The sequence below is a fragment of the Serratia sp. DFXYC6 genome (genome assembly GCF_057196085.1).
In genome coordinates, this window is record NZ_JBXUNV010000002.1 from 114,226 (window position 1) to 567,803 (window position 453,578).

General features: G+C 59.7%; 438 protein-coding genes, 3 tRNA genes, 2 other RNA genes and 1 riboswitch (2 of these 444 only partly in view). Of the genes, 204 read left to right on the forward strand and 239 right to left on the reverse strand.

What is annotated here, in order from left to right; all coding sequences use genetic code 11:
• The 3 genes in view from ubiH to AC2CGQ_RS13930 are tightly spaced (at most 55 nt apart) and all read right to left on the reverse strand, a layout consistent with a single transcriptional unit that may run on beyond the window.
• On the reverse strand, positions 1-616 hold the 5' portion of the coding sequence (gene ubiH, locus AC2CGQ_RS13920; protein WP_242141794.1) for a 2-octaprenyl-6-methoxyphenyl hydroxylase. It extends 563 nt beyond the left edge of the window; only the first 616 of its 1,179 coding nucleotides appear in the window; its start codon is at positions 614-616; the stop codon falls past the left edge of the window.
• A gap of 1 nt (position 617) precedes the next feature.
• Positions 618-1,934, reverse strand: a complete 1,317-nt coding sequence (gene pepP, locus AC2CGQ_RS13925; RefSeq protein ID WP_004931624.1) for a Xaa-Pro aminopeptidase — start codon at positions 1,932-1,934, stop codon at positions 618-620.
• A gap of 55 nt (positions 1,935-1,989) precedes the next feature.
• A complete protein-coding gene (locus AC2CGQ_RS13930; RefSeq protein ID WP_004931622.1) occupies positions 1,990-2,568 on the reverse strand; it encodes a YecA/YgfB family protein in 579 nt (192 codons plus the stop codon).
• Between the two features lie 319 nt (positions 2,569-2,887).
• Here AC2CGQ_RS13930 and zapA point away from each other — a divergent pair, with 319 nt between their 5' ends.
• The 3 genes from zapA (at position 2,888) to AC2CGQ_RS13945 (ending at position 4,101) form a co-directional block, all read left to right on the forward strand.
• On the forward strand, positions 2,888-3,217 hold the full coding sequence (gene zapA / locus AC2CGQ_RS13935; RefSeq protein WP_004931621.1) for a cell division protein ZapA: 330 nt from the start codon (positions 2,888-2,890) through the stop codon (positions 3,215-3,217).
• Between the two features lie 40 nt (positions 3,218-3,257).
• Positions 3,258-3,440: non-coding RNA, 6S RNA (ssrS, locus tag AC2CGQ_RS13940), on the forward strand.
• A 52-nt stretch (positions 3,441-3,492) separates the two neighbouring features.
• A complete protein-coding gene (locus tag AC2CGQ_RS13945) occupies positions 3,493-4,101 on the forward strand; it encodes a 5-formyltetrahydrofolate cyclo-ligase (RefSeq protein WP_015378987.1) in 609 nt (202 codons plus the stop codon).
• A gap of 48 nt (positions 4,102-4,149) precedes the next feature.
• Here AC2CGQ_RS13945 and serA read toward each other — a convergent pair whose 3' ends face one another.
• Together serA and rpiA are read right to left on the reverse strand one after the other, a co-directional pair.
• Complete coding sequence (gene serA / locus AC2CGQ_RS13950; protein WP_004931617.1) at positions 4,150-5,388, reverse strand: phosphoglycerate dehydrogenase; 1,239 nt, start codon at positions 5,386-5,388, stop codon at positions 4,150-4,152.
• Positions 5,389-5,680: 292 nt separating this feature from the next.
• The gene (gene rpiA / locus AC2CGQ_RS13955) at positions 5,681-6,337 is read right to left on the reverse strand and encodes a ribose-5-phosphate isomerase RpiA (RefSeq protein ID WP_004931614.1); all 657 of its coding nucleotides are present in this window, start codon (positions 6,335-6,337) and stop codon (positions 5,681-5,683) included.
• Positions 6,338-6,541: 204 nt separating this feature from the next.
• Here rpiA and AC2CGQ_RS13960 point away from each other — a divergent pair, with 204 nt between their 5' ends.
• A complete protein-coding gene (locus AC2CGQ_RS13960; RefSeq protein ID WP_004931613.1) occupies positions 6,542-7,435 on the forward strand; it encodes a LysR family transcriptional regulator ArgP in 894 nt (297 codons plus the stop codon).
• Between the two features lie 48 nt (positions 7,436-7,483).
• On the opposite strand, the gene AC2CGQ_RS13965 is transcribed toward AC2CGQ_RS13960, so the two are convergent.
• The 3 genes from AC2CGQ_RS13965 to AC2CGQ_RS13975 form a co-directional block, all read right to left on the reverse strand.
• Entirely contained in the window at positions 7,484-8,215 is a 732-nt protein-coding gene (locus tag AC2CGQ_RS13965) for an oxidative stress defense protein (protein ID WP_031300626.1), read from the reverse strand.
• Positions 8,216-8,336: 121 nt separating this feature from the next.
• Positions 8,337-8,954 (reverse strand): arginine exporter ArgO, encoded by a 618-nt coding sequence (gene argO, locus AC2CGQ_RS13970; RefSeq protein ID WP_004931603.1) that lies wholly within the window; start codon positions 8,952-8,954, stop codon positions 8,337-8,339.
• A 125-nt stretch (positions 8,955-9,079) separates the two neighbouring features.
• Positions 9,080-9,898, reverse strand: coding sequence for an IclR family transcriptional regulator (locus AC2CGQ_RS13975; RefSeq protein WP_033632146.1), 819 nt, complete (start codon positions 9,896-9,898; stop codon positions 9,080-9,082).
• Between the two features lie 374 nt (positions 9,899-10,272).
• Between AC2CGQ_RS13975 and AC2CGQ_RS13980 the strand changes: the two genes are divergently transcribed.
• From AC2CGQ_RS13980 to AC2CGQ_RS14035, 12 genes are all read left to right on the forward strand, one after another.
• Entirely contained in the window at positions 10,273-11,826 is a 1,554-nt protein-coding gene (locus tag AC2CGQ_RS13980) for a sugar ABC transporter ATP-binding protein (protein WP_166445388.1), read from the forward strand.
• Entirely contained in the window at positions 11,819-12,904 is a 1,086-nt protein-coding gene (locus tag AC2CGQ_RS13985; RefSeq protein WP_103086245.1) for an ABC transporter permease, read from the forward strand. Before AC2CGQ_RS13980 ends, AC2CGQ_RS13985 begins: the two co-directional genes overlap by 8 nt.
• 14 nt (positions 12,905-12,918) lie before the next feature.
• Complete coding sequence (locus AC2CGQ_RS13990) at positions 12,919-14,019, forward strand: ABC transporter substrate-binding protein (RefSeq protein ID WP_033632144.1); 1,101 nt, start codon at positions 12,919-12,921, stop codon at positions 14,017-14,019.
• Entirely contained in the window at positions 14,016-14,891 is an 876-nt protein-coding gene (locus AC2CGQ_RS13995) for an SMP-30/gluconolactonase/LRE family protein (protein ID WP_414946560.1), read from the forward strand. The genes AC2CGQ_RS13990 and AC2CGQ_RS13995 overlap by 4 nt, the downstream gene beginning before the upstream one ends.
• 256 nt (positions 14,892-15,147) lie before the next feature.
• Positions 15,148-16,146, forward strand: coding sequence for a 3-dehydro-L-gulonate 2-dehydrogenase (gene yiaK / locus AC2CGQ_RS14000; RefSeq protein WP_085337109.1), 999 nt, complete (start codon positions 15,148-15,150; stop codon positions 16,144-16,146).
• A 13-nt stretch (positions 16,147-16,159) separates the two neighbouring features.
• Positions 16,160-16,630, forward strand: coding sequence for a NanQ anomerase/TabA/YiaL family protein (locus tag AC2CGQ_RS14005; RefSeq protein WP_099982737.1), 471 nt, complete (start codon positions 16,160-16,162; stop codon positions 16,628-16,630).
• A gap of 124 nt (positions 16,631-16,754) precedes the next feature.
• The gene (locus tag AC2CGQ_RS14010) at positions 16,755-18,050 is read left to right on the forward strand and encodes an MFS transporter (RefSeq protein ID WP_099982738.1); all 1,296 of its coding nucleotides are present in this window, start codon (positions 16,755-16,757) and stop codon (positions 18,048-18,050) included.
• Positions 18,050-19,540 carry an FGGY-family carbohydrate kinase gene (locus tag AC2CGQ_RS14015; protein WP_099982739.1) on the forward strand — a complete coding sequence of 497 codons (1,491 nt, stop codon included), beginning with the start codon at positions 18,050-18,052 and terminating at the stop codon, positions 19,538-19,540. The genes AC2CGQ_RS14010 and AC2CGQ_RS14015 overlap by 1 nt, the downstream gene beginning before the upstream one ends.
• On the forward strand, positions 19,537-20,193 hold the full coding sequence (gene ulaD / locus AC2CGQ_RS14020) for a 3-keto-L-gulonate-6-phosphate decarboxylase UlaD (RefSeq protein ID WP_099982740.1): 657 nt from the start codon (positions 19,537-19,539) through the stop codon (positions 20,191-20,193). Before AC2CGQ_RS14015 ends, ulaD begins: the two co-directional genes overlap by 4 nt.
• A gap of 1 nt (position 20,194) precedes the next feature.
• A complete protein-coding gene (locus tag AC2CGQ_RS14025) occupies positions 20,195-21,055 on the forward strand; it encodes an L-ribulose-5-phosphate 3-epimerase (protein WP_082997448.1) in 861 nt (286 codons plus the stop codon).
• Positions 21,049-21,744 carry an L-ribulose-5-phosphate 4-epimerase gene (gene araD / locus AC2CGQ_RS14030; RefSeq protein ID WP_079452420.1) on the forward strand — a complete coding sequence of 232 codons (696 nt, stop codon included), beginning with the start codon at positions 21,049-21,051 and terminating at the stop codon, positions 21,742-21,744. Before AC2CGQ_RS14025 ends, araD begins: the two co-directional genes overlap by 7 nt.
• A 142-nt stretch (positions 21,745-21,886) precedes the next feature.
• Positions 21,887-22,585, forward strand: coding sequence for an RluA family pseudouridine synthase (locus AC2CGQ_RS14035; protein ID WP_049186812.1), 699 nt, complete (start codon positions 21,887-21,889; stop codon positions 22,583-22,585).
• Positions 22,586-22,592: 7 nt separating this feature from the next.
• On the opposite strand, the gene AC2CGQ_RS14040 is transcribed toward AC2CGQ_RS14035, so the two are convergent.
• Positions 22,593-23,132, reverse strand: coding sequence for a DUF2058 domain-containing protein (locus AC2CGQ_RS14040; RefSeq protein WP_004931599.1), 540 nt, complete (start codon positions 23,130-23,132; stop codon positions 22,593-22,595).
• A 304-nt stretch (positions 23,133-23,436) separates the two neighbouring features.
• On the opposite strand from AC2CGQ_RS14040, the gene AC2CGQ_RS14045 reads away from it, so the two are divergent.
• From AC2CGQ_RS14045 to AC2CGQ_RS14060, 4 genes are all read left to right on the forward strand, one after another.
• Positions 23,437-24,414 (forward strand): DUF1852 domain-containing protein, encoded by a 978-nt coding sequence (locus tag AC2CGQ_RS14045; RefSeq protein WP_033632135.1) that lies wholly within the window; start codon positions 23,437-23,439, stop codon positions 24,412-24,414.
• Between the two features lie 25 nt (positions 24,415-24,439).
• The gene (locus AC2CGQ_RS14050) at positions 24,440-25,471 is read left to right on the forward strand and encodes a methionine synthase (RefSeq protein ID WP_015378990.1); all 1,032 of its coding nucleotides are present in this window, start codon (positions 24,440-24,442) and stop codon (positions 25,469-25,471) included.
• A gap of 172 nt (positions 25,472-25,643) precedes the next feature.
• Positions 25,644-25,799, forward strand: coding sequence for a hypothetical protein (locus AC2CGQ_RS14055; RefSeq protein WP_484593725.1), 156 nt, complete (start codon positions 25,644-25,646; stop codon positions 25,797-25,799).
• 6 nt (positions 25,800-25,805) lie between these two features.
• Positions 25,806-26,993, forward strand: a complete 1,188-nt coding sequence (locus tag AC2CGQ_RS14060; RefSeq protein WP_484593755.1) for an MFS transporter — start codon at positions 25,806-25,808, stop codon at positions 26,991-26,993.
• 82 nt (positions 26,994-27,075) lie between these two features.
• Here the strand turns inward: AC2CGQ_RS14060 and mscS are convergent, their stop codons facing one another.
• The gene (mscS, locus tag AC2CGQ_RS14065) at positions 27,076-27,942 is read right to left on the reverse strand and encodes a small-conductance mechanosensitive channel MscS (protein WP_015378992.1); all 867 of its coding nucleotides are present in this window, start codon (positions 27,940-27,942) and stop codon (positions 27,076-27,078) included.
• 205 nt (positions 27,943-28,147) lie between these two features.
• On the opposite strand from mscS, the gene AC2CGQ_RS14070 reads away from it, so the two are divergent.
• Positions 28,148-28,816 (forward strand): DUF1345 domain-containing protein, encoded by a 669-nt coding sequence (locus AC2CGQ_RS14070; RefSeq protein WP_164095824.1) that lies wholly within the window; start codon positions 28,148-28,150, stop codon positions 28,814-28,816.
• 56 nt (positions 28,817-28,872) lie between these two features.
• On the opposite strand, the gene fbaA is transcribed toward AC2CGQ_RS14070, so the two are convergent.
• The 4 genes from fbaA to AC2CGQ_RS14090 all read right to left on the reverse strand — a co-directional run bounded on the left by fbaA (position 28,873) and on the right by AC2CGQ_RS14090 (position 33,590).
• Positions 28,873-29,952, reverse strand: coding sequence for a class II fructose-bisphosphate aldolase (gene fbaA / locus AC2CGQ_RS14075; RefSeq protein ID WP_004931586.1), 1,080 nt, complete (start codon positions 29,950-29,952; stop codon positions 28,873-28,875).
• Positions 29,953-30,068: 116 nt separating this feature from the next.
• Positions 30,069-31,232 (reverse strand): phosphoglycerate kinase, encoded by a 1,164-nt coding sequence (pgk, locus tag AC2CGQ_RS14080; protein ID WP_015378994.1) that lies wholly within the window; start codon positions 31,230-31,232, stop codon positions 30,069-30,071.
• A 70-nt stretch (positions 31,233-31,302) separates the two neighbouring features.
• Positions 31,303-32,319: an erythrose-4-phosphate dehydrogenase gene (gene epd, locus AC2CGQ_RS14085; RefSeq protein ID WP_004931582.1), complete on the reverse strand. Its 1,017-nt coding sequence runs from the start codon at positions 32,317-32,319 to the stop codon at positions 31,303-31,305.
• Between the two features lie 311 nt (positions 32,320-32,630).
• Positions 32,631-33,590 (reverse strand): LysR family transcriptional regulator, encoded by a 960-nt coding sequence (locus tag AC2CGQ_RS14090; RefSeq protein WP_274517900.1) that lies wholly within the window; start codon positions 33,588-33,590, stop codon positions 32,631-32,633.
• Between the two features lie 82 nt (positions 33,591-33,672).
• Between AC2CGQ_RS14090 and AC2CGQ_RS14095 the strand changes: the two genes are divergently transcribed.
• From AC2CGQ_RS14095 to AC2CGQ_RS14115, 5 genes are all read left to right on the forward strand, one after another.
• Complete coding sequence (locus AC2CGQ_RS14095; protein ID WP_015378996.1) at positions 33,673-34,758, forward strand: tartrate dehydrogenase; 1,086 nt, start codon at positions 33,673-33,675, stop codon at positions 34,756-34,758.
• A 364-nt stretch (positions 34,759-35,122) separates the two neighbouring features.
• A complete protein-coding gene (locus tag AC2CGQ_RS14100) occupies positions 35,123-36,733 on the forward strand; it encodes a BCCT family transporter (RefSeq protein WP_021505733.1) in 1,611 nt (536 codons plus the stop codon).
• 26 nt (positions 36,734-36,759) lie between these two features.
• Positions 36,760-37,884 (forward strand): aromatic ring-hydroxylating oxygenase subunit alpha, encoded by a 1,125-nt coding sequence (locus tag AC2CGQ_RS14105; RefSeq protein ID WP_015378998.1) that lies wholly within the window; start codon positions 36,760-36,762, stop codon positions 37,882-37,884.
• 45 nt (positions 37,885-37,929) lie between these two features.
• The gene (locus AC2CGQ_RS14110) at positions 37,930-39,378 is read left to right on the forward strand and encodes an NAD-dependent succinate-semialdehyde dehydrogenase (RefSeq protein ID WP_015378999.1); all 1,449 of its coding nucleotides are present in this window, start codon (positions 37,930-37,932) and stop codon (positions 39,376-39,378) included.
• 41 nt (positions 39,379-39,419) lie between these two features.
• The gene (locus AC2CGQ_RS14115) at positions 39,420-40,385 is read left to right on the forward strand and encodes a PDR/VanB family oxidoreductase (RefSeq protein ID WP_076741296.1); all 966 of its coding nucleotides are present in this window, start codon (positions 39,420-39,422) and stop codon (positions 40,383-40,385) included.
• A gap of 30 nt (positions 40,386-40,415) precedes the next feature.
• Here AC2CGQ_RS14115 and AC2CGQ_RS14120 read toward each other — a convergent pair whose 3' ends face one another.
• The 4 genes from AC2CGQ_RS14120 to AC2CGQ_RS14135 all read right to left on the reverse strand — a co-directional run bounded on the left by AC2CGQ_RS14120 (position 40,416) and on the right by AC2CGQ_RS14135 (position 45,501).
• Positions 40,416-41,486, reverse strand: a complete 1,071-nt coding sequence (locus AC2CGQ_RS14120; protein WP_015379001.1) for an ABC transporter ATP-binding protein — start codon at positions 41,484-41,486, stop codon at positions 40,416-40,418.
• Positions 41,479-43,248, reverse strand: a complete 1,770-nt coding sequence (locus tag AC2CGQ_RS14125) for an ABC transporter permease (RefSeq protein WP_004931567.1) — start codon at positions 43,246-43,248, stop codon at positions 41,479-41,481. Before AC2CGQ_RS14125 ends, AC2CGQ_RS14120 begins: the two co-directional genes overlap by 8 nt.
• 78 nt (positions 43,249-43,326) lie before the next feature.
• Positions 43,327-44,415, reverse strand: coding sequence for an ABC transporter substrate-binding protein (locus AC2CGQ_RS14130; RefSeq protein WP_041922370.1), 1,089 nt, complete (start codon positions 44,413-44,415; stop codon positions 43,327-43,329).
• Positions 44,416-44,583: 168 nt separating this feature from the next.
• Entirely contained in the window at positions 44,584-45,501 is a 918-nt protein-coding gene (locus tag AC2CGQ_RS14135; protein WP_004931563.1) for a DMT family transporter, read from the reverse strand.
• Between the two features lie 287 nt (positions 45,502-45,788).
• Between AC2CGQ_RS14135 and AC2CGQ_RS14140 the strand changes: the two genes are divergently transcribed.
• From AC2CGQ_RS14140 to brnQ, 3 genes are all read left to right on the forward strand, one after another.
• Positions 45,789-46,121, forward strand: coding sequence for a tRNA-binding protein (locus AC2CGQ_RS14140; RefSeq protein ID WP_004931561.1), 333 nt, complete (start codon positions 45,789-45,791; stop codon positions 46,119-46,121).
• A 30-nt stretch (positions 46,122-46,151) separates the two neighbouring features.
• Positions 46,152-47,033, forward strand: coding sequence for a 2OG-Fe dioxygenase family protein (locus AC2CGQ_RS14145; protein WP_015379003.1), 882 nt, complete (start codon positions 46,152-46,154; stop codon positions 47,031-47,033).
• A 199-nt stretch (positions 47,034-47,232) separates the two neighbouring features.
• Positions 47,233-48,555: a branched-chain amino acid transport system II carrier protein gene (gene brnQ, locus AC2CGQ_RS14150; protein WP_164095826.1), complete on the forward strand. Its 1,323-nt coding sequence runs from the start codon at positions 47,233-47,235 to the stop codon at positions 48,553-48,555.
• A gap of 69 nt (positions 48,556-48,624) precedes the next feature.
• Here brnQ and tkt read toward each other — a convergent pair whose 3' ends face one another.
• On the reverse strand, positions 48,625-50,619 hold the full coding sequence (tkt, locus tag AC2CGQ_RS14155) for a transketolase (protein WP_015379005.1): 1,995 nt from the start codon (positions 50,617-50,619) through the stop codon (positions 48,625-48,627).
• Between the two features lie 238 nt (positions 50,620-50,857).
• Between tkt and loiP the strand changes: the two genes are divergently transcribed.
• Positions 50,858-51,610 (forward strand): metalloprotease LoiP, encoded by a 753-nt coding sequence (gene loiP / locus AC2CGQ_RS14160; RefSeq protein ID WP_004937650.1) that lies wholly within the window; start codon positions 50,858-50,860, stop codon positions 51,608-51,610.
• 42 nt (positions 51,611-51,652) lie between these two features.
• Here the strand turns inward: loiP and AC2CGQ_RS14165 are convergent, their stop codons facing one another.
• The 14 genes from AC2CGQ_RS14165 to AC2CGQ_RS14230 all read right to left on the reverse strand — a co-directional run bounded on the left by AC2CGQ_RS14165 (position 51,653) and on the right by AC2CGQ_RS14230 (position 64,623).
• Entirely contained in the window at positions 51,653-53,293 is a 1,641-nt protein-coding gene (locus AC2CGQ_RS14165) for a thiamine pyrophosphate-binding protein (protein WP_075686189.1), read from the reverse strand.
• Between the two features lie 52 nt (positions 53,294-53,345).
• Entirely contained in the window at positions 53,346-54,815 is a 1,470-nt protein-coding gene (locus AC2CGQ_RS14170; protein WP_015379007.1) for an aldehyde dehydrogenase, read from the reverse strand.
• A 16-nt stretch (positions 54,816-54,831) separates the two neighbouring features.
• Positions 54,832-55,626, reverse strand: coding sequence for an aspartate dehydrogenase (locus tag AC2CGQ_RS14175; RefSeq protein ID WP_118891712.1), 795 nt, complete (start codon positions 55,624-55,626; stop codon positions 54,832-54,834).
• 15 nt (positions 55,627-55,641) lie between these two features.
• Entirely contained in the window at positions 55,642-56,436 is a 795-nt protein-coding gene (locus AC2CGQ_RS14180) for an SDR family oxidoreductase (RefSeq protein ID WP_118891711.1), read from the reverse strand.
• On the reverse strand, positions 56,433-57,251 hold the full coding sequence (locus tag AC2CGQ_RS14185) for an alpha/beta fold hydrolase (protein WP_118891710.1): 819 nt from the start codon (positions 57,249-57,251) through the stop codon (positions 56,433-56,435). The genes AC2CGQ_RS14180 and AC2CGQ_RS14185 overlap by 4 nt, the downstream gene beginning before the upstream one ends.
• A complete protein-coding gene (locus tag AC2CGQ_RS14190; RefSeq protein ID WP_004937634.1) occupies positions 57,251-57,775 on the reverse strand; it encodes a cupin domain-containing protein in 525 nt (174 codons plus the stop codon). Before AC2CGQ_RS14190 ends, AC2CGQ_RS14185 begins: the two co-directional genes overlap by 1 nt.
• 32 nt (positions 57,776-57,807) lie before the next feature.
• Positions 57,808-59,064, reverse strand: coding sequence for an MFS transporter (locus tag AC2CGQ_RS14195; RefSeq protein ID WP_484593726.1), 1,257 nt, complete (start codon positions 59,062-59,064; stop codon positions 57,808-57,810).
• Positions 59,065-59,087: 23 nt separating this feature from the next.
• The gene (locus AC2CGQ_RS14200; protein WP_484593727.1) at positions 59,088-60,299 is read right to left on the reverse strand and encodes an NAD(P)/FAD-dependent oxidoreductase; all 1,212 of its coding nucleotides are present in this window, start codon (positions 60,297-60,299) and stop codon (positions 59,088-59,090) included.
• Positions 60,296-61,237, reverse strand: a complete 942-nt coding sequence (locus AC2CGQ_RS14205) for a VOC family protein (protein ID WP_021504736.1) — start codon at positions 61,235-61,237, stop codon at positions 60,296-60,298. Before AC2CGQ_RS14205 ends, AC2CGQ_RS14200 begins: the two co-directional genes overlap by 4 nt.
• Positions 61,238-61,346: 109 nt before the next feature.
• On the reverse strand, positions 61,347-62,141 hold the full coding sequence (locus AC2CGQ_RS14210; protein ID WP_004937625.1) for an IclR family transcriptional regulator: 795 nt from the start codon (positions 62,139-62,141) through the stop codon (positions 61,347-61,349).
• A 37-nt stretch (positions 62,142-62,178) separates the two neighbouring features.
• Positions 62,179-62,934, reverse strand: coding sequence for an SDR family oxidoreductase (locus AC2CGQ_RS14215; RefSeq protein ID WP_076740966.1), 756 nt, complete (start codon positions 62,932-62,934; stop codon positions 62,179-62,181).
• Positions 62,931-63,974: a Rieske 2Fe-2S domain-containing protein gene (locus AC2CGQ_RS14220; protein ID WP_484593728.1), complete on the reverse strand. Its 1,044-nt coding sequence runs from the start codon at positions 63,972-63,974 to the stop codon at positions 62,931-62,933. Before AC2CGQ_RS14220 ends, AC2CGQ_RS14215 begins: the two co-directional genes overlap by 4 nt.
• 20 nt (positions 63,975-63,994) lie before the next feature.
• Entirely contained in the window at positions 63,995-64,303 is a 309-nt protein-coding gene (locus AC2CGQ_RS14225; protein WP_484593729.1) for a recombinase-like helix-turn-helix domain-containing protein, read from the reverse strand.
• 2 nt (positions 64,304-64,305) lie between these two features.
• Positions 64,306-64,623 carry a non-heme iron oxygenase ferredoxin subunit gene (locus AC2CGQ_RS14230; protein WP_033632120.1) on the reverse strand — a complete coding sequence of 106 codons (318 nt, stop codon included), beginning with the start codon at positions 64,621-64,623 and terminating at the stop codon, positions 64,306-64,308.
• A 397-nt stretch (positions 64,624-65,020) separates the two neighbouring features.
• Between AC2CGQ_RS14230 and AC2CGQ_RS14235 the strand changes: the two genes are divergently transcribed.
• Entirely contained in the window at positions 65,021-66,262 is a 1,242-nt protein-coding gene (locus AC2CGQ_RS14235) for an MFS transporter (protein WP_484593730.1), read from the forward strand.
• A 109-nt stretch (positions 66,263-66,371) separates the two neighbouring features.
• Here AC2CGQ_RS14235 and AC2CGQ_RS14240 read toward each other — a convergent pair whose 3' ends face one another.
• The 13 genes from AC2CGQ_RS14240 to AC2CGQ_RS14300 all read right to left on the reverse strand — a co-directional run bounded on the left by AC2CGQ_RS14240 (position 66,372) and on the right by AC2CGQ_RS14300 (position 79,167).
• Positions 66,372-66,524, reverse strand: coding sequence for a Hok/Gef family protein (locus AC2CGQ_RS14240; protein WP_031300045.1), 153 nt, complete (start codon positions 66,522-66,524; stop codon positions 66,372-66,374).
• A gap of 336 nt (positions 66,525-66,860) precedes the next feature.
• Positions 66,861-67,781 (reverse strand): agmatinase, encoded by a 921-nt coding sequence (gene speB, locus AC2CGQ_RS14245; protein WP_004937606.1) that lies wholly within the window; start codon positions 67,779-67,781, stop codon positions 66,861-66,863.
• 433 nt (positions 67,782-68,214) lie between these two features.
• Complete coding sequence (locus tag AC2CGQ_RS14250) at positions 68,215-68,778, reverse strand: fimbrial protein (protein ID WP_198636803.1); 564 nt, start codon at positions 68,776-68,778, stop codon at positions 68,215-68,217.
• Between the two features lie 41 nt (positions 68,779-68,819).
• Complete coding sequence (locus tag AC2CGQ_RS14255) at positions 68,820-69,371, reverse strand: fimbrial protein (RefSeq protein ID WP_198636804.1); 552 nt, start codon at positions 69,369-69,371, stop codon at positions 68,820-68,822.
• Positions 69,372-69,430: 59 nt separating this feature from the next.
• Positions 69,431-69,964, reverse strand: a complete 534-nt coding sequence (locus tag AC2CGQ_RS14260; protein WP_484593731.1) for a fimbrial protein — start codon at positions 69,962-69,964, stop codon at positions 69,431-69,433.
• A gap of 81 nt (positions 69,965-70,045) precedes the next feature.
• On the reverse strand, positions 70,046-70,570 hold the full coding sequence (locus AC2CGQ_RS14265) for a fimbrial protein (RefSeq protein WP_484593732.1): 525 nt from the start codon (positions 70,568-70,570) through the stop codon (positions 70,046-70,048).
• Between the two features lie 42 nt (positions 70,571-70,612).
• Positions 70,613-71,164 carry a fimbrial protein gene (locus AC2CGQ_RS14270; protein ID WP_484593733.1) on the reverse strand — a complete coding sequence of 184 codons (552 nt, stop codon included), beginning with the start codon at positions 71,162-71,164 and terminating at the stop codon, positions 70,613-70,615.
• Between the two features lie 11 nt (positions 71,165-71,175).
• The gene (locus AC2CGQ_RS14275) at positions 71,176-72,096 is read right to left on the reverse strand and encodes a fimbrial protein (RefSeq protein ID WP_080497845.1); all 921 of its coding nucleotides are present in this window, start codon (positions 72,094-72,096) and stop codon (positions 71,176-71,178) included.
• Between the two features lie 10 nt (positions 72,097-72,106).
• Entirely contained in the window at positions 72,107-74,635 is a 2,529-nt protein-coding gene (locus AC2CGQ_RS14280; RefSeq protein ID WP_484593734.1) for a fimbria/pilus outer membrane usher protein, read from the reverse strand.
• Positions 74,636-74,682: 47 nt separating this feature from the next.
• Entirely contained in the window at positions 74,683-75,357 is a 675-nt protein-coding gene (locus AC2CGQ_RS14285; RefSeq protein ID WP_099982592.1) for a fimbrial biogenesis chaperone, read from the reverse strand.
• Between the two features lie 125 nt (positions 75,358-75,482).
• Complete coding sequence (locus AC2CGQ_RS14290) at positions 75,483-75,980, reverse strand: fimbrial protein (RefSeq protein ID WP_099982580.1); 498 nt, start codon at positions 75,978-75,980, stop codon at positions 75,483-75,485.
• Between the two features lie 832 nt (positions 75,981-76,812).
• Complete coding sequence (speA, locus tag AC2CGQ_RS14295) at positions 76,813-78,789, reverse strand: biosynthetic arginine decarboxylase (RefSeq protein WP_004937600.1); 1,977 nt, start codon at positions 78,787-78,789, stop codon at positions 76,813-76,815.
• A 234-nt stretch (positions 78,790-79,023) separates the two neighbouring features.
• The gene (locus AC2CGQ_RS14300; RefSeq protein ID WP_464017219.1) at positions 79,024-79,167 is read right to left on the reverse strand and encodes a hypothetical protein; all 144 of its coding nucleotides are present in this window, start codon (positions 79,165-79,167) and stop codon (positions 79,024-79,026) included.
• Between the two features lie 530 nt (positions 79,168-79,697).
• Between AC2CGQ_RS14300 and metK the strand changes: the two genes are divergently transcribed.
• Positions 79,698-80,852, forward strand: a complete 1,155-nt coding sequence (gene metK / locus AC2CGQ_RS14305) for a methionine adenosyltransferase (protein WP_004937596.1) — start codon at positions 79,698-79,700, stop codon at positions 80,850-80,852.
• Positions 80,853-80,976: 124 nt separating this feature from the next.
• Here the strand turns inward: metK and AC2CGQ_RS14310 are convergent, their stop codons facing one another.
• From AC2CGQ_RS14310 to hrpB, 7 genes are all read right to left on the reverse strand, one after another.
• Positions 80,977-81,129: a Hok/Gef family protein gene (locus AC2CGQ_RS14310; protein WP_004937610.1), complete on the reverse strand. Its 153-nt coding sequence runs from the start codon at positions 81,127-81,129 to the stop codon at positions 80,977-80,979.
• Positions 81,130-81,441: 312 nt separating this feature from the next.
• Positions 81,442-83,430, reverse strand: a complete 1,989-nt coding sequence (fhuB, locus tag AC2CGQ_RS14315) for a Fe(3+)-hydroxamate ABC transporter permease FhuB (RefSeq protein ID WP_088381913.1) — start codon at positions 83,428-83,430, stop codon at positions 81,442-81,444.
• Entirely contained in the window at positions 83,427-84,335 is a 909-nt protein-coding gene (gene fhuD / locus AC2CGQ_RS14320; RefSeq protein ID WP_088381914.1) for a Fe(3+)-hydroxamate ABC transporter substrate-binding protein FhuD, read from the reverse strand. The genes fhuB and fhuD overlap by 4 nt, the downstream gene beginning before the upstream one ends.
• A complete protein-coding gene (gene fhuC / locus AC2CGQ_RS14325) occupies positions 84,335-85,132 on the reverse strand; it encodes a Fe3+-hydroxamate ABC transporter ATP-binding protein FhuC (RefSeq protein ID WP_015379019.1) in 798 nt (265 codons plus the stop codon). Before fhuC ends, fhuD begins: the two co-directional genes overlap by 1 nt.
• A gap of 47 nt (positions 85,133-85,179) precedes the next feature.
• On the reverse strand, positions 85,180-87,372 hold the full coding sequence (gene fhuA, locus AC2CGQ_RS14330) for a ferrichrome porin FhuA (RefSeq protein WP_015379020.1): 2,193 nt from the start codon (positions 87,370-87,372) through the stop codon (positions 85,180-85,182).
• A 251-nt stretch (positions 87,373-87,623) separates the two neighbouring features.
• Positions 87,624-90,116, reverse strand: a complete 2,493-nt coding sequence (gene mrcB / locus AC2CGQ_RS14335) for a bifunctional glycosyl transferase/transpeptidase (protein ID WP_015379021.1) — start codon at positions 90,114-90,116, stop codon at positions 87,624-87,626.
• Positions 90,117-90,234: 118 nt separating this feature from the next.
• Positions 90,235-92,673 (reverse strand): ATP-dependent helicase HrpB, encoded by a 2,439-nt coding sequence (hrpB, locus tag AC2CGQ_RS14340; RefSeq protein ID WP_198386556.1) that lies wholly within the window; start codon positions 92,671-92,673, stop codon positions 90,235-90,237.
• A gap of 190 nt (positions 92,674-92,863) precedes the next feature.
• Here hrpB and thpR point away from each other — a divergent pair, with 190 nt between their 5' ends.
• The 6 genes from thpR to folK all read left to right on the forward strand — a co-directional run bounded on the left by thpR (position 92,864) and on the right by folK (position 97,965).
• Positions 92,864-93,406 (forward strand): RNA 2',3'-cyclic phosphodiesterase, encoded by a 543-nt coding sequence (gene thpR / locus AC2CGQ_RS14345; protein WP_015379023.1) that lies wholly within the window; start codon positions 92,864-92,866, stop codon positions 93,404-93,406.
• The gene (sfsA, locus tag AC2CGQ_RS14350) at positions 93,403-94,110 is read left to right on the forward strand and encodes a DNA/RNA nuclease SfsA (protein ID WP_004937572.1); all 708 of its coding nucleotides are present in this window, start codon (positions 93,403-93,405) and stop codon (positions 94,108-94,110) included. Before thpR ends, sfsA begins: the two co-directional genes overlap by 4 nt.
• A 183-nt stretch (positions 94,111-94,293) precedes the next feature.
• Entirely contained in the window at positions 94,294-94,749 is a 456-nt protein-coding gene (gene dksA, locus AC2CGQ_RS14355; protein ID WP_004937569.1) for an RNA polymerase-binding protein DksA, read from the forward strand.
• A gap of 195 nt (positions 94,750-94,944) precedes the next feature.
• The gene (gluQRS, locus tag AC2CGQ_RS14360) at positions 94,945-95,856 is read left to right on the forward strand and encodes a tRNA glutamyl-Q(34) synthetase GluQRS (protein ID WP_015379024.1); all 912 of its coding nucleotides are present in this window, start codon (positions 94,945-94,947) and stop codon (positions 95,854-95,856) included.
• Positions 95,857-95,917: 61 nt separating this feature from the next.
• A complete protein-coding gene (gene pcnB / locus AC2CGQ_RS14365) occupies positions 95,918-97,465 on the forward strand; it encodes a polynucleotide adenylyltransferase PcnB (protein WP_075201870.1) in 1,548 nt (515 codons plus the stop codon).
• Positions 97,465-97,965 (forward strand): 2-amino-4-hydroxy-6-hydroxymethyldihydropteridine diphosphokinase, encoded by a 501-nt coding sequence (folK, locus tag AC2CGQ_RS14370; RefSeq protein WP_004937558.1) that lies wholly within the window; start codon positions 97,465-97,467, stop codon positions 97,963-97,965. Before pcnB ends, folK begins: the two co-directional genes overlap by 1 nt.
• Before the next feature lie 5 nt (positions 97,966-97,970).
• On the opposite strand, the gene qseC is transcribed toward folK, so the two are convergent.
• Entirely contained in the window at positions 97,971-99,329 is a 1,359-nt protein-coding gene (gene qseC, locus AC2CGQ_RS14375) for a quorum sensing histidine kinase QseC (RefSeq protein ID WP_484593735.1), read from the reverse strand.
• Positions 99,326-99,988, reverse strand: coding sequence for a quorum sensing response regulator transcription factor QseB (gene qseB / locus AC2CGQ_RS14380; RefSeq protein WP_004937550.1), 663 nt, complete (start codon positions 99,986-99,988; stop codon positions 99,326-99,328). The genes qseC and qseB overlap by 4 nt, the downstream gene beginning before the upstream one ends.
• Positions 99,989-100,154: 166 nt before the next feature.
• Here qseB and panB point away from each other — a divergent pair, with 166 nt between their 5' ends.
• The 3 genes from panB (at position 100,155) to panD (ending at position 102,353) form a co-directional block, all read left to right on the forward strand.
• Complete coding sequence (panB, locus tag AC2CGQ_RS14385) at positions 100,155-100,949, forward strand: 3-methyl-2-oxobutanoate hydroxymethyltransferase (RefSeq protein ID WP_004937548.1); 795 nt, start codon at positions 100,155-100,157, stop codon at positions 100,947-100,949.
• Positions 100,950-100,972: 23 nt separating this feature from the next.
• Complete coding sequence (gene panC / locus AC2CGQ_RS14390) at positions 100,973-101,827, forward strand: pantoate--beta-alanine ligase (protein WP_015379028.1); 855 nt, start codon at positions 100,973-100,975, stop codon at positions 101,825-101,827.
• 145 nt (positions 101,828-101,972) lie between these two features.
• Complete coding sequence (panD, locus tag AC2CGQ_RS14395; RefSeq protein ID WP_004937544.1) at positions 101,973-102,353, forward strand: aspartate 1-decarboxylase; 381 nt, start codon at positions 101,973-101,975, stop codon at positions 102,351-102,353.
• A gap of 34 nt (positions 102,354-102,387) precedes the next feature.
• Here the strand turns inward: panD and AC2CGQ_RS14400 are convergent, their stop codons facing one another.
• From AC2CGQ_RS14400 to AC2CGQ_RS14410, 3 genes are all read right to left on the reverse strand, one after another.
• A complete protein-coding gene (locus AC2CGQ_RS14400; protein WP_015379029.1) occupies positions 102,388-103,668 on the reverse strand; it encodes a polysaccharide deacetylase family protein in 1,281 nt (426 codons plus the stop codon).
• Between the two features lie 177 nt (positions 103,669-103,845).
• The gene (locus AC2CGQ_RS14405; RefSeq protein ID WP_004937535.1) at positions 103,846-104,616 is read right to left on the reverse strand and encodes an ABC transporter permease; all 771 of its coding nucleotides are present in this window, start codon (positions 104,614-104,616) and stop codon (positions 103,846-103,848) included.
• Positions 104,613-105,536 carry an ABC transporter ATP-binding protein gene (locus tag AC2CGQ_RS14410; RefSeq protein WP_015379030.1) on the reverse strand — a complete coding sequence of 308 codons (924 nt, stop codon included), beginning with the start codon at positions 105,534-105,536 and terminating at the stop codon, positions 104,613-104,615. The genes AC2CGQ_RS14405 and AC2CGQ_RS14410 overlap by 4 nt, the downstream gene beginning before the upstream one ends.
• A 210-nt stretch (positions 105,537-105,746) precedes the next feature.
• Here AC2CGQ_RS14410 and can point away from each other — a divergent pair, with 210 nt between their 5' ends.
• Positions 105,747-106,403, forward strand: coding sequence for a carbonate dehydratase (gene can / locus AC2CGQ_RS14415; protein WP_016930066.1), 657 nt, complete (start codon positions 105,747-105,749; stop codon positions 106,401-106,403).
• A gap of 38 nt (positions 106,404-106,441) precedes the next feature.
• On the opposite strand, the gene hpt is transcribed toward can, so the two are convergent.
• Entirely contained in the window at positions 106,442-106,978 is a 537-nt protein-coding gene (gene hpt, locus AC2CGQ_RS14420; RefSeq protein ID WP_048234659.1) for a hypoxanthine phosphoribosyltransferase, read from the reverse strand.
• Positions 106,979-107,076: 98 nt separating this feature from the next.
• Positions 107,077-108,744 carry a multicopper oxidase CueO gene (cueO, locus tag AC2CGQ_RS14425; RefSeq protein WP_484593736.1) on the reverse strand — a complete coding sequence of 556 codons (1,668 nt, stop codon included), beginning with the start codon at positions 108,742-108,744 and terminating at the stop codon, positions 107,077-107,079.
• Between the two features lie 217 nt (positions 108,745-108,961).
• Here cueO and AC2CGQ_RS14430 point away from each other — a divergent pair, with 217 nt between their 5' ends.
• From AC2CGQ_RS14430 to speD, 3 genes are all read left to right on the forward strand, one after another.
• The gene (locus AC2CGQ_RS14430) at positions 108,962-109,309 is read left to right on the forward strand and encodes a YacC family pilotin-like protein (RefSeq protein ID WP_004937515.1); all 348 of its coding nucleotides are present in this window, start codon (positions 108,962-108,964) and stop codon (positions 109,307-109,309) included.
• A 125-nt stretch (positions 109,310-109,434) separates the two neighbouring features.
• Positions 109,435-110,298 carry a polyamine aminopropyltransferase gene (speE, locus tag AC2CGQ_RS14435; protein ID WP_415422312.1) on the forward strand — a complete coding sequence of 288 codons (864 nt, stop codon included), beginning with the start codon at positions 109,435-109,437 and terminating at the stop codon, positions 110,296-110,298.
• 27 nt (positions 110,299-110,325) lie between these two features.
• Positions 110,326-111,120: an adenosylmethionine decarboxylase gene (gene speD / locus AC2CGQ_RS14440; protein WP_033632106.1), complete on the forward strand. Its 795-nt coding sequence runs from the start codon at positions 110,326-110,328 to the stop codon at positions 111,118-111,120.
• 32 nt (positions 111,121-111,152) lie between these two features.
• Here the strand turns inward: speD and yacL are convergent, their stop codons facing one another.
• From yacL to pdhR, 6 genes are all read right to left on the reverse strand, one after another.
• On the reverse strand, positions 111,153-111,515 hold the full coding sequence (yacL, locus tag AC2CGQ_RS14445) for a protein YacL (RefSeq protein ID WP_048325353.1): 363 nt from the start codon (positions 111,513-111,515) through the stop codon (positions 111,153-111,155).
• A 139-nt stretch (positions 111,516-111,654) separates the two neighbouring features.
• On the reverse strand, positions 111,655-114,252 hold the full coding sequence (gene acnB / locus AC2CGQ_RS14450) for a bifunctional aconitate hydratase 2/2-methylisocitrate dehydratase (RefSeq protein ID WP_004937504.1): 2,598 nt from the start codon (positions 114,250-114,252) through the stop codon (positions 111,655-111,657).
• A gap of 513 nt (positions 114,253-114,765) precedes the next feature.
• On the reverse strand, positions 114,766-116,190 hold the full coding sequence (gene lpdA, locus AC2CGQ_RS14455) for a dihydrolipoyl dehydrogenase (RefSeq protein ID WP_004937500.1): 1,425 nt from the start codon (positions 116,188-116,190) through the stop codon (positions 114,766-114,768).
• Positions 116,191-116,423: 233 nt separating this feature from the next.
• Positions 116,424-118,307 (reverse strand): pyruvate dehydrogenase complex dihydrolipoyllysine-residue acetyltransferase, encoded by a 1,884-nt coding sequence (aceF, locus tag AC2CGQ_RS14460; RefSeq protein WP_075684628.1) that lies wholly within the window; start codon positions 118,305-118,307, stop codon positions 116,424-116,426.
• Between the two features lie 13 nt (positions 118,308-118,320).
• Positions 118,321-120,984, reverse strand: coding sequence for a pyruvate dehydrogenase (acetyl-transferring), homodimeric type (gene aceE / locus AC2CGQ_RS14465; RefSeq protein WP_004937495.1), 2,664 nt, complete (start codon positions 120,982-120,984; stop codon positions 118,321-118,323).
• Positions 120,985-121,149: 165 nt separating this feature from the next.
• Positions 121,150-121,914: a pyruvate dehydrogenase complex transcriptional repressor PdhR gene (gene pdhR, locus AC2CGQ_RS14470; protein WP_004937490.1), complete on the reverse strand. Its 765-nt coding sequence runs from the start codon at positions 121,912-121,914 to the stop codon at positions 121,150-121,152.
• Between the two features lie 631 nt (positions 121,915-122,545).
• Here pdhR and AC2CGQ_RS14475 point away from each other — a divergent pair.
• Positions 122,546-123,922: an amino acid permease gene (locus AC2CGQ_RS14475; RefSeq protein WP_004937488.1), complete on the forward strand. Its 1,377-nt coding sequence runs from the start codon at positions 122,546-122,548 to the stop codon at positions 123,920-123,922.
• Positions 123,923-123,988: 66 nt separating this feature from the next.
• Here the strand turns inward: AC2CGQ_RS14475 and AC2CGQ_RS14480 are convergent, their stop codons facing one another.
• The 3 genes from AC2CGQ_RS14480 to AC2CGQ_RS14490 are packed head-to-tail and all read right to left on the reverse strand — an operon-like array spanning position 123,989 to position 128,561.
• Positions 123,989-125,224 (reverse strand): c-type cytochrome, encoded by a 1,236-nt coding sequence (locus tag AC2CGQ_RS14480; RefSeq protein ID WP_484593737.1) that lies wholly within the window; start codon positions 125,222-125,224, stop codon positions 123,989-123,991.
• Positions 125,221-125,775 (reverse strand): (2Fe-2S)-binding protein, encoded by a 555-nt coding sequence (locus AC2CGQ_RS14485; RefSeq protein WP_015379038.1) that lies wholly within the window; start codon positions 125,773-125,775, stop codon positions 125,221-125,223. Before AC2CGQ_RS14485 ends, AC2CGQ_RS14480 begins: the two co-directional genes overlap by 4 nt.
• Positions 125,772-128,561, reverse strand: coding sequence for a xanthine dehydrogenase family protein molybdopterin-binding subunit (locus tag AC2CGQ_RS14490; protein WP_015379039.1), 2,790 nt, complete (start codon positions 128,559-128,561; stop codon positions 125,772-125,774). Before AC2CGQ_RS14490 ends, AC2CGQ_RS14485 begins: the two co-directional genes overlap by 4 nt.
• 208 nt (positions 128,562-128,769) lie before the next feature.
• On the opposite strand from AC2CGQ_RS14490, the gene AC2CGQ_RS14495 reads away from it, so the two are divergent.
• A complete protein-coding gene (locus tag AC2CGQ_RS14495) occupies positions 128,770-129,354 on the forward strand; it encodes a nucleotidyltransferase family protein (RefSeq protein WP_004937476.1) in 585 nt (194 codons plus the stop codon).
• Between the two features lie 8 nt (positions 129,355-129,362).
• A complete protein-coding gene (locus AC2CGQ_RS14500) occupies positions 129,363-130,415 on the forward strand; it encodes an XdhC family protein (RefSeq protein WP_484593738.1) in 1,053 nt (350 codons plus the stop codon).
• Here the strand turns inward: AC2CGQ_RS14500 and AC2CGQ_RS14505 are convergent.
• Both AC2CGQ_RS14505 and fumA read right to left on the reverse strand, forming a co-directional pair.
• Entirely contained in the window at positions 130,339-131,205 is an 867-nt protein-coding gene (locus AC2CGQ_RS14505) for a helix-turn-helix domain-containing protein (RefSeq protein ID WP_004937469.1), read from the reverse strand. The two genes, AC2CGQ_RS14500 and AC2CGQ_RS14505, sit on opposite strands and share 77 nt — an antisense overlap.
• Before the next feature lie 153 nt (positions 131,206-131,358).
• Positions 131,359-133,005 (reverse strand): class I fumarate hydratase FumA, encoded by a 1,647-nt coding sequence (gene fumA, locus AC2CGQ_RS14510; protein WP_004937467.1) that lies wholly within the window; start codon positions 133,003-133,005, stop codon positions 131,359-131,361.
• A gap of 349 nt (positions 133,006-133,354) precedes the next feature.
• On the opposite strand from fumA, the gene AC2CGQ_RS14515 reads away from it, so the two are divergent.
• The 6 genes from AC2CGQ_RS14515 to ruvX all read left to right on the forward strand — a co-directional run bounded on the left by AC2CGQ_RS14515 (position 133,355) and on the right by ruvX (position 137,557).
• Positions 133,355-133,867, forward strand: coding sequence for a SprT family zinc-dependent metalloprotease (locus AC2CGQ_RS14515; protein ID WP_004937462.1), 513 nt, complete (start codon positions 133,355-133,357; stop codon positions 133,865-133,867).
• Positions 133,868-133,968: 101 nt separating this feature from the next.
• The gene (gene endA, locus AC2CGQ_RS14520) at positions 133,969-134,664 is read left to right on the forward strand and encodes a deoxyribonuclease I (protein ID WP_160125768.1); all 696 of its coding nucleotides are present in this window, start codon (positions 133,969-133,971) and stop codon (positions 134,662-134,664) included.
• A 69-nt stretch (positions 134,665-134,733) separates the two neighbouring features.
• A complete protein-coding gene (gene rsmE / locus AC2CGQ_RS14525) occupies positions 134,734-135,465 on the forward strand; it encodes a 16S rRNA (uracil(1498)-N(3))-methyltransferase (RefSeq protein ID WP_015379044.1) in 732 nt (243 codons plus the stop codon).
• Positions 135,466-135,475: 10 nt separating this feature from the next.
• A complete protein-coding gene (gshB, locus tag AC2CGQ_RS14530; RefSeq protein ID WP_021504752.1) occupies positions 135,476-136,426 on the forward strand; it encodes a glutathione synthase in 951 nt (316 codons plus the stop codon).
• Positions 136,427-136,571: 145 nt separating this feature from the next.
• Entirely contained in the window at positions 136,572-137,135 is a 564-nt protein-coding gene (locus tag AC2CGQ_RS14535; RefSeq protein WP_004937452.1) for a YqgE/AlgH family protein, read from the forward strand.
• Positions 137,135-137,557 carry a Holliday junction resolvase RuvX gene (ruvX, locus tag AC2CGQ_RS14540; protein ID WP_015379046.1) on the forward strand — a complete coding sequence of 141 codons (423 nt, stop codon included), beginning with the start codon at positions 137,135-137,137 and terminating at the stop codon, positions 137,555-137,557. Before AC2CGQ_RS14535 ends, ruvX begins: the two co-directional genes overlap by 1 nt.
• Here the strand turns inward: ruvX and AC2CGQ_RS14545 are convergent.
• Complete coding sequence (locus tag AC2CGQ_RS14545) at positions 137,554-138,576, reverse strand: type IV pilus twitching motility protein PilT (RefSeq protein ID WP_172574947.1); 1,023 nt, start codon at positions 138,574-138,576, stop codon at positions 137,554-137,556. The two genes, ruvX and AC2CGQ_RS14545, sit on opposite strands and share 4 nt — an antisense overlap.
• A gap of 20 nt (positions 138,577-138,596) precedes the next feature.
• On the opposite strand from AC2CGQ_RS14545, the gene AC2CGQ_RS14550 reads away from it, so the two are divergent.
• Genes AC2CGQ_RS14550 through hemW form a run of 6 tightly spaced genes read left to right on the forward strand, consistent with a single transcriptional unit; the run spans position 138,597 to position 142,764 of the window.
• Complete coding sequence (locus AC2CGQ_RS14550; protein WP_004937443.1) at positions 138,597-139,304, forward strand: YggS family pyridoxal phosphate-dependent enzyme; 708 nt, start codon at positions 138,597-138,599, stop codon at positions 139,302-139,304.
• A 19-nt stretch (positions 139,305-139,323) separates the two neighbouring features.
• Positions 139,324-140,145 carry a pyrroline-5-carboxylate reductase gene (gene proC, locus AC2CGQ_RS14555; RefSeq protein WP_033632092.1) on the forward strand — a complete coding sequence of 274 codons (822 nt, stop codon included), beginning with the start codon at positions 139,324-139,326 and terminating at the stop codon, positions 140,143-140,145.
• A 31-nt stretch (positions 140,146-140,176) separates the two neighbouring features.
• Complete coding sequence (locus tag AC2CGQ_RS14560; protein WP_033632091.1) at positions 140,177-140,731, forward strand: YggT family protein; 555 nt, start codon at positions 140,177-140,179, stop codon at positions 140,729-140,731.
• On the forward strand, positions 140,728-141,018 hold the full coding sequence (yggU, locus tag AC2CGQ_RS14565; protein WP_004948014.1) for a DUF167 family protein YggU: 291 nt from the start codon (positions 140,728-140,730) through the stop codon (positions 141,016-141,018). Before AC2CGQ_RS14560 ends, yggU begins: the two co-directional genes overlap by 4 nt.
• A gap of 17 nt (positions 141,019-141,035) precedes the next feature.
• The gene (locus tag AC2CGQ_RS14570) at positions 141,036-141,629 is read left to right on the forward strand and encodes an XTP/dITP diphosphatase (RefSeq protein ID WP_085337151.1); all 594 of its coding nucleotides are present in this window, start codon (positions 141,036-141,038) and stop codon (positions 141,627-141,629) included.
• Positions 141,622-142,764, forward strand: a complete 1,143-nt coding sequence (gene hemW / locus AC2CGQ_RS14575) for a radical SAM family heme chaperone HemW (protein ID WP_484593739.1) — start codon at positions 141,622-141,624, stop codon at positions 142,762-142,764. The genes AC2CGQ_RS14570 and hemW overlap by 8 nt, the downstream gene beginning before the upstream one ends.
• Positions 142,765-142,800: 36 nt before the next feature.
• Here hemW and AC2CGQ_RS14580 read toward each other — a convergent pair whose 3' ends face one another.
• The 6 genes from AC2CGQ_RS14580 to trmB all read right to left on the reverse strand — a co-directional run bounded on the left by AC2CGQ_RS14580 (position 142,801) and on the right by trmB (position 146,187).
• The gene (locus AC2CGQ_RS14580; RefSeq protein ID WP_484593740.1) at positions 142,801-143,049 is read right to left on the reverse strand and encodes a DUF2442 domain-containing protein; all 249 of its coding nucleotides are present in this window, start codon (positions 143,047-143,049) and stop codon (positions 142,801-142,803) included.
• Positions 143,033-143,275: a DUF4160 domain-containing protein gene (locus AC2CGQ_RS14585; protein WP_004937418.1), complete on the reverse strand. Its 243-nt coding sequence runs from the start codon at positions 143,273-143,275 to the stop codon at positions 143,033-143,035. Before AC2CGQ_RS14585 ends, AC2CGQ_RS14580 begins: the two co-directional genes overlap by 17 nt.
• Before the next feature lie 94 nt (positions 143,276-143,369).
• On the reverse strand, positions 143,370-144,092 hold the full coding sequence (locus AC2CGQ_RS14590) for a YggN family protein (RefSeq protein ID WP_015379052.1): 723 nt from the start codon (positions 144,090-144,092) through the stop codon (positions 143,370-143,372).
• A 30-nt stretch (positions 144,093-144,122) separates the two neighbouring features.
• Complete coding sequence (gene glsB / locus AC2CGQ_RS14595; RefSeq protein WP_004937414.1) at positions 144,123-145,046, reverse strand: glutaminase B; 924 nt, start codon at positions 145,044-145,046, stop codon at positions 144,123-144,125.
• A 95-nt stretch (positions 145,047-145,141) separates the two neighbouring features.
• The gene (locus tag AC2CGQ_RS14600) at positions 145,142-145,468 is read right to left on the reverse strand and encodes a YggL family protein (protein ID WP_004937412.1); all 327 of its coding nucleotides are present in this window, start codon (positions 145,466-145,468) and stop codon (positions 145,142-145,144) included.
• Positions 145,468-146,187, reverse strand: a complete 720-nt coding sequence (gene trmB, locus AC2CGQ_RS14605; RefSeq protein ID WP_004937410.1) for a tRNA (guanosine(46)-N7)-methyltransferase TrmB — start codon at positions 146,185-146,187, stop codon at positions 145,468-145,470. The genes AC2CGQ_RS14600 and trmB overlap by 1 nt, the downstream gene beginning before the upstream one ends.
• A 177-nt stretch (positions 146,188-146,364) precedes the next feature.
• Between trmB and mutY the strand changes: the two genes are divergently transcribed.
• The 3 genes from mutY to mltC all read left to right on the forward strand — a co-directional run bounded on the left by mutY (position 146,365) and on the right by mltC (position 148,874).
• Positions 146,365-147,465, forward strand: coding sequence for an A/G-specific adenine glycosylase (mutY, locus tag AC2CGQ_RS14610; protein ID WP_004937408.1), 1,101 nt, complete (start codon positions 146,365-146,367; stop codon positions 147,463-147,465).
• A complete protein-coding gene (locus AC2CGQ_RS14615) occupies positions 147,462-147,734 on the forward strand; it encodes an oxidative damage protection protein (protein ID WP_004937404.1) in 273 nt (90 codons plus the stop codon). The genes mutY and AC2CGQ_RS14615 overlap by 4 nt, the downstream gene beginning before the upstream one ends.
• Positions 147,735-147,797: 63 nt before the next feature.
• The gene (gene mltC / locus AC2CGQ_RS14620; RefSeq protein ID WP_004937402.1) at positions 147,798-148,874 is read left to right on the forward strand and encodes a membrane-bound lytic murein transglycosylase MltC; all 1,077 of its coding nucleotides are present in this window, start codon (positions 147,798-147,800) and stop codon (positions 148,872-148,874) included.
• A gap of 48 nt (positions 148,875-148,922) precedes the next feature.
• Here mltC and speF read toward each other — a convergent pair whose 3' ends face one another.
• Entirely contained in the window at positions 148,923-151,088 is a 2,166-nt protein-coding gene (speF, locus tag AC2CGQ_RS14625; RefSeq protein WP_076741031.1) for an ornithine decarboxylase SpeF, read from the reverse strand.
• A 705-nt stretch (positions 151,089-151,793) separates the two neighbouring features.
• Here speF and AC2CGQ_RS14630 point away from each other — a divergent pair.
• The 16 genes from AC2CGQ_RS14630 (at position 151,794) to AC2CGQ_RS14705 (ending at position 170,606) form a co-directional block, all read left to right on the forward strand.
• Positions 151,794-151,869 (forward strand) — tRNA-Phe (locus tag AC2CGQ_RS14630).
• Positions 151,870-152,477: 608 nt separating this feature from the next.
• Positions 152,478-152,960 (forward strand): Hcp family type VI secretion system effector, encoded by a 483-nt coding sequence (locus AC2CGQ_RS14635; protein ID WP_004937362.1) that lies wholly within the window; start codon positions 152,478-152,480, stop codon positions 152,958-152,960.
• Positions 152,961-153,007: 47 nt separating this feature from the next.
• The gene (locus tag AC2CGQ_RS14640; RefSeq protein ID WP_076740988.1) at positions 153,008-153,490 is read left to right on the forward strand and encodes an Hcp family type VI secretion system effector; all 483 of its coding nucleotides are present in this window, start codon (positions 153,008-153,010) and stop codon (positions 153,488-153,490) included.
• 36 nt (positions 153,491-153,526) lie between these two features.
• Positions 153,527-154,387, forward strand: coding sequence for a hypothetical protein (locus AC2CGQ_RS14645; protein WP_226883070.1), 861 nt, complete (start codon positions 153,527-153,529; stop codon positions 154,385-154,387).
• 923 nt (positions 154,388-155,310) lie between these two features.
• Complete coding sequence (locus tag AC2CGQ_RS14650; protein ID WP_015379054.1) at positions 155,311-156,606, forward strand: lysine N(6)-hydroxylase/L-ornithine N(5)-oxygenase family protein; 1,296 nt, start codon at positions 155,311-155,313, stop codon at positions 156,604-156,606.
• 50 nt (positions 156,607-156,656) lie between these two features.
• Positions 156,657-157,541: an ATP-grasp fold amidoligase family protein gene (locus AC2CGQ_RS14655; RefSeq protein WP_015379055.1), complete on the forward strand. Its 885-nt coding sequence runs from the start codon at positions 156,657-156,659 to the stop codon at positions 157,539-157,541.
• Positions 157,542-158,179: 638 nt separating this feature from the next.
• Positions 158,180-159,094, forward strand: a complete 915-nt coding sequence (locus AC2CGQ_RS14660; protein ID WP_049189060.1) for an alpha/beta hydrolase — start codon at positions 158,180-158,182, stop codon at positions 159,092-159,094.
• A 427-nt stretch (positions 159,095-159,521) separates the two neighbouring features.
• The gene (locus AC2CGQ_RS14665) at positions 159,522-159,932 is read left to right on the forward strand and encodes a GNAT family N-acetyltransferase (RefSeq protein ID WP_004937348.1); all 411 of its coding nucleotides are present in this window, start codon (positions 159,522-159,524) and stop codon (positions 159,930-159,932) included.
• Between the two features lie 27 nt (positions 159,933-159,959).
• A complete protein-coding gene (locus tag AC2CGQ_RS14670; RefSeq protein ID WP_004937346.1) occupies positions 159,960-160,649 on the forward strand; it encodes a helix-turn-helix transcriptional regulator in 690 nt (229 codons plus the stop codon).
• A gap of 20 nt (positions 160,650-160,669) precedes the next feature.
• Positions 160,670-161,971 (forward strand): cytosine permease, encoded by a 1,302-nt coding sequence (locus AC2CGQ_RS14675; protein WP_004937343.1) that lies wholly within the window; start codon positions 160,670-160,672, stop codon positions 161,969-161,971.
• Between the two features lie 529 nt (positions 161,972-162,500).
• Positions 162,501-163,115: a helix-turn-helix domain-containing protein gene (locus AC2CGQ_RS14680; protein ID WP_004937341.1), complete on the forward strand. Its 615-nt coding sequence runs from the start codon at positions 162,501-162,503 to the stop codon at positions 163,113-163,115.
• Positions 163,116-164,012, forward strand: a complete 897-nt coding sequence (locus AC2CGQ_RS14685) for a queuosine precursor transporter (RefSeq protein WP_004937338.1) — start codon at positions 163,116-163,118, stop codon at positions 164,010-164,012.
• Positions 163,990-164,829, forward strand: a complete 840-nt coding sequence (gene queF, locus AC2CGQ_RS14690; protein ID WP_484593756.1) for an NADPH-dependent 7-cyano-7-deazaguanine reductase QueF — start codon at positions 163,990-163,992, stop codon at positions 164,827-164,829. Before AC2CGQ_RS14685 ends, queF begins: the two co-directional genes overlap by 23 nt.
• A gap of 123 nt (positions 164,830-164,952) precedes the next feature.
• Positions 164,953-167,100: a phosphocholine-specific phospholipase C gene (locus tag AC2CGQ_RS14695; RefSeq protein WP_088381925.1), complete on the forward strand. Its 2,148-nt coding sequence runs from the start codon at positions 164,953-164,955 to the stop codon at positions 167,098-167,100.
• An 85-nt stretch (positions 167,101-167,185) separates the two neighbouring features.
• Entirely contained in the window at positions 167,186-168,322 is a 1,137-nt protein-coding gene (locus AC2CGQ_RS14700; RefSeq protein ID WP_021505050.1) for an ABC transporter substrate-binding protein, read from the forward strand.
• A gap of 160 nt (positions 168,323-168,482) precedes the next feature.
• Complete coding sequence (locus tag AC2CGQ_RS14705) at positions 168,483-170,606, forward strand: TonB-dependent receptor family protein (protein ID WP_015379060.1); 2,124 nt, start codon at positions 168,483-168,485, stop codon at positions 170,604-170,606.
• A gap of 26 nt (positions 170,607-170,632) precedes the next feature.
• Here AC2CGQ_RS14705 and AC2CGQ_RS14710 read toward each other — a convergent pair whose 3' ends face one another.
• Positions 170,633-171,529, reverse strand: a complete 897-nt coding sequence (locus tag AC2CGQ_RS14710) for a LysR family transcriptional regulator (protein WP_015379061.1) — start codon at positions 171,527-171,529, stop codon at positions 170,633-170,635.
• A gap of 272 nt (positions 171,530-171,801) precedes the next feature.
• Here AC2CGQ_RS14710 and AC2CGQ_RS14715 point away from each other — a divergent pair, with 272 nt between their 5' ends.
• From AC2CGQ_RS14715 to AC2CGQ_RS14750, 8 genes are all read left to right on the forward strand, one after another.
• Entirely contained in the window at positions 171,802-173,118 is a 1,317-nt protein-coding gene (locus AC2CGQ_RS14715; protein WP_261438343.1) for a M20 family metallo-hydrolase, read from the forward strand.
• Positions 173,115-174,566 (forward strand): M20 family metallopeptidase, encoded by a 1,452-nt coding sequence (locus tag AC2CGQ_RS14720; protein ID WP_406888218.1) that lies wholly within the window; start codon positions 173,115-173,117, stop codon positions 174,564-174,566. The genes AC2CGQ_RS14715 and AC2CGQ_RS14720 overlap by 4 nt, the downstream gene beginning before the upstream one ends.
• A gap of 100 nt (positions 174,567-174,666) precedes the next feature.
• Complete coding sequence (abgT, locus tag AC2CGQ_RS14725) at positions 174,667-176,193, forward strand: p-aminobenzoyl-glutamate transporter (protein ID WP_004937321.1); 1,527 nt, start codon at positions 174,667-174,669, stop codon at positions 176,191-176,193.
• Between the two features lie 178 nt (positions 176,194-176,371).
• On the forward strand, positions 176,372-177,298 hold the full coding sequence (locus AC2CGQ_RS14730; protein WP_015379064.1) for an aminoimidazole riboside kinase: 927 nt from the start codon (positions 176,372-176,374) through the stop codon (positions 177,296-177,298).
• Positions 177,299-177,492: 194 nt separating this feature from the next.
• Positions 177,493-178,902 carry a carbohydrate porin gene (locus AC2CGQ_RS14735; protein ID WP_031300222.1) on the forward strand — a complete coding sequence of 470 codons (1,410 nt, stop codon included), beginning with the start codon at positions 177,493-177,495 and terminating at the stop codon, positions 178,900-178,902.
• 63 nt (positions 178,903-178,965) lie between these two features.
• Entirely contained in the window at positions 178,966-180,336 is a 1,371-nt protein-coding gene (locus AC2CGQ_RS14740; protein ID WP_015379066.1) for a sucrose-specific PTS transporter subunit IIBC, read from the forward strand.
• Positions 180,336-181,745 (forward strand): sucrose-6-phosphate hydrolase, encoded by a 1,410-nt coding sequence (locus AC2CGQ_RS14745; RefSeq protein ID WP_041922372.1) that lies wholly within the window; start codon positions 180,336-180,338, stop codon positions 181,743-181,745. The genes AC2CGQ_RS14740 and AC2CGQ_RS14745 overlap by 1 nt, the downstream gene beginning before the upstream one ends.
• Before the next feature lie 21 nt (positions 181,746-181,766).
• The gene (locus AC2CGQ_RS14750; RefSeq protein WP_015379068.1) at positions 181,767-182,810 is read left to right on the forward strand and encodes a LacI family DNA-binding transcriptional regulator; all 1,044 of its coding nucleotides are present in this window, start codon (positions 181,767-181,769) and stop codon (positions 182,808-182,810) included.
• 56 nt (positions 182,811-182,866) lie between these two features.
• On the opposite strand, the gene exbD is transcribed toward AC2CGQ_RS14750, so the two are convergent.
• Both exbD and exbB read right to left on the reverse strand, forming a co-directional pair.
• Positions 182,867-183,289 (reverse strand): TonB system transport protein ExbD, encoded by a 423-nt coding sequence (gene exbD / locus AC2CGQ_RS14755; RefSeq protein WP_004937307.1) that lies wholly within the window; start codon positions 183,287-183,289, stop codon positions 182,867-182,869.
• Positions 183,290-183,292: 3 nt separating this feature from the next.
• On the reverse strand, positions 183,293-184,273 hold the full coding sequence (exbB, locus tag AC2CGQ_RS14760) for a tol-pal system-associated acyl-CoA thioesterase (protein ID WP_004937304.1): 981 nt from the start codon (positions 184,271-184,273) through the stop codon (positions 183,293-183,295).
• 431 nt (positions 184,274-184,704) lie between these two features.
• On the opposite strand from exbB, the gene metC reads away from it, so the two are divergent.
• Together metC and AC2CGQ_RS14770 are read left to right on the forward strand one after the other, a co-directional pair.
• Positions 184,705-185,901 (forward strand): cystathionine beta-lyase, encoded by a 1,197-nt coding sequence (metC, locus tag AC2CGQ_RS14765; protein ID WP_004937302.1) that lies wholly within the window; start codon positions 184,705-184,707, stop codon positions 185,899-185,901.
• Positions 185,902-186,046: 145 nt separating this feature from the next.
• Positions 186,047-186,709: a DedA family protein gene (locus AC2CGQ_RS14770; protein ID WP_004937300.1), complete on the forward strand. Its 663-nt coding sequence runs from the start codon at positions 186,047-186,049 to the stop codon at positions 186,707-186,709.
• A gap of 10 nt (positions 186,710-186,719) precedes the next feature.
• Here the strand turns inward: AC2CGQ_RS14770 and AC2CGQ_RS14775 are convergent, their stop codons facing one another.
• Positions 186,720-187,640, reverse strand: a complete 921-nt coding sequence (locus tag AC2CGQ_RS14775) for a LysR family transcriptional regulator (RefSeq protein ID WP_015379070.1) — start codon at positions 187,638-187,640, stop codon at positions 186,720-186,722.
• Between the two features lie 108 nt (positions 187,641-187,748).
• On the opposite strand from AC2CGQ_RS14775, the gene AC2CGQ_RS14780 reads away from it, so the two are divergent.
• Entirely contained in the window at positions 187,749-188,777 is a 1,029-nt protein-coding gene (locus tag AC2CGQ_RS14780) for a zinc-dependent alcohol dehydrogenase family protein (RefSeq protein WP_015379071.1), read from the forward strand.
• A gap of 7 nt (positions 188,778-188,784) precedes the next feature.
• Here AC2CGQ_RS14780 and AC2CGQ_RS14785 read toward each other — a convergent pair whose 3' ends face one another.
• Positions 188,785-189,672 (reverse strand): AraC family transcriptional regulator, encoded by an 888-nt coding sequence (locus AC2CGQ_RS14785; protein WP_156866316.1) that lies wholly within the window; start codon positions 189,670-189,672, stop codon positions 188,785-188,787.
• A gap of 226 nt (positions 189,673-189,898) precedes the next feature.
• Between AC2CGQ_RS14785 and yqhD the strand changes: the two genes are divergently transcribed.
• From yqhD to AC2CGQ_RS14800, 3 genes are all read left to right on the forward strand, one after another.
• Positions 189,899-191,062 carry an alcohol dehydrogenase gene (gene yqhD, locus AC2CGQ_RS14790; protein WP_015379073.1) on the forward strand — a complete coding sequence of 388 codons (1,164 nt, stop codon included), beginning with the start codon at positions 189,899-189,901 and terminating at the stop codon, positions 191,060-191,062.
• A 284-nt stretch (positions 191,063-191,346) separates the two neighbouring features.
• Positions 191,347-192,171: a 2,5-didehydrogluconate reductase DkgA gene (gene dkgA / locus AC2CGQ_RS14795; protein WP_004937289.1), complete on the forward strand. Its 825-nt coding sequence runs from the start codon at positions 191,347-191,349 to the stop codon at positions 192,169-192,171.
• Between the two features lie 141 nt (positions 192,172-192,312).
• On the forward strand, positions 192,313-192,918 hold the full coding sequence (locus AC2CGQ_RS14800; RefSeq protein WP_004937286.1) for a transglycosylase SLT domain-containing protein: 606 nt from the start codon (positions 192,313-192,315) through the stop codon (positions 192,916-192,918).
• Between the two features lie 63 nt (positions 192,919-192,981).
• Here the strand turns inward: AC2CGQ_RS14800 and AC2CGQ_RS14805 are convergent, their stop codons facing one another.
• Together AC2CGQ_RS14805 and AC2CGQ_RS14810 are read right to left on the reverse strand one after the other, a co-directional pair.
• Positions 192,982-195,150: a YgiQ family radical SAM protein gene (locus tag AC2CGQ_RS14805; protein ID WP_004937285.1), complete on the reverse strand. Its 2,169-nt coding sequence runs from the start codon at positions 195,148-195,150 to the stop codon at positions 192,982-192,984.
• 80 nt (positions 195,151-195,230) lie between these two features.
• Entirely contained in the window at positions 195,231-195,965 is a 735-nt protein-coding gene (locus tag AC2CGQ_RS14810; RefSeq protein WP_015379075.1) for a GntR family transcriptional regulator, read from the reverse strand.
• A 657-nt stretch (positions 195,966-196,622) separates the two neighbouring features.
• Between AC2CGQ_RS14810 and AC2CGQ_RS14815 the strand changes: the two genes are divergently transcribed.
• Together AC2CGQ_RS14815 and AC2CGQ_RS14820 are read left to right on the forward strand one after the other, a co-directional pair.
• Positions 196,623-198,020, forward strand: a complete 1,398-nt coding sequence (locus tag AC2CGQ_RS14815) for a purine-cytosine permease family protein (RefSeq protein WP_085337162.1) — start codon at positions 196,623-196,625, stop codon at positions 198,018-198,020.
• Entirely contained in the window at positions 198,017-198,949 is a 933-nt protein-coding gene (locus AC2CGQ_RS14820; protein ID WP_033632069.1) for a PfkB family carbohydrate kinase, read from the forward strand. Before AC2CGQ_RS14815 ends, AC2CGQ_RS14820 begins: the two co-directional genes overlap by 4 nt.
• Before the next feature lie 34 nt (positions 198,950-198,983).
• Here the strand turns inward: AC2CGQ_RS14820 and AC2CGQ_RS14825 are convergent, their stop codons facing one another.
• Both AC2CGQ_RS14825 and xapA read right to left on the reverse strand, forming a co-directional pair.
• Positions 198,984-200,234 carry a nucleoside permease gene (locus AC2CGQ_RS14825; RefSeq protein WP_015379077.1) on the reverse strand — a complete coding sequence of 417 codons (1,251 nt, stop codon included), beginning with the start codon at positions 200,232-200,234 and terminating at the stop codon, positions 198,984-198,986.
• 81 nt (positions 200,235-200,315) lie between these two features.
• Positions 200,316-201,137, reverse strand: coding sequence for a xanthosine phosphorylase (xapA, locus tag AC2CGQ_RS14830; RefSeq protein ID WP_197763837.1), 822 nt, complete (start codon positions 201,135-201,137; stop codon positions 200,316-200,318).
• A gap of 137 nt (positions 201,138-201,274) precedes the next feature.
• Between xapA and AC2CGQ_RS14835 the strand changes: the two genes are divergently transcribed.
• On the forward strand, positions 201,275-202,186 hold the full coding sequence (locus AC2CGQ_RS14835; protein ID WP_060560325.1) for a LysR family transcriptional regulator: 912 nt from the start codon (positions 201,275-201,277) through the stop codon (positions 202,184-202,186).
• 17 nt (positions 202,187-202,203) lie between these two features.
• On the opposite strand, the gene ftsP is transcribed toward AC2CGQ_RS14835, so the two are convergent.
• The 3 genes from ftsP to parC form a co-directional block, all read right to left on the reverse strand.
• Positions 202,204-203,619, reverse strand: a complete 1,416-nt coding sequence (ftsP, locus tag AC2CGQ_RS14840) for a cell division protein FtsP (protein WP_004937270.1) — start codon at positions 203,617-203,619, stop codon at positions 202,204-202,206.
• A 132-nt stretch (positions 203,620-203,751) separates the two neighbouring features.
• Positions 203,752-204,486 carry a 1-acylglycerol-3-phosphate O-acyltransferase gene (locus AC2CGQ_RS14845; protein ID WP_004937266.1) on the reverse strand — a complete coding sequence of 245 codons (735 nt, stop codon included), beginning with the start codon at positions 204,484-204,486 and terminating at the stop codon, positions 203,752-203,754.
• 246 nt (positions 204,487-204,732) lie between these two features.
• The gene (gene parC, locus AC2CGQ_RS14850) at positions 204,733-207,006 is read right to left on the reverse strand and encodes a DNA topoisomerase IV subunit A (RefSeq protein WP_015379079.1); all 2,274 of its coding nucleotides are present in this window, start codon (positions 207,004-207,006) and stop codon (positions 204,733-204,735) included.
• A 325-nt stretch (positions 207,007-207,331) separates the two neighbouring features.
• Here parC and AC2CGQ_RS14855 point away from each other — a divergent pair, with 325 nt between their 5' ends.
• Positions 207,332-207,913, forward strand: a complete 582-nt coding sequence (locus AC2CGQ_RS14855) for an NAD(P)H-dependent oxidoreductase (protein ID WP_004937260.1) — start codon at positions 207,332-207,334, stop codon at positions 207,911-207,913.
• A 33-nt stretch (positions 207,914-207,946) separates the two neighbouring features.
• Positions 207,947-208,255: a putative quinol monooxygenase gene (locus tag AC2CGQ_RS14860; RefSeq protein WP_004937258.1), complete on the forward strand. Its 309-nt coding sequence runs from the start codon at positions 207,947-207,949 to the stop codon at positions 208,253-208,255.
• A gap of 8 nt (positions 208,256-208,263) precedes the next feature.
• Here the strand turns inward: AC2CGQ_RS14860 and AC2CGQ_RS14865 are convergent, their stop codons facing one another.
• From AC2CGQ_RS14865 to nudF, 6 genes are all read right to left on the reverse strand, one after another.
• Positions 208,264-209,160, reverse strand: coding sequence for a LysR substrate-binding domain-containing protein (locus tag AC2CGQ_RS14865; protein ID WP_015379080.1), 897 nt, complete (start codon positions 209,158-209,160; stop codon positions 208,264-208,266).
• Positions 209,161-209,242: 82 nt separating this feature from the next.
• Positions 209,243-211,138, reverse strand: a complete 1,896-nt coding sequence (gene parE, locus AC2CGQ_RS14870) for a DNA topoisomerase IV subunit B (RefSeq protein WP_004937254.1) — start codon at positions 211,136-211,138, stop codon at positions 209,243-209,245.
• A gap of 46 nt (positions 211,139-211,184) precedes the next feature.
• Positions 211,185-211,769: an esterase YqiA gene (gene yqiA / locus AC2CGQ_RS14875; protein WP_015379081.1), complete on the reverse strand. Its 585-nt coding sequence runs from the start codon at positions 211,767-211,769 to the stop codon at positions 211,185-211,187.
• A complete protein-coding gene (gene cpdA / locus AC2CGQ_RS14880; protein WP_004937250.1) occupies positions 211,769-212,596 on the reverse strand; it encodes a 3',5'-cyclic-AMP phosphodiesterase in 828 nt (275 codons plus the stop codon). Before cpdA ends, yqiA begins: the two co-directional genes overlap by 1 nt.
• 27 nt (positions 212,597-212,623) lie before the next feature.
• Positions 212,624-213,049: a DUF1249 family protein gene (locus AC2CGQ_RS14885; protein ID WP_004937244.1), complete on the reverse strand. Its 426-nt coding sequence runs from the start codon at positions 213,047-213,049 to the stop codon at positions 212,624-212,626.
• The gene (nudF, locus tag AC2CGQ_RS14890) at positions 213,049-213,681 is read right to left on the reverse strand and encodes an ADP-ribose diphosphatase (protein WP_004937242.1); all 633 of its coding nucleotides are present in this window, start codon (positions 213,679-213,681) and stop codon (positions 213,049-213,051) included. Before nudF ends, AC2CGQ_RS14885 begins: the two co-directional genes overlap by 1 nt.
• A gap of 347 nt (positions 213,682-214,028) precedes the next feature.
• On the opposite strand from nudF, the gene hasF reads away from it, so the two are divergent.
• Both hasF and dhaR read left to right on the forward strand, forming a co-directional pair.
• Positions 214,029-215,546, forward strand: coding sequence for a multidrug efflux transporter outer membrane subunit HasF (gene hasF / locus AC2CGQ_RS14895; RefSeq protein WP_075685410.1), 1,518 nt, complete (start codon positions 214,029-214,031; stop codon positions 215,544-215,546).
• A 149-nt stretch (positions 215,547-215,695) separates the two neighbouring features.
• Positions 215,696-217,645 carry a dihydroxyacetone kinase operon transcriptional regulator DhaR gene (gene dhaR / locus AC2CGQ_RS14900; RefSeq protein WP_411749040.1) on the forward strand — a complete coding sequence of 650 codons (1,950 nt, stop codon included), beginning with the start codon at positions 215,696-215,698 and terminating at the stop codon, positions 217,643-217,645.
• On the opposite strand, the gene dhaM is transcribed toward dhaR, so the two are convergent.
• From dhaM to AC2CGQ_RS14920, 4 genes are read right to left on the reverse strand one after another with little or no spacing between them, the layout of a single operon-like run.
• Complete coding sequence (dhaM, locus tag AC2CGQ_RS14905; RefSeq protein ID WP_015379084.1) at positions 217,642-219,072, reverse strand: dihydroxyacetone kinase phosphoryl donor subunit DhaM; 1,431 nt, start codon at positions 219,070-219,072, stop codon at positions 217,642-217,644. The genes dhaR and dhaM overlap by 4 nt on opposite strands.
• Positions 219,073-219,083: 11 nt before the next feature.
• On the reverse strand, positions 219,084-219,716 hold the full coding sequence (gene dhaL / locus AC2CGQ_RS14910; protein ID WP_015379085.1) for a dihydroxyacetone kinase subunit DhaL: 633 nt from the start codon (positions 219,714-219,716) through the stop codon (positions 219,084-219,086).
• A gap of 9 nt (positions 219,717-219,725) precedes the next feature.
• Complete coding sequence (gene dhaK, locus AC2CGQ_RS14915) at positions 219,726-220,796, reverse strand: dihydroxyacetone kinase subunit DhaK (RefSeq protein WP_015379086.1); 1,071 nt, start codon at positions 220,794-220,796, stop codon at positions 219,726-219,728.
• A 50-nt stretch (positions 220,797-220,846) separates the two neighbouring features.
• Positions 220,847-221,947, reverse strand: a complete 1,101-nt coding sequence (locus AC2CGQ_RS14920; protein WP_075685414.1) for a glycerol dehydrogenase — start codon at positions 221,945-221,947, stop codon at positions 220,847-220,849.
• A 353-nt stretch (positions 221,948-222,300) separates the two neighbouring features.
• On the opposite strand from AC2CGQ_RS14920, the gene AC2CGQ_RS14925 reads away from it, so the two are divergent.
• Both AC2CGQ_RS14925 and AC2CGQ_RS14930 read left to right on the forward strand, forming a co-directional pair.
• Positions 222,301-222,963: a DUF1190 family protein gene (locus AC2CGQ_RS14925; RefSeq protein WP_015379087.1), complete on the forward strand. Its 663-nt coding sequence runs from the start codon at positions 222,301-222,303 to the stop codon at positions 222,961-222,963.
• 3 nt (positions 222,964-222,966) lie between these two features.
• On the forward strand, positions 222,967-224,127 hold the full coding sequence (locus AC2CGQ_RS14930; protein ID WP_021505070.1) for a glutathionylspermidine synthase family protein: 1,161 nt from the start codon (positions 222,967-222,969) through the stop codon (positions 224,125-224,127).
• A 48-nt stretch (positions 224,128-224,175) separates the two neighbouring features.
• Here AC2CGQ_RS14930 and ygiD read toward each other — a convergent pair whose 3' ends face one another.
• Complete coding sequence (gene ygiD / locus AC2CGQ_RS14935; protein WP_015379089.1) at positions 224,176-224,958, reverse strand: 4,5-DOPA-extradiol-dioxygenase; 783 nt, start codon at positions 224,956-224,958, stop codon at positions 224,176-224,178.
• Positions 224,959-225,283: 325 nt separating this feature from the next.
• On the opposite strand from ygiD, the gene AC2CGQ_RS14940 reads away from it, so the two are divergent.
• Positions 225,284-226,816: an alkaline phosphatase gene (locus AC2CGQ_RS14940; RefSeq protein ID WP_484593741.1), complete on the forward strand. Its 1,533-nt coding sequence runs from the start codon at positions 225,284-225,286 to the stop codon at positions 226,814-226,816.
• Between the two features lie 53 nt (positions 226,817-226,869).
• Here AC2CGQ_RS14940 and ribB read toward each other — a convergent pair whose 3' ends face one another.
• Positions 226,870-227,523, reverse strand: coding sequence for a 3,4-dihydroxy-2-butanone-4-phosphate synthase (gene ribB, locus AC2CGQ_RS14945; RefSeq protein WP_004937218.1), 654 nt, complete (start codon positions 227,521-227,523; stop codon positions 226,870-226,872).
• A 109-nt stretch (positions 227,524-227,632) separates the two neighbouring features.
• Positions 227,633-227,793: riboswitch (FMN riboswitch) on the reverse strand.
• A 145-nt stretch (positions 227,794-227,938) separates the two neighbouring features.
• On the opposite strand from ribB, the gene ubiK reads away from it, so the two are divergent.
• A complete protein-coding gene (gene ubiK, locus AC2CGQ_RS14950; protein WP_004937216.1) occupies positions 227,939-228,214 on the forward strand; it encodes a ubiquinone biosynthesis accessory factor UbiK in 276 nt (91 codons plus the stop codon).
• A gap of 51 nt (positions 228,215-228,265) precedes the next feature.
• Here ubiK and hldE read toward each other — a convergent pair whose 3' ends face one another.
• The 3 genes from hldE to AC2CGQ_RS14965 form a co-directional block, all read right to left on the reverse strand.
• Positions 228,266-229,696 carry a bifunctional D-glycero-beta-D-manno-heptose-7-phosphate kinase/D-glycero-beta-D-manno-heptose 1-phosphate adenylyltransferase HldE gene (gene hldE / locus AC2CGQ_RS14955; RefSeq protein WP_085337168.1) on the reverse strand — a complete coding sequence of 477 codons (1,431 nt, stop codon included), beginning with the start codon at positions 229,694-229,696 and terminating at the stop codon, positions 228,266-228,268.
• 77 nt (positions 229,697-229,773) lie between these two features.
• The gene (gene glnE / locus AC2CGQ_RS14960) at positions 229,774-232,611 is read right to left on the reverse strand and encodes a bifunctional [glutamate--ammonia ligase]-adenylyl-L-tyrosine phosphorylase/[glutamate--ammonia-ligase] adenylyltransferase (RefSeq protein WP_076741002.1); all 2,838 of its coding nucleotides are present in this window, start codon (positions 232,609-232,611) and stop codon (positions 229,774-229,776) included.
• 45 nt (positions 232,612-232,656) lie between these two features.
• Positions 232,657-233,964 (reverse strand): CYTH domain-containing protein, encoded by a 1,308-nt coding sequence (locus AC2CGQ_RS14965; protein WP_021505075.1) that lies wholly within the window; start codon positions 233,962-233,964, stop codon positions 232,657-232,659.
• Between the two features lie 278 nt (positions 233,965-234,242).
• Between AC2CGQ_RS14965 and AC2CGQ_RS14970 the strand changes: the two genes are divergently transcribed.
• On the forward strand, positions 234,243-234,863 hold the full coding sequence (locus tag AC2CGQ_RS14970) for a TIGR04211 family SH3 domain-containing protein (RefSeq protein WP_004937209.1): 621 nt from the start codon (positions 234,243-234,245) through the stop codon (positions 234,861-234,863).
• 122 nt (positions 234,864-234,985) lie between these two features.
• A complete protein-coding gene (locus tag AC2CGQ_RS14975; protein WP_004937206.1) occupies positions 234,986-236,230 on the forward strand; it encodes a multifunctional CCA addition/repair protein in 1,245 nt (414 codons plus the stop codon).
• Between the two features lie 39 nt (positions 236,231-236,269).
• Here AC2CGQ_RS14975 and bacA read toward each other — a convergent pair whose 3' ends face one another.
• Together bacA and folB are read right to left on the reverse strand one after the other, a co-directional pair.
• Positions 236,270-237,094, reverse strand: a complete 825-nt coding sequence (gene bacA, locus AC2CGQ_RS14980; RefSeq protein WP_015379094.1) for an undecaprenyl-diphosphate phosphatase — start codon at positions 237,092-237,094, stop codon at positions 236,270-236,272.
• Between the two features lie 133 nt (positions 237,095-237,227).
• Positions 237,228-237,587 (reverse strand): bifunctional dihydroneopterin aldolase/7,8-dihydroneopterin epimerase, encoded by a 360-nt coding sequence (folB, locus tag AC2CGQ_RS14985; RefSeq protein ID WP_015379095.1) that lies wholly within the window; start codon positions 237,585-237,587, stop codon positions 237,228-237,230.
• Positions 237,588-237,694: 107 nt separating this feature from the next.
• On the opposite strand from folB, the gene plsY reads away from it, so the two are divergent.
• Positions 237,695-238,333 (forward strand): glycerol-3-phosphate 1-O-acyltransferase PlsY, encoded by a 639-nt coding sequence (gene plsY / locus AC2CGQ_RS14990; protein ID WP_004937201.1) that lies wholly within the window; start codon positions 237,695-237,697, stop codon positions 238,331-238,333.
• 30 nt (positions 238,334-238,363) lie between these two features.
• Here plsY and tsaD read toward each other — a convergent pair whose 3' ends face one another.
• Entirely contained in the window at positions 238,364-239,377 is a 1,014-nt protein-coding gene (tsaD, locus tag AC2CGQ_RS14995) for a tRNA (adenosine(37)-N6)-threonylcarbamoyltransferase complex transferase subunit TsaD (protein ID WP_015379097.1), read from the reverse strand.
• A 325-nt stretch (positions 239,378-239,702) separates the two neighbouring features.
• Here tsaD and rpsU point away from each other — a divergent pair, with 325 nt between their 5' ends.
• The 3 genes from rpsU to rpoD all read left to right on the forward strand — a co-directional run bounded on the left by rpsU (position 239,703) and on the right by rpoD (position 243,802).
• Positions 239,703-239,918 carry a 30S ribosomal protein S21 gene (rpsU, locus tag AC2CGQ_RS15000; protein ID WP_001144069.1) on the forward strand — a complete coding sequence of 72 codons (216 nt, stop codon included), beginning with the start codon at positions 239,703-239,705 and terminating at the stop codon, positions 239,916-239,918.
• Between the two features lie 136 nt (positions 239,919-240,054).
• The gene (dnaG, locus tag AC2CGQ_RS15005; protein WP_015379098.1) at positions 240,055-241,803 is read left to right on the forward strand and encodes a DNA primase; all 1,749 of its coding nucleotides are present in this window, start codon (positions 240,055-240,057) and stop codon (positions 241,801-241,803) included.
• 157 nt (positions 241,804-241,960) lie between these two features.
• Positions 241,961-243,802 (forward strand): RNA polymerase sigma factor RpoD, encoded by a 1,842-nt coding sequence (rpoD, locus tag AC2CGQ_RS15010; protein ID WP_004937194.1) that lies wholly within the window; start codon positions 241,961-241,963, stop codon positions 243,800-243,802.
• Between the two features lie 55 nt (positions 243,803-243,857).
• Here the strand turns inward: rpoD and AC2CGQ_RS15015 are convergent, their stop codons facing one another.
• Positions 243,858-244,310 carry a nuclear transport factor 2 family protein gene (locus AC2CGQ_RS15015; protein WP_118891681.1) on the reverse strand — a complete coding sequence of 151 codons (453 nt, stop codon included), beginning with the start codon at positions 244,308-244,310 and terminating at the stop codon, positions 243,858-243,860.
• A gap of 15 nt (positions 244,311-244,325) precedes the next feature.
• Entirely contained in the window at positions 244,326-244,814 is a 489-nt protein-coding gene (gene mug, locus AC2CGQ_RS15020; protein WP_118891680.1) for a G/U mismatch-specific DNA glycosylase, read from the reverse strand.
• A 146-nt stretch (positions 244,815-244,960) separates the two neighbouring features.
• Between mug and AC2CGQ_RS15025 the strand changes: the two genes are divergently transcribed.
• Positions 244,961-245,036, forward strand: a tRNA-Ile gene (locus AC2CGQ_RS15025).
• Between the two features lie 200 nt (positions 245,037-245,236).
• Here the strand turns inward: AC2CGQ_RS15025 and AC2CGQ_RS15030 are convergent.
• The 8 genes from AC2CGQ_RS15030 to AC2CGQ_RS15065 all read right to left on the reverse strand — a co-directional run bounded on the left by AC2CGQ_RS15030 (position 245,237) and on the right by AC2CGQ_RS15065 (position 252,219).
• Entirely contained in the window at positions 245,237-245,467 is a 231-nt protein-coding gene (locus tag AC2CGQ_RS15030) for a DNA-binding transcriptional regulator (RefSeq protein ID WP_075205132.1), read from the reverse strand.
• Between the two features lie 83 nt (positions 245,468-245,550).
• Entirely contained in the window at positions 245,551-246,711 is a 1,161-nt protein-coding gene (locus AC2CGQ_RS15035) for a phage late control D family protein (protein ID WP_049278489.1), read from the reverse strand.
• A complete protein-coding gene (locus AC2CGQ_RS15040) occupies positions 246,708-247,193 on the reverse strand; it encodes a phage tail protein (RefSeq protein ID WP_049278488.1) in 486 nt (161 codons plus the stop codon). The genes AC2CGQ_RS15035 and AC2CGQ_RS15040 overlap by 4 nt, the downstream gene beginning before the upstream one ends.
• Complete coding sequence (locus AC2CGQ_RS15045) at positions 247,193-250,042, reverse strand: phage tail tape measure protein (RefSeq protein ID WP_049278487.1); 2,850 nt, start codon at positions 250,040-250,042, stop codon at positions 247,193-247,195. The genes AC2CGQ_RS15040 and AC2CGQ_RS15045 overlap by 1 nt, the downstream gene beginning before the upstream one ends.
• Positions 250,035-250,157, reverse strand: a complete 123-nt coding sequence (locus tag AC2CGQ_RS15050; RefSeq protein WP_026142543.1) for a GpE family phage tail protein — start codon at positions 250,155-250,157, stop codon at positions 250,035-250,037. Before AC2CGQ_RS15050 ends, AC2CGQ_RS15045 begins: the two co-directional genes overlap by 8 nt.
• Before the next feature lie 32 nt (positions 250,158-250,189).
• Positions 250,190-250,471, reverse strand: coding sequence for a phage tail assembly protein (locus AC2CGQ_RS15055; RefSeq protein ID WP_049278486.1), 282 nt, complete (start codon positions 250,469-250,471; stop codon positions 250,190-250,192).
• A gap of 53 nt (positions 250,472-250,524) precedes the next feature.
• A complete protein-coding gene (locus tag AC2CGQ_RS15060; protein ID WP_023447563.1) occupies positions 250,525-251,034 on the reverse strand; it encodes a phage major tail tube protein in 510 nt (169 codons plus the stop codon).
• A 15-nt stretch (positions 251,035-251,049) separates the two neighbouring features.
• Entirely contained in the window at positions 251,050-252,219 is a 1,170-nt protein-coding gene (locus AC2CGQ_RS15065) for a phage tail sheath protein (protein WP_049278485.1), read from the reverse strand.
• A 660-nt stretch (positions 252,220-252,879) separates the two neighbouring features.
• On the opposite strand from AC2CGQ_RS15065, the gene AC2CGQ_RS15070 reads away from it, so the two are divergent.
• Positions 252,880-253,164 carry a biofilm development regulator YmgB/AriR family protein gene (locus tag AC2CGQ_RS15070; protein WP_049278484.1) on the forward strand — a complete coding sequence of 95 codons (285 nt, stop codon included), beginning with the start codon at positions 252,880-252,882 and terminating at the stop codon, positions 253,162-253,164.
• A 168-nt stretch (positions 253,165-253,332) separates the two neighbouring features.
• Here the strand turns inward: AC2CGQ_RS15070 and AC2CGQ_RS15075 are convergent, their stop codons facing one another.
• From AC2CGQ_RS15075 to AC2CGQ_RS15100, 6 genes are read right to left on the reverse strand one after another with little or no spacing between them, the layout of a single operon-like run.
• Complete coding sequence (locus AC2CGQ_RS15075; protein ID WP_049278483.1) at positions 253,333-253,857, reverse strand: tail fiber assembly protein; 525 nt, start codon at positions 253,855-253,857, stop codon at positions 253,333-253,335.
• A gap of 1 nt (position 253,858) precedes the next feature.
• On the reverse strand, positions 253,859-256,393 hold the full coding sequence (locus tag AC2CGQ_RS15080; protein WP_053089876.1) for a phage tail protein: 2,535 nt from the start codon (positions 256,391-256,393) through the stop codon (positions 253,859-253,861).
• A 9-nt stretch (positions 256,394-256,402) separates the two neighbouring features.
• On the reverse strand, positions 256,403-256,936 hold the full coding sequence (locus tag AC2CGQ_RS15085) for a phage tail protein I (protein ID WP_015379109.1): 534 nt from the start codon (positions 256,934-256,936) through the stop codon (positions 256,403-256,405).
• Positions 256,929-257,837 carry a baseplate assembly protein gene (locus tag AC2CGQ_RS15090; protein ID WP_049278482.1) on the reverse strand — a complete coding sequence of 303 codons (909 nt, stop codon included), beginning with the start codon at positions 257,835-257,837 and terminating at the stop codon, positions 256,929-256,931. Before AC2CGQ_RS15090 ends, AC2CGQ_RS15085 begins: the two co-directional genes overlap by 8 nt.
• A gap of 4 nt (positions 257,838-257,841) precedes the next feature.
• Entirely contained in the window at positions 257,842-258,192 is a 351-nt protein-coding gene (locus AC2CGQ_RS15095) for a GPW/gp25 family protein (RefSeq protein ID WP_049278481.1), read from the reverse strand.
• Positions 258,189-258,818: a phage baseplate assembly protein V gene (locus AC2CGQ_RS15100; RefSeq protein ID WP_049278480.1), complete on the reverse strand. Its 630-nt coding sequence runs from the start codon at positions 258,816-258,818 to the stop codon at positions 258,189-258,191. Before AC2CGQ_RS15100 ends, AC2CGQ_RS15095 begins: the two co-directional genes overlap by 4 nt.
• A gap of 305 nt (positions 258,819-259,123) precedes the next feature.
• Here AC2CGQ_RS15100 and AC2CGQ_RS15105 point away from each other — a divergent pair, with 305 nt between their 5' ends.
• A complete protein-coding gene (locus AC2CGQ_RS15105; RefSeq protein ID WP_049278479.1) occupies positions 259,124-260,326 on the forward strand; it encodes a Shedu immune nuclease family protein in 1,203 nt (400 codons plus the stop codon).
• Between the two features lie 55 nt (positions 260,327-260,381).
• Here AC2CGQ_RS15105 and AC2CGQ_RS15110 read toward each other — a convergent pair whose 3' ends face one another.
• The 11 genes from AC2CGQ_RS15110 to AC2CGQ_RS15160 all read right to left on the reverse strand — a co-directional run bounded on the left by AC2CGQ_RS15110 (position 260,382) and on the right by AC2CGQ_RS15160 (position 266,006).
• The gene (locus AC2CGQ_RS15110; RefSeq protein ID WP_049278478.1) at positions 260,382-260,831 is read right to left on the reverse strand and encodes a phage virion morphogenesis protein; all 450 of its coding nucleotides are present in this window, start codon (positions 260,829-260,831) and stop codon (positions 260,382-260,384) included.
• Positions 260,818-261,294, reverse strand: coding sequence for a phage tail protein (locus tag AC2CGQ_RS15115; protein ID WP_049278477.1), 477 nt, complete (start codon positions 261,292-261,294; stop codon positions 260,818-260,820). The genes AC2CGQ_RS15110 and AC2CGQ_RS15115 overlap by 14 nt, the downstream gene beginning before the upstream one ends.
• The gene (lysC, locus tag AC2CGQ_RS15120; RefSeq protein ID WP_230201375.1) at positions 261,266-261,496 is read right to left on the reverse strand and encodes an Rz1-like lysis system protein LysC; all 231 of its coding nucleotides are present in this window, start codon (positions 261,494-261,496) and stop codon (positions 261,266-261,268) included. The genes AC2CGQ_RS15115 and lysC overlap by 29 nt, the downstream gene beginning before the upstream one ends.
• Complete coding sequence (lysB, locus tag AC2CGQ_RS15125) at positions 261,390-261,818, reverse strand: Rz-like lysis system protein LysB (protein WP_049278476.1); 429 nt, start codon at positions 261,816-261,818, stop codon at positions 261,390-261,392. Before lysB ends, lysC begins: the two co-directional genes overlap by 107 nt.
• Entirely contained in the window at positions 261,815-262,327 is a 513-nt protein-coding gene (locus tag AC2CGQ_RS15130; RefSeq protein WP_049278475.1) for a lysozyme, read from the reverse strand. Before AC2CGQ_RS15130 ends, lysB begins: the two co-directional genes overlap by 4 nt.
• Positions 262,311-262,520, reverse strand: coding sequence for an HP1 family phage holin (locus AC2CGQ_RS15135; RefSeq protein WP_049278474.1), 210 nt, complete (start codon positions 262,518-262,520; stop codon positions 262,311-262,313). The genes AC2CGQ_RS15130 and AC2CGQ_RS15135 overlap by 17 nt, the downstream gene beginning before the upstream one ends.
• A gap of 2 nt (positions 262,521-262,522) precedes the next feature.
• Complete coding sequence (locus AC2CGQ_RS15140) at positions 262,523-262,726, reverse strand: tail protein X (RefSeq protein WP_015379118.1); 204 nt, start codon at positions 262,724-262,726, stop codon at positions 262,523-262,525.
• Positions 262,726-263,214, reverse strand: a complete 489-nt coding sequence (locus AC2CGQ_RS15145; RefSeq protein ID WP_033639340.1) for a head completion/stabilization protein — start codon at positions 263,212-263,214, stop codon at positions 262,726-262,728. The genes AC2CGQ_RS15140 and AC2CGQ_RS15145 overlap by 1 nt, the downstream gene beginning before the upstream one ends.
• A gap of 93 nt (positions 263,215-263,307) precedes the next feature.
• The gene (locus tag AC2CGQ_RS15150) at positions 263,308-263,967 is read right to left on the reverse strand and encodes a phage terminase small subunit (protein WP_033649039.1); all 660 of its coding nucleotides are present in this window, start codon (positions 263,965-263,967) and stop codon (positions 263,308-263,310) included.
• Between the two features lie 2 nt (positions 263,968-263,969).
• A complete protein-coding gene (locus tag AC2CGQ_RS15155; protein ID WP_049278473.1) occupies positions 263,970-265,148 on the reverse strand; it encodes a phage major capsid protein, P2 family in 1,179 nt (392 codons plus the stop codon).
• 42 nt (positions 265,149-265,190) lie between these two features.
• Entirely contained in the window at positions 265,191-266,006 is an 816-nt protein-coding gene (locus AC2CGQ_RS15160) for a GPO family capsid scaffolding protein (RefSeq protein ID WP_049278472.1), read from the reverse strand.
• 142 nt (positions 266,007-266,148) lie between these two features.
• On the opposite strand from AC2CGQ_RS15160, the gene AC2CGQ_RS15165 reads away from it, so the two are divergent.
• Together AC2CGQ_RS15165 and AC2CGQ_RS15170 are read left to right on the forward strand one after the other, a co-directional pair.
• Entirely contained in the window at positions 266,149-267,921 is a 1,773-nt protein-coding gene (locus tag AC2CGQ_RS15165) for a terminase ATPase subunit family protein (protein ID WP_049278471.1), read from the forward strand.
• Positions 267,921-268,955: a phage portal protein gene (locus AC2CGQ_RS15170; RefSeq protein WP_049278470.1), complete on the forward strand. Its 1,035-nt coding sequence runs from the start codon at positions 267,921-267,923 to the stop codon at positions 268,953-268,955. The genes AC2CGQ_RS15165 and AC2CGQ_RS15170 overlap by 1 nt, the downstream gene beginning before the upstream one ends.
• Before the next feature lie 31 nt (positions 268,956-268,986).
• Here the strand turns inward: AC2CGQ_RS15170 and AC2CGQ_RS15175 are convergent, their stop codons facing one another.
• The 16 genes from AC2CGQ_RS15175 to AC2CGQ_RS15250 all read right to left on the reverse strand — a co-directional run bounded on the left by AC2CGQ_RS15175 (position 268,987) and on the right by AC2CGQ_RS15250 (position 278,218).
• Complete coding sequence (locus AC2CGQ_RS15175) at positions 268,987-269,676, reverse strand: DUF4145 domain-containing protein (RefSeq protein ID WP_075205131.1); 690 nt, start codon at positions 269,674-269,676, stop codon at positions 268,987-268,989.
• A 58-nt stretch (positions 269,677-269,734) separates the two neighbouring features.
• On the reverse strand, positions 269,735-270,079 hold the full coding sequence (locus AC2CGQ_RS15180; protein ID WP_232093716.1) for a type II toxin-antitoxin system HicB family antitoxin: 345 nt from the start codon (positions 270,077-270,079) through the stop codon (positions 269,735-269,737).
• A complete protein-coding gene (locus tag AC2CGQ_RS15185) occupies positions 270,076-270,339 on the reverse strand; it encodes a type II toxin-antitoxin system HicA family toxin (protein ID WP_341466156.1) in 264 nt (87 codons plus the stop codon). The genes AC2CGQ_RS15180 and AC2CGQ_RS15185 overlap by 4 nt, the downstream gene beginning before the upstream one ends.
• 379 nt (positions 270,340-270,718) lie before the next feature.
• A complete protein-coding gene (locus AC2CGQ_RS15190) occupies positions 270,719-271,291 on the reverse strand; it encodes a hypothetical protein (protein WP_239662928.1) in 573 nt (190 codons plus the stop codon).
• 44 nt (positions 271,292-271,335) lie between these two features.
• Positions 271,336-271,800: a Panacea domain-containing protein gene (locus AC2CGQ_RS15195; RefSeq protein WP_065424648.1), complete on the reverse strand. Its 465-nt coding sequence runs from the start codon at positions 271,798-271,800 to the stop codon at positions 271,336-271,338.
• 434 nt (positions 271,801-272,234) lie between these two features.
• Entirely contained in the window at positions 272,235-272,417 is a 183-nt protein-coding gene (locus tag AC2CGQ_RS15200; RefSeq protein WP_239662929.1) for a hypothetical protein, read from the reverse strand.
• Positions 272,418-272,497: 80 nt separating this feature from the next.
• Positions 272,498-274,714: a replication endonuclease gene (locus tag AC2CGQ_RS15205; protein WP_484593742.1), complete on the reverse strand. Its 2,217-nt coding sequence runs from the start codon at positions 274,712-274,714 to the stop codon at positions 272,498-272,500.
• On the reverse strand, positions 274,711-275,718 hold the full coding sequence (locus AC2CGQ_RS15210; RefSeq protein ID WP_143778478.1) for a phosphoadenosine phosphosulfate reductase domain-containing protein: 1,008 nt from the start codon (positions 275,716-275,718) through the stop codon (positions 274,711-274,713). Before AC2CGQ_RS15210 ends, AC2CGQ_RS15205 begins: the two co-directional genes overlap by 4 nt.
• A complete protein-coding gene (locus AC2CGQ_RS15215) occupies positions 275,708-275,989 on the reverse strand; it encodes a DUF5405 family protein (RefSeq protein WP_277317854.1) in 282 nt (93 codons plus the stop codon). Before AC2CGQ_RS15215 ends, AC2CGQ_RS15210 begins: the two co-directional genes overlap by 11 nt.
• 122 nt (positions 275,990-276,111) lie before the next feature.
• Entirely contained in the window at positions 276,112-276,336 is a 225-nt protein-coding gene (locus AC2CGQ_RS15220) for a TraR/DksA C4-type zinc finger protein (RefSeq protein ID WP_033639330.1), read from the reverse strand.
• On the reverse strand, positions 276,336-276,647 hold the full coding sequence (locus AC2CGQ_RS15225; RefSeq protein ID WP_484593743.1) for a DUF5405 family protein: 312 nt from the start codon (positions 276,645-276,647) through the stop codon (positions 276,336-276,338). The genes AC2CGQ_RS15220 and AC2CGQ_RS15225 overlap by 1 nt, the downstream gene beginning before the upstream one ends.
• Entirely contained in the window at positions 276,647-276,889 is a 243-nt protein-coding gene (locus AC2CGQ_RS15230) for a DUF2732 family protein (protein WP_122078013.1), read from the reverse strand. The genes AC2CGQ_RS15225 and AC2CGQ_RS15230 overlap by 1 nt, the downstream gene beginning before the upstream one ends.
• Before the next feature lie 63 nt (positions 276,890-276,952).
• The gene (locus tag AC2CGQ_RS15235) at positions 276,953-277,255 is read right to left on the reverse strand and encodes a hypothetical protein (RefSeq protein ID WP_043148063.1); all 303 of its coding nucleotides are present in this window, start codon (positions 277,253-277,255) and stop codon (positions 276,953-276,955) included.
• Between the two features lie 11 nt (positions 277,256-277,266).
• Positions 277,267-277,446: a phage filamentation protein Fil family protein gene (locus tag AC2CGQ_RS15240; RefSeq protein WP_049279101.1), complete on the reverse strand. Its 180-nt coding sequence runs from the start codon at positions 277,444-277,446 to the stop codon at positions 277,267-277,269.
• A 10-nt stretch (positions 277,447-277,456) separates the two neighbouring features.
• Positions 277,457-277,966 carry a phage regulatory CII family protein gene (locus tag AC2CGQ_RS15245; protein ID WP_049279096.1) on the reverse strand — a complete coding sequence of 170 codons (510 nt, stop codon included), beginning with the start codon at positions 277,964-277,966 and terminating at the stop codon, positions 277,457-277,459.
• Between the two features lie 30 nt (positions 277,967-277,996).
• Entirely contained in the window at positions 277,997-278,218 is a 222-nt protein-coding gene (locus AC2CGQ_RS15250; RefSeq protein WP_048321972.1) for a hypothetical protein, read from the reverse strand.
• 109 nt (positions 278,219-278,327) lie between these two features.
• On the opposite strand from AC2CGQ_RS15250, the gene AC2CGQ_RS15255 reads away from it, so the two are divergent.
• Together AC2CGQ_RS15255 and AC2CGQ_RS15260 are read left to right on the forward strand one after the other, a co-directional pair.
• Positions 278,328-278,912 (forward strand): phage repressor protein CI, encoded by a 585-nt coding sequence (locus tag AC2CGQ_RS15255; protein WP_048321973.1) that lies wholly within the window; start codon positions 278,328-278,330, stop codon positions 278,910-278,912.
• Positions 278,913-278,915: 3 nt separating this feature from the next.
• Positions 278,916-279,950, forward strand: a complete 1,035-nt coding sequence (locus tag AC2CGQ_RS15260) for a phage integrase (RefSeq protein WP_049279097.1) — start codon at positions 278,916-278,918, stop codon at positions 279,948-279,950.
• A gap of 244 nt (positions 279,951-280,194) precedes the next feature.
• Here the strand turns inward: AC2CGQ_RS15260 and AC2CGQ_RS15265 are convergent, their stop codons facing one another.
• Together AC2CGQ_RS15265 and AC2CGQ_RS15270 are read right to left on the reverse strand one after the other, a co-directional pair.
• A complete protein-coding gene (locus AC2CGQ_RS15265; protein ID WP_033651283.1) occupies positions 280,195-280,416 on the reverse strand; it encodes a hypothetical protein in 222 nt (73 codons plus the stop codon).
• Between the two features lie 265 nt (positions 280,417-280,681).
• Positions 280,682-281,317 carry a hypothetical protein gene (locus AC2CGQ_RS15270; protein ID WP_049278768.1) on the reverse strand — a complete coding sequence of 212 codons (636 nt, stop codon included), beginning with the start codon at positions 281,315-281,317 and terminating at the stop codon, positions 280,682-280,684.
• Between the two features lie 175 nt (positions 281,318-281,492).
• On the opposite strand from AC2CGQ_RS15270, the gene aac(6') reads away from it, so the two are divergent.
• The 3 genes from aac(6') to AC2CGQ_RS15285 all read left to right on the forward strand — a co-directional run bounded on the left by aac(6') (position 281,493) and on the right by AC2CGQ_RS15285 (position 283,780).
• Entirely contained in the window at positions 281,493-281,933 is a 441-nt protein-coding gene (gene aac(6'), locus AC2CGQ_RS15275) for an aminoglycoside 6'-N-acetyltransferase (protein WP_166445418.1), read from the forward strand.
• Between the two features lie 307 nt (positions 281,934-282,240).
• Entirely contained in the window at positions 282,241-282,882 is a 642-nt protein-coding gene (locus AC2CGQ_RS15280) for a YbhB/YbcL family Raf kinase inhibitor-like protein (RefSeq protein WP_033632033.1), read from the forward strand.
• 148 nt (positions 282,883-283,030) lie between these two features.
• Positions 283,031-283,780 (forward strand): AraC family transcriptional regulator, encoded by a 750-nt coding sequence (locus AC2CGQ_RS15285; protein ID WP_202963931.1) that lies wholly within the window; start codon positions 283,031-283,033, stop codon positions 283,778-283,780.
• Between the two features lie 13 nt (positions 283,781-283,793).
• Here the strand turns inward: AC2CGQ_RS15285 and AC2CGQ_RS15290 are convergent, their stop codons facing one another.
• Positions 283,794-284,510: an HPP family protein gene (locus AC2CGQ_RS15290; protein ID WP_049270431.1), complete on the reverse strand. Its 717-nt coding sequence runs from the start codon at positions 284,508-284,510 to the stop codon at positions 283,794-283,796.
• A gap of 171 nt (positions 284,511-284,681) precedes the next feature.
• On the opposite strand from AC2CGQ_RS15290, the gene yfcF reads away from it, so the two are divergent.
• Complete coding sequence (yfcF, locus tag AC2CGQ_RS15295) at positions 284,682-285,317, forward strand: glutathione transferase (protein ID WP_004937171.1); 636 nt, start codon at positions 284,682-284,684, stop codon at positions 285,315-285,317.
• A gap of 74 nt (positions 285,318-285,391) precedes the next feature.
• Here the strand turns inward: yfcF and AC2CGQ_RS15300 are convergent, their stop codons facing one another.
• Genes AC2CGQ_RS15300 through AC2CGQ_RS15310 form a run of 3 tightly spaced genes read right to left on the reverse strand, consistent with a single transcriptional unit; the run spans position 285,392 to position 289,424 of the window.
• Positions 285,392-286,633: an aromatic amino acid transport family protein gene (locus tag AC2CGQ_RS15300; protein WP_004937169.1), complete on the reverse strand. Its 1,242-nt coding sequence runs from the start codon at positions 286,631-286,633 to the stop codon at positions 285,392-285,394.
• A 58-nt stretch (positions 286,634-286,691) separates the two neighbouring features.
• Positions 286,692-288,146: an NAD-dependent succinate-semialdehyde dehydrogenase gene (locus tag AC2CGQ_RS15305; RefSeq protein ID WP_021505087.1), complete on the reverse strand. Its 1,455-nt coding sequence runs from the start codon at positions 288,144-288,146 to the stop codon at positions 286,692-286,694.
• Between the two features lie 12 nt (positions 288,147-288,158).
• Positions 288,159-289,424, reverse strand: a complete 1,266-nt coding sequence (locus AC2CGQ_RS15310) for a 4-aminobutyrate--2-oxoglutarate transaminase (protein WP_004937164.1) — start codon at positions 289,422-289,424, stop codon at positions 288,159-288,161.
• 121 nt (positions 289,425-289,545) lie between these two features.
• Between AC2CGQ_RS15310 and pdxR the strand changes: the two genes are divergently transcribed.
• Entirely contained in the window at positions 289,546-291,018 is a 1,473-nt protein-coding gene (gene pdxR / locus AC2CGQ_RS15315; RefSeq protein WP_484593744.1) for a MocR-like pyridoxine biosynthesis transcription factor PdxR, read from the forward strand.
• 22 nt (positions 291,019-291,040) lie between these two features.
• Here the strand turns inward: pdxR and AC2CGQ_RS15320 are convergent, their stop codons facing one another.
• Positions 291,041-292,660 carry an ABC-F family ATP-binding cassette domain-containing protein gene (locus tag AC2CGQ_RS15320; RefSeq protein ID WP_484593745.1) on the reverse strand — a complete coding sequence of 540 codons (1,620 nt, stop codon included), beginning with the start codon at positions 292,658-292,660 and terminating at the stop codon, positions 291,041-291,043.
• A gap of 307 nt (positions 292,661-292,967) precedes the next feature.
• Here AC2CGQ_RS15320 and AC2CGQ_RS15325 point away from each other — a divergent pair, with 307 nt between their 5' ends.
• On the forward strand, positions 292,968-294,989 hold the full coding sequence (locus AC2CGQ_RS15325) for an oxidoreductase (RefSeq protein ID WP_484593746.1): 2,022 nt from the start codon (positions 292,968-292,970) through the stop codon (positions 294,987-294,989).
• 194 nt (positions 294,990-295,183) lie between these two features.
• Here the strand turns inward: AC2CGQ_RS15325 and rlmG are convergent, their stop codons facing one another.
• Entirely contained in the window at positions 295,184-296,323 is a 1,140-nt protein-coding gene (gene rlmG, locus AC2CGQ_RS15330; RefSeq protein WP_015379148.1) for a 23S rRNA (guanine(1835)-N(2))-methyltransferase RlmG, read from the reverse strand.
• 230 nt (positions 296,324-296,553) lie between these two features.
• On the opposite strand from rlmG, the gene AC2CGQ_RS15335 reads away from it, so the two are divergent.
• The 7 genes from AC2CGQ_RS15335 (at position 296,554) to sstT (ending at position 302,170) form a co-directional block, all read left to right on the forward strand.
• Positions 296,554-296,844, forward strand: a complete 291-nt coding sequence (locus AC2CGQ_RS15335) for a type II toxin-antitoxin system RelE/ParE family toxin (RefSeq protein ID WP_048325546.1) — start codon at positions 296,554-296,556, stop codon at positions 296,842-296,844.
• A gap of 14 nt (positions 296,845-296,858) precedes the next feature.
• A complete protein-coding gene (locus tag AC2CGQ_RS15340; RefSeq protein ID WP_015379150.1) occupies positions 296,859-297,182 on the forward strand; it encodes a HigA family addiction module antitoxin in 324 nt (107 codons plus the stop codon).
• Entirely contained in the window at positions 297,175-297,687 is a 513-nt protein-coding gene (locus AC2CGQ_RS15345) for a M48 metallopeptidase family protein (RefSeq protein WP_015379151.1), read from the forward strand. Before AC2CGQ_RS15340 ends, AC2CGQ_RS15345 begins: the two co-directional genes overlap by 8 nt.
• 50 nt (positions 297,688-297,737) lie before the next feature.
• Complete coding sequence (locus AC2CGQ_RS15350; RefSeq protein WP_004937152.1) at positions 297,738-298,718, forward strand: Gfo/Idh/MocA family protein; 981 nt, start codon at positions 297,738-297,740, stop codon at positions 298,716-298,718.
• Between the two features lies 1 nt (position 298,719).
• Positions 298,720-299,451, forward strand: coding sequence for a glutamine amidotransferase (locus AC2CGQ_RS15355; protein ID WP_015379152.1), 732 nt, complete (start codon positions 298,720-298,722; stop codon positions 299,449-299,451).
• 252 nt (positions 299,452-299,703) lie between these two features.
• Positions 299,704-300,672, forward strand: coding sequence for a TerC family protein (locus AC2CGQ_RS15360; RefSeq protein ID WP_021505093.1), 969 nt, complete (start codon positions 299,704-299,706; stop codon positions 300,670-300,672).
• A gap of 262 nt (positions 300,673-300,934) precedes the next feature.
• Positions 300,935-302,170, forward strand: coding sequence for a serine/threonine transporter SstT (gene sstT, locus AC2CGQ_RS15365; RefSeq protein ID WP_099982535.1), 1,236 nt, complete (start codon positions 300,935-300,937; stop codon positions 302,168-302,170).
• Between the two features lie 53 nt (positions 302,171-302,223).
• Here the strand turns inward: sstT and AC2CGQ_RS15370 are convergent, their stop codons facing one another.
• Entirely contained in the window at positions 302,224-303,711 is a 1,488-nt protein-coding gene (locus tag AC2CGQ_RS15370; RefSeq protein ID WP_099982536.1) for a UxaA family hydrolase, read from the reverse strand.
• 20 nt (positions 303,712-303,731) lie between these two features.
• On the reverse strand, positions 303,732-305,144 hold the full coding sequence (gene uxaC / locus AC2CGQ_RS15375) for a glucuronate isomerase (protein ID WP_484593747.1): 1,413 nt from the start codon (positions 305,142-305,144) through the stop codon (positions 303,732-303,734).
• Between the two features lie 295 nt (positions 305,145-305,439).
• Here uxaC and AC2CGQ_RS15380 point away from each other — a divergent pair, with 295 nt between their 5' ends.
• The 11 genes from AC2CGQ_RS15380 to AC2CGQ_RS15430 all read left to right on the forward strand — a co-directional run bounded on the left by AC2CGQ_RS15380 (position 305,440) and on the right by AC2CGQ_RS15430 (position 312,975).
• Entirely contained in the window at positions 305,440-306,738 is a 1,299-nt protein-coding gene (locus AC2CGQ_RS15380; RefSeq protein ID WP_015379157.1) for an MFS transporter, read from the forward strand.
• Positions 306,739-306,857: 119 nt separating this feature from the next.
• Entirely contained in the window at positions 306,858-307,634 is a 777-nt protein-coding gene (gene exuR, locus AC2CGQ_RS15385; RefSeq protein WP_004937137.1) for a transcriptional regulator ExuR, read from the forward strand.
• A 186-nt stretch (positions 307,635-307,820) separates the two neighbouring features.
• Positions 307,821-308,267 (forward strand): hypothetical protein, encoded by a 447-nt coding sequence (locus tag AC2CGQ_RS15390; RefSeq protein WP_033632023.1) that lies wholly within the window; start codon positions 307,821-307,823, stop codon positions 308,265-308,267.
• Between the two features lie 136 nt (positions 308,268-308,403).
• Positions 308,404-309,084: a DedA family protein gene (locus AC2CGQ_RS15395; RefSeq protein WP_004937132.1), complete on the forward strand. Its 681-nt coding sequence runs from the start codon at positions 308,404-308,406 to the stop codon at positions 309,082-309,084.
• Positions 309,081-309,455, forward strand: coding sequence for an EnvZ/OmpR regulon moderator MzrA (gene mzrA / locus AC2CGQ_RS15400; RefSeq protein WP_004937130.1), 375 nt, complete (start codon positions 309,081-309,083; stop codon positions 309,453-309,455). Before AC2CGQ_RS15395 ends, mzrA begins: the two co-directional genes overlap by 4 nt.
• Positions 309,456-309,698: 243 nt before the next feature.
• Positions 309,699-310,070, forward strand: a complete 372-nt coding sequence (locus AC2CGQ_RS15405; protein WP_004937128.1) for a DUF1090 domain-containing protein — start codon at positions 309,699-309,701, stop codon at positions 310,068-310,070.
• Positions 310,071-310,234: 164 nt separating this feature from the next.
• Positions 310,235-310,540 (forward strand): ElaB/YgaM/YqjD family protein, encoded by a 306-nt coding sequence (locus AC2CGQ_RS15410; protein WP_004937125.1) that lies wholly within the window; start codon positions 310,235-310,237, stop codon positions 310,538-310,540.
• 2 nt (positions 310,541-310,542) lie between these two features.
• Positions 310,543-310,944 carry a phage holin family protein gene (locus AC2CGQ_RS15415; RefSeq protein ID WP_015379160.1) on the forward strand — a complete coding sequence of 134 codons (402 nt, stop codon included), beginning with the start codon at positions 310,543-310,545 and terminating at the stop codon, positions 310,942-310,944.
• Complete coding sequence (locus tag AC2CGQ_RS15420; protein ID WP_004937121.1) at positions 310,941-311,228, forward strand: YqjK-like family protein; 288 nt, start codon at positions 310,941-310,943, stop codon at positions 311,226-311,228. Before AC2CGQ_RS15415 ends, AC2CGQ_RS15420 begins: the two co-directional genes overlap by 4 nt.
• Positions 311,229-311,522: 294 nt before the next feature.
• Positions 311,523-311,918 carry a DoxX family protein gene (locus tag AC2CGQ_RS15425; RefSeq protein ID WP_031300242.1) on the forward strand — a complete coding sequence of 132 codons (396 nt, stop codon included), beginning with the start codon at positions 311,523-311,525 and terminating at the stop codon, positions 311,916-311,918.
• Between the two features lie 70 nt (positions 311,919-311,988).
• Entirely contained in the window at positions 311,989-312,975 is a 987-nt protein-coding gene (locus tag AC2CGQ_RS15430) for a glutathione S-transferase family protein (RefSeq protein WP_004937116.1), read from the forward strand.
• Between the two features lie 51 nt (positions 312,976-313,026).
• Here AC2CGQ_RS15430 and AC2CGQ_RS15435 read toward each other — a convergent pair whose 3' ends face one another.
• Positions 313,027-313,923: a LysR family transcriptional regulator gene (locus AC2CGQ_RS15435; RefSeq protein ID WP_004937113.1), complete on the reverse strand. Its 897-nt coding sequence runs from the start codon at positions 313,921-313,923 to the stop codon at positions 313,027-313,029.
• 107 nt (positions 313,924-314,030) lie between these two features.
• On the opposite strand from AC2CGQ_RS15435, the gene AC2CGQ_RS15440 reads away from it, so the two are divergent.
• Positions 314,031-314,732: a pirin family protein gene (locus tag AC2CGQ_RS15440; RefSeq protein WP_099982538.1), complete on the forward strand. Its 702-nt coding sequence runs from the start codon at positions 314,031-314,033 to the stop codon at positions 314,730-314,732.
• A gap of 57 nt (positions 314,733-314,789) precedes the next feature.
• On the opposite strand, the gene rnpB is transcribed toward AC2CGQ_RS15440, so the two are convergent.
• Both rnpB and rsmI read right to left on the reverse strand, forming a co-directional pair.
• An RNA gene (rnpB, locus tag AC2CGQ_RS15445) (RNase P RNA component class A) lies at positions 314,790-315,167 on the reverse strand.
• A gap of 41 nt (positions 315,168-315,208) precedes the next feature.
• Positions 315,209-316,072 carry a 16S rRNA (cytidine(1402)-2'-O)-methyltransferase gene (gene rsmI, locus AC2CGQ_RS15450; RefSeq protein ID WP_015379162.1) on the reverse strand — a complete coding sequence of 288 codons (864 nt, stop codon included), beginning with the start codon at positions 316,070-316,072 and terminating at the stop codon, positions 315,209-315,211.
• Positions 316,073-316,134: 62 nt separating this feature from the next.
• Between rsmI and AC2CGQ_RS15455 the strand changes: the two genes are divergently transcribed.
• From AC2CGQ_RS15455 to dolP, 4 genes are read left to right on the forward strand one after another with little or no spacing between them, the layout of a single operon-like run.
• Positions 316,135-318,174, forward strand: a complete 2,040-nt coding sequence (locus tag AC2CGQ_RS15455; protein WP_085337180.1) for a penicillin-binding protein activator — start codon at positions 316,135-316,137, stop codon at positions 318,172-318,174.
• Positions 318,171-318,524: a YraN family protein gene (locus AC2CGQ_RS15460; protein WP_015379164.1), complete on the forward strand. Its 354-nt coding sequence runs from the start codon at positions 318,171-318,173 to the stop codon at positions 318,522-318,524. The genes AC2CGQ_RS15455 and AC2CGQ_RS15460 overlap by 4 nt, the downstream gene beginning before the upstream one ends.
• A gap of 51 nt (positions 318,525-318,575) precedes the next feature.
• A complete protein-coding gene (gene diaA, locus AC2CGQ_RS15465; protein ID WP_004937103.1) occupies positions 318,576-319,166 on the forward strand; it encodes a DnaA initiator-associating protein DiaA in 591 nt (196 codons plus the stop codon).
• A 9-nt stretch (positions 319,167-319,175) separates the two neighbouring features.
• Positions 319,176-319,751, forward strand: a complete 576-nt coding sequence (gene dolP / locus AC2CGQ_RS15470) for a division/outer membrane stress-associated lipid-binding lipoprotein (RefSeq protein WP_021505102.1) — start codon at positions 319,176-319,178, stop codon at positions 319,749-319,751.
• 39 nt (positions 319,752-319,790) lie between these two features.
• On the opposite strand, the gene mtgA is transcribed toward dolP, so the two are convergent.
• From mtgA to mnmL, 4 genes are all read right to left on the reverse strand, one after another.
• Positions 319,791-320,522 (reverse strand): monofunctional biosynthetic peptidoglycan transglycosylase, encoded by a 732-nt coding sequence (mtgA, locus tag AC2CGQ_RS15475; RefSeq protein ID WP_015379165.1) that lies wholly within the window; start codon positions 320,520-320,522, stop codon positions 319,791-319,793.
• Positions 320,519-321,172 (reverse strand): isoprenoid biosynthesis glyoxalase ElbB, encoded by a 654-nt coding sequence (elbB, locus tag AC2CGQ_RS15480; RefSeq protein WP_015379166.1) that lies wholly within the window; start codon positions 321,170-321,172, stop codon positions 320,519-320,521. The genes mtgA and elbB overlap by 4 nt, the downstream gene beginning before the upstream one ends.
• Positions 321,173-321,409: 237 nt before the next feature.
• Positions 321,410-323,749, reverse strand: a complete 2,340-nt coding sequence (arcB, locus tag AC2CGQ_RS15485) for an aerobic respiration two-component sensor histidine kinase ArcB (RefSeq protein WP_015379167.1) — start codon at positions 323,747-323,749, stop codon at positions 321,410-321,412.
• Positions 323,750-323,841: 92 nt separating this feature from the next.
• Positions 323,842-324,780 carry a tRNA modification radical SAM protein MnmL/YtqA gene (mnmL, locus tag AC2CGQ_RS15490; RefSeq protein WP_075684998.1) on the reverse strand — a complete coding sequence of 313 codons (939 nt, stop codon included), beginning with the start codon at positions 324,778-324,780 and terminating at the stop codon, positions 323,842-323,844.
• A gap of 691 nt (positions 324,781-325,471) precedes the next feature.
• Here mnmL and gltB point away from each other — a divergent pair.
• From gltB to AC2CGQ_RS15505, 3 genes are all read left to right on the forward strand, one after another.
• On the forward strand, positions 325,472-329,932 hold the full coding sequence (gltB, locus tag AC2CGQ_RS15495) for a glutamate synthase large subunit (RefSeq protein WP_015379169.1): 4,461 nt from the start codon (positions 325,472-325,474) through the stop codon (positions 329,930-329,932).
• A gap of 14 nt (positions 329,933-329,946) precedes the next feature.
• Positions 329,947-331,365 carry a glutamate synthase small subunit gene (locus tag AC2CGQ_RS15500; RefSeq protein ID WP_015379170.1) on the forward strand — a complete coding sequence of 473 codons (1,419 nt, stop codon included), beginning with the start codon at positions 329,947-329,949 and terminating at the stop codon, positions 331,363-331,365.
• Positions 331,366-331,529: 164 nt separating this feature from the next.
• Positions 331,530-332,009 carry a hypothetical protein gene (locus tag AC2CGQ_RS15505; RefSeq protein WP_060560354.1) on the forward strand — a complete coding sequence of 160 codons (480 nt, stop codon included), beginning with the start codon at positions 331,530-331,532 and terminating at the stop codon, positions 332,007-332,009.
• 63 nt (positions 332,010-332,072) lie between these two features.
• Here AC2CGQ_RS15505 and sspB read toward each other — a convergent pair whose 3' ends face one another.
• The 5 genes from sspB to zapE form a co-directional block, all read right to left on the reverse strand.
• On the reverse strand, positions 332,073-332,573 hold the full coding sequence (gene sspB, locus AC2CGQ_RS15510; RefSeq protein WP_004937084.1) for a ClpXP protease specificity-enhancing factor: 501 nt from the start codon (positions 332,571-332,573) through the stop codon (positions 332,073-332,075).
• Positions 332,574-332,578: 5 nt separating this feature from the next.
• Positions 332,579-333,220, reverse strand: coding sequence for a stringent starvation protein SspA (sspA, locus tag AC2CGQ_RS15515; RefSeq protein WP_004937082.1), 642 nt, complete (start codon positions 333,218-333,220; stop codon positions 332,579-332,581).
• A gap of 325 nt (positions 333,221-333,545) precedes the next feature.
• Positions 333,546-333,938, reverse strand: a complete 393-nt coding sequence (gene rpsI / locus AC2CGQ_RS15520; protein ID WP_004937080.1) for a 30S ribosomal protein S9 — start codon at positions 333,936-333,938, stop codon at positions 333,546-333,548.
• Positions 333,939-333,953: 15 nt separating this feature from the next.
• The gene (gene rplM / locus AC2CGQ_RS15525) at positions 333,954-334,382 is read right to left on the reverse strand and encodes a 50S ribosomal protein L13 (protein WP_004937079.1); all 429 of its coding nucleotides are present in this window, start codon (positions 334,380-334,382) and stop codon (positions 333,954-333,956) included.
• A gap of 264 nt (positions 334,383-334,646) precedes the next feature.
• The gene (gene zapE, locus AC2CGQ_RS15530) at positions 334,647-335,774 is read right to left on the reverse strand and encodes a cell division protein ZapE (RefSeq protein ID WP_166445423.1); all 1,128 of its coding nucleotides are present in this window, start codon (positions 335,772-335,774) and stop codon (positions 334,647-334,649) included.
• 231 nt (positions 335,775-336,005) lie between these two features.
• Between zapE and zapG the strand changes: the two genes are divergently transcribed.
• From zapG to degS, 3 genes are all read left to right on the forward strand, one after another.
• On the forward strand, positions 336,006-336,407 hold the full coding sequence (gene zapG, locus AC2CGQ_RS15535; RefSeq protein WP_004937074.1) for a Z-ring associated protein ZapG: 402 nt from the start codon (positions 336,006-336,008) through the stop codon (positions 336,405-336,407).
• Between the two features lie 180 nt (positions 336,408-336,587).
• A complete protein-coding gene (gene degQ / locus AC2CGQ_RS15540; protein WP_004937072.1) occupies positions 336,588-337,958 on the forward strand; it encodes a serine endoprotease DegQ in 1,371 nt (456 codons plus the stop codon).
• 88 nt (positions 337,959-338,046) lie between these two features.
• Entirely contained in the window at positions 338,047-339,105 is a 1,059-nt protein-coding gene (gene degS / locus AC2CGQ_RS15545; protein ID WP_004937070.1) for an outer membrane-stress sensor serine endopeptidase DegS, read from the forward strand.
• Between the two features lie 71 nt (positions 339,106-339,176).
• Here the strand turns inward: degS and murA are convergent, their stop codons facing one another.
• From murA to mlaF, 7 genes are all read right to left on the reverse strand, one after another.
• On the reverse strand, positions 339,177-340,436 hold the full coding sequence (murA, locus tag AC2CGQ_RS15550) for a UDP-N-acetylglucosamine 1-carboxyvinyltransferase (protein ID WP_004937068.1): 1,260 nt from the start codon (positions 340,434-340,436) through the stop codon (positions 339,177-339,179).
• A gap of 55 nt (positions 340,437-340,491) precedes the next feature.
• Positions 340,492-340,746, reverse strand: a complete 255-nt coding sequence (gene ibaG / locus AC2CGQ_RS15555; protein ID WP_004937066.1) for a BolA family iron metabolism protein IbaG — start codon at positions 340,744-340,746, stop codon at positions 340,492-340,494.
• A gap of 140 nt (positions 340,747-340,886) precedes the next feature.
• Complete coding sequence (gene mlaB / locus AC2CGQ_RS15560; protein WP_004937064.1) at positions 340,887-341,189, reverse strand: lipid asymmetry maintenance protein MlaB; 303 nt, start codon at positions 341,187-341,189, stop codon at positions 340,887-340,889.
• Complete coding sequence (gene mlaC, locus AC2CGQ_RS15565; RefSeq protein WP_004937063.1) at positions 341,189-341,818, reverse strand: phospholipid-binding protein MlaC; 630 nt, start codon at positions 341,816-341,818, stop codon at positions 341,189-341,191. Before mlaC ends, mlaB begins: the two co-directional genes overlap by 1 nt.
• 14 nt (positions 341,819-341,832) lie before the next feature.
• On the reverse strand, positions 341,833-342,381 hold the full coding sequence (gene mlaD, locus AC2CGQ_RS15570) for an outer membrane lipid asymmetry maintenance protein MlaD (RefSeq protein ID WP_004937061.1): 549 nt from the start codon (positions 342,379-342,381) through the stop codon (positions 341,833-341,835).
• A gap of 4 nt (positions 342,382-342,385) precedes the next feature.
• Entirely contained in the window at positions 342,386-343,168 is a 783-nt protein-coding gene (mlaE, locus tag AC2CGQ_RS15575; RefSeq protein WP_004937059.1) for a lipid asymmetry maintenance ABC transporter permease subunit MlaE, read from the reverse strand.
• 4 nt (positions 343,169-343,172) lie between these two features.
• A complete protein-coding gene (gene mlaF, locus AC2CGQ_RS15580; protein WP_015379174.1) occupies positions 343,173-343,988 on the reverse strand; it encodes a phospholipid ABC transporter ATP-binding protein MlaF in 816 nt (271 codons plus the stop codon).
• 303 nt (positions 343,989-344,291) lie between these two features.
• Here mlaF and AC2CGQ_RS15585 point away from each other — a divergent pair, with 303 nt between their 5' ends.
• From AC2CGQ_RS15585 to AC2CGQ_RS15645, 13 genes are all read left to right on the forward strand, one after another.
• Positions 344,292-345,269 (forward strand): calcium/sodium antiporter, encoded by a 978-nt coding sequence (locus AC2CGQ_RS15585; protein ID WP_015379175.1) that lies wholly within the window; start codon positions 344,292-344,294, stop codon positions 345,267-345,269.
• Positions 345,270-345,285: 16 nt separating this feature from the next.
• Positions 345,286-346,272 carry an arabinose-5-phosphate isomerase KdsD gene (kdsD, locus tag AC2CGQ_RS15590; protein ID WP_033632015.1) on the forward strand — a complete coding sequence of 329 codons (987 nt, stop codon included), beginning with the start codon at positions 345,286-345,288 and terminating at the stop codon, positions 346,270-346,272.
• A gap of 17 nt (positions 346,273-346,289) precedes the next feature.
• Positions 346,290-346,844 carry a 3-deoxy-manno-octulosonate-8-phosphatase KdsC gene (gene kdsC / locus AC2CGQ_RS15595; RefSeq protein ID WP_015379176.1) on the forward strand — a complete coding sequence of 185 codons (555 nt, stop codon included), beginning with the start codon at positions 346,290-346,292 and terminating at the stop codon, positions 346,842-346,844.
• Positions 346,841-347,419 (forward strand): LPS export ABC transporter periplasmic protein LptC, encoded by a 579-nt coding sequence (gene lptC, locus AC2CGQ_RS15600; protein WP_004937047.1) that lies wholly within the window; start codon positions 346,841-346,843, stop codon positions 347,417-347,419. Before kdsC ends, lptC begins: the two co-directional genes overlap by 4 nt.
• Positions 347,388-347,927 (forward strand): lipopolysaccharide ABC transporter substrate-binding protein LptA, encoded by a 540-nt coding sequence (lptA, locus tag AC2CGQ_RS15605; protein WP_004937045.1) that lies wholly within the window; start codon positions 347,388-347,390, stop codon positions 347,925-347,927. The genes lptC and lptA overlap by 32 nt, the downstream gene beginning before the upstream one ends.
• A 6-nt stretch (positions 347,928-347,933) precedes the next feature.
• The gene (lptB, locus tag AC2CGQ_RS15610; protein WP_004937040.1) at positions 347,934-348,659 is read left to right on the forward strand and encodes an LPS export ABC transporter ATP-binding protein; all 726 of its coding nucleotides are present in this window, start codon (positions 347,934-347,936) and stop codon (positions 348,657-348,659) included.
• Positions 348,660-348,711: 52 nt separating this feature from the next.
• Positions 348,712-350,145, forward strand: a complete 1,434-nt coding sequence (gene rpoN / locus AC2CGQ_RS15615) for an RNA polymerase factor sigma-54 (RefSeq protein ID WP_484593748.1) — start codon at positions 348,712-348,714, stop codon at positions 350,143-350,145.
• A gap of 23 nt (positions 350,146-350,168) precedes the next feature.
• A complete protein-coding gene (gene hpf, locus AC2CGQ_RS15620) occupies positions 350,169-350,456 on the forward strand; it encodes a ribosome hibernation promoting factor (RefSeq protein WP_004937038.1) in 288 nt (95 codons plus the stop codon).
• 155 nt (positions 350,457-350,611) lie between these two features.
• A complete protein-coding gene (gene ptsN / locus AC2CGQ_RS15625; RefSeq protein ID WP_016930212.1) occupies positions 350,612-351,073 on the forward strand; it encodes a PTS IIA-like nitrogen regulatory protein PtsN in 462 nt (153 codons plus the stop codon).
• A 127-nt stretch (positions 351,074-351,200) separates the two neighbouring features.
• Complete coding sequence (rapZ, locus tag AC2CGQ_RS15630) at positions 351,201-352,055, forward strand: RNase adapter RapZ (RefSeq protein ID WP_015379177.1); 855 nt, start codon at positions 351,201-351,203, stop codon at positions 352,053-352,055.
• Complete coding sequence (gene npr, locus AC2CGQ_RS15635) at positions 352,052-352,324, forward strand: PTS phosphocarrier protein NPr (RefSeq protein ID WP_004937034.1); 273 nt, start codon at positions 352,052-352,054, stop codon at positions 352,322-352,324. Before rapZ ends, npr begins: the two co-directional genes overlap by 4 nt.
• A 294-nt stretch (positions 352,325-352,618) precedes the next feature.
• Positions 352,619-352,930, forward strand: a complete 312-nt coding sequence (locus tag AC2CGQ_RS15640; protein WP_004937033.1) for a type II toxin-antitoxin system HigB family toxin — start codon at positions 352,619-352,621, stop codon at positions 352,928-352,930.
• On the forward strand, positions 352,927-353,349 hold the full coding sequence (locus AC2CGQ_RS15645; RefSeq protein WP_015379178.1) for a helix-turn-helix domain-containing protein: 423 nt from the start codon (positions 352,927-352,929) through the stop codon (positions 353,347-353,349). The genes AC2CGQ_RS15640 and AC2CGQ_RS15645 overlap by 4 nt, the downstream gene beginning before the upstream one ends.
• Before the next feature lie 3 nt (positions 353,350-353,352).
• Here the strand turns inward: AC2CGQ_RS15645 and AC2CGQ_RS15650 are convergent, their stop codons facing one another.
• The 10 genes from AC2CGQ_RS15650 to AC2CGQ_RS15695 all read right to left on the reverse strand — a co-directional run bounded on the left by AC2CGQ_RS15650 (position 353,353) and on the right by AC2CGQ_RS15695 (position 362,148).
• Positions 353,353-355,269, reverse strand: coding sequence for a BglG family transcription antiterminator (locus AC2CGQ_RS15650; protein ID WP_015379179.1), 1,917 nt, complete (start codon positions 355,267-355,269; stop codon positions 353,353-353,355).
• Between the two features lie 51 nt (positions 355,270-355,320).
• A complete protein-coding gene (locus tag AC2CGQ_RS15655; RefSeq protein ID WP_156866269.1) occupies positions 355,321-356,535 on the reverse strand; it encodes a lactonase family protein in 1,215 nt (404 codons plus the stop codon).
• An 86-nt stretch (positions 356,536-356,621) separates the two neighbouring features.
• Positions 356,622-357,362: a 2-dehydro-3-deoxy-phosphogluconate aldolase gene (dagF, locus tag AC2CGQ_RS15660; RefSeq protein ID WP_004937022.1), complete on the reverse strand. Its 741-nt coding sequence runs from the start codon at positions 357,360-357,362 to the stop codon at positions 356,622-356,624.
• Positions 357,359-358,477: a DgaE family pyridoxal phosphate-dependent ammonia lyase gene (locus AC2CGQ_RS15665; RefSeq protein WP_004937017.1), complete on the reverse strand. Its 1,119-nt coding sequence runs from the start codon at positions 358,475-358,477 to the stop codon at positions 357,359-357,361. Before AC2CGQ_RS15665 ends, dagF begins: the two co-directional genes overlap by 4 nt.
• Complete coding sequence (locus AC2CGQ_RS15670) at positions 358,461-359,600, reverse strand: amidohydrolase/deacetylase family metallohydrolase (RefSeq protein ID WP_015379181.1); 1,140 nt, start codon at positions 359,598-359,600, stop codon at positions 358,461-358,463. The genes AC2CGQ_RS15665 and AC2CGQ_RS15670 overlap by 17 nt, the downstream gene beginning before the upstream one ends.
• A gap of 63 nt (positions 359,601-359,663) precedes the next feature.
• Positions 359,664-360,314, reverse strand: coding sequence for a DUF4310 family protein (locus AC2CGQ_RS15675; RefSeq protein ID WP_004937013.1), 651 nt, complete (start codon positions 360,312-360,314; stop codon positions 359,664-359,666).
• Positions 360,315-360,325: 11 nt separating this feature from the next.
• Positions 360,326-361,102 carry a DUF4311 domain-containing protein gene (locus tag AC2CGQ_RS15680; protein ID WP_004937006.1) on the reverse strand — a complete coding sequence of 259 codons (777 nt, stop codon included), beginning with the start codon at positions 361,100-361,102 and terminating at the stop codon, positions 360,326-360,328.
• Positions 361,103-361,132: 30 nt separating this feature from the next.
• Complete coding sequence (locus tag AC2CGQ_RS15685) at positions 361,133-361,429, reverse strand: DUF4312 family protein (RefSeq protein WP_004937003.1); 297 nt, start codon at positions 361,427-361,429, stop codon at positions 361,133-361,135.
• Positions 361,429-361,794 (reverse strand): glycine-rich SFCGS family protein, encoded by a 366-nt coding sequence (locus AC2CGQ_RS15690; RefSeq protein ID WP_004937000.1) that lies wholly within the window; start codon positions 361,792-361,794, stop codon positions 361,429-361,431. Before AC2CGQ_RS15690 ends, AC2CGQ_RS15685 begins: the two co-directional genes overlap by 1 nt.
• A 36-nt stretch (positions 361,795-361,830) precedes the next feature.
• Complete coding sequence (locus AC2CGQ_RS15695; protein ID WP_086016691.1) at positions 361,831-362,148, reverse strand: glycine dehydrogenase; 318 nt, start codon at positions 362,146-362,148, stop codon at positions 361,831-361,833.
• A gap of 452 nt (positions 362,149-362,600) precedes the next feature.
• Between AC2CGQ_RS15695 and rnk the strand changes: the two genes are divergently transcribed.
• The gene (gene rnk / locus AC2CGQ_RS15700) at positions 362,601-363,011 is read left to right on the forward strand and encodes a nucleoside diphosphate kinase regulator (RefSeq protein ID WP_004936993.1); all 411 of its coding nucleotides are present in this window, start codon (positions 362,601-362,603) and stop codon (positions 363,009-363,011) included.
• A gap of 37 nt (positions 363,012-363,048) precedes the next feature.
• On the opposite strand, the gene AC2CGQ_RS15705 is transcribed toward rnk, so the two are convergent.
• Genes AC2CGQ_RS15705 through AC2CGQ_RS15715 form a run of 3 tightly spaced genes read right to left on the reverse strand, consistent with a single transcriptional unit; the run spans position 363,049 to position 366,162 of the window.
• Positions 363,049-363,837, reverse strand: a complete 789-nt coding sequence (locus AC2CGQ_RS15705) for a sulfite exporter TauE/SafE family protein (protein ID WP_015379182.1) — start codon at positions 363,835-363,837, stop codon at positions 363,049-363,051.
• Entirely contained in the window at positions 363,830-364,711 is an 882-nt protein-coding gene (locus AC2CGQ_RS15710) for a formyltransferase family protein (RefSeq protein WP_015379183.1), read from the reverse strand. Before AC2CGQ_RS15710 ends, AC2CGQ_RS15705 begins: the two co-directional genes overlap by 8 nt.
• Positions 364,708-366,162, reverse strand: coding sequence for an FAD/NAD(P)-binding protein (locus AC2CGQ_RS15715; protein ID WP_021505114.1), 1,455 nt, complete (start codon positions 366,160-366,162; stop codon positions 364,708-364,710). Before AC2CGQ_RS15715 ends, AC2CGQ_RS15710 begins: the two co-directional genes overlap by 4 nt.
• Positions 366,163-366,445: 283 nt before the next feature.
• Here AC2CGQ_RS15715 and AC2CGQ_RS15720 point away from each other — a divergent pair, with 283 nt between their 5' ends.
• A complete protein-coding gene (locus AC2CGQ_RS15720) occupies positions 366,446-367,228 on the forward strand; it encodes an AraC family transcriptional regulator (RefSeq protein WP_380692236.1) in 783 nt (260 codons plus the stop codon).
• A 4-nt stretch (positions 367,229-367,232) separates the two neighbouring features.
• Here the strand turns inward: AC2CGQ_RS15720 and cybC are convergent, their stop codons facing one another.
• Together cybC and pmbA are read right to left on the reverse strand one after the other, a co-directional pair.
• Positions 367,233-367,619 (reverse strand): cytochrome b562, encoded by a 387-nt coding sequence (cybC, locus tag AC2CGQ_RS15725; protein ID WP_015379185.1) that lies wholly within the window; start codon positions 367,617-367,619, stop codon positions 367,233-367,235.
• Positions 367,620-367,757: 138 nt separating this feature from the next.
• A complete protein-coding gene (gene pmbA, locus AC2CGQ_RS15730) occupies positions 367,758-369,098 on the reverse strand; it encodes a metalloprotease PmbA (protein WP_004936970.1) in 1,341 nt (446 codons plus the stop codon).
• A gap of 179 nt (positions 369,099-369,277) precedes the next feature.
• Between pmbA and yjgA the strand changes: the two genes are divergently transcribed.
• Positions 369,278-369,826, forward strand: coding sequence for a ribosome biogenesis factor YjgA (gene yjgA, locus AC2CGQ_RS15735; protein WP_004936968.1), 549 nt, complete (start codon positions 369,278-369,280; stop codon positions 369,824-369,826).
• 30 nt (positions 369,827-369,856) lie between these two features.
• Here yjgA and AC2CGQ_RS15740 read toward each other — a convergent pair whose 3' ends face one another.
• The 5 genes from AC2CGQ_RS15740 to aaeX all read right to left on the reverse strand — a co-directional run bounded on the left by AC2CGQ_RS15740 (position 369,857) and on the right by aaeX (position 374,023).
• A complete protein-coding gene (locus AC2CGQ_RS15740) occupies positions 369,857-370,156 on the reverse strand; it encodes a barstar family protein (protein WP_004936963.1) in 300 nt (99 codons plus the stop codon).
• 5 nt (positions 370,157-370,161) lie between these two features.
• Positions 370,162-370,629 (reverse strand): ribonuclease, encoded by a 468-nt coding sequence (locus AC2CGQ_RS15745; RefSeq protein ID WP_160125787.1) that lies wholly within the window; start codon positions 370,627-370,629, stop codon positions 370,162-370,164.
• Between the two features lie 280 nt (positions 370,630-370,909).
• Positions 370,910-372,877, reverse strand: a complete 1,968-nt coding sequence (gene aaeB, locus AC2CGQ_RS15750) for a p-hydroxybenzoic acid efflux pump subunit AaeB (RefSeq protein WP_015379187.1) — start codon at positions 372,875-372,877, stop codon at positions 370,910-370,912.
• Complete coding sequence (aaeA, locus tag AC2CGQ_RS15755) at positions 372,877-373,812, reverse strand: p-hydroxybenzoic acid efflux pump subunit AaeA (protein ID WP_004936954.1); 936 nt, start codon at positions 373,810-373,812, stop codon at positions 372,877-372,879. The genes aaeB and aaeA overlap by 1 nt, the downstream gene beginning before the upstream one ends.
• A 7-nt stretch (positions 373,813-373,819) precedes the next feature.
• Positions 373,820-374,023 (reverse strand): p-hydroxybenzoic acid efflux pump operon protein AaeX, encoded by a 204-nt coding sequence (gene aaeX / locus AC2CGQ_RS15760; protein WP_004936952.1) that lies wholly within the window; start codon positions 374,021-374,023, stop codon positions 373,820-373,822.
• Positions 374,024-374,337: 314 nt separating this feature from the next.
• Between aaeX and aaeR the strand changes: the two genes are divergently transcribed.
• The gene (aaeR, locus tag AC2CGQ_RS15765; RefSeq protein WP_015379188.1) at positions 374,338-375,249 is read left to right on the forward strand and encodes an HTH-type transcriptional activator AaeR; all 912 of its coding nucleotides are present in this window, start codon (positions 374,338-374,340) and stop codon (positions 375,247-375,249) included.
• Here the strand turns inward: aaeR and AC2CGQ_RS15770 are convergent.
• Together AC2CGQ_RS15770 and AC2CGQ_RS15775 are read right to left on the reverse strand one after the other, a co-directional pair.
• The gene (locus AC2CGQ_RS15770; protein ID WP_484593749.1) at positions 375,240-375,584 is read right to left on the reverse strand and encodes a hypothetical protein; all 345 of its coding nucleotides are present in this window, start codon (positions 375,582-375,584) and stop codon (positions 375,240-375,242) included. The two genes, aaeR and AC2CGQ_RS15770, sit on opposite strands and share 10 nt — an antisense overlap.
• A complete protein-coding gene (locus tag AC2CGQ_RS15775) occupies positions 375,581-375,856 on the reverse strand; it encodes a double zinc ribbon domain-containing protein (RefSeq protein WP_004936944.1) in 276 nt (91 codons plus the stop codon). Before AC2CGQ_RS15775 ends, AC2CGQ_RS15770 begins: the two co-directional genes overlap by 4 nt.
• Before the next feature lie 207 nt (positions 375,857-376,063).
• On the opposite strand from AC2CGQ_RS15775, the gene uriH reads away from it, so the two are divergent.
• Positions 376,064-377,005 (forward strand): uridine-preferring nucleoside hydrolase UriH, encoded by a 942-nt coding sequence (gene uriH, locus AC2CGQ_RS15780; RefSeq protein WP_021505119.1) that lies wholly within the window; start codon positions 376,064-376,066, stop codon positions 377,003-377,005.
• A gap of 692 nt (positions 377,006-377,697) precedes the next feature.
• Positions 377,698-379,380, forward strand: coding sequence for a PglL family O-oligosaccharyltransferase (locus tag AC2CGQ_RS15785; protein WP_075684894.1), 1,683 nt, complete (start codon positions 377,698-377,700; stop codon positions 379,378-379,380).
• A gap of 59 nt (positions 379,381-379,439) precedes the next feature.
• Here the strand turns inward: AC2CGQ_RS15785 and AC2CGQ_RS15790 are convergent, their stop codons facing one another.
• From AC2CGQ_RS15790 to csrD, 10 genes are all read right to left on the reverse strand, one after another.
• Entirely contained in the window at positions 379,440-380,204 is a 765-nt protein-coding gene (locus tag AC2CGQ_RS15790; protein WP_021505121.1) for a CDP-diacylglycerol diphosphatase, read from the reverse strand.
• A 151-nt stretch (positions 380,205-380,355) separates the two neighbouring features.
• Positions 380,356-381,801 (reverse strand): metalloprotease TldD, encoded by a 1,446-nt coding sequence (gene tldD, locus AC2CGQ_RS15795; RefSeq protein WP_021505122.1) that lies wholly within the window; start codon positions 381,799-381,801, stop codon positions 380,356-380,358.
• A gap of 7 nt (positions 381,802-381,808) precedes the next feature.
• Positions 381,809-382,669 (reverse strand): deaminated glutathione amidase, encoded by an 861-nt coding sequence (gene nit1, locus AC2CGQ_RS15800; RefSeq protein ID WP_004936930.1) that lies wholly within the window; start codon positions 382,667-382,669, stop codon positions 381,809-381,811.
• On the reverse strand, positions 382,666-386,469 hold the full coding sequence (yhdP, locus tag AC2CGQ_RS15805) for an AsmA2 domain-containing protein YhdP (protein ID WP_118891647.1): 3,804 nt from the start codon (positions 386,467-386,469) through the stop codon (positions 382,666-382,668). The genes nit1 and yhdP overlap by 4 nt, the downstream gene beginning before the upstream one ends.
• Before the next feature lie 88 nt (positions 386,470-386,557).
• On the reverse strand, positions 386,558-388,027 hold the full coding sequence (gene rng, locus AC2CGQ_RS15810) for a ribonuclease G (RefSeq protein ID WP_004936922.1): 1,470 nt from the start codon (positions 388,025-388,027) through the stop codon (positions 386,558-386,560).
• A gap of 38 nt (positions 388,028-388,065) precedes the next feature.
• Positions 388,066-388,650, reverse strand: coding sequence for a Maf family protein (locus AC2CGQ_RS15815; RefSeq protein WP_004936921.1), 585 nt, complete (start codon positions 388,648-388,650; stop codon positions 388,066-388,068).
• A gap of 10 nt (positions 388,651-388,660) precedes the next feature.
• Positions 388,661-389,149: a rod shape-determining protein MreD gene (gene mreD / locus AC2CGQ_RS15820; RefSeq protein ID WP_004936918.1), complete on the reverse strand. Its 489-nt coding sequence runs from the start codon at positions 389,147-389,149 to the stop codon at positions 388,661-388,663.
• Positions 389,146-390,171, reverse strand: coding sequence for a rod shape-determining protein MreC (mreC, locus tag AC2CGQ_RS15825; RefSeq protein WP_028127540.1), 1,026 nt, complete (start codon positions 390,169-390,171; stop codon positions 389,146-389,148). Before mreC ends, mreD begins: the two co-directional genes overlap by 4 nt.
• A 94-nt stretch (positions 390,172-390,265) precedes the next feature.
• Positions 390,266-391,309 carry a rod shape-determining protein MreB gene (mreB, locus tag AC2CGQ_RS15830; protein ID WP_003855260.1) on the reverse strand — a complete coding sequence of 348 codons (1,044 nt, stop codon included), beginning with the start codon at positions 391,307-391,309 and terminating at the stop codon, positions 390,266-390,268.
• A 413-nt stretch (positions 391,310-391,722) separates the two neighbouring features.
• Positions 391,723-393,657 carry an RNase E specificity factor CsrD gene (gene csrD, locus AC2CGQ_RS15835; protein ID WP_015379197.1) on the reverse strand — a complete coding sequence of 645 codons (1,935 nt, stop codon included), beginning with the start codon at positions 393,655-393,657 and terminating at the stop codon, positions 391,723-391,725.
• A gap of 203 nt (positions 393,658-393,860) precedes the next feature.
• Here csrD and acuI point away from each other — a divergent pair, with 203 nt between their 5' ends.
• The 16 genes from acuI to fis all read left to right on the forward strand — a co-directional run bounded on the left by acuI (position 393,861) and on the right by fis (position 409,888).
• On the forward strand, positions 393,861-394,838 hold the full coding sequence (gene acuI / locus AC2CGQ_RS15840; protein WP_021505125.1) for an acrylyl-CoA reductase (NADPH): 978 nt from the start codon (positions 393,861-393,863) through the stop codon (positions 394,836-394,838).
• Between the two features lie 156 nt (positions 394,839-394,994).
• Positions 394,995-395,996: a protein-methionine-sulfoxide reductase catalytic subunit MsrP gene (gene msrP, locus AC2CGQ_RS15845; RefSeq protein WP_015379199.1), complete on the forward strand. Its 1,002-nt coding sequence runs from the start codon at positions 394,995-394,997 to the stop codon at positions 395,994-395,996.
• The gene (gene msrQ / locus AC2CGQ_RS15850) at positions 395,997-396,596 is read left to right on the forward strand and encodes a protein-methionine-sulfoxide reductase heme-binding subunit MsrQ (RefSeq protein ID WP_004936895.1); all 600 of its coding nucleotides are present in this window, start codon (positions 395,997-395,999) and stop codon (positions 396,594-396,596) included. It begins immediately after the preceding gene.
• Positions 396,597-396,883: 287 nt separating this feature from the next.
• Positions 396,884-397,336, forward strand: a complete 453-nt coding sequence (aroQ, locus tag AC2CGQ_RS15855) for a type II 3-dehydroquinate dehydratase (protein WP_004936891.1) — start codon at positions 396,884-396,886, stop codon at positions 397,334-397,336.
• 32 nt (positions 397,337-397,368) lie between these two features.
• Positions 397,369-397,836: an acetyl-CoA carboxylase biotin carboxyl carrier protein gene (gene accB / locus AC2CGQ_RS15860; RefSeq protein WP_004936889.1), complete on the forward strand. Its 468-nt coding sequence runs from the start codon at positions 397,369-397,371 to the stop codon at positions 397,834-397,836.
• Between the two features lie 12 nt (positions 397,837-397,848).
• A complete protein-coding gene (accC, locus tag AC2CGQ_RS15865; RefSeq protein ID WP_004936886.1) occupies positions 397,849-399,198 on the forward strand; it encodes an acetyl-CoA carboxylase biotin carboxylase subunit in 1,350 nt (449 codons plus the stop codon).
• A 419-nt stretch (positions 399,199-399,617) separates the two neighbouring features.
• Positions 399,618-400,685, forward strand: a complete 1,068-nt coding sequence (locus AC2CGQ_RS15870) for a cupin domain-containing protein (RefSeq protein ID WP_004936880.1) — start codon at positions 399,618-399,620, stop codon at positions 400,683-400,685.
• A gap of 25 nt (positions 400,686-400,710) precedes the next feature.
• Positions 400,711-401,664, forward strand: a complete 954-nt coding sequence (locus AC2CGQ_RS15875) for a lactate/malate family dehydrogenase (RefSeq protein WP_015379200.1) — start codon at positions 400,711-400,713, stop codon at positions 401,662-401,664.
• Entirely contained in the window at positions 401,664-403,895 is a 2,232-nt protein-coding gene (locus tag AC2CGQ_RS15880) for a hypothetical protein (protein WP_015379201.1), read from the forward strand. Before AC2CGQ_RS15875 ends, AC2CGQ_RS15880 begins: the two co-directional genes overlap by 1 nt.
• Before the next feature lie 47 nt (positions 403,896-403,942).
• Positions 403,943-405,148, forward strand: a complete 1,206-nt coding sequence (locus tag AC2CGQ_RS15885) for an MDR family MFS transporter (protein ID WP_004936868.1) — start codon at positions 403,943-403,945, stop codon at positions 405,146-405,148.
• Positions 405,149-405,344: 196 nt separating this feature from the next.
• Positions 405,345-405,421, forward strand: a tRNA-OTHER gene (locus tag AC2CGQ_RS15890).
• A gap of 220 nt (positions 405,422-405,641) precedes the next feature.
• Entirely contained in the window at positions 405,642-405,884 is a 243-nt protein-coding gene (locus AC2CGQ_RS15895) for a YhdT family protein (protein ID WP_004936865.1), read from the forward strand.
• A complete protein-coding gene (gene panF / locus AC2CGQ_RS15900; protein ID WP_004936863.1) occupies positions 405,874-407,319 on the forward strand; it encodes a sodium/pantothenate symporter in 1,446 nt (481 codons plus the stop codon). Before AC2CGQ_RS15895 ends, panF begins: the two co-directional genes overlap by 11 nt.
• Before the next feature lie 11 nt (positions 407,320-407,330).
• Entirely contained in the window at positions 407,331-408,212 is an 882-nt protein-coding gene (gene prmA / locus AC2CGQ_RS15905; RefSeq protein ID WP_015379202.1) for a 50S ribosomal protein L11 methyltransferase, read from the forward strand.
• 393 nt (positions 408,213-408,605) lie between these two features.
• Positions 408,606-409,610, forward strand: coding sequence for a tRNA dihydrouridine synthase DusB (gene dusB / locus AC2CGQ_RS15910; RefSeq protein ID WP_085337224.1), 1,005 nt, complete (start codon positions 408,606-408,608; stop codon positions 409,608-409,610).
• Complete coding sequence (fis, locus tag AC2CGQ_RS15915) at positions 409,592-409,888, forward strand: DNA-binding transcriptional regulator Fis (protein WP_000462905.1); 297 nt, start codon at positions 409,592-409,594, stop codon at positions 409,886-409,888. The genes dusB and fis overlap by 19 nt, the downstream gene beginning before the upstream one ends.
• 74 nt (positions 409,889-409,962) lie before the next feature.
• Here the strand turns inward: fis and AC2CGQ_RS15920 are convergent, their stop codons facing one another.
• Entirely contained in the window at positions 409,963-410,193 is a 231-nt protein-coding gene (locus AC2CGQ_RS15920) for a hypothetical protein (protein WP_126180945.1), read from the reverse strand.
• Between the two features lie 145 nt (positions 410,194-410,338).
• Entirely contained in the window at positions 410,339-410,680 is a 342-nt protein-coding gene (locus AC2CGQ_RS15925; protein WP_004936850.1) for a hypothetical protein, read from the reverse strand.
• 248 nt (positions 410,681-410,928) lie between these two features.
• Here AC2CGQ_RS15925 and lpxO point away from each other — a divergent pair, with 248 nt between their 5' ends.
• From lpxO to AC2CGQ_RS15945, 4 genes are all read left to right on the forward strand, one after another.
• Positions 410,929-411,834: a lipid A hydroxylase LpxO gene (lpxO, locus tag AC2CGQ_RS15930; RefSeq protein WP_004936848.1), complete on the forward strand. Its 906-nt coding sequence runs from the start codon at positions 410,929-410,931 to the stop codon at positions 411,832-411,834.
• 299 nt (positions 411,835-412,133) lie between these two features.
• Positions 412,134-413,054: a kdo(2)-lipid IV(A) palmitoleoyltransferase gene (lpxP, locus tag AC2CGQ_RS15935; RefSeq protein WP_004936843.1), complete on the forward strand. Its 921-nt coding sequence runs from the start codon at positions 412,134-412,136 to the stop codon at positions 413,052-413,054.
• Between the two features lie 115 nt (positions 413,055-413,169).
• The gene (locus AC2CGQ_RS15940) at positions 413,170-413,865 is read left to right on the forward strand and encodes a CTP synthase C-terminal region-related (seleno)protein (RefSeq protein WP_171404461.1); all 696 of its coding nucleotides are present in this window, start codon (positions 413,170-413,172) and stop codon (positions 413,863-413,865) included.
• A 702-nt stretch (positions 413,866-414,567) separates the two neighbouring features.
• Positions 414,568-418,506 (forward strand): non-ribosomal peptide synthetase, encoded by a 3,939-nt coding sequence (locus AC2CGQ_RS15945; RefSeq protein ID WP_076741021.1) that lies wholly within the window; start codon positions 414,568-414,570, stop codon positions 418,504-418,506.
• A 41-nt stretch (positions 418,507-418,547) separates the two neighbouring features.
• Here AC2CGQ_RS15945 and AC2CGQ_RS15950 read toward each other — a convergent pair whose 3' ends face one another.
• Positions 418,548-419,237, reverse strand: coding sequence for an LrgB family protein (locus AC2CGQ_RS15950; protein WP_004936833.1), 690 nt, complete (start codon positions 419,235-419,237; stop codon positions 418,548-418,550).
• The gene (locus tag AC2CGQ_RS15955; RefSeq protein ID WP_004936830.1) at positions 419,230-419,652 is read right to left on the reverse strand and encodes a CidA/LrgA family protein; all 423 of its coding nucleotides are present in this window, start codon (positions 419,650-419,652) and stop codon (positions 419,230-419,232) included. The genes AC2CGQ_RS15950 and AC2CGQ_RS15955 overlap by 8 nt, the downstream gene beginning before the upstream one ends.
• A gap of 139 nt (positions 419,653-419,791) precedes the next feature.
• Here AC2CGQ_RS15955 and AC2CGQ_RS15960 point away from each other — a divergent pair, with 139 nt between their 5' ends.
• The gene (locus AC2CGQ_RS15960) at positions 419,792-420,679 is read left to right on the forward strand and encodes a LysR family transcriptional regulator (RefSeq protein WP_004936826.1); all 888 of its coding nucleotides are present in this window, start codon (positions 419,792-419,794) and stop codon (positions 420,677-420,679) included.
• A gap of 73 nt (positions 420,680-420,752) precedes the next feature.
• On the opposite strand, the gene AC2CGQ_RS15965 is transcribed toward AC2CGQ_RS15960, so the two are convergent.
• The 5 genes from AC2CGQ_RS15965 to AC2CGQ_RS15985 all read right to left on the reverse strand — a co-directional run bounded on the left by AC2CGQ_RS15965 (position 420,753) and on the right by AC2CGQ_RS15985 (position 425,858).
• On the reverse strand, positions 420,753-422,402 hold the full coding sequence (locus tag AC2CGQ_RS15965; RefSeq protein WP_004936822.1) for a Na+/H+ antiporter: 1,650 nt from the start codon (positions 422,400-422,402) through the stop codon (positions 420,753-420,755).
• A 197-nt stretch (positions 422,403-422,599) separates the two neighbouring features.
• Positions 422,600-423,961, reverse strand: a complete 1,362-nt coding sequence (locus AC2CGQ_RS15970; RefSeq protein ID WP_004936819.1) for an NCS2 family permease — start codon at positions 423,959-423,961, stop codon at positions 422,600-422,602.
• A 333-nt stretch (positions 423,962-424,294) separates the two neighbouring features.
• On the reverse strand, positions 424,295-424,702 hold the full coding sequence (locus AC2CGQ_RS15975; RefSeq protein ID WP_015379207.1) for a VOC family protein: 408 nt from the start codon (positions 424,700-424,702) through the stop codon (positions 424,295-424,297).
• A gap of 47 nt (positions 424,703-424,749) precedes the next feature.
• Positions 424,750-425,418 carry a glutathione S-transferase family protein gene (locus AC2CGQ_RS15980; RefSeq protein WP_004936814.1) on the reverse strand — a complete coding sequence of 223 codons (669 nt, stop codon included), beginning with the start codon at positions 425,416-425,418 and terminating at the stop codon, positions 424,750-424,752.
• Complete coding sequence (locus tag AC2CGQ_RS15985) at positions 425,415-425,858, reverse strand: lipocalin-like domain-containing protein (RefSeq protein WP_004936812.1); 444 nt, start codon at positions 425,856-425,858, stop codon at positions 425,415-425,417. The genes AC2CGQ_RS15980 and AC2CGQ_RS15985 overlap by 4 nt, the downstream gene beginning before the upstream one ends.
• Positions 425,859-426,053: 195 nt before the next feature.
• On the opposite strand from AC2CGQ_RS15985, the gene bhsA reads away from it, so the two are divergent.
• The gene (gene bhsA / locus AC2CGQ_RS15990) at positions 426,054-426,314 is read left to right on the forward strand and encodes a multiple stress resistance protein BhsA (RefSeq protein ID WP_015379209.1); all 261 of its coding nucleotides are present in this window, start codon (positions 426,054-426,056) and stop codon (positions 426,312-426,314) included.
• Positions 426,315-426,369: 55 nt separating this feature from the next.
• Here bhsA and AC2CGQ_RS15995 read toward each other — a convergent pair whose 3' ends face one another.
• Positions 426,370-427,287: a LysR family transcriptional regulator gene (locus AC2CGQ_RS15995; RefSeq protein WP_075684486.1), complete on the reverse strand. Its 918-nt coding sequence runs from the start codon at positions 427,285-427,287 to the stop codon at positions 426,370-426,372.
• Positions 427,288-427,414: 127 nt separating this feature from the next.
• Between AC2CGQ_RS15995 and AC2CGQ_RS16000 the strand changes: the two genes are divergently transcribed.
• The 3 genes from AC2CGQ_RS16000 (at position 427,415) to AC2CGQ_RS16010 (ending at position 429,785) form a co-directional block, all read left to right on the forward strand.
• The gene (locus AC2CGQ_RS16000) at positions 427,415-428,164 is read left to right on the forward strand and encodes a 3-oxoacyl-ACP reductase family protein (protein WP_088381956.1); all 750 of its coding nucleotides are present in this window, start codon (positions 427,415-427,417) and stop codon (positions 428,162-428,164) included.
• 232 nt (positions 428,165-428,396) lie between these two features.
• Entirely contained in the window at positions 428,397-428,609 is a 213-nt protein-coding gene (locus tag AC2CGQ_RS16005; RefSeq protein WP_004936800.1) for a YdgH/BhsA/McbA family protein, read from the forward strand.
• Positions 428,610-428,828: 219 nt separating this feature from the next.
• Positions 428,829-429,785 (forward strand): cyclase family protein, encoded by a 957-nt coding sequence (locus tag AC2CGQ_RS16010; protein WP_015379212.1) that lies wholly within the window; start codon positions 428,829-428,831, stop codon positions 429,783-429,785.
• Positions 429,786-429,870: 85 nt separating this feature from the next.
• On the opposite strand, the gene ssb1 is transcribed toward AC2CGQ_RS16010, so the two are convergent.
• A complete protein-coding gene (gene ssb1, locus AC2CGQ_RS16015) occupies positions 429,871-430,401 on the reverse strand; it encodes a single-stranded DNA-binding protein SSB1 (protein ID WP_004936793.1) in 531 nt (176 codons plus the stop codon).
• A gap of 277 nt (positions 430,402-430,678) precedes the next feature.
• Between ssb1 and uvrA the strand changes: the two genes are divergently transcribed.
• Entirely contained in the window at positions 430,679-433,507 is a 2,829-nt protein-coding gene (gene uvrA, locus AC2CGQ_RS16020; protein ID WP_015379213.1) for an excinuclease ABC subunit UvrA, read from the forward strand.
• 229 nt (positions 433,508-433,736) lie between these two features.
• Positions 433,737-434,789 carry an NAD(P)-dependent alcohol dehydrogenase gene (locus tag AC2CGQ_RS16025; RefSeq protein ID WP_004936787.1) on the forward strand — a complete coding sequence of 351 codons (1,053 nt, stop codon included), beginning with the start codon at positions 433,737-433,739 and terminating at the stop codon, positions 434,787-434,789.
• A 31-nt stretch (positions 434,790-434,820) separates the two neighbouring features.
• On the opposite strand, the gene maa is transcribed toward AC2CGQ_RS16025, so the two are convergent.
• The 5 genes from maa to AC2CGQ_RS16050 all read right to left on the reverse strand — a co-directional run bounded on the left by maa (position 434,821) and on the right by AC2CGQ_RS16050 (position 438,171).
• Positions 434,821-435,378 carry a maltose O-acetyltransferase gene (gene maa, locus AC2CGQ_RS16030; RefSeq protein ID WP_021505134.1) on the reverse strand — a complete coding sequence of 186 codons (558 nt, stop codon included), beginning with the start codon at positions 435,376-435,378 and terminating at the stop codon, positions 434,821-434,823.
• 148 nt (positions 435,379-435,526) lie between these two features.
• Entirely contained in the window at positions 435,527-435,880 is a 354-nt protein-coding gene (locus AC2CGQ_RS16035) for an MmcQ/YjbR family DNA-binding protein (RefSeq protein ID WP_004936783.1), read from the reverse strand.
• Between the two features lie 4 nt (positions 435,881-435,884).
• Positions 435,885-436,301, reverse strand: coding sequence for a secondary thiamine-phosphate synthase enzyme YjbQ (locus tag AC2CGQ_RS16040; RefSeq protein WP_484593750.1), 417 nt, complete (start codon positions 436,299-436,301; stop codon positions 435,885-435,887).
• A 125-nt stretch (positions 436,302-436,426) separates the two neighbouring features.
• On the reverse strand, positions 436,427-437,620 hold the full coding sequence (locus AC2CGQ_RS16045) for an amino acid aminotransferase (protein ID WP_041922290.1): 1,194 nt from the start codon (positions 437,618-437,620) through the stop codon (positions 436,427-436,429).
• Positions 437,621-437,703: 83 nt separating this feature from the next.
• A complete protein-coding gene (locus AC2CGQ_RS16050) occupies positions 437,704-438,171 on the reverse strand; it encodes an Lrp/AsnC family transcriptional regulator (protein ID WP_004936775.1) in 468 nt (155 codons plus the stop codon).
• 215 nt (positions 438,172-438,386) lie between these two features.
• On the opposite strand from AC2CGQ_RS16050, the gene AC2CGQ_RS16055 reads away from it, so the two are divergent.
• Positions 438,387-439,154 carry a transporter substrate-binding domain-containing protein gene (locus AC2CGQ_RS16055; RefSeq protein ID WP_021505137.1) on the forward strand — a complete coding sequence of 256 codons (768 nt, stop codon included), beginning with the start codon at positions 438,387-438,389 and terminating at the stop codon, positions 439,152-439,154.
• A gap of 44 nt (positions 439,155-439,198) precedes the next feature.
• Here AC2CGQ_RS16055 and alr read toward each other — a convergent pair whose 3' ends face one another.
• Positions 439,199-440,278 carry an alanine racemase gene (gene alr / locus AC2CGQ_RS16060; RefSeq protein ID WP_021505138.1) on the reverse strand — a complete coding sequence of 360 codons (1,080 nt, stop codon included), beginning with the start codon at positions 440,276-440,278 and terminating at the stop codon, positions 439,199-439,201.
• A 17-nt stretch (positions 440,279-440,295) separates the two neighbouring features.
• Positions 440,296-441,720 carry a replicative DNA helicase gene (dnaB, locus tag AC2CGQ_RS16065; RefSeq protein ID WP_025160134.1) on the reverse strand — a complete coding sequence of 475 codons (1,425 nt, stop codon included), beginning with the start codon at positions 441,718-441,720 and terminating at the stop codon, positions 440,296-440,298.
• A 167-nt stretch (positions 441,721-441,887) separates the two neighbouring features.
• Here dnaB and AC2CGQ_RS16070 point away from each other — a divergent pair, with 167 nt between their 5' ends.
• Complete coding sequence (locus tag AC2CGQ_RS16070) at positions 441,888-442,871, forward strand: quinone oxidoreductase (RefSeq protein WP_015379219.1); 984 nt, start codon at positions 441,888-441,890, stop codon at positions 442,869-442,871.
• Positions 442,872-443,171: 300 nt separating this feature from the next.
• Here the strand turns inward: AC2CGQ_RS16070 and pspG are convergent, their stop codons facing one another.
• Positions 443,172-443,390, reverse strand: a complete 219-nt coding sequence (pspG, locus tag AC2CGQ_RS16075; RefSeq protein ID WP_004936761.1) for an envelope stress response protein PspG — start codon at positions 443,388-443,390, stop codon at positions 443,172-443,174.
• 155 nt (positions 443,391-443,545) lie between these two features.
• A complete protein-coding gene (gene dusA / locus AC2CGQ_RS16080; protein ID WP_019453217.1) occupies positions 443,546-444,556 on the reverse strand; it encodes a tRNA dihydrouridine(20/20a) synthase DusA in 1,011 nt (336 codons plus the stop codon).
• Between the two features lie 202 nt (positions 444,557-444,758).
• On the opposite strand from dusA, the gene AC2CGQ_RS16085 reads away from it, so the two are divergent.
• Positions 444,759-445,292 carry a tetratricopeptide repeat protein gene (locus AC2CGQ_RS16085; protein WP_021505139.1) on the forward strand — a complete coding sequence of 178 codons (534 nt, stop codon included), beginning with the start codon at positions 444,759-444,761 and terminating at the stop codon, positions 445,290-445,292.
• Positions 445,293-445,310: 18 nt separating this feature from the next.
• The gene (locus AC2CGQ_RS16090; RefSeq protein ID WP_004936752.1) at positions 445,311-445,856 is read left to right on the forward strand and encodes an RNA polymerase sigma factor; all 546 of its coding nucleotides are present in this window, start codon (positions 445,311-445,313) and stop codon (positions 445,854-445,856) included.
• Positions 445,857-445,886: 30 nt separating this feature from the next.
• Here the strand turns inward: AC2CGQ_RS16090 and AC2CGQ_RS16095 are convergent, their stop codons facing one another.
• Positions 445,887-446,459, reverse strand: a complete 573-nt coding sequence (locus AC2CGQ_RS16095) for a sugar O-acetyltransferase (RefSeq protein WP_004936750.1) — start codon at positions 446,457-446,459, stop codon at positions 445,887-445,889.
• Positions 446,460-446,704: 245 nt separating this feature from the next.
• On the opposite strand from AC2CGQ_RS16095, the gene zur reads away from it, so the two are divergent.
• Positions 446,705-447,217 carry a zinc uptake transcriptional repressor Zur gene (zur, locus tag AC2CGQ_RS16100; protein ID WP_060457361.1) on the forward strand — a complete coding sequence of 171 codons (513 nt, stop codon included), beginning with the start codon at positions 446,705-446,707 and terminating at the stop codon, positions 447,215-447,217.
• A 102-nt stretch (positions 447,218-447,319) separates the two neighbouring features.
• On the opposite strand, the gene AC2CGQ_RS16105 is transcribed toward zur, so the two are convergent.
• The 4 genes from AC2CGQ_RS16105 to AC2CGQ_RS16120 form a co-directional block, all read right to left on the reverse strand.
• The gene (locus tag AC2CGQ_RS16105; protein ID WP_004936743.1) at positions 447,320-447,529 is read right to left on the reverse strand and encodes a CsbD family protein; all 210 of its coding nucleotides are present in this window, start codon (positions 447,527-447,529) and stop codon (positions 447,320-447,322) included.
• A gap of 315 nt (positions 447,530-447,844) precedes the next feature.
• Positions 447,845-449,182 carry an MATE family efflux transporter DinF gene (dinF, locus tag AC2CGQ_RS16110; protein ID WP_015379224.1) on the reverse strand — a complete coding sequence of 446 codons (1,338 nt, stop codon included), beginning with the start codon at positions 449,180-449,182 and terminating at the stop codon, positions 447,845-447,847.
• A 103-nt stretch (positions 449,183-449,285) separates the two neighbouring features.
• Entirely contained in the window at positions 449,286-449,894 is a 609-nt protein-coding gene (lexA, locus tag AC2CGQ_RS16115; RefSeq protein ID WP_004936736.1) for a transcriptional repressor LexA, read from the reverse strand.
• Positions 449,895-449,996: 102 nt separating this feature from the next.
• Complete coding sequence (locus AC2CGQ_RS16120; protein WP_484593751.1) at positions 449,997-450,365, reverse strand: diacylglycerol kinase; 369 nt, start codon at positions 450,363-450,365, stop codon at positions 449,997-449,999.
• Between the two features lie 148 nt (positions 450,366-450,513).
• On the opposite strand from AC2CGQ_RS16120, the gene plsB reads away from it, so the two are divergent.
• Positions 450,514-452,979: a glycerol-3-phosphate 1-O-acyltransferase PlsB gene (plsB, locus tag AC2CGQ_RS16125; RefSeq protein WP_031300261.1), complete on the forward strand. Its 2,466-nt coding sequence runs from the start codon at positions 450,514-450,516 to the stop codon at positions 452,977-452,979.
• A gap of 66 nt (positions 452,980-453,045) precedes the next feature.
• Here the strand turns inward: plsB and ubiA are convergent, their stop codons facing one another.
• Positions 453,046-453,578 carry the 3' portion of a 4-hydroxybenzoate octaprenyltransferase gene (gene ubiA, locus AC2CGQ_RS16130; protein WP_004936728.1) on the reverse strand. It continues 340 nt past the right edge of the window, so only the last 533 of its 873 coding nucleotides appear in the window; its start codon lies beyond the right edge, outside the window; its stop codon occupies positions 453,046-453,048.

Consider the following 453,578-nt stretch of genomic DNA (forward strand, 5'->3'; position numbering starts at 1 on the left):
GGGTAAAGCGCTCGAAAGCTCGCCCCTGCGGATCTTCCGCCGTGGTGACGTTGGCGATGGTGGCGAACTGCGGATAGTCCTCCTGCCGCCACTGCACGTTGCAGGCCTGCGCCAGCGCCGAACGCGAGCCGTCGGCCGCCACCAGCAGCTGCCCGCGCAGACGCTGGCCGTTGTCCAGCAGCACTTCCGCCCGCTCCGCGGTGCGAATCACGTCCACCACCCGCGCGGGGCAGTGCAGCGTGACGCCCGGCGCCTTCGCCAGCAGCGCGAACAGCCGCTGCCCGGCGTCGTGCAGTTCGATCACCTGGCCGAGCGCATCGACCTGATAATCCTGCGCCTGCAGATTAACGAAACCGGCGTGACCGCGATCGCTGACGTGCACCTGAGTGATCGGCGTGGCGCAGTCGCGCAGCGCCGGCCAAACGCCGATGCGCGCCAGCTGTTGGCAGGTGCCCTGCGCCAAAGCGATGGCGCGGGCGTCAAAGCCAGGATGGCTGCGGTCGTCCGGCCGGGTCGCCTCGACCAAATCCACCGCCATTTTTCCCTGAGTAAGCGACGAAATGGCCAGCGCCAACGTCGCGCCCGCCATCCCGCCGCCAACGATAATAACGCTCATGCTACGACCTTGCCGCCGCCATCAAGGCCTCGATGGCATCGGCGTCTTTCACCACGGTGGCGGTCAGGTTTTCATTGCCGTCGGCGGTGATCACGATGTCGTCCTCGATGCGGATGCCGATGCCGCGGTATTCCTCCGGCACGTCCGCATCCGGCGCGATATACAGCCCCGGCTCCACGGTCAGCACCATGCCCGGCTCCAGCAGCCGATCGCGGCTCGGCGTGCCGTAGTGGCCAACGTCGTGCACGTCGAGACCCAACCAGTGGCTCAACCCGTGCATAAAGAACTGACGGTGAGCCTGCTCGGCGATCAATTGATCGACTTCACCTTTCAATACGCCCAGCTCCACCAGCCCGACCACCATGATGCGCACCACTTCGTCGTTGACTTCGCGGATGCTGGTGCCGGGCTTAAACAGCTCCAGCGCACGCTGCAGCGACGCCAGCACGATATCGTACACCGCGCGCTGCGGCCGGCTGAACTTGCCGTTGACCGGGAAGGTGCGGGTGATGTCGCCGGCATACCCCTGGAACTCGCAGCCCGCGTCGATCAGCACCAGATCGCCGTCGCGCATCTGGCTCTCGTTCTCGGTGTAGTGCAGGATGCAGCCGTTTTCGCCGCTGCCGACAATGGTGTTGTAAGACGGGTAGCGAGCGCCGAGGCGGGTGAACTCATGATGAATTTCCGCTTCCAGCTGATATTCGAACATGCCCGGGCGGCATTTTTCCATCGCGCGGGTATGCGCCAACGCGCTGATCTCACCGGCGCGGCGCATCACCGCCAGCTCTTCCGGCGATTTGAACAGGCGCATGTCGTGCAGCCACGGCCGCCAGTCGGTCACGGTGGCAGGCGCCTGCAGATTCTGGCGGAACCCCTTGCGCAGCTTGTCCAACGCGCCGAACAGGATCTGATCGGCATAGGCGTATTCGCCCTGCGCGTGGTAGACCGCATCCAGGCCGTTGAGCAGCAGGTGCAGTTGGTCATTGATTTCATCGAACGGCAGCGCGCGATCCACGCCCAGCTTTGCCGGTGCGGCGTCTTGCCCCAGGCGGCGGCCAAACCAGATTTCCGCCGTCAAATCGCGCACCCGGTTGAACAACACGCTGTGGTTGTGCGTTTCATCGCTTTTAATCAGCACCAGCACCGCTTCCGGCTCATTGAAGCCGGTCAGGTACCAAAAATCGCTGTTCTGCCGGTAGGGATAGTCTGAATCTGCACTGCGCGTCGTTTCCGGCGCAGAGAAAATAACCGCCGCGCTGGCCGGCGCCATTTTCGCCAACAGCGCCTGGCGGCGGTTGTTGAATTCCTGCTGAGTCATTACCTTCTCCTGAAATCATGCCATCCGCACCGCCGGCGGAGGGGCGATAGAACGTTTAGTGCAGCGTCGGTTTGATATTTTCCGGCGCCGTCGGTTTGTGACGGGTGAATTCGCCGTGGCACATGATGGCGGCGACCCGCACATACTCCGCCACTTCTTCCAACGACTGTTCCAATTCTTCCTGATCTTCGTCTTCGTCGTAGCCCAGTTGCGCGATGTTGCGCAGATCGTCGATCGCTTCACCGACTTCGTCTTTCACCTGAGCCAGCTTCGGCTGCATCATGCCCAGACCGAGCAGGAAGTGGTTGACCCAACCGGCCAGCGCGTCGGCGCGATCGAACACGCTGACGATCTCCCCTTCAGGCAGCATCAGTTGGAACAGGAATTCGTCATCTTCCAGCGTGTCACGCGTCGCTTCATACAGCTGCTGCAACGGTTGGCTGAGCGCCTGTGGGAAGGCGACGCCTTCGTTGGTCAGATCGTGCACCAGCGCCTGCCAGCCGGCGTCACGGCTGCCGCCACACAGCAGGCCGCTGATCAGGCCGTGCATTTCTGCCGCGGTCAACGCCACCGACTGCTGGTTGAGGGCCACGGTTAAAGATTGGTAACTTGGAAATGTATTCTGTATAGACATGCGCATTCGTCATCGTTGGCAGGATAAGTTCGTGTTATGCTACCACCAAGGTCCGTCGCTATACCAGATAAGCGCGACACCTCAGTGGCTAGTTATAATCGCGATGTGGCAGGTTTCACACTGCGCCGGCGGGTGACGAAAGTGCGGTAAATACGCATTTTGAAACCCTTTTTTGACTGGCAATGTGCGCCACAGTAGATTACAACCAGGTACTGAAAAAGGGGTTGTATCTTGGTACCGAGGTATATATAGTGGCGCCCGCTTTGACGGCCCGGCCAGGGCGGACAAGGCTGGCGCGAAATTTAGGCAGGAAGGTGGCATGTCTGCACAACCGGTAGATATTCAAATTTTTGGCCGCTCGTTAAGAGTCAATTGCCCGCCAGAACAACAAGATGCGTTGAATATGGCGGCGGACGATCTTAACCAACGGTTGCAAGATCTTAAAGTTCGCACTAGAGTCTCCAATACTGAGCAACTGGTTTTCATCGCGGCATTGAACGTCTGTCACGAACTTGCTCAAGAACGGTTGAAAACCCGTGACTACGCGTCCAATATGGAACAACGCATACGGATGCTGCAGCAGACCATTGAACAAGCGCTGCTTGAACAAGGTCGCATCTCTGAACGTCAGGATGCACAATTCGAATAACTTAAGTTGTTGAAATTAAAGTTTCGGCAACGAGTACAAAATTTCTCTGAGATGTTCGCCAGCGGGCCAGTCCCCTGAGCCGATATTTAGTACAAACAGAATGTGTTGCTCCGCGATCGGTGAGCACGCTCGGTGCGCCGAGAAGCCTTAAGATTGCGACGGCACGTTCACCTTGAACCATGGGTTCAAGGGTTACAGCCTGCGACGGCATCTCGGAGATTCCCCTTCTCAGCGGTTTATGTGTGCTGAACACCACACAGAGCAAGCCTGATACGATGCCTTTTCAACCCCAATTCGCGCAGCAGCGCCAAACCATTCGTCAACACATTCGCCAACGTCGGCGCGAGCTTACGCCGGGCCAGCAACGCTTTGCCGCAGAAAAGATAGCCGAACGCCTCGTCACGCATGAACGCATTCAGACGGCGCACAGCATCGCGGTGTTTTTGTCGTTTGACGGCGAACTCGATACCGGGCCGCTTATCGAACGGCTGTGGACGCTCGGCAAACGGGTTTACCTGCCGGTGCTGCATCCGTTCAGCCCGGGCCACCTGCTGTTCCTGCGCTATGCGCCGGAAACGCCGCTGGTGCGCAATCGCTTCAATATTCTCGAACCGCGCCTCGATGTGCGCAAGGTGTTGCCGCTGGGTGAACTGGAGGTGGTGCTGACACCGCTGGTGGCGTTCGATCATACCGGGCAGCGTCTGGGCATGGGCGGCGGCTTTTACGATCGCACCCTGCAAAACTGGCGCAGCGGCGGCCCCTATCCCATCGGCCTGGCCCATGATTGCCAGCAAGTGGAGCATCTGCCGACCGAACACTGGGATATCCCGCTGCCGGAAATCCTCACCCCGCTCTGCAGCTGGGCGTGGCACGAGCCAAAATAGCAAAAGGCCGGATCGCTCCGGCCTTTTTCGTTGCGGCATGCCGCCGAATCAGAACAGCAGGCGGGCGCGGATGGTGCCGTCGATGGCCTTCATGCGCTGCAGCGCGGCGTCGGCGCGCGCGGTTTCCGCTTCGATGTCGATCACCACATAGCCGATTTCCGGCCCGGTTTGCAGATACTGTGCGGCGATGTTAACCCCCTCTTCGGCAAAGATCTGGTTAATCTGCGTCAGCACGCCCGGACGGTTTTCGTGGATGTGCAGCAGGCGGCTGGCGTTCGGGCCATGCGCCGGCAGCGACACTTCCGGGAAGTTGACGGCGGACAGAGTCGATCCGTTGTCGGAGTATTTCGCCAGCTTGCCGGCCACTTCGTCGCCGATGTTCTCCTGCGCTTCCTGAGTGGAACCGCCGATGTGCGGCGTCAGCAGCACGTTGTCGAACTCACACAGCGGCGAGTTGAACGGATCGCTGTTGGTCGCCGGCTCTTCCGGGAAGACGTCGATCGCCGCGCCCGCCAGGTGATTGCTGGCCAGCGCGTCGCACAGCGCGGGAATATCCACCACGGTGCCGCGCGAGGCGTTGATCAGAATGGCGCCCGGTTTCATCAGCGCCAGTTCTTCCGCCCCCATCATATTTTTGGTCGATGGCGTTTCCGGCACGTGCAGCGTCACCACGTCGCTCATATTGAGCAGATCGGACAGATGGCGCACCTGCTGCGCATTGCCCAGCGGCAGCTTGTTCTCGATGTCGTAGAAGAACACCTTCATGCCCAGCCCTTCGGCCAGAATGCCCAGTTGGGTGCCGATATGGCCGTAGCCGATGATGCCCAGCTTTTTGCCGCGCGCCTCATAGGAGCCCACGGCCAGTTTGTGCCACACGCCGCGGTGCGCCTTGGCGTTGGCGGCCGGAATGCCGCGCAGCATCAACAGCAGCTCGCCCAGCACCATTTCGGCCACGGATCGGGTATTGGAGAAGGGGGCGTTGAAGACCGGAATACCGCGTTTGGTCGCCGCTTTCAGATCAACCTGGTTGGTGCCGATGCAGAAGCAGCCCACCGCCACCAGTTTTTCTGCGGCGGCGAACACCTCTTCAGTCAGATGCGTACGCGATCGGATGCCGACGAAGTGTGCATCGCGGATGGATGCCTTCAAAGATTCGGTGTCTAACGCACCCTTGTGGTATTCGATGTTGGTATAACCGGCGGCACGCAAATTATCGACCGTGCTCTGATGAACCCCTTCCACCAACAGGAATTTAATCCTGTCTTTCTCCAATGATACTTTTGCCATTTACCCGACCCTATGTTCAGACTTCAGAAGCGGCTGTGACGACACAGCTCCCATCCAACATAACAAAAATAACGCGGGCGGCAATACAAACGATTGCCTGCCCGGCAGGACAAGGCGCAGCGTTGATGGCGGTTTACGGCAGAAAATGCCATAGGGAAAGTTTTCGGCAGAAGCTTTGGGGAGTCAGTTTTCACAATGTGACATAAGTCACCAAATTTGCCGTTTTTCAGAAAAGATATTTTAACCGAAGAATTATGCGGCCCGGCACCGCCGGGCCACAGACGGCAGAAGCTTATTTGACCACTTTCACGCCTTCCGGGGTGCCGACCAGCGCCACGTCCGCGCCACGGTTGGCGAACAGCCCCACGGTCACCACGCCGGCGATGCCGTTGATCTTGTTCTCCAGCGCCACGGCGTCGGTAATGCTCAGGTTATGCACATCGAGGATCACGTTGCCGTTGTCGGTCACCACGTTCTGGCGATACTCCGGCAGGCCGCCGAGTTTCACCAGCTCACGCGCCACGTAAGAGCGAGCCATCGGGATCACTTCCACCGGCAGCGGGAACTTGCCCAGCACGTCCACCTGCTTGCTGGCGTCGACAATGCAGATAAACTTCTTGGCAATGGCGGCAATGATCTTCTCGCGCGTCAGCGCCGCGCCGCCGCCCTTGATCATCTGCATATGGCCGTTGATTTCGTCCGCGCCGTCCACGTAAATATCGAGCGAGTCCACTTCGTTGCTGTCGAACACGTGGATGCCGAGGCTTTTCAGCTTGGCGGTGGAGGCATCGGAGCTGGACACCGCGCCTTCGATCTGGTGCTTGATGGAACCCAGCGCGTCAATAAAGTGGGCGGCGGTAGAGCCGGTGCCGACCCCGACGATGGTGCCCGGCGTCACGTATTCCAGCGCCGCCCAGCCCACCGCTTTTTTCAGTTCATCCTGCGTCATAATATGTCCCTTGCCTCTGTACGAAAACGTGTGCGTATTATAGGGTAAAACGCTGTTTTTCACGCCGGCAGGATCACACTTATTTACCGCAGCCCGCATTTTTACCCGCCTGGCGGCGAGCTGGGAGCGTAATTTTTCCACCTGCGCCATGCGTAAAATGTGGCATAGTGCCGGTATCATTCTAATTTAAGGGATATCTTTCCGATGAAACGCCCAGACTATCGTACGCTGCAAGCGCTGGACGCGGTGATCCGTGAGCGCGGCTTCGAGCGCGCCGCGCAAAAACTCTGTATCACGCAATCGGCGGTATCCCAACGCATCAAACAGCTGGAAAACCTGTTCGGCCAACCGCTGCTGGTTCGTACCGTGCCGCCGCGCCCGACCGAACAGGGGCAAAAGCTGCTGGCGCTGCTGCATCAGGTGGAGCTGCTGGAAGAAGAGTGGCTGGGCAACGACACCGGCGTCGATACGCCGCTGCTGCTGTCGTTGGCGGTCAACGCCGACAGTCTGGCGACCTGGCTGCTGCCGGCGCTGAAGCCGGTGCTGGCGGACTCCCCGATTCGCCTGAATCTGCAGGTGGAAGATGAAACCCGCACCCAGGAGCGGCTGCGCCGCGGTGAAGTGGTGGGCGCGGTGAGTATTCAGCCGCAGCCGCTGCCGAGCTGCCTGGTGGATCGGCTGGGGGCGCTGGACTACCTGTTTGTGGCCTCCAGCGGCTTCGCCGAGCGCTATTTCCCGAACGGCGTCACCCGTTCCGCACTGCTGAAAGCGCCGGCGGTGGCCTTCGACCATCTCGACGACATGCACCAGGCATTCCTGCAGCAGAACTTCGATCTGTCGCCGGGCAGCGTGCCCTGCCACATCGTGAACTCATCGGAAGCCTTCGTGCAGCTGGCGCGTCAGGGCACCACCTGCTGTATGATCCCGCATCTGCAGATCGAAAAGGAGCTGGCATCCGGTGAACTGATCGATCTGACGCCGGGGCTGTACCAGCGCCGCATGCTGTACTGGCACCGCTTCGCGCCGGAGAGCCGCATGATGCGTAAAGTGACCGACGCGTTGCTGGAGCACGGGCATCAGGTATTGCGCCAGGATTAAAACGAAAAAAGGTTCGCCGCGGCGAACCTTTTCTTCAATACCACACCCTTACTGCGCGGCGTTACGCTGCAGCTCAAACACCACATCCACCTGATCGTCGAAGTGAATGCTTTGCTGTTCATAGGTTTGCGCCGCGTCGTTTTCCGCCGCCGCGCCGGCCGCCTTATACATCCGCGCCACCGGCATCGGCTGGTAGTTGGCGACCCGGTAGCGAATGCTGTACACCGGCCCCAGCTTGGCGTGGAAGCCTTTGGCCAGGGATTCGGCCTGCTGAGTCGCGTTCTCGATCGCTTTTTGCCGCGCCTGCTCGCGATACACGTCCGGCTTGGCGACGCCCAACTCCACCGCGCGGATCTCGTTCAGGCCGGATTTCAGCGCGCCGTCCAGCAGCTCGTTCAGTTTGTCCAACTGGCGCAGGGTGACCTGCACCTGGCGCACCGCCCGGTAGCCCTTCAGCACCGACTCGCCGGTTTTCAGGTAGTCGTATTCCGGCTGGGTGCGCAGGTTGGCGGCGCTGATGTCTTTCTTCTCGATGTTGTTTTTCTGCAGGAAATCAAAGTACTGCGCCACGCGCTCGTCTACCTGCTTCTTCGCCTGGGCGGCGTCTTTGGAGGAAACGCTTACCTCGATCGCCAGGGTGGCGATATCCGGCGTGGCGTCCACGCTGGCGGTGCCGGAGGTGACGACGTGCGGCCCTTCAGGCAATTCAGCCGCCTGCAGCGCCATCGGTAACGTCCCTAATCCGACCATTGCGGCCATAGCCAATGCTTTTAGCTTCACAGTGTCTCCTTAATGACAGGCTGTCTCTGATCGCCGGCTTTTCCCTGCGAGAACCGCCGGATTCCTGGCATCAAACGTAGCATATCGCACGGCGTTTTGAATTCGGATTAGTGACAAATTCTTATAAATTTGCCCCCTGCCAGGCCAGCTGCAGCGCGATGCCCCACATCACCAACCCGACCAGCGCATTGATGATGCGCTGCGCCCGCTGCGTATTCAGCCACGGCGCCAGCCAGGAGGCCAGCAGCGCCAGGCCGAAGAACCACACCGCCGACGCGCTGACCGCGCCAAGCGCGAACCAGGAACGCACGTCCGCCGTCAGCTGTCCGCCCAGGCTGCCGAGCACCACGAAAGTGTCCAGATAGACGTGCGGATTCAGCCAGGTGACCGCCAGCATGGTGACCACGATGCGCCAGCGGCTCTGCGCCAGCTCCTGCGCCGCGGCCTGCGCCGGTTGCGGGCTGAAGGCGGAACGGAACGCGCCCCAGCCGTACCAAAGCAGAAACGCCACACCGCCCCAGGTGACTAGCGCCAACAGCAGCGGCGAGCGGGTCAGCAACGCGCTGCCGCCGAAAATACCGGCGCAGATCAGCACGATATCGCTCAGTGCGCACAATGAGGCGATCATCAAATGGTACTGACGGCGTATGCCCTGATTCATCACGAATACGTTCTGCGGGCCCAGCGGCAGGATCATGGCGGCGCTCAGGGCAAAACCCTGCAGGAAGACGGCTAACATGGGAAATTCCTCGAATGATAAAAGGCGCCGGACGTGGGCGCGTATCGGTTAACACGCGCATCATACGAGGAAGCGATCATTAGGTGAAATTGATGTTTCTAATCCAGTATCAGAAGCACTAATACTCAAATCGGCGTGACGAACCCCAGCTCCTGCGAGATGCGTTGCGCGGTGGCCAGCACCGGTTTGATCAGGCTTTTGACGCCGATCTGCTGCAGCTTGGCGGTCGGCAGAGAAACTGACACCGCATAAGGCACGCGCTGTTGAATATCGAACACCGGTGCCGCCACGCAGGAGACCCCCAGCTCGTTTTCCTCGCGATCCATCGCCAAGCCGCGCTGGCGAATATCGGCCAGTTCCTCATACATCTTCGGCAGCTCGGTAATGGTATTGCGCGTCAGCGTCTGAATCTCCTGCTGGTGAGTCTGCCAGTAGTGAGCCGGATAATCGTCGTTGCCGTAGGCCATGAAGATTTTACCCATCGCCGAACAGTACAGCGGCATATGCTGGCCGATATAGGCGCGAGTGCGCATCATGCCGGTGGTCGGCTCCAGCTTGTAGATCAGGATGACGTGGTCGTCTTCGCGGCTGGAGAAGTTGACCGTCTCCCCCACTTCCAGGTTCAGCTGCTCCAAATGCGGCGCAGCCACGTGGATGATGTTGAGTGACGACAGCGCCTTCTGGCCGATGGAAATGAACTTGGTGGTCAGGCGGTAACTGCCCGGCGACGGCGCCTGGGTCACATAGCCGCTGGTGTGCAACCCCTGCAGCAGACGATGCACCGTGCTCTTGTTCATGCCGGCCAGCTCAGACAGATGCGCCAGTGGGCACCCGTTGGGAAAATTGCTCAGGATCTCAATCAACTGCAAACCGCGGAACAGGCTTTGGCTGCCCAGCGGTTTGTCTTTCTTGTCATCTTTCTCGTCGACGGCTTTCAGGCTCATAGCGAAAATCTCTCCAGTGTCGAACCGCCAACCGGCGCTGCGGCGAAGTCAGCAGGCTCTTTGCCGGGCATGTTACCCCAAGGCCCGCATCAGGTGAAGACGGAACGCCGTTTCATTGTCCGCAGCGGGCCAAAAATCCGCAATATTTCCCCCGCATTGAAGTGAGCCATCGGTCACACTTCCGCAAAGTAAAAAATAACCCATTGTTTAATAACAGTAATTAAAACCTCATCGCCTTTGATTTAGCGCAACGAACGTCATATTATTTTTGAAATTGAATTTCGCATGTTGAAATTTAAAGGCCAGATAACCACCAGCGGTTTAGCTGATTTGCCCGGCATCTTCGCACGGGCGCAACACCAGGGGCGCATCACATGACTATCGATAATGCGGCACAACCCATCCTTACCCTCAGCCACATCGTCAAACGATTTGGCGGCAACGTGGCGGTCAACGACGTCAGCCTGCAGGTGATGCCGGGCGAGGTTCTGGCGCTGCTGGGCGAAAACGGCGCCGGCAAATCGACTCTGATCAAAGTGCTGGCGGGCGTCTACCCGCGTGACGGCGGCGATATTCGCTTTCAGGGCGCAAGCATCGCCTCCGCCGCCGCGATAAAAAGCGCCAGCCGCCAGCCGATCGCCTTTATTCATCAGGATCTCGGCCTGATCGAATGGATGACGGTGGCGGAAAACATGGCGCTGGTGATGGGGTTTCCCCGCCGCTTTGGGTTGATCGACTGGCGCGCCATTCGCCGCCGGGCGGCGCAGGCGCTGCAAGACGTCGGCATCGCGCTCGATCCCGATGCGCGCGTCTTCGAACTGTCTCGCACCGAAAAATCGCTGCTGGCGATCGCCCGCGCGGTGGCGGTCAACGCCGAGCTGCTGGTGCTGGATGAACCGACCGCCTCCCTGCCCGCCAACGACGTGCGTCATCTGTTCGCCGTGATCAACCGGCTGCGCGCCAAAAAGGTCGGCATGATTTATGTCACCCACCGTCTGGACGAAGTGATCGAAATCGCCGATCAGGTCTGCGTGATGCGCGACGGGCGCTATGTCGCCGGCGGCCGCACCGCCGACTACTCGCTGCGCGATCTGGTGCAAACCATCGTCGGCGAAGCGATGGCGGACGATCAGCGCGAACCGCTGCCGGAGCATCGTCCGCCGGTGCTGCAGCTCGATAGCGTCACGGTGGGCGACATCGGCCCGGTGAGCTTCGAGTTGCAGCCGGGCGAGATGCTGGCGTTGGCCGGCCTGCGCGGGGCCGGGCAAGAAGAGATTGGCCGGCTGCTGTTCGGGTTGCGTCAGGCCGACGGCGGCGCGATTCAGTTTCGCGATCGGCCCTATCTGGCGAGCTCCCCGCAGCAGGCGATGGCCTGCGGCGTTTCACTGGTGGCGGGCGATCGCACCGGTGAAAGCCTGGTGATGTCGATGAGCGTGCGTGAAAACCTGTTTATCAACCCCTGCGCCAGCGGCCACCGGCTGCTCTCCCGCTACGGGCGGCGAGCGGAGATCGGCGCCAGTTGGTGGAAGGTGCAGCTGTTCGACGTACGCCCCAAGGACGTCAATATCGATATCAGCGCGCTGTCCGGCGGCAACCAGCAAAAGGTGGTGATGGCGCGCTGGATGCACCTGGGGGCGCCGCTGCTGATCCTGGAAGATCCCACCGCCGGCGTGGACGTCGGCGCACGAGCGGAAATCTACCACCTGTTGAATAAATCCCTGGCGGAAGGCGTGGCGGTGCTGGTGATCTCCAACGATTTCGAGGAGATCGCCCATATTTGCAACCGCGCGCTGGTATTCAACCGCGGGAAAGTGGTCGGCGAATTGAAAAATCAACAGGTGTCATTCGCCAATTTATTGGAGCTGGCCTCCGCCAGCACCGGGGAAAGCGTCGCAATCACGTCAGAATCCGAGGTAGGCCATGTCTAAAACATCCGTTAAATCAACCGCGCTGGAGCAGCGCGTCAGCCTGGCGCAGGACGGCGCCGGCCCGTGGCTGATGCAGGTTCTCACCCGCTATGGCCTGCTGCTGCTGTGCATCGCGCTGGTCGTGCTGTTCTCACTGCTCACCCCCTCCTTCGCATCGATGCTGACGCTGCAGGCGATCCTGTCGAGCAAGGCCAAAATCGCCCTGTTGGCGCTGGCGGCGACCATCCCGATGATCGTGGGCAAGATCGATCTTAACGTCGGCTTCGGCATTGTGCTGTGGCACATCCTGGCGATCACGCTGCAGGTGGAATACGGCTTCTCCTGGCAGATGGCGGTGCTGACGGTGCTGGCGATTTCGGCGCTGTACGGGTTGCTGAACGGCATTCTGGTGGCGCTGGCCGATATCGACAGCTTCGTCGCCACCCTCGGCTCCGGCACCGTACTGTACGCCATTGCCCTGTGGCACTCCGGCGGGCGGCAGATCGTCGGCGACTTGCCGGATGCCTTTATCGCGCTGCACCACACCGAGATCGCCGGCATTCCGATCGTGGCGTTTTACGTGCTGATCGTCGCGGTGGTGCTCTGGCTCATCACCGAACATACCCCGCTCGGCCGCTGCATGTATGCGGTGGGCGGCAACCCGGCGGCGGCGCGTCTGAACGGCATCTCGGTCAATCGCTTTACCATCGGCGCCTTCATCGCCTCCAGCGTGCTCACCGGTTTCAGCGGCGTATTGATCGCCGCCGAACAGGGCGTCGGCCAGGCCAGCGTCGGCATGGACTATCTGCTGCCGGCGCTGGTCGGCGCCTTCCTCGGCAGCACCACCATTCGCCCAGGGCGCGTCAACGTCTGGGGCACCGTGGTCGGCATCGCCATTCTGGCAATCGGCATCGCCGGCATTCAGCAGTTCGGCGGCGAATTCTGGGTCGAGCCGCTGTTCAACGGCGCGACGCTGTTGCTGTCGATCACCCTGGCCGGCTATGCCCAACGCCGTCGGCTGCTCAATCAGAAAGCGGTACAACGCAGCCAGGCGACGCCGGCTGACAACAACAACAATCAGACAGCGACCCACCCTTAAACCAGGAGCACACCATGAAACGCATTTGGCTGTTACCGGGGTTCACGACCTTGCTGCTCGCCGCATCGCCGGCCTGGGCCGACGCCTATCTCGATCAGGCCACCGCCGCCGTCGCGAAGGCCACCGCCAGCGCCACCCAGTGGGACGGCCCCACCAGCGGCCCGCAGCTGCAGGCCAACAAGAAGATCATTTTTATCGCCTCCGACATGAAGAACGGCGGCGTGCAAGGGGTGCAACAGGGGTTGAGCGAAGCGGCGAAAGCCGCCGGCTGGAGGCTGGAAACGCTCGACGGCGGCGGCTCGGTGAAAGATCAGCTGGCATCGCTCAATCAGGCCATCGCCCAGAAACCGGACGGCATTGTGATCGGCGGCTGGAACCCTAACGTCGCCAAGATCCCGCTGAAAAAGGCCGTACAGCAGGGCATCGTGCTGACCGCCTGGCACGCGGTGCCGGAACCGGGCCCCATCGCCAAATACAACGTGTTCTATAACGTCACGTCGGATTCCAACGAAGTGGCGCGCATCGCCGCGCAATACGCGGTGGTGCAGTCCGGCGGCAAGGCGAGCGTCTTGATCTTCACCGACTCGCTGTACCAAATCGCGTTGGACAAGGCCAACGTCATGAAAGAAGAGATCGCCAAATGCAGCGGCTGCACGCTGCTGGAATTCATCGACACGCCGCTGGCCGATACCGCCAACCGCATGCCGGCGATGACCTTCAGCCTGCTGCAGAAGTACGGCGACAAATTCCAATATGCGCTGGCGATCAACGATCTGTACTTCGACTTTATGGCCCCGGCGCTGAAGACCGCCGGCAAAGGCGGCAAGAACGCGCCTTACAACGTGTCGGCCGGCGACGGTTCGATCTCCGCTTACCAACGTATCCGGTCAGGCGACAGCCAGTCGGCGACGGTGCCGGAGCCCTTGAAGCTGCACGGTTGGCAACTGCTGGACGAATTCAACCGCGCCTTCGCCAAGCAGCCGCCTTCCGGCTACGTTACGCCGGCGCACCTGGTGACACGCGACAATATCGCCGCCGACGGCGGCGCCAATAACCTGTATGACCCGCAAAATGATTATCAGGGCCATTACAAAGCGATCTGGGGCGTGAAGTGAACGGCGGCATTCGGCATTCATTGCGCACGCACGCTCAGCTCGAGCGCTTGTGCTCACCGGCGATTTGGGCCGAAGGGCCGGTCTGGCTGCCGCAGGAGGATGCGGTGGTGTTCAGCGACGTGAAAGGCAATCGCATGTTCCGCTGGTCGCGCCGGGGTGAGCTGAGCCTATACCGCTCGCCGTCGCACTACGCCAACGGCAATGCGCGCGACGGCGAGGGGCGCGTGGTCAGCTGCGAACACGGGCGGCGCGGCATCAGCCGCACCGAAAGCGATGGCGAAGTGCGCCTGTTGATCGACCGCGTCGACGGTAAGCGCTTTAACTCGCCGAACGACGTGGCGGTGCGTTCCGACGGCACCCTGTGGTTCACCGATCCGCCCTACGGCATCATCGGCGACGAGGAGGGTTACAAATCGGAAAGCCAGGTGATCGGCTGTTACCTCTACAGCTTCGATCCGCGCGACGGTTCGCTAACTATTGCCGCCTGCGACCTGCAGCGCCCGAACGGCCTGGCGTTTTCACCGGATGAAAAGTGGCTGTATGTGGCGGACATGTCGATCGTGGATTTCCCGACGCTGGGCCGCCGCGAGCTGCGCGTCTATGCGGTCAACGGCCGCGAGCTGGAAGCCGGCCGCCATTTCGCGACGGTGGAGCCCGGTTTCCCGGACGGGTTCTGCGTCGATCGGGCCGGCAATCTGTTTTGTAGCTGCGCCGACGGCGTGCTGGTCTTTGATCCAGAGGGGCGACAGATCGACAAAATCAGCGTGCCGGAACGCGTCTCCAATTGTACCTTCGGCGGCCCGAACGGTGATGAGCTCTATATCACCGCCACCACCTCGCTCTACCGCATGGTGCTGAACACCCGCGGTTAGCCGGGGTCTTGCAAGACGCAGGGTGGGTTTCGATCCGCCCTGCTTTGCCACGTCTGAAGCACGCCATCTCCACCAAAATGTGGCGGCGATCACAAAATCACCACTCAATTTTAACGTCATGTTTTTCATGAATAATTTTACTCCCCCTTGCTTTGACTTCCCTGAACCGCCGGGATAGCATTTATTTGAAATGCAATTTCGCATATTGAAATTTGGCGAACCAAAAACAGACGATTCGCACAGGCGGAGAACCGGCATGAGAGTGAGTTACAGCGAGTTAAAACAGCAATTCAAACGCGTGCTGCTGGCGCGCGGCGTGGCGGAACATCTCGCCGACGACTGCGCCGGCATGTTCGCCGACACCACCGCCAGCGGCGTTTACTCCCACGGCGTTAACCGCTTTCCGCGCTTTATTCAGCAGTTGGACGCCGGCGATATCGTGCCGGACGCCGAACCCAGCAAACTGTTGTCTCTGGGGGCGATCGAGCAATGGGATGCGCACCAGGGCATCGGCAACCTTACCGCCCGCCGCATGATGGATCGCGCCATGCAGTTGGCCGACGATCATGGCATCGGCCTGGTGGCGCTGCGCAACGCCAACCACTGGATGCGCGGCGGCGGTTACGGCTGGCAGGCGGCGGAGAAAGGCTATATCGGCATTTGCTGGACCAACTCGATCGCCGTGATGCCGCCGTGGGGCGCCAAAACGTGCCGTATCGGCACCAACCCTTTGATCGTCGCCGTGCCCGGCAACCCGATCACCATGGTGGACATGTCGATGTCGATGTTTTCCTACGGCGCGCTGGAGCTGAACCGGCTGGCGGGCAAAACCCTGCCGGTGGACGGCGGCTTCGACAACGACGGCCGCCTGACCCGCGATCCGGCCATCATCGAAGAGAATCGGCGCATTCTGCCGATGGGGTATTGGAAGGGATCGGCGCTGTCGATCGTGCTGGACATGATCGCCACCCTGCTGTCCGGCGGCGCCTCGGTGGCGGAAGTGACGGAGGATCACCGCGACGAGTACGGCGTCTCGCAGGTGTTCATCGCGATTGAGATCGACCGGTTGATCGACGGCGACAGCCGCGATCAAAAACTGCAGCGCATCATGGATTACGTCACCAGCGCCGAACGGGACAACCCCGACGTCGCCATTCGCCTGCCGGGCCACAAGTTCCCGCGCATTCTGGCAGAAAACCTGCGCGACGGCATTCCGGTCGACGAACGAGTCTGGGCGCGCATTCAGGCGCTGTAACGGGAGGAGCATCATGATATTCGGCCACATCGCCAACACCGCGCCCGAGCAGTACCCGACGCCGGTCGCCAACGCCGTCGCCTATTTGCAGCGCACCGATTTCAGCGTCTTGCCCGCAGGGCGCTATGAAGATCCCGCCACCGGCTACGTGGTGCAAGTGCTGGATCTGCATACCCAACCACCGGATGCGCTGCGCCCGGAAGTCCACCGGCAAAACGTCGACGTGCAGTTTCTGGTCAGCGGCACCGAACTTATCGGCGTAGCGGCGGACAATGGCGACAACATCGTTCATCAGGAGCTGCTGGCGCAGCGCGACATCCTGTTTTATCAGGACGTGGCCGACGAATCCTGGCTCACGATGCGGCCCGGCAACTTCGCGGTATTTTTCCCACAGGACGTGCATCGCCCGGCCTGCATTAACCAACGCCCCAGCGCGATACGCAAGGTGGTGGTGAAAATACCGCTGGCGTCGTTTAGCGCCTGATAGCCGCCACACCCGTAACGATAACAACACCGGTCCATGGGCCTGTGCGGGCGCCCCTGCGCCCAAATCAAGCAAAACAATAACGCCCGACCCTACAAAAAAGCGAACATCGAAAGAGGTCCTTATGAATACAGCCTCCGTTTCCATCAGCCAAAGCCAGGCGATCCCCAAGCTCCGCTGGCTGAGGATCGTGCCGCCGATCCTCATCACCTGCATCATTTCTTACATGGACCGAGTCAACATCGCCTTCGCCATGCCCGGCGGCATGGATGACGAACTCGGCATCACCGCCTCGATGGCCGGGCTGGCCGGCGGCATCTTCTTCATCGGTTACCTGTTTCTGCAGGTGCCCGGCGGCAAGCTGGCGGTATACGGCAACGGCAAGAAATTCATCGGCTGGTCACTGTTGGCCTGGGCGGTGATATCGGTGCTGACCGGGCTGGTCACCAACCAGTACCAGCTGCTGTTCCTGCGCTTCGCCCTCGGCGTTTCCGAAGGCGGCATGCTGCCGGTGGTGCTGACCATGATCAGCAACTGGTTCCCGGATAAGGAGCGTGGCCGCGCCAACGCCATCGTCATCATGTTCGTGCCGATCGCCGGCATTCTCACCGCCCCGCTGTCGGGTTGGATCATCACCGCCTGGGACTGGCGCATGCTGTTTCTGGTGGAGGGCGCTCTGTCGCTGGTCGTCATGGCGCTGTGGTACTTCACCATCAGCAACCGGCCCCAGGAGGCCAAATGGATCTCGCAGGCGGAAAAAGAGTATCTGGTAAAAACCCTGCACGACGAACAGCTGCTGATCAAAGGAAAAACGGTGCGCAACGCCTCGCTGCGCCGGGTGCTGGGCGACCGGATCATGTGGCAGCTGATCCTGGTGAATTTTTTCTACCAGACCGGTATCTACGGCTACACCCTGTGGCTGCCGACCATTTTGAAAGGGCTGACCCACGGCGATATGGAACAAGTGGGCCTGCTGGCTATCTTGCCCTATATCGGCGCCATCTTCGGCATGCTGATCATCTCCACCCTCTCCGATCGCACCGGTAAGCGCAAAGTCTTCGTCGCCCTGCCGCTGGCCTGCTTTGCCGCCTGCATGGCGCTGTCGGTGCTGCTGAAGGATCACGTCTGGTGGTCTTACGCTGCGCTGGTCGGCTGCGGCGTATTTATTCAGGCGGCGGCCGGGGTGTTCTGGACCATCCCGCCCAAATTGTTCAACGCCGAAGTGGCCGGCGGCGCGCGCGGCGTGATCAATGCGCTGGGCAACCTCGGCGGCTTTTGCGGCCCGTATATGGTCGGCGTCCTGATCAGCCTGTTCAACAAGGATGTCGGTGTCTACAGCCTGGCTGCCTCGTTGGCGATCGCCTCCGTGCTGGCGTTGATGCTGCCCAATAAATGCGACCACAGTACGAGGAGCGAATGATGGAATATTGGCTGGGGCTCGACTGCGGCGGCACCTTCATCAAGGCGGGTTTATACGACCGCAGGGGCCATGAACACGGCGTTGCGCGGCGTAATCTGGCGATCGTCGCGCCACAGCCTGGCTGGGCCGAGCGCGATATGGCATCGCTGTGGCACACCGCCGCCGAGGTGATCCGTGAAGTGCTGTCCGCCAGCGGCGTCGTCGCCGGCGCCATCCAGGCCATCGGCATCTCGGCGCAGGGCAAGGGCGCGTTTCTGCTGGATAAACAGGGGCAGCCGCTGGGCAACGCCATGCTTTCTTCCGATCAGCGCGCGCTGGCGCTGGTGCAGGAATGGCAACGGCAGGGCGTGCCGCAAGCGCTGTATCCGCAAACGCGCCAAACGCTGTGGACTGGGCACCCGGTCTCGCTGCTGCGCTGGCTGAAGCGGCATCAGCCGGAACGTTACGCCCGCATCGGCAGCGTGCTGATGGCGCACGACTACCTGCGCTATTGCCTGACCGGCGAGCTGGCCTGCGAAGAAACCAATATCTCCGAATCCAACCTGTATCAGATGCGCAGCGGACGCTATGACCCGGCGCTGGCGCAGCTGCTGGGCATCGGCGACATCATGCCCGCCCTTCCGACGATTGTCGGTTCGGCCGATATCGCCGGGCGCGTCGCGGCAAACGCCGCGGCCATTACCGGCCTGCAAATCGGCACCCCGGTAGTCGGCGGGTTGTTCGACGTGGTGTCCACCGCGTTGTGCGCCGGCCTGCAGGACGAAACCCGGCTCAACGCGGTGATGGGGACCTGGTCGGTCACCAGCGGCATCACCGACGCCATCGTCGAGGGTTTCGATCATCCCTTTGTCTATGGCCGCCACGCCGAAAACGGCCAATACATCGTACACGAAGCCAGCCCCACTTCCGCCGCCAACCTGGAATGGTTCTGTCACCAATGGGGACTGCAGGACTACGACCAGCTTAACCGCTGGGTCGCCGCCCTGCCGAAAGCCGCCGGCGATCTGCTGTTCGCCCCTTTCCTGTATGGCTCCAACGCCGGCCTGGGGCTGAGCGCCAGCTTCTACGGCCTGCAGGCCTTCCACCAACGCGAGCACCTGGTGCAGGCGATCTACGAAGGCGTGGTGTTCTGCCACATGACGCACCTTAACCGCATGCGCCGGCGTTTCCCTGAGGCGCAGGCGCTGCGCGTGACCGGCGGCCCCGCCAAATCCCTCCCCTGGATGCAAATGTTCGCCGACGTCAGCGGCCTGCCGGTTGAGCTGCCGCAGGTGGAAGAAACCGGCTGTCTGGGCGCGGCGATGGCGGCCATGGTCGGCAGCGGCGTCTTCAGTGATTTCACCGCCGCCCAGCGCCGGCTGGCGCCGCGTATCGAGCGGCTGCTGCCAGATGCGGCCGCCGCCGAAGCTTACAACCACAAATACCAACGTTATCAGGCGCTGATTGCTGCATTGCAACATCTGCAGCCCGCCAACAAGGAGGCTCCATGAGCACGAAACCGCGCCTGCAGCTGGCGCTCGATCAAACCCGTTTGGATACGGCGCTGCGCACCGCCGAGACCCTCAGCCCCCATGTGGACATCATCGAGGCCGGTACCATTTTGTGCATCAGCGCCGGCATTCAGGCGGTTAGCGCGCTGCGCGAGCGCTGTCCGCAGCACACGCTGGTGGCCGATCTCAAGGTGGCCGACGCCGGTGCGACGCTGGCCGAGCAGGCCTTCGGCCAGGGCGCGGACTGGATGACCGTGATCTGCGCCGCGCCGTTGGCCACCATGGCCAGCGCGCGGGAGGTCGCCGAGCGTCACGGCGGCGAAATCCAGATCGAACTGTTCGGCCGCTGGACATTGGAGGATGCGCGGCAATGGCACGGCCTTGGCATTCGCCAGGCGATCTATCACCGCGGCCGCGACGCGCAGGCCAGCGGGCAAACCTGGGGCCGACAGGATCTGGATCGGATGAAGGCGCTGTCCGATCTGGGCATCGAGCTGTCGGTGACCGGCGGCATCACGCCCGCCGACCTGCCGCTGTTTAAAGAGATCGCCGTCACCGCCTTTATCGCCGGCCGCGCGCTGGCCGAGGCCGGCGATCCGCCGGCGGCCGCCAGGCAGTTCCGCGCCGCCATCGATGACATCTGGAGATCATGATATGCGTCAGCACCCGTTGGGAATCTACGAGAAAGCACTGCCGAAACACCTGAGCTGGCCCGAGCGCCTGGCGCTGGCCAAGGCCTGCGGCTTCGACTTCGTCGAAATGTCGGTGGACGAAAGCGATGAACGCCTGGCGCGCCTGAGCTGGAGCAAGGCGCAGCGCTTGGCGCTGGTGGAAGCCGTGCTGGAAACCGGCATCCGCATCCCGTCGATGTGCCTCTCCGGCCACCGGCGCTTTCCGTTTGGCAGCCACGATCCGGCGCTGCGCCAGCGCGCCTTCGACGTGATGGAACAGGCCATTCAGCTGGCCAAAGACGTTGGTATCCGCACCATCCAGCTGGCCGGCTACGACGTGTATTACGAAGAGCAGGACGAGGGGACGCTGGCGCGCTTTAGCGAAGGCATGCAGTGGGCGGTAGAGCGTGCCGCCGCCGCCCAGGTGATGCTGGCGGTGGAAATCATGGATACCGCCTTTATGAACTCGATCGGTAAATGGAAAGCCTGGGACGCCCTGCTGGCCTCGCCGTGGTTCACGGTGTATCCGGACGTCGGCAACCTCAGCGCCTGGGGCAATGACGTGCCGCGCGAGCTGGAGCTGGGCATCGATCGCATCGCCGCCATTCACCTGAAAGACACCTACCCGGTCACCGCCGTTTCGCCGGGACAATTCCGCGACGTGCCGTTTGGCGAAGGCTGCGTCGACTTCGTCGAGGTGTTTCGCACGCTGCAGCGCCTCAATTACCGCGGCGCATTCCTGATTGAGATGTGGACCGAAAAAGCCGAGGAGCCGGTGGCCGAGATCGTTCAGGCCCGCCGCTGGATCGAACAGAAAATGCAACAAGGGGGCATGACATGCTGACTCAGTTAAAACAACAGGTGCTGGAGGCCAATCTCGATCTGCCGCGCCATAAGCTGGTGACCTTTACCTGGGGCAACGTCAGCGCGGTGGATCGCGAACGCGGCCTGGTGGTGATCAAGCCTTCCGGCGTTGAATACGAGCATATGACGGCGGAGGATATGGTGGTGGTCGATCTGGCCAGCGGCCGCACCGTCGAGGGGGTAAAAAAACCGTCGTCGGACACCGCCACCCATCTGGCGCTGTACCGCGAATTCGCCGATATCGGCGGCATCGTGCACACCCATTCGCGCCACGCCACCATCTGGGCGCAGGCCGGGCTGGACATCCCCGCCTGGGGAACCACCCACGCCGACTACTTTTATGGCGCGATCCCCTGCACTCGCCTGATGACCCAGGATGAAATTGAGCACGATTACGAACTGGAAACCGGTAACGTGATTATCGAAACCTTCCGCCGGCGCGATATTAATCCCAACGCGATCCCGGCGGTACTGGTCAACGCCCACGGCCCCTTCGCCTGGGGCAAAGACGCCCACAATGCGGTGCATAATGCGGTGGTGCTGGAAGAAATTGCCTACATGGGCATTTTCTCGCGCCAGCTGACGCCGGGCATTCACAGCATGCAGCGCGAACTGTTGGACAAACACTACCTGCGCAAACACGGCCAACACGCCTACTACGGGCAGTAGCGCGCCGGGGCTTTAACCGTGGCACCCGATGCTTTGCCGCATCGGGTGCCAACGGGCATGAGGCGCAGTGTAGCGAAAACCGCATTCGCTCATCGACGCGAAATTCGCTATCATCCGCACCCACCCTCCAGCCGGCCGCCCGATGTCTACGATCACCGATACCTTTATCGCCCCGCCATGCCATGACCAGATAGAGATCCTCTATCAGGACGATCATCTGGCGCTGATCAATAAGCCGGCCGGGCTGCTCAGCCTCTCGGGCAAAAACCCGCAGAATCTCGATTCGGTACACCACCGGCTGGTACAGCTGTTCCCCGGCTGCGCCCTGGCGCACCGCCTGGATTTCGGCACGTCCGGTTTGATGGTGGTGGCCCGCAACAAGGCCGTCAACGCCGCGCTCTGCCGGCAGTTCAGCGAACGCACCATCGGCAAAGTGTACAGCGCGCTGCTCTGCGGCCATCTGGCGGATAACGAAGGGGTCATAGACGCAGCGATCGCCAAAGATCCGGCGTTGTTCCCGCTGATGTCGATTTGCGCCCTCCACGGCAAGCCCGCCCGCTCCCGCTATCGGGTCGTCGAGCGTTTTTATCGTGAAACGGAAGGCGGGATCTCGCTGCCGCTGACGCGGGTGCAGCTCACCCCGGAGACCGGACGCACCCACCAGCTACGTATTCACAGCCGGCAATTGGGCCATCCTATTTTAGGTTGCGATCTGTATGGCGGGCGCCTGCTGCCGGGTACCGAACAGACGCCGCGGCTGATGCTGCACGCCAGCGAGCTGGACTTTGTGCACCCCATCAGCGGAGAGCGGATAGCCGCTCGTCACGCCGCGCCGTTCTGAACGCGGCTTACCACATCAAATCGTCGGGCACTTTAAAGTCGGCGTACGGATCGTCTTCATCCTGCTCTTCCTGACTCAGCGCACTGTGCAGCACTATGCTGGCCGCATCGCGCTGCGCGATTTTATCGGCGACGCTCGCGGGGATAATCGCGTATTCACACTCTTCGCGGCTCTCGACAACCAAGCGGGCAATGGCGAGGCGGCCATTGATCAGCTGCGTCTGGGTCGCTTTATCCACCAGAATTTTCTTGATCAGGTTACCGTCGGTGAAGTTGAAACCGATATCGCCTTTCGCCAGGACGATGCGGTTCATCTCGATCAGTTGCTTCACCTGCGCCTTGTATTCTTTGGACAGCGCGGCCTGCTTTTGCTGCTCGCTCAATTGCTTATCGCGCTCAAGCTGCGCCTTTTTATTCTCTTCCACCGCCTCTCTGGCCTCGCGCGCCTGAACGCGTGATTTTTTAGCCGTTCTCTGGACTTTGGCCATTTTCTTGCTGGTTACCAAGCCCGCTTTGAGCATCTGCTCTTGTAAGGTGAGTTTTGTCATGTTCGTGTCTGAAGCAGTGGGGTCATGGGGGGATTATACCCGTAATTTTTCAGGCTGCACCAGCTTGCCGGGCGGCTTGCAACGCAGGGCAACGGCGGCAACCCCACCTGAACCCCAGATCATGAATGTGGCTCATGTGGTAATGAAATTAAGTCTCTTTCACTCCCACCGGGACTCTGGCAAAAATAGACCTCATTAACGACAGACAATATGAAATCGGCTGAATGAAAAAATAGAAAAACAAGCCATTGAAATAAATGGATAAACCCAGCCCTCATATCATATAACAGGATGCTATAAGACGATGAATAGAGACTTTACCTTTACGATTAAGAGCAGTTCTTTCGATGAAGATTATAACCCTTCTGAAAATACGCGTATCACCACCAACTTCGCCAATTTGGCCAGAGGAGAAAACCGCCGGGAGAACCTGCGCAACACGCTGGTGATGATTAACAACCGCTTCAATTCGTTGGCGCATTGGGATAACCCCAAGGCCGATCGCTATGCGGTCGAGCTTGAAATCATTTCGGTTGAGATGCGCATTGAAGATCACAGCGCCAGCTTCCCGGTGATAGAAATCCTGAAAACCAACATCCTTGATAAAAAAACGCAAACGCGTATCGAGGGCATCGTCGGGAACAATTTCTCCTCTTACGTGCGCGATTACGACTTTAGCGTCTTGCTGCCGGCGCACAATAAAAACACGGCGGAATTTACCATTCCGGATGATTTCGGCGATTTGCATGGCAATATCTTTAAGCACTTCGTCAATTCAAACGAATACCATGAGAATTTCAGCAAACCGCCGGTGATCTGCCTCAGCGTGTCCAGCAAAGACACCTATCATCGGACGGGCAATCAACACCCGGTCTTGGGCGACGAGTATCGGCAAGACGGCGCTTCGCTGACCGACCGGTATTTTAAAAAAATGGGCCTGCAGGTGCGCTATTTCATGCCGAAAAATAGCGTCGCCCCCCTGGCGTTTTATTTCCCCGGGGATTTGCTGAGCGATTACACCGATCTGGAGCTGATTGGCACCATCAGCACGATGGAGACCTTCCAAAAAATCTATCGGCCTGAAATTTACAATGCCAACTCGGCGGCGGGGCAATGCTATCAGCCAAGCCTGAATAACCAGGATCATTCATTAACCAAGATTGTTTACGATCGCGAAGAGCGTAGCCAGTTGGCGATTGAGCAGGGGAAATTTACGGAAGAGCAATTTATCAAACCCTACAAGCCTATTCTTGAGCAATGGTCTGCCCACTACGCGCTTTGATTCACTTAAATACAGGTCACCTATCATGAAAATATTGCTCCCCACATCGACCGCCGGCAGCTTACCCAAACCGGTCTGGCTGGCTCAACCGGAAACCCTGTGGTCGCCCTGGAAATTGCAAAATGAAGAATTAATCGAAGGCAAGCAAGACGCCCTGCGTTTATCGCTGGCAGAGCAACAACAGGCCGGCATCGATATCGTCAGCGATGGCGAGCAAACCCGTCAGCACTTCGTCACGACGTTTATCGAACACCTCAGCGGCGTCGATTTCGAGAAACGCGAAGTGGTTAAAATCCGCAATCGCTACGAGGCGAGCGTGCCAACCGTGGTGGGGGCGGTCTCGCGTCAAAAGCCCGTTTTCGTTGAAGACGCCAAATTTTTACGCCAGCTGACCCAGCAGCCGATTAAATGGGCCCTGCCGGGGCCGATGACCATGATCGACACGCTCTATGACAACCACTATAAAAGCCGCGAGAAATTGGCCTGGGAGTTCGCCAAGATCCTCAATCAGGAAGCCAAAGAGCTTGAAGCCGCCGGCGTCGACATTATTCAGTTTGATGAGCCCGCATTTAACGTGTTCTTTGACGAGGTGAATGACTGGGGCATCGCCGCCCTGGAAAGAGCCGTTGAAGGGCTTAAGTGTGAAACGGCCGTACATATCTGCTATGGATACGGCATTAAGGCCAATACCGACTGGAAAAAGACGCTGGGCTCTGAGTGGCGGCAATATGAAGAGGCGTTTCCCAAGCTGCAAACGTCGACTATCGATATTATCTCGTTGGAGTGCCATAACTCGCACGTGCCGATGGATCTGCTTGAACTGATCCGCGGTAAGAAAGTGATGGTCGGCGCCATTGACGTGGCGAATCATGCCGTTGAGACGCCGGAAGAAGTGGCCGACACGCTGCGTAAGGCGCTGCAGTTTGTCGATGCCGACAAGCTCTATCCGTCGACCAACTGCGGCATGGCTCCTCTGCCCCGTCAGGTCGCCCGCGGCAAGCTGAATGCGTTAAGCGCAGGCGCCGAGATCGTGCGCCGAGAGCTGTTGGCCAAATAACCGCGCCAGCGCCCGCCGCAGTAGCCTCCTGCGGCGGGCGATTATCAATCGACTCCTTCTCCCCGCAACGCCCCCGCGCTGGTGTATACTCGGATTTCTACGCGATGCCAGCCACAGCGGCCTGAACGGCCCCTCAGCCAGCCCACACCAGCTTAATAACAGTGGAACCCTCATGAGCCCAGATACCGCTCGCATCAGCGAAATCATCGATCGCGCCAGGATCTCACCCTACCAAATCCTGATCCTGACCTTATGTTTCCTCATCGCCCTGCTGGACGGCTTCGATACCGCCATCATCGGCTATATCGCCCCGGCGCTGCGCGAATAGTGGGGCCTGCAGCCAGCGCAGCTCTCCCCCGCCTTCGGTGCGGGATTGTTCGGTCTGCTGATCGGCAGCCTGCTGTTCGGGCCGATCGCCGACGCTATCGGCCGCAAGCGCGTGCTGCTCGTCGCGGTGCTGGTGTTTGGCGGCTGCACCCTGGCTTCAGCCTATGCGCATTCGATCGAATCCCTGACCTGGTTGCGCTTTATCACCGGCATTGGCCTCGGGGGCGCGATACCGACCTGCATCACCCTCAGCTCTGAGTACTCACCGGCGCGCCGGCGCATGCTGCTGGTCACCCTCAGCTGGAGCGGCTTTACCGCCGGGCTGGCCCTGGGCGGCCTGCTGGCCGGGCAGATCATCCCGGCGTTCGGCTGGCGCGGCCTGCTGCTGGTCGGCGGCATTGCACCGTTGGCGCTGCTGCCGCTGTTGGCCTGGCAGATGCCCGAGTCGGTGCGCTTTATGGCCGCCAGCGCCAAACATGCCGATCGGCTGCGCCGGGTGGTCGAGCGTATCACCGGCCAGCGTTGGACGGGGGGACCCATTGTCGATGACGAGCGCCCGGCGCAGGCCAGGTCGCCGATCTCGCACCTGTTTATCGAAGGGCGCGCCGTGCGCACCCTGCTGCTGTGGGCGGCATTCTTCTGTTCGCTGTTCGTGTTCTACCTGCTCACCAGTTGGCTGCCGACGATCCTCAAAGACGCCGGTTTCGATATCGCCCACGCCTCGCGCATCGGCGCGATGGTGCCGCTCGGCGGCACCCTGGGCGCCATCCTGATGGCGCTGCTGATGGATCGGGTCGGGCCCTATCGCGTGCTGGCCTTCTCCTACCTGGGCGCCGCGCTGGTGATCGGCGCTACCGGTTACCTGATGGGCGACGCATACACGCTGGCCGCCGTCGTGTTCCTGATAGGCTTCGGCGTGGCCGGCGCGCAAAACGGCCTGAATCTGGTTTCCGCCACCCTTTACCCGACCGCAGCCCGCGTGACCGGCGTCAGCTGGGCCATGGCCAATGGCCGCTTCGGCTCGATCGTCGGCTCGATGCTCGGTGCCTGGATGATGACCGCCGCCGGTTCGCCGGAAGTGTTCTTCCTCTGGCTGGCGCTGCCGGCGCTGCTGGGCGCAGCCGCCATCTTCCTGCTTTATCGCCTCAGCCTGCGCCGCCGCGCGCCGCTCACCGAACCGGCGGCCGGCATCTGAACTCGCGGAAAATAAAAGGCCGAGACGCCATCAGTGACGTCTCGGCCTGCAATAAAAAAGGGGGCCAAGGCCCCCCTCTCTGTTATTCCGCCTTGGCGGAAGCGTCTTCGGTGCGATACAGGTGCACGTCCATCTGCGGGAACGGAATGCCGATGTTGTGGGCATCCAGCGCGCGCTTGAAGTTTTCCATCAGATCGAAGTACACGTTCCAGTATTCCGCGTTGGTGGTCCAGGAACGGGTCACGAAGTTCAGAGAGGACGGCGCCATCTCGTTCAGACGCACGGTCACGCCTTTAGCGTGCATGATGCGCTTGTCGGCGGCGATCACGTCGCCCAACACCTTCTTCACCACATCGATATCGGCGTTGTAGGCCACGCCTACCACGATGTCCACGCGGCGGTTCGGTTCGCGGGAGTAGTTGATGATGTTGCCGGCGATGATTTTACCGTTCGGCACCACGATGGTTTTGTTGTCTGCGGTACGCAGGGTGGTGGAGAAAATCTGCACCTGATCGACGGTACCGGCCACGCCGCCCAGATCGACATACTCACCCACGCGCAGCGGGCGGAAGATCACCAGCAGCACGCCGGCGGCGAAGTTGGACAGCGAGCCTTGCAGCGCCAGGCCGACGGCCAAACCGGCGGCACCCAGCACGGCGATCACCGAGGTGGTCTGCACGCCGACGCGCCCCAGCACCGCGATGAAGGTGAACGCCAGCACGCCGTAACGTACGATCGCCGACAGGAAGTCCGCCACCGTGGCGTCGATGCCGCGCAGCTTCATTACGCGGTTCAGCGCATTGCCGACCACGCGGGCCACGATCGAACCGATGATCAGGATAACGATGGCGGCGACGATATTCACCGCATACTGGATCAACAGATCCTGGTTCTTCACCAACCAGTCGCCGGCACCGTTGATGCCGTCTACTACATTCAAATCTTTCATTCGTGTCGTCCTAACTCAGTCCCTAACGGGAGAAACTCGCAAAAATACACTGGCTTCGGCAGCCAGTAGGAAACCACCGCCTAAGGGTAACCAACATTAAAGGCTCATGCCAACCGTCAGCGTTAAAAATAGCCGAAACCGCCCGCCGCTTCTTCTATGCTGAAAACAGCGCGTTGGCCATTTCACGATAAGAGATCCGTTCTTCATGCACATTCGCTCTTCGCTTAAACACTATTGGCAAGTGCGGCCCAGGCTGCTGTTTTCCGTCGGCGCCGGGCTGTTGTGCTTCCTGCTGCTGCCCGCACAGCTCTCGTTGTTGCAGCGTTTGATGATCGGCTGGAATACGCTGGCCTGGCTCTATCTGCTGTTTCTCTGGCGGCTGATGTTGGTCAGCACGCCGCAGCACATTCGCCAGATCGCCCGGCGGCAGGACGAAAGCGCCAGCACGGTGTTGGCGCTGGTCAGTTTCGGTTGTCTGGTGAGCATTCTGGCGATCCTGTTCGAATTGAGCAGCGCCAAACAGGCCAGCGACTCGCTGAAAACCCTGCATCTGGCACTAACCGGCGGAACGCTGGCGGTTTCCTGGCTGCTGCTGCCGACCGCCTTCACCATGCACTATGCTCATCAGTTTTATCGCCAGGGCGCACAGCAGGATCCTTTGCCGCTGCTGTTCCCCGGCAACCTCACCGAGCCGACCTATCTGGACTTCGCCTACTTCTCCTTCACTATCGCGGTCGCGTCGCAGACCGCCGATGTGGCGGTCGGCGCCGCGGAGGTGCGTAAAATCGCGCTCGTGCAGTCGGTTATTTCGTTCGTGTTCAACATGCTGATCCTGGGCCTGTCGATCAACGTCGGTGCCGGCCTGCTGGGCTGAAAACGAAAAAGGCTCCCCGCAGGGAGCCTTTTGCATCGTGCAAAAGCTGGCGAAGATTACAGAACGTCTACCGCGTTCAGATCTTTGAAGGCCTGCTCCAGACGCGTCACCATACTGGTCTGCGCTGCGCGCAGCCAGACGCGTGGATCGTAGTATTTCTTGTTCGGCTGATCGGCGCCTTTCGGGTTGCCCAGCTGGCCCTGCAGGTAAGCTTCGTTCGCTTTGTAGTACTGCAGGATGCCGTCCCAGGTCGCCCATTGGGTGTCGGTGTCGATGTTCATCTTGATCACGCCGTAGCTGACGGACTCTTTGATTTCCGCATCGCTGGAACCGGAACCGCCGTGGAACACGAAGTTCAGGCTGTTATGCGGCAGGTTGAATTTCTCGGAAACGTATTTCTGAGAATCGCGCAGGATGGTCGGAGTCAGCTTAACGTTACCTGGCTTGTACACGCCGTGCACGTTACCGAACGAGGCTGCGATGGTGAAGCGCGGGCTGATGGCGTTCAGTTTTTCGTACGCGTAAGCCACGTCTTCCGGCTGGGTGTACAGCGCGGAAGCGTCCATATGGCTGTTGTCCACGCCATCTTCTTCACCGCCGGTGCAGCCCAGTTCGATTTCCAGCGTCATGCCGATTTTGGCCATGCGCTTCAGGTAGGCGCTGCAGATCTCGATGTTTTCTTCCAGAGATTCTTCAGACAGATCGATCATGTGGGAAGAGAACAGCGGTTTGCCGGTAGCGGCGAAGTGCTTCTCGCCGGCGTCCAGCAGGCCGTCCAGCCATGGCAGCAGTTTCTTCGCGCAGTGGTCGGTGTGCAGGATCACCGGCACGCCGTAGTGTTCGGCCATCTGGTGAACGTGGTGTGCGCCGGAGATAGCGCCCAGAATCGCTGCGCCCTGAGGCACATCGGTCTTCACGCCTTTGCCGGCGATAAACGCTGCGCCGCCGTTGGAGAACTGAACGATGACCGGCGCGCGCACTTTAGCCGCGGCTTCCAGCACTGCGTTGATGGAGTCGGTACCCACGCAGTTTACCGCTGGCAGCGCAAAGTTGTTCTCTTTAGCAACTGCGAAGACTTTCTGAACGTCATCACCCGTGATGACACCCGGTTTTACGAAATCAAAAATTTTAGACATGTTACTTTGTCCTGTTTCGTCGGCCGTAGATGGATGTAAATCGATGTTTTCACGCCGCGCAGCGTTAGCCGCGCGGTATAAAACAAACGGGCGGCTTTCGCCTCCCGTTGTCTGAATTACTGCTTAGCGCGCTCTTCCAGCATCACGACTGCAGGCAGCGGTTTCCCTTCAACGAATTCCAGGAATGCGCCACCGCCGGTGGAGATGTAGGAAATTTTGTCAGCGATACCGAACAGATCGATGGCTGCCAGAGTGTCGCCGCCGCCAGCGATAGAGAAAGCGTCGCTATCGGCGATCGCGCGGGCGACAATTTCGGTGCCCTTACGGAAGTTAGGGAACTCGAATACGCCAACCGGGCCATTCCACAGAATGGTCTTGGCGTTCTTCAGGATAACGGCCAGACGCTCGGCAGAGACGTCGCCCATATCCAGAATTTGCTCGTTGTCCTGGATCTCGCTCGCCGGCTTCACGGTCGCGGTTGCGGTTTCGGAGAACTCGGTCGCTACGCGCACATCGGTCGGCACCGGAATGTCGCAGGTTTCCAGCAGTTTCTGCGCGTTCGGGATCAGGTCAGGTTCGTACAGGGACTGGCCCACGTTGTTGCCCTGCGCCGCCACGAAGGTGTTGGCGATGCCGCCGCCGACGATCAGCTGATCGGCGATTTTGGACAGAGAATCCAGCACGGTCAGTTTGGTGGAGACTTTAGAACCGCCCACGATGGCGACCATCGGACGGGCCGGGTTGCCCAGCGCTTTGCCCAGCGCTTCCAGTTCGGCGGACAGCAGCGGGCCGGCACAGGCGACAGGCGCGAACTTGCCCACGCCGTGGGTGGAAGCCTGCGCGCGGTGCGCGGTGCCGAATGCGTCCATCACGTACACGTCGCACAGCGCCGCGTATTTCTTGGACAGGGTTTCGTCGTCTTTCTTCTCGCCCTTATTGAAGCGGACGTTTTCCAGCACCACCAGTTCGCCTTCGGCGACGTCGACGCCATCCAGATAATCCTTCGCCAGACGCACTGGGGATTTCAGATGGTCTTTCAGGTAGTTGACCACAGGCAGCAGGGAGAATTCTTCGTTGTACTCGCCTTCGGTAGGACGACCCAGGTGGGAGGTTACCATCACGCGGGCGCCTTGCTTCAGCGCAGCTTCGATAGTCGGCAGGGAAGCGCGGATACGCGCGTCGGAAGTCACTTTACCGTCTTTTACCGGCACGTTCAGATCGGAGCGGATCAGTACGCGTTTACCCGCCAGATCCAGATCGGTCATCTTAATTACAGACATGGTGAACCCTCTTTATTGAATCTCTATAAAATTGCCTGAGCAGCGCGCCAATCACGCCGGCGCCGCCGTACTAGAAACCGCTGGCAGCCATTGCCCGTGTTGTATCCAACATCCGATTGGCAAAGCCCCATTCATTGTCGCACCAGACCAAGGTCTTTATCAGGTGCTGCCCGCTGACCCGGGTCTGCGTACCGTCGACGATAGCGCTGTGCGGGTCATGGTTAAAATCGATCGAGACCAATGGTAATTCCGTGTAGTCAACTATACCACGAAATGATTCCCGTGCGGCCTTTTGCAACAGCTGGTTGACCTCCGCCACCTTCACCGCGGCGCTCACGCTGACGCTCAGATCGATAGCCGTCACGTTGATGGTCGGCACGCGCACCGAGATAGCCTCGAAGCGGTCGCAAAACTGCGGGAAGATGCGGGTGATGCCCGCGGCCAGCTTGGTATCGACCGGAATGATCGACTGGCTCGCCGCGCGGGTGCGCCGCAAATCCGCGTGATACGCGTCGATCACCGGCTGATCGTTCATCGCCGAGTGAATGGTGGTCACGGTGCCGGATTCGATGCTGTAGGCGTCGTCCAGCAGCTTGATCACCGGAATAATGCAGTTGGTGGTGCACGAGGCGTTGGACACGATGCGATGTTCCGCCAGCAGCGTCTGATGGTTGACGCCGAACACGATGGTGGCGTCCAGATCGTTGCCGCCCGGGTGGGCGAACAGCACTTTCTTCGCCCCCGCCGCCAGATGGGCTTCGCCATCCGCCCGGCTGCCGTACACGCCGCTGCAGTCCAGCACCACGTCGACGCCCAGCTCGCCCCAGGGCAACTGCTCCACCGCCGGCTGGTGCAACAGGCGAATCGCGTCGTCTCCGACGCTCAGCGTGTCGCACTCCTGCCGCACATCCCAGGCGAAGCGGCCGTGGCTGGAATCGTACTTCAGCAGATGGGCCATGCCTTCGGCGTTCGCCAGCTCGTTGATCGCCACCACGGAGATTTCCGCCCGTCGTCCCGATTCGTACAGTGCGCGCAATACGCTGCGGCCGATGCGGCCAAAGCCGTTTATCGCTATGCGGATGGTCATGCTGCTCCTGAAAAAGGGCCGTCCACGCCGGGTGACTCACCGGCGCCGCCCGGCGCTGACTGGTTGTCTCACTAACCCGCATAGAGTAGTGGATCGTACCGCCCGCTGTGAATCGCCGAGTTTGCATTATTCCCGCGCTTCAGCGGTTTTTCACCGCCGTCACATCGGCATTTCTGTTGAAGAGTGCTTCAACTGAAACGCTTCAGCTGAGCATAAACCAAAGTTTTGGCAAAAGGAACAGGTGCAACAGTTCCTCAGGTAACGGAGGGGAGTTTTACGAGCATAAGATGATCTGGCGCACATTTTTGGCCTCAAGACCGCGACGGATTTTCGCTCGCCGGCCCCGTTTCGCCGTAGTGCTCACGAAAATAGTCGCGCAAAAATTCGACCGTCACCCGCACTTTCGCCGACGTTGCCAGCCGGGAAACGTATACCGCCCAGATATTGGCCGGCTGATAATACTCCGGCAGGATGTGCACCAGCCTGCCGCTGTCGATGTTCTCTTTCACGTCCCAGGCGGAACGCAGCGCGACGCCCTGCCCGTCCAGGCACCACTGGTGCACGATTTCGCCGTGGTTCGACGCCAGCGCCCCCGTCACCTTCACCGTCTCTTCGCCGCCCGGCCCCTGCAGCCGCCACAGCCCGAACGGGTGATCGCGTTCCTTGATCACCAGACAGGAACGGCCCGCCAGCTCAGCCGGATTTTTCGGCACGCCGTGGCGCTGCAGGTACGCCGGCGAAGCGCACAGGATGCGCTGATTGTCCGCCAGCTTGCGCGCAATCAAATTGGGGGCGATATCGTCGCCGATGCGGATATCCAGATCGAATCCTTCGCTGACCAGATCCACCAGCCGATCGGACACGTCGAGCCGCAGTTCCAGCTGCGGGTACTGCCGCGCCAGCGCCGACAGCGCCGGCGCCACGAAACGCCGGCCGAAGCCGAAGCTGCTGACCACGCGCAGCATGCCCTGCGGCGCCTGGCGCACCTCGGACAGTTCGTCCATCATCTGATCGACATCGTTGAGAATGCGCTGCGCCCATTCGTAGATGCGTTCGCCGTCTTCGGTGATCGCCACCCGCCGCGTGGTGCGGTGCAGCAACGACACGTCCAGCGCCTTCTCCAACAGCGCAATACGCTTGCTGATAAAGGCAGGCGAAACACCCAGCTCTTCGGCGGCGGCGGCGAACCCGGCGCGACGCGCCACCAGCACGAACACCCGCAGGTCACTCAGGATCGGCATATTGTTCATGATTCGTGTTTTATGTTTCACCGTTTTCGCGATTGATTAACAGTTAGTCAATTATAGGATAAGAGTGTTGTCAATCTCCCCTACCTACAAATGAGACCTCTGTATGAGCAAAACTTACAAGATTGCCGCTATCCCCGGGGACGGTATCGGACGGGAAGTGTTGCCGGAAGGCATACGGGTATTGCAGGCGGCGGCGGCGCGCTGGGATCTGTCGTTGGAATTCGACACCTTCGAGTGGGCCAGCTGCGACTACTACCAGCACCACGGCCAGATGATGCCGGACGATTGGTTTGAGCAGCTCAAGGGCTTCGACGCCATCTATTTCGGCGCCGTCGGCTGGCCGGACACGGTGCCCGACCACATTTCGCTGTGGGGTTCACTGCTTAAATTTCGCCGCGACTTCGAGCAATACGTCAACCTGCGCCCGGTGCGACTGTTTCCCGGCGTGCCCTGCCCGCTGGCGAACAAGCAGCCGGGAGACATCGATTTCTACGTGGTGCGCGAAAATACCGAAGGGGAATACTCCTCGCTCGGCGGACGGATGTTCGAAGGCACCGAACGCGAGATGGTGATCCAGGAATCGGTGTTCACCCGTCAGGGCGTGGACCGCATCCTCAAGTACGCCTTTGAGCTGGCGCAGCAGCGCTCGCGCAAGCGTCTGACCGCCGCCACCAAGTCCAACGGCATGGCCATCAGCATGCCGTACTGGGATGAGCGCGTGGCGGAGATGGCGCGCCAATACCCTGATATCGCCTGGGATAAACAGCACATCGATATTCTGTGCGCGCGCTTCGTGCTGAACCCCGAACGCTTCGACGTGGTGGTGGCTTCCAACCTGTTCGGCGATATCCTGTCGGATCTCGGCCCGGCCTGTACCGGCACCATCGGCATCGCGCCGTCGGCCAACCTGAACCCGGAACGCAACTTCCCGTCGCTGTTCGAGCCGGTACACGGCTCGGCGCCGGACATTTTCGGCAAAAACATCGCCAACCCGATCGCCATGATCTGGAGCGGCGCGATGATGCTGGACTTCCTCGGCGACGGCGATGCCCGCTACCGCCAGGCGCACGACGGCATCCTGCAGGCGATTGAGCGCATTATCGCCGACGGGCCGCGCACGCCGGACATGCGCGGCGACGCCTCCACCCAGCAAGTCGGCCAGGCGATCGCCGCCCTGCTGCAACGCTGAACGCCGCAGATTTTCCCGCGCAGGGCGCCCTTCCGCGCCCTGCTTTGCCACGTCCGTTTTTCCGCATCGATCGCTGCCGCAAATCCGTTGAAAACCACCGCAGAAGGCACGCCAATACCCCGGTCAAGATCACAACAAATTGTTTACATACTGTGTTTTATCCTTTTACAGATGCCCTAATTGTGGCCCTCCTGTAATTTGTGCACACTCAAAAATGTTAATGAAGAGTAAATATTCCCGGCAGCGTTCAGCCGGGGCGTTTGCTCCTCGTGGTGTAACAAAACAAAGGGTTCAAACCAATAAGGCCCGGGCGCCCCCTACGCTTTGCGCACCGGCCCACCACCGATAACAGGAGTTCACTCCCATGCAGAGCACCCCTAAAAAGGATGTCACGCTCATCGCCATCAGCCTGTGCAGTATTGCGCTGATCGCCCTTTGCCTGATGCTCTTTCCGGCTCAATCCGCGCTTATCGCCAACACCATTTTCAACGGCGTCACCCGGCTGTTCGGTTCAACCATTCAAATCCTGGTGCTGATCGCCCTGCTGGTGGTGCTGTATCTGGCGTTGAGCAAATACGGCAACATCCGCCTCGGCGAAGGCAAACCGCAATACTCCACGCTGGCCTGGCTGTTCATGTTCATCTGCGCCGGCCTGGGCTCGTCCACCCTGTACTGGGGGGTGATGGAATGGGCGTATTATTACCAGACGCCGGGGCTGAACATCGCGCCGCGCACCCCAAAGGCGCTGGAATACAGCATCAGCTACTCCTTCTTCCACTGGGGCCTGAGCGCCTGGGCGACCTACGCCCTCGCCTCGCTGATCATGGCCTACCACTTCCACGTGCGTAAGAACAAAGGGCTCAGCCTGTCGGGGATCATTGCCGCCATCACCGGCGTGCGTGCCAACGGCCCGATCGGGCGGATGGTGGATCTGATTTTCCTGGTCGCCACCGTCGGCGCCCTCACCATTTCGCTGGTGCTGACCGCCTCCACCTTTACCCGCGGGCTGACGGCGTTGACCGGCATCCCGGATAACTTCACGGTACAGGCGACGGTGATCCTGCTGGCGGCAGTGATCTTCTGTCTCAGCTCTTACATCGGCATCGACGGCGGCATGCAGCGCCTGAGCAAAATGGTCGGCTGGGGCGCCTTCGCCTTCGCCGGGCTGGTGCTGCTGGTCGGCCCCACCGAGTTCACCATCAACAACACCATCAACGCCATCGGCCTGACGGCGCAAAACTTCCTGCAGATGAGCCTGTTCACCGATCCGATGGGCGACGGCAGCTTCAGCCGCAGCTGGACGGTGTTCTACTGGCTGTGGTGGATCTCCTATACCCCGGGCGTGGCGATGTTCGTCACCCGCGTCTCGCGCGGCCGCAAGATTAAAGAAGTGATCTGGGCGCTGCTGCTCGGCAGCACCCTCGGCTGCTGGTTCTTCTTCGGTTCGCTGGAAAGCTACGCCATGCACCAGTTCATCAGCGGGCAGCTCAACGTGCCGGAGATCCTCAGCACCCAGGGCGGCGAAACCGCCGTGCAGATGCTGCTGACAGCGCTGCCGCTCGGCAAGCTGTTCCTGGCCGCCTATCTGTTCATCATGATCATTTTCCTGGCCTCGCACATGGACGCCGTGGCCTACACCATGGCCGCCACCAGCACCCGCAACCTGCAGGAGGGGCAAGATCCCAGCCCGATGCTGCGCCTGTTCTGGTGCGTAGTGATCACCCTGATCCCGCTGTCGATCCTGTTTACCGGCGCCTCGCTGGACACCATGAAAACCACGGTGATCCTGACCGCGCTGCCGTTCCTGCTGGTGCTGCTGGTGAAAACCTACGGCTTTGCCCGCTGGCTGAAACAGGACTACGCGGCCATCCCGGCGCACCTGATCGAAAGCAGCCCACCGGCGCTGCCAGACGCGCCGCCGGCCGCCGAACTCTCCGCTCCATCGTCGTATCAACCGCGCCCTATGGCGAAATGACAATAAGAAAAGAGGAAGGTTAACTTATGAGCACTCTGATCCCTGAATTTACCTTACCGAAAGATTTCTGCGCCGACGCCCGCGAGGCTTACACCATTCCGGCCCGGTTCTATACCCACCAGGCAGCGTTCGAGCACGAGAAAGAGCAGGTGTTCGCCACCAGTTGGATCTGCGTGGCGCACCGCAGCGAGCTCGCCCAACCGAACGACTACATCACCCGCGAGATCATCGGTGAAAACATTCTGGTGGTGCGCGGCCGCGACAAAGTACTGCGCGCCTTTTACAACGTCTGCCCGCACCGCGGCCACCAGCTGCTGGCGGGCGACGGCCGGGCGAAAAACGTCATCACCTGCCCTTATCACGCCTGGGCGTTCAAGCTGGACGGCGAACTGGCGCACGCGCGCAACTGCGAAAACGTGCAGAACTTCGATAAGGAAAACTCGCATCTGGTGCCGGTGCGGGTCGAAGAGTACGCCGGGTTTATTTACGTCAATCTGGACTCGCAGGCCGGCACGGTGGAAGACCAGCTGCCGGGCCTCGGCGCCAAAGTGCGCGAGGCCTGCCCGCAGGTCGACGATCTCAAGCTGGCGGCGCGCTTCGTCACCCGCACCCCGGCCAACTGGAAGAACATCGTCGACAACTACCTCGAGTGCTACCACTGCGGCCCGGCGCACCCCGGCTTCGCCGACTCGGTGCAGGTCGACCGCTACTGGCACACCCTGCACGGCAACTGGACGCTGCAGTTCGGCTACGCCCGCCCTTCCGAGCAGTCGTTCAAGTTTGAAGAGGGTAAAGAAGCCAGCTTCCACGGCATCTGGCTGTGGCCGTGCACCATGTTCAACATGCCGCCGCTGGAAGGCATGATGACGGTGATCTATGAGTTCCCGGTTGATGCGGAAACCACCCTGCAGCACTACGACATTTACTTCACCAACGCCGATTTGAGCGACGAACAGCTCAAACTGATCGACTGGTACCGCGACGTGTTCCGCCCGGAAGATTTGCGGCTGGTGGAGAGCGTGCAAAAAGGCCTCAAATCGCGCGGCTATCGCGGGCAGGGGCGCATCATGGCCGACGGCGCTGGCAGCGGCGTCAGCGAGCACGGCATCGCCCACTTCCACAACCTGCTGGCGCAGGTTTATCAACCCTGATGCGACGGGGCCCAAGGGCCCCTTCCCCTGACTTGTGAGGTTCTCGTGAATATTTCCGATCGGGCGCTATTCCGCCAACAGGCCTACATCAACGGCCAATGGCGCGACGCCGACAACCAGGAAACCCTGCCGGTGAGCGATCCCGCCACCGGCCAACTCATCGGCAGCGTGCCCAACATGGCGACGGCCGAAACCCAATCGGCGATCGACGCCGCCCAGCAGGCGCTGGAAGGCTGGCGCGCGCTGCCGGCGCAACAGCGCGCGCAGCTGCTGCGCCGCTGGTTCGAACTGATGCTGGAACACCAGCAGGATCTGGCCAGCCTGATGACGCTGGAGCAAGGCAAACCGCTGGCGGAATCGCTGGGCGAAATCCGCTACGCCGCCTCCTTTATCGAATGGTTCGCCGAACAGGCCAAGCGCACCAATGGCGACATCATTCCTTCGCCGAGCAGCGATAAACGCCTGATGGTGCTGAAGCAGGGCATCGGCGTGTGCGCGGCGATCACGCCCTGGAACTTCCCGGCGGCGATGATCACCCGCAAGGCCGCACCGGCCCTGGCGGCCGGCTGTACGCTGGTGGTCAAACCCGCCAACGAAACCCCTTATTCGGCGCTGGCGATGGCCGAGTTGGCCGAGCGCGCCGGCATTCCCGCCGGGGTGTTCAACGTAGTGACCGGCAACTCGCAGGCGATCGGCGCCGAGCTGACCCGCCACCCGCAGGTGCGCAAACTCAGCTTTACCGGCTCCACGCCGGTGGGCAGGCTGCTGATGCGCCAGAGCTCGGACACCATCAAGAAGGTGTCGCTGGAACTGGGCGGCAACGCGCCGTTCATCGTGTTTGACGATGCAGACATCGATGCCGCGGTGGAAGGCGCGCTGATCGCCAAATACCGCAACGCCGGGCAGACCTGCGTGTGCGTCAACCGGTTCTACATACAGCGCGGCGTTTACGCCCAGTTCGCCGAAAAATTTGTCGCCCGGGTAGCGGCGCTGCAGGTCGGCAACGGTTTCGAACCGGGCGTGCAAATAGGCCCGCTGATCAACCGCAAGGCGCGCGACAAGGTGCTGGAGCTACTCGATGATGCGCTGAGCAAAGGCGCCCAGGTGCTGACCGGCGCTACGCCGCACACGCTGGGCGGCAACTTCTTCACCCCGACGGTGCTGGGCGACGTACAGCCCGGCTCGCTGCTGCTGGAAGAAGAGATCTTCGGCCCGGTCGCGCCGCTGGTGATATTCGATGACGAAGCCGAGGCGATCCGCCAGGCCAACGACACCATCTACGGATTGGCCGCCTACTTCTACACCCGCGATGCGGCGCGCATCTGGCGCGTTTCGGAGCGGCTGGAGTACGGCATGGTCGGCATCAATACCGGGCTTATCTCCAACGAGGTGGCGCCGTTCGGCGGAGTGAAACAGTCAGGCCTGGGGCGTGAAGGCTCCGAATACGGCATCGAAGACTATCTGGAGCTCAAATACCTGTGCCAGGCGGTATAACTTTTTTATGCGCGGGGACGCCCGCGCTTTGGAGCCAATGAATGACCAGCTATCAGATGCTTGATGTTCGCGTCGTCGACATCGAAACCGTCACCGCACAGGTCAAGCGCTTTACCCTGGCGGATCCGCAAGGCCGGCCACTGCCCGCCTTCAGCGGCGGCAGCCACATCATCGTGCAAATGCAGGACGGCGAGCAGCGCTACAGCAACGCCTATTCGCTGCTCAGTTCACCGTTCGAGCTCGACCGTTACCAGATCGCCGTGCGCCGTGAGTCCCCTTCCAAAGGCGGTTCCGACTTCATGCACGATCGGCTGGCGATCGGTGATACGCTGACCATCAGCACCCCGAATAACCTGTTCGCGCTGGCGCCGGAAGCGCAACATCACGTGCTGATCGCCGGCGGCATCGGCATCACGCCGTTTATGGCCCATCTGCATGAGCTGCAACGCAGCGGCCAACGCTACCATCTGCACTACTGCTTCCACAGTGAAGAGCACAACGCCTTCCAGCAGCAGCTGATGCAAGCGCCGTTCGCAGACAACGTCAGTTGCCATGTCTCCAGCCTTGGCGGCCGGTTGGATCTGGCGCGCACGCTGGCCGACGTGGAACCCGGCGCCCATATCTACGTCTGCGGCCCGGCGGCGCTGAACGAAGCGGTCTACCGGATCGCCGCCGAACGGGGTATCGATGCCGCGCGTTTACACAGCGAAGCCTTTGCCGCCGAAGACACGGCGGGCGGCGCCTTTACGCTGGTGCTGGCTCGATCGGGTATTGAACTTGAAGTGGCGGAAGACATGACCATCCTGCAGGCGCTGGAAAACAGCAAGGCAGCCAGGGTCGAGTGCCTGTGCCGCGAAGGCATTTGCGGCACCTGCGAAACCCGCATCGTCGAGGGGGAAGCCGACCACCGCGATCAGTATCTCAGCGACGAAGAACGCGCGGCGCAGCAAACCCTGTTGATTTGCTGCTCGCGCGCCAAAGGCAGCCGGCTGGTGCTGGATTTGTAAAAGGAGCGCCCGCATCGGCGGGCGTCCTGGTTAGGCTTTCGGGAATATCCACAGATGCTCGGCCGGCAGGGAGAGCCGGCACAGCGCCCGATCGCGCGCCTCATGCCCATAGGCGCGCACCACGAAGTCTTCGGCCACGGTGCGGAACAGGTATTCCCAGCGATCGCCAAGATACATGCTGGTCAACAACGGCAGCTCAAGCTGGTTGCCCTGCGGATCTTCGCCCAACTGCACGCGCTCCACGCGGATCACCGCCGTGCCCTCCTGCCCGACCTGCACGCCTGCGCCCGCTTTGCCCCACAGAGCCCAATCCTTGCCTTCGATGCGCGCCCGGTCGCCTTCCAGCGCCACGATCTTGCCCGGCAAGCGGTTGTTGCTGCCCATGAACTCGGCGGTGAACAGCGTGGTGGGCGAGCCGTACATCTCCTGCGGCGTGCCCTGCTGTTCGATTTTGCCGTTATTGAGCAGCAGGATGCGATCGGAAATGGCCATCGCCTCGTTCTGATCGTGGGTCACCATCAGCGCCGACAGACCGAGCTTGATGATCAGCTCGCGCAGGAATACCCGCGCCTCTTCGCGCAGCTTGGCGTCGAGATTGGACAGCGGCTCATCCAGCAGGATCACCGGCGGGTTGTAGACCAGCGCACGCCCGATCGCCACGCGCTGCTGCTGGCCGCCGGAAAGCTGGTGCGGGTGCCGCTTGGCCAGATGCCCCAACCCGAGCTGATCCAGTACCGCCTGCACCCGCTGGGCGATTTCCGCCGAGCCGGTCTTACGCAGCTTCAGCGGGTAAGCGACGTTCTCAAACACTGTTTTATGCGGCCACAGGGCATAGGACTGAAACACCAGCCCCAGGTTGCGCTCTTCGGCGGGAATTTCGCTGCGCGCGCTGCCGTTGTACACCGCGCTGTTGCCGATGACGATCCGCCCCTGGCTCGGTTTCTCCAGCCCGGCCACCGCCCGCAGCAGCGTGGTTTTGCCACTGCCCGACGGGCCCAGCAGCGAGACCACTTCGCCCCGTTTCAGATCCATCGACACCCCTTTCAGCACCGGGTTGTCGCCATAGGTCAAATGCAGATTCTCTACCGAAAGTTCAATCATGTAATTTCACTCCAAAGCGCAAGGCGATCCCCAGCCCCAGCACCACCAGCAGAATATTGATGAACGACAGCGCGGCGACGATATCGATAGCGCCCGCGGCCCACAGAGAAACCAGCATCGAGCCGATGGTTTCCGTGCCCGGAGACAGCAGATACACCCCGGTGGAATATTCGCGTTCAAAAATCAGGAACATCAGCAGCCAGGAGCCGATCAGGCCATAGCGCGACAGCGGAATGGTGACGTGGCGGGTGATCTGGCCGCGGCTGGCGCCGGCGCTGCGCGCCGCCTCTTCCAGCTCCGGCCCCACCTGCAGCAACGTGGAAGAGATCAGCCGCAGGCCGTAGGCCATCCACACCACGGTGTAGGCCAGCCAGACGCTGAAGATGGTGCTGCGCAGCGAACGCAGCCAGACAATCCAGTTAGCACGCAGCCACTCGGCCATCGGCAACGCCGACAGCCAGCCTTCCTTGAGCGATTTGTCCAGCCACATCGGCAGGAACAGGAACACCCACAGGAATGCCAGACCGGCCAGCAGCCCTGGCACCGCGCGCGGCACCAGCACGCTGTAGTCGAGGAAGCGCGTGGCGCCATCCGGCTTGCGGTGCATCGCGATGCCGATAAACAGGTAGCACGCCACCGCCAGCGCCCCGCCGATCACCCCGATCGCCATCGAGTTGACGATGGCGCGCAGCAGGTTGGGCTGCGCCCAGATGGTGCGAAAGGTGTTGATCGACAGTTCGTCCCAGACAGACACGCCCACGCCCCAGTTGGAGATAAAGGCGCGCAGCACCACGCCGATCAGCGGCACGCCGATGGTCACGGTCAGCCAGAACACCACCACCGCGCCGGCCACCCAGCGCCATTTACCCAGCGGCAGCGCGCGGGCCTGCGAGGCTTTGCCCTTGACGGTGACAAAGCGGTTGGCGGTGCGCATCAGCCGGCGCTGCAGCATCACCAACGGAATAGTGATGCAAATCAGCACCACCGCCACCGCCGCCATCAGATGGTAAGACGGCGTGCCCAGCTTGTTGGTCAACTGGTACAGGTAGGTCGCCAGCACCAGGTTGCCTTCCGGATCGCCCAGCACCAGCATCAGGCCGAACACTTCCAGCCCGAGGAAGAACAGCAGCACCCCGGCGTACAAGATAGACGGCCGCACCATCGGCAGACTGACGGCGGTCATCACCTGCAGCGGCGTGGCGCCGGCGGTGCGCGCCGCTTCTTCAACGTCGGAGCCCACGCTGCGCAGCGCCGAGGAGATGTACAGATACGCGTGGGGCACGTGCGTCAATCCGGCTATCACCACGATGCTGGCCATTGAGTAGATGTTCCACGGCACGAAGCCCAGCAGCGCCTCCGCCCACAGCGAGAAGAAGCCTACCGGCCCCGCCGCCACCACGTAACCGAAACCCAGCACCATCGGCGACACGAAGATCGGCACCAGAATCAGCGGTTCGATGATTCGCCGCCCCGGCAGATCGGTGCGCACCATCAGGAAGGCCAAAATACCGCCGAGCGGGATGGCGATAATCACCAGGCCGAATGCCAGAATAAAACCGCTTTTCAGCGCCTTGTAGAAATCCGGGTCGGTAAAGATGAACTCGAAGGCCTCAAGGCTGAAGACCTTGGAAGGAGAGAAAAACGGTGCCGAGAGGAAGCTTTGAATGATGATAAACGACAGGGGGACATAGATAACCAGCGCGGTTATCAACACCACCAGGCCGCGCGGCAGGCTCTGCCACTTTCTGCGCCATGCTTGCATAAATGCTCCCTATGGTTGTAAACGACGACCAAAGGGCGCGCGCCCGTGCGACAGGCGCGCGTCCGAATGCAGTCCCTGTTATTTCGCCGCGGCGGCGCGCCATTGTTTGATGTAGTCGAGACGCTTGGCCGGCTGCAGATATTCCAGCAGGCTGTCATCGACCGGGATCGGCTTGAGCGCGTTACCCAACAGCTTGGTCATGCCATCGATGTCGTTCTTGCCTTCGATGTCGTTGCGGATCGAGGGGATGTCCGCCTGATTGGCGAGAATATTTTGCCCTTTCTCCGACAGCACGTAGTCGAACCACAGCTTGGCGGCGTTAGGGTTGCCGGCCTCTTTGCTGATGAAGCTCACGCGCGACAGCACCAGGGTGTAGTCTTTCGGATAGACGATGCCGAGCGACGGGTCGCTCTTGGCGCGAGCCTCGGCGTACGAACCGAGGATATTGAAGCCGATCAGGTTTTCACCGGAGGAAACGCGTTCCATCATGGTGCCGGTGGAGGATTGCACCGCCAACCCGCCCTTGGCCACATCGGCCAGCGTTTTGAAGTAGTTAGGATCGGCCTTGAAGTCCTGCACCGACAGCATGAAGCCGACGCCGGATTTTTCGATGTCGTAGGTGGTGACTTTCTTCTTGAATTTGTCCGTCTGGCCGGCGATAAGCTTGGCCAGCGCCGCATGCGAATCCGGCACATCGCCTTGCGGGATCAGGCGTTTGTTATAGATAAACACCACCGGCTCGTAGGTGGTGCCATACACCTTCTCTTGCCATACCGCCCATTTCGGCAGCTGAGCCTGCTCGGGGGAGGCATATTCCTGCGCGTAATCGCCCGCCAGTTTCAAAATGGTGTCCATCGACGAGCTCCACACCACGTCGCCGCTGGTGCCGCCGGCCGCCTGCTCGCTGATAAAGCGGTTATACAGTTCGGTGCTGTTCATGTCGTTGTATTCGACCTTGATGCCCGGATACAACGCCTCAAACCCCTGGATCAACGGCGCCGCCGCCTTGGTGTCGGTGGTCGAGTAAATCACCACCTTGCCTTCTTTCTTCGCGCCGTCGACCAGTTTCTGATAGTCGGCGGGGTAGCCCGCCGGGAAGGCCGCATAGGCGGAAACGGAGCCCAGCAAGGTGATTGCCGCTACGGTCGCGCTGATTTTTTTCATCATCATCATCCATCCCCTGATCACATTTAATAAACCAAAAATTAACATATAGTTAATAACTGTGACGAGGCAACGGCGTTGCTTTGTTATCTTTCGGTTTTGTGAGGTTGGACGTTTTTCAGCCAATAAAAAGCCCGGCAGCGCGGGCTTTACGGCGCTTCCAGTCGCAAACTATTCGGCCAGGCGAGAACGCCGCAGCAGGCGAATTCGCTGTACGATGGCGACCCCCAGCAGGGTCAGGGCAAACCCCGCCAACTGCACCAGCGACAGCGCCTCGCCAAACAGCGCATAAGCCTGCAGCGCTGCCGCCGGCGGCACCAGCAGCATCAGCGCGGTAATGCGAGTCAAATCGCCGTGGCGCACCATCCAGATGAACAGCGCGGTGCCGCCCAGCGACAACACGCCGGCCGACCACAGCAGCGAGAACCACAGCGTCGGCGAATTGTCCCAGGCGCCGGAGCCCATCACGGCCGCCAACGCGCCGGTCACGATCGCCGCGCCGAGGTGCTGAATGGCGCCCGCCGCCCGCAGATCGGCCGCCGCCAGCGAAGACTTCTGCACCATGATGCCGATCGTCAGCGCGACGATGCTGCCAAACCCCATCAGGATCGGCAACAGCGCCATATTGCCGACATCAATGCCGGTCAGCCGGGGAGAAAGCACCAGCGCAACGCCGATAAAGCCGATCGCCAGCCCGGCCCAGGAGCGCAACCCTATCGATTTGCGCAGCACCAACGCGAAAATCAGCGCGGTGAACAGCGGCTGCAAGCCGCCGATCAGCGACATCACCCCGGCCGCCAGGCCGTTCGCTACCGCCCACCAGCTTGCAGCGAGATAAACGCCATTCATCAACATGCCGGTCAGCAGGTGCATCACGAACTGCCGCCCCTTGGGCCAGGCGCAATGCAATGCCAGCAAAGCGAATACCGCGGCGGCGATCAAAAAGCGAAAGGTCAGGAAAAGGTTGGGATCGGCATGATCCGCCACCGCCCGCGCGGCAATAAAACCCGTCGACCAAATTAATATCAGGAAAAACGGCGCGATAAATGCCTTTCGCCGATCGCGTTTTTCACGCGGGGTTATTTCCATATCACTACCTGAAAGAATGCGGTTGATGAATGAAGGCATACTAACCAATTTAACACGGGCTTAACAGTGCCGAGCGGACGCCCAAGTTCAGATGGTGCACATAATTACCGGTGAATAATGAAGTTTCAATTTCATATAATTCATCAAGCTTATAATTAATTACGCTACGTTACGACAATGTAAATTAATTGCTACATCGGGTATAAATATTCCCCTCTTGGCGACATTGTCGGGATAATTCCCCTTTGCTAGCCTTTCTGAAGCCATTTAATTAACGGGACTGACTCATGGCCGAAATCACTGATTTTATGAAACTGGATATGCGTATTGGCGAAATTATTTCCGTGGAATATAACGACAAGGCGTTAAAACCCGCCTATAAGCTGCGCATTGATTTCGGCGAGGAAATTGGCATTAAAAACAGCTCGGCACAATTATGCGAAAACTATCAGGAAGATGACCTGCTTGGCAGAAAAGTCATCTCCGTCGTTAATTTCCCCGCCAGGCGGGTTGCCGGATTTAAATCCGAAGTGCTGGTTCTTGCCGCGGTCACCAGGGATCAAGGCACCGTCTTGCTGAAACCCGATTTCGACGTGGAGATCGGCAGCAAGATTTTATAACCGCCCCATCATTCGTGAGGCCACCGAGAAATGCGACAGTTATCTCTGCTTGATGAAGTTAAGAAGGCATACCAGGAACACCGTTCAGCCTTTATCCCCGGCGCTACCATGCAGGCAATCCTGCTGGCGCTGGGCGCGCGGCCGGAAGATTTCGCCAGGCTGCAGCAGGTCAGCGCCAATCTGGCGGATGATCCCACGCTGCCTTTCCGCAAGTCCAGAAACGGCCGCTTCTGTTTCGACTTCGATCGCGCCCGGATTGAGCGGCTGGAGTTCCAGCCTTTCGTGCTCTCGGTCGAGGAAGACTTCATCCGCTACGATTCAGGAAAGGTGCGCCATTTCCGCGGCATCAACGACGATCTGCAGTTGAATACGGCCTTTCAGGCGCTGATGAAATTCAAAGCCTACGTGATCGATGGCGTGGGCGTGACGCCGCGCCCCCGGCTTAATCAGAAGATCAACAAGTTCGTCTGCACCGTATTCAACCTGCGCACCGTCACCACGCCGCAGATGCTGGGCGAACCGGCGCTGGAAGGTGTGCACAGCGACGGCGTCGACCACACCATGACAACCTTCCTCGGCTGCGACAACATGACCGACGACAGCGCCAAGACCTTTATTCACGATATGCGCGAAACCAGCGGGATCAAATTCGATCGGGCCCGTCCGGAATGGATTTTGGGCGAAATACAGCATCGGCATTTCCTCGACACCCTGCTGATTGTCGACCACGAGCGCAAACACAGCCTCTCTCCGGTAAAAGCGCAGGATAAACGTAAGGATTCAACCCGCGATATGCTGATCTTTTTCACCCGCAAACCGGTCGAAGACGGCCACGTCTCTTTCGCGTACGACTCTTTTAAACCGCATATCGAAATCCCGCTGTCGATAGACATGGTGGCGCGTGCGAGCTAACGCGCTGCCGGGCCGGCCGCCATGATCCCTCTGTGCGGCCGGTTCACGCCAGGATAAACAGCGCTGGATTAATCAGGTTTTTGTCGCCGAATTATTATATCCTGCCGGACGAAAATTTTTGCGGGCGCTCGCTGCCCCACGCGCCAGCCCTCTGCAGGCGGGCCGTTTATTTCATGAATACAGGCAGTGCCATACCGTTATGACCAAGAGTTTATCCCCGAAAGACATTATCGCCCTGGGCTTTATGACCTTTGCCCTGTTTGTCGGCGCCGGCAACATCATTTTCCCGCCGCTGGTGGGGCTGCAGTCCGGCGAACATCTGTGGCCGGCCGCCCTCGGGTTTATGGTGACCGCCGTCGCCCTGCCGGTGATCGCCGTGATCGCGTTGGCGCGCGTCGGCGGCAGCATCAGCCTGCTTACCGGCCCCATCGGCCGCACCGCCGGCCTGCTGCTGGCGACCGTCTGCTATCTGGCGCTCGGCCCGCTGTTCGCCACGCCGCGAACCGCCAATGTCTCTTTCGCCCTCGGCATTGCGCCTTTCACCGGCGACGGCGCCCTGCCGCAGTTCATCTACAGCCTGCTGTTCTTTACCCTGGCGATGCTCGTGTCGCTGTATCCCGGCCGCTTGCTCGATAACGTCGGCCATATTCTGGCGCCGCTGAAAATTCTGGCGCTGGCCGCGCTCGGCATCGCCGCCCTGATCTGGCCCGCAGGCGCGCCGCTCTCCGCCGTCGGCAGCTATCAGGCCGCGGCGTTTTCCACCGGCTTCGTGCAGGGTTATCAAACCATGGACACGCTGTCGGCGCTGATGTTCGGTTCGATTATCGTTACCGCCGCCCGCTCGCGCGGCGTCAGCGACAGCGGGTTGCTGCTGCGTTATACGCTGTGGGCCAGCCTGATCGCCGGCGTCGGCCTGACGCTGGTCTATATCTGCATGTTCAAACTCGGCGCCGGCAGCGGCAGCCTGATCGAGAATGGCGCTCAGGATGGCGCGGCAATCCTGCACGCCTATGTACAGCACACCTTCGGCGATCTGGGCAGCGTCTTTATGGCGGTGCTGATGTTCATCGCCTGCCTGGTAACGGCGGTTGGCATGACCTGCGCCTGCGCGGACTTTTTCTCACGCTACCTGCCGCTCTCTTATCGCGCGCTGGTGGTCATCCTCGCCCTCTTCGCCATGCTGGTTTCCAACATGGGGCTGGCCAATCTGATCCGCGTCTCACTGCCGGTGCTGACGGCGATCTACCCGCCCTGCATCGCGCTGGTGTTGCTCAGCTTCAGCCAGAACCGCTGGCGCAGCGCCAGGCGCGTCTTCGCGCCGGTGATCGCCACCAGCCTGGTGTTCGGCCTAGCCGATGGCCTGAAGGCTTCAAGCTTCAGCGGCCTGCTGCCCGCCTGGTTCGATAAGCTGCCGCTGGCCGAGCAGGGTCTGGTCTGGCTGCAGCCTACGCTGTTGGTGCTGTTGCTGGCGGCGGCTTACGACCGGTTGCGCAGCGCCGAAAGCGTCAAGGCCGCGTCGTAATCGCGATTTCCGCCCATAAAAAAAGCCGGTCATGATGACCGGCTTTTTTATCGGCTTGCGCCCGGCGGCTTACTTCAGCAGCGCCTGCGCCTTCGCCACCACGTTGTCCACGGTGAAGCCGAACTCGGCGAACAGCTGCTCCGCCGGCGCCGACTCACCGAAGGTGGTCATGCCCACGATGGCGCCGTTCAGCCCCACGTACTTGTACCAGTAGTCCGCGATACCCGCTTCCACCGCCACGCGCGCCGTTACCGCCGCCGGCAGCACCGACTCGCGGTACGCCGCATCCTGCTTGTCGAACGCGTCGGTCGACGGCATCGACACCACGCGCACCTTGCGGCCCGCCGCGGTCAGTTTGTCCGCCGCCTCCACCGTGATGCCCACTTCGGAGCCGGTGGCGATCAGGATGACGTCCGGCGTACCCGCGCAGTCTTTCAGCACGTAGCCGCCGCGGTACACGTTCGCCAACTGCTCTGCGGTGCGCGGCTGCTGGGTCAGGTTCTGGCGCGAGAACACCAGGGTGGTCGGGCCGTCGTTGCGCTCGATGCCGTACTGCCACGCCACCGCCGATTCCACCTGGTCGCACGGGCGCCAGGTGCTCATGTTCGGGGTCACGCGCAGGCTCGCCAGCTGCTCCACCGGCTGGTGGGTCGGGCCGTCTTCGCCCAGACCGATGGAGTCGTGGGTGTAGACGAACACGTTGCGCAGCTTCATCAGCGCCGCCATGCGCACCGCGTTGCGGGCGTATTCCACGAACATCAGGAAGGTCGCCGAGTACGGCAGGAAACCGCCGTGCAGCGCGATGCCGTTGGTGATGGCGGTCATGCCGAACTCGCGCACGCCGTAATGAATGTAGTTGCCCGCCGGGTCAACGTTCAGCGCTTTCGAGCCGGACCACATGGTCAGGTTGCTCGGCGCCAGGTCGGCGGAGCCGCCCAGGAACTCCGGCAGCACCTTGCCGAACGCTTCCAGCGCGTTCTGCGACGCCTTGCGGCTGGCGATGTTGGCCGGGTTGGCCTGCAGTTTTTCCACGAACGCCTTGGCGTCGGCTTTCCAGTCCGCCGGCAGCTCGCCGTTCATGCGGCGCTTGAACTCGGCGGCCAGTTCCGGGAAGGCCCGGGCGTAGGCGGCGAACTTGTCGTTCCAGGCCGCTTCTTTGGCCTGACCGGCTTCTTTGGCGTCCCACTGGGCGTAGATGTCCTGCGGGATTTCAAAGGCGGCGTATTTCCAGCCCAGCGCTTCGCGGGTGGCGGCCACTTCGGCGGCGCCCAGCGCGGCGCCGTGCACGTCATGGGTGCCGGCCTTGTTCGGCGAACCGAAGCCGATAACGGTCTTGCACATCAGCAGCGACGGCTTGTCGGTCACCTGGCGGGCTTCTTCAATCGCGGCCTTGATGGCGTCCGGGTTGTGGCCGTCGACGTTGCGCACCACGTGCCAGCCGTAGGCTTCGAAGCGCAGGGCGGTGTCGTCGGTGAACCAGCCGTCAACGTGGCCGTCGATGGAGATGCCGTTGTCATCGTAGAAGGCGGTCAGCTTGCCGAGCTTGAGGGTGCCGGCCAGAGAGCAGACTTCGTGCGAGATGCCTTCCATCATGCAGCCGTCGCCCATGAAGGCGTAGGTGTGGTGGTCGACAATGTCATGGCCAGGGCGGTTGAACTGCGCCGCCAGGGTGCGTTCGGCGATGGCGAAGCCGACGGCGTTGGCGATGCCCTGGCCTAGCGGGCCGGTGGTGGTTTCAACGCCCGGAGTGTAGCCGTACTCCGGGTGGCCCGGGGTTTTGGAATGCAGCTGACGGAAGTTTTCCAGCTCGCGCATCGGCAGGTCGTAGCCGGTGAGGTGCAGGAGGCTGTAAATCAACATGGAGCCGTGGCCGTTGGAGAGCACGAAACGGTCGCGGTCAGCCCAGTGCGGGTTAGTCGGGTTGTGGTTGAGGTAGTCACGCCACAGGACTTCGGCGATGTCCGCCATGCCCATAGGGGCCCCCGGGTGGCCGGAATTTGCTTTTTGTACGGCGTCCATGCTGAGTGCGCGGATGGCGTTGGCAAGCTCTTTACGAGAGGACATGTTTTACTCCAGGTCGGATAAAAAAAGCAGTCAAGTTCCCTATTTTCTCAGACTCCACATCACAACGGCAATCCCTAATGCCAAATGAGAGCGAGTTCACCACTTATTAGCACGATTGGACGCTTTTTCGGAATAACACTATTCTCGCTCCGGCTGGCGTACACTAGGCTCTTGCGACACGATTTCCTCCAGGCAAAATGACTCTTTTACCTTGTTACCTTCACAGGAAGATGGCGTTATGAAAATTCGTACCTCTTTGATTGCGTTGGGCATTGCCACCCTGGCAACCGGCTGTCAAAACCTGAATACCGAAACCCTGATGCAGTCCGGCGCGCAGGCGTTCCAGGCGGCGACCCTGAGCAACAACGACGTTAAGGCCCTGAGTGATAAATCCTGCGCCGAGATGGACAGCAAGGCACAAATCGCGCCGGCCGACAGCACCTATGCCAAGCGCCTCAACAAAATCGCTGCGGCACTGGGCGACAACATCAACGGCACCCCGGCCAACTACAAGGTCTACGTGACCAAAGACGTCAACGCCTGGGCGATGGCCAACGGCTGCATTCGCGTCTACAGCGGCCTGATGGACATCATGAACGACAACGAAGTGGAAGGCGTGCTGGGCCACGAAATGGGCCACGTGGCGCTGGGCCACACCCGTAAAGCGATGCAGGTGGCTTACGGCACCGTGGCGCTGCGCACCGCGGCGTCCTCCGCCGGCGGCGTCATCGGCTCGCTGTCGCAGTCGCAGCTGGCGGATATCGGCGAGAAGCTGGTCAGCGCCCAGTTCTCGCAGAAGCAGGAAAGCGAAGCGGATGATTACTCGTTCGATCTGCTGAAAAAACGCGGTATCGATCCGAACGGCCTGGCCACCAGCTTCGAAAAACTGGCCCAAATGGAAGCCGGTCGTCAGAGCAGCATGTTCGACGATCACCCGTCTTCCCAAGCGCGCGCACAGCACATTCGCGATCGCATCGCGGCAGAGAAATAACCACGAGAACGCCCGGCAATCGCCGGGCGTTTTTTTATCGTCTCAATACAGCGTTTTCTGCGGCGGCCCGGCGAAGGTCAGCGGCCCGACCTGCTTCATGTCCACCTCGACCACCGACGGCCCCGGGTAATTGATCGCCTCGGCCAGCACGCCGTTGAACTGCGACGCCGCGTCCACCTTCCAGGCTTTCAACCCCATCGCTTCGGCGATCTGGGTAAAGGCCGGCGTATGCAGCTCGTTGTAATACTGGCGCCCGGCGAAATACTTGTCCTGAATGCCACGCATTACGCCATAACCGCCATCGTTCATGATCAGCAGAGTGATGTTCACCTGTTCCTGCGCCATGGTCGCCAGTTCCCCCAGGCCCAGCGCCAAACCGCCATCGCCCACCAGCCCCACCACCTTGCGCTGCGGGTTGGCAATCGCGGTGCCAATCGCCATCGGCAGCCCCATGCCGATAGCGCCGGCCAGCGAGTGAATGTTGCACAGCGGCGAGATCGCGCGGAACAAACGGCTGCCCCAGACGCTGCCGGAAACGGTGATATCGCGCACCAGCAATCCGTCCTGCGGCAGTGCGGCGTCGATGGCGTCATTGAGTTTGGCGTATTCACCGGACTGCTGGCGCAGCGCGCTCTCCGCCTGCTGCACCGCCCCCGCGATTTCGGCATCCCACTCGGCGTTGACCTTTTCGCCGGGGGCCAACCGCGCCGCCAGCGCCGCCAGCAGCGCCGCGCAGTCGCCGTTGATCTGCTCATCGGCCAGGTAGTTGCGGTTGGCCGCCGCCGGATCGATGTCAATCTGCACCAGCGGGCGCGGCAGCGGCAGCGTCCAGGTACGGGTTTCATTACTGCGCAGGCGCGAACCGGCCACCAGCGTCAGATCGCACTGCGTCAGGATCGCCTCGATGCTCGGTGAGTTATGGAACGCCCGCAGGCTGCGCGGATGGCTGTCCGGCAGAATGCCGCGCCCGTGGGTGCTGGAGATCACCGCCACGCCGGCGTCCGCCAGCTTGCGCACCGCGTCGCCGCAGGCCAAGGCGCCGCCGCCCAACCACAGCAGCGGACGCTTGGCCTGTTTCAGCCGCTGATGCAGCCGTTCCACCGCCGCATCGTCCGCCTTCGGCAGCGGCGCCGGCGCCAACGGTTCGGCCAGCACAGAGCGGGACACCAGGCTGCTTTGAATATCGATCGGGATCTCGACCGCCACCGGGCCGCAGGGCACGGTTTGCGCGTCCAGGATCGCTCGCTGGATCACCGCCACCGCCTGCTCCGGCGAATTGACACGGTAAGCGCGCTTGGAGCAGGCGCGCAGGAAGCCGAGCTGATCGCGGGTTTCATGAATAAAACCGGCGTCGGCGTCCAGATAGGCTTTTTCCACCTGGCCGGTGATATGCAACAGCGGCGTGTTGGCGTTGAGCGCCTCAATCATCGCCCCCACCGCGTTGCCTGCGCCGGCGCCGGTGCTGGTCAACGCCACGCCCAGGCCGGAGAAGCGCCCGTGCGCGTCGGCCATGGTGACCGCCCCCGCTTCGCCGCGCGCCGGCACGAAGCGAATTTTATCGCGCTGCCCCACCGCATCGGCGATCGGCAGATTATGAATCGAAATGATGCCGTACATCGCCGACACCGCGTACTGTTCCAGAGTCCGGGCTATCGCCTCGCCAACCGTGATTTTATCGCTCATCATCTGCCTTCTTAGGGTAATCGTTATTAGGGTTATGCGTAGAGGTGTCGGCCTAGTCGCTCCAGCGGTTCACCTGATGGCTCAGCGCCAGATACACGCTTTTCTGCTGCATGTAGGCCTTGATGCCGTTCAGGCCCTTTTCGCGGCCCAACCCGCTCTCCTTGAAACCGCCGAACGGCGTGGAAATCGAGAACGTTTTGTAGGTATTGACCCAGACGGTGCCGGTTTCCAGCCGCTCCGCCAGCGCCATCGTGCGAGGGAAGTCGCGGCTCCAGATGCCGGCCGCCAGGCCATACACCGAGTCGTTGGCCTGTTCGATCAGCTGTTGCTCGTCGTCGAACGGCAGCGCCACCAGCACCGGGCCGAAGATCTCTTCCTGGCAAACGCGGGCGTCGTTGTTCAAGCCTTCAATAATGGTCGGCAGGTAATAGCTGCCGCTCGCCAGTTGCGGATCGGCCGGCGCTTCGCCGCCGATGACCACCCGGCCGCCCTCCTGCCGCGCCAGCGCCACGTAGTCCGCCACGCTTTGCCGATGTTTGGCGCTGATCAGCGGGCCAAGATGCACGCCCGGCACCAGCGGGTTGCCGATACGCAGCCCCGCCGTCAGTTCGGTCAAGCGCGCCAGCAGCGGCTGATACAGCGAACGGTGTACGAACAGGCGCGAGCCGGCGATGCACGCCTGGCCGGCGGAGCTGAAAATGCCGTAGCAGATGCCGCGCGCCGCCTGTTCCAGATCGGCGTCCTCCAGCACGATGGTCGGCGATTTGCCCCCCAGCTCCAGCGAGGTGGGGATCAGCTTATCGGCGGCGATATGCGCCAAATGGCGCCCGGTGCTGGTCCCGCCGGTAAAGGAAATCTTCTTCACCAGCGGATGGCGCGCCAACGCCTCGCCGATCACCGAACCTTTGCCCGGCAACACGCTGAGCAGCCCGGCCGGCAGTCCCGCCTGTTCGAACAGCTCGGCCAGCTTCAGCGCCATCAGCGGCGTGGCTTCGGCCGGTTTGAGCACCACCGCGTTGCCCGCCGCCAGCGCCGGCGCCACCTTCTGCATTTCGCTGGCGATCGGTGAGTTCCACGGCGTAATGGCGGCGATCACTCCCATCGGTTGATACTGGCTGAGGGTCATCACCTCGGCGCTGCGCGGGGTCGGCAGCTCGCCTTCCAACACCTCGCAGGCGGCGGCGAAATAGCGCGCGGTCGCCGCCGCGCTGGCCACCAGGCCGCGGGTTTCCGCCAGCGGTTTGCCGTTGTCGCGAGTCTGTAGCTCGGCCAGCTGTTCCTGCTGCGCCAGGATCAGGTTGCTGACGCGGTAGAGAATCGAGGCGCGTTGGTGCGGCACCAGTCCGCGCCACTCGGGCGCGCGCCAGGCGCGTTCCGCCGCTTCCACCGCCTCGTTCACGTCCTCGACGTTAGCGGCGCGCAGCCGCGCGTTGACGCTGCCATCGGCCGGGAATACCGAAGCCATCTCTTCGCCACGCCCTTCACGCCAGCGCCCGGCGACAAAAATATTCAATCGTTCCATGCTCCGCTCCTGCCGTTCAGGCAATAAAACCGCCGTCCACCAGACGGCGGCAGGCTTGTACCGCGCTCAGCGCCGCCAGGGTTGATGTTTTGGGATTGCTCGCCAGCGGGTTACCGCTCAGCTCAATGTGAAACTCGCCAAAGTCGCCGCACACCTGCAGGCGATGGGTATTGCGCCGGGTGGCGGGATCGACCTGCAGGCGCACCCGGGTGGCGTCCATCCCCAGACCGTTGAGCGCAATAGTGGCCGCCACGTTGGCATTGGCCGGGAACAAACGCGCCGCTTCGCGCGCCGAGCCTTCAAAAAATACCTGCGCCTCGCGCACCGCATCGAGGTCGATCAGTTGCTCCGCCGGGCTGCCGCGCCAGCTGGCCGGGCTCTTGCTGGCCTGATAGGTCACGCTCTCCAACCCGCCTTCACGCGCCGACGCCAGCCCGTCCATCCCCGCCACCGCGCCGGACAGCACGATCAGTTGCCCGTGATGGCTGCGGCAAACCTGCTGCAGCCGCTGTTGCAATGCGGCGTCCGCCAGCGCGCCGGTCGAGATCACCGCCAGCGGCCAACCGCGCTGCAGCACCGCCTCGCCAAACTCCGCCACCGCCTGCTGGCTGGCGCACTCCAGCACCAGATCCGGCCGCTGCGAACACTGCTCGGGATGGGTCAGCGCCTGCACCCGCCCGCCAAAGGCCTCGGCGATCGCCGCATGATGAGCTGCGCGCGCCAGGATCCAGCCGACCTTCACGCCTTCCGGCAAACGGGCGATCACTTCCTTCGCCATCGCACCGTAGCCAATCATCATGATCTTCTTCATCTTTTTCGGCCCCTGCTACACATGGCGGTTAAAGCCGCCGGAAACGTCCAGCGCCGCGCCGGTGGTAAAGGAAGCCAGCGGCGAAGCGAGGAACAGCAGCGCCTGCGCCGGCTCCTGTGGTTTGCCGAGGCGCTTCATCGGGATGCCGCGCCGTTCGGCGATCGCCGCCGTCCACTGCTCCCAGCTTTGATCTTTATCGCTGCGCTCTTCGAAACGGCGGCGCCATTGGCCCGACTCCACCATCCCCAACAGGATCGAGTTAACGCGAATGCCTTTGTCCACCAGCTCTTTCGACAGCGTCAGCGTCATGTTGAGCAGCGCGGCACGCGCCGCCGAGGTGGCGATCATGTGTTCTTCCGGCTGCAGCGCCAGCAGCGAGTTCACGCAAGTGATCGACGCGATCGCCGAACGCTCCAGCGCCGGTAAAAACGCCTGCACCGGGTTAATCACGCCGAACAGCTTCAGCTCGGCTTCATGCAGCCAGGCTTCGCGCGGCGTCTGGTCAAAATGCGCGACGAAGCCCTGGCCGGCGTTGTTGATCAGCAGATCCACGCCGCCGAAATGCGCCGTCACCTGGGCGGCGAACTGCGCCACCTGCTGCGCGTCCAACACGTCACAGCGCAGCGCCAGGATCTCCGCCTGCGGGAAGTCCGCGCGCAGGCTGGCCTCCGCGCCGGCCAGTTTGTCCGGATCGCGGCCGCAGAACGCCACTTTCGCCCCTTCGGCCAGCAGCAGCTTCAGGGTTTCGAAACCGATGCCCGACGAGCCGCCGGTCACCACCGCCACCCGATCCTCAAGCTGAAAATTCATCGTTGGATTGCTCCCGTAAAGTCCCGCAGATAGCGGTTGAAACACGCCGGCGCATCGAGGTAGCTGGCATGACCGGCGGCGGCGATCAGACGCAGCGCCGCGTCCTGTTCACCCGCCAGCTCGGCCGCCTTCTCCGGTGGCGTAATGCGATCCTGTTCGCCGCACCACACCTCCAGCGGGCCGCGATAGCGCGCCAGATAGCGGCCGATATCATCGTTGGCCAGCATCCAGGCGGCACTCAGAAAACCGTCGGGATCGAGCTGCTGCATGCCGTTGCGCACCCAGGCGATATCCTGCGGATCCGCCCCTTCACGCAGCAAGGCCGCCGCCCGCTGCTCGCCGTAGCCCACCGGCCCCAACGTCTCTATCATCTGCTGGCGCTGGCCGTACACCTGCCGACGCTTTTCCTCCGGCGCCGTGGCATAGCCCTGCGCCGGATCCGCCAACACCAGCCCGCACAGCCCATCCGGATAGCCGGCGGCATAGGCGCTGCCGATCAGCGCCCCCAGCGAATGGCCGACGATCAGCGGCTGCACCAGCTGCAGCTCATCAATCAGCGCCGCCAACGCCACCGCATAACCGGCGGCATCGGCCTGCGGATCCGCCAACGGCAGGCTGCCGCCGTAGCCCGGCGCGTCCCATGCCAACAGACGGTGACCGTCCGTCAGGCCGTTATCGTTGAACTGCTTGATCCACGAGGCGGATCCGGAGCTGATGCCATGCAGCAACACCACCGGCCGCCCCTGCCCGGCCTCGCGCCAGCTCAGGGTGTACGCCCCGCAGCGCGCCCGTTGGCGTTGCGCCAGGCCGTTCATCAGTTGCGCTTCACTTTGGACAGCGGGTGATCCGCCGGATAGGTCGGAATCTCCGGCTTGGCGGTGCCGAGCATCACGCACATCAGCGCCTCTTCCTCGCCGTGGTTGAACAGGCCGCGATACACCCCCGCCGGCACCGAGATCAGATCGCGCTCTTTCAGCCTGGTTTCGTAATACTCTTCGCCATCCTGAATCATCAGCGTGATGCTGCCTTTCAGCATGAAGAACACTTCTTCCACGTCATCATGCAGGTGCAGCGGGCCCTCGCACTTCGAAGGCAGCACCATGGTGGAGAAGGTGAAGTTGCCTGCCGGAATGGTGTTGGCATCGCTGGCCACGCCGGTGGCGCCGGTGCCGATGTAGCGCATCTGCGCGCGGCGGTATTTCGGGTCGAAGTCGGCCTGGAATTTCAGCGCGTTCCAGTCATATTTGCGGCCCTCGAAACGGGCGATGCGCGACTCCACCCAGTTTTCCATCGACAGATCCTGCGGCTTGACGCCGGCTTTGTTCTCAACCTGAGACATGTTGTCACTCCTCTGTTGAATCGATTGATTAATCAGTACTTTCTCAGCAACGGCAGCAGAATGAGGCAGCCGACGAAAGCCATCACCACCAGGAACAGCAGGCCGTTATCCATATTGCCGGTGGCGGCGATCAGCGCCCCCATCAGCACCGGCGCCAGCGCACCGGCAAAATTGCCCAATCCGTTGAAAATGCCGCCGGCGGTGGCGCTCACCTTGCTGCTGGTGGCCTTCGCCAACAGCGCGAAAATATTCGGCGCGCCGGCGCCCCACATAAAGGTGCTGAAGGCCATGGCGGCGATCACGCTGTAGGTGCCCTGCAGGTGCAACACCACCGCCAGACCGAGGCCGGCGCCGCACAGCGACAGGAAGCAGGCCAGCGCGCGGCGATCCAGCTTGTCCGACAGCCAGGCGCCCAGCACTTCGCCGAGCAGCATGGCGATGAACGGCAGCGAAGAGAGGTAACCGGCATGTTCCAGATGAATGCCTTTGCCCTTGATCAGATAGCTCGGCAGCCAGCCGTTCATGCCCCACAGGTAGGTCAGGAAGGCGATGTTGAACAGGCAAATCATCCAGAAATGCGGGCTGCGCAGCAGCTCGCGGCGGTGCTGTCTGCGTTCGGACACCGCCGGTTTGGCCGCCGCCGCCGGACGCGCGACGTTCAGGTGGCGCATGCCGAACAGCACCAGCAACATCACCGGCAGCGTCAGAAACGCCATAAAGAAGAAGGTGGCCTGCCAGTCGAAGGTATTGAGGATGTACAGGGTGACCGGGAAGCCGAGCGCGGCACCCAGCGGCGTGCCGAGCAACCACAGCATGGTGGCGCGCGCCTGCAGCTGCGGCGGGAAAGCCTGACGAATAATGGCGTAGGCCATCGGCAGCAGCGGCCCTTCGGCGATGCCGAGCAGAATGCGCAGCGTCATCATGGCGTGATAGGAACGCACCAGCCCCATCAACACCATCAGCACGCCCCACACCACCATCATGCCAATCAATACCTTGACCGGATTAAGCCGATCGCCGATGCCGCTGAGCAGCATGGAGGAAATGCCGTAGGAGAACAGAAACGCGCTCATCAGCAAGCCCAGCCGCGCCGGGTCAAAACCGATGCCCAACGCCTGCTGAAACTCGGCGTCGGAAAACAGCGCCGCGATGCTGATCTTGTCGAAAAACGCCAGCAGCACGCAGGCAAACAGCGCGATCGGCACCGACCAGCGCACCCGCTGCTGCGGATTTTCGGCAACGGTTTCCCCCGCCCGTCCAGCGCGGGCGTCAATGTCTTGCGTAGTCATAAAACGCTCCCGAGGTTCGGGCGTTATTTCAACGCCATCAAAGAAAACTCCGCATCCGCCAGTTGCTGCGGATCCAGCACCCGGCCACTCGCCAACCAACGCTTGCCGAGCTTGATGGTGCGCGCGTCGTTGAACGCCACCATCTGCACCAGCTGCCGATCGGCGTTCAGCGTGAAGAACACCTGCGACTGCGGCGTGCGGCGCACCACATGGTGCACGCCGCCGCTCGGCACGCCGAGGATCTGGATATTGACGTCGTATTGATCCGACCACAGCCAGGCCACGTCGTCATACGGAGCGGCGAAGGCGTCGAGCATCGCGCAGGCGGTGCTGATGGCCTGATTTTGCGCGTAGGCCCAGGACTGCAGGCACAGACCAAGCGTCGGGTGGCGCGCCACATCGCCGGCGGCGAAGATCGCCGGATGGCTGGTGCGCCCCTGGCCGTCGACCACGATGCCGAACTCGATCGCCAGCCCGGCGCTGCGCGCCAGTTCGAGATTCAGCTCGACGCCGATCCCCACCACTACCAGATCGAAGGCTTGCGGATCGCTGACTTCGCTGCCGATCCAGGCGGCGCCGTCGCGATCTTCCAGCGAGATCTCGCCGCAGCCGCACAGCACCGTGACGCCCTGCCGGCGATGCAGTTCGAGCAACGCCTGTGAGACATCGGCGCCGACGCTGCGCATGCACAGCGCAGGCTGGCGTTCAAACACCGTCACCTCGGCGCCGAGACGCCGCGCGGAAGCGGCGATCTCCAGCCCGATCCAACCGCCGCCGACGATAGCCAGGCGACGGCAGCCCTGCAGCCCCTGCCGCAACCGGGCCGCATCGTCCCAGGAACGCAGCGTCATCACGCGCGGGTGCTGCGCCCAGGCAGCGCTCGGCAAACGCGGCCGCCCGCCGGTGGCGATCAGCAACTGCTCGAACTGCAGCCGCTGCCCGTCGCTGAGCGTAACGATTTGCTGTTCAGCGTCGATGGACTCGGCGCGCAGCGGGCGGCGCCAGTCGATATTCAGCTCCGCCACCGTCTGTTCGCTGAACAGCCGGCTGAGGGGCGCCGCGGCATCCAGCAGCGCCGCTTTCGACAGCGGCGGCCGCTCGTAAAAATCGTAGGGTTCGTCGCTGACAACCGTCAGCCGGCCGCTGTAACCCCGGTCGCGCAGCGTCTTGGCCGCCCAACCGCCGGCCTGGCCGCCGCCGACGATGACGATGCCCGCCTGCTCCGGCCGGTTCATAACGCCTCCGCCTTTTTATGCTGGCGGCGCGTGTCGTGATCGATGCCGCCCTCTACTGCCCATTCGGTGAAGGAGACCAGCGAATGTTCCAGCTCGCGCGGCTGCCAGTTTTCCGTCAGATAATCGTCGTTGGTGTAGTACTCGAACGCGCCGCCGGTCGGGCTGTTGACGTACCAGAAATAGGCCGAGGAGATCGGGTGACGGCCGGGGCCGATAAAGGTGCTCCACTGCTCTTTGTTCATGGCAATGCCGCCGCCGATCACTTCGTGGATATCGCGCACGGTGAACGCCACGTGGTTCAGGCCGCGTGGGCGGTTCGGCAGCTTCAGCAGGAACAGGTTATGGTGGCCGCCGCGCGCCTGGGTGCGCAGGAAGACGGCGCGATCGATATAGCGATCGGAAACCTGGAAATCCAACAGCTCGCGGTAGAAACGCTCGGTCGCCGCCAGATCTTCAACGAAGAACACCACGTGGCCAATGTTGATCGGCTGCGCCTGCGAATAGACCGGGCTGGGTTGATCGATGCGGCGCACGTCGCCCCATTGGTTGATCGGCGTGACCGGCACCTCGACCGCCTGCTGGCGGCTGACGACGAAGCGCAGCGTCATGCCGTTGGGATCGAGGCACTCCAGCTCTTCTCCCACCTGGCGGAAGCCGGGCATCAGCGCCAAACGCGGCTGCAGGCGCGCCAGATCGGCGGGCGAGGCCACGCCCCAGGTCATGCGGCGCAGGGTGGAACCGCCTTCAAACGCCGCAGGCAGCGCCGCGCTTTGCAGCGGATGCAGGACAACCCGCGCCCCGCTCAGGGTAGTGAATTCGCGCTGCGCTTCGCCCCAATGTTGCGTGGCGGGCTGCAGGCCGAAGTCTTGCATGAATTTTTCGCAGGTTGGCAGATCTTCGACGCCAAATTCCAGTTTTTCGATTCCGATTACGCTCATTGTTCAGCCTCACGTTCTCGCTGCATACGGTTTTCAGGCATGAGTGAACCCCGGCCCCTGTTTGCTACGGGCCTTGTCCCTGCCTGAGTAAAAGAGTCGGTCCTGTCGGTTAGCCGACGTTGGCCTGCGGCGGCGCGCCGAGGAAGCCGGAAATTTTCTCCGCCGCGTCGCGCACTTCCATGCGCAGCCGCTCGCGATCCGCTTTCGGGATCTCATCGGACGGCACCATGATGCTGACCACCGCCTCGACCCGCTGCTCGCGGTTGAAGATCGGGTAGACGATCGAGGAGATGCCGTGGCGGAAGAACGATTCGCCGATCACATAGCCGCGCGCCTTGTCTTGCTGCACCATCTGCCACAGCGTTTCGCGATCCGCCGGGGTGCCCGGCGCATTGCCCGGCAGCTGCGCGTCTGGATACAGTTGTTCGAACTCGCTGCGAGTCGCGCTGGTCAACAACATGCGGCCGAGCGAGGTTTGGTGCACCGGCAAGCGGGTGCCGACGCTGACCTGATTGATCTGCGAACCGGCGGCGCTGACGCGGGCGATATAGATCACGTCACGCCCGTCGCGGATCGCCAGATGGCTGCTGCACTGGCTGCGATCGCGCAACTGCTCGATCACCGGCTGGCCGGCCTGCGCCACGTCCAGCGACGCGATATATTCGAAGCCGAGACGCAGCACCTTGATGCCGAGCGCAAAGGTGTTGGTGCGCGGATTGCGCTCCAGAAAGCCCAGGTGTTCGAGCGTCTGCACCACGCGATAAGCGGTGGCCTTCGGCATATCGACCAGGCGATGCAACTCGGCGAAGGTCATCTCCTTATGCTGCTCGCCAAACGCCAGCAGCAACTGCAACCCGCGATCCAGCCCCGGGATCAGATATTTACATGCTTGCTCGTCCGCCATCTCTCGCTCCTGCGCTGTGCGCCTGCCCTGCGGGCCGTCAGTTGAATACGAAGCCGCCGTTGACCGGCAGCAGTTGACCGGTGACGAAATCCGCCAGCGGCGACAGCAGATAAAGCACCGTACCGTTCACATCGTCCGGGTGCTGCGCCCCGGCCAACGCGCGCCCCTGCTCGTACAGCTGGTGGCGCTCGGCGGGGACATACTCGGTAGCTTCCACCCGCGTCAGGCCCGGCGCGATGGCGTTGACGCAGATCCCCTGCGGGCCCAGCTCACGCGCCATCGATCGGGTCATCGCGATCAGCGCGCCTTTGCTGGCAACATAGGCCATCAGGCGCGGCGCGCCCCACAGCGCGGTGTCCGACGCCACGTTGACGATCTTGGCGTGCGGGTTGCGCGCCAGCAGCGGCACCGCCGCCTGGCTCACCAGCCAGGTGCCGCGCACGTTGACCTGCATCACCCGATCCCACAGTTCGATATCGTATTCCATCATGGTTTTACCGCCGACGCCGGTCGCCAGCGCCGCGTTGTTCACCAGGCCGTCGATCCCGCCGCCGGCGGCGATCTTCTCGAACGCCGAACGGATCGAATCCGGTGACGCCAGATCGATGGTTTGCGTTTCCACCTGAGCACCCTGCTCGCGCAGCGCGGCACCGCTCGCCACCAGCTCATCCGCCAAAATGTCGCACATCACCACCTGCGCGCCGGCAGCGGCGATGGCGGCGGCGAAGCTGTAGCCCAGGCCGCGCGCCGCGCCGGTGACCACGATGCGTTTACCGTTCAGCAGGCCGTTCACTGCGCCGCCTCCCGCTCGCGCAGCGTCGCCAGCTGTTTTTGCGCCTCTTTCTGCATCAGGCGGCGCAGGCGAGAAAGACCGACGTCGTGCTGGTACAGATATTCGCGGCCGCGGGCGTTAGGCGCCATGTTCTCAAGCACGATGCGATCCTGCTCGAGCACGTCCCAATGCAACGATTCCAGACGATTGCGGTACATGAAGCGCCACATGTCGCGCTGCCAGTCCTTGACCTTACGAATGCGCCAGAAGAATACCCGGCAGTGATCCTTGTCCTCCGGCACCACCATGCCGATGATCCAGAAGTGACCGCCCGGCCCGAAGCGCTTCTTGTACGGGATCGACAGGCGCATCCAATACGCGCCGCTGTTGCCGAATTCCACCCAGTCGAAGTTGACGCCGATCTGGCCGTTTTTCTTGAAGATGAAGCCGCTGTCGGTCGGCTCCAGCGCCATGTCCGCCTTGCGATCCCCTTCCGCCATCGAGTGTGAAGAGGAGTGCAGGTAGGTGCCGTGCATCGGATCCATCACGTTTTCCAGGGCGTACTGGTAGTTGCAGTTCCAGCTGGCGGTGCACAGAAAATGACTGTACGACGCTTTGTCCGCCAGCTCTTGCGGGAAAGTCAGCTCCGCCGGCGTTTCATCCGCCGTCACGCCGAAATAGAGGAACACCGCGCCATAGGCTTCTTTGGCCGGGTAAGATCGCAGGCATTTTTGCCCCACCAGCGGGCAGCGATCCACCGCCGGCACGTCTTTCACCGTCCCGTCGCCGCCGACTTCCACCCCGTGATACCAACAGGCGATGCGATCGCCGAGGTTCCACCCCATGGAAAGCCGCGCGCCACGGTGCGGGCAGCGGTCTTCCAGCGCGTGGATCTGGCCTTCAGCGTCGCGCCACACCACGATTTGCTGCTCCAGGCGGGTGATACCGACCGGGTTGTTGCCCACTTCCCAGCTGGCCAGCACCGGATACCACATGCCGCGCAGCCCCTGGTCAAGATAGTCCTGCAAGCTCTGTTCGGAGGATGTTGTGTTTGCTGTCATTGTCTTCTCCCGGGTGTCGCTCAGAAACCGTTAACGTGAAGGAATTCGCGGAACGTCGCCTCATTCCACGGCTGGCCGCTGCGATCGAACAGACGACGCTGATTCAACGCGCTGACGATCTGCTCCAGCTCTTCCGCCCCCTGATCGAAGATCGTTTCCAGCGCCGCCACCAGGGCAGTTTCGAAGCCGTCCGGCACCCGGGCGCGGTTTTGCCAGATGACATTGCGGAACTGGCCCGGCTGATGGATTTGACCGTTGCCGCCTTCGCGGGTCGGCGTCACCTGTTGGGTGTCCGGCAGCCAGGGATTGAAATCGGTGATGTGCTGCATGATTACTCCTCCGCGATAAAGGTGATCTGGATTTGGTTGTCGACCACCCGGGTGGGATAGGTTTGCAGATCGCGGCCGCCCGGCTCGCGCAGGCACTGGCCGGTACGCACGTCAAACAGCGCTTCGTGCAGCGGGCACTCAACCTTGCCGTCGTCTACAAACCCCTGGCTGAGCAAGGCATAAGCATGCGGGCAGACGTCTTCCAGCGCGTAGTAGTTACCGTCGAGCAGGTACACCCCGATCTCCTTTCCTTCCACATTGCCGGAGAAAGGAAAATCTTCTTTCACCTGAGACACTTCGCACACATTCTTCCAGCTCATTGCTTTTATCCTCTATCTGATTGTTTCATATATGAAACTCAGTTTCTTATTTAATACAGCCACTATAAGTCTGGCGAAACTTTCGTCAAGCGAGCGGAACGGCAAATGTTAATGAAAGGTTGTTTAAAAATGACAAATGCGGGAAAGATCACGAAATCATGCACCGATATGAAAAACCTATGTCAGTTGTGCGCTCCCTCGCTAATTTATGGCAAAAAATGCGTTGATCCCGGCGGCGCATTGCGCGTAAAAGTGTTTTTTCGCTGTCTTTTACACCCTATTTGATAACAATAAATTTACATCAATCAGCCCCATCCCCGCGTTTGCGCCAAATGGCATCCCCGGGTGAGTTTACTGCTGCCTGAATTCGTCAACCGCTCGCACTGAGGAACGCGCCGTGCAACAACGTCAACGCTGGTTTGGGGTGATCGCCCTGCTGTTTCTGATCGTTATCGCCTATGCGGATCGAGTTAATATCGCCGTGATGTTGGTCAATCCCGACTTCCTGCAACACTTTCAACTCGGCGGTGACCGCGCTCACCAGGGCACGCTGATGACAGTGTTTTTACTCGGTTACGGCCTCTCCGCCATGTTGCTCACGCCGTTTCTGGAAACGCTGATGGGTTACCGCCGCGCGCTGACGCTGAGTGTGGTGCTGTGGGCGCTGCTCACCGCCGCCTCGCCGCTGGCGGGATCGCTGCTGTTGCTGTGCGTGGTGCGCGCGCTGCTTGGCGTCAGCGAAGGGCCGCTGTTCTCGCTGAAAACCATGTACATCAGCGATCATTTCGCCGCCGACGAGCGCGGCAAGCCCAACGCGGTCAGCGCGCTGGGCGTCTCGTTGGGGCTGGTGATCGGCTTTCCGCTGGTGAGTTTTCTGATGGCGCACTTCGGCTGGGCGATGTCGTTTCACCTGCTGGCGCTGCTCAACCTGCTGTTGGGCCTGATGCTGGTGCGGCTGTTCGTTCATCCGCTCGCCTTATCTTCATCTTCACGCCCCGCCGATCCGCTACCGGTGCTAAGCCGCGTCTGGCACACCTTTGCGCTGGCCTGGCGCACGCCGATGCTCGGCTGGATCCTGCTGATCGAGATCGCCACGCTCAGTTACCTGTGGGGCTCCAGCGCCTGGCTGCCGGCTTACCTGACCGATGAAAAGGGGTTCTCCATCAAGCAAATGGGCTGGATGGCCGCGCTGCCTTTCATCGTCAGCATCGCCTCCAAATACCTCGGCGGCGCGTTGCTCGATCGCATCCGTCCTTATCAGGCGCCGCTGATCTTCGTCTTTGGCGGCGCGGCGACCGCACTGTGCATCTATGGCGTAATGAACAGCCATCAGCTTGGCTGGATCGCCTTCTTCCTGCTGTCGGCCAATGCCTGTTGGGGCGCGCAGGGCGCGGCGATCCCCACGCTGCTGCAGCATTATGCGCGGCCGGAGGCGGTCGGCAGCGCCTATGGGCTGATTAACGGCATCGGTAATCTATTCTCGGCGTTCGTGCCGATGGCGATGGGCATGGTGATGGCCAGCCAGGGCAAGGTGTCCTCGGGCTTTGCGGTGCTGATTGCCTCACAGCTGCTGACGCTGCTGGCGGGCGGGGCGCTGTTTAGCCGTATGTTGCTGGCGCGGCAGGTGAAGCGGGCATAACCCCGTTCCCCTCTCCTCCGTAGCGGAAAACCGAATGCTTTAAGTGGGTGCTCAGGGATCTGGACGCCAACAACCAGCAGACGGGGGCATCCCCCGTCGCCGGGTTGCCTTACCGTTCGGATTCGTAAGCCAAAATGGCCGCAACCTCCGTTGTGCCCGATCGGATACGCAGCTCGCACAGCGTGCTACGCGTTATCCATGCCAGTGATATTACCGTGACACAAATAACCACCAATTTTAACAGGCTCCGTTTATTCGGCATCATGCCTTCTTCTCCTTGCCTCGCGGCGGGTAAGAGGCTAACTTAACGTTGCTGGCGTTAGAGTAGGCCTCGGGTTGATGAATATCGACTCGGGGCTTTTCTCTTTGTACCTTTCACGCAGGCTCCAGATACAAAGATCCAGAGCACCCGCGCGCAGTATATTCATCCTCTCCGTTGTCGCGGTTCCTTTTTACTGGCTCAGTTTCATTTCTGCGCAGGCTTGCGCAAAGGCGTTGCAACAGACTGAAAATCGCCGCGCGGATGGCGACAAACGAAATAAAAAAAAGCGGCCCCAATTCGATGGGAGCCGCTTTTTCAGCGAGGCGTGGCCTGGCGTCAGGCGTGTTTCTTGGCCGCCTGCAGGTACAGCATCTCCAGACCCAACGTCGCCGCAGCCAGCGCAGTGATCTCGGACTGGTCATAAGCCGGCGCCACTTCCACTACGTCCATGCCGACGATGTTCAGCGACTGCATGCCGCGCACCAGTTTCAGCGCGCGATCGGAGGTCAGCCCGCCGATCACCGGCGTGCCGGTGCCCGGTGCGAACGCCGGATCCAGACAGTCGATGTCGAAGGTCAGGTATACCGGCATATCGCCGACGATGCCTTTGATCTGCGTCAGCAGGTCGTCCACGCTGCGATCGTTCACCTGCGCGGCGTCCAGTACGGTAAAGCCGTTGTCATGATCGAACTCGGTGCGAATGCCGATCTGCACCGAGTGATGCGGATCGATCAGGCCTTCGTTCGGCGCATGATAGAACATGGTGCCGTGGTCGAACTTGCTGCCGTTGGCGTAGGTATCGGTATGGGCATCGAAGTGCACCAGCGCCAGCTTGCCGAAATGCTTGGCGTGCGCGCGCAGCAGCGGCAGAGTGACGAAGTGGTCGCCGCCGAACGAGAGCATGCGCTTACCGGCCTTCAGCAGTTTCTCCGCGTGCGCCTGCAGCTTGTCGCTCATGTCCTGCGCATCGCCGAAGTTGAACACGATGTCGCCGCAGTCAACCACATTCAGGCGATCGCGCAGATCGAAGCTCCACGGCCAACGATTGCCTTCCCAGGCCAGGTTGGTGGACACCTGACGGATGGCCGCCGGGCCATGACGGCCGCCGGCGCGGCCGGAGGTCGCCATGTCAAACGGAATGCCGGTGATGACCCACTCTGCATCGCTGTCGTAAGGCATGAAGTTCAGCGGAAAGCGCAGGAAACCAAAGGCGTTGGACACTAATGAATTATCGGACTGATGGCCTAAGGTGCTCATAGTAAACCCTCGTAGTTCAACAAGTTGCCGGGCGCAGACGCCGGGCCGTTACAAAAAAAAATCCCTCCCGCGTCGTTAGCCCGACGAGAAAGGGATTTATTCGATGTGTGTTTCGGTGCTACCGATACGGCAGATTATGGCTGCATTTTGTTCGTGCTTCAAGGGGGTATGATGCGCGCAGGTTGCGCGGCCATATCAATCATATTTTCCCCGGCTGATGAGGAAAATGGTGCCCTGACTCTACCCATAAATTAAGGCGAATAAGCATCATTCACCTGAAGAAGTCAGAAATAAGCTCGTGGGAACTCGCTCCGTTGCCGCCGCGCTGCGGCGCTGCGGCGCTGCGGCGCTGCGGCGCGAATTATTTTGGGTAGTTTTACTTTGCTATCAATAGCATCAGCCCGACAGTTTTTACGCCATCGGGCCGGGTAATTCAATAGTAATACAAGTCAACTTGGGTCGTCAGGTTGGCCGTACCGGGTGTCACTTTATCGCTCAGAGCAACATATCGTGCATATAACCAGAACTCCACTTCTGGCTTTTCTTTTGAATAATCACTAAACGATAAAATACCATTTGGCGAAATATAAGAAGGCTCCCCATTAACATGGGTTCCCTGATTTATCCCGACAGCCACTCCTGTCGCTGTAGAACTTTCATCCAGGGCAAAAAGCTGCCAATCTTCTGGCGGTGCGGTACCAGCTAAACGCAATGAAACATTTACTCTAACCAAATCTTCATCAATTATTTTTGAACAATCTGTCGCCTTTATTTTAAATGCCACAGGAGAACTGGCATCTCCTTTTTTTAACAGTTGACTACGGTTAATATTCCCCAAAGGTACAATCATATTTTTGCTATCCGCACTCAGATCACAAGTGAACTGAATAAATTTCGCTTTAGTTCTAATCGCACCATCCGTCGCCTGTGCAGAAAACACGCCCCCGCCTAGACAGAACAATACCCCTTGAAGTGCTCTTTTGATTTTTCTATTCATTAAACATTCCTTAATCTTTATATAAGCACGCTATTATCGGTTCAATTATACAGAATGGAAAATTGTATATTCCCGGTAGCCTGCCCCAAGGCAATAGGCTTATCCATATCAACTTTAACCACCTCTATTATAAACATAATATCATTTTTGCTACCGGCGCCGGTCATCAAATTATAAGGTTTGGTATCACCATTAACTTTAACAGAGTCCCAAGACTCTCTTTCTATAACCCGAAAACCCACATTACTGACTGAGCCAGCATCGGGGGCAAAAATGTAATCCTTCCCGAAAAAACCTTCTTCACTAATGGCAGTACCTTCAAATCTAACTTTCACCTGATTAGCCCCTGATGGACAATCCAAAAGTGTTATCGGTTTAAATAACCCAAGACCTAGAAACTGTGAGTTCTGCTGGCCTGCAAGCTCACCAAAATCCACTACCATATTCTTAGACTCGGCGGCCACCAAACAGGCGTTCTCCACCACCCGGCCGGTCACGTTAATATTGCCGTCCGCTGCGTGGAGCGGTGGCGCCAGCATTGCCGCACTGAATAAGGCCAGCAGAGGCACTTTTTTTACTGTTGCTATCATCATTAATCTCCTTATATTTCTGATAATGCCAAACAATCATCGTGCTGAAATCGGCCCGTTTATTATGGATAAACCAGACTAATCTGCGTGGTCAGGTTGGCGCTGCCGGGGGTGACCTTTTGTTCAGAGACAACATAGGAAGCCGCCCCGCTGATTTTCAGCGAGCCGTCTGGTTCGGGGTAATAGGTATATCCCAGACCGCCGGGCACCACCTGGAGATGAGCGCCGTAATCCCCCAGAATTCTGACCGCGATACCGCCGGCAAGCGAATCTTTATCCAGGGCGAAAAGGCCGGGGTTTTCTCCTGCAGCAGCACCGTCAAATTTTAACGCCACACCGCGATCTTTAGGGCAACCGGTGGCATAGAGAGTAAAAGGTGTCGGATCGCTACTCATTCCCGGCCGTTCAAAATATTGGCGCGGTATCGTGCCCATCAATACGGACAGCGCCTGGCTTTCAACCGCCAGATTACACCCCTGCTCGATGATGCGGCCAGTGACGTTAATATTGCCATCCGCTGCGTATAACGGTGGGGATAACATTGCTGCGCTGAATAATGCCAGCAACGGCATCGTTTTTTTTACTTTTGCTATCATCGTTAATTTCCTTATTCCTGGATAAAGCCTATTGATTCTGATGATATAAAAACCCGACTCAGGGGTGTCGGGTGGAATGGTTTAGTTATAGACCAGATTGAGTTGGGTGGTGACGTTTGCCGTGCCGGGGGTTACTTTATCAGCTAAAGCAATATATCTTGCCTGAAATGGCTTAGAGAAAGTTCCATCCTTCCCTGGGGTTTTTCCATATCCACTAGTAGAATTAGGAGTTTTGACATACTCATCTGAATAGCTAATATCGGCCAGCTGTATCCCAACCCCCTCGGCAACAGAGCCACTGTCTAATGCAAAGGCTTTACTATTTTGGCCGGCAGCAACGCCATCAAAACGGAACCATACGGTCAAGTTTGGTACACAGTCGGTTGCTTCAACGGTAAAATCAATCGGCTTGCTGGTCGCACCGGTTGATGCCAGCTCGGTACGGGAAATATTCCCCAGCGCTACCTGCATATTTTTGCTGCCTGCGGTTAAATTGCAGGTGCCATGAGCAAGCGTTACTTCGATATCCACGCTGCCATCTGCAGCATAAGCGTTAAACGCCAATCCACTACCGGCCAGCAGCAGCCCCTTGATGATATTTTTCATTAGCTTTTCCTTATCTCAATAAAAACGAAATTCAATAATCCATCAAGGATAAATCAGGCTAAACTGCACGCGAGCACGAGCAACCCCTGCGGTTGGATTTTGCCAATCGGTGGTGTATCCGGTCCAGAAGGTAAGATTATTCGGTTCTCCTTTCTTTAATGCGATTGCAGGACTGAACTCATTCACCCCCAGTAAGTTTTGAAATGCACCGCTCCCAGCTTGAGGACCATTATCAATTAGAAAGCCCACATTCTTCGCTGCATCAGGCTGAGCACCATTATCAGTAGCAAAAACTTTCCCTGAATAATTTTGGGTATTTGCTAACGTCCCTTCAAATCTGACGCGCACCTGGCTAATGCTGTCTGGACAATCCGCCAAATTCACATGAATGGAACTAGCGCCCCCTATGATTGTATATGGTCTAGCTTCCTTTGTTCCCCAGTTAACCGTCTGGCTTTTAGAACTGGCATCCAGCACACAGCTGCTTTCGGTTACTCTGCCAGTCACATTAATATTCCCATCCGCCGCCTGCAGCGGCGGCGCCAACACGGCGGCGCCGAGCAGCGTCAGGGGCAGTGCTATTTTTCTCATCATTATCTTCGTCCTTATTGATAGGTGAGGCTAAAGGTTGCTACCGCGTTGGCCTCGCCGGCGGCGATCTGCGGTTGCGTTTGGTAATAACGGGCGCTGAACGGGTAGCTGCGCAGACCCTGTAAGGCCGTTTCCAGCGGCAGCCGTTCGCCCAGCGTCAGCGGCACGCCGCGGTAGAGCAACTGCACCCCGACGCCGCGCGCGCTGGCCTGCGCATCGGGGTTAACCAGCGCCAACACGCCGGGCAGGTCATCCTCTGCAGCGATGCCATCGAACTGAATATTGACCCGGGCGCCGGCATCGCAGGCCAGATCCAGCAAGAACGGCTGTTCGCCGCGCGTGCTGCCCACGCCGCGAAAATCGCTGCGCGCCACCTCGCCCAACGCCACCGTGCGGTGGCGGCCGCCCTGCAGCTCACAGGCCAGCCGGGTGATGGCAACCGGCTTTTGCAAGGCGATATCCAGCACCGGCTGGCCGTTGAGCGTGCGGCGGGCCAGGGTTTCCGTCGCCAACACGCCGGAGGCCAGCGGCCCGGTCACCACCAGCCGCAGGCTGATTTGCCGTTTTCCGGCGGCAAGGGCGCCGCTCGCCGGCCAACCCTCGCTGAAGGCGGCGTCGGTATCCAGCGCATAACCCAGCCCGCTGATCGTGGTGCCGTAGACCGCGCTGTTGCCGCTTTTCAACCCGCTATCGCTGCCCAACAGGTTGAGACGTGCGTCTTCCGCTCCCGCACAGGGCGCCAGCGACGCGGCTTGCTGCACCTGGCGCGTGCCCTGCCACACCACGCTGCCGACCGGCAGATCGCGTTGCAACGTCTGCGCCGGAATGTCGAACAGCAGCCGTTCCGGGTTGCCGGCCGGCGGACATTCCGCTCCCCAGGCGCCGCCCGCCGCCCACAGCCCGCACAGGCCGAGCATCCATACTCCCGCTTTCATCCTTTGCTCCTTAACGACACTCTGCCGCTATCTCTGGGATCTCCGGGCCGGCCGTTTCCGGCAGGCTGTAGACGACCTGGCATTGCTGGTCCGGTTGTTTGCCCCACTGCACGTGCAGCATGCCGTTGGCCGGCATGCCGGCCAGGAACAGCTGCCCGCCGTCGCCGACAATGCTGCCGTCACCGCCTGCGCCCGTCAGCCTGGCAATCGCACCGAACGGCACCGGCCGGCCATCGGCGCGCGTCAGCGTCATCATCATCCGTGCGCCTACCTTGGTTTGATAATCCGCCAGCACCACCGCGCCACGGGTTGGGATCACCGTCTGGCTGGTCAGCCCCAGCTCCACGTTGTCCGCCAGGGTGGTCGGATCCAGCGCGATCGCATTCTGGCGATAGGCAGAGAGATAAGGCACCACCGCATAGCCGCGGCTATCGGTTTTCACCCCCACCTGATTCACCACGCTGACCCCGCCGGCACCCGGCGCGCGCACCAGCGCCACCGTATCGTTAAGCGGTTGCGACAGCGTCACCCCGCCGGCATGCAGCAACACCCCGCCCTGAATGTCGTAATTCAGCCGCTGGCGCTGCCCATCGTGGCTCAGCCCGGCGCCAAGCAACGCCTTGCTGCCGCGATAGCCCAGCGCCAGATTGCCGTTCTCGCCCTCCCCTTGATTGCCATAGCCGCCGGTCAGCCCCCAGTTCAGGTTATCGCCTTCCAGTGCAGTGCCGTTCAGCCCCAGCGTCTGCAACGTTTTGCCGTTGTTGCTATTGCTGATGCCGTAACCGGCCCAGGTGTTGTGTGCCCACAGGTTCAGTGGAATGCTGACATTCAGCGCCACGACGCGATCGGTCTGAGCCTGGTAACTCTGGTTCTGGCTGTAGTTAAGGCCATAACTCACTCCTTTGATGCTGCCGTTGTAGCCCAGGCTGACGGACTGGCGTTTGCCTTGTTCTCCCCAGCGCCGATCTTCCGCCAGGCTCAGGAACAGCGAGCCTGGCAGCGGCCCCAACCCCTGCTGCAGCGACAGTTCTTTACGGCTGCGGGTAGCGCTGTTGCCTGTGCGTTCGCGGGGTTGCATCGCCTGTTGCAACGTGGTGTAGCCCTCACTGGCATGGCGATAACCGGCCATGCTCAGCTGGGTGCCGGTGAGCGGGAAGCTTTTTTCATAGCGCAGACGCCACATTTTGCCCTGCCGATCGTCCCTCTGAACGGCCTCTTCCGGTCGCCGGGCCCAGCTTTGCGTCATATCCAGCGACAACGCGCCGGCGCGGCCCAGGTTTTGCCCCACGCCCAGCGCCAGCGAACGGTAACGATTGGCCCATTGGCCACCGCCATACAGCGTGGCGCCGAGCGGCAAGCCGTAGATCAGCGTGCCCTGCATAAACTTCTCGTCATCGGCGCTCGCGTCCTGCGCACGGTATTGCCCGGCGGCCAGGCCGTAGCTGAGCCGCCCTTCGCGCTGCAGCACCGGCAGCGAAGCAAACGGCACCAGCAGGCGCTGTTCCGTACCGTCGCTTTCTTTGATGATGACATCCAGATCGCCGCTGCCGGAAACCGCATACAGGTCGCTGATTTCAAAGGCGCCTGGCGGCACATAGCGCTGATCGACCACCACGCCGTTTTGGCGAATGATCACCTCCGCGTTGCTTTTGGCGATGCCGCGCACCACCGGCGAGTAGCCGCGCAGGCTGTCCGGGTACATCTCCTCCACCGAGACCAGCTGTACGCCGCGCAGCGGCAGCGAATCGAAGATATCGCCCGGCGTGGTGGCATCGCCCAGCGTCAACAGCCCGTTCAGCGGGGTGATGTCTCGCTGTACATAGCTGTTCAACGTGCGCCAGTGCGCCTCTCCCTGGCCGTTCCGGTTCCACACGCCGTCATGCCGCAACCGCCAGGCGCCCCAGTTAGCGCCATTGCGCAGATTGACGAAATAGCTGCTTTCATTGCCGCCCCCATGCCGGCTGCGATCGTGCGCCCCACGCAGGGTATAGTTGCTCAGCAACGCCGGAATGCCGCTGTCCCACTGCTCTGGCGGCACATAGCCGCGCGCCTGGCGTTTTAACGCCGCCTGCGGGATGCTCAGCTTCAACTGCTGTTGCTCGAACAGCAGTTCCGTTCTGGCGCCGGGAATGGCCTGCGGCAGATTGATGCATGCCTCGGAGGGCTGCAGCGCGGGAAAGGCGGCCAGATCCACGCCAAAGCCCTTCAGGTCCTCCCATTTCAGGCAAGGAGCCAGACGCTCTTTGCCCTGCTCATCCGGCTGCAGAGAAAAGGCCAGCGTACGGGTATCCAGCCGCTGCTCGTTGAGGAACAGATCAACGCGATACTCTCCCGGCGGCTGCTTATCCTCATCAGAGAACAACGCCAGATCCACTTCAGTTTGCGGCGTATTGCCTATCTGCAATAAAGCAGAGCTAAAACGGTATTCCGCCTGCGCCACGCCGCTGTACATCAGCAGGCCGGCAAGTTGCCAGGCCAACGGCGTCAGCCGATATTCGCCGCGCCGCCCAGATTGGCGACGCGCTGTTTTGCTGTTCATGTTCCACATCCCTGTTCACACCGCCCCCCTGGTTATCAACCGCGCCATCACAACGCTTGTTGGTGCTGCGCACTCAGGCCGCCGTAGTCGTTGATCACCTGCCAGCTCACCTGTTTGCCGGTGGCTGAAGGCGGCAGGGTATAGGCCAGCGTGGCGAACGGCGCCACCATCTGTGGTTCCTTGATTTTTTCACCGGCGACCGAGACCGTGGAGAAACTCAGGTAGTAGGGGGAATCATTGGTCGCTTTCAGCGTATTGCCGCTGCGCTCCCAGCGTACTTTGCTCGCCGCTTCTTCCGGTGAGCCGGCCAGCGACGCCGGGCGATAGAACAGTTTGATGCGGGTGCGCACCGCGATTTGCAGATGGTTGCCCTTGCCTTCCGCCTCCGGCGGCACGGTCTTGACGCTGAACCAGAATACCGACTCGCGATCTTCCGGCAGCGCCTGAGCGGTTTTCACCACCCGCAGCGTATTCTCTTTGCCGCCATTCAAACGAAACAGCGGCGGCGTGACCAGGAATGGTGCCTTGACGTTGCCTTCCAGATCGGCGTTGACCCACGATTGCACCAGATAAGGAATATCGTCCGGATTTTTCACCGTGATGGTCGCTTCTTTCTTGCCGCCGGGGTACACCAGCCGGGTGCCGCCGATCACCACACCGGCAGCGGCCTGAAAACTGTTGATTAACAGTGCGGCACAAAGTGCCAAATAGACGGCCTTCATTTTATCCATTCCCTTGATGTTATTTTTTTAATCAGCGCTGAGGAATAACGATTCCGCCTAGCGCAAACATGTAAAATTACCGGCGAAAGCGTATTTCGCCGGTAGATTAACGCCCGGATAGAAAATTAGTTATACGAAACGCTGAATTGGATAGTGGCGTTGGCATCACCGGCGGTGACTTTATCTGTCGAACGATAAGCCACAGTGAACGGCAGCAAGTTATCACCTTCACTCAAGGCGATCTCCGCCGAGGCCGCGCCGGGGAGCAAGTGCTCGTTATCAGGCCCGTTAATACGCAGCGCCAAGCCTGCCGCACCGCCATCGTCTAATTTGAACAGCTTAGCGTCTTTATCATCCACTGCGCCATCCAGAGTCACTTTAGCCGCTTTCAGATTGGCCGGGCAGTCTTTCAGCTGCAAAGTAAATTCCTTATAATCAGACTCATCTCCTACGTTTTTAAACTTAGCCGCCGCCACATCGCCCATCTGTACATTCAGCGTCGGGTTAACCACACAGGCGTTATCGACAATCTTACCGGTGAAGTTAATCACACCATCAGCGGCAAATGCCGAGGAAGAGATCGCCGCACAGGCCAGTGCAGACGCTACCAGATATTTTTTCATATAATTCCCTTATATTATTTAAACTACTAAGTTATATGTCGATATACATCCATTGACCGTGGCATGAACACCACGCTTACTACGCGTCGCTATTACCGATACCAATATATGGTGCATATGCACGAAAAATACGGGCACCATGCATTGCATCGGCTTTATAAAACCTAAGGAAGGTCATTAGTAATCAGAAACCCACCAAGGATAATAAGTCATTTAAAAACATTAATTCAACCACAAAGATAAATGGAACAAAAAAACAGAACCATAATTCATAATTAATGGGTTTATTTTTTAAAAAATCAGAACCATGCCCTATCCACAGGAATATAAAATATACAAATAAAACATAATATCTTATAAAACAAAGAGATTACCCACCACACTCATAAAGACAAAACCATATAGATACTTGATTAAAAATTCAAACCCATCAAGAAAAAGAGGTAAAATGAAAGAGAAACTGATCAATTATCGCATTTATAATGAACAAAAATAACTAATACTGGTTATGTTTTATAATTGAAAGATCTAACTAGTGAATGAGAAGGTTAATTTCAGAGACTTCTTGTATTTAGTAGATGGATTTATAATATAGGATGCATTCAATAAAGAAGATGAAAGAAAACATACTTTTCGTAACGTGTTGAACTCACCACTGCAGAGTTGGACGTTGCATCAGGGCGGCAAAAGCCCGGTAATGTTAAGTACGCCCTGCGCCGCCGTTCGAACGGCAGCATGGCTGCCTGCAACCTGTACGCCATCGAAAACTTAGTCGTGCGACAGAAAAGAAAAGGCCGGGCGTCCTTAAGCCGCCCGGCCTTCCTTCACTTCATTACTCGTCTTCCAGATACGTGTAACCGTACAGGCCGGCTTCAAACTCTTCCAGGAACTGCGCCTGCAGCTCGCTGTCCAGATCGGTTTCTTTGACCTGATCGCGGAATTTGGACAGCAGCGCGCTCGGATCGAGCTGCACGTACTCCAGCATGTCCGCCACGGTGTCGCCCTCGTCGGACAATTCGGTCTCGACGCTGCCGTCCGGGAACACGTACACGTCAACCGAGGCGGTGTCGCCGAACAGGTTGTGCATGTTGCCGAGGATCTCCTGATACGCACCGACCATGAAGAAGCCCAGCGCCGGCGGGTTCTCCGGATCGTACGGCGGCATCGGCATGGTGGTCGCCACGCCGTCGCCGTCGACGTAATGGTCGATGGTGCCGTCGGAATCGCAGGTGATGTCGAGCAGCACCGCACGGCCTTCCGGCGGCTTATCCAGCCCTTCCAGCGGCAGCACCGGGAACAGTTGATCGATACCCCAGGCATCCGGCATCGACTGGAACAGCGAGAAGTTGACGTAGAACTTGTCCGCCATGCGCTCTTGCAATTCGTCGATGATCGGGCGGTGCGCGCGGTTGCTCGGATCGAGCTGCTGCTGGATCTTGTTGCAGATGTTCAGATACAGCTGCTCGGCCCAGGCGCGCTTGGTCAGGTCCAGCATGCCGTGCGCATATTGGGTATGCACATCGTGCAGATCCATCTGGCTGTCGTGCAGCCATTCACGCAGCGAGCGGCGGTTCTCCGGCTCGTTCATTTCCAGCCAGGTTTCCCACATGCTTTCCAGCGCGCGCGGCGCGTCGGCTTCCGGCGGCTGCGGTTCGCTGAATTCGTTGCGCTCTACGCCGATCACATTGGAGACCAGCACCGTGTGGTGCGCGGTCACGGCGCGGCCGGACTCGGTGATCACCGTCGGGTGCGGCAGGCCGTGTTCGTTACAGGCGTCGCCGATGCCCCAAATCACGTTGTTGGCGTATTCGTTCAGGCCGTAGTTGACCGAGCAATCGGACTGCGAGCGGGTGCCTTCGTAGTCGACGCCCAAACCGCCGCCCACGTCGAAGCACTGAATGTTGACGCCCAGCTTGTGCAGCTCAACGTAGAAGCGCGCCGATTCGCGCACGCCGGTGGCGATATCGCGAATGTTGGCCAGCTGCGAGCCCAGGTGGAAATGCAGCAACTGCAGGCTGTCGAGACGGCCCGCTTCGCGCAGGGTCTCCACCAGCTTCAGCACCTGCACCGCCGCCAGACCGAATTTGGACTTTTCGCCGCCGCTCGACTGCCATTTGCCGGAGCCTTGCGACGCCAGACGCGCACGCACGCCCAGGCGCGGTATGACGTTCAAGCGTTCGGCTTCTTCCAGCACCAGGTTGATCTCGGACATCTTTTCGATCACCAGGTACACCTTGTGCCCCAGTTTTTCCCCGATCAGCGCCAGGCGAATGTATTCACGATCTTTATAACCGTTACAGACGATCACCGAGCGGGTCATGCCGGCATGCGCCAGCACCGCCATCAGCTCGGCCTTGGAGCCGGCTTCCAGCCCCAGCGGCTCGCCGGAATTCACCAGCGATTCAATCACGCGGCGATGTTGGTTCACCTTGATCGGATACACCAGGAAATAGCCGCCCTGGTAACCGAAGGACTCGCGCGCGCGTTTGAACGCGGCGTTGATCGAACGCAGGCGATGCTGAAGGATCTGCGGGAAGCAGAACAGCGCCGGCAGACGTTGGCCGTCTTGCTGGCGTGTTTTCACCAGTTCTGCCAGATCGACGCGCGCCTGCGGGACATCCGGATCCGGGCACACGCTGATATGGCCCAGCTCGTTGACGTCATAGTAATTGTTGCCCCAGTAGGCGACGTTATAAGTACGCAGCATCTTGCTGGCATTACGATCATTCATGGCAACCTCCTGCATGGAGCGCAAAGATAAAGACTCGCCCGCAACCGGCGGACGGTGAATCAACAGATCATCAGACATGGTTCGCCTCACATTCCGTACTGACGAAACCGCCAGCCACTATCGCAGCTACAACCCGCGAGAACAACCCAACAAGCCGCGCCGGCGGCAGCGAAGAGAACTGCCGTTCGCGGTCAGCGATCGGTTTATCACTCATATAATTGTAAGACACCCTGTTCAAACCTCGTGAATCGGGCCAAGAAACATCCCACAGGAAGGCTGCAGGCTACCCTTGTTCAGTTCTTCAGACGACCGTTAGCCGGCCCGAGAATCCTGAGTAGCGGCCAAGTGTTTATCGCACCTGGTAAGTGACAGAGAGACAAGACGGGAAATAGCAGAAGAATGTGCGCCAGAACGGCACTGCTGTTGGGAACCAACAACCGGTAGACAACGGATCATTAATCCAACCACCTCCACGCGCGCCGTTCGGAGTGAACGACCCAGCCTCTAAAATAGTGTAAGAACGTGACCGTTCGATGAAGCGGCGGCGCCACGGCGAACGCCCGCGACGGATAATAGCGCAATGCCGGCGAATGCAAAGCGGAAGTTTATCGTACCTTCCCCCACGCCAGACCGCCGTACTGTGCAGCAAATGAACCGCGCGCGCAGTTTATACCGGTAAGCAGGTGAAAAAGCAAAATGAAAATTCGCCGAAAACTGTTTCAAGCGATGAAAATGGCGCCAACCCGTTTGCGCAAAAGAGCGAAAGCGCAAAAAATTACTGGCAATCTGGCTAAACCCTGACCTAAAATAGACGTCCAGATGTTAATCCATCTATACTGGTTAACTGATAAACTGCTTAACGGCTTTGCCTGAGGGGCGTTGCAGGATGCATCTCGCGCCATCAGCGGAAGACCCTTCGCTTCGATGCCGGATCTCCAGCGCTGTGCAGTAATTTCTAACCCGTCTTATGCAAGGTAAAGAACACAATGGCTAAACACCTCTTCACGTCCGAATCCGTCTCCGAAGGACATCCAGATAAAATCGCCGACCAGATCTCCGATGCCGTCCTCGACGCCATCCTGGAACAAGATCCGAAGGCGCGCGTCGCCTGCGAAACCTACGTGAAAACCGGCATGGTCCTGGTCGGCGGTGAAATCACCACCAGCGCCTGGGTCGATATCGAAGAGATCACCCGCAAGACCGTGCGCGAGATCGGCTACGTTCATTCGGACATGGGCTTTGACGCCAACTCCTGCGCAGTATTGAGCGCTATCGGCAAGCAATCCCCGGATATCAATCAGGGCGTTGACCGTACCGATCCTCTCGAGCAGGGCGCCGGCGATCAGGGCTTGATGTTTGGCTACGCCACCAACGAAACCGACGTGCTGATGCCGGCTCCGGTGACCTACGCACACCGTCTGGTGCAGCGCCAGTCCGAAGTGCGTAAAAACGGCACCCTGCCGTGGCTGCGCCCGGACGCGAAGAGCCAGGTGACCTTCCAATACGACGACGGCAAAATCGTCGGCATCGACGCCGTCGTTCTGTCCACCCAGCATTCCGAAGACATCGCGCTGAAAGATCTGCAAGAAGCGGTGATGGAAGAGATCATCAAGCCGGTACTGCCGGCGGAATGGCTGACGGCGGGCACCAAATACCACATCAACCCGACCGGCCGTTTCGTTATCGGCGGCCCGATGGGCGACTGCGGCCTGACCGGACGTAAAATCATCGTCGACACCTACGGCGGCATGGCTCGCCACGGCGGCGGCGCCTTCTCCGGTAAGGATCCGTCCAAGGTTGACCGTTCCGCGGCTTACGCGGCGCGCTACGTGGCGAAAAACATCGTCGCCGCCGGCCTGGCCGATCGCTGCGAGATCCAGGTGTCTTACGCTATCGGCGTAGCGGAACCGACTTCCATCATGGTGGAAACCTTCGGTACCGAGAAAGTGCCAACCGAACAGCTGACGCTGCTGGTGCGCGAATTCTTCGATCTGCGCCCATACGGCCTGATCCAGATGATGGATCTGCTGCAGCCGATCTACCGCGAAACCGCCGCCTACGGCCACTTCGGCCGCGAGCACTTCCCGTGGGAAGCGACCGACAAAGCTGAGCTGCTGCGCGATGCCGCCGGCCTGAAATAAGCCCCGACATCAACATGAAAAACGGCGAGCCAAGGCTCGCCGTTTTTTTTGAGCGGATGGGTGCTCCCGGATCAACGCATCGACTGCCAGCAAGCGGAGGCACCGCCCCCGCCGCCGGGTTGCCTTACCGTTCGGATTCGTAAGCCAAAATGGCCGCAACCTCCGTAGTGCCCGATCGGATCCGCAGCTCACACAGCGTGCTGCGGGTTATCCATGCCAGTGATATTACTGTGGCACAAATAACCACCAATTTTAACAGGCTCCGTTTGTTCGGCATCATGCCTTCTTCTCCTTGCCTCGCGGCGGGTAAGAGGCTAACTTAACGTTGTGATGCGTTAGAGTAGGCCTCGGGTTGATGAATATCGACTCGGGGCTTTTCTCTTTGTATCTTTCGCTCGGGCTCCAGAGACAAAGATCCAGAGCACCCGCCCGCAGTATATTCATCTCACCACCACGCCTCGTGTTCCTTTTCGCACCCAATATCATTTTTGCGCGACCGCTCGCAGCGCCTTACAACACCATGAAAAATAAAAAAAGGCTCAGCGACGCTGAGCCTTTGATGGCAGAAAAAGCACGGCCGAGATGCCGATTACGACGTCTGCTTACGCAACAGATAAACGAAGTACGGCGCGCCGATAAAGGTCGCCAGTAACCCGGCGGGGATCTGATACGGGAACAGCAGCATCCGCCCGCACCAGTCGGCAAACACCATCAGCAAGCCACCCAACAGCGCGGCGATCACCATCTGCGGCAGCGCGCGGCGGAAGCCCAGCATGCGCGCCATATGCGGCGCCATCAGCCCGACAAAGCTCAGCGGCCCCACGGTCAGGGTCGCCATGGCGGTCAGCGTAGCGGCCAGCAACAGGATGGTCAATCGCGCAGGTGTCAAGGCGATCCCCACCGAACGAGCGGTAGCGCCGCCAAGCGGCAGGATGGTCAGCCAACGGCGGCACAGCGGCGCCAATACCATCAGGCAGGCGGCCACCAGCGCGGTGCGCAGCGCCTGCGCCGGCTCCACCGAATAGGTCGAGCCAGAGAGCCAGGTCAGCAAGCCCCCCATACGCGGATCGCCGCTGGCCAACAGCAGGAAGATGACGGTGGTAAAGGCGGTGCTGAGCGCGATACCGGCGAGCAGCATGCGTTCCGTCGAGAAACCGCCGCGGCCTGCGGCGATCATGATGATCAGCAGCGTAACGGCCGCCCCCAGACTGCCGGCGGGCAGCAGCCAAACGAAGGCGTCGCCCGGCACCATAAACAACATCATCACGGCGCCAAAAGCGGCGCCGGAACTGATGCCCAACACTTCCGGGCTGGCCATCGGGTTGCCGGTCAGTTTCTGAATCAGCGTGCCGGCGACCGCCAGCATCATGCCCGCGGCCAACGCCGACAGCACCCGCGGCCAGCGCCACGGCAGCAGGGAGTCCAGTTCTGCCCCCAGGCTCCAGTGCCAGCCGCCGGCATTTTTACCCAGCATCAGCGCCAGCGTCAGGCCGATCAGCAATACGAGGCCACCCAGCAGGATCCAGCCGGGCAGATTCCCGCGCTCGGCAGGCACCTTATCGCCCAGGTTCATCGGCGGCGGCGTGGCGGCGCTGCGCAAACGCGGCAACAGCCACAGCAGCAGCGGCGCGCCGAACAGCGCGGTGGCCGCACCGGTCGGGATCTCGCGCCACACCTGCGTCACCCCGAGCATCACCTGATCGGTCAGCCACAGCAACAGCGCCCCCAGCAACGGCGCCAGCATCATGCGGTGCGCCAGACGGCGCGCGCCCAGCATCTTCGCCATCAGCGGCGCAAACAGGCCGATAAAGCCGATAACGCCCACGGCGCTCACCAACATGGCGCTGAAGATGATGGCCAGCCCCAGGGCGCAGAAGCGCGCCATCGACAGCCCCAACCCCAGGTTGCGCGCCACGCCGTCGTCCAGCCCCAGCAGCGTCAGCGGGCGCAGCAATAGCGCCGCCAGCGCACCGGCCACCAGCAAACGCGGCAGGATAAACTGCACCGTGCTCCAATCCTGTTGGTTCAGCGCGCCGGTGCCCCACAGGAACATGCCCTGCAGTTGATCGTAATGAAACAGCGCCAGCAGGCTGTTGACCGCGCCGCAGTAAAGTCCCAGCACCAGCCCGGCCAGAATCAGCGTCACCGGCGACATCCGCTTGCCCCAGGCGACGCCGAACACCAGCCCGCCCACCACAATCGCCCCCACCATAGCGGCCAACTGGCGGGTGAACTCGCCCCCCGGCAGCACCCACAGCGTGGCGATGGTCAGGCCGAGCTGCGCGCCGGCGGCCACGCCGAGCGTCGACGGTTCCGCCAACGGATTGCGCAACACCTGCTGGAACAGCACGCCGACCAACCCCAGACCGGCGCCGGCCAACAGTGACACCGTCAACCGCGGCAGCAGGCTGTAATGGAACAGCATTTGCCGCACGTCGTCGATGTCCGGCGCGCTGAGCGCCCGCACCCATTGCGCCGGCGGCAGCTGCTGCACCAGGTTATATATCGTTAAACCGCCTGCCGCCGCCAGCAACAGCAGGATCAGCGTCAGCGGCAATTTCCGGATGCCCGCATTCATGACGCACTCTCCTGAGCCTGCGCCAACAGGCGGCAAAACCGCATCGTCGACAGCGTGGCGCCATAGAACCACACCGCCGGCACCTGCCGCAGCTGGTTTTGCCGCACGAAGGGCAACGACTGCCACAGCGGCGTCGCGCTGACCTTGTCCATCATCGCCTGATTGCCGTGATCGAGATAAATGACCCGGGCGTTACGCACCGTGGCCAATCGTTCAATCCCCACCACCGCCGTGCCCCAAAAGTCGGTTGGCTCCTGCCAGGCATTGCGGATGCCCAGTTGGTCCATTGCTTCCTGGAACAGGCTTTTCTGGCCGATGATCAGCGCATGGCGGGTGTCGATCAGGGAAAACAACAGCAGCGGTTGCCGGGTGTAGCTTTGCAGGCGCTGACGCGCATCCTGCATAAAGCTGTCGAACTGCGCCAGGTGGTTTACCGCCCGGCTTTCTATGCTCAACCGCTGGCCCAGCGCCAGCAGCGACTGGCGAGCGACGGTTAGCGGTTTGCCGCTGCCGTCGTTGAAGCCGAAGCTCATGGTTGGCGCGATGGGTTGGATTTTGCGCGGCGTCGGGCCATAGCCTTGCGACAGCAACACCAGCGAAGGCTGCAGTTGCTGCAGCAGTTCGAGGTTCGGTTCGGTGCGCTGGCCGACGTCGACCACCGTCGCCGGCAGCTTTGGCTCCGCCACCCACAGGTTATAGTTATGGACATCGGCCACCGCCAGCGGCGTCACGCCCAATGCCAACAGCAGCTCGATCGGCAACCATTCCAGCGCCGCAACGCGCGCGATATCCGGCGGCGCATCCGCCGCTCGGCCGGGCAACGAACCCAACAGCGGCGACAGCGCCAGCGCCATCAACAAACGGCGGCGCAGCGGATCGTGAGAAGAAGTGAATGTAGAGGACATCAGTAGACAAAACTCACCGGCGCGCCGCCGCTCGGATGCGGCAACGTGCCCATAGGAATACCGTAAATTTGCTCCAGCACCGGCCCCTGCATCAGCTCCAGCGGGCCGCCCTGGGCGATCATTTCACCGCCGCGCAGCGCCACCAAATGGTCGCAGTAGCGCGCCGCCATGTTGATGTCGTGCAGTACGGCGATCACCGTAAGATCGCGTTCGCGGCTCAAGCGCTGGATCAGCGCCAGCACCTCGACCTGGTGCGCGATATCCAGCGCCGAGGTCGGTTCGTCGAGCAGCAGGCAGCGGCTGTCCTGCGCCACCATCATCGCCAGCCAGGCGCGTTGGCGCTCGCCGCCGGACAGGCTGTCCACCAGCCGGTTGGCGAACGGCTTCAAGCCCACCAGCGCGATGGCCTCTTCCACCTGTTGACGATCGTTGGCGCCAAAACGCCCCAGCGCGCCATGCCACGGATAGCGGCCGACGGCCACCAGCTCGCGCACCGTCATGCCTTCCGCCGCCGGCAACTGCTGCGGCAGGTAGGCCACCTGGCGGGCGAAGGATTTGCTGTCCCACTGCGCCAACGGCTGCTGATTGAGCAAGACCTGGCCGCCGCTGGGCGCATGGTGCCGCCCGAGCAGTTTCAACAGGGTGGATTTACCGGAACCGTTATGGCCGATCAGGCCGCAGACTTTGCCCTGGGGAAAACTGAGCGACAGCGGTTGCAGCAGCACCCGGCCGGGGACGGCGAAACTGGCGTTATCCAGCGCGAAGGTCGCGCCGGGATTAAGAAGTTTGTCCTGCATAGATCCTGCTTTGTCCGGGGCGACGCGGTGCCGCCCCGGCTATCCGGTTAGAAACGGAAGGTTGCGGTGGCGACCACCTGGCGTTCTGCGCCCCAGTAGCAGGCGTAGTCGCGGTAGCAGCTCGACACGTAGGTCTTGTCGAACAGGTTGTTGATGTTGACGCCCACGGACGAACCCGGCAGGCCAAAGCGCGCCAGATCGTATTTAATGGTCGCGTCCACCAGCGTGTAGTCCGGCACTTTGAAGGTGGAGTTATCGCTGTTGAAGCTCGAGCTGGAGCCGACGTAACGCACGCCGGAACCCAGCGTCAGACCGCTCACCGCCGTTTCGTGGAAGGTATAATCCGCCCACAGCGACGCCATATGTTTCGGCACCTCGACGGTCGGTTTGCCCTGATAGGTATTGTCCTTGGTGTACTTCGCATCGGTATAGGTATAGGAGGCGATCAGGTTGACGTTGGCATTCAACGCCGCCTTGGCTTCCAGCTCCACGCCGCGCGAACGGATCTCGCCGCTCTGCACGCTGAACTGCGCGTTATCCGGATCCGGCGTCAGGTTGTTGTTCTTGGTCAGTTGGTACAGCGCGCCGGTCAGCACGATTGGGCGATCCTTCGGCACGTATTTCACACCGGCTTCATACTGCTTGCCGATCGAGGGCTTAAAGGTCTGGCCGTTGATTGACGTATCGAGGGTCGGTTCAAACGACTCGCTGTAGCTGAAATACGGTGTCACGCCGTTGTCGAACAGGTAATTCAATCCGCCGCGCCAGGTAAACTGCCCATCGGAGCGTTCGTTGGTGTACCCGAGAACGCGGTTATTGGCCGACGTTTTCGCCCAGTCATAGCGCCCGCCCAGCGTCAACAGCCACTGGTTCCACTCCCCTTGCTCCTGCACATACAGGCCGGTTTGCTCCTGACGGTTCAAATACTTGTATGGGAAGTTGATATTGACCACATCATTGCCATACTGCGGCTGGGTCATGCTCAGGCCGTCTGCGGAACCATAGTCGGAATTGATATCGTTGCGCATACGCGAATAATCTACGCCAAACAACAGCGTATGGTCGATATCGCCGGTTTTCACCTTCGCCTGCGCCTGAGTATCAACCGCAAAATTGTTCAGGTGCTCTTTCGACTGAACATAAGCGCGATTGATCGTCGTCGGTGATGACAAGCCAAATCCGTAGATGCTCTTCATATCGGTGTCCACCTGCATATAACGCAGGTTCTGGCGCACCGCCCAGGTATCGTTGAAGGCGTGTTCGAAACTGTACCCAATCATCCGCTGCTTGCGCGCCATATAGTTGCTGGCTTCGCCTTCGTTGAAATCGGTCGGCAGTTTGCTGCCGTCCGGCAACGGGATCAGCGTGCCCTGCTTCGGCAGCCAGCCGTAATAACCGGTATAGGGATCGTTTTGAATGTTGGCCAGCAGCGTGAAGTTGGTTTTGTCATCCGGGCGCCAGCTAAAGGACGGCGCGATCGCATAGCGCTTCTCTTTGCTCATGTTTTGCTGCGTATCGCTGTCTTTCGCCAGGCCGGTCAGGCGATAGGAATAGATGCCCTGATCGTCCAGCGCGTCGCTGAAATCGAAACCGGTCTGGAACAGGTTGTCGCTGCCCATCTTGAACTGGATTTCGCGCAGCGGCTCGGTGGTTGGCCGCTTGCTGACCATCGAGACCAAACCGCCCGGGTTGCTTTTGCCGTACAGCACCGAGACCGGGCCGCGCAGCAGTTCGGCGCGTTCGAGGAAATAAGGATCGATGGACGCTTCGCTGTAGTTGTCGCCCAGCAACCGCAGGCCATCCAGATACTGGGTGGTGTTGGTGGCCGGGAAGCCGCGGATTGCCACCGCGTCATAGGTCGTGGAGCTGCCACGGCTGGCGAATACGCCCGGCGCATAGGCCAGTGCGCCCTTCACCGTATCCGGCTGGCGCATATCCATCTCTTCACGCGTTACCACGGAAACGGACTGCGGGTTCTTCTCGATCGGCGTATCGGTTTTGGTGCCGGTGGCGCTGCGCTTGGCGACATAGGTGCCGACCGGCCCCCAGGCGCTTTCCTGCTGGGCGGTGTTGCTACCGCCCACAACGGTAATCGTGTCTTCCTTGGCGGCCGGCTTGGCGTCGGCGGAAAAAGCCGGCATCGCCAGCGTGCCCAACGCCGCAGCGACGGTGATCGCTAACGCGTTGACGGGGAGACGGCCCTGCTTGGCCGCGGATGATGAAAGACGCTTGGTCAGCATGATTTATTTCTCTGATGAATTATTAAATGACGAATGTAAACGATAATAATTATTATAAGCGTCGCATTTTATGCAGAAGCCAAATTAAACTGCAAGCCGAATTCATAGGGCAAATAGGTTAAGGATTAGGCGCTTAGCCTTGCAGTTAACAGGGAAATAAAACGAGCGGAAAAATAAAAAAGCCCGCAACCAAGGTTACGGGCTTAATAACAAAGAAAAAACTTTCACCGGGGCCGACGCCCCGGTAGCGATTACTGGCCGAACATATCCTTGATCCAGCCGGCGACGCCATCGCCATCTTTTTGCTCACCCGCCGCCGGTTGTTGCTGTTGCTGCACCGCCGCCTGGCTGGCCTGGCACAATCCCTGCGGATTGTCGGTCCAGACCGGGATGGTGCGCCAACTGCCGCCGCCGCAGATAAAGTTGCCGGCGGAGTCGATGCTCATCTGGTTAATGCCTTCCGGCGGCTGCAGCATCAGCGGCAGCGGCGTCTGGTTTTCCAGATAGCGGCGATACAGGGTCAACGCGCCGTTGGCGCCGGTCAGCTTGGCCGGGCCGTTGTTATCGCGCCCGACCCAGGCGATCGCCACTTCCTTGCCGTCGATGCCGGCGAACCAGCTGTCGCGTAGATCGTTAGTGGTACCGGTTTTCGCCGCCAGGTTGTAGTTCGGGAACTTCACCGACAGCGAGCGGGAAGTCCCGCGCGCCACGCCCTGCTGCATCGCGTACAGCGTCAGGTAAGCGGCCTGCGCCGGCACCATGCGCTCCGCCTGCGGGAAGCTCTGGTACAGCACCGTGCCGTCTTCGGCGATCACCGAACGCACCGCCGACAGCGGCGCACGGTTACCGCCGCTGGCGATGGTCTGGTACTCCTGCGCCACTTCCATCGGCGTCAGGCCGATCGCCCCCAGCAGCATCGAAGGCACCGGGTTGATCTCCGCTTTCGGGATGCCCAGGCGTTGCAGCGTGGCGCTGATCTGATCCAGCCCGACCGACAGGCCGAGGTTCACCGTCGGCACGTTCAGCGAGTTGGCCAACGCATCCACCAGCATCACCTGACCGCGGAATTTGCGATCATAGTTGTTCGGCTGCCAGACGGCGCCGTTCGGCTGTTTCAGCGACAGCGGCGCATCCGCCAGCCAGGTGTTGAGGCGGTATTTATCCGGTTCGGACAGCGCGGTCAGATACGTCGGCGGCTTGGCCAACGAGCCGACCAGACGGCGCGCCTGCATGGCGCGGTTGAAACCGGCGAACTGCGGGTTGGCGCCGCCGACCATGGCGCGCACTTCACCGCTGAAGCGATCGACAATCACCATCGCCGCTTCCAGATCCTGCAGGTGACGCGCGGCGCGCAGCGCCGGGATGCCGTCTTCGACCGCTTTTTCCGCCGCGTCTTGCGACACCGGATCCAGCGTGGTGAAGATCTTCACGCCGGACAGGTCATTGACCTTATCACCCAGCCTGGTTTGCAGTTCCTGACGCACCATCTGCATAAACGCCGGCTGTGGCGTAATGACGCCGCCTTTCGGCTGTACGCCCAGCGGACGCGCGCTCAGCATGTCATACAGCTCGCCGTCGATCACACCCTGGTTCTGCAGCAGTTTGAGCACCAGGTTGCGGCGTTCCAGCGCCAGTTTCGGGTTACGCCACGGGTTGTACAGCGACGCGCCCTTGACCATGCCGACCAGCAGCGCCTGCTGATCGAGGCTCAGCTCGTCCACCGGGCGGCCAAAGTAATACAGGCTGGCCAGCGGGAAGCCGCGGATCTGGTCGCTGCCGCTCTGGCCGAGATACACCTCGTTCAGATACAGCTCCAGAATGCGATCCTTGCTGTAACGGTAATCGACCAACAGCGCCATATAGGCTTCGTTGGCCTTACGCCACAGCGAACGTTCGTTGGTCAGGAACAGGTTCTTCACCAGCTGCTGCGTCAGGGTACTGCCGCCCTGCACCGCGCGGCCGGCGGTCAGGTTGGCCAGCACCGCGCGGCCGATGGAGTACGGGCTGATGCCGTCATGCTCATAGAAGTGGCGGTCTTCCGTGGCGATCAGCGTATCCACCAACAGATCCGGGAAACCGGAGCGCGGCACGAACAGGCGCTGTTCACCGTTCGGCGACTGCAGCATGGTGATAAGACGCGGATCGAGGCGGAAGAAGCCGAAGCTGCGGCCGCTGTCCAGGTTTTCGATCTTCGCCAGGCGGTTGTTCTGGAAATCGAGGCGGGCGCGGATCTGCCCTTCTTTACCATCCGGGAAGTCGAACGGGCGGCGCAGCATCTCGATGCTGTTGGCCTGTACGGTAAACTCGCCCGGACGCGTCATGCGGCTGACCTGACGGTACTGCATGCCTTCCAGCAGGTTGACCATCTCCTTCTTGCTGTACGGCATGCCCGGTTCCAGGTTGACCATGCGGCCGTACACCGCCGCCGGCAATTGCCAGACTTTGCCGTCGATGCGGCTGCGGATCTGGGAATCCAAATAGACGCCGTAGATCGCCAACAGGACGGCGAGCACCAGGATCAGTTTGATAATCAGGCCGAGCCAGCGGCGTTTTTTACGCGGCGGAGTCGCTTTTACCTTACGCGGCATGCGTTCCTCCTCCTCTTCATACTCATCATCGTCATACTCGTCTTCTTCGTAATCGTCATAATCGTCGTCTCGGCGACGGCGCGGCGGCTTGCGCGACGCGGTGCTTTTTGGTTGTTTTCCTTTGCGCCCGATGGGCTCGCGGTCATCCCCAGCCATGGCTGTTGTTCTCCGAGCTTGCCGACACTGCCGGCCATGATTAGTCGCTTAATCTGTGCCGACGCCGCAGCGCTGACCAGAAGAAACATCTGAATTCCAAACCTTGAATGATCGCGACCTACTGATATTTCTTCGTTCGGCGCGTCGGTACCGCCGTGGCCGGATCGTCCGGCCACACGTGTTTCGGGTAGCGGCCCTTCATCTCTTTTTGCACCTCGCGGTAGGCGCCTTGCCAGAAGGCCGCCAGATCGCCGGTGATTTGCAACGGCCGGTGCGCCGGTGAGAGTAACTCAAGCACCACCGGGATGCGACCCTCCGCCAACATCGGGCTGCGCTGCTCGCCGAACATCTCCTGCAAACGCACCGCCAGCGCCGGCGGTTTGCCGGCCTCATAACGGATCGGCAGGCGGCTGCCGGTCGGCACAGTGTAATGAGTGGGTAGCGCATTATCCAGCCGCTGCTTTTGCTGCCAGTCCAGCAGGCGGGACAACGCCTCGGCGAGGTTGACCTGCTTCAAGCCGCGCAGATCGCGCACGCCGTTCAGCGACGGCAGCAGCCACTGATCCAGCGCCGCCAGCAGCGGCTCTTCATCCATCGCCGGCCACTCCGCCTCCGGCAGCCAGGCTTGCGCGCACTGCAGGCGCACCCGCAATTGTTCGGCTGCGCCCTCCCAGTTGAGCACCGCCAGCCCCTGCGCGCGCACCCAATCGAGCAGCGCCTGCTGCAGCTCTTCGTCCGCCGGTTTGGCCAGCGGCTGAGCGCGCAGCGTCAGACGGCCGATCTGCTGGCGCTTCCAGGCGCGCAGCGTGCCCTTCTCTTCATCCCATTCCACCGCCGTGCGCTGCATGACCATCGCCGGCAGCTGCGCCGCCAGCGCTTCGATGTCCACCGGCAACGCCAACAGGATTCGCGCATCGGGGCTGTTGTGGCCCTGCAACAGGCTGGGGACGATCAGCCAGGGCGCGCGCGACAGCGCCTCATCCTGGTTCATCGCCGCCCCCATGCCGTTAGCCAGCAAGTAGCGGCCGTCCTGACCGCGACGCTGGGCGATGCGATCGGTAAATGCCAGCGCCAACAGGTGCGGTGCCAACTCGACGTCGACTTGCCCCGCACGTTGCGGCAGGCGTTTGGCCAACTGCGCGGCGCGCTGCCGCCAGTTCGCTTGCGGGCGGCTCAGCCAATAACCGATATCCATCTGCCCGCCGCGCGGCGGTTCTTCCAGCAACGCCGCCAACAACGCCGCCGTCGCCAGGCCGTCGGCGCTCAGCGTCGCGCCGGCGACCAGCATCGCCGCCAGCCGCGGCTCGCATCCCAACGCGGCCATCTGGCGCCCCGGTGCGGTGAGTTTGTCGCCGTCATCCGTAGCCCCCAACCGGCGCAACAACGCCCTGGCCGCCGCCAATGCCGCCGCCGGAGGCGCATCAAGCCAGGTCAGCTGCGCCGGATCGTAGCAACCCCACTGCAACAGTTCGAGCCAGAAGCCGGTGAGATCGCTCTGTAAAATATCCGGTTCGGCATGTTCCGCCGCGCGTTCCGCCTGTTCTTTGGCGAACAGATGCCAGCAAAGGCCCTGCTCCAGGCGCCCGGCGCGCCCGGCGCGCTGCACCATCGAGGCCTGACTGATGCGCTGCGTCGCCAGCCGTGTCAAACCGTTGCGCACGTCGTAACGCGCCACGCGCTCCAGGCCGCTGTCCACCACCAGCCGAATGCCCTCGATCGTCAGGCTGGTTTCGGCGATGTTGGTCGCCAGCACCACCTTGCGGCGGCCAGGCGCCGCCGGCTGAATCGCTTTTTGCTGTTGCGCCAGAGGCAAGGCACCATACAGCGGGCAAAGATCGGTATCGCTCGCCACCTCGCCGGTCAATCGCTCCAGCACCCGATTGATCTCCGCCACGCCCGGCAGGAACAGCAGCAAAGATCCCGGCTGTTCGGCCAGCAACCGCTTCACCGCCGCCGCTACGCCGTCCTCCAGCCGCTGATGGCTGGCCAACGGCTGATACAGGCGTTCAACCGGGAAACTGCGCCCCTCAGACACCACTACCGGCGCTTCCGGCAGCAACTGCGACAGGCGAGCGTTATCCAAGGTGGCCGACATGATCAGCAGTTTCAGATCGTCGCGCAGCCCTTGCTGCACGTCGAGCAGCAACGCCAGCGCCAAATCGGCCTGCAGGCTGCGTTCATGGAACTCATCGAGGATCACCAACGACACGCCCTGCAGCTCGGCATCCTGCTGCAGCATGCGGGTGAGAATGCCTTCCGTCACCACTTCCAGTCGGGTTTGCGGCCCGCTTTTGCTTTCGGCGCGCATGCGGTAGCCCACGGTCTGACCAGGCTCCTCCCCCAGTTGCTGCGCCAGGCGATAGGCGACGTTTTTCGCCGCCAGCCGCCGCGGCTCCAACATGATAATGCGCCCCGGCAACCCGGCCTTAGCCAGGATCTGCAGCGGCAACCAGGTGGATTTACCGGCGCCGGTCGGGGCGTGCAACAGCACCTGCGGGGCAGACTGCAGCGCAGCCAGCAACTCATCGAGCACCGCGCTGACGGGCAATGAAGACACTGAATTCTCCGTAGTGGTTAGCGTTAAACGGCGTACAGTGTAGCATTAGCTTTGTCCCCGTAACCTTTCAAACTGCGGCGTCGTTAGCTATAGTACGGAGCTCATTCGTGCGCCGCGCCGCTCGCGGGGCCGCTGCCAGTAACGTTTACCGCTGTTCCCGACCGTTTTGTCATGCATTTGCCGAGTCCTTATGTCCAATTCGCGCCGCCTGTTTTTCGCCCTGTCCTTGCCTGACGCCCTGCAACAGCAGGTGATCCGCTGGCGCGCCGAGGCGTTTGCGCCGGGGGCCGGCCGGCCGGTGGCGGCGGCCAATTTGCACCTGACGCTGGCGTTTCTCGGCGAGGTCAGCGCGCAGAAAGAACTGGCGCTGCGCAAACTGGCCGGCCGCATCGTGCAACCCGGCTTCAGCATGCGGCTCGACGATCTCGGCCATTGGCCGCGCCCCGGCGTGGTCTGGCTCGGCACCCGCCGCGCGCCGCGCGGGCTGCTGCAGCTGGCCGAGCTGCTGCGTTCGCAGGCCGCCCGCAACGGCTGCCATCAAAGCGCGCTGCCGTTCCATCCGCACATCACGCTGCTGCGCGCCGCCACTCAGCCGGTGGCGCTCCCGCCGGCGACGCCGGGCTGGGCGTTCAGCGCCGACGCCTTTTCCTTATATGAGTCGGTGTTCGAAAACGGCCGCACCCGCTATCAACACCTCGAACAGTGGCCGCTGGCCAAACAGGCATCCGCATGATTTTCTCTCCACCGCTGCGTTCCGCTACGCTGATCAAACGTTACAAACGCTTTCTGGCGGACGTGATCACCCCGGAAGGGGAAACCTTTACGCTGCACTGCGCCAATACCGGCGCCATGACCGGCTGCGCCACGCCCGGCGATACCGTTTGGTACTCCACCTCGGACAATCCCAAGCGCAAATACGCCCACAGTTGGGAGTTGACCCATACCCAACAAGGGCACTGGATCTGCGTCAATACCCTGCGCGCCAACGCGCTGGTGCGCGAGGCGATTGAACATAATTTAATCAATGAATTATCCGGTTACAGTAAAATCAGCGGCGAGGTGAAATACGGCGGTGAAAACAGCCGTATCGATTTGTTATTACAGGCAGAAAATCGGGTTAACTGCTATATTGAAGTTAAGTCAGTCACATTACTGCAACAACAACGTGGTTACTTTCCTGATGCGGTAACGCTCAGAGGGCAAAAGCACCTGCGTGAGTTGCTCAGCGTGGTTGAAAGCGGGCAACGGGCGGTGTTGTTCTTTGCCGTGTTACACAGCGGTATTGAGCAGGTCGCACCGGCACATCATATAGATGAGCGCTATGCGGCGCTGTTGGCACAGGTCCGGCAGTTGGGAGTGGAAGTGGTTTGCTACGGGGCAAAGTTATCACCTGACGGTATTTATCTCTGCGATAAGCTGCCGTTTTTTATCGATTAGCGCAGTCGGGTCCCTATAAATAGACAACCGGCCAGCACGATCGCCAAATACGCCCTCCTTCACACGATTGTCAAGCGGGCGACAGGAATAATTGCCAACCTACCTTCCTTCTGTTATTTATAGCGGCCTGTTTTTCCCCCGCATTGGGGATTCGATAGTGCGTGTGTATGTAGGAGAAGCAACATGCAAGAAGGGCAAAACCGTAAAACCTCGTCCTTGAGCATTCTCGCCATCGCTGGGGTGGAGCCGTACCAAGAGAAGCCGGGCGAAGAGTACATGAACGACGCCCAGTTGTCGCATTTCAAGCGCATTCTTGAAGCGTGGCGCAACCAGCTCAGGGACGAAGTGGACCGTACTGTATCGCATATGCAAGAAGAGGCAGCCAACTTCCCTGATCCGGCCGACCGTGCCACTCAGGAAGAAGAGTTCAGCCTTGAACTGCGTAACCGTGACCGTGAACGCAAACTGATCAAAAAGATCGAGAAAACGCTGAAGAAAGTGGAAGACGATGATTTCGGCTACTGCGAATCTTGTGGCGTGGAGATCGGTATTCGTCGCCTCGAAGCGCGTCCGACCGCCGATCTGTGCATCGACTGCAAGACGCTGGCTGAGATCCGCGAAAAGCAGATGGCCGGCTAATACCGCTACTCTACATGATTGGAGCTGCATCAAGGCGGCAAGAATGCGCATCCCGATGAGCTTACTCAAGTAAGTGATTCGGGTAAGCAGGCGCAGCTAACACAGATGCAGTTTCAAGCATAACGAGTATGTTATCGCTGCGGCGTGCGCACCCGCGTGCGCCGCACAGAGAAAAGGGAACCTCTCCCCTCTGATATGCAAGAAAGTCATTATGTGGGGCGCTTTGCCCCATCGCCTTCCGGGGATCTGCATTTCGGTTCGCTGATTGCCGCTCTGGGAAGCTACCTTCAGGCTCGCGCCCAACGCGGGCAGTGGCTGGTTCGCATCGAAGATATCGACCCGCCGCGCGAAGTCCCCGGCGCCGCCGCTCGCATCCTGTCCGCGCTGGAACATTATGGTCTCCACTGGGACGGCCAGGTCATCTATCAATCCCAACGTCACGACGCCTATCGTGCCGCGCTGGATCTGTTGCAGCGCCAGGGGCTCAGCTATTACTGCACCTGCACCCGCAGCCGCATCCAGCACATCGGCGGATTGTACGACGGCCACTGCCGCGATTTGCAGCTCGGCCCGCAGGGTGCCGCTATCCGCTTGCGTCAGACCGCCCCCGTTTACCGGTTCAACGATCTCCTGCAGGGAGAATTGCACGCCGATCCGGCGCTGGCGGGGGAAGACTTTATCATTCGCCGCCGCGATGGGCTGTTCGCCTACAACCTGGCGGTGGTGATCGACGACCATTTTCAGGGCGTGACCGAGATTGTCCGCGGCGCCGATCTGATCGAACCGACGGTGCGCCAAATTGCCCTCTACCGCCAGCTGCAGGCGCCGGTGCCCGCCTATGTGCATCTGCCGCTGGCTCTGGGCGCCAACGGCATCAAGCTGTCGAAGCAAAATCATGCGCCGGCGTTGCCCGCCGGCGATCCGCGCCCGGTGCTGATCGCCGCGCTGAAATTTCTGCGCCAACCGCTGCCGGAAAGCTGGCAAGATCTTGACCTGCCATTATTATTGAGCTGGGCGATCGAACACTGGCGGTTGGAAAACGTGCCGCGTCAGGAGGCTATCCCTCTGGATGAAAACACGCCGGCATTCTCAAAGGAGCCATGGTGAGCTATGATTAGCCGCTATTTTTTGTTAGCTCCATTTTTATCAGTCACTATCGAGGTGTACCATTTTTACCCGAGTAGCCAACTTCTGTCGTAAGGTACTGACCCGCGATGACAAGCTGCCCCGCGACGACGCGGCGGCCGGCGATAAAAACGTAGTCCGCGAAGAGCGTGCCGCGGCGCCAAGCCGTCCTGCGCCGCAGCCGCGCGCCGCCGATAACGGCAGCAACGCCCCTGCCCGCCGCTCAACGCCGCGCAAGCGTCCGCCTTTTCCTATCGCCGAGAGCAACGACTCGATGACCGTGATCCCGCGCGAACAGCACGCGATCTCCCGTAAAGACATCAGCGAGAATGCGCTGAAAGTGCTTTATCGCCTGAACAAGTCCGGCTACGAGGCTTATCTGGTCGGCGGCGGGGTGCGCGATCTGTTGCTCGGCAAAAAGCCGAAAGACTTCGACATCACCACCAACGCCACGCCGGAGCAAGTGCGCAAGCTGTTCCGCAACTGCCGCCTGGTCGGCCGCCGTTTCCGCCTGGCGCACGTGATGTTCGGGCCGGAGATCATCGAAGTGGCCACCTTCCGCGGTCACCACGAACAGAATCAGGAATCCGACAAGAATTCCTCCCAGCAGGCGCAAAACGGCATGCTGCTGCGCGACAATATCTTCGGTTCGATCGAGGAAGACGCCCAGCGCCGTGATTTCACCATCAACAGCCTGTACTACGGCGTGGCGGATTTCACCCTGCGCGATTACGTCGGCGGCCTGAACGATCTGAAGCAAGGCGTGATCCGCCTGATCGGCGATCCGGAAACCCGCTACCGCGAAGATCCGGTGCGTATGCTGCGCGCGGTGCGCTTCGCCGCCAAGCTGGACATGCGCATCAGCGAAGAGACCGCCGAGCCGATCCCGCGTCTGGCTTCGCTGCTGCATGAGATCCCACCGGCGCGCCTGTTCGAAGAATCCCTCAAGCTGCTGCAGGCGGGTTACGGTTTCCAGACCTACCTGAAGCTGTGCGAATACCAGCTGTTCCAACCGCTGTTCCCGCTGATCGCCCGTAACTTCACGCCGAACCACGATACGCCGATGGAGCGCATTCTGGTGCAGGTGCTGAAGAACACCGATCACCGTCTGCAGAACGACATGCGCGTCAACCCGGCGTTCCTGTTCGCCGCCATGCTGTGGTACCCGCTGCTGGAGCATGCGCAGAAGCTGGCGCAGGAAAGCGGCCTGGCCTACTACGACGCCTTCGCGCTGGCGATGAACGACGTGCTCGACGAGCAGTGCCGCTCGCTGGCCATCCCGAAACGCATCACCACGCTGGTGCGCGATATCTGGCAGCTGCAGCTGCGCCTGTCCCGCCGCCAGGGCAAACGCGCGCACAAACTGATGGAGCATCCGAAATTCCGCGCCGCCTATGATTTGCTGGCGCTGCGTGCGGAAGTGGAAGACAATCAGGAAATGTTGCGTCTGGCCGAGTGGTGGGGCGAGTTCCAGGACGCCACGCCGGCGCGGCAGAAAGCCATGCTGAGCACCCTGGGTGACGATCCGGCGCCGCGCCGCGCGCGCCAACGCCGCCCTCGCCGCCGGGCACCGCGTAAAGAAGGGGCATAATGATCCGCGTTTATATCGCGCTGGGCAGCAACCTGGCGCAGCCGCTGCAACAGGTTAACGCCGCGCTGGAGGCGCTGGAGCATCTCCCGCGCACCCGGCTGGTCACCTGTTCTTCGTTTTACCGCACCAAGCCGCTGGGGCCGCAAAACCAGCCGGACTTTCTCAATGCGGTGGTGGCGCTGGATACCCTGTTGCCGCCCGAACAGCTGCTCGACCATACCCAGGCGATAGAACGCAATCAGGGGCGCGTGCGCAAGGATGAACGCTGGGGGCCGCGCACGCTCGATCTGGACATCATGCTGTACGGCGACAAGGTGATCCATACCGATCGCCTGACGGTGCCGCATTACGGCCTGAAAGAGCGCGAATTCATGCTCTACCCGCTGGCGGAAATCGCCCCCGATCTGATTTTCCCCGATGGCGAACCGCTCGCCAGCTGCCTCAAGCGCGTGCCGGAAAACGGCATGGCGCTGTGGCACTCGCCAAAACCGAAATCCTGACCCGCCTACAGCGCCAACCGCGCGACAAATCCCCCCGCCGGGCGATTGGCGAAACTGATCTGTAAACCATGCAAGCCGGCAATACGCTGTACGATCGAGAGCCCCAGCCCGCTGCCGGTCTGTTCCTGCCCCGGCGGGCGATAGAAGCGCTCTCCGAGCCGCGCCAGATGCTCCGTGGTGACACCCGGACCGTCGTCCTCCACCGTCAGCGAACGTTCGCTCAACGTCACGGTGACGACGCCGCCCTGCGGGGTATAGCGCACCGCGTTGTCCAGCAGATTGCGCAACAGCAGCGACAGCAGCAAGGTTTCTCCCTGACGCGGCGGCGGCGTTCCCTGCTGTTCATAGCGTAGCGTCACGCCCGCCGCATGCGCCTGCCGGTCCTGTTCCGCTAGGGTCATCGTCACCAGATTGTTCCAGTCGATCGGCGCCAGTTCGGCCAGATCCGACAGCGAATCCAGCCGCGACAGCGTGAGCAGCTGATCCACCAGCCGGGTGGCGCGATCGATGCCGACCGTCAGATTGTCCAGCGCATGCTCGCGCATCGGCGCATCGTCCCCCGCCAACTGCACCACTTCGGTCTGCACCCGCAATGCCGCCAGCGGGCTGCGCAATTCGTGCGCGGCATCGGAGGTGAAACGCCGCTCCCGCACCAGTAAAGCGTTGATGCGGGCGAACAGCGCGTTGAGCGCATCCACCAGTGGGCGCACCTCGGTCGGCACCTGGCGCGCGTCCAACGGCGTCGCATCATCGGGCGCGCGCCGGCGCAAACCGGCCGCCACCGCGCGCAGCGGCCGCAGCTCGCGCCCGACCATCAGCGCGATCAGCAGCATCAGCACCGGCAGCGTCGCCAGCCAGGGCACCAGTTGGCCGGTCACCATGCCCAGCGCCATATCGCGCCGGTAGTCCCACTCCTGGCCGACCACGATGCGGTAGCGCCCGTCCGGGCTGGTCAACCATACCAGGCGCCAACTGTCGTCATCGCCTTTGCGTTCGCCGTCGGTAAAACCTTCACGCTCCCCGTCAAACAGGAAGTCGGCACCGTTCTCGCCGTCGTTGAGCAGCATCTTGCCCTGGCGATCGAAGATGGCGAACGCCAGCGCGTCGTCGTCCTGTTCGCCGCGCTTGCCGTGATGCACCAGCTTCTTGGTTTTCGGCAGGCTGCGCGCGCTTTCATCGGCCAACAGATCGCCGAGGTTGGCGGTCGCCAGCCGTTTGGCGAACAGCATCTGCTGGGTGTCGAACACTTCGTTGATGGTGTTGCGCGACATCACCCAGGCCACCACGCTGGCGGTGCACCAGGTCAGCAGCGCCAGCAGGCTGAAGATCAGGATCAGACGCAGCCGCAGGCTGAGACGCTTCACGGCGCATCCCCCAGCGTGTAACCCACGCCGTGGATGGTACGGATGAAGCCGTTGCCCAGCTTGCGCCGCAGGTGGTGAATATGCACCTCCACCGCGTTACTGCTCACCTCGTCGTCCCAGTTGTACAGTTTCTCCTGAATCAACGGCCGCGCCAGCACCCGCCCTTTGTTGTGCAAAAACAGCTCCAGCACCGCCAATTCGCGCGGCGTCAGCGTCACCGGTTCGCCGTTGCAGCTCACGCTGCGGGTGGCGCTGTCGAACACCACGTTGCCGTGCGTCAGCTGCGGCATCAGTTGGCCGTGGCGACGGCGGATCAGCGCCTGCAGGCGCGCCGCCACTTCGGCCAGCGCGAACGGCTTGCACAGATAATCGTCGGCGCCGCTTTGCAGCCCGCTGACCCGCTGCTCCAGCGCATCGCGGGCGGTGAGGATCAATACCGGCACGTCCTGCCCGGCCTGGCGCCACTGGCGCAGCAGATCCAGGCCGTCGAGGCCCGGCAGGCTGAGATCGAGGATCACCGCGTCGTACGGCGCGCTGTCCAGCGCATTTTTGCCGACGGCGCCGTCGGTGAACCAGTCCAGATTGAAGCCGAGTTTGGTCAGCCCGGCCTTGATGCCGTCCCCGATCAGTTTGTCATCTTCGATCAACAGAATTCGCATGAGTATCCCTTTTGAGTCTTGGCGCCATTGCACCACAAGGTTCTTAAGAACCGCTTAAGCATGGCGATCCGCGCTACCCACCCCGATCGGGTTACAGTAGAATGACTGCACTTTTTTGCAGCCTGGGCCTGCGTACGCCGCACGGCCCGTTTCAGGAGACGTTGTGATGAAACCCACCACCGTGACCCACTTGCGCCAGTGGAAACAGGAGCAACGCAAGTTTGCTACCCTTACCGCCTACGATGCCAGCTTTGCCAAACTGTTTGAAGAGCAAGGCATCAAAGTCCTGTTGGTGGGCGATTCGCTGGGCATGACGCTGCAGGGCCACGACTCCACGCTGCCGGTCACCGTCGCCGACGTGGCCTATCACACGCGCGCCGTGCGCCGCGGCGCGCCGGCCTGTCTGCTGCTGGCCGATCTGCCGTTCATGAGTTACGCCACCCCCGAACAAACCTTCGCCAACGCCGCCGAGCTGATGCGCGCCGGCGCCAACATGGTGAAACTGGAAGGCGGCAGCTGGTTGTGCGACACGGTGAAAATGCTCGCCGAGCGCGCGGTGCCGGTATGCGGCCACCTGGGCCTGACGCCGCAGTCGGTCAACGTGTTCGGCGGCTATAAGGTACAAGGGCGCGACGAACTGGCCGCCAAACAGCTGTTGCAGGACGCGCAGAATCTGGAGCTGGCCGGCATTCAGCTGCTGGTGCTGGAGTGCGTGCCGACCGAGTTGGCGCGCCAGATCACCGAAGCGCTGTCCATTCCGGTCATCGGCATCGGCGCCGGCAACGGCACCGACGGCCAGATCCTGGTGATGCACGACGCCTTCGGCATCACCGGCGGCCACACGCCGAAGTTCGCCAAGAACTTCCTGGCGCAGAGCGGCGATATCCGCACGGCGGTGCAGCACTACATTCAGGAAGTGGAGCAAGGCCTCTACCCGGCGGCTGAACACTCTTTTAACTAAGCGATGGTTCCAGGAGTCACCCAATGATTATTATCGAAACCCTGCCGATGCTGCGTCAGCAGATCCGCCGCTGGCGCCAGGAAGGCAAACGCATCGCGCTGGTGCCGACCATGGGCAACCTGCACGACGGCCACATGACGCTGGTCGATGAAGCGCGCGCCCGCGCCGACGTGGTGGTGGTGAGCATCTTCGTTAACCCGATGCAGTTCGATCGCCCGGACGATCTGGCGCGCTACCCGCGCACGCTGCAGGAAGACAGCGAAAAGCTGACCCGCCGCGGCGTCGATCTGGTGTTCGCGCCGGCCCCGGCCGCGGTTTATCCGCAGGGCCTGGAGCAGCAGACCTACGTCGACGTGCCGGGCATCTCCACCATCCTGGAAGGCGCCAGCCGGCCGGGCCACTTCCGCGGCGTTTCCACCATCGTCAGCAAGCTGTTCAACCTGGTGCAGCCTGATTTGGCCTGTTTCGGCGAGAAGGATTACCAACAGCTGGCGTTGATCCGCAAAATGGTGGCGGACATGGGTTACGACATCGATATCGTCGGCGTGCCGACCGTGCGCGCCAAAGACGGCCTGGCCCTCAGCTCGCGCAACGGCTACCTGACCGCCGAAGAGCGCAAGGTAGCGCCGCAGCTGAGCAAGATCATGAACGCGCTGGCGCAACAGCTGGCCAATGGCGAGCGCCAGATCGAAGCGCTGCTGGAGCAGACCGCCGAGCAGCTGCGCGCCGCCGGCTTTACGCCGGATGAGCTGTTTATTCGCGACGCCGACAGCCTGCAGCCGCTGACGGTGGACAGCCAGCGAGCGGTGGTGCTGATGGCAGCCTGGCTGGGCAAGGCGCGTCTTATCGACAACCAGCAGGTCGACCTGACGCTGTAAGCCGTTTTTTATACTGTCGTCACCCTACCGCCCTGACCATAGGTAGACAATGGCGGGGCAATCGGTGACGATAGAGATTGCAGGGATGCAGGAGAGATGTTCAACCCCAGCGCCTGTGAAGGCCGATATTCAGTTAGGTAAAGCTATGATACGTACTATGCTGCAAGGCAAGCTGCATCGCGTCAAAGTCACTCAGGCTGACTTGCACTATGAAGGCTCCTGCGCCATCGACCAGGATTTCCTGGAGGCCGCCGGCATTCTGGAATATGAAGCGATCGATATTTACAACGTGGATAACGGCCAGCGCTTCTCCACCTACGCCATCGCCGCCGAGCGCGGTTCGCGCATCATTTCGGTCAACGGCGCCGCCGCGCGCTGCGCCTGCGTAGGCGACAAACTGATCATCTGCTCCTATGTGCAAATGACCGACGCCGACGCCCGCCAACACCACCCGAAAGTCGCCTATTTTGAAGGTGACAACAACCTGCAGCGCAAGGCGAAAGCCGTGCCGGTTCAGGTCGCCTGACAATAAAACGGGCGCCTTGCGCGCCCGTTCTTCCTTATTGCACCACCACCGTGCCCGGCTTGTTGGCTATCCGATCCGCCATGGTCTGGATCGAGTCGGTGCGCAGAATATACAGCCGTTTTAGCGTATAGGGGTTATCCCCCGGCTTTACCTTGCCCTGCACCGTGGTCACCGCCAGATGGAAACCGGCGTCCTGCGCCGCCTGAATCGCCCGTTGGTTATAGCCGCCGAACGGGTAAGACAGATACAGCACGTGCGGATTGAACTGCGACAGCGCGCGGCGTGAGCGCTCAAAATCAAACTCGATATTGTGCAGCGAACGGCTCAGCAAAATCGGCTGGCGATTACCGTCGGTGCGGTGCAGGAAATGGGTATGCGACTGCACGTCGAACACGTCCTGAATCTGCTTGAGCTCCGAGACGCTCATAAACTGCAGCGAGTCCGGGTTCCATTTCTGCGGATGGCGTTTGATGCGCGAAGAGATAATGAACGCCGTGGCGCGGAAACCGTAATCCTTCAATACCGGGTAAGCGTAGCGATACACCGATTTCAGCCCGTCGTCGAAGGTCAGCACGACCGCCTTGCCCGGCAGGTTGATCTGATTTTTCAGGTAGGCTTCCAGCTGGTACAGCGAAATGGTGTCGTAGCCCGCCTGCTTCAGGTAGGTCATCTGGTTGCTGAACGCCACGTCTGAAGTGGTGGTCGAGGTGTGGCGGAAGCGTTTGTTCTCTTCGTTTTTCAGCAGGTGGTGGTAAGTCAGCACCGGTATGCCGTTATCGATCTCGCAGTCCAACTCATTAATGAACCCCAGCCGCTCGCCGATGTTGACTTCGTACCAGGTGTTGTTCAGGCGATCCTTCAGCTTGCCGATGATCGGATAGCGCAGGTTGCCTTCCAGCGTGCCCAATACCTCGCTGTCCTTGTCCGCTGCGGTGTATACGTCGATCGTTTTTTGCGTGATCAGATTCTGGTTGGTCAGCGGTTTGTTCAGCTCGCCCAGATCGTCTTGCACCTTGCGCGACTTCTTCAATTCACGCACGTCGTCTTTATCGATAAAGCCGGTACCGTGCCCGAATTTGAATTCGTAGTATTCCGCATCCGCCGGGAAGACTTGGAGCAGTTGCCCGCGCTTCACTTCCCCTACCGGGATCACATGCTCGCCCACCAACGCATAGACTTCGCTATCGCGCTGCGCTTCCATGTATTCAGATTTAACCGCGCTGTCTTCCGACAGCAGACTAGCCAGGCTCACAGGGGAAACCAACGACATCAGAATGCCGAGCAACCCAGCCGTTAACGTGTATTGAGACCGCATGATGATGTTCTGCTTACGAGTGCGTAATGACAAAAGTGGAGGAAATGTGGAGCGCCAGCATAGCACGATTTGAACAACGGGGAACTAGCGGTTATTTGAGCAATTCTATTGATTTACGCGCCGCCTGCGCCAAATCAAGAAAAACGCCCCCGCCGGGAAAGCGAGGGCGCGATACGATCAGCTGCGCAGGCCGCGGCCACGCTCGATCAGGTACCAGGACAGCAGGTAAAACACCGCGATAAACGCCACCAACACCGCCATGGTGAACGCCAGCGGCACGTCGTTGATGCCGAGGAAACCGTAGCGGAAGCCGCTGATCATATAAACGATGGGGTTCAGCTTGGACACCGCCTGCCAGAATGGTGGCAGCAGCGACAGCGAGTAGAACACCCCGCCCAGGTAAGTCAGCGGCGTCAGCACGAAGGTCGGGATCAGGCTGATGTCGTCGAAAGTGGTGGCGAACACCGCATTGATCAGCCCCGCCAGCGAGAACAGGATCGCCGTCAGCAGCAGCGTCAGCGCAATCACCCACCAGGCGTGCACCTGCAGCGGCACGAAGAACAGTGAGATGATGGTCACCAGTACGCCGACGCAGATGCCGCGCGCCACGCCGCCGCCGACATAGCCGGCGATCACCACGTGGGTCGGCACCGGCGCCACCAGCAGTTCCTCAATGTTGCGCTGAAACTTGGCGCTGAAGAACGACGAGGCGACGTTGGCATAGGAGTTGGTGATCACCGCCATCATGATAAGGCCGGGCACGATGAACTGCATGTAGCTGAAGCCGTGCATATCGCCAATGCGCGAGCCGATCAGGTTACCGAAGATGATGAAGTACAGCGTCATGGTGATCACCGGCGGCACCAGGGTCTGGATCCAGATGCGCGCGAACCGGTTTACCTCTTTGGCCCAGATGCTCTGTAAGGCCACCCAATACAAACGCGTCATGCTTTCTCTCCATTGCCGTTAACCAGGGTGACAAACAGCTCTTCCAGGCGGTTCGCCTTATTGCGCATGCTCAGCACCTGCACGCCCTGCGCGCTCAGCTGGGCGAACAGGCCGTTCAGCCCCTGCTCGCGCATCACCTCCACTTCCAGCGTCGAGGTATCCGTCAGGCGGCTGTGGTAACCGTCCAGCTTCGGCAGCGGGCTCTTCGCCGCCAGATCGAGGATGAAGGTTTCCGACTTCAGCTTGGCCAGTAGCCCCTTCATCGAGGTGTTTTCCACCAGTTCCCCGTTCTGGATGATGCCGATGTTGCGGCACAGCATTTCCGCCTCTTCCAGATAGTGGGTGGTGAGGATAATGGTGGTGCCCTGGGCGTTCAGCTCTTTCAGGAAGCCCCACATCGAGCGACGCAGCTCAATATCCACCCCGGCGGTCGGCTCATCGAGGATCAGCAGCTTCGGCTGATGCATCAGCGCGCGGGCGATCATCAGGCGGCGCTTCATGCCGCCGGACAGCATGCGGGCGCGCTCGTTGCGCTTGCCCCACAGATCCAGCTGATTGAGGTATTTTTCGGCGCGCGCCATCGCTTCACGCCGCGTGACGCCGTAGTAACCCGCCTGATTCACCACGATCTGCAACACGGTCTCAAACGGATTGAAGTTGAACTCCTGCGGCACCAGGCCGAGCTGGCGCTTGGCGTTGACGATGTCTTTATCGATGTCGTAACCGAACACCCGCACGCTGCCGGCGGTTTTGTTCACCAGCGAGCTGATGATGCCGATGGTGGTGGACTTTCCGGCGCCGTTTGGCCCCAGCAGGGCATAAAAGTCCCCCGCTTCGACGCTCAGGTCGATGCCGCGCAGCGCCTTGACGCCACCGGCGTAAGTCTTGGTCAGCTGCGCTAATTCCAGTGCATAATTCATATGTAAAATAGTACCTTATAACGATGAGTATGCCGCCGCGCCCCTGTTTGCGAGGCTTGAAACACTAACAATAATCCTAGCATCGACGGCGTTTTCACTGCGTCGAATCCGTGCGCTAAATGAGGCTGCACCACTGTTCCGATTTCCAAATTGTGACGCTTACCCTATATTACCCCAACGCAATCTGTCCGTTACGGGTCAATCACCTTCATGAAAGAAATCGAAGAGCTTATCGCCAACAACCAGGCCTGGTCGGCCAATATCAGTCAGGAAGACCCGGAATTTTTTGAACGTTTAGCCCAGGCGCAAAAGCCCCGCTTCTTATGGATTGGTTGCTCTGACAGCCGCGTTCCCGCAGAACGCCTGACCGGCCTCGAGCCGGGTGAACTGTTCGTCCATCGCAACGTGGCGAACCTCGTTATCCACACCGATCTTAACTGCCTGTCGGTGGTGCAGTATGCGGTAGATGTGCTGGAAGTCGAACACATCATCATCTGCGGCCACCTGGGCTGCGGCGGCGTGCAGGCGGCGGTGGAAAACCCGGAGCTGGGTTTGATCGACAACTGGCTGCTGCACATTCGCGATCTGTGGTACAAGCACAGCTCGCTGCTGGGCGAGCTGCCGCCGGAACAGCGTTTCGACATGCTGTGCGAGATCAACGTCATTGAACAGGTGTACAACCTGGGCCACTCCACCATCATGCAATCGGCCTGGAAGCGCGGCCAGAAGGTGATGATCCACGGTTGGGTGTACGGCATTCAGGACGGCCGCCTGCGCGATATGGAAGTGCTGGCGACCAGCCGCGAGAGCCTGGAGATGGGCTACCGCAAAGCGATAGCCAAACTGAAGCAGGATAAAGGCGTATAACCCCGCCGCGGGCGCGGCTTGCCGCGCCCCACATCCAATTACTCGTCCAGCAGCACCACTTTGCCGACGTACGGCAGGTGACGGTAGCGCTGGGCGTAGTCGATGCCATACCCCACCACGAACTCATCCGGGATCGAGAAGCCGACGTATTCGACCGGCACCTGCACTTCACGGCGCTCAGGCTTGTCCAGCAAGGTGCAAATCGCCAGCGACTTCGGCCCACGCAGCGCCAAAATCTCGCGCACTTTGTTCAGCGTGTTGCCAGAATCGATGATGTCTTCCACGATCAGCACGTCTTTGCCGCGAATGTCTTCGTCCAGATCCTTGAGGATCTTCACGTCGCGAGTGGTGGACATGCCGCTGCCGTAGCTGGAAGCCGTCATGAAGTCGACTTCGTGCGGCACGTCAATCGCGCGGCACAGATCGGCCATGAACATGAAGGAGCCGCGCAGCAGCCCGACCAGCACCATGTCACTGCCGCTGTCGCGGTAATGTTCGGTGATCTGGCGGCCAAGTTCGGCGATACGGGTCTTAACTTCCTGCTCGGAAATCATTACGTCTACAGTGTGTTTCATAGTATTCAGGTCAGTTGCCGGAAGAAAGGTGCGGAGTTTAGCATAGCCTTTCGCCGGTGGCGACGCGAGCGCGCCGCCACATGAGCGCCGGGCCGCGATCATTCGTCGACGGTAAAGCCCATCATCATGCCGGTATCTTCGTGTTCCAACAGGTGGCAGTGGGCCATATACGCATGTTCGCTGCTTGCCGGATGATCGAAGCGCACCAGCACTTCGCTGCGCCACCCTTCGACGCGCACCGTGTCCTTCCAGCCGCTGCGATGCGCCGCCGGCGGTTTGCCGTTTTCCGACAAGATACGGAACTGGGTGCCGTGAATGTGGAACGGGTGCAACATCATGTCGCCCTCGCCGGAAATGGTCCATTTCTCATACTGGCCCCGTTTGGCGGCGAACATCGGCTTGGTCATGTCGAAGGCCTTGCCGTTGATCATGTTGCCGTGGCTGAAGTCGAACGGTTTGGCTTTGCCCTGCGCGCCGCCGTGATCCATCCCGGCCATCTTGCCATGATCCATGCCTTTCATGTTGCCGTGATCCATGCCCTGCATGCCGCCCTTTTCCATGCCTTTCATGTTACCGTGGTCCATGCCTTTCATGTCGCCACCGCCCATCGCGCCATGATTCATGCTCATGCCGGCCATCGCCTGGTGGCCATAACGATCCATCAGCGCCTGCATGCCGAGCATATCCAGCTGCGGATCCATCATCAGCTGCAGCCAACGCTCCTGGATGCCGGCGGTGGCAGGCAATGTCGGCAGCTTCACCAGGCTATCCGGCATGGCTTTAATGCCCTGCGCCAGCGAGGGCTGAATGCGCAGCACCGGCAGCAGTTGATCGAACGGCGCCAGCGTCATGCCCATCTGTTTCACCGGCAACGTCACGATATCGAATGCTTTCCCGTCGGAGGCATCGACCAGCACTTCAAAACGCTCGCCCATCAGCATCGGCAGCTCGGTCAGCTTCACCGGCTCCGCCAGGAAACCGCCGTCGCTGGCGATGACGTACAGCGGACGGTTGTCACTGGCCGCCAGATTCAGCGAGCGGGCGTTACAACCGTTGAGGAAACGCAGACGCAGCCAGCCGCGCGGCGCCAGATGTTGAGGATACTGCGCGCCGTTGGTGAACATGCGATCGCCAAACCAGCCCACCGCCGCGCTCATCACGTCCAGGCGGTATTCGATCTGCGCGTCTTTGCCCAGCCGCTTATCCTGCAGGATCACCGGAATATCATCCTGCCCCCAGGTTTTCGGCAGCGGCAGTTTGGCGCTTTCGTCGTCTTCCAGCAGCACCAGCCCCGCCAGCCCCATCATCACCTGGCTGCCGGTTTTACCGTGTGTATGCGGGTGGAACCAGCAGGTGGCCGCCGGTTGATCAACGGTGAAATTCACCGTGCGCGTCGCGCCGGGATGGATCAGCGCCTGCGGGCCGCCATCGACGTCGCCGGGAATTTCCAGGCCGTGCCAGTGGACGGTACTGGCCTCCGCCAGGCGGTTTTTGATATCGACCGTCACCGGTTGGCCACGCTGCAGCTTCACCGCCGGCCCGAGCAGCGCGCCGTTGAATCCCCAGGTTTTGGTCGCGGCGCCGGGCAACCAGCGGGTTTCCCCCGCCTGCAGCGCCAGCGCAATCTTTCCCTGCGCGTCCGGCATCAACAGCGGCGGTACCGGCAGGGCCGGCCTATCGGCCGCCCAGGCGGCTCGGCTCCATAACGGCAATGCGCTCGCCGCGCCCAGCGCGGCGGTTAATTTAATAAAATCACGGCGTAACATCGCTGACTCCCTTTTCTCAGTGACATAACTCAATGCCGCCAGCCTAAACCTTCCCCCTGGCGGAAGGTCAAGCCTTTCCTGGCGGTATTTTAAGCTATGCCTCACAATCAAGAGAGTGTGACTGGCAAGCGCGACGCCGGCCCGCCGGCAATAAAATTTGGTGCCTTTACAGACAAGTGTGGTAACGTCAGCAGACGACAAACAGGCCTATTTCATGATGAAAAAAACAACGTTATCGATGCTGTTGCTGGCGATGCTGGGCTTCTCCAACGCCAGTCTGGCGCTGAATGAATCCGAGGCGGAAGATCTGGCCGATCTTACGGCGGTATTTATTTATTTGAAAAATGATTGCGGCTACAACGATTTGCCAAACGCGCAAATCAAACGCGCCATTGTCTATTTCGCGCAACAAAACCGCTGGGATTTGAGCAACTACAACAGTTTCAATATGAAGGCGCTGGGCGAAGACAGCTATCGCGATCTCAGCGGCATCGCCATTCCAACGCCCAAGAAGTGCAAATCGCTGGCGCGTGACTCGTTGAGCCTGCTGGCCTACGCCAATTAATTCTTTCCCCTTCTCCCATCCGCTTAACGCTCTCTCTGTCTGAAATTCAACCGTGCATCGCCAGGCAGAGTTAGCTATGATGTTGCGCCGATTTTTCATGGCTGTTATTACGGAGTTTCCCGCACATGACCCAGAAAGAAATTTGGTACGAAACGCTGCATACGGGCTTCGGCCAGTACTTCTCGGTAGAGAAGGTGCTGTACCGCGAGAAGACCGATCATCAGGATCTGGTGATCTTCGAGAACCCGGAGCTGGGGCGCGTGATGGCGCTCGACGGCGTGGTGCAAACCACCGAGCGTGACGAGTTCATCTATCACGAAATGCTGACCCACGTGCCGTTGCTGGCGCACGGACGGGCGAAGAAAGTGCTGATTATCGGCGGCGGCGACGGCGGTATGCTGCGTGAAGTCAGCCGGCACCCTGGCGTGGAGCAGATCACCATGGTCGAGATCGACGCCGGCGTCGTCGAGTTCTGCCGCCAGTACCTGCCCAACCACAGCGCCGGAGCCTATGACGATCCGCGCTTCAAGCTGGTGATCGACGACGGCGTCAACTTCGTGAATCAAACCGACGAAACGTTCGATGTGATCATCTCCGACTGCACCGATCCGATCGGCCCCGGCGAAAGCCTGTTCACCTCGGCGTTTTATGAAGGCTGCGCCCGCTGCCTGAATGAGGGCGGCATTTTCGTCGCGCAGAACGGCGTCTGTTTCCTGCAGCAGGACGAGGCGGTCAACAGCCACGCCAAACTGAGCCGCTACTTTACCGACGTCAGCTTCTATCAGGCGGCGATCCCGACCTATTACGGCGGCATCATGACCTTCGCCTGGGCGAGCCAGAACCCGGCGCTGCGCCAGCGCGATCTGCCTGCCCTGCAACAGCGCTTTAACCAAAGCGGCCTACACTGCCGTTATTACAACCCGGCAATTCACGTCGGCAGCTTTGCCCTGCCGCAATATTTGCTCAATGCCCTGAACGTAACACGTTAAGCGAGAAGATAAAGGAGGTGGCCCAAATTGCATAAGCTAAAACTGCACGGCTTCAACAACCTGACCAAGAGCCTGAGTTTTTGTATTTACGATATTTGTTACGCCAAAACCGCGGACGATCGCGATGGCTATATCGCCTACATAGACGAACAATATAACGCCAACCGGTTAACCGAGATCCTGAGCGAAACCTGCTCGATCATCGGCGCCAATATTCTGAACATCGCGCGTCAGGACTACGAGCCGCAGGGCGCCAGCGTCACCATCCTGGTCAGCGAAGAGCCGATCGATCCGAAAGACGTCGATACGTCGGAACACCCCGGTCCGCTGCCGAATACGGTCGTCGCGCACCTGGACAAAAGCCATATCTGCGTGCACACCTACCCGGAAAGCCATCCGGAAGGCGGGCTGTGCACCTTCCGCGCCGATATCGAGGTTTCGACCTGCGGCGTCATTTCGCCCCTCAAGGCGCTGAACTATTTAATTCACCAGCTGGAATCCGACATCGTCACCATGGACTATCGCGTGCGTGGTTTTACCCGCGACGTGAACGGCGTGAAACATTACATCGATCATGAGATCAATTCGATCCAGAACTTTATGTCGGAAGACATCAAGGCGCTGTACCACATGATGGACGTGAACGTTTACCAGGAAAATATCTTCCATACCAAGATGTTGCTGAAGGATTTCGATCTGAAGCACTACCTGTTTAACGCGCAACCGGAGGCGTTGAGCGCCGCCGAGCGCAAGCAGATCACCGATCTGTTATGGAAAGAGATGCAGGAAATCTATTACGGCCGCAATATTCCGCATCTGTGATGGAAAGGGCGCGGCACGCCGCGCCCTGATGCTTAGTACTTCAGCATGAAAGAACGATAGGCTTTCAACACCCGCAGGAAGTCCTCAACGCCGCAGAATGAGAGGCTTTCTTCGTCGTAATAGTTCATCCCCTCTTCCATTTCATCGCCCTCGAACTCCAGCTGATTGGCGCGGATCATCACTTCTTCACCATCCATCAGCAGCGTATATTCATGGCCTTCCAGCTGCCATTGACGCTCGCTGCCTTTGACCTCGGCCGCGCCGGCTTCAATGCGGTCGAGCAGGTTGAAATCGCCTTTGACTTCTTCGTTGATCCAGTGGCCAATCGCCTCATGCCCCATCGAAAATCTGACGAGCACCTGACCGGTGACGTCACGCAGAAATTCGTAATCCATAGCATGCCCTCCTGAGCCCTTTTTCTTAGTGTAAACATAAATGGCTGACTAACTCAGTGAGCGCTCGCAAAGTTGGCAACTGAGCAAAATAAAACGGGAGGCCAAAGCCTCCCGTTAAACAGTTGCGCAATATAGCGGCTTACACGGCGGTTTGGAAGATCACGCCGTCGGCTTTTTCGGTGTACTGCCCTAGCTGGTCAAAGTTCAGGTAGCGGTAGGTATCCGCCGCCGTCTTGTCGACCTGCGCCATATAGGTCTGGTACTCGTCCGGCGTCGGCAGGCGGCCCAGCAGGGACGCTACCGCGGCCAGTTCAGCAGACGCCAGATAGACGTTAGCGCCGGTGCCCAGACGGTTCGGGAAGTTACGGGTCGAGGTGGAAACCACCGTCGCGCCGTCCGCCACGCGCGCCTGGTTGCCCATGCACAGCGAGCAGCCCGGGATCTCGATACGCGCGCCGCTCTTGCCGAAGACGCTGTAGTAGCCTTCTTCGGTCAGCTGAGCCGCATCCATCTTGGTTGGCGGCGCCACCCACAGACGGGTCGGCAACTGGCCCTTGTGCTGATCCAGCAGCTTGCCGGCCGCGCGGAAGTGGCCGATGTTGGTCATGCAAGAGCCGATGAACACTTCATCGATCTTGCTGTTGGCCACGTCGGACAGCAGGCGCGCGTCGTCAGGATCGTTCGGCGCGCACAGGATCGGCTCTTTGATCTCGTTCAGATCGATGTCGATCACCGCTGCGTATTCCGCATCCGCATCGCCTTCCAGCAGTTGCGGATCCGCCAGCCATTTTTCCATGCCCTGAATACGGCGCTCCAGCGTACGGCGATCGCCGTAGCCTTCGGAAATCATCCACTTCAGCAGCACGATGTTGGAGTTCAGGTACTCTTCGATCGGCGCCTTGTCCAGCTTGATGGTACAACCGGCGGCGGAACGTTCGGCGGACGCATCGGTCAGCTCAAACGCCTGCTCGACCTTCAGATCCGGCAGGCCTTCGATCTCCAGAATGCGGCCGGAGAAGATGTTTTTCTTGCCCTTCTTCTCGACGGTCAGCAGACCTTGCTGGATCGCGTAGTAAGGGATGGCGTGCACCAAATCGCGCAGGGTGATGCCCGGCTGCATTTTGCCTTTGAAGCGCACCAGCACCGACTCAGGCATATCCAGCGGCATCACGCCGGTCGCGGCGGCAAACGCCACCAGGCCGGAACCGGCCGGGAAGGAGATGCCGATCGGGAAGCGGGTGTGGGAATCGCCGCCGGTGCCGACGGTGTCAGGCAGCAGCATGCGGTTCAGCCAGGAGTGGATCACGCCGTCGCCCGGGCGCAGCGAGACGCCGCCGCGGTTCATGATGAAATCAGGCAGCGTGTGGTGCGTGGTCACGTCGACCGGTTTCGGGTACGCAGCGGTGTGGCAGAACGACTGCATGACCAGATCGGCGGAGAAGCCGAGGCAGGCCAGGTCTTTCAGCTCATCGCGGGTCATCGGGCCGGTGGTGTCCTGAGAGCCGACGGAGGTCATCTTCGGTTCGCAGTATTCGCCAGGGCGAATGCCGGCGACGCCGCAGGCGCGGCCGACCATTTTCTGCGCCAGCGAGAAGCCTTTGCTGCTGGCGGCAACCGGTTTGGCGATGCGGAACACGTCGCTGTGCGGCAGGCCCAGCGCTTCGCGCGCCTTGGTGGTCAGGCCGCGGCCGATGATCAGCGGGATACGGCCGCCGGCGCGCACTTCATCCAGCAGCACGTCGGTTTTCAGCTCGAAGTTGGCGATCAGCGCGCCGGTCTCGTGGTTGCGCACTTCACCTTTGTACGGGTAAACGTCGATCACGTCGCCCATGTTCAGCTCGGACACGTCCACTTCGATCGGCAAGGCGCCGGCATCTTCCATGGTGTTGAAGAAGATAGGCGCAATCTTGCCGCCCAGCACCACGCCGCCGCCGCGCTTGTTCGGCACGTGCGGGATGTCGTCGCCCATGAACCACAGCACCGAGTTGGTGGCGGATTTACGGGAGGAACCGGTGCCGACCACGTCGCCGACGTAGGCCAGCGGGAAGCCTTTCTTGTTCAGCAGCTCGATCTGTTTGATCGGGCCGACGCTGCCAGGCTGATCCGGCACGATGCCTTCACGTTCGTTTTTCAGCATCGCCAGCGCGTGCAGCGGGATGTCCGGGCGCGACCAGGCGTCCGGCGCCGGAGACAGGTCGTCGGTGTTGGTTTCGCCGGTGACTTTGAACACGGTGACGGTGATCTTTTCCGCCAGCTCCGGGCGCGACAGGTACCATTCGGCGTCGGCCCAGGACTGCATGATCTGTTTGGCGTGCGGGTTACCGGCCTTGGCCTTCTCTTCCACGTCGTAGAAGTTGTCGAACATCAGCAGCGTGTGGGACAGCGCTTTGGCGGCGATCGGCGCCAGCTTCTCGTTGTCCAGCGCTTCGATCAGCGGATGAATGTTATAGCCGCCCTGCATGGTGCCTAACAGTTCAATCGCTTTCTCGGGGGTAACCAGGGGGGATGTCGCTTCACCTTTGGCGATGGCCGCCAGGAAACCTGCTTTGACGTAGGCGGCTTCGTCGACGCCCGGTGGAACACGGTTAATCAGCAGGTCTAACAGGAATTCTTCTTCGCCTTTTGGCGGATTCTTCAGTAGTTCGACCAGCGCGGCCATTTGGGTGGCGTCTAGCGGCTTAGGGGCGATGCCCTCAGCAGCACGCTCGGCTACGTGCTTACGGTATTCTTCTAGCACGACGTTCTCCTCGCTCTCATTGTCATTTATTGTGCCTGGCGTATATGCAAACCGGGTTTATACCCTTTGGGTTTCACTCTGTGGCTAGGCGATCGGCCCGTAAAGGCCCCGAAACGGTGATTGGGGCAAACAAGCGCGGTCAAACAGCGTTACAGCATGAAAGACTGATGGGTAGAGCGCACGGCGATATTGATGCCATCTATCCTGACGGGGCACTGCTGTCGATGTCCTGGACTGTAAGGTACAGTGCCCGGTTCCGCTCAGCCAGCATATCAGGATTTGAAACGGTTGTTAATTCGTTCACATAAAAGCAACATTAAATCTTTGCTGAATCGTTGAGCGCAGCGTAATCGGCTGCCGGACTAGCAGGACATTATATCCATATAATTAGAGTGGACATAAGCATAAGGATCGGAATTTGGCGCAGCGGCCACAAAAAACCGCGTTCTGCATCTGAGCAAAAAAAACGGCCCCTTTTCAGGAGCCGCTTGATGACCGGTCAAACCAGCAGAATTACTTCTTCTTGGCTTTCGGGTTAGGCAGATCGGTGATGCTGCCTTCGTAGATTTCCGCCGCCAGGCCCACGGATTCGTGCAGGGTCGGGTGAGCGTGGATGGTCAGCGCGATGTCTTCCGCGTCGCAGCCCATCTCGATAGCCAGACCGATTTCACCCAGCAGCTCGCCGCCGTTGGTGCCGACAATCGCGCCACCGATGATGCGGTGAGTTTCTTTGTCGAAGATCAGTTTGGTCATGCCGTCTGCACAATCGGAAGCGATCGCACGGCCGGAAGCCGCCCACGGGAAGGTGGAGGTTTCGTAGCTGATGCCTTTCTCTTTCGCTTCTTTCTCGGTCAGACCCACCCACGCCACTTCCGGCTCGGTGTAAGCGATGGATGGGATCACTTTCGGGTCGAAGTAGTGCTTCATGCCGGCGATAACTTCTGCGGCGACGTGGCCTTCGTGCACGCCTTTGTGCGCCAGCATCGGCTGACCGACGATGTCGCCGATGGCGAAGATGTGCGGCACGTTGGTGCGCAGCTGTTTGTCGACGTTGATGAAGCCACGCTCGTCAACTTCAACACCGGCTTTGCCGGCGTCCAGCAGTTTGCCGTTCGGCACGCGGCCGATCGCCACCAGCACCGCGTCGTAACGCTGTGGTTCTGCCGGCGCTTTTTTACCTTCCATCGTGACGTAGATGCCGTCTTCTTTGGCTTCTACCGCGGTCACTTTGGTTTCCAGCATCAGGTTGAACTGCTTGCTGATACGTTTGGTGAAGACTTTCACCACGTCTTTATCTGCCGCCGGGATAACCTGATCGAACATTTCAACGACGTCGATCTGTGAACCCAGCGCATGGTATACGGTGCCCATTTCCAGGCCGATGATGCCGCCGCCCATAACCAGCAGACGCTCTGGGACGGTTTTCAGTTCCAGCGCATCGGTAGAATCCCACACGCGTGGATCTTCATGAGGAATGAATGGCAGTTGGATCGGACGAGAACCTGCGGCGATGATGGCGTTGTCGAAGTTGATGGTGGTTGGGCCGTTTTCGCCTTCCACAACCAGGGTGTTAGCGCCGGTGAACTTGCCCAGGCCGTTGACCACTTTCACTTTACGGCCTTTGGCCATGCCAGCCAGACCGCCGGTCAGCTGAGTGATGACTTTTTCTTTCCAGACGCGCACTTTGTCGATGTCGGTTTTCGGCTCGCCGAAAACGATGCCGTGTTCGGCCAGCGCTTTGGCTTCTTCGATCACTTTGGCAACGTGCAGCAGTGCTTTGGAAGGGATACATCCCACGTTCAGGCAAACCCCGCCCAGAGTGGAATAACGTTCAACCAGAACGGTTTCAAGACCTAAGTCAGCGCAACGAAAGGCTGCAGAGTAACCTGCCGGGCCCGCCCCAAGTACCACGACCTGAGTTTTAATTTCAGTACTCATCATGACCTCTTAATTGATTGTCCGGCGGGTCAGACGTCATTTTTATTGCTAATCGATCTCATAACGCCCTTCATCCACCGGGACGCTTACACCGCGAGCAGTTTACAGAATTGTTAATAATCTGCAAAGCGTGTTCGAGTGACCCGTGTCTCAACAATTTTGTCGAGTTATGCAAAATCCGACAAAACTGCTACAGAATCGTCAGGGGCGCAGCATGCTGCGCCCCTTTTGCATTACATCACCAGACGGCGAATGTCGGACAACATGTTGTTGATGATGGTGATGAAGCGCGCACCATCGGCACCGTCGATAACGCGGTGGTCGAAGGACAGCGACATCGGCATCATCAGGCGCGGCATGAACTCTTTACCGTTCCAGACCGGCTCCATCGCAGACTTGGAGACGCCCAGGATAGCCACTTCCGGCGCATTGACGATCGGCGCGAAGTGAGTCGTCCCGATACCGCCCAGGCTGGAGATGGTGAAGCAGCCGCCCTGCATCTCGCCCGCGGTCAGCTTGCCGTCGCGCGCTTTCTTGGAGATGGTCATCAGCTCGCGAGACAGCTCGGTGATGCTCTTCTTGTTCACGTCCTTGAACACCGGAACCACCAGGCCGTTCGGGGTATCTACCGCCACGCCGATGTTGATGTATTTCTTCAGCGTCAGCTTCTGGCCATCTTCGGACAGCGAGCTGTTGAAGCGCGGCATCTGCTCCAGAGCGGCAGCAACGGCTTTCATGATGAACACGACAGGCGTGAACTTCACGTCCAGCTTGCGCTTGGCCGCTTCTTCGTTCTGCTGCTTGCGGAACGCTTCCAGATCGGTGATATCAGTTTTGTCGAAGTGAGTCACGTGCGGGATCATCACCCAGTTGCGGCTCAGGTTCGCGCCAGAGATCTTCTGGATGCGGCCCATTTCGACTTCTTCGATCTCGCCGAACTTGCTGAAGTCCACTTTCGGCCATGGCAGCATGCCCGGCAGACCGCCGCCGGCAGCAGCCGGAGCCGCTTCAGCGCGTTTCACCGCGTCTTTCACGTAAGCCTGAACGTCTTCGCGCAGGATGCGGCCTTTACGACCGGTACCTTTCACTTTCGCCAGGTTAACGCCGAATTCACGCGCCAGACGACGAATGACCGGGGTCGCGTGCACGTAGGCCGCGTTCTCGGCGAACTCGCCTTTGTCTTCAGCTTTCGCAGCCGGAGCGGCGGCTTTAGCGGCGGCCGGCGCCGGCGCAGCGTCCGCTTTAGCGGCTGGCGCGGCGGCAGCGGCAGGCGCAGCGCCTTCCACTTCGAACACCATGATCAGGGAGCCGGTTTTCACTTTGTCGCCGGTCGCGATCTTGATCTCTTTCACGGTGCCCGCGAACGGCGCTGGCACTTCCATGGAGGCCTTGTCGCCTTCCACGGTGATCAGAGACTGCTCGGCGGCAACCTTGTCGCCTACCTTGACCATCACTTCGGTCACTTCGACTTCGTCACCGCCGATGTCCGGCACGGCGACGTCTTTGGCCGCAGAGGCCGCAGGCGCTGCAGCGGCAGCCGGTGCTTCAGCCGCAGCCGGAGCAGCAGCGGAAGCGGCGCCGGCCACTTCGAACACCATGATCAGGGAACCGGTTTTCACTTTGTCGCCGGTCGCGATCTTGATCTCTTTCACGGTACCCGCGAACGGCGCAGGGACTTCCATGGAAGCCTTGTCGCCTTCCACAGTGATCAGGGACTGCTCGGCTTCCACCTTGTCGCCCACTTTCACCAGGATCTCGGTCACTTCGACTTCGTCGGCGCCGATGTCAGGCACGGCAACGTCTTTGGCAGCAGAGGCAGCCGGAGCAGCTGCTGCCGCCGCCGGTTTTTCTTCCGCTTTCGCCGCCGGAGCAGCTTCCGCTGCGCCTGCCGCTTCGAAGATCATGATCAGTTTGCCGGTTTCAGTTTTATCGCCGACCGCCACTTTGATCTCTTTCACCACGCCCGCCTGCGGGGAGGGCACTTCCATGGAAGCCTTGTCGCCTTCCACGGTGATCAGCGATTGTTCCGCTTCAACTTTATCGCCGACCTTCACCAGAATCTCGGTGATTTCGACTTCATCTGCACCGATGTCCGGTACGTTGATTTCGATAGACATTATTCAGTACCTCTTAGGCCAGACGCGGGTTAACTTTTTCCGGGTTGATGTCGAATTTCTTGATTGCGTCAGCAACCACAGAAGCTTCGATCTCACCGCGTTTAGCCAGTTCACCCAGAGCAGCAACCACCACGTAGGACGCATCGACTTCAAAGTGGTGACGCAGGTTTTCGCGGCTGTCCGAACGACCGAAGCCGTCGGTGCCCAGTACGCGATAATCGCTGGCCGGCACATAAGTACGAACCTGTTCGGCGAACAGTTTCATGTAGTCGGTAGAGGCTACCGCCGGCGCGTCGCTCATCACCTGAGCGATGTAAGGCACGCGTGGCGTTTCGGTTGGGTGCAGCATGTTCCAGCGCTCGCAATCCTGGCCGTCGCGCGCCAGTTCGGTGAACGAGGTCACGCTGTAGGTGTCGGAACCCACGCCGTAGTCCTTCGCCAGGATTTGCGCAGCTTCGCGCACGTGGCGCAGGATGGCGCCGGAGCCCAGCAGCTGCACCTTGCCTTTGCTGCCTTCCAGCGTTTCCAGCTTGTAGATACCCTTGCGGATACCTTCTTCCGCACCCTGCGGCATCGCAGGCATGTGGTAGTTTTCGTTCAGCGTGGTCAGGTAGTAGTACACGTTTTCCGGGTTGTCGCCATACATGCGCACCAGACCGTCGTGCATGATCACCGCCACTTCGTACGCGTAAGCCGGATCGTAAGAGATGCAGTTAGGGATGGTCAGAGACTGAATGTGGCTGTGGCCATCTTCGTGCTGCAGACCTTCGCCGTTCAGGGTAGTACGGCCCGAGGTCCCGCCGATCAGGAAGCCGCGCGCCTGTTGGTCGCCCGCTGCCCAGCACAGGTCGCCGATACGTTGGAAACCGAACATCGAGTAGTAGATGTAGAACGGAATCATCGGCAGATCGTTGGTGCTGTAGGAGGTCGCTGCGGCCAGCCAGGAAGAGGCTGCGCCCAGTTCGTTGATGCCTTCCTGCAGGATTTGGCCTTTCTCGTCTTCTTTGTAGTAAGCAACCTGCTCACGGTCCTGCGGGGTGTACTGCTGGCCGTTCGGGCTGTAGATACCGATCTGACGGAACAGACCTTCCATACCGAAGGTACGCGCTTCGTCGGCGATGATTGGCACCAGGCGATCTTTGATCGACTTGTTCTTCAGCATCACGTTCAGGGCACGCACGAAGGCGATAGTGGTGGAGATCTCTTTGTTCTGCTCTTCCAGCAGCGAGCTGAAATCTTCCAGCGCCGGCATTTCCAGCTTCTGGGTGAACTCCGGCAGACGCGTCGGCACGTAGCCTTTCAGCGCCTGGCGACGTTCGTGCAGGTATTTGTACTCTTCGGAATCTTTCTCGAAGGTGATGTACGGCAGTTTTTCGATGTCAGCATCGGCAACCGGCACGTTGAAACGATCGCGGAAGTGGTGAACCCCTTCCATGTTCATTTTCTTCACCTGGTGAGCGATGTTTTTACCTTCCGCGGTTTCACCCATGCCGTAACCTTTGATGGTGTGGGCCAGGATAACGGTCGGTTTGCCTTTGGTGTCCTGCGCTTTTTTCAGTGCAGCGAAGATTTTCTTCGGATCGTGACCACCACGGTTCAGCGCCCAGATTTCGTCGTCGGTCATGTCTTTGACCAGCGCCGCGGTTTCCGGGTAACGGCCGAAGAAGTGCTCGCGCACGTAAGCGCCGTCTTTGGATTTGAAGGTCTGGTAGTCGCCGTCCAGGGTCTCGTTCATCAGCTGAACCAGTTTACCGCTGGTGTCTTTGCGCAGCAGCTCGTCCCAACGGCCGCCCCAGATCACTTTCAGCACCTGCCAGCCTGCGCCGGAGAAGATGCCTTCCAGTTCGTTGATGATCTTGCCGTTACCGGTGACCGGGCCGTCCAGGCGCTGCAGGTTGCAGTTGATGACGAACACCAGGTTGTCCAGCTTCTCGCGGGTGGCGATGGTGATGGCGCCTTTGGATTCCGGCTCATCCATCTCGCCGTCGCCCAGGAAGGCGTAAACGGTCTGCTCAGAGGTGTCTTTCAGGCCGCGGTGTTCCAGGTATTTCAGGAACTTCGCCTGATAGATGGCGCTGATTGGGCCCAGGCCCATGGATACGGTCGGGAACTGCCAGAATTCCGGCATCAGCTTAGGATGCGGGTAAGAGGACAGGCCGTTGCCGTGCACTTCCTGACGGAAGTTGTTCATCTGTTCTTCGGTCAGGCGGCCTTCAAGGAAGGCGCGCGCGTAAACGCCCGGAGAGATGTGGCCCTGGAAGTAGACCAGGTCGCCGCCGTCTTTCTCGTTGCGTGCGCGGAAGAAGTGGTTAAAGCAGACTTCATAGAAGGTCGCGGAAGACTGGAAGGAAGCCATGTGGCCGCCCAGCTCCAGGTCTTTCTTGGATGCGCGCAGAACGGTCATGATCGCGTTCCAACGGATCGCAGAGCGAATGCGGCGTTCCAGATCCAGGTTGCCTGGGTAAGCCGGTTCGTCTTCTACCGCGATGGTGTTGACGTAGTTGTGCGCTGCAGCACCGGCCGCAACGTTAACGCCGCCTTTGCGGGCTTCTCCCAATACCTGATCAATCAGAAACTGAGCTCGCTCAACACCCTCTTCACGGATGACCGATTCGATCGCCTGCAGCCAGTCGCGGGTTTCGATCGGATCCACGTCATTGTTTAAACGTTCTGACATGGTGGTATTCCTTATCTGTCTAATGGTTTGTTTGGAGCCTGTCTTCCTGTGTTCTGTGCCAAAACACACGAAGACAGGCCCATCAGTTTAGTTGCCGCTTAAGTACTTAACTAAGTACCTCGAACTTAACCCCCGCAGGCTGGTGTACCCTGAAGAGGACAGCTCTTAATCCTTGCGTTGCTGGAGACGCCGCAGCGATCTCTCGCGCCGAGTATGCTCCCGGCTGAGATCCAGCAAGATTTCCTCGATAAACGCCAAGTGGCGATGCGAGGCTTCACGGGCCTTTTCCGGCTCGCGTGCCACAATCGCCTCAAAAATTCCGGCGCGGTGGCTGCTCACTTTTGCCAACATCTCACGGCGCGAGTAGAGCAATTCAAAGTTCTGACGCACGTTCTGTTCCAGCATCGGCCCCATGCAGCGTAGCAGGTGAAGTAACACAACGTTGTGAGCGGCTTCGGTCACGGCGATTTGATACTGCATGACCGCATCGGCTTCGGCGTCGAGATCGCCGCTGTCTTGAGCCTGTTGAATCACGATGTGGCAGTCGCGGATGCGCGCCAGATCTTCATCGGTGCCGCGCAGCGCCGCGTAATAGGCGGCAATGCCTTCCAGCGCGTGACGGGTTTCCAGCAGATCGAACTGTGATTCGGGATGGTCGGCCAGCAGCTCGGCCAGCGGATCGCTGAAGCTCTGCCACAGATTAGTTTGCACGAAGGTGCCGCCGCCCTGACGGCGCAGGAGCAGCCCTTTCGCTTCAAGGCGCTGAATGGCCTCTCTCAGAGAAGGACGGGAGACATCAAATTGTTTCGCCAACTCGCGCTCCGGAGGCAGTTTTTCGCCTGGGCGCAGTGTCCCCTCGAGGATCAGGTATTCGAGCTGTTGCTCGATAACATCTGACAACTTGGGTTGGCGGATTTTGCTGTAGGCCATGAGTGAATTCTTCTCTGCGAATGGCGCGGAGTCAATTGGTAATACCAATTTCAAAAACGTGACGGTAAAGTAACAAAGTATTCACCTCCTGTCCATACGGGCCTTGATCGAAATCAGGTTACCCGCACATTTTAACACCCCGCTGAAAACCCCGCTGCAAACCGGTAACGCCGTGATGGTATTACCATTTACGCGGCGGGTTGGGGATTTAACTTTTACCAAACCTTACGCAAGGCAGAGTGCAAACTTTTTGCCCGAGTTTTATTGCATGGTTATTACGCTTTAATGAATGGCTATTTGGCGAGCAGCGCAACGGCGGTTCGTTCATTATTTGAACGCAGCCCACCGTTCAGATCTACGTTATTTTTGCGCATTATGTGATTTGTTGCTTATTTCATGCACTGAATCCCCCCTGCCGTCACACAACCCGCATTTTGTTTCCTAAACTGCTGCAATCTTAATCACTCACACGACAAAGCAGGTGCAAACCGACGCGCATAACATTATTCTCTGCCAAACGGTAGCGGCGCCGTGGAATTAATAGCTATAACGCCGTAAATAAAACAAAACACACATCGTAACCACTGCTTTACAGGCAGGTGGGCATTCACAACGACAGAGGGTTAGATTGATGGATGGTCAACAGCATGGTGACCAGCTGAAGCGCGGCCTGAAAAACCGCCATATTCAGCTCATCGCCTTAGGTGGCGCAATCGGCACCGGGTTATTTCTCGGTATCGCTCAAACAATAAAAATGGCCGGCCCGTCAGTGCTTCTCGGCTACGCCATCGGCGGCTTCATCGCGTTTCTGATCATGCGCCAGCTGGGGGAAATGGTGGTGGAAGAGCCGGTCGCCGGCTCCTTCAGCCACTTCGCCTACAAATACTGGGGCAACTTCGCCGGCTTCGCCTCCGGCTGGAACTACTGGGTGCTGTATGTCCTGGTGGCGATGGCGGAGCTGACCGCAGTCGGCATCTACGTGCAGTACTGGTGGCCGGAGATCCCCACCTGGGTTTCCGCCGCGGTGTTCTTCCTGGCGATCAACGCCATCAACCTGGCCAACGTCAAAGTTTACGGCGAGATGGAGTTCTGGTTCGCCATCATCAAAGTGGTGGCGATTATCGGCATGATCGTGTTCGGCGCCTACCTGCTGTTCAGCGGCATGGGCGGCCCGGAAGCCACCGTCACCAACCTGTGGGCGCAGGGCGGGTTCTTCCCGAACGGCGTCATGGGCCTGGTGATGGCGATGGCGGTGATCATGTTCTCCTTCGGCGGCCTCGAGCTGGTCGGCATCACCGCCGCCGAAGCCGACAACCCGCAAAAAAGCATTCCGAAAGCCACCAATCAGGTGATCTACCGCATCCTGATCTTCTATATCGGTTCACTGGCCATTCTGCTGTCGCTATACCCGTGGGGCAAAGTGGTCGAAGGCGGCAGCCCGTTCGTGCTGATCTTCCACGCGCTGAACAGCAACCTGGTAGCGACCGTGCTGAACATCGTGGTGCTCACCGCCGCGCTGTCGGTCTACAACAGCTGCGTCTACTGCAACAGCCGCATGCTGTACGGCCTGGCGCAGCAGGGCAACGGCCCGAAAAGCCTGCTGAAGGTCGATGGCCGCGGCGTGCCGGTGGTGGCCATCGGCATTTCCGCCCTCGCCACCGCGCTGTGCGTGCTGATTAACTACCTGATCCCGGGCCGCGCCTTCGAACTGCTGATGGCGCTGGTGGTGTCGGCGCTGGTGATCAACTGGGCGATGATCAGCCTGGCGCACCTGAAATTCCGCGCCGCCAAAAACCGCGAAGGCGTAGTGCCGAAGTTCAAAGCGTTCTGGTACCCGTTCAGCAACTACCTGTGCCTGTTGTTCATGGCCGGCATCCTGGTGATCATGTACCTGACGCCGGGCATTCAAATCTCGGTGCTGCTGATCCCGGTATGGGTGGCGATCCTGGCCGTCGGTTACGCCATCAAACAGCGCAGCCAGCGCGTCGACGGCGTCACCAGCCGTTGAATCCCGTGACCGCGCAGTAAACAAAACGGCCCGCAGATGCGGGCCATTTTTTTGCCTGAACGCCGCTTACTTGCGCAGCGCTTTCACCTGCTCGGCGGTGATGTCCGCCGGCAAACCGCCCCAGGTCACCCGCAGGTAATTTACCAGTTCCGCCACGTCGGCATCGCTCAAACGCTCGCCGAAGCCCGGCATGCTCTGCATGCTTTCACCGTTCGGGAACTGCTGGGCCGGCAGGCCGTCCAGCACCGACACGATCAGGTTCTTGCCGTCCGCCTGGCGCAGCGTGGCGTTATCGCGCATCGCCGGCGCGACGTGCGGTTTGCCCTCGCCTTCGCGCGCGTGGCAGCCGGCGCACTGATCCAGATAGGCCATGCGCCCAGCATCGCTGCCCTGCCCCATTTTCACCGGCACAGCCGCCGGCGGCTGCTCGCCCATCAGATACAGCGCCAGCGCTTGATGATCTTCCGGCGTCAAATGACGGGTGCTGAGATCCACCACCATATGCATCTCACTGAAGGCCGAACCCTGCGGCGCAAGGCCGGTGCCGAGGAAGCGGCTGACGTCCTGCGGCGTCCAGCCGCGCTGCGCCAGACCGTGCGGCGTAATGTCCGGCGCCATGAAGCGGCCGAGATCGCCGCCCTGCATCGGCTTGCCGAGATCCATCTGCCCCAGCGCGCCGCGCGGCGTGTGACATTCGCCACAGTGGCCCAGCACATCGGCCAGATAGCGGCCGCGCTGCCATTGCGGCGAGCTGCCCTGCGAGCTGGCCGGCAGCGGATCCTGGCTGCGGAACAGCAGGTTCCAGCCGATCAGCGCCATGCGCTGGTTGAACGGGAACGGCATCTCGTTAGCCGGAATGGCCACATCCACCGCCGGGCGCGTCATCAGGTAAGCGTAGATGTCGTCGGCGTCCTGACGCGATATGCCCTTATACGAGGTGTAAGGCATCGCCGGGTACAGGTGCCGCCCGCCCGGCGCCACTCCCTGCGTCAGCGCCAGGAAGAAGTCGTCCTTGCTCCAGCGCCCGATGCCGTGGTCGGCCGACGGCGTCAGGTTGCTGCCGTAAATCGTGCCGAACGGCGTTTCCAACGGATAGCCGCCGGCCAACGGCGCCCCGCCGCTGGCGGTATGGCAGGCGGCACAGTCGGCGGCCTGCGCCAGATAGCGGCCGCGGGCGATCTGTTCGGCGCCGGCGGTCACCTGCTGCACCGGGCCGTCGTAACGGCGGTTTTCCCGCCACCACAGCAGCGCGATCACCACGATCGCCACCAGCACAATCAACACTGCGAGACGTTTTTTCATTGCGCCGTCTCCTTCAGCAGGCCCGGCGTTTTCAGCACCACGTCGCGCACCGCTTCGTAATAGCGCACGTAGCCGGTGCAGCGGCAGATGTGGCTGTCCAGCGCCTGCTCGATGGCGTTCTCCAGCTGATCGCGGGCGATCGGCTCACGCTTGAGCTTTTCCACGAAAATGGTGGCGGCGTTGACGAAGCCCGGCGTGCAGTAGCCGCACTGGAAGCTGTAGTGCTCCAGAAACGCCTGCTGGATCGGCGACAGCTCAACCACCTCCCCCTGTTCGTCCACCCTGGCGTGGCCTTCGACGGTGCGCACTTTCTTGCCGTTGAAGAAATGCGCGCCGGTGATGCAGGTGCGCACCTCTTCGCTGGTGCCGCTCGGGTGATCGACAATCGCCACGCAGGCATGGCAAATGCCCTGCCCGCAGCCGAGGCGCGAACCGGTCAAATCGAGATACTCGTGCAGGAAATCGATCATCATCAAGCCTTCCGGCACCTCGATCGGGCCGTACTGTTTCTCGTTGATGGTCAGGGAAATCGGCTGGGTTTTAATGCTCATTGTAATACCTCACGAATATTTTCTGCACGAACGGGCAAATCACGGAAACGGTGGCCGGTGGCGTCGGCAATGGCGTTGACCAGTGCGGCCACGATCGGGATCATCACCACTTCCGCCATGCCTTTCGGCGGATCGGTTTCCGACAGCGCCGGCAGGATGTCGCCGCTCTGTTTCCACACCGCCACGTCGCTGGCGCGCGGCAGGTGGTAACGGTTGAAGTTCCAGGTACCGTTGCCCGGGCCGTCTTCGTACAGCGGTAAATATTCGTGCAGCGCATGGCCGATGCCCATCGCCAGCCCGCCCTGCAGCTGGCCGGAAACCAGTTCCGGCACGATCAGGTTGCCGCACTCCATGATCGAGTGGTGATTCAGCAACTCCACCTGGCCGGTGGCGATATCCACCGCCACTTCCGCCAGCGTGCCGACGGCGCTGTAGTAGGTCACTGCCGCATTGTTGCGCTGGGTCGGCGGGTAGTAGACCTGCCCGCGCGCCAGCGGCTTGAATTCACCGTTGGCATTGCGCAGCGCCATGCCGTCGATCGGCAGGCGCTCGCTTTTGCCGTTCAACGTGAAATCGGCCTCCGCCCACTGCCAGCGGTTGAAGACGTGCACCGCCGCGCCGGTGACGCCGCCCATCTGATAAGCCGTCTTGGCCAGCAGCTCGAGGCTCAGCACCGACATGCCCGCCGCCGTCAGGCCGCCTTCGACCCAACGCGCATCTTCGCGCCGCACCACCAGCGGCGCCGCCTGGCCGCCGCCGATGCCGGCCTGCCACAGCGCCATCGCCGCCGGCCACAGGCCGTGATCGAAGATCAGGCGCGCCGCTTCGCGGGTACTGTGCGAGAAGTAATAGGCCGAGTTGCTGGCGCTCGACGGCGAACAGTAGCTCGGCGTCCAGTTGGGGTTGGTTTGCAGCTTATCCTGCTCTTCCTGCGACATCAGGTAAGGATCGCCGCTGGTGACCATCGGCAATACCGACCAGTCGGTGACCGAGAAGTGGGCTTCGTCGGCCGGTTTGCCCAGCCACTGCGCGCACAATACCGACTGCGAGGTCGACATGCCGGTGCCCATCTCCGCGCCGCTGTGATGCAGCGTGATGCGGCCGTCTTCGCTCAGCTCCACCCGGGCGAACGAGGTTTCCGCCCCGGTGCCGAAATCTTTCTGCACGCAGCCGAAGCCGACGCCATAGCGCTTGCCGGGATGGCGGCTCTCAAACTCGGCCTTGCGTTCGGCGCGCTTGAGCCACATCTCGTGCTTCGCCGCCTTCTCCAGCACTTCATCAGCGCGGATCGCACCGGCCGGGATCGCCCCCTGGGTGTTTTTCATGCCGGATTTCAGCACGTTGCGCAGGCGAAACTCGATCGGGTCGATCTTCAGCTCGGCGGCCAGCTCATCCACCATCATCTCGGTGGCGGCCATGCTCTGTAGCGTGCCGTAACCGCGCGCCGAGCCGGCATCGATGGCGCGTGAGGCCAGCCCGACCGACGACAGATCGCTTTTCGGGAAGTAGTAAATCGACTGGGCGGCGGTCGCGCCGACCATCACCACCGAAGGGGTAAAGTTGCTGCGGCCGCCGCCGTCCGCGGTCATGTCACCGAGGAACGACTGCATGACGCCGGTTTGCTTATTCACCGCGATGCGGTAGTTCATGTCGAACGCATGGCGCTTCAGCGCCGTCTGGAACTGCTCGAAGCGGTCATTGGCCAGGCGCACCGGGTGGCCGTCGCCGTACATCGCCGCCACCGCGCCGTAATACGGGAAGTTGTAGTGGTCTTTCGAGCCGTAACCCACGGTGTAGCACGGGTGCAGGATCAGCTGTTTCACCGGCGGATTGCGCTTGGCCAGCATGCGCGGCATCTCGTCGGCCACTTCCTGCGGCGACTGAGTCGGCACCACCAGATGCAGGGTTTGCGTCTGCGCGTCAAACCAGCCATTGGCGTTGTCCGGCTCCAGCGCCGAGGTGTCGATCGACTGCGTGGTATAGCGGCGCGACATTACCAGCCAGTCGGCCGGCGGATTCGCCAACTCGTCGGCGATCAGGCCCGCATAGCGCATGCCTTCCTGATCCAGCTTGCCGCCCTCGCGCCCTTCCGGCCACACCGGCAGATGTTTTTTCATCGATACCGGGAAGATCGGCGTATCCTTCAGGCTGGAGAAGCGATCGTCGTCGAACGGCTGTTCTCCCCCCACCCGCACGTAACGGAAACTGCCCCAGGGATCGCGCTCCAGCGGGCCGGTGACCGCGCCGTATTTGATGGTTTCCTCACGGAATTTCAGCTTGTCCTTGGCGAAGCGGAAACGGGCGAAGTCGTGATAGATCAGGATCGCCACTGCCTGGCCGAGATAGGCAGGGGTTTTGCCGTTCGGCAGCAGCATGTCGTCACCGTAGAACGCCGGAAAGGCCAGGCCATCGCGCGCCAGATCTTCCGCCGTCACCAGGCGATCGGGCTGCAGATCGTCCCCCAGCAGCGACAGATCGACCCCCTCGAACAGCCGGTCGGCTTTGGTCACGCGCAGAATGAAGGCGTGCGCCTGTTTCTGCGGCCAGTGCGGCATGTCCACCGCGCGGATATCGCGTGCGAACACCTTCTGCCCCATGACCTTGGCGCGGCCGTCGATACGGAAACGCACGCGCTTGGCCTGCGGATCCCAGTTGGGTGACTGGAGGATTTTTTGCTCGAACAGCGCGGCGTAGGCGCGGCTGTACAGGGGAGCGAGGTACACGGAGACCCCCGCAATCACGGCGCTTTTGATGAAGCGGCGCCGTGACGGGTTGAAATTGCTCATAAATAAGTCCTTCACGTCTTTCTTGTAATTGGTTTTTGTGCGCGGTGTTGTTGCGCAAACGCTGACGACCTTGCCGTAGACGTCATAAGCATATGCTTATAACTAAAATTATGTGATGATTAACAGGCTGTTTTCAACAAAAAAACATTTACAAAACACAGGTAGTTTGTAGGCTAATAAATAATTTGCGCAAACGCGGACTTCAACCATGACCACGGGCATTGTCATTACCGCCGCCGGACGCGGAGAGCGCTTTATTCAGGCCGGCGGCCAGGGCAACAAATTGAACGCCGGGTTTGCCGATGCGGCGGGCGAGCGGCGTTCGCTGTTCGAGCACACCCTATGCCAGGCGCTGGCCTCCGGCCTGCCGGTACAGGTGGTGACCCGGCCGGATAATCTGCCGGTACTGGCAGCCTGCGCCGCCAACCAGGTGCCGGTCACCCTGCTCGCCAGCGCGGGCCTCGGCGACTCGATCGCCGCAGGCGTTGCGGCCACGCCGCACTGGCAAGGCTGGCTGATCCACCTGGCCGATATGCCATTCGTCGGCGCCGACGTTTTCCGACAGGTGGCGGATGCCTTACGGCAGCACCCGATCGTGCGCCCCTGTTATGCGCAACAGCCCGGTCACCCGGTCGGCTTTTCCGCCCGATTGCGCAAACCACTTTGCCAACTGCGCGGCGATAATGGCGCGCGTGAACTGCTGCAAGGCGCGGCAGTCCACCTGCTGCCGCTTGAGCACCCCGGCGTCGTGCGAGATATTGATCTTCCATCGCAACTCCCGGCCAGCGAGTAAATTCACCTATGCAACATCTTGATGTCACCGTGGTCAGCCAGGCGATAAGCTGGCTGCAACAACAGCCGGTTTGGTTATGCACCGTGCTCAGCACCTATGGCTCTTCGCCGCGCTCGCCGGGCGCGTTGATGGCGGCGACCCGCGACGGCCGCTACAGCGGCTCATTGTCGGGCGGATGCGTGGAGGAGGACTTTCTGCGGCGCGTGGCCGCCGGGGAGTATCAGGCGGCCAGCCAGGTGATTCGTTACGGCGAAGGCGGCATGACGCCCAATGTAGCGCTGCCGTGCGGCGGCGTGCTGGACGTGCTGATCGAGTATCTGCCGGCGGGAGAAGCCAGCGTCGCTTACCTGCAGCGCATCGCCGGCGCGCTGGAAGGGCATCACGCGTTGCTCAAACGCCTGACGCTGCCCAACGCCTGCCACAGCCTTGAGCAGAGCCACTTCATCAGCGCCACTCAGGTCGAACGCCGGCTCGAGCAGATCACCCTGCACATCGCGGCCGCGCCGCGCCTGCTGATCGCCGGGCTGTCCAGCGTGGCGCTGTACTGCGCCGATTTCGCCGTGGCGCTGGGGTTTGAGGTGCTGGTGTGCGAGAACCGCCCGGAGGCGCTGGACAACTTCGCCGCCGAGCTGAAGCCCGGCGTGACGCTGCTGCGCCAGTTTCCGGCCAAGTTCATCGAAGAGGGGGGCTGCCACGCCAATACCGCCGTCGTGGCGCTGACCCACGATCCGCGTATGGACGATCTGACGCTGATGGAAGCGATCCACACCCCGGCGTTTTATATCGGCGCCATGGGCTCGCTCAGAAACAGCGCGCGCCGGCGCCAGCGGTTGCAGCAGATTGCCGAATTCACGCCGCAGGAGTTGGAACGCATTCATGCGCCGATCGGCCTGCCGCTCGGCAGCAAAACCCCGGCGGAAATCGCCCTGGCGGTGATGGCGGCGATCGTGCAGCAAAAAAACCGGCTGCCGGCCGCCGACGGGATCAGTGCAGCGGCACCACCGGCACCAGATGCTGCAGCTCCAGGTGCAACTCCTCTTTCCCGCTCAGCGAATAGCTGAACACCGTCATGTCCGGCCCGTCGCCGCGGGCCAGCCCCATTTCGGGCAGCACCTGCGTGTAGATTTGAATGATGTGATCATTGAGCGCCACCGGCTTGCCGGAATAGCGAAAACGGCAAAACTCGCCGTGGATCTCCGGCAGCGGCTCCAGCGCCACGCCCTCACGCAGCGGATAGTCCGCCGTCACGCCCAGGGTATAGTCGACCCTGACCCGCTCGCCGTCCGGCACCAGTTGGGTAAACGAATAGGTCTGCGCCGGACGCTCGCCCAACAAGGTGTAGAACTGCGCCCGCAGCGCGCTGCGCTGCGGCAGATGCGACTTATCCAACTTTTCGATATCCAGGTGATAAGCGTACTGTTTGCCGTGAAAGGCGTATTGCCCTCTGGCGATGCTGACGCGTTCGACCTGAATATCGCCGGGCTGGCTGGCCGCCAGCGAACGCACCAGATTGCTGAAGTCCTGTTTGCGGGCATGACGATACACGCTGGGCGATTCGGCGAAATGTTTCTTGAAACAGCGCGAGAACGTCTGCTGGTTATCGAATTGATATTCGACCGAAATATCGAGGATGCTCTTCTGCGTGAAACGCAAGGCGAAGGCGGCGATGTAGAGGCGGCGAGCGCGAATGTAGGAAGCTAACGATAATCCGGTCTGCTTCTTGAACATGCGCTGCAGGTACCATTTCGTATAGCCTGACTTGGCGGAAACGATATCCAACGACAGCGGATTGGTCAGGTTATCTTCAATCCAGACCAGCAGTTCCCTGATATGATTTTCCTGCGTTCCCATGTGCTTGCTGAAACCTTCTGTTGCCGATATTCCATTAGTCGAATTTTAGTGCTATCCACGTAGGGTATACAGGTTAAAACTCGGCGTCCAGCAAGCTACAGGACTTTACACAATCCCCTCCACCGCCCGCGGGCGGTGGAGGGGGAGCAGCGATTATTTCAGGCAGCTGGAGCACTGACCGGCCTGGATCTTCTGGAAGAAGTCATTGCCTTTGTCATCCACCAGGATAAACGCCGGGAAATCTTCCACTTCGATTTTCCAGATCGCTTCCATGCCCAGCTCAGGGTACTCCACGCACTCCAGGCTCTTGATGCTCTGCTGCGCCAGCACCGCCGCCGGGCCGCCGATGCTGCCGAGGTAGAAGCCGCCGTGCTTGTGGCAGGCATCCGTCACCTGCTGGCTGCGGTTGCCTTTCGCCAGCATGATCATGCTGCCGCCGTGGGATTGCAGCAGGTCGACGTAGGAATCCATACGCCCGGCGGTGGTTGGCCCCAAGGAACCGGACGCATAGCCTTCCGGCGTTTTAGCCGGGCCGGCGTAGTAGATCGGGTGGTCCTTGACGTACTGCGGCAGGCCTTCACCGCGATCCAGACGCTCTTTCAGCTTGGCGTGCGCGATATCGCGGCCGACGATGATGGTGCCGCTCAGCGACAGGCGGGTGGAAACCGGGTACTGCGACAGCTGTTTGAGGATCTCGGCCATCGGGCGGTTGAGATCGACCTTGATCGCCTCGCCCTCCCCGGCCTGGCGCAGCTCCTGAGGAATGAATTTACCCGGATTGTGCTCCAGTTTTTCCAGCCAGATGCCGTCGCGGTTGATCTTGCCTTTGATGTTGCGATCCGCCGAGCAGGAGACGCCCATGCCAACCGGGCAGGAGGCGCCGTGGCGCGGCAGGCGCACGACGCGGATATCATGTGCGAAGTATTTGCCGCCGAACTGTGCGCCCAGCCCCAGGTTTTGCGCTTCTTGCAGCAGTTCCGCTTCGAGTTCCAGATCGCGGAACGCCTGGCCATGCTCGTTGCCTTCCGTCGGCAGGCCATCGTAATACTTGGTCGAGGCCAGTTTGACGGTTTTCAGCGTCGCTTCCGCCGAGGTGCCGCCGATGACGAACGCCACGTGGTACGGCGGGCAAGCCGCGGTGCCCAACGTACGCATCTTGTCGACCAGGTAGTTTTTCAGTTTGCCCGGCGACAGCAGCGCCTTGGTTTCCTGATACAGATAGGTTTTGTTGGCGGAACCGCCGCCCTTGGCGATGCACAGGAACTTGTACTCTTCGCCGTCCACGCTGTAGAGATCGATCTGCGCCGGCAGGTTGCTGCCGGTATTGACCTCTTTGTACATATCCAGCGCGGCGTTCTGCGAATAGCGCAGGTTCTCTTCGATGTAGGTGTTATAAACCCCGCGCGACAGCGCCTCTTCATCGCCGCCGCCGGTCCAGACGCGCTGGCCCTTTTTGCCGACGATGATCGCCGTGCCGGTGTCCTGGCAGGTCGGTAAAATACCCTTGGCGGCGATTTCTGAGTTACGCAGAAATTGCAGCGCAACGTACTTGTCGTTTTCGCTGGCGTCCGGATCTTTGAGGATATCGGCCACCTGCTGTTGGTGCGCCGGGCGCAGCATGAACGAGGCGTCGTGGAACGCATGCTGGGCAAGCAGGGTTAACGCTTCAGGGGCAACTTTCAGAATTTCCTGGCCTTCAAATTCGCTCACGGAAACATGGTCGCGGCTCAGCAGGTAATATTCGGTATCGTCTTTCTTCAGCGGGAACGGATCTTGATAGTGGAACGGTTTATTCGACATTGATCTCTCACTTGCAACATCAGCTGCGTTAAATTCACACTTGCGGCGCGCGACACGGCGCCTTGTCAAAAAACTGCCTCCACCTTACGTATTTTTAATCAGTCAGTTATTGCGCCAAATCGCAAAATAACCGCTCTTTGCGTAAGGAATTACCACAGGCGGCGTTTCAACCTTGCTCGGTGAGAACTGCGGGTACAGGCTCATCATGCACGCTTTATTATCCCGCAGTTAACACATTGATTACAATCCATCGGCAGCGATCGTCTTATCAATGTGGTGAAAAAGCGCCGGATGCGATTTGCGCCGGGGCATATTGTCAGCCGCCGCGCCATTGCTTAAGCTAGCCGCAATGAACAAACCGAGAATCCCCATCGCGCTGCAACAAGCGGTGATGCGCTGCCTGCGAGAAAAGCTGCAGTTGGCCCGCCAGCATTTTGCCGTCGAATTCCCCGAACCCAGCATCGTCTATCAGCAACGCGGCACCAGCGCGGGCACCGCCTGGCTGCAAAGCTGGGAAATCCGTCTGAACCCGGTGCTGCTGCTGGAAAACCAACAGCCGTTTATCGATGAAGTGGTGCCGCACGAACTGGCGCACCTGCTGGTGTTTCGCCAATTCGGCCGGGTAGCGCCGCACGGCCGCGAATGGCGCTGGATGATGGAAAGCGTGCTGCTGACGCCCGCCAGCCGCACTCATCGTTTCGAAACCGCCTCGGTGCAAAGCAAAACCTTCCCCTACCGCTGCGGCTGCGGGCAGCACCAGCTCACCATTCGCCGCCATAACCGCGTGCTGCGCGGCGAAAGCGAATACCGCTGCCGCCGGTGCGGCGAAAAACTGAAATTTCTTGCTAGCGAGAACCTTTAGTTAAACGATTTATACGTTAAAACAAGTAAATATCGCCATTTGCCACTGCCGACAAGTTCCGTTACCCTGCCTGCTTTTCCAATTTTGAGCTGTTTTGGAATATGCTTCGCAGAATTTTGTTTATGGCGGTTTTCGCCGCAGGCGCCGCACAGGCGCACGGCATCAATAACTTCTCTCAGGCCAAGACGGCGGCGGCCAAGATTAACCAGGATGCGCCGGGCAGCTTTTACTGCGGCTGCCGCATCGACTGGCAAGGCAAGAAGGGCATTCCCGATCTCGCCGGCTGCGGCTATCAGGTGCGTAAAAACGCCCAACGCGCGCAGCGCATCGAGTGGGAACACGTGGTGCCGGCCTGGCAGTTCGGCCACCAGCTGCAGTGCTGGCAAGACGGCGGGCGCAAAAACTGCAACAAGGACGCCACCTATCGCCAGATAGAAACCGATCTGCACAACCTGCAGCCGGCGATCGGCGAAGTGAACGGCGACCGCAACAACTTCATGTACAGCCAATGGAACGGCGGCGCAGGCCAGTACGGGCAATGCCCAATGAAGGTGGACTTCAAGAATAAACAGGCGGAGCCGCCCGCCCGCGCCCGCGGCGCCATTGCCCGCACCTACTTCTACATGCGCGATCGCTACCAGCTGCGGCTGTCACGCCAGCAAACCCAGCTGTTCGAGGTGTGGAACCGGCAATATCCGGTGAGCCAATGGGAATGTCAGCGCGAAGCACGTATCGCCAAGGTGCAGGGCAACCACAACCCCTATATTCAACAGGCTTGTCAGCAGCGGAAAAGCTAACCTACTATAGCCTTTATCTTTCATGGCGCCGCCAACCTGCGGCGCCGTTTCGTCAGGATCAGACTACCCATGCGCATACCCCGCATTTACCATCCGCAGCCGTTGACCGACCGGGCGGAGATCGCCCTCAGCGAGGACGCCGCCAACCACGTCGGGCGCGTGCTGCGCATGAGCGCCGGCCAGGCGCTGCAGTTGTTCGATGGCAGCAACCAGGTGTTCGACGCCGAAATAATCCGGGTGGACAAAAAGAGCGTGCTGGTGCGCCTTGGCGACGGCCGCGTGGATGACATCGAATCGCCGCTCAACCTGCATCTGGGCCAGGTGATCTCGCGCGGCGAGAAGATGGAGTTCACCATCCAGAAATCCATCGAGCTGGGCGTCAACGTCATCACCCCGCTGTTTTCCGAGCGCTGCGGCGTGAAGTTGGACGGCGAGCGTCTGGCGAAGAAAATCCAGCAATGGCAAAAGATCGCCATCGCCGCCTGCGAACAGTGCGGCCGCAACCGCATTCCCGAAATCCGCGAGGCGATGTCGCTGGAGGCCTGGTGCGCCGAGCAGGACGGCAGCCTGAAACTCAACCTGCACCCGCGCGCCAGCCACAGCATCAACACGCTGCCGCAGCCGGTGGATCGCGTTCGCCTGCTGATAGGCCCGGAAGGCGGTTTGTCCGCCGACGAAATCGCCATGACCACCGACCACGGATTTACTGATATTCTGCTGGGACCACGCGTTCTGCGTACCGAAACCACAGCGCTCACCGCCATTACCGCTCTGCAGGTTCGCTTCGGCGACCTGGGTTAAAGGAGAAAAGATGATTAAGCTCGGCATCGTGATGGACCCTATCGATTCCATCAACATCAAGAAAGACACCAGCTTCGCCATGCTGCTCGAAGCGCAGCGCCGCGGTTACGAATTGCACTACATGGAGATGAACGATCTCTATCTGCATGCCGGTGACGGGCGCGCACACACCCGCCTGCTGAGCGTGAAGGAAGACAAGGAGAGCTGGTTCAGCTTCGGCGCCGAGCAGGATCTGGCGCTGCACGAGCTGGACGTGATCCTGATGCGCAAAGATCCGCCGTTCGATACCGAATACATCTACGCGACCTACATTCTGGAACGCGCCGAAGTTAAAGGCACGCTGGTGGTCAACAAGCCGCAAAGCCTGCGCGACTGCAACGAGAAGCTGTTCACCGCCTGGTTCCCGGAGCTGACGCCGGATACGCTGGTCAGCCGCAGCGCCGCGCACATCCGCAAATTCCACCAGCAGCACGGCGACATCATCCTGAAGCCGCTGGACGGTATGGGCGGCGCGTCGATCTTCCGCGTGAAGCAGGACGATCCTAACCTGTCGGTGATCATCGAAACCCTGACCGAACACGGCAGCCGTTTCTGCATGGCGCAGAACTTCCTGCCGGCGATCAAGGACGGCGACAAGCGCATCCTGGTGGTGGACGGCGAGCCGGTGCCTTACTGCCTGGCGCGCATTCCTGCGCAGGGCGAGACCCGCGGCAACCTGGCGGCCGGCGGCCGCGGCGAAGCGCGCCCGCTGAGCGAGAGCGACTGGAAAATCGCCCGCACCGTCGCCCCGACGCTGAAAGAGAAAGGGCTGATCTTCGTCGGCCTGGACGTGATCGGCGATCGCCTGACTGAAATCAACGTCACCAGCCCGACCTGCGCGCGCGAGATCGAGGCGGCATTCCCGATTTCGATTACCGGCATGCTGATGGACGCGATTGAAAAGCGCCTGGCGGCGAAGTAATGCGCAATGCGGGCGGCATGCCGCCCGCTGTTCTGCATGGCGCCCGCCAAAGCGCGCCTTTGCGCGCGGCTTGAAAGGCGGCGGGTATAGCCGCATACTGGCGGCTGTTTATTTTCTCACCCATTGATTACCTTATACTAACGCCATGAATTTACAGCACCATTTTCTGATCGCCATGCCAACGCTGCAGGATCCTCGCTTCAAGCGCTCGGTGATTTACATTTGCGAGCACAATGAAGAAGGCGCCATGGGTTTGGTGATCAATAAACCGGTGGAGCAGTTCACGGTAGCCACGGTGCTGAGCAAGCTGAAGATCATGCCGCCTGCGCGCGATCCGGCCATCAGCCTGGACAAGCCGGTGTTCGCCGGCGGCCCCCTGGCGGACGATCGCGGGTTTATCCTGCATACGCCGCGCCACGGCTTCGGCGCCAGCATTCAAATTTCGCCCAACACCATGATCACCACCTCGAAAGACGTGCTGGAAACGCTCGGCACGCCGGAGCAACCGGACGACGTGCTGGTGGCGCTGGGCTATGCGGGTTGGGAAAAGGGCCAGCTGGAGCAGGAAGTATTGGAAAACGCCTGGCTGACCATCGAAGCCAACACCGACATTTTGTTCCGCACGCCGATCGCCAGCCGCTGGCGCGAGGCGGGGAACCTTCTGGGTATCGACATTCGCAGCATCGCCAACCACGCAGGACACGCCTGATGAGTAACCGCACCATTATCGCCTTCGACTTCGGCACCAAAAGCATCGGCGCGGCCGTCGGCCAGGAGTTGACCGGCAGCGCCCGAGCCCTGCCGGCTTTCAAAGCGCAGGACGGTTCGCCGGACTGGCTGAAAATCGAAAAACTGCTGAAGGAGTGGCAGCCGGATTTGGTGGTGGTCGGCCTGCCGCTGAACATGGACGGCACCGAACAGCCCGTTACCGCCCAGGCGCGCAAGTTCGCCAACCGCCTGCACGGCCGCTTCGGCATCCAGATCGATCTGCATGACGAGCGCCTGAGCACCGTAGAGGCGCGCGCCAACCTGTTCGATCGCGGCGGCTTCCGCGCCCTTGATAAAGGCAGCGTGGACTCCGCCTCCGCGGTGGTGATCCTCGAAAGCTGGTTCGAACGGCAGCTGGGCTAACCCCTCGTTCCCTCCCCCGCGCACTCCCCCAACACGCCGGCGTCGATCCGCTGCTGCAAACCTTGCTCAAAGGTTTGCATGCCCGACTGTGCGCCGGTTTGCAACACGCTCGCCAACTGATGGGTTTTCCCTTCGCGGATCAGGTTGCTGACCGCCGCCGTCGCCGTCAGCACTTCAAAGATCGCCACGCGTCCGCCGCCAGGGCGCCTCATCAGCTTTTGCGCGATCACCGCTTGCAGGCTGCCCGCCAGCTGGGCGCGCACATAGGGTTTTTCTTCCGCCGGAAACACGTCCACCAGCCGTTCCACCGCCTGCGGCGCGCTGCGGGTGTGCAGCGTCGTCAGCACCAGGTGGCCGGTCTCCGCCGCAGTGAGCGCCAGCCGGATGGTGGCGGTATCGCGCAGCTCGCCCAGCAGGATCACATCCGGATCTTCGCGCAGCGCGGCGCGCAACGCCGCATCGAAGCTGTGGCTGTCGCGGCCGATCTCCCGCTGCTGGATCAGCGATCGCCGGCTGCGGTGCAGGAATTCGATCGGATCCTCCAGCGTCAAAACGTGCCGCGACTGGTGCCGGTTGATCTCGTCGATCATCGCCGCCAGCGTGGTGGACTTGCCGCTGCCGGTGGCGCCGGTGACCAGGATCAATCCGTCGGCGCGCCGCAGCAGCGCCGGGACGATGGCCGGCGCCGCCAGCGCGGCAAGCGAAGGCGACTGCCCGGCGATACGCCGCAACGCGAGAGAAATTCCCGCGCTTTGCTGAAAAACGTTGGCCCGCAGCCGCTCCCCGCTCGGCCTGTGCAGCGCCAGATCGACCTGCCCCAGCCGCCGCAGGCTCTCGCGCTGCTGCGCATTCAGCAATCCGTCGCAGAGGGCCTGCGCGCCTTGCGCCGTCAGCGTTGGCGCCGCCGCCAGCGACTGCAGTTCACCGTCGATGCGCAACATCGGCGGATGACCGGCACAAAGGTGCAGATCGGAAGCATTATGCTTTACACTAAGGGCCACGAATTCATCGATATCCATATCACTCTCCCGGGTCAATAATGAGCACTATCCAACAGAACCTGCAGGATGTCAGAAACCGCATCGCGGCCGCCGCGCAAAACTGCGCGCGGGCGCCAGAAGAAGTTGCCCTGCTTGCCGTCAGCAAAACCAAACCTGTGGCGGCGATCGAAGAAGCCATCGCCGCCGGCCAGCGCGCCTTCGGCGAGAACTACGTGCAGGAAGGGGTAGACAAGATCCGGCATTTCGCCGAGTCGCCGCAAAGCGGCGAGTTGGTGTGGCACTTTATAGGCCCGCTGCAATCCAATAAGAGTCGGCTGGTGGCGGAACACTTCGCCTGGTGCCATACCGTGGATCGGCTGCGCATCGCCCAACGCTTGAGCGATCAGCGCCCGGCCGACATGCCGCCGCTCAACGTGCTGATTCAAATCAACATCAGCGACGAGCAAAGCAAATCCGGCATTGCGTTGGCCGAACTGCCGGCGTTGGCCGAAGCGATCGCCGCGCTGCCGAACCTGACGCTGCGCGGCCTGATGGCTATTCCGGCGCCGGAAGCGGATTATCAGCGGCAGCTGGCGGTATTCAGCCGGATGAACGACGCATTTCTCGCCCTGCGTCAGCGTTATCCGCAGGCCGATACGCTGTCGATGGGCATGACGGACGATATGGCGGCGGCGATCGCTGCCGGCAGCACCCTGGTGCGCATCGGCACCGCAATTTTTGGCGCCCGCGACTACTCGCAGGCCTGACACACAGACGAGGGATTTGATGCAACATCGCAAGATTACCTTTATCGGCGCCGGCAACATGGCGCGTGCAATCATCGCTGGCCTGGTGGCGGGCGGCTATCCAGCCAAATCCATCAGCGTCTGCGCCCCTTCGCCGAAAAACCGTGATGCGCTGGCTGCAGACTACGGCATCGTCAGCAGCGGCGACAACGTCGCCTGCGCGCGTGAAGCCGAGGTGGTGGTGCTGGCGGTCAAACCGCAGATGATGGCCGACGTGTGTCAGCCGCTGCGCGAACAGGTCGATTTCAGCGGCAAGCTGGTGCTGTCGATCGCCGCCGGCATTCAGGTCAGCCGTTTCTATCAGCTGCTCGGCGACCAACTGGACATCGTGCGCATCATGCCCAACACTCCGTCGCTGGTCGGCAAGGGCATGAGCGGGCTGTACGCACCGGCGCAGGTCAGCCAGCGGGATCGCGATTACACCGGCGATTTAATGGCGTCGGTCGGTAAAGTTTGCTGGGTCGATGACGAAAATGGCATTAACGGCGTGATCGCCGCCGCGGGCAGCGCCCCGGCCTATTTCTTCCTGTTTATGGAAGCGATGCAAAAAGAGGCCGAGCGCATGGGCTTCGACAGCCAGACCGCGCGCGATCTGGTGCAGCAGGCCGCTTCCGGCGCCGCCGCGCTGGTTGAAGCCAACCCGGATACGCCGCTGGGCACGCTGCGCGAGCAGGTGACCTCCAAAGGCGGCACCACCGCCGAAGCGCTGCGGGTGTTCAACGAACGCCAACTGCCGGAAACCGTGGGGCAAGCGATGCAGGCCGCCGTTTCCCGCGCCCAAGAGATGGAAAAATTATTTTAAATAACCGCGAGTTAAGGAGAAGGACCACTTCATGCTAACGCTGACTTTCCTGGTCAAGACCGTTATTGATCTGTACGTGATGGTGCTGTTGCTGCGCATTTGGATGCAGTGGGCGCGCACCGATTTTTACAACCCGTTCTCACAGTTTGTGGTGAAGATCACCCAGCCGGTGGTCGGCCCACTGCGCCGCATCATTCCGTCACTGGGGCCCATCGACAGCGCTTCGCTGCTGCTGGCGTTCCTGCTGATGACCATCAAGTACCCGCTGCTGCTGCTGATTCAGGGCGGCGCGATGTCGCTCAGCCCGTATAACCTGCTGTTCGGCCTGATCTCGCTGGTGAAGTCCGCCGGCTACCTGATCTTCTGGGTGATGATCATTCGTGCGCTGATGAGCTGGATAAGCCAGGGCCGCAGCCCGATCGACTACGTGATGTACCAACTGACCGAACCCTTGATGGCGCCGATCCGTCGCATCATCCCGGCGATGGGCGGCATCGACTTTTCCGCCATGGTGGTGATCCTGATCCTCTATTTGATCAACTACCTGGGCATGGATGTGTTCGGTGAGATCTGGTTCCTGCTGTGAGTGCAGTCACTCCGGTGCTGGACGGGCTGGCGATCAGGCTATATATTCAGCCGAAAGCCAGCCGCGACCAAATTATCGGCTTGCATGGCGACGAACTGAAAGTCGCCATCACCGCCCCGCCGGTCGACGGCCAAGCCAACGCCCATTTGATCAAGTTTATCGCCAAGCAGTTCAAAGTGGCGAAAAGCAACGTCACCATCGAGAAAGGCGAACTGGGGCGGCATAAACAGTTACGCATCGTGAATCCGCAACAGATCCCCGCCGTGGTCGCGGCGCTCATCGAATAATTTTCAAGGTAGTCATTATGCAAAAAGTCGTTCTTGCCACCGGTAACCCGGGCAAAGTGCGCGAACTCGCCGACCTGTTGGCCGATTTCGGCCTGGACGTGGTCGCGCAAACCGATCTGGGCGTGGAGTCCGCCGAAGAGACCGGCCTGACGTTTATCGAAAACGCCATTCTGAAAGCGCGCCATGCGGCACAGGTCACCGGCCTGCCGGCGATCGCCGACGACTCCGGCCTGGCGGTAGATGCGCTGGGCGGCGCGCCGGGCATCTACTCCGCGCGCTACGCCGGTGAAGATGCCGACGATCGGCAGAACCTCGACAAGCTGCTGGCGGCGATGAAAGACGTAGCGCCGGGCCAGCGCGGCGCGCAATTCCATTGCGTGCTGGTCTATCTGCGCCATGCGGCAGACCCGACGCCGCTGGTGTTCCACGGCAGTTGGGCCGGCGAAATCACCGAGCAGGCCGCCGGTGAAGGCGGCTTCGGTTACGATCCTGTCTTCTACGTGCCAGAGCTGGGCCGCACCGCCGCCGAGCTGAGCCGCGACGAGAAGCGGGCGATTTCGCACCGCGGCAAGGCGCTGAAGCTGATGTTGGAAGCCATGCGCAATGCTTAAGCTGCCCCCGCTGAGTCTCTACATCCATATCCCGTGGTGCGTGCAGAAATGCCCGTACTGCGACTTCAACTCCCATGCCCTGAAGGGTGACGTGCCGCATCAGGAGTATGTCGATCATCTATTAGCGGATCTGGATGCCGATCTGCCGCTGGCCGGCGGCCGGGAAATCAGCACTATCTTTATCGGCGGCGGCACCCCCAGCCTGCTGAGCGCCGAGGCGATGCAAGCCTTGCTGGACGGCGTGCGGGCGCGCATTCGCGTCGCCGACGACGCCGAAATCACCATGGAAGCCAATCCCGGCACCGTGGAGGCCGATCGCTTCAGCGGCTACCAGCGCGCCGGCGTCAACCGCATCTCCATCGGGGTGCAAAGCTTCAGCGCCGAGAAGCTGAACCGTCTGGGGCGCATCCACGGCCCGGAAGAAGCCAAACGCGCGGCGACGCTGGCGACCGATCTTGGCCTGCGCAGCTTCAACCTCGATCTGATGCACGGCCTGCCGGATCAGTCGCTGGAAGAGGCGCTGGACGATCTGCGCCAGGCTATCGCCCTCAATCCGCCGCATCTGTCGTGGTATCAGCTGACCATCGAACCGAACACCCTGTTCAGCTCACGCCCGCCGGTTTTGCCGGACGACGACGCGCTGTGGGACATCTTCGAACGCGGCCACCAGTTGCTGAGCGCCGCCGGATACCAGCAGTATGAAACCTCGGCCTACGCCAAATCAGGCTACCAATGCCAGCACAACCTCAACTACTGGCGCTTTGGCGACTATCTGGGGATCGGCTGCGGCGCGCACGGCAAGGTGACCTTCAGCGACGGGCGTATCCTGCGCACCGCCAAGACCAAGCACCCGCGCGGCTTTATGCGCGGCGACTACATGGACAAGCAGCATGAGGTGGCGGCGGCGGATCGGCCGTTCGAGTTCTTCATGAACCGCTTCCGCTTGCTGGAAGCCGCGCCGCGCGCCGACTTCGTCAACTACACCGGGCTGGCGGAAAGCGTCATTCGCCCGCAGTTGGACGAGGCGCTGGCCAAAGGCTATCTGGAAGAAACCGCGGTGCACTGGCAGATCACCGAGAAGGGCAAACTGTTCCTCAACTCGCTGCTGGAACTGTTCCTGGCGGACGACGAGTAAAAAAAAGCGCTGAATAATCAGCGCTTTTTTTCATGTTCAGGCGACATTATGAGGGCGATGCGTCACGTCGCCACGCCCCTTCAGCAATCCCTCAACGGAAACATCCTCGTCCAACGCATCCCAATGGATGCCGCGAGCGCTGAGTTCATACTCTGCCCGCTGTTCTTGCGTCGCATTCAACAAACGCGGAAACCAGGCCAGTGGCACGCCAATAATTCGGGCGTCGCTCAGTTCGACCCACATCGTCGCATCGTCAAAGCTGACGCGTTTAGCCGAAATACTCATGCCAAGCCTCCAAAAACAATGCCTGATAGGTATCAACCAGACCCGCCAGCTCTTTTAGCGTTCTGGCGTTAAAGCCGTCATTACGCGCCAACTGCACGCCAGGAACCAACCAGAATTTCGCTTCAGCCTCAGCGTCTCTGATATGAACATGCGGCGGCTCAAGCGGGTCACCCTCGTTGGAATAAAAAAAGAACCTGTAGCCTTTATAACGGAATATCACTGGCATCAATGCAAAATCCTTTTGCCGATTGATTATAGTTTAGCCAGTTTGTCAGATAGCCGTCGTGAGGTCAAAAACGCACGGCGGCTACGCCTATCCGTTACTTCAACGCCTTCAGCAGATCCTTGCGCTGGGTTTCCAGTGCGGTGACGCGGTTGCACACATCATGGCCGAAGTTCTGGAAGTCCTGCTCCTGATTGTTCCATTCGTTCTGGATCGCCTTCTGCAAGCCGCCCAGGTTGCCCATGATCGCCTGCAGCGGGTTACCGCCGCTGTTGGCGGCCTGTTTGACGCCCATTTCGTTCAGGCTGTCCTGCAGCACGCCGCCCATGCTCTGCTGCACGATGTTGCGGCCGTCCTGTTCCACCTGGTCGATCGCCTTGTGGTGGAAGGTCAGGCCGTCGCTGCGGTGCTCGATGATGCGGTTCATCTGCTGTTTCAGCTGGCCATTCAGGGTGGTCAGCCGGTTGCGCACGTTGCTGTTGCTGCCCAGCTCTTTGACGATCACTTTATCCAGCGCTGCGCGGGCTTTCTCCAGGTGTTTCTGCGCGCCGTCGTCGATCCACGGCAGTTGCTTGCGCAGCGCGCTCTGGTAACTGAAGGCTTTCTGCCGCTGGCTGTCGTTCAGGCTCAGCGCCTGGCCGTTGCGGATCACGTCGCCATCCGGCGAGATTTGCAGGTCGCCGCTGGCGCCTTTCACCTGCACGCTCTGCGGGCTGATGATCACATCGTCCTGGGGTTTAACGCTGCATTGGTACTCGGCGTGGGCCTGCGCGGCAGTCGCCGCCAGCAGCAGTAAGGCTAACCCGGTTTTCTTCAACATAGCTTCTCCTGACTCCCATCCAGACTGGGATTAAAAAATCGAACGACCGATACGTTGAGACAACAGTTCCAGCGCCGCAGTTCCCGCCAGCGAGTTGCCGGAAGCATCCAGCTCCGGCGACCAGACGACGATCGACAGCTCGTCCGGCACGATGGCCACGATGCCGCCGCCCACGCCGGACTTGCCCGGCATTCCCACCCGATAGGCGAATTCGCCGGCGCCGTCGTACATGCCGCTGGTCATCATCAGGGCGTTGATCTGCCGGGCCTGCAGCGGGCTAATCACCGCCTCGCCGCTGAGATCGCGGCCGTGATTGGCCAGATAGACGAAGCTGCGCGCCAGCTCCACGCAGCTCATGCGCAGCGCGCAGTAGTGGAAATAGGTTTGCAGCACGGTGATCACGTCGTTCTCGAAGTTGCCAAACGACTTCATCAGATAGGCGATGGCCGCATTGCGATCGGAGTGTTCGAATTCGGAACGCGCCACCCGCAGGTCATAGGCCAGATCGTCTTCGCCGGCCAGCTGACGCACCACCTCCAGCATGCGCTGTTTGGGGGCGCTGAGCCGGGTTTGCAGCATGTCGCACACCACCAGCGCGCCGGGGTTGATAAACGGATTGCGCGGTTTGCCCTGCTCCATCTCCAGCTGCAGCAGCGAATTGAACGGCAGGCCGGAAGGCTCTTTGCCGACGCGCCGCCAGATCTCAGGCTCCTGATAGCGCGTCAGCGCCAGCGTCAGGCTCAGCACTTTGGAGATCGACTGGATGGAGAAGCGCTCCGCGGCGTCGCCGGCCTGGAACAGTTCGCCGTCCACCGTGCACACGGCGATCGCCAACCGGTCGGCGGGCACTTCCGCCAACGCCGGGATGTAGTCGGCCACTTTCCCCTGGCCAATCAGCGGGCGCACCTGTTGCAGGATCTCCTCCAGCAACGCGTTATCCAATGTTGTTACCACCTCGGTCACACTCCGGGCAAAACAAAGGCGCCGTTAAGGCACCTTAGATCAATAAAACGGCGCGGCGCGAAGCCGCGCTCATCGGGCAAGCGCGATCAATCCCACCAGATATCGAACAGATCGCTGACCTTAACGTCGGTCAGTTTGCGCGCTTCCAGCCAGTTTTTCACCAGTTCGCGATGCTCGTCGGTGCAGTGGCCGATCTTCTGCAGGCAGATCAGACCTTCCCACTGCAGGTAGCCGCTGCCGTCAAACGCCAGGCCGTTCGGCTCGATCACTTCATCGATGAAGGTATCCAGCGTGCTGTCGATGTCTTCCACCGACGTGCCTTCGGCAAAACGCCAGGCTACGGAGAAACCCAGCTCCTGAAATTCTTCAATGTGCAACTTTTTACGTAAACGACGACTGCGGTTCTTAGCCATTATTCTTTCCTCTCAAACATCAAGTCCCAAACGCCATGTCCCAGGCGCTGGCCGCGTAATTCAAATTTCGTCAGCGGGCGCGAATCCGGACGCGGCACGTAATCATTATCGCTGGAAAGATTACGGTAGCCTGCGACCCCGTTCATAACCTCTAACATATGTTCCGCATAAGGTTGCCAATCGGTAGCCATGTGGAAGACCCCGCCGGTCTTCAGCTTGCGCAGCACCAGTTCGACAAACGGCGTTTGCACGATGCGGCGCTTGTTGTGGCGCGCCTTGTGCCACGGATCAGGGAAGAACAGCTGCACCATGTCCAGCGAGCCGTCCGGGATCATGTTTTCCAGCACTTCAACCGCATCGTGGCACATCACGCGCAGGTTGCTCAGCTTCGCCTCGTGGGCGTCGGCCAGGCAGGCGCCCACGCCCGGCGAGTGCACTTCGATCCCTAAAAAGTTCTGCTGCGGATTGTTGCCCGCCATGGTCACCAGCGAGGCGCCCATGCCAAAACCGATCTCCAGCACCGTCGGCGCTTCGCGGCCGAACAGCGCGGCGAGATCGACAGCGTCAGCCTGATACTCCACGCCCATCACCGGCCAATAGTTCTCCAGCGCGTGCTGCTGGCCTTTGGTCAGCCGCCCCTGGCGGCGGACAAAACTGCGGATACGGCGCATCGCGCGGCCGTTCTCATCAAATTCCGGGGAGATGACGTCATTAATCATAGTGCTTTCTGTCTGTTTGGCTGCCAATTAGGGAAACGCGCATTATGCAAAGATACATTGGTTTAGCAAGTGTTCATCTTCTGTACCCACCGTGCGGCGTCGGAAAGTTCCGGTTTACAGCATCATGACTCTATGCTGCAATCTCGCTTCATTTTCTGCCGGATAACGACGCTGCTCATGATGCAAGCACAACAATTCGCACAGGTGGTGCTTGACTGGTACCAGCGCTACGGTCGCAAGACCCTGCCGTGGCAGCTGGAGAAAACCGCCTATCAAGTATGGCTCTCCGAGGTGATGTTGCAACAGACTCAGGTTGCCACCGTCATTCCTTATTTTCAGCGCTTTATGGCCCGTTTTCCCAACGTGCGCGCGCTGGCGGAGGCTCCGCTGGACGAAGTGCTGCATCTGTGGACCGGCCTCGGTTATTACGCCCGCGCCCGCAACCTGCACAAGGCGGCGCAGACCATTGTCGCACAGCACGGCGGCGAGTTCCCGACAACCTTCGCAGAAATCGCCGATTTACCGGGCGTCGGCCGCTCCACCGCCGGCGCGGTGCTGTCGTTGGCGCTGGGCCAACACTATCCGATCCTCGACGGTAACGTGAAGCGCGTGCTGGCTCGCTGCTACGCGGTGGAAGGCTGGCCGGGCAAGAAAGAAGTCGAAAACCGGCTGTGGAAAATCAGCGAAGAGGTCACCCCGGCGCAGGGCGTCGGCCAGTTCAACCAGGCGATGATGGATCTGGGCGCCATGGTCTGCACTCGTTCCAAGCCCAAGTGTGAACTCTGCCCGCTCAACGTCGGCTGCCTGTCTTATGCCAATCACAGCTGGGCCAACTACCCCGGCAAGAAACCCAAACAGACCCTGCCGGAAAAAACCGCCTACTTCTTATTGCTGCAGCACGGCGACCGCGTGTGGCTGGAGCAGCGCCCGGCGGTGGGCCTGTGGGGCGGCCTGTTCTGCTTCCCACAGTTCAGCGCGCGCGTGGATTTGGAACTCTGGCTGCAGCAGCGCGGTCTGAAAGGCAAGCGCCTGGAACAGCTGACCGCGTTTCGCCACACGTTCAGCCATTTCCATCTCGATATCGTGCCGATGTGGCTGTCGCTCGACGCGGCGGGCAGTGGCATGGATGAGGGCGCGGGTCTCTGGTATAACTTAGCGCAGCCGCCGTCGGTCGGGCTGGCAGCGCCGGTGGATCGCCTGTTGCAACAGCTGGCGAAGCAGCCCCCGATCCAACAAAACTTATATGGCGATAGCGCCATCGACGAGGAATTAGCATGAGCCGCACCATTTTTTGTACTTTCCTGCAGCGCGACGCCGAGGGCCAGGACTTCCAGCTTTATCCCGGCGACGTCGGCAAGCGCATCTACAACGAGATCTCCAAGGAAGCCTGGGGCGAGTGGATGAAGAAGCAGACCATGCTGATCAACGAGAAGAAGCTGAACATGATGAACGTGGATGATCGCAAACTGCTGGAAGAGGAAATGATCAAGTTCCTGTTCGAAGGGCACGACGTGCACATCGAAGGCTATACGCCGCCGAGCGAATAACGCTGTTGGGGCCAGGCGCTGGCCCGCTTCAATCCTCTTATACTTCTTCCAAACGGCTTTAAGATGAAGAAAATTTTAGCTTTGCTCGTAATAGCGCCTTTGCTGATCTCCTGTTCCGGCAAAAAAAGTGAAGAAATCAACGAAGCCTGGATCAAAGACACCAACGGCTTCGACATTCTGATGGGGCAATTCGCTCACAACATCGAGAACATCTGGGGTCTGAACGAAGTTCTGATCGCCGGGCCGAAAGACTACGTCAAATATACCGACCAATACCAAACCCGCAGCCACATCAACTTCGACACCGGTGCCATCACCATCGAAACCATCGCCACCACCGATCCGGCCGCGCACCTGCGCCAGGCGATCATCAGCACGCTGCTGATGGGTGACGATCCGGGTTCCATCGATCTCTATTCCGACGCCAACGATATCCAGATCAGCAAAGAGCCGTTCCTGTACGGCCAGGTGCTGGATAACAAAGGCGCGCCGATCCGCTGGGAATGGCGCGCGGCGCACTTCGCCGATTACCTGCTGCAGACCAAGCTGCAAAAACGCACCTCCGGCCTGCACGTCATCTACTCGGTCACCATCCAACTGGTGCCAAACCACCTGGACAAACGTGCGCATAAATATCTGCCGATGGTGCGCAAGGCGTCGGAAAAATACGGCGTAGACGAGTCGCTGATCCTGGCAATCATGCAGACCGAATCGAGCTTCAACCCCTATGCGGTGAGCGGTTCGGACGCGCTGGGCCTGATGCAGGTGGTGCAGCACACCGCCGGTAAGGATGTGTTCCAGATGCGCGGCAAATGGGGCACCCCGAGCCGCAGCTACCTGTTCGATCCGGAGAACAACATCGACACCGGCACCGCCTACCTGGCGATCCTGCAGAACAACTACCTGGGCGGCATTCAGAACCCGACCTCGCGCCGCTATGCGGTGATCACCGCCTACAACGGCGGCGCCGGCAGCGTGCTGCGGGTGTTCTCCAGCGACAGGACGCGCGCGGTGGGCATCATCAACGGCATGCAGCCGGGCGACGTGTACCAAACGCTGACCACCAAACACCCGGCCGCCGAGTCGCGCCGCTATCTGGTGAAAGTGAATACCGCACAGAAGAGCTACCGCAGAAAGTAGCGCTTCCCGCGTGGAAATGAGAAGGGCCGGTGCGAACCGGCCCTTTTTTTACTGCTTGATCATATAGCCAAAGATGCGCTTCCAGCCGTGATCTTTTTTCTCGATGTAGACCCCCTGCAGCTCCGGCGAGAAGCCCGGCAGGCGGTTGATACCCTCCTCCAGCGCCAGGAAGTAGCGCTGCACCGCGCCGCCCCACACTTCGCCCGGCACCACGCACAGCACGCCCGGCGGATACGGCAGGGCCCCTTCCGCCGCGATGCGCCCTTCCGCCTGGCCGATCGGCACCAGCTCGACGTTGTCGCGGATAAACTCCACGTTGGCGTCCTGCGGGTTCATCACCACCGGCGGGAAATGATCCTGACGGAACATCTCCTTTTGCAGCTGCTTAACGTCAAAGCTGACGTACAGATCGTGCATCTCCTGACACAGCCGGCGAATGCTGTAGCCGCGGTAACGCTGCTCGTTCTTGCGGTACACCGTCGGCAGCACCACGCTCAGCGGCGCATCCTCTTCGACATAGCGTTCGAACTGCGCCAGCATCTCCACCAGTTGTTCCATCTTGGCCGGGTTCTCCGCCGGGGTCAGCAGGAACAGGATCGAGTTGAGATCGCACTTCTCCGGCACGATGCCGTTCTCGCGCAGGAAGTTGGCCAGAATGGTGGCCGGCACGCCGAACTCGGTGTATTGGCCGGTCGCGGCGTCAATACCCGGCGTAGTCAGCAGCAGCTTGCACGGATCGACCAAATACTGATCCTGGGCATAGCCTTCAAAGCCGTGCCACGTTTCCCCCGGCACAAAGGTGAAGAAACGCGCGTCGTTGGCGATCAGATCGGTATCGTGATCCTGCCAATCTTTGCCCGCCACCTGCTGCGGAATAAACGGTTTCAGTTGGGAACAGCGCTTGAGCAGCTGTTTGCGCGTCTCGATGCCCAGCTTGACGCAGTCCATCCACATGCGGCGCCCGGCGGGGCCGGCGTGCATCTTGGCGTTGACGTCCAGCGCGGCGAACAGCGGATAGAACGGACTGGTCGACGCATGCAGCATAAACGCGTTGTTCAGGTGCTTGTGGTTGCAGTGGCGCTTTTGCCCTTTGATATGGTCGTCTTTCTTATGGATCTGCGAGGTCTGCGAGAACCCCGCCTGCTGTTTATGCACCGACTGAGTGACGAAGATGCCCGGATCGTGCTCGTCCAGCTCCAGCAGCAGCGGCGAGCACTCTTTCAGCATCGGAATAAAGCCTTCGTAACCCACCCAGGCGGAGTCGAACAGAATGTAATCGCACAGGTGGCCGATGGTGTCGATCACCTGGCGAGCGTTGTAAATCGTGCCGTCGTAAGTGCCGAGCTGAATGATCGCCAGCCGGAACGGCCGCGCCGCCGCGGCTTTCTCCGGCGCCACCTCGCGGATCTGCTCACGCAGATAGCGTTCGTCGAAGCAGTGCGCATCGATGCCGCCGATAAAGCCGAACGGGTTGCGGGCGGTTTCCAGATAGATCGGCGTGGCGCCGGCCTGGATCAGCGCCCCATGGTGGTTGGATTTGTGGTTGTTGCGATCGAACAGCACCAGATCGCCGCGGGTCAGCAGCGCGTTGGTCACCACCTTGTTGGCCGCCGAGGTGCCGTTGAGCACGAAGTAGGTTTTATCGGCGTTGAACACCCGCGCCGCGTGCTTTTGCGCATCCTTGGCCGAGCCTTCGTGGATCAGCAAATCGCCCAGCTTGACGTCGGCGTTGCACATGTCGGAACGGAACAGGGTTTCACCGTAGAAATCGAAAAACTGCCGGCCGGCCGGGTGCTTGCGGAAGAACTCGCCGCCCTGATGGCCTGGGCAGGCGAAGGTCGAATTCTCCATCTCGACGTAGGTCTTCAGCGTTTTGAAGAACGGCGGCAGCAGCGCCTGCTCGTAGGCGTCGGCGGCGGCCTCCAGTTGCGCCATGTAGAACGGCTTGCTGGCGCCGGCCAGCAGCGCAAAAACCCCACTGACAAACGGCAGATAGTCCGGCGAGAGATGCTCGTCCCCTTCCACCGCCACGAAGGTCGGAATGTCGAACCCCGTCGCCTGCAAGCGCGCCAGAATGCCGGCGTTCACGTCGGCGACCGACACCACCGCCGCCGCCACGTCAGTGTAGTCCGTCTGCTCTACGCGCACGATCTGGCGCAGCGTCTCAATGGTGGCGACCAGGCTGGCGCTGGTCGCGATTTTCAATTCTTTCATCATGCTGACTCTCAAACGGTGAAGGATGAGGGTGTGCCACCGGCACGGTAATGAGATAACGCGGTTATCCCGGTAAAAGCGATACCCGGGCACGGCAGCATAAGCGGCGTGCGTGACCGGCTCATGATCGGGGATCATCAGGCGGCTATCGGGGGAACTGGTCTTGGCAGCGTCCGACAGGCATCAGTAAAATCAGGGCCGCAGCGCTGGCTTTACGCATGCCTAACAGCGAGCGTCAGGCGGCCTTACCGCATGGCCGGCAGGCGTATTCGGGCGGATGACGTGCGGAGGAAACAACGGCGGAACGGTGGCGGCGTCAGATGTCTGGTGCGCAGCAGCGCTTGAGCAACAAAACCAGTCATGCCAATAACCCTCTGGCTTATAAGAAGCGGAAACACCGTCAGGGAACGGAGAGTGCTAAAATTTGCGCAATGATTGCATGATTCGTTGCAGGGTTCAAGCGAGAATCGCCTTGATTGAACGTCCATTGATTAAAGCATAATTCATTGTTATTTAATTGAAAAACCAAAAATCGCGCGTTTTAAGATGGTATAAATACACGTTTTATATGCATATTTATTGAATGCGGATATCCCCCCGTCCCCCGCCCCTCCGGGCTTGCTGCCTGAAAATAGAGCAACCGATCGGCTTTGTGACAGAAAGCGATTGACGCCATCCGGCCAATACGGTTTAATGCGCCCCGTTGCCCGGATAGCTCAGTCGGTAGAGCAGGGGATTGAAAATCCCCGTGTCCTTGGTTCGATTCCGAGTCCGGGCACCATATTTAGAGAACCCAGCCTATGGCTGGGTTTTTGCTTTTCAGAGACAGGACTCTCCATCGAACTGCGTTCGATTATTCGGCCAGAGGCCTCACCCTGCGGGCCAGCGCTGAATCGCTGTTCAACACGGCGCCAGCGCCGGTTGTCCGAGTCCGGGCACCCTATTCAGAAGAACCCGCCTATGGCGGGTTTTTCGCTTTCTGGGATACGGACTCTCCATCGAACTGCGTTCGATTATTCGATCTTACGGCCTCACCCTGCGGGCCAGCGCTGAAGCGCCACCGCATCATCCGATGGATGTGCAATTTCGCATTACAGGTGCACTTTCTCAAAAGGCCCCCCCCAATCCTCCAGGCGTCAAACGAGCGCACTCATATTCTCCGTTTATCGAGTGTTTTTTATTGTCATTCGGTGATGGAATATAGCCACGAACCTCTAACGGTATCACTTTGTTAAATAAAAACATATTGGATTAAAACTAGGAACATTCCGAATAAAAACGACATTGCTGTTAATTCATTCATATAAGGCTATGCTGAGTTTTACCTATTGATAAGACATTTTTAACCTATTCCGCTGCCAACGCGAAATAATGGAGGATCCGGCGACAATGGCAATTGATATGTATATGAAAGTTGAAGGAATGACGGGCGAGTCCCAAGACAGCAATCATAAAGGATGGACCGACGTACTTTCGTTTAACTGGGGCGCTTCACAGCCAGGAAATATGGCTGTCGGCGGTGGGGGCGGTTCCGGGAAAGTGAATTATCAAGACCTCCGTATTCAAGCGCTTATCGACAAATCTACACCCGCCATTCTTAAATATTGTTCCAGTGGAAAACATGTCGCGAAAATCGAGCTTTCCGTATGCAAAGCGGGCGGCAACCAGGTGGAATATTCCAAAATCGTTCTCGAAGACGTGCTGGTGACGCAAACCGATTTTAATGGTGTCGGTCAAAATGATGCGATCCTGGTTGATTACGCCTTCCAGGCGTCAAAAGTCACCATGAGTTACTGGGAACAAGGCAGCAGCGGCACTAAAGGCGCGGAAAGCAAATCTGGTTGGGATATCAAGCAGAATAAAGAGAGCTAAGTGCATTCTGGCACCTAACAATACGTTAATGATCGGGTGATAAAATCATGGCAATGGATATGTTTTTAAAAGTTGAAGGCATTAATGGCGAATCGAAAAATGCGAATCACAAGCAATGGATCGATGTCTTTTCCTTTAACTGGGGCGCGCGGCAGCCTGGCAATATGGCCGTTGGCAGCGGCGGCGGTACGGGTAAAGTGAATTTTCGCGATCTGACCGTACAGGCTCTGATAGATAAAGCGACACCTGCCTTATTGAAATACTGTTCGGCCGGTAAACACCTCGCCAAGGTGCAGTTGTCGCTTTGCAAAGCCGGTGGGCAGGAAGTGGAATATACCCGCATTACTCTGGAAGATGTATTAGTGACTCATACCGACTTCATCGGTGTCGAGCACGGTTCCACGCTAGGCATTGAATACTCTTTTCAGGCCGGTAAAGTATCGATGGAATACTGGGAGCAAGCGAAGCAAGGCAATAAAGGAGCTTCGGTGCAGATGGGCTGGGACATTAAGCAAAATAAAGAAAGCTAATCACATTACGGTGCATATCGTAATGGCGGGGGGATTATGGCATTTCCTAAGTCACATGAAATTTTAGCTCTGACATCGCAACACGAATCGAATAATCGGGTGTCAGCCAACTTTTTGACCCGTGAGATTTTGAATGAGGCGCTGATCCTCGTCAGGTCTCTGTCACCAGAAGAAGTCTTTCGATTAACAAAAACGGAGACCGGCCAGATCGCGTTTACGCTGGGTGAACTCAAAGATGAAAACAACCGCCGATTGACAGCCAATAATATTGAGTCAGGACAACGACCAGGTGGAAGAATTAATCACCTGGATAACCGCATTAATGTCTCTTTTCCCGGAACCTCATGGCAAATGGGAGCGCGTGTTCAGCATTTTGAGAATATCGCGTCGAGTACCGTCGGCGGAGCCGGTCTGGTTTTGATCGCGGGATTATGGACGGGGGCCGGCTCTGGCGTTGGCAGCATTTTAGGCAGAAATGCCGCCCAGCTCGCGGTAGTGACTGGCACGTATTTGGGTAAACGCTTCGTGACCAATAAAACCATGGTCGTGAATCAGATGGCGGCGCATATCAAAAACCTTGCCGATATGTTTAACTCCACCCACAACGCCTTTAATGATTTCAAGTTCGAAAGCGCAGCCAAGCGCGCACAATACAGTCCCGATCCTCAGGCAGAGCACCCTATTACTTTTGAACAGAAAGTCACGGATAACAATGCAGTTCCTGCTAATCATACCGATGCCATTCAGGCTATCGTGCGCCGTTTTGTGACGGGAACTTACCAACGTGTAGATATCGTCGGCCAGGGCGATATGTTTATAAAAGTCTTTTTCAGCGATGGGGAACTGGACATTTCGCAAGCCCAGTATGACTACCTCAGCAATTTGAAGCTCCCGTGATTGATCAACCTGGCAGGTCTTCGCGGTTCTGGCGCAACGGTTGTCATTCTGTCCAGGGTGAAAAAATGCCCCGAACTGACGAAAAGATTTTTATTGTCGGTAAGAATGGTCAATGACGATGACAAGGCAGACTGCCGGATCGGACGCGATCGTTGCGCCAGCGTGGCCAGGTTTTTCATACTCGGCTCGAGCAAGCGCCCTCTCCGGGCAGTCTTTGTCCGGCATTAATTAAACGAACCCTCCCCCCGGTAGTTAACGCGAACCCTCCGCGTCCATAGGGTGCAACTCGGGGTAAAATATTGCCGTTCGGGGGGCAACAAGAGGAGATAAAGGTACAGAAGTGTGCGTATCACCTTAGTGGAAAAGTGTGATACCCTGCCGCAAAAACAAAATAAAGCATTGAATTAAATGATAAAAATTAACTTACAACGCACGGATTTCATAATTTCACTTCCGATTTCATCTTTGCAAAAAGCATCCTGCCTCTAATATCACGTTATTTCACCTTCCCCGCGCCTATTTTAAGGCTATTCTAAGCAACGAATACACCGAGCCCGGCGTGCAATGGCATATACATCAGAAAAGCAGATAAGAACTCATACGGTGGGCATCCTCCCTGGTGGCCGTTTTCATGGCTTGATGAATCAGGGGGACATCGGAATTTTACTTAGGAATATTCATTAAATACACGCGCAAACCTTCATAGGGATTTTCATGGAAAGAAATACGCCCGTAGCCTTTGCCTGATGCGCTACCTAATGCTAAACGGGCATTTAAAATTGCGGTATTTTTGGCTCGTACACCTTTTAATTACATTTAATTCGTGAAGCTTACTTATAAGAAAAAGGCAGCCTGGTTGCTATAAGCCACCCTATCTGCAGCCGTATTTCTGGGTATTATTCTCATTATACTGGAGCTTATTAATGAATCAGCGTTTGGATATCATCGGTATTGGCCTTGGCCCGTCGAATCTTAGCCTGGCAGCCTTAGGAAGTGAAATAGAGGGATTTACGGGACAGTTCCTTGAGCGCAAACCTCATTTCTCCTGGCACCCAGGGATGATCCTGGCGGATTGCAGCATGCAGACCAACTTTTTAAAAGATTTAGTGAGCGCGGTTGCCCCAACCAATCGCTACAGCTTTCTCAACTATCTGGTAAAAAACAGAAAATTTTATCGTTTCCTGACGACGGAGCAGCGCACCGCATCGCGCGAAGAGTTCGCCGATTACCTCACCTGGGCCGCCGCCGGGATGGGATCATTGGCATTCAATCAAGACGTTCAGCGGGTCGAATTTGACGATCGGCAGCGCCAGTTCGTGGTGACCACCTCGAACAAGGTCTTCCACGCCAAACACGTCAGCATTGGCATAGGCAAGAAAATAAAGTTGCCGGATTGCGTGACGACGCAAAGCGACCGCTGTTTCCATGCCAGCGAAATGATGCTGCGCAACCCCGATCTGACCGGCAAACGCGTGGCGATCGTCGGCGGCGGCCAGAGCGGCGCAGATCTGTTCCTGAATATTTTTAAAGGGGAATGGGGGCAGCCGGCGCAGCTCGACTGGATATCGCGCCGCAATAACTACAATGCGCTCGATGAGGCTGCTTTTGCCAACGAATACTTCACGCCCGATTACGTCGAGAGCTTTTACTCACTGGACAGCGCGGCCAAGCGGCATATGCTGGCCGAACAGAAGATGACCTCAGATGGCATCACCAGTGAGTCGCTGCTGGCGATTTATCGCGCCATGTACCACCGCTTCGACGTCCTGCGCGAGAAATTATGGGTGCGCCTGCTGCCCAGCCGTTCGCTGACGGCCGTGAAACACACGCTGGATAACGCCTACCAACTCGAAACGCGTCATCATCTCGATCACGGCCAGGAAACCTTCAAGGCGGACGTGGTGATCTTTGCCACCGGTTATCAATCGGCGACGCCTGAGTTCCTTGAGCCTTTGGCCCACCGGTTGTTAAAGACTGCGGACGGTGAATACCGCATAGCCCCAGACTTTACCTTTGAGTGGGAAGGCCCAGCGGAGAACTGCTTATTTGCGATGAACGCCAGTATGCATAATCACGGCATTGCCGATCCTCAGCTGAGCCTGATGGCCTGGCGATCGGCCCGCATTCTTAATCGGGCGTTAGACCACAAGCCATTTGATCTGGGAACAACGCCGACAGCCATTCAATGGCGCAGTGAAAGCGTACCGCCCGCGTTTTAAATACAAGAACGTCTTAATCATTGTCACTATGCTTTGATGGAATTACGTATATGAAGAGACAATTCAAGAAGTTTATTCTGAATCAGCTGGCCGTATTAGCCCCCGAGTTCAAGGCCCGATTGATATACAAAAGGGCATTTGGCAAACCGCTGAATTTACAGTCGCCCTCAACCTGGAATGAAAAAATAAATCATCTTAAGTTGAATGACTACAGTAATAACGCATTAGTGACTCAATGTGCAGATAAATATGCGGTGAGAGAGTACATCAAAGAAAAGGGATGCGAAGAGATTCTTAATGAGTTGTATTTTTCCTGTGATTCAGTGCAGGAAATACCGTGGGAAACGCTGCCTGATAAATTTGTCATTAAGGGAAACCACGGTTCAGGGTATAATTTAATTTGCCAAAATAAACAATCGTTGAACATTAAAAGCGCCTCTCATCTGATCGATGGATGGATGAAAGACGATTACTGGAAAACCTATGTAGAACTCAACTACAAAGGGATACAAAAAAAGATCATTGGGGAAAAGTATATCGAATCGACCAATGGTCACGGGCCTGAAGACTATAAAATCTATTGTTTCCGCGGTGTGCCTTACTGCACCTTGCTGTGCGTCGGCAGGGATACCGGGACGCCAAAATATTACTTCTTCGACAAAGAGTTCAAGTTCCTTTGCTATAGCGAAGACTGTCTGGCATTGAGCCAGGAGGAGATAGACGCTTTCGTGAAACCTGAGGGATATGATGAGCTGTTTGAGTACGCCACTCGCTTGTCGGCGCCCTTTGAGTTTGTTCGCGTTGATTTCTACATCTCGCAAGGCCAGATCATTTTTGGCGAGCTAACCTTTACCCCCTCCGCCGGATTGGATACGGATATTTTGCCGCCGACCGATATTTTGCTTGGCAAGATGCTGACGCTGCAGCAGCACTGATTTTCACCGGACGCCCACAGGGAAGATCGGGCGGCGCAGTGCCCAGCGCGAGAGGAATACCGGCCGACATGTTCGCAACCTGCCGGCCGGTATTGCCCTGAAGGTATCGGGCCCATGATCTCGCTTGTTCATACCGCCGTTACAGAAAAACCCCGCCACCTATCCCTGATAGCCCGCAACCGGCCCAGGCGCAATACCTCAGCCGGACCACATAACCATTTGAAAAATAATGCCATTAAATAATCAATAAGAATCACTTACATATTTATAATAAAATGTTCTATATGTATAGGAAGCTATAATATAAGATACCGGAAAGTTTCCCTGGTGTTGTTGTGTGTCTTTGCCCTATTTTATAGGGCTTTTTTTGCTAAAAATCGTTGATAACCGTGTATTTCCCCCGCTATTCGCCATTCCCCTCCCCATAAAAACCATAACCATTTCTAATTAATTGCAATCTCTCTTATTCCTGACTTACCAATAATAACAATGAGTTGCTATTAACCCGGCAAAGCAACTGGCGGCCCTCTTCCGGGTTTTGGCCGCCATTCGCGGCCGGAATGTCCGCCCTAAAGGTAGGTTTTTGCCGGGCGCGAACGGATGCTACTATCGGCCTTTTTCCGAAGGTGCTAACCCGCATGTTTTTGTCCAACCGGCATTTTATCTCTGCGCTTCTGGCGCTCGCCATCGGCCTTTGGCTGCCGGGTTCCGTGCTGGCCAGGCCCGATTTGGAACGCAAGATCGGCACTACCGTAGCCGATAGCGATTCTGCGGATTACCGCTTCAGCGACCTGCGCTTCACCTCCGCCGATGGCCGACGGCATTACCGCGTTCGCATCGCCCAACCGCATCGGGCGCCTGAGCCGGGCGGCTATCCAACGGTTTATTTCCTCGACGGCAACGCGGTGCTGATGGAGTTAAACGCCGCCTTACTGGCCAAATTGGCAGCGGCGAAGCGGCCGCCGGTGCTGGTCATGATCGGCTATGACAACGATCTGCGCATCGATGCCGCCGGCCGCGCCTACGACTATACGCTCCCTCTGCCGGCAGGCATGAAGACACCGCCGCGGGCCGGCGGGGGCGCGGATGCGTTCCTGCAATTGATTGAAACTCGGATCAAACCGGCGATCGCCGCCAGACTGGCGGTCGATCCGCAGCGGCAGACGCTGTGGGGGCACTCCTACGGCGGGCTCTTCGTTCTGCACACGTTGTTTACCCATCCTGCCGCCTTTCAGCGCTATATCGCCGTGGAACCCTCGCTGTGGTGGGGCAACGGCATGATCCTGCAAGAAGCGCAGCAGATGACGGAACGGCGCGCGGCGCCGGCGATAAGGCTGCAACTGTGGGTTGGCCTGGCGGAACGCGATCGCGCGGCCCCGCCCGGTGTAAAGAGCCCCGCTCTGCCGGCGGACGCAACGCATTTGCTGGCCGAACAGCTGGCGCAGCTCGACGGTTTCACCGTCGGCTATCGGGAATGGCCCGCCTTAGGGCACGGCGCCATGCTGGGCGCGACCATCGAGCCGGCGCTGGGCAGCGTCATCGCAGAAGACTGAATTCGCGGCTCAGAAGGCATCGGCCACATTTTCATCTGCAGCGCATATCTTCTGATAAGAAGAGTGTTTAATATCTGAGACAGAGAACGGTGGCCGCGGGCGGGCGCGTCAAAAAACAAAGTGGCTCCCCCGTCGGCAAGTGAGCTTGCTCTATCCGGTGGAGCCATACAGTACTGCAGTTTTCCCGGTGGGGCCCTGGTGAGGCGCAAGTAGGAAAAGATGGTGTAAGCAGGGCATTTCAGCGTTTTAATACCGCCTGTTTCACTATTTTCTTCTCCCTGTGGCGCCTATCATAAGCGCCCGTTCACCAGGCGGAAAAGGGTGAAAACCACCCTTGAAATACATTAACGAAAGTGATATTAGAAGCGGTTGGGGCGAAAGCGCCTAGTTCAGTTTTGAATAATTAAATCAGGGAATTATATTAAAAATGAATATTAATATCACCGACAAACCCAACCCGCAGGATGAAGAGTTCGTTATCGACAGCCTTTGGGCGCACAATCACAAAACCCAGCCCGTAGACATTCACCCGCTGTTCCTGACCGTTACCGACGACAACCAGCAGATCGTCGGCGGCCTGGTCGCGCGCACCTGGTGGGGCGGCCTGGAAGTGCAATATCTGTGGGTTGGCGATCAATGCCGCAAAAGCGGGTATGGCCGCCAATTGATGGAGTTGGCCGAAGAAGAAGCCCGCAAGCGCGGTTGCCATATGGCCTATGTCGATACCTTCGATTTCCAGGCCAGAGGCTTCTACGAAAAATTGGGCTACCGGGTCTACGGCGAGCTGGGCGACTATGCGCATCGCCACACCCGCCATTATCTGGCTAAAAGCCTGTAACGCGGCCTGAGCGGCACAGAGGTGGGTATGGGTTCATCACATAAAAATAATGAATCTTATTTTAAGGGCCTCATCACCATGATGGAGCACCTGAGCGAACCCTGGGGCATCAAAGACCACCTGTCCCGCCACCTCTATATGAACCGCGCCGCTTATCTCTATACCAATACGCCGCTGAATTTCGACGTCGCCGGCAAATATGACCACGAGTTCCCCGCCGACTGGGCCGACTCCGCCGCCGACTTTATCGAGCATGACAAAATGACCGAAGCGGCGCGCGATCGGGTCACGGTCATAGAAACGCACTACTGGTACGGCAAAGACAGCCTGACGCCGTTTATCAGCGAAAAGCTGCCGGTGTACAACGATGACAAACAGGTGATTGGCGTGATCTGGAACGCCAAGCCGATGAACAGCCTGTCACCGCTGAAGTACATCAATCAGCAAAAACCCAGCGTGTTGACCACCGAAGTCAATAACGAGCTGTTCACCCGTGCCGAACTCGATGTTATTTTCCTTATGCTGCAACGATTTACGGTGAAAGAGATCGCCAAAATCTATAATGTCAGCAATAAGACCATCGAAAACCGCATTTATAACATTTACCAGAAGGCCAACGTGCATACTCAGCAGCAATTTGAGGAATACTGCAAATACGCCAATCTGGATAACTACATTCCCGATCGCCTGATAACCAAAGGCATTCAGTTTATTTGAACCGCAAGGAAGATCTCACCGTGATAAAGATCGAAGATTATCCGCTCACCCGGGTGCCGCAGGATAAACGAGTTTCGTTTTTAAGCGTGGCCATCGTGCATATGGGCATGCTGACCGCACTGGACCAGTTCATGCTCGGCGCCGTACTCGGCAATTCCATGACGCTGATTGACGCCTTCACCGCCATCTTCGTCGGCAGCCTGATCTTCGGCGTGGTGACCTACGGCCTGGGGCTGGCGGGCATGCGCGAAGGCATTTCCGGCAGCCTGCTGGCGCGCTGGTGCGGCTTCGGCCGTCTGGGCTCGGTGCTGATAGGCGTGGTGGTTGCCGTCAGCCTGCTGGGTTGGTTCGGCATTCAGAACGCCATTTTCGCCAAGTCGCTCGACTTCGCGCTCGGCAATAAGCTGGGCTTCGGCCTGGCCGCCGGGCTCTCGGGCACGCTATTGACCATCCTGGTGGCATTCGGCTTCAAGGCGCTGCGCATCGCCGCCCGTATCGCGGTGCCGATGTTCATCATGCTGGTGGCCTATATTTCGGTGACCGCGCTTTCCGGCCATAACCTGCAGGAGATCATCCAGCTGGCGCCGCCGGGTGAACCGCTGACCATCAGCGCCGGCATCACCATCGTCGTCGGCGGCGCCATCGTGGCCAGCCTGATGACCCCCGATCTGACCCGTTACTCCAAAAACGGCAAGCACGTGCTCGGCGTCACGCTCTTCACCATTATCGCCGGCGAGTTCGTGGTGAACGGCCTGGCGATCCTGATCGCCAAAACCCTGGGCACCGCGGATGTGGTCACCATCATGTCGCAAGCGGCCGGCGGCGCCGGTTTGCTGGTGGTGGTGTTCTCCACCCTGCGCGTCAACGATCTCAACCTGTACTCTTCTTCACTGGGCATCGTCAATGCGGTGGAAGGCATCACCGGCAAGAAGCTGAAGTACACCTACACTACGCTGGTGATCGGTATTCTGGGCACCACCCTGTCGGTGCTGGGCATTCTTGACCGCTTTGTCGACTTTCTGACGGTGCTTGGCGTGGTCTTCCCGCCGATTATCGGCATCATGCTGGTGGACTATTATCTGCTGCGCAGCCATCGCAAGATCCTGGATGAGAGCCGCCGGACCGGCCAGCTGCCGAACGAAACGCCAACTATCGGCTGGGCGGCGATCGTCGCCAGCATCGCCGGCGGCGCCGTTGGCCTGGCAACCGAATGGGGCGTACCGACCATCAATTCCCTGGTCGCTGCCAGCCTGCTGTATTGGCTGCTTAAACTGGTCTTCAGCCGGGCGCAAAAACCGCTGGCATCACAGAAATCGCTCTGATTTTCGTGAACGCGGTAATGCACTCCTCCGATAACGGGGGAGTGTTAGACGCTCGAAAAGGGGATTCAATGCAAAAGAATGAGCCGATCGCGCAGACAAACGGCCATGGTGATTAGGGTCCCTGGTGTCGGTAGCAAGCTATCCATTATGCTCAGAGTGTGGCAACGCCCCCTCTGAGCTTTTTATTATAAAAACTGTCGGCTTCCGTGTTTTGATCGTAAAGAGAAACTTCAGCTTGCATGAACAGTAGCCCATGAAATCGGCTTTGGTCAACATAAAAGTAAACATAAAACCGGCTTTTGTGTTCACTTTTCCATAAGAAAAACCTAATCAATTGATTTGCACGGCTTTATCTTTCGCGCAGAGGAATCAGACCGCCTCCGCTGATATCATTGCGCTAAACGGCTGACGGAAAACAATAATTACTGCTAATAATCAGTTCGTTACCTGCTCGCCTGCGCCTTTTTATCTGGACAACGCCACTGCGTAAGATATAGTGAAGCCTGCGTAATGTTTGTAAGGACAGCCAATGAAAACCACCAACGCACAGCGCAAAATCAACATCATTAAAAATATTGAATATCTGATGCGTACCCGCGGTGAAACCAAGGCTTCCTTTTCCAATCGCAGCGGCCTGACGCGTACGACTCTCTACAAAATTCTTGACGGAAGAGTGAACAACGTTCAGCAATCCACCGTGAATAGGATCTCCGATTTCTTCGGTGTCTCCTGTGAAGAGATCGAAGATTACGATCTGGAAAAGCTGGAGCTGCTTAACGAAACGCTGTCCACCGAAGGCAACAAGAACCCTTCCGCCATTCCGGTAATCCCGCAGTCGCGCTATCTGGCCGTCTCGCAGCGCAAGATCGGGCAACTGGTCACTGAGTTCCCTTTGACTTATTTCTTCGGCGATGAGTCGAACATGTTGGCAATGAAAATAGAGACCGAAATTAAAGGGTCATTTATTCCCGGCGAAGTCATCATCATCAAACGCCCGCCGGTACTGATTTGCGATTCGCCTTTGCTGTATCACTCGGGAAAAAGCGGCTTCTTTGTGGTTGACGACAAAGACAGCGAAAGCATGGACAAACGCCCTCAGGACACCGTGCAATTCCTGGGTTACATCGTTGGAGAAAGGCTATAAATGGAACCGAATCAGAAGTTCAAGCTGTTGGGCTTCACCCGGCATGGCACCATCGCGGCCAATGTCATGGTATTGGCCACCGGCAAAACCATCACCATGGGGCTGAATGAGCTGGCCGACAGCGAAATATCAGAAGATTTAAGCCGGCATGAGCTGCAGGCGCTGTACCGTAAACTCTATGGTGACAACCAACAAAAAACCGCCTACGAGCTCAGCGATCGCCATGAACGATCCTGGTACGCCTACCTGATTATTACCGTGGCGCTCAGCGTGATTTATATTTTCTCAACGCTGTGCGGCGTCAAGCCGATCCAAATCCCGGTGCTGAATCTCATCACGCCGCCGGCGATCTTCATTTACCCGCTCACGTTCATTCTGGTGGATATCCTCAACGAATTCTATGGCTTACGGCTGGCCAGGCGCACCATCATCATCTCGTTTATCGCCAATCTGACCTTCGTCCTGGGCGTTTGGGTAACGACGCTGGTGCCGAGCATTCCGCAGTGGGAGTACAGCGAGACCTACAACGGCATCGTGCACAGCATCATGGCGGTGCTGGTGGCCTCGTCGGCGGCCTATCTGATCTCCGAAAACGTCAACTCCTACCTGCTCTGCAAAATCAAAGAGTTGACCAATTCCCGCTACCTGTTTGTGCGCGTGATCACCAGCACCGTAGTGGCTTCGGCCATCGACAGCGTGGTGTTCTGTACGCTGGCGTTCTACAACGTGCTGAGCTGGGACATCATCAAAACCATGATCCTGTCGCAGTTCCTGATCAAGGTGGTTTACGCCCTGCTGGGCGTCGGGCCGATCTACGCCACCCGCAGTCTGTTTAATCGCTACATCAATACCGAACAAGCAAAGGGCAATGAATATGCATATCCAAAAGCAAGATAAAATCACCCATCTTGGCGCGAACTCCGATTATCCGGATCAATATGCTCCCGCATTGCTCGAAGCCTTGCCGCGTGCCCGCGGCCGCGATCTGATCGGCGTGGACGAGCGGCAGCTGCCGTTCAGCGGCTTTGATCTGTGGACCGCCTTCGAGCTGTCCTGGCTCAACGCCAAGGGCAAGCCGGTGGTGGGCATCGGCGAATTTACCTTCCCGCACTCTTCTTCCAACCTGATCGAATCCAAATCGTTCAAGCTGTATCTCAACAGCTTCAACCAAACGCGCTTCGACAGCGTGGAACAGGTGAGCGCCGCTATGCAGAAGGATCTGTCGCAGGCGGCCAACGGCCAGGTCACCGTCAAACTCTATCCGGGGCTGGAAGGTTATCCGGCGCAGATCGACCGCCTGCCGGGCATCAACATCGACGATTTGGACATCGCGGTTGACGACTTCACGTTCAAGCCGGAATACCTGTGCGGCGCGGCCGATCAAGGGGAACCGGTAACGGAGACGTTGTCTTCCAACCTGCTGAAATCCAACTGCCTGGTCACCAATCAACCAGACTGGGGCAGCGTGGTGATCCGCTATGAAGGCCGCAAAATCGATCACGAAAGCCTGCTGCGCTACCTGATCTCCTTCCGCCAGCACAATGAATTCCACGAGCAGTGCGTCGAACGTATTTTCAACGACATCAAGCAGCACTGCCGCCCGGAAAAACTCAGCGTGTTCGCGCGCTATACCCGCCGCGGTGGCCTGGATATCAACCCCTTCCGCAGCGATTTCGAAACGGCGCCGGCGCTCGGCCGCCTGATCAGACAGTAAGCGTCATCCACCAATGCTCCCGCCAGGGAGCATTGTTTTCCTCGATTTCATCTCCCTGTTATTTTTCGCCATTATCGTCGTCAGCGGCTATCTTCAAAGCACACTGACGGAGATTAACGACGCATGCCTGACCTTTCTCGCAGAGACATCCTGCGGGCTGCCGCCATCGGATCGGCGTTCTCGCTGTTGCCCGCCTCGATTCGCAAAGCGCTGGCCATTCCCGCCAATAACCGCACCGGTACCCTGCGCGACGTCGAACACGTGGTGATCCTGATGCAGGAGAACCGCTCTTTCGACCACTACTTCGGCACCTTGCCGGGCGTGCGCGGCTTCAGCGATCGCTTTACCATTCCACTGCCCGGCGATCGCCTGGTCTGGCAGCAACAGGGCGCCGAACGGCTGGTGCTGCCCTACCATCTGGACAGCAAACGCGGCAACGCCCAGCGCGTCACCGGCACGCCGCACTCGTGGGTGGATGAGCAAGCCGCCTGGGATCACGGCCGCATGAGCGCCTGGCCCACCTACAAAACGCCGGCCTCGATGGGCTACTACCGCCAGCGGGAGCTGCCGTTCCAGTTTGCGCTGGCCAACGCTTTCACCCTGTGCGATGCCTATCACTGCTCCATCCACGCCGGCACCAACACCAACCGGCTGTTCCACTGGACCGGCACCAACGGCCCATCCGCCGCCGACGTGGCGGTGGTGGTCAACGAATGGGACAGCCCCGGCCCGGCGGACCGCGGCTACCAGTGGACAACCTATCCGGAACGGCTGGAGGCGAGCGGCATCAGCTGGAAGGTGTATCAATTCCTGCCGGACAACTTTACCGACAACCCGCTGGCGGGTTTTCGCCAATACCGCGCCGCCAGCATTCAGGTGGGCAACCCGGCGTGGCCGCCGAAAGACTTCAACGCTTTCGTGCCTTATAGCGATGCGCTCAACGAGGCCGCACCGCTGTACAAAGGCAACGGCAACACCCTGCCGGCCGCCGACGGCAACGATCTGGACGCCATGCTGGCCGGATTCCGCGCCGACGTGCAGCAGGGCAAACTGCCGCAGGTCAGTTGGATCATCGCGCCGGCGGCCTATTCGGAACACCCCGATCCCTCCAGCCCGGTACAGGGCGGCTGGTTCACCCAAGAGATCCTCAACGCGCTGACCAACAACCCGGAGGTGTGGAGTAAAACCGTTCTGCTGGTCAACTACGACGAAAACGACGGCTTTTTTGACCATATGCCTTCGCCTTCCGCGCCGTCGCTGCGCGAAGACGGCAGCTTCGCCGGTAAATCGACGGTGCCGTTCGACACCGAGATCTTCCAGCACGTGGCGCCACCCGGTTCGCAGGATCAACCGCCGCCGGACGGCCGCATCTACGGCCCTGGCCCGCGGGTGCCGATGCTGGTGCTGTCGCCCTGGAGCCGCGGCGGCTGGGTCAATTCGCAGGTTTTCGATCACACCTCGGTGCTGCAATTTTTGGAAAAGCGCTTTCAGGTGCATGAACCCAACATCAGCGCCTGGCGCCGCGCGGTGTGCGGCGATCTCACTTCGGCGTTCAACTTTGTCGATCCTAACGGCGAAGCGCTGCCGAGCCTGCCCGCCACCAGCCGCCACGCCGCCGACGGCCTGCGCCAGCGTCAGGAACAGCTGCCGCAAGTGCCGCTGCCATCGCCCGCCCACCAGCGTTTACCCCACCAACGCCGCCTGGCACGCCCTTCCCGCGCGTTGCCCTACCAGCTGCACGTCGAGGCCAGCGTCGCGGCCGAGCAACGCCGCGTGACGCTGAACCTGTTCAATACCGGCGAGCAGGGAGCGGTGTTTCACGTCTACGACCGGCGCGATCTGGCGCAGATCCCGCGCCGTTTTACCGTCGAGGCGGGCAAGGCGGTCAGCGACGACTGGCAAACGGAGAATGAGTACCATCTGTGGCTGCTTGGCCCCAACGGCTTTCATCGTGAGTTGCGCGGTGCCCTGAGCCGGCCGCAGCCGGAGGTGCGTTTGCGCCCGACGGGCCGCAACCTGCTGCTGCAGTTGAATAACCCGGCCCCCGAAGCGATAACGGTCACCCTCGAACGCTGCCCTTACACGCAGCAAGGCCCGTGGCCTATCACGCTGCCTGCGGGCGGCAGCCATCAGCAAGCGTTTGACGCCCGCGCCAGCGGCGGTTGGTACGATATTACGCTGCAAAGCGCCGGGGGCTGGCTGCGTCGCCTGGCGGGGCGGCTGGAAGATGGCGAACACAGCGTCAGCGACCCGCTGATGGGCCATGAATAACTATCGGCATCGAGGGAGTTCAAAAATCGAAAGGATATCGCTTATCATTGCGCTCTCGTTCTTCGCCGATTACCCAAGGATCTTCATGCCCGCTGTTCTTATCGCCAAAGCCGGCCGCTGGTTGGCCGCCTGCGTTTTACTGTTGGCCGGCGCCGCTCAAGCCGCGCCGATCGTCGTCACCGATGTCGCCGGCCGCCAGGTTACGCTGCCGCAACCGGCCAAGCGCGTTATCCTGGCCGACGCCCGCGCGCTGTTGGCGCTGAATATTCTGCATCCGCAGGAGCCGCTGAAAAACATCATCGCCTGGGACAACTCGCTGAAGGTCAAAGCGCCGGATCTGGTTGAAGCCTACGCAAAAAAATTCCCACAGGTCATGCAGATCCCCACCTTCGACAATCCCTACACCAGTGACTTCAGCGTGGAAAGCGCGGTGGTGCGTCAACCGGATCTGATCATTTTCGACATTGGCCTGCTGAGCAAATTGAAAGACAGCGGCGTGCTGACCCAGCTGGAAAAGGTCGGCATCCCGGTGCTGATCATCGATTTTCGCCAACAGCCGCTGACCAACACCGTCGCCAGCATGGCGCTGTTGGGTAAAGTATTTAACGAGCAGCCCAATGCCGACGCCTTCATCCGTCTCTATCAGCAGCGCCTCGAGCTGGTGCGACAGCGGGTCGCCACGCTGAAACCGGAGCAGCGCCCCAGCGTCTTCATCGAGCGCAGCGCCGGCATCAAAGGCGAACAGTGCTGCAACACCTTCGGCAAAGGCAGCTTCGGGCAGTTCATCGAGACCGCCGGCGGCAATAATATTGGCAGCACGCTGTTTTCAGACATGGGCGGTGAAGTGAACGTCGAACAGGTGATCAGCAGCAACCCGGATTTCTATCTGCTGACCGGCGCCGACTGGAGCCGCGGGCATCGCGGCACGCTGGCGGTGCCGCTGGGTTACGCCACCGATATGGCCACCAGCCAAAAGAAACTGGCGCACCTGCTGGATCGCACCGGCATTAACGTGCTGAAAGCGGTGAAAGAAAAACGCGTGATGGCGATTTACCATCAATTTTACGACACGCCGCTCAACTTTATCGCGGTTGAGGCGATCGCCAAGTTCCTGCACCCGGCGCTGTTTAAAGATATTGATCCGCAAGCGGATATCGAAATGGTGCACCAGAAATTCACCGCGCTGGATTACAGCGGCGTCTTCTGGCTTACGCCGCAATAACCCCCGCCAGGGCCCGCCAACCGGGCCCTGTTTCCCGCATTCATTATTTAGTTACCCGCTTAACTATCCCGTAACAATTCTATTTACTTGCCAATAATTATCATTAAGATTGTCGTTTCTAAAAAAATACATCCGGGTCTGAAACTCTTAAGGCATTATTATGTCACCTCTTTTTCGGCTTTCTCTGCTGACGGCTTCCATCGCCGTCGCATTCCCTGTCCTTGCTACTGATAACTCATCTCAGAACGATACCGACACCGTGACCGTCGTCGGCAACTGGCTGGACAACCCCGATACCAGTTCGGTGCTGCTCAACCATCCGGGCGCGCGTTCCATCGTCACCCAGCAGCAAATGCACGAACAGGGCGACCAAACCATCGCCGATAGCCTGCGCGGCGTACCCGGCGTGCAAGTGCGCGACAGCAACGGCACCGGCGGCAGTGACATCTCGCTTAACGTCGGCGTGCGCGGCCTGACTTCGCGTCTTTCTCCACGCTCCACCATTCTGATGGACGGCGTCCCGCTGGCGGTCGCGCCTTACGGCCAGCCGCAGCTGTCGATGGCCCCGCTGTCTATCGGTAATCTGCAATCGGTGGACGTGGTGCGCGGCGGCGGCGCGGTGCGCTACGGGCCGCAGAACGTCGGCGGCGTGATCAACTTCGTTACCCGTGACATTCCCAAAACGTTTGGCGGCACCGCCAGCGTACAAACCCAGGGCGCCAGCCACGGCGGCCTGAAGACCCTGACCAGCGCCTCCGTGGGCGGCACCGCAGACAACGGCCTCGGTGCCGAACTGCTCTACTCCGGGCTGCACGGCCAGGGTTACCGCGACAACAACGACAACACCGACATCGACGATTTCATGTTGAAAACGCGTTATGCGTTCACCGATCGTGACGAGCTGCTGGCCAATTTCCACTACTACGATGCCAAAGCCGGCATGCCGGGCGGGCTGAGCACCGCGCAATACGCGCAAAACCCGTTCCAATCCACGCGGCCGTGGGACCAGTTCGAAGGCCGCCGCAAGGATATGTCGTTCAAGTACAAACATCAGGAAGACGACAAACAGTTCGAAGTGTTGACCTACTTCACCGACAGCTACCGCGGCAGCAACATCGAATCGGAAGGCACAGGCAAAAACGCGGGCCAGCGGCGCATGGTCTCCTATCCGCGCCACTATTCAACCTGGGCTATCGAACCAAGTTATTCGCAGGTCTTCCGTTTCTGGGATATGGCGCACGAGATCACCCTCGGTTACCGCTATCTGAATGAAACCATGGATGAAAAGGCGTCGCGTTCGGCCTGGTATAACCCGGCGAATATCGGCTCGACGCCGGAGACCCCGGATTATTACCAGCACACCTCCGGCGGCACCGCGGCCAACGCGTTCTATATCGACGACACCATTAACGTCGGCAACTGGACGGTCACGCCGGGCCTGCGTTATGAAAGCATCCGTACCCACGTGGACGATTCGTTCAACAACATCAGCCGCAAGAAAAGCTACAGCGAGCCGCTGCCGTCATTGAACGTGATGTACCACCTGTCCGACGCCTGGAAACTGTTCGCCAACGCCAACACTTCTTTCGGCAGCATGCAGTATTTCCAACTGACCAAAGGCGGCAACGGCAACCAGCCGGCGCCGGGGCTAACGGCGGAAAAAGCGCACACCTATGAATTCGGCACCCGCTACGACGACACCGTAGTCAAGGCCGAGGCCACGCTGTTCTACATCGATTTCGATAACCAGCTGCAGTACATCAGCAACGACGTGGGCTGGACCAACATGGGTGCCACCAAGCACAAAGGCATCGAGCTGGCACTCAGCTACGATCTCAGCGAACTGAATCGCGCGCTCGACGGCGCCAGCGTCTACACCAGCTATACCTACACCAAGGCCAGCACCGACAAGGGCGACTTCGCCGGTAAAGATCTGCCGTTCTACTCGCGCCAGGTCTATACCGTCGGTACACGTTACGCCACCGGCAGCTGGGTATGGAATCTGGACGGTTATGCGCAGTCGAAACAGCATTCGCCGGGCACCGGGCCGGAGTACATCACGCAGGAAAGCGCCGATGGCCAGTTCGGCAATATCGCCGGTTACATGGTGTGGAATATGCGCGGGGAATATAACTTCGGGCCGCAGCTGTCGAACCTGACGCTGGGTGCCGGGGTGAAAAACCTGTTCGATCAGCGCTACTTCACCCGCTCCAACGACAACAACTTCGGCAAGTACGTCGGCGAACCGCGCACCTTCTTCGTGCAGGGGTCAATCGCCTTCTAATGCCGGGGCCCGGCAGGGCCTCGGTATCACCGACAGTAAAGGCGAAACAGGCGCGCCAGGTGCGCGCCCATCGGCGTCAGGGTGGTGTCCTTGCGTTGGATAAGATAAAACGTCGCTTTCGGCAGACGCTCTTCCAGCTCGAGCGGCACCAAATGCTTGCCCAAAATCGGATCCGAAATCACGTCCACCGACAGAATGCTGACAAAATCGCTCTGCGCCACCAGGCTGGTACAGGCCATAAAGGTCTCGCACGTCACGCTGATCGACGGCGCCATGCCCAAGTCCCCGAACAGATCGTGCAATAGCCGATAGTAACTGCCTTTCGGCGTCGGCATGGTCCAGTCGCAGTGCTGCAGCTGTTTCAGCGAGGTCGCCCCCTCCATCGGATGCCCTTTGCGCACCACCACCCGATACTCTTTTTCCATCAGCCGTTCATACTGCAGCTCGTTGTCGAGGCTGCTGGGATAATAGGTATTGACGGTAAAATCCAGCTCGCCCTGGCGCAGTTCTGGGATCATCGACACCAGTTGCCCCTCGACGATGCGCACCTTCACGTTGGGGTACTCACGGTGAAACTGGGTGACCACCTGCGGCATCACCGTGCGCGCAATGCTGCCGCCAACGCCGATATTCACCGTGCCGCCCGCCAACCCCAGCCGCTGCTGAATGTCTTCCTGCGCCACCCGCAGCTCTTCGAGGATCAGGCTGGCATGCTGGAAAAAGTTATCGCCGCAGTCGGTCAATACCACCCCCTGGCTACGGCGAATAAACAGCTTGGCGCCCAGCACCTCTTCCAGCTCCTGAATGGCCTTGGTCAGCGCAGGCTGGGAAAGGCGAGAGGTGCGGCTGGCGGCGCGGATGCTGCCCTGGCGGCTAACGTCCACAAATGCACGCAATTGGTGCAATTTTATCGAGGCTGGCATAGGCGAAAGGCGATAACCGTTGTTTATCAATAGCAAGATATTGGCATCTTATTTAGCCAGATTCCATTGTGTACATTCGGAAAAAACATAATAAATAACCAAATTCTTATTTCGCTTAATTAAGCGCATTTTCTGCGCCAATAAGCGCCATTCACGGCAGTTAGTAACCAAACGCACCTTTTTCTTTGCAATAGCTTCACCGTCTGATTTCAGTTCAGAGCATAACTGCTGCCTGGAGCGATCCAGCGCGCGATAACTTATGAGATATCACTATGACTAATTCGCTTTCGATGTTGGTGGCTGATTTGTACCCGCAATTGCAAGCCTGGCGCCGCGACTTCCACCGCTATGCCGAATCCGGCTGGTTTGAGTTCCGCACCGCCACCCTGGTGGCGGAAGAACTCGATCGGCTGGGCTATCGCCTGCAGCTGGGCCGCGAGGTCATCAAGGCAGAGGCGCGCATGGGGCTGCCCTCGCCCGCCGAGCTGGAAGCGCAGGAACAGCGCGCCCGCAATCAGGGGGCGTTGGAGAAATGGCTGCCGCATTTTTCCGGCGGCTTCGCCGGCATCGTCGCAACGCTCGATACCGGCCGCCCCGGCCCGACTATCGCTTATCGCGTGGATATGGACGCCCTCGATCTCAACGAATTGCTGGAACCCGAACACCTGCCGTTCCGTGAAGGGTTCGCCTCTTGCAACAGCGGCATGATGCATGCATGCGGTCATGACGGCCATACCACCATCGGCCTGGGGCTGGCGCACGTGTTCAAAAGCCTGGAATCCCAGCTTTGCGGCACCGTCAAACTGATCTTCCAGCCGGCGGAAGAAGGCACACGCGGCGCAAAATCGATGGTGGAGGCCGGCGTGGTGGACGACGTCGATTTCTTCACCGCGGTGCATATCGGCACCGGCGTGCCGGCCGGCGAGCTGGTGTGCGGCAGCGACAGCTTTATGGCCACCAGCAAGCTGGACGTTACTTTCCGCGGCGTCGCCTCGCACGCCGGCGCCAAGCCGGAAGACGGCCGCAACGCGCTGCTGGCAGCGGCGCAGGCTGCGCTGGGGCTTTACGCCATCCCGCGCCACAGCGAAGGCAGCTCGCGCATCAATGTCGGCGTGCTGCAGGCCGGCACCGGCCGCAACGTGATCGCCGATCGGGCGTTTATGAAGGTGGAGACGCGCGGCGCCACCAATGAGATCAACGCGTTTGTCTATCAACAGGCGCTGAACGCCATCGAAGGCGCCGCCAAAATGCACGGCGTCGTCTGCGATATCGCGCTGATGGGCGCGGCGCAGAGCAGCAAACCAACCCAACCGTGGGTGGATTACATCCGCCGCCAGGCGCAGCAGATAACCGAGCTGGCCTCGGTGGTCGATCGCCGCGAACAGGCTGCGGGTTCCGAGGACGCCACCTACATGATGGAACGGGTGAAATCCCGCGGCGGCCAGGCCTCATACGTCATTTTCGGCACCGAGCTGAGCGCCGGGCACCATAACGAGAAATTCGACTTCAACGAGCAGGTGATGGCGGTGGCGGTGAAAACGCTGGCGTCGCTGGCGCTGAACCTGCCGACATTCGGGAGCGGAGCATGAGCAACTCAGAACTGCAGGCCTTTATCGACGACTACATTGACCAACGCCAGCCCCGCTTCAGCGCGCTGAGCGACGCGATTTGGGACCACCCGGAAACGCGCTTTAACGAGACCTATTCCGCCACGTTGCTGGCCGATGCGCTGGAACAGGAAGGCTTCTCGGTCGAACGCGGCGTGGGCGACATCGAGACGGCGTTCATCGCCAGCTACGGCAGCGGCCACCCGGTTATCGCGCTGCTGGGCGAGTACGACGCGCTGGCCGGGCTGAGCCAGCAGGCCGGTTGCGCCACGCCGCAGCCGCTGGTGGAAAACGGCAACGGCCATGGCTGCGGCCACAACCTGCTGGGCACCGCCGCGCTGGCGGGCGCCTTCGCCGCCAAGGCGTGGATGCAGCAGAACCGGCTGAGCGGCACCCTGCGCTTCTACGGCTGCCCGGGCGAAGAAGGCGGCTCCGGCAAAACCTTTATGGTGCGCGAAGGCCTGTTCGACGACGTCGACGCCGCCCTCACCTGGCACCCGGAAGGCTTCAGCGGCATGTTCAATACCAGCACGCTAGCCAACATCCAGGCGGCGTTTCACTTCAAGGGCGTCGCCGCCCATGCCGCCAACTCGCCGCACCTGGGGCGCAGCGCGCTGGACGCGGTGACGCTGATGAATACCGGCGCCAACTTCCTGCGCGAACATATCGTGCAGGAAGCGCGGCTGCACTACGCGGTCACCAACACCGGCGGCAGCTCCCCCAACGTGGTGCAGGCCGACGCCGAGGTGTTGTACCTGATCCGCGCGCCGCAGCTCGATCAGGCGCAGGACATTTACCAGCGGGTGATCAACATCGCCAAGGGCGCAGCGCTGATGACTGACACCCAGATGGAGGTGCGCTTCGACAAGGCCTGCTCCAATTATGTGCCGAACCGCAGCCTGGAACGCGCGATGTATCAAAACCTGTGCGATTTCGGTCTGCCCGAGTACAGCGACGCCGAGCGCCGCTTCGCCGAGGAAATCCGCCAAACCCTGAGCCGCGACGATCTGCGCAACGCCAAACTCAATATTGCCCGCACCGGCGGCGCGGCCGGGCGCGAATGGGTGCAGCAGTTGGGAGATAAGGTGCTGATGGACGAGGTCGCGCCTTATGTGGAATCCGACGATCTGCTGTACGGCTCTACCGACGTTGGCGACGTGAGCTGGGTGGCGCCGACCGCCCAATGCTTCAGTCCCTGTTTCGCACTCGGCACTCCGCTGCACACCTGGCAACTGGTGGCGCAGGGCCGCACCGCTATCGCCCATAAGGGCATGTGCCTGGCCGGCAAGGTGATGGCGGCGACCGCCATCGATCTGCTGAGCGACAGCGCCCTGCTGGCGCGCTGCCGCAGCGAGTTCGAGCGCCGGCGCGCCGAACAGCCGTACCGCTGCCCAATCCCGCAGGGGGTGCAACCATCGCCATTGAAATAGCATGAACAGACAGGGCCCGGACAACCGGGCCACTAAGTATAATTATAAATAAATCAAATAATAACAATCACACAACAGAGCAAACACAGAGGGTAAAATCATGAGTGAGGCCACAACGCCAATCAATAAAAGCCCCGGACGCGTTTTTTACTGGGTGGAACGCATCGGCAATAAGATCCCCAATCCGTTTTTACTGTTCGTCTATTTGATCCTGGTGCTTATGCTGGCCACCGCGCTGTTTTCCTGGCTCGATGTGGCGGTGAAAAATCCGGCCACCGGCGAGCTCATCAAGGTGAATAACCTGATGAGCGTGGCGGGCATGCAGTGGATATTTCCCAATATCATCCATAACTTCAGCAGCTTTGCGCCGCTGGGGGCTATTTTGGCGCTGGTGATAGGTGCCGGCCTGGCGGAAAAGGTCGGCCTGCTGCAGGCGCTGATGTACAAAATGGCCTCGCGCGTCAGCGCCCGCTACGCCAGCTATATGGTGCTGTTTATCGCCTTCTTCAGCCATATATCGTCGGACGCTGCGCTGGTGGTGATGCCGCCGCTCGGCGCGCTGATGTTTATCGCGGTGGGTCGCCACCCGATAGCCGGACTGCTGGCGGCGATCGCCGGCGTCGCCTCCGGCTTTACCGCCAACCTGTTGATCGTCACCACCGACGTATTGCTTTCCGGCATCAGCACCGAAGCCACCAAAGCGGTGGATGGCGCGGTTCACGTCAGCGTGATCGACAACTGGTACTTTATGGCCACCTCCGTGATCGTGCTGACCATCGCCGGCGCGCTGCTCACCGACAAGTTTATCGAGCCCCGTCTGCCGAAGTGGCAAGGCGGCGCCGAAGACAAAATCGCAGCGCTGACCCCGCTGCAGAACCGGGGGCTGATGATGAGCGGCATCGCCGCGCTGGTGTTTATCGCCATCATCGCCGCTCTGGTGGTGCCGGAGGCCGCGCCGCTGCGTGACCCGAACACCGGTTCGGTGATCCCTTCCCCGTTCATCAAGGGCATTGTGCCGATCATCATCCTGTTCTTCTTCACCGTCGCCATTACCTATGGCGTGGTCACCAAACAGATCCGGCGGCCGGACGATATTCCCCACCACTTGCTCGATCCGATGAAAAGCATGGCGGGTTTTATCGTGATGGTGTTTCCGCTGTCGCAGTTCGTGGCGTTCTTTAACTGGAGCAACATGGGCAAGTTTATGGCCGTCGGCCTGACCGACATGCTGGAAGCCGCCGGCATGAGCGGCGCACCGGCGTTTCTCGGCCTGATGTTCCTCTCCGCCTTCCTGTGCATGTTCATCGCCAGCGGCTCGGCGATCTGGTCAATTTTGGCGCCGATCTTCGTGCCGATGTTTATGCTGCTCGGTTTCCACCCGGCGTTCGCCCAGATGATCTTCCGCATCGCCGACTCTGCGGTGCTGCCGCTGGCGCCGATGTCGCCGTTCCTGCCGCTGTTCCTCGGCTTCCTGCAGCGCTACCGCAAAGACGCGCAGCTCGGCACCTATTACGTGCTGATCCTGCCCTATCCTTTGGTGTTCTTCAGCGTGTGGATTTTGCTGCTGCTGGTCTGGTATGCGCTAGGCTTGCCAATCGGTCCCGGCGTCTATCCGAAGCTGGGCTAAACGCCCCGCTATCTCGCCCCGCGCCGGTTCGCGGGGCAGATCCCCTTCTCCCCAAGCCCAGCAGAAAGATTGATCTTCCTCACTGACCAAGCGGCTCTGAGGATTATTTCATTGCCTTGCTAAACCGGTTCTTCTATTTTAGCTCACCATCTGACAACGACAAAAACAGGGATTAAGCATGATGAATCGCGTATGGGTACTGGGCGACGCCGTGATCGACCTGGTGCCGGAAAATGCCAACGGTTATCTCAAATGCCCCGGCGGCGCGCCGGCGAACGTGGCGGTGGGTATCGCCCGCCTCGGTGGCGACAGCGCCTTTATCGGCCGGGTGGGGCAAGACAGCTTCGGCGCCTTTCTGCAGCAGGTGCTGAGCGATGAAGGGGTGGATATCGGCCATATGCGGCCGGATCCCGAACACCACACCTCCACGGTGGTGGTGGATCTCGATCTTCAGGGTGAGCGCTCATTCACGTTTATGGTGCAGCCCAGCGCCGATCTGTTTTTGCAGCCCGACGATCTGCCGGCTTTCCAGCGGGGCGAGTGGCTGCACCTCTGCTCCATCGCGCTGTCGCAGGAGCCCAGCCGCAGCGCGGCCTTTACGGCGATGGAACGCATGCGGGCAGTCGGCGGCCGGGTCAGTTTCGATCCCAACATCCGCGAAGAGGTCTGGCGCCAACCGGAAGCGCTGCGCCCCTGCCTGCAAAAGGCGCTGCTGCTGGCGGACGTGGTGAAACTGTCGCGCGAAGAGCTGGCTTTCATCAGCCATCTTGACGATCTGGAGAACGCCATGCGCTGGATGATGCAAACCTATCCGCTGCGCCTGCTGCTGGTGACGCTGGGCGGCGACGGCGTCTGCGTACACGACGGGCATCGTCTGCGCCATTTCCGCGCGCCGCCTGTCGTGCCGGTCGATACCACCGGCGCCGGCGACGCCTTCGTCGCCGGGCTGTTAGCGGCGCTGGCGCGCCTTCACGCATTGCCGCAGGAAGCGCAATGGCCGGCGGTTATCGCTCAGGCTCAGGCCTGCGGCGCGCTGGCCACCACCGCCAAGGGCGCCATGACCGCCCTGCCCCGCGCCGACGAGTTGGCTGCTTTCCTGCGTTGATCCCCTGCATCCACGGCGCCCCCCTGAGCGCCGTGGTCTTTTAACCCGCGATTTGCGTACTCGATCACAATAGCTGAATCGGGTTAGCAAACTTGATTGCCAGTCCGCTTCTCGATCGCTATCTTTCGCCATGAAAAACCGGTTTAGCAATTTAGCAAAAAATAATAACAACCCTTCCCGGATGATAGACGATGATGAAAAAACTCAGCTATTTGGCGATAACAACAGGGCTTTTCCTCTCCACGTCTGCCGCAGCGACCTCGGGCGGCGACAGTATCGAGGCGCGTCTCAACGCGCTGGAACAACGCCTGGCGCAGGCGGAACGGCGCGCCGCTCAGGCTGAAACCCGCGCCACGGCGGCGGAACGCCGGGCGCAACAGCTGGAACAGCGCACCGCCAGCACCGAAAGGCAAACCGCGCAGGTCGCGCAGCGCGCCGCCACGCTGGAAACGCAATCCTCTCCGACCAGCGCGCTGAAACTGAACGGTTTCAACGATCTGAAACTGTATGGCGACGTGGAGTTCAACCTGGACGGCGCCAGCCGCAGCGGCCAGCTGACGTCGTTGAAAGGCAGCGACCACAAGGACTGGAAACCCGGCAACAAAGAGCGCTGGGACATCAACGGCCGCATTCTGGTCGGGCTGGACGGCTACCGCCGCAATCCGGACGGTAACTTCTCCGGCTTCAGCGTCCAGCCGCTGGCGGACATGAGCGGCAAAATGAACCTGGACGACGCCGCTTTCTTCTTCGGCAATGAAAAGAACTGGCAAACCAAAATCGGCCGCTTCGAAGCCTACGACATGTTCCCGCTGAATCAGGACACCTTCATTCAATACTCCGGCAATACCGCCAACGACCTGTACGCCGACGGCTTCGGCTATATCTACATGATGAAAGAAGGCCGCGGCCGTAGCAGCAGCGGCGGCAACCTGATGCTGAGCAAATACGCCGGGGATGTCTATTTCGAACTGAACACGCTGGTGGAAGACGGCACCTCGCTGTTCCAGGACAACAGCTACCACGGCAATGCGCTGGAAAATAAGAAAAACGTCGCCTATTTGCGCCCGGTGATCGCCTGGAAGAAAGACGCCTTCAGCATCGCGGCGGCGATGGAAAGCAACGTGGTGAATAACGCCTACGGCTATCAGGACAGCCAGGGACGCTTCGTCGATCAATCCAAGCGCAACGGCTACGGCATGACCATGAGCTGGAACACCAACGCGGCCGATCCGGATAACGGCGTGGTGGCCAACCTGAGCGCCGCCTACCTGGATGCCACCGGCGAGCAAGACTTGACCGCCGGCGTCAACGTGCTGTGGCGACGCTTCGAACTGGGTTATATCTATGCGCACAACAATATCAAAGAGTTCAATACCGCCGGGATCGCCGCCGATATCCACAACCCGCTCAGCGAACCGGGCAACTACGACATCCACACCGTTCATGCGTCGTATCAGATACCTAACATTATGAATATGAAGAATTTCAACCTGTATTTAGGCGCCTATGTCTCGCTGCTGGAAGCCAACGCCGACAGCAAGATAGCCAACGGCGACAACGACCAGCGTTACGGCATGCGCGCCAGATTCAAGTATTTCTTCTGACATCGATTCACGTCGCTGCGCCGCAAACTGCGCAGCGGCATTTTTATTTAGCAAGGGGACAACATGGACATTACCGCAACCGCCAACGCGCTGTTGCCGCTGCTCGGCGGTAAAGAGAACATCGCCAGCGCCGCCCACTGCGCCACGCGCCTGCGCCTGGTGCTGGTGGACGACAGCAAGGTGGACAAAGAGGCCATCGGCAAACTGGACGGCGTTAAAGGCTGCTTCAGCAACGCCGGCCAGATCCAGGTGATCTTCGGCACCGGGCTGGTCAACAAGGTGCATGCGGAATTCATCAAGGCGGCGGGCGTCAGCGAATCCAGCAAGGCCGAAGCCGCCGATATCGCGGCGAAAAAGCTCAACCCGCTGCAGCGCATCGCCCGCCTGCTGTCGAACATCTTCGTGCCTATCATTCCGGCGATCGTCGCTTCCGGCCTGTTGATGGGGCTGCTCGGCATGGTGAAAACCTACGGCTGGGCCGATGCCAACAGCGCGTTGTTCATCATGTTGGATATGTTCAGCTCGGCGGCGTTCATTATTCTGCCGATTCTGATCGGCTTCACCGCCGCACGCGAATTCGGCGGCAATCCCTATCTGGGCGCCACGCTCGGCGGCATTTTGACGCATCCGGCGCTGACCAATGCCTGGGGCGTCGCCGGAGGGTTCCACACCATGAACTTCTTCGGTCTGGACATCGCCATGATCGGCTACCAGGGCACGGTATTCCCGGTGCTGCTGACGGTGTGGTTCATGAGCCTGTTGGAAAAACGGCTGCGCAAGGTGATCCCCAACGCGCTGGATTTGATCCTGACGCCGTTCCTGACGGTGGTGATCTCAGGCTTTGTCGCCCTGCTGTTTATCGGCCCCGCCGGCCGCGCGCTGGGCGATGGCATCTCCTTCGTGCTCAGCACGCTGATTGCTCATGCGGGGTGGTTAGCCGGGCTGCTGTTCGGCGGCCTCTATTCCGCTATCGTCATCACTGGCATCCACCACAGTTTCCACGCGGTAGAAGCCGGGCTGCTCGGCAACCCCAATATCGGCGTCAACTTCCTGCTGCCGATCTGGTCGATGGCCAACATCGCTCAAGGCGGCGCCTGCCTGGCGGTCTATTTCAAAACCCGCGACGCCAAAATCAAAGCCATTGCGGTGCCTTCGGCCTTTTCCGCCATGCTCGGCATCACCGAGGCGGCGCTGTTTGGCATCAACCTGCGCTTCGTGAAACCGTTTCTGGCGGCGCTGGCGGGCGGCGCGCTCGGCGGCGCCTGGGTGGTGGCCAACCATGTCGGCATGAACGCGGTCGGGCTGACGGCGATCCCCGGCATGGCGATCGTGCAGGCCAGTTCTCTGGTCAGCTATATCATCGGTCTGGCGATCGCGTTTGGCAGCGCCTTTGTCCTCTCCCTACTGCTGAAATACAACACGGACGCGCAATGATGGAAGAACTCAGCTTAATCAAACAGGCACTGCGGGCGGTAATGAACGGCCAGCCGCTCGCGCTGCGCGATCCGCACCGACCGGACTGGCATCTGGCACCCAGCGTTGGCCTGCTGAACGATCCCAACGGCTTTATCCAGCATAACGGCGTTTATCATCTGTTTTATCAGTGGAATCCGCTGGGTTGCGATCATCGCAACAAATGCTGGGGACACTGGCAGTCGGCTGATTTGCTGCGTTGGGAGCACCAGCCAATCGCCCTGGCGCCCGGCGCCTGTTACGACAGCCACGGCTGTTACTCCGGCTCGGCGGTGGTGGCGGAAGGCAAAATCACGCTGATCTACACCGGCAACGTGAAATTCCCAGACGGCTCACGCACCGCTTACCAATGCCTGGCTCAGGAAAGCGAACGGGGCGAATATCGCAAACTCGGGCCGGTGCTGCCGCTGCCGGAGGGCTACAGCGGTCACGTACGCGATCCGAAAGTGTGGCGTCATCAAAATGACTGGTACATGGTGCTCGGCGCGCGTGACCTGCAGGATCGCGGCAAGGTGCTGCTGTTTCGTTCCAGCGATCTGCGCGACTGGCAAGCGCTGGGAGAGATCGCCGGTTCCGGACTGAACGGCTTAGAGGAATTCGGCTACATGTGGGAGTGCCCGGACCTGTTCTCGTTGGACGGCGACGAGGTGTTGATCTGCTGTCCGCAGGGGCTGACGCCGCAGCCGGAACGCTATCTCAACCGTTATCAGGCCGGTTATCTGCTCGGCAAGCTGGATTACCGGCAGGCGGCCTTCAGCCACGGCGAATTCCGCGAGCTGGACGCCGGCTTCGAGTTCTACGCGCCGCAGACGACGTTGGCGGAAGATGGCCGCCGCCTGCTGTTCGGCTGGATGGGCGTGCCCGAGCAAGATGAAGAAGCCCATCCGACGCGCCGTTACGGCTGGATCCACACCATGACCTGCCCGCGCGAACTGTCGCTGCGGCATGGCCGCCTCCACCAGCGCCCGGCGCGCGAGCTGCAACAGCTGCGCGGTGAGCGAGCAGGCTGGCAAGGCCGCGCCGATAACGCCCCCGCCTATGCGCTGGGGGCCGCGGAGCTGCAATTGACGCCGCAGGGCCCGTTCAACGCAACCTTTGGCGACGCGATGACGCTGAACTGGGACGGCGAAAGGCTGCGGCTGACACGTGCTTCCCTGACCGACGGCCGGCCGGAGCACCGTTACTGGCGCGGCCCGGTCACGCATCTGCAACTGCTGTTCGATCGTTCCAGCGTGGAGATTTTCATCAACCACGGCGAGGCGGTGATGAGCGCACGCTACTTCCCGGCGGGTGAGCCGCAACTGCGGCTGTGCGGGAGCGCGCCGCTGGCGTTGGAATACTGGCCGCTGACGCCATGCATGCTAGAATGACGCATCCTCCGATGACTTCAGATGGCGTCAGTGAAAAAAAATAAACGCATTACCATCAGTGACATCGCCACGCTGGCCGGGGTGTCGAAATCGACCGCCAGCCTGGTGCTGAACGGCCGCAGCAAGGAATACCGGGTGTCCGACGACACCCGCGATCGCATTCTGGCGCTGGCGCACGAACACCATTATCAGCCCAGCATCCACGCCCGCTCTTTGCGCTCCAACCGCAGCCACACGCTGGGGTTGGTGGTGCCGGAGATGACCAACTACGGCTTTGCGGTGATTTCGCGCGAGCTGGAAACGCTGTGCCGCGAAGCCGGGCTGCAGCTGTTGATCGCCTGTACCGATGAAAACCCGGCGCAGGAAATGATGGCGGTGAACAGTCTGGTGCAGCGGCAGGTGGACGGCTTGATTGTCGCCTCCAGCCAGCTAAACGACGCGGAATACCAGAAGATCAATGTCGGACTGCCGGTGGTGCAGATGGACCGTCTGATCGCCGGTTCCGAACTGCCGCTGGTGATCACCGATTCGGTCAACTCGACCGCCGACCTGGTGGAAAAGGTCGCGCGCCAACATCCGGACGAGATCTATTTTCTCGGCGGGCAGCCGCGCATTTCGCCGACCCGCGATCGGCTGGCCGGTTTCCAGCTTGGCCTGCAGCGCGCCGGCATCGAGTGCAAACCGGAATGGATCATCAACGGCAACTATCACCCCAGCTCAGGGTACGAGATGTTCGCTCAGCTGTGCGCACAGCTGGGGCGGCCGCCCAAAGCGCTGTTTACCGCCGCCTGCGGCCTGTTGGAAGGGGTATTGCGTTATCTGACTCAACATCAGCTGATGGAGAGCGACATCCACCTGTGCAGCTTCGACGATCACTACCTGTTCGACTGCATGACGCTGAAGATCGATACGGTCGCACAGGACTGCCGGGCGCTGGCGCAACATAGCTTCGACCAAGTCACCGCACTGATCGACGAGCGGCCGCTGGAACAGAACGCGCTTTATCTGCCGGGCCGTATCCGCTGGCGCCATGCCGGTTCCCGGGCTTTGTTGGCCGAAGAGTGATATCTCTGAACCAGTAAAAAGGGCGCCGAAGCGCCCTTTTTTGTTTCATCAGCCCGCTACTTGGCGGCGCCTTCCATGCCCACCAGCCCCACTTTCAGGTAGCCGGCTTTACGCAGGGTGTCCATCACGCTCATCAGCGTTTCATAGTCCACGCTCTTGTCCGCCTGGAAGAAGATGGTGGTTTCTTTGTTCGCCTGGGTGCGTTGATCCAGCACCGAAGTCAACTGATCGGCATTCACCGGCTGATCGCCGACGTAGAGCTGCTTGTCGGCCTTCACCGACAGGAACACCGGTTTTTCCGGCCGCGGCTGCGGCTTGGCGGAGGAGGCCGGCAGATCGACGCGGATATCTACCGTTGCCAGCGGCGCGGCCACCATAAAGATGATCAACAGCACCAACATGACGTCGATAAACGGCGTTACGTTGATTTCATGCAGTTCGCCGCTGTCGTCCAGATCTTCATTTAAGCGCATCGCCATGTCTCACCCCGCCCGCAGTTGATGTGCGTGCTGAGAGCGCTTGGCTTCCGCCGTCGCGGCCAGATCCAAATCACGGCCCTGCAGCAGCAAGACCTGCGCCGCCACGTCGCCCACCTGCGCGCGGTGGCCGCTGATGACGCGAGCGAAGATGTTGTAGATAACGACGGCAGGGATCGCCGCGACCAGACCCAGTGCGGTCGCCAACAGCGCTTCCGCGATGCCCGGCGCCACGACCGCCAGGTTGGTGGTCTGCGAATGGGCGATGCCGATGAAGCTGTTCATGATGCCCCACACGGTGCCGAACAGGCCGACGAACGGCGAGATGGCGCCGATGGTGGCCAGGAAGCCGTTGCCGCGGCCCATGTTGCGGCTGTAGGCCGCCACGCGGCGCTCGAGGCGGAAGCCGGTGCGCTCTTTGATGCCGTTGTTGTCGTTGGATTCCGCAGACAACTCCAGCTCATTTTGCGCGTCGTTCAGCAATACCGCGCTGACGCTCTCCGGACCGAAGTTTTGCGCCAGTTCGGAGGCTTCATCCAGCGAGCGCGCTTCGGCCAGCGCCAGCTGTTCGCGGCGCAGACGGCGCTTGGCGCGCAGCAGTTCGCTGCCTTTGGAGAACAGAATGGTCCAGGTCACGATCGAGGCCAGCACCAGGCCGATCATTACCGCTTTCACCACCGCGTCGGCGTGCTGGTACATGCCCCAAACGGACAGGTCCATGCCGCGGGTTTCCGGTGGCTGGATCGTTGGCGCCGGGTTCACCGGCGTGATGCTCTCCGGCGCGGCGGCTGCAGCAGGTGCAGGCGCGGTGGTCGGCGCAACGCTTTCGGCAACGGCCGGATTGCTCGCCGGCGCGGCCTGCGCGCTGCCGGCCAGCCCTACGACCAGCACCATAGATGCCATCAGGCTGCGGCCGAAGGCCTTGCCCCACTGCGCCCGGCCCTGGCCGAACGATCCTTGATTTAAATTCTTGCCAGCCGTTTTCACGCTGTGCCTCCACCCATTACCGATCAAAATTAAGGAATAATTCAGCGTGCGATCATATCAAACCAACCGGGGATTGATAGTGGTTCTCATTATTATTTACCAAATAAACGAGAAAATTTTAGCCAGCATCGCCACAAAGCGCCAATCTGTGTCCGTTCACCGCCAAATGCCCCTTTTATAGGGTGATTTCGTTACTTTTCTTCCACAACGACGCAACAACGCCACGCTGCCGAACGGCGCCTCAGCCGAGGAATGGACTTCTCTGTTCCCACTCGGCAGAAGGATTACGCGAGAAATGCGTGACCGGCAGCCAATTATAGCCGTTTCTATATCTGGAAGTTAAAACGTCTGGATGGCTATATTAACTCATGTTAACGTAAGGGCTATCGTAAACGGGCACGTGCAGAGCAACCAGAGGTGAGCCAGGTACCATGACGTCAAAACATATCGAAACCGCGCTGATCGGCGCCGGCCGCGGCAAACGCTACACCCAGGGCTCCGTCAATCCCGTCACGCAACGCGCCTCTTCTTTGGTCTTCGACTCCGTCGCTGCCAAAAAACACGCCACCGCGCAACGCGCTCACGGCGAGCTGTTTTACGGCCGACGCGGCACCCTGACCCACTTCGCCCTGCAGGATGCGATGGTGGAGCTGGAGGGCGGCGCCGGCTGCGTGCTGTACCCCTGCGGCGCGGCGGCGGTGGCCAATGCGATCCTGTCGTTCGTCGGCGCCGGCGATCACCTGCTGGTCACCGGCTCTGCGTACGAGCCGACCCAGGATTTCTGCACCCATATCCTCGGCCGCATGAACGTCAGCACCACCTATTTCGATCCGCTGATCGGCGCCGACATCGCCAAACTGATCCAGCCCAATACCCGCGTGGTGTTCCTGGAATCCCCCGGCTCCATCACCCTGGAAGTGCAGGATATCCCGGCGATGGTGCAGGCCATTCGCGCCGTGGCGCCGGAGGTGGTGATCATGATAGACAACACCTGGGCGGCGGGGGTGCTGTTCAAGGCGCTGGATTTCGACATCGACATTTCTATTCAGGCCGGCACCAAATACCTGATCGGCCATTCCGATTACATGCTTGGCACCGCCGTCGCCAACGCGCGCTGTTGGGATCAACTGCGCGAGTACTCCTATCTGATGGGGCAGATGGTGGATGCCGACACCGCCTACATGGCGAGCCGCGGCCTGCGTACCCTGAGCGTGCGCCTGAAGCAGCACGAACGCAGCAGCATCGAGGTCGCCAACTGGCTGGCGGCGCGGCCGGAGGTGGCGACGGTCAATCATCCGGCCCTGCCGAGCTGCAAGGGCCACGAGTTCTACCGCCGCGACTTCAGCGGCTGCAACGGGCTGTTCTCTTTCGTGCTGAAGGAACGGCTGGACGATACGCAGTTGGCCGCTTACCTGGATAACTTCAGCCACTTCAGCATGGCCTACTCCTGGGGCGGCTTCGAGTCGCTGATCCTGGCCAACCAGCCGGAAGAACTGGAAGCGATCCGCCCGGCGGGCGGCGTCGATTTTTCCGGCACGCTGGTGCGGTTGCATATCGGCCTGGAGAACGTCGAAGACCTGATCGCCGATCTGGCGGCCGGCTTCGATCGCCTCAATGGCGTGCGCTAAGGCGGATTCCGATAATTTTCTTCGTCTCGTTTAATGTCGGCTTAAGCTATTAGCGGTACACTAACCGGGTAACTGTCAGATACGGTAACCGCCGCATCCTGGAGAATGTGACCCCGGGCGCAACCGGCATGCAACAGGACATAAAATGGATGTATTACGAGAGATTATTCATGCGCTTTGGCAGCAGGACTTTATCGCCCTCGCCGATCCAAGCGTAATTTGGGTGGTTTACGCCGTACTTTTCACCACTCTGTTTTTGGAAAACGGACTGCTGCCCGCCTCCTTCCTTCCCGGTGACAGCCTGCTGCTGCTGTCGGGCGCGCTGATCGCCAAAGGCGTGATGGGCTTTGCCCCCACCCTGCTGATTCTGACCGCCGCCGCCGGTCTCGGCTGCTGGCTGAGCTATATCCAGGGCCGCTGGCTGGGCCACACCGGCCTGGTGAAGAGCTGGCTGCTGCAACTGCCGGCACAGTACCACCAGCGCGCGCACAACCTGTTCAACCGCCACGGGCTGACGGCGCTGCTGATCGGCCGCTTCCTCGGTTTCGTGCGCACCCTGCTGCCGACCATGGCCGGCATTTCCGGGCTCAACAGCTCTCGTTTCCAGGTGTTCAACTGGCTGAGCGCGGCGATCTGGGTCTGCGCGCTGGTCGGCCTCGGCTACGCGTTCAGCCAAATCCCTCTGGTGAAACGCTACGAAAGCCAGGTGATGACCGGCCTGATGCTGCTGCCGCTGCTGCTGCTGTTTGTCGGCCTGCTGGGTGCCATGCTGGTGATCTGGCGTAAAAAACGCGCCGCCTCTTCCTGAATCGGGCGCGCTACAGCGCCTTCTCGACCAACGCCAGACTGGCAGGCAGTTTGCTCACCAGCGTATCCACCGCCAGCCGCACCTTCAGCGGCAGGTGAGGCGTGTGCGGCCACACCGCATGCGCTTCAAAGGCGGCGCCCGGCCGATCGCGCAGCAAGCGCACCAGTGCCCCGCTCAACAACTGCTCACGCACCAGCCAGCACGGCAGCCAGGCGATGCCGAAACCCGCCGTCGCCGCATCCGCAATCGCCTGCAGGTCGTCCATTTGCAGCCGGTTGTTCGGCATCACGTCCTGCGGCTTGCCGTCGCTATCCAATACCAGCCAGCTGCGCCGTGCGCCGGCGCGCATATAGGTCACCGCCTCATGCTGCGCCAGTTGCTCGATGCTGTGCGGTTCGCCGCACCGCTGCAGATAGGCCGGCGAGGCGCACAGCGTCATACGGTGATCGCCGATGCGGCGCGCCACCAAGCCGCTGCTGTTGGCCAGCGTACCGTTGCGGATCGCCATATCGAAGCCGTCCTCAATCAGATCCACCACCCGATCGCTGAACGACAGCTCCAACTCCAACCCAGGATGCTCGCGCGTCAGTTCGGTCAGCAGCGGCGCAATGCACATGCGGCCAAACAGCACCGGCATCGACACCCGCAGCCGACCGCTGACCTGCCGCTTGCCCGACTCCAGCAGCGTTTCCGCGCCACGGATCTCCTCCAGCGCCCGCAGGCAGCGCTCGTAGAACAGCGCACCGTCGTCGGTCAGGCTCTGGCTGCGCGTGGTGCGATGAAACAGCCGCACCCCCAGCCGCTGCTCCAACCGGGCGATAGTTTTGCCGACCGCCGAACGCGAAAGATGCAGCCGACTGGCCGCCACTGCAAAACTGCCCGCCTCCACGGCGGTAACGAATACCGAAATGCCGCTCAACCGATCGCTCATGATTTGTCGCTCTGAAAGAAACAATCTGCGGAAATCTTATCGCCACTGGCGAACCTTCATCAACGATATTATCGGCAGGTCTGTTAATCGCTGACTTTGGAGAACATCATGACCAATACAATGCAACGCTGGACGATGAGCGCCCTGGGGCGTGAGCACCTGCAGCTGAGCGCAAGCGCCATCCCACAGCCGGGGCCGCACGAAATCAGAGTGAAAGTGAAGGCTATCTCACTCAATTACCGTGACAAACTGATGATAGAAAGCGGCATGGGGCTCACGCTGCCGCAGCCGTTCACGCCCGCCTCGGACATGGCCGGCGAGGTCGATGCCATCGGCCCCGGCGTCAGCCGCTTTCAGCCCGGCGCGCGCGTCATTTCCACCTTCAGCCCCGGTTGGCTCGACGGCGAGCAAAAACCCTACGGCGATGCGCGCCGGGTGCCTTACCACACCCTCGGCGGTTTTTATCAGGGCGTGCTGGCGGAATACGTGATTTTGCATGAAGACTGGCTGGTAGCGGCGCCGGCGTCGCTGGACGACGTCCAGGCCAGCACCCTGCCGTGCGCCGGGCTGACCGCCTGGTTCGCGCTGGTGGAACAAGGCAAACTGCATGCCGGCGATACGGTGCTGGTGCAAGGCACCGGCGGCGTGGCGCTGTTCGCGCTGCAGATCGCCAAAGCCCACGGCGCGGAGGTCTATGTCACCTCCGGCAGCGATGAAAAGCTGGCGCGAGCCCTGGCATTGGGCGCCAATCATGGAATCAACCGGCTGGACGGCGATTGGGTGGAGGCGATTTATGCGCTGACGCAGGATCGCGGCATCGACCATGTGATCGACACCGTCGGCGGCACCAACCTCGGCAACTCGGTGCGCGCCGTGGCGGTGGGAGGACGCATCTCGGTAATCGGCATCCTGGAAGGCAACGAGATTTCCGCTCCCGCCGGCCCACTGCTATTAAAATCCGCAGTAATTCAGGGCATCGGCGTCGGCCACCGCCGCGCGCTGGAAGACCTGGTGCGCGCCGTGGACGCCGTCAACCTGCAGCCGGTGATCGACCAGGTATACCGCTTCGATCAGCTGTCTCAGGCGTTGGATCACCTCGATCGCGGGCCATTCGGCAAGATCGTCTTAACCCCATAAACGCGGCTCAGCCCTCCAGCAGCAGCGGGTTGGCCTCGCGCAGCCGGGCGACTTCATCGCTCGGCGTCATGCCGAACAGCCGTTTGAACTCGCGGCTGAACTGCGACGCGCTTTCGTAGCCGACGCGGATCGCCGCCGTGCTGGCCTTCAGACCGTCATGCACCATCAACAGGCGCGCCTTATGCAGCCGGTACGACTTCACGTACTGCAGCGGCGAAGTGTTGGTCACCGCCTTGAAGTTGTGATGGAACGCCGAGACGCTCATGTTGACCTCGCTGGCCAACTGCTCGACGTTGATGCTGTCGGCATACTGATGTTCGATACGCCGCAGTGCCTTGGCGATCTGGCTGAAGTGGGTATGCCGATTGACCAACTCCTGCAGCGACGCGCCGCAGGCGCCGCGCAGCACATAATAGAGAATCTCCCGTACGATCTGCGGCCCAAGCACCCGGGCGTCGAGCGGATTGGCCATCACGTCCAGCAGACGCTCGGTGGCGCACAGCAACTCTTCCGTCATTTCCGCCAGGTTCACCCCGTTGCTCTCCGCCCGCGGTTGCATCAGGTAGTCGTCATCGCCGATGTCGATCAGCAAGTCCTGCAGCATTTGGGTATCGATATTGACCGCCAACCCAACCAGCGGCAGTTCCGGGCTGGCGAAGGTTTCGCATTCAAACGGCAGCGGCACCGTCATCAGCAGGTAGTTGCGCGGATCGTATTGGAACTTCTTATTGCCGCAATAACCGACCTTGTGCCCCTGAAAAACGATGACGATCCCCGGTTCATACATCACCGGCTGACGCGGGCTGTGGCGATCGACATACAAAATCTTCACCCGCGGCACCGGCGACGGCGTGTAGCCGTTGCCGCTGGCGATAGCCATCGCCTGGCGCGCCATGCGGCTGCGCAGCGCATCGATTTCAATCACGGAAACACCCTCTTACAGTCAGAACGATTCGGCATAAATCATAATTTAAAACTCGCCATTTCTACAGTGACTTGTAGGAATAGGCAAGAACCAAACAGGAATGTGCATTGTGCGTTGCCGCCCGGTTCCTGACAATACGGGCCAGACACCTTTGCGCCGCTTTGGCGCCCGCCTGACAGAAAGAGAGAAATCAACCATGCACAACTTCATTTTGCATACCCCAACCAAAATCCTGTTCGGCAAGGAGCAAATTGCCGAAGTGGCCAGCCAAATCCCGGCGGACGCGCGCATCCTGATCACCTACGGTGGCGGCAGCGTGAAGAAAAACGGCGTGCTGGATCAGGTGCATAGCGCGCTGGCCGGCCGCGACGTGCGGGAGTTCTCCGGCATCGAGCCGAACCCGACCTACGAAACGCTGATGAAAGCGGTCGAGGTGGTGAAAGCGGAAAACATCGATTTCCTGCTGGCGGTCGGCGGCGGTTCGGTGGTTGACGGCACCAAGTTCATCGCCGCCGCCGCCCGTTATACCGCCAGCAGCGACGCCTGGCACATTCTGCAGACCGTCGGCAGCCACATCGCCGACGCGGTGCCGATGGGCTGCGTGCTGACGCTGCCGGCCACCGGCTCCGAGTCCAACAGCGGCGCGGTGATCACCCGCAAAAGCAGCGGCGACAAGCAGCACTTCTTCTCACCGCTGGTGCAGCCGCGCTTCGCCGTGCTGGATCCGGTGGTAACCTACTCGCTGCCGCCGCGCCAGATCGCCAACGGCGTGGTCGACGCCTTCGTGCACACCCTGGAGCAGTATCTGACCTATCCGGTCGACGCCAAGGTGCAGGATCGCTTCGCCGAAGGCCTGCTGTTGACCCTGCTGGAAGACGGCCCGCGCGCGCTGGCCGAGCCGGAGAACTATGCGGTGCGCGCCAACGTGATGTGGAGCGCCACCATGGCGCTGAACGGCCTGATCGGCGCCGGTGTGCCGCAGGACTGGGCGACCCACATGCTGGGCCATGAGCTGACCGCCATGCACGATCTCGACCACGCGCAAACGCTGGCCATCGTGCTGCCGGCGCTGCTGCACGAGAAGAAAGCGCAGAAGCGCGAAAAACTGCTGCAGTACGCTGACCGCGTCTGGGGCCTGCGCGAAGGCAGCGAAGACAGCCGCATCGACGGCGCCATCGCCGCCACCCGCGCCTTCTTCGAGCAGATGGGCGTGCCGACCCGCATGGCGGATTATCAGCTCGACGGCAGCAGCATTCCGGCGCTGCTCGACAAGCTGCATCAGCACGGCATGACCGCCCTGGGGGAGCATCAGGACATCACCCTGGACGTCAGCCGCCGCATTTATGAAGCGGCGCGTTAATCGCAAAACGGCGATTTTTTGCTAGGCTTTAGTCTCCGCCAGCCATTTTCGCCGCATCCTGCGCCCGGCCGATCACCGGGCGCAGTCGGGCGCTTCAGCGCCGCCGATCGTTTCGCACCACTCGTCTTACCGCTCATTCGCAGGGAGAGCGGGGAGAAAATCGCCCTCCCGCCACCGCTGAAATTAGGCTGGCAAACCCGGCAACCGCCCATTTTGCCAACTAGAATTTATCTATAGCCGTTTCGGCGCCGCAGGCGCCGCAATCCGTACACAAGGAGATGCGCATGACAACGCAACAACCCATCATCAAACTCCACGATGGTAATCTGATGCCGCAGTTGGGTCTCGGCGTTTGGCAGGCGAGTATTGAAGAGACCACCCGCGCGGTGAGCAAAGCGCTGGAGATCGGTTACCGCTCCATCGACACCGCCGCGATCTACAAGAACGAGGAAGGCGTCGGCGCCGCGCTGCAGTCCAGCTCGCTGCCGCGCAGCGACCTGTTCATCACCACCAAGCTGTGGAACGACGATCAGGGCGATCCGCTGGCGGCGCTGGAAACCAGCCTGGAAAAACTCAAGCTGGACTATGTGGATCTGTATCTGATCCACTGGCCGCGCCCGCAGCAGGATCAATACGTCTCCGCCTGGCGCGAACTGATCAAGCTGCGCGAGCAAGGCCTGGTGAAAAGCATCGGCGTGTGCAACTTCCATACGCCGCACCTTCAGCGCCTGCTGGATGAAACCAACGTAGCGCCGGTGGTCAATCAGATCGAACTGCACCCGCTGCTGCAACAGCGCCAGCTGCGCGCCTGGAACGCTACCCATCACATCGCCACCGAATCCTGGAGCCCGCTGGCGCAAGGCGGTGAAGGGGTGTTCGACCAGCCGCTGATCAAGGCGCTGGCCGAAAAATACGAGAAAACCCCGGCGCAGATTGTGGTGCGCTGGCACCTGGACAGCGGTCTTATCGTCATCCCGAAATCGGTCACGCCGTCGCGTATCCGCGAAAACTTCGAGGTATTTGATTTCAAACTCGATAAGGACGAGCTGGGCGAGATCGCCAAGCTGGACGTCGGCAACCGCCTGGGGCCGGATCCGGATACCCTGTAACCCCCTCAAGCCCTCTCCGGCCGGAGGGGGCTTTTCCTTCCCGCACATTGCTCCCTTGCGCCGCCTGACGTTATGATGACGACGCCGGAGGCTCCAGCCGCCGGTTCACGCCGTTAAAAAAACAGACAAGCACGGAGCACCATGAAATTCTCTTTCTCACACGGGTCACGGCTGGGCATGCTTTGCATCATGCTGGTGCTGGCGGGTTGCGCCGGCAAGAAACAGCGCGTCAGCTACGATCGCCACGCCTTCGACAGCGCCATTAAAGACGCCGCCAGCGAATACGGCGTGGACGCCAAGCTGATCACCGCCATGATCCAGGTGGAGTCCGGCTTCAACCCTTCCGCAGTGAGCAGATCCAATGCGATCGGCCTGATGCAGCTGAAAGCCGATACCGCCGGCTGCGATGCCTATCGCTACAAAGGCAAACGCGGCTGCCCGGACGACGATGACCTGCGGGATCCCGACACCAATATCGATCTTGGCGCCGCCTATCTGGCCACCTTGCAAAAACAACAGCTTAAAGGGATCGCCAATCCCGTCACGCTGCGCTACGCCACCATCATCGCCTACGTCAACGGCACCGGCGCGCTGCTGCGCACCTTCTCCAGCAACCGTCAGCAGGCCATCGCGATGATCAACAACCTGTCGCCGGAGGCCTTTAACTGGCACGTGCGCAAATACCATCCCGCGCCGCAGGCGCCGCGCCATTTGATGAAAGTGGAAGCCGCCTACGAGCAGCTGTAACGCTCAAAAGTAAAAAGGAGAACCCGGGGGTTCTCCTTTTTGTTTACGCACGCGGTGCGGCCGTTACGGCTTGGCTTTGCGAATCGGTTTGCGCGGCGGCCGGTTGGATGGCGTGCGCTGCCGATTGATATCGGTATGTTTGGTCAGCGCTGGCCGGGTATGGCGCTGCAGCCGCTTCGCTTCGCGCTGCTCGTCGATGCTCGGCGCCGGCACCAGACAATCGCGGCGGCTGCCGATCAGGTGCTTCAGGCCCATCTCTTCCAGCGCGGCGCGGATCAGCGCCCAGTTGGCCGGATCGTGGTAACGCAGCAGCGCCTTATGCAGGCGGCGCTGGCGATCGCCGCGCGGCACCACCACATCTTCGCTCTTGTACCCCACCTTGCTCAGCGGGTTTTTGCCGCTGTAATACATGGTGGTGGAGTTGGCCATCGGCGAAGGATAGAAGTTCTGCACCTGATCGAGGCGGAAACGGTTCTTCTTCAGCCACAGCGCCAGGTTCACCATGTCTTCATCACGGGTGCCCGGGTGCGACGAGATAAAGTATGGGATCAGATACTGCTCTTTGCCCGCCAGCTTCGAATAGTGATCAAACAGCTGCTTGAAGCGATCGTAGCTGCCCATGCCCGGTTTCATCATCTTCGACAGCGGGCCTTCTTCGGTGTGCTCCGGCGCGATCTTCAGGTAGCCGCCGACGTGGTGGGTCGCCAGTTCCTTGATATAGCGCGGATCTTCCACCGCCAGATCGTAACGTACCCCGGAGGCGATCAGGATCTTCTTGATGCCCTCCAGCGAACGCGCGCGGCGGTAAAGCTTGATGGTCGGCTCGTGGTTGGTATCCATATAGGTGCAGATCTCCGGATACACGCACGAGGCGCGGCGGCAGGTCTGCTCAGCGCGCGGGTTGGTGCAACGCAGCATATACATGTTGGCGGTCGGGCCGCCCAGATCGGAGATCACACCGGTAAAGCCCGGCACCTTGTCACGGATCTCTTCGATTTCGCGAACGATCGAATCTTCCGAACGGCTCTGGATGATGCGCCCTTCGTGCTCGGTGATCGAACAGAACGAACAGCCGCCGTAGCAGCCGCGCATGATGTTCACCGAGAAACGGATCATGTCATAGGCCGGAATGCGATCCTGGCCGTAGGACGGGTGCGGTACGCGTTGATAAGGCAGGGCGAAGACGCTGTCCATCTCCGGCGTGGTCAGCGGGATCGCCGGCGGGTTGATCCACACGTAGCGATCGCCGTGTTTTTGCATCAGCGCGCGGGCACAGCCTGGGTTGGTTTCATGGTGCAAAATACGCGAGGTGTGCGCATACAGCACCTTGTCGCCCTTCACTTTCTCGAAGGACGGCAGCAGCACGTAGGTCTTCTCCCACGGCTTCGGTTTGGCGGCGCGCACGGTGACAGGTTTGGCTTCCGGCTCTTTCGGCTTGGCGCCGTCGGCGCACGGCAGATCCTCGCCGTACGGGTTCGGGATAGGTTCGATGCGGCCCGGCTTGTCGAGGCGGGTGGAATCCACGCCGCTCCAACCCGGCAGCGCTTCTTTGCGCATCACCGCAGTATTGCGGATATCGTGGATATCGCCGATCTTCTCACCGGCGGCCAGACGGTGCGCCACTTCCACCAGCGGACGCTCGCCGTTGCCGTAGATCAGCATGTCGGCTTTGGAGTCCACCAGCACCGAGCGGCGCACGGTATCAGACCAGTAATCGTAGTGGGCGATGCGACGCAGACTGGCTTCAATGCCGCCCAGCACGATCGGCACGTCTTTATAGGCTTCTTTGCAGCGCTGGCTGTAGACCAGGGTGGCGCGATCCGGCCGCTTGCCGCCGACGTTGCCGGCGGTATAGGCATCGTCGTGGCGCAGTTTGCGATCGGCGGTGTAGCGGTTGATCATCGAGTCCATGTTACCGGCGGTGATGCCGAAGAACAGGTTCGGTTTCCCCAACCGCATGAAGTCTTCTTTATTGCTCCAGTCCGGCTGCGCGATGATGCCGACGCGAAAGCCTTGCGCTTCCAGCATGCGGCCGATGATCGCCATGCCGAAGCTTGGGTGATCGACGTAGGCGTCGCCGCTGATGATGATCACGTCGCAGCTGTCCCAGCCCAGTTGATCCATCTCTGCCCGCGACATCGGTAAAAACGGCGCGGTGCCAAAACATTCGGCCCAATAAGGCTTATAGGAAAACAGTTCACGATCGGGTTGGATCAGGCTGGTGGTGCTCATTCTGCTGCTCTTTTTACAGGTTAATTAATCGCCGGGCGGCGATTATACGCACTAGCAGCAAAAAGAGCATGGTTATTTCGCTAACCGTTCACTTCGAATTCATAAACGTCGCTGCGGCACAAGATATCGCTGAACTCCAGCGCCTCACCCTGAGCGTTGCGGCTGGTTTGGATGATGTGCAACAACGGCGCGCCGCACGGCACGTTGAGCAGTTCGGCGACCTCGTCGCTGCAGGACACCGCCTTCAACAGAAAGTGTTTATCCTCCGGCACGATGCCGCGCGATTGCCATAACGCATACAGCGAGTGTTCCAGCTCCGCCGGTTCGGGCAAGAAGCGCGGTGGTATATAGGTGGTTTCCAGCGAGACCGGGCTGCCGTTCAGCAAGCGTAACCGCCGCAGTTTGATCACTTCATCCCCCTCCGCCAGTCCCAACGCCGCCGCGGCCTTGGCCGGCGCGCCGACTCGGGTGCGCAGCAGCCATCGATTGCTGACGCGGCTGCCATGACGCAGCGCCTGAGCGGTAAACCCGCTGTCCTTATCGAGGGAATAGCCGATGCGCATCGCCACGCGGGTGCCAACGCCCTGCTGCCGCGAAATCAGCCCCTTCTCCTCCAGCAGCTTCATCGCCTTGCTGACGGTGACACGCGACAGCGCCAAACCTTCCGCCATCTGCCGTTCCGGCGGCAGAAATGCCTCCGCCGCCAACACCTGCTGCCTGATCGCGGTTTCTATCGCCGTCGCCAGCTGAATATAACGCGGCGCTACCGCCCCCTGGGCCAGATGGCCACGCAGCCAGGCCATAAAATCCGTCATTCGCCCGCCCTCTTACCTATGCCATTTGTCTGGATTTCGTTTTTATCCTATCGCCGATCTGGCGATAAGCCCCTCACCTTAACTAAAATATCGCTAATGTTTTCAGAGTGGCATCACAATTTTTGCCTAATGGACTTTCATTGAATCTAGATCGCGCGTAATCTGTGCTTATTGATGTTGATACATCAATCGCACCAACACCAGGGACCCACTTTAAAAACAATAAAAAACCCGCTGCCAGCCCTAAAGGATACCCTTGATGGCCGGTAGCGGGCCTATACTGTCAGCACAAACGGCCGAGAATAAGCAACGTAGCTAATGGATAGCCTGCTCACTGCTCATCGCCGCATCACAGGATCCCCGCGCGGTGGGCGAACCGGATCGATGTCGGCAAATAGAAAGGTTCCCGCTTCGCCAAACCCCGCTGCAGACCCACTCTTTGACTACACTCATTGGCGCCGTGCGGCCGACGTGCCTCACCCGATAAGGCGGATACCGCCCTCATTTTGACAGACCCGGCGGCATCAGCCGCTACACACTGCGCGGAATCGGCGTCTTCACCGACAACGGGATAGCCGGCCTCAACCGCGCCAACGGAATCGATTTTCAGTCAACTGCGGCGGCCCTCGCGGCCCTGCGCAACAGGGATCATTTGCTATGACCGATATCAATCGCAATGAAGCATGGAAGGTAGAAAGCACCGGTATCGACCGGGTGCCGGACGCGGAACAGACCGGTAAGCCCATCGAGCTGTTTTGGATCTGGTCGGCGGCCAATATCGGTATTCTCGGCGTGGTGTACGGCGCCATCATCGTCGGCTTCGGCTTATCCTTTCTGCAATCGGTACTCGCCGCGCTGCTCGGCGTCGCCAGCTTCGTGCTGGTCGGCCTCACCAGCTTCGCCGGCAAGCGTGGGCGTACCTCTACGCTGACGCTCTCGCGAGTGATTTTCGGGCTGAAGGGCAACGTGGCGCCCACCCTGTTCAGTTGGATCAACCTGATGGGCTGGGAAGCGGTCAACGTGATCACCGGCACCCTGACGCTGGCGGCGCTGTTCGAGGCCTTCGGACTGGGAACCAGCCACCTGCTGACCGCGCTCAGCCTGCTGCTGTTCGGCGGGCTCACTGTCGTCGTCAGCCTGCTGGGGCAAAATACCGTGGTCTGGATGCAAAGCTGGTTCAGCCGCATCTTCGGCACCATGACGCTGATTGTGGTGCTCTATATCCTGTTCAATACCGAGTGGAGCCAGGTGCTGGCGCTGCCTTCCGGCAGCTGGCTGACCGGTTTCCTGCCGGCGGTATCGGTGATCGCCGCCGGCACCGGCATCAGCTGGGCAATCGCCGGCGCCGATTACAGCCGCTATCAAAGCCCGAGCTCGTCGAGCAAAGGCATTTTCGCCGCGGTGATGGGCGGTGCCTGTTTGCCGCTAATGCTGCTGATGCTGGCCGGTATTCTGCTTTCCGTGCAGCTCCCCGATCTGGCCAGCGCCGCCAACCCCATCGCGCTGATAGGCTCGGTGCTGCCCGCCTGGATGGCCATCCCTTATCTGCTGGCCGCCACCGCCGGCATCGTCACCATCGCGGTGCTCAGCCTGTATTCCGCCAGCCTTAACCTGCTGACCATCGGCGTGCAGGTCAAACAGTGGCTGGCGGTATCGATCGACGCCGTGGTGGTGCTGGGCATAGCCCTGTATGTCCTGTTCATCTCCGGCGATTTCATGGGGCCGTTCATCTCCTTCCTGGTGTTCTGCGGGGTGTTCCTGGCGGCCTGGGAGGCGATTTTCCTGCTCGATTACCTGTGCCTGCGCCGCCGCCACGGGTATGATGGCAACGCTTTGTACGGCCTGCATGGCCAGAACCGCGGCGTGCGCAAAGCCCCGCTGTTCTGCTGGTTCCTCGGCGCCCTGTGCGGCCTGCTGGTCACCAAAACCGGTTTTATCGACGGCCCGCTGGCCAAAGGCTTGTTCGCCGACTCCAGCCTGGGGCTGTTTGTGTCGTTTGCGGTTAGTCTGATCGCTTACGGTCTGTACCTGACCCAACGCAGAGAACATCAATGAATGAGTGGGAAGCTGTAACACCTGTCCTGGTGATGGGGGGCGCGGTCGGCGATCTGGTGATGACGCTGCCCCGCCTGCCGACCAGCGGCGAAGATATCGAAGCCCAGCCGCAGGCGCGGCAAATCGGCGGCTGCGCGTTCAACGTAGCGCGCGCGCTGACGCGCCTTGAAGTGCCGGTGATCAACGGTATGCCGGTCGGCAACGGCGAATGGGGCGCGGCGATCGAAGCCGCCATGGGCGAACTGGGGCTGGAGGTGCTGTTGCGCCACGGCCAGATGGACAACGGCTGGTGCCTGGCGCTGGTGGAACCGGACGGCGAACGCACCTTTATCACGGTTTCCGGTTGCGAAAGCCAATGGAATAAAGCGCAGCTGGCGACCCTGCCGCTGACGGAACACACGCTGATCTACGCCAGCGGCTACGAACTGGCCGGCGAAAACGGCGAAGCGCTGCGCGAGTGGCTGACGCGCATGCCGTTCGACCAACCGCGCCTGATCGATCCCGGCCCGCGCATCGCCCAGCTCAGCGAAGATTTCTTCGCCATGCTCAGCGACAGCCACACCCTGCTGACGCTCAACCGCGACGAAGTGGCCACGCTGTGCGGCGCCGGCGACGCCGTGGAGGCCGCACAGCGCTATGCCGCCGCCCGTAATCTGACGCTGATTTGCCGCCTGGATCGCGACGGCGCGTGGATCTGCGACGGCCGCACGCCGCCGCTGCACGTTCCGGCCTATCCGGTAGAGGTCGTTGACACCATCGGCGCGGGCGATGCCCACTGCGCCGGTTTGCTGGCGGGCCTGTCCGCCGGCTGGCCGCTGCCGCAGGCGGTCGATCTGGCCAACCGGGTCGCCGCTTGCGTGGTGGCCAGCCTCGGCGCCGCCAATCCGCCGGACCAGCAGCAGCTGCAGCAGCGCTTCCCGCAGGCCTGACGTTTCAGGGCGCAGCAAAGCCGCGCCCTCTGCCTCACTGCGCCGCCGCCGCGTTCTCCTGCGGCAGGTGGCGATAGTTGAAGCTCAGCGCGAACACAATCCCCAGCACCAGCGTATACAGCGCAAACACCAGCCAGATGCTCTGCCAGTCTTTCACGCCGTCATGGCTGAAGAAGTCCACCACCTCACCGCTGGCGAGCGCCCCCAGATAGGCGCCCAAACCGTTCACCATGGTCATGAACAGCCCCTGCGCGCTGGCGCGGATGCGGTGATCGGCCTCCTTCTCGACGAAGATGGCGCCGGAGATATTAAAGAAGTCGAACGCACAGCCGTAGACAATCATCGACAGCAACAGCAGCACGAAACCAAAGCCGACCGGCGTGCCGTACGCCAGGAACAGAAAGCGCAGCGTCCAGGCCGCCATGCTGATCAGCATCACCTGCTTGATGCCGTAACGGCGCAGGAAGAAGGGTATGGTGAGGATAAAGAACACTTCAGAGATCTGCGACAGCGACAGCAGCACCGCCGGATACCGGACGCTGAGGCTGTCCTGATACAGCGGATTGAGCGACAGATCGTGCAGGAACGGGTTGCCGAAGGTATTGGTTATCTGCAGCGCCGCCCCAAGCAACATGGCGAACAGGAAAAACAGCGCCATGCGCCGCTGGCGGAACAACACCAGCGCATCCAGCCCCAGCACGCTCACCCAGCTCTTCGACTCGGCCGCGCGGTTGGTCGGGCAACGCGGCAGCGTCAGCGAATAGGCGGACAGCAGCAGCGACGCCGCAGAAGCCAGATACAGCTGCAGATTGCTGAGCTCAATGCGGCTGAAACCGACCAGCCACATCGCCAGAATGAATCCCACGGTGCCGTACACCCGCACCGGCGGAAAATCCCTCACCGTGTCAAAGCCGTGCTTCTCCAGGCAAAAATAGGAAATGGCGTTGGAGAGCGCGATGGTCGGCATATAGACCATGGCATTGAACAGCATCACCCAGAACATCAGCATCGGTTGCTCGACCTGCGCTGCGCAGTACAGCGCCAGCGCCCCGAGCAGGTGGCAAAGCGCATACAGGTAGTTGGCCTTCATCCAACGGTCGGCGATGATGCCCGCCAGCCCCGGCATGATCAGCGCCGCGATGCCTTTGGCGCTGTAAACCATCCCCACCTGCATGCCGCTGAAATGCAGCGTGTTGATCATGTAGGAGCCCAGCGTCACCAGCCAGGCGCCCCAGATAAAGAACTGCAGGAAAATCATGACTTTTAATCGTGTTTTTATCGCCATCGCCATCACCTTGTTATTATGCTTTCAACGATGATTGGTGCGGCGGGCCCCCTGCAGCCCGCCGCCGGTTTGCTTACGGTGTCACAGCGTTTTGAACAGCTCGCGGATCAGGCGCATGAAATCGTCCGCCGCCAGCGCCGCGCAGCTGAGCGTTTGTTCGTGAGAAAGAGGCGTATCCGACAGCCCTTCGGCGTAGTTGGTCATCGCGGACACCACCAGCACCTTGAGACCGCAGTGCCGCGCCGTCAGGACCTCCGGCACGATCGACATCCCCACCACGTCGCAGCCCAGGGTCTGCATCATGCGGATCTCCGCCGGCGTTTCGAAGTTCGGCCCGGTGTAGGCGGCGAACACCCCTTCCGCCAGCGGGATGCCCGCGCTTTCGGCCACCGCCGCCAGCCGGGCGCGCAGATCGCGATCGTAAGCGTTCGCCAGGCTGAAGAAGCGCGGCCCGAAGCGATCGTCGTTGGCGCCGACCAGCGGCGACTCCGGCATGAAATTGATGTGATCGGTAATGGCCACCAGGCTGCCCGGCGCCACCGAACGGCGCAGCGAACCGGCGGCGTTGGTCGCCAGCAGGAATTCGCAGCCCAGCAGTTTGAAGGTGCGCACTGCGGTGGTCATCACCTGCATGCCACGCCCTTCATAGAAATGACCGCGCCCTTTCATGCACAATACCGGCACGCCCTCCAGCTTGCCGGCGACCAGTTGCCCGGCGTGGCCGGCGACGCCGCTCACCGGGAAGCCCGGCAGCTCCGCGTAATCGAGGGTGACGGTTTCGGTCATCACCTCCGCCAGGGCGCCGAGCCCGGAGCCGAGAATCAAGGCCGCTTTCGGCTGGAAACCCGGCAGGCGTGCGCGGACGACATCGGCGCAGATAAAAGCATCTTCTTGATTAAACATCGTATTCTCTCTTTCAGCGGGGGATAATAAGCCCCATAGTAGAGAGCGAGGCGCGGCCGAGACCAATACATTCTTGGCGGCCGATTTATTCCATTTACCTATAAGTTGAGCTGCGTCACAAGGAGGCGATACCCCGTATGAATCCGCCCCATGCCCTGCCCGATCCCGGCCGGATTAACTTCCGCCTGCTGCACTATTTCCGCGTGGTGGCGGAAGAGATGAACTTCACCCAGGCGGCGCGGCGGCTGAATATGTCACAGCCGCCGCTCAGCAAGCACATCAAGGAGCTGGAGAGCCAGCTCGGGGTGGTGCTGTTCAAACGCACTACCCGCTCCATGACGCTGACGCCGGCCGGCCGCACGCTGCTGCGCAACGTCGAGCGGCTGCTGGATCAGGCCGACAGCGCGCTGCACCAGGTGCAACAGATGGGGCGTGGCGAAGGCGGCCACATGGTGGTCGGCATGGTCGGCACCTCGGCCTGGGGCGGCCTGCTCGCGGCGCTGCGGCGGTTCAGCGAGCGGAGCGCCGGCGTCACCTGGTCGTTGAACGAGCTGACGCCCAGCCAGCAAATCGCCGCGCTGCAAAAACGGCATATCGATATCGGGGTATGGCGAGAGGCGCAGCAGCAGACGCTGCCGGGATTGAGCTGCCAACGGCTGGCAAGCGAGAGCATCGCCGTGGTGTTGCCGCTCGATCATCCGCTGGCGCAGCAGGAGAATATCCCGCTGGCGGCGCTGCAAAACGACAGCTTCATCGTGCTGCCGCCGCATGAGGCCAGCCTGGGGCTGTATCTGCACAATCTGTGTCTGCAGCAGGGATTTTTGCCGGACGTCGCTTATCAGGTCAATGAACCGCAAACTCTGCTGGCGCTGGTGGCGGAAGGCTGCGGCATCACGCTGCTGCCGGACAGCTACGGCCGCATCCCGTGGCCCGGCGTACGCTTTTGCTCGCTGCAACAGGCGCCGCCGGCGGATTTGTACGCGGTGTATCGCACCGACAGCGTCACGCCGGTGGTGCAGGCCTTCCTGGAAATGCTGCGGGCGCCGTAAGCGGCCCACAGCGCAGATTACATCGTCGGCTGCACCATCAGCTGGCCGGCGGTGCCGCGATCGGCCATCTCCAGCGTCTGGCTGTAATACAGGAACGGGAAGTGTTCGGAGGTAGGTTGGTTGAAATACACCAGCAGCTCGACGTCGCCATCGACCCAGACGGTGTCCTTCCAGCCGCGATCTTCCGCCATCGGCTGCGCGCCGTTGACGCGTTTGATCAGGAACTGCACACCCTGAATATGGAACGCCTGCGGCGTATCCGCGTGAATGTTCCAGCGTTCCCAGGTGCCTTGCTGCGCCTGTACGTCGATGCGGTTCATGTCCCAAATCGCGCCGTTGATGCCGACGCCGCCGTCGCCCAGGCGGAAATCGCGGGTGCGGCTGGCGCTGCCGTCCAACAGCTGATCCGCCAGCAGGCGCATCGGCAGGTTGTCGGTCACCAGCGGCAGCAGGCCGGTCGGGCGCAGCGTCAGCACCTGGGTGGACACCAGAATGCTCGACGGCTCGAACAGGCCGCGCAGGCGATCCATGATGCCCGCCGCTTCACCGGCGGTGATGGTCACCTCCTCGCCCTTCGACATGTCGATCAGCACTTCCCGGCGTTCGCCAGGCGCCAACGACAGCTGCTGCACCGCGACCGGCGCAGGCAGGAAGCCCTGATCGCTGGCAATCACGTTGAACGGCCGCCCGTCGCTGAGCTGCAGGGTATAGCGACGCGCGTTGGAGGCGTTAAGCAGGCGCAGACGCACCCAGCCGCGCGACACGTCGACATACGGGTTTTGCACGCCGTTGACCAACAGCGTATCGCCGACAAAACCGCCCTGCGACGGTGCATCGTATTGCGGTGTGCCGAAGTTATCGAAGCGTTTGTCCTGAATGATCAGCGGGAAATCGTCGACGCCGTAGTGGTTGGGCAGCGGCAGCGCTTTGCTGACGGCATCTTCCACCAACCACAGCCCGGCCAGCCCGTTGTAAACGTGCGGCGCCATACGGTTCGGCGTGTTGGCGTGGTACCAGCAGGTGGCCGCCGCCTGACGAATGGGCAGCACCGGCGACCAGTCGACGTTAGGCGACATCATGCGCGGCGCGCCGCCCATCAGCGTGCCAGGCACCTGCAGACCGCTGACGGTCATCGCTACCGGCTCCTGCAGGCGGTTGCTGTAGATCAGTTTGACGTCGTCACCGCTGTAAACCCGCACCGTCGGCCCCAGGTACATGCCGTTGATGCCCCACACCGCCGCTTTACGGTTATCCATAAACGCCCAATGGGCGCGCTGCAAGGTCAGGAACAGCGGCTGACCGCGGCGAGACTCCAGCAGCGGGGGAATGGGTAACGGGGTCTGCGTTCCGCTCGCCTCAGCCCTCAGCGGCACGGCGCCCGCGCACAGCGCCAGGCCCGATGCCTGTAAAAACTGACGTCGACTGAGTGACATATTTTCTCCATGAAAAGCAATAACTAAACCGTGTGCAAAACCCAAACGCCCGCCAATCAAGATTAGCAGGCGTTCAGGCGTTAACGGCGCTGAACGCCAATTAAAATCCTATTCTTTGAAGCCGGTAGACTCTTATTTTTTGGCGGCGTTGCGCTGGGCGACTTCGGCGTCCAATTCGGCGATTTTCGCCTCCATCAGCTCGCGGCAATGGGCCGCCAGCTCACGCACGTTTTCTTTGCCGTATTTGCTGGTATCCACCGGCGCCAACATCTCGACGATCACATGACCGTTATTCCAGCGATTAAGATTTATATTACCGCTGGTGGTCGATACGCAGATCGGCACAATCGGCACGCCGGCGGCGATAGCCGCGTGGAACGCGCCGGTTTTAAACGGCATCAGCCCACGACCGCGGCTGCGGGTCCCTTCCGGGAACATCCAGATCGAAATGTCTTTCTTTTTGAACTGCTCCGCCACCTGGGCGATGGTGCCGTGCGCCTTGGCGCGATTATCACGATCTATCAGCAGATTACCGGTCAGCCAATACAGCGGGCCGAAAAACGGGATCCACACCAGACTTTTTTTACCGACGGTCACGGTGCGCGGCTGCACGATATTGGAGGCCGTCACCATGTCGTAGTTATTTTGGTGGTTGGCGATATAGATGCAGTTGCCATTGTTGGCCGCATCGGCCGGCACGCGGGTTTCAACCTTGATGCCGAACAGCGTCGACAGGCGGCCGAAAAGATGGCCGAAGGTCGCCACATGGCGAGGGTTGCGCGGGCTGAACAAGCAATAAACAGAACCGAAAATACACACCAGAATACAGAAAAGAGTGGCGAGAACGGCACGCAAAATCAATAACATAACAACCTCATTAGCACACTGCCAACGCAGTTTACTTCGCTGCGCAGATTCCTTTACTCATTATTTGCCGGCCAGGCGGTAAGCACGCCGATGTCGCCTGCATTTCTCGCTATTTTCCTGCCAGGCGGCAGTACGCACAATAATTTTATGCGCAGAAATGTTAACTATTTGGAAAATAAACGCCAGCAAAAATAAATAAGGCGGCCACAGCTCGCTGCGACCGCCCGTTAACGCCGGCGCCAACGCTTACTCTTCGCTGTCGCCACCCGACGCCCGCACCGGCGCATCCACTTCCACGCGATCGATGCGCTGCAGGCCGCGCGGCAGCTGGGTGCCCTTACGGCCGCGCTCCGCACGGAACTTCTGCAGATCTTCCGGACGCAGCGTCAGCTTGCGTTTGCCGACATGCAACGTGACGGAGGCCTGCGGCGGCAGCACGAACAGCCAGGCCAGCTTGTCTTCACCGGCTGCGGCCTGCGCCGCCGGAATGGAGACGATCTTGTTGCCCTTACCCTTCGACAGCTGCGGCAGATCGGCGACCGGGAACATCAGCATGCGCCCGGCGGCGGTGATCGACAGCAGCATATCGTCTGCGCCGTGGATCTCCATCGGCGGCAGCGCTCTGGCGTTGTCCGGCAGCGTGATCATCACCTTGCCGGCGCGGTTGCGCGCCACCAGATCGTTGAAGGTACAAACGAAACCGTAACCGGCGTCGGAAGCCATCAGCAGTTTTTGATCGTCGGCCGCCATCAGCACCTGCTCAATGGTGGCGCCCGGCGGCGGCGTCAGCTTGCCGGTCAACGGTTCGCCCTGCCCGCGCGCCGAAGGCAACGTCATCGGATCGAGCGCATAGCTGCGCCCGGTAGAATCGATGAACACCACCGGCTGGTTGCTCTTGCCGCGCGCCGCGCCGCGGAAGCTGTCGCCGGCCTTGTAGCTCAACCCTGCCGGATCGATGTCGTGGCCCTTGGCGCTGCGCACCCAGCCCATTTCCGACAGCACGATGGTCACCGGCTCGGACGGCACGAAATCGTGTTCGCTCATCGCCTTGGCTTCCGCACGCTCGGTCAGCGGCGAACGGCGATCGTCGCCGTAGGTTTGCGCGTCGGCCTGGATCTCTTTCTTAATCAGCGTATTCAGCTTGCGCTCGGACGCCAGCAGCGCCTGAAGTTGATCGCGCTCTTTCGCCAGCTCGTCCTGCTCACCGCGGATCTTGACCTCTTCCAGCTTGGCCAGGTGACGCAGTTTCAGCTCGAGGATCGCTTCCGCCTGGGTATCGGAGATGCCGAAACGCTGCATCAGCACCGGCTTCGGCTCATCCTCGCTGCGGATGATGTGGATCACCTCGTCGATATTGAGGAACGCCACCAGCAAACCTTCGAGGATATGCAAACGCTTGAGCACCTTCTCGAGGCGGTAGTTCAGGCGGCGGCGCACCGTATCGCGACGATAGGCCAGCCATTCGGTGAGGATCTCCACCAGCCCTTTAACCTGCGGGCGGTTGTCCAGACCGATCATGTTCATGTTGATGCGGTAGCTGCGTTCCAGATCGGTGGTGGCGAACAGGTGATTCATCACCTGCTCCAGATCGATGCGGTTGGAACGCGGCACGATCACCAGACGCGTCGGATTTTCGTGGTCGGATTCATCGCGCAGATCCTCGACCATCGGCAGCTTCTTGGCGCGCATCTGGCTGGCGATCTGCTCCAGCACCTTGGCGCCGGAGACCTGATGCGGCAAGGCGGTGATCACCGCGCTGCCGTCCTCTTTCTTCCACACGGCGCGCATGCGCACCGAGCCGCGGCCGCTCTGGTAAATTTTGCGAATTTCATCGCGCGGGGTAATGATCTCGGCTTCGGTCGGGAAGTCCGGCCCCTGCACGAACTCGAGCAGGTCATCGAGCGAGGCACCCGGCTTGTCGAGCAGCGCCACTGCCGCAGCGGCGACCTCGCGCACGTTGTGCGGCGGAATGTCGGTCGCCATGCCGACCGCGATGCCGGTGGTGCCGTTCAGCAGGATGTTCGGCAGACGCGCCGGCAGCATCTTCGGCTCTTGCAGCGTGCCGTCAAAGTTCGGGATCCAGTCGACCGTGCCCTGGCCCAGTTCGGCCAGCAAGACCTCGGCGTATTTGGACAGGCGCGATTCGGTATAACGCATCGCCGCGAACGACTTGGGATCGTCCGGCGCACCCCAGTTCCCCTGGCCGTCCACCAGCGGATAGCGATACGAGAACGGCTGCGCCATCAGCACCATGGCTTCATAACACGCGCTGTCGCCATGCGGGTGATACTTACCCAGCACGTCGCCCACGGTGCGGGCGGATTTCTTGAATTTGGCGCTGTTGGTCAGCCCCAGCTCAGACATGGCGTAGATGATGCGGCGTTGTACCGGCTTCAAACCGTCGCCAATGTACGGCAACGCCCGATCCATGATGACGTACATGGAATAGTTCAGATAGGCGTTTTCAGTGAATGTGTGCAGCGGTAAACGCTCTACACCGTCATGAGTCAGATCACTCATTACTCAATTATCCTCAGACCGTGGCTTGGCAATCCCTTGGACGACAAAAGGCATCGCTTGTCGATTCTGCCCGCGATAGTAACCCATCTGCGGGGTAGCTGTCACAGTTGGCGCAAGGATCGCCGGCGACGGCCGATTGCGCGATGCGGTTTATGCAAAATTTAGCTACCTGGCGGCCTCTTTATTGACTGACAGTCAACACTGTTGTGCGCTGGATCGCATTTTTACTTGCCTGACTCACGATTACACTCGTCACCAGCGAGATGGTTTCCGCCTTTTCCGCGGGAAGCATGCCATATCTTAACACTGACGGGAGCCGCGAAAGATGAGCAATATCCTGATTATCAACGCTAAAAAACAATTCGGCCATTCCAACGGCGAACTCAACCAAACCCTGAGCGACGTGGCGGAAAGCTTCCTGCGCGATCTGCAGCACGATGTGCAGGTCACCGTGGTCGACGACGGCTATGACATCGAAGCCGAAGTACAGAAATACCTGTGGGCCGACGCGATCATCTATCAGATGCCGGGCTGGTGGATGGGCGAACCTTGGATCCTGAAAAAATACATCGATGAAGTGTTCACCGCCGGTCACGGCAGCCTGTATGCCAACGACGGGCGCTCTCGTTCTGACGAAAGCAAAAAATATGGCTCCGGCGGCCTGATCCAGGGCAAAAAATACCTGCTGAGCCTGACCTGGAACGCCCCGATGGAGGCCTTCACCGATCCCGATCAGTTCTTCCACGGCGTCGGCGTCGACGGCGTTTACCTGCACTTCCACAAGGCCAACCAGTTCCTGGGAATGGAAGCGCTGCCGACCTTTATCTGCAATAACGTGATAAAACAACCGGATATCGAAGCGGACATCGCACGTTATCGCGAGCATTTGGCGAAAATTTTTGCTTAACTGACGCAGAACATTCTCATCAACGAGGCAGACATGATCACCGTAATCGCAGAAATCAAAGTGAAACCCGGCCACCGCGCCACCGTACTGCAAGCCATTGAAAAACTGGTGCCGCTGGTGCTGGCGGAAGACGGCTGCGGCGAATATACGCCGATGGTCGACAGCAATACCCAGGCCCCCTGGCAGAAACGGTCGCCGGATTCGGTGTTCATGCTGGAGAAATGGGAAAGCATGGCGCATCTGGAAAAACACCTGGCCATTGAGCACATGCTCAAACACCGCGAGACTATCAAGGACAGCGTGCTGGACACCGAGATCTACATCCTGGAAAACGCCCTGTAAGCTCCGCCTTATAACGTCTGCGCGTCGATGTGCGCGCTGACGTAGTCAAGAAAACAGGTGATGCGCGCCGCCAATTGCGTATTGCGGTAATACACCGCGTTGATCGGCTGGCGCACGTCCAGCGTCTCCTGCTCCAGCAACGTCACCAACTTGCCGGCTTCCCGATCGCGACGGGTCATAAAGTCTGCCAGCTGTACGATCCCCTCGCCCTGCAGCGCCAATTGCCGCAGCGTTTCACCGCTGGACGCAGAGATCGTCGGCGTGATGGCGAAATGCGGCGCCTGGCGATAGCGCAACGGCCACTGGTTCAGCGACTCCGGCTGGGTAAAACCGAGCAGACAATGCCGATGCAACTCCTCCACGCTCTGCGGCGTGCCGTGCTGCTGCAGATAAGCCGGGCTGGCGAGGATGCGCAGCCGGCTGGCGCCCAGCGCGCGCGCATGAATGGTCGAATCACGCAACGCCCCGATGCGAATGGCAATATCCGTGCGTTTTTCCAGCAGATCGATAATCAGGTTGTCGGTGTTCAGCTCGAGCGAAATTTGCGGATAACGTTCTCTGAATCCCGCCACCAGCGGCACGATGACGTGCTCCATAAAAGGTGCGGCCGCATTGATCCGCAGCCGCCCGGCGGGCATTTGCCGGCGCACCGCCATTTGCTCTTCGGCATTTTCCACCGAGCTGATGATCGTACGCGCATGGTTCAGGAAACTCAGCCCCTCTTCGGTCAGCTCCAAACGACGCGTCGTGCGGCGCATCAGGGTGGTATCGAGCTTATTCTCCAGGCGGCTGAGCGCGCGGCTGATGCCGGATGTTGTCTGGCCGAGCCGATCGGCGGCGGCGGTGATAGAACCGCTGTCGACCACCGAGGTGAACGCCAGCAATTCTTCGAGCGTGATCTTCATGCATTCCGGCCCAGGTTATCGGGCGCCGCATGAACGCCCTGCGGGAAAGCCGGCCCGGCGTTTCGCCGGGCCAGGGTCAGGCTCAGACCGCCAATTCGGCCATGTCGCCCTTGTCTTGCAGCCAGTTGCGGCGATCTTCCGAACGCTTCTTGGCCAACAGCATGTCCATCACCGCCAGCGTCTGATCGACGTCATCTTCCGCCACCGTCAGTTGCACCAGACGGCGGGTGTTCGGATCGAGGGTGGTTTCGCGCAGCTGCAGCGGGTTCATCTCGCCCAGCCCTTTAAAGCGCTGCACGTTCGGCTTGCCCTTCTTGCGCTTCAGCTGTTCCAGCACGCCGGCTTTCTCTTCTTCATCCAGCGCGTAGAACACTTCTTTACCGAGATCGATGCGATACAGCGGCGGCATGGCGACATAGACGTGGCCGCCTTTCACCAGCGAACGGAAGTGGCGCACGAACAGCGCGCACAGCAGCGTGGCGATATGCAGGCCGTCGGAGTCCGCATCCGCCAGGATGCAGATTTTGCCGTAGCGCAATTGGCTGAGATCTTCGCTGTCCGGATCGATGCCGATCGCCACGGAAATGTCGTGCACTTCCTGCGAGGCCAGCACTTCGTCCGAGGACACTTCCCAGGTATTCAGGATCTTGCCCTTCAGCGGCATGATCGCCTGATATTCGCGATCGCGCGCCTGCTTGGCCGATCCGCCCGCCGAATCCCCTTCCACCAGGAACAGTTCGGTCATGGCCAGATCCTGCGAGGTGCAGTCCGCCAGCTTGCCCGGCAGCGCCGGCCCGCTGGTCAGCTTCTTGCGCACCACTTTCTTGGCGGCGCGCAGGCGGCGCTGGGCGCTGGAGATCGCCAGCTCGGCCAGCTGTTCCGCCGCCTGAACGTTCTGGTTCAGCCACAGGCTGAAGGCGTCTTTCACCACGCCGGAAACGAAGGCCGCGCACTGACGCGAGGAGAGACGCTCTTTGGTCTGCCCGGCGAACTGCGGATCCTGCATCTTCACCGACAGCACGTAGGCGCAGCGATCCCAGATATCCTCCGCCGACAGCTTCACGCCACGCGGCAGAATATTGCGGAATTCGCAGAACTCGCGCATCGCGTCCAGCAACCCCTGACGCAGGCCGTTGACGTGGGTGCCGCCCTGCATGGTCGGGATCAGGTTGACGTAGCTTTCGGTCAGCAGCTCGCCGCCTTCCGGCAGCCACAGCAGCGCCCAGTCCACCGCTTCGGTGTCACCGGCGAAGTTGCCGACGAACGGCGCTTCCGGCAGGGTGATCAGGCCGTTAACTGCTTCCATCAGGTAGTCGGTCAGGCCGTCCTGGTAACACCAGCGCTGCTCGGTGTTGTTCACCTTATCGATGAAATAGATCTCGACGCCGGGGCACAGCACCGCTTTGGCTTTCAGCAGGTGAGTCAGGCGCGATACCGAGAAACGCGGGCTGTCGAAGAACTGTTCGTCGGGCCAGAAGTGCACGCTGGTGCCGGTGTTGCGTTTGCCGCAGGTGCCGGTCACCGTCAGATCTTGCACTTTGTCGCCGTTTTCGAAGGCGATGCTGTAAACGTTGCCGTCGCGGCGCACGTTGACTTCCACCCGCTTCGACAGGGCGTTGACCACCGAGATGCCCACGCCGTGCAGGCCGCCGGAGAACTGGTAGTTTTTATTCGAGAATTTACCGCCGGCGTGCAGCCGACACAGGATCAACTCAACCGCCGGCACGCCCTCTTCCGGGTGGATGTCCACCGGCATGCCGCGGCCGTCGTCGATCACTTCCAGCGACTGATCGGCGTGCAGGATCACGTCGATGCGCTTGGCGTGGCCGGCCAACGCTTCGTCGACGCTGTTATCGATCACCTCTTGGCCGAGGTGGTTTGGGCGCGTCGTGTCGGTATACATGCCGGGACGACGGCGCACTGGTTCTAGACCGCTGAGTACTTCAATGGCATCAGCGTTATAGCTGGATTGAGTCATCGTTGATTATTTTTTCGTGGTTAAAGGGAGGTGCCGGAACGGCCCGTCAGACCGCGTTTAGCCCTAAAAAATCCACAATCTGGGGGAAGTAGTGCTCGAAACCGACGAAGGCGTGGTTTCCACCCGACTCCACCGTTTGCCGACACGCGGTGTAATACGCCACTGCCTGGCCGTAATCGAGAATTTCATCGCCCGTTTGCTGCAGCAGCCAGATTAAATCCGGCGACTCCAAAGGATCGATCTGCATCACTTTCAGATCGTAAACGTGCCGAGACTCTAACACATATTGCTGGCCGGTGTAGGGGTTCTCGTTGGCGCCGAGGTAGTCGACCAGCAGCTCAAACGGCTTGACCGCCGGGTTGACCACCACCGCCGGCAGGGAAAAACACTGCGACAGCCAGGTGGCGTAATAGCCGCCCAGCGATGAGCCGACCAGCCCGAGCGTTTGCCCGGCGCGTTCCAGCACCAGATTTTCCAGCATCTCGGCGGCCTCCGCCGGAAAGGCCGGCAGCTGCGGCACCAACATCTCGATATCGGGATGGTGTTCGGCCAGCCAGGCCTTGAAGGCCACCGCCTTGGCCGACTGCGGCGAGCTGTTGAAACCGTGCAGGTAGAGCAGTGTCGAAGGCATCAGTATCCATCCGAGTCCATATCGGGGCGGAAGTCGTCGTTTTCCAGGCGGAACACCTGCGTCTCGACGCGACCGTCCGGCAGCAGATCGAGGTAGCGCCAGCCGGGGGAAACGTCGTCAATGGTGAAGTTCGTGCAGTGCGGCTTGAATTGCACGCAGGTAGACGGCGTCGCCAACAGGCGCCGCCCCTGCCATTCCAGATCCAGATCCTGGTGAATGTGCCCGCACACCACGGTATTCACTTTCGGATAACGCAGCAGGATCGCGCCCAGCATATGCGGGTTGCGCAGGCTGTGCTGATCGAGCCAGGTGCAACCGGACGGCAGCGGATGATGGTGCAGCAGCAACAGCGTATAGCGCTCGGGGTGAGCCTGCAGGCAGCGCTCCATCCACTCCAGCTGGTATTCGCTCAACTCGCCGTGCGGCACGCCGAACACCTGGCTGTCCAGCATCAGCACCTGCCAGTTATCGCCCAGCAGCACCTGTTTGGAAGGCGCGATGCCCGCGGCGGCCAATGCGTCGACCATCGCCGGTTGAAAATCGTGGTTGCCCGGCAGCCACACGCAGGGGGCAGGCAGTTGCGCGATGCCGGCGGCGAAGTGGCGGTACGCCTCTTGCGAATGATCCTGCGCCAAATCTCCCGTGGCGACGATCAAATCGACGTCGCGGCGCTGCGCCTGGATGGCGTCCAGCACCGCGTGATAGCTGCGATAGGTATTGATGCCGAGCAACGTCTCGTGTTCGCCGGCAAAAAGGTGGGTATCTGTTATTTGTAGAATCCTGACCGCGGCCCCACTCGCCACGGGCAGTTTAAACAGGCTTTCCAAATGGTGTCCTTTGTTATTTCAGTCTGTCTAACAAACCGGAACCGCCATCGCTCCATGCGCCAAACAGTAGCGCAGCCAATCAGCAAGAAACTGGTTAATTTGATGCTTTTCGTCGCGTTGATGCAACTTTTTATTAGGATAATCATAACGCGCTTTAAAGCGGTAGATCTGCTGACTGGAACACACTTCCGCAACCATGGCGTCATGGTACAACCGCACCGTCATCGCGGGCAGGCTCCAGTAGCTGACCGCCGGAAAGATCTGCTCGATCTCCACCAGCGACGTGTAACGCGTGGACTCAACGATGGTCAAACGATAGCCGGCGCCGTTCACCTGATAAGTCACCGTTTCGCCCGCTTCGTCGTTGCGCGGCAGCAAGCGGCGCAATTGCGCGAAGTTGGTTTCGCACAATCTCATCATTTCGGGGAAATCAGGGGTATAGCGCTGTTTCATTAGTTGGCCCACTCTTTTCTCAACGATTCATGGTGCAACGCCAGCCATTGCAATGCAATCACTGATGCGGCGTTATCGATCGCGCCTTCCTCAACCCAGCGGTAAGCCTGTTCGCGGCTGACCACATGAACGCGGATATCTTCATGTTCTTCCGCCAGGCCGTGGATGCCCTCGGCGGTGCCGGCGTCCACTTCGCCGACCATGATCGACAAACGTTCGCTGGTGCCGCCGGGGCTGGCCAGATAGCTCAGCACCGGTTTGCAGCGCCCGACCACCACGCCGGCCTCCTCCTGCGCTTCGCGGCGGCACACGTCCTCAACGCTTTCACCGGTTTCGATCATACCCGCCACCATTTCCAGCAGCCAGGGCGAATTACTGGTATCGACTGCGGCGATGCGCAGTTGTTCAATCAGCACAACCTCGTCGCGCACCGGATCGTAGGGCAGCAGCACCGCCGCATGGCCGCGTTCGAAAATTTCACGCGTGATTTCAGGGCTCATTTCGCCATTGAACAACCGATGGCGAAACCGGTATAAATTGAGTGAAAAAAAACCACGGTACAGCGTCTCGCGTGCAATAATTTCTACATCTTTTTTATCGAAAGTAACGGGCGACGGCTGCGAACGGTTCATGCGCGAATTCTCCTGCTTGAGTATGCCGATAAAATAAACGGTTTTGATGACAGAAACAGCGGGACTCTCCGCCGCGGCTTTATGTTAGGCTGTTTTTCGCCGCCGGATGCGGCACGTTTGTGCGCTCGCAGGTAATAGCGGGAAACAATCCGGATTGTCAGCCATAATATCAGCTGCAGTCGACCCGGGCAGTACGCCAAGGTAAATGGGCGGTCTGAAAGGTAAAAGTTACGTGAGATGGCACATTCAGCCACCTGATGCGTACCTCAGACTCTGCTAGAATCGGCAACTATTTCGTCTATCGTCAGCGCTAACATAGCAATATTGCTGCACAACAAGGAATGCAAATGAAGAAACTGCTCCCCCTTCTTATCGGACTGAGCCTGGGCGGCTTCAGTGCAATGAGCCAGGCAGAGAACCTGCTGCAGGTCTACAAACAGGCCAGGGAAAGTAACCCGGATCTGCGCAAAAGTGCAGCTGACCGCGACGCCGCATTCGAAAAGATCAATGAAGCGCGCAGCCCGCTGCTGCCGCAGCTCGGTTTAACCGCAGGTTACGATTACACCAACGGCTATCGTGACAGCAATGGCGTTAACAGCAACGTGACCAGCGGTTCGTTGGCGCTGACGCAAACTATTTTCGACATGTCGAAATGGCGCCAGCTGACGCTGCAGGAAAAGACCGCCGGCATCTCCGACGTTACCTTCCAGACAGCGGAACAGCAGCTTATTCTCAACACGGCGACCGCTTACTTCAACGTGCTGAAAGCGATCGATACGCTGTCCTATACTCAGGCGCAGAAAGACGCGGTGTATCGCACGCTGGATCAAACCACCCAGCGCTTCAACGTGGGCCTGGTGGCGATCACCGACGTGCAGAACGCCCGCTCGAACTACGACACCGTGCTGGCGGCGGAAGTCTCCGCCCGCAACGATCTGGACAACGCGCTGGAAACGCTGCGTCAGGTCACCGGCACCTTCTACCCCGAACTGGCCTCGCTGAACACCGATCGCTTCAGCACCCAGCGCCCGGAAGCGGTGAACAACCTGCTGAAAGAAGCGGAAGCGCGCAACCTGAGCCTGCTGTCCGCCCGCCTGAGCCAGGATCTGGCGCGCGAGCAAATCCGCGCAGCCCAAACTGGCTATATGCCGACGATTGACGTCAGCGCGTCAACCGGCATCAGCAATACCAAATACAACGGCTCCAATACCGGTGGCGCGAATGCCGCACGCTACAGCGACTCCGATGCGGGCCAAAATAAGGTCGGCATCAGCTTCAACCTGCCGCTGTACAGCGGCGGCGCGACCAATTCGCAGGTGAAACAAGCGCAGTACGGCTTCGTCGGCGCCAGCGAGCAGTTGGAAAGCTCACACCGCAGCGTGGTGCAGACCGTTCGTTCGTCGTTCAACAACGTTAACGCTTCGATCAGCAGCATCAACGCCTACAAACAGGCGGTGATCTCCGCGCAAAGCTCCCTGGACGCGATGGAAGCCGGTTATCAGGTCGGTACCCGCACCATCGTCGACGTGCTGGACGCCACCACCACGCTGTATAACGCCAAACGTCAGCTGTCCGACGCGCGTTATACCTATCTGATCAACCAGCTGAACATCAAGTCGGCGCTCGGCACGCTGAACCAGAACGATCTGCTGCTGTTGAACGGCGCGTTGGGCAAACCGGTATCGACCGCGCCTGACGCCGTCGCACCGCAAAACCGCGCGCAGGACGCCTATGCAGACGGCTATCAGGACAATGCGCCGATGCAACAGACCGCGGCGCCGGTACCGGCGGCCACTCGCGCATCCGCGCCGGCCGTTACCACCAGCCAACCGGCTCGCCACAGCGGCAACCCATTCCGCAACTGATGCGCGCACGCGGATAAACACGGGGTTCGGCCTGCGCCGCGCCCCGTTTTTTTTGCCTCGATTTCGCCACTTCTGCCCGCCGCCTCACAGCCGCCGCTGCGCCAGGTGATATCATCGTCACTCTCGTTTTCGCAGTTGGATGAGGTTCGATGGACAACGATTCACGTTGGCAGCAACTGATTAACGACGGCGAACTGCCGCCGCCGCTGCGCCCGGCACAGGCGGTTTACGCCTCCTGGCTGCGTTGCCGCAGCCTGATGCAGCCTGATGTCTGGCAAGCGCCGCACCGCGCGCAGGGCGCGACCTTCGAATCGATTTGCCGCCGCAAGAACGATCTGCTGACGCTCGGCCAGGCGGCGCTGGAAGACGCCTGCGAATACATGGAGCCGCGGCGTTGCCTGCTGATGATCCTCGACGAGAGCGGCTGCATGCTGTGGCACTGCGGCGACGCCCAAACCTGGGAGACTCTGCAGCAACTGGGATTCGCCCCCGGCGCTTACTGGGCCGAGGGGCAGATCGGCACCAATGCCCCGGCGCTGGCGGCGGCGGAAGGCCACCCGGTGCGGGTGAGCGGTGAAGAACACGTGCGCCGGGCGCTGCACGGCTGGTCGTTCTGCGCCACGCCGGTCTACGACAACAGCGGCCGCCAGCGCGGCTCGATCGCCCTGGGTTGCCTGCTGGCCGACAGCGCCGCCGGCGATCTGTCGCTGACGCTGGCCATCGCCCGCGAAATAGGCAATTCGCTGAACGCCGACGGCCTGCTGGCGGAATCCAACCGCCATCTGAACCAGCTTTACGGCCTGCTGGATGGCGTGGACGACGGCGTGATGGCCTGGGATCATCGCGGCTACCTGCAATACATCAACCAGCGCGCCGCCGGCCTGCTAAAACTGGACGAGCAGCAGAGCCAGGGCAAACCGCTGGCGCAGTTGCTGACGCTGCCCGCTCTGCTCAAGCGCGCCATCGCCGATCGGCAACCGCTGCAACACGTCGAAGTCACCTTCGAAAGCCAGCGGCAATTTATCGCCGCCTTGCTGACGCTCAAGCCGATTTTCGACGGCGATCGCTGCAGTTTCATCGCCCTGCTGCACCCGCTCGAACGGCTGCGTCAGTATGTCAGCAGCCAGCTGGGGCGCGTCAGCCACAGCTTCGAGCAGATGCCCTCCGCCTCGCTGGAGATGCGGCGACTGATCCGTTACGGCCAGCAGGCGGCCAAAGGCCAGCATCCGATCCTGCTGCGCGGGGAGGAAGGCGTCGGCAAAGAGCTACTCAGCCAGGCCATCCACAACGCCGGCGAACGCGCCGCCGGGCCGTATATCGCCCTCAACTGCCAACTGCTGCCGCAGGCGCAGGGGCTGCGTGAGCTGCTGGGCAGCGACGCCAGCGAAGAAGAGGCGGGCCAGCTCAGCAAATTCGAATTGGCCAACGGCGGTACGCTGTACCTCGAACAGATCGAATACCTGCCGGCGGAGATGCAGTCGGCGTTGCTGCAGGTGCTGAAAACCGGCGTGGTGATCCGCCTCAATTCCAGCCGGGTGATCCCGGTCGATGTGCGGGTGATCGCCGGCAGCGCCGCCGATCTGCCGCTGCTGGTGCAGCAAAACCGCTTCCGCCGCCAGCTGTTTTACAGCCTGCAGGCGTTCGAGATCCAGATCCCGCCGCTGCGCCAGCGGCTGAGCGATATTCCGCTGCTGGTCAAACACCATTTGCGCACGCTGGAGCAGCATTTCCAGTGTCGCTTTCGGGTGGATGACGAAGTGATGGCCCAGCTGGCTCTCTACCTGTGGCCGGGCAACGATTTGGAGCTGAAAGGAGTGGTGGAGCGTGCGGCGATGATTTGCCACGGCCACCACATCCAGCTGGCGGATCTGCCGGCGCACCTGCTCGGCCAGCCGTCGCTGCTGGAAAGCGATCCGCAGCCCGGCGCACCGCTGTTGACGCTGACAGACATGGAACGCCAGGCGATCCTGCGCGCGGCGACCGTCAGCCGCGGCCAGCTGACGGAGATGGCGCAGCTGCTGGGCATAGGCCGCACCACGCTGTGGCGGAAGATCAAACAGCACGGGATCGACATCCGCCAGTTCAAGCTGCGCGCCTAGTGGCTGAGCTGCAACACCCCGCGCGCGGCGTCCAGCATCGCCTTCTGCCCGCTGCGGGTTTTGCTCAGGCAATCCTGCATGCCGACCACCATCGGAATGCCCATCGCCTTCGCCAAAATGGCGCTGTGCGACAGGGCATTGCCGCCACTCAGACAGATGCCGAGCACCAGCCGCCTGTCGAGCATCACCACCTCCGAAGGCATCAGTTCGTCCATCACCAATATTGACGGTTCTGTCAGCGCAATAACCGGCAGCGGCAGCCCCTGCAGATGGCACAGCGTGCGGCGCAGCATGTCGCGCACGTCCAGTTCGCGCGCCCGCATGTAGTCGTCATCCAGCTCGCGGTACTCTTCGGCGATCGCCTCCAGCACCTGTCGCCAGGCCTGCTCGGCGCTGCACAGCTGTTGCGCGATGCGGGTGTAAGCCGCCTGCTGCAGATCCGGATCGTCCAGCAGCATGCTGTGGGCGCCGAAGATCGCCGCCTGCGGCTTGCCGATCAGCGTGCCGGTGCGTTCCGCCAGCCGGTTCAGATCGCTCAGCGTATGCTGTAGCGCCTCCCGCAGGCGTTGCTGTTCGCCCAATACCTCGTCCGCGCCGATGCGACGCTCGGACGTGGGTGGCCAGAAGCTGTAAGCCTGGAACACCGGCCCGCTGGTGACGCTTTCCGCCACCGGAATACCGTGCAGCGAAGGCTGCTGCCGCTCGGAGACCGTCTCGCCAAAATGCTGCTCCGCCAACGCTTTGAACGCCGCCAGCGCCTCGTCCGCCTGCGCGCCGTCGGCGATCAAACGGATGGTGTCGCCGTGACGCACCTGCAGCAGCGCCAGCTGATTGAGGCTGCGCGGATCGACGCACTGCCCCTGCTTTTCCAGCACCAGCTCGGCCTTGAACGGCGCCAGCGTCTCGACCAGCCGCGCCGCCGGGCGCGCATGCAACCCGTGCGGGTTCTGCACCGTCCAGGTTGCGCTTTTGCCCTGCGCCAGCGGCAAGGCCACGGTTTTCGCCGTAGGTGAAGCCTCGCCCAGCTGTGCCTGTTTGCCCTGCAGCGCCCCCTGCGCCTCCGCTACCACCTGCTCCAGTGAGGCGCCGGAGTTGGCGGCAACCACCGCCGCCAGCGTGCCTTCAACCAGCGGCGCCGCACACAGCCGCACTTTGGCGGCCAGATCCGGGTCCAGCAGATCGAGCGCGGTTTCGGCACTGAGCAGCGCGCTGCCCAGATCCATCAGCACCAGAACGCCATCGCCGTCGGCGACCGCTTCGATCGCCTCCATCACTTTGACCGCGTCGGTGCCGATCGGGTGCTGCTCGTCATCCACGCCCGCCGCCAGCGCCAGTTTGCAGCCGTCGCCGCGCATCATCTGCCGCGCCAACTGCTCAACGCCGCGCGCCAGCAACGCGCTGTGCGAAACCACCACGATATTAATCATCTCGCCTCCTGCTAACTGCCGGCGACCTCGGCCAGCGTTTTCATCATCAACATCACCGAAGTGGCGCCGGGATCCTGGTGGCCGATGCTGCGCTCGCCCAGGTAACTGGCCCGCCCCTTGCGCGCCTGCATGGTGATGGTGCTCTCCACCGCCCGCTCGGCGCTGTCGGCGGCGCGCTGCAGCGCCTCCGCCACGCTCAGGTTCTGCTGCGCGGACTGGCCGAGGCTTTCCACCACCGGCCACCAGACGTCGCACATGGTCTTGTCGCCCGGCTCCGCTTTGCCGCGCATCACCACGCCTTCAACCCCTTCCTGCATCACCTGATGCAGCTCCGTCAGATCCAGGCTTTGCTTGGCGTTCGCCGCCTGCGCCGCGCGGATGAAGAAGGTGCCGAACAGCGGACCGCTGGCGCCCCCCACGCTCGACAGCAGCGTCATGCCGGTGTTTTTCAGGATAAAACCGATGTCTTTGTCCGCCACCGACGGCAGTTTTTCCACCACCTTATTGAAACCGCGATTCATGTTCAAACCGTGGTCGGCATCACCGATCTCGGTGTCCAACTGGGTCAGAAAATCGCGCTCCCGGCTGAACACCTCGCCGCAACGCATCAGCCAATCGACAACCTGTTGTTTGGTCAACGCCATGATTCCTCCTCAGCAACCCCAACGCAGCGCAGGCGTTTTCACCGGCGCATCCCACAAGGACAACAGCTCGTCGTCCACGTTCAACAACGTGATGGATACCCCCTGCATATCCAGCGAGGTGCAATAAGAACCCACCAGGTTGCGTTCAATGATGATGCCCGCCTCGGCACAGCGCTCCGCCAGCCGATGGTACACGCCATACAACTCAGACAATGGCGTGGCGCCCAGATTGTTGACCAGCGCGATCACCCGATCGCCGCGCGTCAACGGCTGCTTGGTCTGCATCTCGTCGCGCCACTCGCCCTGCTGACGATCCCAGACGCGGATCGCGCGCTGATAGTGGCCGTGGTCGATCAACGTATGGAACATGTCGTCCACCGCTGCGTTGAGCGTGGTGAACGGGCGGCGCGCAATGCCTGGCTCGCCGTGAATGCCGACGCCGAACTCCATTTCGTTCTCCGCCAGGGTGAACGACGGCTTGCCGGCGGCCGGCACGGTACAGGCGCCCAGCGCGATGCCGATCGAATGCCCGTGGTTGTTGATGCGATGCCCCAGCGTCACCACGCTGTCCAGATCGTCGCCGCGCGCCGCGGCGGCGCCCAACAGTTTCTCCATCAGCACGGTGTTGGCCACCCCGCGCCGCCCAGCGGTAAACAGGCTGTCTTTGACCGCCACGTCGTCATCCACCAGCACCGTCGCCACCGCGACGCCGCTGTCGTGCAGCAGCTCGGTGGCGGTTTCGAAGTTGAGCACGTCGCCGGTGTAGTTCTTGATCAGCAGCAGCACCCCGGCGCCGCCGTCGATCGCTTGACCGCACTCGTACATTTTATCCGGCGTCGGCGAGGTGAAAATCTCACCCGGACAGGCGCCGTCGAGCATCCCTTCACCGACGAAGCCGCAGTGCATCGGCTCATGGCCGCTGCCGCCGCCGGACAGGATCGCCACTTTGCCCGCCACCGGCGCGTCGGCGCGGGTCACGAACACCGGATCCGCGTGCACCAGCAACTCGGGGTGAGCTTCCGCCAGCCCCTGCAACTGCTCTTCCAACACCGACTCGACCTGATTAATCAGTTTTTTCACGATGGTTTCCTCTGTAAGCCAGGGGCGCGGCGCACCGCGCCCCAACGGTATCAATGACGCAGCAGCCAGGCGGCGCCCAGCCTATCCGCCGTCAGGATCGCCGCCTGCACCCCGGCAGGGGTGACCTTGAACGGCATGTTGTGAATGGTTTCACCCGCGGCGCAGCTGGCCTCGGCCACCGCCATCGTCTTCGTCGCCACGTCGCCGGTAATGCCCATCTGCGCCAGCGTGATCGGCAGGCCGATGCCATGACAAAACGCCAGCACGGTTTCAATCTGCGCCATCGGGCTGTTCTGCAGCACCAGCTGCGCCAGGGTGCCGAACGCCACTTTTTCGCCGTGATACAGGTGGTGACACTCCTCCAGCACGGTGAAACCGTTGTGAATGGCGTGCGCCGCCGCCAGCCCGCTGCTCTCGAAGCCGATGCCGCTCAGATACGTATTGGCCTCAATGATGCGTTCCACCGCTTCCGTCACCACGCCGGCTTCGACCGCCAGCTTGGCCTTCACCCCTTCGGCCAGCAGCGTGTCGTAGCACAGCCGCGCCAGACTGAGCGCCGCCAGCGTCGATTTGCCGCCGGCCATGCTGGTGGCCTGCGCGTCGAAGCAGGCCTGGGCTTCGAAATAGGTGGAGAGCGCGTCGCCCATGCCGGCTACCAGCAGGCGCACCGGCGCTTTGGCGATGATGGCGCTGTCCATCACTACCATGTCCGGGTTGCGCGGGTAGATCAGGTATTCAGCGAATTCGCCCTGTTCGGTGTAGATAACCGACAGCGCGCTGGTCGGCGCATCGGTGGAGGCGATGGTGGGAATGAGCACCACCGGCAGCCGTTGGTAGTGGGCGACGGCCTTGGCGGTGTCGAGCGTCTTGCCGCCGCCGACGCCGATCACCCCGCGGCAGCCGTGGGTCTGCAGCTCGCGGCCAAGGCGGTCTATCTCTTTACGGCAGCACTCGCCGTTGAAGCGGGCCGCATGATGTTTCACGCCGTGCTGCTGCAGGCTGCCCATCAGGGTGTCGCCCGCCAGCTGCATCACAAAGTCGTCAGCGATCACGAAATAATGGTCGGCGAGGGATTTGGCGTATTCGCCGACGGCGGACAGCGCATTGGCGCCCTGAATGTATTTGCCTGGTGACTGGATGATTCTCAACATAACCGGATCCTTGTAGGGAGTTGGCGATGGTAACGTTCAGATATCAGGTGATGACGCGCCGGCTTCGCCGCCGGCTTGTTGTTGTGCTTCGACTATGAGCGCCTGCCGCCCGCCTGGCGAGTCACGCGATTTTTGTTCCATTATGGAACATCATCATAGCGACAACGTTTCATGATGAAACGCTAACGCGCGTTTTTTCGCCGCGAAAGCGAACTGGCGCACACCCCAACGTATAACTGCGTAAAGAGTGGATTCTGCGGGCGTTTCAGCTTTAATTTTGACCATGTTTCCCCTATCCTTAGCGCCACTACTGGGAAAGGGCGAAAACAGCCCGCATGATGGGATTGATAACGATGAAACGGACAAAAAACATCAACCAAGAGACGTTCCGCAAATCCTGGCGCAGCTACCGTGTCGCGCCCGTGGCCTTGGCGATCAGCGCCGTCTTTATGCTGGCCGGCTGCGAGAAGAGCGATGAAACGGTCTCCCTGTATCAGAATGCCGATGACTGTTCGCGCGCCAATCCTTCGATGAGCGAGCAGTGCACCACCTCCTACAACAATGCCCTGAAAGAAGCGGCGAAAACCGCGCCGAAATACGCCACTCGCGAAGACTGCGTCGCCGAGTTCGGCGAAGCGCAGTGTACCCAGGCTCCGGCACAGGCCGGCATGGCGGCGGAGTCACAAAGCAGCGGCAGCTTCTGGATGCCGCTGATGGCGGGCTACATGATGGGCCGCCTGATGGGCGGTTCCGGCTTCGCGCAGCAGCCGCTGTTCACCTCCAAGAATGCCGCCAGCCCGGCGAACGGCAAGTTTGTCGACGCCAGCGGCAAGAGCTACGGCCCGGCCACCGCCGGCGGCCGCACCATGACGGTGCCGAAAACTGCCATGGCGCCGAAGCCTGCGGTCACCAATACCGTTACCCGCGGCGGTTTCGGCGAGACCGTGGCCAAGCAGACCAGCATGCAGCGCAGCAGCGCCACCTCCAACTCCGGCTCTCGCAGCATGGGCGGTTGATGCATGAAACGTATTGCTATTACTGAGCGCCCGGACTGGCGTGAAAAAGCGACCGAGTTCGGTTTTCGTTTCCACACCATGTACGGCGAGCCGTACTGGTGTGAAGACGCCTATTACCAGTTCACGCTGGCGCAGATTGAAGAGATCGAAAGCGCCACCGCCGAGCTGCATCAGATGTGCCTGCAGGTGGTGGAGAAAGTGGTCGGCAGCGACGAGCTGATGGCCAAGTTCTGCATCCCGAAACACACCTGGGAGTTCGTGCGCAGCTCCTGGCGCACCAACCAGCCGTCGCTGTATTCGCGTCTCGATCTGGCCTACGACGGCGTCAACCCGCCGAAGCTGCTGGAGAACAACGCCGATACGCCGACCTCGCTGTATGAAGCGGCCTTCTTCCAGTGGCTGTGGCTGGAAGATCAGATCAATGCCGGCAAGCTGGATCCGCAATCGGATCAGTACAACAGCCTGCAGGAGAAGCTGATCGAGCGTTTCGCCGAGCTGAAAGCGCATCACGGCTTCGGCCTGTTGCATCTAGCCTGCTGCCAGGACAGCGAAGAAGATCGCGGCACGGTGCAATATCTGCAGGACTGCGCGCAGGAAGCCGGTCTGCCGACCGAGTTCCTGTTCATGGAAGAGATTGGCCTTGGCGAGAAAGGTCAATTCACCGATCTGCAGGATCAGGTGATCGGTAACCTGTTCAAGCTCTATCCGTGGGAATTCATGCTGCGCGAGATGTTCTCCACCAAGCTGGAAGACGCCGGCGTGCGCTGGCTGGAGCCGGCCTGGAAAAGCATCATCTCCAACAAGGCGCTGCTGCCGCTGCTGTGGGAAATGTTCCCGAACCACCCTAACCTGCTGCCGGCTTATTTCGCGCAAGACGATCATCCGCCGATGGATCATTACGTCACCAAACCGCTGTTCTCGCGCGAAGGCGCCAATATCCAGATCGTCGAAAACGGTCAGGAAGTGGCGCGCGTCGATGGGCCGTACGGCGAAGAAGGCATGATCGTGCAGCAGTTCCATCCGCTGCCGAAGTTCGAAGACAGCTACACGCTGATCGGCAGCTGGCTGGTGAACGATCAACCTTGCGGCATCGGCCTGCGCGAAGATCGCGAACTGATCACGCAGGATCTGTCGCGCTTCTATCCGCACACCATCCTCGGCTGATCGCTCCACTGAAGGTAAAAACGCCAGTCTCTGACTGGCGTTTTTTCTTTAGCCCACCTGCACCGACAGCATGCTAAGCGCCCCCATTTCGATACCGTCGATCGGCACGCTGATGGCCTCTTTTCCATCCCAGCTGCCGAGCACATACAGCAACGGCAGATAGTGTTCCGGCGTCGGATTCGACAGCGCCGCCCCCTCATGGCGCATGAAATCCACCAGCGGATGGTTATCGCCCCGATAACGCAGGTTATCCCGGACAAAGTTATTGAATGATTCCGCCCACGGGTAGGCGCTGGTATCGCCCTGCCATTTCACCATGCGCAGGTTGTGCACCACGTTGCCGCTGGCGACGATCATCACGCCCTCGTCCCGCAGCGCGGCGAGTTTGCGGCCCAGCTCATAGTGATAGGCCGCCGGCTGCGTGCCGTCGAGGCTAAGCTGCACCACCGGAATGTCAGCATCGGGATACATCTTGATCAGGACACCCCAGGTGCCGTGATCCAATCCCCACTCGCCGAGATCCGCCGTTACCGGCACCGGCGCCAGAATTTGCTGCAGCTGCGCGGCCAGCGCGGGAGAGCCCGGCGCCGGATAGCGGGTATCAAACAGCGCCTGCGGGAACCCGCCAAAGTCGTGAATGGTTTTGGGTTTTTCCATCGCGGTGACCGCAGTGCCGCGGGTATACCAATGCGCGGAAACCGCCACGATCGCCTTCGGGCGTGGCAATGACTCACCCAACGCACGCCATGCCCGGGTGTAACGGTTGTCTTCCAGCACGTTCATCGGGCTACCGTGGCCCAGGAACAGTGCCGGCATACGAGAGGTGTTCATAGAGGGATCCTTAGTTCAAATTGTGCTATGGCGTTACATTACGCGCTTTGCCGCAGCAACACAGCCGGATAACCGTGATGATGATCTTCAATAAATTTGAATTAAAAAGCGCAAAAATGCACCGGCCAACAGAAAGTTAAAAAATACATATTTTTCAATTAATTAATAAATTCTGTGAATACTATGGCATTACTGCCACACAGATCTAATTTGTGAACAATTTATGTATTTTTTGTTAACGCAGTCGATACACTCCTCTTTCAGTCGACAGGGTGTTGGCAGCCCGTCGGCGCTACGGGAATCACGTCTCACCAAGGAGGAATTCATGTTCAGACTCACACTGGCAACCCAGCTGGCGCTTTCCATGACCTTGCTGGCCACCGGGGCGGCAGTCGCCGGCGCGGCGGACAACGCGCAGCTGACGCAGCGCGAAGACCCTTATTTCCTTCAGGCTCAAACTCAGTTGCAACAGCGGCTGAAGCAAACGCCAAACACCAACCGCGCCAAAAACGTCATTCTGGTGGTCGGCGACGGCATGGGGTTTTCCACCGTGACCGCCGCTCGCATTTTTGAAGGGCAGCAGCGCGGCGTGGATGGCGAATCCAACGTGCTGGCCTGGGAAGCGTTCCCCTATCTGGCGGCGGCCAAAACCTATTCCGCCGACGCCCAAATCACCGACTCTGCGCCCAGCGCGGTAGCGATGACCACCGGCGTCAAAACCATCAACGATCTGATGGGCCTCAACCATACGGCTACCCTCAACAACTGCGAGGATCAGCAAACCAAGGCCGTCACCACGCTGTGGGAGATGGCCGCAACGCTCGGCACGTCCACCGGCGCCGTGACGACCGCGACCATTACCCACGCCACGCCGGGCGCCACCTATGCCCATATCGCCAATCGCGACTGGGAGTCTGACGCCAAAATGCCGGCGGATGCCCTGGCCGCAGGCTGCCGCGACATCGCGCGCCAGCTGGTGGAAATGAAGTACGGCAACGGCCTGAACGTAGCGATGGGCGGCGGGCGCGCCAACTTTCTGCCCGACAGCGTGAGCGATCCGGAATATCCCGGCAAGAAAGGCGCCAGAAAGGACGGCCGCGACCTGACGCAGGTCTGGATGCAACGCTACGGCGAGCGTGGGCAATACGTCTGGAATCAGGCGCAGTTCGACAAAATCGATCCGACCAAAGTCGACCACCTGTTGGCCCTGTTCGAACCGTCGCACATGAACTTCGAGCACGATCGGCGGCAAGACGCGGCGGGAGAGCCTTCGCTGGCGGAAATGACCGGCAAGGCCATCGATATTCTGTCCAGGAATCCCGAAGGCTACCTGCTGTTGGTGGAGGGCGGGCGCGTCGATCACGGCAGCCATAACGGCAATGCCTACCGCACGCTGAGCGACGCGGTCGCGCTGAACGAAGCGGTGAAAACCATTGTCGACAAGGTCAATCTGGACGACACGCTGGTGATCGTGACCGGCGATCACAGCCACACGCTGACCATCGCCGGCTATGCCAAGCGCGGCAATCCTATCCTCGGCATTTCCGTCGGCGTCGACGGCAAACCGCGGCTGGGCAGCGACGGCAAGCCATACACCACCGTCGGCTTCGCCAACGGCCCCGGCGGCGCGATCCCGCTGACCGAGCGCCCGGCATTAACCATGGAACAGGCCACCGCGCCCGACTTTATTCAGCCGGCGCTGGTGCCGCTGAACAGCGAGACGCACGGCGGGGAAGATCTCGGCATCTACGCCATCGGCCCCTGGGCCCATCTGTTCCAGGGCACGGTGGAGGAGAACTACACCTTCCATGTGATGAATTACGCCAGCCGCATCGGCGAACGCCTGTCAAAACGCTAGCCACAAAAAAAGCCGCTTTACGCGGCTTTTTTATCGTTGAAAGCGGCCGGCGATCAGCTGGCTTTTTTCTCGTGCGCCTGGCGGTAGGCCACCAGATCTTCGATGGTCAGCACCACCATGTCGTGCTGTTTGGCGAAGGTAATCACTTCCGGCGCATGCGCCATGCTGCCATCGTCGTTGGTCAGTTCACACAGCACGCCGGCGGGTTTGAAACCGGCCATGGAAACCAGATCGATGGTCGCTTCGGTGTGGCCGCGGCGGCTCAGCACGCCGCCCGGCTGCGCGCGCAGCGGGAACACGTGGCCCGGACGGTTCAGGTCGCTCGGCTTGGCGCTGTCTGCCACCGCCGCACGGATGGTGGTCAGGCGATCGGAAGCGGAAACCCCGGTGGTCACGCCCTGCGCCGCTTCGATGGTCACGGTGAAGGCGGTCTGGAACTGGCTGGAGTTGTTGGTCACCATCATCGGCAGCTCAAGCTGCTGACGGCGTTCTTCGGTGATGCACAGGCACACGATGCCGCTGCCGTGGCGAATAGTCAGCGCCATCTGCTCAACGGTCATGGTTTCCGCGGCGAAGATCATGTCACCTTCGTTTTCACGGTTTTCATCATCGAGCACCATTACGCCGCGCCCGTTGCGCAGTGCGTCGATCGCGCGTTCAACGCGTTCTGTTGGCGTGCCGAAGTCTGAAAGTAGCGTCTGATTCATGGTAAAAAACCTCATTAAAAATTATGGATTACCAGAACCAGGGCGATCTTGAGGAGTAGCTAGCAATAGCTAAAAAAATAACGCAAGCGGGCGCATGCCCGGCAGATACCGTTACTCTCTCCCATCCGGACTATAACCGTCGGCCCCGGAATTACACCGGATCTGCTGACCTCTAACCGGCCTTTACAGGCTGGCTGAGCGCTCGCGGGCTTTCACCGTAGAAGGTGATTTACCGCCGGTGGGGACTTTCACCCCGCCCTGAGAATAAGCAAGATGACTATAACGCTAATGGGTAGACAGGGCAATTGGCAAAAGCACAATTCGGCCACGTACGGCGAATGCGCTTAATGGTTTATCCGGCGGGCAACTCGCATTACACTAAGCGGCAGCTATTAAACTCTGAAAGGGATACGCCATGATTGACCCGAAAAAAATCGAACAAATCGCACGCCAGGTTCATGAGTCCATGCCTAAAGGCGTTCGTGAATTCGGGGAAGACGTTGAGAAAAAAATCCGTCAGGTGCTGCAGTCGCAGCTGACCCGTCTGGATTTGGTTAACCGCGAAGAGTTCGACGTGCAGACTCAGGTGCTGTTGCGCACCCGCGAGAAGCTGGCGCTGTTGGAGCAGCGCATGGCCGAGCTGGAAAGCAAGCTGAGCGCGGCGCCGGCCGCCAAGCAGGAAGACGAATAATTCCCGCCAAGGGCGCGCACCGCGCGCCCTTGTTCTTTAGATTGCCCGGCGTTAGCCGCGCCCGTCTTTGATCGCTTTGATGATGTTGGTGGTCGACAGGCCGTCTTCAAAGTTCAGCACTTTGACATCGCCGCCGTTGGCCCACACTTCCGCACTGCCGGCAATCTCTTCCGGCTTGTAATCGCCGCCTTTCACCAGCAGATCCGGCAAGATGTCGGCGATCAAGCGCTGCGGCGTGTCCTCCTCGAACGGCACCACCCAATCCACCGCTTCCAGCGCGCCCAGCACAATCATGCGGTTCTCCAGCGCGTTGACCGGGCGTTTCTCCCCTTTCAGACGCTTGGTCGAGGCGTCGCTGTTCACCGCCACGATCAGGCGATCGCCCAGTTTGCGAGCATTGGCCAGATAGGAGACGTGGCCGGCATGCAGAATGTCGAAGATGCCGTTGGTCATCACCACTTTCTCACCGCGCTGACGCGCCTGCGCCACGGCGTTTTTCAACTGTGCTTCGGTCATCACGCCAAAGCCGGTTTCGGCGCGGCCGCGCACCGCGTTTTCCAGCTCGATCGGCGACACGGTAGACGTACCGAGCTTGCCCACCACCACGCCGGCGGCGGCATTGGCCAGGAAACAGGACTCTTCCAGCGAATTGCCGGCGGCCAGCGAGGCGGCCAATACGCCGATCACGGTGTCGCCGGCGCCGGTCACATCGAACACTTCCTGCGCCTGGGTCGGCAAGTGCAGCGGCTCAACGCCAGGCTGCAGCAGCGTCATGCCGTGTTCGGAGCGGGTAACCAGCAGCGCCGACAGCTCGAAATCCGTCACCAGCTTCATGCCGCGCTCCACCAGTTCCGCTTCATCCTTACAGTGGCCCACCACCGCTTCGAACTCGGACAGGTTCGGCGTCAGCAGCGTCGCGCCGCGATAGCGCTCGAAATCGGATCCTTTCGGATCGATCAGCACCGGCACCTTGGCGGCGCGCGCCAGTTGGATCATGCCCTGCACCTGGCTGAGCGCGCCCTTGGCGTAATCGGACAGCACCAGCGCGCCGATCTGCGGCAGCGCCTGCTGAATGCGCTCCAGCATCGGCTGTGGATCAACGTTGGAGAAGCCTTCTTCGAAGTCGAGACGGATCAGTTGCTGGTTGCGCGACAGTACGCGCAGCTTGGTAATGGTCGGATGGGTCGGCACCGAGACGAAGTCGCAGCGCACGTTGACTTCATTCAGCTTGGCGCTCAGCGCCCGCGCCGCATCGTCGATGCCGGTCAGGCCCACCAGACGGGAAGTGGCGCCCAGCGAAGCGATGTTCATCGCCACGTTAGCCGCGCCGCCGGGACGCTCTTCGATGGTATCGACCTTGACCACCGGCACCGGGGCTTCCGGTGAAATGCGGCTGGTCGGCCCATACCAATAGCGATCCAACATGACGTCACCGACCACCAGCACACCGGCGCGGCGAAAATCAGGCAGCGTAACTTTCATCCGATAACTCCAAAAAAGAACAAAATTTTAGTGGCGCAGATATTACCACAGACCGCCGGAATACCCGCAAAAAGGTATTAATCCAGCCATTTGGCCCAGCTGGCGCGCACCTGCTCGCGCTCGGCGGCAAACAGCTCGCTGCCGACCTTGCCGGAATGTTCCTGCAGCGCCAGGTGGTGGATCTCGTCGCGCATGGTGACATAGGCCTGGGTCAGCGCACGCGCCTCCTCTTCCGGCATGATGTCGTAATTGGCCATCAGCTCGAAGATACGCACGTTGTCCGACCAACGCGTCAGGCGCGGTTCACCCGGCGCATAGCGTAAGACCAGATATTGGGCGATAAATTCGATGTCGGTAATGCCGCCCTCATCGGTTTTGATATCAAACAGATCGCGCTGCTTGTTGCCGAGATGGTTGCGCATCTTTTCGCGCATCTCGCGCACTTCACGCTTCAGCACCTGCGCATCGCGCGTTTTGCACAGGATCTCGCGCCGGATCGCGTCGAACTGCTGATGCAGCGCCGGATCGCCGTGCACGATGCGTGCGCGCACCAGGGCCTGATGCTCCCAGGTCCAGGCTTCGTTTTGCTGGTAGTCGGCGAATGCCTCGACGGTGCTGACCAACATCCCCGCGGCGCCGGAAGGCCGCAGGCGCGCGTCCACCTCATACAGAATGCCGGAGGAGGTGCGGGTGCTGAACAGATGCATGACCCGCTGCGCCAGCCGCAGGTAGAACTGGCGGCCGTCGATGCAGCGATCGCCGTCGGTCATCACCTCCGGCGGGCAATCCAACAGGAACACCAGATCGAGATCGGAACTGTAACCCAGCTCCCAGCCACCCAGCTTGCCGTAGCCGATCACCGCAAAACCGCGCCCTTCGCGCTCCTGCAGATGGGTCGGTTGGCCGTAGCGCGCCACCATGTCGCTCCAGGCCTGTTGCACCACCGCGTCGATGATCGCCTCCGCCAGATAAGTCAGGTGATCGCTCACTTTCATCACCGGCAGCGCGCCGGCGATATCCGCCGCGGCGATGCGCAGCTGCTGCGCCTGTTTGAACTGGCGCAGCGCCTCCAGCTTTTGCTCTTCATCGTCTTCCGGCACCCGCAGCAGGTACTGACGCAGCTCGCTGCGGTAGGCGTCCAGCGCCACCGGCTGATACAGCGTGGCCGGATCCAGCAGCTCGTCCAGCAACAGCGGGTAACGCGACAGCTGGTTGGCGACCATCGGCGACGCGGCGCACAGGCGGATCAGATGGCTGAGCGCCGCGTGATACTCCACCAGCAACTCGAGGTAGGTGGTGCGGGTGACGATGCTGAGCAGCAGCTGCGCCAGCCGCACCAGCGCGGTCGGGGCGTCCTGGCGCGGGCATACCTCCGCCAGCAGGCGCGGCATCAGCTGATCGAGCACGTCGCGGCCGCGCGGGCCGATAGTGCGCTTGTCGACGTCGTGGCGGAAATCGGCGATGGTGCGCAGCATCTGTCGGCGCCCCTCTTCATCGAGGTGCGGCGTCAGCGGCGCCAGCTCGTTCTCCTCCAGCGCGTCCTGCCACAGGCTGTGGTAGTGCTGATAGTCGGGATCTTCGCCGACATCCGGGCTATCGTCGCCGATCAGGTCGTCGAACACCGCGCGCACCGCCTGCATGTGCGCGTCCAGCGCCGCCATCAGCGCCGGCCAATCCGCCAACCCCATGCCGTAGGCCAACCGAGCCTGATCGAGCGCCTCCTGCGGCAGCGTCTGTGTTTGCTGATCGCCAATCGCCTGCAGCAGGTTCTCCAGCCGCCGCAGGAACAGGTAGGCGGCGCTCAGCGCCCGCACCTGCTCGCTTTCCAGCAGCCCCAGCTCGCCCACCGCCTGCAGCGTCGGCAGCAGTGAACGCCCCTGCAACGCCGGTTCACGGCCGCCGCGGATCAGTTGGAATACCTGGGTGATGAATTCGATTTCGCGAATGCCGCCGGCGCCCAGCTTGATGTTGTCCTTCAGGCCGCGCCGCCGCACTTCACGGGCGATCATGCCCTTCATGTTGCGCAGAGACTGAATGACGCTGAAATCGATGTACCGGCGGAACACGAACGGCCGCAGCGTTTTGCGCAGCTCCTGGCTGTAGGCGTCTTCCGCCCCGCCCATCAGGCGCGCCTTCACCATCGCATAGCGCTCCCAATCGCGCCCCTGTTCCTGGTAGTAATCCTCCAGCGCCGCAAAGCTCATCACCAACGGGCCGCTGTCGCCGAACGGCCGCAGCCGCATGTCCACGCGATAGACGAAGCCATCGATAGTCTGTTGATCCAACGCCTTGATCAGCCGTTGGCCGAGGCGGGTGAAGAACTGAGCATTGTCCAGCTCGCGTCGCCCGCCCTGGGTTTGACCATTTTCCGGGTAAGCGAAGATCAGATCGATGTCCGATGAGAAGTTCAGTTCGCCGCCGCCCAGCTTACCCATGCCGAGGATCAACAGCGGCTGCGGCTCGCCGGCGGCGTTGCACGGCGTGCCCCATTCGCGGCAGCAGGTTTGGTACAGCCAGTCGCGCGCGCTGACGATCAGCGTCTCCGCCAGCCCGCTCAGCTGCAGCAACGTTTCTTCGGTCGAACACAGCCCCTGCGCCTGCGCCCAGGCGATGCGCACCAGCGTTTCGCGGCGAAACAGACGCAGCGTACGCATCAGCTGCGCTTCGTCGCGCACCTCTTCCAGCTCGTCCTGGAGCCAGGCGGCATAGTGTTGCCACTCGCCGGGTGCCGGCGGCTGTTCGCGCAGCGTCGCCAGCCAGGCCGGCTGGGCGAGCAGCGCGTCGCTGACGAAATCGCTCGACGCCAGCACCCACTGCTCCTGCTCGCTAAAGGCGCAGTCCGCGCCGTGAACTTCCTGAAAACGCTGCACAACCTGCTGTGCCTGAGCCTGTAACGCGGCTGAAAGTGGCGACATAGTGTATGACCCGTTCTGCGGCCCGCGGCTGGCGGGCCGGCTGGATTAACGAAGCGCGCCGTTTAACCAGAATGGCGCATGCGATAAGGCCTGTTTGCGGCTGGCTTCATACCAGCCCTGGCGGCGCTCGCTCAGCGCCGCCTGCAGCTCACGCCAGGCGTCGATATAAGGCCCGGTCTGCTCGTCGGGGTAAGCGCCCGACAGCAGGACCAGCGCCGAAATCTGACGCGTCAGGCGCGGCAATTGTTCCTGATATTCATCTTCGTTCAGCGTACGGCTGAAGGCCTCTTTCAGCTCCGCGCCGCTGCGCCCCAGCATGATGTCGCTGAAGCGTTTGAAAGAACCGTCCAGCTTGGCCTGCGCTTTGGCGTCGATAAACGGCCGCCAGGCGCCGCGCACCAGCCATGATGTGAGCGCCAACTTACATTGCAGGTAGACCGCGCTGTAACACAGGATCTCCGGTTGCGCGGTTTTGTCCGCCAACAGCGGTTCGAGCTCGGTCAGGCGGGCGCGCAGATCGGCACTGGCCTTGCGCGGCACCAGGCCGCCGAAGATCACCAGCGCCTGGCGGATCGTGCCAACCGCCTCAATCACCGAAGCGCGCGCCTGCGCGTCGCCGCGCAGCCACAGCTCTTCATGGTACTGCCAGTGGTTGAGCGCCAGCTCGAAGGCGGCGATCATCCCCTGCTCCACGGTCGCCTTCGCCGCCGGCTTCAGCACCCGCAGCGGGCGCACCTCACGCGGCGGATTGCCCTGCGCCAGGTGGTAACCGCGCGCCGCCTTGCTCAGGCTGCCCTGACGCAGCCCGTCGTGCGCCGCCAGCTCACCGGCCAACGCCAGCAGATCGGCGGTATTGCCTTTCAGCAGCTCCAGTTCTATCTCGCTCAGGGCTTCGCTGAGGCCACCAGCACGCACTTCTCCCTGATCCAGGCCAATCTCTATCTCGCTTTGGCCGTAAGTAACCACCCACTTCTCACGCACGAAATCCGTACGGAACAGCGGTTGCAACGCCTGCTGCAGCGCCGCGATATCGCAATCCTGCGGCCAGATGTCGGCAGGAAACTGCGCCAACGCCAGCTGCGGCTCGGCGATAGCGACATTGTATTCCGGGCGCTGGTGCAGGCCGCCCACCACTTTACCGGCGGTTTTGATGGTCATCTCATAGCGATCGTCGAAACCGCGAATGCGCAGCCCCATGTCGTGACTGCGCAGGAAGTTGTCGGCCGTTTCGAAGTAAATGTTGGTCAGCTTTTGCGGCGCGGAATGCTGATGCGGCCAGGCGGCGAGCCAGTGTGGCAGAGCGGCCACCGCTTGCGGCGCGGCGATGAATTTCAGTTCAATTTCAACGGTCATAATTCTTTAACACCAATAAGTTACGCATTCGCGTCGGTTTCAGCGCGGCGCGCTCGGCCCGCCGTATGCTGCCCACTGACGCACAGTTGCCGTTATCTTACCGCGATTCCCGGCGCCTTAACCCTGCTAACTGTAGAAAAAACCTGTTACGTTATAAAACGCTGCGCAACTCACAGAATCAGCCACAGTAAGATAGTTCTCATTCCGGTTTTGGCGTTGCGTCGTCAGACTGAACCCTCTACTATCGTTCCATAAATTCACCCAGAAACGATGAACTAATGCAGAAATTACGCCTGATTTTCCTTGCCGCGCTGAGCTTCAGCATCACTTGGGCCGCACATGCCGAAGATAAACGCTATATCTCCGATGAGTTAAGCACTTACGTCCATAGCGGCCCAGGTAATCAGTACCGTATTGTCGGCACTCTGAACGCCGGTGAAGAAGTGACCCTGCTGAGCGTCAACGACAGCACCAACTACGGCCAGATCCGCGATCCGAAAGGCCGCACCACCTGGATCCCGCTCGACCAACTCAGCCAGACGCCAAGCCTGCGCACCCGCGTGCCGGAGCTGGAACAGCAGGTGAAAACCCTGACCGACAAGCTCGCCAACATCGACAACACCTGGAACCAGCGCACGGCGGAAATGCAGGAAAAAGTCGCAGGCAGCGACAGCACCATCAGCAGCCTGCAGAAGGAAAACCAGGATCTGAAAAACCAGCTGGTGGTCGCGCAGAAGAAGGTCAACGCCGTTAACCTGCAGCTCGACGACAAGCAGCGCACCATTATCCTGCAATGGTTCATGTACGGCGGCGGCGTCGCCGGCGTCGGTTTGCTGCTGGGTCTGCTGTTGCCGCACCTGATCCCGCGTCGCAAGAACAACAATCGCTGGATGAACTGATCTCAGTATCGTTCAGTTTGAGTTTGGGCGCCTGCGGGCGCCTTTTTCATTGGCGCCGACATCCCGCGGCCAATTCATGTAATCTGATAGACAGAGCCTTACACGATATTCAGGAGTCAACAGTGCAGATTTATCTGGTCGGCGGCGCCGTTCGCGACAGCCTGCTCAACATTCCGGTGGTCGATCATGATTGGGTGGTGGTGGGCGCCACGCCGGCGGAGCTACTGGCATTAGGCTACCAGCAGGTCGGCAAAGATTTTCCGGTGTTCCTCAATCCCGATACCCACGAGGAGTACGCGCTGGCGCGCACCGAGCGCAAATCCGGCCAGGGGTACACCGGTTTTACCTGCTATGCCGCGCCGGACGTCACGCTGGAAGAAGATCTGCTGCGGCGCGATCTGACCCTCAACGCCATCGCTCGTTCCGCCGAAGGGGAACTGATTGACCCCTACGGCGGCGTGGCCGATCTGCAGGCGCGCGTGCTGCGCCACGTTTCCGACGCGTTCGGCGAGGATCCGCTGCGCGTGCTGCGCGTGGCGCGATTCAATGCTCGCTTCGCCCATCTGGGTTTTCGCATCGCCGACGAAACGCTGGCCTTGATGCGCCGGATGGCGCACAGCGGTGAACTGGCCGCGCTGACCGCCGAACGCGTCTGGAAGGAAACCGAAAAGGCGCTGCAAAGCCAGAGCCCGCAGGTCTATTTTCAGGTGCTGCGCGACTGCGATGCGCTGGCGGTGCTGTTCCCGGAAATCGACGCGCTGTTCGGCGTGCCGGCCCCCGCCAAATGGCATCCGGAGATCGACACCGGCGTACATACGCTGATGGCGCTGGCGATGGCCGCCCGCCTCACTCCCGAGGTGGACGTGCGCTTCGCCACCCTGTGTCATGACCTCGGCAAAGGATTGACGCCAAAAGAGTTCTGGCCGCATCACCACGGCCACGGCCCGGCGGGCGTACGGCTGGTCGAAGCGCTATGCCAACGGCTGCGGGTGCCCAATCCGGTGCGCGATCTGAGCAAGCTGGTGGCCGAGTACCATGATTTGATCCACACCGTGAACAAGCTGCGGCCGGAGACCCTGCTGAAGCTGTTCGACGCCATCGACGTCTGGCGCAAGCCCCAAAGGCTGGAGCAGATGATCCTGACCAGCGAAGCGGACGCGCGCGGCCGCACCGGCTTTGAGGAGAATCCTTATCCTCAGGGCGACTATCTGCGCCAGGCGTATCAGGTGGCGAACGCGGTATCTATTAAAGAGGTGGTAGCCAGCGGGCTGCAGGGCACCGCGATCCGCGATGAGCTCAAACGCCGTCGCCAGCAGGCGCTGGCCGACTGGAAGCTCAACCAAACCATCCTCAACGATCAGGCATAAAAAAACCCCGCAGAGCGGGGTTTTTTCTTGCCATCGGGCTTACAGGAATACCATGTAAACCACGGCCGCCACGATAAAGCGGTAGATGGCAAACGGCACGAACGAGATGCGTTTGATCAGCGACAGGAAGGTCTTGATCGCAATCAGCGCCACCACGAAGGCAGTAACGAAACCGACGGCGAACATCGGCAGATCGCCCCAGGTCAGGAAGTGCAGGCTCTTGTACAGATCCAGACCGCTGGCGCCAATCATCATCGGCACCGCCAGGATGAAGGAGAACTCGGACGCCGCATAGCGGTTTACGCCCACCAGCATACCGCCGGCGATAGTGGACCCCGAACGGGAGAAACCCGGCCACAGCGCCAGGCACTGGAAGCAGCCGATCATGAACGCCTGGCGGTAGGTGATGTCATCCAGCCCTTCCGCTCTCGGTGTCTTCGGCTTCAGCCATTCCGCCGCCAGCAACAGCAGGCCGCCGACCACCAACGCGTACATCACGTTTTTCGGCGCGAACAGCGATTTAATCACATCGTGGAATACCAGACCCAGCACCACCGCCGGGATCATCGCCAGCAGGATATGCCCCAGCTTCAGTTGGCCGCTGGTTTTGCCCTCGTGCTCCACTGGCTTGCCGCCGAAATGGATGCCGATCAGGCCGAACAACCGGCGCCAGAACATCACCACCACGGCCAGGATAGACCCCAGTTGGATGATGACTTCAAAGGTTTTGGCTTTGTCGCCGGTAAAACCCAGCCACTCGCCAACGATAATCATATGCCCGGTGGAAGAAACCGGCAAAAATTCGGTTAACCCTTCGACAACCCCAAGAACAAACGCAATAAACAGTGAATGCATGTCAGCCATGTGCTTCGCTCACCCCATAAAATAACGGCCATCACATAAAAAAGCGGCAGTGCTTAAAAGACAATGCCGCTAAAACAATTCTCAGGATTAAGACCAGATTAACGGTCTTTCGTTGCAAGCAGATGACATAAAATCATGCGGGACGAGTGCCGCGCTCAATGATCACGCCGACCCGATTGGCATGTGCTACAGCGCCCGGTTTGCTGACCTTAATACGGACCCACGGGGAATTGAAGCGCTGAAGCAAAATTTCGGATATTTCCTCCGCCACGCGCTCCACCAGCGCGAACCGGTTCGATTCAACATGCTGGATCACGGCGTCGCTGACATCGGCATAGCTCAGACAGTCATTTACATCGTCGCTGGCGGCGGCCGGCCGGTTATCCCAGCCCATTTCGATATCGAACACCAGCTTCTGACGAATGCCCTGTTCCCACTCATAAACGCCAATGGTGGTAATTACGGTAAGCTCTTCAATAAATACGATATCCATCACGTCATTCTCTGTTTTTGGCCTTGCCGGATACCACTTCCAGCGGAATGTGCGTATTATCCATAGATGTTGCGAGTAAAACGACCATTATTAAACGGAACCGCGTTATGAGTGCTACCGCGCTTGGCATGATTATCTTCGCGTATCTGTGCGGCTCGATTTCCAGCGCGATCCTGGTTTGCCGGATCGCCAGGCTGCCGGATCCGCGTGAACATGGCTCAGGAAACCCCGGGGCGACCAACGTCCTGCGCATCGGCGGCCGGCTGGCGGCGGCGGCGGTGCTGGTGTTCGATATTCTGAAAGGGATGCTGCCGGTCTGGCTGGCCTACAAACTCGATGTGCCGCCGCTGTATCTGGGCCTGACGGCGATCGCCGCCTGTCTGGGGCACATCTATCCGGTGTTCTTCCACTTCCGCGGCGGTAAAGGCGTGGCGACGGCGTTTGGCGCCATCGCGCCTATCGGCTGGGATCTGACCGGCCTGATGACCGGCACCTGGCTGTTGACGGTGCTGCTCAGCGGCTACTCTTCGCTCGGCGCCATCGTCAGCGCGTTGATCGCCCCGTTCTACGTCTGGTGGTTCAAACCGCAGTTCACCTTCCCGGTAGCGATGCTCTCCTGCCTGATCCTGATGCGGCATCACGACAATATTCAGCGCCTGTGGCGCGGCCAGGAAGGCAAGATCTGGGGCAAGTTCCGCAAGAAGAAAAACGACGCGGATAACGGCGACCAGCCGAGAGAGGAATAACAGAAGGGCCGGATAATCCGGCCCTTTGCTTTATACCGCAGGCAGTTCCGCCAGCGGCCAGCGCGGCCGCACCGAAACGCTCAGCGCCGGGTTGGCGCCGCTCTTCAGGCGCACCATGCCGGCATAGGCGATCATCGCGCCGTTGTCGGTGCAAAATTCAGGGCGGGCATAGAACACCTCCCCGCCGCGTTTCTGCATCATCTCCGCCAGTTTGGCGCGCAGCGTGCGGTTGGCGCTCACGCCGCCGGCCATCACCAGGCGTTTGAAGCCGGTCTGCTCCAGCGCGCGTTTGCATTTGATCGCCAGCGTATCCACCACCGCATCCTCGAAGGCGCGGGCGATGTCGGCACGCGTCTGATCGTCGTTGCCGTTGGAGCGAATGGTGTTGGCGGCAAAGGTTTTCAGCCCGGAGAAACTGAAGTCCAGCCCCGGACGATCGGTCATCGGCCGCGGGAAGGTGAAGCGCCCCGCCGTGCCCTGCTGCGCCATCTTCGACAGCATCGGCCCGCCGGGATAATCCAGGCCGAGCAGCTTGGCGGTTTTGTCGAACGCTTCGCCGGCGGCATCGTCGATCGACTCGCCCAGCAGTTCATACTCACCGATGCCGGTGACGCTGATCAGTTGAGTGTGGCCGCCGGAGACCAGCAGCGCGACGAACGGGAACGCGGGCGGGTTGTCTTCCAGCATCGGCGCCAGCAGGTGGCCTTCCATATGGTGCACCGGCACTGCCGGCACGTTCCAGGCGAACGCCAGCGCGCGCCCCACGGTTGCGCCGACCAGCAGCGCCCCCACCAGGCCCGGCCCGGCGGTATAAGCCACGCCGTCGATATCGGCCGGGGTCAGGTTGGCCTCTTTCAGCGCCGCCTGAATCAGCGGCACGGTTTTGCGCACGTGATCGCGGGAGGCCAGTTCCGGCACCACGCCGCCGTAGTCGGCGTGCAGCTTCACCTGGCTGTATAATTGGTTGGCCAACAAACCGGTTTGATCGTCATACACTGCAATTCCGGTTTCATCGCAGGACGTTTCTATACCCAGTACTCGCATTACATTTCCCATCATTCACGTGCGGCCGCCAGTCTACCACATTCCGCCGCATTTACCGCCGGTGCGGCGCATCTTGTCACCGGCTTGCGCCTATGTCGATGATTCATCCAGAAAATGCCTGAGCGATTAAACACGAGCATTTTTTTCTGATTAGTCTATAATCAGCGCCCGGTGCAAAATTGCGCACGTTGCGGCAGAGCGACGCGGGTTTCAATTTGCTGTGATGCTTTACAAAGCAGCATCCATTGGAGTAAAATTCCGCACCATTTTGAAAAGGCTGGCGCTTGGCCAGCAACAAACCGAATTTTATTGAGGTGAGAGGCACATGCCGGTAATTAAAGTACGTGAAAACGAGCCATTTGACGTTGCTCTGCGTCGTTTCAAACGCTCTTGCGAAAAAGCGGGTGTTTTAGCTGAAGTTCGTCGTCGTGAGTTTTATGAAAAACCAACTACCGAACGTAAACGCGCTAAAGCTTCTGCTGTGAAACGTCACGCGAAGAAACTGGCTCGCGAAAACGCACGCCGCACTCGTCTGTATTAATTCTTCGGGGGCAACCCCACCGCGTGAATTTCTGATTTTCAAAATCGCGCAGACCGAGTAGTTGCATACGAAGGCCGTGCTTTCCGAAAGGAATGCGCGGCTTGTTCTCGTTTATAGGCTAATGAAGTAAGGGCTTATGGCTGGACGAATTCCGCGCGTATTTATCAATGACTTGCTGGCTCGCACCGACATCGTCGATTTGATCGACGCCCGCGTGAAGCTCAAGAAGCAAGGCAAGAACTATCACGCGTGCTGTCCGTTCCACCACGAAAAGACGCCTTCCTTTACCGTTAATGGCGAAAAGCAGTTTTATCACTGTTTTGGGTGTGGTGCGCACGGCAATGCCGTCGACTTTTTGATGAATTACGACCGACTCGAGTTTGTCGAAACCATCGAAGAACTGGCGACCATGCACGGGCTGGAAGTGCCTTACGAAGCGGGCACCGGGCCAACCCAGATCGAACGCCATCAGCGCCAGAGCCTGTACCAACTGATGGAACAGCTCAGCGCGTTCTATCAACAGTCACTGCAGCAGTCCTCCGGGGCGCCGGCGCGCAACTATTTGCAGCAGCGCGGGTTAAGTGACGACGTTATTCGCCATTTCGCCATCGGCTTCGCGCCGGCGGGATGGGACAACGCCCTGAAGCGTTTCGGCCGCGACGCCGACTCGCGCCGCGCATTGAACGATGCCGGCATGCTGGTGACTAACGATCAGGGGCGTTCATACGACCGTTTCCGCGAACGGGTGATGTTCCCCATCCGCGACAAGCGCGGGCGCGTGATCGCCTTCGGCGGCCGCGTGCTGGGCGACGGTATGCCGAAATACCTGAACTCGCCGGAAACCGAAGTTTTCCATAAGGGCCGCCAGCTGTACGGCCTGTATGAAGCACAGCAGAACCACCCTACCCTGCAGCGGCTGCTGGTGGTGGAAGGGTATATGGACGTGGTGGCATTGGCGCAATTCGGCATCGATTATGCCGTCGCCTCGCTCGGAACCTCGACGACGGCGGAACACATTCAGCTGTTGTTCCGCGCCACCGACAACGTCGTCTGCTGTTACGACGGCGACCGCGCCGGCCGCGAAGCGGCCTGGCGGGCGCTGGAAACCGCGCTGCCGTACCTGAATGACGGGCGCCAGCTGCGGTTCATGTTTTTGCCCGACGGCGAAGATCCGGACACGCTGGTGCGCAAGGAGGGCAAAGAAGCCTTCGAACAGCGAATGGAGCAGGCGCAGCCGCTGTCCACGTTCCTGTTCGAAAGCCTGCTGCCGCAGGTGGATTTAAGCAGCCCGGACGGGCGCGCCAAGCTGAGCACGCTGGCGCTGCCGCTGATTACTCAGGTGCCGGGCGAAACGTTGCGCTTGTACCTGCGCCAGGAGCTCGGCAACAAGCTGGGGCTACTGGACGACAGCCAGCTCGACAAGCTGATGCCCAAGCAGGCTGAAAATGCGAATCCTTATCAGGCGCCCCAGCTAAAACGCACAACCATGCGTATACTGATAGGGTTACTGGTGCAAAATCCGCAGTTGGCTACACTTATCCCTTCGCTGGAAGGGTTGGAGCAGACCAAACAGGCGGGATTGCCGCTGTTCGTCGAACTGGTGCAGACCTGTTTGGCGCAGCCGGGCCTGACGACCGGGCAATTGCTGGAGCTGTATCGCGACAACAAATTCAGCCAGCAGCTTGAAACCTTGGCGACCTGGAACCATATGATCGTTGAGGACATGGTCGAGCAGACCTTTTTGGATACATTGGCCAGCCTGTACGACTCGGTGCTCGAGCAACGGCTGGAAACGCTGATCGCCCAGGCCAGAACGCGCGGTCTAAGCGCGGAGGAACGTGAAGAAGTCCGTTCTCTCAACCAGGTTTTAGCGAAGAAAAACTGAATACCAAACGGCTTAAGTGCCGATAATTGCGAGGGCAGAGCCCTGCACAGTGCCGCCATAGTGGGCCGCGGCGATAACGAAAACGCCCCAAATGCTATTGTTGGCGGTTTCGCCGACCGACACCAACCTAAATACTCTGAAGTGTGGATACCGTCTTATGGAGCAAAACCCGCAGTCACAGCTGAAGCTACTTGTCACCCGTGGTAAGGAGCAAGGCTATCTGACCTATGCTGAGGTCAATGACCATCTGCCGGAAGATATCGTCGACTCCGATCAGATCGAAGACATCATCCAGATGATTAACGACATGGGCATCCAGGTGATGGAAGAAGCACCGGACGCCGATGACCTGCTGCTCGCCGAAAACTCGAACAGCACGGACGAAGATGCGGAAGAAGCCGCCGCACAGGTTCTGTCCAGCGTGGAATCCGAAATCGGCCGCACCACCGACCCGGTGCGCATGTACATGCGCGAAATGGGTACCGTCGAACTGCTGACGCGCGAAGGCGAAATCGACATCGCCAAGCGCATCGAAGACGGCATCAACCAGGTACAGTGCTCGGTTGCCGAATACCCGGAAGCCATCACCTACCTGCTTGAGCAGTACGATCGCGTCGAAGCGGGTGAAGCGCGCCTGTCCGATCTGATCACCGGCTTCGTCGATCCTAACGCGGAAGAGGACATCGCCCCAACCGCCACTCACATCGGTTCTGAACTGTCGAGCGAAGAGCAAGACGACGACGAAGAAGATGAAGACGACGAAGACGACGACACCGAAGACGACAACAGCATCGATCCTGAGCTGGCGCGTCAGAAGTTCGCCGAGTTGCGCGATCAGTATGAAGCGACCCGCCTGGTGATCAAGAAAAACGGCCGCAGCCACGCCAGCGCCGCGGACGAGATCCTGAAGCTGTCTGAAGTGTTCAAGCAGTTCCGCCTGGTGCCGAAACAGTTCGACTTCCTGGTCAACAGCATGCGCACCATGATGGACCGCGTTCGCACCCAGGAACGCATCATCATGAAGCTGTGCGTTGAACAGTGCAAAATGCCGAAGAAAAACTTCGTCACCCTGTTCGCCGGCAACGAAACCAGCGATTCCTGGTTCGAAGCGGCGCTGGCGATGGCCAAGCCATGGTCGGAAAAGCTGAAAGACGTTGCTGAAGACGTGCAGCGCAGCCTGCAGAAACTGCGTCAGATCGAAGAAGAAACCGGCCTGACCATCGAGCAGGTCAAAGACATCAACCGTCGCATGTCGATCGGTGAAGCGAAAGCTCGCCGCGCGAAGAAAGAGATGGTTGAGGCCAACCTGCGTCTGGTTATTTCTATCGCCAAGAAATACACCAACCGCGGCCTGCAGTTCCTGGATCTGATCCAGGAAGGCAACATCGGCCTGATGAAAGCGGTAGACAAGTTCGAATACCGCCGCGGCTACAAGTTCTCAACGTACGCCACCTGGTGGATCCGTCAGGCTATCACCCGCTCCATCGCCGACCAGGCGCGCACCATCCGTATTCCGGTGCATATGATTGAGACCATCAACAAGCTCAACCGTATTTCGCGCCAGATGCTGCAAGAGATGGGCCGCGAGCCGACGCCGGAAGAGCTGGCCGAGCGCATGCTGATGCCGGAAGACAAGATCCGCAAAGTGCTGAAGATCGCCAAAGAACCAATCTCGATGGAAACGCCGATCGGCGACGACGAAGATTCGCATCTGGGCGACTTCATCGAGGATACCACCCTCGAGCTGCCGCTGGACTCCGCGACCTCGGAAAGCCTGCGTTCCGCCACCCACGACGTGCTGGCCGGCCTGACCGCGCGCGAAGCGAAAGTGCTGCGCATGCGTTTCGGCATCGACATGAACACCGACCACACGCTGGAAGAGGTTGGCAAGCAGTTTGACGTTACCCGTGAGCGTATTCGTCAGATCGAAGCCAAGGCGCTGCGCAAGCTGCGTCACCCAAGCCGCTCCGAAGTGCTGCGCAGCTTCCTGGACGATTAAGTCAGGCGGTTGCACTCAAAACAAAAACCCCGGCCTGCCGGGGTTTTTTTATGCCTCAGAACATGCTGTTGCCGCTGGCGGTCTTCTCCGGCACCGGCTGTGTCACGTCCCAGTGTTCAACGATCTTTCCGGCGCTGTCCAGACGGAAGATATCGACGATCGCCGCGGTTTTACCGGCCTCGCGCCCGCTGACCTCCACATGCAAAATCACGAAGTCGCCGTCGACGAACGCCTGTTTCACCTCACTGTGCGAATTGGGGTAACGCGTTTTCAGCAGCTCGACAAATTGACGAAAACCCGCCACGCCGTCTTTGGCATTGGGGTTATGCTGTTTGTATTGTTCGCCCAAAAACGGCCGCGCCGCCGCAAAATCCTTGTTGTTCAGCCCCTGCCGATAAAACTCCAGCACGTTCTGCTTGTTGCGCGCTTCCTGCGGCGAATGCCCCGCCTGTGCAGCGCAGGTCACCAATAACAGCGCCATCAAACAACCTTTCATCATCGATGTCATCGCAATTTCCTTATCTCATTGCAGCGCCAGGAACAGCTCGCGATAGCTGGCGGTCAGCTGCTCCAGCGTGGCGCGATTCAATCCGCTGGGGTTGGGCAATACCCAGACCTCGGTTTCTCCCAGCATCATCGTCTGCTTGCCCCAGGGCGCGTTTTTCACCCCGAAGGCGGTGGTGAACGCCTGCTTGCCTAAAATAGCCAGCGCGCGCGGCTGATAGCGCAGGATCTTCTCTTGCAGCGCCTCGCCGCCGCTGCGCAACTCGTCGCGCGACAGCTCGCTGGCCGCCACCGTCGGGCGCGCCACCAGCGCGGTAATGCCGCAGCCGTTGTCCTTCAGCTGCTGCCACTGCTCCGGCGCCAGCTGGCTCTTGGTAAAGCCGGCCTGATGGATCACCTTCCAGAAGCGGTTGCTGCCGTTGGCGAAAGGATAGCCCTGATGGGCGGAAGAAAGGCCGGGGTTGATGCCGCAAAACACCACCCGCAGGTTGGGCGCCAGAAGTTCCATGAGTGTCGTGAGTCCATTGCAGGGATTTACTGCGGTTATCGCAAAATCCGCCAGCAATTACAACAGGCTAGAACTGCGCAGAAAAGCAACATACGGGCGGGTAACAGTAGACCGATGCTTAAGGATTCCCTATAATCTCGCGGCTTGGCCCCTTAGCTCAGTGGTTAGAGCAGGCGACTCATAATCGCTTGGTCGTTGGTTCAAACCCAACAGGGGCCACCAAATTTTAGATTTAAAATCATATAATTAAGCCACCTATCAGGGTGGCTTTTTTGTTACCATCAACATCGGTGTCGCAAAAGTGTCGCTCTGTTTTTTTGAATCTCTCCCATATCACACACCCCGACATAAGATAGTTGCCAGCCCAATGTACGCATTCCAATAAAAAACCCGCATTAAGCGGGTTTGTCTCTTTCAGCTGATCACATCCACATAACCTGTTGTTGGCCTGCCACACTAGCGCCGACCGGATGCGGCGGCACTGCCTCAACCCGGCCCGGCGTCATTATCGCGCATTGGTAGGTCTCCATCGTTTTAAACGTGTGGCCGCAGTTGATATTTTGGCACTGGTGATAACGTTCTTTCGTGTGCTGACTCAGATAGCGGCTGGTGCGGGCATGGGCCGCAGTCTGGCATAATGGGCAATGGAACATGATTAATTCCTCATCAAGGGCTCTTGCCGCGATAATACGCTCTGTGATCTGGATTTGAATTAGCTTTAATCTAATTTACAAATTCATAAAGCGAAGTCATGCACGTCATAAATCACATCCGACAACAAAACCTCAAACTCCAGCGCCGTCGTAAAGCCGCTATTGCTGAGATTGTGCGTAACTTTGCTCACTATCCAGTCTTGCGCATCGATCGCCGCTTTAAACCCGCTGACGCGTACCGGCGTTTCCGGGGTGATGTTGGCACGCCCCATGGCGAGCGACAGCGAGAACTCAGCCACACCGCGCTGAAGCTTTTCCCACTTTGCCTGTGCTGCCCGCATCGCGGCGGCCTTTGTGGCGTAAATTTTGGTGATCGCAAACACGTTATCGTCAGCCCCCACCAGATAGTCGCCTTTCGCCGCCTCCGCCGGTTTCCCCGGTTTTTTACTGCTGCCCGGCTTCGCTTTCGGGTGTTGCAGCGCGCGCAAATGCTGCTCTTTTGGCTTGCGCTGCAGCTTCACTTTCTTCGGCTTCGGCTGTTTTGTATTGAGCCAGCTCGCCGTTACGCCGGTGTAGGCGTCCCGATCGGCAATGCTGAAACTGTGCTGATCGCCATCCTGCCGGGTGATGGTATATACCGGTAACGGCTTCCCGCCAACCGTGGCGCCGTTCCCCGGTCGCAACAACAGCAGAGCGCCATTTTTCACCGCCGCCACTGCGCCGTTGAGCGTCGCCAGCCGGGTAATAAATGCCGCGTCCGTCTCCTGCGTCTGGTCAATATGGCTGATTTTGATGGTGCCCAGACCGGCTGCCAGCGAGGCTTTCAGCTTATTGCGCGCAGCCACCTTCTGCACAATGTCGGAAAGGGTGGTGTCGTGGTAGGACTCATCGCGCCGGGTGTTCAGCGAGCCGCGAAAATCCGCACTACGCGCGCGAATAGTCAACGTGTCCGGCACGCCCCGGTGTTCAACCTCATCGACCGTAAACTGGCCCTTTGGCGTCAATGGCGAGCCTTGCCAACCGAGCGCCAGCGACAGCACCGCATTGCGCTGAGGCATCGCCATCAGTCCGTCGCTGTCGTCCAGCTCGATGTCGAGCTGGTCGGCTTCAAAGCCCCGGTTATCCGTCAGCGACAGCGAAATCAGCCGTTTGCGGATGTTCTGCGTGATGTTGTTATCTTGCAGCAACAGCGAAAAATCCGGGGCAACTCGCGCCCCCGCTGGCAAGCTTACGCCGCTTTTCATGATAACAACCCTCCCATAGCACCGGTGACCTTCCCCGCCATCTCTCCGGCTTTATCGTACAGTTCCCCGGCCTGCTGGCGCAGATCACCAAACATCGCAGACAGGGAGTCATCGACCCGCTTCAGGTTGAGCGTGAACTCTGTGCGGCGCGGGCTGCCGTCGGCGAAAAACTCGGAGTGCGTTTCAGAAATCGACTCGATCACAAACATGCCGTAAATCGTGCCGGTGCCTTCAATCAGCGGCCACGCCCGGCCCTGCTCGGCCATCAGTTGCAGCGTCAGCAGTGACCAGCGGCCGCCGGTGATCTCCGGCAGCAGCACCCCGGACAGCGTGATTTTTTCCTCATCCATCCCCAGAAATTGCGCCGCCGGGCGCAGGCCCACGCGGCCGTTGCTCGGCCAGCGATATTCCGCGTTGCGGCTCATGGATTGATACGGCAGCGTCTGCAGCATAAAAACAAACAGCCCCAGCGTTAACATCATCATGAATCTCCGTAAGTCATGCGGCTGCGCGCGGCGGCCGCGTGTTTGCGTCGTTCGGCCTCAAGCTGGCGCGAGACTTCGCGCGCAATGGAGGCCGCATCTTGACCGGGGGCGCCGTACACCTGAATCGTGATCGGGGCTGGCGCCATGGCAGGTGCAGCAGCCGGGGCCGACGCCATCACCGGCGTTGACAGCGATAACATCGCCGCCGACAGCGCCGCCGTTTTCCGGCGCCCGGTGACGTTGGCCGGGCCGTTGACGATCTCCGGGCCACGCTCGCCGACGATGCCAAACTGGCCGCTCGGGATGATGCCGCCCTTGTCGAATGCCCCCGCATAGCCCGGCCCCGGCATCAGCTCAGGCGCCGGGCGATTGTATGAAATCGCCGGGTTAACCTCCGCCTCATCGTCGCCAAACTTCATCCAGTCAGGCAGCATATCCGTGAGGCCGGAAAACTTGTCTTTCAGCGCCTGCCAGCGCTCGCTAATGCCGTCAATGACCCCGTTAATCATGTTCATCCCGGCTTCTTTGAACTGCCCCGGCAGCGCTTTAGCCCCGTTTACCAACCCCTCCCATTTACCATTAAGCCAGCCGGTCAGCCGATCCCATGCCTGAACCGTGGCGGCGCTCAGCGCCAGCCATGCCGCGTTAACACGCTCGCCGATGGTGTCCCAGACGGCGGCGGCACGCTCTGCAATGCCGCTCGCAACGCCCCAGATGCCGGTCAGCAGACCGGGCAATCCGCCCAACAGCTGCAGCGGCAGGCTCAATCCGGCCGCGATCCATTCACCAAACATGCGCCCATAGCGCGCGGCCGTCTGGAGTTCGGCCTGTGAAGATTTCACCGGCTCGATCAGCTTGCCGAACCACTGCCAGACGTTGCGCACCATGTTCAGCAGCGGCGTAAATGCGCCGGCCAGCGGGACAAGCGCGGCGCGCATCGGCGCGAAAGCGGCGCTGAAGCCTTCGCCGATACCCGTTAAAAAGGCGCTGATAGGCTCCCAATATTTACGGATAGTCAACGCCACACCGGCAATCACCGCCGCCGCCGCGACCACCGGCAAGGTGATCACACTGAATGCGGCCGCAATCCCGGCGCCAACGGTGGTAAAGACCGTTCCCAGCAGCCCGGCCCCGGCGATCAACATATTGACCCCGGCCATCACCGGCCATGCAATAAGGCCCAGCGCGGCGAGGCCGCCGATCAAGGCCGTAACGCCCGCCGTGACTTTCACCAGTGTGCCGACCAGCTCAGGATTGGCCTTCACCCATGCTCCGGCCTTGGTCAGCCATTCAGTGGCGGAAACCGTGAGCGCGCGCAGCGCTGAGTTCTGGCCGTCGAACACCTCAATGCGAACATCTTCCCACGCCGAAAACAGGTTTTTCAGGTCGCCGTCGAGGTTGTCCACCTTCACTCGGGCAATCTGGGCCGTAGCCCCTTTTGACTGGGTGACGGTGCTGTGTTTTTCGCTCAGCTTGCCGTTACCGGCGGCATCAATCAGCTTGATAGCGCCTTTCATCGCCTCTTCGCCGAAAATAACTTTCAGGTATTCGGCCTGCTGCGCGGTGCCGAGCTTGTTGGTTTTAAACGAGCCGTTAATTTTCTTGAGGATGTTCGCGATCGGCAGCATGTTCCCTTTGCCGTCCTTTGTTTTTACGCCCAATTCTGACAACGCATCAGCCGCCTGCCCGACGGGCGCCTGTAACCGCGTAAACATCGCACTGGCCGCCGTACCGGCCATAGATCCCTTGATGCCGTTATCGGCCAACACGCCCAGCAAGGCGGTGGTATCCTCGATACTGGCTCCGGCCGCCTCGGCGATCGGCGCGACGTATTTCATCGCCTCGCCAAAATCCATCAGGTTGCTGTTCGAGCTGGTGAAGCCTTTGGTCATAACATCCGCGACGCGCTGGATCTCGTCTATCGGCATGTTAAACGCCGATTGCATGTTGGTGATGATGTCGGCCGCGTCGGCGATGTCCAGATCGGAGGCCAGCGCCAGATTGACCGTTGACTCGGTCGATTTCAGAATGGCATCGCCGTTAAAGCCGGATTTCGCCAATACGGATTGCGTGCGCGCGACATCCGTCGGCGAAAACGCAGTGGTGGCGCCAATATCCCGCGCCTGCTGGCGAATGGCGGCCAGTTGCTGGTCATTTTTCGCCAGCCCTAACGTGGCTTGCGTGTCTGACATCTGCCTGTCGAACTGCACCCCCGGCGCAATAAACGCCCCTTCAGCGACCAGCCCGGCGGTAGCGATACCCAGCCCGGCCGCGCTGGTATTACGGACAGCCGCAGTTGCCGATTGCCCGGCACGGTAACGCGCGCCGACGCGGTTAACCTGCTCTTGCTTTTTGCTCAAGCGCTCCAGCTCGCCGCGCTGGCGGCCAAGCGCTGTCGTGGCTTCGCTGGCGCTGGCCTTCAACCGGCGCTGTTCGGCGCTCAGGTTCCGGGTGGCGATACCGTCAGCGTTGAGCGCGTCACGCTGGCGCTGCACCGACTGGCGCAGGCCGTTGTATTTCGTCTGCAGCTCGGCGGCGGCGCGCTTCGATGCCTCCAGCAAGCGCGCTTGCTGCGCCGTGGGCTTTTCCGTCGCCTTGAACTGGACGGCCAACGCGGCCGCCTCTTCCTTGGCTTTCTTCAGTGCCTTGCCGGTAACGGCAAGCTGCCCCTGCGCCTTGCGAAACCCCTCAATCCGGGCGCTTTGCGCGTCCAGAGCCTTGAGGGTTTGCTGCGTGGTTTTGATGTCACCGGCAAGCTGTTTGCTTGCCTGTTGGATACTCTTTAGCGGGCGGGTGGCTTGGTCTACGGCCTTCAGCAAGACCTGAAGCTGCAGGCTTTTACTCATCGTGATTAACTCCGCTGCGTTGCAGTGCCTTGTGGCGCCAGTTCAACAGCTCCGTGAGCGTCATTCCGGCCATTTCAGACGGCGGCCAGTGGAAGATCACCGCGATGTCCGCCATCAGGTCATCAACGCCCAGCCGGGCGTCAGGGATTACGCCGCCGAGTTCGGCGATAAAAAACCGACCACTTTCCCGGCCAGCGCCACCAAATCCGGCAGCTCAAGGCGCGCGCATTCTTCTTTTGTCAGGTTCGGCACGGTCACACGCGGCAGCACAACCAGCAGCGCGTCAACGTCGGCGTTGGCGATCGCAGCCAGCCCGACGCCGCGCAGCGCGCCCGCGTTCGGTTTAATCACCTGCACATCGGTAATGGTGGTTTCACCGCGCTGGATCGGGGTGTCGAGGGTAACGGTATTTTCGTTTACGTCTTTCATGGTGTTCTCTCAAATCAGGGGAAAAGGGCCAGCCCGGCGGGCTGGCGCAAAAATTACAGGCCGATCGCCTTGCGATGCTCGGCCAGCCGGTCAACGCCGTTGACCTTTTCGACCATGTTCACCGTATCGACTTCGATCAGCTCTTTGCCGTCCACGGTCAACTTGAAGTAAGTACACTCGGTGGAAACCTTAGTTTCGGTATCCTCGCCCTGCTTGTACTCGCCAAAATCGATTTCTTTGTGGCGGCCACGCATCACCACTTCCACAGCGGACACCTCGCCGGTGTCGTCACGCTGGAAGGAACCAGCAAAGCGCAGCGGCACGGCATCGACGGCGCCCCACTGCTTCAGCACCAGCTCATCAATGCCGCCCATCGACCACTCAACGGCCAGCGCGTCATCGTCCAGCCCCATATCGATGGAGGCCGCGCCGTTCATGCCGCCGCCCCGGTATTTCTCCAGCTTGCGGGTGAGCTTCGGCAGCGTCAGCGAGGACACAACGCCCATATAGCTGTAGCCGTCGTTAAACAGGTTCAGGTATTTCAGTTTTTTCGGCAGTGCCATGTTCTAACGTCTCCTTTAGCGGTTCACGGATGCCGCAAACGTCGCCAGATAGCGATCGGTGATACGCTGGCGCAGGGTTAAATCTTCCAGCGGCGGCACCGGCGTGTAGTCGTAATCGATAAACAGCTTGCCCGCCTTCAGGGTTTCCTTGGTGTTGGCGCTTTCGTCGTACCAGCAATTACCGTCAATAATCAGCCCGGCGGATTTCAGCTCGCGGAATTTCGCGTTGATGCCGTCAATCATGTCGCGCACCAGCGTAGGCGTCACCGGGCGGTCAACGGCCCATAGGTGCGCCTCGGCCATGGTGTCGGCCAGCACCTGCGCGGTGCGGGTGTAGTTCTCGAACAGGAACAACGGATCATCGGAACAGGTGCGGGAACCCCAAAACTTGAAACCGTCTTTGCGGATCAACGTGGTGACGCAGGCTTGGTTTAACAGGTCCGCATCGGTGCCGGGCGCCTGCAAATCCCAGAACACGCTGGCGGTGATGCCGGTCACGCCGTTAACGCCGACGTTTGAAAGCGTCTTATGCCAGCCGGTTTCCGTGTCGATTTTGGCACGCAGGCCCAGCGCGCGCGCGGTGGCGTAGGCGATGTCGCTCTGGTTGGCGGTGGTGTTCCAGCTGACAAAATCCGGCCAGATCAGCATCAGCTCGCGCTGGCTGAAATTGTCGCGGTACTTGGTAGCCTCCTGCACGGTTTTGCAGCCGTAGGCGCTGATATAGCCGAACGCGCGCAACTGCTGGCAAATTCCGGCCAGCGCCGTCGCGACCTCCTGATTATCCAGCCCCGGCACACCGAGGATACGCGGCTTAACGCCCAGCTCAGCCTGTGCAGATAACAGCGCTTTCATGCCGGTGTAACGGCCTTCCGCGTTCGCGCCGCCGATGATGTTGGAGGTGGTTTCCGCCGCGTCTTTGCCGGTGGCAACGCGAACAACCACCGTGACCGGCTTCGCCTGTTCGGCGATCGCCCGCAGCGACGCCGCCAGCGTGCCTTTTTTACCGGCCTTGCCGGAAGCGGCCAGCACGTCAGTGATAAGTACCGGGGTATCGAGCGGGAAAACCGACGCGTCGGCATCCTCCGCCGTGCAGACCATGCCGACGATCGCCGTCGATACGGTGGAAATAACGCGGGTGCCGTCGTTGATTTCGACGACGCGCACGCCGTGATGATAATCGCCCATTAATTTGCTCCGGGTGGTGAGTAGGTGCAGGCATGATGACGCCCGGCGCGCCGGGCCGCACGCGGTGGGTGCTGGAAGGCCGACCAGACAACAGGCCGGGCCGGATTGGGGGATTTTGGAGGGAATAACGATCGCTCGCGCCGATCAATTACGTTGTATTGATCTACGCAATCAATTGGACGTCTGAGAGCCGGGCGGGGTAAGGTCTGGAGGTCAAGCACGGCAACATCAGGGAAGCCGCAAACACAAAGCCCGCATCACTGCGGGCTTTTTCATGGGGGTAACGACATCTTTTCGAAAGCGCAGACTTTCGAATGGCACTTTTCCTAAGATTTCTCACTTCAGCATTTTTTGCTTGTTCAATCGGCCAAACTGCTTTAGTGTCGCCAATAGACGACACATGCCTCTCATCGTCACATGCAGTAGTTCATGTAGCTATCATCACCAAATTTCGCCCCGCCGTGGGGCATTTTTTTAAATATTTGTCCTAAATTCGTTACTTACTGTTCGTAACCACTTGCCATGAATTCAGAACATTCCTAACCTAAAAGCGTTATTCAGGGTTCGCAATCCCTTATAACAACCTTTGTAACGCTTGATACACCAGAGACAAATTTTTGCCCGCCTCGGTGGGCTCTTTCAACCAAACTAAGGATGGGAATGCCTGCTCTAAAGACGACATCTGGATTAACGGCCAAATCCGAAAAATCATTGATTGGAGGCCTTATGAGTATTCATTACCTTACCGATAGTGAAACGCAGAACTTGGAAAAGGTAGGCACGGTTCTGGGCAGATGTGTCATTGATCTTCTTGTTCGCAAAAAAATAGTCAACACCGATAATATTCTTTCTCAAATAGTCGCAGAAATGGAAAAAGCATCTGATAACGATGAATTCCAGTTATACCGCGACACATTGGAGTTTGTAGGCACGCTTTCAAAATAACCGGGGAAATGCCACTATGAAGAATGAACTCGCAACAGCAATTACCATAGGAAGCATACTACTGTTCGTCATCCTAATTGGTGCGCCGAATTTTGTAACAACTATGGTGCCATGACCATTTTCCGTTAACTTCCAAAATAAAAGCCCCGCATCGCTGCGGGCTTTTTATTAGACGCTGGGCGCAACCGGCCAATCGATATCCGGCGCATTCTGCGGATTGATGCGGCTCAGCTGCACCCGGTAAGTTTTCCAGAGCTTGAGCTGCACGATTTCCTCCTCCATCGCCATCCCTAAATCGACCGCATCCTGCAGCGGCGCAACAGCCTTACCCGCGCTCGCCAGCAATTCATTTTTTCTGGCTTCAGCCCTCGCCATCATTTCTTCGGCGGAATAGATGCGCTGGCTCACCTTCTTACCGTCAAACACCCACTCACCATTAGCCAGACAGCACTTTGGCAGTTTCGTCGGGTTCAGCTCAATAACCGATAAGCCAATCGGCCACAGCATCGACACATCACTGTTAATCGCGCAGATAATGCCGCTTTCGTCATAAGCCAGTTTTACGGTGTCCGGCGAAAACATTTTTTGCGCGGCGTACCAGTCAATACCGTTATCATCCTGAAGATAAATCACGTTCTCACCGAGGAATAATTCTTCCGGCGTGTATCTCTTCAAATTCTTAATGTGTTGCATTTTACACCGTTCCAATTGTTGCCCATGTGCCGTTAATCAGTACCTGAACCGCTGAGTAAGCGCCCCAGATTGAGGGGTTGTAGTTTGAGCCGGACATACCCGTATAAACACAGCCCGACGGTAAATCGATGCGCCCGCCGGTATCCGCAATAACCGTGCGCCCGGCCATGCGCACCCCCTGAACCAGATTCTGATAGGCCCAGTTCTGCGCATTGTTCTGCGCAGCCGAGATATTTTGATTAAGCCAGTTGCTGAGGTAGCCGCCCCAGCAACTGCCTTGAACGTTGCCGTCTGGGTGCCACGTCGTCCCGCTGGAGGTGGTGATCGCAGGCCATTTACCGCCGATATGAATACCCGACTCAAAAGCGGCGGCGCCGGTTCTGACATCCACAGAAAACGGACGCAGGGCGTTGAATGTGCCGTATTGGTCATTTTCGTTTGTCAGCAGCAGATAAAGCCGGTTGCCGTCATTGCGCCAGAAGGAACCGAACCCGCCGCCCACCATGCGATAATTATCAATATGGGTAGATTGGATCTCCGCGCTGGTCTTTAGCGCCCCGGTTAACTGCCCGCCGGTCTTCGCCAGATAGCGGCCATCTGCTTCGGTTTTATTCCAGGCGTTAACGTCACCGGCCAACAAATTCACATCAGCGGACAACGGCTTACCGTTCACCTTGATAGAGCGCAGCGCGTATTTCTGCGCGGCCTGCGCATCCGTCAGCGCGCCAACGTCAGCGGCCGTCGGCTTGTAGTGTGTCGTGTACACCTGCGCCCAAGCCTTAGCCGTCGCCGGATTATCTTCCCGAGGAGAACGTAGCCAAAACTCCGTATTACCCGAGCCGATCGCAAATTGGACATGCCGGTATTTGTTGAGTTTGAACGTCATCAAATTACCGAGATTCCCTTTAGTCAGTGGATAGCCGACTGATTTATCGCCGAGCTGTTCAAGGGTGAAACCGTCCGGCCGTGTGAGGTCGCTGTCGGCGTTTGTGGCCTGCAAGCTTTCGCTGGGGAAAACCACTCGCGGCAACGCAAGCGCCCCGGTCATGGTGTCGCCCGCCCGTTTCACATAGCGCCCGTCGGCTTCGGTTTTATTCCATGCGTTGACATCACCGGCCAACAGATTGACATCCCCGCTCAACGGTTTGCCGTTCACCTTGATAGAACGCAGCGCGTATTTCTGCATAGCTTGCGCATCCGTCAACGCGCCTGTTTCTTGCGCGGTAGGCGGTTTCGCCGTCGTATAAATACGTGGGTTTGCCCCCTGATTAGGCTCAGTTCCCCAATGCAACTCGTTATCCATCCCCAAACCAAGACGCATCAGTGCCTTCCCGGCGACTTGGAAACCGATTGATAAATTACTCTGTGCTGAAGGGCGGCTCATGACCAACGGCGTATGCTGGTTTCCCTCAATATTCAGTGAGTCCCCATCCGTTTCAGCGTTGCCGGGCTTAATAGCCAGTTTTTTAACCGTGCCGCCGGACAGCATCAGAAAACGGCCGTCAGCTTCGGTTTTACTCCATGCACCGATATCGGCGGCCGTTGGTTTGTAATCGGTGGTGTAAATCCGTGACCATACCACCCCATTTTCAGGACGGTTAGAACGGCCAATAAAACCATGCCCCAGCCCCGACACGCTGACATAGCCCGTTGAGGGTGCGGCATCGCAAGGCAGGCTCAGCACCCCGGCGGCAATATTTCCAGCGATCGGCGGCTTGTTCTCAGAGGTCGCATTCAGCCGGTAAATTTGCGCAGTGTTGCAATAAGCGTTATCGAAAGCCCGCGCGCCCGCCCCCAGACCAAACGCGCCGACGGCCATCAGTTGTCCGCCTTCTACCCCGACGTTGCGCGTCGCGGCATCACCCAGCGCCAGATTGCCACGCGCGGCGACCTTGTCGGGCAAGTCGGACAGATTGGCGGCCTTTTTCATGCTGGCATCGTTGACCGCTTTTAACGCTTTGGGCGTACTGGCTTTCGTTTCGTCGGTGCTGGTCGTTGCGCTGCTCAGCTGTACCAGACCTTTCGCCGTGGTGCTGGCGTCCGGGTGGTTTCGGGTTTTCTCATGCGCGGCGATCGCGTCGGCCACAAAATCCTTGGTCGCCAGCACGGTGTCGCCACCAGCGATCACCTGAATCGCCTCGGTGCTGCTGACAATCAGGATCATGCGCAGCGTCTGCGTGCGGCCGCTGCCCTCTTCCAGCTTCGGCTTGTAGCTCTCCGCCATATTGCTGACGGCAATCAGCGTCCCGGCCTCGTCATAGAGGCTCATTTCACGCAACCACCACCCGCCGACGTTCGCCGGAATAATCATCTCGGCCAGAATGTGATTTTTCAATGCCTTATCGATGGTCAGCCCGTTTAGCGCCGCGCGGTACTTCTCGTTGACGAGTTTTGTTTGCGCCGGATTGGGCGTCGGCAGCGTGCCGTTCCCGTCGCCGACGGCCATAGAGACGATTTTCAACTGCGTGCCGCCCGCGCTGGCGGCGGCAATCTTGGCCGCCCCGGCGGTGGTAATAATCGCTTTGTATTTGCTCATGATTTTCTCTTATCCGGGGTAAACGGTAATGACATCGCCATCAATGGCAGCCGCGCCGGTGTAAATCCGGCCGGGGATGTCCTGCAAAATGTTGAGGCCGATCAGGTGGCGGCTCAGCGGCTTGGCGTCGGCGATCAGGCGCTCCATTTCCTGATACATTTCCTCGGTGATGCCGGTTTCCAGCACGCCAATATCCAGCCGGAAAGTACCGGGCGGATCGGCGCCGTCGGTATGGAACCACTCGATAACGTTGATCAGGTAGCCGAGCGGCTCCACCACGCGGCGCACAGCGCCGATGGTGCCCTTGTGCCGGTGAATGTAGAACGCAGCCGAAACCACGCCCCGCTTCACGTCCTCCGGCCACGCCTCATCCCAGCGATCGACAGAGAACGCCCACGCCAGATAGGGCAGCAGATGCACCGGGCAGGTTTTCGGGTTCCACAAATCACGCAGGGGAACCGGCACGCGCTCCAGCTCGGCACACGCGGCGGCGGCGGCAACTTCCAGCGGTGAGGAGCCGACAGGCAATAGACGGTTAGTCATCGGCTCGCCCTGGGGTAATGTTCACGCCGGTGCAGTAACCCGCCTGCGTTTTATCCAGCACGATGTCAGCAGCAGGCTTGATGATTTCCACATGTTCGACACCTTCAACGGTCAATGCCGCATTCATGCTTGAGCGCCGGATACTGCGCCCGAGGCGCCGCATATTTTGCACATAGGCGCGTAGCCGTTTGTTTGCGGTGTCGAGGATGGGCGCCACTTCCGGGCCGGGATACAGGTATAAAACGGCCTCGATAACATACGGGGCAATTTTGGCTGATTGCACGATGACGCGATCGGCAACCGGGCGCACATCCTCATCATTCAGCGCGTCGCGGACAACCTGCAACAGCTCAGCGCTGGCGGTGCCGTCGCCGTCCCGTGACAACACGGTGACGGTCACGTTAGCCGGTGATGGGCTGATTGCCGTCACATCAGCTACCCGGCCATCGGCCGAGCGGGCGTGATAACGATAGGAACCAGCCGATCCCGCCGTACTCATCCCTTCGAAAGCATCCTGCAGGCGCAGGCGGTAATCTTCATCCGCTTCCATGATTGCCAGTGTCGGCGGAATGGTGCTCTCATCCGCCGGAGCGATCACCAGTCGCGGCGTGTTGAAGTTGGCCCCGAGCTGGTCGAGGTCTTCGCCGGTGGAATACGCCAGCATCACCGCTTTCGCGGCATCGTTGACGCGCTGGCGTAGAATCACCTCGCGGTATGCGTTTTCCTGCAACAGCTTAACGATCGGCTCCGACTCCAGCGCCAGCGTGCGCGCGACGGCCTCCCGCTGTTCCTCCGGGTAAAGCGAAATCAGCGTCGCCTTACGCTCTGCCAAAATGTCTTCATAATCCAGCACCTCAACGACGATCGGCGCGGGCAGCTGTGAAAGGTCAATCGTTGCCATGGTTTCAGCTCACAGGAACAGACAGCGACAGCGCGCCGGGGGCATCGGTGCGGGTGCCGGTGATGTCGATCACCATCTTGCCGTCATAGGTGGTATTAAAAGCGATGCCGGTCAGCTTGACGCGCGGCTCCCACGCCAAAATCGCGCTGTAGCAGGCGGCCATAATCTGCAGGCGCAGCGCGTCGTTCTGCGGCTGGTCGAGCAGCTCAGAGAGCAACGAGCCATAAGCCCGGCGCATCGGGCGCGAACCCTGCGGCGTGACCAAGATGTCCGCCACGGACTGGCGAATATGCTCGATGTCAGTCAGCGTGCGGCCGGTGCCTCGGTTCATGCCGATATATTTGGCGCTGTTCATGTTGGTTTCCCCGTTTTCCCGCCGCCGGTCTGGACACCGCCGTGTGTGTGCGAATCAACAACGACGCCATTCGACGAGAACGAGCCGCCGCTGTGCTCGATGTTCCCGCGCATCTCTCCGCCTTTTTGCACTTCCAGCGTGCCGGTGGTGAGTTTGTTGGTGCAGACCACTTCTGGCGCATCGAGCGTGATTTTGTCAGCCGTAACGATCACCACCTTAGTGCTGGCGGTGATGGACTCCGACGCCTGCACGTCAGCGGTTTTAATGCCTGACACACTCAGCGCGCCGGTTTCCGGTTCGTACTCGATAACCGCGCCATCAGGGAATGCGATATGCAGCGCATCCGCCGACGCAGACGGGGCCGGGAAGTCGTCAGAGAAAATGCCGCACAGCACAAACGCGGTATCGAGTTCGCCACCCAGCGCAAAGATCAGCACCTGCTCACCGACCGAGGGCGCCGACCAGCTGCGAGTACGCCCGGCGCGACAGGTTAGCCAGTTGAGCCAGTCGGTAAGATTGCCGCCGGTTTCGACGCGGCACAGGCCGTTATCAAGGTCAACGGTGCTCACGGTGCCGATGCGGATCAGGTTGCGCAGCAGGCGCAAAATGTCGTGTTGATTGTTCATGCTGGAAGGATGCCGCCCGGCGCGGGCGGCGGCAACTCTGTAGAGTTGGAGGATGGAACAAACAACGTATATTCTATGTGAACTCTATTTGATTAATTACTATATTAGAGAGTAAGATCAGAAACACTTCCCTTTGACAAGAGACCAATTGTCATTTGGTGTTGTTAACAACCTTATTTGTTCGATAAAGGAACTATCGTGACTCCCATAATGATAGCCCTTAGCATTAGAGATAAATCGAATAAAAACCTAAAGGAATTGCCCCCACAACATTAAATAAATCCATACAAATATAAGGATTGAAAATGATAATATTTAAAAACGAAGAAAACAAAATAATATTAGAATACACGCCTGAAATGATAAGTGCAGAGCAAGTCTATAACGAGCTTGAAAAAAACAAAATTTACACCATCGCCAAAACATTCTATCTTTCGAAAAATGAGCTAGCATCAACATTCGACGACGACGATAATAGAGACACTATTGAGTTTGTCGTCGCAGAGAAAATCGAAAATTACTATAGGTTCCATGGCGAGTTACTTGGATTGGATGTAGATGTATTCATACACGAAGAAGTAAATTTATCGCGAAAGATTTTTGTTGCTGAAAGATTGATATCAATTTTCAAAAAAATAGGAAAAATAACCAATTCTGATATCTATATTGGAGGAAACAAAATAGGATGCATACCTTATGTTGAATTCAATAAGCTGATCAACAAGTTCCCTAGCACTTATGAACTAAATAGATATGCTCTAGCAAGAGTAGAGTCAATCATCTCCTCGTATATAGAATCAGATGGGCAGCATGAAAAAAGTTATCATGACTATCTTAACAAAAAAATTGATTTAAAGGACAACAGCATTAGCAATCAACTTGCTGACTATGAGGAATTCAAATATCAGAAGATTTTAGATAAACTAAAAGAAATGTTAAAAAATGAAGATAAATACACTGAGAAGCAATGGCAGGCTGAGATTTTGGATATCATACTTTTGCTGTACCCCAAATACTTATATGTCTTCGATGAAGCAAAAGTAAAGGATTTTCACAGCGCAAAAAACAGATCTATCGATTACCTCCTAGTCGATTCTTCAGGAAATATAGATATCATTGAAATAAAGAAACCCTTCGAAAAATGCATAGTCACCGAAAGAGGGTATAGAGATAATTACATTCCATTAAGAGAACTAAGTGGTACTGTCATGCAAATTGAGAAATACATTTTCCATCTAAACAAAAGCGGAGAAGTTGGTGAAAAAAGATTAACCCAGCAATTCAAGCATAAAATCCCTGATGATTTTGAGATAAAGATAACTAACCCCGGAGGCTTTATCATCATGGGTAGGAAGACCAACTTAAGAAAAGAACAGCTTTATGACTTTGAGATAATTAAGAGAAAATACAAAAATCTCATTGACATTCTGACTTATGACGATTTAATTGAACGTTTGGAATTCATTTTAAACAAATGGTCACATAAAAAACAAATCCCAACTAAGTAAAATTATCAGCCAGTCGGCATGTCTTCGCCACTGGCTAACCATAATTAAGCCCACACTATTCACCGAATAAAAAATAAACGACCTCATTTTCAATATCCTCCACTATATTTTTAGAAAAACCTAGCAACGGACGGGCCTCATATTTTACTGCCTCGCTGTGCGGCGTCGGCCGATCCCGCAGGCCGTAATGGTGCACATTGACCATGCGCTGAACCCGCCCGACAAACTCAACCACGGCCGCATCGCTGTTGCCCTGGGCTTTCAGATAGCGGGCCGTGCGCAGCTTGGAGAACATCGCCCGATCGCGCAGGCGCTTTTTGCTGCGAAGCCGCATTTTGCGCGGCGCGTAAGGTGTACCGTCCGGCGCCTGCTGGCGTTTGATGTGTTGCTGTTGACCGGCGCGCAGTCGCTTTGACACGGCAACGGCCAGCGACTTACGCGACTGCGGCGACAGCTTGGCAATCAGCCCGGCCAGCCGGGTGTCAAAGGGGTTAAGCTCGCTCATGCCATTCACTCACTAATTCGCCGTGAACAAAGATCTGCATCGGCCGCGTCACGTCCTCCGGTAACGGCGGCTCCGGCAGGTGCTCAACATGCAACGCGCCATCGCCTTGCTCTTTCACCAAAACACGTTCGGTCAGCTGCAGCGACACGCTGAAATCGTAAGAGCCGTTGTTGTTAAAGTCGCTCGCAAAGGTGATCCCGGTGCGGCGCTTTTCCTCCGTTGCCATGATGTCCGGCTGGTTTTCCCGTAGCCATGCCTGAACCGGCACCATGATTAAATCCAGATCGCCGGTATAGTCCAAAAACAGCAGGTTCAGCGTATAGCGGTACTCATGGGACAGCGAGACGGCAAGCGTGGCGGCCACATTGCCGCGCTCTACCCGAACTTGCAGGTTTTCAGGGTTGCGCTGTAGCCACGGCAGGCAGCGTGTCAGCTCAGCGCGGAGCTGTTGCGGTTTTAACATCGTGTTGTTCCTGACAGTGTTTTATCGTTTCGACCTGCACCGCGCAGGCCGCCAAGGCGTTTTCAAGCTGGCGAATATCGGCGCTCAGATCGCCGTTAGTCGCCGGGCGGCTGGCCGGGATTTGGCACGGACTCACTTTCGGACAGCCAACGTAGATAATCCGCGGCGCCGGTGAAGCCGGGGCGCTGGTGCAGCCGGGCAACGTCAGCAGGCAAAGCAGTGTTAAACCAATCGCGTAATTGCTGATTTTCATTGAGTAGCCTCTGTATTTTCTGCTCGCGCGTCAGTGCCAGCCGGTGCGCGGCGGTGAGATCGCCCCTTAACTTTTCCTCTTCCTGCGCCAGCCGACCGGCCGCCGCCTGCAGCGTGTCGATCGCCGAGCGGGTATCCGCCAGCGCCGCCGCTATCCGGCCATTTTCTTGCCGGGCGCTTTCCAGCCGCTCACCCAACGTGACAACCTGCCATTTCATCCAACCGGCGACGACCAGCGCCAGCACCAGAAACCACCCGATCGCGCGGCTCATGGCGTGGCCCCGCTCAGGCAGTGGGCCAGCTCCGCCGCCCGGCGCCGTTCCAGCCCCGGCGACTTGACGCCGTTGACGAACACCCAGCGCGGCAACTGTTGGCAGGCGCTGCGCCAGTCCTGCCGCTTGATGAAACCGGCCAGCGTGGAGCCGCAAGCGGCCGTGACGCCGACGTTAAAGGCAAAGGACACCACCGCGTCATATACCGGCGGCGGCATCGTGACAGGCATACAGCGCCCGATGCCACGCTCCACGCGATACACGTCGGCGATGAGGTTAACGGCGGCTTGGCGCTCGCTGATAACCTTGCCGGGCTTTACCCCGGCCGTGTGGCCAATGCCGCTTGTCCAGACGCCCGCCTGACACTGGTACGGCGATAAACGACAGCCCTCGAAATCGGCCAGCAGGCGCAACCCAGCCTCAGAGATCTGCAGCGCGCTGAATTGTGGCAGCAGCACCGCCAGCGCCAGCACGGCGGCCACACTGCAGCGTTTAGCGATTGAGTTCATCGTAAACCCTCTTGCTGACGCCCAATTTGTTCAACAGCTGGTAGCTTTTGCGGCGGTAGTACCAGTTAACGAGAAACGTGCCGACGCCAACGGCGGCGCCAACCATAAAAGCGATATCCTGAGGACTGTATCGGCCAATCCAAGCGAGAAAGGCCGCTACGGTATAGGCCACCCACGACGTAATTTTCTCCATTGCTAATCCCATAAGTTGACGGTTTCACGCTGCGGCGCGGCGGTCACGTCCGGCAGCTCGACCGGGTGGCCGTGGGGCAATATTGCCCCAGCAGCGGCCAGCCCTTCATTTAGCGAATAGACCTGCTCAACCACGCCCTGCGTGCGCCCGTAGTAGCGCCAACAAATCGCGTCAACGGTGTCGCCCTGCAGGGCGTAGACTCTCATCAGAGCAGCCCGATGATGCAGTGGCTACGCTCGGCCACGTTACTGATCGCGTTGCGGGCGTTGCGCCACAGCTCGCCGATCGAGGCTTCGACCACATCAGCTTTGCGGCCGCCGGTGGCGGTGGTGTCGAAACTGCGGTATTGCTCCGAGAGCGTCGCCATGGTCATCGCGCTAACGGCATTGCGGTATTCGCTCACCCGCACGCTTTCGCCGTCGAGCTGTTCGCCCGGCACATCTTCAAGCCGCTGATAGCCGTCGGCCATCTGGTCGCGGCGGAAAGTGAACAGCTCGGCGTTCACCTCCGCGATCGCGCTTTTAATTGCCAACCGCAGGCGCGGGGCGGTGATGGTGCCTTCAATGCGCATCACGTCGCGCACGTCCGCCGGGTCAATGTCCGGCCAGAAAAAGACGTTTTTAACGATCGGCTCATCCTCCGGGCGCGGTGCTGGCGCGTCCGGGCGTGGCCGTTGGATCACAACGGTGCTCATATGACCTCAGAAAGTTAGGGGGCGGTGGACGACGGCGTTGACGAGGTGAAACCTGTCGCGGCCGTCGTGCCGCCCGGCGCGGGGCGCGTTCTGTCAGCGGCTGGCGGCGGTGCGTATTGCCCGCTCCAGCCGTTCAATGTCTTTTTTCACGCCGCAGCCGTTATGCAACTGCAGCGCACGCTTAAGGTGGTTCAATGCCAGTTCAGCCCTGCCCGCCGCGCGCAAGACGTACCCGGTGATTTTGTGCAGCTTGGCGCGCACTTGGTCGGGCATGTCTTCTGCGTCGGTGAGTTCCATCGTCTGCGTGAGGTGGTCAATGTTGACCGGCTCCCCGGCTTCAAAGGCGCGGGTGGCAGACTCGGCGACGTCTTCTGCGATGAGGTATGGCGTGGAGCGCGCGAAATTGCCCGGCGGCGCCAACTGGTAGCGCAGCGCATAGCGGGCGATGTCCAGCGCGCCGGGAATATCCCCGGCATCCAGACGCCAGATCATGACCGTCATCAGAATGGCGTCCTGCGCGCCGCGACCTTCGGCCAGCACACCGGCAACCCAGGGGGCATAGTCCGGCAGCAGTTGGCGCTTGAGTTCGGCTTTACGCTCTTGTGAGCGCACCTGTTTGAGCTTTCGCTTATCTTCATTGAGTTTAAGCATCATCCGTTCATAGCCGTTGGCGTGGCGCAGCGGGTCATTCTCCCGCTGCGCGGCCTCGACCGCTGACTGGCGCATAAGGTGACGGCGGGCAGGGCTGGTCATGGTTATTTACCGCCTTTCGCTTTGTCGTCTGCCGGTGCCTCCTCCGGGGCTTTAGCTTCGGCTGCTGGTTCCGCTGGCGCAGCGGCAACTTTGACCGCCTTAACAATGGCCTCGGCCAGCTCGGCGATTTCATCTTTTTTTGGTTCCGTCGGTAACAGCTTAATGTTCTCCACCAGACAGCCGCAGGCGTAATCCTCCACCACATAATCCTCATTGATGGATTCATAGTTTTCGATGCGGTCACGCTTCGAATTTTCCACCATATGGCGGCGGTGCGTGTCCTCCTGCCAGTAGATCGACAGGTTATCCATGCGCGTAATCAGCAGCGCATCCGCCGGGAAGTACGGCACACGCACAGCAGGCAGGTTGCCGATGCGCTTCTGGCTGATAATCAGATCGGCGGCCATCGCTTCGGTGTTGGGCTGTTCCTGATTGACCAGCGGAAAATACTTGTCGGCCAGCAGCTGGCGACCGCAGATCACCACCAGTTCAGGGTCTTCCTGATACCATGGCGCGATCAGGGTGTTGGTGGCATCCATCACCAGTGCGTCGAGGTTGGCGTAATCGCCACCGGCGCCCACGCGGACTTTTTCAGACACCACGCTGCCATCCGCCCCCACGACTTTATTCATCACGCGGCCCGGCGCATTCTCGCGGTACTTCTGTAACCAACCCGGCCCGATGTCTTGCAACAGCGGGAATTTGACGCGATTGGAGGTTTTCGCACGATGCGTACCGTTAAAACCGATCATGATGCGGTCAAGCGCCTGACGTTCAACAATTGCATCGCGTAAACGGGTCTGGAAATCCTGATAACGGGCCCACAGGTCGAGGGTGTTGTAGCGGATGTGGAAATCGTAATTCACCTGCTGGCAGAAATAGCCTTCTGCATCCAGCGAGGCAAAGTCGGCCGTTTCGCGTTCATCGCCGCCGGCGGTGTCGGTGGTGCTGGCGATGGAGCCGCTCACACCTAAACCGACTTTCTCTCCCTTCATTTCCTTAACCGGCACGATATTGATGCGGGTCAGGAACGTTGAGGAATCCTGTACGCGGGTCATGATGGTTTGCGTGACGGACGGCTCAACGCTGAATTTTTTATCCAGATCGCCGGTTGCTACGCCATTCAGTTCGGCGAGGCGAGACAAAAAAGCATTAAATTTAAAACGAGTTTGCTTGCGCATTTTTCTTCCTATTTTTGTTCGGTTTTATCGAGTGTGACTGCCTTAGCAGTCGGTCAGCACGTCTTGCGCGCTGTTGCCGCCGGTAGCCTCCGGGCGGGCCTGCTGGCTGAAATCTTCCGAGGCGGAAAGCTGGGCTTGCAGCGCGCTGAACGCATCGCTGCCGGTTTTTACCTGTTGCTTGAGGTCGGCAACCTGCTCGCTCAGTGCAGCGAATTTCTCGGTAAAGCGGGTGTCCGCGTCCTGCAACTGCTCGGCCACGGTCATCACGGCGCCTTCCATCTCGCCAAAGCGCACATCGTCGGTAGTCTGCTTGCGGCTAAACATCGCTTTGATGCGGGCAGAGAATGAGGCTTCCGGGTCAGCGACCGGCTCAAAATCGAAATGGACCTCCAGCGGCGCGGAGAACTCGACGTTCTCGTTGCGGCGGCTGAACTCCAGCATGTCAGTGCCGAGGCTGGCCGGATCATCGGTGACGGCCAGCCCGACCAGATACGACTTGCCGGTTTTGGCGAAATCGCGGCGGATCTCCATCGAGGTGAAAACCTTTTGGCCCGCGCCGACCATCGACACCAGATCGGCGGTCGGGGCCAGACTGGCATACAGCGCCCACTTGCCGTGCAACAGCGGTTCGTCCGGCTCGTCGATTTTTTCGGCCTTCAGCTCAACCACGCCGCCGTAACGACGAAAATAGCCATCCGGCAAAATCCCCTTGATGTGCTCCATGTTGATGCGGGCGCCGTACACCTTCGGGCTGTAGGTCGCGGCCATCTGCTGAATATCCGCAGCGCCGATCTCGCGGCCATCAACGGTGTCGCCTTCAACGCCGATGCGGAAAAACTTAGTAACTTTCTTTGCCATGTAAACGGCTCCGGTTGTGGTGATTGGGTTCGGGGCTAGTTTCGGGGGAATGGCGCCGCGTCTCAACGCGTTGCGGTTGGAAGATCCGAGGCACAACAAGGGCTTAATGCGAGTCGCCCGGCGCTTTCGTAGCCTTGGCGGCATGAATACGACACCGGCAACAACCATCATCAGCGATCCGCGCCGCCAAGCTGCCTTGCTCTACTGGCAGGGCTTCTCGGTGCGCCAAATTGCGGAAACGCTGAACCTCAAGGGGCCGACCGTGCAGAGCTGGAAACTTCGCGATAAATGGGACGACATCGCGCCCATTTCCCGCGTGGAACAAAGCATGGAAGCGCGGTTGATTCAGCTCATCATGAAAGACGTCAAGGAGGGGAAAGACTTCAAGGAAATCGACCTGTTAGGCCGCCAGATTGAACGACTGGCGCGGGTCAATCGCTATTCGGCGACCGGCAACGAGGCGGACTTAAACCCGAACGTCGCCAACCGCAACAAAGGCGAGCGCAAGCCCGCCGAGCGCAACGTGTTCAGCGAGGCCGCCGTGGAGAAACTGCAAAGCATCTTCACGGAAACCACCTTCGAGTATCAGATGGGATGGTATCGCGCCGGGCTGCAACACCGTATCCGTAACATCCTGAAATCGCGCCAGATCGGCGCCACGTTCTTCTTTGCCCGCGAAGCGTTGCTCGACGCGCTGACCACCGGCCGCAATCAGATTTTCCTGTCAGCCAGTAAGGCGCAGGCACATGTATTCCGCAATTACATCATTGATTTTGCGCGGCTGGTCGAGGTTGACCTGAAAGGCGATCCGATGGTGCTGCCGAACGGCGCCCGCCTGATGTTCCTCGGCACCAACGTGCGCACTGCGCAGAGCTACACCGGCAATCTGTATCTTGATGAGTATTTCTGGATACCGAAGTTTCAGGAGCTGCGCAAAGTCGCCAGCGGGATGTCGCTGCACAAGCGGTGGCGCACCACCTACTTTTCCACTCCGTCGAGTCTGGCGCACTCCGCTTATCCGTTCTGGTCGGGGGAACTGTTCAACAAAGGCCGCCGCAGCAAAGCCGATCACGTTCAGCTCGACCTCAGCCACAGCCACCTGTCAAAAGGCGTGCTGTGCGGCGATGGGCAATGGCGCCAGATTGTCACGGTTGAGGATGCGCTGACCGGCGGCTGTAACCTGTTTGACCTCGATCAGCTGTCGCTCGAATACAGCCCGGCAGAGTATCAGAACTTGCTGATGTGCGAATTTGTGGATGATACCGCGTCGGTATTCCCGTTCGCCGAGCTGCAAGGCTGCATGGTCGATACGCTGGAAGAGTGGGAAGACTTCAACCCTTACGCCGTGCGGCCGTTCGGCTATCGTCCGGTGTGGATCGGTTACGACCCATCGGAAGCCAACGGCGGCGACAGCGCCGGGTGCGCGGTGATCGCGCCGCCAATGGTGGCCGGGGGCAAGTTCCGCGTGCTCGAGCGCCACCAGTGGCAGGGCATGAACTTTGCCGCTCAGGCCCAGAAGATTAAAGACCTGACCGAAAAATACTGCGTGGAGTACATCGGCATTGATGCGACCACCGTCGGCCAAGGTGTTTTCCAACTGGTGCGCGAGTTCTTCCCGGCCGCGCGGGAAATCAAATACACCCCGGAAATCAAAACCGCCATGGTGCTGAAGGCAAAAGACACCATCGCGCGCGGCTGTCTGGAATACGACACCAGCCACACCGACATCACCGCCGCCTTTATGGCGATCCGCAAAACCATGACCGCCAGCGGCGCGCGTTCCACCTACACCGCCAGCCGCAGCGAAGAGGCCAGCCACGCCGATGTTGCATGGTCAATCATGCACGCCCTCTTAAACGAACCGCTGACCGCAGGCAGCGGCCACAGCAGCCCGAACATTTTGGAGTTTTACTGATGAGCAAGCGCAAAGGCCGCAAGGCATTTACCATCCCGGCGCCAGCCCCGGCAACAGAGCAGAAGCAGGATTTTGAGGCGTTCACCTTTGGCGAGCCGTCTGCTGTGCTGGATAAGCGGGAAATTCTGGATTACATCGAGTGCACGACCAATGGCAAATGGTACGAGCCGCCGATCAGCTTCGATGGGCTGGCACGCAGTGTGCGCGCCGCCGTGCATCATAGCTCGCCGATGTACGTTAAGCGCAACATTTTGGCGTCAACGTTTATCCCGCATCGGCTGTTAAGCCAGCAGGAGTTTAGCCGCTATGCGCTGGATTATCTGGTGTTCGGCAACGCCTATTTAGAAGAGCGCCAAAACCGGCTCGGCGCACCGCTGCAGCTGAAATCATCCCCGGCCAAGTACACGCGGCGCGGTGTGGATCGCGGCACTTACTGGTTCGTGCAAGACTGGAAAGAGGCGCACAGTTTCAAGACCGACAGCGTTTTCCACTTGATTGAGCCGGACATCAATCAGGAATTGTACGGCCTGCCGGAGTACCTCAGCGCGCTTAACTCCGCCTGGCTGAACGAGGCAGCGACGCTATTCCGCCGTAAGTATTACCAGAACGGGGCGCACGCCGGTTACATCCTGTATATGACCGACGCGGCGCAGAGTACAAGCGACGTTGACAGAATGCGCCAAGCCATGCGCGACACCAAGGGCTTGGGGAACTTCCGCAATCTGTTCATGTACGCACCGAATGGTAAGCCGGACGGCATTAAGATCTTGCCGCTATCCGAGGTCGCCACCAAGGACGACTTTTTCAACATCAAGAATGCCAGCCGCGACGATCTGCTAAGCGCGCACCGCGTACCGCCGCAGATGATGGGGATTATCCCGAACAATACCGGCGGCTTCGGGGATGTGAAAAAGGCCGCTCAAGTGTTTGTCCGCAACGAGCTAACGCCGCTGCAGGAGCGCATGAAAGAGGTGAACGACTGGATCGGGGAAGAGGTGATTAGATTCGCGCCTTATGAGCTGCCGACCGAATAAGCAAAAAGCCGCCGAGATTGGCGGCCTTAAATTATTTAGCATGTCTTTGTGCTCGCCGTGCTTTAGCCAGCTTTATTTTTTCTGGCTCCGTATAAAGCCGCTCTAAAAGAGTTTCTGTAAACTCTTGCAAATCAATTGCTGATGCCTCATCTAATATTCCTTCATGAGCACCATCATTACCATCATCCTTAATACAATCCGCTAACTCTCGGAATGCATCAGGTAATACTCCATTATCAAACAACCACTCCATCCTTAAACCCAAACTTCTTTTAACCTTAGCCGCCGGCCCTCCCTTATCATTATCAGGGACTAATGATTTTGTCGCGAAATCAAGACACAGCCTAAACATTGTGGCGGCAGCATTATAACATCCTATAGTCATGCACTTCGCCCCTTCAACATAAGCTTTCTCTATGTTTTCAGGAAGATGCTCAGGCGGTTCATCAGCGTCAAAATCTTTAGATGTAATATGTCCCATAACCCTGTAAAAGTCATTAATAACCCCATGAATTCTTTCAGGGTAAAATTCATCACCATTAAACCTAGACTCTGTCTTGGCCACATGAAAAATTGTGCCTGTATGACAGTGTAAACACTCACAATAAACTTCAAAATTTTCTTGCCAACCGAAACGAAATCCTATGAGCAACTCACCTTTAACGTTAAAGGTAATATGCTCGGCACCACAGCGGGGACAATCGTGAACCAACTGAGACATATTATAATCAACCTATTAGTGTTAATAGAATAAAGCAGAGCCTTGCTCTGCTTAATAATTATGAATGTTTCTCAATGACTAAATCAACACCTTCATTCAGCAGCTCATTAATCGATTGCCCTGTAGCCTGCGCAGTAATGGCTAACGCTTGATGGCGCTCCGGCGACAGGCGGGTGGTTACTTTGCCGCTGTACGACTTATAAGGCTCGATGCCGTCTTTTTGGCACTCATCGAGAAAGACCGCGAGAGAAATCGCGCCTTCTTTTTTCAGCTCGTCCACGCTGTAGGCGTAGAAGTCGGCGCCGCCGTTCAGCCCGACAAACTCGCCCCGGAACATTTCAATTTCAGGGTCGAAGTTGATGACGGCCGTATGGCCGTCAATTTTCAGTGTGTTATTCATCATGGTTTTATTCCTAAGCTATCCAACCAGATCCGAATGGAGTTAACCGCCCCCTTGTCAGTGGTAGGTCTGGGGTGTGGCCGGTGAAAGACTCTTTTTTCACCTTTCAACAGCACCGCGATCCTAGAACCTTCCCTTTCGTGAATCTCCGCCCCTAATGCGGTAAAAAGCGCCTCAATATCAGACCACTTTATAGAACCGTTGACAGGCCGGGCAAACACATCTGACAGCGTTTTTTGGTGTCGTTTGTTCATGGGGTGCATAGTATCATTTTATGACACCATTGCAAGAATGTTATGGTGTCATTTTTTGGTGTCATTAATTAGCGATATTATACAGTGCGCTGTAAGCGTCTTAGAGCGCCATCATGGCGCCACGACATCAAATCCTATTTTTCATGCAAGTATTGCGATAAATCGCCATGACGGGGCACTGGCGACTCTTTTGGGAGGGGTTCAACACGGCTTGCGCGCAATGCTATCCCCGCCTCGCCTGCCCGCTTCATGTGTCGCTTTTAATGCAGTTGCATGATCCGGCGCGATCCGCGCCAGCACTGGCGCCGCGTGGGGAAAAAACACACCGGATCATCATGCAAATTCATGCGCACTATGCATGCATAATACGCCGCACAATAAATTTATTTTATTTATCGTCTTTTTTGGAGTTCTTGAACAAACCGCTGACAACAAAACCTACTAGACCTATGATACTAATGGTGCTTGTACCCATCAGAGCTATGATAACTTCTTTCTCTGGTTTCCCGTCGCTTTTTGCAACATATATAAAGACCATTAAAGCAACAAAGGCGCACCAATACTGCATAAAGTGAAAGGTAGAGGTAGCCATTTGTAACCTAAGCCTATTGTCGATACTTCTACCACGAGCAATGGCATTGTTGTTACGATTTTCAGCTTTAAGTGATTCAACTTCTTCTGTGAGTTTATTGTTTTGAATCTGTTGTCGATCCAGTTGCCACCTAACAGTTGCATTATCTAGATCTTGAATTTCATCAATATTCTCTTGGCTAGGAGAAGCAAAAGCCTCGGCTTCCTCTTCTGCAGAAGGAGGCGCACTTCGGTCAAGCTCAGGGGGAGCCGGGGAGGGAGCTGGAGAGGGAGCTGACGCATGGCCAGGAATGGGGTAGCCATTCAAGAAGGCTATAGTCGTCAATAAGGTGTGTTTTAACGTGTTTTCGTTTTTTTTATCATCAGCCATTAAAATCGACCCCGCTAGTATGCGGGGTCGATTTTAATCAATTATTACAAGCCTTGGCAAGATACGTCTCTTTGCATAAGTCTTTTATAATAGTCCTTAATCAACTCATTACTGATGATTTTTTCGTTAGCTGCCCATGTCTTAGACCAAGGCGTGTTAGGACGATGAGTAAACTCTGACAACTGAATCCCAGAGAGCTTACCATAGGTATCATAAATCGACTTAACCAGTGCCTTAGAATTAGGATCCAAGGGACGGTCATTCACATTGAACGAACCATCAACTGCACCCGAGCGAAAAACCTTAAGATTATCGTAAACAACGGGAATCACTGGGCCATATTTCCACGCACACACGGGTTCGCTCAGCAAAGGTTGATCGTTACAAGCCAAACTAACGCCATGCGCTATGTATAGTAACTTCTGTAGCTGCATGTGAGTAAGGTGGCTGCCGTTGTCTTGCTTCGCAAACTCAATGAATTGGTTTACTACTTGCATTGGATTGTACATTTTGCACCCTCCATATTAAAATCGCCATCCTGTTGAAAAGTATAATCTTTATCAAAGATTATAATTTCACGTTATTACCTCTTATACCTTAGACAGGGGGCTACGGCAATAGGTTCCTCTTAAAGAGGCGCAAAGATTATAGTCACCTGTTTAAAGAAAAGCAAAATCATAGTTAATACATTGATTTTATTTAAAATATTTTCATAACCAACATTGTGCGCAAGGCATGATAAACAGGGTTTTAACTTAGAATCAACATCTAAGCTGTTGTTAAATAATACAAAAAACCCAATCCATCAAGCATCGTGCCTATCTCGAGCCAATTCACTAAATAGATGAAATCGACCATCTTAATCTGGCGAACTTGCTCAGTGAGCTTTAGCATCCCCAACCCTCAGCTAGCCTCGAGTCTGGTCGCATACGTCACCAATGGATTATGAAATAGTTACGAGCTTTTGGATCACCGCTGCTTTCTCTGGGACCATGTTAATTTTCATCTCCCCCGCCAGTTCTGAAATCCATATCAGTGCAATGTCTTTGTCTTTCGTTTGGCTCTCATAACAAACCCCCAGACGGGCGATGAGTTCAATTCTTTCTAAAACAACCACTTCATCCACTGCTTGCACCCTTTCCCTCCGATGCTTAATTACTGTATACATATACAGTATATGCCTATCAGATTTAATTGCGCAAGAAATTATTGGAAGCCCGCCCAATCGCTAACCGCTGGATAGTGCATTGAAATATCACCAAATTTGACTTTAGCGCCGCGTGCCAGTGCTTCTAGTTCCGAGCGTGTTGGCTCGATGCCGTGTAGTGCCAGCTCTGAGTAAATTCTGGGAACGCGATCGCGCTCATCAGTGGTTAATCTTGCTGAAGGAGCTGGCTCCGGCCTGCTATATGGGTCAATGCTTCTCTGTTGCCTGTTTATCTGCGGGGTATCTGTCCATAAACGCGCCATAACAGACCGTGCAACGGTCATGTCATCCCAGTCAATTGGGGTGTCTGGATGGTGTTCCATCACCACCACAGCCTCTACAGGCTCGCCATCCTGCGTATTGTCGGCGCCACCGCTGCCGACCAACCCACAGTTATTGACAGGACTCCGAGGCGCGCCAGAGGCGCTTTTCAAAGTCAAAGGCTCAACGGCAACGGCTTTAGCGACGATGCGCCATTGCGTGGTGCGGGTTTCATAAACGTGATCGGCGCCGATGTGCGGGGCAAAAATCCCCGCAATTTTCTGCACTTCTTCGTCATAGGCGTTGCGCTCGTCGGCAACCCGGCGGGCTACACGCACAGTCTGATCGTCACGGGCAACGTTAGGGCCCCCCTGTGCCAGAATGTAAGCTGCAAAGTCACCGGCATCAGCAGCAGCGCGCACCGCCTCAACGGTTTCGTCAAACTCATCGGCCAGACTGACAGAGCGGATCTTGCGGCACTCACGCCATGCGCCGCGCGACGGCAGGCCGATAAAGTGGAATTGAGGGATACGCCATGTTGATGCCCACGCGGTGACGGCGGCCGCCGTATCAGTCAACAGCTCGCCGGTTTCATGATCGCGTTCGCCGTCCAGCGCGTAACCGTCGATGTTTTTTGCAATGTATTTGGCGATATAGCCCGCCGCACCGCCTTTGTTCAGGTGCTTGCAGTCAAACCGGTTTTTGGCGGCGCCGCGCTCGTCCCCATCTTCAGCCATGGCATAACGGCGCATGATGTCGATCACCTGCTGGCGCTGTTTTTTGGAGGTAAACAGCATCATATGCCAGTGCGGCGTCGCATCATGGTGCGGTTCGACAACGCGTACGCCGTAGACCTGCAGGCCCGCATCTTTAAACGCTGTGCGGATCTTGCTAAACAGCTTCACAAGATAGCGCTGGCCGTCTTTTGGCGTGTAGGCTTCATCGTCCCACTTGTGGTTAAAATGCACCTTCGGGCTGTTCTTGCCGACGGCGCGCGTCGGGTGATATTTGGATGGGGTGGTGATGGTGATAAACATCCCTTTATCGCCACGGATAGCGGCGGCCTGCTCAACACCGGCGATCATCGCCATTAACTCCATACGACGAATTTCTGGGTTAGAGATACTTGCCATCACCTTGTCGATGAGGCTGAAGCGTTCGCCGGTTTCGACGTTCTCAAGCTCGCGGCTGTTCAGATAATCAAAATTGGACTGGCGGCGCGCTTTCACATCCCGAATAGCCTGCTTACTGGCATACGACGACGCCTCGCGGTTCACATTACCCAGGGCGATCAGCAACGCCTCGCGCCAGCGCGTGCGCTGGGCCTTCAGTTGGCGTTCCCACCACTCGGAATTAACCAACCGTGACATGCTGGCAATCGCTGACCGGGCATCCAGTTTGCCCTTGCGGTATTTGCGCCAGTGCATCGGGGTGATGTTGAAGGCGCGCGCCATACCGGCAATACGGCCATAAAATTCTGATTGGGTGGCATCTTCGAAAAGCCCGGCATTGTCGCCGCCGTTCTCCGCCACAAACTCATCGCAGTAATCTTCATAATTCTGCAGAAGTTGACCGGCCACCCGATCGGCGAGGCGGCGTAACTCTTTGTCATCCATGCCGGGCAGTGAAGCGTAATTATCAACCTCAGCAGAAAACCGCATTGACGCGGCGAGGTTCATTGCATTTTTGGCGCTCACCGTTTGCAGGCGGGGCCAGATGCGGCGATCGAACTGGAACACCAGCCATTTGTTGGCATCGTGCAGCCCTTTGCTCTTGAGCAAGTTGGTGTAACGTGTCAGGAACATGGCGCTAAGGAAGCGCGGCAGGCGGCGGATATTGGTTAAAACAGCTTGCCCCTGAGCGTGTTCGTCACGGGTAAGCGGTCTCACCGGCCCGGCAACTGCCGGGCGCGGTTCGTTCCATGGGTAAGCGTAGGCGGTTAGTGTTTGGTTCATTCGCATACACCGGCGTAAATACTGCTGCAAGCTGTGCGATCATTCATCGCGGCGACAAGGTCAAACTGGCGGCCACCGCGTGTAGTCATGGCCCAATCGCGGTAGGTTTCAATTCCATGAGACTCCACTGTAATGCATGCAATCCGGCGTTCTGCCTTTGCAGGATCTTGCGTCGATGGAAAGAACATTGAATTGCCACGGCGCGAACATGCGGCCACCAGTTTTTCCCATTCCGCTACACGGGCAATTTCCTCTGGCCAGCGGCTGAATATCTCGGCCAGCTCAGATTTACAAGCGTGAATACACGGCATACACCCAACCCGACTACACCCTTGTTCGTACAATGGGTTTGGTTTGATGCCATGCCGTTTCGCCATTGCAAAAACATCAGCATGTTTCCATTCAAGAATCGGACGGTAAATGCTCAGGCCACGGGTATTGTCCGCATCGGCTTCCCAAACAGGTAATGCAGCACGCGCCGAAGATTCTTCTGCACGAACACCTTGCCAACTAATAACTTCGTCGTATTCGTCCAGTAGTGGAACGACAATCTGATCACGTATAGGGTTATGCTTTAACTCGAAAGTGCAAAAGCGAGCTTTAGTGGAAGGGAAACGCCCTTTCCACATGCAGAGGTCAAGAAATGGAATACCGGTTGGGTGAAGTGTTTTTAGCGCTCGTTCGATAATTGTGGCGGCTTGCGCCTCAGTGTATCCGCACTCAGTTACCAGCGTCACAGGCCAACGCTTAGCTATGAATTCTCTCTTGCCCTTTATGCGATCAGAGAAATCGGCCTTAACACGGCAAATCGGCCCTAACTTGCTTTCGAGATAATCCAGATATTCCATAGTTTGCGGGTGTTCGTGACCAGTATCAGCGAATACCACCAAAACTTCAGCGCCAGCCTCACGAGCTAATAACCATTGAGCAAGGCTATCTTTACCACCAGAAACAGACACCAGATTAATAGTGCCCTCTTCTAAGCAGCGCTTATCAATTTGCATTGCGAGCCTCACACACCGCAAAAGCCTCTTGGCACAGGTTACCAATACGACCTATTTCCGCGCCCAGTGATGCAATGCTATTAACACTGGAATTGCGGACGCTGTGGTGAATAAGGCCGTTAACAAGCTGGTTAATCGTAGGGTAATAGCCGATAGCCTCGTAACGCTCTTGGCCTTCACTTTTTCCTGTTTTACCAACCTTCACCGTATTAAGAATGAATTGCAGGTTATCGCTGGTGATTACAAACTCATTGCCGATTTTAATTTCCATGTTATTTCCTTAATCGTAATTTTGGTTTTCTGGTCTGCGTGCAAATTCTGAATCGCTCAAATCAGCCGCAATAAAATGACCTGCCAGCAACGCCAGCAGGCCGAACAAAATAGAGAACTCCGTCATGCCTTCCCCGCGTATAGGTGACTTTGCGTCTCACGGATCTGCTGACAGCTTACGCAGGTATCAACGCCGGGAACGGCAGCGCGACGCGCGGCAGGAATCGGAGCATCACATTCTTCGCAAACAAAGGCAGAAGGCAGCGCGGAGGATTTGCGAGCATTGGTAATCTGCGCCTCTAATACCAGCGCTTGCCGCTCCTGTTCGTAGTCCATCAAGTCGGCCATTAGTGCAACTCCGATTTTTTATTCAGTTGAATTAGAGCCTGTCGCCCTAATTCCGCGACACGGTGCGATTCTTTAATGACATCGCTAATGCTGTTAATCGACTGAAGAAAAACACCTCGATTAACTGATAAATTAATGAGGTCAGAAATTAGCTTTAACTCATTAGAGTAAACCGCTCTTGTTGGATAATATTTCTTTTTAGTTTCCTTATCGGTTTTTACGTCAGCCAAAATTAAAGCTTCCGCGCTAGAGTCTCGCGCTTCAACTTTAATAATGGCGAAAGTGCCATTAACTTCAACGACGTTAGCCATTAGTGCAGCTCCTGCGCTTGATTCTCTATCGACTCGGCCTCTTGGCGGAGCAGCTCTACAGCCTCGGCAGCCGTTAAGCCGTTCTTAGAGATATGTGCAGCCAAACGTACCAAACGAGCAGCGGCGAGATCGGCTTGGTTCTTACGCTCATCAAGGCGGGCGTTATCAAGCAACACAGCCACCTGTGAAATATCGCTACCTTCCTTTGCTGGGTCTAACCCCATAAAAATCACATTCGACATATTTAACCCTTATTTCAGACAAAGCGATGCCCGGCGGGTTAACGCCAGAATTACGCAATGCGGTTAATTAACGTTTAATTCGCAATCATCATCACTGATAAATCGCGGTAAGGTTTTTGATAAATCAATCAGGTCATTCAGCGCCCACACGATTTGTTTACGCTCTGAATAACTCATTTCTGCAAACTTCATTTTTATATGCCGTTCTTTCAGCCCGGCATGAAAACAAACAGTTCTGCGGATATGTTCCGGCGACTTATCAAAAGCCTCTTGCGCCTGATTCTGCTTATGTGGGAACAGCTCACGCTTAATCTGTGAAATGCGCTTAATGCCGATCGCTTTTTGTGTTTCAGTAGCCAACAACATGACAGCCCCAATTAACGGCAGAAAAAACGGCGCAGCGGTGAAACTGGCTTAACCGTTGACAGGCCACGCAGTAAGGCCGCCTGATCGTGACGTGGGCGCCAGCGCTTGCCGCCCGGCAGTTCAATGAAACCGTGTTCAAAATGCCGCGATGGGCTTTGTTGTTTCAGCAGTGGAGCGATAGAAATAACCACGGTGATCACCTCAGCTTAAACCAGCAACAGCGCTCAATCCGCTGATCACGTCAACGGTGGAGGCCAGAGCCGGGGTGGATTGGATGCGGTTCTGAACGGTCAAGCCGATCAGCGACAAATGGCGGATCGCCGTGTTGACGCTTTCAAGCAGTGCGCTTTTGCGTACCGGCGTTTTGTGGTCGCCCTGCACGGCGGCGGCGGCGACGCTGCCAACTGCGGCCGTAGCCTGCAGTGCATACGTTGGAATATTCCCGGCGCAAGCCTCATTGACAGGCACGGACGGCATGCAGTTGATTTGTGCCAGCAAGGCATCAATCAGGCTGGAATCCTCTGTAGCGTCAGTGATCGCCAGCAGTTCAGCACAAGTGAGCTGATGCGGCTGGCCCGGACTCAATTTGTTGCGCAGCGTCTGGGCGTTCATGCCGAGCTGTTTAGCAAGCGCCGTCACATTGTGGCGAGCTGGAAACTGTCGGCAGGCTTCATCGAAGTGCGGATGTTTAGAAACAGCGTAATCAAACATGTTTAGATCTACTCTAATCGATAAAATAGATTAAGCCTGAAGAGAAACGCTACATTCACTCAGGGCCTGCACTGTCAGGGCTGCCATGTTCACTTCAATGAGCCCCTTCTTCTGCTTGCCCTTTGGCTTGATAGGCAATTTTCCGTATTCAATCAAATTCTTAGCTGTTTCTTTGTTAGTTCGGGTACGGCGGCAATACTCATCTAGCGGGAGGTAGGGTTCAGGGATGACAATTGTAATGTTAGGTCGCATAAGGCAAACTTCCTTGATTAGCGCCAGATACGGCAATATCCGGCAATATGAGTCTAATTCAAAACAACACGGAGATTACTTAGATAAAATCTAAGTGTCAACTTCAGATATGAGCAAACACCTAAACTTCACTTTCCCTAAATCAACTTCAGAAACTCTTGATAGAGTCGTGGCCGCCTATGGTTTCAGCATGAAAATGCAGCTTGCTGAACACTTAGGCATTGCCGCCAGCAGCCTGTCAGCTCGGTATAAACGTGATGTTTTTCCAGCAGATATTGTCTTGCAATGCGCGTTGGAAACAGGAACCAGCATTGAATGGTTGGTAACAGGGCAAGGGGTTAGCCTTCGGGATGTCAAACCGGACACACTAAATCTAATTAGAAAAAAACTAATTAACGGCCAACTCCATGACACTGATAGCGTTCTATTCGACAAAGGGATATTCCTTGATCCAAACAATCTCCCTACCTCCCCTATATGCTTAATCAGCGGCAGCACTCAGCACATCGTTGATGAGCAATACGACGAGGTTCACGACGGTTTATGGCTAGTAGAAATAGAGGGAAAAGTAGGCATACGCACACTAACTCGCATACCTGTTAAAAAAGTGCGTGTTAGTGGTCATGGGGCAGCTTTTGACTGCGATATTGATGACATCACTGTACTTGGACGTATTGTGCTGACGGTGGAATAAACAATGCCAGTAAGGAAATTGCCCGACGGTCGTTGGATAGCAGACTTCTACACCGTTGATCGCAGTAACGGTAATGAGGGTAAGCGGGTTCGTAAAAAGTTCGCCACTAAGGGCGAAGCACTTGCGTTTGAAAATTACACACTCGAGCAAATTGAATCAGCCCCTTGGCTCGGGGAAGGAAAAGAAAAACGTCGTCTGACCGAATTGATCGAGCTGTGGTTTAGCCGCCATGGCATCACCTTGAATGATGGTGAAAAGCGTAGAAGTGCTATGCTGTGGGCTGCCGAGTGTATGGGCTTCCCTCTTGCCACAGAATTTAATGCGCAACTTTTTACAGCCTATCGAGCTAAACGCTTAGGCGGCCATTTTGCTCGAACAAAACGAATAGCAAAAGTGTCCCCCCGCACCTTAAACCTTGAACTTGCGTATTTTCTCGCAGTGTTTAACGAACTTCGAAGATTAGGTGAATGGATACAACCAAATCCACTTGAAAACGTCCGCCAATTTCGCGTTGACGAGAGCGAGATGGCCTATCTTACAGATGAGCAGATCGGCTTGCTTCTGCATGAATGTCGCAAAAGCTCAGCTAAGGATCTGGAAATGGTTGCCAAGCTCTGTTTAGTGACAGGAGCGAGATGGAGTGAGGCTGAAAGCTTGAAAAGCTCCCAGGTATCGGGAAGTAAAATCACCTTTGTTAAAACCAAAGGAAAGAAAAATCGCACAATACCGATTGACCCTGTGCTTGCTGACGAACTACCTAAACGAAATGGCCCTCTGTTTACCCCTTGCTATTACGCTTTTCGCTCAGCGATTGAACGGGCTGGCATTGTATTGCCAGACGGTCAAATGACCCATGTTTTGCGGCATACCTTTGCGAGCCATTTCATGATGAACGGTGGAAACATTCTCGTTTTGCAAAGAATACTCGGTCATACAGACATAAAAATGACAATGCGATACGCCCATTTTGCCCCCGATCACTTTGAAGATGCCGTAAGGCTGAACCCTCTTACAAAATGTCGCAAAAGTGTCGCATGAAGTTAGGTTTATTGCCCTATATTGCCCTATATTTATTTTTTAACTCATTGTTATTTAAATAAGTTATTGTTTTTCGGTTGGCTAGAATGGTTCTCATAATCGCTTGGTCGTTGGTTCAAACCCAACAGGGGCCACCAAATTTTAGCTTTAAAATCATATAAAAAAGCCACTTTCCTCGAAGTGGCTTTTTTATTCCGTGCTCACAGTGGCGGCAAAATGGCGGCGGTAATGCCTGCATTCTCAGCTATCTTTCCCCTCTTAACCAGCCTATAGCCAGGCTAACCAGAAAGCCGGCAAAGAAGATCGCGACAGCCGCAGCGATAGATTTCCACCACTCATCAAACCAGAACAAGGCAACAAATGCCGCTATAGAGAACAGGCCAATGACTATGGACTCAGCCAAGTCAGCAGTTTGTCGGCCAACAAATTTAACGAACTTCACAAGAAAGGATTTTAGCCAGTTCATTGATTTTATTACTTAACGATAGGAAGTCATCATCACTTAACCATTAGTTAAAATCCAACCGCTGGCTTTTGATTGATCTATCCGCTATCGGTCGCCTCTCACAAGGCTACACAAAGCAATAGTGACAAACACCAGTAACAGGAATATTGCCGCGCTCAGAATTCGTTGCCACCATTCGTCGAACCAGAACAGTGAGCCAAACGCAGCGACAGAAAATATCCCGCCCAAAATCGCTTCCACAAGGTGCGACAATCCTTTACCGAGCTTACTGCCCCAAGACTTTAGATAGCTCATGATTCACACCTTCACAGAACATTTTCGATTTGCTGGTATAGGCAACAAAGGGTTCAAGATACTCCTCCGCCAGAAAGTAGATCATGTCCAAATTTCGTGGCGTGAGCTTATGGTACGTTGAGGGATATTGTTCCCGCAAACGACGCGAAGAAACGGCGGCCTGTTCAATAATTCCTTGTAAAAGAATGATGTTTAGCCCAGCAATGGTGACACCTTTGAATACCCATTTGAAAAGTGTGCTGCCGATAACCTTTTTCAAAATATGGTGTGTGATTTGCTGAACCAGAATGAACTGCGTCCCCATACGTCCTGTAAGATAACCCTCTACATGGTTTAATTTTTGGCTTAGCACGGTTTGTGTTTGCAGATCCATCCGCTGATAGCAGTCACGGATAATCACCGCTATCAGCTCACGTAGCGGGGCTTCGATACCATAGCCGGCACGAACGACCTTGATGAACCGTTCCGTTTCGATTTCATTGCGGCGCTTAAGCCCTCGACCGCCGAGCCCTGCTCCCTGCCATGTCCTACGAGCACTATAGGCAATGCCCCTTGGTAAAGACTCTATTCCCTCAAGAATTCCTTGAGCTACGGCTTTCGCATCCATAACAATCCCTTATCAGCGCCCTGGCCGTACCCTATACTAACTTCGCTTAAAATATCAACACCCCTTTCATCCTAATGAAGGGCGCCCCTCGGCATAATGGCTTTTTTGTTTCCCGCCGCCGTGCCACACTTCTCTTTCAGCATGCCCGATTTATTCCGACTCAAAAGGACCCCGCATGATCGTCAACTGCGACCACGACAACCTCGACGCCTGGCTGGCGCTGCGCTCGACGCTGTGGCCCACCTGTCCGTTGGAAGAGCACCGCGCGGAGATGCGCGAAATATTGGCTTCGCCGCACCACACCGCGTTTATGGCGCGGGGGCTGGACGGCGCTTTCGTTGGCTTTGCCGAGGTCGCGCTGCGCTACGATTACGTCAACGGCTGCGAATCGTCGCCGGTGGCGTTTTTGGAAGGGATTTACACCGTCGAACGCGCCCGCCGCCAGGGCTGGGCCGCGCGATTGATCGCACAGGTGCAGGAATGGGCCAAGCAGCAAGGCTGCAGCGAGCTGGCGTCGGATACCGATATCGCCAATCTGGACTCCCAGCGCCTGCATGCGGCGCTGGGCTTTGCCGAAACGGAACGGGTGGTGTTTTACCGCAAAACGCTGGGCTGATCAGGCGGCCTTGTTTTGCCGCTGATGCGCCAGCTGCTCGGCGCGCAGCAGCCTCTTCTCCAGTTCGCCCTCGCCAATATTGGCCTTACCCCCTCATCCAGAGTGTTCGCCATCGCGCTAGCACCGAAACAGCAGCCAAATACGGCCGTTCATCGACACAAATCAATCAAATACAATCATAATGAGCGTAATTGGTTCTATTTTGATTGGATTTGTCGCCTTAACTCATTTTGAAAAACTTATAATGGGGACATCACATACCCGCAGATACCGCTCAACCGCTCAATAGAACAGGAGATAAGCTTTTATGAAACTGACCAGCCAAAGCTTTAAAGAAGGAGAGTTCATTCCCGGTGAGTTCGCCTTCGCTATTCCCGATGCCGCCAACCATGTTGCTTTATCGAGAAATCGCAACCCCCATCTGGCCTGGAGTGAAGTGCCTGCAGGCACTCAGTCTTTCGTGATCGTCTGCCATGATCCCGACGTGCCAAGCCGTGGTGATGATGTGAATCAAGAGCGTCGGGTTGTGCCCGCGTCGTTGCCGCGCGTTGATTTCTTTCACTGGCTGCTGCTGGATATTCCGGCCAGTACCGTGGAAATTGCGGCGGGCTCTCAATCGGACGGCGTAACGCCGCGTGGCAAAGCCGGGCCAAACGCCCCTTCGGCCTATCGCCACGGCACCAATGACTATACCGGTTGGTTTGCCGCCGACGAGCAGATGAAGGGGGAATACTACGGTTACGATGGCCCATGCCCACCGTGGAACGATACGTTAGTTCATCATTATATTTTCACGGTTTATGCGCTTGCTACCCCCGGTTTGGATGTACAAGGGCCTTTGACAGGGGCTAATGTGAATGCCGCCCTGGCGGAAGCGCCAGTGTTAGCCCAAGCGAGACTGACAGGCCTTTACAGCCTGAACCCTAACGTAGCATCAACGGCGAAATAATCGCATGAAGGAGTCGAATATGAGCCGGACCGGTTCCTTCGGATCAGTGCGAACCAGACGCAAGCCGGATGCGAAGCTTTTGCATTGGCACTCTCCGTCGGGGGCTCCGGTAGCGAGGCACCGCTTGTGCGGAGTGTGCCAGCCGACATTGAAACGCCAGCTGCACACGCCGCAGTTCGTCTTCCATGAAGCGACGGTCTTGCTGCTCGCGACGGGCCAACTTGGTATCACATCGGCTTCACAACATTTGTCTCTGGAGACCCCCGGCGAACTGCTCCTGGTCCCCCCCAATACCCGCGCAGATTTAGTCAAAACGCCGGGCGACATCGATCGGCCTTTTCGCTCGATATTCCTGACGCTGTCGGCAGAACTGCTGGATGTCTTTCACCGAACCCGGCAGGCTTCCCCCCCTATCCCCCCTAAAAATGACGCGTGGAAAACGCTGCCTCTGGACGAAGACCTGTCGGCAACGTTTTATCACGTGATTGAAAGCGTGGAAAAACAGGAAATCAGCGATATTCGCCTGCAATACCGCCTTCTGGACTTTTTGACCGCGCTGGCCGAACGGGGGCATGTTTTTACGCATTTGCCGTTGGATAGCCCATCACAGCGCCTGCGCACCTTGATTCTTGAGGCTCCGGAACAAAACTGGACGGCAGAAACAGCAGGAAAAACATTAGCGATGAGCCCGGCAACGTTGCGGCGGCGCCTTGCCGCCGAACAGACACGCTTCGAAGATTTGCTGATAGACGTCCGCATGCATCACGCCATGATGTTGCTTCAAACCACCCGATGGGATATGACCCGCATTGCAGAGGCCTGCGGTTACAAATCCAGATCGCGTTTTAGCGAACGCTTTCAAAAGCGTTTTGGTTACGCGCCTTCCGCCATCCGATAAAACGCCGGGCTGATCAGGCGGTCTTGCTTTGCCGCTGATGCGCCAGCTGCTCAGCACGCAGCAGGATCTCCTGCAGATCGTCCTCATCGATATCGAACAGATCCCCCTCCATCAGCGCCTCGTGCAGATCGGCGCGGGTGATGGAAACGGCATCGATCGGCAGATTGGCCGGCTTGGCCTCCGCCGGCGCCAGCGCGTGCGGGTAGCGCCGCCCGGCCAGGTTATTGAACAGAATGGCCAGCGCCGCCAGCAGCACCGAGTTCAGCAGCACCGGGTACAACACGAAGTGGTAGCCCATCTGATGAATGCCGGGGCCGCCGAGGATGGCGGTCAGCGCCACCGCGCCGCCGGGTGGGTGCAGGCAGCGCAGCTTGAACATCAGGCCGATGGCCACCGCCGCCGCAACGCCGCAGGCCAGGCCCGGATCGGGGATCAGCAGACCGGCGCTCACGCCCACCGTCGCCGCCAGCGCATTGCCGCCGACGATCGACCAAGGCTGCGCCAGCGGGCTGTTCGGCACGCCGAACAGCAGCACCGCCGAAGCGCCCATCGGCGCGATAAACCACAGGTTCACCTCGCCCAAAATAAAGTGGCTGATCCAGCCGGCGAGCATCAGCCCCAAACCGGCGCCAACGCTGGAAATCAGCATCTCTCGTTTGCCCACCGCCAGCGGGTGCGGCCACAGGCGCGCGCATCCCACTTTCACTCGTTCTATCCACTGCGTCTTCATGTTACCCAATACGGCTCAATTCACGTGTTGGCAACAAATATATCACATCATCCTGAAGGAGCTCACGGCGCCGTAAACCGCGCCGCCCAAGAACTTTTAGGCTAACAGATTGATTTTTAGCCTCCCCTCGACAATGATGAATGTTCCCCCCTTAACCCCGAGGAACCGCCGATGTCTCAACCGATCACCGAGCTTTATACCGACAGTGAATTTTTCAGCCCGTACGCCATGTCCGCCTTTGTCGTGCTGACGGAAAAAGGCATTCCGTTCACCGTGAAGCCGGTGGATCTGGCGAAAGAAGAGAACAAAGAGGCAGCCTACGCGGCGCTATCGCTCACCCGCCGGGTGCCGACGTTGGCGATCGGCGAGTTCCAGCTCTCGGAGTCTTCGGCGATCGCCGAATACCTGGAAGACATCCACCCGGCCCACGCCGTGTACCCGCGCGACGTGAAGCTGCGCGCCAAGGCGCGCGAGATCCAGGCCTGGTTGCGCAGCGATCTGCTGCCGATCCGCGCCGAGCGCTCGACCGAAGTGGTGTTCAACAATGGCAAGTTCCCGCCGCTGTCCGAAGCCGCGCAGGAAGCCGCGCGCAAGCTGATCGCCGCCGTGGAAAAGCTGTTGAGCCACGGGCAGGACAATCTGTTCAGGGAGTGGTGCATCGCCGACACCGATCTGGCGCTGATGCTCAACCGGCTGGTAATGCACGGCGATCCGGTGCCGGAGCGCGTGCGCCACTATGCGCACAAGCAGTGGCAGCGCCCGTCGGTGCAGGCCTGGCTGGCGTTGTCGGAAAAACGGCGCGCCTGAGGAAAAAAATCGGCGGCCACGACGCCGCCGTTCTCAATGCCGAGAAACAACATCACTGCTTGAGGGAAGGCAAATCACCATCCAGAGGGCAGATAGCCTAACAATGAAGCGATGGCGTACACCGCGCTGGCCAGGTACAGCAACACAATGCTGATCTGCAGCAGCGGATGCGTGATCCAGTTGCACTGCCAGCGTGGTGTTTGGTCGCCGTGTTTGCGCGCGCCGCGCAGGATCAGCATCGGCATGATCGACAGGATCACCCCGCTGAACACCCCGGCGAAGTAGAGCGCGTTGACGAACGACACCAGCCCGCTGTAGGCCAGCGCGAACGGCGGCACCACCACCAGCAGCAGCACGCCGAAGCGGCGCAGCGGCAGCTCGTCGTTGCCCAGCCGGAACTTGTCGAAAATATTGGTCAGGAAGCTGCCGCCCAACCCCCAGTACGAGGTCAGCATCGCGCACAGCGCGAAGATGTTGGCGGAGAAGAACGCCCACTGCCCCAGCGCCTGGCCCCAGGAAATGGTGGCCACATCGGAGATGTCATCCAGCCCGCTGAGCGCGATCACCGACATCGGCACCGCCGCCAGCAAAATGAACGTCACCACCATGCCGACGATGATCGCCTTCGGCAGCTGCTCCGGCTTATCGGCAAAGCCGCGCGCCATCTCCGGCACGATGTACTGCGCCGAGAAGCAGAACACCACCACGTTGAATACCGGCACCATATAGCGCCAGTCGCCGTCCAGCAGGTTGCGCATCTGGGTGGTGTCTTTCAGCAGCGTCGCTGCCACCAGCGCGGTCAACATCACCACCATGCCGATGCTGATGAACTTCTCGCCGCGGCCGATCGCTTTCAAACCGAGATAGAGCACGCCGGCGGCGGGTACGAAGAACAGCAGGCTGCCCAGCGCCGGCGAGATGCCGAACAGCGATTGCAGCAGCTTGCCGCTGCCGGTCATGTAGGCGGTAAGCGCCCCGACGCTGTTGACGCACACCGAAGCGAACATCAACCAGGCGCCCAGGCCGCCGACGTAGCGCTTCGCCAGCCCGCTCAGCTGCAGATGCGCGCGGGTGCGCAGCGTGGATTCGGCAACGTACAGCATGGTGATGGTGGTCAGGCTCCCCACCAGCACCAGCCAGAACAGCAGCGGCAGGAAACCCGCCTTGCTGGAGGCATAGGCGATGGAGAGCACGCCGGCGCCGATGTTGGTGCCGACGATCATCGCCACCCCTTCGAGGAAACTTAACGATTTGGCGGGTGCAGGTGCTCGCACCCCGGCGGCAAGCGCCGGAGAAACAGAGATATTATCAGACATGCATCATCCTTTATCGCCCGGCGACGCTGGCCGCCGGGATGGGTTAACGTCCTGACGCTCAACGGCTCACATCGATACACAGGTATTTCAGCTCCAGATATTCTTCTATCCCGTAGCGCGATCCTTCACGCCCGAGCCCTGACTGTTTCACGCCGCCGAACGGCGCCACTTCGTTGGAAATCAGCCCGGTGTTGATGCCGACCATGCCGTACTCCAGCGCTTCCGGCACTCGCCACTGGCGCGCAGCGTTCTGCGTGAACAGATAGGCGGCCAGACCGAATTCGGTGTCGTTGGCCATGGCGATGGCTTCCGCCTCGTCATGGAAGCGGAACAGCGGCGCCACCGGCCCGAAGGTCTCTTCTTTGGCGAAGCGCATCTTCTGCGTCACGCCGGTTACCACCGTCGGCTGGAAGAAGGTGCCGCCCAGCGCGTGCGGCTGGCCGCCGGTGGCGATCTGTGCCCCTTTGATCAGCGCGTCGTCGATGTGGCTCTGCACCTTCGCCACCGCATCGCTGTCGATCAGCGGCCCCTGAGTGGTGCCTTCCTGGCTGCCGTCGCCGACTTTCAACTGCTCGACCGCCGCCACCAGCTTCTCCGCCAGCCGCTCGTAGATGCCGTCCTGCACGTAGATGCGGTTGGCGCACACGCAGGTCTGGCCGCTGTTGCGGAACTTGGAAGCCATGATGCCCGCCACCGCCGCGTCCAGATTGGCGTCGTCGAACACGATAACCGGCGCATTACCGCCCAGTTCCAGCGACAGTTTCTTGATGCTCGGCGCGCACTGCGCCATCAGGATACGGCCGACCTCGGTCGAGCCGGTAAAGCTCAGCTTGCGCACCACCGGGCTGTCGCACAACACCTTGCCCACCTGCGCCGCTTCCCCAGTCACCACCTGCAACACGCCGGCGGGAATGCCGGCGTCCTGCGCCAGCTTGGCCAACGCCAGCGCGGTCAGCGGCGTTTGCTCGGCCGGTTTGACGATGATGGCGCAACCGGCCGCCAGCGCCGGCGCCACCTTGCGGGTGATCATCGCCGCCGGGAAGTTCCACGGGGTGATGGCCGCGCACACGCCGATCGGCTGCTTCACCACCACCAGGCGCTGCGAAGCCTGAGGCGCCTGCAATACCGCGCCGTCCACCCGCTTGGCCTCTTCGGCGAACCAGGTGATGAACGACGCGGCGTAGGTCACTTCGCCGCGCGCTTCCGCCAGCGATTTGCCCTGCTCGGCGGTCATCAGCTGCGCCAGATCTTCCTGCGCGGCCAGCACCTTATCAGCCCAGGCCAACAGCAGCGCGGAACGCTGCTTGGCGGTCAGCTGTTTCCAGTCGTTTTGCGCCCGCTGCGCCGCCGCGATCGCCTGTTGGGTTTCCTCTTCGCTGACCAGCGGAATGCTGGCCAGTTCGGCGCCGGTGGCCGGGTTGATCACCGCTTCGCGCTTGCCGCTCAGGGCGTCGCACCATTCGCCGTTGATCAGACACTGGCTGCGCAACAGCTCGGGATTGTTCAATTTCATGCCGTTCGCTCCTTAGTGGGCCAGCGCGCGGGACAGAATACCCATCGCCTTGGTGAACTGATCGTCCGGGATAGTCAGCGGGTAGAGGAAGCGGATCACATTGCCGTTCACGCCGCAGCTCAGCAGCAGCAGCCCTTCCTCCATCGCCTTCTGCTGCACCTGACGGGTGATATCGGCTGAAGGTTTACCGGTAGCCGGATCGTTGAACTCCACCGCCACCATCGATCCCTGCGCGCGCACGTCGGCGATCGCCGGGCTGGTTTTGCGCGCCTGCTGCAACACTTCCACCAGGTGTTGACCCAAGCGCTGGGCGCGCTGGCACAGTTGCTCCTCTTCAATCACGTCCAGCACCGCGTGCGCGGCGGCCACCGCCAGCGGATTACCGGCGTAGGTGCCGCCCAGCCCGCCCGGCGCCGGCGCGTCCATCACCTCGGCGCGGCCCGCCACCGCCGACAGCGGCATGCCGCCCGCCAGGCTTTTCGCCATGGTGATCAAATCGGGCTTAACGCTGTAGTGCTCCATGGCGAACAGCTTGCCGGTGCGGGCGAAGCCGGTCTGCACTTCGTCAGCGATCAGCAGAATGCCGTGCTGGTCGCACAGCGCGCGCAACGCCTGCATGAAATCGGCCGGCGCCACGTTGAAGCCGCCCTCGCCCTGCACCGGCTCCAGCACGATCGCCGCCACCTGCTTGGGATCGATATCCGCTTTAAACAGGCGGTCCAGGCTGTTCATCGCGTCTTCGGTGGTCACGCCGTACAGCGCGTTCGGGTACTGGCCGTGGAACACCGAGCCGGGGAATGGGCCAAAGCCCAGTTTGTAAGGCGCCACTTTGCCGGTCAGCGCCATGGTCATGTAGGTGCGGCCGTGGAAGCCGCCGCCGAAGGTGATCAACCCCGGGCGGCCGGTGTAAGCGCGGGCGATCTTCACCGCGTTTTCCACCGCTTCCGCGCCGGTGGTGAAGAAGGCGGTTTTACACGGACCGGCGATCGGCGCGCGCTGGTTGATGCGCTCCGCCAGCGAGACATAGCTTTCGTAAGGAACGATCTGATAGGCGGTGTGGGTGAAGGCCTGCAGCTGCTTTTCAATCGCGGCGATCACCTTCGGGTGGCGGTGGCCGGTGTTCAGCACGGCGATCCCCGAGGCGAAGTCGATCACTTCTTTGCCTTCCACATCCCACAGCGTGGCGTTCTCTGCGCGCTCGGCGTAAAAACCACACATCACGCCCACTCCGCGCGGGGTGGCGTCCTGACGGCGTTGGTTCAATTCTGCGTTTTTCATGCTGTTCTCTCCGGTCGGTGCCAGTTACACGTTTCGTTCACATTCGTGAAACAATGCCGTTTATTTACACAGGATGTGGCCCTATAATCGAGTGCCAGTTACGAATAATTGAGGGATCCAATTGCGCTCATTGAGTGGTGATCTGTTGCTGCAGCGCCTCGGCGAACAGCCCGATGACAAGCTGCACAAGCGGCTTTACAACGCGATCCGCACCAGCATTCTCGACGGCAGCCTGCCGCCCTCCAGCCGCCTGCCCGCCTCGCGCGACCTGGCGCAGGAGCTCAGCCTGTCACGCAACACCGTGTTAACCGTTTATGAACAACTGTTGGCAGAAGGCTACGTGTCGGCGCGCGCCGGCAGCGGCACCTTCGTCGCCGACACGGTGCCGGACAGCTGCCTGTCCACCGGCGGCGCCCCGGCGGACGGCAGCGGGCAACCGCGGCGCGTCGAACTGTCGGAGCGCGGCGCCACGCTGCTGCACCACGCCAGCGCCAGCCCCAAACAGTGGGGGGCGTTCATTCCCGGCGTCCCCGACGTCAACGCCTTTCCTCATCAGCTGTTCAGCAAGATCCAGGCGCGCCTCAGCCGCCGCCCGACGCCGCAGCGGCTGACCTACAGCAATCAGGGCGGCAGCCCGGAGCTGCAGCATGCGTTGGTGGAGTATTTGCGGGTGGCGCGCTCGGTACGCTGCTCGCCGGAACAGATCCTGATCACTGAAGGCATCCATCAGGCGATCGATCTGGTGACGCGCATGTTGTGCAATCCGGGGGATGACGCCTGGATCGAAGAGCCGGGCTATTGGGGGATCCGCAATATCCTGCGCATCAATGCGCTGAACGTCTGCCCGCTGGCGGTGGACGAGGCCGGGCTGGTGCCGCCGGAGCAGCCCACGACGCCGCCCCGCCTGATTTTCGTCACCCCGTCGCACCAGTATCCGCTCGGCTCGGTGATGAGTCTGGCGCGCCGCCAACGGCTGCTGACGCTGGCGCGCAACGCCGGCGCTTGGATCGTCGAGGACGACTACGACAGCGAATTCCGTTTTTCCGGCCAGCCGATCCCGGCGTTGCAAGGGCTGGAAGCCGACGCGCCGGTGATCTATATCGGCACCTTCAGCAAAACGCTCTACCCGGCGCTGCGCCTCGGCTATGTGGTGTTGCCGCCGCCGCTGGTGCAGGCGCTGAAAACCGCCCATGCCGAGCTGTACCGCGGCGGGCACCTGCTGATCCAAAGCGCGCTGGCGGAGTTTATTCAGGCGGGGCACTACACGGCGCATATCCGCCGCATGCGGTTGCTGTATGCCCGGCGGCGCGCCTTCCTGACCGGGTTGATCGAACAACATCTCGGCAAGCAGGCGCTCAGCGAATTCAACAGCAACGCCGGCTTGCACCTGATCCTCAACCTGCCGGACGAGGCCGACGACGTGGCGATCGCCGCCGCCGCCGGCGCGCGCGGGGTGCTGGTGCGGCCGCTGTCGCGCTACTATATGCAGCCCAACCGCCGGCGCGGCCTGCTGATGGGCTTTGCCTGCGTGCCGGAAGAGCAAATGGCCGCCGCCTTCACCCAGCTGCTGGCGTGCATCAACGCCCCGCACTAGGTCAGATCGCCGCCCGCCTGCCTCACCAGGCCTGAAGCCGCCAGCCGTCCGCTTGCCTGTTCAGGCGGTGCGTCGGCCTCAGCGCCTGCAGGAAGTCTTCGTCGTGCGACACCACCAGCATCGCGCCGGGGAAATCCGCCAGCGCGGTTTCGATCGCCAGCGACGACGCCAGATCCAGGTGGTTGGTCGGCTCGTCGAGCAACAGCAGCTGCGCCGGTTGTCGCCGCCACAGCGCGCAGGCCAGCGCCGCCTTCAAGCGTTCACCGCCGCTCAGCGAGCCCAGCGGCAACGCGATGCGATCCGCGCCAAGCTGCAGCTGCGCCAGCCGGGTACGCAGCGCCCCTTCCGCCAGCGGCGAATCCTGTAGCCCCAGATGTTCCATCACCGACAGGCCCGGATCGAGCTGCGACAGGGTTTGATCGAGGTAGGCCGTCGACAGCGGGCAATGACAATGGCCGGAAAGCGCCGCCAGCTGCCCGAGAAGAGTCTTCAGTAAGGTGGATTTTCCGCAGCCGTTGGGGCCGGTCAACGCCACGCGCATCGGGCCGTCGATCCGCAAATCCAGCGGCGGCGCGCTGACGAACGGCAGTTGCAGCCGCTCGAGCACCAGCACCTGCTTGTTCGCGTTCACTTCACTGCCCGGCAGCGCCAGCAACACCGGCGGTTCCTCCTCCACCCGCTGATAGGCTTCACGCACCGCCGCATCGAGGCTGTCGCGCCGATCCTGATGCTGTTTGCGCAGCGTGCCTAGGCTCTCCTTCGCCGCCGACTTGTAGGCCACCCGTTCGAAAGAGGCGATATTCAGCGTATCGACGACGCGCAGCGTTTGCGCCGAGCGCCGCTGGCTCATGTCGTGCTCTTTCTGTTGGCGAGCGCGGGTGCGGCGGCGCTCCTCGCGCGCATGCTCCAGATCGGCGCGCGCCGCCTGCTGCTCCGTATCGCGCTGGCGCCGGTAGTCCTCATAGTTGCCGCCGTAGCTGCGCAGCGCGCCGGGCGTCAGTTCGACGATGCGCTCCATGCGCCCCAGCAGCTGCCGGTCATGGCTGGCGATCAACAGCCCGCCCCGCCACTGATCCAGCTGCTGATACAGCCAGGCGCGGCCGGCGCTGTCGAGGTGGTTGGTCGGTTCGTCCAGCAGCAGAAAATCCGCTTCGCCGAGCAAGGCGCCGCACAGCGACGCGCGCATCCGCTCGCCGCCGCTCAGCGAACTGGCGGATCGCAACGGATCGAAGGCCGGCAACCCGGCGGCGGCAAAGGCGTTTTGCAGACGATCGTGAAGATCCCAGCGCCCTTCCAGACGATCGATATCGTCCGTCAACGGCCGCCCCTGCTCGAGACGCGCCAGCGCGGCGAACACCTCACCGTAGCCCAGCAGCTGCGCCAGCGTAGTGTGCGGCGCGATCTCCGGCTGCTGCGCAACGTAAGCCAATGCGGCATGAGATTCAACGTGTCCATTGCCCGGCAGATCCAATCCGGCGATCAGGCGCAGCAGCTGGGTTTTGCCAACGCCGTTGCGCCCCACCAGGCCGCAGCGCGACCGATCAAAAGCGAGATCCAGCGGGCCGAACAGCGTTTCGCCGTCAGCAAATTGGCAGGTCAGTTGATGTAAAACGAAATAAGGGGACTGCACTAAATGAGCCATAAGCACTCCTGAATGAGATCAAAACATCCCCACAGGGCGCGAGAGCGCACGGCGTGGGACCAGATATCAACAGGCGTGGTTGTTCATTTTCGGTTATGGCTCCGCAGAGAGAAGGAATTTGCAACGCGTAAAGGCTAACCGATCTTTTGTTCGTTATGCAAACAGAGTCTGAGATTCATGACATCTATCACATTCGGCGCAACGCAGATTCCCAAGCGGCGCGACAACGGCTAGATTTATCTCATCCGACCACTTGTGTTCACATAATTATAACAACGGGCCCCGATTTCACCCGATGGAGAGTGCAATGAGCAATTACCCTCACCTGCTGGCGCCGCTGGATCTCGGCTTCACCACCCTGAAAAACCGGGTGCTGATGGGATCGATGCATACCGGCCTGGAAGAGCTGCCCGACGGCCCGCAGCGTCTGGCCGCGTTCTATGCCGAGCGCGCCGCCGCCGGCGTGGCGCTGATCGTCACCGGCGGCATTGCCCCGAACGAACAGGGCGTAGTGTTTCGCGGCGGTTCGCTCCTCAACAGCGAGGCGCAATTGCCTCACCACCGACCGGTGACCGAGGCCGTCCACCGGGCGGGCGGCAAAATTGCGCTGCAGATCCTGCACACCGGCCGCTACAGCTATCAACCCAAACTGGTGGCCCCTTCCGCGCTGCAGGCGCCGATCAACCCGTTTACGCCGAGCGCGCTCAGCGAAGCGGAGATTGAGCAAACCATCGCCGATTTCGCCCGCTGTGCGGCGCTGGCGCAGCAGGCCGGTTACGACGGCGTTGAGGTGATGGGCTCCGAAGGCTATCTGATCAACCAATTCTTGACGACGCGCACCAACCAGCGCGACGACCAATGGGGCGGCAGCTTCACCAATCGCATGCGCTTCGCCGTCGAAACCGTCAGGGCGGTGCGCCAGGCGGTGGGCCCGGAATTTATTCTGATCTACCGGCTGTCGATGCTCGATCTGGTGGAAGACGGCTCCAGCTGGGAGGAGATCGAGCAGCTGGCGCTGGCGATCGAACAGGCGGGCGCCACCATTATCAATACCGGCATCGGCTGGCACGAAGCGCGCATCCCGACCATCGCCACCATGGTGCCGCGCGCCGGATTCAGCTGGGTGACCCGCAAGCTGATGGGCAAGGTCAGCATCCCGCTGATCACCACCAACCGCATCAACGATCCGGCGGTGGCCGAGCAGGTGCTGGCGGACGGCTGCGCCGATATGGTGTCGATGGCGCGCCCGTTCCTCGCCGACGCCGCCTTTGTGCAGAAAGCCGCCGAAGGGCGCGCCGACGAGATCAATACCTGCATCGGTTGCAACCAGGCCTGTCTCGACCAGATTTTTGAAGGCAAGCTGACTTCCTGTCTGGTCAACCCGCGCGCCTGCCGCGAAACCGAAATGCCGCTGACGATGGCGGAAAAACCGAAAAAACTGGCGGTGGTCGGCGCCGGCCCCGCCGGGCTGGCCTTCGCCACCACCGCCGCCAGCCGCGGCCATCGGGTGACGCTGTTCGACGCCGCCGAGCAGATCGGCGGCCAGTTCAACATCGCCAAGCAGATCCCCGGCAAGGAAGAATTCCATGAAACGCTGCGTTACTTCCGCCGCCAGCTGGCGCTGCGTGAAGTGACGGTCAGGCTGGGCGTCAAGGTCGAAGCGGCGGATTTAAGCGAATTCGATGAGGTGATCCTCGCCTGCGGCATCGTGCCGCGCACCCCGGACATCCCCGGCATCGGGCACGCCAAGGTGCTGAGCTATCTGGACGTGCTGCGCGATAAAAAACCGGTCGGCCAGCGGGTGGCGATCGTCGGCGCCGGCGGCATCGGCTTCGATACCGCCGAGTACCTCAGCCAGCACGGCGTGTCCAGCAGCCTGGATCAGGCGGAATTCAACCGCGAATGGGGCATCGATGGCCGCCTTGAACAGCGCGGCGGGCTGGCGGCGCAAGGCCCGCAGGCGCCGCGCGCCGCCCGGCAAATCTACCTGTTGCAGCGCAAAACCAGCAAAGTGGGCGAAGGCCTGGGCAAAACCACCGGTTGGATCCACCGCGCCAGCCTGGCGATGCGCGGCGTGAAGATGCTCAACAGCGTCAGCTATCGGCTGATCGACGACGAAGGGCTGCACATCACCCGCGCCGAGCAAGACAGCTGCCTACCGGTGGACACGGTGGTCATTTGCGCCGGGCAGGAACCGCGCCGCGAACTGCAGCAACCACTGTTGGCGATGGGGAAAACCGTGCACCTGATCGGCGGCGCCGACGTGGCCGCCGAGCTGGACGCCCGCCGCGCGATCGATCAGGGTACGCGGTTGGCGATGGCGCTGTAAAAAAGGGGCGCCCGGCGCCCCTGATATTGATGACAAACCTCATCCCCATGCCGGGTTGGCAGAGAGCAGCGAATAGAGAACAAGGAAAATCAATTTATTGATTTTCGGCTGATATCCACAAAGGGGGAAAAACCACGCTTTTTCCCCCTTTGTCTACAGCCAGAGGGGCGCCCGGCGCCCCTTGTTATTCACGCTCAGCGACGCGCGCCGGATTTCACCGCTCTCAAGATCACGAACTTCTTGTTCGAGGCCACCAGCGTGCAGTTGCCGAACAGGCGCTTGAGCTTCTGATGGTAGTCGAGGTGACGGTTGCCGACGATGCGCAGTTCACCGCCCACCTGCAGGCAGCGCTTGGCGTCGCAGAACATCTGCCAGGCGGTGTGATCGGTAATGGCGTGTTGCTGGTGGAACGGCGGGTTGCACAGCACCGCCTGCACGCTTTCACGCTCGATGCCTGCCAGCGCGTTGTTCACCTCAAACTGACAGCGGTCCAGCTCTTGCGGCAGGTTGTGCTCCACGTTCAGCTCGCTGGAGGCCACCGCCATGTAAGATTCATCGACGAAGGTCACCTGCGCTTCCGGGTTTTGCGCCAGCGCCGTCAGGCCAATCACGCCGTTGCCGCAGCCCAGATCGACGATATGGCCGTTCAGGCCGCGCGGCAGATGTTCCATAAACAGGCGCGCGCCGATATCCAGGCTGCCGCGCGAGAAGACGTTGGCGTGGTTATGGATAAGCCAATCGGTGCCGTCCAGCGTCCAGTCGGTGGTTTCCGCCGCCGCCGGCGGGACGATATCCGCCGCCTGGCAGAAGATCAGACGCGCTTTCTTCCACGCCAGGCTGGTGCGCGTCGGGCCCAGCACTTTTTCAAACAGCTGCATCGTCGAAGTGTGCACGTCGCGCGCTTTGGCGCCGGCGACGATCAGCGTGTCTTCGGTCACGACGTGGCGCAGCGCGCGCAGCTGCTGTTCCAGCAGCGCCAGCGCTTTCGGCACGCGAATCAGCACCACCGCCGGCGCCGCCGGCAGCTCGGCCAGGCTGTCCAGCAGTGTGACCTGCTCAGGATCCAGACCGTTGAGTTTGAGGTTGTGGCGCGTCGCCAGCTGGCTCATGTACGAGTCGCTGACACTGTAAGGGCGATGCGCGTGCAACGCACAGGCCAGGGTGCCGAAGTTATCGTTGAAAATCAGCACCGGGCGGCCGCCGATATCTACGTTTTCAAGCTGTTGCAGCAGATATTCGTCCGCCGCTTCCCACGCCTGCAGTTGGGTGGATTCTTCCTGTTGGGGATAACGCTCCAGCTCAAGTTGCTGTGTTCCCAGATCGAGTTGGCTCATTGCCCCTCCTGACTGATAAAATTTGGGCTGTTTATCCCCTAAAAACGCCCGTCAGTAAAATGTTTTTTCGGATAAATTGCGTATTGCGCCGCGTATCTGAAAACCCGCGTCCCTTTTCTCCTTTAACAACATTAACCTTTCCCTCCCAAGCACCCATGTCGACGTTTTTTTAACCTGACGAGGTGTAACTTTAAATGTTACACTGCCAGTCCCTATGGAAGGGGGAAAGCATGATTAAATCTTTCCGCGATCGCTATCTGGAGCAGTTCTATCTGGAAGGCAAACGCAGCCGTCTGATCCCCGGCGTGCTCGAGCGGCAGTTGGCCAGAAAGCTCGATATATTGGCCGCCGCGCAGCAAGAGCGTGATTTGCATCACCCCACGGGTAACTATTACAAGCGGCTATCCGGGCCATTTCAGGGATGGTCAAGTCTGCGCGTCAATATGCACTGGCGGCTGATGTTCCAGTGGCGGCATGATGCCGCTGAAAAAATTTACCTCGATCCTCACCAAGATACCTGAACGAGGGGGAACCTATGTTGGAAACCACGACTCGCGAACCCACCACGGTGGGGGAAGTGCTGCAGGAAGAGTATTTAACGCCGTTGGGCATCGGCCAGGAAGAACTGGCGAAGGTACTGGGCGTCACCCGTGCCACTGTTAACCGCCTGTGCAACGGGCATCGACGCATGAGCGTTGCCGAGGCCAACCTGTTTGCCGACCTGTTCGAAACGACCGCCGACTTTTGGCTAAACCTGCAGGCGGCACACGATCGCTGGGAAGCCAGACAGGCCGATGCGCAACGTGTGCGGCTGCGGCCAATCAAAGAAATACTGGGACGCAATATCACTCATGCATGACATCGAACTCGCCTACCTGCAAGGCTACCCAACGCATCTGCAAAGCCAGGTGCAGCAACTGATCCATCAGAATCGGCTGGGAGACGTGCTGCTGCAGCGCTATCCGCAGGTGCATGAGTGCACCACCGACAAGTCGCTGTATCAGTTTACCGTCGATCTGAAAAACCAGTATCTGCGCAACGCCCAGCCGCTGAGCAAGGTGGCCTATGACAGCAAGATCCACGTCATGAAGCACGCGCTGGGCCTGCACACCGCCATCTCGCGCGTGCAGGGCGGCAAGCTGAAGGCCAAGGCGGAAATCCGCGTGGCGACGGTGTTCAAGGTCGCGCCTGAGCCGTTCCTGCGCATGATCGTGGTGCATGAGCTGGCGCATCTGAAAGAGAAAGATCACAACAAGGCGTTCTACAGCCTGTGCTGCCATATGGAGCCCGATTATCACCAGCTGGAGTTCGATACCCGGCTGTATCTGACGCACCTTTCGCTGTTCGGCGAGCTGTATGCATAGCGAGTGAGGGCGTGATAATCTGCGGTTTTAAGCCTGGACCGGAGCTCGCCATGATTCGCTTTGCCGTCGTCGGCACCAACTGGATTACGGAACGTTTTATCGATGCCGCCCATGAAAGCGGCAAACTCAAGCTGAGCGCCGTGTATTCACGCTCGCTGGAACAGGCGCAGGCGTTTGGCGCCAACTATCAGGTCACGCAGTTTTTCGACTCGCTCGAGGCGATGGCGCAGTCTGACGCCATAGACGCGGTGTATATCGCCAGCCCCAATTCCCTGCACTGCCCGCAATCGCTGCTGTTCCTGCGCCATAAAAAGCACGTGATCTGCGAAAAACCGCTGGCCTCCAACCAGCGCGAAGCGGAACAGCTGGTAGCCTGCGCGCGGGAAAACCAGGTGGTGCTGTTCGAGGCGTTCAAAAGCGCCTATCTGCCGAATTTTCTGGCGCTGCAACAGGCATTGCCGAACGTCGGCCGGTTACGCAAAGCCTTTATCAACTACTGCCAATACTCTTCGCGCTATCCGCGCTACCTCGCCGGCGAGAACCCCAACACCTTTAACCCGCAGTTCTCCAACGGCTCGATCATGGATATCGGTTACTACTGCCTGGCCAGCGCGGTAGCGCTGTTCGGCGCGCCGCAGTCGGTGCTCGCCAGCGCCACACTGCTCGATACCGGCGTTGACGCCCACGGCACCGTCTGCCTGAACTACGGTGATTTCGACGTCACGCTTTCCCATTCCAAGGTCAGCGACTCGGCGATCCCCAGCGAGATCCAGGGGGAGGAAGGCACGCTGATTATCGACAAGATTTCCGAGTGCCAGGGCGTGGCGCTGACGCCGCGCGGCGGCAACCGCCAGGATCTGAGCCAGCCGCAGCACATCAACACCATGCTGTATGAGGCGCTGGCCTTTGCCGAGCTGGTGGAAAATCACCGGGTGGAGCATCCGGGGCTGGAGAATTCGCTGATCGTCGCCCGCCTGCTGACCGATATCCGCCGCCAGACCGGCGTCGTCTTCCCCGCCGACGGAGAATGAGATGAAACCGCTGCTCGTGATGCAAACCGGCGACGCGCCGCAGGCCATTCGTCAGGAATTGGCCAACTTTGATGGCATGTTCCTGCAACAAGGCAATATCGACGCCGAACGCGCGCACATCGTGCACCTGCCCGCCGGCGAACGGCCGTTGCCGCCTGCCGCCTATTGCGGCGTAGTCATCACCGGCTCGCCGGCGATGGTGACCGAACGGCTGCCGTGGAGCGAGGAAGCCGCCGAATGGCTGCGCCAGGCGATGGCGATCAAACTGCCGCTGTTCGGCGTCTGCTACGGCCACCAGCTGTTGGCCTACGCGCTCGGCGGCGAAGTGGGCTACCACCCGCAGGGCATGGAGGTGGGTACGCTGGAGATCGAACTGCTGCCCGCCGCGGCCGACGATCGGCGGCTCACCCTGCTGCCGCCGCGCTTCAAGGCCAACCTGATCCACTCGCAGAGCGTGCTGACGCCGCCCGCCGGCGCGCAGACGCTGGCGCGTTCGCAGCAGGACGCGCACCAAATCCTGCGCTATGGCGATCACGCCCTGACCACCCAGTTCCACCCGGAATTCAACGGCGCGGTGATGAGCCAGTATCTGCAGTGGCTCGGCGAGCTGCATCCCGAGCAGCAGGCCCGCTACCAACAGCAACAACAACAGGTTAGCGACACGCCATTCAGCCGCCTGCTGCTGCAGGGATTCGTCGTCAGCCTCGGCGCGCAAAAAGCGATGGCCGGTTAACGCGATTCACGTTGACCGCCGACACATTTTGCATTACTTTCTGCTCTGCAAAGGGGAGTAACTTCATTGCCGGTCAATCGTCATTACGATGCGCAAGCATCCGGTTACCGGGCAACCTGATGTCAAAGGTGTAACCACCTTCATCAACGTTGTAAGTGAGACCTTGCCGGAAGGCGAGGTTTGCTTGCAGCGTTCACAGAGCGGCTGGCGTCTTCCGACGTTGGCCGTTTTTGTTTTTGAAGGATACCTCTGATGATGAATTCCGTTGGCACACCGTGGTTATGGGGCAGCTTTGCCGCCGTCATAGTCGTGATGCTCGCAATCGATCTCCTGTTGCAGGGCCGTAAAGGCGCGCACACCATGACTATGAAGCAGGCCGCCAGCTGGTCGCTGGTGTGGGTCAGCCTCTCCCTGCTGTTCAACTTCGGTTTCTGGTACTACCTGAATGAAACCGCCGGGCGCGCCGTCGCCGATACCCAGGCGCTGGCCTTCCTGACCGGCTACCTGATCGAAAAAGCGCTGGCGGTGGATAATGTGTTCGTCTGGCTGATGCTGTTCAGCTACTTCGCCGTGCCGGCCAACCTGCAACGGCGGGTGCTGATCTACGGCGTGCTGGGGGCGATCGTGCTGCGGACCATCATGATCTTCGCCGGCAGTTGGCTGGTCAGCCAGTTCCAGTGGCTGCTGTATCTGTTCGGCGCTTTCCTGCTGTTCACCGGTATTAAAATGGCGCTGGCGAAGGAAGATGACTCGGCGATCGGCGACAAACCGCTGGTGAAATGGCTGCGCAGTCGCTTGCGCATGACCGACAGCCTGGAAGGCGAGCGTTTCTTCGTGCGCCGCAACGGCATTCTGTTCGCCACCCCGCTGGTGCTGGTGCTGATCCTGGTGGAACTGAGCGACGTGATTTTCGCGGTGGACAGCATTCCGGCGATCTTCGCCGTGACCACCGATCCGTTCATCGTCCTGACCTCCAACCTGTTCGCCATCATGGGCCTGCGCGCCATGTACTTCCTGCTGGCCAACGTGGCGGAACGGTTCTCGATGCTGAAATACGGCCTGTCGGTGATCCTGGTGTTTATCGGCATCAAGATGCTGATTATCGACTTCTTCCACATCCCGATCGGCGTTTCGCTCGGCGTGGTGGCGGGCATCCTGACGCTCACCTTGCTGATCAACGCCTGGGTCAATCGCCGCAACGATCGCCTGGCGAAGAAATAACCATAATCTGTTATCCGGGGCGCTAGTCGCCCCGTGATTGTTTGGCAATTCCCGCAAAACGCCAAACGTTATTGCGATCACACAAATGTAACCAGTATGTTATCAAGTGTTGATCCGCGCTCAGAATTTCACCCTCGCCTCTTTCCAACATCATTCGATTGCTGAATACTGATTCGGCAAACACACTTAGTTACAGAATCATATAAAGCTGCCCGGCGTCGTTCCCGCCGCGGCGGCCAGATAACATCAGGAAGAAAGCACTATGCAAAAACTACTACAAAAGATCACGCAGGGCAGCCTGGTCAAACAAATCATGGTCGGCCTGGTGGCCGGCATTCTGGTGGCGCTGGTTTCGCCGGCGGCGGCAGCGGCGGTCGGCCTGCTCGGCACCCTGTTCGTCGGCGCGCTGAAAGCGGTGGCGCCGGTGCTGGTGCTGATTCTGGTCATGGCCTCGATCGCCAACCATAAACAGGGGCAGAAGACCAACATTCGCCCGATCCTGTTCCTCTACCTGCTGGGCACCTTTGCCGCCGCGCTGGTGGCGGTGGTCGTCAGCTTTATCTTCCCTTCCACGCTGGCGCTGACCACCGGCGCGACGGACATTACCCCGCCGGGCGGCATTGTGGAGGTGATGAAGGGCCTGTTGATGAGCGTGGTGGCCAACCCGTTCCATGCGCTGATTAACGCCAACTACATCGGCATTCTGGCCTGGGCCGTCGGTCTGGGGCTGGCGCTGCGCCACGCTTCCGAGACCACCAAGGGGCTGATCAACGACATGTCCCATGCGGTCACGCTGGTGGTGCGCGCGGTGATCCGCTGTGCGCCGCTCGGCATCTTCGGCCTGGTGGCCTCCACGCTGGCGGAAACCGGCTTCGGCGCGCTGTGGAGCTACGCCCAGCTGCTGATGGTGCTGCTTGGCTGCATGCTGCTGGTGGCGCTGGTGCTCAACCCGTTGATCGTTTACTGGAAGATCCGCCGCAACCCGTATCCGCTGGTGTTCGCCTGCCTGCGCGAGAGCGGCGTGACCGCCTTCTTCACCCGCAGCTCCGCCGCCAACATCCCGGTGAATATGGAACTGTGCAAGAAGCTGAACCTGAATGAGGACACCTACTCGGTTTCCATCCCGCTGGGCGCCACCATCAACATGGCCGGCGCGGCGATCACCATCACCGTGTTGACGCTGGCGGCGGTAAACACGCTGGGCATCGCGGTGGACGTCCCGACCGCCCTGCTGCTGAGCGTGGTGGCGGCGCTGTGCGCCTGCGGCGCCTCCGGCGTGGCCGGCGGTTCGCTGCTGCTGATCCCGCTGGCGTGCAACATGTTCGGCATTCCGAATGACGTGGCGATGCAGGTGGTGGCGGTCGGCTTTATCATCGGCGTCCTGCAGGATTCGGCGGAAACCGCCCTCAACTCCTCCACCGACGTGCTGTTCACCGCCGCGGCCTGCCAGGCGGAAGACCAGCGGCTGGCGAACGAAGATCCGCTGAAGGTGCGTTAATCGCGCGTTGCTTCATCAAAAAGGCGCTCCTTCGAGCGCCTTTTTTGTCAGCCTTACAGCGTCACCCCGCTTTTAAAGATCGCCAGCTCGCGGAAGTCGTTGGTTTCATTACGCGCCGGACGCCCGTTGGCGATCTCGACAATCAGATCGATGAAGCGGCTGAGCAACGTCTCCATCGCCACGCCGTGGATCAGGCTGCCGGCGTCAAAATCGATCCAGTGCGGTTTCTTCGCCGCCAGCTCGCTGTTGGTGGCCAGCTTCACCGTCGGCACAAAGCCGCCGTACGGCGTGCCGCGCCCGGTGCTGAACAGCACCATATGGCAGCCGGCGCCGGCCAGCGCGCTGGTCGCCACGGCGTCGTTGCCCGGCGCGCTGAGCAGATTCAGCCCCGGCACGCGCAGCCGCTCGCCGTATTTCAGCACGTCAACCACCTGGCTTAACCCCGCCTTTTGGGTGCAGCCGAGCGATTTCTCCTCCAGCGTGGTGATGCCGCCGGCCTTGTTGCCCGGCGACGGGTTCTCATAAATCGGCTGCTGATGGGCGATGAAATAGCGTTTGAAATCGTTGATCATGTCGACGGTTTTGTCGAAGGTCTCCCCATCGCGGCAGCGGCTCATCAGAATGCGCTCGGCGCCGAACATCTCCGGCACTTCGGTCAGCACCGTGGTGCCGCCGTTGGCGATCACATAATCGGAGAACCGCCCCAGCAGCGGGTTGGCGGTGATACCCGACAATCCGTCCGAACCGCCGCACTCCAGGCCGAACTTCAGCTCGCTCAGGCGGCCCGGCTCGCGGCGATCGTGGCGCATCTCCCGGTACAGCTCGTGCAACAGCGCCAGCCCGGCTTCCACTTCGTCGCCCTGCTGTTGGCACACCATAAAGCGCAGCCGCCGCTCGTCCTCTATCCCCAACGTGGCGCGAAAGGCATCCACCTGATTGTTCTCGCAACCCAGCCCGATCACCAGCACCGCGCCGGCGTTGGGATGGCGCGCCAGGTTCTGCAGCATGATGCGGGTGTTGGCATGATCCTGCCCCAGCTGCGAGCAGCCGAACGGGTGACTGAACAGATGCACGCCGTCGATCCCCTCTGCCTGCGTTTGCTGCAAAAAGCGTTGCTGGATCTGGCGAGCGATACCGTTGACGCAGCCGACGGTCGGCACGATCCACAGCTCATTGCGGATCCCCACTTCGCCGCCGGCCCGTCGGTACAACTGCACCTCGCGATCCGCGGCCTGCGGCGGCAACGTCGGGAACTGCGGTTGGTAACGGTAGCTGTCCAGATCGCTCAGGTTGGTTTTGGCGTTTTGCGAATGAATATGCTCCCCCGGCCCGATGGCCGCGAGCGCATGGCCGATCGGCTGGCCATATTTGATGATGTCCTCGTCCTTGGCGATCGGGCCGAGCGCAAATTTGTGCCCGCGCGCCACCGGCTGCGCCAGTTGGATGACCGCGCCTTCCAGCTCAACGCACTCTCCGGCAGCCAGATCGCGCAGCGCCACCGCCACGTTATCCTGCTCGTGAATCTTTATCGTACTTTGCATAAACCGGTCCCGGATAACGGCTACGCCAGTTCAATGGCGAAATAGTCTTTGGCGTTGTCGAAACAGATGTTTTTCACCATCTCGCCCAGCAGCGCGATATCCGCCGGCGCTTCGCCGTCCGCCACCCAGCGGCCGATCATCTGGCAAAGGATGCGGCGGAAGTATTCATGGCGCGTATAAGACAAGAAACTGCGACTGTCGGTCAGCATGCCGACGAAGCGGCTCAGCAGCCCGAGCTGCGCCAGCTGCGTCATTTGGCGCTGCATGCCGTCCTTCTGATCGTTGAACCACCAGCCGGAACCGAACTGCATCTTGCCCGGCGTGCCTTCCCCCTGGAAATTGCCGATCATGGTGCCGATCACTTCGTTATCGCGCGGGTTGAGGCAGTAGAGAATGGTTTTCGGCAGGCCGCCCTGCCGCGCCTGAGCATCCAGCAGCCGCGACAGCGGCTCCGCCAGCGGCCGATCGTTGATCGAATCGAAACCGATATCCGGCCCGACGGCGGCCAGCATGCGGCTGTTGTTATTACGCAACGCGCCGATGTGATACTGCTGCACCCAGCCGCGGCGCCGGTATTCGCCGGCCAGGAACAGCAGCACCGCGCTTTTGAACTGGGCGCTCTGTTCCGGCGTCGGCAGCTCGCCGTTCAGGCGGCGCAGCAGGATCGCATCCAGCGCCGCTTCATCGGCCTCGCCGAACACCACCACGTCCAGCGCATGGTCGGCCACCTTGCAGCCGTGGGCGGCGAAGTGATCCATGCGCTTGTACAGGGCGTCGCACAGCGCGCTGAAGCGGCCGATGGCGGTGTCCGCCGCCGCCTCCAGCTGCCGCAGATAGTCATTGAAGCCCGGTGCATCGACAGTGAAAGCCTTGTCCGGCCGCCAGCTCGGCAATACCTTGATATCGAAGCCACGATCGTCGGCGATCGCCCGATGATGGCGCAGATCGTCGATCGGATCGTCGGTGGTGCCCACCATTTTCACATTCATCTGCCGCATGATGCCGCGCGCGCGAAACTCATCCTGTGCCAGCAGCGCATTGCCGCGCTGCCAGATCTCATCCGCCGTGGCCGGCGACAGCAGCGTATCCGTGATGCCGAACGGCCGACGCAGCTCCAGATGCGTCCAGTGATAGAGCGGGTTGCCGATGGTATGCGGCACCGTGGCGGCCCAGGCGTCGAATTTCTCACGATCGCCCGCATCGCCGGTACACAGCCGCTCCGCCACGCCATTGGTGCGCATCGCCCGCCATTTGTAGTGATCGCCCCGCAGCCAGAGATCGTACAGGTTGCTGAAGCGGGTGTTCTCCGCGATCTGCTGTGGCGGCAAATGGCAGTGATAATCGAAAATCGGCTGTGGCGCCGCATAGTCGTGATACAAGCGCCGGGCAAATTCGTTGTCCAGCAGGAAATCTTCGCTCAAAAACGTCGCCATCTCGGGCTCCTTACTTGCCGTGCGGCACGGGGTTCGAATCACAAAAGTTATCACACCAATTTTCACAAGCGTCCAGCAAATTTTTCCCATGAGCTGCTGATTTAAGGACCTTCAATCCCTTTTTCGCTCAATTTTACGGCAAATGTGCGGCATAAACGCACTATTTCACCGGCGACAGTATCGCTCAGGCGAATAATTCCTTTTGTGATATCACTCAACTTTTAAACTTGTATGACAGGTTATTGTCTCGCCAGCCGCATCGACGGCCACACCTTCAAACGGGGAGACATTTCGGATGCGTAAAATTAAAGGGTTACGCTGGTACATGATCGGACTGGTGACCATCGGCACCGTGCTGGGCTACCTGACCCGCAACGCCATCGCCGTCGCGGCGCCGACGCTGGAAGATACGCTGCACATCACCACCCAACAGTATTCCTATATCGTCGCCGCCTATTCCGCCTGCTACACCGTGATGCAACCGGTGGCGGGCTATGTGCTGGACGTGCTGGGCACCAAGGTCGGTTACGCCATGTTCGCCATTCTGTGGGCGCTGTTCTGTATGGGCACCGCGCTGGCCAACAGCTGGGGCGGCCTGGCGCTGGCGCGCGGCGCGGTCGGCATGGCGGAAGCGGCGATGATCCCCGCCGGGCTGAAGGCCAGCAGCGAGTGGTTTCCGGCCAAAGAGCGTTCGATCGCCGTCGGTTATTTCAACGTGGGTTCATCGATCGGTGGCATGATCGCCCCACCGTTGGTGGTATGGGCCATCGTGGCGCACAGCTGGGAAATGGCGTTCATCATCACCGGCGTGCTGAGCCTGATCTGGGCCATTTGTTGGCTGCTGTTCTACAAACACCCGAAAGATCAGAAGAAACTGAGCCAGGAAGAGCGCCGTTACATCCTCGAAGGCCAGGAAGCCCAGCACCAGACCTCTAACGCCAAAAAGATGTCCGCCTGGCAGATCGTGCGCAACCGCCAGTTCTGGGGCATCGCGCTGCCGCGCTTTCTGGCGGAGCCGGCGTGGGGCACCTTCAACGCCTGGATCCCGCTGTTCATGTTCAAGGCCTACGGTTTTAACCTGAAAGAGATCGCCATGTTCGCCTGGATGCCGATGCTGTTCGCCGATCTCGGCTGCATCGTCGGCGGTTATCTGCCGCCGCTGTTCCAGAAGTATTTCAAGGTCAACCTGATCGTCTCACGCAAGCTGGTGGTAACGATGGGGGCGGTGTTGATGATCGGCCCCGGCATGATCGGCCTGTTCACCAGCCCTTACGCGGCTATCGCGCTGCTGTGCGTCGGCGGCTTCGCCCATCAGGCGCTGTCCGGCGCGCTGATCACCCTCTCTTCCGACGTGTTCGGCCGCAATGAGGTGGCGACTGCCAACGGCCTCACCGGCATGGCGGCCTGGACAGCCAGCACGCTGTTCGCCCTGGTGGTCGGCGCCCTGGCGGACACCCTCGGCTTCAGCCCGCTGTTCGCCGCGCTGTCGGTCTTCGACATTCTCGGCGCCATCGTCATCTGGACGGTGTTGCAAAACCGTCCGGCCGCCGAAACCCAGCCGGCCACGCTGCAACCGGCCCCGGCGCGCAGCTGATCCCGCCGCCCGGCCGCCGCGCCGGGCCTCTTGCTCCTCTGGCAGCGGTGCCGAATAAGTGGTATAACAAATCCGACGGCCACGCGCCCCTTCCCACCGCACCGTATAGAGCATTCACTATGGAATTCACCGAAACCAGACGCCTGTATCAGCAACTGGCCGCCGAGCTTAAGCAACGCATCGAAAGCGGCCGCTACCCGGTAGGCGACAAGCTGCCGGCCGAACGATACATCGCCGAAGAGATGAATGTCAGCCGTACCGTGGTGCGCGAGGCGATCATCATGCTGGAAGTGGAAGGCTATGTAGACGTGCGCAAGGGATCCGGGATCCACGTGGTGTCCAACCAGCAAAAGCACCTGGTGGTGCCGGGCGACAGCATCGAGTTCGCCACCGCCGGCCCGTTTGAGCTGCTGCAGGCTCGCCAGCTGATTGAAAGCAACATCGCCGAGTTCGCCGCCACCCAGGTGACCAAACAAGATATCGTGCAGTTGATGGAGATCCAGGAGCACGCCCGTAAAGAGGATCGCTTCCGCGACTCGCAGTGGGATCTGAAGTTCCACGTGCAGGTGGCGCTGGCCACCCAGAACACCGCCATGGCCACCATCGTGGAAAAAATGTGGGTGCAGCGGGTCAACAACCCTTACTGGAAAAAGCTGCACGAGCATATCGACGAACGCTCGATCGCCAGCTGGTGTGACGATCACGATCAGATCCTCAAGGCGCTGATGCGCAAAGACCCTTACGCCGCCAAACTGGCGATGTGGCAGCACCTGGAAAACACCAAACAGATGCTGTTCAACGCCACCAGCGATGACTTCGAATACAACGCCGATCGCTACCTGTTCGCCGAGAATCCAGTGGTGCATCTGGATGGCGTGAACCACGAGCCGAAATAGCCACGGCGGTCAAAAACCGTCGGCTTATGTCAGGTAATGTAAAATCCGCTGAATCGATGCCGGAACCGCCGTTTGCCGTGTACTATTTCACCGTCGGCAACGTAGATTTCCCTGTTGCCAATCGTGCTATTTTGGTAGAGTTAGCCCACTTTTTTACCCATTGCTGCGGGGGCGGGACGCGAATAAATGCGCTGGTTGTTTGCCATGCTGATTGCTGTTTTCTGCTGGACCGGTTCGGTCTCCGGCCAACAGCTATGCGTGGCGTCACCCAAGCCAACCCCCAGCGCGCTGAGCAGCCTGCAGCTGCTGGCGGAGCCGGCGCTTTCCCCCTATGATCATGTGTATCGGGCGCCGGCTGAAGCGCGCCGCAAAGCCCCCGGCAAGTTGCCGCTGCTGCTGCCCAGAGCGCACTCTTTCTCCGGTTCGCTGCTCGCATCCTCCCTGGCGGCGCCGGTCTATACCCTGGCCGCAGAGCCGAGTTACCGAATTCGCTTCCCCCGCCAGGACACCCCGGCCCCCAACCGGCTTGCCCAGGTCGACTGGATGCTGGACGCCTCCAGGCAACAGAGTCGCCAGGCCGGTTGGAAAGAAAGTAACATGCTGTACCGTGGCACGCTGACTTACCACCTATGACCGGTGTCGCACCGCTTAGAAACCTTAAAGCAACGCCGTTTCATCGTTATCAGCACTCAGGATCGCCGCGCGCTTTCAGCTCACGCCCGCTCCGCCGCTGAGATAAAAATAAACAATGACGTTTTAGGAACACCGGATGGACATCATTAAAGAACTGATACATGCCTTATGGCAGCAGGATTTTGAGACGCTGGCGAACCCTTCGTTGGTGTGGACCCTCTACATCCTGCTGTTCATGATCCTGTTTTTGGAGAACGGCCTGCTGCCGGCCGCTTTCCTGCCGGGTGACAGCCTGCTGATCCTGGTCGGCGTGCTGATCGCCAAAGGCACCATGGGCTTCCCATTGACCATCGTTATCCTGACCGTCGCCGCCAGCCTGGGGTGCTGGGTCAGTTATATACAAGGCCGGTGGCTCGGCAATACGCGAACGGTGCAAGGCTGGCTTTCGCATCTGCCGGCCCACTACCATCAGCGTGCACATAACCTGTTCCACCGTCACGGCCTTTCCGCCCTGCTGGTCGGCCGCTTCCTGGCCTTCGTGCGCACCCTGCTGCCGACCATCGCCGGCCTGTCCGGTCTGAGCAACGCACGCTTCCAGTTCTTCAACTGGATGAGCGGCCTGCTGTGGGTCTTGATCCTGACGACGCTGGGCTTCGCCCTGGGGAAAACTCCGGTGTTCCGCAAGTATGAAGATCAGCTGATGTTCTGCCTGATGATGTTGCCGCTGGTACTGCTGGTGGTCGGGCTGGTCGGTTCACTGATCGTGTTGTGGCGCAAGAAACGCGCCAACAGCCAGAACCCGGGGAAAGGGGCGTGACAGCAAAGCGCCCGCGCTGGCAATACGTCCTGATGATCGCGCTCGCCCTGTTGGCGTTGGCGACGTTGTTGGTGCCCTGCATGGTGCGCACCGAGAGCGAGCTGCGCATCCGCGCCAGCCAGCAAGGGCTGTCGCTGCCCGACGGCTTTTATGTCTACCAGCGCCTGGATGAACGCGGCATCCGCATCAAAAGCATTACGCCGGAAGGCGATGGCCTGGTCATCCGTCTGGATTCGCCGGAGCAGCAGTTGCTGGCGCGCGAAGCGTTGCAAACCATTCTGCCGCCCGGTTACCACATCGCATTGAGCGAGTCCCCCGTGCCGTCGCATTGGGTGCGCGAATTTGCGCGTTCCCCGCTCAATCTGGGATAATACCCCTTCATATGAAGGGGTTTCCTTTCATTGCCATAATCTTCATTTTCATTCGCATCGATTAGCTCAAGAATTAATCAGTCAGCACTGGGTCACGGCTGATTCTTTGGGGGCTCGCCGGTTTCATGACTATGCTGAAGGGTAACTTCAGCCGGCGATGAACGCCCTCCTCTCGCGCTGCCGCCTTCGGCAGCCAGGAAAGCGGATGCCTGTTCAGGCATCCCATGAACAAGGAACTGAAAGATGAAATTACGCCACTCACTGTTACTGCTGTTACCACTCTGCACGCTGCCGGCGTTCGCTTCGGCCGCTGAGGGCGGCTGCGCCGCCAAAGCGCAAGACATCCAGCAGCAAATTGACTACGCCACCCAACACGGTAATACCCACCGCGTGGAAGGGCTGAAAAAAGCGCTGAGCGAAGTGCAGACTCACTGCACCGAAGCCGGCCTGCAGGCCGAACGCCAGAAAAACATCGCAGAGAAACAGCGCAAGGTCGAAGAACGCCGGCAGGAGCTGAAAGAAGCGCAGCAAACCGGCAAGCTGGACAAGGTCGCCAAAAAGCAGCAAAAGCTGGCCGAAGCGCAGGCTGAATTGAAACGCGCCCAGGCGGAATAATTTTTTTACACCAGCGGATTTATCGATGAGAGCCCCATCACACGGGATTTCTTAAGCATATGGAATTGATGTCTGGTGTTATCTGCTGGTCATCACCCCTTTGCTCCGGCGAAAAAATCCGCTATGTTAAAAGTCTGTCGAAATAAACGTTAAGGAATAATCACATGGCACATGATTCAAATGCAGAAAACTTACGCGCTGAACTGAAGTCCTTAGCCGATACGCTGGAGGAAGTGCTGAACTCCTCCACCGACAAGCCGAAAGCCGAGCTGGAGAAGCTGCGCTCGAAGGCGGAAGGCGCGCTGAAAGAGACTCGCGCTCGCCTGAGCGACGCCGGTGACAAGCTGGCTTCGCAAACCAAACAGATCGCCGGCCAGGCCGACGACTATGTGCGCGACAACCCGTGGACCGGCATCGGTATCGGCGCGGCGGTCGGCGTGGTGTTGGGCGTGCTGCTCGCGCGTCGTTAATCATGGCTGAACAACCGCAAGTGCGCGCGCAGGGCCCCGCCAAAGGGGTCCTGGATATCGGTCAGCGCATCATCACGATCCTGGTCGGCATGGTGGAAACCCGTGTCCGGCTGGCGGTCGTCGAGCTGGAAGAGGAGAAAGCCAACCTCATTCAGCTGCTGATCATGGCCGGTATGACACTGCTGTTCACCGCCTTCGGTTTGATGAGCCTGCTGATCCTGATCTTCTGGGCCATCGATCCGGTCTATCGGCTGGTGGCGCTGGGCGCGACAACCGGCGTGCTGCTGTTCCTCGCCGTAGTCGGCACCATCTGGACGCTGGTCAAGGCCCGTCGCACCACGCTGCTGGGCGCCACGCGCAAGCAGTTGGAGCTCGACCGCGCCGAACTGGAGCGCGAGCCATGAGCCGCCGCCGCTACCTGGAATGGAAAAAAGAGAGGCTGATTCGCCAGATCCAGCAACAGCGTCTGGATCTGGCCGAACACAAGTCTTTGTGGCTGGAAAAAACCGAACGCATTGACCGCGGCTGGCAGACCGTTTTTGGCCTGCGCCGCTATCTGGTACTCGGTTCCAGCGTCATGGCGCTGTACGGCATCCGCCACCCCAGCAAGATGATCCGCTGGTCGCGTCGCGCTTTCGGTGCCTGGAGCGCTATCCGACTGTTTAAAAAGACCTTCTCCGCCAAGTAAGCCCCGCGTTTTTCCTTCAAACATCCTGTTGCTCTGCCCTCGTTTTCCCCTTAAAACAGCGCTGTTTATCCCGAGGGCTGGGCAACCTGCTGACAAGCGTCAGTTTATTAGCACGCTAAAGATTCAGATTTTTTGAAAAATTACGACAGTTTTACTTGCTAACAACCTGAGCACTTCCCGCTTAACATTCACTCCATCAATACGATACGAGCCGGACAGGGCGAATGTCCTGATATACCGCTCGTTGACATGGCTTCCGCCGAACAGGCATACAAAAACACTTTGGAGTAGATGATGAAAAAATTAGAAGATACAGGTTTGTTGGTTGCTCGTATTCTGATGCCAATCCTGTTTATCGTGGCAGGCTACGGCAAAATGGGTGACGCTTATGCCGGAACCCAACAGTACATGCAATCGATGGGCGTGCCTGGCTTCTTGCTGCCGCTGACCATTCTGCTGGAGTTTGGCGGCGGTCTGGCGATCCTGTTCGGCTTCCTGACCCGCACCGTGGCGCTGTTCACTGCCGGTTTCACCATCCTGACCGCGCTGCTGTTCCACACTGACTTTGCGGAAGGCGTAAACCAGCTGATGTTCATGAAAAACCTGACCATCGCCGGCGGCTTCATCGTGTTGGCGATCGCAGGCCCGGGCGGCTTCAGCATCGACCGTCTTCTGAACAAGAAATGGTAATCTAAACTGTCATTCAGGGCCCGGCATGCCGGGCCCTGTCGTTTTTCACTCGGACACCAAGGAGATTCCCATGGGACAACTCGTCGATGGCGTTTGGCAAGACATCTGGTATGACACGAAATCTACCGGCGGCCGTTTCAAACGTTCAACCGCTCAGTTTCGCAATTGGGTGACCGCCGACGGTCAGCCCGGCGAACACGGCGCGGGCGGCTTCCAGGCCGAAGCGGGCCGTTATCACCTGTATGTTTCTCTCGCCTGCCCCTGGGCGCACCGCACGCTGCTGATGCGCAAATTGAAAGGGCTGGAGCAGATTATTCCGGTCTCGGTGGTGCACCCGCTGATGCTGGAAAACGGCTGGACCTTCGGCCAGGATTTTCCTGAAACCACCGGCGATCCGCTGTATCACGCCGACTTCCTGTACCAGATCTACCTGCGGGCCGATCCGCACTACAGCGGGCGCGTGACCGTGCCGGTGCTGTGGGATAAACAGCGGCAAACCATCGTCAGCAACGAATCCGCCGACATCATCCGCATGTTCAACAGCGCGTTTGACGGCGTCGGCGCTCGGGCTGGGGACTACTACCCGACCGATCTGCGCGGTAAGATCGATGAGCTGAACGGCTGGATTTACGATCAAGTGAACAACGGCGTGTACAAGGCCGGTTTCGCCACCAGCCAGGAAGCCTATGACGAAGCGGTCAACGGGGTATTCAACGCGCTGGAGCGCCTTGAGCAGATCCTGGGGCAACATCGCTACCTGACCGGCGATCGGCTGACCGAGGCCGACCTGCGTCTGTGGACCACGCTGGTGCGTTTCGATCCGGTGTACGTCACCCACTTCAAGTGCGACAAACACCGCATCAGCGACTATCTGAACCTGTACGGTTTCCTGCGCGACATCTACCAGATGCCGGGCATCGCCGAAACGGTCAGCCTGCCGCACATTCGCAACCACTACTACCGCAGCCACGCCACCATCAACCCGCACGGCATCATTTCCATCGGGCCGGCGCAGGATCTGGACGAGCCGCACGGCCGCGACCAGCGCTTCGGTTAAGACGAAAAAAATCCCCTTGCCACCCGGCAAGGGGATGTCATTCAACGAACGTTAACGCTGTGCGAACAGGCGAGGAATTTCGCGTAGGAACCAGGCTTTCGCCTCCCCCATGCTGTCGCGCCGCCAGGCCATGATGATATCGGCTTCGCGGCTGTATTCCGGCCCCACCACCCGCAGCCGCCCGGCTTCGATATCTTTCTCCACCATCGGGTACGGCATGGTCGCCACCCCCAACCCGGCCAGCAGCGCCAGACGCTTGTCTTCAATGGTGCTCACCGTCAGACGCTGTTGTTTATCCAGCAGCTGAACGGTCAACACCGGGCGCTCGCGGGCGGTATCCGCCACGGCGATGCCGCGGTACTTCACGCGGGTCACTTCGGACAACGGCTCCGGCTCCTGATGGATCGGGTGATCCGGCGCGGCGACATAAACGCTCATCACCTTGTACAGTTTGCGGGTGTTGATCTCCGAGGATGCGCGGAAATGCATATCCGGTGCGATCACGATGTCAGCGCGCCCCTGCTCCAACCGCTCCCAGGCGCCCGCCAACACTTCGGTGAAAATCGACACCTGGGTATTGGCCTTCAGCGCCAGCTTGTCGACCAGCGGGAACAGCAGGCTCGGCGGTGATAACGCTTCGCTGACGATGGTCAGGTGGGTTTCCCAACCGCGCGCCAGCGCTTCGGCGTCGGTGGTCAGCTTGTCTGCCGCTTCCAGCAGCACCCGCCCGCGCTCCAGCAGCATACGCCCCACGTTGGTGAACTTGGTGCGGTGGCCCGAACGGTCGAACAGCACCACGTCCAATTCTTCTTCCAATTTTTGCATGGTGTAGCTGAGCGCCGACGGCACCCGGCCCAATTCGTCGGCGGCCGCGGCGAAACTGCCACGCCGGTCGATCGCGTCCATCACTCTCAGCGCCTCAAGCGTGAGCGCCCGATCTCTGGCCATCACATCCCTCTGTCAGGAAATTTGAATATGCCGACCAGATTAACTGGCTAACAATCCGACGTCCAGATGCTTACCATTTGGATAATGAATTTAGAGAGCCGATTGCCATGATTACATGCAGAACAGCACAACAATGCGGGCAAGCTGACTTTGGTTGGCTGCAGGCTCGCTACACCTTTTCCTTTGGTCACTACTTCGATCCCAAACTGATGGGCTACGCCTCGCTGCGGGTACTGAATCAGGAGGTGCTGGCACCGGGCGCGTCGTTCCAGCCGCGCACCTATCCCAGCGTGGACATCCTGAACCTGATCCTGCAGGGCGAGGCGGAGTACCGCGACAGCGACGGCAACACCACGCGCGCCAAAGCCGGCGAAGCGCTGCTGTTGGCCACCCAGCCGGGCCTGAGTTACAGCGAGCAGAACGTCAGCGGCGACACGCCGCTCACCCGCCTGCAGCTGTGGCTGGACGCCTGTCCGGAACGCAGCAACGAGCGAGTGCAACGCCTGACGCTGCCGCCGGCAGGCAACCTGCTGCTGGCCTCGCCGGACGGCGCGCAGGGCAGCCTGCAGCTGCGCCAGCAGGTTTGGATCCACCATCTCGATCTGCAGCCGGGCGAAGAACAAACGCTGACGATTAACGGGCCGCGCGCCTATTTGCAGTCGATTCACGGCACCATCGCCGCTACCGGCGAGCGCCACGAAGCGCAACGCCTGACCTGCGGCGACGGCGCCTTCGTGCGTGAGGAAAACCGCCTGACGATCCGCGCCGAAACGCCGCTGCGCGCGCTGCTGATTGACCTGCCGGTGTAAGCCGGCCGAAAAACGAAAAACCCCGCGCAACAGGCGTTGCGCGGGGTTTTCTTTTGTCGAGGGAGTTGACCGGTAAGCCGGGTTCTGTCGTGGACAGTCATTCCTCTAGGCCAGCAATCGCTCACTGGCTCAAGCAGCCTACCCGGGTTCAGTACGGGCCGTACCATGTGAACCCCTATTTGGCCTTGCTCCGGGTGGAGTTTACCGTGCCACGAACTGTTGCCAGCCGCGCGGTGCGCTCTTACCGCACCCTTTCACCCTTACCTGATCCCGCTTGCGCGGGCCATCGGCGGTTTGCTCTCTGTTGCACTAGTCGTAGGCTTGCGCCTCCCAGGCGTTACCTGGCACCCTGCCCTATGGAGCCCGGACTTTCCTCCCCTCCATCTGTCTCCCCGAAGAGGACGGCAATGAAGCGGCGACTGTCTGGTCAACTCCGGCGCGGATAGTAGCGTCGCGGCGGCGGCAGGTCAACCGCTTTACGGCTGTTGTTGCTCCAGCGCGTGCTTATACAGCGCATTTTTCTTCACGCCGTGGATTTCCGCCGCCAGCGCCGCCGCCTTTTTCAGCGGCAGCTCTTTTTGCAGCAGCGCCAGCGTGCGCAGCGCCTCAAGCGGCAGCGCATCCTCCTGCGCCTTGTGGCCTTCGACGATCAGCACCATTTCACCGCGGCGGCGCACTTCATCTTCCTGCACCCACGCCAACAGCTCGCCCACCGGCGCGCCGTGGATGGATTCCCAGGTTTTGGTCAGCTCGCGCGCCAGCACCACATAGCGCTGCGGGCCCCAGACGGTGACCATGTCCTGCAGGCTTTCCAGCAGACGATGGGTGGATTCGTAGAAAATCAGCGTGCGCGGTTCCTCCGCCAGCGCCATCAGCGTATCCTTGCGCCCCTTGGTTTTCGCCGGCAGGAAACCTTCGTAGCAGAAACGGTCGGAAGCGACGCCCGCGGCGCACAGCGCGGTAGTGGCGGCGCAGGCGCCCGGCAGCGGCACCACGCGAATGCCGGCCTCGCGGCAGCGGCGCACCAGGTGATAACCGGGATCGTTGATCAGCGGCGTGCCGGCGTCGGAAACCAGCGCAATGCTTTGGCCTTCCTGCAGTTTCGCCAGCAGCTGCTCGGCCTTTTGCTGTTCGTTGTGATCGTGCAGCGCGAACAGACGCGCGTTGATCGCGAAGTGTTGCAACAGCAATCCGGTATGGCGCGTATCTTCCGCCGCGATCAGATCAACGCTTTTCAGTACCTCTAACGCACGGTGGGTAATATCGCCCAGATTGCCGATGGGGGTGGGCACCACATACAGCGTTGATGCAGAAATGACTGATTGTTGGTGTTGATTCATTGTTTCATCCGGGTTGCCGATTTAATATTGAGCATCTTGAAAAAAACATCACTGGATACAGTATGCTTTCCTCAACATTCGTTCGTACCAAAGCAGGGCGTTCCAAGCCTGTCCGACTGACCGCAGTCATCGCCGCCGCCCTTTTCCTGGCAGGCTGTCCAAGTCGGGCCCCGCAAACGCCGCCCGCCAATATACAGGACGAAGCGAGCGCCAGCTCCGATTACTACCTGCAGCAGTTGCAGCAAAGCAGCGATGATAACAAGGCTGACTGGCAATTACTTGCTATTCGCGCCTTGCTGCGTGAAGGAAAACTGCCGCAGGCCGGCGACCAGTTGAATCAACTGCCGAAAAATCTCAGCGGCGCGCAGCAGACCGAACGCCAATTGCTGACCGCCGAACTGCAGATCGCCAACAAGAGCTACGTCAGCGCCCGCAGCACGCTGGGCCACCTGGACAGCGGCGCGCTGTCGCCGAATCAGAAGGTGCGCTACTACCAGGCGCAGATCGCCGCCAATCAGGGCAAAGCATCGCTGCCGCTGATCCGCGCCTATATCGCCCAGGAGCCGCTGCTGACCGGCAAGGCGCACCAGGACAATCTGGATCAAACCTGGCAGGCGCTGCTGCAGCTGACGCCGCAGGAGATGAACAGCCTGGTGATCAACGCCGACGAGAACGTGCTGCAAGGCTGGCTGGATCTGCTGCGCGTTTATCAGGACAACAAGCAGGATCCCGATCTGCTGAAGGCCGGCATCAAAGACTGGCAGAACCGTTATCCGAAGAACCCGGCGGCCAAAACGCTGCCGGCTCGCCTGAATCAGGTGCTGAACTTCACCCAGGCCTCCACCTCGAAAATCGCCCTGCTGCTGCCGTTGAACGGCCAGGCGAAAGTGTTCGCCGACGCCATCCAGCAAGGCTTCGAAGCGGCGAAAAACGGCGGTTCCATGCCGGCGCCGCAGCCTCAAGCCGCGCAACCGGCCGGCACGCCGGCTCAAACGGCGCCTGCCGATCAGGCCGCTACGAGTGACATCAACGCCAACGGCGCGGTCAGCCCTTCGGCCCAAGAGAGCCAGCCAGCCGTCACCGCCGCGCAACCCGCTGCGCCGTCCAGCGCGCCGATAACGCCGCTGCAGGCCGCCAACGCGCAGGTCAAAGTGTACGACACAACCAGCCAGCCGCTGGCCGCCTTACTGAGCCAGGCGCAGCAGGATGGCGCCACCCTGGTGGTCGGCCCACTGCTGAAAGAGAACGTCGATCAGTTGTCCGCCAGCACCACCACGCTGAACGTGCTGGCGCTTAACCAGCCGGAAACGCCGAAGGACAACCTGAACATCTGTTACTTCGCCTTGTCGCCGGAAGATGAAGCCCGCGACGCCGCCCGCCACATCTGGGAACAGCAGAAGCGTCAACCGCTGCTGCTGGTGCCGCGCGGCGCCTTCGGCGATCGCGTCGCCAGGGCCTTTAACCAGGAATGGCAGAAGCAAGGCGGGCAAACCGTGCTGCGCCAGGATATCGGCTCCGCCGGCGAGCTGCGCCAAATGGTGAACAGCGGCGGCATCCGCATGACCGGTACGCCGATGTCGAGCGCCCCGGCGCCGCAGAGCGTCACCATCGCCGGGCTGACCATTCCTGCGCCGCCGAGCGACGTGCCCGCCGCCACCGGCGGCAGCGTCGACGCGGTGTACATCGTCGCCACGCAGTCTCAGCTGACGCTGATCAAACCGATGATCGACATGGCCACCAGCTCGCGCGGCAAGCCGGCGATGTACGCCAGCTCGCGCAGCTACCAGGCCGGCGCCGGCCCGGACTTCCGTCTGGAAATGGAAGGCCTGCAGTTCAGCGATATTCCGCTGCTGGCCGGCTCAAACCCTCAGCTGCTGCAGCAGGCCAGCGCGCGTTTCCGCAACGACTACTCGCTGGTGCGCCTGTATGCGATGGGGATGGATGCCTGGACATTGGCCAACCACTTTGCTGAAATGCGCCAGCTGCCGGGCTTCCAGGTTTCCGGCACCACCGGTACGCTGAGCGCGTCGCCGAACTGCGTGATCAACCGTAAGCTGCCTTGGCTGCAATACCGTCAGGGTACGGTCGTTCCAGTCTCTTGAACCCACGCGCCTCAGGGGCGGGCTATGAGTTACTGGCCCGCCGTCACCTGGAACACGCCGGGCTCACCTTCTGCGCCGCCAATGTCGCGGTGCGCGGCGGTGAGCTCGACCTCATCATGCGCGACGGCACCACCTGGGTGTTCGTCGAAGTGCGCTACCGCCGCAACGACGCCTTCGGCGGCGCGGCCGCCAGCGTCACCTTTCGCAAACAACAGCGGTTGCTGCACGCCGCCGCCGTCTGGCTGGCGGGGCGCGGAGCCAGTTTTGACACATCATCTTGCCGTTTTGATGTTTTGGCCATTACCGGTAGCCAGTTAGAATGGATACCCAACGCCTTCAATGCGGATTAATCGGGGTTTTGCGGCGCAGACCGGCCCTTTGACTTAGTGGATTAATACAACGTGCTGGATAGAATTAAAGTCTGTTTCACCGAAAGCATCCAAACCCAGATCGCGGCGGCGGAAGCACTGCCGGACGCCATTTCCCGCGCTGCGATGACGCTGGTTCAATCCTTACTCAACGGCAACAAAATCCTGTGCTGCGGCAACGGCACCTCGGCAGCCAACGCGCAGCACTTCGCCGCCAGCATGATCAACCGTTTTGAAACCGAGCGCCCCAGCCTGCCGGCCATCGCTCTCAACGCCGACAACGTGGTGCTGACGGCAATCAGCAACGATCGGCTGCACGACGAAGTGTACGCCAAGCAGGTGCGTGCGCTCGGGCACACCGGCGACGTGCTGCTGGCGATTTCCACCCGCGGCAACAGCCGTGATATTGTGAAGGCGGTCGAGGCGGCCGTGACGCGCGATATGACCATCGTCGCACTTACCGGCTACGACGGCGGCGAGCTGGCCGGGCTGCTCGGCCAGCAGGATGTCGAAATCCGCATCCCGTCGCACCGCAGCTCGCGCATTCAGGAAATGCATATGCTGACCGTAAACTGCCTGTGCGACCTGATAGACAATACGTTATTCCCCCACCAGGACGATTAAGGAACTGAGATGAAGCTAAAAGCCACATTTGCAGTGCTGTCCAGCGCCCTGCTGTTGCAAGGCTGTATCGCCGGCGTCGTCGTCGGCAGTGCGGCCGTCGCCACCAAAACCGCCACCGACCCGCGCAGCGTAGGGACCCAGGTGGATGACGGCACGCTGGAAGCCAGGGTCGAAAGCGCCCTGAGCAAAGACCAGCAGTTGAAGAAAGAGGCCCGAGTGGTCGCCACCGCCTATCAGGGCAAGGTGCTGTTGACCGGCCAGTCGCCTAACGCCGATCTTACCGCGCGCGCCAAGCAGATCGCCATGGGCGTGGAAGGCACGACCGAAGTGTATAACGAAATCCGTCAGGGCACGCCGGTCAGCCTGAGCACCGCGTCCTCCGACACCTGGATCACCACCAAGGTGCGTTCGCAGCTGCTCACCAGCGATACGGTGAAATCGTCCAACGTGAAGGTCACCACCGAAAACGGCGAAGTGTTCTTGCTGGGCCTGGTCACGCAGCAGGAAGGGCAGTCGGCGGCGCAGATCGCCAGCCAGGTCAGCGGCGTGAAGCACGTCACGACCGCCTTTACCTACGTGAAATAATCCGCCTGGCGGGAGCGGCACCGTGCCGTTCCCGCCCGTTTAATCCAGCTTGTTCTCGCGTAAAAACGCTTCCCCGCCCAGTTGCCGCATCTGCCGCATGATCCACTGTTGACGCTGCACCACATAGCCGGACGGCGCATCGGCCCTAAAGCGATGCGGATTCGGCAATACCGCTGCCAGCAGCGCCGCTTCGGCCGCGCTCAGGCGCTTGGCCGGCTTATGGAAAAAGCGCTGTGAAGCCTCTTCCACGCCGAATACCCCATCGCCGAACTCGACGATGTTCAGATACACCGTCAGAATGCGCCGCTTGGTCCACACCAATTCGATGCCGGACGTCAGCCCGGCCTCCAATCCTTTGCGCAGCCAGCTGCGGCCATCCCACAAAAACAGGTTCTTGGCGGTTTGCTGCGACAGCGTGGACGCGCCACGGATGCGCGTCGGGCGCTTCTCATTGTGGCTGAGCGCCTTTTCAATGGCCGCCACGTCGAAGCCCCAATGGTCTGGAAACTTCTGATCTTCCGCCGCCATCACCGCCAGCGCCATTTGCGGCGAGATGTCGTCCATCGACACCCAGTCCGAATGGGCGACATAGCCGAAGTCGCCGCTCAGCCAGGCGCTGACCTGCCGTTCCACCATCACGGCGGAAAACGGCACCGGCAGGAAGGCGAAGAGCACAATGCCCAACGCCCACAGGCCGATAATCGCGATGACGCCGCGCTTCAGCCAATACCACGGGCGCAGCCGCCGCCATCCGACGAGCGATTTTCTCATTCAGCCAGTTCCAGCACCCGCGCCACCAGCTTATCGATGCCCAGGGCCGCCTGCGCGATAGACGGCGCCAGCATATAGGCCGGCGTGGTCACGATCTTATGTTCGCTGTCCACCACGATGTCGTCCACCGGGCAAATCACCGGTTCGCCGCCCATGGCGTCAATCACTTCCCCCAGATCCGGATCGTTGCCAATGGTCAGCCGCGCTTGTTGATCCAGCAGTTTCGGCAACAGCGCCGGCGCGATGCACATCAGGCCAATTGGTTTGTTGGCCTTATGCATCTCGCGCGTCAGGCGCGCCAAATCTTCATCGACCCAACATTCCGCGCCGGCTTCGGCGAAATTGCTGAGGTTCTTGGCGGCGCCAAAGCCGCCGGGCACGATCAGCGCATCCAGCTGCGCGGCCTCCGCCAGCGCCAGCGGCTGCACCGCACCGCGGGCAATGCGCGCCGATTCAATCAGAACATTGCGCGACTCCGCCATCTCCTCACCAGATAAGTGATTAATAACATGGCGTTGTGGTTTATCAGGCGCCAAGCACACCGCCTGGGCGCCGGCACGATCCAACGCCAGCAGCGTCAGCACCGCTTCATGGATCTCCGTACCGTCATAAACGCCGCTGCCGCTGAGGACTACACCCACCTTTTTCATCACTCTTACTCCTGTCGCTGCTGTCAACTGGTTCGTGCTCGGAGTTGACAAACACTAATCTACATCACACATTTTAATGAATCTTCTAACAAGAGCGCTTACATTTGCTATGTTGTTGGCTGTATGATGTTTAGGAATTCGCAACAACCTGCTCGACCAGAACACTGAAACCAATACGCAGGTTCACAATTTCCCTGGTGTTGGCGCAATATTCGCGCACCCCGGCTTAGGTCGGGGTCATTTTTTTTCAGCGTTCTCAACCCAAGCCCGCAGTACCTGCACGTCGTTGCGCCACTCTTGTTTCAGCTCATCCACCCAATCCTGCACGTTATCCCACCAGGCCGGCAGCGTCGGCGTTTGAATCTGCTGCGCCAGCTGCTGCAGATGGCGCAGACCGACCGAACCGGCGGCGCCCTTGATCTTATGCCCTTCCTCAGTGATGCCTTTCTGATCGCGCGCCGTCATGTTGGAGTCCAGCACCGCCAGATAGCCCGGCATCATCTGTTCGAACATCTCCAGACTTTGGTGGATCAGCTGCGGGCCAACCAGATCCATGTACTGTTCCAGCATCGCGGTATCGAGTAACGACTCATTAATCTGCATCGCCTTGTGCTCCGTTTTCTTTGAAGTGTGAGAAGGTTGATGATCCCAATAGTGTTTGATGACCTTGGTCAGCGCCGGCACCGACAGCGGCTTGCTCAGCACATCGTCCATGCCCGCCTCGAGATACTCTTTTTTGTCTTTCAGCACGTTGGCGGTCAGGGCCACCAGCGGCGGCAGCGCCTGCCCGGCATAGCGCTCGCGCAGCGCCCGGGCGATGTCCAGCCCGGTCATGTCCGGCAGTTGGATGTCCAGCAGCACCAGATCGAACTCGTCCGGATCGAACATCGCCAGCGCGTCGTGGCCGTTCATCGCCACGTCGACGCTGTTGCCCAGCTTCTCCAGCACCGAGCGCGCCACGATCACGTTCAGTTCGATATCTTCCACCAGCAGGATGTGCAGCGCCGGCAACGGCAGCGCCTCTTCCTCCGGCGCCGCGCTGACGGCTTCCTGCACCGCCGGCGCCTTGATGGTTAAGGTAAAGCAAGAACCGTGCCCTTGTTCGCTGCGCACGGTGATGTCGCCGCCCATGCTCTGCGCCAGCCGCTTGGAGACCGCCAGCCCGATGCCGGTGCCGGTGGCCGGGCGGCCGCCGCGCTGATCTTTCACCTGGTAATACATGGCGAAGATCTTGTCCTGCTCGTCCTGCGGGATGCCCATGCCCGAATCTTCCACCTCGAACACCAGCTTCTCCTGCGCCTCGCGCCGCACGCGCACCACAATTTGCCCCTGCTGGGTAAATTTCACCGCGTTGCCGATCAGATTCCACAGGATCTGCCGCAGGCGGGTGCCGTCGGTCACGATCTGCTGCGGCAGCGGCGTCTGCGGCTCCATGACGAACTGCAGCCCTTTCGGCTGCGCCAGCAGGCCCGAGAGGTTCTCCAAATCCGCCAGGAAACCGGTGAAGTCCACCGGCTGGTTGTCGAGCTGCACCTTGCGCCGCTCGAGCTTGTCCATTTCGATAATGTCGTTGAAGATATTGCCGAGGGTGATGGCGCTGACGTGGATGGTCTTCAGGTATTTCAGCTGCTCGTCGTTCAGCTCAGTATCGAGCAGAATGCGGCTCAGGCCGACGATGCCGTTAAGCGGCGTACGCAGCTCGTGGCTGATGGTGGAGATAAAGGTAGTCTTCTCCCTGCTGGCGTTCTCCAGCGCGTCCTGGTAGCGCTTACGCTCGGTAATATCGCGGCCGAAGCCCATCAGCCCGTGGCGTTTGCCCACCCGGTCGTAAAACGGCACCTTGCGCAGCTCGAAACAGGCCTTGCGGCCGTCGGGATACACCAGCCACTGTTCGTAGGTCAGCGAAACGTTGTGGCGGAACACCTTCTCGTCGGTTTCGATCACCTTTTCGGCGATCTCCTGGCCGTAGACGTCGAACGGCGTCAGGCCGATCAATTGCTTCTCGCTCTTGCCGGTCAACAGCTCCATCGCGCGGTTGCAGCCGGAAAACTCTTTGTCTTCGTTGCGGTAGTAGACCAGATCCGGCGAGGCATCGAGGAAGGAACGCAGCAGCGCCGATTGCTGGCCCAGCTCAATCTGCGCCTGCTCGCGCTGCTCCATCTCTTCCGTCAGCTTTTCCATCACCTGCAGGCGCTCTTCTTCCGCTTTGATACGGTCGGCGATCTCCTGATTCAGCTGGCTGATATTGTCTTTGAGCTGCTGATTGAGCTCCAGATCGCGGTGGCGCATCTCTTCCAGCTTGTCCACCAGCCGCGCCAGCCGTTGGCGCGACTCTTCCAACTGTTCCACCACCACCGAGAGAAAATAGACCGCCCACGGGGTGATCAACAGGCCGAAGAAGATCGAACGCACCACGTCGATGCTTTCCACTTCGCCGCGCAGCAGCATGGTCACCGCCATCTGTACCACCATCGCCAGCACCACCAGCGCCGAGGCCAGCAGCAGCGAGAAGCGCACCAACCCCAGTTTCACCATTAAATCAACGTAGTACTGGGCCAACACCCGGATTTGCTTCATAGCGGCTCCCATCAGACACAATCTTTTGAATCATACCGTAAAACAGCGGTGAGATAAGGCGGCAAACGCCGAAGTGTGGCAAAGATTGCACTTCAGAGCGGCATGCCAGGGCGGTAGCGCCACTTTTCATCCAGCGCGCTGCCCTGCCCGCCGTGCCGTTGCAGATAAGCGCCGACCGCCTGCATGCCGCTCCAGCGGTTTTCGCACCACAGCGGCGCCAGCAGCGTCGGCCGGCGGGCGCTGGCGGAAAGGCGGTGGTACACCACCTCGCCCGGCGTATGGCGGATCATCTCCCCGGCGCTGGCGGCGTAATCCTCCAGCGCCAGTTCGGGCAACCGCCCGGCCTGCCACGCCCGCGCCAGGATACTGCCGGTGACGACGTGCAGCGGGTGCAGCTTGATGCCGTCGACGCCGGTCTGCGTCACCCGCTGCAGCGTGAGCAGATGATCGCGCTGGGTTTCTCCCGGCAGCCCGACGATCAGATGGCAGCACACCTTCAGCCCGCGCTGCCGGGCCAGCCGCGCAGTCTGCTGATAACAGCGAAAATCATGGCCGCGGTTGATGCGCTTCAGTGTTTTATCGTGCGCCGTCTGCAGCCCCAGCTCCAGCCACACCTCATAGCCTTGCTCGCGGTAGCCCGTCAGCAGATCCAGCGCGGCGGCCGGCACGCAGTCCGGCCGGGTGCCGACGCACAGGCCGACCATGGCGCTCTGCGCCAACGCCTGCCGATACATCGCCTCCAGCCGTTCAACCTCCGCATAGGTGCTGGTATAGGCCTGGAAATAGGCCAGATAGCGCCGCGCCCGATCGACCCGCGCGGCCTGCTGCGCCAGCTGTTCGGCGATGCTCTGCCGCTGCATCGCCTCATCGGCGAACGAGGCGACGTTGCAGAACGTACAGCCGCCGCGCCCCAACGTGCCGTCGCGGTTAGGGCAGCCGAATCCGCCGTGCAGCGTGAGTTTATGGATCTTTTCGCCATAGCGGCGCTGGAGATCCGCGCCAAACATATTGACTAATTGCGGCAACTGCATAATCTTGGTGGTTCTCTGTGTTCAAAGCCGCGATGCTAATAAGAAACGGCTTTTCCCGCGATGACAGAAATCAACGCTTTCCCCGCAAGGCGCCACCAAGCATAACTATTCATCATAAATGCAAATCAATTCACTATAATTCTGATGAATTATTCTAATCGTCACGCAACCGTTAACGGCAATATGACAACACGGTGAAAAATAGTCATAAACATCAGCAAAGCAATATTTTATAGAATAAAACTCTGGCATTACCCCTCGCACTAGCATGGTGCAGAGATTAAGGGGTTGCACTATAGTGAGACAGCTCACACTTCTGAGTGGATCGGCGTTGCCCCATGATAGTGCAAAAATGCATTAAAACACTTATTTTTCAAATAAATAAACATCATCAATTCGATAAGAATCTATCTTAAGCCCACATTTGACCTGCGAATTCTTTCTCGCTAAGTTGGAAGTCCGCTGGAAGCTTTCTGGACGGGCAAACGTCTCGTCATATTTATGCAGTAATTGAAGACTCCCTCTTAAAACAAGTTCTATACCACTTGTGAGACCGTCACGAGAGGCCATTGATGGAGGGCGGAAAAGCAGATTGGCGGGGTTAACTTGCTGATTGGACTTCTGCCTGAAATTGGGAAGCCCCCTCGCAGTAGGTTGTGAGAGTCACGCAGAGCCTGGGGAGGTTCACGATATGTTGTACGATAAATCCCAAGAGAGGGACAACTGTGGTTTCGGCCTGATCGCCCACATAGAAGGCGAACCTAGCCACAAGGTGGTGCGCACCGCCATTCACGCGCTGGCCCGCATGCAGCACCGCGGCGCGATCCTCGCCGACGGCAAGACCGGCGACGGCTGCGGCCTGTTGCTGCAAAAACCCGATCGCTTCTTCCGCATGGTGGCGGAAGAGCGCGGCTGGCGTTTGGCCAAAAACTACGCCGTCGGCATGATGTTCCTCAGCCAGAATGAAGAGGAAGCGCGCCTCAGCCGCCGCATCGTGGAAGAAGAGCTGCAAAACGAAACGTTATCGATCGTCGGCTGGCGTGAAGTGCCGACCAACCCGGACGTGCTGGGTGAAATCGCCCTCTCCTCCCTGCCGCGCATCGAGCAAATCTTCGTTAACGCCCCGGCCGGCTGGCGCCCGCGCGATATGGAGCGCCGCCTGTTCGTGGCGCGCCGCCGCATCGAGAAACGGGTGCAGGATGACAGTTTCTACGTCTGCAGCTTCTCCAACCTGGTGACGATCTATAAAGGCCTGTGCATGCCTGCGGATCTGCCGCGCTTCTATCTCGATCTGGCGGACCTGCGCCTGGAATCGGCCATTTGCCTGTTCCACCAGCGCTTTTCCACCAACACCGTGCCGCGCTGGCCGCTGGCTCAGCCGTTCCGCTACCTGGCGCACAACGGCGAAATCAACACCATCACCGGCAACCGCCAGTGGGCGCGCGCCCGTACCTATAAATTCCAAACGCCGCTGATCCCGGATCTGCAGGCCGCCGCACCGTTCGTCAACGAAACCGGCTCCGACTCCAGCTCGCTGGACAACATGCTGGAGCTGCTGCTGGCGGGCGGGATGGATCTCATCCGCGCCATGCGCTTGCTGGTGCCGCCGGCCTGGCAGAACAACCCGGACATGGACGGCGATCTGCGCGCCTTCTTCGACTTCAACTCGATGCACATGGAGCCGTGGGACGGCCCGGCCGGCATCGTGATGTCCGACGGCCGCTACGCCGCCTGTAACCTCGATCGCAACGGCCTGCGGCCGGCGCGCTATGTGATCACCAAAGACAAGCTGATCACCTGCGCCTCCGAAGTCGGCATCTGGGATTACCAGCCGGATGAAGTGGTGGAAAAAGGCCGCGTCGGCCCCGGCGAGCTGATGGTGATCGACACCCGCAGCGGCCGCATCCTGCACTCGGCGGAAACCGACAACGATCTGAAAAGCCGCCATCCGTATAAAGAGTGGATGGAGAAAAACGTCAAACGCCTGGTGCCGTTCGAAGATCTGCCGGACGATCAGGTCGGCAGCCGCGAGCTCGACGACGCGCAGCTCGAAACCTACCAGAAACAGTTCGGCTACAGCAGTGAAGAGCTGGATCAGGTGATCCGCGTGCTAGGCGAAATTGGCCAGGAAGCCACCGGCTCGATGGGCGACGATACCCCGTTCGCCGTGCTTTCAAGCCGGCCGCGCATCGTTTACGACTACTTCCGCCAGCAGTTCGCGCAGGTCACCAACCCGCCGATCGATCCGCTGCGCGAAGCGCACGTCATGTCGCTGGCCACCAGCATCGGCCGTGAAATGAACGTGTTCTGCGAAGCCGAAGGCCAGGCGCACCGCCTGAGCTTCAAATCACCGATCCTGCTGTACTCCGATTTCAAACAGCTCACCACGCTGGAAGGCGAATACTATCGCGCCGAGACGCTCGATCTGACCTTCGACCCGCAACAGCAGGATCTGGAGCAGACCATTCGCGCCCTGTGCGACGAAGCGGAACGCAAGGTGCGCGAAGGTGCAGTGCTGTTGGTGCTGTCCGACCGCGCCATCGCGCCCGGCCGCCTGCCGGTACCGGCCCCAATGGCCGTTGGCGCCGTGCAAACCCGGCTGGTGGAGAAAAGCCTGCGCTGCGACGCCAACCTGATCGTTGAAACCGCCAGCGCCCGCGATCCGCACCACTTCGCCGTGCTGCTCGGCTTCGGCGCGACCGCCATCTACCCGTATCTGGCCTATGAAACCCTGGCCAAGCTGGTGGACAGCCAGGCGATCGACAAGAAATACCGCGACGTGATGCTGAACTACCGCAACGGCATCAACAAAGGCCTGTACAAGATCATGTCCAAAATGGGCATCTCGACCATCGCCTCTTACCGCTGTTCCAAGCTGTTCGAAGCGGTCGGCCTGCACCGCGATCTGGCGGATCTGTGCTTCCAGGGCGTGGTCAGCCGCATCGGCGGCGCCAGCTTCAGCGACTTCCAGCAGGATCTGCAGAACCTCTCCAAGCGCGCCTGGCTGAAACGCAAACCGCTGGAGCAAGGCGGCCTGCTGAAGTTCGTGCACGGCGGCGAATACCATGCTTACAACCCGGACGTGGTGAACTCGCTGCAAAAAGCGGTGCACAGCGGCGAGTACAGCGACTACCAGGCCTACGCCAAGCTGGTGAACGAGCGGCCGGTCGCCATGCTGCGCGATCTGCTGGCCATCACGCCGAAAGGCGAACCGATCCCGGTCGATCAGGTTGAACCGGCGGAGTCGCTGTTCAAACGCTTCGACACGGCGGCGATGTCGATCGGCGCGTTGAGCCCGGAAGCGCACGAGTCGCTGGCGATCGCCATGAACGGCCTCGGCGGCTTCTCCAACTCCGGCGAAGGCGGCGAAGATCCGGCGCGCTACCGCACCAACAAGGTGTCGCGCATCAAACAGGTGGCCTCCGGCCGCTTCGGCGTCACGCCGGCCTACCTGGTGAACGCCGACGTGATCCAGATTAAGGTGGCGCAAGGCGCCAAACCGGGCGAAGGCGGCCAGCTGCCGGGCGACAAAGTCACCCCGTACATCGCCAGGCTGCGTTACTCGGTGCCGGGCGTGACGTTGATCTCCCCGCCGCCGCACCACGACATCTACTCGATCGAAGATCTGGCGCAGCTGATCTTCGATCTGAAGCAGGTCAACCCGAAGGCGGTGATCTCGGTGAAACTGGTGTCCGAGCCGGGCGTTGGCACCATCGCCACCGGCGTGGCGAAAGCCTATGCCGATCTGATCACCATCGCCGGTTACGACGGCGGCACCGGCGCCAGCCCGCTGTCCTCGGTGAAATATGCCGGCTGCCCATGGGAACTGGGCCTGGTGGAAACCCAGCAGGCGCTGGTGGCCAACGGCCTGCGCCACAAGATCCGCCTGCAGGTGGACGGCGGCCTGAAAACCGGCGTGGACATCGTCAAAGCGGCGATCCTGGGCGCGGAAAGCTTCGGCTTCGGCACCGGGCCGATGGTGGCGCTGGGCTGCAAATACCTGCGCATCTGCCACCTCAACAACTGCGCGACCGGCGTTGCGACTCAGGACGACAAGCTGCGCCGCGATCACTACCACGGCCTGCCGGAACGCGTGACGAATTACTTCCAGTTTATCGCGCGTGAGACCCGCGAGATCATGGCCCAGCTGGGCGTGAGCCAGCTGGTGGATCTGATCGGCCGCACCGAGTTCCTGACCGAGCTGGACGGCATTTCCGCCAAGCAGAACAAGCTGGATCTGTCGCCGTTGCTGACAACCGCCACGCCGCATCCGGGCAAAGCGGTGTACTGTACCGAAAGCAGCAACCCGGCGTTCGACAAGGGTCTGCTGAACAAAGAGTTGCTGGCGCAGGCGCAGCCGTACATCGAAGCGAAGCAAGGTAAAACCTTCTACTTCGACATTCGCAACACCGACCGCTCCGTGGGCGCCATGCTGTCCGGCGCGATCGCCAACGTACACGGCGATCAGGGGATGGCAGGCGATCCGATCAAGGCGCACTTCTCCGGCACCGCCGGGCAGAGCTTCGGCGTCTGGAACGCCGGCGGCGTCGAGCTGACCCTGACCGGCGACGCCAACGACTATGTCGGCAAAGGCATGGCCGGCGGCAGCATCGCGGTGCGCCCGCCGATCGGTTCCGCCTTCCGCAGCCATGAAGCCAGCATCGTCGGCAACACCTGCCTGTACGGCGCCACCGGTGGCAAGCTGTTCGCCGCCGGCCGCGCGGGCGAACGTTTCGCGGTGCGCAACTCCGGCGCCATCACCGTGGTGGAAGGCATCGGCGACAACGGCTGCGAATACATGACCGGCGGCATCGTCTGCGTGCTGGGTAAAACCGGCATCAACTTCGGCGCCGGCATGACCGGCGGCTTCGCCTACGTGCTGGACGAAGACGGCGAGTTCCGCAAGCGCGTGAACCCGGAGCTGGTGGAAGTGCTGGATGTCGATCAGCTGGCGATCCATGAGGAGCACCTGCGCGGCCTGATCACCGAACACGTGCAGGCGACCGGCTCTTCCCGCGCGGAAGAGATCCTGGCCAACTGGCCGGAGTGGGCGCCGAAGTTCGCCCTGGTCAAACCGAAGTCCAGCGATGTCAAAGCGCTGTTGGGTCACCGTAGCCGTTCCGCAGCCGAGCTGCGGGTGCAGGCGCAGTAAGAGGTAGGTCATTAATGAGCCAGAACGTTTATCAATTTATCGACCTGCAGCGTGTTGATCCGCCAAAGAAACCGCTGAAGATCCGCAAAATCGAGTTCGTCGAGATCTACGAACCGTTTTCGGAAACCCAGGCCAAGGCCCAGGCGGACCGCTGTCTGTCCTGCGGCAACCCGTACTGCGAGTGGAAGTGCCCGGTGCACAACTACATCCCGAACTGGCTGAAACTGGCCAATGAAGGCCGCATCATGGAAGCGGCGGACCTGGCGCATCAGACCAACAGCCTGCCGGAAGTGTGCGGCCGCGTATGCCCGCAGGATCGCCTGTGCGAAGGCTCCTGCACCCTGAACGACGAGTTCGGTGCGGTCACCATCGGCAATATCGAGCGCTACATCAGCGATAAGGCCATCGAAATGGGCTGGAAGCCGGACATGTCGCACGTGCAGCCGACCGGCAAACGCGTGGCGATCGTCGGTGCCGGCCCCGCCGGGCTGGCCTGCGCCGACGTGCTGACCCGCAATGGCGTCAAGGCGGTCGTATACGATCGTCATCCGGAGATCGGCGGCCTGCTGACCTTCGGCATCCCGGCTTTCAAGCTGGAAAAGGAAGTGATGGTCAAACGCCGCGGCATCTTCAGCGAGATGGGCATCGAGTTCCAGTTGAACACCGAAGTGGGTAAAGACGTCAGCATGGAGACCTTGCTGAGCGAGTACGATGCGGTGTTCCTCGGCGTCGGCACCTATCAGTCGATGCGCGGCGGCCTGGAGAATGAGGAGGCGCAGGGCGTGTACGACGCGCTGCCGTTCCTGATCGCCAACACCAAGCAGCTGATGGGGTATGAAACCGAGCAGCACGAGCCTTACGTCAGCATGGAAGGCAAACGGGTGGTGGTGCTGGGCGGCGGCGATACCGCCATGGACTGCGTGCGTACCTCGGTGCGTCAGGGCGCAACGCAGGTCATCTGCGCCTACCGCCGCGACGAAGCCAACATGCCGGGCTCCAAGCGCGAAGTGAAGAACGCCCGGGAAGAAGGGGTGGACTTCCAGTTCAACCTGCAGCCGCTGAGCATCGAACTGAACAGCGCCGGCCGCGTGGCCGGAGTGAAAATGGTGCGCACTCAGCTGGGCGCGCCGGATGCCAACGGCCGTCAGACGGCGGAGCAGGTGCCAGGTTCCGAACACGTGATCGACGCGGATGCGGTGGTGATGGCGTTCGGTTTCCGCCCACACCGCATGGACTGGCTGGCGGCGCACGACGTGCAGCTGGATAAACAGGGCCGCATCCTGGCGCCGGAAGGCAGCGACAACGCGTTCCAAACCAGCAACCCGAAAATCTTCGCCGGTGGCGACGCGGTCCGTGGCTCCGACCTGGTGGTGACGGCGATCGCCGAAGGCCGCAAAGCGGCAGACGGCATCATGAACTACCTGGAAGTGTAAACCTTCCGTACCGCCAAAGGCCCGGCACATTGCCGGGCCTTTGTTTTAATCGGCCACGCTTTGTAACAACCTCCCCGCTCCTCACCGCCTCAACGCGCTATAGTATTGAGTTAGCACCATTGCGGGGCGCGGCTGCGCCTGACACCGAGATAAGGATAGCGAACATGAAATGCTCCATTTCCCTGTTGGCCGGCGCGCTGCTGGCCGTCAGTTTCAGCGCTTCAGCCATGGCGCTGGATTCGCAGGAGGTTGGTTACAATATCGAAGCGCGCGGCGCACGGCCGGTCGTGGCGCAGTTGGGCAAGGCCGGGCAGTTCGGCGCCGTGGAAAACAGCATCCGGCTGGGGGACGACAGCTGGATTGCCCTGGCGCCCAAGTTGGCCGGCGGCGGCAATGCCGGCTTTACCGCCGGCATCAAATCGGCCCTCTCCGCAGCCCTGATCTACAATCCGGCGGCGGTGTTGCAGGCGCTCAACAAAGGCAACGATCTGCCGCTCAATGACATTTGCACCGCCCCGCCGGAAGTGCAAGGCGATACCGCCATCACCAATTTCCGTGAGCGCGCAACCCACGCCCTATCTACCGTACGCGTAGGCGATCTCAGCGCGCCGCGCGACGCCTGCATTGCCGCGTTGAAAGGCTGACCCGCTTCTGCCGGGCAAAAAAAAGCACCCCCATGGGGTGCTTTTTCTTTTGTTCTCATGGGGTTATTTCACCACGCGCAGCGCCGGGCGGCCACCGCGCGGCGGCTGCGGCGGTTCGTCATCCGGACCGTTGTCTTCCGCGGTATCCGGGCGATCGCCGTCGATCACTGACATCAGGGTTTCCGAAGGGATCGTCTCATTGTCCAGACCTTCGAACACGCCTTCGCTCTCGTCGTAGGCGGCTTCCGGTTCGAACATCGTGCCGGCGCCGTTTTCACGCGCATAGATCGCCAGCACGGCGGCCATCGGCACCGAAACCTGACGCGGCACGCCGCCGAAGCGCGCGTTGAACTGCACGTCTTCGTTACCCAACGCCAGGTTGCCTACCGCGCGCGGCGCGATATTCAGCACGATCTGGCCGTCACGCGCGAACTCCATCGGCACCTGCACGTCCGGGCGGGTCACGTCGACCACCAGGTGCGGCGTCAGTTGGTTATCCAGCAGCCAGTCGTAGAACGCCCGCAGCAGATACGGGCGACGCGGCGTCATCTGAGACATGTCCATCGCGCTTAGCCCCGGGTCTGCAGGCGCATTTCACGCTCGGCTTCGGTCAGGGAAGCCAGGAAGGCGTCGCGTTCGAAGACGCGGGTCATGTAGCCTTTCAGCTCTTTGGAACCGGCACCGCTCAATTCGATGCCCAGCTGCGGCAGACGCCACAACAGCGGCGCCAGGTAGCAATCCACCAGGCTGAACTCTTCGCTCATGAAATACGGCGCCTGACCGAAGATAGGCGCGATCGCCAGCAGCTCTTCGCGCAGTTGGCGGCGGGCGGATTCCGCTTCCTGGCCGCTGCTCTTCTCGATCTTGTCCATCAGCGAGTACCAGTTCTTCTCGATGCGCAGCATCATCAGACGGCTCTCACCACGGGCAACCGGGTAAACCGGCATCAGCGGCGGGTGCGGGAAACGCTCATCCAGATATTCCATGATGATGCGGGATTCATACAGGGTCAGTTCGCGATCGACCAGCGTAGGCACCGTCTGGTAAGGGTTGAGGTCAATCAGATCTTGCGGCAGGTTATCCATTTCGACCTGCTCGATCTCGACGCTGACACCTTTCTCCGCCAGTACGATACGTACTTGATGGCTAAAAATGTCGGTCGGGCCAGAGAACAGCGTCATTACCGAACGTTTGTTGGCAGCGACAGCCATGAAAACCTCCAAGTTATCTAGAAAATACTGCGAATAGCCAACTGACAGGCTGCTATCCTGAATAATCTTGCCGCAGGCCGGCAGCACGCAGCGCGACCCGAGCCCATAAAAAACCGGCCCAGGAGGTCAACTGCACGGCGAACAGGCGCAAAAGTGGATGATAGTTTACCAGATTCTGCTTGTTTTGTGGGGGCGGTGCGGCGAATTCATGTTGAATTGTCTGATATGCCACAGATTTTAGTCGGGGACGGCGGATTTCAGGCGTAAAAAAACCCGGTGAAGCACCGGGTTTTTTGCGTAAATCGCACTACCGAAGCAGCGAAAATTAACGCTTGGAGAACTGCGGACGACGACGTGCTTTACGCAGACCGACTTTCTTACGTTCAACCTGACGAGCGTCACGGGTGACGAAGCCAGCTTTACGCAGTTCAGAACGCAGAGTCTCATCGTATTCCATCAGTGCACGGGTGATACCGTGACGGATAGCGCCAGCTTGACCGGAGATACCACCACCTTTAACGGTGATGTACAGGTCCAGTTTGCCAACCATGTCGACCAGTTCCAGCGGCTGACGAACTACCATGCGGGCAGTTTCGCGACCGAAGTACTGTTCCAGGCTGCGCTGGTTGATAACGATGTTACCGTTGCCCGGCTTGATGAAGACGCGAGCGGCGGAGCTTTTGCGGCGACCAGTGCCGTAGTATTGATTTTCAGCCATTGCCATTAATCCCGATTAAATGTCCAGAACTTGCGGTTGCTGTGCCGCGTGATTGTGCTCGGTGCCCGCGTAAACTTTCAGTTTACGGAACATAGCACGACCCAGCGGGCCCTTTGGCAGCATGCCTTTAACCGCGATTTCAATCACGCGCTCAGGACGGCGGGCAATCATCTCTTCAAAGGTCGCTTGCTTGATACCACCGATGTGGCCGGTGTGGTGGTAGTACACTTTGTCTGTACGCTTGTTGCCGGTTACAGCAACTTTGTCAGCGTTCAGAACGATGATGTAATCACCGGTATCCACGTGCGGGGTGTATTCCGCTTTATGCTTGCCGCGCAGGCGACGAGCCAGTTCAGTAGCGAGACGGCCTAAAGTTTTACCATCTGCATCAACAACGTACCAGTCGCGTTTTACGGTTTCTGGTTTAGCTGTAAAAGTTTTCATTAGAAAGCTTACCCAATAATTAGTTACACGTTGGTGAACACCCAAACGCTCGAAAACAGTTGAGGCTCACACGACCATACAAGTCCAGCAAACCTACCCCTTCGAATAGCCATTGCCGGCACTATAAAGTTTTTGGGAAAAAAAACTTTGTTGTAACGTGGGGTCGCAAGATTATAGAGAAGTCGCTCACAAAGATCGAACGGTTTTTGAATGGAAAATAAATTTATCGCCGGCGGCGGACAACCGGCGATAGGCCCGGCGGGCTCAGGGCAGATGCGGCAGCTTGAGGTACTCTTCGCTCTGCATTTCCTGCAGGCGCGACAGGCAGCGCTGGAATTCAAATTTCAGCTGCACCCCCTGATAGATCTCGAACATCGACGCTTCGGCGCCGATCACCAGCTTAATGTGACGCTCGTAGAATTCATCCACCAACGCCAGGAAACGGCGCGCGGTATTCTCTTTCAGCGGCCCCATCACCCGCACATTATACAGGATCACGCTGTGATACAGCCGCGACAGCGCGATGTAGTCCAGCTGGCTGCGAGCCTCTTCGCACAGCGTGTGGAAATCCACCGCCAGCACGCCGTCCACCGAACGGATCGCCTGCAGCGGCCGATGGTTGATCTGCAGCACCGGCGCGTCCTCCCCCGCCTTGCCCGCCAGCTTGACGAACATCCGATCCAGCGCCTCGCGCGTCTGGTCGTTCAGCGGTGTCAGGTAGAGGTGCGCCTGGGTCAGGGTGCGCAGACGATAGTCGATGCCGGCGTCGACGTTCATTACGTCGCAGTACTCGTTGATCAGATCGATGGCCGGCAGGAAACGCGCCCGCTGCAGGCCGTTGCGGTACAGATCGTCCGGCGGGATGTTCGACGTGGCCACCAGCGTGATGCCCCGGGCGAACAGCGCCTGCAGCAGCGTGGCCAGCAGCATGGCGTCGGTGATGTCGGACACGAAGAACTCGTCGAAGCACAATACGTCGGTCTCGGCCTTGAAGCCGTCGGCGACGATGTCCAGCGGGTTTTCCCGCCCCTGCAACTCGGTCAGCTCTTCATGCACCCGCAGCATGAAGCGGTGGAAGTGCAGGCGCATTTTGCGAGCGCCCGGCAGGCTGTGGAAGAACATATCCATCAACCAGGTTTTGCCGCGCCCGACGCCGCCCCACATATACAGCCCCTGCACCGGGCGCTGCGGCGCCGTGTCGCCGCCCTTGCCCAGCAAGCGGCTGAGCTTGCCGCGCAGCCCGCCGGCAGGCGCGTTCGCCGCCGGCTTTTGCCGCAGAGCCTGATAAATGCGATCCAGTTGAGTGACGGCCCGGCGTTGAACCTCATCGGCCTGATATTCCCCCGCATCCAGCGCCTGCTGGTAGCGAGATAACGGTGATAGTGCCTGCATCTGTTCGATGTTCCCTAAGAACGCTTAGAAATTATTTAGCCAACGTTGGCGGCAAGTTGATGCCGATTCGCACCGTTATCGCCACAAATGCCCGCTGCGGGCGCCGCTGAAAACCCTGTAAAAATTAGGTGGAAGCGCATCAGGATTCCACTCGGACAAGGTTAACGGTTATAGTGGATATTATTAAGTGAAAAATCCCTGCGGAACAACGAAGTCAAAATAGGAGTCATCATGACCTGGGAGTATGCGCTGATTGGTTTGGTCGTCGGTATCGTGATTGGTGCGGTGGCGATGCGTTTTGGCAACCGTAAATTGCGTCAACAACAAGTCTTGCAGAATGAGCTGGACAAGAGCAAAACCGAGCTGGAAGAGTACCGTCAGGAGCTGGTCGGCCACTTCGCCCGCAGCGCCGAGCTGCTGGATAACATGGCGCGCGATTATCGCCAGCTGTATCAGCACATGGCGAAAAGCTCCAACAACCTGCTGCCGGATCTGCCGATGCAGGAGAACCCGTTCCGCTATCGCCTGACCGAAGCGGAAGCGGACAACGATCAGGCGCCGGTGGAAATGCCGCGCGACTATTCGGAAGGGGCCTCCGGCCTGCTGCGCGGTCAAAGCGCACGCCGCGACTGATATTCCTTCTTCGCCCGCGGGGCCTCCCGCGGGTTTAATCCCGTTTGTGCCATATTGACCTTCCTTCGCATTACCTTTACTGAACTTTGCACGCAAATTCACGGTCTTACCCTTCACTATGACAAGGCGATTGCCTTATCATCAAATTTTCATCGGCAGGTATTGAGAGAGTTATCATCAATGAAGAAAAAGTCGTTAATTCTTAGTGCATTGGCAATGAGCCTCGGTCTGGCGCTCAGCGCCGCACCGGCGGCCAACGCGGCCCTGCCCGTCGCCGTGCAGGGGCAGCCGCTGCCAAGCCTGGCGCCGATGCTGGAAAAAGTCTTGCCCGCCGTCGTGAGCGTGCATGTCGCCGGCACCCAGGTGCAGCGTCAACAGTTGCCGGAAGAGTTCAGACGCTTCTTCGGCCCCAACTTCCCCGGTCAACAACAGAGTTCCCGCCCGTTTGAAGGGTTGGGCTCCGGCGTGATCATCGACGCCGCCAAGGGCTACGTGCTGACCAACAACCACGTCATCAACAACGCCGATAAAATCCGCGTGCAGTTGAACGACGGTCGCGAGCTGGACGCCAAGCTGGTCGGGCGCGATGAACAGTCCGACATCGCCCTGCTGCAGCTCAGCGATACCAAAAACCTGACCGCCATCAAGATGGCCGATTCCGACCAGCTGCGCGTCGGCGACTTCGCCGTGGCGGTCGGCAACCCGTTCGGCCTGGGCCAAACCGCCACCTCCGGCATCATCTCGGCGCTGGGCCGCACCGGCCTGAATCTGGAAGGGCTGGAAAACTTCATTCAGACCGACGCCTCCATCAACCGCGGCAACTCCGGTGGCGCGCTGGTTAACCTGAACGGCGAACTGATCGGCATCAATACCGCCATTCTGGCGCCGAGCGGCGGCAACGTCGGCATCGGCTTCGCCATTCCGAGCAATATGGCGCAGAACCTGAGCCAGCAGCTGATCGAATTCGGCGAAGTGAAACGCGGCCTGCTTGGCATCAAGGGCAGTGAAATGACCCCGGACATGGCCAAAGCCTTCAACACCGACGCGCAGCGCGGCGCCTTCGTCAGCGAAGTGTTGCCGAAATCCGCCGCCGCCAAGGCCGGCATCAAAGCCGGGGATATTCTGGTTTCCGTCGACGGCAAACCGGTGAACAGCTTTGCCGAACTGCGCGCCAAGGTCGGCACCACCGCACCGGGCAAAACGCTCAAGGTAGGCCTGCTGCGCGACGGTAAACCGCAGGAAGTCTCGGTCACGCTGGACAACAGCGAGAGCGCCTCGACCAACGCCGAAACGCTGTCGCCGGCGCTGCAGGGAGTATCCCTCAGCAACGGCGCGCTGCCGAGCGGCGACAAGGGCGTGAAGGTGGAGAACGTGGATAAAGGCTCGACGGCGGCGCAAATCGGCCTGCAAAAAGGCGACGTGATCATCGGCGTCAACCGCCAGCGCGTGGACAGTATCACCGCGCTGCGCAAGGTGCTGGAAGCCAAGCCACCGGTGATGGCGCTCAATATCGTGCGCGGTAACGAAACCATTTATCTGCTGCTGCGTTAATTTGTGCAAAAACCGGGCTCGGTGACATACTGCGCCCGGTTAACTCATGCTATCCTCCGAACATCGTTCACCACACCACGAAAACTCCATGTTTGCTAAGCTCTTGCGTTCTGTCGTTATCGGTCTCATCGTTGCCGGCCTGCTGTTGGCCGCCCTGCCCATGCTGCGCTCTTCCAACGGCCTGTTTGCAGAGAAAACCGAGAATACCAGCGACGAAACGCCGGTGAGCTACAACAAGGCGGTGCGCCGCGCCGCCCCTGCCGTGGTGAACATCTACAACCGTAACCTGAACGGCGCCGCCAACGTGCTGTCGCTCGGTTCCGGCGTGATCATGAACGAACGCGGCTATATCATCACCAACCGCCACGTGATCAAAGACGCTCAGCAGATCACCGTGGTGTTGCAGGATGGCCGCCGCTATGAAGCGCTGCTGGTCGGCTCCGACGGCCTGACCGACCTGGCGGTGCTGAAGATCGATCCCGGCAACCTGCCGGTGATCCCGACCAATAAAAATCGCGTTGCCCACGTCGGCGACGTGGTGCTGGCGATCGGCAACCCCTATAACCTGGGGCAAACCGTGACTCAGGGTATCCTCAGCGCTACCGGGCGCATCAGTATGAGCACCACTGGCCGGCAGACGTTCCTGCAGACCGACGCCTCAATCAACCGCGGCAACTCCGGCGGAGCGCTGGTCAACTCGCTGGGTGAGCTGATCGGTATCAACACCCTGACCTATGACAAAATCACCGACGGCGAAACGCCGGAAGGACTGGGCTTTGCGATCCCGATCGAACTGGCTACCAAGATCATGGACAAGCTGATCCGCGACGGACGCGTTATCCGCGGCTATTTCGGCATTCAGGGCAAGGAGATCATTCCGCTGCGCCCCTCCAATTCCGGCATCGATCGCCTGCAGGGCATCATCGTGACCGAAATTACGCCGAACGGCCCGGCGAGCAACGCCGGTTTCCAGATCAACGACATCATCATCAACGTGGATAACAAACCGGCGGTATCCGTGCTGGAAACCATGGACCAGGTGGCGGAGATCAGGCCGGGCACCGAGATACCGGTTATCGTGCTGCGCGACGGCAAACGCATTACGTTGAAAATGACGGTGGGTGAATTCCCGGAAGACAGCAATTAAAAAAGGGCCGGCATTGATAGCCGGCCCTTTGCTATTCATCCTACCGACGCAGCCGCGCCGGCGCTAATGACTTACTCGCCTTTCACGCGCTCGATGTTCGCACCCAGCGCGCGCAGCTTGTCTTCAATACGCTCATAGCCGCGATCGATGTGATAGATGCGATCGACAACGGTCACACCGTCGGCGATGCAGCCGGCGATCACCAGGCTGGCGGAAGCGCGCAGATCGGTCGCCATCACCTGAGCGCCGGACAGCTGTTCAACGCCATGGCAGATCACGGTGTTGCTCTCGATCTCCGCGTGTGCGCCCATGCGGATCAGTTCCGGCACGTGCATGAAGCGGTTTTCGAAGATGGTCTCGGTGATGACGCCAGTGCCTTCCGCCACCAGGTTCAGCAGGCTGAACTGAGCCTGCATGTCGGTCGGGAAGCCCGGGTGCGGCGCGGTGCGCACGGTGACCGCTTTCGGGCGCTTGCCGTGCATGTCCAGGCTGATCCAGTCTTCGCCCACTTCGATATCGGCACCGGCTTCGCGCAGCTTGGCCAGCACCGCATCCAGCGTGTCCGGACGGGTGTTGCGGCACATCACTTTGCCGCCGGAAACCGCGGCGGCGATCAGGAAGGTGCCGGTCTCGATGCGGTCAGGCAGCACGCGGTACACGCCGCCGCCCAGACGCTCGACGCCCTCGATGGTGATCTTGTCGCTGCCTGCGCCGCTGATCTTCGCGCCCAGCGTGTTGAGGAAGTTGGCGGTATCGACAATTTCCGGCTCACGCGCGGCGTTTTCGATAACGGTGGTGCCGGTCGCCAGGGTCGCGGCGCTCATGATGGTCACGGTCGCGCCCACGCTCACCTTGTCCATGACGATGTGCGCGCCCTTCAGGCGGCCCTCGACGGACGCCTTGACGTAGCCTTCTTCCAGCTTGATCTCAGCGCCCAACTGCTCCAGGCCGGTGATGTGCAGATCGACCGGACGCGCGCCAATCGCGCAGCCGCCCGGCAGGGAAACCTGACCGCGGCCGAAACGCGCCACCAGCGGCCCCAGCGCCCAAATGGAAGCGCGCATGGTTTTCACCAGATCGTAAGGGGCGCAAAACTCGTTCACGCCGCTGGCGTCCACGAAGACCGAACCGTTGCGCTCAATCTTGGTACCCAACTGGTTGAGTAGTTTAATGGTGGTGTCGATGTCCTTCAGCTTAGGGACATTCTGCAGCTCGACCGGCTCTTCCGCCAACAGGGCGGCGAACAGGATCGGCAGGGCGGCGTTTTTGGCCCCGGAAATAGACACTTCACCGCTCAGGCGGGTCCGACCCTGCACACGAAATTTATCCATCTGACTACTCTCTGTTATCTAATCTGAAGCTGCCCGCCCGGCAGGGCAAACAGCCTTAAAATCCGTTGAGTTTGCGGTCTCGCTGCCACTCTTCAGGGGTGTACGCCTTAATAGACAAGGCATGAATGCGGTTGTCCGCAATGTATTCCATCAGCGGTGCGTAAACCGTCTGCTGTTTTTTGACGCGGCTCATGCCGGCGAACAGTTCACCGACCACGATCGCCTGAAAATGGCTACCGTCGCCCGTCACATGTACTTCATCCAGTGCCAATGCCTGCATCAGCACGTCTTTAATCTCGTTGGTTTCCATAGTATCCAGTTCTGCCGCTAAAGGATCATAAACAGCCTAGTATCTTAGTGGAATACGATGTTTTCTTAAACTAAAGAAAAAGCCCCTGCATAACAGGGGCTTTGTATCGTTTTACCACGCAAGAGCGGCCTAAAACGCCGCTAACCGGCGGTATCGACAGGCATTATCGCCTGCAGGTTGTAGAGCGCGATCAGCGTTTTCAGGCGCTCGGTAGCGCCGAAAATTTTCAGCGCTACGCCGCGTTGGCGCTGCTCTTCCTGCAGATGCAGCAACAGCGCCAGCCCGGCGGAGTCCACGCGCTGCAGTTGCGCCACGTCGATCGCGGTTTTATCCGCCATCAGCGCGGCGCGCTGCCGCCACAGCGGCTGCAGCGTTTCCCGGTCCAGTTCACCGCGCAGGATCAGCGTCTGCCGCTCTGATTCGAAGCTGAGCGCTGCCGACATCAGTTTTTCTTGTCCAGCGTGATAGGCTGCGCGGCGGCGGCCTGCAGCTGCTTGGTCAGGCCGTCGATGCCCTGAGTACGCAGCGTAGACGCCCACTCATTTTGCTTGGTGGTGATCATGCTGACGCCTTCGGCGATCATGTCATACGCCTGCCAGTAGCCGGTTTTGCTGTTCTTGCGCCATTGGAAATCCAGACGCACCGGCGGGCGGCCGCCGTTGTCGATGATGGTGACGCGAATAGCCACGATGTCGGCATTGCCCAGCGGCTGTTCAGGCGCGATCTGGTAAGTCTGGCCGTGATACATCGCCAGCGCCTGGCCGTAAGCCTGCTCCAGGTAAGCCTGGAAGGCGGTGAAGTAAGCTTCGCGCTGCGCAGGCGTTGCCTCTTTGTAGTAACGCCCCAGCACCAGCGCGCCGGCGTATTTCACCTGCACGAACGGCATCAGTTCCTGATGCACGATGGCACGCAGGTAGTTCGGGTCCTGCTTGATCTTCGGCTGTTCGTTCTTCAAACGGCTGAAAGTCTTCTGCGCCGCTTCTTGCATCATGCTGTAGGGATTGGTTTGGTCGGCTGCGCTCGCCAGCGGTGCAACCACCAGCAGAGCCACCATCAGTAAACGTTTAAACATGCAGGTATCCTCTCTTAATGATTTGGAACAGCGGGTTGCGGTGCGGCGCCGGCAGCCGGCTCAGCGGCCGCGTCTCCCGATTTGGCGCTGTCCTGACCGCCGCTTTTATACAGGAACTGGCCGATCAGGTCTTCCAGAACCATGGCTGATTTGGTGTCCTGAATGGTGCCGCCATCTTTCAGGATGGTGGTGCCCATATCAGGATCTTCAAAGCCCACGTTAAGCGCCAGATATTGCTCGCCCAGCAGGCCGGAGGTGCGGATCGCCAGCGAACTGGTATCCGGGATTTGGTCGTACTTTTTCTGGATATCCAGCGCCACGCGCGGCGTGTAGGTTTTCGAATCGAGTTCGATGTCCGCCACGCGGCCGATCACCACGCCGCCAATTTTCACCGGCGAACGCGGTTTCAGGCCGCCGATGTTGTCGAACGTCGCGTAAATGCGGTAGGTCGGCTCGCTGCCGATCGATTTAAGGTTCGCCACCTGCAGGCAGATAAACACGATGGCGCACAGCGCGATCAGCATAAATGCCCCAACCCAGATTTCACTCTTCTTCGTTTGCATCGAATCAATTCCCAAACATCAGTGCGGTCAGCACGAAATCCAATCCCAACACCGCCAGTGACGAATGCACCACGGTACGCGTCGTCGCCCGGCTAATCCCTTCAGAGGTAGGCACTGCGTCGTACCCATTGAAAATGGCAATCCAGGTTACGGTAATGGCGAATACCACGCTTTTGATCAGGCAGTTGAGCAGATCTTTTTTCCACTCCACGGCGCCCTGCATCGCCGACCAGAAGAAGCCGCTGTCGATGCCCTTCCAATCCACGCCGACCACCGAACCGCCCCAAATGCCGATCGCCACGAAGATGATGGTCAGCAGCGGCATGCTGATAAGCCCGGCCCAGAAGCGCGGCGCCACGATGCGCCGCAGCGGATCGACCGCCATCATTTCCAGGCTGGAGATCTGCTCCGTCGCCTTCATCAGGCCGATTTCCGCCGTGAGCGCGGAACCGGCGCGGCCGGCAAACAGCAGCGCCGTGACCACCGGCCCCAGCTCGCGCAGCAGCGACAGCGCCACCATCATGCCAAGGCTGGCCTCGGCGCTGTAGGTGGTGAGCACGATATAGCCCTGCAGGCCCAGCACCATGCCGATAAACAGCCCGGAGACCATGATGATCAGCAGCGACTGCACGCCGACGCTGTAGAGCTGTTTCAACAATAGCGGCCACTGCTTGCCGGGTTCCGGCCGGCCAATCAACGCGTTGAACAGCATCAACCCGGCGCGGCCAAAGCTGGCGCTGGTGTTGATGCCACTGCGCCCCAACGACGCTAACGCTCTTAATAACATGAGCTTATTTACTCCCTAAGCCTAGCAGTTCGGTCTGATAATCCCCGGCCGGATAGCGGAACGGCACCGGCCCATCCGCTATACCATCCAGGAACTGGCGCACGCGCGCATCAGGATTGTTCTGCAATTGCTGTGTGGTGCCTTCGGCGATCACCCGGTTGTCGGCCACGATGTAGGCGTAGTCGGCGATGCTCAGCACCTCCGGCACGTCGTGCGACACCACGATGCAGGTAATGCCCAGCGCATGGTTCAGCTCGTCGATCAGCTTGACCAGCACCCCCATGGTGATCGGATCCTGGCCAACGAAGGGTTCGTCGAACATGATCATTTCCGGGTCCAGCGCGATCGCGCGCGCCAACGCCGCCCGGCGCGCCATGCCGCCGGAAAGCTCATTGGGCATCAGTTGGGCCGCGCCGCGCAGCCCCACCGCTTCCAGCTTCATCAGCACCGTGCTGTGCAACAAAGGCTCCGGCAGGTTGCTGTGCTCGCGCAGCGGGTAGGCCACGTTTTCGAATACGGTCAAATCGGTAAACAGCGCGCCCGACTGGAACAGCATGCTCATCTTTTTGCGCGCGTCGTATAACTGACGCCGGGACAACGCGGGAATGTTGTCGCCGTCGAACCAAATCTCCCCGCTGTCCGGCGCCAGCTGGCCGCCGATCAGGCGCAGCAGCGTGGTTTTGCCGATGCCTGATGGCCCCATGATCGCCGTGACCTTACCGCGGGGCACCGTCAGGTTGATGTCTTCAAATATCCGTCGGTCGCCGCGCGAGAAGCTCATGTCGCGTACTTCGACCAAATTATCTGCCTTTTGGAGCATGTTAATGGACCCTTTACGACTCATCTTTTGCTGAATCTACCCGTGATGTTAAAGCAATGGGCGCAATCCGTCTCATCTTTACAAAAACTTACTGCCATTTCGCAACCAATGGTGCCATTGGTTTTACTTTTCCGCGCCACCCGGTCAAAATTGGCGCCATAACGAAAAAAAACGAAACTGTTCAACTATTAGCCGGGGAAAACCGTTGCTGCGGCTCAAACGCGCGCAACGGAGGGCAAGCAATACCGCCGCATTGACGGCTTTAACCAACGAACCGGGATAATACCCGACAAAGGACCCTGCATGTTTCTCGCGATAGCATTATTAATCGTTGGTTTATTTCTACTGGTGTACGGTGCAGACCGCTTAGTTTATGGTGCTGCCGTGATTTCCCGCTCGCTCGGCGTACCGCCGCTGATCATCGGCATGACCATCGTCGGCATCGGCACCTCGCTGCCGGAGCTGATCGTGTCTACCACCGCCGCGCTGAACGGGCAGATAGATATGGCCGTTGGCAACGTATTAGGTTCCAACATCACCAACATTTTATTGATTCTGGGCGTGGCGGCGCTGATTCACCCGCTGGCCGCGCGCTCTGAGATACTGCGGCGCGAACTGCCGCTGATGTTAGCGGTCACAGTATTATGCGGTTTCGTGTTGATGGACGGCACCCTGAGCAGGCTGGACGGCGTGCTGCTGCTGGCCGCCGCCGCCGGCTTCATCCTGCTGATGCTGAAAATCGCCCGGCTGGCGCAGCGCGAGGGCAGCGACAGCCTGACCATGGAGCAGATCGCCGAGCTGCCGCAGGACAGCAGCAATACCGTGGCGGTGCTGTGGCTGGTGCTGGCGTTTATCATTCTGCCGCTCTCTTCCAGAATGGTGGTCGATAACGCGACGGTGATCGCGCACTATTTCGGTCTGAGCGAACTGGTGGTCGGTTTGACCATTATCGCCATCGGCACCAGCCTGCCCGAACTGGCCACCTCCATCGCCGGGGCGCTCAAGGGCGAGGATGATATGGCGATTGGCAATATCATCGGCTCCAATATTTTCAACACGGTGATCGTGCTGGGCGTACCCGCCCTGCTGTCGCCGGGCAGCGTTGACACCGCCGCCTTCCATCGCGATTACTGGGTGATGCTGGCGGCCAGCGTGCTGCTGAGCGTGCTGTGCATCGGCCGCAAACATCGCATCGGCCACCTGGCGGGCGCGCTGTTATTATGCGGCTTTATTGCGTATCTTGCGGTGCTGTTCTTTAACCCTTTCAGTACTTTCGGCTAAACCGACGGGAATGAGTATGTCGAACATTGAGTTGCAACCGGGCTTCGATTTTCAACAGGCCGGCAAAGAAGTGCTTCAGATAGAGCGTGAAGGGCTGGCTCAGCTCGACAGCTACATCAACGCAGACTTCACCCGCGCCTGCGAAACCATCGCCGCCTGCGGCGGCAAAGTGGTGGTGATGGGCATGGGCAAATCCGGCCACATCGGCTGCAAGATCGCCGCGACCTTCGCCAGCACCGGCACGCCCTCATTCTTCGTTCATCCGGCGGAGGCCAGCCATGGCGATTTGGGCATGGTCACCCCGCAGGACATCGTGCTCGCCATCTCCAACTCCGGCGAGTCCAGCGAGATCCTGGCGCTGATCCCGGTGTTGAAACGCCAACAGATCACCCTCATCTGTATGACTAACAATCCGGAAAGCTCGATGGGTAAAGCGGCGGATATCCACTTGTGCATCAAGGTGCCGCAGGAAGCCTGCCCGCTGGGGCTGGCACCGACCACCAGCACCACCGCCACGCTGGTGATGGGCGATGCGCTGGCCGTCGCGCTGCTGAAAGCGCGCGGTTTCACGCCGGAAGATTTCGCGCTGTCGCATCCGGGCGGCGCACTCGGCCGCAAACTGCTGCTGCGGGTTAGCGATATCATGCACAGCGGCGATGAAATTCCCCACGTCAGCGCCGACGCCTCGTTGCGCGACGCGTTGCTGGAAATCACCCGCAAAAATCTGGGCCTGACGGTGATCTGCGACGATCTGATGAAAATCGCCGGCATCTTTACCGATGGCGACCTGCGCCGGGTGTTCGACATGGGCATCAACCTGCACGAGGCGAAGATTGCCGATGTCATGACGCCGGGCGGCGTGCGGGTGCGCCCCAACCTCCTGGCGGTCGATGCATTGAACCTGATGCAACAACGCCACATCACCGCGCTGCTGGTTGCCGATGGCGACCAGTTGCTGGGTGTGGTACATATGCATGACATGCTGCGCGCCGGCGTCGTTTAATTAAGGAATAGAACGGAATGGGTATGGTAGAAACCTGCTACGGGCCGGTAGAACAAGAGGTTATGGCGCGTGCCGGGAACATCCGCCTGTTGATTTGCGACGTTGACGGCGTGCTGTCGGACGGCCTGATCTTCATGGGCAACAACGGTGAAGAACTGAAGGCGTTCAACGTGCGCGACGGCTACGGCATCCGCTGCTTGAAAACCTCAGACATCGAGGTGGCGATCATCACCGGGCGCTCCGCCAGGCTGCTGGAGGACCGCGCGCAGACGCTCGGCATCACCCATCTGTATCAGGGGCAGTCCGATAAGCTTTTGGCCTTCCGCGAACTGTTGGATAAACTGTCGTTAACGGCGGATCAGGTCGCCTATATCGGCGATGACCTGATCGACTGGCCGGTGATGGCGCAGGTCGGCCTGGCGGTCGCGGTGGCGGACGCCCATCCGCTGCTGACGCCGCGCGCCCACTACATCACCCGCATTGCCGGCGGCCGCGGCGCGGTACGCGAACTGTGCGACATCATTCTTTTGGCTCAAAATAAGCTGGAGGACGCCAAAGGGCTGTCGATATGAGTAAAACCAAACTGTGGATCACCATCCTGTTGACGGTGATCGTTCTGGCGCTGATCGGCTGGAACATGACGGACTTCAGCGACGACACGGCCCCTGGCCCGGTCAACGATCAGGATCCGACCTACCAGAGCCAGCACACGGTCACCGTGGTGTACAACCCGGCCGGTAAACTGAATTATAAGCTGGTGGCGGAAGACGCGAAGTATTACACCGCCGGCGAGCTGAGCTGGTTCACCCAGCCGGTGATGACGCTGTTCGATGAGAATGCGGTGGCCACCTGGTCAGTTCGCGCCGATCGCGCCAAACTGACTAAAGACCGAATGCTGTATCTGTATGGTCACGTCGAGGTGAACAGCCTGACCACCACCTCGCAGCTGGAAAAAATTAAGACGGACAACGCTCAGGTAAACCTGGTCACCCAGGACGTCACCTCCGATGACGAAGTCACGCTTTACGGGACCAATTTTACCTCTAACGGCATGAAAATGCGTGGGAACCTGCGGACCAAAACCGCTGAGCTGATTGATAAGGTTAAGACCAACTATGAAATTCAGAACCAAAAACCAACTCCGTAACCTGTTGCTCGGCAGCTTAGTTTTGGCCGCCAGCGCCCCCGCTCTGGCGCTGAAATCCGACTCCAGCCAGCCGGTCAGCATCGACTCGCTCAAGCAGTCGTTGGACATGCAAAGCAACGTCAGCACCTTCACCGACAACGTGGTGATCAAACAGGGCACCATCGATATTCGCGCAGACAAGGTGGTAGTCACCCGCCCGGGCGGAGATCAGAATAAGACCTATATTGAAGCGTTCGGCAACCCGGTAACCTTCTACCAGATGCAGGACAGCGGCAAGCCGGTCAAAGGCCACGCGCAGAAAGTGCGTTACGACGTGGCGACCCAGCTGGTGACCCTGACGGGCAACGCCTATCTGGAGCAGCTCGACAGCAACGTGAAAGGCGATCGCATCACCTATCTGGTGCAACAGCAGCAAATGCAGGCGTTTAGCGATAAAGGCAAACGCGTGACAACGGTTCTGGTACCGTCGCAGTTGCAAGACAAAAACGAGCAAAAAAAGAGTAACTAATCACTTATGGCAACACTCATCGCAGAAAACCTGGCGAAAGCCTACAAGGGCCGTAAAGTTGTCGAAGACGTCAGCCTGAAAGTGAAATCCGGCGAGATCGTCGGCCTGCTCGGCCCGAACGGTGCAGGTAAAACCACCACCTTCTACATGGTGGTCGGCATCGTGCCGCGCGACGCCGGGCGCATCGTGATCGACGAAGAAGACATCAGCCTGCTGCCGCTGCACGCCCGCGCGCGCCGCGGTATTGGTTACCTGCCGCAGGAAGCGTCGATCTTCCGCCGCCTGAGCGTGTACGACAACCTGATGGCGGTGCTGGAGATCCGTCCCGACCTCACCAGCGAACAGCGCGAAGACCGTGCCAAGGAGCTGATGGAAGAGTTCCATATCTCCCATCTGCGCGACAGCCTTGGCCAGGCGTTGTCCGGCGGTGAACGCCGCCGCGTCGAAATCGCCCGCGCGCTGGCGGCCAACCCGAAATTCATTCTGCTGGACGAACCCTTCGCCGGGGTGGATCCGATTTCCGTTATCGACATCAAAAAAATCATCGAGCACCTGCGTGACAGCGGCCTGGGCGTGCTGATCACCGACCACAACGTGCGCGAGACGCTGGACGTATGTGAACGCGCCTACATCGTCAGCCAGGGCAAACTGATTGCCCACGGCACTCCGGATGCTATTCTGGCCGACGAGCAGGTTAAACGCGTTTATCTGGGCGAAGAGTTCCGCCTCTAAGCGCCGGCGCGCCCTGCGGGGCGACACCGTTAACGGAAGTAGACAGAAAACTATGAAGCAAGGTTTGCAACTCAGGCTCAGTCAACAGCTGGCCATGACTCCTCAGCTCCAGCAGGCGATCCGCCTGCTGCAGTTGTCCACGCTTGAGCTTCAGCAAGAGATCCAGCTGGCGCTGGAGAGCAATCCGCTGCTTGAACAGACCGATCTGCACGACGAAATCGACGCCAAAGAAACCCAGGAGACCGAGGGGCTCGATACCCGCGAGGCGCTGGAACAGAAAGACATGCCGGAAGAGCTGCCGCTGGACGCCACCTGGGATGAGATCTACACCGCCGGCACGCCGTCCGGCACCGGCACCGACTACAGCGACGACGAGCTGCCGGTCTATCAGGGCGAGACCACCCAAACGCTGCAGGATTACCTGATGTGGCAGGTGGATCTGACGCCGTTTTCCGATACCGACGCCGCCATCGCCACCTCCATCGTCGACGCGGTGGACGACACCGGCTATCTCACCGTGCCGCTGGAAGACATTCTGGAAAGCCTGGGTGACGAAAACGTGACCCTCGAGGAAGTCGAGGCGGTGTTGAAGCGCGTGCAGCGTTTCGATCCGATCGGCGTCGCCGCGCGCGATCTGCGCGATTGCCTGCTGGTGCAGCTCTCCCAATACGCCAAAGACACCCCTTACCTGGCCGAAGCGCGGCTGATCATCAGCGACCATCTGGATCTGCTGGCCAACCATGACTTTCGCAGCCTGATGCGATCAACCCGGCTAAAAGAAGATACACTGAAAGAAGCGATGCTGCTGATTCAGTCGCTCGATCCGCGCCCGGGGCAGTCGATCAATACCGGCGAATCGGAATACGTGATTCCGGACGTGCTGGTGCGCAAGACGCAGAACAAATGGACGGTCGAGCTCAACGGCGACAGCGTGCCGCGTTTGAAGATCAATCAGCAATACGCCGCGCTGGGCAACAGCGCCCGCAGTGAAGCCGACGGCCAGTTCATCCGCAGCAACCTGCAGGAAGCCAAGTGGCTGATTAAAAGCCTGGAGAGCCGCAATGAGACGCTGCTGAAGGTCACCCGCTGCATCGTCGATCAACAGCAGGCGTTCTTCGAGCAAGGCGAAGAGTTTATGAAACCCATGGTGCTGGCGGATATCGCCCAGGCCGTGGATATGCATGAATCGACGATCTCGCGCGTCACCACGCAGAAGTTTCTGCACAGCCCGCGCGGCATTTTCGAATTGAAATATTTCTTCTCCAGCCACGTGAATACCGACAGCGGCGGCGAAGCCTCCTCGACGGCGATCCGCGCGTTGGTGAAGAAATTGATTGCGGCGGAAAACCCCGCCAAACCACTCAGCGACAGCAAGCTGGCCACCCTGCTCGCCGATCAGGGGATCATCGTGGCGCGGCGCACCGTCGCCAAGTACCGAGAGTCTTTGTCCATCCCGCCGTCGAACCAGCGTAAACAGTTGGTTTGACCTCTATTGAGAAGGAAGACACTATGCAGCTCAACATTACCGGACACCACATCGAAATCACCGATCCGTTGCGCGAGTTCGTGAACAACAAGTTCGCCAAACTCGAACAGTATTTTGATCGCATCAATCAGGTGTATGTTGTATTAAGTGTGGAAAAAGTGCAGCAAATTGCGGAAGCAACGGTGCACGTGAATGGAGGCGAGTTGCACGCCACCTCGGAAGACGAGAATATGTATGCCGCAATTGATACGCTGATCGACAAATTGGCACGTCAATTGAACAAACATAAAGACAAATTGAAGCAACACTGACACCCTAACCCATTCCATGAGGCGGCATCCGTCGCCGCCTCCCCCTTCGGCGCGTGACCCGCATGGGTGACGCGCCGAACGGTAATCAGGGTTAAAACCGACGAAAAACCGCCTTACCGGGTTCGCCCGGCGGCGCGGTTTTAAGTGAAGATGAGATGAACAACGAATATATGCAATTAAGCTCGGTGTTAAACATCGAGTGCACCAAAAGCTCGGTACACTGCACCAGCAAGAAGCGGGCTTTGGAAATTATCAGCGAACTGGCCGCCAAACAGCTCAACCTGCCTTCGCAGGTGGTGTTTGACGCGGTTCTCACCCGGGAGCGCATGGGCAGCACCGGTATCGGCAACGGTATCGCCATTCCCCACGGCAAACTGGAAGAGGACACACTGCGGGCCGTTGGCGTGTTTATCCGTCTCGACCAACCCATCGCTTTCGACGCTATCGACAACCAGCCGGTCGACCTGCTGTTCGCGCTGCTGGTGCCTGCCGATCAGTGCAAAACCCATTTGCATACGCTGTCGCTGGTCGCCAAACGCCTGGCCGACAAAACCGTATGCCGCCGCCTGCGCGCCGCGCAGAGCGACGAAGAACTTTACCAAATCATCACCGAGTGATGCCCGGCCGGCGTGACTTCCAGCCCGGATAACGATACTGTTTTACGATGATGGATCCGGCTGCGGCCGGAATAACAAAGTTTAACGGTGGCGATGAACGCCGCCGCGATGCCAGGGGAGTTGCCACATGGTGCTGATGATTGTCAGCGGCCGTTCCGGTTCCGGAAAATCCGTCGCCTTGCGGGCGCTGGAAGACATGGGTTTTTACTGCGTTGACAACCTGCCGGTGGTGCTGCTGCCGCAGCTCGCCAATACGCTGGCGGAACGCAATATCTCCGCAGCAGTCAGCATCGACGTGCGCAACATGCCTGAATCACCGGAAGTGTTCGAATACGCGATGACTCAGCTGCCGGACAGCTTCTCGCCGCAGTTGCTGTTCCTCGACGCCGATCGCAACACGCTGATCCGCCGTTACAGCGACACCCGCCGCCTGCACCCGCTCTCCAGCAAAAACCTGTCGCTGGAAAGCGCCATCGACGAAGAGAGCGATCTGCTCGAACCGCTGCGCTCGCGGGCGGACCTGATTATCGACACCTCGGAAATGTCGGTACATGAGCTGGCCGAAATGCTGCGCACCCGCCTGCTGGGCAAGCGCGAGCGCGAACTGACCATGGTGTTCGAATCCTTCGGCTTCAAACACGGCATCCCGATCGACGCCGACTACGTGTTCGACGTGCGCTTCCTGCCGAACCCGCACTGGGATCCGAAGCTGCGGCCGATGACCGGCCTGGACAAACCGGTGGCGTCGTTCCTCGATCGCCATACCGAAGTGCACAACTTCATCTACCAGACCCGCAGCTATCTGGAACAGTGGCTGCCGATGCTGGAAACCAACAACCGCAGCTACCTGACGGTCGCCATCGGCTGTACCGGCGGCAAGCACCGTTCGGTGTACGTGGCGGAACAGCTGGCCGATTACTTCCGCTCGCGCGGCAAGAACGTGCAGTCGCGCCACCGCACGCTGGAAAAGCGCAAACAATGACGGTCAAACAGACGGTTGAAATCAAAAACAAGCTGGGCATGCACGCGCGCCCGGCGATGAAACTGTTCGAACTGGTGCAAAGCTTCGACGCCGAAGTGATGCTGCGCAACGAAAGCGGCACCGAAGCCGAAGCCAGCAGCGTCATCGCGCTGCTGATGCTGGACTCCGCCCAGGGCCGGCATATCGAAGTCGAAGCGACCGGCCCCGACGAAGTCAACGCGCTGGCGGCGGTGGTCGAGCTGTTCAACTCCGGGTTTGATGAAGATTAGTCGCTGAGACTCTCCCCATGCGTCGCCTCGGCGCATGTGTTGCCCCCGCCCCTCCCATAACGTAGCCCTCCCGTTTCTCACTTTGCGAATCCGCTTCCAGAATCAGCCGTAACCGCCTGTAAATTCACGTCATGGATTTACCCCCACCACGATAATCGCAATAGTGTGTAACGCAAAAACAGACAACAGGCGGGTGTTTCCCCACGCTTTGCTTACGGGACAACGAAAAGTTTACAATTTGTGAACTTCACCGGCAGTCGCTATAATGTTCACCGGGTAGGAATCGAAGGAACGATGCATATCATTTCCAGGGAACCGTTCAATAACGCAACGAAGCAATATCCCAATGAAGCCACTGCTCTCGAGGCCATTTATAAAGCGTTGCGACGGGGCGAGTTCCGCACGCCGGACGAGTTAAAAGCGCTTTTTCCTTCGCTCGATCGTATGAAATACAAAGAGAAATGGTGGGTCATTGACGTCGGCGGCAACCACCTGCGGATCTTGTTCTTTGCCAGCTTCGAGACACAGAAAGTCTTCATAAAGCATATCGTTAGCCACGCCGAATACGACAAGCTGATGCAGCACTATCGAAGGAGTTCATCATGATTACAGATGCCATTAAGGCGGCCGATGCGCTACTGCGCGCCGTGCCCTTGTTGCAGGGCAGCCGCGCTCAGCAAGACTACCGGGAAGCGCTTGAATTGGTGGAATACCTGCTGGAAAACGACGAACACCATCCGCTGATTGACATGCTGGCAAAAAAGATCGCCGAATATGAAGACAACAGCGCCGAATTTACCGCATTCAACCAGCGTATCGCCCAGTTACCACAGGGGGTAGCCGCGCTTCGCGTCCTTATGGAACAGCACCAACTCAGCCAAAGTGATTTTGAACATGAGATCGGTAAAAAGTCGTTGGTTAACCAAATCCTGAACGGTAAAAGATCGCTGACCATTCCGCACATTATGGCGCTGGCCAAGCGTTTCAATCTGCCCCCGGCCCTGTTCCTGCCGGAAGCGGATTAGCCCTCAACTCCGGCTCAGGCAGTCCAGCGCCACCGCTTTGAAGCTGTCGAAGCTGTCGCTGCCCAGCAGGCGGCTCATTGAACGTTCACGCACGAAGGTGACGAACAGCTCGTAGATCGCCATCGCCTCTTCATAATCGCTCTTGCTGATCGCCAGCAGGAAAATCACGTGCGCAACCTCACCTTCCCCCCAGGCGACGCCCTGCGGCGCCAGCAGCGTCACCACCACGGTCTTCTTCGCCAGCAGCCCCAGCGAATGCGGCAGCGCGATGCCCTCGCCCAGCAGCGTGGAAACGATCGCCTCGCGTTCGACCACCGACGGATAAAAGTCCGCGCCGACGTACCCTTCTCGCTCCAGCTGGCCGCACACCCGGCTGAACAGCTCCGCCTGCGTCAGCGGCTCGTTGAGCACCATAAAATGTTCGGCGTCGAAGAACTTCTCCAGCATGTACGGCCGGGTGCGATCCACCAGCACCAGCTTGCCCAGTTGCTCCAGCTGATAATCGGTCGGAAACGGCGACATCACCACCACCGGCTTGTTCTTCTCGCCGATGCGGGCGTTGGAAATCACGAAGTCTTCGTCGATGTGCGCGAGCATCTCGTAATCGCGCAGCGAGACGATGCGCGTCATCACCAGCTGCGGGTACTTGCGCGCAATCTGCGCCTGGATCATGCGCACCGTCGAGTTGCCGGTGTCGCACACCAGCATCACCTGCGGGTGGCGTTCATAACCGATGTTGTAATGCCGCTCCAGCCCCACGCCGATGTGCAACACCAGATAGCCGATCTCGTTCTCGCTCAGGGTATAGGGGGTGTACTTGCCCCAGCTGGAGACCGCCGCCAGCGTCACGTCGTAAGCCATCGGATAGTGCTGCTTGATGTTGGCCAGCAGCGGATTGGGGATATTGATCTGGTATTTCACCCGCGTAATCATGGTCTTGATATGGGTGAGCAGATCGGCCCGCAGCTGCTCGTCACCCTGCAGGTTGTAGTTATAGTGTGCGTTGATGTAGGACAGGATGTAGTCCACCAGCGCTTCTTCATCGTCGGCGTTGATCTCGGTCGGCTGCACGTCCTGCACGCGCCGTGCGGCGATGTTGACCCGCAGATAGGCCTCTTCGGCCATCGAGATCTCTTTGCCGGAGGCCGCGCGCAGCTCCGCCGCCAGACGGGTCGACACCTGACGCACCGCCTCGTCGCCGTCCTCCACCTCGAAGTCCGGCAGCGGATAACCGTCGTTGATGCGCCGCAGCGCCACCGCGCAGTAGAAGATCAGGTACTGCTCGCCCTCGTCGGTCAGGCGAATGGCGTATTGCGACAACAGCGGGTGCAACAATCCGGCGAACGCCGCCACCTGAGGCTGCAACAGGATCTCGTTGTTGAGCAACGGGTTCTCGGCGTCGGCCAACTGCAGCTGGAACAGCAGATCGGTCAGGCAGGCGCGGATCGCCATCTCCGCGCCGAACAGCTTCATGCCGTAGCGCGGCTTGGTTTCGATCGTCAATTGATAGTGCGCCAGACGCTCTCTCACCTCAGCCATGTCGTTTTGCAGCGTGCCGCGGCTGACGAACCATTCGTCGGCCAGATCTTCCAGTTTGAGAGAGAAGGCTGAGGTCAAAAAACGCACCAGCAGATAATGCACCCGCTCCTGCGCGCTGCGCGGGGTGGCCTGTTTGCGGCGCTCCTGATGCTGCAGGGCGCTGAATAGCGCGGCGTTATCGACCTGCAAACGATAGCCGGCCCCGCGGCTATGCACGAAGCGCGCACCGTATTTGTCCAGGATCTCGTTCAGCGCGGTGATATCCGCCCGCACCGTGCGGGTGGACACGGCGAAACGCTTCGCCAGCTCATCCTGCGGCAAAGTCTCGGTTTGCAAAGCATCGAACAAGTAAGCCAAACGCGGGTAAGGAAATCGCACCATTCTGTGTCCGTCAATCAGGCGGCCCACCCGGCGAACCGGGCGGGCCACGGGTTACTTCGCCGGCGGCAGGAACGCCATTTGCGAGGGGCTGCCGATCGGCAGATAGCCGCCCACAAAGCTGAGTTTGCCGTCCGTCGGGTTGACGCTGAAGCGGGTGACGTTATCGCTGCGCTGGTTCAGCGCATACAGATAGCGGCCATCCGGGCTCAGCGCCAGCGAACGCGGATAATCGCCGCGGGTCCAGGTTTCCGCCACCGGTTTCAACTCGCCGCCGGCGCCCACGCTGAACTGGGCAATGCTGTTATGCAGCCGGTTGGCGACGTACAGCGTGTCGCCGTTCTTGCTGAGCGCCAGCCCCGAAGCGAAGCTGGTGCCCTGATAGTCGGCGGGCAGCGCGGAAACCGCATGCAGTTGTTTCAGAGTACCTTTTTGGCGATCAAAACGGTAGCTGGTCAACGTCGAGGCCTCTTCGTTCACCAGCAGCACGGTGTCGCCGTCCGGGTGGAACACAAAATGACGCGGGCCGGCGCCGGCGGAAGAGGCGGCGATCCACGGCGGATCGTTCGGCGTCAGGCGGCCGCTCGCGGCGTCAAAGCGCCATTGGTAGATGCGATCCAACCCCAGATCGGTGGAGAACACGAACTTGCCGCTCGGATCGCTGGCGATCATATGGGCATGCGGGCCGTTGTGATCGCTGATGGCGAAGCTGCCGTTCACCGCCGCCGCCGGTTTGGCCGCGCCCGCCGGGCCCTGCTGTTGCTGCACCGAGCTGGCGGCGCCCAGGCTGCCGTCCGCTTCAATCGGAAAAGCCGCCACGCTGCCGCTGACATAGTTCGCCACCAGCAGATAGCGGCCGTCCGGCGTCAAGGAGAGATACACCGGCCCTGCCCCCTGCGAATCTACCTGGTTGAGCTGCGTCAGTGCGCCATCGGCCGGATTGACCCGGTAAGCGGTGATGCCGCCGTGTTTGCCGCCGTTGAAGTCGGCCACTTCACTGGCGACATACAGCGTCTTGCCGTCAACGCTCAGCGTCAGCTGCGCCGGATTCGGCACGTTGCTGACCAGCGTGGCGTGGCTCAGCGCGCCGCTGGCCGGATCGACCTGCACCCGGTAAACGCCTTCGCCGTTGGGATTGTAGGTGCCGATATAGGCGAAATGAGATGACGTGGAGTTCATTGCATCCTCAGCATGCAGCGCCGGGCCGGTCACGGCCAGCAGCGCCAGGAACAACGCGGTGCGTCGGGTTGGAACCTGCCAGTTTCGCATAGTAATCCTCAGTATAGGTAAGGCGCGGCATGCCGCGCCACGGGAAAACCTTCGCCTCCCAGCGTTTACCTCATCCCATTACGCGTTCAACCCACCAGCTTTTTGGTCATCGCCAGCAGGGTTTTCACGTCCTGCGGACGCGTGTCGCCGCTGGCGGCGTCGATGATCGAGCTGTAGATATGCGGGATCACGCGTTTCACGCCGGCCGCCAGGGCGATCTCAACGATCGGCTCGTAGTTTTCCAGATCGATGCCGCCGGTCGGCTCAAGCATGAAGTCATGCTCGGCGCAGGCCTTGGCGACGTATTGGTATTCGTCCTTGCACTTCAGGCCGCCCATCGGGAAATACTTGATGGAACTGCCGCCCATGTCCTTCAGCAAAGCAATGGCGGTTTCCACCGGCACGATGCCGTCCGGCGCCGCGGCGCTCAATGGGCCGGTAGAGATCTTCACCCAGCCGACGCGGCCGGTCGGCGACACCAGGCCGTTGACCACGCTGTCGTTCTGGCCCAGCAGCGCGCGGCTGGCGCCGACGCCGGTAAACACCTGGTTAACGTGCTGCGGCTGCACCTGCTGAGCGATCAGGCTGACCATCGCCGACTGCTTCGGATCGCCGGCGCCCAGGCCGACCGACAGCGCGTTGTCGATCAGGCGCGCATAGCGCAGCATGTCGGTCACCGCGCTGTCGACGTCCGGGTAGTTCTTGGAGAGCACGCCCACCAGCACATGGCCTTCCGCCGCGGCGTAGATGTCCTGCGCGTTGGCTTTGGAGCCGGCCAGCACGTTCAGGCAGACGCGGTCGCGATAGTAGTTAGGCTGCAGCTTCATGCTTGTTTCTCCGTAAACAGGTTCTTGATACAGCTAAAGACGGTCATCAGCTGTTGCTCGTCGACGCTGCGCACGTCGACCTCAATCTTGCCCTCGTTGGCCTTGTAGCCGCGGAAGTAGATGGCAATATCGCCGGTTTTCAGCGCCTGAACGATGTCATAGGTCGACCGCCCCAGCACCGCCTCATCAAAGGTGATCTCGGCGCGGGCGATATCGCGGCCGGCGCTGTCCCAGACGGTTTTGGCGCTGACGCCGGTCAGGGTGTTGAGGCTGTTGAGGAACGGCGTCATCCGCGCCACCATCTGTTGCCCGGTGGTTTTCTCAAGCGTCAGATAGCTTTCAATTGCCTGCGTCAGGCCGAGGATGCCCTCTTTGCCGACCTTCATCGCCCGGCCGATGCCGCCGGACTGCAGCTTCACCCACCCGACGTACTGTTTCTTGCCGATAACCAGGCCGCTGGTCGGCCCCTCGATGGCTTTGGCGCCGCTGTAGATCACCAGATCGGCCCCCATCTGGTAGTAACACATCAGATCTTCTTCCGCCGCGGCGTCGACGATCAGCGGCAGGTTATGTTTGCGCGCCACCACCGCCGCCTGTTCGACGGACAGAATGCTTTTCTGCACGCAGTGGTGCGATTTGACGTACAGGATCGCCGCCGTCTGCGGCGTGATGCAGGCTTCAATCTGCTCCGGCGAACATTCGTTGGCGTAGCCCGCCTCCACCACCTTGCCGCCGCCCAGCGCCACCATGGTGTCCACCGGCGCGCCGAAGTTGACGTTGTGACCGCGCGGCAGCACGATCTCGCGCGGCACGGCGATCGGCGCCGAATGCAGGTTCACCAGCAGATTGGCGTTATCTTTAACGATCACCGCCGCCACCGACTGGGCGATGCCCGCCGAGGCGCAGGAGACGATCACCGCGTCCTCCACGTTGAGCAGATCGGCGATATAGGCGCCGGTCTTGTTGACCAGATCCTTGATTTCGAAATAGTGGTTCAGGCCGTAATCAACGGCGTCGATCACGTCCTGGCGCGGCGTGGAAACGCCGAGAATGGTCATGCGGCCGGAGGTGTTGATCACCTGCTTCAAACCGTATTTTTCATAAATCGAAGACATGGCTTGCCTCCCCTTGTTCGGTTAATAGGATTTCCCCGGCCACCACCGCGGCCAGCGGCACCAACAGCCGTTCGCCCTCGGCGGTTTGCCCTTCGGCGTCGGCGAACACCTGCGGTTCGCGGCGCAGTTCAAACAGCGTGAAATCGGCGTCATAGCCCGGCTCCAGCCGCCCTTTGCCGCTGAGCTGCAGCGCCGACGCGGCGTTCTCCGTCACGCAGGCGATCACCTGCGGCAGCGTCAGGCCGACGCTGAAGAATTTGGACATCACCGTCGCCAGGCTATGCACCGGCCCGTTCATGCGGTTGCGGCAGTAAATATCGGAGCTGATGGTGTACGGCAAAATGCCCAGTTTGATCGCCTGGCGCGCCACCTCGAAGCTGAAGCTGGCGGTGCCGTGCCCCACGTCGAGCAACACGCCGCGCCGCAGCGCGCGCTGGATAGACTCGCGCAATGTGCCCGCCGGCGTCAGAATGCGGTTCGGTTTGCCGTTGTAGCAGTGGGTGATGATGTCGCCGCGGGTCAGCAGATCGGCGATGTCGTCCAGATCCGGCGGGTTGTTGCCGATATGCACCATCAGCGGCAGCTGGCGGTTTTCCTGCTGGATCTCTTTGGCCAACACCAGCGGCCGGGTACCGTTTTTCCCCACCACGCTGCTGCTCATGCGCGCCTTGATGCCGATGATGAAACCGGGGTGATTGGCGATGGCCTGGCCGGCCTCGCGCTTGTCGATGTCCGTCAACTCCGCCAGCTCGTTCTGCCGCAGCAGGCCGATGCGCGAGATGTTGAGGAAGGCGAAAACGTTGGTTTTGGCGCTGCGCGTCAGCTGATAAAAGGCGTCGATATCGTCAGCGCCGGTGCTGCCAGCGTCGACCACGCTGGTGACGCCGCTGGCGACGCCGACCCGATCCGGCTCGTCATGGTAAATCGGCGATTCAGGATAGCAGTGCACGTGCGCGTCGATCCAACCGGCGCTCAGGCGGCAGTTGCCCGCCAGATCCAGCTGGCGAACGGCGCTGACGTCCGCCGCCAGCCGCCCCACCGAGGCTATTTTTCCGTCCTTTACCGCCAGATCGATCAGCGTATCGTCCGCCAGTCTGGCGCCTCTGATTACTAAGTCATACATACCGCATTGCTCCTGTTAGCCCGGGCGCCGCCGCAGCCTCGGGCGGCGCCTGGCGCAGGCCTCTTAAGAAATGGCTACCGGGAAGATCGCCCCCAGGATCATCGCGCCGAGGATCGCTCCGCCGGTGATCGGTTTGCCCCAGATATAGAACAGCAGCGCGCCGAGCAGCGAACCGATGCCGATCGGGATCGAAGCGGTCATCGCCGACAGGATGATCAACGGCCCGAGGAAACGGCCCGACGAGTTGCCCGCGCCCATCATCACGTCCGCGCCGTAGGTGGAGTTGCTCTGATTGATGGTGAATTTGCGCGCCAGGATGATCACGTAACCGATCGCCAGGCCGATGATCAGACCGGTGGCCAGCGACGCGGCGAAGTTGGCGACCGGGAACACGATGCCGGCCCCCAGCAGCAGCGCCGGTACGCCCAGCCCGACGCCGGTCTGGATCGCGCCGCCGATGTCGAGGATGCCCACCAGCGAGCCTTCGATGATGCGCGCGAACAGGAAGCTGGCGCCGAACGCCGCCACCGCGCCGTACACGCCGGTATCCATCCCCGCCCGCAGCATGGAGACGAAGGCCACTTCGTTAAAGGCGCCGATGCCGTACAGGTAGTACATGTGCGTCCCGGCGAACACGCCGGAGGACAGCAGGCCAACAAAAATCGGGAATGACCAGTCGGCGTACCAGAAGCCTTTTTGGGTTTGCTCTTCCATCATCCCGCTCCTTATTTACCGCTCAGGGTGTTGTGAATGGCGTCCAGCCAGCCCGGCACGCCGAGGCTGAAGGACTCGAGAACTTTCATGTCGAAGCCGCGGAAGAAGCCGCTCAGCACGAACAGCAGCACGATCACCGCCATCATGATCTTGGTGATCTTGTTCCAGCCGCTCTCTTCCACGCCCTTGCCGATCAGAATGCCCAGCACCAGGCCCGGTACGGCGTTGCCCATGATCAGCTGCGCCAGGCCGCCGAAGATGGTGCCCCAGAAGCCGGAACGGCGCCCGGCGTCGATCGCCGCCAGCCAGAAGATCACCGGCATCACGGTGTTCACCAGCAGGTTGGCCGCCGGCACCAGCACCTTGATCGCGGTAACCTGCAGCGCGGCAGGCACGGCGGAAGCGGTGGTATTGAGGAAGGCCACCACCAGCATGCCGATGATGCCGCAGGCGATAGCCATTTTTTTCGGATCGTGCAGCGTTTGCGCCAGATTGCGATTCTTGACCATCAGGGCCGCCGCACCCCAGTGCGGGATGATGCGGTGATCGACGTCCTGCGTGAAGGAGCCCGCCGCCACGGAAGACGCCCAGGCGTTGAAGAAGAAGCCCAGACCGAATGAGAAGTGGGAAGCCGGATCGCCCTCGCAGGAGTTCAGCTCGCCCAGGGTGCGAAACGCTCCCATGCCCTGTGTTGTCGGCGCGTGGAACATGCGTGCGGCGCCGGCCCCTACGCCGACCCCCACCAGCCCACCGATAATAATCGATTTAAATAAGATGATTAAAAACATCAGTATACCCTTTCATTTATGCTAACGTTTTTATTTCGTGACGAAGACAACCTTCTCGGTATTGATAATGGTTACGTTCACGGTTATTTCCAGAGAAACGGCATAGCTCTTTCTTTCACGCGGCAAAAAGAAGAAAAGAAATTTCTCTTTAGTTATTTTCTCTTCCGCCTTCACTACGCTGACGTCCTGCGGCTCGATGCGCAGCAGAATATTGTTGGTGGACTTTAATACCGCGCCCTGCACATTAGCCAAGGCGGAAGCAAAAGCTTTCGCTTTGCTGTCGCCTTTACCCTCCACCTTTACCGATGTGGTATATTGCTCTTTCATTATGGGTTGCCATGTTTTTTGACGTAGGCTTCCACCAGTTTCTGGCCCAGCTCTTCTTTATCCATAAAGCCGAAACCCAGCACGTTGCAGCCTTCGTTAATTGCCGTCACGCCCTCTTCCACCGAACGCATGCCGTATTTGGCTTTGTAGCCGTATTTGGTTTGCGCGGTAATCGCACCGGCGCCGCCACTGCCGCAAAAAGAGATGCCCAGCTGCGCGTTTTCCGCTTTCATGACGTCGCCCAGCTTCATATCCGCCGCCACGCCGGGGATGACCACCGCTTTTCCGCCTGCGTTTTCAACGCCCTGGCCGACTTTTTGCCCTTTGCCCAAACGATCGCCGATCACTACGGTAATTTGACCCATGGTATATTCTCCTGATTGAAATCGATGCGTTAACCGCTATGCGTTATTATCTTTCGCCACTTCGAAGTGCACGGACAGCAAATAGGCCTCTTCGATAGGCAATGTGCCAAACTGATCCACCACGCGCTCCGCCATTTGCATGGACTCGGCGGAAATTTCGTCGAACAATGATTTATCCACCTCCGGCAACGGCTCGCCGGTTATTGAGCGCAGCACCATGGCGCGAATATGCGATTCCAGCATCTGTTGCTGCACCGCATTGGTATAAATATTCTCAGCATTCAGCATCGCGGTAATATCCGCCAGCACCCGAGCGGTGATCTCACCGGCTTCGCTGATATCGGATTGTTCAATTTCTTTTAATGAAGCAGATCCATCATTCACTTTTCAGTACCCCTAGATCCCACATTAATCAGTAAGCCGTAAAGCGCATCACCTGAATAACCCGCTTTCTGTGATGTCTTTACCCTACCCCCGGCAAGATTTTCTGTGGAGACCGGTTTTTTCCAGTTCGAAGTGGAAATCGAATGACGCGCGGAGATCCATTTCGCAAAACGGCGCTGCGGCGAAAAAGTGAATGAGATAACAAATACATAACCCGGCTAACGGTTTTTTTGTCTCGATTGACGATAAAAGCCTTCGTGATCGGGATCTCTTTCTTTTCTCGCCCCAACCGCCTACTATCAATGGGACAAATCGACATTACCCACACCCCCGCTCCTCTGGCGCGGGGGTGTTGCTTTGTGTTGTTTTTCCGAATTTATGGGCGCACAGACTGGCGCCCTTTGATTTGACTGGAGAGTGGAATGACCAAACCCATCATTACTATTAATGAGCTGGATGCGGAACGCCTGGATGCGCTATTGGAACAACCGGCCTTTGCCAACACCGACGTCGCCGCCGCGCTGAACGACGAGTTGGATCGCGCGGAAATCCTGCCGCCGGAGAAAATGCCGGCCAACGTGGTGACCATGAACAGCCGCGTGCGTTTTCGCGATCTGCACACCGATGAAGAGCATGTGCGCACGCTGGTCTACCCAGCTTCGCTGAAAGACAGCCACGATCAGCTGTCGGTGATGGCGCCGCTGGGCGCAGCGCTGCTCGGCATGCACGTCGGCAAGCAGATCTCCTGGCAATTGCCGAACGGTGAAGAAGCGCGGATTGAAGTGCTGGAATTGCTGTACCAGCCGGAAGCGGCGGGCGAATACCACCGTTAAGCGGTTTTCAGGGCGGCATCCGGCCGCCCTTTCTGTCTCAGAGGCAGATAGCGATCAGCACGGCGATCAGCAGCAGCACGTAGATTTTGGCATGCAGCGCATCGCTCACCTTCGGCAAACAGCGCCTGGCAAACACGATCCCCGCAATCCCCGCCGCCACCAGCAGCCCCAGAATGTTCAGATTGACGTAACCCAGATACTGCGGCCCGCTCATCTCGCGCCACCCCAACACGATATACATCAGCGCCCCGATCACCGCCACCGGGATCGACAGCGGGTTGGCGGCGCTGACGCAATATTTCATGTCGTAACCATGGCGACGCAGCAGCGGCACGGTCATCACGCTGCCGCCCACCCCCAGCAGCGTGGCGATGCCGCCGATCAACGGCCCGCCGCCCCACAACGTGGCGGGAGACAGTTCGGCGCGCGCCGGTTTGATCAGGAAGCCCCGGCGGAACAGACAGTCGGCGATGGTCACCGTCATATAGACCACAAACAGCCAGCGGATCACGCCGTCCGCCAGCAGCGAGGAGGCGAACGCGCCCAGCGCCGCGCCGATGCCGATGAAAAAGATCAGCGGTACGATGGTTTCTCGCAGCAGGTTGCCGCTGCGCCAGTTGGTCAGGGTGGCATAACTCGCGTTGAGGATCATCACCGCTGTCGAGGTCGCTACAGCAATATGCATCGCCTGGCCGGGCTGCTCGCCCGAGGCGGAGATCAGGTGATAGACAAAAGGCACCACCACAAAGCCGCCGCCGAAGCCGAACAGAATGGTGGTGATGCCGGTCAGAAAACCGGCACCCAGTACAATCAACGTTTCAATCATGGCCGTGCGCCCGCACGAAGTCGTCGAACCCGGCGCAGAACTGCCCCGCCAGCGGATGGAAACGATCGCCGACGAACAGCCCCAGATACTGATCGCGCACGGCGTCGTGATCCACCAGCTCAATGCCCGCCTGTTCCGCCCGCGCCAGCGTCTGTGCGTCCGGGAAGCCCCAATAGCGCGAATCACCCTGCTTTTCCGCCGCTATCGCTTCGCGCCGTTCCGCCCGCATGAGCTGGCGCGCCAGGAAGGTGCCGCTTTGCACGCCCAGCAACATCATGTTTTCCAGGAACGACAGATCGTGACGCAGCTCGGCGGGCAGACGGGCGAGCACCGGGCCGGCGTCCCAGTGCTCATCCATTTCATGCAGCGTCACCGCACAGCCCTTGTCACCGTTCATCATTGCGCGGAATAGCGTCATCACCCCGCGATAGCGCGGCAAGTCGCCGGGGTGCAGGTTCCACAGCAGCTTGCCGCGTCGGCTGAAGGCGCGCACATAGTCGGCGGAGAATTTCTGATAGCAGCGCAGGGAGATCACCGCGTCCATATGCTCCAGGCTGCTGATAAACGTGGCGTCATTGATGTCGAGAACGCGATGCGCTTTGACCCCGGCGGCGGCCAGGAACAGGGCCGGCGGTTGATAGGCACCCTCACAGGCGGCGGCGTTGCGGCCAACGAACGGGAATACAAAATCGTTCAGCACCTCGCGCTCGTACAGCCCCAGGCGGCGAACCGCCGGCTCCTGGGTGCGGCCGCCGCTTTTCGCCAAGGGGAAATACACCGTAAAAGCACACTCGCCTTTCAGGGCGGCGATCAGATCCTGACACACCAGCCAGGAGAAAATGTCGTTGCCGACAAAGAGCGCTACGTTTTTCATACTTCAGCCTTCTTTGCGTTGAAAATAGGGTTGTTGAACACGATTTTGCTGATATCCCGCGTGATGGATTCCATCGCCGAGGTATAAAAAAGATCGCCCTTGGCGGGCGCGCCGAGCGAGTAGAGATGCTGCTCACGGCCGCGTCGGTCGGCGATTTTCAGCGTATGCGGGTTGCACTTCACGCCACCGAACAGGTTCTCTTGCACCAGCCCGTCTTGCAGCAGCTGCTGGCTCAGGCGGTTGGGCGGCAGTTGATAGGAAGGCGTGGTGCAGTTGAACAGATACTGCGCGCGCACCCGCGTCTCATGGCAACGAAGGATAAACCCGTCCGTTGCCTTGCTGATATCCACCAGGCCGCCGCAGGCGCGCAGGCGTTGGCTCTCCAGCGCCGCCACGATCTTGTTGGCATTCTTGATCGGCATGGCGTGCCGATTGCGCATCCAGGAGGAGTTGTAAAAGCGCATGAAGACCTGCCGGTTGTTGGCATCCATCTTGACCCAGGCGGCGCACACCGCCGGGTGGATCGCCGCCAGATAGCTGCAGATATGCTCCCTGGCAAAGCGCGCGCGATCGAGGCTGTCCGCCAGATCGCGGTAGCAATCGCGCCTTTCCCCCAGCGCCGAGAGCACCGTCAGCCGCTCCGGCCCCGGATAGTGGCGCGCCAGCGCGGCGTTGATCGCATGCACCAGCTGATGCGCGTCAATAAAATCGCGGCCGGCGACAAAGCGCCGCAGCGCCTCAACAAACGCCTCCGGCGGCGGACGCATCAGCGCCGGCTGCACGCTGGGGAACAGGCCCGAGCGCGACAGGGCGCAGATGTCGGTCGCTCCCAGCCGCTCCATCAGTTCAACGATGGCGTCAATCGCCGTCAGGCTGCAGCCGATCACGCCGATGCTCGAATAAGGGTTGATCGGCGGCAGATCCTGATGAGCCTGATAAGCGATCACCCCATCCACTGGGTAAAGGCATTCCGGCGGGTTGTGCCCCGAACACAGCACCAGCGCGTTCATCTGCTCGGCGCCGCCGCAGGCGGTGGTCAGCCGATAGCCGGCTTCGTGCGGCGCGATGGCATTCACTTCGGCGGTCACGAAATTCAGCGCTACGTTACTGTCCGCCGCCATATATATCGTCATGTCGCGAATAAAATCGAGATATTCCCGATACAGCCAGCGCGGCGGATAACGATCCTGGCAAAACTGCGGAAAATGCATGGCGATCCAATCAACGAAGTGCGCTTCGTCGAAAATATCCGCCGACATATTTTCCGGCGTCATATTTAATATATGGCTGTCAAAATCGCTGCTGTATGCCATACCGCCTTTAAATCCCTGCTTGTCGAAAACCGTCAGGGAAAGCGGCCTTTTGCAATGATTAACCGACTTATTTTTTATAAAGTTATAGGCAAAAGAGATGCCGGCGGCCCCGCCGCCAATCACACCGAACTTATACATGAAATATCACCTTATAGTCATTGAACTGCGCTAAGAACTATTGCTTCAGGTGTTGGAATAAAATGACGCTTTATTCCTTATTAACTTCTTGTATTGCGAGAACGAGAACCTTCGTCCCACCCTGGTGTGAAGACTTGTACGGGCTTCATGGCCGATAAAATAACGGCGCCCCGAACAAGCGTTATTTTTCTGCCCCGATAGTAGGGCGACCGTCGCTGGCTTGCTTTATATGAAAGGCCAACTATCATTGCGTTTCGGCCAATTTGCCCGCCAAAGGGAACACATGCGCAACGTCCGCATTGATGACATCGACCACGTAACCCGCGCGGTGATCGCCATCGGCACCGATTATCCGCCGGGGCACCTGCTGCCAATGCACAGCCACCGGCGCGCGCAGTTGCTGTACGGCGCTACCGGCGTCATGCACGTTTTCACGCAGCAAAGTAATTGGGTCGTTCCGCCGCAGCACGCGGTGTGGCTGCCGCCGCAGATGCCGCACGCGGTGCGGATGGTCGGCGTCACCACCCGCAGCCTGTACCTCGAACCCGGCGCGTTACCCGCCGAACGCCCGCAGGTATGTCAGGTGGTCAGCGTCACGCCGCTGATGCGCCAGCTGTTGATGGCGGCGGTGGATATGCCGCTGGAGTATGAACAACAGGGCCGCGACGGCGCGCTGGCGGCGCTGCTGCTGCACGAGCTGGCCCGGCTGCAACCTTTGCCGTTGCACATCCCGCTGCCCGCCGATCCTCGGCTGGGTGAGCTGTGCCGCGCCTTTTTGCAACACCCCGACGCCCACGACTCCGCGCAGCGGTGGGCCCCGCGTCTGTACATGAGCATTCGCACCTTCAGCCGCTTCTTTCGCGCGCAGACCGGCCTGCCTTTTTCGCAATGGCGCCAGCGCGCCTGCGTGGTGTTGGCGTTGGCGCTGCTGGCCGAAGGGCACAGCGTGACGCAGGTGGCGATGGAGATGGGATATGACAGCAGCGCGGCGTTTTCAACCATGTTCCGCCGCGTGCTGGGGCAGGCGCCCTCCTCCTATTTGACGGAAGACGGGCGCGACGGTTGACGGATTAGCGGAATTTCTTGTGGTTGGCGTCGCGGGTTTGTTTGAAGCCTTGCGCCAATTGCTTCGCTTCGGCGACTTTGCCCTGATTGGCCAGCGCCAGCGCCTGATCGATCTGGCCGATCAGGGTATCCAACCCGCTGCGGAAATCTTTCATCTCCGGGCTGTCGGCGGCTTTGTCTTCCAGCTTCGGCGGGGTGCCCTGTTTGGCATCCTGCGCGGCGGCGCGCATGTTCTGCAGGCTCTGTTTGAGGGTAGCGGCGGAGTCGGTATTCAGCACCGTTTTGTAGTTTTCCGCCAGGGTGTCCATATCGTCGCCCAGATCGGCGGCGACCGCCAGCGAACTGGCTGCCAGCAGCGTCAACGCCGCCAACGCTTTCAGGGTATTCTGCATGTTTGCTCACCTTCCAGTTATTGTTGTAATTAACCCACCGTTACCATAGGCAAGGCCGGGAAAAATCGAAACCGGAGATTTGTAAGCAAGGTTGAGACGGGATAACGCGCGGCCGGCGGGCGCCGGCCGCGCAGCGGATCACTGGCCGGCGATCTTCATTTCCGGCAGCAGCACCGAACCGCACTGGATATTGCTGCGGGTTTCGATATCGCTGCCGACGCTGACGATGTTGCGCAGCATGTCTTTCAGGTTGCCGGCGATGGTGATCTCGCTGACTGGGTACTGGATCTCGCCATTTTCCACCCAAAAACCGGCGGCGCCGCGAGAATAATCGCCGGTGACGCCGCTGACGCCCTGGCCCATTAATTCGGTGACCACCAGGCCGGTACCGAGCTGCTTCAGCATGCCGGCGAAGTCTGCGCCCTGCCCGGCAATGCGCCAGTTATGGATGCCGCCGGCATGGCCGGTGCTGTGCAGGCCCAGCTTGCGCGCCGAGTAGCTGGTCATCAGCCAGGTTTGCAGCACGCCATCCTTGACGATATCGCGCCGCTGGGTGCGCACGCCCTCGCTGTCGAACGGCGTCGACGCCAGCCCTTTCAGCAGGTGCGGATGCTCCTCGACGGTCAGCCACGCCGGCAGGATCTGCTTGCCGAGCGAGTCCAACAGGAAGGTAGATTTGCGATAAACGCTGCTGCCGCTGATGGCGCCTACCAGATGGCCGAACAATCCGGTGGCCACCTCGGAGGCGAACAGCACCGGCGCCTTCATGGTCGACAGTTTGCGCGGCGCGAGGCGCGCCAGCGTGCGGCGGGCGCACTCCTGCCCCACCCACTCCGGGCTGTGCAGATCGCCCATCGCCCGGCCGATGGTGTAAGCGTAATCCCGCTCCATGTCGCCGTCCTGTTCTGCGATGACGCAGCTGGACAGCGAGTGACGGCTGGAACAGTAGCTTTGCAGCATGCCGTGGCTGTTGCCGAACACCTTGATGCCGTAGTGGCTGTTGAAGCTGCCGCCTTCGGTGTTGGTAATGCGTTTGTCCGCCGCCAGCGAAGCCTGCTCGGCGCGCGCCGCCAGCTCAATGCCGCGCTCGGCGTCCAGCTCGGTCGGGTGGAACAGATCGAGATCCGGCGCCTCGAACGCCAGCAGATCTTTCTCCGCCGGGCCGGCGCAGGGATCCTCAGAGGTATAGCGCGCGATGTCCAGCGCCGCCTGTACGGTGCGAGCGATGGCGTCCGGGCTGAGATCGGTGGAAGAGGCGCTGCCTTTGCGCTGGCGGTGATACACGGTAATGCCCAGCGCGCCATCGCTGTTGAACTCGACGTTTTCCACTTCGCCGAAGCGGGTGCTGACGCTGATGCCGGTCGATTTGGTGACCGCGACTTCCGCCGCGTCGGAACCGGCGCGAGCCAGCTCCAGCGCCTGAGAAACGGCCTGTTCCAGCGCCTTGCGCTGTTCTGCAACTTGAGTGACTACTTTCATCAATCTGCCATAATTAATCAGAAAATCGTTGAGAAAAGTGCCGGAGCGGCGTAGTTGTGCACGCGGAGCGGCGCGCAAAAATCCTGAGATCTCTGCCGTTGAGTCTAACAGGAACCGCGTTGAATTTCGCATAAAGCCAGCAACCTGTTAGGATTAGCCTCTTTTTAACGGAGCCTACCATGAACAAACAGCCTGAAGACTGGCTCGACGATGTCCCGGAGAATGAAAACGAGGACGATGACGAGATTATCTGGGTCAGTAAAAGTGAAATTAAACGTGATGCCGAAGCGCTGAAAGACCTGGGGGCCGAAATGGTCGATCTGGGCAAAAACGCGCTGGATCGCATTCCGTTGGACGAAGATTTGCGCGCCGCCATCGAGCTGGCGCAGAAGATCAAAAAAGAGGGCCGTCGCCGTCAGCTGCAGCTGATCGGCAAGATGCTGCGCGCCCGCGATATCGAGCCGATCCAGACCGCGCTCGACAAGCTGAAAAACCGCCACAATCAGCAGGTTTCGCTGTTCCACAAGCTGGAAGCGCTGCGCGACCGTCTGGTCGAAGAAGGCGATGACGTCATTCCGTCGATCCTGGATCTGTATCCGGCCGCCGATCGCCAACAGCTGCGTTCACTGGTGCGCAACGCGCAGAAAGAGAAGGCCGCCAACAAGCCGCCTAAGGCTTACCGCCAGATCTTCCAATACCTGCGCGAGCTGGCCGAAGCGGCCGACTAAGCGCCGCCGCCATCCCGGGATGAACCCGTTTCATCCCCGGTGATGTGCCGGTTCGCCGCTGCTTTCGCGGATATTGAAGCGCAGGCTGCCTTCCAGCTCTTCTTCCGCCTCTTCAAACAGCAGAATGATCGCGCCGAAACGACGCTTGCTGCGGGCATTCAGGTGAGTGAACTCGATTTCCACCGGCAGACCGATATCGCCGGTCACTACGTCCCACAGCGCGTCGAGGTTGGCGCCGAATCCCTCGTCCAGCGCAAACTTGTGCGCAAAATCGCGGTAGAAGGTCGGCACATCCTGGATCTGTTCAAAATCAAACTCTACTTTTGCCATCAAACTCACTCCACACGAATGAAGTTTTTGTAATGGTCGCGCGTGACGAAGATCAGACCGTCGCTCGAATACAGCAGGCGATCGGCGCCGCGCCGGCCACACTGGTAATTGATGTCCGCTTCGCGCCAGACCCGGCCGCCGGCGCTCGGCAGTTGCCCTTCACGGTTAGAGAATCGATCGCCGCCAATCGCCTTGCCCGGCAATACCGCACAGAGGTTGCCTGAACGCGGGTCCCAGCCCTGCTCGCGCGCCTGCTTCTTGGTGACGTAATAGCCCGGAAGCCGCTGATGCTGCTGCAGGTAGCTCACCACCGTTTGCTGCTGCGTGAGCCGATCGATGCTCTGCTGTTGCCCCGCCGGCGCTTGTACCCCCGTTGCATTGCCGCCGATCGCACGGTGCTCGTTGCCGCGCAGCGCGCTGAAGACGGCGATGACCACGGCGATGACAATCGCCAACAGAATCCGCTTGTTCATGACATTCCCTGAAATTATGCCGCCGAAGGCGCCGCAGCTCCCCCAGGCTAGTTAGGTATATAGCCGACCAGGATGAAACTAAGATGACCGGCACGTCACGTTTTCGCGGCGGTAAGCGTTTCATCCACTCATGACAATGATGCCACTTTCCAGCCGTTCTGGCACTCGGAGTCTCTCTGAAAACGGGCCGCCTCACATGAGACGGCTCGCCATGCCAGGCGCTGCTTTCAGTATAGTCAGGGAAGGCGCCGCACAACGCGGCGCAACAGGAGGGAACGCATCAATCGATCAAGGCGTGACGATAGCGATGCAGCATGTCGGCCAGGCGTTTCACCGGCCCGGTGACGCTGAGCGGCGCCTGATTGTCCACCAGCTTCTGCTGGTACTCGTTCATTTCACCCAGCAAGCGATCGTAGTAATAGGCGCGCTTGACGTCGTTCTTGGCGGAGACCACCCGATCGGCGGTGCTGCGGATCTGGCGGTGGAAGGCCGACAGCTCTTCGCTGACCGGAATCTCCGCCCGCTGCATGCGCTGGTGGGCAATGATCAGGTTCAACGCCAGACGATACTTGGCGATGTCGTTCGGGAACATCATCAGCAGCTGGTTAAGCTGCTGATACAGCGCAGGCAGATGGTTTTGCCGACGACGCGCCGCCTTGGTGGTCAGCGCCGACACCGCGCTGCTGACGAACTGGTTGAGCAACGTGCGGCCGGTGCGTTCACGCGAATTGTCGCGGATCAACAGCAGCACCATCAGCCCAACGCAGCTGCCGAGGAACTGGCCCAGCGCCCCGTCGAGAAACTGGGTGACGTTGAACTCCATCGGGTTGCTCAGCACCAGAATGTTGATGGTCCCGGCCAGCAGCCCCAGCGAACCGAGCCGCCGCTTCTGCACCTCGATGCCGATGAAAAACGCCAGCAGGCCGAGGCTAAGACACAGCAGCAAAATGCTCTGCTGCGTCGCCGGCAGGATCACCATGAAGAACAGAGAGCCGACCGGGATCGCCGCCAGCATGCCCAGCACGAAATCCATCGCCACCATGCGCGGCGCCGGGGTGCGCATCGCCAGCGAGGTGATGACCGCGATGATCACCATAAAACCGCTGCCGGACGTCCAGCCGGTCCACAGCCACAGCAGGCTGCCGAAGGCCGTCGCCACAAAGGTGCGCAGGCCGTTGATCATCGCGTGATGCCCTTCCGCCGAAGTCGGCTTGACCACGGTTTCGTTGCTCAACACCCCCTCTTCCACCGCGCTGATACTGCAGTTGGCGTGCACGCCTTTCGACAGCAGCAGGTAGCGCGTCGCCGCGCCGACCCAGCCGGTGAGGGTCGGCAGCGTTTCCTCGGAACGATGCGTGGTCAGCACCTGGCGCAGCAGCTTCATGCGCTTGTGGATCTCCTGCGGGGTTTCCGCCGGGACCATCAGCTGCTCACGCAGGCTGTCTTTCAGCGCGTCCGGGTGATTCAACAAGATCAGATAGGTTTCGCAGGCCTGGGTGATCAGCGTCAGCGACAGCGTATGCAGCGCTTTTACCCGGCGGTTGACCTTCTGCCAGCGCGAGGACTCCATCATCAGGTTGTTGCGCATGCCGTCCAGCGCCGTGGTGCTCTTCACCAGATTGCTCCAGGCGCGATCGATATCCTCTTTGTCGGCATTGCTGATGCACATCTGCATCAGGCGGTATTGCGCCACCAGCAGTTGATCCACCGCCCGATCGATGTCCTGTTTGATCGAACGCGGCGAGAACAGCAGATCCGCCAACACGGCGCTGACGATCCCCAGCACGATCTCACTGCAACGCTCGATGGCGAACTGCGGCGCTTCCAGCAGATGAGACTCGCTGGTGGCGACCGTCACGATGATGATCAGCGCGGTATACCCGGCCAGCCCCCAGGCATAGGAGTTCTCCACCTTGATAAGCGAAGAGAGCCAGGTGCAGAAACCGGCCCAGATGCAGCACAGCAACAGCATCACCACCGGCGCGCGGGCGGTGGTGATGATAATGATCAGGCCGACGAAGCAACCGATAAAGGTGCCGATAATGCGCAGCCAGCCGCGGTGGCGGATGGCGCCGGAGAAGGGTTCGCCGCCGGCGGCAAAGGCCGGGCCGGCGGCGACGATGGCGGCGGTCATCGCCGACCAGCGCGGGGTTTCCAGATTGAGATGGAAGCCGACGAACAGCGCAAACACAATCGCGAAGCTGAGTTTGAAGGCGAATCTCAGCCGGATAAAAGTTGGGCTGCTCATTAGCCGAACTCACGCAGCCGGTGCATCAGGCGCACAAAAGGCGAGCCGCTGTCGGCATTGCGATCGTTCTTGCCGACGATCACCACGGTGGCGGTGGTGCCGGCCGGGTACGGATGCTGTTGATCCTTGGCGTCCAGCAGGATCTTCACCGGCACGCGCTGCGCCAGGCGCACCCACTCCAGGTTGCTGTCGATCGAGGCCAACCCTTTGTTGTTCACCGTGCTGCTGCTGTTGTTCACCGCCGCCGCCACGCTGTCGACGGTGCCGTGCATGATGCGGTTGCTGCCGAGCGGGGTGATCTCCGCGCGGTCGCCCTTATTCAGGCCATTCAGCTTGGTTTCTTCCAGGTACGCCAGGATGTAGAAGGAATCTTTCTTCACCAGCGCCACCGCCACCGAGCCGCGGGTGATGTATTCGCCGGCATGGACGTTGAGGTTGGTGATCCAGCCATCGGCCGGCGCCCGCACCGTGGTGCGTTCCAGATCCAGCTGCGCCAGCTCGCGCGCCGCAATGGCCTTCGCCAGCTGGTGCTGCACGGTCTGCAGTGAGTTGTTCGACTGGTCAATCTCTTCCTGCGACATCGCCTGCACGCCCAGCTTCACGCGGCGGCCGGCCTCGCGCCGTTTTTCCGCCGCCAGCGTCTGATAGTAGGCGACGTCGGCGCCGGCTTCCGCCAGCGCCTGCTCATAACGCGGCCGATCGACCACGAACAGCACCTGGCCTTTCTTCACCAGTTGGTTATCCACCACCGGCACGTCGGTCAGCAGGCCGCTGACGTCCGGGGCGATCGCCACCACATCGGCGGTAAACTTGGCATCACGCGTCCACGGCGACTCGGTGTAGAACACCCAGGCCTTGAATATCGCGGCGATGCCCAACAGCACAAGAATCAAAGTGATCGCGATTCGGGTTATTTTTATCGAAAAATTTTTCACAGCGACCTCAAACAAAAAGACACGAAATCAGATAAAACAAGCAGCAATACAGCGCGGTATTAAACAGCGCCGGATGCCAGACAAAATCGTAAATCCCCGTCGGCTGCAGCAGGCGGCGCAGGAGAAAAAACAGCGCCAGCGACACCAGCAGCTCGAAAAACACCGGCGGAAACGACAGCCCGAAGATGACCATAACCGGAAGCAAACTCATCACTTTTTCCTTATTGTTCACTACGCCGGGGAAAGACACATCTCGCCATTCACATTCTCTTTACATTTTAGCGTGCGCGCGCCACAAATCTTGACCGGACAGCTTGTCCAGGTCACGAACCCGAAAAAAGGTTAAACTTGGGGGCAGACATCCACGACAGGGATTGCGAGGGTGCCGGAGGAGCGGCAGGATTGCGTTGCCGATCGCTCTCGCACGTTGGTAAGGTCTATTCACCCGACCACGTTATATTAGCCTGCTTACTATCAAGGCATCAACAATCTGTGATCTAAATCACTTTTAAGCCAGAGTGAATAATGGAAAGATTAAAACGGATGTCGGTATTCGCCAAAGTGGTTGAGTTCGGGTCGTTTACCGCGGCCGCACGCCAACTCGACATGAGCGTTTCATCGATCAGTCAAACCGTCTCGAAACTGGAAAATGAACTGCAGGTCAAGCTGTTGAACCGCAGCACGCGCAGCATCGGCCTGACCGAGGCCGGCAAAATCTACTATCAGGGCTGCCGACGCATGCTACAGGAAGTCAGCGAGGTGCATGAGCAGCTGTACGCGTTTAACAATACGCCCGCCGGCACGCTGCGCATCGGCAGCTCATCCACCATGGCGCAAAACGTGCTGGCGAACATGACCGCCGAGATGATGAAAGAGTACCCAGGCCTGACGGTCAACCTGGTAACCGGCATTCCGGCGCCGGATCTGATCACCGACGGACTGGATCTGGTGATCCGCACCGGGGCGCTGCAGGACTCCAGCCTGTTCTCCCGCCGCCTGGGGCAGATGCCGATGGTGGTGTGCGCCGCCAAAAGCTACCTGATCCAGCACGGTACGCCGCAGAAGCCGAGCGACATGGTCAACTTTTCCTGGCTGGAGTACAGCGTGCGGCCCGACAGCGAATTCGAACTGATGTCGCCGGAAGGCATCACCACGCGCATTTCCCCGCAGGGGCGCTTCGTCACCAACGACTCCTCCACCATGATCCGTTGGCTGAAAAACGGCGCCGGCATCGCCTACGCCCCGCTGATGTGGGTGATCGAAGAGATCAAACGCGGCGAGATCGAGATCCTGTTCAAAAGCTACCATTCGGATCCGCGGCCGATCTACGCGCTCTATACCGAGAAAGACAAACTGCCGCTGAAGGTGCAGGTGTGCATCAACTATTTAACCGACTATTTCGAACGCGTAGCGGCGGTCTATCAGGGCTATCGCTGAGCGGCGCTCAAATAACGGCGCGCCAGCGCGGCCAGCAGCGTCAGCGCCACCATGCCGAAGCCCCACAGCAGCCAGACGGCGTAGCCCGCCCAGGTCAGCAGCACAGGAAAATAGCTCGCCAGCCCGCTGCCCAGCTGTTTCAGCCATGGCAGCCAGGCGTCCAGCACCGCCTGCGGCACCAGGCTCAGCGCACCGTTCACCGGCAACGATGCCTTCCCGGCTGCCTCCGCCAACACCGGGAGCCAGGCCAGCACCCCGGCTACGCCCCAGGCCAGCAGCGTCCATAGCGCCATGGCGCCCAGCAGCAGCGCGAGTGTCCAACCGCCCCGGTTCACGGCACACCGCCGCCGCACTGCGGACAAAAGCGGCTGCCCGGCGGCAACGGCGCGGCGCACTGGCCGCAGGTGGCGCTTAGCGCGGCAAACGGCTGACCGCAGCGGTGGCAATAACGGGCGCCCGATTTATTCACTGCCCGGCATTCCGGGCACTGCGGCCCCGGCTCGCCATGCTGGTTATAGCGGTTGCCATGATGCCCGCCGCCGTGGCCCGCGCGCTGATGACCGCCGTGAATACCGCCTTGCCCCAACAACCGTTTCAGTAAGCTCATCCCGCCTCTCCTCTGTGCATTGACGCTGAACCTCACTGTAAACCCTGGAGTAAACTCCAGGGTAAAGCCCGGCGAGCAGGATTTACGTTTCATTACATCGTAAAAGTGGCAAGGCTTTGATGCCGTTAACAAAAGCACCATCGGCATTATCCCACGCCGTCGCGCTGCGTTATGCTGCGGAAACCTCTCCCTGCATCAGGAATAACCATGAAAAAAATCATACTGGACTGTGACCCGGGGCATGACGACGCCATCGCTCTGTTGCTGGCCTGGGGCAATCCGCAGATCGACCTGCTGGCGGTCACCACCGTGGTGGGTAACCAGACGCTGGACAAAGTGACGCGCAACGCCCTGGCGGTGGCCCGTATCGCCAATATCACCGGCGTCCCCTTCGCCGCCGGCTGCCCGCGTCCGCTGGTGCGCAATATCGAAGTGGCGCCCGACATTCACGGCGACTCAGGCCTCGATGGCCCGGTGCTGCCGGAACCCCACCTGCAGTTGGACTCACGCCACGCGGTAGACCTGATCATCGAGACCGTGATGGCCCACCCACCGGGCAGCGTGACGCTGGTGCCGACCGGCGGCCTGACCAATATCGCCATGGCGGTGCGTAAAGAGCCGCGCATTGCCGAACGGGTCAAGGAAGTGGTGCTGATGGGCGGCGGCTATCATGTGGGCAACTGGAGCGCGGTGGCGGAGTTCAATATCAAAATCGATCCCGAGGCGGCGCACATCGTGTTCAACGAAAAATGGCCGCTCACCATGGTCGGGCTGGATCTCACCCACCAGGCGCTGGCCACGCCGGCAGTCTGCGAACGCATCGCCGCCCTCGGCACCCGGCCGGCCGCCTTCGTCGGCGAGCTGCTGGCATTCTTTGGCCGTATGTACCAACAGGCGCAAGGCTTCAGCGCCCCGCCGGTGCACGATCCATGCGCGGTGGCCTATGTGATCGATCCGAGCGTCATGTCGGTGCGCAAAGCGCCGGTAAATATAGAGCTGACCGGCACCCTCACCTTAGGCATGACGGTCGCGGACTTCCGCGCGCCGCCGCCGCCGGATTGCCACACCCAGGTAGCGGTCAAACTGGATCAGGATAAATTCTGGGATCTGGTGGTGGATGCGCTGGAGCGGATCGGGGAGGTGGAGTAAGCGAATGAGAGACGAGATTAACGCGCTTTTATAGGCGCGTTAGTCCGTATTCTGCCGCGGCAACGGGAGGCTCAGGCCATAACCTCTTTTATTTCCAATACAGCAGAACAATCCTAACAATAAATCATTTTATAAAAATTAAAAAAAACAGGTAAAGACAAGAAGAATCTTAATAAAAATAAAACCATAAAAATCACATTGAATTTAAAAACCAGCAATGGAAAACGATGGAATAAATCTCCGCCGTCACGCCGCCGCTGACGAAATAAATTAAACAATAAGATACCTATTTTATTCTTCACATTGACTGCCGACATAGGCCATCGCCGAGATGCCCCACGATATTCACACACGTCAAGACAACCCTCAACTAACTGATTTCAATGAATAAAAATAATATTAGATTAAAATTTGACTGAATCACAATGGATTTGAGAAAATAGCGCATCTGTTTTTGCAAACAACAAAAATGCCTTTTGCGGGTGAAAAATACGGCTTAACCTTTCTTTAGGCACACGGTCTCGCGCATTCTCAGGGTAAACATTATTTATCGCTTCACCATGAAGACGGATTAAATTTCCCATGAGACATTTTCGAATTGAACATTACACGCATTTCAACATCAGGATAAAGGATAGGGAATAATCAAAACATGCATTTCATAAACGCTATCAGGCCATGGCAGGTTAACCATGGCCGATAAATCTCCCGCTAACGCAGCGACCATCGCCGTGCTGCCCCTGCTGCTGATCTGGATGGCGGCGGTCCTGCCGGTTTATTACCCCAACATGGGCGGCGACGGTCTGGCGCTGCCGCAAAACATTCTGGCCTGGAGCGTCATGGCGCTCACCACGCTGATCGTGACGTTTACCGTTTGCCTGGGTCGCATCCGTTTTTCGCTGACCCCCACCGCCCGGCGGTTGCTGCTCGGCATCGCCGTACTGGCGTTGCCGCTGCTGTATACCCGCCTCGAGTGGCGCGAAGATGCCCTGTGGCGCTGCGCCGGTTTGCTCGGCGGCTGGCTGTTCTATGTCGCCTGCCTGCAGCTGCGCCTAACCGCCCGACAGCGCGAGCTGCTGCTGTACGGTCTGCTGTTCGCCATCGGCGTTCAGGCGTTGCTGGCGGCGCTGCAGCTGTTCGCCCCCACGCTGGCCTGGGTAGCCCCTAACGGCAGCCGGGTCTACGGCGTCTTTCAGCAACCGAACGTGCTGGGCAGCTTTATCGCCACCGGGCTGGCCTTGGCGCTCTGGCTGCTGCTTGCTCCCCTCTCAGCGCCAACGTGGCGGCGGCAAATCCCGCTGCTCGCGCTGCTGGCCGTTTTCTCCGCCCTGCTGGTACTGATCCAGTCGCGCGCCGCCTGGCTTGGCGGCGCCTTGGCGGCGGCTTTGCTGCTGTGCCGTTTTGCCCGCCGGCGCCCGGCCGCGAGCCGCTGGGCCGGCGGCGCGCTGCTGCTGGGCGTGGCGATCGGCCTGGCGGTGCTATTCACCGGTTTCGGCCTGGATGGCCGCGCGGGTCTGATCGGTCGGGAGCTGTCCAATAGCGCTCGCCTCACCATGCTGCATGACGTCGGCGCCATGATCCTGGCCAAGCCGCTGCTGGGCTGGGGTTACGGCGGTTTTGAATACAGCTTCGCGCACTTTCGCCTGCAGGAAATGCCCTGGCGAGAAGTGTTGGAAGTCGCCGGGCATCCGCACAATGAAATCCTGCTGTGGTGGATTGAGGGTGGCCTGCCGGCGCTGGCAGGTATCGCTATCGTCCTTGCCGCCGGCGCACGGCTGCTGAAAAGCGCCTGGCAACGGGATCGAGAACAGCCGAACGGTGCGCGCGTCGGCTTGTTCCTGGTGCTGCTGCCGATGCTGATACACACCCAGCTGGAATACCCTTTCTATCTGTCTGCGCCGCACTGGCTGGCGTTTCTGCTGCTGCTGGCGCTGCTGGACGGCCAAACCGGCGAGCCCCGCCCGCTGCCGTTCGCCAAAGCCCTGAGCCTGCCGGTGGCGTTTGCGGCGCTCGGCGTGCTGGTGATGGCGGTCTTCGCCTGGCAAGGGCGCATGGCGCTCACCCAGTCGGAGCGCACTATGCTGGCCAACATCGACAGCATCGAGCAGATGCCGTCGCCGGCCGCCTGGATCTACCGGGAGCGCAAAACCTTCGACGAGCAATCTCACGCGTTGCTGGTCTACAACCAGACGCGTGATGATGCCCTGTTGACCGGCTATCGGCAGTGGGCCAATGCCTATCTGCAGCACCGCATCGACGCCAACGTCTACGCCACGCTGATTATGATCTTGCGCTATCAGGGGGATCAGGCACAAGCCGACGCTCGCCTGCGGGAAGCCGCTTTCCTGTTTACGCGGGATGCGCGGTTTAGGTAGGGACAACAAGGTGAGAGCGATGCCTCGTCGCTCTCACCTGCGTCATTTATGTAGCAAAATCAACGTGGCAATATCGCGCACTCTTTATCCAGCAGCGACTCTACCGACGCGCGATTGCCGACGTCCCAGCCGCGCTTCGAGGCCAGCAAGATAAACCCTTGCCGGCCGGCAAACATCGTCGGAACGACGACCACGCCATATTCCGCCAGCTGCGGCGGCGACAGATGGAAATAATCCGCCAAATCCTTAATCGGGTAGATGCCCATCACGGCTGGCTGCATCACGCGGCGAGCATAATAGGTGTGGCGCAACAACTTATCCGGCAAAGGCCGCCATTGTTCCTGTATGTAGGGGCGTTCCGCCTGCAATTGGCGCCGCACGTCCTCGCGCAGACAGGTCAGGTGAATGTGCAACTGGTTTTGGCTGCGGCCGTAAGCGGAGTTGATCGCCATGCCCAACATATCATCCGGCACCGGCCCGCCATACTCGGCGGCCAGCCGGTAACGCATCAGCCAGGCATAGCCAAAATAGTCCGTCCGTTCTCCAACCAGCAGCTGCGGGCTTTCAATGCCGGAGAGCGGCGCCGTCGGCACCAGGATAAAGTGATAAGGGTAACGCGGGTTCTGCAGCACGCTAAAGCCCAGGGCCTTCCCCTGCGGCATATAAATCTGCTCGCACGGGGCCGGATTGCGTTTTTGCTGATAGTTGGCCATGCAGAGTTTATCGACCACGCCCCACAGCGCATCGGAACGGGCGCAGCCCGTCAGGGACAGAACGCCCAGCACCAGCAGCCAACGCCGAGCGGATAATGCCAGGCGCGTCATTCTTGTCGTGCTCTGTTTTTTCGCCACGTCAATTTCATTCCATTATGTCGTGCAGGCTACGGCGTCCTGCCGCGCTTAGCGTTACGAATGCGAGAAAGGCCGCGAAATGGAGCATGGTTGAGGGGCCAACGCGTGGCCCCTTGAGGAAAGATTACGCCGTGCCGCCGACGGTGAGCGTGTCCAGTTTCAGCGTCGGTTGGCCGACGCCCACCGGCACGCTCTGGCCTTCCTTGCCGCACACGCCCACGCCTTTATCGAGCGCCAGATCGTTGCCGACCATCGAGATCTGCTGCATCGCCTCGATGCCGGAGCCGATCAGCGTCGCCCCTTTCACCGGTTTGGTGATGCGTCCCTTCTCGATCAGGTAGGCTTCGGTGGTGGAGAATACAAACTTGCCGGAGGTGATGTCCACCTGGCCGCCGCCAAAGTTCGGCGCGTACAGGCCGTACTCGACGCTGGCGATGATCTCTTCCGGCGTCGATTGGCCCGCCAGCATGTAGGTATTGGTCATGCGCGGCATCGGCAGATGCGCGTAGGACTCGCGGCGGCCGTTGCCGGTCGGGGCGACGCCCATCAGCCGCGCGTTGAGCTTGTCCTGCATGTAGCCTTTCAGCACGCCGTTTTCGATCAGCACGTTGTACTGGCCCGGCACGCCTTCGTCGTCGATCGCCAGCGAGCCGCGGCGCCCTTGCAGGGTGCCGTCGTCCACCACGGTACATAGCTCGGACGCCACCAGCTCGCCCATATGGCCGCTGAACACCGAGGTGCCGCGCCGGTTGAAGTCGCCTTCCAGGCCGTGGCCCACCGCCTCATGCAGCAGCACGCCCGGCCAGCCGGCGCCCAGCACGACCGGCATATTGCCGGCCGGCGCCGCCACCGCGCCGAGGTTGACCAGCGCCATGCGCACCGCTTCTTTGGCGTAGGCATCGGCGCGCACGTCGCCGTCGACGGTTTCCAGGAAGTAGTCATAGCCGAAACGGCCGCCGCCGCCGCTGGAGCCGCGCTCACGCTTGCCGTCCTGCTCCACCAGCACGCTGACGGAAAGACGCACCAGCGGGCGAACGTCCGCCGCCAGCGTGCCGTCGGTGGCGGCCACCAACACCTGCTCGTAAACGCCGGTGATGCTGGCGTTCACTTCCTGCACCCGCGCATCGGCGGCGCGCGCCACCTTGTCGACGCGGTGCAACAGGGCGATTTTCTCTTCGCGCGGCAGGCTTTGCAGCGGATCGAGCAGCGGATACAGCGCCCGGTAACCGATTTCGCCCAGGGTATGCGCCCGCCCGTCTCCCTGCTCGCGCACGATGCTGCGCGCCGCCTGGGCGCTCTGCTGCAGCGCATTCAGAGTGATCTGATCGGCATAGGCGAAGCCGGTCTTCTCACCGCTGACGGCGCGCACGCCGACGCCCTGGTCGATATTGTAAGAGCCATCCTTGATGATGCCGTCCTCGATCACCCAGGCTTCGTGATAGCTGGACTGAAAATAGAGATCGGCGTAGTCGATACGGCGTTCTGCCAGTTGACCCAGTACCCTGTACAGGTCTTGATGACTCAGCTTGTTGGTAGCGAGTAACTGCTCACTGACAAACGTCAGGCTCATAATGGTTTCACTCTTGATTGGAGGATAGCTTGTCAGACGGCGCCGTCAGCGACGTCTGGAATCGGTTGTGCTGCAGCACCGGCATCTGCGCACGAATATTTTTCAGGCTTGCGGTGTCCACGCGCACCTTCAGCGCCGCCACGGCGTCCGCGTTCTCGGCCAGCACCTTGCCCCAGCCGTCAACAGCCAGCGTGTGGCCCCAGGTACGACGAGTCGGTCCGTGGCGCCCCACCTGCGCCGGCGCCAGGATCATGCACTGGTTTTCGATCGCCCGGGCGCGCAGCAGGATTTCCCAATGCGCCTCGCCGGTGACCCGGGTAAACGCCGCCGGCACCGAAATCAGTTCGGCGCCCTGTGCCCGCAGCGCCTGGAACAGCGCGGGGAAGCGCAGATCGTAGCATATGGTCATGCCCAAGCGCCCGACCGGCGTATCCACCACCGTCAGGTGCTGCCCGTGCTGGTAGGTATCCGACTCGCGGTAGTGGCCGTGCGCATCGTTGATATCCACATCGAACATATGCAGTTTGTCATAGCGGGCGCGGATCTCGCCCTGCTCGTCGAACAACAGGCTGCTGGTAGTGATAAGTTCCGGGTTTTCGCGGCTGATCAAGGGCATCGAGCCCACCAGCAACCACACCCCATAGCGGCGCGCCAGCTCACGCACCGCGTTCTGCAGCGGGCCATCGCCCTGTTTTTCCGCCTGTTGGCGGTAGGCCGCGGAGTTGGCGAACAGCAGCGCGTTCTCCGGCGTCATGACCAGTTTTACCCCGGCATTGAGCTGCTTGATCTGCTGTTCAATCTGGGCCAGGTTATCGCGTACCTGATCGCCACTGCACAACTGCAACAACGCAACGTTAGCATTCCTCATGACGCCTTATCCTCCTTTGCCTTACGAAGTACCTCATTGATCTTCGGCTGGTCGAGATCGCCGCCGATATGATAGCGAATCAGCGAAATCTTGCTCCACAGCGGCCCCAGCACCTGCGAGGCGGCAAATACCGCCGCGCCGACGATCGGGTTGACGACAAACGCCGTGGCCACGCCGACGGTCGCCGAAATCGCCGGCGCCACCACCGCCTCCATATCGATGCGGCGGCGCGCCAGATCGATCTGGCCGCTCATGGCGATGTCCGCCGCCAGGCCGTCGATCAATAGATTATCAGTATGCATTATGCCATCTTTCAGCCAGGCGGTGCTGCGGATGGAATCAAAGTAGAAACCTTTGCCGAAGGTATCGCTGAAATCGAACTGCAGCTTGCGCAGCAGGGCGTCGAAGCTGACCAGCCGCAGCAGCTGGCCGGCGCGGCCGCCGCCCATGCTGTCGATCTCGCCCTTGCCCATCTTGACCTGCAGCGCGCCGCTTAACGTATCGACCTGCGGCTGCCACGGCGCGCCGTGCCAGTACAGATCGAAGTCCACGTCGTAAGGCGCCCCCTTCAGCGGAATAGTGATGCCGAAGAAGGCGGCGGTTTCATCGATCTTGCCGCCGAGCAGTTTGCCTTTCAGCGAGCTGCGCTCTTCCTGCGCGTTTTGTTTCCACAGGCCGGTGGCGCTCATACGCCCTTTACCGGTATCGACCAGACCGTGATCCAGCGTCAGGGTATCCCCCCGATTAGTCAGATCCGCCTCGACCTTGCCGAGGTTCTGCCCCAGCACCCAGCACGACTTACAGCGCAGCATCAGCGAAGGCCAGTCGCGGAAGGAAACTTTCTCGGTCGACGGCGACGGTGCGCCCGCCGCGTTTTTCGTCTCGGCGAACTGTGGGTTGTAATACAGGTAGTTGATATCGGCGCGCCACGGCCCGCGATCGGCCACCCGCAGGCTGCCGTCCACTTCGTCGCTCTTGGCGCTCACCAGGGTAGCGCCAAGCTGTTTTTCGGCCGACAGCGTCAGCTTATGCCAGGCCTGGCCGCCCAACAGCAGCTGCGGCGTAGTCAGCGCCACGGTGGTAGGGAAGCTGAAACCGCCCACCTGACCGCTGCCGCCGCCCTGTTTCAGTGCCGGCGCCAGCAGCGCCAGCCACTGCTCACCGTCCAGCGCCGGCAGGTTCAGCGTCATCGATTTGCCGGCCGGCAGCGGCGGGGTGCCGCCACCGTTGGTTTGCCAGGCGGCGCGCGCCAGATTCACCTGTTTTTTGTCGAAGTTCCATTCGCTGTTGAAGCGGTTCTGTTTGCCCGCGCTGCCGGTCAACATGAAACCGTTCAGACCGCCTTTGACCTTGACGTTCACCGGCAGTGCCTCGCCCGGTGCCTTGTCCAGCGGTGAAGGTAAGTGACTGCTCACTTTCTTCAAATCCGCGTCAATGCCGATATCATAGCTGGCCGAGCCCTGATGCGGCAGCGTGATGGCCACCTGGCTCTGCCAGGGCGCGCTGCCGCTGAGCGCATCAGCGGCCTCTTTTGGCAGGCCGGGGAACTTGCCCGGCTGCCAGTCGCCCTTCAGGCCGACATTGATCTTGTAATCGCGATCGCCTTCCTGCGTGGAAAAGTTGACCGCCACCGGCTGCCCGAACCAGTTGGCCGACAGGGGGTCGCTCTGCAGGTTGCCGTTGTCGAAGCGGAACTTGCCGCTGAGCTTTTGCAGTTCGCTGTCCAGCGGCTTTATCAGCAACGAATTGTTGTTCAGCGCCACTTCGCCGGTGGCTCTGACCTGCTCGCCGTCCAGGGGAATATCAAGATGTAAGCGCCCACTGACATCACCGCCAATCTGCAGCTGCTCCAGCGCCGCCCCGAGCGAATCGTGCAACGGCGTCTGCATGAAGTAGTCATGCACGTCGCTGCCCGCACCCGCGACTTCGGCGTCGATCAGCAGCCGCTCTTTCAGGTAATCCGGGATCACCGCGCTGATATTTTTACCCGCCACCTTACCCAATCGGGTTTGCGGCGCATGCATCCACAATCCCTCGTTGGCGAAATCGAGATCGATCGCCAAATCGGTCAGCGCCGGCCAGCCCGGTTGGAACTGGAAGGTGGCGTGACGTAGCGGTACGAAAACTTCAAACTGCCCTTCGTTTTTACGATACGGGAAGTGCTGCGGATCGCCGGAATAAATCAGCGTAGCGTTATCCACCTGGCCGCCCTGAATGGCGCCGCTCAGGTAGTCCACCAGATGCTTGCCCATCAACGGTTCCGGGAAATAGCGCCAGGCGTCGGCGCCGTCATACAGGCGGATGCCCGCCAGGATGTTCAGCCACGGATCGCCCTTGGCCGGCTGCTGATAACGGAAATCACCGTTGACCCACAGCGACTTCGCCTTGACGTCCAGCCCCTGACTCGCCAGCTCCCAGCCCTGATCGTTGTAACGCCAGGTCAGCGCGCCGCGCGCGCTGCTGATTTCAAGCGGGGCGCGGAACATGTCGCCGTAAGGCAGGGTGCTGTCGGTGAGCCCCAGCGTCAGGCGGCCGTTCTCCACCCCGCCGCTCAACGCCCCGGAGAAGTGGTTAACGCCCGGCAGCAGTTCCCAACGCTGCCAGCTGACATCGCGCCACAGCGCCTGGAAACGGCTCTTTTCCGGCTGCTTGAGCGGAATGTCCAGCGCCAGCGCTTCCAATTGCCCCTGCGGCTGCAGATCGTTCCAGCGCTCGAGCACGTCCGGGCTGAGGAAGGAGAAGGTCGGCAACAGCGCCGACAGACGCTCCAGCTGAATATCAGTCGCGCGCACACGCAGTTCTTCATTCTGCGCCGGCCCCATGAATTCGGTGTTTTCCGGCAGCCACAGCGCGGAAAGCGCGCCCTGCGGCCAGGCCTGGCCGTCGGTGCTCAACCGCAGTTGCGGCACGTCGAGCTGCCAACCGGTGCCCTGGCGGCGCAGCGACAGCGCCAGATTATCCACGTCCAGCCGGTGCTGCGCGGCGCCGGTGTCCCAGTTGGCCGCCCCTTGCTTGAGCAACGCATGGCCGCCGGCGATCTGGCCGTTCTGCACCTGCAGCCAGGCAGCCAGGCTGAAGTCGGCGCTTTCCAGCCCGGTGTTGGCGCGCAGCCAGCGGGTAAACCAGGGTTTCATGTCGATGTTATCGGCCTGCAGGTAGACCGTGCCGGTATCCAGCAGGCCTTGATTGTCACGCAGGTCCATGCGCAGCTGCACCACGCCGTGCTGGCCATTCAGCGTCGACAGGCTGATCTGCCCCTCGGCGCGGTGGCGATCGCGGCCGTTGAGCCAGGTCAGCTGGGGAATGTCGAATTCGGCGCGCGCGCCGGCGGGCGTCAGGAATGAAATACGACTGTCGCGCAGATCGAAATGGTCGAGCTGGCGCAGCATCAGATCGCTGATTTTACCGGGTTCAAGGCCATCGCCCTGCCGATCGCCGCCCAGCGTGGCGTTCAAATCAAGCCGGAATTGATAGAAGGTCAGATCGCGGAACTGCCAGCGCCAGTGCAACAGCGACTGCCACACATCCAGCGCCAGCGTCACGCGCTCGATATGCACATCGCTTTTGGGCAGCGTAACGCTCAGGTTACGCACTTCAAGCTGCGGGCCGAAGGTTTCCCAACTGCCCTGTAGGAAATCCATCTGCACGGGCACGCCGGACAGCTTCTCCACCTGCGCCAGCAGTTGGGGACGGTAGTCGTTCAGCTTCGGCAGCATCAGGCGCAGCCCGCTGATCAGCAGCGCCACAATCACGATTAGGGTGGCGCCTGTTGCTAACAGAATCCCAGGCAGTCGCCTCACGCAGTTCTCCTTGCTCCGCTGCCTGGCAACGGGAATATCTATGCACTGACGGGCCCGGCGTGCCGGGCCCCTACCGATGTCGGGCGGGCTACATCATGACGACGTCGAACTGCTCCTGGCTGTACAACGGTTCGATCTGCACCTTCACCTGTTTGCCGACGAAAATCTCCACTTCGGCCAGCGCATGCGACTCTTCGCTCTTCAGCGCTTCGCCGACCGCCGCAGAGGCGTACACCAGGAAGCGATCGGAATCGTAAGCGTGATGCACGCGCACAATCTCGCGCAGGATCTCGTAGCACACGGTTTCCACCGTTTTCACGGTGCCTCGCCCATTGCAAGTAGGACAATCGTGACAGAGCACATGTTCAATGCTTTCACGCGTTCGTTTACGCGTCATTTCAACTAAGCCTAGCTGAGAGAAGCCGTTGATCGTGGTTTTTACCCGATCTTTACTCAACGCCTGCTCCAGCGAGTGCAGCACCCGGCGGCGATGCTCTTCGTTGTTCATATCGATAAAGTCGATGATGATGATGCCGCCCAGGTTGCGCAGCCGCAGCTGGCGCGCAATGGCCTGCGTCGCCTCGATGTTGGTATTGAAGATGGTTTCGTCGAGGTTGCGGTGGCCGACGAAGGCGCCGGTGTTGATGTCGACCGTGGTCATCGCCTCGGTCTGATCGATGATCAGATAGCCGCCGGACTTCAGCTCCACCTTGCGCTCCAGCGCGCGCTGGATCTCGTTTTCCACATCGTACAGATCGAAAATCGGCTGACTGCCGGTATAGAGCTCGAGCTTGTTGGTGATGTCCGGGATGTACTCACCGGTGAACTCCACCAGCAGATCGTGCGTCAGCCGCGAATCGACGCGGATGCGATCCAGCGCCGCGCCGGCGAAATCGCGCAAGATGCGCTGCGCCAACGCCAGCTCGCCGTACAGCTTGTATTTGGTCTGGTTGCGCTTCTTGCGCTCCATCACCTTGGTCCACAGCCGTTTGAGGAATGCGGCGTCCTGCGCCAGCTCTTCCTCGCCGATGCCTTCCGCCGCGGTGCGGATGATAAAGCCGCCCAGCTCGTCGCAGTGCGGCGCCACGATCGCCTTCAGGCGCTCGCGCTCGGCTTCGCTGTCGATGCGCTGCGACACGCCGACGTGCGCCGCACCCGGCATGAAGACCAGATAACGCGAAGGCAGCGTGATATCGGTGGTCAGACGCGCGCCCTTGGTGCCAAGCGGATCTTTCACCACCTGCACCATCAGGTCTTGCCCCTGGCGCACCAGCTCGGCGATGTCGCGCACGTGGAAGTTTTTCCGCTCATCGCCGGCGACGCATTCGGTATGCGGCATGATGTCAGAGGCGTGCAGGAAGGCGGCCTTATCGAGGCCGATGTCGACGAACGCCGCCTGCATGCCCGGCAGGACGCGGCTGACGCGCCCTTTATAGATATTGCCGACGATGCCGCGTTTGGATTCGCGTTCGATATGGATCTCTTGCAGAATGCCGCCATCGATATAGGCGACCCGCGTTTCAGACGGTGTGATATTAACCAGTAGCTCAGCTGTCATGCCTTCTCCTCAGAGCCGGTCGATAATGGCAGCGCCCATCAACCGGTTCTTACATCACGTAATGCGACAAAATTACTGAGCAGCTCATGTGTTTCGACCAGCGGCAGACCGACCACTGCGTGATAACTCCCGGTTATCGTTCTGACGAAACAACCACCCTTTCCTTGAATTCCATAGGCGCCCGCCTTATCCATCGGTTCGCCCGTAGCAATATAGTCGCGGATATCCTGTTGTGACAGGCTGCGGAACGTCACGTCGGTCACCACCAGCTGGCAACGCACGTCGTGGCGATCGGCGATCGCCACTGCCGTCATCACCTGATGCTGCTTGCCGGACAGGGCCGCCAGCATGTCCGCCGCATGGGCTTCGTCGCGCGGCTTCTCCAGCACCCGGCCGTTGAGCACCACGATGGTGTCGGCGCCCAGCACCGGCCGATCTTCCTGCGCCAGCGCCACGCCCGCTTTGGCCTTGTCCTGCGCCAGGCGGCGCACATAGGCTTCTGCGGCTTCGCCTTCCCGGCGCTGCTCTTCGGTATGCGTCAGCAGAATGTCGAACGACACGCCCAGCAGGGTCAGCAGTTCACGTCGACGTGGGGAGCCGGAGGCCAGATAAAGCGAAGTCATTGATATACCCTTACTGTACGGCGAACTGACGGCGGATTTTACGCATCAACAGGAATAACCACGGCCACAAAATGCCGTTTACCACACTACTCCAGAACACCTCTGGGCGGAAAGAGACGTTGATCACTAAAAACTCAGCCCAGAACACCACCACATCCATCGACAGCGACAGCAACACGACGATAAGCGCCTGTTGCCACAGCGCCATATTGCGGAACAGTTGGAATTTGAACGCCACCAGATAGGCGATGATGCCCAGCGCCAGCGCGCGCACGCCCAGCGTGGAACCGAGGATCAGATCCATGATCAGCCCCAGCACGAAGCCGGTGCCGACGTTGACCCGATGTGGCAAAGCCATCACCCAGTAGATCAGGATCAGCACCAGCCAGGAAGGCCGGAACATGTAGATCTGCTCCGGCCACGGCATGATTTGCAGCACCAACGCCACCAGGAACGACAGCCAGATTATCCAGCGCCCGTGGCTGCGGTAGCTGTTCATTGCACCACCCCCGCCGCCGCGGGCTGAACCTGAGGCTGAGCAGAGGCCGGTGCCGTGGTTTGCGGCGCCACCCCGGTGGCCGGAGCCGGCAGCTGTGGCCCGACGGAACCGGCAGGCGGCAGCACCTGCGGCATCATCTGCATCAGGCGTTCATTGGCCACGCGGTGCACTTCGTCCGGCGGCAGCGGCATGTCGCCGTTGCGATCGGCGCCCCACAGCAGCAGCAGGTAGCGCAAGCGCTGCAGACCGGCGGTCGGCCGCGCCTGAATCACGGTGTAAGCACGCTGGTTGTCAACCTTGACCGAGGAGACCACCGCCACCGGATACCCTTCCGGGAAGCGGCCGCCGAGGCCGGAGGTGACCAGCACGTCGCCAACGCGGATGTCGGTGTTGTTCGGCAGATGCTCCAGTTGCAGATCGTCGGCGCAGCCGCTGCCCGCGGCGATCACCCGAATATCGTTGCGCAGCACCTGGATCGGCAGCGCATGCGAGGCGTCGCAGATCAGCAGCACGCGGCTGGTGACTTTCGCCACCGCCACCACCTGACCGACCACGCCCTTGTCGCTGATCACCGGCTGGCCTTCATAGACGCCGTTGTCCGACCCTTTGTCGATCACCACCTGATCGCTATACGGATCGGAACCGGTGGAGATCACCTGGGTGACCATCTTGTGTTCGTCCTGACGCAACGGAGAACCCAGCAGCTCGCGCAAGCGGGCGTTTTCCTGCTTGAATTGGCCAAGAAGAAGAATATCGCTGTTTTTCAGCAGCAGTTCCTGCCGCAGAGCGCGGTTTTCCAGCTCCAGCTGTTGGCGGGTGGCCAGCGTCTCTGACACGCTGTCCAAAACTTTACGCGGCCCGTTGGCCAGAAAATAGAAAGGGCTGACTGCGGTGTCCATGTAGTTGCGTATCTTCACGAACGTGCCGAGCCGGCTGTCGGCAACGATCAGGCCAATGGCCGCAATCACCGCCAAAAAAAGTCGCAGTTGCAGGGAAGGCCCCCTGCTAAAAATCGGCTTCATAAATTATGCGAGTTCCTCGACAACAGAAAGAGGAACCGTACCCGATTCTCGCTGTGCGCATTCATCCGATACGATTCCTCCTTCCAGGGGCTGACTATTCTTCGCTGAACAAATCGCCGCCGTGCATGTCGATCATTTCCAACGCCTTGCCGCCGCCGCGCGCCACGCAGGTCAGCGGATCTTCCGCCACCACGACCGGGATGCCGGTTTCTTCCATCAGCAGGCGATCGAGGTTGCGCAGCAACGCGCCGCCGCCGGTCAATACCATGCCGCGTTCGGAAATGTCGGAGGCCAATTCTGGCGGGCACTGCTCCAGCGCCACCATCACCGCGCTGACGATGCCGGTCAGCGGCTCTTGCAGGGCTTCGAGGATTTCATTGGAGTTCAGGGTAAAGCCGCGCGGTACGCCTTCGGCCAGGTTACGGCCACGGACTTCGATTTCACGCACTTCGTCACCCGGATAGGCAGAACCGATTTCGTGCTTGATGCGCTCGGCGGTCGCTTCGCCGATCAGCGAGCCATAGTTGCGGCGCACATAATTGATGATGGCTTCATCGAAACGGTCGCCGCCGATGCGCACGGAAGAGGAGTACACCACGCCGTTCAGCGAGATCACCGCCACTTCAGTGGTACCGCCACCGATATCCACCACCATGGAGCCTGTCGCTTCGGAAACCGGCAAGCCTGCACCGATCGCCGCCGCCATCGGCTCTTCAATCAGGAACACTTCGCGCGCGCCGGCCCCTTGGGCGGACTCGCGGATAGCGCGGCGTTCAACCTGGGTCGCGCCGACCGGCACACAGACCAGCACGCGCGGGCTTGGGCGCATGAAGCTGTTGCTGTGAACCTGTTTGATAAAGTGCTGCAGCATTTTTTCGGTCACGAAGAAGTCGGCGATCACGCCGTCTTTCATCGGGCGAATAGCCGCGATGTTGCCGGGGGTGCGGCCCAGCATCTGTTTGGCGTCATGACCGACGGCCGCAACGCTCTTTGGGGAGCCGGCACGATCCTGACGAATGGCAACCACCGAAGGTTCATTCAGTACGATGCCTTGCCCTTTAACATAAATCAGGGTATTGGCGGTACCCAAGTCGATGGACAAGTCGTTGGAAAACATGCCACGAAATTTCTTAAACATAACGAAAGGATAATCCTGCAAGCTGGGGGCGGAAAATAAAATCCGCCTACTTTACCAACCACACGAAGCAGCGACAAGGCGCAAAAACGTTCTACTTCGGTGAAAAATAGTCTGTATTGTTTCTGCTCGAATGCACGGAAATTGGATGAGGCCTGAATTCCCTGAACAAAGGCTCAGTTTACCACCCTGTCAACGCACGAAACGGCGTAACACAGCTCATAAAATCTAACATATTCCCTGATTGCCGCCGATGGTAAGCACCTACCAACGCCAACCAGATAAAAGCTGACAAGAGCCTATCTCAAATAGGCGTCATTGTCGCAGGCAGATTGGAGAAAACTCCAAAATGACGGGTGACATGGCCCAGATAGATCCGGCGCTCATTCTACGTCAATTTTTGTCCGGCAATCAGCTTAAACGCGATAACGACGTGAATATTTTTTACGCCCCGCGTCGATCGGTTCCGGCGACGCGAAAAAGTCGCCCTGCCCGCCATGGATCCCACGCTCTTTCAGCGTCTGCCATTCGTTGCGCGTACGTACGCTGGCGGCGAACACCTGCGCGCGCGTACCCGCGCAGGCGCCGGTCAGGCTCTGCACGAACAGCTGGTTTTCGTCCCGCTTATCGATGCTCCGCACCAACCCCGGGTGGAGCTTGACGATCTCCACCTGCAGCGACTTGATATAGGACGTACTGACCACGGTTAAACCCGCTTTGGACACCGCAAGGCGGCAGCCCAGCCCTGACAACAGCCTCAGCACCGGACGCAAACGGTCGATATGTTGACACACATCTGCCTCCGCAAGTTCAATCAGAATTCGTCGACGCTGACTTTTTTCGCACTGCAACAGCGTATCCCGCAGCCAGCGCTGGAAAGAGCGCTGCAAAATCGAGTCTACGCACAGCGGGAACGCCAGCGTTTCCTCGGGCCACTGCGCCAACAAGGGAATGATGCGGCTCACCTGTTGGCGATCGTAACTCTCCGCCAACCCCAGCTGCTGCACCAGCGGCATATATTCCGCCGGCAGCAATTCCTGGGTGCCGTCATAGATCCGGCTCATGATCTCGCGATGGTGCACCTCGCCTTCCACGGTCACCGCCGGTTTCTGATACAGCCGCGGGCCGCCGCGCGCCAGCACCTGTTCCAGCAGCGTGCGCCACTTGACGCTGCCGCGCCCCTTTTCCGGCACCTGGCTGTCGTACACATACCACCCGTTTTCGCCCTGCAGCGTAGCGTGGCGCGTCGCCTGCTCCGCATAATCGATCACCTGCTCGGTGGTTTGACCGCTGCGGTACGCCACGATGCCGATGTGCAGGAAGGCCTCGCGATCGATCAGCGCCGTGGAAGGCAAGGCATCGATGGCGTTGACCAGCTGTGAAGCGATGCCGTCGGCCTCCTTCAGGGTTCGATGCGGCAACAACACGGTAAAATCGCTGTGGAAGTAGCGCGCCAGCAGCGCCGACGGGTAGCGCATCACGAAGGTAGACAGCAGGTTGACCAGCGAATACATCAGCTCCTGCACCGCCACGCTGCCGTGCGTCTCGCGCAGGGTCTCGAAATCGGGCAGCCGCACCATCATCACGATGCCGTGCGAGCCTTCATCTTCCAGCTGAGTGGTCAATTGGTTATCGAAGAACAGGCGATTATTCAGCCCGGTTTTGGCGTCCTGCGCGGCGAAGGCGCGGATCAGCGTATCGACCCGGCTGCGCTCTTCCCGCGCTTCCGCCAGATCGGCCAGCAGGCGGTCGAGCGCGCCGCTGACGTTGGCCGGCCACTCACGCACGTCGCCCTGCATGACGTTTTCACGCTCGCCGTTCAGAATGCGCCGCGCGCGGCGTTCCAGACGATCTTCGCCGTCGGCCTGTTCACGCAGCCAGCGCAGGCTGAACAGCAAAATCACCACCATGACGACAATCGACAGCGTGACGGCGGCGGTGGATTGCAGCGTACGCACGTCGCTGGCGAAGGGATCGAGGTAGGTGATGTACAGCGTGCTGCCCGGGTGCTGCAACAGGGGGCGCGAGACCTGACGATAGCCGTTCAGCGCATCCCAGTGCTCTTTTTTGACCGTCGGCAATTTATAGTCGAGCAGTTGGCTGGTCCCGGCCTCTATGCGGATCGACACGATGCCGAGCGTGCGCATGACGATGGGCAACCATTTCTCCTGCTCCTGCGGCGGCTCGCTCAGCATGGCTTGATCGAGAGTGGTAACCAGCGAATCCAAGCGGCGCTCCTGGCGATCCTGGGTAACGTAAAAGAAGCTGTATGAGCATCCCATCAGCATCAAAAACATCGCCAGTGCGACCAACAGAGTGATCAATGCAGAGAGTTTGGTGGTAAATCGCATCCCTGTGCCTTGTCCGCTATGGTTAAGTGAGTGTGCCCCTGTAGCCAAAAGGAGCCGTCCAACCCTAACAAGCCTTGCCGAGGAATAAAACCTGCAAGCGCCGTTTTTGTCCTTTATCAGGACTTGGGCCGCTTATTATGCATATAGTCAAATAAATGTGATTCAGCCATTGATAGAAAAGTGTAAACGAGAGGAAGAGTGACATGCGTGCACTGTTATTGGAACAACAAGACGACCAAACTCTGGCTCATATCAAAGATATCGGCAGCGATCGGTTGCCGGAAGGCGATGTTACCGTCGACATCAACTGGTCCAGCCTAAATTATAAGGATGCGCTGGCGATCACCGGCAAAGGCAAGATCGTGCGCAACTTCCCAATGGTGCCGGGCATCGATTTCGCCGGCACCGTGCGCCACAGCCGCGACGATCGCTTCAAAGAGGGGCAAAGCGTGGTGCTCACCGGCTGGGGCGTAGGCGAACACCACTGGGGCGGCCTGGCCGAGCAGGCGCGCGTCTCCGGTGAGTGGCTGGTGCCGCTGCCGAACGGGCTGGATGAGCGCAAGGCGATGATCATCGGCACAGCCGGCTTTACCGCCATGCTGTGCGTGATGGCGCTGGAGGAAGGCGGCGTGCACCCGGACGACGGCGATATCCTGGTCACCGGCGCCAGCGGCGGCGTGGGCAGCACCGCTATCGCCCTGCTGGCAGCGCTGGGTTACCGGGTGACCGCCATCAGCGGCCGCGACAGCAATACCGAGTACCTGAAAGCGCTCGGCGCCAAAGAGGTGATGTCGCGCGATGGCTATATCGACACGCCGCGTCCGCTGGAGAAACAGCTGTGGGCCGGCGCAGTGGACACCGTCGGCGACAAACTGCTGGCGCGGGTGCTGGCACAGATGAACTATAACGGCACCGTCGCCGCCTGCGGCCTGGCGGGCGGTTATCAGTTGCCGACCACCGTGATGCCGTTCATTCTGCGCAACGTGCGCCTGCAGGGCGTGGATTCAGTGCATACGCCGCTGCATCGCCGCCAAACCGCCTGGGAACGGCTGGCCGGCATTCTGCCGGACAGCTTCTATCAGCAGGCCACACACGAAATCACCCTCGAGCAGGCGCCAGCCACCGCCGCTGCGCTGCTGAACAACCAAATCACCGGCCGCACCCTGGTGAAAATCCGCTGACCTTCTCCCCTCGGCGACGGGGGGAGTTCCCGCTTCTGCGAAATTTCATATTTTCCCGCGCCCCCTCGCTTCCGGCCGGCTTTAGCGCCATGCTTATTTCATGGAGACCCGTTTGCCGCTTACAGGCGGCGGGAATCAGTCGCGGAGAACATAAGCATGAACAAACACCCGAAATTAACCGAGGCCGACGTCACGCCGGAGAGCGTGTTCCATCAGCGGCGCAAGGTGCTGCAGGCGCTCGGCATCAGCGCCGCTACGCTGGCGCTGCCTGCCGGCGCGCGGGCGGACCTGCTGTCGTGGTTCAAGGGCAACGATCGCCCCAAGGCGCCACCGGGCAAAGCGCTGGCATTCAGCAAACCGGCCGCCTGGCAGGCGCAGCTGGCGATGACGCCGGAAGACAAGGTGACCGGCTACAACAACTTCTATGAGTTCGGCCTCGACAAAGCCGATCCGGCCGCCAACGCCGGCGGGCTGAAAACCGAAGGCTGGAAAGTGCGCATCGACGGCGAAGTGGCGAAACCGATAACGCTGGATATCGACGATCTGATGAAGCGTTTCCCGCTGGAGCAGCGCATTTACCGCATGCGCTGCGTCGAGGCCTGGTCGATGGTGGTGCCGTGGATCGGTTTCGAGCTGGGCAAGCTTCTCAAGCTGGCCGAACCGAACAGCAACGCGCGTTACGTAGCCTTCCAGACGCTGTACGATCCGGAGCAGATGCCCGGCCAGAAAGATCGCTTTATCGGCGGCGGCCTGAAATATCCCTACGTCGAAGGGCTGCGGCTGGACGAGGCGATGCATCCACTGGCGCTGTTGACCGTCGGCGTGTACGGCAAAACCCTGCCGCCGCAAAACGGCGCGCCGCTGCGACTGATCACGCCGTGGAAATACGGCTTCAAAGGCATCAAATCGATCGTGCATATCCGCTTGGTGCGCGATCAGCCGCCGACCACCTGGAACCAATCCGCGCCGAACGAGTACGGTTTTTACGCCAACGTGAATCCGCACGTCGATCATCCGCGCTGGTCGCAGGCCACCGAGCGCTTCATCGGCTCCGGCGGCATTCTCGACGTCAAACGCCAACCGACGCTGCTGTTCAACGGCTATGCCGATCAGGTGGCGTCGCTGTATCGCGGCATGGATCTGCGGGAGAATTTCTAAGTGCGCCTGACGCCTGTTCACATCAAATGGCTGAAAGCCGCCCTGCATCTGGCGGCGTTTTTGCCCTTTCTCTGGCTGGTACTGGCGGTGGATCAAGGCTGGTTCAGCGCCGATCCGTCCAAGGACATCCAGCATTTTACCGGCAGGATGACGCTGAAACTGCTGCTGGCCACGCTGATGATCGCCCCGCTGGCGCGCTACGCCCGCCAGCCGCTGCTGATCCGCTGCCGCCGTCTGGTGGGGCTGTGGTGTTTTGCCTGGGGCACGCTGCACCTGATAAGCTACTCCACGCTGGAGCTGGGGCTGAGCAATCTCGGCCTGCTGGGCAGCGAGCTGGTGAACCGCCCGTATCTGACGCTCGGTATCCTCACCTGGCTGATCCTGCTGGCGCTGGCGGCCACCTCGACGCTGTGGGCGATGCGCAAACTGGGCGCCAAATGGCAAACGTTGCACAACTTCGTCTATCTGGCGGCGATCCTCGCCCCCATCCACTATCTGTGGTCGGTCAAAACCTTTTCCCCCCAGCCGTTCATTTACGCGCTGCTGGCGGTGGCGCTGTTGGGCCTGCGCTACAAGAAATTCCGCGCCTGGTGGCGCTGAATCGCGCGGCGGCGCGCGGGATTGTCGTTGAAAAACGCACGCCGCCGGCGGGAACTTTTTCTGTGTTCCAGCGCTCATATTCCTGTCACGGAACCCCGAGTTGGTCGATTTGGGGTTGAATATCTTCGCTGATAAGACCAGTATTTAGCTGCGAATTGCTACGATATCGTTATAATGCCCGACCTTGTTTCTGTTCTCAGGGTGAATTTGCCCCTTAACAGGTGACAAATCGGTAACATCGGGTTATTTTCTACGATGATGGTTTTATTGCCGGAGATACCAGCACAATGGCGGATAAGTTTCACATTTTGCTTCTGAACGGCCCCAATCTCAATCTGCTGGGGACGCGTGAGCCGGAGAAGTACGGCAGCACGACGCTGACAGAGATTGTTAACGGATTGGAAAACCAGGCATCCGCATTGGATATTACCCTGAGCCATCTGCAGTCCAACGCCGAGCATCAGCTGATCGATCGCATCCATCAGGCGCGCGGCAACACCGATTTCATTCTGATAAACCCGGCGGCGTTCACGCACACCAGCGTGGCGTTGCGCGATGCGTTGCTGGCGGTGCAGATCCCGTTCATCGAGATCCACCTGTCCAACGTGCACGCCCGCGAACCTTTCCGCCATCACTCTTATCTCTCAGACGTAGCGGTAGGCGTGATTTGCGGCCTCGGCGCGGATGGCTACGCTTTCGCTTTACAGGCAGCGGTTAACCGTCTGTCGAAAACCCACTAATTGCTCCACAAAAAGAGTACGGAATCACACTCATGGATATTCGTAAAATCAAGAAACTGATCGAACTGGTTGAAGAATCAGGCATTTCTGAACTGGAAATCTCTGAAGGCGAAGAATCGGTTCGCATCAGCCGTGCCGCACCGGCGCAGGCTTATCCCGTCATGCAGCAGGCTTACGCGATGCCGGCACAGCAGCAGCCAGCCCTGGCTACCGCCGTTGCCACCGCGCCTGCGGCAGAAACCCCTGCAGCACCGGCGGCCGTGAGTGGCCACGTCGTTCGTTCCCCAATGGTAGGCACCTTCTACCGCACCCCAAGCCCGGACGCGAAAGCCTTCGTGGAAGTGGGCCAGAAAGTGAACGCCGGCGATACCCTGTGCATCGTTGAAGCCATGAAAATGATGAACCAGATCGAAGCGGACAAGTCCGGCGTCGTGAAAGCCATCCTGGTGGAAAACGGCCAGCCGGTCGAATATGACGAGCCGCTGGTCGTCATCGAATAACGAGGCGCCCCCATGCTTGATAAAATTGTTATCGCCAACCGCGGCGAGATCGCGCTTCGCATCCTGCGTGCCTGTAAAGAACTGGGCATCAAGACCGTTGCGGTTCACTCCGCGGCCGATCGCGATCTGAAACACGTGCTGCTGGCCGACGAGACCGTCTGCATCGGTCCTGCGCCATCGGTAAAAAGCTACCTGAACATCCCGGCCATCATCTCGGCGGCGGAAATCACCGGCGCGGTGGCGATCCACCCGGGCTACGGCTTCCTGTCCGAGAACGCCGACTTCGCCGAGCAGGTTGAACGCTCCGGTTTCATCTTCATCGGCCCGAAAGCCGAAACCATCCGCCTGATGGGCGACAAGGTTTCCGCGATCAACGCCATGAAAAAAGCCGGCGTGCCATGCGTGCCGGGCTCCGACGGCCCGCTGACCGACGACATGGATAAAAACCGTGCCTTCGCCAAGCGCATCGGTTATCCGGTGATCATCAAGGCCTCCGGCGGCGGCGGCGGTCGCGGCATGCGCGTGGTGCGCAGCGACAAAGACCTTGAGCAGTCCATCAACATGACGAAAGCGGAAGCCAAAGCGGCTTTCAACAACGACATGGTGTACATGGAAAAATACCTGGAGAATCCGCGTCACATCGAGATTCAGGTATTGGCCGACGGCCAGGGCAACGCCATCTATCTAGCCGAGCGCGACTGCTCCATGCAGCGCCGCCACCAGAAAGTGGTCGAAGAAGCGCCGGCGCCGGGCATCACCAGCGAAATGCGCCGCTACATCGGCGAGCGCTGCTCGAAAGCCTGCGTGGAAATCGGCTACCGCGGTGCGGGCACCTTCGAGTTCCTGTATGAAAACGGCGAGTTCTATTTCATCGAAATGAACACCCGTATTCAGGTAGAGCACCCGGTTACCGAAATGATCACCGGCGTGGATCTGATCAAAGAGCAGCTGCGCATCGCTGCCGGTCAGCCGCTGTCGATCAAACAGGAAGAAGTGAAGATCCACGGCCACGCGGTAGAATGCCGCATCAACGCCGAAGATCCGAACACCTTCCTGCCGAGCCCGGGCAAGATCACCCGCTTCCACGCGCCAGGCGGTTTCGGCGTGCGTTGGGAATCTCATATCTACGCCGGTTATACCGTACCGCCGTACTATGACTCCATGATCGGCAAACTGATCACCTTCGGCGAAAACCGTGACGTGGCGATCGCCCGCATGAAAAACGCCCTGGCTGAACTGATCATCGACGGCATCAAAACCAACGTTGAGCTGCAGCAGAAGATCATGAACGACGAAAACTTCCAGCACGGTGGCACCAACATCCACTATCTGGAGAAGAAGCTGGGTCTGCAGGAAACCTAAGGCAGCCACGCAGCATCGTCTGACGAAAGGCCGGTTAATCACCGGCCTTTTTCTTTTCTCGCGCCCGCCTGATTTTTTCGTTCAACCGCGCAAAATAGAATCAAATCTTCACAGATAACTTTCTCTTCACATTTATCCAGCCCGCCACCCACATCACCACATAAAACATAACAAACTGTTTTTAAACAAAAAATATTTAACTCATAGCTTACAAATAAATATTAGCAAGGGAAAAACTCAATCCATCGCATTTTTACACGCTATAAGCTTTAACAAAATTAACGTATTAATTACAAAGCTTGACCCCGATCACATCCGCTCGGTGATAGCCCGTGCTATTGTCGCCGTCGATCGAATGCAGCGCGCTCTTTTTCTCTTTTTATTTATCCTTTTTATTGACTTAGATGAGTAATGTCTTAATGAGCCATGTAACTGAATACGACCGTAAGCCCGTGTTTTCCCTGTACCACCGTGCTGACATGGAAACCATAAAAAGCATTAAGGAAAACGGGATTGAGAAGCTTTTGGGCGAAGTGAAGAATTTCCGCGCCAATGAGGAAATGAACCGCTTTATTCCCGAACAGGCACGCCTGGCAGTAAGCTGGGTGCGTCTGGCAAAAAACGAAAAGCTGGATGTGCATGTTCATCCAATATCTTCGCTGTATATCATTTGTGAAGGGGAAGCGATCCTGCTGGGAGACGGCGTTGACCGCCGGGCCGTTCCAGGCGATGTCATCTGCATTCCGCCAGGCGCGGATCACGGCTTCATCGGCGCGGGCGACAACGGCTACTGGGGGCTGTCAATCCAGTTTGAGGAGCGCGGGCTCTATGAAGATCCCAGCAAGCCGCTGGTGACTTTCGATCAAGATCCCTACGCTTACTACCATCAGCTTAAAGCGCATAACGCCCGCTACATCGAGCGCTACCAGGACAACCCGATCTTTACCGCATTCGCCAAGGATAAAACGTTCTCCGAGGCGAAAAAATCCTTGTTCCTGGACTACCTGCAGATCCTGTCCGATCAGTTCCAAAAAATGGTGCTGCTGCGTAGCGCACTGTGTGAAGACGTTCGCTTCTCGCGTTTCTTCAGTGAACATCTGAAAGAAGAATTCGGCCATGACGAGGTGCTGCGCAACAGCCGCGACAACCTCCAGGTTCGCGAAGACGCGATCTTTGAAGCGCTGTGCATCTGGTTCAACCATCAGATGATCACGCTGGATAATCTGGAACAGGCTATCCTGGTGCACTTTGTCATCGAAGGTTCGGCTTTCGTGTTCTATAACAACATCAAACACGTGTTCGATCCGAGCAAACAGAACCATTTCGAGGATCACTCCGAATTCGATGGCGATCATCAGGAAGTGGATAAAGCGTTCTTCAAGGGGATGACCGAAGAACAATTCCAGCGTGTCAAAGCCGTACTCGATAAAGGGTGGAGTATGGTTGAGAAGCAGTATGCAAGACTGGCCGAACTGATCGAAGCATAAGCCGGGCAGGTCATCAGGAGCGGTCATGAAAATTGTTTTATTGGGATTCGGCGGCATTGGGCAAGAGACGCTAAACGCGCTGTTAAGTACGACCGAGCGACGTGGCAGCGTCAATGAAGTCGTGATCATCTGCCGAAATACCGAAAAGTATTCAGCCGTTTGCGAAGATATTCTTGATGGCCTGCTGGCGGAAGCGCTCTTCTCACGCCATAACCGAACGTCTTTACCCAAGATTGTTGTGACGGATGACTACCGCCACATCGACGGGGCTGACGTGATCCTCTGTTGCTATGGCGTGCCTTCAACCTTTCCGATGCATGACCGCCAGGCGTTGCTGGACGATCACGTACGGCTCAGCGAGGCCATTTTTAGCCGAGCCAAACCCTTCATTGCTCCCGGCTGTCACATCATCAATGCGGTCAATCCGGTGGATAGCATCAGCTATTACATCGATAAAATCCTGCTCGACTCTCGCTGCCGGGTGATAGGCATCGGCGCCGCGCACAACACCGCCAGGCTGCTGAAAAGCATCTGCCGCATTTCCGGGATCGACATGCAGCGCATCGACGCGCGTAGCCTGACAGTCTGCGGCGAGCACGGCGCCGGGCTGGTGCCCTTGCTCAGCCAGGTAACAACCGACGAGGGACCGCTGAACCAGCTACTTTCGGCGCAGGCGCTGGCGCAAATCGTCACCGATACCCGCAATCAAGGGTTGGACATATTTCACAAAATGCGGCGCCCTCCTAAATATGGCCCGGCCGCCTCCATTCTTATCTTGCTTGAGCGCATCATCCAACGGGACGAAACCCCCTGCTGCGGTTCGGTCTGGCTGCCGGAACTGGGCGTGTTCATGTCCTGGCCGCTGGCTCTGCGCGACGGCGTCTTTACGCCGCTGTCGCTGATGCCCAATCAGGATGAGCAACAACAAATCCACCAGGCGGCGCTCAAGTTAAAAAACATCATCCAAGGTTTTAGCTGATGACGACCGATCAAACCAGACAGATTTTCCGCGATCTCTACATGCCGTTACGCCCTGAGTATCGTTTTCTTTCGCCACTGTACGGGGTGCTGTGGTGCAACAACGAACTCGCGGAAAAGTATTACCGCTTTCTTGGCGCCGAACACCCGATCGGCCAGGTGGCGCGCGCGTTGTTCTACCGTACTGACCTGGTCGAGTTTGACGTAAGCAAAGAGGTGAAGAATCCGTTCACCTGGTTTTCCCCCTCTACCCTTGCACGGCTGGTGGCTTTCATGAGCAGCCCGCGTTTCACCGACAATGATATCGCCTCGTTATATCAGCATGTACGAGATGAAACGGACTTTCACGCTGCCATTGAGCAGCAACATCGGCTTTCTGTGCAAATACGCCGGCTTTGCGACAGCGTACTGCAACAGTTCGAGGACACAAAAGCGCAGATCGCAGCCGCAGAACGCGAAGCGCTCTCCCTCGGCGCCCATTTGAAAGCGCAAGAAAAAGCGCTGAATCAGATCCTGCAACAGGCGGAAAACGCCGTTAAAGCGCAGCAGGTGCCGATCCAACAATGTCGAGCCGCGATCGCCGCGCTCAAAGCCGGCAAAAAAACGCTGGGCAAAAGCGCTGCTGAGAATAAAGAGGCGCAGCTGCTGGCGCTCAATGCCGAAATCACCGAGCTGGAAGCACGCCTGAATGCGGCGCAGCAAGAAGCCGTGCATCAAGCCGGCCTATTCCCCGCCTGGCAAAACGCGCAGGCCGCCGTCGAACATGCCCGCCAGCAAAAAGATGAAGCCACCTTGCGCGCCAGCATGCTGGCGGAAAATTTTACCGAAAGCACCGTCGCACGGCTGCAAACCGAGGGATTCAGCGCTGACTTCATTGCATTGCATCTGCCTTTCAACAAGTATCACCGCTATCTGCCGCGACGTGTGCAGGATTACGTCGGTATCCACTGTGCCGATCGCGACAGCTTGCTGGCCAAGTTGCACAATTTATGTCGTTTACTGATCGCGGCCAGCCGCACCGCCGAGCACGACAGAGAGGTGTTTCATTTGCTCAACGCGGCGCTGTGGCTGAAATGCAAGGGTAACTTCGGCAAATTGACCGCCTACATGCAGCAACTGCGGGAACTGAGCGGGGAGCTGTTCGGCGAAACGGCGACGGGCGAGACGCACTTCCCCGATCGCTGCCATGACTATTACGATCGCGAAGTGTACGGCCGCTATTTTCCGCCGCTGTGCATCACCAAAACCTGCCGCCCCGCGCCGGATTCTGACGTCTCGTTCTCAGATTGCGGGGAGAGTTCGCTGCGCAACTTCATCAATGTCCTGGTGAAAAACCAAGCAAGCGCGCAGCTTGACGCCGGAATACTCAAACGCAGCGGCCTGGCTGTCGATCCGCGCGTCATCGCGTTCTATGAAAAAAACCCTCGTTTGGAAACGATCAGAAGCCAAGAAGTACATAACCAGTGGGCTGAAATTGCCTCATCACTCAATGCGCGCGACAACCGAATCAAATACCTGACGCCAGGTAAAGACGCCTATTGCGAGTTGGCCGCCGGCGGCAACAACATGCAGCATATGCTGCAAGCGCTATTGGGCGAAGCTGATATCACCACCATTTGCCGCCGAATCGCCTCCGCTTCCGGCATCGATATTCGTTGCGATCTCAGCGACTTCCACCCGGAACGGCACGATCTGGAAGACTTCACCAACGTTGTTCGCCTTGAATTCGACGGCAAATATGTCTTTCACTGGTATTTCCTCAAACAGCATTTCCGCTGCGCTTCGGCAGATCTGTTCAACGAAGAGGAAAATTATGTACGCCAGGCACTCGCCATGCTGAATGACGAGATGAAACAGGGCCGTCTGAATCGCGACCAGTTCCGCGCACTGCTCAGTTTCCATCTGAAAGAGAAGCCCGTGGCGCAAGTCAAAATGATATTCGACAGCCTTGGCGCTACCCTCGTCGGAGATGAAATGACGTTCTTGATGCTGGGTAAATTGAACTCCGTCGATTCCATGTTCGAATACTGCATGAACGTTCTGGCGATTCCAACGCTGGCGCATAGCGCGCCAGTCTCGGCGACTGTCGCCGCGATTATTCAAGGCATCAGCCCGCATCCGGTTATCTTCGATCAGCGGAAAAATCTCATCGCGAGGATTAGAGAAACCGGAGTGACGCCGTTACTCACTCTGGCTAACCGATGGGAAAAGGAAAGTTTGGAAAAGGTGTAATACACTCGGTTCAACAGACGACGAGCAACATTTAAGGAGAAACCGCCTTGAGGTCAACATTCATCCCTTATTTCCCAAAAGAAATATGGGTTATCTTTATCGGGACGTTTTTGACGCGCGCCTGCTTTTTCATGATTTGGCCATTCATTACCATTCTCATGAGAAATAACTACGCGATGACGCCGGTGGAAATCGGCGTCATGATGAGCGTATCACTTATCGTGTCTATTTCTTTCGGCTATCTCTTCGGTGGCGCATCAGACAAATATGGCCGTCGCACGTTGATTATTCTTGGTGCAATCGCCGCTATCATTTCATTTAGCGTACTTGCGTTGGCCAACTCACCGGCGTGGTATTTTGTCGGTATTTTACTCAATGGCATTTCGCGCTCATTGATCGAACCCGCCAGCAAAGCGGTGATCGGCGATATTCTCCATGACAGGCAAGAGCGGGAACGCGCCTTGAACATCCGCTACTTCCTGATGAACGTGGGCGCAGCCGTAGGCCCATTAGTGGGTGTCGCTCTCGGGCTGACGGCGCAGAAGGCTACCTTCTTCGTCACCGCATTGTCGTTCCTTTGCTATTTGCTGCTGGTGCTCGCGGTATTCAAAGCGGGGCACGGTAAAGAAACGCGCAACGCCACCTTCTCATTCATTGGCTCTTTGCGGATTATCTGGAACGATCAGGCGTTCAAGGTGTTGGTAGTCGCCAACATTTTGGTGATGCTGGTCTACGGGCAGATCGACGTGACGCTGCCGCAATACCTCATGATCAGCCAGGTGTACAACCCCGAATACCTGCTCAGCGTGCTGATATTCATCAATGCAGCCACGGTGATAACGCTGCAGTATTTCACCGAGCGCTTTACCCGCCGCATGTCATTGGCACTGAAAACCAGCCTGGGCGTGTTCTTTCTCGCGCTTTCACAAATTGTCTTCCTGCTGGTTTCCAGTGAAAGCTGGCTGCTGTGGTTGGTCGCCATGTTCCTGCTCAGCCTCGGCGAAGTCATCCTGTTCCCTACGCTCAATATACAAATTGATCGTATGGCGCCGGCTAACCTAAAAGGGGCTTACTTCGGTGCCGCCACGTTTTACGAATTTGGCCTGGCGCTCGCCCCTTTTGTCGGCGGTTTGCTGTTAAAACAAGGTGGCGGTGGCGCCCTGTATGCCGTGATGTTCTTTTTATGCATCGGCGTCATCGTTCTTTATACTATTTCGGAAAGAATATCTGAGAAAAGAACGATAACCGCGTGACATTGTTAACCCGCTAATTAACGCCGCCCTTGTTTAAACGTATTAACGGGGCGGCTTTATCGTGATATTAATCACAGTAAATAAATAGCGAAGGATATGCAGGTCATTATTTAATCGAATGATTTATTTAATGCTAAAAAATAAAATAAATCTATTTACATGAATGATTAGGAGATGTTATAAATTTGTTTATTGCAGGCGTGTAGCTCAGTGGTAGAGCGCTGTGTCATACTTCACAGAGGTCACCTGGTTCGATTCCGGTTGCGCCAACCAATATAAAACCCATTCCTTTTCCCATTCTCTTTAATTATTTTCTCATCGAAATAAACCGGTAAAAATTTATATATTTACCCCCCTCTTTTCTTTCCATCGCCCCGTTGCGTTCACCGGAAAGGTGAATAATTTATTAGCCAAACGCCGCACATTCCGTACAATCCTGTTCCTTCATCTGTTCTTGTCACAAGCCATCATCGTAAACCTATGGGGGACACTGATGGACAAACGCTTTATTCAGGCGCACCGCGAAGCGCGCTGGGCGCTGGGGCTGACGCTGCTCTACCTGCTGGCCTGGGGGCTGGCGGCCTACCTGCCGGACAGCGCCATCGGCGTCACCGGCCTGCCGCACTGGTTCGAAATGGCCTGCCTGCTGGTGCCGCTGCTGTTCATCGGCCTGTGCTGGCTGATGGTGCGCACGGTGTTCCGCGACATTTCGCTGGAGGACCGCGATGCAAACTGAAGTGATCCTGCCGCTGGTCGCCTACCTGTTGCTGGTGTTCGGCCTGTCGGTGTACGCCTATCGGCGCCGCCAGAACGGAAACTTCCTCAGCGAATATTTCCTCGGCAACCGCTCGATGGGCGGCTTTGTGCTGGCGATGACCCTGACCGCCACCTACATCAGCGCCAGTTCGTTTATCGGCGGGCCGGGCGCCGCCTACAAATACGGCCTGGGCTGGGTGCTGCTGGCGATGATCCAACTGCCGGCGGTGTGGCTGTCGCTCGGCGTGCTGGGCAAGAAATTCGCCATCCTGGCGCGGCGCTACAACGCCATTACTCTCAATGACATGCTGTATGGCCGCTACCAAAGCCGCCTGCTGGTGTGGCTGGCCAGCCTCAGCCTGCTGGTGGCGTTCCTCGGCGCCATGACGGTGCAGTTCATCGGCGGCGCACGCCTGCTGGAGACCGCCGCGGGCATTCCTTACGACACCGGCCTGTTGATCTTCGGCATCAGCATCGCGCTGTACACCGCCTTCGGCGGCTTCCGCGCCAGCGTGCTGAACGACGCCATGCAGGGGCTGGTGATGCTGCTCGGCACCGTGCTGCTGCTGGTGGCAGTGATCCATGCCGCCGGCGGACTGGACAGCGCAGTGAGCAAACTGCAGCAGATCGATCCTGCGCTGGTGTCGCCGCAGGGCGGCGATCAGATCCTCAGCCTGCCGTTTATGGCGTCATTCTGGATCCTGGTGTGCTTCGGGGTGATCGGCCTGCCGCACACCGCCGTGCGCTGCATCTCCTACAAGGACAGCAAGGCGGTGCATCGCGGCATTCTGCTCGGCACCGTGGTGGTGGCGGTGCTGATGTTCGGCATGCACCTGGCCGGCGCGCTCGGCCGCGCGGTGTTGCCGGATCTCAAGATCCCCGACCAGGTGATCCCGACGCTGATGATCACCGTGCTGCCGCCGTACGCCGCCGGGATCTTTTTGGCGGCGCCGATGGCGGCGATCATGTCGACCATCAACGCCCAGTTGCTGCAATCCTCCGCCACCATCATCAAGGATCTCTACCTTGGCGTGCGTCCGCAGCAGATCCACAACGAGCGGCTGATCAAGCGCTTCTCCAGCCTGACCACGCTGATCCTCGGCCTGCTGGTGCTGCTGGCGGCCTGGCGCCCGCCGGAGATGATCATCTGGCTCAACCTGCTGGCTTTCGGCGGGCTGGAGGCGGTCTTCCTGTGGCCGCTGGTGCTGGGCCTGTATTGGGAACGCGCCAATGCTCAGGGAGCGCTTAGCTCAATGGTGTCGGGTGCGGTATGCTATACGCTATTGGCCAGCTTCAACCTGCAACCGGCGGGGCTGCATCCTATCGTGCCTTCGCTGTTGCTCAGCCTGTTGGCGTTTTATCTCGGTAACGTCGTCGGCGAAAAGCGCCGGGCGGCGTCATCATTACCCTCTTGAAGAGAATTGCTATGCCTTGGATCCAACTCAAACTGAACACCACCGGCAGCCAGGCGGAAGACCTGAGCGACGCGCTGGTGGAAAGCGGCGCCGTGTCGGTGACCTTCCAGGACACCCACGATAACCCGGTGTTCGAGCCGCTGCCGGGTGAAACCCTGCTGTGGGGCGATACCGATGTGATCGGCCTGTACGACGCGGAAACCGATATGACCGAGGTGGTGGCGATGCTGGAACAGCACCCGCTGCTGGGCGCCGGTTTCCGCCACAAGATAGAACAGCTGGAAGACAAGGACTGGGAGCGCGAGTGGATGGACAACTTCCACCCGATGCGCTTCGGCGAGCGCTTGTGGATCTGCCCGAGCTGGCGTGACGTGCCGGATCCCGACGCGGTCAACGTGATGCTCGATCCGGGCCTGGCGTTCGGCACCGGTACCCACCCGACCACCGCGCTGTGCCTGCAGTGGCTGGACGGCCTCGATCTGGCCGGCAAAACCGTCATCGATTTCGGTTGCGGCTCCGGCATCCTGGCGATCGCCGCGCTGAAGCTGGGTGCGGCGCGCGCTATCGGCATCGACATCGATCCCCAGGCCATTCAGGCCAGCCGCGACAACGCGCAGCGTAACGGCGTCTCAGAGCGTCTGGAGCTGTATCTGCCGAAAGACCAGCCGGCGGACCTGCTGGCGGACGTGGTGGTCGCCAACATCCTCGCCGGCCCGCTGCGCGAACTGGCGCCGCTGATCGGTTGCCTGCCGAAGGCCGGCGGTCATTTGGGGCTGTCCGGCGTGCTGGCCAGCCAGGCGAGCAGCGTTGCACAAGCCTACGAAGAGAAGTTCACGCTCGATCCGGTCGCCGAGCGTGAAGAGTGGTGCCGCATCACCGGCCGCCGTAAGTAAGCGTCACGGTATATTGCTCCCTCATCCACCGGCCCCGCGCCGGTGGATTTTTTTTGTCCGGCGATCGACCCACGGGCAAGACAAAATTTTATGCAATTTTTTGCCTTTCAACGATGGATCGCCCTGACAATGCGCCTTCCAGGCAGGTTATCCCGGCAAAAATAGCGGGCGAATGCAGATAATATCCTGCGCAAAGGCGAATATTTTACCGCACACAAAATAAGCACCTTTCGTCAACTCATTGTAAAATATATACAATATTTTTATGAATCACTGCGCAGCGCATTTTTTGCCCTAATAGCGAGCCAATTGGTTAAAGTTTGGCCTTTCATCTCGGCGCAAAAATGCGTAATATACGCGCCCTTGCGGACACAGTATGGTCACTCTTTGTCTATGCGCATTGGACACCACCAGCTTACTAATTGCCTGATTGCGGCCCCGATGGCCGGTATTACAGATCGCCCGTTCAGAACCCTCTGTCATGCAATGGGTGCTGGGATGGCTGTATCCGAAATGCTCTCCTCCAACCCGGAGGTGTGGCGGACGGATAAGTCGCGTCTGCGTATGGTGCATAGCGATGAACCAGGGATCCGCTCCGTGCAGATTGCCGGATGCGATCCTGATGATATGGCCGCCGCCGCGCGTATCAACGTGGCCAGCGGCGCGCAGATCATCGACATCAATATGGGATGCCCGGCCAAAAAAGTGAACCGGAAGCTTGCCGGGTCCGCCTTGTTGCAGTACCCGGATCTGGTAAAACAGATCCTCCACGCGGTGGTTGACGCGGTGGATGTGCCGGTAACGCTGAAGATTCGCACCGGCTGGGCGCCAGAGCACCGTAACTGTGTAGAGATTGCCCAACTGGCCGAAGACTGTGGTATTCAGGCCCTGACGATTCACGGCCGAACCCGCGCCTGTCTGTTTAACGGCGACGCGGAATACGACAGCATTCGGGCAGTTAAGCAGAGTGTTTCCATTCCGATTATCGCGAATGGGGATATTACTGACCCGCATAAAGCCAGAGCAGTGCTCGACTACACCGGGGCTGATGCCCTGATGATAGGCCGCGCTGCTCAGGGGAGACCCTGGATCTTCCGGGAAATCCAGCATTATCTGGACACTGGGGAGTTGCTGCCGCCGCTGCCGCTTGGCGAGGTGAAGCGCTTGTTGATTGGGCACATTCGGGAATTGCACGGCTTCTATGGCCAAGGCAAGGGATTCCGGATTGCTCGTAAGCACGTGTCCTGGTATCTCCAGGAACACGCTCCGAATGACCAGTTTCGGCGCACATTCAACGCCATAGAGGATGCCAGCGAACAGCTGGAGGCGTTGGAGGCATATTTCGAAAATCTTAGCGTAAAAAAAGAGCTGACAGAACTATGTTCGAACAACGCGTAAATTCTGACGTACTGACCGTTTCTACCGTTAACTCACAAGATCAGGTGACTCAAAAGCCTCTGCGTGACTCGGTTAAACAAGCACTGAAGAACTATTTTGCTCAACTGAACGGTCAAGACGTAAATGACCTGTATGAGCTGGTACTGGCTGAAGTTGAACAGCCACTGTTGGACATGGTGATGCAATACACCCGTGGCAACCAGACCCGCGCAGCCCTGATGATGGGCATCAACCGCGGCACGCTGCGCAAGAAGCTGAAAAAATACGGCATGAACTGATACTAGTCAGTTAACGTGTTGAAAAGGCGCTTTATCTCATTTGATAAGCGCCTTTTTCTTTTTCTGACTTGTGCCTACATTGGCAAGGATTTGCGCGGAATGCGCTTATCTATATATCCGGCAAAGAAATAGCAAATACCCGCCACGCCCGCGATCATCACGTAGCGCTTCCACCCGTCCAAATCCACGCCCAGGCTATCCAGCCCGCTCAACACAACAAACACCAGCAGGCCCAAGATAACCGATGCTCTGCCTGTCCAGGCTGGTGGGGGTGTCAATAACCGCCTTATCCAGTGGGATTTCATAGCGCTTCCTTCTTGCTTACGATTGAGTCGCCAATCGATGAAGAATACTCTCACGTTTTAATCGGGGCGACAAAGCGGGGCATCGGCTCTGGATTGCAGGCAATAAAAAAGGCCGCAGCGCGGCCCTTGGGGTAAAGCGGAGACCTTACTCGGTCACTTTGTTCTTGAGGCTTTCCGCCCCTTGCTTAGTCTTGTCCCAAGCCTTCTCCGAGCCCTGTTTGGTGGAGTGCCAGGCCTTTTGCGAACCTTCGCTCACTTTGCTGCCGACGCTGTCGCTCTTGCCTTCGGCGGCATGCTTGGCTTTCAGCTTCAGCTCTTCACCCTTGTCCTGAGACTGGTGCAGCTTTTCTTTGGCGGTATCCGCCCCTTTGTGCGCCTCGGCGACAACTTCGTTGCTGGCGTGAGCGGCGGTGTCGGTCGCGGTTTCAGCAGCGAACACCGGGGAAGCGAGCAGCAGTGCAGACAAGGCAATGATTGATTTTTTCATAAGTCCCTCTTTTCTCAGATACGTGCCATTCGTCATGAAACAAGATGGCATGAAACACCCCTTGAACGATTTAAGAATAGGACTAAAACCAAAAAAATCGATATAAAATTTCATTACAAATCATTTTATTGATTTTTTATGCCAACAAGCAGCACACGCAGGGAAAGCGCACGAAAAAGTTAAATTTTTCCTGTCATAAAACTATAATTTGTACGAATTTTTAACAAGCTCCAACAGGGATGGATTCTATGGTTGCCGCGATCATTATCGGCATTTTTATCATCAGCTTCCTCTACGCACACTCCCGCGGCAAAGAGAAACAAAAGCTTACCCGTCAGCTGTTCGATCACTCCACGTTTATGGGGCCGATCAACATGTTTATGACCGGTTTCTCGCGTTTGCCCGCCAAACAGCCCTATTTCGACGAAAAAGGCTTCCCGGAGCTGCAAACGCTGACCGACAACTGGCAGGTGATCCGCGAGGAAGCCGTGCGTTTGCAGGATCACATCAAAAAGGCGCAGTCGCACAACGACGCCGGCTTCAACACCTTCTTCAAACGCGGCTGGAAACGTTTCTATCTGAAATGGTACAGCGACAGCCACCCTTCGGCGCAAACGCTGTGCCCGAAAACCGTCGAGCTGCTCAACCGCATCCCATCGGTCAAGGCGGCGATGTTCGCCGAGCTGCCGCCCGGCAGCCATTTGGGTAAACACCGCGATCCTTACGCCGGCTCGGTGCGCTACCACCTGGGGCTGATGACGCCTAACGACGATCGCTGCTTCATCGAAGTGGACGGCGAGCAGCACAGCTGGCGCGACGGCCAAGCGGTGATCTTCGACGAAACCTACGTGCACTGGGCGCAAAACGCCACCGACCAGACGCGCATCATTCTATTTTGCGACGTCGAGCGGCCAATGAAATGGCGCTGGGCGCAGGCGGTCAACCACTGGGTCGGCGCTACGCTGATGTCGGCGGCCAGTTCGCCGAACGACGATCAGGACCGCACCGGCGGCATCAACCGCATCTTCAAATACGTCAACGCGGTGCGCGACGCCGGCCAGCGCCTGAAGGCGCGTAATCGCCGCGGTTACTACCTGCTGAAATGGCTGGTGATCGCCGCCATTTTCGCCGCCATCATCCTCCCCAGCCTGTAAACCGTCGCCAATCGTCAATCCAGAGGCAATGCGAATGAGAATATTCGCATGCCTCTCTTCCTCTGAACCCCGTACCCTGTGTTAACATACGCATTCCTAGAGCCGCCTCCGCTGGCCAACAGCTATCCCTCCGAAGCCTGATAGCAGCGCAAACCGCCCTTCGAATGTAAATGTTTAGTCAATTATGGAATTCTGACTAAACCCTGGCCGTCCCCGGGTGTCTGAGTCGTTGTATCGCTATCGAGTGGATCCTTTATGCGCTACAGGTTGCTACCCCCCTAACGCATAAACGAGCTGCTATGAAACGCCAAAAGAGATTTCAACTTTCCTTGCTGCACCCGCGCTACTGGCTGACCTGGTTCGGTCTGGCCCTGTTGTTCCTGCTGGTGCAACTCCCCTACCCGCTGCTTAACCGCCTTGGCGTATGGATGGGGCGCACCTCGATGCGCTTTCTTAAGCGTCGCGTCGCCATCACCCGCCGCAACCTCGAACTGTGCTTCCCCGAGATGGACGAAGCGCAGCGCGAGCGTAAAGTAGTGGGCAACTTTGAGTCCCTCGGCATGGGCCTGCTGGAAACCGGCATGGCCTGGTTCTGGTCGGATAAACGCGTTAAGCGCTGGTTTAACGTCTCCGGCATCAACCACCTCAAAATGGCGCAGCGTGACGACCGCGGCGTGCTGGTGATCGGCGTGCACTTTATGTCGCTTGAGCTGGGCGGCCGGGCAATGGGCCTGTGCCAGCCGATGATGGCGATGTACCGCCCGCACAACAACAAGGCGATGGAGTGGGCGCAAACCAAGGGCCGCATGCGCTCCAACAAGGCGATGATCGATCGCAAGGATCTGCGCGGCATGGTGCACGCACTCAAGCGCGGTGAGGCGGTCTGGTTCGCGCCGGATCAAGATTACGGCCCGCGCGGCAGCGTATTCGCGCCGCTGTTCGCCGTCGATCAGGCCGCCACCACCAGCGGCACCTTCATGCTGGCGCGCATGGCCAACCCGGCGCTGGTGCCGGTGGTGCTGATCCGCCGTGAAGGCGGCCGCGGCTACGACCTGCTGATCCAGCCGGCCCTGGAAGACTACCCGCTCAGCGACGAACAGGCGGCGGCGGCTTATATGAACAAAGTGATCGAGAAAGAGATCATGCGGGCGCCGGAGCAATATCTGTGGCTACATCGCCGCTTCAAAACCCGGCCAGTCGGCGCGCCGTCGCTGTACTGAGCCCCGTTTTCCAGCCCGGCCGACGCCGGGCTTTTTTGTGCGCCGCGTTTAAAAAATCTGCGGCTCAACATGTCGCTTTCCTGTAATCTCCCTCTTTACCCGCACAGGAAAGGAAATGATGAAAGCTCAAGTCCGCATTGCTCTGGTCGGTGATTACAACCCGCAAGCCGTGGCCCATCAGGCCATCCCCGTGGCGCTCCAGCTCACCGCCGCCCATCTCGACATCGACGTGCAGCCCCAGTGGCTACCGACCGAAACCCTGACCTCCCCCGATGTCCTGCAAGATTTCGATGCCATCTGGGTGGTGCCAGGCAGCCCATATTGTCACGACGACGGCGCCTTTATGGCGATCAGGCATGCGCGGGAAAACGACGTGCCGTTCCTCGGTTCCTGCGGCGGCTTTCAGTACGCCATCATCGAGTACGCCCGCAACGTGATGGGCTGGCACGACGCCGGCCATGCGGAAACCGACAGCGGTGGCCGGTTGGTGATCGCCCCGCTGAGCTGCTCGCTGGTGGAAAAAACCGGCGACATCGTTTTTCAGCCTGACACCCGCGTCGCGCAGGCCTACGGCAGCCTGAGCACCCATGAAGGCTACCACTGCAACTTTGGCGTGGCTCCGGACTTCGTCGCCGACCTTGAGCGCTTCCCGCTGATTATCAGCGGCCACGATGCCGAAGGCGACGTGCGCGCCATCGAACTGCCGGAGCGGCGTTTTTACGTCGCCACGCTGTTCCAATCAGAACGCGCTGCACTGCGCGGCGAGCTTTCGCCGCTGGTGGTGGAACTCGTCAAAGCCGCCGTCTGCTAACCTGCTACCTCCCCGTAGGATCGAGCCGCAGCGAGACAGGGTTCTCGTTGCGTCTTTCATTTCGGGTATCACTCGGCATCAACGTTTCACATTTATTATCTCATTAAAGTTAATCCATTAATTGCCCAATAACGGATCATTCATCGCAGTTTAATTGAAACGTCATACTCCTATGAAAGTTAACAGCAGAATTACGAATAAAGAAATGCATGAAATCACAATAAGCTTCACTTCTTATTATTCATTATTATTTCTTTTATAATAATACAACATAAGAGATTCTTTATAATTTTTTATGATTCAGCCTGTTATCTCTTGCAGAGAAGCAACCGAACTTGCCCGCTGAGATACCACTCCGTTATCGCTTACGAACCGCCTCAGCTCCGCCCCCCTTTTGCCAAAAATAAAAAATCACAAATAAAACAATAAATTACATGATTTCGCTTACTAATATCACGAATAAAAGCTAGTCAATCGTGATTAACACGCCACAAAAGCAATGGCAAAAAACCAGTTTAAAAATAAATAAAATACAAATCATTAACGCTAAAATCATTGCATTTATTATAATAAAATAAAACCATTAAAAATATTTAATGTGAAAACAGGCCAACTTAATAATCACCTTTTATAATGTTCGAGTGCTTGGCTGCGACTCACTTTATTTAATTCGATTCATTCCTTATTTGTGGAGGTGGTTCCGTGTCCGCTTATTCCCTGACGACCGTGCAACAAGCCGTGTGGCTAGACCAATCTTTAAACCCCGATATCCCCTTATATAACGTTGGGTGTTTATGGCGCGTAGAGCGCGAGATTTCGCTACCGCTGTTTCAAGAAGCCATACGGCAAATACAGCAACAACATGATGCGTTGCAAACCACGCTGAAAGAAACGCCGCAAGGCATTACCCAGGAAACCTGCGACCGGGCCTATATCGACCTGCATTACCACGATTTTTCGCACAGACAAGATGCCATCAGCCTGGCAGAAACACACCTTCGTTCTCAATTCCTGCAGCCTTATTCACTGTATGACAGCCTGCTTTGGCGCTGCCACCTGGCCAAAGTCAGCGGATCCAGCACGCTATGGCTGCTTGCTTCCCATCACCTGATTGCGGACGGCACCTCAATTTCCCTGCTGAGCAAAATGATCATGGAGCGCTATAAACAATTAAAAGCAGGGATAAAAAACGAAGCCCCCCACTCGCGTTACCAAGACTTCGTCATCAGCGATCGCACCTATCAGCAGTCTCCACGCTACGAGCGCGATCGTGATTTCTGGTTGAAGCGTTTCATCGACGCGCCCCCCTCCATGCTGGAACGCCGCCAAAATCACTGTGGGCAACAAACCTACCCCAGCCATCAGATAATCAAGCGGTTGCCACGCGAGCGTTTCCTACAGTTGGAACAATACGCCGCCGCGCAGGGCGGTTCTGCAATGCATTTTTTTAGCGCTTTGCTGGCCACCTGGTTCGCCCGGATTTGGCAAACCGATCAATTCACGCTGGGCGTGCCGGTACATAACCGCAGTACCGCCGAACATAAGCAAACATTGGGCATGTTTTCCTCGATGATCCCACTGCGCATCACGGTCGATTCACAGCAATCCTTCGGCCACTTACTGCGGCAAATCGGCAGCGAGCTGCGCCAGTGTTATCGTCACCAGCGTTTTCCCATTGCCGAACTCAACCGCCAGTTGAACCTGCATCAGCAGGAGCGGCGCCAGCTGTTCGACATCAGCTTTTCTCTGGAGGTTTTTCCGACCGACATCGAACTGGAAGGCAGCCAGTTCAAGGTGGAAAACCTGCACCACGGTCAGGAACAGCTGCCCCTCGGCGTCTACCTGCGCCATTACCATCCGGGCGACGACCCGCTGTTGGAGTTCAACTTCAATCAGGCCTGGTTCAGTCAGGAAGACGGTGAGCGCATCGCCGCCCGCATACTGCACCTGCTGAACACGCTACTGGACGGCGATCCGGCGCTGCCGCTGGGGCAGTTACCGCTGCTGTTGCCGCAGGAAAGACAGCAAATCTTCCATCAATGGAATGAAACCCGACAAACATGGGCAGACATGCCGCAAGGCGTACATCAATTCCTGGAACGGCAGGCCGCGCTGACGCCAGAAGCGCCGGCGCTGTGCTACGGGGACCACGAGATCAGTTATCAACAGCTGAATCAGCGGGCGAATCGATTGGCTGCCTTTCTCAGGCTGCAGGGATTACAGCCTGACGATCGCATCGCGGTATGCGTCAACCGCAGCCCGGATATGGTGATTGCCCTGTACGCCATCCTGAAGGCGGGCGCCGCCTATGTACCGCTCGATCCCGACTATCCACAAGACCGCCTGCGCCACATGCTGCAAGATTGCAGCGCCAGATTCGTTCTGATCGACGATGGCGGCGAACACGCGCTGCACCCGCTGCGCGATATCGCCGTGCCGCGATTGCATCTTCAACGTGAGAGCCATCTGTGGCGGCAAGCGCCGGATGGCAACCCGCCGCCGCTGGCCGCCGATCCACAGCGCAGCCTGGCTTATGTGATTTACACCTCCGGCTCGACGGGGAAACCCAAAGGGGTGATGAACGAACACCGCGGGGTGATCAACCGACTCCTGTGGATGCAAAAGGCTTATACACTGACGCCGGATGATGTCGTGCTGCAGAAAACCCCGTTCAGCTTCGACGTCTCTGTCTGGGAGTTTTTCTGGCCGATGATGGTCGGCGCCCGGCTGGCCATCGCCAAACCGGGCGGTCACCAGGAACCGGATTATCTCAGCGCCTGCATCGCACAACATGGCGTCACCACACTGCATTTCGTCCCCTCTATGCTGCAACTGTTTCTGCGCCACGGCGATATGGCGCAGTGCGCCTCCCTGAAACGCATCGTGTGCAGCGGCGAGGCGTTGCCGCTCGCGACGGTACAACGTTGCCTGCAGCAGTTGCCGCAGGCGGAACTGCACAATCTCTACGGCCCGACGGAAGCCGCCGTAGACGTTTCCAGCTGGCAATGCCTGCCCGATGATCCTCGCCCACTGGTACCGATCGGTAAACCGATCGCCAATACCCAGCTCCATATTCTGGATGACCAACTGCAACCGTTACCGCCTGGCATCGCCGGCGAATTGCATATCGGTGGTATTCAGGTTGCCCGTGGTTATCTGAACCGCGCGGCGCTGAGCGCCGAGCGATTTATCGCCGATCCTTTCAGCGCCGAGCCGCAGGCTCGCCTGTATAAAACCGGCGATCTGGCCCGCTGGCTGCCGGATGGCAACATTGAGTATCTGGGCAGAAACGATTTCCAGGTCAAAATCCACGGCCTGCGCATTGAATTAGGCGAGATCGAGCAACAGCTCAGACAGTGTTCAGGGGTTGAAGACGCCGCCATTCTGGCACGGGAAGACGAAAGCGGCGGCAAGCGCCTGGTCGCCTATGTCATCGCCCCAGAGCAAACGGCCGACGCCGCCGAATGGCGTCGGCAATTGCAGCAACACCTGCCGGACTTTATGGTGCCGTCCTGTTTTATCCGGCTGGATGCTTTTCCGCTGTCGCCCAACGGCAAGCTGGATCGCAAAGCGTTACCGGCACCAGCCAACATGCAGGAAACCGCTGCTTATGAAGCCCCGCAAGGCGAGCAGGAACAGCAGTTGGCCGAACTGTGGAGCGAACTGCTGGGCACAACGCGCATTGGCCGCGACGATGATTTCTTCGCGCTGGGCGGCCATTCGCTGCACGCCATTCAACTGCTGGTTAAACTGAAGCGACACGGGCATTCGTTAGGCATTAAAACGCTGTTTGCTCACTCGACGCTGCGCGGCCAGGCCCGTATTCTCACCGACGGCGTGCCCGCAACGGCTCCAGCCACCTCCGAACCCCTGCAGCAGCTGTTGACCCGTCTGAATCAGGCCAGTTTTACCTTTAAACAGGTAGAGCGCCTGAACCACGCCATCACCCCCGACAGCGTTTGGATGATCCATCCTGCCGTCACCGGTTGCGATGTTTATCGCGATCTGGCGAACTATTTAGAGAAAGATTTCAATGTGTTAGGCATCAACAATTACAACCTGTTCCAACAGCCGCACATCACTTCGCTACGCGAGCTGGCGGCGTATTATCTCGGCCATATGCGGCTGTCGCCGGCGCGCCCCGTCCGTCTGTTGGGTTGGTCGCTAGGGGGCCTGATCGCGCTGGAGATGGCCGCTCAACTGGAAAGCCAGGGCTATCGCGATATCCAACTGTTCCTGCTTGATACCTTCTACCGAACCCCATTCCAGATCCGCAGCGAGCCGGGCATGCTGGCGGCGATGCTGGCCATGTTGGGTATTGACGGCGAGGCCGCCGACCGGGCCTTAAAGGCAGAGCCGACGGAGCTGGCATTGGCAAAACAAACGCTCAGCGCACCGTTGCAACATGCACGCATCACGCTGTTCAAGGCGACCGAAGATGCAAATCTGAATATCACCGGCCTGGGCGATGAGCGGGAACTGCTGGCGATTGCCGACAATGGCCTGTCGGCAATCGGTCAACATCTGCAGGTGCATCCGTTGCCCTGCAATCATCACTCCATTATCTTCAGCCACGAGGAGATAGGACGCGCCTTGCGGCAGTCATCGCGCACGCCGGCGATGCTCGGCAACCTTCCTTGACGCTCTACGGTCTGCGGCGCAGTTCGCCGCAGACCGCCTCCTTACCACATCAGCCGGCCGATCAGTGGCGCGGCCACCACCGTGATAATGCCGGCCAACATCATCACCAGGCTCGACACTACGCCCTCCTGCGGCCCCAGTTCATAGGCGCGGGCGGTGCCGGCGCCGTGCGACGATGCGCCAAATCCGGCCCCTTTAGCCAGGCGGCTGCGTACAGCCAGCCGCAGAAACAGAATGTCGCCCACCGCCATGCCGAACACCCCGGTGATCACCACGAACAACGCCACCAGGTCCGGTTGGCCCCCCATCTGCTTGGCGGCCTCCAGCGCGAACGGCGTGGTGATCGACCGCACCGCCAGGCTGCGCTGCACCTCTTCCGGCAGCGTCAGCAGGCGCGCCAGCCACACCGAGCTGTAAACCGCTACCAGCACCGCGGTCGTTACCCCGGCGGTCAGCGACAGCCAGTGGCGACGGATGATATGCAGGTTCTCGTACACCGGCACCGCGAAGGCGATGGTCGCCGGCCCCAGCAGCCACAGCAGCCAGTGGGTTTCACCGATGTAGTCCTGATAGGAGATGTGGGTGACCACCAGCAGCAACACCAGAATCATCGGCGTCAGCACCAGCGGCATCAGCAGCAACGTGCGGCGGCGGCGATAGAGTTTCTTGTTGGCGAAATAGAGCGCCAGCGTCGCCAGAAAACAGGCCAGACTGAGGATAAAATCATTCATGGCGCTGCTTCCGCCGCTGCAGCCAAATCTCCAGCCGATACACCCTGTCCACCACCAGCCCGGTGGCGCCCAGCGTCAGCATGGTGCTGACCGCGATCACCAAAAAGATCTTCCAGCCTTCGACCATCAACAGCTGGGCATAGTTGACCACCGCCACCACCGCCGGCACGAAAAACAGCAGCATTTCCGCCAGCAGCCAGCGGGAGCCGGCCTTGACCCAACTCAGCGGCAGAATGCGCAGCAGGATCAGCGCCAGCAGCATCAGCATGCCGACGATATTGGCGGGGAGCGGCAGGTGGAATTGTTGCACCAGACGATCGGCGATCAGAAACAGCGCCGCATACAACGCCACCTGGATCGGCACCTGCAAACGGGTCAGCAGGGAGGGGGCAACGCGGCGTAACGCCAGAGACATGAAAGATGACCTCAAACAATAATTGACGGCCTACAGTATACGCAGCCGGGAAACCACGCCTGAAATGAATTAAAATTATCGACATCATGCCGTCCGGGAATAGTTTCTCGCCGGTAGCGTCCCCAAGGAGAACCCTAACGTGGATGTCCGCACCCTGCGCTACTTCGTTGAAGTGGTGCGCCAGCAAAGCTTCACCCGCGCGGCGGAAAAACTGTTCGTCACCCAGCCCACCATCAGCAAAATGCTGCGGCATCTGGAGGAAGAGCTGGAATGCACGCTGCTGATCCGCGAAGGCCGCAAGCTGCGCCTGACCGACAGCGGCCAGGCGGTGTACCAGCGCGGCCTGACGATCCTCGACGAGTTCCGCCAGTTGGAGGCGGAGCTGGAAGACATCAGCTCGGTGAAAAAGGGCGTGCTGCGGCTGGGCATTCCGCCGATGGTCGGCAGGCAGATTGCCGATCTGATCCGCCGCTTTCGCCAGACCTACCCCGGCATCGAATTAAAGATTTCCGAGCTGGGCGGGCTGTCGGTCGAACAGGCGGTGATGTCCGGTGAACTGGATCTGGCGATGACGGTGCTGCCCTTCGATTCGGCGCAGCCGCTGACCTTTCTGCCGCTGCTGGGCCATCCGATGTGCGTGGTGGCGCCGCGCACGCCGCAGTGGCTCAACCGCACCAGCATCAATATCGCCGAATTGGCCGACAGCCCGATCCTGATTTATAACGAAGACTTTGCGCTGTACAAGATGCTGATGAAGGCGTTTCGCCTGGCCGGCTTTGAACCGCAAATCGCGGTGCGCAGCGGCCAATGGGACTTTCTCGCCTCGATGGTGCAGGCCGGCGTGGGCATCGCCATGCTGCCGGAGCCGGTTTGTCGCTGGCTGGACAAGGAAAACCTGGTCTGGCTGCCGCTGGAGCCGCGCATGGAGTGGAAAATCGGCCTGATCTGGCGCCAGGGCAGCTACCTGTCGCACAGCGCGCAGGCCTGGATCGCCTGCTGCCGCGACTACTGGCCGCCGCTCAAGTAACCAAAAAAAGGGCCGCACAGGCGGCCCTTCAGGACAGAAATAAAGAGGAAAACGTTTATTCCTCTTCTGAGATTTACCCTTCGCGTTCGATCAGCAGCGCTTCGAGCAGGTCGAGATCGTGCAGCAGTTTTTGCAGCGTCTCGTTGCTGATTTTCTGCGTGGCGCGCAGGTGGTACAGCTCGCCGCGCTCGGCGCGCAGCGCCGTCAGGCGGAAACGCCGCTCGAGGTTTTCCATCGCCAGCGCATTCTCGATATCGTCTTTCGACGCGATGCGCCGCCGCAGCATGCCCGTCACCCGCGAGCTGACCTCTTTCAACACCTGCGGATCGAGGTTTTCTTCGGTATCGGCAACCAGGCGCTCTTCCATTTTATTCACGCTCTCAATCGCCACTTCGGCCGCCATGGCGATCGCCATGCGCTCTTCCTGCTTGCTGGCGCTCTTGTCGGTGACCTGCACGCCGCGCAGCAGCAGCGGCAACGCCAGCACGCCGACGATCAACGACAGCAGGATCACCCCGGCGGCGATAAACACCAGCTGATAGCGCGCCGGGAAGGCGGTGCCGTCGCTCAGCAACAGCGGTATCGACAGCACACCGGCCAGGGTAATCGCCCCGCGCACCCCGGCGAACGACGCCACCCACAGCTCACGCGTGCTGTAATCGCCGAACTGCAGCGGACGCTTTTTCATAAAGCGGTTGCTGGCCTTCTTCATCACCCACAGCCAGGTGAAGCGCAGCACCAACAGCGCGGCGTAGATGGTGGCCACGTCGGCGAACAGGTACCAGGTCTGGATGGTCGGATCCAGCTCCGCCTGCAGGATGGAGGTTTCAAGAATGCCCGGCAGCTGCAGGCCCAACATGATGAACACCATGCCGTTGAACACGAATTCCAGCATCGCCCACACGCTGTTGGCGCGCAGACGCATCGCCAGCGGCGCGTTGCGGATCACGCCGGACTGGCTGATGGTCATCCCCGCCGCCACCGCCGCCAGGATGCCGGAAACGCCGATATGTTCGGCGATCAGGTAGGACGCGAACGGCAGCAGCAGCAGGAACACGATCTGGGTCGCCGGATCGTCGCCGCTCCAGCGGCTCATCACCCGCAGCGATTTACTGTAGGTCCAGGTGACCGCCACGCCGGCCAGCAGGCCGCCGATCGCCACTTTGAGGAATTCAAGGGTCGCGCCGCCCACGGTGAACACCATGGTGCCCATCGCCACCGCGATGGCGAACTTGAGCGACACCAGGCCGGAGGCGTCGTTCATCAGCGCCTCGCCCTCGAGCACGCCCATGATCGGCTTAGGGATCCGCCCTTTGCCGACGATGCCGGACAGCGCCACGGCATCCGTCGGCGACAGCACCGCCGCCAGGGCGAAGGCCGCCACCAGCGGAATGCCCGGCACCATCGCGTAGATCAGATAACCGACGCCGACCACGGTGATCAGCACCAGCACCAGCGCCAGGCCGAGAATTTCACGCCCGTGATGCAGGAATTCGCGCGTCGGCGTTTTCCAGCCGTCGGCAAACAGCAGCGGCGGGATGAACAGCACCAGGAACAGTTCGGGATCAAAATCGACGTGCAGCCCGAAATGCGGCCAGGCCAGCAGGGCCCCGATGGCGATTTGCATCAGCGGCAGCGGCACCTGGAACGGCAACATGCGCGTCACCACCCCGGACAGGGAGACCACCAGGATCAAAATGAGGATTGTAAAAAAGATTTCCATGCTTTCCTTAGACTCTACGATTCAGACGACATCGGCTCAGGGCCTGCGTTGGTCACGATAGTAGATCACTTTTTTTACAGCCGTTAAAGCTTGTTGTGCCTTTCAAAACGCGATGCAGAGCAGAAGAAGACTTATCTTAAGAAGGGAATTGCCGTAACAGGCTCCCCCGCCCGGCGGGCGAGGGAAACCCAAGCGGCTTAAATCGCCCAGCCGCCGGCGTAGAACGCCACCAGCGCCACGGCGATCAGCACGGTGCCGATGTTCAGCTTGCGCCATTCGCCGGAGAAGATGCGGCCGATGACCAGCGAGCTGAAGCCCAGCATGATGCCGGTGACGATGTTGCAGGTCAGCACGATGAACACGGCGCACAGCAGGCCGGCCATCGCGTCGACGAAGTCGTTGAAGTCCAGCTTGGTGACATTGCTCAGCATCAGCAGGCCGACGTACATCAGCGCCGGCGCGGTGGCGTAAACCGGCACCAGATAGGCCAGCGGCGACAGGAACAGGATCAGCAGGAACAGAATGCCGACCACGGTGGCGGTCAGGCCGGTCTTGCCGCCCGCGGCGGTGCCGGCGGCGGACTCGATGTAAACCGCAGCGGGCGCGGCGCCCACCAGGCCGGAGAAGATGCTGCTCAGGGAATCCGAGGTCAGCGCCTTGCCGCCGTTGATGATCTGCCCGTCTTTATCCAGCAGGTTGGCCTGCCCGGCCACCGCGCGGATGGTGCCGGTGGCGTCGAACACCGCGGTCATCACCAGCGCCAGCACGCTCGGCAACACCACCGGCTGCAATGCGCCCATGATATCCAGGCTGAAGATCAACGATTTGCCGTCAGCGTCCGCCAGGCTCGGCATGGCGAACAGCCCCTGGTATTTCACCGCCGGGTCGAAGATCAGGCCGATGATGGAAATGGCGATGATCACCAGCAGAATGCCGCCGGGCACGCGCAGTTTCTCCAGGCCGAAGATCACCGCCAGGCCGACCAGCGTCATGACGACCGGGAAAGAGGTGAACGCGCCGAGCGCCACCGGCAAGCCATCCAGCGGGTTCTTCACCACCAGGCCGACGCCGTTGGCGGCGATCAGCAGCAGAAACAGCCCGATGCCGATGCCGGTGCCGTGCGCCACGCCCATCGGCAGGTTGCGCAGGATCCAGGCGCGGATGCCGGTGACCGAGATAATGGTAAACAGCACGCCCATCAGGAACACCGCGCCCAGCGCCACCGGAATGCTGATGTGCTGGCCCAGCACCAGGCTGAAGGCGGTAAAGGCGGTCAACGAGATCGCACAGCCGATGGCCATCGGCAGGTTAGCCCACAGCCCCATCAACAGCGACCCCAGACCGGCCACCAGGCAGGTGGAGACAAACACCGCCGCCGGCGGGAAACCCGCTTTGCCCAGCATGCTCGGCACCACGATCACCGAGTACACCATCGCCAGGAAGGTGGTCAGCCCCGCCACCACCTCCTGACGCACGCTGCTGCCGCGCGCGGAAATTTTAAAATAGCCATCAAGCCCGCCGGTTGGTTTTGCGGCGTGGTTCGCTTGAGAGTTCGACATAGGTTACTTCCCCTGTGTTTCATGAATCGGCCCGTCACAGCAGGCCTGTAATCTCGCCCGCGCCCGATCGCCACGTAATCGTTTACGTCACGTTCCGCATCCCTGCCCTTATGCCACACCGCCAACGGCGATGCGCACCCAGGCAAACGTTTAACTCGCAGCGCGCGGTACGGGTGATTTATGGTGGTTTATTCAAGGCAAACGATTATCCTGCCTTCCCTAGCGTCTAATCAACTAAAGATCGCGGCAATTTATGCAGAAAACGGCGGGAATAGCTTCTGCGCGAAAAGACGGGGCGATCCGGCGCCCCTGCCGACCTGCTTCACGGCGAGCTTATTGCGCCTGCACCGCCGCGGGATCCATATACATCAATTCCCAGATATGGCCGTCCAGGTCCTGAAATCCGTGGCCGTACATCACGCCATAGTCCCGCGGCGGATGATAGGTATTGCCGCCGCCGGCGATTGCCTTGCGCACCAGTTCGTCCACCGCTGCCCGGCTGGGTTGCGACAGGCACACCAACACTTCGGTGGCCTGTTTGGCGTCGCCGATCGGGTTCGGGGTAAACATCCTGAATTTGTCGTGGGTCAGCAGCATCACGTAAATCGTGTCGCTGACCACCATGCAGGCGGCGGTATCGTCGGTAAATTGCGGGTTGAAGCTGAAGCCGAGCTGGGTGAAAAACGCCATTGAGGCAGGCAGATCGCGTACGGGCAGATTGACGAAGATTTGCGTAGCCATGGGCTACCTCCGATGAAGAATGACCCCATCGAGTATAGCCCATCCGCCTAACTCAGCAGGTCGTAAGGGCCGCCCTGCTCCAATGCCCGCTGGTAGGCGGGCCGGGCGTGAATGCGCTGCAGGAAACCGCGCAGTTTCGGGCAATCATCCAACGCGCCGCGCGCCGCCATCGCCTCCAGCGGGAAGCTCATCTGAATATCCGCCGCGCTGAAGTCGTTGCCAACGAACCAACTGCCCTTATTCAGGTGCTGTTCGAGGAATTCGCAGTGCGGCGCGATCTGCTTGTCGAGGTATTCCCGCTGCACGCCTTTGCCGATCGCGCCGGCCACCGGCCGCAGCAGCCAGGGGATCGGCGGCTGGCCGAGACGGCTGAACACCAGCTTCATCACCAACAGCGGCATCAGCGATCCTTCGGCGTAGTGCAGCCAGTAACGGTATTGCTGACGCGCGTGGAAGTCGGTTGGCATAAACATGCCCTGTGCGTCGTAGGCTTCCTGCAAGTATTCGATAATGGCGCCGGATTCCGCCAGTGTCAGATCGCCATCGACGATCACCGGCGATTTGCCCAACGGGTGGATCTTTTTCAGCGCCGGCGGCGCCAGCATGGTGTTGGGATCGCGCTCGTAGCGTTGCACCTGATAGGGCACGCCCAGCTCTTCCAGAAACCACAGAATGCGCTGCGACCGCGAGTGATTGAGATGATGAACGATGATCATGACGACGCTCCTGTCCGCTGCCACACCAGTTCGCCAACCTGCACGCCGTTGCCGAGCTGCAGCGGCACCGTGCGCAACGTCAGCCGATCGGCGTTAAAGGCGTAAAAACGCACCTGACGGCTGCCTATCCAATTGGGGAACGAGCAGCCTTCAACCTGATGCACCACCCGTTGCTCGCTTTCTTCCACCTGATAACGGCCGAAGTAGCAAATCATATTGATGAAGGCGGCATGGATCTCCCGCTCGGATCCCTGCGCCAAATCGTCGGCGACGAAACGCGGCCGTACGGCGCTGTATAGCTGCGCCGCCATCGTGCCGTTGGCCTCATAGTGGATGCGCCCCAACACCTGCTCGCCCAGCGGGTAATTCAGCTCGCCGTTCTGGTTTTTGAACGCCGACGACACCAACGCCCAACTGCCGATAAACGCATTCATCGTCATGACGCTTCTCCGGTTAAGGATCGTCTGTAAAGGGTAGTGGCGATTGTTGCCCCGCGCCAGCGGATGAAAAATAATCAATTTATTTGACAGAGATACTCAAAACTCTCCGATTTTTTATTCACATCCGGTGCACTAGTATTTAACACATCGAGAGACAACGGGCTCTCACCTAACAAACACTCTGAGGAACGCATCATGAAAAACATCAAAATTTTTGCTACCGCTGCGCTGCTGGCTACCGCTTCTTTCGCTACCTTCGCCGCTGACCTGCCTTCCAGCCAACCTGCTGCAGACGCCCAGAAGATCGGCGTCGTCACCGTGAGCGGCGCCGCTAACCTGAGCGCGCTGGAAAGCGAACTGGCCAGCAAAGCCGCCGCTTCGGGCGCCAGCGCCTACCGCATCGTCGCCGCCGGTGGTCAGAACAAACTGTACGGCACCGCAGAAATCTTCAACTGATCGTCGGACAGCCAACCGACGGAAGAAAGAAGCCCCGCAAGGGGCTTTTCTCGTTTTAGCGGGCGTCAAAGCGCGCCGCCAACTTCTGCAGGCGGAACTGTTCGGTGATGAAATCGACAAACACCCGGGTTTTGGTCGGTAAGAATTTGGTGGTGGGGAAATAGAGATACACGCTGCCGCGATCGACATACCAGCCCGGCAGAACCCGCACCAGACGGCCGCTTTCCAGATAAGGCGCCGCATTCGGCATGCCGATCAGCGCGATGCCCAATCCCATTTCCGCCGCCCGCGCCGCCGCTTCCGGTTCATTGACCGTCATGCTGACCGTCATCCCCGGCGCACGCTGCTCATTCTGGGCATTTCGCAGCGGCTGGTGGCGAATGCGCCCGGTCTGCGGCGAACGGATGAAAATCCCGGCGTGTTGCGCCAGTTGCTCCGGCTCCGTCAACGGCGGCCGCTGCCGCAAGTATTCTGCCGAAGCGACCAATACGCCATGCGCGGGCGCCAGCTCGCGAGCAATCATCCCCTGCGCCAACTCGATGCCGCCGCCCAGCGCAGCGTCAAAGTTCTCACCGATCAGATCCACCTGGCGATTGTCGAAATGCCAGTCCGGTACAATCGCCGGGTACTGCGTCAAAAACATCGGCAGCATCGGCAACACGAAGTGCAGGCCGAAGGCGGTGCCCATGCTGACCTTCAAGCCGCCGGCCGCCGCGCCGCCGCCGCTGCTCAACCCCTTCAATGCACACTGGATCGATTGCAACCCGCCGCTCACCTCACCGAGAAAACGCTCGCCTGCTTCGGTGAGGATCAACTTGCGGGTATTGCGTTGAAACAGCCGCACGCCGACCACCGCCTCCAGCCGGGTGACATTCTTGCTTACCGCCGCCGGGCTGAGGCCCAGCTTGCGGCCGGCGGCGGAGAAACTGCCGTTTTCCGCGCTGCTGACGAAGCACTCCAGATGTCCCAGCATGCTTTTTCCTTATGGATTTTAAACTAATGGTTTTAACTGATTATAGCTCTTTGTGGCTAGTGGCCGTGCAAGCGATCTCCGATACTGAATGCCGACACTTTACCCTCATCCACTCTGGAGAAATAACATGACCACAGCACTCCCACTGCAAGGCAAAGTCGCATTCGTTCAGGGCGGTTCCCGCGGCATCGGCGCCGCCATCGTGAAACGCTTGGCGAGCGAGGGCGCCGCCGTCGCCTTTACCTACGCCGCCTCTGCCGATCGCGCCGAAGCGGTGGCGAGCGCCGTTACCGCCGCCGGCGGCAAAGCCCTCGCCATCAAGGCCGACAGCGCCGATGCTGCGGCGCTGCAGCAGGCGGTTCGCCAGGCGGTGAGTCACTTCGGCAACCTGGATATTCTGGTGAACAACGCCGGGGTATTTACGCTGGGCAGCACCGAGGAACTGGCGCTGGACGACCTGGATCGCATGCTGGCGGTCAACGTACGCAGCGTATTCGTCGCCAGCCAGGAGGCGGCGCGCCACATGAACGACGGCGGCCGTATCATCCACATCGGCAGCACCAACGCCGAGCGCGTGCCGTTCGGCGGCGCGGCGGTGTACGCGATGAGCAAATCGGCGCTGGTCGGGTTGACCAAGGGCATGGCGCGCGATCTCGGCCCACGCGGCATCACCGTCAATAACGTGCAGCCCGGCCCGGTGGACACCGAAATGAACCCGGACGCCGGCGAGTTCGCCGATCAGCTCAAGCAGCTGATGGCGATCGGCCGTTACGGCAAAGATGAAGAAATCGCCGGTTTCGTCGCCTACCTGGCGGGCCCGCAGGCGGGTTATATCACCGGCGCCAGTCTGAGCATCGACGGCGGCTTCTCGGCGTAGCGCTCAAAGCCCCGCAAGGGGCTTTTTTTCATTCGCTCCCCGACGACCGCTTCTCACCTCGCACGGCATATTCGGCCTTGAAAGACAATAATAGAATTAGTTTATGCGCAAAAATGGAATAGTTTATTGACGATTCTGTTATTTATTCACCAGCCCGACGTCTTTATCCTTCGCTCCATCGTGTCGTACCGGACCCCCTTATTTTTCGAACCTTCGAACACAGGATAAAGATATGAAAACCATGACCACCGTTATTTCACTCGCTCTGTTTTCCATGCTGTCGTTTAACGCCGCGGCAGAAAGCGTGACCGCAACCGGCAGAACACTGGATTCCACCGAAGCCCTCATCGCTAAAAAAGCGCAAGAAGCCGGCGCAAGCGGCTACAAAATTACCAGCGCCTACATGGGCAATTTCGTCACCATGAGTGCAGAACTGAAAAAATAATGCGTTTAGCGATAACGCCGTGCATACGGCGTTATTCATTGCCGCATGATTAAGGAAATCATCGCCGGGCGCCTTTTTAAAAATCACGCTGGCGTACCCAGTACACAGAAAAAATGAGCCGTTCCCTCACCGGTTATTATTCGGCGGCCTCACGCCGCCAATTTCCGGAGGCTCACTTTCATTCGCCCTGCAATACTCCGTTATAAGGATGAGTCACTGATGAAATCATTGTATCGCCTCTCCCTCTTGCTGCCCTTGCTGGCCGCAGTGCCCGCGCACGCTGCAGAATCCGCCGCGCAGTCGTCAGACTGGTATCCTTCCGTTTACGGCGCAAAAGACGAAATCGGCGCGGCCAACCTGCTCACGCCTGAGGTCGTATTACAGTCTGTGCAGTTGGTAAAACAAGGCAAGACATTGCCATTGGCGGTGCCCGTCGATAAAGATTTCCCGGCGTTCCGCCACCGCAGCTTCCGCTTATATAATATTCAGCCTGGTCAGCAGGACGGTAAAACGCTTGGCCCAAATAAATTCACCTTTAATGATGAATTGGTGAATGCCTGGACCGGCGTCGGCACTCAGTTGAATGGCATTGGCCATATCGGCATCGACAATGTTTATTATAACGGCAATAAGGCGGCGGATTTCGTCACCGTAGATGGCGTAAAAAAATTGGGCGTGGAAAAAGTGCCGCCCATGGTCACACGCGGCGTCGTACTCGATATGACGGCTTATTATAATAAAGCGATCGTTCCGGGCGGCACCGAATTTTCCGTTGCGGATATTCAAGCGGTGCTTAAAAAGCAGGGCATCAGTTTACGCAAAGGCGACGTTGTCTTGTTCAACACCGGCTGGCTGGAGCTGATTGGCAAAGACAATAAAAAGTTCCTGGAAGTTGAACCGGGCATCGGCATGGAAGCGGCGAAATGGTTGGCCGACCAAGGCATCGTGGCCTTCGGCGGTGATACCTGGGCCTCCGAAGTTTACCCTAACCCGAAAAATGACGAAGAGTTCCCGGTCAACCAGTACCTGCTGGCCAAACGCGGCGTCTATAACCTGGAGCTGATCGACAGCCGCCCGCTGGTGCGCACGAAAACCTGGGAATTCCTGTTCGTACTGGGGCAACCGCTGTATGTCGGTTCAACCCAGGTCAATATCAACCCGGTAGCAATTTACTGATTGGCGACACCGCCGCAGAAAATCAGCGGCTAACGAACACAAAAAACCCCGCCTGAGCGGGGTTTTTTTAGCGCTGTCGCCAGGCTTAGAACGGAATATCGTCGTCGAAATCCATTGGTGGTTCGTTGCTGGTCGCCGGTGCGCTGTTCTGCGCCGGGCGAGACTGCTGCTGGCCGCCGCTGAACTGGTTGCCGCCCTGTGGCTGCTGAGGTTGGCCCCAACCGCCCTGGCCACCGGCAGATTGACCGGCCGGTGCGCCGCCGCCCTGACGGCCGCCCAGCATCTGCATGGTGCCGCCGACGTTAACCACGATCTCGGTGGTGTAGCGATCCTGGCCGCTCTGATCCTGCCATTTACGGGTCTGCAGGGAGCCTTCGATGTAGACCTGAGAGCCTTTACGCAGGTATTCCCCCGCCACTTCGGCCAGTTTGCCGAACAGCACGACGCGGTGCCACTCGGTCTTCTCTTTCTGTTCGCCGGTCGCCTTGTCACGCCAGCTTTCGGAGGTCGCCAGGGTAATGTTGGCCACTGCGCCGCCGTTCGGCATGTAACGGACTTCTGGATCCTGACCCAGATTCCCGACCAGAATTACTTTGTTTACGCCTCTGCTGGCCATGAGCACTTCTCCCGATGATTGATTTCTACACAGTATAAACGCGTCAGTTTACCACGCTGAGTACGAAACCACACCCGTGTTGATAAGTGCGAATTGCATTCCAGAATTGTCTTTTCGATCGACCTTGTTGCATTCGCATACTGGATATTCATTCAGGTTTTTTTGTGTCATAATTATGCGTTTCGACCAGGCTGTGCCGGTTTTTTGCGAGATCCATCACAAAATCCCCCGCAAAAATCGCGACAGGCGCGGTGTATCATCAAGACGGGAAGTGTAAATGGACAATATCGAAGTTCGTGGTGCTCGAACCCATAATCTGAAAAACATCAACCTGATCATCCCGCGTGACAAACTGATCGTCGTCACCGGCCTGTCCGGTTCCGGCAAGTCTTCGCTGGCTTTCGATACGCTGTATGCCGAAGGGCAGCGGCGCTATGTCGAATCACTCTCTGCCTATGCGCGCCAGTTCCTGTCGCTGATGGAAAAACCGGACGTCGATCATATCGAAGGCCTGTCGCCGGCGATCTCCATCGAGCAGAAATCCACCTCGCACAACCCGCGCTCCACGGTCGGCACCATTACCGAGATTCACGACTACCTGCGCCTGCTGTTCGCCCGCGTCGGCGAGCCGCGCTGCCCGGATCACCATGTGCCGCTGGCGGCGCAGACCGTCAGCCAGATGGTCGACAACGTGCTGAGCCAGCCGGAAGGCAAGCGCCTAATGCTGCTGGCGCCGGTGGTGAAAGACCGCAAGGGCGAGCACACCAAAACGCTAGAAAACCTGGCCGCCCAGGGCTATATCCGCGCGCGCATCGACGGCGAAGTGTGCGATCTGTCCGATCCGCCGAAGCTGGAGCTGCAGAAGAAACACACCATCGAAGTGGTGGTCGATCGCTTCAAGGTGCGCGACGACATGGCGCAGCGCCTGGCCGAATCGTTCGAAACCGCGCTGGAGCTGTCCGGCGGCACCGCAGTGGTGGCGGATATGGACGACGAAAAAGCGGACGAGCTGCTGTTCTCCGCCAACTTCGCCTGCCCGATCTGCGGCTACAGCATGCGCGAGCTGGAACCGCGCCTGTTTTCCTTCAACAACCCGGCCGGCGCCTGCCCGACCTGCGACGGCCTGGGCGTGCAGCAGTTCTTCGATCCGGATCGCGTGGTGCAAAACCCCGAGCTGTCGCTGGCCGGCGGCGCGATCCGCGGCTGGGATCGCCGCAACTTCTATTACTTCCAGATGCTGCGCTCGCTGGCGGAGCACTATGAGTTCGACGTCGAAGCGCCATTCAACACCCTGAGCGCCAACGTGCAGAAGGCGGTGCTGAGCGGCTCCGGCAAAGAGTCGATCGAGTTCAAATACATCAACGATCGCGGTGACACCACCGTGCGCCGCCATCCGTTCGAAGGCGTGCTGCACAACATGGAGCGCCGCTATAAAGAGACCGAGTCCAGCGCGGTGCGCGAAGAGCTGGCGAAGTTCATCAGCAACCGCCCTTGCGCCTCGTGCCACGGCACTCGCCTGCGTGAAGAAGCGCGCAACGTGTTTGTCGAAGACACCACGCTGCCGGAGATCTCCGATCTGAGCATCGGCCATGCGATGACCTTCTTCCAGAACATGAAGCTCAGCGGCCAGCGCGCCAAAATCGCCGAGAAAGTGCTGAAAGAGATCGGCGACCGCCTGAAATTCCTGGTGAACGTCGGCCTGAACTACCTGTCACTGTCTCGCTCGGCGGAAACGCTCTCCGGCGGCGAAGCGCAGCGAATCCGTTTGGCCAGCCAGATCGGCGCCGGCCTGGTGGGCGTGATGTACGTGCTGGATGAGCCGTCGATCGGCCTGCACCAGCGCGACAACGAGCGCCTGCTGGAAACGCTGATCCACCTGCGCAACCTCGGCAACACGGTGATCGTGGTGGAGCATGACGAAGACGCCATCCGCGCCGCCGACCATGTGATCGACATCGGCCCCGGCGCCGGCGTACACGGCGGCCAGGTGGTGGCGGAAGGCACCGTCGACGACATCATGGCGCAGCCGGAATCGCTGACCGGCCAGTTCCTCAGCGGTAAACGCGAGATCGCCATCCCCGCGCAGCGCGTGCAGGCCGATCCGACCAAGGTGCTGAAGCTGAGCGGCGCGCGCGGCAACAACCTGAAAGACGTGACGCTGACGCTGCCGGTCGGTCTGTTTACCTGCATCACCGGCGTGTCCGGCTCCGGCAAATCGACGCTGATCAACGATACGCTGTTCCCGATCGCCCAGCGCCAGCTCAACGGCGCCACCATCGCCGAACCGGCGCCGTTCCGCGAAGTGACCGGCCTGGAACATTTCGACAAGGTGATCGACATCGATCAGAGCCCGATCGGCCGCACGCCGCGCTCCAACCCGGCCACCTACACCGGTATCTTCACCCCGGTGCGCGAGCTGTTCGCCGGCGTGCCGGAATCGCGCAGCCGCGGTTACACGCCGGGCCGCTTCAGCTTCAACGTCAAGGGCGGACGCTGTGAAGCCTGCCAGGGCGACGGGGTGATCAAGGTCGAGATGCACTTCCTGCCGGACATCTACGTGCCGTGCGACCAGTGCAAGGGCAAGCGTTATAACCGCGAAACGCTGGAAGTGAAGTACAAGGGCAAGAGCATCCACGAAGTGCTGGAGATGACCATCGAAGAAGCGCGCGATTTCTTCGACGCGGTGCCGGCGCTGGCGCGCAAGCTGCAGACCCTGATGGATGTCGGCCTGTCCTACATCCGCCTCGGCCAGTCGGCCACCACGCTCTCCGGCGGTGAAGCGCAGCGCGTCAAGCTGGCGCGCGAACTGTCGAAGCGCGGCACCGGCCAAACGCTGTATATCCTCGACGAACCGACCACCGGTCTGCACTTCGCCGATATCCAGCAGCTGTTGGCGGTGCTGCATCAGCTGCGCGATCAGGGCAACACCATCGTGGTCATCGAACATAACCTGGACGTGATCAAGACCGCCGACTGGATCGTCGATCTGGGGCCGGAAGGCGGCAGCGGCGGTGGCGAGATCCTGGTCGCCGGCACGCCGGAAACGGTCGCCGACTGCGAGAAATCGCACACCGCACGCTTCCTGAAGCCGCTGTTGAACCAGTAATGTCGCCGGCGTGCAGGCCGTCGTTCAGGCGGTCCGCACGCTGCCCCGTTTCCCCGCAATCGAACAGAAACAGGCAAGATTTCGACATTTTCAGGCATTTCCCTCCACGCTCACCGCTTCTATCATCAATGTTCCCTCGGCGGCCGCCCTGTCTGATTCAGGCCGCGTCTCGCCGGCACTTCGCTGCCGGTCAAACGTTGTCCCCCCTACATTGATAACTGGAGCGACCATGAACATTACCCATGCCTATGCCGCGCATGACGCGAAGTCTGCGCTGGTGCCTTTCGATTACCAGCCGCGCGCCCTGCGCGACCACGATGTGCAAATTCAGGTGTTGTTCTGCGGCGTCTGCCACTCGGATCTGCACCAGGCGCGCAATGAATGGAGCAATACGATTTACCCGGTGGTGCCGGGCCACGAAATCGTCGGCCGCGTTAGCGCCGTCGGCGACCATGTCTCGCGTTACCGGATCGGCGATCTGGTCGGCGTCGGTTGCATGGTGGATTCCTGCCGCAGCTGCCCGAGCTGCGATGAGGGGCTGGAACAGTATTGCGAGAACGGCTTTACCGGCACCTATAACGGCCAGGATCGCCACACCGGCGCCGTGACCTACGGCGGCTACTCCACCAATCTGGTGGTGGATCAGGACTTCGTGCTGCGCGTGCCGGAAAACCTCGATCCGGCCGGCGTCGCGCCGCTGCTGTGCGCCGGCATCACCACCTATTCGCCGCTGCGCCAGTGGGGCGCGGGGCCAGGCAAAAAGGTCGGCATCGTCGGGCTCGGCGGGCTGGGGCACATGGGCGTCAAACTGGCGCGGGCGATGGGCGCGCATGTGGTGCTGTTCACCACCTCGCCGTCGAAAATCGAAGACGCCAAGCGCCTCGGCGCCCATGAAGTGGTGATTTCGCGCAACCCGGATGAGATGGCGCAGCACGTCAACAGCTTCGACTTCATCCTCAACACGGTAGCGGCTCAGCACGATCTGAACCCGTTCCTCAACTTGCTGCGCCGCGACGGTACCCTGACGCTGGTCGGCGCGCCGGAGCACGATCATCCGTCACCGCAGGTGTTCAACCTGATCATGAAGCGCCGCCGCATCGCCGGTTCGCTGATCGGCGGCATCGCGGAAACGCAAGAGATGCTGGACTTCTGCGGGCAGCACGGCATCACGTCGGATATCGAGCTGATCCCGATGCAGCAAATTAATGAGGCCTATGAACGCATGCTGAAAAGCGACGTGAAGTACCGCTTCGTGGTGGATATCGACTCGCTGCGCGCCTGATGACGGCGGGCGCCCGGCGGCGCCCGTTTTTTTATAGCTGCTTGATGATCCTGGCCGGGTTGCCGCCCACCACGCAATTGGCCGGCACGTCTTTGGTCACCACCGCGCCGGAGGCCACGACCGCATTATCGCCGATGGTCACTCCCGGATTGATCACCGCACGCCCGCCGATCCACACGTTGTCGCCAATCCTGACAGCCTTACCGAACTCCGCCCCGCCGACGCGAGTCTCGGCGTCCAGCGGATGGGTGGCGGTATAGATATGCACGCCCGGCGCCAGCAGGCAGTTGTCGCCGATATGCACCTCGCATACGTCGAGGATCACGCAGTCGAAGTTGGCGTAGAAGTTCTTGCCGAGATAGATGTTATAGCCGTAGTCGCAGCGGAAGGTCGGCTCGATGGTGCCGCCCTGATAGCGGCCCAGCAACTCACCCAGCCATTGTTTGCGCAGCTCGCCCTCTTCCGGCGAAGAGTGGTTATAGCGATGCGTTAGCTGGCGTGCGCGCCGGCGTTCGCTGCGCAGCAGTTCATCGCCGGCGTCGTACAGTTCCCCGGCGATCATCTTGCGCTTTTCTTCGCTCATGGCCATGTCGGCCTCCTTCATCCGCGTGTCTTGAATGCCCAAGCGTAGCTGTTTTAGTGCCGCAATAAAAAGGGAACGTTCCCAAACTCAGGTCGCGATCACGCTTTAACATGAAAAAAACAGAAGAAAAACGGGCGGCGCCGCCGCCCGGCAATCAGGCGCGCAGTTCCTGGCGCACGTGTTCGGGCAGGCCGTCCACCACCAGCTGATAGGAGCTGTCGATCAGCGTGTAAAACTGCGAGTTCGGCAGGTTGCCGTCGAGAAACACCGTATTCCAGTGCGCCTTGTTCAGACCGTCGCAGGCGACGATCTCCGGATGGTGTTCACGCAGGCTTTCCGCCAGCTCCGGGCTGGACTTGACCGCCAGCGCCGGCCGCCCTTCGACCTCGCACACCATGGCGAACATCACGTCGCCCACCTTGATCTGGCTGGCCTGCCACTGGTTCTGGTCGCTCTGCTCCGCGCCCGGCTTCGCCATGCAGTACTCCAGCAATGCGCTGTTATTCATTGGGTTATTCCCCCTGTAACGTGGCCACAATACGGCGTGCTCCGCCGTGCATGCGGTGCTCTCCCAGCCAGATGCCCTGCCATGTGCCCAACATCAGCCGCCCGTGCCTGACGGGCAGCGTCAAGGAAGCGCCCAGCAGCGAGGATTTGATGTGCGCCGGCATGTCGTCCGGCCCTTCGTAGTCATGCTGATAGGGTGCGTTTTCCGGCACCTGACGCAGGAAATGCTGCTCCATATCGGCTCGCACCGTGGGATCGCAGTTCTCGTTGAGCGTCAGCGAGGCCGAGGTGTGCTGCAGCAACAGATGCAGCAGGCCGGTTTGCAGGCGGTGTAAGTGGGTTAACTGGTTGACTATCTCGTCGGTAACCAGATGAAAGCCACGCGCTTTTGCGCTGAGGATTAGCGTTTGCTGATGCCACATGAGTGAGCGCCCCTCAATCAGTATATTCTCTCTCCGGTTTGCGGCAACTTCGGCGGCGCGCCGGCAATAAAAAAGGAGCGATATCGCTATCGCTCCCGATCAACGTCCGTTCAGACTAACAGGCGTTACTGCACCGCGGCAAACGCCTCGGCCACCTGACGCACGTTGTTGTGGTTCAGGCCGGCCACGCACATGCGGCCGCTGTGGATCAGGTAGACACCGAACTCTTCACGCAAGCGATCGACCTGCGCCGCGCTGAAGCCGGTGTAGCTGAACATGCCGCGCTGCGCCAACAGGTAATCAAAGTTGCGCTGCGGCAGCGCGCTCTTCAGGGTGTCCACCAGCGCGTGACGCATCTCGAGAATGCGGGTGCGCATGCTCTCCACCTCGTCCAGCCACTGGGTTTTGAGCTGGGCGTCGTTCAGCACCTTGGCCACCAGCTGCGCGCCGAAGTTCGGCGGGCTCGAGTAGTTGCGGCGCACGGTGGCCTTCAGCTGGCCCAGCACGCGTCCGGCCGCCTCTTCGCTTTCGCACACCACCGACAGGCCGCCGACGCGCTCGCCGTACAGCGAGAAGATCTTCGAGAACGAGTTGCTCACCAGGCACGGCAAACCGGCCGCCGCGATGGCGCGAATGGCGTAGGCGTCCTGCTCCATGCCGCCGCCGAAGCCCTGATAGGCGATGTCGAGGAACGGAATGATTTCACGTTCGGCGATCACCTTGACCACCTCATCCCACTGGGCGGGAGTCAGGTCGGAACCGGTCGGGTTGTGGCAGCACGGGTGCAGCAGCGCAATGCTGTGCTTCGGCAGCTGTTTCAGCGCAGCCAGCATGGCGTCGAACTTCACGCCCAGGCTTTCGCTGTCGAAATATGGATAGGTATTCACTTTGAAACCGGCGCCGCTGAAGATGGCGACGTGGTTTTCCCAGGTCGGATCGCTGACCCACACCTGCGAATCCGGGAAATAGCTTTTCAGGAAGTCGGCGCCCACTTTCAACGCGCCGGAACCGCCGACGGTCTGAATGGTGGCGATGCGCCCCTGCTGCAGCATCGGGTGCTGCGCGCCGAACAGCAGCTGCTGGATGGCGGAACGGTAAGACTGCAGCCCTTCCATCGGCAGGTATACCGAGGCGCCATGCTCGACGCTGTTCAACTGCGCTTGCGCCGCGGCGACCGCCCGCATCTGCGGAATGATGCCCTGCGCATCGTAGTACAGGCCGATGCTCAGGTTCACCTTGTGCGCGCGCGGGTCTTGTTTGAATTTTTCCATCAGCGACAGAATGGGATCGCCGGCATAGGCGTCAACGTTCTGGAACACGGGGTTTTTCTCCTGGTTTATTGTGGTTTTGGGCACAGCGTTACGTTCCTAATATAGACGGAAAAGCGCATTCGGTTTTAGCTTTATCTCGCCACCGGCAATAAACCGTTTTCCTTGATGCGATTGAGCACCACCGCCGTTTTGATATGCGCCACGCTTTTGTGCGGCGACAGCGTCTGGCTGATGAATTCGCTCAGCGCCGGCAGGTCCGCCACCGCCACTTTGAGCAGGTAATCGGCGTCGCCGGTGGTCTTGTAAGCGTCCAGGATCGCGTCCACTTCCTCCAGCATCTGATGAAAGCTGTCGATCTGCTCCTGCGCGTGCGTGATCAGGCTGACTTCGATCAGCCCCACCAGCCCCAGGCCGACCGCCTCTGGCGCCAGCCGCGCGTGGTAACCGCGGATCAGCTGCGCCTGCTCCAGGCTGATGCGCCGCCGCGAACATTGGGAGGCGGAGAGCCCCACCAGCTCGCTCAGCTCCTGATTGGTCAGACGGCCGTTGGCCTGTAACAGCGTCAGGATTTTCATATCAAAATCGTCAATGTTGTACATAGCCACCTGTAAACTGTGTTAATAAATGTTGACGTTACAGCCTACCAGTTTTTTTACCGTTGCCGACGTCACACCCTGGCGCTTAAATCGCGTACAGCAGCAACGCCCGACGTTTTCGCCGGTAAGCGGCATAAAAAACGGCTAACTCATGCAGGCAAACGACAATTAACGGCGAAGTAACGCATAAAACCACGAATGTATAAAAAGGACGCCAGATGAAAAAGTTACTCCCTCTCGCGCTGCTGCTCGCCGCCGGCAGCGCCGGCGCGCAATCCCACCTGGACAAAGTGCTGCAGCAAAAGACCCTGGAGGTCTGCACCACCGGCGACTACAAGCCCTACACCTTCCTCAAGGAAGACGGCGGCTATGAAGGCATCGATATCGACATGGCGGAATCGCTGGCGAAGAGCCTGGGCGCCAAGGTGAAGTGGGTGAAAACCAGCTGGAAAACCCTGACGCCGGACTTCGTCTCCGGCAAGTGCGACATCGCCATGGGCGGCATCTCCGTCACGCTGGAGCGACAAAAACAGGCGTTCTTCGCCGACAAGCTGGATACCGACGGCAAAATTCCGCTGGTGCGCTGCACCGACGTGAAGAAATACCGCACGATAGAACAGATCAACAAACCGTCGGTGCGTCTGCTGGAACCGGCGGGCGGCACCAACGAAGCCTTCGTGCACGCCTATCTGCCGAAGGCCAAGCTGACGCTGACGCACGACAACATGAGCATTTTCCAGCAGCTGGTGGATCGCAAGGCGGACGTGATGATCACCGACGCCTCCGAGGCGCTGTACCAGCAGAAGCGCTATCCGAAGCTGTGCGCGGTGAATCCGACCAAACCGATGCAGTACGGCGAAAAGGCTTACATGCTGCCGCGCGACGATCTGAGCTGGAAACTGTATGTGGATCAGTGGCTGCACCTGGCCAAGGCGACCGGCGAGTATCAGAAAATTATCGACAAGTGGTTAGCGGTAAAGAAGTAACGCGTTGAAGAACGGGGCCGACGCGCGTCGGCCCCTGCGGCGCATCAGTCGCCGATGTATTCCATCGCCACGCGCTGCGTGAGCTTGGTGATCAGTTCATAAGCGCTGATGCCGGTACAGGCGGCGATGCGCTCGACCGGCAACGCCGGCCCCCACAGCACCGCTTCATCCCCCACCTTATCGGCGGCGTCCGGCCCGAGATCGACCGAAATCATGTCCATCGACACCCGGCCGACGATCGGCACTTCGCGGCCGTTAATCAGGATCGGCGTGCCGGTCGGCGCGCTGCGCGGGTAACCGTCGCCGTATCCCATCGCCACCACGCCAAGGCGAGTATCGCGCGGACTTACCCAGGTGCCGCCGTAGCCGACGGCTTCGCCGGCCTGGTGCTCGCGCACCGCGATCAGGCTGGATTTCAGCGTCATCGCCGGCTGCAGACCATGCCCGGCGCCGCTGCCGCTATCCAACGGCGACACGCCGTACAGAATGATGCCGGGGCGCACCCACTCGTTGTGGGCGTCCGGCCACAGCAACGTGCCGCCGGAGGCGGCGACCGAGCGCTGGCCCGGTTTGCCGCGCGCGAACTGCTCGAAGCAGGCGATCTGTTTCAGGGTGGCGTCGGACTCCGGCTCATCGGCGCGGCTGAAGTGGCTCATGATATTGACCGGCTGCGCCACATTGCGGCAGGCGCACAGGCGCTGATAAAACGCCTCCGCCTGTTCGGGGCGCACCCCCAGCCGATGCATGCCGGTATCGAGCTTCATCCACACCGGCACCGGGCGCGCCAGCTCGGCCTGCTCCAGCGCCTCGAGCTGTTCGATGCTGTGCACCGCGGTTTCGATGTTGTTCGCCACCAGCACCGGCAGGTCTTCGGCGCTGAAGAAGCCTTCCAGCAACAGGATCGGCTTGACGATGCCGCCGGAGCGCAGCATCAGCGCCTCGCCGATGCGCGCCACGCCGTAGCAGTCGGCGTCTTGCAGGGTGTGTGCTGTTTCCAGCAGGCCATGTCCATAAGCGTTTGCTTTCACAACGGCAATCAGGCGGCTTTGCGGCGCCTGGCGGCGCACCTGTTGCAGATTATGTCGCAGAGCGCGGCGGTCGATTACAGCGGTTGCCGCTTTCATTTCAGTTCCTTAGCTGATTATTCGTCATCGTATTGTGGCCCCGCGTAGTTATCGAAACGCGACCACTGGCCGTTAAAGGTAAGGCGCACGGTGCCGATCGGGCCGTTACGCTGCTTACCGATAATAATTTCCGCGATCCCTTTCAGATCGCTGTTCTCGTGATACACCTCATCACGATAGATGAACATAATCAGGTCGGCGTCCTGCTCGATGGAGCCGGATTCACGCAGATCAGAGTTGACCGGGCGTTTGTCGGCGCGCTGCTCCAGGCTGCGGTTCAGCTGCGACAGCGCCACCACCGGCACCTGCAGCTCTTTCGCCAGCGCCTTCAGCGAGCGCGAAATCTCGGCGATCTCCAGCGTACGGTTGTCGGACAGGGCCGGCACGCGCATCAGCTGCAGGTAGTCGATCATGATCAGGCTAAGCCCGTCGTGCTCGCGGAAAATGCGCCGCGCGCGCGAGCGCACTTCGGTCGGCGTCAGGCCGGAGGAGTCGTCGATGTACATGTTGCGCTTCTCCAGCAGGATGCCCATGGTGCTGGAAATGCGCGCCCAGTCCTCATCGTCGAGCTGGCCGGTACGGATGCGCGTCTGATCCACACGCGACAGCGACGCCAGCATACGCATCATGATCTGTTCGCCGGGCATCTCCAGGCTGAAGATCAGCACCGGTTTTTCCTGGGTCATCGCGGCGTTTTCGCACAGGTTCATGGCGAAGGTGGTTTTCCCCATCGAAGGACGGGCGGCGACGATGATCAGATCGGACTTTTGCATGCCCGCAGTTTTCTTGTTGAGGTCCTGATAGCCGGTATCGACCCCGGTCACGCCATCGTGCGGCTGCTGATACAGCTGCTCGATGCGCGAGACGGTGTCTTCCAGGATGCGTTCGATGCCCTTCGGGCCCTCGTCTTTGCTGGCGCGGTTCTCGGCGATTTGGAATACGCGGGATTCCGCCAGATCGAGCAGGTCTTCGCTGCTGCGCCCCTGCGGATCGTAGCCGGCGTCGGCGATCTCGTTAGCCACCGAGATCATCTCGCGCACCACCGCGCGCTCGCGCACGATGTCGGCGTAGGCGCCGATGTTGGCGGCGCTCGGGGTGTTTTTCGACAGCTCGGCCAGGTAGGCGAAGCCCCCCACCGAGTCCAGCTCGCCCTTCTGCTCCAGCGATTCGGACAGGGTGATGAGGTCGATAGGCTTGCTCATCTCCAGCAGACGCTGCATCTCGGTAAAGATCAGGCGATGCGGGCGGCTGAAGAAGTCGTTGGCGACCACGCGCTCCGCCACGTTGTCCCAACGCTCGTTATCCAGCATCAAACCGCCCAACACCGACTGCTCGGCCTCCAGCGAGTGCGGCGGCATCTTCAGCCCTTCCATCTGACGATCTCTGGAACGCTCTCTGGTTTCGTCCGCGTTTGTTTTGTTGGTTGGTTTTTTTCCTGCCATGAAACGTAGTCTTTATCCGGTTGCGAATGAAGGATCTTGACGCGAGAGTATACGTGATTTTTGCGTCATAACCGATGCAAAAAAGGTATTGAATCCCGCACGGGTGAACTGGATCTCCGATACTAAAAAGAATAGGGTGAAATCAGACACTCAAACGAGGTAACGATATGGCCAAGCGCATTCAGTTTTCCGCCACCGGCGGGCCGGAAGTCTTGCAATACGTTGATTTTACACCGCTCGACCCCGCCGCTGGCGAAGTGCAGATCGAGAACAAAGCGATCGGCATCAACTACATCGACACCTATGTGCGCAGTGGGCTGTACGCGCCGGCCAGCCTGCCGAGCGGCCTCGGCACCGAGGCGGCCGGCGTGGTGGTCAAGGTTGGCGCCGGGGTCAGCGCGATCAAACCGGGCGACCGGGTGGTGTATGCGCAGTCGTCGCTCGGCGCCTACAGCGAAGTCCACAATGTGCCGGAAGAAAAAGTGGCGCTGCTGCCGCACAACCTCAGCTTTGAGCAGGGTGCCGCTTCTTTCCTCAAAGGGCTGACGGTGCATTACCTGCTGCGCCAGACCCACGACGTGCAACCGGGTGAAGTGTTCCTGTTCCATGCCGCCGCCGGCGGCGTCGGGCTGATCGCCTGCCAATGGGCCAAAGCGCTGGGCGCACGCCTGATCGGCAGTGTCGGCTCCGACGAGAAGGCCGCGCTGGCGAAACAGGCCGGCGCCTGGGCCACCATCAACTACCACAAAGAGGATATCGCCCAGCGGGTGGCCGAGCTGACGCACGGCGAGAAGGTTGGCGTGGTGTACGATTCGGTGGGGCAAAGCACCTGGCAGGCCTCGCTCAACAGCCTGAAGCGGCGCGGCCTGATGGTCAGCTTCGGCAACGCCTCCGGCCCGGTGACGGGAGTCGATCTGGCGCTGCTGAATCAGAAGGGCTCGCTGTACGTCACCCGCCCTTCCCTCAACGGTTACATCACCAACCGCGCCGAGCTGCAGTACGCCAGCAATGAGCTGTTCTCGCTGATCGGCAGCGGCGCCATTCGGGTGGAAGTGAGAGACGAGCAGAAATTCGCGCTGGCCGACGCCCAGCGTGCGCACCAGGTGCTGGAAAGCCGCAGCACCAGCGGTTCCAGCCTGCTGATCCCCTGATAGCAGCCAAAGAAAAGGGCTCCTTGCGGAGCCCTTTCTGTTACTGCGTTTTGTAGGGGTAGAGCAGAGTCCGCCAGAGACAGGGGGTTGCTTTAGCAACACGAATTTTAGGTGTCTCTCACGGTGATGAAATTGGTCGCATCACTGCATCGATAAATATCCTAACAGCCCCGTCCGGCAAAAAACACGCTTTATGTGCCACATCGCCGGGGAAAACTGCCAAGCTGTGATCGCTGCCGCATTAGCGTGGTGGGTAGTTATGCAAGTTTCATCGCGACTGACTGATTATTCAGCAAAAAATCAGTAACGCCTGACCTGGGGTTTCTGCATTGAACGGTAAATCCATACCCCAACCACCGCCAAAATCAGCCACGGCAGCAGCTTGATGACCACCGCGAATAACCCGCCCAACAACATGAACGCCGCCGCCGCCAACAGCGCAGCGAAGATCCCCAGCAGCGAGATGCCGGTCACCATCAGCATCACCACAAAGCCAATGAGAAAGAAGATTTCCAACATGATTGCTCCTTTGCAATGCAACGTATCTGCAGAGTGAATTACAAGAAGCGTGCCAGAATGGCGGAAGGGCTAACCTATTGAAAAAATGGGGAAGGCATCCGGCAGCGCGCCAAATGCCTGGTGAAAAAGACTAACTGTTGGTCAAATTTTTTCGGCTACGCCATTTCGACACGCGGCTGGCGCACCAACGCCAGCGCCTGCTCCACCACCCGCGCATCGGCGCCCGGCTTGTGGGCGTTCTCGCTCAGATGGCGACGCCACTGGCGCGCGCCCGGCACGCCCTGGAACAGACCGAGGATATGGCGAGTAATGTGGCCGAGATAGGTGCCGTTGGACAGCTCGCGCTCAATATACGGATACAGCGCTTCGACGATCGCCACGCTGTCCGGCACCGCGGTCTGCGCGCCGAACAGTTCGCTGTCGACCCGCGCCAGGATGCCCGGATTCTGGTAAGCCTCGCGCCCCATCATCACGCCGTCCAGATGCTGCAAGTGCTGTTGCGCCTCTTCCAGCGTTTTCACCCCGCCGTTGATGGCGATGGTCAGCGCCGGGAAATCCCGCTTCAGCTGATAAACGCGCGGGTAGTCCAGCGGCGGCACTTCGCGGTTCTCTTTCGGGCTGAGGCCGGAGAGCCAGGCTTTGCGAGCGTGGATGGTGAACATGTCGCACTCGCCACGCCCGGCGACGGTCTGGATAAAGTCGCACAGGAAAGCGTAGCTGTCCTGATCGTCAATGCCGATGCGGGTCTTCACCGTCACCGGAATCGATACGACGTCGCGCATCGCCTTGATGCAGTCGGCGACCAGCGTCGCCTGCCCCATCAGGCAGGCGCCGAACATACCGTTTTGCACCCGATCGGACGGACAGCCGACGTTGAGGTTAATCTCGTCATAACCGCGCTGCTCCGCCAGTTTGGCGCAGTGCGCCAGCGCGGCCGGATCGCTGCCGCCCAGCTGCAGCGCCACCGGATGCTCTTCTTCGCTATAGGCCAGATAGTCGCCCTTGCCGTGGATGATCGCGCCGGTGGTCACCATTTCGGTGTACAACAGCGTTTCCTTGGTCAGCAGGCGGTGGAAGTAACGGCAATGACGATCGGTCCAGTCGAGCATTGGCGCGATGGAGAAGCGATTGGCGGCGTAGGTTGGGGCGTGGTTGTCTTTCGTCATGCTGAGTTACTGGCTACCTGAGTCTGTCTGGGTTCAACGAACGGCGCGCGGCCGCAAACGGCTATTATAACGACAATCGACGCCGTTGGGAAAACCGCCTTGCCGGTGGCGTAAATAAGCGGGAGTAAGGCGAATAAATTCACTCGTTCAGGTGTTATCTCATTACGGGCGCGCACGGCGCCTCTGCCTTGAGGACACAACCATGAACAGCTTCATTAAACGCCTGCTGGCATCGGCCATTGCCGGCTGCCTGCTGTTTTCCGGCGCGGCGCTGGCGATGGGCGGCGACGGCAGCGGCCAAACCCCGCCGACCTGTCCGAAAGGCCAGGTTTACGACAGTAAAACCCAGACCTGCACGGTGGATAAAGGCAGCAAAGTCGACGACGCCGACCGCACTAACTATGCCTATGCACTGGCGAAAAGCGGCCGCTATCAGGAAGCGATCGATATGCTCAACACGCTGCAAAATCCCAACACCGCCGTCGCACTGAATTATCGCGGCTACGCCACGCGCAAACTGGGCCGCACCGATGAGGGTATCGGCTATTATTTAAAATCAGTGGCCCTCGATCCGAAATACCCCAAAGTGCGCGAGTACCTGGGAGAAGCCTATATGCTGAAAGGGCGGCCCGACCTGGCGCGCCAACAGCTGCTGGTGATCCAGTCGCTGTGCGGCACCGGGTGCGAGGAGTACCGAGATTTGGCGGCAGCCATCGACCGCCAACCGGAATCTTGATCCGACGCGCCTGCGGAGGTGACTATCAGCGGCGATGCGATACGCGATGAACTCGGCCACTATCTCTCCCGCCTGTGGCGCTATGCGCTGGTGCTTTCGCACCGGCGGGATGTCGCCGACGACCTGGTGCAGGCAACCTGCGTGCGTGCGCTGGAGCGCGCCGCGCAATTCACCCCCGGTTCACACCTGGATCGCTGGTTGTTTGCCATCTTGCACTCTATTTGGCTCAATGAAGTTCGCGCCCAGCATCGTCGTCAGGGGCAAGGCTGCATGGCGGCGGAAGAGCTTGGTGATGCGGACAACGGTGAACAGCCGGTCTGGCTCAATGAAGTGATGCGGCGCGTAAGCCGGTTGCCGGCGGCCCAGCGCAACGCGCTGTTTCTGGTGTATGTCGAAGGGCTGTCCTACCGGGAAGCGGCGAAAGTGCTGGCGGTGCCAATCGGCACCGTCATGAGCCGCCTGGCGGCCGCACGCCTGGCCTTGGCCGATGACCGCCAGTTGCCAAACGACGATTCGCACCGTAAGAAGACCCCTCCTCCGCCCTTGCCCCGCACTCGCCGATAAACCGCTGGCCGCCGATTCGTGTTAAGCGGCCTATTCCAACGCGCGGATAACCCGGCACGGCTGCCCCAACGCCAGCACATTGGCCGGAATGTCGCCGGTGACGATGCTGCCCGCGCCGATGGTCGTGCCGTCGCCGATGGTCACTCCCGGCAGGATCACCACGTTGCCGCCGATCCACACGTTGCTGCCGATAGACACCGGCTGCGCCGAGGTGCGGAAAGGAAAAGCCGGGTCACCGGTAAAGCGTTCACCGGCCTTCAGAGGATGACTCGGCGTGTAGATTTGTACGTTGGGGCCGATCAGCGTGTTGTCGCCGATGGTGATGGTGTTGCAGTCGAGGAACACCGCATTGACGTTGATAAAACAGTTTTTACCGATGCGGACATGCTGCCCGTAGTCGCACCAGAATGGCGTTTCGATCCAGCTCGCCTCACCCCAGTTGCCGAACAGCTCGCCGAGCAGGCGATTTTTCTCGTCCGCCTGATGCGAGTCCAGCGCCCCCAGGCTTTTGGTCAACGCCCTCGCCCGATGGTACAGGGCGATCAGTTCTTCATCGCGGCTGTTGTATTCCAGGCCGCTTAACAGCTTCTCTCTTTCCGTCATCACACAGGGCTCCTGCTCATCACGCGGGTGAAAGGCGTTATACCGCTCTCGTCCCCCGCTCTCCAGCGCTAAAACCGGCAACGTTGATCTACCGCCCGGCGGAGGGGAAAAGTTGTGATGCATCTCTCTTTTAGCGCACTCAGCGCGCCTTTCTCTGCGCTATCCTCAGGGGAAAAGGGGGCAACTCTCGGCGATTCGCCGTAATCATGGTAAAATCGGCTTTTTTACGTACCGGGATATTTGCGATGAACTCAACCACCCAGGAAAAGCTGCTGGCGCAGGCGGAACACCTCTGCCAGCAACGCAATGTGCGATTGACGCCGCAACGGCTGGAAGTGCTGCGTCTGATGACTCAGCAACCCGGTGCAATCAGCGCTTATGACCTGCTCGATCTGCTGCGCGTCGCCGAACCGCAGGCCAAGCCGCCGACGGTCTACCGCGCGCTGGATTTTCTGCTGGAGCAAGGGTTTATCCATAGGGTGGAGTCCGCCAACAGCTACGTGCTGTGCCACCACTTCGAACAGCCGATGCATACGTCCGCGCTGTTTATCTGCGATCGCTGCGGCCAGGTGACCGAACGCACCACCGAAGGCGTGGAGGAGACGCTGCAGAAGCTGGCGCAGGAAGCCGGATTTGCGCTGCGGCACAGCGTGGTGGAAGCGCACGGCCTGTGCGCCGGTTGCGTTGAAGTTGAAGCTTGTGACAGCAAGCATGACTGCGCCGAACACGATCACAGCATCGCCATCAAGAAGAAGTAAGACGAAGTCAGGTACTTCCCTGTACCTGCGGCCGGGGCGCCAGAGGATGGAGCGACGCCGGCCTGCGCTGTTGCCGGCCGCCGTCAGTGGCGGCCCTGCGTGTTACCAGCGGTGTTTGGTGTGATCTTCCCAGGCCTTCACCTCTTTTTCGGCCGCCTCTTTCTGGTAACCGTAGCGCTCCTGAATTTTGCCGACCAGCTGTTCGCGTTTCCCTTCGATGACCGTCAGATCGTCATCGGTCAGCTTGCCCCATTTCTCTTTCACTTTGCCTTTCAGCTGCTTCCAGTTACCGTCGGCTTGATCTTTATTCATAGTCTCTCCGTTAACCTGTGGTGAATCAGTGATCCCTGTCGCCGGCCGGGGTTAACCAGAAATTTTTCTGGCTGATGCTCCCTCCACCTTAAGAAGCACCGCTCCCCTTCATTTACCAGCCACATGATTCATTCTAGTTAAACATGGAAATAAAAAAGCCAAAACACAGGATAAAAAACCATTAACAAACAAGATAAAAACAAAAAACGCTAACAAACAACGAACTAACGCGAACAGACCAAGGCTGAAAACATGTAAGCAAACATGATCAAAATCATAAGAAAAACTAACCATTAACCCAACAAGACGTCCGGTTTAATGGGCAGTAAACCAGCTGCCGCGCACCTGGTGACGGTGCCAAATCCAGCCCAACGCCAGGCCGCGCAGCGCCAGAAACACCGCCAGCGCCAGCCAAAGCCCGTGGTTGCCAAGCAGCGGCACGCTGAGCAGCGCAATACCATATCCCGCCGCGGCCACCGCCATGCTGTTGCGCATCTCGGCGCCGCGCGTGGCGCCGATAAACATGCCGTCCAGCAAATAGCACCACACCCCAACCAGCGGCAGAATGACCTGCCAGGGTAAATAATGGGCGGCCAACGCACGCAGTTCCGGCAAAGAGGTCAAGGCTGCCACGATCTGCTGGCCGGTAACGGCATACGCCAGGCCGAAGGCCAACGCGACCAGCCCTGCCTGCCTGCAGGCCGCATGCCACACTTTGCGCAGTTGGCTGTCGTCCCGGGCGCCGTAGGCGTGGCCCGAATGAGCCTCCACCGCATAAGCGAAACCGTCGAGCGCATAGGCGGTGAACGTCAGCAGATTCATCAATACCGCATTGACCGCCACCACCTCGCTTCCCAGGCGAGCGCCGAAAATGGTCAACGACGCAAAGCACAGTTGCAGCAACAATGAGCGCAGCATGATGTCGCGGTTGAGCGCCAGCAGGCGACGCAGATCGCCACGCCAGGCCTGGCGCAGCATCTGCAGGGTAATACCGCGCAGGCGCATCACCCGCCACGCCAACCACAGGCCGAGCAGCAGCGTAGCGTATTCGGCGATGGCGGTTGCCGCCGCCGCCCCCCGCACATTCCAGCCCAGGCCCATCACCAGCCAGATATCCAGCACGATGTTCAGCAGGTTGCCGACGATCAGCAGGATCACCGGCGCCCGCACGTACTGTACGCCAAGCAGCCAGCCCAGCAGCACCAGGTTGGCCAGCGCCGCCGGGGCGCTTAACCAGCGGATCTCAAGAAAACGCCGCGCCTGTTCCAGCACGTCGGCATCGCCGCCGACGATCCGCAGCGCCAGTTCGATCAGCGGATAGCGCAGCAGGACGATCGCCACCCCGGCCAACAGCGCCAGCAGCAGCGGTTGCATAAAGGCGCGCGCCAGCGCCTGGGGGTTCTGCGCCCCCAGCGCTTGCGCCGCCAGGCCGGTAGTGCTCATGCGCAGGAACAGCAGCAGCATGAACAGGAAGCTGGTCGCCACCGCACCGATCGCCACGCCCCCCAGATAAATGGGGCTGTCGAGGTGGCCGATCACCGCGGTGTCCACCAACCCGAGCAGCGGCACGGTAATATTGGAGAAGATCATCGGCAGGGCGAGGCGCCACAGGGCTTTATCGGTGTCGCTGGTGAAAGCGGAAATCAGGCGCATGATGGGATGTTCCTGTGACTGAGTGACAAAGGGCGAAGTCAGAAACAAAAACGCCCCAAAACAGGGGCGATTGATACAGGGAGCGGCGGTGATGGCGCGGCGATTAAATCCAGTCGCCGTTGCGGATCACGCCGACCGCCAGCCCTTCGATAGTGAAATTCTGCTGACGCAGATCGACCACGATCGGTTGGAATTCGTTGTTCTCCGGCAGCAGTTCAACCACGTTGCCGTGCTTTTTCAAGCGCTTGACCGTCACTTCGTCTTCGATCCGCGCGACCACGACCTGGCCGTTGCGCACGTCTTGCGTTTTGTGCACCGCCAGCAGATCGCCGTCCAGAATGCCAATGTCGCGCATTGACATGCCGTTCACCCGCAGCAGGAAATCGGCGCTCGGTTTAAACAGGGAAGGATCCACCTGGTAGTGCCCTTCGATGTGCTGCTGCGCCAGCAGCGGCTCGCCGGCGGCGACGCGGCCGATCAGCGGCAGCCCTTCTTCTTCTTCCATCAGCAGACGGATACCGCGCGAGGCACCGGAGACGATTTCGATCACGCCTTTGCGTGCCAGCGCCTTCAGGTGCTCTTCGGCGGCGTTAGGCGAACGGAACCCCAGACGCATCGCGATCTCGGCACGCGTTGGCGGCATGCCCGTTTGCGAAATGTGCTCGCGAATCAGATCGTAGACCTCTTGCTGTCTGGTAGTTAGTGCTTTCATTCCGCCCCCTGTTTGTTTATACAGTCTTGCTGTGAGTATATACAGGTAAGCGCGGATTGGGAACCGAAGAATAAATAAAAATCAGTCAGTAGGCGCTTTTCGTCAGCCGAAATGCTGCCATAAGACCGTGCCCCAAACGAACAGCGCCAGCACGATCGCCAGCGACACCGCCGCCGATCCCATGTCCTTGGCCCGCCCGGACAGCTCGTGATGTTCGCTGCCGATGCGATCCACCACCGCCTCGATCGCGCTGTTCAGGATCTCGACGATCATCACCAGCGCTACCGATCCGATCAATAAAATGCGCGCTATCGCACCCACATCCAGCCAGACAGCCAGTATGATAGCCAGAAGGGTGACCACCAGTTCCTGGCGGAAAGCCGCTTCGTGCTGCCAGGCGGCGGATAGCCCTTTATAAGAATAGCCGACTGCCTTGATGATGCGGGTCAGTCCGGTTGCTTGGTTTGCCATGTTTTCGTGCCTTTCTCAGAGGTCGGTCATAATAAAAAGAGTCTAGAACAGTCCGCGCTGACGGCTCTCGGTTTTCGAACACCACAGATCTGCTACCCGGTTTCTGGTATGCTTGCGGCGCATTGCTAACAAGAGGCTTCACGTTGTTATGTCAGGTTGGCGTAAAATTTATTATAAAATATTGAATTTACCACTTAAATTGTTGGTAAGAAGTAAGGTCATCCCTTCAGATCCGGTTACCGAGCTAGGGTTGGATCCCTCACGGCCGATTTTGTATGTTTTACCTTACAATTCCAAGGCGGATTTGCTGACGCTGCGCACCCAGTGCCTGGCGCAGGATCTGCCCGATCCGCTCAACTCGCTGGAGATCGACGGCACCGTGCTGCCGAGCTACGTGTTCATTCACGACGGTCCGCGCGTATTCCGCTATTACACCCCAAAAGAAGAGTCGGTAAAGCTGTTCCACGACTATCTGGATCTGCATCGCAGCAACCCGGATCTCGACATTCAGATGCTGCCGGTTTCGGTGATGTTCGGCCGTTCGCCGGGCCGCGAAGGCCACGGCACGCCGCACCTGCGTCTGTTGAACGGCGTGCAGAAATTCTTCGCCGTGCTGTGGCTCGGCCGCGACAGCTTCGTGCGTTTCTCCAACACCGTGTCGCTGCGCCGCATGGCTACCGAACACGGCACGGATAAAACCATCGCGCAGAAACTGGCGCGCGTGGCGCGCATGCACTTCTCGCGTCAGCGCCTGGCCGCGGTGGGCCCGAGTCTGCCGGCCCGTCAGGATCTGTTCAACAAGCTGTTGGCGTCCAAAGCGATCGAAAAAGCGGTCGAGGACGAAGCGCGCAGCAAGAAGATCTCGCACGAGAAGGCCCAGCAGAACGCCATCGCGCTGATGGAAGAGATCGCCGCCGACTTCTCCTACGAAACCGTGCGCCTGTCCGACCGCGTGCTGAGCTGGACCTGGAACCGGCTGTATCAGGGCATCAACGTCACCAACGCCGAGCGCGTGCGCCAGCTGGCGCAGGACGGCCACGAGATCGTCTACGTGCCCTGCCACCGCAGCCACATGGACTATCTGCTGCTGTCGTACGTGCTGTATCACCAGGGCCTGGTGCCGCCGCACATCGCTGCGGGCATCAACCTCAACTTCTGGCCGGCGGGCCCGATCTTCCGTCGCCTGGGCGCGTTCTTCATCCGCCGCACCTTTAAAGGCAACAAGCTGTATTCGACGGTGTTCCGTGAATACCTCGGCGAGCTGTTCACCCGCGGTTACTCGGTGGAATATTTCGTGGAAGGCGGCCGTTCCCGCACCGGGCGTTTGCTTGAGCCGAAGACCGGCACCCTGTCGATGACCATCCAGGCGATGCTGCGCGGCGGCACCCGTCCGATCACGCTGGTGCCGATTTACATCGGTTACGAACACGTGATGGAAGTGGGTACCTACGCCAAAGAGCTGCGCGGCGCCACCAAGGAAAAAGAGAGCCTGCCGCAGATGCTGCGCGGCCTGCGCAAGCTGCGCAACCTGGGCCAGGGATACGTCAACTTCGGCGAACCGCTGCCATTGACGGCTTACCTCAACCAGAACGTGCCGCAGTGGCGCGAATCGATCGATCCGATCGAGGCTCAGCGTCCAAGCTGGCTGACGCCGACGGTCAACGATCTGGCCGGCCAGATCATGGTGCGCATCAACAATGCCGCCGCAGCCAACGCCATGAACCTGTGTTCCACCGCGCTGCTGGCCTCGCGTCAGCGTTCGCTGACCCGCGAGCAGCTGGTCGAGCAGCTCGAGTGCTACCTGCAGCTGATGCGCAACGCGCCTTACGCGCGTGACGTCACCGTGCCGACGCAAACGCCGGATGAGCTGCTGGATCACGCGCTGAACATGAACAAGTTCGAGGTGGAGAAGGACAGCATCGGCGACATCATCATCCTGCCGCGCGAGCAGGCGGTGCTGATGACCTATTACCGCAACAACATCCACCATCTGCTGGTGTTGCCGTCGCTGATCGCCAGCATCGTGATGCATCATCGCCGGGTGTCGCGCGCCGAGCTGCTGCGCCAGATCGGCATGATCTACCCGATGCTGAAAGCCGAGCTGTTCCTGCATAACGACAAGGAACAGCTGCCGGAGGTGCTGCGGCCGATGATCGACGAGCTGATCCGTCAACAGCTGATCTGCGACAAAGGCGACGATCTGGTGCTCAACCCGGCGCGCATTCGCCCGCTGCAGCTGCTGGCCGCCGGGGTGCGCGAAACCCTGCAACGCTACGCCATCACCATGTCGATCCTCAGCGCCAACCCGAGCATCAACCGCGGCGCGCTGGAGAAAGAGAGCCGCATCATGGCGCAACGTCTGTCGGTGCTGCACGGCATCAATGCGCCGGAGTTCTTCGACAAGGCGGTGTTCTCCACCCTGGTGGCGACGCTGCGTGAAGAAGGCTACATCAACGACAGCGGCGATGCGATCCGCGAGCACACCCTCGAGGTGTACAGCATGCTGAGCGATCTGATCACGCCGGAAATCAAGCTGACCATCGAAAGCGTCAACATGCCGGAAGAGACCAACGCTCTGCCGCAAACCGATGCGGAAGAAGAGAAAGACGAGTGATTTCGCCCGGCGCGGAAACACAAAAGGCACCCCTTGGGGTGCCTTTTTTCTTGCGGCAGGGAACCGTTACGCCGGCAGATAGCTCAGCGCGATGCCGATAAACACCACCAGCCCGACATAGTTGTTCTGCAGAAAGGCCTTGAAGCAGGCGTCGCGCTCGCGCCCGGCGATCTGCTTCTGCTGGTGAATGAACAGTGCGCCCGCCAGCAGCAGCGACCAGTAAAACGCGCCGCCGAGCTGCGCCAGATAACCGACCCACACCAGCAGCAACAACGTCGCGAACTGCAACAGCCCGACGATCAGCTTGTCATAACGCCCGAACAGGATAGCGGTGGACTTGATGCCGATTTTCAGATCATCGTCGCGATCGACCATCGCATACAGCGTGTCATAGGCCACCGTCCAGCAGATGTTCGCCAGCAGCAGCAGCCAGCAGCTGAGCGGCAGCGATTCGCTGACCGCCGCATAGCCCATCGGAATGCCCCAGCCGAACGCGGCGCCCAGCACGAACTGCGGCAGGTTGGTCACCCGCTTCATAAACGGATACACCCAGGCCAGCGCCAGCGCCGCCAGAGACAGCCAGATGGTCATCGCATTCA

Bases quoted from the DNA above. Each gene is read 5' to 3' on its own strand.
- pepP (WP_004931624.1), bottom strand. From the start codon at position 1,934: ATGACTCAGCAGGAATTCAACAACCGCCGCCAGGCGCTGTTGGCGAAA.
- AC2CGQ_RS13930 (WP_004931622.1), bottom strand. From the start codon at position 2,568: ATGTCTATACAGAATACATTTCCAAGTTACCAATCTTTAACCGTGGCC.
- zapA (WP_004931621.1), top strand. From the start codon at position 2,888: ATGTCTGCACAACCGGTAGATATTCAAATTTTTGGCCGCTCGTTAAGA.
- AC2CGQ_RS13945 (WP_015378987.1), top strand. From the start codon at position 3,493: ATGCCTTTTCAACCCCAATTCGCGCAGCAGCGCCAAACCATTCGTCAA.
- serA (WP_004931617.1), bottom strand. From the start codon at position 5,388: ATGGCAAAAGTATCATTGGAGAAAGACAGGATTAAATTCCTGTTGGTG.
- rpiA (WP_004931614.1), bottom strand. From the start codon at position 6,337: ATGACGCAGGATGAACTGAAAAAAGCGGTGGGCTGGGCGGCGCTGGAA.
- AC2CGQ_RS13960 (WP_004931613.1), top strand. From the start codon at position 6,542: ATGAAACGCCCAGACTATCGTACGCTGCAAGCGCTGGACGCGGTGATC.
- argO (WP_004931603.1), bottom strand. From the start codon at position 8,954: ATGTTAGCCGTCTTCCTGCAGGGTTTTGCCCTGAGCGCCGCCATGATC.
- AC2CGQ_RS13975 (WP_033632146.1), bottom strand. From the start codon at position 9,898: ATGAGCCTGAAAGCCGTCGACGAGAAAGATGACAAGAAAGACAAACCG.
- AC2CGQ_RS13980 (WP_166445388.1), top strand. From the start codon at position 10,273: ATGACTATCGATAATGCGGCACAACCCATCCTTACCCTCAGCCACATC.
- AC2CGQ_RS13985 (WP_103086245.1), top strand. From the start codon at position 11,819: ATGTCTAAAACATCCGTTAAATCAACCGCGCTGGAGCAGCGCGTCAGC.
- AC2CGQ_RS13990 (WP_033632144.1), top strand. From the start codon at position 12,919: ATGAAACGCATTTGGCTGTTACCGGGGTTCACGACCTTGCTGCTCGCC.
- yiaK (WP_085337109.1), top strand. From the start codon at position 15,148: ATGAGAGTGAGTTACAGCGAGTTAAAACAGCAATTCAAACGCGTGCTG.
- AC2CGQ_RS14005 (WP_099982737.1), top strand. From the start codon at position 16,160: ATGATATTCGGCCACATCGCCAACACCGCGCCCGAGCAGTACCCGACG.
- AC2CGQ_RS14010 (WP_099982738.1), top strand. From the start codon at position 16,755: ATGAATACAGCCTCCGTTTCCATCAGCCAAAGCCAGGCGATCCCCAAG.
- AC2CGQ_RS14015 (WP_099982739.1), top strand. From the start codon at position 18,050: ATGGAATATTGGCTGGGGCTCGACTGCGGCGGCACCTTCATCAAGGCG.
- ulaD (WP_099982740.1), top strand. From the start codon at position 19,537: ATGAGCACGAAACCGCGCCTGCAGCTGGCGCTCGATCAAACCCGTTTG.
- AC2CGQ_RS14025 (WP_082997448.1), top strand. From the start codon at position 20,195: ATGCGTCAGCACCCGTTGGGAATCTACGAGAAAGCACTGCCGAAACAC.
- araD (WP_079452420.1), top strand. From the start codon at position 21,049: ATGCTGACTCAGTTAAAACAACAGGTGCTGGAGGCCAATCTCGATCTG.
- AC2CGQ_RS14035 (WP_049186812.1), top strand. From the start codon at position 21,887: ATGTCTACGATCACCGATACCTTTATCGCCCCGCCATGCCATGACCAG.
- AC2CGQ_RS14040 (WP_004931599.1), bottom strand. From the start codon at position 23,132: ATGACAAAACTCACCTTACAAGAGCAGATGCTCAAAGCGGGCTTGGTA.
- AC2CGQ_RS14045 (WP_033632135.1), top strand. From the start codon at position 23,437: ATGAATAGAGACTTTACCTTTACGATTAAGAGCAGTTCTTTCGATGAA.
- AC2CGQ_RS14050 (WP_015378990.1), top strand. From the start codon at position 24,440: ATGAAAATATTGCTCCCCACATCGACCGCCGGCAGCTTACCCAAACCG.
- AC2CGQ_RS14055 (WP_484593725.1), top strand. From the start codon at position 25,644: ATGAGCCCAGATACCGCTCGCATCAGCGAAATCATCGATCGCGCCAGG.
- mscS (WP_015378992.1), bottom strand. From the start codon at position 27,942: ATGAAAGATTTGAATGTAGTAGACGGCATCAACGGTGCCGGCGACTGG.
- AC2CGQ_RS14070 (WP_164095824.1), top strand. From the start codon at position 28,148: ATGCACATTCGCTCTTCGCTTAAACACTATTGGCAAGTGCGGCCCAGG.
- fbaA (WP_004931586.1), bottom strand. From the start codon at position 29,952: ATGTCTAAAATTTTTGATTTCGTAAAACCGGGTGTCATCACGGGTGAT.
- pgk (WP_015378994.1), bottom strand. From the start codon at position 31,232: ATGTCTGTAATTAAGATGACCGATCTGGATCTGGCGGGTAAACGCGTA.
- epd (WP_004931582.1), bottom strand. From the start codon at position 32,319: ATGACCATCCGCATAGCGATAAACGGCTTTGGCCGCATCGGCCGCAGC.
- AC2CGQ_RS14095 (WP_015378996.1), top strand. From the start codon at position 33,673: ATGAGCAAAACTTACAAGATTGCCGCTATCCCCGGGGACGGTATCGGA.
- AC2CGQ_RS14100 (WP_021505733.1), top strand. From the start codon at position 35,123: ATGCAGAGCACCCCTAAAAAGGATGTCACGCTCATCGCCATCAGCCTG.
- AC2CGQ_RS14105 (WP_015378998.1), top strand. From the start codon at position 36,760: ATGAGCACTCTGATCCCTGAATTTACCTTACCGAAAGATTTCTGCGCC.
- AC2CGQ_RS14115 (WP_076741296.1), top strand. From the start codon at position 39,420: ATGACCAGCTATCAGATGCTTGATGTTCGCGTCGTCGACATCGAAACC.
- AC2CGQ_RS14120 (WP_015379001.1), bottom strand. From the start codon at position 41,486: ATGATTGAACTTTCGGTAGAGAATCTGCATTTGACCTATGGCGACAAC.
- AC2CGQ_RS14125 (WP_004931567.1), bottom strand. From the start codon at position 43,248: ATGCAAGCATGGCGCAGAAAGTGGCAGAGCCTGCCGCGCGGCCTGGTG.
- AC2CGQ_RS14130 (WP_041922370.1), bottom strand. From the start codon at position 44,415: ATGATGAAAAAAATCAGCGCGACCGTAGCGGCAATCACCTTGCTGGGC.
- AC2CGQ_RS14135 (WP_004931563.1), bottom strand. From the start codon at position 45,501: ATGGAAATAACCCCGCGTGAAAAACGCGATCGGCGAAAGGCATTTATC.
- AC2CGQ_RS14140 (WP_004931561.1), top strand. From the start codon at position 45,789: ATGGCCGAAATCACTGATTTTATGAAACTGGATATGCGTATTGGCGAA.
- AC2CGQ_RS14145 (WP_015379003.1), top strand. From the start codon at position 46,152: ATGCGACAGTTATCTCTGCTTGATGAAGTTAAGAAGGCATACCAGGAA.
- brnQ (WP_164095826.1), top strand. From the start codon at position 47,233: ATGACCAAGAGTTTATCCCCGAAAGACATTATCGCCCTGGGCTTTATG.
- tkt (WP_015379005.1), bottom strand. From the start codon at position 50,619: ATGTCCTCTCGTAAAGAGCTTGCCAACGCCATCCGCGCACTCAGCATG.
- loiP (WP_004937650.1), top strand. From the start codon at position 50,858: ATGAAAATTCGTACCTCTTTGATTGCGTTGGGCATTGCCACCCTGGCA.
- AC2CGQ_RS14165 (WP_075686189.1), bottom strand. From the start codon at position 53,293: ATGAGCGATAAAATCACGGTTGGCGAGGCGATAGCCCGGACTCTGGAA.
- AC2CGQ_RS14170 (WP_015379007.1), bottom strand. From the start codon at position 54,815: ATGGAACGATTGAATATTTTTGTCGCCGGGCGCTGGCGTGAAGGGCGT.
- AC2CGQ_RS14175 (WP_118891712.1), bottom strand. From the start codon at position 55,626: ATGAAGAAGATCATGATGATTGGCTACGGTGCGATGGCGAAGGAAGTG.
- AC2CGQ_RS14180 (WP_118891711.1), bottom strand. From the start codon at position 56,436: ATGAATTTTCAGCTTGAGGATCGGGTGGCGGTGGTGACCGGCGGCTCG.
- AC2CGQ_RS14185 (WP_118891710.1), bottom strand. From the start codon at position 57,251: ATGAACGGCCTGGCGCAACGCCAACGGGCGCGCTGCGGGGCGTACACC.
- AC2CGQ_RS14190 (WP_004937634.1), bottom strand. From the start codon at position 57,775: ATGTCTCAGGTTGAGAACAAAGCCGGCGTCAAGCCGCAGGATCTGTCG.
- AC2CGQ_RS14195 (WP_484593726.1), bottom strand. From the start codon at position 59,064: ATGACTACGCAAGACATTGACGCCCGCGCTGGACGGGCGGGGGAAACC.
- AC2CGQ_RS14200 (WP_484593727.1), bottom strand. From the start codon at position 60,299: ATGAACCGGCCGGAGCAGGCGGGCATCGTCATCGTCGGCGGCGGCCAG.
- AC2CGQ_RS14205 (WP_021504736.1), bottom strand. From the start codon at position 61,237: ATGAGCGTAATCGGAATCGAAAAACTGGAATTTGGCGTCGAAGATCTG.
- AC2CGQ_RS14210 (WP_004937625.1), bottom strand. From the start codon at position 62,141: ATGGCGGACGAGCAAGCATGTAAATATCTGATCCCGGGGCTGGATCGC.
- AC2CGQ_RS14220 (WP_484593728.1), bottom strand. From the start codon at position 63,974: ATGACAGCAAACACAACATCCTCCGAACAGAGCTTGCAGGACTATCTT.
- AC2CGQ_RS14225 (WP_484593729.1), bottom strand. From the start codon at position 64,303: ATGCAGCACATCACCGATTTCAATCCCTGGCTGCCGGACACCCAACAG.
- AC2CGQ_RS14230 (WP_033632120.1), bottom strand. From the start codon at position 64,623: ATGAGCTGGAAGAATGTGTGCGAAGTGTCTCAGGTGAAAGAAGATTTT.
- AC2CGQ_RS14240 (WP_031300045.1), bottom strand. From the start codon at position 66,524: ATGCCGAATAAACGGAGCCTGTTAAAATTGGTGGTTATTTGTGTCACG.
- speB (WP_004937606.1), bottom strand. From the start codon at position 67,781: ATGAGCACCTTAGGCCATCAGTCCGATAATTCATTAGTGTCCAACGCC.
- AC2CGQ_RS14250 (WP_198636803.1), bottom strand. From the start codon at position 68,778: ATGAATAGAAAAATCAAAAGAGCACTTCAAGGGGTATTGTTCTGTCTA.
- AC2CGQ_RS14255 (WP_198636804.1), bottom strand. From the start codon at position 69,371: ATGATGATAGCAACAGTAAAAAAAGTGCCTCTGCTGGCCTTATTCAGT.
- AC2CGQ_RS14260 (WP_484593731.1), bottom strand. From the start codon at position 69,964: ATGATAGCAAAAGTAAAAAAAACGATGCCGTTGCTGGCATTATTCAGC.
- AC2CGQ_RS14265 (WP_484593732.1), bottom strand. From the start codon at position 70,570: ATGAAAAATATCATCAAGGGGCTGCTGCTGGCCGGTAGTGGATTGGCG.
- AC2CGQ_RS14270 (WP_484593733.1), bottom strand. From the start codon at position 71,164: ATGATGAGAAAAATAGCACTGCCCCTGACGCTGCTCGGCGCCGCCGTG.
- AC2CGQ_RS14275 (WP_080497845.1), bottom strand. From the start codon at position 72,096: ATGAAAGCGGGAGTATGGATGCTCGGCCTGTGCGGGCTGTGGGCGGCG.
- AC2CGQ_RS14280 (WP_484593734.1), bottom strand. From the start codon at position 74,635: ATGAACAGCAAAACAGCGCGTCGCCAATCTGGGCGGCGCGGCGAATAT.
- AC2CGQ_RS14285 (WP_099982592.1), bottom strand. From the start codon at position 75,357: ATGAAGGCCGTCTATTTGGCACTTTGTGCCGCACTGTTAATCAACAGT.
- AC2CGQ_RS14290 (WP_099982580.1), bottom strand. From the start codon at position 75,980: ATGAAAAAATATCTGGTAGCGTCTGCACTGGCCTGTGCGGCGATCTCT.
- speA (WP_004937600.1), bottom strand. From the start codon at position 78,789: ATGTCTGATGATCTGTTGATTCACCGTCCGCCGGTTGCGGGCGAGTCT.
- AC2CGQ_RS14300 (WP_464017219.1), bottom strand. From the start codon at position 79,167: ATGATCCGTTGTCTACCGGTTGTTGGTTCCCAACAGCAGTGCCGTTCT.
- metK (WP_004937596.1), top strand. From the start codon at position 79,698: ATGGCTAAACACCTCTTCACGTCCGAATCCGTCTCCGAAGGACATCCA.
- AC2CGQ_RS14310 (WP_004937610.1), bottom strand. From the start codon at position 81,129: ATGCCGAACAAACGGAGCCTGTTAAAATTGGTGGTTATTTGTGCCACA.
- fhuB (WP_088381913.1), bottom strand. From the start codon at position 83,430: ATGAATGCGGGCATCCGGAAATTGCCGCTGACGCTGATCCTGCTGTTG.
- fhuD (WP_088381914.1), bottom strand. From the start codon at position 84,335: ATGTCCTCTACATTCACTTCTTCTCACGATCCGCTGCGCCGCCGTTTG.
- fhuC (WP_015379019.1), bottom strand. From the start codon at position 85,132: ATGCAGGACAAACTTCTTAATCCCGGCGCGACCTTCGCGCTGGATAAC.
- fhuA (WP_015379020.1), bottom strand. From the start codon at position 87,372: ATGCTGACCAAGCGTCTTTCATCATCCGCGGCCAAGCAGGGCCGTCTC.
- mrcB (WP_015379021.1), bottom strand. From the start codon at position 90,116: ATGGCTGGGGATGACCGCGAGCCCATCGGGCGCAAAGGAAAACAACCA.
- thpR (WP_015379023.1), top strand. From the start codon at position 92,864: ATGTCCAATTCGCGCCGCCTGTTTTTCGCCCTGTCCTTGCCTGACGCC.
- sfsA (WP_004937572.1), top strand. From the start codon at position 93,403: ATGATTTTCTCTCCACCGCTGCGTTCCGCTACGCTGATCAAACGTTAC.
- dksA (WP_004937569.1), top strand. From the start codon at position 94,294: ATGCAAGAAGGGCAAAACCGTAAAACCTCGTCCTTGAGCATTCTCGCC.
- gluQRS (WP_015379024.1), top strand. From the start codon at position 94,945: ATGCAAGAAAGTCATTATGTGGGGCGCTTTGCCCCATCGCCTTCCGGG.
- folK (WP_004937558.1), top strand. From the start codon at position 97,465: ATGATCCGCGTTTATATCGCGCTGGGCAGCAACCTGGCGCAGCCGCTG.
- qseB (WP_004937550.1), bottom strand. From the start codon at position 99,988: ATGCGAATTCTGTTGATCGAAGATGACAAACTGATCGGGGACGGCATC.
- panB (WP_004937548.1), top strand. From the start codon at position 100,155: ATGAAACCCACCACCGTGACCCACTTGCGCCAGTGGAAACAGGAGCAA.
- panC (WP_015379028.1), top strand. From the start codon at position 100,973: ATGATTATTATCGAAACCCTGCCGATGCTGCGTCAGCAGATCCGCCGC.
- panD (WP_004937544.1), top strand. From the start codon at position 101,973: ATGATACGTACTATGCTGCAAGGCAAGCTGCATCGCGTCAAAGTCACT.
- AC2CGQ_RS14400 (WP_015379029.1), bottom strand. From the start codon at position 103,668: ATGCGGTCTCAATACACGTTAACGGCTGGGTTGCTCGGCATTCTGATG.
- AC2CGQ_RS14405 (WP_004937535.1), bottom strand. From the start codon at position 104,616: ATGACGCGTTTGTATTGGGTGGCCTTACAGAGCATCTGGGCCAAAGAG.
- AC2CGQ_RS14410 (WP_015379030.1), bottom strand. From the start codon at position 105,536: ATGAATTATGCACTGGAATTAGCGCAGCTGACCAAGACTTACGCCGGT.
- can (WP_016930066.1), top strand. From the start codon at position 105,747: ATGAAAGAAATCGAAGAGCTTATCGCCAACAACCAGGCCTGGTCGGCC.
- hpt (WP_048234659.1), bottom strand. From the start codon at position 106,978: ATGAAACACACTGTAGACGTAATGATTTCCGAGCAGGAAGTTAAGACC.
- cueO (WP_484593736.1), bottom strand. From the start codon at position 108,744: ATGTTACGCCGTGATTTTATTAAATTAACCGCCGCGCTGGGCGCGGCG.
- AC2CGQ_RS14430 (WP_004937515.1), top strand. From the start codon at position 108,962: ATGAAAAAAACAACGTTATCGATGCTGTTGCTGGCGATGCTGGGCTTC.
- speE (WP_415422312.1), top strand. From the start codon at position 109,435: ATGACCCAGAAAGAAATTTGGTACGAAACGCTGCATACGGGCTTCGGC.
- yacL (WP_048325353.1), bottom strand. From the start codon at position 111,515: ATGGATTACGAATTTCTGCGTGACGTCACCGGTCAGGTGCTCGTCAGA.
- lpdA (WP_004937500.1), bottom strand. From the start codon at position 116,190: ATGAGTACTGAAATTAAAACTCAGGTCGTGGTACTTGGGGCGGGCCCG.
- aceF (WP_075684628.1), bottom strand. From the start codon at position 118,307: ATGTCTATCGAAATCAACGTACCGGACATCGGTGCAGATGAAGTCGAA.
- aceE (WP_004937495.1), bottom strand. From the start codon at position 120,984: ATGTCAGAACGTTTAAACAATGACGTGGATCCGATCGAAACCCGCGAC.
- pdhR (WP_004937490.1), bottom strand. From the start codon at position 121,914: ATGGCCTACAGCAAAATCCGCCAACCCAAGTTGTCAGATGTTATCGAG.
- AC2CGQ_RS14475 (WP_004937488.1), top strand. From the start codon at position 122,546: ATGGATGGTCAACAGCATGGTGACCAGCTGAAGCGCGGCCTGAAAAAC.
- AC2CGQ_RS14480 (WP_484593737.1), bottom strand. From the start codon at position 125,224: ATGAAAAAACGTCTCGCAGTGTTGATTGTGCTGGTGGCGATCGTGGTG.
- AC2CGQ_RS14485 (WP_015379038.1), bottom strand. From the start codon at position 125,775: ATGAGCATTAAAACCCAGCCGATTTCCCTGACCATCAACGAGAAACAG.
- AC2CGQ_RS14490 (WP_015379039.1), bottom strand. From the start codon at position 128,561: ATGAGCAATTTCAACCCGTCACGGCGCCGCTTCATCAAAAGCGCCGTG.
- AC2CGQ_RS14495 (WP_004937476.1), top strand. From the start codon at position 128,770: ATGACCACGGGCATTGTCATTACCGCCGCCGGACGCGGAGAGCGCTTT.
- AC2CGQ_RS14500 (WP_484593738.1), top strand. From the start codon at position 129,363: ATGCAACATCTTGATGTCACCGTGGTCAGCCAGGCGATAAGCTGGCTG.
- AC2CGQ_RS14505 (WP_004937469.1), bottom strand. From the start codon at position 131,205: ATGGGAACGCAGGAAAATCATATCAGGGAACTGCTGGTCTGGATTGAA.
- fumA (WP_004937467.1), bottom strand. From the start codon at position 133,005: ATGTCGAATAAACCGTTCCACTATCAAGATCCGTTCCCGCTGAAGAAA.
- AC2CGQ_RS14515 (WP_004937462.1), top strand. From the start codon at position 133,355: ATGAACAAACCGAGAATCCCCATCGCGCTGCAACAAGCGGTGATGCGC.
- endA (WP_160125768.1), top strand. From the start codon at position 133,969: ATGCTTCGCAGAATTTTGTTTATGGCGGTTTTCGCCGCAGGCGCCGCA.
- rsmE (WP_015379044.1), top strand. From the start codon at position 134,734: ATGCGCATACCCCGCATTTACCATCCGCAGCCGTTGACCGACCGGGCG.
- gshB (WP_021504752.1), top strand. From the start codon at position 135,476: ATGATTAAGCTCGGCATCGTGATGGACCCTATCGATTCCATCAACATC.
- AC2CGQ_RS14535 (WP_004937452.1), top strand. From the start codon at position 136,572: ATGAATTTACAGCACCATTTTCTGATCGCCATGCCAACGCTGCAGGAT.
- ruvX (WP_015379046.1), top strand. From the start codon at position 137,135: ATGAGTAACCGCACCATTATCGCCTTCGACTTCGGCACCAAAAGCATC.
- AC2CGQ_RS14545 (WP_172574947.1), bottom strand. From the start codon at position 138,576: ATGGATATCGATGAATTCGTGGCCCTTAGTGTAAAGCATAATGCTTCC.
- AC2CGQ_RS14550 (WP_004937443.1), top strand. From the start codon at position 138,597: ATGAGCACTATCCAACAGAACCTGCAGGATGTCAGAAACCGCATCGCG.
- proC (WP_033632092.1), top strand. From the start codon at position 139,324: ATGCAACATCGCAAGATTACCTTTATCGGCGCCGGCAACATGGCGCGT.
- AC2CGQ_RS14560 (WP_033632091.1), top strand. From the start codon at position 140,177: ATGCTAACGCTGACTTTCCTGGTCAAGACCGTTATTGATCTGTACGTG.
- AC2CGQ_RS14570 (WP_085337151.1), top strand. From the start codon at position 141,036: ATGCAAAAAGTCGTTCTTGCCACCGGTAACCCGGGCAAAGTGCGCGAA.
- hemW (WP_484593739.1), top strand. From the start codon at position 141,622: ATGCTTAAGCTGCCCCCGCTGAGTCTCTACATCCATATCCCGTGGTGC.
- AC2CGQ_RS14580 (WP_484593740.1), bottom strand. From the start codon at position 143,049: ATGAGTATTTCGGCTAAACGCGTCAGCTTTGACGATGCGACGATGTGG.
- AC2CGQ_RS14585 (WP_004937418.1), bottom strand. From the start codon at position 143,275: ATGCCAGTGATATTCCGTTATAAAGGCTACAGGTTCTTTTTTTATTCC.
- AC2CGQ_RS14590 (WP_015379052.1), bottom strand. From the start codon at position 144,092: ATGTTGAAGAAAACCGGGTTAGCCTTACTGCTGCTGGCGGCGACTGCC.
- AC2CGQ_RS14600 (WP_004937412.1), bottom strand. From the start codon at position 145,468: ATGGCTAAGAACCGCAGTCGTCGTTTACGTAAAAAGTTGCACATTGAA.
- trmB (WP_004937410.1), bottom strand. From the start codon at position 146,187: ATGATTAATGACGTCATCTCCCCGGAATTTGATGAGAACGGCCGCGCG.
- mutY (WP_004937408.1), top strand. From the start codon at position 146,365: ATGATGCAAGCACAACAATTCGCACAGGTGGTGCTTGACTGGTACCAG.
- AC2CGQ_RS14615 (WP_004937404.1), top strand. From the start codon at position 147,462: ATGAGCCGCACCATTTTTTGTACTTTCCTGCAGCGCGACGCCGAGGGC.
- mltC (WP_004937402.1), top strand. From the start codon at position 147,798: ATGAAGAAAATTTTAGCTTTGCTCGTAATAGCGCCTTTGCTGATCTCC.
- speF (WP_076741031.1), bottom strand. From the start codon at position 151,088: ATGAAAGAATTGAAAATCGCGACCAGCGCCAGCCTGGTCGCCACCATT.
- AC2CGQ_RS14635 (WP_004937362.1), top strand. From the start codon at position 152,478: ATGGCAATTGATATGTATATGAAAGTTGAAGGAATGACGGGCGAGTCC.
- AC2CGQ_RS14640 (WP_076740988.1), top strand. From the start codon at position 153,008: ATGGCAATGGATATGTTTTTAAAAGTTGAAGGCATTAATGGCGAATCG.
- AC2CGQ_RS14645 (WP_226883070.1), top strand. From the start codon at position 153,527: ATGGCATTTCCTAAGTCACATGAAATTTTAGCTCTGACATCGCAACAC.
- AC2CGQ_RS14650 (WP_015379054.1), top strand. From the start codon at position 155,311: ATGAATCAGCGTTTGGATATCATCGGTATTGGCCTTGGCCCGTCGAAT.
- AC2CGQ_RS14655 (WP_015379055.1), top strand. From the start codon at position 156,657: ATGAAGAGACAATTCAAGAAGTTTATTCTGAATCAGCTGGCCGTATTA.
- AC2CGQ_RS14660 (WP_049189060.1), top strand. From the start codon at position 158,180: ATGTTTTTGTCCAACCGGCATTTTATCTCTGCGCTTCTGGCGCTCGCC.
- AC2CGQ_RS14665 (WP_004937348.1), top strand. From the start codon at position 159,522: ATGAATATTAATATCACCGACAAACCCAACCCGCAGGATGAAGAGTTC.
- AC2CGQ_RS14670 (WP_004937346.1), top strand. From the start codon at position 159,960: ATGGGTTCATCACATAAAAATAATGAATCTTATTTTAAGGGCCTCATC.
- AC2CGQ_RS14680 (WP_004937341.1), top strand. From the start codon at position 162,501: ATGAAAACCACCAACGCACAGCGCAAAATCAACATCATTAAAAATATT.
- AC2CGQ_RS14685 (WP_004937338.1), top strand. From the start codon at position 163,116: ATGGAACCGAATCAGAAGTTCAAGCTGTTGGGCTTCACCCGGCATGGC.
- queF (WP_484593756.1), top strand. From the start codon at position 163,990: ATGCATATCCAAAAGCAAGATAAAATCACCCATCTTGGCGCGAACTCC.
- AC2CGQ_RS14695 (WP_088381925.1), top strand. From the start codon at position 164,953: ATGCCTGACCTTTCTCGCAGAGACATCCTGCGGGCTGCCGCCATCGGA.
- AC2CGQ_RS14700 (WP_021505050.1), top strand. From the start codon at position 167,186: ATGCCCGCTGTTCTTATCGCCAAAGCCGGCCGCTGGTTGGCCGCCTGC.
- AC2CGQ_RS14705 (WP_015379060.1), top strand. From the start codon at position 168,483: ATGTCACCTCTTTTTCGGCTTTCTCTGCTGACGGCTTCCATCGCCGTC.
- AC2CGQ_RS14710 (WP_015379061.1), bottom strand. From the start codon at position 171,529: ATGCCAGCCTCGATAAAATTGCACCAATTGCGTGCATTTGTGGACGTT.
- AC2CGQ_RS14715 (WP_261438343.1), top strand. From the start codon at position 171,802: ATGACTAATTCGCTTTCGATGTTGGTGGCTGATTTGTACCCGCAATTG.
- AC2CGQ_RS14720 (WP_406888218.1), top strand. From the start codon at position 173,115: ATGAGCAACTCAGAACTGCAGGCCTTTATCGACGACTACATTGACCAA.
- abgT (WP_004937321.1), top strand. From the start codon at position 174,667: ATGAGTGAGGCCACAACGCCAATCAATAAAAGCCCCGGACGCGTTTTT.
- AC2CGQ_RS14730 (WP_015379064.1), top strand. From the start codon at position 176,372: ATGATGAATCGCGTATGGGTACTGGGCGACGCCGTGATCGACCTGGTG.
- AC2CGQ_RS14735 (WP_031300222.1), top strand. From the start codon at position 177,493: ATGAAAAAACTCAGCTATTTGGCGATAACAACAGGGCTTTTCCTCTCC.
- AC2CGQ_RS14740 (WP_015379066.1), top strand. From the start codon at position 178,966: ATGGACATTACCGCAACCGCCAACGCGCTGTTGCCGCTGCTCGGCGGT.
- AC2CGQ_RS14745 (WP_041922372.1), top strand. From the start codon at position 180,336: ATGGAAGAACTCAGCTTAATCAAACAGGCACTGCGGGCGGTAATGAAC.
- AC2CGQ_RS14750 (WP_015379068.1), top strand. From the start codon at position 181,767: ATGGCGTCAGTGAAAAAAAATAAACGCATTACCATCAGTGACATCGCC.
- exbD (WP_004937307.1), bottom strand. From the start codon at position 183,289: ATGGCGATGCGCTTAAATGAAGATCTGGACGACAGCGGCGAACTGCAT.
- metC (WP_004937302.1), top strand. From the start codon at position 184,705: ATGACGTCAAAACATATCGAAACCGCGCTGATCGGCGCCGGCCGCGGC.
- AC2CGQ_RS14770 (WP_004937300.1), top strand. From the start codon at position 186,047: ATGGATGTATTACGAGAGATTATTCATGCGCTTTGGCAGCAGGACTTT.
- AC2CGQ_RS14775 (WP_015379070.1), bottom strand. From the start codon at position 187,640: ATGAGCGATCGGTTGAGCGGCATTTCGGTATTCGTTACCGCCGTGGAG.
- AC2CGQ_RS14780 (WP_015379071.1), top strand. From the start codon at position 187,749: ATGACCAATACAATGCAACGCTGGACGATGAGCGCCCTGGGGCGTGAG.
- AC2CGQ_RS14785 (WP_156866316.1), bottom strand. From the start codon at position 189,672: ATGGCGCGCCAGGCGATGGCTATCGCCAGCGGCAACGGCTACACGCCG.
- yqhD (WP_015379073.1), top strand. From the start codon at position 189,899: ATGCACAACTTCATTTTGCATACCCCAACCAAAATCCTGTTCGGCAAG.
- dkgA (WP_004937289.1), top strand. From the start codon at position 191,347: ATGACAACGCAACAACCCATCATCAAACTCCACGATGGTAATCTGATG.
- AC2CGQ_RS14800 (WP_004937286.1), top strand. From the start codon at position 192,313: ATGAAATTCTCTTTCTCACACGGGTCACGGCTGGGCATGCTTTGCATC.
- AC2CGQ_RS14805 (WP_004937285.1), bottom strand. From the start codon at position 195,150: ATGAGCACCACCAGCCTGATCCAACCCGATCGTGAACTGTTTTCCTAT.
- AC2CGQ_RS14810 (WP_015379075.1), bottom strand. From the start codon at position 195,965: ATGACGGATTTTATGGCCTGGCTGCGTGGCCATCTGGCCCAGGGGGCG.
- AC2CGQ_RS14815 (WP_085337162.1), top strand. From the start codon at position 196,623: ATGACCGATATCAATCGCAATGAAGCATGGAAGGTAGAAAGCACCGGT.
- AC2CGQ_RS14820 (WP_033632069.1), top strand. From the start codon at position 198,017: ATGAATGAGTGGGAAGCTGTAACACCTGTCCTGGTGATGGGGGGCGCG.
- AC2CGQ_RS14825 (WP_015379077.1), bottom strand. From the start codon at position 200,234: ATGGCGATAAAAACACGATTAAAAGTCATGATTTTCCTGCAGTTCTTT.
- xapA (WP_197763837.1), bottom strand. From the start codon at position 201,137: ATGTTTAATCAAGAAGATGCTTTTATCTGCGCCGATGTCGTCCGCGCA.
- AC2CGQ_RS14835 (WP_060560325.1), top strand. From the start codon at position 201,275: ATGAATCCGCCCCATGCCCTGCCCGATCCCGGCCGGATTAACTTCCGC.
- ftsP (WP_004937270.1), bottom strand. From the start codon at position 203,619: ATGTCACTCAGTCGACGTCAGTTTTTACAGGCATCGGGCCTGGCGCTG.
- AC2CGQ_RS14845 (WP_004937266.1), bottom strand. From the start codon at position 204,486: ATGTTATTGATTTTGCGTGCCGTTCTCGCCACTCTTTTCTGTATTCTG.
- parC (WP_015379079.1), bottom strand. From the start codon at position 207,006: ATGAGTGATCTGACTCATGACGGTGTAGAGCGTTTACCGCTGCACACA.
- AC2CGQ_RS14855 (WP_004937260.1), top strand. From the start codon at position 207,332: ATGAGCAATATCCTGATTATCAACGCTAAAAAACAATTCGGCCATTCC.
- AC2CGQ_RS14860 (WP_004937258.1), top strand. From the start codon at position 207,947: ATGATCACCGTAATCGCAGAAATCAAAGTGAAACCCGGCCACCGCGCC.
- AC2CGQ_RS14865 (WP_015379080.1), bottom strand. From the start codon at position 209,160: ATGAAGATCACGCTCGAAGAATTGCTGGCGTTCACCTCGGTGGTCGAC.
- parE (WP_004937254.1), bottom strand. From the start codon at position 211,138: ATGACTCAATCCAGCTATAACGCTGATGCCATTGAAGTACTCAGCGGT.
- yqiA (WP_015379081.1), bottom strand. From the start codon at position 211,769: ATGCCTTCGACACTGCTCTACCTGCACGGTTTCAACAGCTCGCCGCAG.
- AC2CGQ_RS14885 (WP_004937244.1), bottom strand. From the start codon at position 213,049: ATGAAACAGCGCTATACCCCTGATTTCCCCGAAATGATGAGATTGTGC.
- nudF (WP_004937242.1), bottom strand. From the start codon at position 213,681: ATGAACCGTTCGCAGCCGTCGCCCGTTACTTTCGATAAAAAAGATGTA.
- hasF (WP_075685410.1), top strand. From the start codon at position 214,029: ATGAAGAAACTGCTCCCCCTTCTTATCGGACTGAGCCTGGGCGGCTTC.
- dhaR (WP_411749040.1), top strand. From the start codon at position 215,696: ATGGACAACGATTCACGTTGGCAGCAACTGATTAACGACGGCGAACTG.
- dhaM (WP_015379084.1), bottom strand. From the start codon at position 219,072: ATGATTAATATCGTGGTGGTTTCGCACAGCGCGTTGCTGGCGCGCGGC.
- dhaL (WP_015379085.1), bottom strand. From the start codon at position 219,716: ATGGCGTTGACCAAACAACAGGTTGTCGATTGGCTGATGCGTTGCGGC.
- AC2CGQ_RS14920 (WP_075685414.1), bottom strand. From the start codon at position 221,947: ATGTTGAGAATCATCCAGTCACCAGGCAAATACATTCAGGGCGCCAAT.
- AC2CGQ_RS14925 (WP_015379087.1), top strand. From the start codon at position 222,301: ATGAAACGGACAAAAAACATCAACCAAGAGACGTTCCGCAAATCCTGG.
- AC2CGQ_RS14930 (WP_021505070.1), top strand. From the start codon at position 222,967: ATGAAACGTATTGCTATTACTGAGCGCCCGGACTGGCGTGAAAAAGCG.
- ygiD (WP_015379089.1), bottom strand. From the start codon at position 224,958: ATGAACACCTCTCGTATGCCGGCACTGTTCCTGGGCCACGGTAGCCCG.
- AC2CGQ_RS14940 (WP_484593741.1), top strand. From the start codon at position 225,284: ATGTTCAGACTCACACTGGCAACCCAGCTGGCGCTTTCCATGACCTTG.
- ribB (WP_004937218.1), bottom strand. From the start codon at position 227,523: ATGAATCAGACGCTACTTTCAGACTTCGGCACGCCAACAGAACGCGTT.
- ubiK (WP_004937216.1), top strand. From the start codon at position 227,939: ATGATTGACCCGAAAAAAATCGAACAAATCGCACGCCAGGTTCATGAG.
- hldE (WP_085337168.1), bottom strand. From the start codon at position 229,696: ATGAAAGTTACGCTGCCTGATTTTCGCCGCGCCGGTGTGCTGGTGGTC.
- glnE (WP_076741002.1), bottom strand. From the start codon at position 232,611: ATGTCGCCACTTTCAGCCGCGTTACAGGCTCAGGCACAGCAGGTTGTG.
- AC2CGQ_RS14965 (WP_021505075.1), bottom strand. From the start codon at position 233,964: ATGACCGTTGAAATTGAACTGAAATTCATCGCCGCGCCGCAAGCGGTG.
- AC2CGQ_RS14970 (WP_004937209.1), top strand. From the start codon at position 234,243: ATGCAGAAATTACGCCTGATTTTCCTTGCCGCGCTGAGCTTCAGCATC.
- bacA (WP_015379094.1), bottom strand. From the start codon at position 237,094: ATGGCTGACATGCATTCACTGTTTATTGCGTTTGTTCTTGGGGTTGTC.
- folB (WP_015379095.1), bottom strand. From the start codon at position 237,587: ATGGATATCGTATTTATTGAAGAGCTTACCGTAATTACCACCATTGGC.
- plsY (WP_004937201.1), top strand. From the start codon at position 237,695: ATGAGTGCTACCGCGCTTGGCATGATTATCTTCGCGTATCTGTGCGGC.
- tsaD (WP_015379097.1), bottom strand. From the start codon at position 239,377: ATGCGAGTACTGGGTATAGAAACGTCCTGCGATGAAACCGGAATTGCA.
- rpsU (WP_001144069.1), top strand. From the start codon at position 239,703: ATGCCGGTAATTAAAGTACGTGAAAACGAGCCATTTGACGTTGCTCTG.
- dnaG (WP_015379098.1), top strand. From the start codon at position 240,055: ATGGCTGGACGAATTCCGCGCGTATTTATCAATGACTTGCTGGCTCGC.
- rpoD (WP_004937194.1), top strand. From the start codon at position 241,961: ATGGAGCAAAACCCGCAGTCACAGCTGAAGCTACTTGTCACCCGTGGT.
- AC2CGQ_RS15015 (WP_118891681.1), bottom strand. From the start codon at position 244,310: ATGACATCGATGATGAAAGGTTGTTTGATGGCGCTGTTATTGGTGACC.
- mug (WP_118891680.1), bottom strand. From the start codon at position 244,814: ATGGAACTTCTGGCGCCCAACCTGCGGGTGGTGTTTTGCGGCATCAAC.
- AC2CGQ_RS15030 (WP_075205132.1), bottom strand. From the start codon at position 245,467: ATGTTCCATTGCCCATTATGCCAGACTGCGGCCCATGCCCGCACCAGC.
- AC2CGQ_RS15035 (WP_049278489.1), bottom strand. From the start codon at position 246,711: ATGAAAAGCGGCGTAAGCTTGCCAGCGGGGGCGCGAGTTGCCCCGGAT.
- AC2CGQ_RS15040 (WP_049278488.1), bottom strand. From the start codon at position 247,193: ATGATGTTAACGCTGGGGCTGTTTGTTTTTATGCTGCAGACGCTGCCG.
- AC2CGQ_RS15045 (WP_049278487.1), bottom strand. From the start codon at position 250,042: ATGAGTAAAAGCCTGCAGCTTCAGGTCTTGCTGAAGGCCGTAGACCAA.
- AC2CGQ_RS15050 (WP_026142543.1), bottom strand. From the start codon at position 250,157: ATGGCGGACATCGCGGTGATCTTCCACTGGCCGCCGTCTGAAATGGCC.
- AC2CGQ_RS15055 (WP_049278486.1), bottom strand. From the start codon at position 250,471: ATGAAAGACGTAAACGAAAATACCGTTACCCTCGACACCCCGATCCAG.
- AC2CGQ_RS15060 (WP_023447563.1), bottom strand. From the start codon at position 251,034: ATGGCACTGCCGAAAAAACTGAAATACCTGAACCTGTTTAACGACGGC.
- AC2CGQ_RS15065 (WP_049278485.1), bottom strand. From the start codon at position 252,219: ATGGGCGATTATCATCACGGCGTGCGCGTCGTCGAAATCAACGACGGC.
- AC2CGQ_RS15070 (WP_049278484.1), top strand. From the start codon at position 252,880: ATGCCTGCTCTAAAGACGACATCTGGATTAACGGCCAAATCCGAAAAA.
- AC2CGQ_RS15075 (WP_049278483.1), bottom strand. From the start codon at position 253,857: ATGCAACACATTAAGAATTTGAAGAGATACACGCCGGAAGAATTATTC.
- AC2CGQ_RS15080 (WP_053089876.1), bottom strand. From the start codon at position 256,393: ATGAGCAAATACAAAGCGATTATTACCACCGCCGGGGCGGCCAAGATT.
- AC2CGQ_RS15085 (WP_015379109.1), bottom strand. From the start codon at position 256,936: ATGACTAACCGTCTATTGCCTGTCGGCTCCTCACCGCTGGAAGTTGCC.
- AC2CGQ_RS15090 (WP_049278482.1), bottom strand. From the start codon at position 257,837: ATGGCAACGATTGACCTTTCACAGCTGCCCGCGCCGATCGTCGTTGAG.
- AC2CGQ_RS15095 (WP_049278481.1), bottom strand. From the start codon at position 258,192: ATGAACAGCGCCAAATATATCGGCATGAACCGAGGCACCGGCCGCACG.
- AC2CGQ_RS15100 (WP_049278480.1), bottom strand. From the start codon at position 258,818: ATGAACAATCAACACGACATTTTGCGCCTGCTGCGCAACCTGATCCGC.
- AC2CGQ_RS15105 (WP_049278479.1), top strand. From the start codon at position 259,124: ATGATAATATTTAAAAACGAAGAAAACAAAATAATATTAGAATACACG.
- AC2CGQ_RS15110 (WP_049278478.1), bottom strand. From the start codon at position 260,831: ATGAGCGAGCTTAACCCCTTTGACACCCGGCTGGCCGGGCTGATTGCC.
- AC2CGQ_RS15115 (WP_049278477.1), bottom strand. From the start codon at position 261,294: ATGTTAAAACCGCAACAGCTCCGCGCTGAGCTGACACGCTGCCTGCCG.
- lysB (WP_049278476.1), bottom strand. From the start codon at position 261,818: ATGAGCCGCGCGATCGGGTGGTTTCTGGTGCTGGCGCTGGTCGTCGCC.
- AC2CGQ_RS15130 (WP_049278475.1), bottom strand. From the start codon at position 262,327: ATGAACTCAATCGCTAAACGCTGCAGTGTGGCCGCCGTGCTGGCGCTG.
- AC2CGQ_RS15135 (WP_049278474.1), bottom strand. From the start codon at position 262,520: ATGGAGAAAATTACGTCGTGGGTGGCCTATACCGTAGCGGCCTTTCTC.
- AC2CGQ_RS15140 (WP_015379118.1), bottom strand. From the start codon at position 262,726: ATGAGAGTCTACGCCCTGCAGGGCGACACCGTTGACGCGATTTGTTGG.
- AC2CGQ_RS15145 (WP_033639340.1), bottom strand. From the start codon at position 263,214: ATGAGCACCGTTGTGATCCAACGGCCACGCCCGGACGCGCCAGCACCG.
- AC2CGQ_RS15150 (WP_033649039.1), bottom strand. From the start codon at position 263,967: ATGACCAGCCCTGCCCGCCGTCACCTTATGCGCCAGTCAGCGGTCGAG.
- AC2CGQ_RS15155 (WP_049278473.1), bottom strand. From the start codon at position 265,148: ATGCGCAAGCAAACTCGTTTTAAATTTAATGCTTTTTTGTCTCGCCTC.
- AC2CGQ_RS15160 (WP_049278472.1), bottom strand. From the start codon at position 266,006: ATGGCAAAGAAAGTTACTAAGTTTTTCCGCATCGGCGTTGAAGGCGAC.
- AC2CGQ_RS15165 (WP_049278471.1), top strand. From the start codon at position 266,149: ATGAATACGACACCGGCAACAACCATCATCAGCGATCCGCGCCGCCAA.
- AC2CGQ_RS15170 (WP_049278470.1), top strand. From the start codon at position 267,921: ATGAGCAAGCGCAAAGGCCGCAAGGCATTTACCATCCCGGCGCCAGCC.
- AC2CGQ_RS15175 (WP_075205131.1), bottom strand. From the start codon at position 269,676: ATGTCTCAGTTGGTTCACGATTGTCCCCGCTGTGGTGCCGAGCATATT.
- AC2CGQ_RS15180 (WP_232093716.1), bottom strand. From the start codon at position 270,079: ATGATGAATAACACACTGAAAATTGACGGCCATACGGCCGTCATCAAC.
- AC2CGQ_RS15185 (WP_341466156.1), bottom strand. From the start codon at position 270,339: ATGCACCCCATGAACAAACGACACCAAAAAACGCTGTCAGATGTGTTT.
- AC2CGQ_RS15190 (WP_239662928.1), bottom strand. From the start codon at position 271,291: ATGGCTGATGATAAAAAAAACGAAAACACGTTAAAACACACCTTATTG.
- AC2CGQ_RS15195 (WP_065424648.1), bottom strand. From the start codon at position 271,800: ATGTACAATCCAATGCAAGTAGTAAACCAATTCATTGAGTTTGCGAAG.
- AC2CGQ_RS15205 (WP_484593742.1), bottom strand. From the start codon at position 274,714: ATGAACCAAACACTAACCGCCTACGCTTACCCATGGAACGAACCGCGC.
- AC2CGQ_RS15210 (WP_143778478.1), bottom strand. From the start codon at position 275,718: ATGCAAATTGATAAGCGCTGCTTAGAAGAGGGCACTATTAATCTGGTG.
- AC2CGQ_RS15215 (WP_277317854.1), bottom strand. From the start codon at position 275,989: ATGGAAATTAAAATCGGCAATGAGTTTGTAATCACCAGCGATAACCTG.
- AC2CGQ_RS15220 (WP_033639330.1), bottom strand. From the start codon at position 276,336: ATGGCCGACTTGATGGACTACGAACAGGAGCGGCAAGCGCTGGTATTA.
- AC2CGQ_RS15225 (WP_484593743.1), bottom strand. From the start codon at position 276,647: ATGGCTAACGTCGTTGAAGTTAATGGCACTTTCGCCATTATTAAAGTT.
- AC2CGQ_RS15230 (WP_122078013.1), bottom strand. From the start codon at position 276,889: ATGTCGAATGTGATTTTTATGGGGTTAGACCCAGCAAAGGAAGGTAGC.
- AC2CGQ_RS15235 (WP_043148063.1), bottom strand. From the start codon at position 277,255: ATGTTGTTGGCTACTGAAACACAAAAAGCGATCGGCATTAAGCGCATT.
- AC2CGQ_RS15245 (WP_049279096.1), bottom strand. From the start codon at position 277,966: ATGTTTGATTACGCTGTTTCTAAACATCCGCACTTCGATGAAGCCTGC.
- AC2CGQ_RS15250 (WP_048321972.1), bottom strand. From the start codon at position 278,218: ATGCGACCTAACATTACAATTGTCATCCCTGAACCCTACCTCCCGCTA.
- AC2CGQ_RS15255 (WP_048321973.1), top strand. From the start codon at position 278,328: ATGAGCAAACACCTAAACTTCACTTTCCCTAAATCAACTTCAGAAACT.
- AC2CGQ_RS15260 (WP_049279097.1), top strand. From the start codon at position 278,916: ATGCCAGTAAGGAAATTGCCCGACGGTCGTTGGATAGCAGACTTCTAC.
- AC2CGQ_RS15265 (WP_033651283.1), bottom strand. From the start codon at position 280,416: ATGAACTGGCTAAAATCCTTTCTTGTGAAGTTCGTTAAATTTGTTGGC.
- AC2CGQ_RS15270 (WP_049278768.1), bottom strand. From the start codon at position 281,317: ATGGATGCGAAAGCCGTAGCTCAAGGAATTCTTGAGGGAATAGAGTCT.
- AC2CGQ_RS15280 (WP_033632033.1), top strand. From the start codon at position 282,241: ATGAAACTGACCAGCCAAAGCTTTAAAGAAGGAGAGTTCATTCCCGGT.
- AC2CGQ_RS15290 (WP_049270431.1), bottom strand. From the start codon at position 284,510: ATGAAGACGCAGTGGATAGAACGAGTGAAAGTGGGATGCGCGCGCCTG.
- yfcF (WP_004937171.1), top strand. From the start codon at position 284,682: ATGTCTCAACCGATCACCGAGCTTTATACCGACAGTGAATTTTTCAGC.
- AC2CGQ_RS15300 (WP_004937169.1), bottom strand. From the start codon at position 286,633: ATGTCTGATAATATCTCTGTTTCTCCGGCGCTTGCCGCCGGGGTGCGA.
- AC2CGQ_RS15305 (WP_021505087.1), bottom strand. From the start codon at position 288,146: ATGAAATTGAACAATCCCGAGCTGTTGCGCAGCCAGTGTCTGATCAAC.
- AC2CGQ_RS15310 (WP_004937164.1), bottom strand. From the start codon at position 289,424: ATGAAAAACGCAGAATTGAACCAACGCCGTCAGGACGCCACCCCGCGC.
- AC2CGQ_RS15320 (WP_484593745.1), bottom strand. From the start codon at position 292,660: ATGGCTCATTTAGTGCAGTCCCCTTATTTCGTTTTACATCAACTGACC.
- AC2CGQ_RS15325 (WP_484593746.1), top strand. From the start codon at position 292,968: ATGAGCAATTACCCTCACCTGCTGGCGCCGCTGGATCTCGGCTTCACC.
- rlmG (WP_015379148.1), bottom strand. From the start codon at position 296,323: ATGAGCCAACTCGATCTGGGAACACAGCAACTTGAGCTGGAGCGTTAT.
- AC2CGQ_RS15335 (WP_048325546.1), top strand. From the start codon at position 296,554: ATGATTAAATCTTTCCGCGATCGCTATCTGGAGCAGTTCTATCTGGAA.
- AC2CGQ_RS15340 (WP_015379150.1), top strand. From the start codon at position 296,859: ATGTTGGAAACCACGACTCGCGAACCCACCACGGTGGGGGAAGTGCTG.
- AC2CGQ_RS15345 (WP_015379151.1), top strand. From the start codon at position 297,175: ATGCATGACATCGAACTCGCCTACCTGCAAGGCTACCCAACGCATCTG.
- AC2CGQ_RS15350 (WP_004937152.1), top strand. From the start codon at position 297,738: ATGATTCGCTTTGCCGTCGTCGGCACCAACTGGATTACGGAACGTTTT.
- AC2CGQ_RS15355 (WP_015379152.1), top strand. From the start codon at position 298,720: ATGAAACCGCTGCTCGTGATGCAAACCGGCGACGCGCCGCAGGCCATT.
- AC2CGQ_RS15360 (WP_021505093.1), top strand. From the start codon at position 299,704: ATGATGAATTCCGTTGGCACACCGTGGTTATGGGGCAGCTTTGCCGCC.
- sstT (WP_099982535.1), top strand. From the start codon at position 300,935: ATGCAAAAACTACTACAAAAGATCACGCAGGGCAGCCTGGTCAAACAA.
- AC2CGQ_RS15370 (WP_099982536.1), bottom strand. From the start codon at position 303,711: ATGCAAAGTACGATAAAGATTCACGAGCAGGATAACGTGGCGGTGGCG.
- uxaC (WP_484593747.1), bottom strand. From the start codon at position 305,144: ATGGCGACGTTTTTGAGCGAAGATTTCCTGCTGGACAACGAATTTGCC.
- AC2CGQ_RS15380 (WP_015379157.1), top strand. From the start codon at position 305,440: ATGCGTAAAATTAAAGGGTTACGCTGGTACATGATCGGACTGGTGACC.
- exuR (WP_004937137.1), top strand. From the start codon at position 306,858: ATGGAATTCACCGAAACCAGACGCCTGTATCAGCAACTGGCCGCCGAG.
- AC2CGQ_RS15390 (WP_033632023.1), top strand. From the start codon at position 307,821: ATGCGCTGGTTGTTTGCCATGCTGATTGCTGTTTTCTGCTGGACCGGT.
- AC2CGQ_RS15395 (WP_004937132.1), top strand. From the start codon at position 308,404: ATGGACATCATTAAAGAACTGATACATGCCTTATGGCAGCAGGATTTT.
- AC2CGQ_RS15405 (WP_004937128.1), top strand. From the start codon at position 309,699: ATGAAATTACGCCACTCACTGTTACTGCTGTTACCACTCTGCACGCTG.
- AC2CGQ_RS15410 (WP_004937125.1), top strand. From the start codon at position 310,235: ATGGCACATGATTCAAATGCAGAAAACTTACGCGCTGAACTGAAGTCC.
- AC2CGQ_RS15415 (WP_015379160.1), top strand. From the start codon at position 310,543: ATGGCTGAACAACCGCAAGTGCGCGCGCAGGGCCCCGCCAAAGGGGTC.
- AC2CGQ_RS15420 (WP_004937121.1), top strand. From the start codon at position 310,941: ATGAGCCGCCGCCGCTACCTGGAATGGAAAAAAGAGAGGCTGATTCGC.
- AC2CGQ_RS15425 (WP_031300242.1), top strand. From the start codon at position 311,523: ATGAAAAAATTAGAAGATACAGGTTTGTTGGTTGCTCGTATTCTGATG.
- AC2CGQ_RS15430 (WP_004937116.1), top strand. From the start codon at position 311,989: ATGGGACAACTCGTCGATGGCGTTTGGCAAGACATCTGGTATGACACG.
- AC2CGQ_RS15435 (WP_004937113.1), bottom strand. From the start codon at position 313,923: ATGGCCAGAGATCGGGCGCTCACGCTTGAGGCGCTGAGAGTGATGGAC.
- AC2CGQ_RS15440 (WP_099982538.1), top strand. From the start codon at position 314,031: ATGATTACATGCAGAACAGCACAACAATGCGGGCAAGCTGACTTTGGT.
- rsmI (WP_015379162.1), bottom strand. From the start codon at position 316,072: ATGAATCAACACCAACAATCAGTCATTTCTGCATCAACGCTGTATGTG.
- AC2CGQ_RS15455 (WP_085337180.1), top strand. From the start codon at position 316,135: ATGCTTTCCTCAACATTCGTTCGTACCAAAGCAGGGCGTTCCAAGCCT.
- dolP (WP_021505102.1), top strand. From the start codon at position 319,176: ATGAAGCTAAAAGCCACATTTGCAGTGCTGTCCAGCGCCCTGCTGTTG.
- mtgA (WP_015379165.1), bottom strand. From the start codon at position 320,522: ATGAGAAAATCGCTCGTCGGATGGCGGCGGCTGCGCCCGTGGTATTGG.
- elbB (WP_015379166.1), bottom strand. From the start codon at position 321,172: ATGAAAAAGGTGGGTGTAGTCCTCAGCGGCAGCGGCGTTTATGACGGT.
- arcB (WP_015379167.1), bottom strand. From the start codon at position 323,749: ATGAAGCAAATCCGGGTGTTGGCCCAGTACTACGTTGATTTAATGGTG.
- mnmL (WP_075684998.1), bottom strand. From the start codon at position 324,780: ATGCAGTTGCCGCAATTAGTCAATATGTTTGGCGCGGATCTCCAGCGC.
- gltB (WP_015379169.1), top strand. From the start codon at position 325,472: ATGTTGTACGATAAATCCCAAGAGAGGGACAACTGTGGTTTCGGCCTG.
- AC2CGQ_RS15500 (WP_015379170.1), top strand. From the start codon at position 329,947: ATGAGCCAGAACGTTTATCAATTTATCGACCTGCAGCGTGTTGATCCG.
- AC2CGQ_RS15505 (WP_060560354.1), top strand. From the start codon at position 331,530: ATGAAATGCTCCATTTCCCTGTTGGCCGGCGCGCTGCTGGCCGTCAGT.
- sspB (WP_004937084.1), bottom strand. From the start codon at position 332,573: ATGGACATGTCTCAGATGACGCCGCGTCGCCCGTATCTGCTGCGGGCG.
- sspA (WP_004937082.1), bottom strand. From the start codon at position 333,220: ATGGCTGTCGCTGCCAACAAACGTTCGGTAATGACGCTGTTCTCTGGC.
- rpsI (WP_004937080.1), bottom strand. From the start codon at position 333,938: ATGGCTGAAAATCAATACTACGGCACTGGTCGCCGCAAAAGCTCCGCC.
- rplM (WP_004937079.1), bottom strand. From the start codon at position 334,382: ATGAAAACTTTTACAGCTAAACCAGAAACCGTAAAACGCGACTGGTAC.
- zapE (WP_166445423.1), bottom strand. From the start codon at position 335,774: ATGCAGGCACTATCACCGTTATCTCGCTACCAGCAGGCGCTGGATGCG.
- zapG (WP_004937074.1), top strand. From the start codon at position 336,006: ATGACCTGGGAGTATGCGCTGATTGGTTTGGTCGTCGGTATCGTGATT.
- degQ (WP_004937072.1), top strand. From the start codon at position 336,588: ATGAAGAAAAAGTCGTTAATTCTTAGTGCATTGGCAATGAGCCTCGGT.
- degS (WP_004937070.1), top strand. From the start codon at position 338,047: ATGTTTGCTAAGCTCTTGCGTTCTGTCGTTATCGGTCTCATCGTTGCC.
- murA (WP_004937068.1), bottom strand. From the start codon at position 340,436: ATGGATAAATTTCGTGTGCAGGGTCGGACCCGCCTGAGCGGTGAAGTG.
- ibaG (WP_004937066.1), bottom strand. From the start codon at position 340,746: ATGGAAACCAACGAGATTAAAGACGTGCTGATGCAGGCATTGGCACTG.
- mlaB (WP_004937064.1), bottom strand. From the start codon at position 341,189: ATGTCGGCAGCGCTCAGCTTCGAATCAGAGCGGCAGACGCTGATCCTG.
- mlaC (WP_004937063.1), bottom strand. From the start codon at position 341,818: ATGTTTAAACGTTTACTGATGGTGGCTCTGCTGGTGGTTGCACCGCTG.
- mlaD (WP_004937061.1), bottom strand. From the start codon at position 342,381: ATGCAAACGAAGAAGAGTGAAATCTGGGTTGGGGCATTTATGCTGATC.
- mlaE (WP_004937059.1), bottom strand. From the start codon at position 343,168: ATGTTATTAAGAGCGTTAGCGTCGTTGGGGCGCAGTGGCATCAACACC.
- mlaF (WP_015379174.1), bottom strand. From the start codon at position 343,988: ATGCTCCAAAAGGCAGATAATTTGGTCGAAGTACGCGACATGAGCTTC.
- AC2CGQ_RS15585 (WP_015379175.1), top strand. From the start codon at position 344,292: ATGTTTCTCGCGATAGCATTATTAATCGTTGGTTTATTTCTACTGGTG.
- kdsD (WP_033632015.1), top strand. From the start codon at position 345,286: ATGTCGAACATTGAGTTGCAACCGGGCTTCGATTTTCAACAGGCCGGC.
- kdsC (WP_015379176.1), top strand. From the start codon at position 346,290: ATGGGTATGGTAGAAACCTGCTACGGGCCGGTAGAACAAGAGGTTATG.
- lptC (WP_004937047.1), top strand. From the start codon at position 346,841: ATGAGTAAAACCAAACTGTGGATCACCATCCTGTTGACGGTGATCGTT.
- lptA (WP_004937045.1), top strand. From the start codon at position 347,388: ATGAAATTCAGAACCAAAAACCAACTCCGTAACCTGTTGCTCGGCAGC.
- lptB (WP_004937040.1), top strand. From the start codon at position 347,934: ATGGCAACACTCATCGCAGAAAACCTGGCGAAAGCCTACAAGGGCCGT.
- rpoN (WP_484593748.1), top strand. From the start codon at position 348,712: ATGAAGCAAGGTTTGCAACTCAGGCTCAGTCAACAGCTGGCCATGACT.
- hpf (WP_004937038.1), top strand. From the start codon at position 350,169: ATGCAGCTCAACATTACCGGACACCACATCGAAATCACCGATCCGTTG.
- ptsN (WP_016930212.1), top strand. From the start codon at position 350,612: ATGAACAACGAATATATGCAATTAAGCTCGGTGTTAAACATCGAGTGC.
- rapZ (WP_015379177.1), top strand. From the start codon at position 351,201: ATGGTGCTGATGATTGTCAGCGGCCGTTCCGGTTCCGGAAAATCCGTC.
- npr (WP_004937034.1), top strand. From the start codon at position 352,052: ATGACGGTCAAACAGACGGTTGAAATCAAAAACAAGCTGGGCATGCAC.
- AC2CGQ_RS15640 (WP_004937033.1), top strand. From the start codon at position 352,619: ATGCATATCATTTCCAGGGAACCGTTCAATAACGCAACGAAGCAATAT.
- AC2CGQ_RS15645 (WP_015379178.1), top strand. From the start codon at position 352,927: ATGATTACAGATGCCATTAAGGCGGCCGATGCGCTACTGCGCGCCGTG.
- AC2CGQ_RS15650 (WP_015379179.1), bottom strand. From the start codon at position 355,269: ATGGTGCGATTTCCTTACCCGCGTTTGGCTTACTTGTTCGATGCTTTG.
- AC2CGQ_RS15655 (WP_156866269.1), bottom strand. From the start codon at position 356,535: ATGCGAAACTGGCAGGTTCCAACCCGACGCACCGCGTTGTTCCTGGCG.
- dagF (WP_004937022.1), bottom strand. From the start codon at position 357,362: ATGAAGCTGCAGCCTAACTACTATCGCGACCGCGTCTGCCTGAACGTG.
- AC2CGQ_RS15665 (WP_004937017.1), bottom strand. From the start codon at position 358,477: ATGTCTTCGATTTATGAAAAATACGGTTTGAAGCAGGTGATCAACACC.
- AC2CGQ_RS15670 (WP_015379181.1), bottom strand. From the start codon at position 359,600: ATGTATGACTTAGTAATCAGAGGCGCCAGACTGGCGGACGATACGCTG.
- AC2CGQ_RS15675 (WP_004937013.1), bottom strand. From the start codon at position 360,314: ATGGAAGAGCAAACCCAAAAAGGCTTCTGGTACGCCGACTGGTCATTC.
- AC2CGQ_RS15680 (WP_004937006.1), bottom strand. From the start codon at position 361,102: ATGTTTTTAATCATCTTATTTAAATCGATTATTATCGGTGGGCTGGTG.
- AC2CGQ_RS15685 (WP_004937003.1), bottom strand. From the start codon at position 361,429: ATGAAAGAGCAATATACCACATCGGTAAAGGTGGAGGGTAAAGGCGAC.
- AC2CGQ_RS15690 (WP_004937000.1), bottom strand. From the start codon at position 361,794: ATGGGTCAAATTACCGTAGTGATCGGCGATCGTTTGGGCAAAGGGCAA.
- rnk (WP_004936993.1), top strand. From the start codon at position 362,601: ATGACCAAACCCATCATTACTATTAATGAGCTGGATGCGGAACGCCTG.
- AC2CGQ_RS15705 (WP_015379182.1), bottom strand. From the start codon at position 363,837: ATGATTGAAACGTTGATTGTACTGGGTGCCGGTTTTCTGACCGGCATC.
- AC2CGQ_RS15710 (WP_015379183.1), bottom strand. From the start codon at position 364,711: ATGAAAAACGTAGCGCTCTTTGTCGGCAACGACATTTTCTCCTGGCTG.
- AC2CGQ_RS15715 (WP_021505114.1), bottom strand. From the start codon at position 366,162: ATGTATAAGTTCGGTGTGATTGGCGGCGGGGCCGCCGGCATCTCTTTT.
- AC2CGQ_RS15720 (WP_380692236.1), top strand. From the start codon at position 366,446: ATGCGCAACGTCCGCATTGATGACATCGACCACGTAACCCGCGCGGTG.
- cybC (WP_015379185.1), bottom strand. From the start codon at position 367,619: ATGCAGAATACCCTGAAAGCGTTGGCGGCGTTGACGCTGCTGGCAGCC.
- pmbA (WP_004936970.1), bottom strand. From the start codon at position 369,098: ATGAAAGTAGTCACTCAAGTTGCAGAACAGCGCAAGGCGCTGGAACAG.
- yjgA (WP_004936968.1), top strand. From the start codon at position 369,278: ATGAACAAACAGCCTGAAGACTGGCTCGACGATGTCCCGGAGAATGAA.
- AC2CGQ_RS15740 (WP_004936963.1), bottom strand. From the start codon at position 370,156: ATGGCAAAAGTAGAGTTTGATTTTGAACAGATCCAGGATGTGCCGACC.
- AC2CGQ_RS15745 (WP_160125787.1), bottom strand. From the start codon at position 370,629: ATGAACAAGCGGATTCTGTTGGCGATTGTCATCGCCGTGGTCATCGCC.
- aaeB (WP_015379187.1), bottom strand. From the start codon at position 372,877: ATGAGCAGCCCAACTTTTATCCGGCTGAGATTCGCCTTCAAACTCAGC.
- aaeX (WP_004936952.1), bottom strand. From the start codon at position 374,023: ATGAGTTTGCTTCCGGTTATGGTCATCTTCGGGCTGTCGTTTCCGCCG.
- aaeR (WP_015379188.1), top strand. From the start codon at position 374,338: ATGGAAAGATTAAAACGGATGTCGGTATTCGCCAAAGTGGTTGAGTTC.
- AC2CGQ_RS15775 (WP_004936944.1), bottom strand. From the start codon at position 375,856: ATGAGCTTACTGAAACGGTTGTTGGGGCAAGGCGGTATTCACGGCGGT.
- uriH (WP_021505119.1), top strand. From the start codon at position 376,064: ATGAAAAAAATCATACTGGACTGTGACCCGGGGCATGACGACGCCATC.
- AC2CGQ_RS15785 (WP_075684894.1), top strand. From the start codon at position 377,698: ATGGCCGATAAATCTCCCGCTAACGCAGCGACCATCGCCGTGCTGCCC.
- AC2CGQ_RS15790 (WP_021505121.1), bottom strand. From the start codon at position 380,204: ATGACGCGCCTGGCATTATCCGCTCGGCGTTGGCTGCTGGTGCTGGGC.
- tldD (WP_021505122.1), bottom strand. From the start codon at position 381,801: ATGAGCCTGACGTTTGTCAGTGAGCAGTTACTCGCTACCAACAAGCTG.
- nit1 (WP_004936930.1), bottom strand. From the start codon at position 382,669: ATGAGGAATGCTAACGTTGCGTTGTTGCAGTTGTGCAGTGGCGATCAG.
- rng (WP_004936922.1), bottom strand. From the start codon at position 388,027: ATGACAGCTGAGCTACTGGTTAATATCACACCGTCTGAAACGCGGGTC.
- AC2CGQ_RS15815 (WP_004936921.1), bottom strand. From the start codon at position 388,650: ATGACTTCGCTTTATCTGGCCTCCGGCTCCCCACGTCGACGTGAACTG.
- mreD (WP_004936918.1), bottom strand. From the start codon at position 389,149: ATGAACAGCTACCGCAGCCACGGGCGCTGGATAATCTGGCTGTCGTTC.
- mreC (WP_028127540.1), bottom strand. From the start codon at position 390,171: ATGAAGCCGATTTTTAGCAGGGGGCCTTCCCTGCAACTGCGACTTTTT.
- mreB (WP_003855260.1), bottom strand. From the start codon at position 391,309: ATGTTTAAGAAATTTCGTGGCATGTTTTCCAACGACTTGTCCATCGAC.
- csrD (WP_015379197.1), bottom strand. From the start codon at position 393,657: ATGCGATTTACCACCAAACTCTCTGCATTGATCACTCTGTTGGTCGCA.
- acuI (WP_021505125.1), top strand. From the start codon at position 393,861: ATGCGTGCACTGTTATTGGAACAACAAGACGACCAAACTCTGGCTCAT.
- msrP (WP_015379199.1), top strand. From the start codon at position 394,995: ATGAACAAACACCCGAAATTAACCGAGGCCGACGTCACGCCGGAGAGC.
- aroQ (WP_004936891.1), top strand. From the start codon at position 396,884: ATGGCGGATAAGTTTCACATTTTGCTTCTGAACGGCCCCAATCTCAAT.
- accB (WP_004936889.1), top strand. From the start codon at position 397,369: ATGGATATTCGTAAAATCAAGAAACTGATCGAACTGGTTGAAGAATCA.
- accC (WP_004936886.1), top strand. From the start codon at position 397,849: ATGCTTGATAAAATTGTTATCGCCAACCGCGGCGAGATCGCGCTTCGC.
- AC2CGQ_RS15870 (WP_004936880.1), top strand. From the start codon at position 399,618: ATGAGCCATGTAACTGAATACGACCGTAAGCCCGTGTTTTCCCTGTAC.
- AC2CGQ_RS15875 (WP_015379200.1), top strand. From the start codon at position 400,711: ATGAAAATTGTTTTATTGGGATTCGGCGGCATTGGGCAAGAGACGCTA.
- AC2CGQ_RS15880 (WP_015379201.1), top strand. From the start codon at position 401,664: ATGACGACCGATCAAACCAGACAGATTTTCCGCGATCTCTACATGCCG.
- AC2CGQ_RS15895 (WP_004936865.1), top strand. From the start codon at position 405,642: ATGGACAAACGCTTTATTCAGGCGCACCGCGAAGCGCGCTGGGCGCTG.
- panF (WP_004936863.1), top strand. From the start codon at position 405,874: ATGCAAACTGAAGTGATCCTGCCGCTGGTCGCCTACCTGTTGCTGGTG.
- prmA (WP_015379202.1), top strand. From the start codon at position 407,331: ATGCCTTGGATCCAACTCAAACTGAACACCACCGGCAGCCAGGCGGAA.
- dusB (WP_085337224.1), top strand. From the start codon at position 408,606: ATGCGCATTGGACACCACCAGCTTACTAATTGCCTGATTGCGGCCCCG.
- fis (WP_000462905.1), top strand. From the start codon at position 409,592: ATGTTCGAACAACGCGTAAATTCTGACGTACTGACCGTTTCTACCGTT.
- AC2CGQ_RS15920 (WP_126180945.1), bottom strand. From the start codon at position 410,193: ATGAAATCCCACTGGATAAGGCGGTTATTGACACCCCCACCAGCCTGG.
- AC2CGQ_RS15925 (WP_004936850.1), bottom strand. From the start codon at position 410,680: ATGAAAAAATCAATCATTGCCTTGTCTGCACTGCTGCTCGCTTCCCCG.
- lpxO (WP_004936848.1), top strand. From the start codon at position 410,929: ATGGTTGCCGCGATCATTATCGGCATTTTTATCATCAGCTTCCTCTAC.
- lpxP (WP_004936843.1), top strand. From the start codon at position 412,134: ATGAAACGCCAAAAGAGATTTCAACTTTCCTTGCTGCACCCGCGCTAC.
- AC2CGQ_RS15940 (WP_171404461.1), top strand. From the start codon at position 413,170: ATGATGAAAGCTCAAGTCCGCATTGCTCTGGTCGGTGATTACAACCCG.
- AC2CGQ_RS15950 (WP_004936833.1), bottom strand. From the start codon at position 419,237: ATGAATGATTTTATCCTCAGTCTGGCCTGTTTTCTGGCGACGCTGGCG.
- AC2CGQ_RS15955 (WP_004936830.1), bottom strand. From the start codon at position 419,652: ATGTCTCTGGCGTTACGCCGCGTTGCCCCCTCCCTGCTGACCCGTTTG.
- AC2CGQ_RS15965 (WP_004936822.1), bottom strand. From the start codon at position 422,402: ATGGAAATCTTTTTTACAATCCTCATTTTGATCCTGGTGGTCTCCCTG.
- AC2CGQ_RS15970 (WP_004936819.1), bottom strand. From the start codon at position 423,961: ATGTCGAACTCTCAAGCGAACCACGCCGCAAAACCAACCGGCGGGCTT.
- AC2CGQ_RS15975 (WP_015379207.1), bottom strand. From the start codon at position 424,702: ATGGCTACGCAAATCTTCGTCAATCTGCCCGTACGCGATCTGCCTGCC.
- AC2CGQ_RS15980 (WP_004936814.1), bottom strand. From the start codon at position 425,418: ATGATCATCGTTCATCATCTCAATCACTCGCGGTCGCAGCGCATTCTG.
- AC2CGQ_RS15985 (WP_004936812.1), bottom strand. From the start codon at position 425,858: ATGACGATGAATGCGTTTATCGGCAGTTGGGCGTTGGTGTCGTCGGCG.
- bhsA (WP_015379209.1), top strand. From the start codon at position 426,054: ATGAAAAACATCAAAATTTTTGCTACCGCTGCGCTGCTGGCTACCGCT.
- AC2CGQ_RS15995 (WP_075684486.1), bottom strand. From the start codon at position 427,287: ATGCTGGGACATCTGGAGTGCTTCGTCAGCAGCGCGGAAAACGGCAGT.
- AC2CGQ_RS16000 (WP_088381956.1), top strand. From the start codon at position 427,415: ATGACCACAGCACTCCCACTGCAAGGCAAAGTCGCATTCGTTCAGGGC.
- AC2CGQ_RS16005 (WP_004936800.1), top strand. From the start codon at position 428,397: ATGAAAACCATGACCACCGTTATTTCACTCGCTCTGTTTTCCATGCTG.
- AC2CGQ_RS16010 (WP_015379212.1), top strand. From the start codon at position 428,829: ATGAAATCATTGTATCGCCTCTCCCTCTTGCTGCCCTTGCTGGCCGCA.
- ssb1 (WP_004936793.1), bottom strand. From the start codon at position 430,401: ATGGCCAGCAGAGGCGTAAACAAAGTAATTCTGGTCGGGAATCTGGGT.
- uvrA (WP_015379213.1), top strand. From the start codon at position 430,679: ATGGACAATATCGAAGTTCGTGGTGCTCGAACCCATAATCTGAAAAAC.
- AC2CGQ_RS16025 (WP_004936787.1), top strand. From the start codon at position 433,737: ATGAACATTACCCATGCCTATGCCGCGCATGACGCGAAGTCTGCGCTG.
- maa (WP_021505134.1), bottom strand. From the start codon at position 435,378: ATGGCCATGAGCGAAGAAAAGCGCAAGATGATCGCCGGGGAACTGTAC.
- AC2CGQ_RS16035 (WP_004936783.1), bottom strand. From the start codon at position 435,880: ATGAATAACAGCGCATTGCTGGAGTACTGCATGGCGAAGCCGGGCGCG.
- AC2CGQ_RS16040 (WP_484593750.1), bottom strand. From the start codon at position 436,301: ATGTGGCATCAGCAAACGCTAATCCTCAGCGCAAAAGCGCGTGGCTTT.
- AC2CGQ_RS16050 (WP_004936775.1), bottom strand. From the start codon at position 438,171: ATGTACAACATTGACGATTTTGATATGAAAATCCTGACGCTGTTACAG.
- AC2CGQ_RS16055 (WP_021505137.1), top strand. From the start codon at position 438,387: ATGAAAAAGTTACTCCCTCTCGCGCTGCTGCTCGCCGCCGGCAGCGCC.
- alr (WP_021505138.1), bottom strand. From the start codon at position 440,278: ATGAAAGCGGCAACCGCTGTAATCGACCGCCGCGCTCTGCGACATAAT.
- dnaB (WP_025160134.1), bottom strand. From the start codon at position 441,720: ATGGCAGGAAAAAAACCAACCAACAAAACAAACGCGGACGAAACCAGA.
- AC2CGQ_RS16070 (WP_015379219.1), top strand. From the start codon at position 441,888: ATGGCCAAGCGCATTCAGTTTTCCGCCACCGGCGGGCCGGAAGTCTTG.
- pspG (WP_004936761.1), bottom strand. From the start codon at position 443,390: ATGTTGGAAATCTTCTTTCTCATTGGCTTTGTGGTGATGCTGATGGTG.
- dusA (WP_019453217.1), bottom strand. From the start codon at position 444,556: ATGACGAAAGACAACCACGCCCCAACCTACGCCGCCAATCGCTTCTCC.
- AC2CGQ_RS16085 (WP_021505139.1), top strand. From the start codon at position 444,759: ATGAACAGCTTCATTAAACGCCTGCTGGCATCGGCCATTGCCGGCTGC.
- AC2CGQ_RS16095 (WP_004936750.1), bottom strand. From the start codon at position 446,459: ATGACGGAAAGAGAGAAGCTGTTAAGCGGCCTGGAATACAACAGCCGC.
- zur (WP_060457361.1), top strand. From the start codon at position 446,705: ATGAACTCAACCACCCAGGAAAAGCTGCTGGCGCAGGCGGAACACCTC.
- AC2CGQ_RS16105 (WP_004936743.1), bottom strand. From the start codon at position 447,529: ATGAATAAAGATCAAGCCGACGGTAACTGGAAGCAGCTGAAAGGCAAA.
- dinF (WP_015379224.1), bottom strand. From the start codon at position 449,182: ATGCGCCTGATTTCCGCTTTCACCAGCGACACCGATAAAGCCCTGTGG.
- lexA (WP_004936736.1), bottom strand. From the start codon at position 449,894: ATGAAAGCACTAACTACCAGACAGCAAGAGGTCTACGATCTGATTCGC.
- AC2CGQ_RS16120 (WP_484593751.1), bottom strand. From the start codon at position 450,365: ATGGCAAACCAAGCAACCGGACTGACCCGCATCATCAAGGCAGTCGGC.
- plsB (WP_031300261.1), top strand. From the start codon at position 450,514: ATGTCAGGTTGGCGTAAAATTTATTATAAAATATTGAATTTACCACTT.